This is a genomic window from Streptomyces sp. NPDC002088 (genome assembly GCF_040296605.1).
Classification (GTDB): Bacteria; Actinomycetota; Actinomycetes; order Streptomycetales; family Streptomycetaceae; genus Streptomyces.
This window is the reverse complement of the sequence record NZ_JBEOXO010000003.1, coordinates 200,520-606,576: the sequence shown is the minus strand read 5'-3', so window position 1 is coordinate 606,576 and position 406,057 is coordinate 200,520. Positions and strand designations below refer to the sequence as shown.

Here is a 406,057-nt window from a genome sequence, read left to right as displayed (position 1 = left end):
CTGCAGTACCGGCACGGCATCCTCGGCGGATTCCTCGCCGGGACGGGCCTCGCTCTCGACAGACCGGACTGACCCTAATACGCCGAAGTCAGTAAGGTCGTCGAACGACAGGCGCCACCGGCGTAGGGACTTGCCTACCCCCTGCTCGCTCAGATCCGTTAGTGGCGCCCCGACGTGTTGAGCGACCCGCTGTTTAATCTCTGATCTTGAACTCGCGGTGTCGTAGTGAGTTATCTGGGCCGGAGGGCGAGTCCGGTTCCTGCGAGGCAGCCGTCGAAGAGAGCGGCGGTACTGGATCTTGCGAAGGCCCTGGCGGACGGCACGGGTGAGGTGGTCTGTGTTGGTGAAGGCGACGTTGGCCGTGTAGCCGCGTCGCAGCGGCGACCACACGCCTTCGACCGGGTTGAGCTCGGGCGCGTAGGCGGGTAACTGGTAGACGGTCAGCCAGTCCTGACCATCGATGAACGCTCGCATGTCCGCACACACGTGGGTGCCAAGGTTGTCCCAGATCAGGACTATGGGGGCACCGAGCTGGCGGTGAGCGGGGATCAGCAGGTCGCGATAGTCGCTCCAGGCGAAGCGCCTGCGGTCGCCGCGCCGGTTGTGGTGCCGCCTGGGCCGGTAGATCAGTCGGGGCCGTTCGCCTGCTCTGTAGCAGGCAGGGCGGCGACGGAGAGCTGGCGCGAGGTGCGGGGCCGGCCCTGAACCCGGATGACGGGCGTGTGCCCCCGGCGGGCCCAGGTGCGTGCGGTAGGCGGCGTCCTCGAGAAGCCGACCTCGCCCTCGAAGACGATCCATGCCCGAGCGCCGCCGCGGTGCTTTCGCCTGCGGCCAGGTCTCCTTCACCCAGCCACAGATCGCCTACTCATCGCGTTCCACTGCCCGTCTGGCCGGACCTGGCAGGAGAAGCCGTACCGGAGGGCTAAGCTCAGTGGGACTGATGGCCGTTGCCTCGTATCCGTCGGCCCGGCCTGACTCACGGGGCCAGCGGATGAGCGAGGCGACATGCAGTCCGGCGAGGATCCCGCACACAGGTTGTCCTGACGCACCCTGAGGCCGACCACAAAAAGAAGCGGGGCCAGGGTTAGCGGGCGCCGCTCATCCTCTCACTCGTGGAAGTCACCCATGGATACATCCCATCTAAAGTCATACCAAAACCCGCCTTCATAATAAGCGGAAGGGTCGACTTCGCAGATGAACTCCTGCACCCTTTGCGCTGCTGCCTCCCACTCCCCAGAATCCGAGTCTGCAGAGTAGAAAGGAACCATATCCGCCAGCCCGGAAATGCAATCCATAAATTTACTCATGGATGCATTGACCAGTACTACGTCACCCGAATACAGCCCAGACAACACTTCCCAGGAATCTTCATCCAGAAAGACGGACGTCACTCTTCCGATGATTCCGAACCGAATCAGGAACCTGCGCTCCCCCGCGTCGACCCTCTCTGCCAACTCCAGTGTCCGGTAGGCGAAGAACCCGCTCGGAACAATGAAGTCTGGTCCGCCACCCGCAACAGAGATGTTGACAGACGAAATAGCCACCGAAGCTCCCCCTGCACCCCCATAAGCCGCTCTTTCCTAACCTCGCCCAATTGTCGCGATCAGACGTGCCAATCCACCGCTCTCCGATATTTCGACCGAGGCGGAGCCGCACCGAACGCGCGATCGAGAATCCTCGCACGAAAAACTGAGAACGAACCGGTCCGGCGATTGCGAGTAAGTCATCTCACTCTCCAATCTAACCATTCGCTTTCCGGGAGGAATTCCACTTACATCACCCCATTCAGCGACATCAAAAACCGGAACAAGCGAATCGATAATCTCCGCCGGGCTCTTCAGTTCCACGTACCCCACTTCAACCGGAAGGTCGATGACGGTCAGACTCAACAAGGCGCCGGACTCAGGGTGCACCTTTAGCTCCAAGTAGCCGCCAGAGGCGCCTGCGATCAATAGGTAGAGCGGTTGCGCCTCCCTATCGACGTCCCAGGACACCTTCAACGGCACCCACGGATCAACCTCCACGGTGGAGCCATCACAGGGAGCCAGCCCCTCGATCTTCAACATTTCGATCCCTATCGCGCTGGCAACGGATCAGTCGGTCGCTGACTGAACTTGAGTTCCCACCCACCCACTTTCACCAAACGCCCCAGAGGAACGCCTCCCCGCGTGGCCTCCGCAACCGCGGATTGTAGACTGCGCAGCTGAACCTGCGTCACCAAGCCGATCTCTTCGCGACTGGCAAGATCTCTGGTGGCCCGACCTTGAAGGTACTTAGCAATTCAACCCGACTATCCGGGAACTGATCTTCCTCGGTCCTTCGAGATGCAATCGGGAAACTCTAGATTGTGGTGCAGGGAAGCGTTACCGAACACATTGAGCCCTTCTGGATAACGTCTCATGGCGCTTGGTGATCTTCGTTCAGCTGGTGCGGCCGTGTTCCATCTGGAGCACCCCGACCTCGAACGCCTCGCCTCCAGATTCGCTACCACGAACAGGTGTGACGTCAAGAACGGCCCGGCTGTGCGCGGCAAAGCTCACGTTCAGCGCGTGAGACCAACTCGCCGAAAGACAGCCGCCGTCCCGCGACATCGCAAATCAGCCGCTCACGCTGCGCAGTATTCATGCGGCGGCCCACAACCCGCTCCGCTTGACGAAAAGCGGATGATAGCCTCTCGCCAACGCGTTCCTCCCACGGGATATCGGCCAGCAAGGAGTCGACCGGATCACGCAGCAGTTTCTTCCAGCTACGTTCGATCAAGGCCTGCTCTGCAGGAAAGTGAGTTGAGAGCTTGCTGAAGAAATCCGAGCCGCGCGAACGCAGAGCCTGAAGGAACTCGGACTCATTAGCGATAGCCCTTCTAGTCTCCCCGTCCCCAGAGACAGTTATCTGTAGCCCCCCCTTAGGTGCTCGTTCAAATTCAACCTGGATGGGCTGGTCGGGGAATCTGAAGGAGCCTGCCCCCGTCGCCCGTAGCGTCGAAACAGAATCCGCCAGATAAGCCCACAAGGGGTACAGGTAGTCCCAGAGTCGGGTATCGATCAGCACGCAGTCGCCAATAGCAATCTCGACTGCGCCCTCAATCAGGTCAATCTCCGTCGAGGTATCCTGCATCGACTCGAATTGAATGAACTCGTGGGGGCGGATCATCGCGTAACTTTCAACAATGATCATCAGTTGTCAGTGCGGGTAGAACTGGCCAATTCTTCCATTGCTAATTCCCATCGTGTAGGTGACCCCTCCGTAAACGCCTTCCACCTGATAGGTGTCGTTGACTCCTCGACTCGAAATCATTCCACGATTCTGTTGAACAACGCCGCTAATCGCATCCTCGACGTCTTGGATCGACATGTTCTTCCTGAAGTTCGTCTGCGTCGCCTTGTCTGACCCCTTGCGGTACGAAGGGTGGTGACGCTCCAGTATGTGCTGCATCCTCTCTTTGGTCAGGCGCAGATGCTGGTCACCCATCTGGAAGTAGCGAGTTTGCCAGCCCTTTAGGGCGTCACCCACACCGCAGTTGCTGTTGTGAACGAGCACCGGAGTCTCGCCCGCCAGCACATAGTACGTGTGCAGGCCCTCGATCGTGAGGTTGTAGGCGCGCGCATGCTTGATAAATTTTCTGTTGCCCGTGACAATGACCGCACTGCCATCGCCAGTGAGCAGGGTCATCCCGGGCTTGAAGTATCCAGCTTCGACCCAGCGCTTCTCGGATGGCGACCAGAAGGGGTGCTCGTGTGTTGCAGTGAGTTGCTCGACCCCTTCTTGGGTGGCCATCGAGATTTCGTTGAATTCTTTGTCGTCGTCCGTGCGAATGAGGCGCGTGACCTTATGCGGCGATTGCTTCCCGGTTTCAGGGTCTGCAGCCAGGACTTCGTCGCCGACTTGAATGTCCTCAATGTCCTTGGTGGTGCCGTCAGCCATCAGGACATCGGTGCCCGCGAGGAAGCATTTGCACGACGGCGACTTCTTCCCATTTAGCAGGCTTCGCAGCCCGGGGCCTCTTCCTCCGATTCCCCCCTCGCTCATCGAGGCTGCCACGTTGACCCCGAACCAGTTTACGAAGAACTGCTTTTTATCTGGGCAGCCCGACTTATGGCATGCATCGAGAAGCGCATGGCTTACATCGGCTCGGGCAATCGGCGCTTCCGGATTATCCAAATAGAATTCGAGGCCGTAGATCGTGCCGAGCTCTTCAAGCTGGCTGTAGAAGTGCTGGATGAACTCACCGGTGCCAGACCATTCGGCGGGGATGTAGACGCCAGGGAGGAGGGTGATGTAGCCGTCCTTGTCCAGGTCCTTCCCCTGAGGGCCTTCGTCCTCCCAGGTGATCGGGCCTGGGTTGTAGTCGCTCCCCCTGTCCTCGGGCAGGATCACACCATCGCCGTTGGAGTCGTTCGTGGGGCAGTCATCTTCGTGTCCCACTCCGCAGGCTATTCCCTGGCCGCTCGGGTCGGAGAAGGTGCCTGGGTTCTGCATGCCGTAGCTGTAGCCATTGAGCGTCTGGTGCAGGTCGAGCTGGAGCAGGGGGTCGACGTTGATGAACTGGCCTGTGCTCGGATCGTATTCGCGTGCACCGACGTGGGTCAGGCCGGTAGCTGCGTCGACGCTCATGCCCAGGAAGGCCTTGTCGTCGGGCCACACGCCGGTCATCTGGCCGCGGTTTGCGCCGAAGGGTGTGCTGTAGCGCTTGCTCAGAGTCTGAGCGGAGTCGCTGGTGATGGCGATGCTGCTGGTGCCGTTGCGGTCACTGGCGAGGAAGCTCAGCTTTTCGGTGCTGGTCTCGTTGGTGCGCAGGGCGATGGTGGCGCCGGCCGCGCTGTAGTAGCGGTTGGCCCACTTCTTGCCGGTCTTGAGGTGAACCTCGGTCGCGCCGAGGTAGAGAACGGTTTCGCCGTCGGTGGCGTTGTTGCGGCGGATGAGGAGTTCACCGTCGGCGTCGTACAGGTAGTTGGTCGAGGTTGCCGCGGCGTCGTCGGTGAGGCCGACGAGCCTTCCTTCCTCGTTCCAGGAGAGGGTCTGCTTGGTGGTGGAACCGGCTGTCCTGACCCGCTTTTCGGTGTTCCCGGTGGCGTCGTATGTGTACTGAGGTGTGAGTCCGGTGCAGTTGCCCGTAGTTGTGGTGGCGGTCAATGCGTGCGTGCGGGTGCCGTCATAGCAGTAGGTGGTCGTGACGGGCGCGCCGGTGTTCTGCTTCTCGGTCTGGCGCTGACCGGAGGCGGTGTAGGTGTAGCTCGTCCAGTACGGGGCGGGGCCACCGAGGTTGGCCGTCGTGCGTCCGGAAGTAGCGCAGTCGGGCGTCTTGGGGGTCCAGGCTTCGGTCAGACGTCGGTAGGCGTCGTAGGTGAAGCACTGGTTGTCGGCGCCTGTGCCAATGTCGGCGCTATCGGTGATGGAGGTGGCGTTGCCGGCTTGGTCGTAGGTGTAGGTGAGGTCCTGGACGGGGCCGCGCGTTTGATCGTCGACGGCGGCGCTCAGGAGGCGGCCGGTGCCCCTCTCATAGGTGTTGGTGAGGAAGACGCGCTTGGTGCCGCTCGCGGTGGAGGTGCCGAGCTGGAGCTGGCCGACCTGGGCGAGAGCGGTGTAGTCGGCGGCGAGCAGGTAGCCGGATTTGCCGGAGAGTTCGTTGGGCAGGCCCGCACTGTTGTAGCGGTACTCCAGGATTTCGGAGCCCAGGCCCGCGGCGGCCGGCTCCCGGATGGTCCCCACCGTGCCGTCGGTCCGGTAGGTCGTCTCGAACGTGCTCGTCTCCGCGATGGCGCCGGAGGTCACCAGCGGGTCGTCGGAGGGCAGCGTCAGGCTGGTGGCGGTGGCGCGGCCGAGATCGTCGTAGGCAGTGACCTGCTTGGTGTAGGCCTTGCCCGTCTTGCCGCCCTCGTAGCGGATGGACGCGGTGGGCTGGCCCTTGAGGACGCTGTCGTAGGTCCAGGCTGCGAGTTGGTTGGGTTCGGTTCGCTCGTCTTGCCACAGGCCGGTCTTGCGGCCGAGCTCATCGTAGTCGTAGAGGAGGACCCGGTTCTTGGCGTCCGTGGTCGTGTCGATCTGGTCGAGATCGGTGTACGAGGTGGTTGTGGTGCCCTTGTCCGGGTCCTCGGCCTTCACCTGGCGGCCGAACAGGTCATAGTCGTAATCCCACTTGGCCGAGTCCGGGCCGGTGACGATGTCCGGTTTGCCGTCGCGGGTGTAGGTGTAGCGGACGCTGGTGTAGGGCGTGCCGGTGGAGGCGCCGTATGTGGTGTCATTGGGCTGAGTGCCCGCGTAGGTGCGCGTCTCCGCCGTGCGGCCGAGAGCATCGATGATGGTGCGGGTGGCATTGCCACCCTGGACGCCGGTGGTGGCAGTGGAGTCGCCGGTGTACGTGGTGGCGGTTTCCCACTTCTTGACGCCGTCGACGAGCAGCGTCGACTTGGTGGCGCGTCCGGCGCCGTCGAATTGCGTCTGAGTCTGGGTCGCACCGCCATACAGGGCCTGGGCGTAGATGCCGTTGGGTGCAGTGGTGCTGTCCCAGACGTCGGCGTAGGACTCGTAGGCCTGGCCTCGGCTGTCGTAGCGGGTGTCGGTCAGGGTCCGTCCGCCCAGCGGCGACGAGGACTGTGTCTGGATCGGGCGGAGCTGGGAGTCGTAGAGGGAGTAGATGGTGTCGTAATCGGTACCTCCGGCCTTGAGCGTGGACACGGAGGTCCAGGGAGCCTTGTCGCGCTCGAGACCGTAGCCGAACTTGGCGTCAGGGCTGTCGCCGCCTGACTTGGAGCGATCGGGCAGCCAGGTCGCCGTTACACGACCGAGTGAGTCGTAGGTGTACTCAGTCCGCTTGGCATTGATGTCGAGTGTGTAGCTTTCGGTGCCGCGGGCTGGGTCGTAAAGAGTGACCGTCTGGTGGGCCTGATTGTTGGAGGACAGTTTCGGCTGGACGACGACCTGGGTCGTGAGCGGGCCGGCAGCGGCCGGGTAGTAGGTGGTGGTCGTCGCGCGGCCCTTGGCGTCGGTGACGGTGAGTGGACGGCCAAGCTTCGCGGCAGCGGTGTCGTAGGTGGTGGTGGTGACGGTCTGCCAGCCGGTGGCAGACAGGGGATTCCGGTCGGCGGTACCGGAGGCGGCCGGGTAGGCCTTGGCGCGGCCGGTCCAGGTCGCAAGGCCCAGGGTCGGAACCTGTCCCGGTGCCCAGCCGGTTGCGGCGGGGTTGTCGTAGACGACGGCAGTGTCGGACAGGACGTCGCCGCGGGCGGTCGAGGAAGCCGGCAGGTTCAGGGTGTCGTCGGTGTTCGCACAGGGCTTGGCGACGGTGCGGGTGCGGGAGACCAGTGCAGTCAGGCCCTTGGCGTCGTTGCGCGCGTACCAGGTGCGGGTGCAGGTCTCGTCGCCGCTTGCCGACCAGTCGCCATGGTCCTCGACCTGGGTGGCCATGCCATAGGTGGTGTCGTAGGTATAGGAGGTGGCGGCGATGCGCCACTTCTTGGCCGCGGTCAGGTAGGTGTCGCTGTAGGTGCGGGCCTTGTTGACGAAATACGCCTTGATGTTGGCGTAGGACTTCTGCTGGCTCGCGGTCTGCTTGGCCCAGATGTTGTTGACGGTGGTGGAGATCGCGATGGGGCCGTCGTAGGTGATCTGCTGACGCAGCTGGCCGGCGTAGTAGTCGTTGTCGGTGGCGTCGGCGACATCGAGGTCGTCGTTCGTGGTCGCGGGGTCATTGCCGGCGATGTTGTCGAGGTCAATGCCCTTGATGACGGCCGTGCGGGTGGTGCCGTCCTTGCGCTTGTCGCCGTTCATGCCCTGCATGAACAGCTGCACGGTCTTCGAGCGCGTGGTGCCCGGGTCGCCGGTGTAGGTGGTGACCTTCTGGTAGCCGCGCCAGATCGACCAGGTGCGCTCCTTCTCCTTGGTGAAGGGGTCGTCGTTGTAGTGCCAGCCCGGGGTGGAGTACTCGTAGGAGAGCTGGGTGCCTGGATTGCCGGCGCCGGGATCGTTGGTGGTGACGTCCGTGACGCGGTATTTGTGGAACCAGTCCAGCTGTGGGTCGCCGCCGTTGATCGGCCAGTAGACCGGGTAGCAGGAGAGGCTGTTGTCGTCCTCGGCCGCAGGCATGTTGCTGCCGCGAACGCACTCGGGATCGGAGAACGTGACCGACGTCATCGCGCCGGTCTCCGAAATGATGGACGCGATGCGCGGCCGGGTGATGTCCAGAATGTCGCCGCCACCTGGCTGTGTCCCGCCGACCACCCGGTTGGGGCGCTGCTGATAAGTGAATTCGATCGGGGGCACGGCGATGGCTGTGCCGTTCTTGCCCGTCCGGGTCAGGGAGTTCAGCGTGAGGACCTGGTCGGAGCTGTTGCCGATGTCCTGACCGTCCCAAAACGTCTGGCCCAAGGCGTAGGAGTCGACCGGCAGGAACGCATCCGGCTCGGCCGCCCGCGACCAGAAATAGGTGTCGATGCTGGTCAGGCGCTTACGGGTGAAGAATGCCGGTCCGGTGGCGTTGCAGTCGTCCTCGTCAGCTGAGCAGATGGTGTCGAAGGGAACGTCGGGCCAGTTGTCGGCCGTGTCCTCAGTCAGCGAGGAGCAGTCTGTGGCAGTGCAGCGCTCCTTGTAGGTGAAGGTGACCTTGTCGGACGCAGGAGCGGTGAACAGCGTGTCGCTGCGTTGCCCGTAGAGGATCTCCTTCAGGTAGCCGCCGCGGGTGTAGGAGGCCAGTGCGGTCTTGTCGCCGTTCTTGGCGTAGTAGTTGGTCTCCGCGGCGTACCAGTAGGTGGAGGCGTTGCCGTGCGCGTCCTCGACCAGGTCGAGGTTCCACCGCCAGGCCTGCGTCTGCGCCCGGTCCTTGAACTCACTGCCCTTGTCGTAACCAGGCTCGGTGTCGTCGTCACCGAAGACCGGCACCGTCCAGACCGAGTCCGTGCGTTCGCTTCCCGCCCCCGACAGTTTGCTCAGACCGAACGTGTAAGTGGTGCCGTCACTGGTGACGACCTTCCAGTACTCGCCGTCGGCGTCACCGTTGTCCGCCCCCTTCAGCCGGGTGACCTTGGAAGCGTCGTCGTCCTTCAGGTGCCACTCATCCTTGGTGTCACCGTCGTTGTGGACGAGCTCGGTGGCCTTGCCGTTCAGCACGATCGACGCGTTGTCGTACTTCCAGCACAGGTCGTACTTGTCGGTCTGGCCATCGTCCTCGCACGCACCGTATTTGCGTTCGATGTAGGACGAGGTCAGGTCGAAGCCCTCGCCCACGAGGGAGCCCTGATTGTTGGTGTTGGCAGTACGTCCGTCGATGCTTCCTGAGTCGTAGGACAGCGCCAGGGACGGCGCCGGGCCGGCGGCAGCAGGCGGCATGGTGATCGGATACGACCAGGTGAACGATCCGGACGAGCTGCCGCCCTGCCAGCTGGCTGAGGCTGCCAGCGGTGTCGCCTTGAAGTCACCGGCGCCCGCCGCGGAAGTCGTGGCTGACACAGCGGTCAGGGCCATGACCGTCGGCGCGGCTGCGGAGGTGCTGGCAAGAGTGGTGCGGGAGGAGATGGTCTGCGCCTGAACATCGTTGTCCGACGTCTGTGCAGTGGTGGCGCGGCAGTGAGGTTTCTCAGGCGTCGTCAGGGCACAGGCCGGCAGGGTGACCAGGCCCAGACGCGAGGACCAGTTTCCGCCAACGGCCGAAGCGAACGAGCTGTAGTCGACCGAGATTTGGGCCGCGCCCGGGCTGTCGGCCGCGACCGTGAAAACGAGGCCGGTCACCCCCGCGCGGCGGGCGGCCTTCTGGTCCAGAACAGTGACCTTCGCCTTGCCCGAGGCCAGCGCACGTGCTTGGCGTGAAGTGGTGCTGGCCTTTACCGCCTTCACGGTGACCAGAGTCTTGTCCTCCGGTGAACCGGCCAGGTCCGTGGTGGAGGCGGATGGCTTCGGCCAGACTGCCGCCCGGCGCTCCGCCGCAGCCGATTCCACCAGGCGCTGGTTGGCCTTCTTCTCCTTGGCCACCTTGGCCCGGGCCGCCTTGGCCTGAGGTGAAGACGCTTCCGTCACCTGGGTCGGCTTGACACCGGGCACGTCCGGGCGGCCCGGCAGCTCAGCCGCCGACGCCAGCGGTGTGAGCGGCGCCGGTAGCGACAACACCGCCGCGAGCAGTACGGTCAGCGCGCTCCGACGGGCGCGTATGCGAGAAAGGGGCAGGCGAAGGGACACAGGAAGGCTCTCCGAAGGATGAAGGGCAGCCGGTGTGCGGTCGGCCGGAGGCTTGGTGCGAGGCGATGGGGCGATAGGCGGGGTTCGGTGCCCGCTCTTTGGCGGGCACCGAACGGGATCAGTAGCCGACGATCGTTTCCACCTGAGTGGGGTCGGTCACCGCGCCCGCCCACAGCCGGATGTCGGTGACCTGGCCAGGCAGGTAGTGGCTCCAGGCGCTGTCTGTCCAGCCCTTGCCCACCGCGAACTCCCCGTTGCCCGCGGATGCGGTGAAGGCGAGGGGGTCATCTCCTTGACGTTCGCTGCCGACGAAGAGGGTGATCTTTTGAGCGCGGGCGTCGTAGGCACCGACCAGGCCTACCTCACCATCCAGGACCTCTTCGGAACCGACCACGCTGGTCTCGGTGCCGTTGGCAGCAAGACGGCCGAAGTGCCAGCGAGCCTTCACGACGGACCGCGTCTTCGGCACGCCGTTGTCGTCCAAGATGACGTTGCCGTCGTCGTCCAGTTCCTCCTCGGTCGACACGCTGGTCTTCTCCACCCACAGGCTCCACGACGAGCCGGTCGTTGTGCGCTGGCCGAGAACCTGCGCGGTGTAACCGTCCGGCTTACCTGCCAACCCGTTGGCATCCACGTCGACCTTGGTGGCCGCGGTGAAGGAACCCGTGTCGGCCACCAGCGGCCGGGAAGCGGTCGCTGCCCCAGTGCCGTCTAGGACCAACGCCTCACCGTCCAGCGTCGCTCCGGAGGACAGGCTGAGCGGGTTGCTGTAACCGCTCAGGTCGGCCAGTGACTTGTCGCCTGGGGCAGCACCTTCAGGGGCGTACTGAGCGACAAGTTCGGCATACGCCTTGCCGTCGGCGTCCACCGGGCTGGCCTCAGCAGCGATCTCGCTGGGCAGTTTGGTAGCTTGCCACACCGCGACCTCGTCCACCTCACCGGGGAAGTAGTCGACGTAAGAGCCCTTGTACTTCACCCGGCCGATCTGCAGCGCCCCCGACGCCGACCAGCCGCCGGTGGTGAGGTCGTCGTGGCCCTGCTCGACACCATTGACGTACAGGGTGAGCTTTTTGTCGCTGGTGTCGATCACCGCCGCCAGATGCGTCCACACCTTGATCTGCGGCGGTTCCAGCGAGTTGACCCGCTGGCCGTCCAGCCCGGTGGTGGGGGCGTCGGCGTCCGCGAGGCGCAGGCACCACCTGTTCGATCCGGCGCAGTACCCGAGGAAGAACGGGCTGTAGTACGTGCCGTCCTGCCCCAGCACCGTCGCCGCGGTGCCGGTGGCATCCAGCCGCACCCACGCGGATACCGTGTACGACACCTGCGTCTCGAGCAGCTGCCCAGATGTCGCCGCGTACGCTTGGCCGCCCACCTTGAGGGCCTTGTCCTCAGTGGTGGCGCCGTTCTCCGTCACCATGCCACGGCGACCGGTGTTCATACGCACACCGCCGGAGACCGTCACGTCGTCGCGCTGCGCGGCATCGGTCGCCGATACGTCGACGGCAGGTCCGGACATTTCATTGAATGTCCACCGGCCCAACGGAGCTTCGCCCGCGCTGACCAGGAACCGGACACTGTTCTCTCCTCCTGGCCGTCCCGCAGCGTCCTTGGCCTGAACGGACAGCGTGATCGTGCCCGAGTCCATCGGGGTGATCGTCTGCGTGAGCGTCGCCCCCGTTACCGGCTTCCAGTCACTCCATGTGACATCTGTGGACAGTTTGTAGCGGTAGGCGACGTTGACGTCCCCGCTGGCCGGGCCGAAGGTCACGCTGCCCGCCTTCCCGGGCCCCCCGGAGGGCACACAGGCGCCGGGACACGCGGTGTAACCCGAGTTGAAGGTGATCGACGGCGGCTTCGGGCCAGTGCTGTCCACCGTGAAGTAGCACCAAGGGGTCGGGCTGCTGCCCAAATAGTCAGCGCCGCTGTTGTAGTAGGACTGGGTCCAGGCACGGTAGCGGTATTGCTTGCCGTCGGCGAGAGTCGCGGTCCAGACCTTGTTCTGATCAGCCCCGTCGCCCACGTAGCCAGTCGCGGGACTGAGGGAGCCGGTGGCCGGCTGCGCCGCATCCAACCATGTGTCGCCGTTCTTCACGTCGATGTCGAAGTACGCACGCAGAGACGCACTGCTCTCCCCGCCCGCAACCGTCTGCGGCGTGGCCGCGAGATTCGGCTGCGGGTTCGACCACGTCGTCGGCGCCGACTCGCTCTTGGAGCAGATCTCGGTCGTACCGGTATCCAGGCCGTACTCAGTGGGCACGGCCGGCTTGCCGACGTAGGTCACCACGATCACCGCGTCGTCGTCGAACCGCTTCCACGCGACCGCGTCCGACTCGTCCTTCGCCTTCAGCATCAACGTCAACGTTGAGAACTTGCCGTACGCGAACGCCCTCACCGTCGGGGTGAGGTTCTCATCCGGCTCGTCCGCATTGTCTTGGAACTTGATCGGTGCGCGCGGCTGCGACGGATCACACGCACTGCCGCGCCCTGCCGATACGTTCCGGTCGCCCATCTGGTCCCAGGTGTTGTCGGACTTCGGTCCGCCCGGCCCCGGCCACTTCGACGACGAGGAGATCGGGTCCGTTCGCTCCAGATCCACCCAGCGCGCATCACACGAGAACGACCACGTCTCGGTCACCTCGAACTTCGCATCGAGGACGTGCTTGCCCTTGAGCTTGCCCGGGGTGAACTCGAAGTACATGCGGTTGGTGTAGGCGCTGCCGGAGGTGCAGTAATAGCGGACACCACCGATCACTGCCGAACTGCAACGGCCCACGCTCATGCCGTTGTCGCCACCCGAGAAGTTGTAGAACACATCCCCGTCCGAGGACAGCACCGTCCGCTCGGACTCGTTCAGCTCCACCGACGGGTCGATGTACAACGGCAGTTCCGCACTCGTCGTCCCCGCGATCAGATCGGCGTCCGGAGTGACGACGACCTTCTCCTGGGTCACCTCCACGTCCATCACGGCCGCTTCGGCACCCGCACCAGGGCCGGCCAGGGGATCGCCCTCCTCCACCGGGCCGGCTGGACGCGACTCGGGCTCCGGCGTCTCCTCCTGCGCGGCCTGCGCGAGGGGGCGGACCGCGGTCGTCTGAGTGCTCGTCCCCTCGCTGCTCTCGGGTGTGATGCTCTGGCCGGCGGAGTTCCACATGCGGGCCGACGGCGAACGGAAGACGACCTGCCCGTTGCCGTCCACCGCATCCATGCTCCCGGCCGCACCCTCACGGATACGCAGGCCCTCGACGTCCATCGCGTACTCGAGCGAGGCGAGCGCCGGATCCTTGGCGGCCTCGAGCGTCTCGACCTCCAGCACCTGCCGGAAGCCCTCCACCGTCGCCGTCAGGATCAGGTTCACGTCCGGGCGCACGTTCTCGTAGACGGCTCGCGCACCCTCCAGCCGCGGCTCCGGCAGCTTCCCCGGCCAGCCGAGCGCAACGGACTGACCGTCGTCGGCGATCGTCACCAGGTCCTTGCCGTCTCCACCGGACGAGAACGACAGATCGACCGCAGCGGCCTTCGGTCCTATCGACCCGTTCGCCCGCTTCACCAGCGTCGCGTCAGGCTCCGTCCAGCCACCCCCGGGCTTTTCCACCCGCACTGGAGTAATCGACTTGTTGAGAGTGAATGTTTCGCCGTCAGGATTGGCGAATACCGTCTCCCGCTCGGTGCGCTCCCCCACCACCTCGACCGGCTCACCGGACTCCGCCGCCTGCTGCTGCGCCTGCTCCGACTCCGACAGATCACTGCCCTCGGCGGCAATCGCTGTCGGCGCGGTCAGCACCGGCGCGAATGCCGGAACCGTCACCATCACGGCAAGCGCTGTCAGCCACGCCAGGGTCCCCCGGCCCCCTCCGGCGGCTCTTCGCGCACGCCGTCCCCCGTCCCCCACTGCCCCACCCCTCGCTCACAAGATCAACACAGGTGGAGCACATGACACATGCATCAACCAACAACTGTCAAGCAAAAAGCAAAAACCCGCGAAACCCTGGAGGGTGATTTCTCAAATGCGGACACTTCATTACGGGGTGCGAAACAAGTGATTTATAAGACGGGAAATTGAGCCGTTCCATGGGCCTTGCCAATTGCGGGCTGATGCCCACAAATCGGAATGGACGGCACACCACCTGCCCCCAACTCCACTGTTCCTACCGGCAGCTTCCGCGCGTTTACAAGCCTGCTCGATACATGTCAGACTCCGCCCCGGTCCGGCGTCTCATGCCCGACCTGAATGGAAAGAGGGGGCTATGAGAGAACTGAGCGCCGCACGGACCGCGATCGCGGCCATGGTCTCAGCGATCTTGCTGGTCACGGGCTGCGGCAGCAACCATCCCGAGGCCGCACCGGAACCGCGCCGGTCTTCGGCGTCGCCGTCAGCCGACGCAAGCAAATCGCCGTCGTCCAGCGCCGAGAAGACGAGGTCGCAAGCAGAAAGCGACCTTCGTTTCGCCGCTCAGATCATCTCAGGCGAACTGCGCATTCCCGATGCCCCCTTGGGACGCGAGTGCGCGATAGACGCAACTGCACTGTCCCCGGAGGTGCCGGGCGAGGCGGAACTGCAGCGCGTTGTCGGTCGGCTGCGGACCCGTGGGTGGGAATTGGACGGCACCGCCTCCGTTGACGAGGGCGCCTTCCTCGTGTCGGGCAAGTGGAGCCTCATCGCCGGAGCCGGCCCCGTGCCCGCCGAGATGGCAGAGCAAGCAGGCTCGAACAAGGGAGCACTCACCTTCAGCGCGAGAGGGGCATGCAGCAAGGCCTGAGCGGGTGTGGGGAGAGGGCCACGGCATGCCGCTCTCCCCACACCTCGCTGAACGCCACCGAAGGCCGGCGCCCGCCTGAACGCCGGCGCGACCTCCCTCTACCGGCACGTGGCCACCAAGGACGAGCTGATGGAGCTCGCCGTGGACGAGGTCGCCGCCGAGATCGGCGTACCGCCCGCCGACAGCCCCGACTGGCGCGCCACCGTCACCGAGGCCCCGCGCACGCCTTCCGTACGACGGCGCTACGGCACCCGTGGCTGTCATCGGTACTCGGTCAGGTGCGTCTCGCCTGTCTCGGCCCCAACCCGACAGGCTGGCGCTACGGCTGCCGCGCTGACACGACCGCCCCCGTCGCCTCACCCGTTCACCCCCGCGCCGTGCGCCCTTCGGGATTCTTCCGTGGGCCGCCCGCTCCACGCTCCTGACCTGCTGAAACAGCGGAGGGGCGGCGGTCTGCGGCTGGGCCCCTGACACCCATTCATACTATTTTTGACGCTCCCTCAGGAAGCGCGTTCGTCCCGCTGCCACTTACCTCGAAAGAGCAGGGGCACGACCGACGCAGCGGCACTTGGAGGTGTCGCGGGCCGTCGCCCCGTCGATGAGTTCGAGGGAGCACCGATGCGACGAACCGCCCGTCTGCTGACCGGCACCGCGCTCGCCGCTGTCGCTGCGGGCGGGGTCGCCGCACCCGCGTACGGCGGGGACACCGGCAGCCTGGAGGTGTACCCGTCCACCGCGGTGCCGGGCGACCTGGTGACGGTGAACACGGCGGCATGCGGCAACGGCGGTTCGGCTACCGGCGACGCGAGCGCGGTGGGCGCCGGGCAGTTCACGCTGGCCCCCAGTACGCACGAGGACGACGCGATCGGGCAGTTCCGGGTGCCGCCGAGCGCGCAGCCGGGGACGTACGAGATCGTCGCGACGTGTGCCGAGGGCGGCCGGCAGGTCAAGGGTGATCTGAAGGTCACCCTGGCTGCCCTGCACGGGCAGTTGCAACCGAGAGGAAGCGTGAAGACGGGGGTCGGCGGCGCACTTGGCCCCGATCCCGTACAGACCGCGGCAGGCGTGGCGGCTCTTGCCGTCGCCGCCGCGGGCGGTACCTGGCTCCTGCATCGCCGGGCGAGAGGCGACGGGATCTGACGGACACCCTCCGCTGTCCGTCCGCCGGTACCGCATCCCCTCCCCCTCCGGGTCCGACGCCCCTCGCGGCCCGGAGGGGGCTCGGGGCCGAATTCCGAGGAGGAGGAAGAAGAGAAAAGAGGAAGAAGGAGAGAAAGAGGAGGCTGGCATGCGCAGGGTCGGCAACAGCGCCATAGCGACCGTCACCGTGGTCGCACTCTGCTCGGGCGCATGGTTGTTGCACGGCGGAGCCGGGAGTCACGCCCCGCCGCAGCCGTCCGCCGCGCAGGCGCACGCCGACCTGAGCGAGGAAGGCGCCGCCGCTCCCGCGTTGCCGCCGTCGCCGCCCGACCGCATCCGTATACCGTCGATCCGCGTGAACGCCCCGCTCATGGGTCTCGCGCTCACGAGCAGCGGCAGCCTCGACGTCCCGCCCGCGGGGGAAAAGAACCTCGCCGGCTGGTACGAGGCCGGCACCACCCCCGGCGAGACCGGCACGGCGATCGTGGCCGGCCATGTCGACAACGCCGACGGCCCCGCCGTCTTCTACGACCTCGGCGCCGTGAAGAAGGGCAGCGCCATCGAGGTGGACCGGCGGGACGGCAGCGTGGCGCTCTTCACCGTCGACGCGGTGGATGTGTACGAGGCGAAGGACTTCCCCGACGAGAAGGTGTACGGGGCGGCGAAGCGGCCCGAGTTGCGGGTGATCACCTGCGGTGGGGGCTACTCACGGAGCACCGGATATCAGGGGAACGTGGTCGTGTTCGCACACCTCACGAACAGCCGCTGAGTGCGGTCATCCCACCCGAGCGGCAGCGTCAGCGGCGGCAGCAATGGCAGCGGCAATGGTCCGCGCGCACACCAGGGACTCGGTGTGCGTGGTGTCCACCTCCAGGTCGTAGACCACACCCTTGTGGACGAGTTCCGCCTGCGACGCGGCCATCCCCGGGACCCGGTCGCCCCGGACGATCTCGCGGCCCTCGGCGACCTCGCCCTCGCAGCGGACGCCGACCCACAGCACGTCCAGACCGGTGAGGGGCTCCCGCCACCGCTCCTGGGACGCGGCTCCGCCGAGGAAGACGTCGTCGATGATGACCTTGGCGCCCGCCCGGACCGTCGCGGCGACCCCCGCCCGCCACGCCGCCTCCAGCGCCCGGAACTGCGGCCCGACGTTCACCCCGCCGTCCGGGGCGAACTCGATCCCGGCGGCCGACGTCTTCAGGGACGCGGGCATAGCGTCGACCAGCGAGTCGATCCCGGCGGTCAGCCACGGCTCCGGCAGGACGGCCTGCAGACACCGGGCGATCCCGGACTTGCCCGAGCTGGAACCACCGTTCAGCACGATCACTTGAGTTGTCACCGCGCCACTGTAGGAGCATCCCCCAGCAGGCCCGCAACGGATTTCCGCCGGGTACGCCGGGTACGCCGAGTGCGTCAGGCCACCCACTGCTCGTACGCCAGATTCGCCACCAGTGCGAACACCACCGTCAGCAGCACGACCCGGACGAAGCCGCTGCCCTGCTTCAGGGCCGTGCGGGCGCCGAGTGTGCCGCCGGCCAGGTTGAACACGGCCATGAGGCCGGCCAGTTGCCACAGCACCGTGCCCTGCCAGGCGAACATCGCGAGGGCGCCGGCGTTGGTGCAGCAGTTGACGATCTTGGCGGTGGCCGAGGCGGTCACCAGGTCGAGGTGCAGCACCGCGGTGAGGGCGAGGACCAGGAACGTACCGGTGCCGGGGCCGATGAGACCGTCGTAGAAGCCGATGCCCAGGCCCGCGAGGCCGATCGCGGCGAGGACGCGGCGGCGGCCGGCCGGGCCGACGGCCGGGGCCGTACCGAAGGCGGGGCGCAGGATCACGAAGGCGGCGACGCCGAGCAGCACCACCATGATCACCGGTTTGAGGACCTCGGTACTCATCCCGGCCGCGAAGAAGGCCCCCGCGGAGGACCCGACGAGGGCGGCGAGGCCGATACGGACGGCCGTGCGCACGTTCACGGGGGCCTTGCGGGCGTACGTCACCGCCGCCCCCGACGTGCCGACGATGGCGACCGCCTTGTTGGTGCCGAGCGCGTACGCGGCCGGGGTGCTCGTCGGGAGCCCGAGCAGCAGCGCCGGGAGCAGCAGGAGACCGCCCCCGCCGACCACCGCGTCGATCCAGCCGGCCGCGAGGGCAGCGAGGCACAGGACGGCGAGCGTGGTCAGCGATATGTCGGGCATGATCGCGACCCTAGGGACGGAATGCATGTGCCGTCCACGTACCTGAGGGTTTTCTGAGGTACGCCCCCACTCCAGACCCCACCCCCCGGCACGCCCGCCGCAGGCCCGCCGAACCCCCACACCCCACCCCCGCACGCCCGCCGCAGCCCCCCACACCCCGCCCCCGCACACCCGCCGCAGCCCCTCACACCCCACCCCCGGCGCACCCCCCGAACCCTCACACCCCCGCCCCGCCCCCGCTGAGGGCAGCGTTCCTCGCGGGAAACAGATGTGATGCGGCCGGGTAACACCCGCATCGCACGCTCCTAGACATGACCTCGAATACGCGTGTGGTGGTGATCGGCGCCGGCCTCGCGGGCGTACATCTCGCCCGGCGGCTCGGTGAGCTCGGCACGCCCGCGCTGGTCGTCGGCGAGGAGGAGCACCGCCCGTACAACCGGGTCCTGCTCGCCGAGGTGCTGGCCGGACGCTACGCGCCGGAGGTGATCTCCCTCCCGGCCCCGCCGGAGCTGGTCCGCGCCCGGGTCACCGGCATCGACCGCGCCGCCCGGATCGTGCACTGCGCGGACGGCCCGGAGATCGCATACGACACGCTGGTCCTGGCCACCGGCTCCAACCCGGTTCTGCCGCCCCTGCGCGGCCTGTTCACCCCCGACCACGAGCTGCCCGAGGGTGTGCACGCGTTCCGCACCATGGACGACTGCCTCGGCCTGTCGAAGGCCGTACGGCCGGGGGTGCGGGCGGTCGTCATCGGCGGCGGACTGCTGGGGGTGTCCGCGGCCCGAGCGCTCGCCGTGCGCGGCGCGCAGGTCGTCCTCGCCCAGCAGGCCGAGCGGCTCATGGAGCGCCAGCTCGACCCGGGCGCCTCGAAGCTCGTCCTGCGGCATCTGAAGGACCTCGGCGTCGAGGTGCACACCGAGTGCCGCGTACGGGACGTGCGCTGCGTCGGCGGCGCGGTCCGCTCGGTGGAGATGGCCGACGGGTACGCGCTCGACGCCGACCTGGTGGTGCTGGCCTGCGGGGTCCACCCGCGCGCGGGCCTCGCCAAGGAGGCCGGGCTCGCCGTCCACAAAGGCATCCTGGTCGACGACGAACTGCGTACGTCCGACCCGCACATCCGCGCCATCGGCGACTGCGTCCAGCACGACGGCACGACCTACGGCCTCGCCGCCCCCGCCCTCGAACAGGCCGATGTGCTGGCCGAGCTGCTCGCGGGCGACGCGGACGCCCGCTACACCGGCACCCGTTCCCTGACCCGGCTCACCATGACCGGACAGGACTCCCCCTTCGACCTCGCCGCGTTCGGCGAGACCGAACCGCGCCCCGGCGACGACTTCATCCAGCTCGCGGACGCCACCCGCGGCACCTACCGCAAGGTCGTCGTCCGCGACGACCGCCTGGTCGGCGGGGTCCTCGTCGGCGAACTCGGCACCGTCGGCGCGCTCGCGCGCGCCTGGGAGGGAGCAGAGCCGCTCCCCACGGACGGCGCACCACTGCTCCACCTGCTCACCAACGATGGAGGCTCCTGATGACCACGACCGCAATTGTTGGGGACCAGCCCCGCCCCACGATCGTGCTCGTCGGCCATGGCATGGTCGGCCAGCGCTTCCTCGAAGCGCTCGCCGAGCGCGGCATGACCGCCACGCACCGCGTGGTCGTGCTGTGTGAGGAGCCGCGTCCGGCGTACGACCGCGTCGCCCTCACCTCGTACTTCTCGGGGAAGACCCCCGAGGACCTCTCCATGACCGACATGGAGTTCATCCGCGAGCACGGCATCGAGCTGCACGTCGGCGACCCGGCGGAAACGATCGACCGTTCCGGGAAGCGGGTGACGGCCCGCTCCGGGCTGACCGTCGACTACGACGTCCTCGTCCTGGCCACCGGCTCCTACCCGTTCGTGCCGCCCGTCCCCAACAAGGACGCCGAGGGCTGCTTCGTCTACCGCACCATCGAGGACCTCCTCGCGATCGAGGAGTACTCCAAGTCGCGGGCGACGACGGGTGCCGTGGTGGGTGGCGGTCTGCTCGGCCTGGAGGCCGCGGGCGCGCTCAAGGGCCTCGGCCTCGACGCGCACATCGTGGAGTTCGCGCCGCGCCTGATGCCGGTGCAGGTCGACGACGGCGGCGGCGCGGCGCTGCTGCGCACCATCGAGGAGATGGGGCTGTCCGTCCACACCGGTGTGGGCACCCAGGAGATCGTGGTCGGTGAGGACGGCGCGGTCACCGGCATGAAGCTGTCCGACGGCTCCGAACTCGCCACCGACATGGTGGTGTTCAGCGCCGGTGTCCGCCCCCGCGACCAGCTCGCCCGCGACTGCGGTCTGACGGTCGGCGAGCGCGGCGGCATCTCGGTCGACGAGCAGTGCCGTACGGTCACCGACCCGCACGTGTTCGCGATCGGCGAGTGCGCGCTCGCGGCGGACGGCCGGGTGTACGGCCTGGTCGCCCCGGGGTACGAGCAGGCCGAGACCGCGGCCGCCACGATCGCCGCCGACGAGGCCTCCTTCACCGGCGCCGACCTGTCCACCAAGCTGAAGCTGCTCGGCGTGGACGTGGCGTCGTTCGGCGACGCGCACGGAACGGCCGAGGACTGCCTGGACGTCGTGTACTCCGACTCCCGCGCGGGCCTGTACAAGAAGCTGGTCATCGGCCGGGACGGCACCCTGCTGGGCGGCATCCTGGTCGGCGACGCGGATGCGTACGGCACGCTGCGCGCGTTCACCGGATCCGTCCCGCCCGTCTCGCCCGAGCAGCTGGTACTGCCGGCCGGCGCCGGAGCCCCCGCCCAGCTCGGCCCGTCCGCGCTGCCGGACGAGGCGGTCATCTGCTCCTGCCACAACGTCACCAAGGGCACGATCCGCGGCGCGGTCACGGACCACCAGTGCACGACCGTGCCCGAGGTGAAGAAGTGCACCAAGGCCGGGACGGGCTGCGGCAGTTGTGTCAAGGTGCTCGGCCAGCTCGTCACGGCGGAGCTGGAGGCGAGCGGCGTCGAGGTCGACAAGGGCCTGTGCGGCTGCTTCGCGCAGACCCGCGAGGAGCTCTACGAGATCGTCCTCGCCCTGCGCATCAACTCCTACCAGGACCTGCTGGACCGCTACGGCCGCGAGGGCGCCCGGGGCGGCGACGGCTGCGAGACCTGCAAGCCGGCGGTCGGCTCGATCATCGCCTCCCTCGCCCCGACAATCGGCGCGAACGGCTACGTCCTGGCGGGTGAGCAGGCGGCCCTGCAGGACACCAACGACCACTTCCTCGCCAACCTCCAGAAGAACGGCTCGTACTCGATCGTGCCGCGCATCCCGGGCGGCGAGATCACCCCCGAGAAGCTCATCGTGATCGGCGAGGTGGCCCGCGACTTCGGCCTCTACACCAAGATCACCGGCGGCCAGCGCATCGACATGTTCGGCGCGCGGGTCGAGCAGCTCCCGCTGATCTGGGCGCGGCTGGTGGACGCGGGCTTCGAGTCGGGGCACGCGTACGGAAAGTCGCTGCGCACGGTCAAGTCCTGCGTGGGCCAGACCTGGTGCCGCTACGGCGTCCAGGACTCCGTCCGCATGGCGATCGACCTGGAGCTGCGCTACCGGGGACTCAGGTCCCCGCACAAGCTCAAGTCGGCCGTGTCGGGCTGCGCCCGCGAGTGCGCGGAGGCCCAGTCGAAGGACTTCGGCATCATCGCCACCTCCAACGGCTGGAACCTCTACGTCGGCGGCAACGGCGGCGCGACCCCGCGCCACGCGGACCTGCTCGCCCAGGATCTGTCCGACGCCGAACTGATCCGCCTGATCGACCGCTTCCTGATGTTCTACATCCGCACCGCCGACCGCCTGGAGCGCACGTCGACCTGGCTGGAGCGGATCCCCGGCGGCCTCGACCACATCCGGGAGGTGGTGGTCGAGGACTCCCTCGGCATCTGCGAGGAACTGGAGTCGCTGATGGCCGCACATGTCGCCGCCTACCGCGACGAGTGGGCGGAGACCATCAACGACCCCGAGAAGCTGGCCCGGTTCGTGTCCTTCGTCAATGCGCCCGACACCCCCGACCCGGTCGTCGGCTTCGTCCCCGAGCGCGACCAGATCAAGCCCGACCTGCCGCTGCTGACCATCGGCACGCGACCCCTGGAAGGAAGCGCCCAGCGATGACCCTGGCACCCGAGACGACCGACCTGAAGATCCAGCTCCGCCTGGAGGACTCCTGGTTCACGGTCTGCGACCTGACCGCGCTGACCCCCGGCCGGGGCGTGGCCGCCCTCCTGCCCGACGGCCGCCAGATCGCTCTGTTCCGCGACCGGGCCGGGCAGCTGTACGGCATCGACAACCGCGACCCGTTCAGCGGCGCGGCAGTCCTCTCCCGCGGCCTGACCGGCACCCACCAGGGCCGCCCGTTCGTCGCCTCGCCCCTGCTCAAGCAGCGCTTCGACCTGCTGTCCGGGCAGTGCCTGGACGACGAGACGGTGCGGGTGGCGACGTACGAGGTACGGGCGGCCTGAGGCCGTGGCGCCGGACCGGAACGGAAGGACGCTCGTCAGGCCTTCAGTCCGTCGTAGATGACCCCCGTGAGCGCCTCGGACGCGGTCCACAGGCGCTCACTCACCCGGTCGTCGCGCGTCCAGGGCGCCCGCCACGAGGGTGCGGGCGCCCCGCGCCACATCGCGAGGGACGGGCCGGTGAAGGCGTCGGGGCGTACGTCGGGGGCGGTGGCGGCGTAGAGGGTGGGGAGGGCGCCCGCCTCGGCAGGCTGGGCGATGACGCGGTTGCCGAGCCGCATGAGCCGCTCGGCGGTCCGGCGGCCCTCCGCCCGTGGACCGGCGGTCTGGAGGTTGGTGGCCGCGTATCCGGGGTGGGCCGCCGCCGCGACCGCGTCCGACCCGGTGGCCGCCAGCCTGCGCGCCAGCTCGTGCGTGAACAGCAGGTTGGCGGTCTTGGAGCGGGCGTAGGCGATCCAACGCCGATAGTGGTGCTCGCTGTTGAGGTCGCCGATGTCGATGTTCGCGAGCGTGTGCATCATGCTGGAGACGGTCACGACCCGCGCGCCGGGGGTGGCCAGCAGCGCGGGCAGCAGCAGTCCCGTGAGGGCGAAGTGCCCCAGGTGGTTCACGCCGAACTGCGTCTCGAAGCCGTCCGCCGTCGTCCCGTACGGCAGCGCCATCACCCCGGCGTTGTTGACGAGCAGATCGAGCCGGTCGTACGGAAACACCGCCGCGAACTCCCTGACGGATCCGAGGTCGCCCAGGTCCAGCCGGGCGAACTCGGCTTCCGCACCCGGCACTTCGGCACCGATCCGATCGACCGCCACACGCCCCCGGACCTCACTCCGGCAGGCCACGACCACCCGTGCGCCCTTGCGCGCCAGCTCCCGCGCAGTGACGTACCCGAGCCCGCTGTTGGCTCCGGTGACGACAGCGGTACGGCCGCTCTGATCAGGCATGTCGTGCGCGCTCCAGCCGGACATGACCGTCTTCCCTCCGTAGGTGTGCCTGATCCCACCCTAGGGCGATCGACGGAGGGCGCCTCGGCAGGTTGCGGTACGGGGACCCCAGCGGGGCCGATGTGCGCGGCGCCCGAGCCGAAGCCGCGTCAGGCCGCGATCGCCGGGTTCAGGCCGCGGTCGGCCAGCTCAGGTCTCGGTCGACCGGTTCAGGCCGCGGTCGGCCAGTTCAGGCCGCGGTCGACCGGTTAAGGTCTCGGTTGATGACTCGGGCGGCGGCTTGGACGGTGGCGACGCCGTCGGCCATCGTGTCGCTGCCGCGTGACAGCACGGCCATCTCGTAGTCGCGCCCGCCGCCGGTGAACACGCCGACGCTGTTCACCCGCCAGCCGTCGGTGTCATCCGGCAGCCAGCCGTTCTTGACGTGCACCGTCGTCTTCGCGGGCACCCCTGCCGGTGTTCCCCAACGCTGCTCGGGGACGACTCGGTTCATCAGACGGAGGGCATAGGCACGGGCGCTCCGGTCGAGGACCGTGTTGTCCGAGGTGAGCAGTCGGAGCAGCTTCAGCTGGTCGCCGGCCGTGACCTGGGTGCGCCCCCAGTGACCCTGCGCTCCGGGAACGGTGTCCCGCATTCCGGCCAGGGTCAGGAAGCGCTGGATGCCGGCGGTTCCGATCTGGTGCCACAGAGCGTTGGTCGAGGCGTTGTCCGACTTGGTGATCATGGCGGTGGTCAGCTTCACCTCGCGGGCGGTCAGCCCACGGTGTCCCTCCGCCGCCTGCCGCAGCAGCGCCCCCAGCACCGTCACCTTGACCACGCTCGCCGAGTCGAAGGCCGCGTCGGCCCGGAACGTGCACGAGGTCGCGGTGGAGCGGTCGTACAGGGCGAGCGCCGAGGCTCCCTGGCGCCCACGGAGAGCGTCGGCGATGTCCTGCGACAGCCGGGCCGCCAGCCCAGGCTGCTGCGAGGTGCACGTCACGTGTGAGCCGCCGACGGTCGCACCGCCGACAGTCGCGCCACCGGTGCTCGCCCCGGCCGGGGTGGCGGTCGCGAGTGCGGCAAGCACCGTCCCAGCGGCCATGGCCGCGGCCAGTCCCCGTCGCGCGCGGCGGCTTATGTGCGTTGCGGGCATGGAGGTTCCGTCCTGCTCTGTGTCTGCGGTCGCATGGGCAGCCCGCTCGCCATCGACTGCGAGGGGGTGGACGACGGCGACGCTACAGGGGCAGAGAAGACCGCGGTGCACCAAAGATTGCAATATGCCCGAATTGGGAGTTTTCCGAGCGTGTGACATTTATCAAGGCATTCGTCACCAACCTCGTTCATCACGAAACCATCACCCCTCCTCCACGAGTGGTGGCCCGGCAATACGGTCATCCCCGCATCTGACACACCTTGGGGGATGAAATGACCAACCCGTACGCCACTCCACCCGCCCCGCGGTGGGCACGGAAGCGGTACCTGCTCCCGGCGCTCGGCCTGGCCCTGTTCATCGGCGTCGGCATAGGCAACAGCGGTCAGGACACGACGGGCACCGCCGCGAAGCCCGCCGCCGCCGCGCCCGGCCCGACGGTCACCGTCACAGCCACGGCGACCGCGGCCGAGACCGCGGAACCGGAGCCGGCCGCCACCGTGACCGCCACGAAGACCGTCAAGGTCACGAAGACGATCACGGCCGAGCCGGCGGCGGACAGCGGTTCCGACGACAGCGGAAGCGACAGCGCGTACTACGCCAACTGCACCGAGGCCCGAGCCGCCGGCGCCGCCCCCGTCTACGCCGGCGACCCCGGCTACGGCCGCCACCTCGACCGCGACGGGGACGGCGTCGCCTGCGAGTGACGTAGACGAGCGGCGGCGGTGGTGGGGGGCGGGGAGCACAGCAGCACGAAACTCCAGGCATCTCGGATCCCAGCGCCTCAGTACGGTGGGACGCATGAAGCTCTCGCCGCTCGTCGCCCGGGAACGTTTTGTCGCGTCACCCGTCGCACGGCTGGCGACGGCCGACGCCGAGGGGGTGCCTCATGTGGTGCCCGTGACCTTCGCCGTCCTGGACGATGTCCTGTACTTCGCGGTCGACCACAAGCCCAAGAACACATGGGACCTGAGGCGGTTGCGCAACATCCGGGAGAACCCGTCGGTGGCGGTGCTGGTCGACCACTACGGCGAGGACTGGTCGACTCTGTGGTGGGCCCGCGCCGACGGCCGTGGAGACGTGCTGGATGACGGCGAGGAGCGGCTCCGCGCAGTGGAGCTGCTGTGCGGTAAGTACGACCAGTACGAGGACGCACCTCCCCAGGGCCCTGTGACCGCCGTTCGGGTCGAGAAGTGGAGCGGCTGGGCCTTCGCATAGCCCTGCCGGAGACGTCGAACGACCGCGCGCCGAAGGGGCGGCACCCCCGCACAGGGTGCCGCCCCTTCTTTTTCGAGTGCCGGAGCCGCTGCCAATCGGTGAGGGTCGGTCGGGGACCAGCGGCGGCTCCGGGGTCGGGACGGGCTCAGCGGTGGTCGCTGCCCGCCGACTGCGTGGCCGCGCGGCCCGCCTCCAGGCGTGCCACCGGGATGCGGAACGGGGAGCAGGAGACGTAGTCGAGTCCCACCTCGTGGAAGAAGTGGACCGACTCCGGGTCGCCGCCGTGCTCACCGCAGACGCCGAGCTTGAGGTCGGGACGCGTCTCGCGGCCGGCCTTCACGGCGGACTTCACCAGGGAGCCGACGCCGTCCTTGTCGATCGTCTCGAAGGGGGAGACCCCGAAGATGCCCTTCTCCAGGTACGCCGTGAAGAACGAGGCCTCCACGTCGTCGCGGCTGAAGCCCCACACCGTCTGGGTGAGGTCGTTCGTGCCGAAGGAGAAGAACTCCGCCGCCTCGGCGATCTGACCGGCGGTCAGCGCGGCGCGCGGCAGCTCGATCATCGTGCCGATGGCCAGCTTCAGCTCGGTGCCGGTGGCCGCCTGCACCTCGGCGATGACCTGGTCGGCCTCCTCGCGGACGATCTCCAGCTCCTGGACCGTGCCGACGAGCGGGATCATGATCTCGGCGCGCGGGTCGCCCTTGGCGTTCTTGCGCTCGGCGGCCGCTTCCGCGATCGCCCGTACCTGCATCGTGAACAGACCGGGGATCACCAGGCCCAGGCGCACACCCCGCAGGCCCAGCATCGGGTTCTGCTCGTGCAGCCGGTGGACGGCCTGGAGCAGGCGCAGCTCGTTCTCGTGCGGGTCCTTGCGGGCCTCGGCGAGTGCCACGCGCACCGACAGCTCGGTGATGTCGGGGAGGAACTCGTGCAGCGGCGGGTCGAGGAGCCGGACCGTCACCGGGAGGCCGTCCATCGCCTCGAACAGCTCGACGAAGTCCTGCTTCTGGAGCGGGAGCAGCTCCTTCAGGGACTCCTCGCGCTCGGCGTCCGTGTCGGCCAGGATCAGCCGCTCCACCAGCTCGCGCCGGTCGCCGAGGAACATGTGCTCCGTACGGCACAGGCCGATGCCCTGGGCGCCGAAGCGGCGGGCGCGCAGCGCGTCCTCGGCGTTGTCCGCGTTGGCGCGGACGCGCAGGCGGCGCTTGCGGTCGGCGAACGCCATGATCCGGTGCACGGCCTCGACGAGCTCGTCGGCGTCGTCGGCGCCCGCGTGCATCCGGCCCTCGAAGTACTCCACGACCGGGGAGGGGACGACGGGCACCTCGCCGAGGTACACCTTTCCGCTCGACCCGTCGATGGAGATGACGTCGCCCTCCTCGACCACATGCCCGCCGGGGACCGTCATCCGGCGGCGCTTGGTGTCGACCTCGAGCTCCTCCGCGCCGCACACACAGGTCTTGCCCATGCCGCGCGCGACGACCGCCGCGTGGGAGGTCTTGCCGCCGCGCGAGGTCAGGATGCCCTCGGCCGCGATCATGCCGTCCAGGTCGTCGGGGTTGGTCTCGCGGCGGACCAGGATGACCTTCTCACCCGAGCGGGACCACTTCACGGCCGTGTACGAGTCGAAGACCGCCTTGCCGACCGCCGCGCCCGGCGAGGCCGCGATGCCCCGGCCGACCTGCTCGGTCTTCGCGTGCTCGTCGAAGCGGGGGAACATCAGCTGGGCCAGCTGGGCGCCGGTGACGCGCTGGAGCGCCTCGGTCTCGTCGATGAGGCCCTGGTCCACCAGCTGAGTGGCGATACGGAAGGCCGCGCCCGCCGTGCGCTTGCCGACGCGGGTCTGGAGCATCCACAGCTGACCGCGCTCGATGGTGAACTCGATGTCGCAGAGATCCTTGTAGTGGTTCTCCAGCGTCTCCATGATCTGCATCAGCTGGTCGTACGACTTCTTGTCGATCTGCTCCAGCTCCGCGAGCGGGACGGTGTTGCGGATGCCCGCGACCACGTCCTCGCCCTGGGCGTTCTGGAGGTAGTCGCCGTACACGCCCTGGTGGCCGGAGGCGGGGTCGCGGGTGAAGGCGACACCGGTGCCGGAGTCCGGGCCGAGGTTGCCGAAGACCATCGAACAGACGTTGACGGCCGTGCCCAGGTCGTGCGGGATGCGCTCCTGGCGGCGGTAGAGCTTGGCGCGGTCGCCGTTCCAGGAGTCGAAGACCGCCTTGATGGCGAGGTCCATCTGCTCGCGCGGGTCCTGCGGGAAGTCCCGGCCGGCCTCGGTCTTGACGATCCGCTTGAACTTGGTGACCAGCTTCTTCAGGTCCGCGGCCTCCAGCTCGGTGTCGACCGTGACCTTCTTGGCCTCCTTGGCGCTCTCCAGCGCCTCCTCGAACAGCTCGCCGTCGACGCCGAGGACGGTCTTGCCGAACATCTGGATGAGGCGGCGGTAGGAGTCCCACGCGAAGCGGTCGTCGCCGGCCTGCTTGGCGAGGCCCTGCACGGACTTGTCGGAGAGGCCGATGTTCAGGACGGTGTCCATCATGCCCGGCATGGAGAACTTCGCCCCGGAGCGGACCGACACGAGGAGGGGGTTGTCGGCCTGGCCGAGCTTCTTGCCCATCTTCGCTTCGAGGGCCTCGAGGTGCGCACTCACCTCGTCACGCAGTGCCGCGGGCTCCTCGCCGCTGTCGAGGTAGGTCTTGCAGGCCTCGGTGGTGATCGTGAAGCCCGGGGGGACCGGAAGGCCCAGGTTGGTCATCTCGGCGAGGTTGGCGCCCTTGCCGCCGAGGAGGTCCTTGAGGTCCTTGTTGCCCTCGGTGAAGTCGTAAACGAACTTCACGCCCTCAACGCTGGTGCCGCTCTCAGCTACCTGGGGTTCTTTGTTTTCCGACACGGGTCTCGACTCCTCGAGGACGCGGTGGCTGCCCTGACGGCCAGGAACATACCCAGATCGAAGGCGCCTGGGTACGTCCACTTGCGCGTCATGCGCCTGTAACTCACCGTCCGCCAGCGGATTGAAAGTCAAGGCTTGGCAAGCGTCGAGCAGCCGGTGTTTTCACTTCTTGAACGCATCAACGCCCGTAGACGCCGAATCGCGCTCATATGAGCGGCTCTTGGCACGCCTGATTTCGATCGATGAACGATCAAGGGGTGGCACTCAGTGCCACCCCTTGGAGAAGTGCAGTCGCGCACAATCCGCTCATCTGAGCGCAACCCTTATCAAGGGTGGCGAGAATCACGCTGTCACAGCTGCCCGGATTTCACCATGCGGACGGGAATCCGGACAGGAAACATGCTCGTCACCCACGCTTCAGATGCAGCTTCCGCGCCTTCCGCGCCGCCGCGCCTTCCGCGCCTCCGCGCCTCCGCCCCTATCGCTGCACATCGCGTCATCCGCTCATCCGCTCACACGCCGAGCGCCAGCAGCCGTTCCTCCACCCGCTCCGGCGCGTACAGGTACTCCACGACCATCGCGCCGGCCCCCACCAGCCCGGCCCGCTCGCCGAGCCGCGAGGTGACCACCTCCAGCCGGGCCGTGGAGCGCGGCAGTGCCCGCTGGTACAGCAGCTCCCGCACGCCGGTGAGGAAGGGGGTTCCGGCCAGATCTCCCGCGATCATCAGCACACCGGGGTTGAGCAGCGTCACGACGGTCGCGAGGACGTCCCCGACCCTGCGGCCGGCCTCGCGCGCCAGCGCCGCCGCCTCCGGATGCCCGGCCGCGAGCAGGTCGCGCACATCCGAGCCGGAGGCCGCCGGCAGTCCCGCCTCAGCCAGCCGCCGGGCCACGGCGCCACCGCTGGCGACGGCGGCCAGACAGCCGTAGGAGCCGCACCGGCACAGCGCCTCCGCGCCCACCCGTATGTGCCCGATGTCGCCGGCGCCCCCGTCGATCCCGCGGTATACGGAGCCGTTCACCACGACACCCGCGCCGATGCCGGTCGACACCTTGACCAGCATGAACGCCGAGCAGTCGGGGTGTCCGGTGCGCTGTTCGCCGTATGCCATGAGGTTGGCGTCGTTGTCGACGAGGACCGGTACCCGCTGGGCGCCCGTGTGCTCGGTGAAGGCGCGGGCCAGGCGGCCCGTTATGTCGTAGCCGTCCCAGCCGGGCATGATCGGCGGCTGGACGACCCGGCCGGTCTCGCTGTCGACCGGGCCCGGCACCGCGAGCCCGATGCCACAGACCTCGCCGGCCCGGTGCCCCGCCTTCTCCAGCAGCTCGGCGAACCACCGGCCCAGCTCGCCCAGTACGGCGTCCGGGCCGTCCTCGATGACCAGCGTGCCGAAGTGCTCGGCGAGTATCTCGCCGGTGAGCGTGAGGACGGCGGCACGCGCGTGCCGGGTGTCGAGGTCGGCGGCGAGGACGACCGCGTGGGCGTCGTCGAACTCCAGGGTGATGGAGGGGCGGCCACCCAGCGGGGAGTCCACGGGGCCGCCGGCGCCCTCGCGCAGCCAGCCCGCGCGGAAGAGACGGTCGAGGCGCTGGCCGACGGTGGCCCGCGAGAGTCCGGTCACTTGCTGGAGGGCTCCGCGCGTGGTGGCGCGGCCCGTGCGCACCAGTTCGAGCAGATCTCCGGCGCTCGCCTGACTGCCTGCCTTCGTGGCCCTACCTGTCCTGCCCGGCCGTCCGGTCATGCGCACCCCCTTGTGTTTCTCAACCCTGCATTACATATTGAGTTTTGCGTGTTAAATAGACGTAACCCTACGGTAGCCACTGCCGAACCGGTCCGCCCTACGTCTTCGGGGAGCCCCGAGTGGATCGCACTGCCCAGCTGACCGCCCGCCGCGCGGAGCGCTCTGTTGCATACAATCCGCCTCCTTCGGCGGGTTCGCTGCACCTCAGAGCCGCACACGTGCTGGAGGGCAACTGGACGGGAACGTCCACGGTGCCCTCGCCCAGCCTGTACCCGCACCAGTGGTCCTGGGACTCGGCGTTCATCGCGATCGGCCTGCGGCACGTCTCACCGCTGCGGGCCCAGACGGAGCTGGAGACGCTGCTGGCCGCCCAGTGGGGCGACGGGCGGATCCCGCACATCGTCTTCAACCCCTCCGTGCCGCTCGACGCGTACTTCCCGAGCCCCGACTTCTGGCGCTCCTCGACCGCGGGGCGCGCTGCGGGCGCCCCGCGCACCGTACAGACCTCGGGCATCGTGCAGCCACCGGTGCACGCGCTGGCCGCGTGGCTGGTGCACTGCGCCGACCCGGGGCTGTCCCGGGCCCGCGGCTTCCTGACCCGGGTCTATCCGCGTCTCGCCGCCTGGCACCGCTATCTCCTGCACCGCCGGGACCTGGGCGGGGGCGGACTCGCGTCCGTCGTGCACCCCTGGGAACAGGGCATGGACAACAGCCCCTGCTGGGACGCCCCCCTCTCCCGTGTCACCCCGGCCCCGGCCCGCTCCTTCCGCCGCGCCGACCTCGACCACGGCGCGGCCGAGGACCGGCCGACGGACCTGGACTACGGGCGGTACGTGCGGCTGGCGACGGACTACCGGGACGGGCAGTACGCCGACGGCGGGGGAGAGTTCGCCGTGGAGGATCCGTCCTTCAACGCCCTGCTGATCGCCTCCGAGCACGCGCTCGCGCGGATCGCGCACGAGCTGGGCGCGACCGGAACCGCCCGGCACGCGCGCGCGGAGCGGCTGACGGCGGCGCTGGTGGAGCGACTGTGGGATCCGGCGGAGGGGATGTTCTTCTGCCGGGACGTGCGGGGCGGGGACATGATCCCCGAGCGCAGCGTCTCCGGTCTGATCCCCCTCCTCCTGCCCGGCCTCCCCCACGGCATCGCCGCCGCCCTCGTCCGCACCGCCCGCGGACCCCACTTCGGGCTGGGGAGCAGCACCCGCCTCGTCCCGAGCTTCGACCTCCTCGGCGAGGCCTTCGACCCGCACCGCTACTGGCGGGGTCCGGCCTGGTTCAACACCAGCTGGCTGCTGGAGCGCGGGCTCCGGCTGCACGGCGAACAGGTGCGGGCCGAGGCGCTGCGGCAGGCGGTCCTGGACACCGCCGACGCAACCGACTTCGCGGAGTACGTGGACCCGTACACGGGCGAGGCCTGCGGCGCGACCGGCTTCAGCTGGACCGCGGCGCTCACGCTCGACCTGCTCCACGGGCCCTCGGGACACAGCGTGCCCGTCACGGGCATCGGCACGTTCGACATGAGTGACAAGGGAGGGGACCGGGGATGACGGACCGGCTTCATCTGCTCGTGTACGGCGGCACGTTCGCCGCGGTGGGCGACGGCGGGGACATCAGTGGTGTACGCGGCGGCTCGCCCGACGGGTTGTTCGTCCGCGACGCCCGGCACCTGAGCCGCTGGCAGCTGACGATCGACGGTGCGGTGCCGGAGGCGCTGTCGCCGGTCGCGGACGGGGACACCGCGCGCTGCGTCCTCGTACCGCGCGGTGGGCGCGCCGAGCCGCCCGCGTACACGCTCTTCCGCGAACAGGCCGTCGGTGACGGCTCGTTCGTCGAGACGGTACGGGTCACCAGCAACCGCCCGGTACCCACGACCGTGCGCCTGGCGGTCACCGCGGACGCCGACTTCACCGACCAGTTCGAGCTGCGCTCCGACCACCGCACGTACGCCAAGGCCGGCGCCACCCGCTCCCGCCAGATCCTCGACGACGGGGTGGAGTTCGTCTACCGGCGCGGGGAGTGGCGTTCCTGTACGACGGTGACGGCCGAGCCCGCCCCGGACGGCATCGAGGAGACCGGCACCGGCGCCCGCCGCCTGGTGTGGACCCTCGACCTCGAACCGCACGGCACGGCGGAGCTGACGCTGCGGGTGATGGCCCGGCCGCACGGCGAGAAGCGGGCCCTGCGGGTGCCGCGTTCCCCGGCCGCGGTCAACGAGCAACTCCTCGCGCTGGAGGGCCGTTTCGTGGAGGGCGTGGCCTTCCCGACCGGCTGGCCGGAGCTGGCGGCGGCCTGCGCCCGGGGCCTCGCCGACCTCGCCTCGCTCCAGGTCCCGGCGACCGGCCCGGACGGCGAGGAACTGCGCGTCCCGGCGGCGGGTGCCCCGTGGTTCCTGACGCTGCTCGGCAGGGACGCCCTGCTCACGTCCTTGTTCGCCCTCCCCTACCGCCCCCAGCTGGCCGCCGCCACGCTCCGGGCGCTCGCCGCGGCCCAGGCGACCGACACCGGCGTGGCGTCGGTGGCGCAGCCCGGCAAGATCGTGCACGAGGTGCGGCACGGCGAACTGGCCCACTTCGGGCAGGTGCCGTACGGGCGGTACTACGGCTCGGTCGACGCGACGCCGCTGTTCCTCGTCCTGCTCGGGGCGTACGTCGAGCACACCGGGGACGTCACCCTGGCCCGTCGCCTGGAGCCGAACGCCCGCGCGGCGATCGGCTGGATGCTGGACCACGGCGGCCTGACGTCCCGCGGCTACCTGGTCTACCGCGCCGACCAGGGCGGCCTCGCCAACCAGAACTGGAAGGACTCCCCCGGCGCCATCTGCTCCGCCGACGGCACCCGCGCACGCGGCACGGTGATGGCGGCGGGGGCCCAGGGATACGCGTACGACGCCCTGCGCCGCACGGCCTGGGTCGCGCGTACGGCCTGGGAGGACATGGTCTACGCGGCCCTGCTGGAACAGGCGGCCGCCGACCTGCGCGACCGCTTCCAGCGGGACTTCTGGATGCGGGAGCACACCTTCCCGGCCCTCGCCCTGGACGGCGAGGGCCGCCAGGTCGACGCGCTGGCCTCGGACGCCGGGCACCTGCTGTGGTCGGGCCTGCTGGACAAGGAGTACGGAGAGCTGGTCGGCCGGCGTCTGCTCGAACCGGACTTCTTCTCCGGCTGGGGCGTACGCACGCTCGCCTCCGGGCAAGCGGCGTACCACCCCCTCTCGTACCACCGGGGCTCGGTCTGGCCGCACGACAACGCGCTCATCACCCTGGGTCTGGCCCGCTACGGCCTCCACGACGAGGCCCGTACGGTCGCCCACGCCCTGGTCGACGCGGCCACCGCGACCGGCCATCGCCTCCCCGAGGTCCTCGCGGGCTACGGCCGCGACACCCACGGGGAGCCGGTTCCCTACCCGCACGCGTGCGTACGGGAGTCCCGGTCGGCGGCGGCCCCACTCGCCCTGCTCACGGCGGTCGGCGGCGCGTAAGGTCTGTCCGGCGGCAATGTTGACGAGGCGTTTGCCGGGTGTTTGCCCCGCCTCATGAACGAACACCCGGGGCAGCCCGTACGGGATGACGGCGGGCCCGGCCTCCCCAGCGGGGCCCGCCACTCCGTCACGCGCCCCGCACGGAAGGACCTCCGTTGCCTCAGCACACGAGCATTCGCCAGGAACCGGACACGGCAGGGGTTGCCGAGGGCGAGCTCCTGACCCCCGACGTCGACGAGGGGTCGCCTGACACCGACGAGGGGTCGTCTGCGGCGCCGGAGACGGAGGGCGCGGCGGAGGGCTCGACGGACGGCGCGGGCCGGGGCGGGGGCGACGTCGAGGCCGAGGCCGAGGCCAAGACCGAGACCGAGACCGGTGCTGAAGCCGAAGCCGCCGGCCCCGTCGCCGCCGACGACACCCCCACCCTCGACAGCGATCGCCGCGCCCGCCCCGGAATCCGGCGGCGCTGGCGTGGCTGGCGGGACAAGCACCCCGTCGTCTCTCAGGCGCTGTCCCTCACCACCACCCTGCTCGCCGTGCTTCTCGTCCACGTCTGCCTGCAGATGCCGAGCACGCTCCAGAATCTGAAGCCGGAAGAGTTCATGCGGCTCCCCGCTGAGGCGGTGATCCTGGCCGTCGTACTGCTCAGCCTGCCGCGCCGGCCGCGGCTGGTGGTGTCGGCGGTCGCCGGTGTGCTGCTCGGTGCCCTGACCGTGGTGAACATGCTGGACATGGGGTACAACGACTACCTCGGCCGCCGCTTCAACATCGTCCTCGACTGGGGCCTGCTCGACGACGCCCAGTCGTACCTGAAGGACTCGCTCGGCGGGACGGTCACCCTCCTCCTCACGGTCGGTGTCATCACCGCCGTGGTCCTTCTGCTCGTCCTGGTCGCGCTGGCCGTGGTCCGGCTGGGCAACCTGCTGGACCGGCACCGCGCCCGGGCGACCCGGGCCGCGCTCCTCGTCGGCACCGTCTGGATCACCTGCACCGCCCTCAGTCTCGAGGTCGGCGGCACCCCGATCGCCTCGCAGCACACGGCCGGCGTCTTCAAGTACCAGGCCCGGGCGGTGCAGGAAACCCTCCGGGACGAGGCGGCGTTCGCGAAGGAGGCCGGGCAGGACACCTTCGGCAACACCCCGGCCGACCAGCTCGTGCCCGACCTGCGCGGCAAGGACATGATCTTCACCTTCATCGAGAGCTACGGCCGCAGCGCGATCGAGGACCCGATCATGGCACCCGGCGTCGACCAGACGCTCGCCACGAGCACCGAGGCCCTGGAGAAGGCCGGCTTCCACGCCAAGAGCGGCTGGCTGACCTCGGCGACGTACGGCGGCAGCAGCTGGCTCGGCCACTCCACCACCCTGTCGGGGCTGTGGATCGACAACCAGCAGCGCTACCGGACCGTCATGTCCAGCGACCACCTCAGCCTCACCAAGGCCTTCCAGAAGACCGGCGACTGGGACACGGTCGGTGTCATGCCGGGTATCCAGAAGGGCTGGCCGGAGCAGAAGTACTACGGCCTCGACAAGGTCTACAACGCCTTCCAGATGGGCTACCAGGGCCCGAAGTTCAGCTGGTCCACCATGCCCGACCAGTACGCGCTGGAGGCGTTCCAGCAGCTGGAGCACAGCAAGAAGCGCGACAAGCCGCTGATGTCGGAGATCATCCTGACCTCCAGCCACCAGCCGTGGGGGCCCATCCCGAAGATGGTCGACTGGGACACCCTCGGCGACGGCTCGGTCTTCCAGGACATCGAGAAGGCGGGCAACAAGGCGGCCGACGTCATCGCCGACACCACCAAGTCCCGGCAGGAGTACGGAAAGTCGATCCAGTACTCGGTGACCGCCCTCACCCAGTGGCTGGAGCGCTACGGCACCGACGACACCGTCCTCGTCTTCCTCGGCGACCACCAGCCGATCTCCCGGGTCAGCGGCACCCACGCCAGCCGTGACGTCCCGATCTCGATCGTCGCCAAGGACCCGAAGGTCCTCGACAAGATCGCCGACTGGAACTGGACGGACGGACTCCGCCCGGCCCACAACGCGCCCGTCTGGAAGATGAGCGCGTTCCGTGACCGCTTCCTGACGGCGTACGGCTCGACCCCGCACCCCTCCGGGAGCTGATCAGCCCCCGGACGTGTCCAGCTCCGCGTCCTCGCCGATGCCCGCGCAGTCGTACGGGTCCTTCAGCCAGCCGTCCGGCAGCGCCACACGGTTGTTGCCGGACGTACGACCGCGGGGTCCGTCGGCGCCGACGGGCCAGGGCTGGTCGAGGTCCAACTCGTCCAGCCCGCCCCGGAGCTCCTCCAGGGAGGAAGTGATGGCGAGGCGCTTGCGCATTTCGGAGCCGACCGCGAAACCCTTCAGATACCAGGCCACGTGCTTGCGGAAGTCGATGACCCCGCGCGACTCGTCGCCGATCCACTCGCCGAGGAGGGTGGCGTGCCGGACCATGCCGTCGGCGACCTGCCGGAGGGTGGGCCGCATGATGTCCTGCTCACGCCCCTCGAACGCGGCCACCAGGTCCGCGAACAGCCAGGGCCGGCCCAGGCACCCGCGCCCGACCACGACCCCGTCGCAGCCCGTCTCCCGCACCATCCGCAGCGCGTCCTGCGCCGACCAGATGTCGCCGTTGCCGAGCACCGGGATCTCCGGCACATGCTCCTTGAGCCGCGCGATCGCGTCCCAGTCGGCCGTACCGCCGTAGTGCTGCGCGGCCGTACGCCCGTGCAGCGCGATGGACGTCACGCCCTCCTCGACCGCGATCCGCCCGGCGTCGAGGTAGGTCATGTGGTCGTCGTCGATCCCCTTGCGCATCTTCATGGTGACGGGAAGGTCCCCGGCGCCGCTGACGGCCTCGCGCAGGATCGATCGCAGCAGGTTGCGCTTGTAGGGGAGGGCGGACCCGCCGCCCTTCCTCGTCACCTTCGGGACCGGGCAGCCGAAGTTCAGGTCGATGTGGTCGGCGAGGTCCTCCTCCACGATCATGCGGACGGCCTTGCCGACAGTCGCCGGGTCGACGCCGTACAGCTGGATCGAACGCGGCTTCTCGGTCGCGTCGAAGTGGATCAGCTGCATGGTCTTCTCGTTACGTTCGACCAGCGCCCGGGTGGTGATCATCTCGCTCACGAACAGCCCCTTGCCACCGCTGAACTCCCTGCACAGGGTGCGGAAGGGCGCGTTGGTGATCCCGGCCATGGGGGCCAGCACGACGGGCGGCTGGACGGTGTGCGGGCCGATCTGCAAGGGGGCTGCGGGCGTGGACATTCCCCCATTGTCCCGTACGCCCGCGGGTACTCGGGCACCGGCTTGGCGGCACCCCGCGCATGATCATGCAACGACCATTAGTTAGTCGCACTATCGAATCCGCGTACCATGGGACGTATGCCCGAGCTCAGCTCCCGACGACGTCTGCTCGTCCTCGCGATCTGCTGTATGAGCCTGCTGATCGTGAGCCTCGACAACACCATCCTGAACGTCGCCCTGCCCGCCATGCAGCGCGACCTCCACGCGTCCACGTCGGGCCTGCAGTGGACGATCGACGCGTACACGCTGGTGCTGGCCGCGCTGCTGATGCTCGCGGGCTCCACGGCCGACCGGATCGGCCGCAAGAAGATCTTCATGGCGGGCCTGATCGTCTTCTCGGTCGGCTCGCTGCTGTGCTCCCTCGCCCCGAACCTGGAGTCGCTCGTCGCGTTCCGCATGGTGCAGGCGGTCGGCGGCTCGATGCTCAACCCGGTCGCCATGTCGATCATCACCAACACCTTCACGGACCCGCGCGAGCGCGCCCGCGCGATCGGCGCCTGGGGCGCGGTCGTCGGCATCTCCATGGCGGCAGGACCGCTGGTGGGCGGAGCGCTGGTGGAGTCGGTCGGCTGGCGCTCGATCTTCTGGGTCAACCTGCCGGTCGGGCTCGCGGCCCTCGTCCTGACCCTCCGCTACGTCCCCGAGTCCCGCGCGCCGAAGGCCCGCCGCCCCGACCCCGTCGGCCAGCTGCTGGTGATCGTGCTGTTCGGCGCCCTGACCTACGCGATCATCGAGGCACCGAATGCGGGCCTCGCCTCGATCCTCCCGTTCGCGGTGCTGGCCGTCGCGGCCCTGGCCGGGCTGCTGTGGTACGAGCCCCGGCGCGCCGAACCCCTCATCGACCTGCGCTTCTTCCGTTCGGCGCCGTTCAGCGGGGCGACGGTCGTCGCGATCAGCGCGTTCGCCGCGCTCGGCGGCTTCCTGTTCCTGTCGACCCTGTACCTCCAGAACGTACGCGGCCTCGACGCCCTGCACGCGGGCCTGTGGATGCTGCCGATGGCAGTCCCGACGTTCCTGTGCGCACCGCTGTCCGGACGGCTGGTGGGCAGCCGGGGCCCGCGGCTTCCGCTGCTGGTCGCCGGCCTCGCGATGACGGCGAGCGGGGTGATGTTCGCGGCCTTCGAGGCGGAGACGTCGAACGTCACGCTGTGCGCCGGGTACGTCCTGTTCGGCATCGGCTTCGGCTTCGTGAACGCGCCCATAACGAACACGGCGGTGTCCGGCATGCCGCGCAGTCAGGCCGGCGTCGCCGCGGCCGTCGCCTCCACCAGCCGGCAGCTCGGGCAGACACTCGGCGTCGCGGTGGTCGGAGCGGTGCTGGCGTCCGGCGTGGGGGCGTCGTCGTACGCGGACACGTTCGTGTCGGCGGCCCGGCCGGGATGGTGGATTCTCACGGGGTGCGGCTTCGCCGTGCTGGTGCTGGGCGCGGTGAGCAGCGGGCGGTGGGCGCGCAGGACGGCCGAGCGAGCGGCTGAGCAGCTGGAGTCGGCCGAGGTGAAGGAGGCCGTGGGGGCTGCCGGCCGTCCGTGAGTGCTCCTTGAGAGCCGGCCCTGAGTACCCCTTGAGCCCTTGAGCCCTTGAGCCCTTGAACCCTTGAGAGCCGACCCTGGGTGCCCTTCAAGAGCCGGCTCTCTCCAGCGCGATCGCGTGCAGCTTCTCCAGCCTCGCCCTCGACTCCTCGTCCGCCGGTGTGTACGTCACCAGGCGCGGGCCCGCCTCGGGCCCCAGCCACAGGTCGGTGTGGTCGACGGCGATGCGGCCGACGTGGCGGTTGCGGAACTCCTTGCGGCGGGTGCGGGCGGCGAGCACCTCGTGCCGCTCCCAGACGTCGCGGAACTCGGGGGACTCCGCGCGCAACCGCTTGAGCAGCATCTTCCAGCCGGGCTCGGCGAGATGACCGGCCATCGCGGCCCGGAAGCGGGCGGCCATGAGCCGCTGGACCTCCTCCAGGTGCACGATCGACGCACGCCACTCCTCGTGCGTGTAGGAGAGGATCATGCAGTTGCGGTCCTCGGGCGGCACCGCGTCCAGGTCGCAGAGCAGCAGCCCGTACGTGCGGTTGTAGGCGAGGATGTCGTAGCGGCTGTTCTGGAGGCAGGCGGGGAAGGGCTCGACCTGTTCCAGGATCGCCCGCAGGGCCGGGGTGACCGACGGGCAGACATGGGCCGGAGTCGGATCGGTGGCCCCCGCGAGCTGGAAGAGGTGGGCACGCTCGCTCGGGTCGAGCATCAGGGTGCGGGCGAGGGCGTCGAGGACCTGCACGGAGACCTGGATGTCACGGGCCTGCTCCAGCCACGTGTACCAGGTGACGCCCACCGCCGAGAGCTGGGCGACCTCCTCCCGCCGCAGGCCGGGAGTGCGGCGGCGGCCGCCGCGCGGCAGCCCCACCTGCTCCGGCGCGATGCGCTCGCGTCGGCTGCGCAGGAACCCGGCCAGCTCGTGCCGCCGGATCTCCGCGCCGCGCACCCGGGGGGCGGTCATCTCCTGGGCCATGGTCGTCATGCGTCCAGCATGACGCCGCCCGGACCCTGTTTCCAGGTAGTCCTGCTACCAGGATAAAGACACTCTGGTACCAGCCTGAAGGTCGGCGCAGGCTCGTGACCGTGACCGAAACCATCGCTTCGCCCACCGTCCGGTCCCCCTCGGCGCCACCCGCGCTCGGCGGCCCCGGCCTCTTCACCGTGCTGCTCGCGGCCGCGCTGCCGCTCATCGACTTCTTCATCGTCAACGTCGCCCTGCCCAGCATGGGCGCCGACCTCTCCGCGAGCGAGTCCGTCCTCGAACTCGTCATCTCCGGGTACGGACTCGCGTACGCCGTCCTGCTCGTCCTGGGCGGCCGCCTCGGGGACCTGTTCGGCCGCCGCCGGCTCTTCCTGGGCGGTATGGCGGCCTTCGGCCTGACCTCCCTGGCGTGCGGGCTGGCCCCGGACGCCTGGACCCTGGTCGCCGCCCGGGTCGCGCAGGGCGCGGCGTCCGCCGCGATGCTCCCGCAGGTGCTCGCCACCATCCAGGCGACGACCTCGGGCCGGCGCCGCGCGAAGGCGATGGGCCTGTACGGCGCGACGGCCGGCCTGTCCATGGTGGCCGGGCAGATCCTCGGCGGGATCCTGGTCGCCGCCGACATCGCGGGCACCGGCTGGCGATCGGTGTTCCTGGTGAACGTGCCCGTGGTGGTCGTCGGCCTGGTGCTGGCCGCCAGGACCGTGCCGGAGACCCGTTCCCAGCGCCCCGAGCCGGTGGACGGCCCCGGCACCGTGCTGCTCGCCTTGTCGCTGCTGACGCTGCTCGCCCCGCTGACCGAGGGCCGGTCGGCGGGCTGGCCGCTGTGGACGTGGCTGTCGCTGGCGGCGTTCCCGTTCGTGGCGGCGGCGTTCTACGCGGTGGAGCGCCGGGCGGACCGGCAGGGCCGTACGCCGCTGGTGCCGCCGAGCCTGTTCGCGCTGGTCTCGCTGCGGCGCGGGCTGATGCTCATCCTGCCGTTCTCCCTCGGCTTCAGTGGCTTCATGTTCGTGATCGCGGTGGCGCTCCAGCGGGGTGCGGGCCTGGGCCCGGTCCCGGCGGGACTGGCGCTGGCCCCCATGGCCGTCGTGTTCTTCTGCGTGTCCCTCGCCGGACCGCGCCTGGTGACCCGGTACGGCACGCGTGTCGTGCCCGCCGGCGCCGTGATCCAGGGGCTGGGCGTGGGCCTGATGGCCCTGGCCGCCTGGCGCTCCTGGCCGGACCTGGGCTTCATCGAACTGCTCCCCGGGGCGGCGATCGCGGGCGCCGGTCAGGCACTCCAACTCCCCGTGATCTTCCGGATCGTCCTTTCCGAGGTACCGACCGCCCGGGCCGGCGTCGGCAGCGGCGTCATGATCACCACCCAGCAGTCGGCGCTCGCGCTGGGCGTGGCCACGCTCGGCACCCTCTTCCTGTCCCTGGTCCCGGGCCTGGGCATGCGCGACGCCCTGGTGACGACGCTGCTGGTCCAGCTCGCGGGGGTGGCGCTGACGGGGCTGCTCGGCCTGCGGCTGCCACGGACGATCGGCTGAACCGGGGCCGGGTGCGGGAGGCTTGGGGGCCAGGGCACGGCTTGGCCAACTCGCCGCGAAGAAACCACTGTTGATGTTGTTCTTGCTGCACACTCCTTGCTGGCCGAGGTTTGCCCGGACGTGACCGCTGGAGGCGTCATGCCGATCAACACGAGCAAGGTGACCCGCTGGGACCAGCACGGGCGCGAGCACGTGGTCAGGGTGCAGCGCTCGGGCGTACAGCGCACGATCAGATGCGAGACGTGCGGCTGGCAGCAGGGGGCGCAGTTCCTGCCCTGGCTGAAGGCACAGGAGCACCTGGCCGAGGCCCACCAGGCCACGGTGGATCCGTCGGAGGCGCAGGCGTCGCGATGACTTCCCGGAGCTCGGGGAGTCATCTCCGTACGACGATGCGCGACTTCTGGCGGTGTACGGCGGGAGGACAGGCCCCATGCCGGTGACTAGGCCCGCGGCCGCCGCAGCCCTTGGAGCAGCAGATCCACCAGCGCCGTGAAGTCGTCCCCGGCGTCCGGCCGCTCCCACACCAGGTAGTAGCCGGGGTCGTGGAAGCGGCCGGTGGCCTGGAAGACGGCGCGGGCCGAGGTCGCCGGGTCGGGGGCGGTGAAGTCGCCCACCGCCACGCCCACCTCGATGATCCGGGTCAGCTGGCCGGTCAGGTCGTCGACGTGCTCGCCGACCACCTTGCCGTTCTCCCCGGTCAGCACCATGTACGTGGCGAACAGCTCGGGGTCGTCGCCCGCCTTGCGGCGCTTGGCCTCGAACAGGCCGGCGAGCCAGTCGCGCAGCCGGGTCTCCGGGGTGCGTCCCTCGTCCGACGCGATCCCGGCGAGGGACTCCGCCGTACGATCCAGCCACCGCTTCGTGACCGCCTCGCGCAGTGCGGCCTTCGTGCGGAAGTGCCGGTAGACGCTGCCGTGGCTGACGCCGAGTGCGCGGGCCACATCGACCACGGTGGCCTTGGCGGGGCCGTGTCGGCGCAGCACGTCCTCGGTCGCTTCGAGGATGCGCTCGGCGGTCAGGGTCGCGGTGGTCGGTGCCATGGCTAGACCGTACCCGGCACCGTGATCAGCGCTCGCTGTCGAGGTGGGCCATGGCGGCGGCCGCGTAGCGCTCACCGGCGGCGGCGTCGGCCGGAACGGCCTCCTCGATCGCGGCGAGGTCCGCGTCGTCCAGTACGACGTCCAGCGCGCCCAGCGACTCCGTGAGCCGCTCCCGGCTCCGGGCCCCGATCAGCGGAACGATGTCCTCGCCCTGGGCCAGCACCCAGGCGATCGCGATCTGCGCGACGGAGACGCCCTTCTGCTCGGCGATCTTCCGCAGCGCCTCCACCAGGTTCAGGTTGTGCTGGAGGTTCTCGCCCTGGAAGCGGGGTGAGTAGGCACGGAAGTCGTTCACCGCGAGCTGCCGGTCGGCGGTGAAGTGCCCGGAGATCAGCCCGCGCGAGAGGACTCCGTACGCCGTGATGGAGATGCCCAGCTCGCGGGTGGTCGGCAGGATCGACGCCTCGATGCCGCGCGAGATCAGCGAGTACTCGATCTGGAGGTCCGCGATCGGCGCGGTGGCCGCGGCCTTGCGGATCGTCTCCGCGCCGACCTCACTGAGGCCGACGTGACGGACATACCCCTTCTCGATCAGTTCGGCGATCGCGCCGACCGTCTCCTCGATCGGTACGTCCGGGTCGAGCCGGGCGATGCGGTAGACGTCGATGTGGTCCACGCCGAGACGCTGAAGCGAGTAGGCGGCGAAGTTCTTCACGGCGGCGGGCCGTCCGTCGTATCCGCTCCAGCCGCCGTCCGGGTCGCGCAGCGCCCCGAACTTCACACTGACCAGGGCCTGTTCGCGCCGGGCCGCGGGGGCCGAGCGCAGGGCCTCTCCGATCAGCATCTCGTTGTGGCCCATGCCGTAGAAGTCGCCGGTGTCGAGCAGCGTCACGCCCGCCTCGAGCGCGGCATGGATGGTAGCGATGGACTCGGCCCGGTCCGCGTCGCCGTACAAGGCGGACATGCCCATGCAGCCGAGACCGAGGGCGGAGACCTGGGGGCCGGTGGTGCCGAGGGTGCGAGTTCGAATCGTCATGCGACCACCCTTCCATGACAGTTGACAGATTTCAATATCTGTCAGCTGTCATGCGCCGCATTCCCCGGCCGCGTCACACGGCATCCGTGGACCGGGAGTCCCAGGAGTTACGCGGCGAGGCGCTCCGCGAGTTCCTTGGCCTTGGCGGTCGCGTCCTCGAAGGCGCGCTCGCGGGAGGCTTCGTAGAGGGGGACCAGTTCGGACATGGCCGGGTTGCGGGGGGCCATGGTGAGTTCCGGGACGATGAAGTCGAGGTCCAGGCCGAGGGTGCCCTTGAGGACGGCCTCCAGGTAGTTCTGTACGAACTCATAACCCTCGCGCGGGGTGCCCGGCGCGTAGGAGCCGCCGCGGCTGGCGACGACGACGACCGGGGTGCCCTGGGCGGAGGGGGTCTCGCCCGCGGTGCGGCCGAGCAGGAGCACGTTGTCCAGCCACGCCTTGAGGGTCGACGGGATCGAGAAGTTGTGCATGGGGGCGCCGATCAGGACGGCATCCGCCTGCTCCAGCTCCTCGATGAGCTTCACGCGCTCGGCGAACGCGGCCGACTGCTCCGGGGTGCGCTCGGACGGGGCGGCGAAACCGGCGGTCCAGGCGGTGGCGGTTATGTGCGGGACAGGGTTGGCGGCGAGGTCGCGGTAGATCACCGCACCCTCCGGGTGCTGCTCCTCCCAGGCCTCGCGGAAGGCGGCCGCGACCGAACGGGACGAGGACGCCTCGCCGGGGAGTACGGACGAGTCGATGTGCAGCAGCGTGACCATGGGCTTTCTCCAAAGAGCGGTGCCCGAGGCAGGGAGCCAAGGGCTGAGGATTCACACTCGACGATAGTTTCGATCGAGACAGTATTGAATGATACCATCGCGAGTGTAACGGAGGGGGGTACGTTGAGCAGATGGGAGTCAGGCGATCATGGACGTCTACGAGGCGGTCACGAGCCGACGGGCGGTGCGCGGATTCACCGACCGGCAGGTCCCGAGGGAGACGCTGGAGCGCGTGCTGTCCGCCGCGGCCTGTGCGCCCTCCGCTTCAAACCTCCAGCCGTGGCGCGCCTACGTTCTGACCGGCGCGCCGCTGGCCGAGCTCAAGAAGCGCGCCGGCGAGCGTCTGGCCGCAGGCGACTCCTGGGACGAGCCGGAGTACGAGCAGTACCCCCCCGTACTGAAGTCCCCGTACCGCGAGCGCCGATCCGCCTTCGGCCGGCAGCGCTACGGCGCACTCGGTATTGCGCGCGAGGACATAGAGGCGCGCCAGAGGGCCGCTTCCGCGAACTGGGACTGCTTCGGCGCACCCGCCGCCCTGTTCTGCTACATCGACCGCGACCTGGGCTCACCCCAATGGTCCGACGTCGGCATGTATCTGCAGACCGTCATGCTGCTGCTCCGCGCCGAAGGCCTGCACAGCTGTACCCAGATGGCGTGGGCGAAATTTCACAAGTCCGTCGCGGAGGTCCTGTCACCCCCGGACGAGCTGATCCTCTTCTGCGGCATGTCGATCGGATTCGAGGACGTCACGGTGGGTGACGCCCGTACGGGCCGGGCACCGCTCGACGAGACGGTCACGTTCGTCGACGGCTACTGACACCGCCCGCGGCGAGCAGGCGCTGTCGTCCGTCCGGGGCCTCAGGCTTCCGGCGTGGTCAGCCACGCGCCGATGCGGGCCATCGCCGGGGGGCCGGAGGCGGAGGCTACATCCTGGACCAGATCGGCAATGGAGACGGCGCGCAGCGCTTCTCGCCAGGCCGCGTCCGCCCCGGTCATCGCGCGGGCGATCGGGCAAGGCGCGGTGCACGACTCGGCCGGGGTGGCCAGCGGGCCCCGCTGACGGATCTCCGTGCAGGTGAACGCCTGACCGGGGCCGTCGACCGCTTCGACCACGTCGAGCACCGTGATCGAGGCGGGTTCCCGGGTGAGTACGTAGCCGCCCGCCTTGCCCTGGACCGAGCGCACGAGCCCGGCCCGGGAGAGCGCCTGTAGCTGTTTGGCCAGGTAGCTGGCCGAGACGTCGTGCAGCTCCGCCAGCTTGGTCGCGGGGACAGGCTCCTCGACCGACGTGAGCACGACGCAGCAATGCAGGGCCCACTCGACTCCGCCGGACATCTTCACCCGACCACTCTAATCAGACCGATTGACTCGGATAACTTGTGTCCGTGTATAGTCTCGGACAAAAGATGTCCGAGTTTGGCGCGCACCGCGACCACGGCGCGACCACCTAGTGGTTCATATGCCATATTGCGGACATACCCCCGACGAAAGGCATGTCATGAAGTTCGCAGTCATCGGCGGTACCGGGCTGATCGGGTCACAGGTCGTCAAGAACCTGAACGCCGCCGGGCACGAGGCGGTACCGCACTCGCAGTCCACCGGAGTCGACATCATCAGCGGCCAGGGACTGGACGAGGCGGTGGCGGGAGCCGACGTCGTCGTCAACCTGACGAACTCCCCGACCTTCGACGAAGCCTCCCCGGCCTTCTTCCAGACCTCGATGGACAACCTCCTGGCCGCGGCCCAGAAGGGCGGCGTCGGCCACTTCGTCATCCTCTCGATCGTCGGCACGGACCAGGTGCCGGAGCTGGACTACTACAAGGCCAAGGCGCTCCAGGAGAACATCCTCAAGGCCGGACCGATCCCCTACTCGATCGTCCGCGCGACGCAGTTCATGGAGTTCATCGACGCGGTCATGTCCTGGACCGCCGAGGGCGACACCGTCCGGCTGCCCGCGACGCCGATCCAGCCGATCGCCGCCAAGGACGTGGCCGCCGCGGTGGCGGAGGTCGCCGCGGGCGCCCCGCTGAACGGCACTCGCAACATCGCCGGCCCCGAGATCTTCTCCCTGGACGAGCTGGGCCGGATCACCCTGTCCCACAAGGGCGACAACCGCACCGTCGTCACCGACCCCACCGCCGGCATGTTCGGCGTCGTCAAGGGTGACGTCCTCACCGACAAGGACGCTCACCTCGCCCCCACCCGCTACGCCGACTGGCTCTCCTGACCCACTCGCCCCCTCTCGGGCGCGCAGACCGCAGAGAGCCGACCCCTGGCCCGCCGTGGGTGATGACAAGACCTCGGCACGGCGGCCTGGACTGCCGCCACTGGAAGGCCGCCTTCAGCCCCCTCCCTTCCACGGCCGGCCTCGCTCCCAGCGCAACGGCCGGCCGGGCCGTGGGACCGATCGGCTCCGTTGGACACGGTTCATCCCGCCTCGGACAATGGGAGTTGTCGGCGAGCAGTCTCCCGGCGGCGCCTGCCGCCGGCCGCGCGGTGCTTCGCGCCGCCCGAGGGAGGCCCGCCATGACCATCCGTATCGGCACCTTCAACGCGGAGAACCTCTTCCGCCGCCCCAAGGTCTTCGGCCTGCCCGACGACGCGCAGCGCAGGGAAGTCCTGGACGACTTCGCCGAGTTGGTCTCCCTGCTCGACCTGCCGGTCTACGAGGACGCGACGAAGGCACGGATCGCCGAGCTCATCAAGAAGCACCGGGCCTATGCGGTGGATCCCGAGGACCCCTCGCCGATCTTCATCAACCAGACCCGCGGTGGCAGCGGCATGCTCTTCAAGACGGTCGGGCGGCCGGGCGACGCGGACTTCCGCGTCAACGTCTTCGCCAAGGGCCGTGCGAAGTGGGCCGGTTGGGCGGAGCTCGTGCGGGACGACCTCGACTGGGACGCGGTGAAGAACACCGGCCGGGTGGTCGCCGAGGTCGACGCCGACATCCTGCTCACGGTCGAGGTCGAGGACCGGCTCACCCTGGACCGCTTCAACCGGCATGTTCTGGGCGGGTTGTTGGGGAAGCGGCCGTATCCCTTCAACATGCTGGTCGACGGCAACGACAGCCGCGGCATCGACGTCGGGATTCTCAGCCGCCACCCGATCACGTCCATCAGGTCCCACATCTTCGACACCGACCCGGACCATCCCGACGGCGGGCCGGTGTTCAGCCGCGACTGCCCCGAGTTCGAGATCGACCTCGACGGGACGCCCCTGTGGCTCCTCGGCAACCACCTCAAGAGCAAGAGCAACGACGACCCGGCGCTACGCCTGGCCCAGGCCAGGCAGGTCGCGCGGATCCACCGCGCCGCCCTGGAGCGCTCCCCGCACGTCGTGGTCGCCGGGGACCTCAACGACCCCCTGGACAGCGAACCGGTCAGGGCGCTGCTGGACACCGGCCTGAGGGACGCGATGAGCCACCCCGCCTACCGGGGTGACCCCGGCACTCACGGGCAGGGCACCACACCGAACGACAAGCTCGACTACCTCCTGCTGCCGCCCACCTTGTTCGACCGGGTGCAGCACGTGGGCGTCGAGCGGCGCGGGATCTTCGCGCCCCCGGCCGTCAAGTCCTTCGACACCGTGACCTCGAAAGCGAACGAGGCCTCCGACCACGCCGCGCTCTACGCGGACCTGGACCTCTAGACACGACGGTGCCGGGCCCCTTTGGAGGGGCCCGGCACCGAGTGACCGTGGGAGAGGCGTCAGCAGCCGATCAGGCGGCTCGCCAGGTACCCCTCGATCTGGTCCAGCGACACGCGCTCCTGCTTCATGGAGTCACGCTCGCGGACAGTGACCGCGTTGTCGTCCAGCGTGTCGAAGTCGACCGTCACGCAGTACGGGGTGCCGATCTCGTCCTGACGGCGGTAGCGGCGACCGATGGCGCCGGCGTCATCGAACTCGATGTTCCAGTGCTGGCGGAGGGCCGAGGCAAGCCCCTTGGCCTTCGGGGACAGCTCCGGGTTGCGGGAGAGGGGCAGGACCGCGACCTTGACCGGGGCCAGGCGGTGGTCCAGGCGCAGCACCGTGCGCTTCTCCAGCTTGCCCTTGGCGTTCGGGGCCTCGTCCTCGATGTAGGCGTCGAGGAGGAACGCGAGCATCGCGCGGCCCACACCGGCGGCCGGCTCGATGACGTACGGGGTCCAGCGCTCGCCCGCCTCCTGGTCGAAGTAGGAGAGGTCCTGGCCGGACGCCTTGGAGTGCGCGCCCAGGTCGTAGTCCGTGCGGTTGGCGACGCCCTCGAGCTCACCCCACTCGTTGCCGCCGAACTGGAAGCGGTACTCGATGTCGGCGGTGCGCTTGGAGTAGTGGGAGAGCTTCTCCTTCGGGTGGTCGTACCACCGCATGTTCTCCTCGCGCAGGCCCAGGCCGGTGTACCAGTTCCAGCGCTGCTCCATCCAGTACTCCTGCCACTTCTCGTCCTCGCCCGGCTTGACGAAGAACTCCATCTCCATCTGCTCGAACTCGCGGGTGCGGAAGATGAAGTTGCCGGGCGTGATCTCGTTGCGGAAGGACTTGCCCATCTGGGCGATGCCGAACGGCGGCTTGCGGCGCGAGGTGGTCTGCACCTGGGCGAAGTTGGTGAAGATGCCCTGGGCGGTCTCGGGGCGCAGGTAGGCGACGGAGCCGCTGTCCTGGGTCGGGCCGAGGTGGGTGGAGAGGAGGCCCGAGAACTGCTTGGGCTCGGTGAACTGGCCCTTGTTGCCACAGTTGGGGCAGTTCACGTCCGCCAGGCCGTTCTCCGGCAGGCGCTTGTGCTTGGCCTCGTAGGCCTCTTCCAGGTGGTCCGCGCGGAACCGCTTGTGGCACGAGGTGCACTCGGTCAGCGGGTCCGTGAAGGTGGCGACGTGGCCGGAGGCGACCCAGACCTCGGGGGCCAGGATCACGGACGAGTCGATACCGACCACGTCCTCGCGCGACGTCACCATGTAGCGCCACCACTGGCGCTTCAGGTTCTCCTTGAGCTCGACGCCCAGCGGTCCGTAGTCCCAGGCGGCGCGCTGGCCGCCGTAGATCTCACTACAAGGGAATACGAAGCCACGGCGCTTGCTCAGGCTGACGATGGTGTCGATCTTGTCGGCGGCCACGGTGCTCTCTTCATAACGACGACGGGCGACGAAGCGAGATGCTTCCAGCGAATGCTTCAGGGTACCGGCGGGGGCTCCCCCTCAATCAAATCGGGCCGGGCTCCGGGGGCCGTCAGGGGCTCACCGGGCCCTTACCCGGGCCCTTGTTGACAACGGTTTCCATATTTGTTGAAAATGACTGTCATGAACGTACGACGACAGTGCATATCCGGGGTCGCGGTCGCCGCGGCCACCGCCCTCGGGCTCGGAGCCCTCTCCGGCTGCTCGACCGACAGCGCGGCCGCGGGCAACACGGACAAGTTCGACGTCGTCGCGTCGTTCTACCCGATGGCCTTCCTCGCCGAGCAGATCGGCGGGAGCCATGTGCACGTCACCAGCCTCACCAAGCCCGGCCAGGAGCCGCACGACCTCGAGATCAGCGCCCAGCAGCGGGTGCAGCTCGAGGAGTCCGACGCGGTGCTCTACCTCAAGAACCTCCAGCCCACCATCGACGACGCCGTCAGTCAGTCCGAAGTGAAGACGAAGATCGACGCCGCTTCCCTGACCACGCTGGAGCAGCACGGCAACGAGGTCGGCGGCCACGCGGCCGAGCACGACACCCACGAGGGCGAGGAGTCCGCCGGCCAGGACCCCCACATCTGGCTGGACCCGGTGAAGTACGCCGAGGTCGCCAAGGGCGTCGGAGCGGCCTTCGAGAAGGCCGACCCGGACCACGCGGCCGACTACAAGAAGAACACCGCGGCCCTGGTCGCCAAGCTCGACGACCTGGACACCCGGTTCGAGGAAGGCCTGGCGAACACCGACTCCAAGGTCTTCATCACCACGCACGCCGCCTTCGGCTACCTCGCCGAGCGCTACGGCCTCACCGAGGAGGCCATCAGCGGCCTCGATCCCGAGTCGGAGCCGAGCGCGAACCGGGTGAAGGAGCTTGAGAAGATGGCGAAGGCCGACGGCGTCACGACCGTGTTCTACGAGACGCTCGTCAGCGGCAAGACCGCCGAGACGGTCGCCGCGGACGCGGGCCTGAAGACGGACGTCCTCGACCCGATCGAGGGCATCACGGACAAGTCCCGGGGCACCGACTACTTCTCGGTCCAGGAAGCGAACCTCAAGGCGCTGCAGACCGCCCTGGGCGCCAAGTGATCTCCAAGGAGGACGCAGGCATGAGCGAGCCCGTCATATCGCTGCGCGGCGTGCGCGCCGAGCTGGGTTCGCGCCCCGTCCTGCGCGGAATCGACCTCACCGTGCACCGCGGGGAGGTCGTCGCGCTGCTCGGCGCGAACGGCTCGGGCAAGTCGACCGCCGTGCGCAGCGTCATCGGCCAGGTGCCGGTCAGCGCCGGCGCGATCGAGCTGTTCGGCACCCCGCGCGGCCGCTTCCGCGACTGGCGGCGGGTCGGCTACGTACCGCAGCGCACCACGGCAGCGGGCGGGGTGCCCGCGACGGTCACCGAGATCGTCGCCTCGGGGCGGCTGTCCCGGGCCCGCTTCGGCATGCTCCGCAAGGCCGACCACGAGGCCGTACGGCGGGCCCTGGAACTGGTCGGCATGGCGGACCGGGCGAAGGACTCGGTCAACGCGCTCTCCGGCGGCCAGCACCAGCGCGTGCTCATCGCCCGCGCGCTCGCCGCCGAACCCGAGCTGCTGATCATGGACGAACCGATGGCGGGCGTCGACCTGGCCAGCCAGGAGATCCTCGCGGCGACCCTGCGCGAGCAGGTCTCCCAGGGCGCGACCGTGCTGCTCGTCCTGCACGAGCTGGGCCCGCTGGAGCCGCTGATCGACCGCGCCGTCGTCCTGCGCGACGGCTGCGTCCTGCACGACGGCCCGCCCCCGGCCGCGGTGGGCCAGCACGCCCTGCCCGGCCACGACCACGTACACCCGCACGCGGCTCACGACGCCGAACCGATCCGGACGGGACTGCTGAGCTGATGGACCTCCTGAACTACGCCTTCATGCAGCGGGCCCTGCTCGCCGCCGTCCTGGTCGGCATCACCGCGCCCGCCGTCGGCATCTACCTCGTGCAGCGCCGCCAGGCCCTGATGGGCGACGGCATCGGCCACGTGGCGATGACGGGCGTCGGCCTCGGCTTCCTGCTGAACACCTCGCCGGTGTGGATGGCGACGGGTGTCTCCGTCCTCGGCGCGGTCCTGATGGAGCTGATCCGCTGGTACGGCAGGACACGCGGCGACATCGCCCTCGCGATGCTCTTCTACGGCGGTATGGCCGGCGGCGTCATGTTCATCAACCTCGCGCCGACGGGCTCGAACGCGAACCTGACGTCGTACCTGTTCGGCTCGCTCTCGACGGTGTCCGAGTCCGACGTGACGGCGATCTGCCTGCTCGCGGCCTTCGTCGTGCTGGTCACCCTGGGCCTGCGCCGCCAGCTCTTCGCGGTCAGCCAGGACGAGGAGTTCGCGCGGGTGACGGGCCTGCCGGTACGCGCGCTGAACCTGCTGACGGCGATCACGGCGGCGGTCACGGTGACGGTCGCGATGCGCGTGGTCGGCCTGCTGCTGGTCTCGGCCCTGATGGTGGTTCCGGTGGCCGCTGCCCAGCAGCTCACCCGCAGCTTCGCGGCGACCTTCGCGATCGCCGTCGCCATCGGCGTGACCGTGACGATCGGCGGTACGGTCACCTCGTACTACCAGAACGTGCCGCCCGGCGCGACGATCGTGCTGCTGACGATCGCGGCCTTCGTGGCGCTGACGGCACTGGCCGCTCCGCTGGCCAGGCGCCGCGCCCGGGCGCTCGCCGCCGCGCAACCCGCCGGGGACCCGGCAGAGTGTGCGATTCCGGCCAGCAGAGGGGCTGATGGCAAGGTAGGCGTCTGACCGCTGACAGGCTTGGCTGGCACAATGGCCCGGCAGGCGCAGACGTGAGGAGGCAACCCGTGACGACCGCTGGACCGCCCGTGAAGGGCCGCTCCACCAGGCAGCGTGCCGCCGTGGCGGCGGCGCTCGACGAGGTCGACGAGTTCCGCAGCGCGCAGGACCTGCACGACATGCTCAAGCACAAGGGCGACTCGGTGGGCCTGACCACGGTCTACCGCACCCTCCAGTCCCTCGCCGACGCCGGCGAGGTCGATGTCCTGCGCACCTCCGACGGCGAGTCCGTCTACCGGCGTTGCTCCACGGGTGAGCACCACCATCACCTGGTCTGCCGCGTGTGCGGCAAGGCGGTGGAGGTGGCGGGCCCGGCCGTCGAGAAGTGGGCGGAGGCCATCGCGGCGGAGCACGGGTACGTCAACGTCGCGCACACGGTGGAGATCTTCGGTACGTGCGCGGACTGCGCGGCGGTGACCCGGCAGGCCTGATTCCTGGGTCAGACCCGGCGGCTGTGCCGGTCGAGCAGAGCCCGGAGGCCGTCGGCGCCTCCGGGCTCTCTTATGCCACGCTTGGGCAGCAGCACCCCCGAAGCGATCCGGTCGTCGGTGGCGAGCAGCAGGAACCGCTCGGGCGTCTCGACGTACCGGGTGACCGAGGACCAGTCCCGCTGCGACTGCTCCTCCCCTTGCGCGACCGTGATCCCGGCCGGCTCGACGACGACCCGGCACGGCCCTCGCCCGACGATCCGCCGGCGCAGGGCCCGTACGTAGAACCAGGGCGTGATCACGAAGACGAAGAGACCGGTGAGGGCGGCCTCCGCCACGAACGAACCGCTGATGCCGCCGGACGAGAGCATCCACGCGCCGAATCCGACGACCACCAGCACGAAGAGCACGAACCGCACCAGCAGCCCCCGCCCGGTCTTCGAGGTCCGCAGCCATACGGACATCAGATGCCGTACGTCGTCCCGGTCCGGCTCGTACGCGACCTCGACCCGCTCGCCCGCCCCCTGCAGCACTGCCACCACATCCTCCCCGGAAGCGATCACGGTGACCAGAATGCCAGGGCGCGGGAGGCCTACCGGGCCAGCGGGTCACCCTTCTTGATCGCCCTGCATCGCCAGCAGCTCCTCGTTCGGGATCGCACCGCCGAACCGCCGGTCGCGCGAGGCGAATTCGACACAGGCGCGCCACAGGTCACGGCGGTCGAAGTCGGGCCACAGCACGTCCTGGAAGACCATCTCGGCGTACGCGCTCTGCCAGAGCAGGTAGTTGGAGGTGCGCTGCTCGCCGCTGGGGCGCAGGAACAGGTCCACGTCCGGCATGTCCGGGTAGTACATGTACTTCGAGAGGGTCTTCTCGTTGACCTTCGACGGATCGAGCCGGCCCGCCTTCACGTCCTCGGCGAGGGCCTGCGCGGCATCCGCGATCTCCGCACGCCCGCCGTAGTTCATGCAGAAGTACAGCGTGAGCCTGTCGTTGTCCTTGGTCTGCTCCTGGGCGACCTGGAGTTCCTTGGCCACCGACTTCCACAGCTTGGGCATCCGACCCACCCAGCGCACCCGGATGCCGAGCTCGTCGAGGGTGTCGCGGGTCTTGCGGATGAAGTCGCGGTTGAAGTTCATCAGGAAGCGCACCTCGTCGGGCGAGCGCTTCCAGTTCTCGGTGGAGAAGGCGTACAGGGAGATGCTGCCGACGCCGATCTCGACCGCGCCCTGCAACACGTCCAGCACGCGCTCGGCACCGACCTTGTGCCCCTCGGTGCGGGGCAGCCCGCGCTCCTTGGCCCAGCGGCCGTTCCCGTCCATGACGATCGCCACATGCTTCGGGATCAGCTCACCGGGGAGCTTCGGCGGGCGGGCGCCGGACGGGTGCGGTTCCGGCGTCCTGTACTCGGGGCGCTGGCGCCCCAGGATCCCGCGTACGACCATGTGCTTCTCGTCTCCTCTTACGGCTTACTGCTTCATTTCTCTACGTACCGAAGCGAACGCAGCCCGCGCTCCAGATGCCAGTGCAGGTAGGCGGACACCAGCCCGCTGCCCTCCCGGACGTGCCGCGGCTCGCAGGCGTCCGCGGTCTCCCAGTCTCCCGTAAGCAGCGCGCCGAGCAGTTCGAGGGTCGCCGGCGAGGGTACGACACTCCCCGGCACCCGGCAGTCCACGCACAAAGACCCTCCGGACGCCACTGAGAAGAATCGGTTCGGCCCGGGCATTCCGCACTTCGCGCAGTCGCCGAAGCTCGGCGCGTAGCCGTTGACGGCGAGGGAACGCAGCAGGAAGGCGTCGAGGACGAGGTGCGGTGCGTGCTCACCACGGGCGAGGGTGCGCAGGGCGCCGACGAGCAGCATGTACTGCTGGACGGCGGGCTCGCCCTCGTGGTCGGTGAACCGCTCGGCGGTCTCCAGCATGGCGGTCCCGGCGGTGTACCGGGCGTAGTCGGTGACGATCCCGCCACCGTACGGAGCGATGGTCTCGCTCTGTGTGCACAGCGGCAGTCCGCGCCCGACCAGCTCGCTCCCCCGCGCGAAGAACTGCACGTCCACATGGGAGAAGGGTTCGAGGCGGGCCCCGAACTTCGACTTCGTCCGCCGCACCCCACGGGCCACCGCCCGCACCCGGCCGTGACCGCGGGTGAGCAGTGTGATGATCCGGTCCGCCTCACCCAGCTTCTGGGTGCGCAGCACGATGCCGTCGTCGCGGAACAGACTCATGGGGTCCATTGTCGCCTACGGCGGATGCGCGGCGGGCCGGACGGCCCTTTCCGCCCGGCTCCGCTCCAGGGCACCTCACCGCACGCTGATCTCGCGGGAATCCGACGACGGTGGCCCACGGAACACCTGACGCACCCGCCCCGCGGGACGTGGGAGTCAGGACCCGCCCGGCTCGGGCGGTGTCGTCGTCGCCCGGACTGAGTCCGGTAATCCGTTCGAGCTGATGTTCCACAGCTCGGCGAAGCGCTTGACCCGCTCCTGTACTTCCTTCTCGGTGGCGTCCACCGTGGTCCACGAGGGCACGCCCATCTGGTCCGCGGTGATCTCGTAGGACAGTGCCCCGTCGAAGATGATGAAGTCGATCATCTTGCCCCGCTGGGCGTTGATCGGGAGCTGCGCCAGGGCCACGACCCTCACCTCGATGCCGATGCTCTGCTGCTCCTCGCAGAGTTCGTCGAGCAACGCGATGTCCTCGGGCTGCTTCACGACGAACAGGCGCCGCACCTTGACCCTGCGCTGCGGGTCCTCGATCGCCACGCGCTGTGCCTCCAGATAACGGCCGGCGGGCTCGCTGCTCCAGAAGTCGGCGTCGACGGGGGAGGTGCTGATGGCGTCGATGGAGGTCGTGGCGCACTTGGTGAGGGTCAGCATCCAGTCGTGGTTCTCGCCCGGGGACTTGGCGTTGAGGTTGGCGAAGTTGTACATGTACCCGGCGAGGCGTTCGATCTCCTGGCCCGCGAAGTCGTGCAGGATCCTGGGCCCCTTGGCGACCACTTTCGTGGCGTACTCGGCCAGCCGGGGCACCCCGTCGCCCCGCAGCTGTTCCACCTCGTTGAAGAGCTTGGTCGCCTCGCCGATGTCGACGAAGCGCTGCTCGACCACGCCTCTCAGCTCGCCCAGCTGCTGCGCGAAGGTGATCATGAACTGGACGATCAGGATCGCCCCGCCGAAGAGGACGGACAGGACCACCCGCCACAGATCGTCCGGCCCCGGGGAGATGACGTTGGTGAGCACATAGGCCACACCACCTGTCACCACGGTGACCAGGAGCTTCTGCAGCAGCGACCGTGCGCCGTCGTCGTTCCCCCGCCGGTCCCCTCGGCCGGCCGTTCCGTCGTTGTTGCGCGTAGATATCGGAGCGTTCATCTCGTTTCTCCCCCGTCGGGATCGAGCTGCTGTGCACGGTCAGGGCGTCGCCAGGGACTCTCGCTGCGCCGTGGCGGCCCGTAGGGCCAGTTGGTCACGGACGCGCTGAACCTGGGTGTGCCACTGCCGGCTGAACCCGGGGTCCTCTTCGAGTACGTCCCACAGGGCGGCGAGCCTTCGGTCCACCCGCGCTCTCGGCATCCACAGGTGCAGCAGATGGTCGACGAGCGGGCCCAGCACCTTCAGCGCGGCTGCCCCGTCCACGGATCCGAGCCGGATACCGTCGAGTTTGTCAACGACTGTCGTCAACAACCAGTCATGGACGGCGAAATCCTCGGCGAGCCGGGCCACGGCGGTGGGTTCGACGCCGTCCGGCACCCTCAACTCGACCAGGCGCAGACCTCCTTCGGCGACCGTGAAGCGCTCCAGCGACACGCCCGCACCCGCCGCCGCGGGCAGTGCGGCCCACCGCAGGCTGGTGGTGCGGGAGGTGAGGGGGACGTCGTAGTCGACGAGCAGGCGGTTGCGGGAGATCGTGCCGAGGAGGCCCTCGGCCACGGAGCCGACGTCCAGTTCGTCGCCGCCGACTATCTGATCATGCGCCAGGAAGCCGTTGCCGACCGCTGTTTCGGGGAGTCTGCCGACGGGGACCAGCACGCCGGGTCGGACCAGGTAGTAGCCCCACGGCCGGCGTCGGTCCGGGCCCGCCGCCGGAGCCGAGAAGTACGCCGACGCCTGGAGGACGCGGCCGTCGGTGAGGCTCGCGCGGGCCGCGACCGTGCCGACCACGCGGACCTTGGCCTTGTTGGCGGTGGGCAGCCGGCAGTCGACGCCGGTGAGCACCTCGGGAGACACCACGTACAGGTTGGGGCGCTCCGACTTGCGGACCTGTTCGTCGGCGCGCAGCCGCAGCAGCCGTTCGGCGACGGCCGCGCTCACCGCCTCGCGGCACGGCAGCAGACAGGTGCGCACCTCGCCGCAGGCGAGGACCGGGCGTGCCGTCTCTCCCGTCGCGCCCATGTCACAGCCCCGGCGGGAACACGTAGGACGTGCGCTCCACGACACCCTCCGGCACGGTGAACTTCTCGGCGGCGGCACGCGCGACCACCTGGGCCTGCGCTCCGGCGTCCACGTGGGTCTGTTCGAGTATGACCCGGACCGCGTGCTCGACGGGCAGAAAGCGGGACGGGAGCACACTGCACGTGTAGTACGCCGCGAAGTGCGCCGCCGACGGGTTGAGCCGAAGCAGGGGCGGCAGGGCGTCCCAGTCCTCGGGGAAGGCGGCCGCGTCCCAGGCGGTGGGGGTGAGGACGGCACTGCCCTTGTCGCGGAGCAGCCCCAGGCGGGCCAGCTGCCATACGGCGGCCAGGAAGGCGCAGGACCAGACGCGGCTGCCGGTGTGCTCGTCCCACAGCTCGACGTCGACGAAGACGGAGTGGCCGCGGGCGCCGGTCTCGCTGGGCGGCTGCCAGGCGGCGGCGGTGTTGAGGGCGGCCGTGGTGCGCCGGTCGGGGGCGCGGCGGCCGTTGCTGAGCCAGCCGATCTGACCGAGGGGCGGGCGGAAGCCCCTGCTGCCGGGCGGAGGTGTCTCGACGAGCCGGTTCAGGACGGCCTCGGCGAGTCCGCCGCGCTCGGGCCGCTTCGGGTCGGTGCAGGCGCAGCCGGACTCGCGGGCCAGGTAGTCGATGGTCAGGCCGGCCCGCTCGGCCGCCTTCAGCAGGGGCGGTAAGAGCTCGGCGGGGGTGGCGAGGCGGCTGAAGTAGTCGTCGATCAGGAAACAGGTGCTGACCCTCGACCGCTTGCCGTCCGGGAGCGCGGGCACCGAGGCGCGGGCGGCCTCCACCCAGGGCCGTACGGAGGTGAAGTGGTGGTACAGCCGCTCGGGGCCCTCCGCGAAGTCCTCCATGTACAAGTGGCCGATTTCCAGGGAGAGATGGGAGAAGGGCACGGCCTCGGTACGCGGCTGGGCGCTGGTCTCCTGGAAGGCGGCTCCGGTTCCGCTCACAGCTGCCCCCAGTACTTGTCGTCGGCCAGCCGCTCGGCGAGTACGCCCATCGCCTGCCAGGTCTCGATGTTGGCGATCCGGCTGTCGAGGACGTCCTGGTCGGTGATGAGCTGTTCCCGCAATTGCAGGACGGGTTCCAGCGGCACCGATCCCAGAACTCTGCTCCTGCCGATACCCAGGTCTGCGGCAATGGTCTCCAGCTGTTTGTTGTACTGGCGCATCCACGCCGACTGGGCGGGCGGCATCTGCGACCACAGCGACGATTCGAGATCGGGCACGGCGGCCCGTACGAAACGGATGGAGCCGAGCAGCGCCTGCCGGTCGTGCCCCATTTCCTCGCCGGCGCTCACGATGCCCTGTTTTCCACCGACGAGTTCGGCGGCGGCCATCACGTGCTGGCGGGTCCAGCGGTGGTAGATGAGCCAGCGGGCTTTGATGCGCCGTAACTCCTCCTGCGCGGTGGCGGCGAGTGCCAGGTCCATCGCGTAGCTGCGGCCGGCGCTCAGGTCCACGACGATCACATTGAATTCGCGCTTCAGCCGGAGGATCAGGTCCACGCAGCGGTGGAGGTTCTCCGTGTCGGTGACGAATTCGCCGCCGCTGCGGTCTCCGGGCAGCAGAACGAGCCGTCCGGAGCGGTCGGGTTTGTCGCGCAGGACGTAATGCTCCGTACGGGCCCAGATGTCGACGCGCAGGGGTTCGCCGGTTTCGCCTTTCAGATACGAGTGCAGGCCGCGCCCTTCGGCTTCCTGGAGGACGTCGGGGATGTCGAAGACGGCCGGGGCGGTGGGCGAGCCGAAGTCGAAGTCGAGGTAACAGACGTCGTCCCCGTCGAGGGCTCTGCGGTAGGCGAGGTTGGCGCTCGTGACCGAGCGGCCGGTGCCCCCCTTGTCGGAGGCGGCGAAGACGAGCACGGTTCACACCCCCGAGCCGGTGCCCCTGGCCCGGGCCAGGATGTCGAGCCTGCGCAGCACTCCGTAGGCGAGGGCGCAGGAGGTGCCCGGTTGGTTGTCGAGGACCAGGCGGGCGCGGCGCAGGTCCGCCTCGACGCTCTTCAGCTCCTCGCCCTCCTGGCTCTTGGTCGGCGGGGCGGGCTTCATCTGTTCCTTGCCGAGGAGGTGGGTGGCTTCGCTGAGCAGGGCCCGGGCGAGGGCAGTCAGGTCGGCGCTGCGGATCGGGGGCTGGAGGTAGAGCTGGGACGCGGCGACCATGCACTCGGTGACGCGCTCGGTGATGCTCCAGGACAGCGGTCCGGTGCGCTCCTCCGAACTGGGGTAGGCCGCGTGGACGTTGTCCCACAGGCCGCTTCCCTCGCCCTCGCTGACGCGCCGTCGCCACAGGTGGCCGAGGATGTCCTCGGCGAGCTGGAGCAGCCGGTCGCGGGAGGCGAGGTTGCGGGACAGGGAGCACAGCTGGATGGTCCGCTTGAGCAGTTGCGCCGAGAAGTCCGTCATGGCCCACTGCATGGCCGGGCCCTGGCGGTCGCTGCCGAGCAGGGGCAGGGAGACGCCCGGGTTGTGCAGGCGGACCGCCGGGTCGTCGTCGGTGGCCCGGCTGGTGATGCGGCCGCGTTCGGCGAGGCGCTCCATGACGTCGACGGTGCGGGCGAGGTCGTCGTCGGTGGCCCGGCGGCGGACCAGGTCGTGGACGAGGATGGAGGCCACGCAGAGCGAGAAGTACTCCGACTCCAGCTGCTGGCCCGTGGTCCGCCAGGGGATGTCCTCCAGGGGCCAGCGGTCGTCCCCGAAGCGGGCGATGCCGGACCAGTACTGCTGGCTGATCTCCCACCGCAGCCGCAACGCCTCGGCCAGTCGCTGCTGTTCGGGGTTGAGCAGGGCGAGGGTGAGGGTGCGGTCGGAGAACAGGTCCTGGATACCGTCGAGCGCGACGACGGTGAAGTAGAGGTAGGGGACGGCGTCCGCGACACCTTCGGGCTGGCCGCCGATGTCGTCGGTGGTCTCCACCTCGGGGGCGTCCCTGACCAGGCTCCAGGCCCAGCCGCACTCGAACAGGCGGTTTTCGTTGCGGAGTTGTTCCTCGACGTCGACGCCGAGGATCAGGCTCTCGCCAATGACGGCGCGCAGGGCCTTGAAGCGGTCCTGGAACCGCTGGAGGACCACCCGGTCGGACAGCCGCCCCCGGCCGAGGAGGCGGCACATGGCCTGTCCCTGGGAGGACTCGACGTCGAAGACGTTGACGGTGAAGGAGCGCAGCAGGCTCACCATGGCGGAGGTGAGCCGCTGGCTGGTCGTGTCCCAGAGCCCCTGGATCAGTTTCTGCGTCTCGGGGCGGGTTGTTCTCGTCCGGTAGACCCGGAGGAAACCGAGGGTGGCGAGGCACAGGGTGACGGACATCGAGAAGGAGTCGACGACCCCGAATTCCCGCTGCTCCTTGGTGAGTTCCTGCTCGGGGTCCTCCGGCTGGAAGTAGTAGCCGCCGGCGAACGTGGGACCGAGGTCGCCGCCGTGATGCTTTCCCATGAAGTCATTGAGCACCCGGACCAGGTTCCCGGGAATCTCCGTGGCGTCCCCCACCTCTTTGAGGGCCTTCTCCACGTCCTCCTGGGTGGTGTCGGGATTGTCCAGGCCGAATTCGGGAATCTCGGTGGCGGGATACATGAGGCAGAGCAAGCGTTCGGCATCGGCGACGCTGCTGCGGGCCCCCCATTCACCCCAGCTCCATTCGCCACCCCGGAAGGAGTGGCCGGCGACGGCCTGCCATACGTCGAGAAGCTGCAGGCGCGGTCTGATCTGCATTCCCCATGCCCCCTCACACAGGTGCGAAAAGCGACCGAAGTCAGTCGTTCCGGTGACCGCAGGCCAGGATCATTCCCGTGTAGCCGTCGCGGAGATCGTCCGGTTTACCGATGTGCATGGGATCGACATCGCTCGCGAAGCCCTTCAGCAGGTTCCGGATCTCCACGGCACCGACATAGCTCGCCGGAAATTCCTCCCCGCCCACGGGATATCCGCGGGAATTCTCCATGAATGCGACGGCGAACGGAGCACCCGGTTCCAGGGCGTCCATGAAGCAGGCGACACCGCGTGCGAACTCCTCGCGCGACTCGGTGATCGACTCCGCGACGAAGAACATCGTGCCCATCGCCCAGCGTTCCACTTCGCCGTCGGCACCCGGGCGGCCGAGGTCGTACAGGTTCCCGGGCCTGACGGTGACGGCGTCCCTGAACCGCTCCCTGGGGTTCGGGCCGAGCCCGGCGTACCCCTCGCCGCCCTCGCCCTCGCACAGGACGTCCCAGAACGGGTTCCAGGTGGGGGCGTAGTCGAGGCGCTGCTCACCCAGATAGGCCACGTTGGCGGCCGACCACTCGTACTGAGTGATGGCGTCGCACCAGGGAAGCATGGTGAAGGCGGGGTAGAGGTTCGGCCCCGCACCCACATCGATACCGGAACGGACGCGACCCGGATTCCTCCGGAAATGATCACCGAAGTGATCGCGGACGATCGACAGGATCAGCTTGTCATCGGGATGAAGCGCGAGGTAGTTGCGGCTGATGTATTCCTGAGGGTCAAATTTGTCCCAGTCGACATCAGCGTTCAGCTTATCCGCGCCAGTTGGCGATCCCGAGGTCATTGGCTCAATGTAGCGCACCACGCCCACGAAGCGTGCCAGCCAATCAAGTCAAGTCCTGTTCCCACCTTGAATGACCAGAAGGCGTCAGGCAATGATAGGGAAACATACGCGCCCATCCCAGTCGGTATGCATATCGCATCATTGGTATGCATCTTTGAATCCTCCACAAGGGGACGACATGCCTCCTCTTCTGCAGATCAGAGCGGTCACCGAAGCGGATCTGCCGGAACTGGTCCGCCTGGACACGGAGGCCTTCCCCTCCGGGCCGTACCCCTACTTCGTCCTGCGGCAGTTCCTCGACGCGTACGGCGACCACATGCTCGTCCTGGACGACGGCGCGAGCCTCCTCGGCTACGTGCTCGCCACCGCGCCGAACGACGACCTCAGCTGGATACTCAGCCTCGCCATCACCCCGGGCCTCCAGGGCCAGGGGCTGGGCCGCAGGATGATGTCCGAGATCCTGGACCACCTGCGCTCCGAGGGCGTGAAGGAGGTCTGGCTCACCGTCGAGCCCGGCAACGACACGGCCGTTCTGCTCTACCGCTCGCTGGGCTTCGTACCGGAAGGCGCGCCCCGCAAGGACTACTTCGGCCCCCATCAGCACCGCCTGCTCATGACGCTCTCCCTCTGAGCGCAGGCCCGCGCCAGGACCTGGAACGCCACCTCCGGCTCCCCGTGCCGACCCGAACTCGGGTCGTCCGGGCGGTCCTTGAGGCCTTGGAAGCTACGCTTCCGCGGCCACCGTCCCTGAGCCAGCCGGGCCCGAGTCCGGGCCCGGGTCCCCGAACCGCCGTACGTAGCGCCTTTGCCAGGGCGTCTCGACCGCGTGCCGGTCGTAGTGCCGACGGACGAACGCCACCGCCTCCTCCGCCGGCACCCCGTCCAGTACCGCCACACAGGCCAGCGCCGTCCCGGTGCGTCCGCGTCCGCCGCCGCAGGCGATCTCCACCCGCTCGGCCGCCGCCCGCCGCCACGCCTCCGCGAGCGCCGAGCGGGCCGCCGCGCGGTCCGAGGGGAGCCGGAAGTCCGGCCAGCGGATCCAGCGGGACTCCCAGGGCACCTCGGGGGGCCGCCGGCCGAGGAGGTAGACGCCGTACGAGGGGGGTACGAACCCCTGCCCGGGGATCCGGCGCAGGCCACGACCCCGGATCAGGCGCCCGGACGGCAGGCGCAGCACGCCGGGGTGCTCCTCGTGCCACCCTTCGTCCTTCGCCACCGGCCCATTCGAACCCGATCGCGCGGACCGGGCAACCGAATCCGCCGAACCGGTGGTCTGGTGGGCGAGGAGGGTGCTTGATGCAGGCCGATAAAGAGGCCCAGTACGAGGAATTCGTCAGAGCGCGGTGGTCACGTCTGGTGCGGACCGCGTATCTGCTCACGGGCGACGCGCACCACGCCGAGGACCTGACGCAGACGGCGCTGGCGAAGGCGTACCGGTCGTGGCGGCGCGTCTCGCGCAGCGACAACCCGGAGGCATACGTCCGCCGGATGCTCGTCAGCTGCAACAGCGACCGCTTCCGCAAGCGGCGCGTCGCCGAGGCGCTGACCTCGGTGCCGCCGGAGCGGGCGGGGCGGGACGAGGCGGTGGGGCGGGTCGACGAGCGCGGCGCCCTGCTCGCCGCGCTGGCGGAGCTGCCGCCCCGGCAGCGGGCGGTGGTGGTCATGCGCTACTGGGAGGACCTGTCGGAGGCGGAGGTCGCCGACGTGCTCGGCTGCTCGCCCGGCACGGTCAAGAGCCAGGCGTCCAAGGCGCTGGCGAAATTGCGCAGGTATCCGGGGCTGGGGCAGGTCATGGACGGACCGGAGCGCAGCCGTACGTCGTCCGGGCAGGGAGGCAGCAGGTGAGCGAGGAACAGAGGCAGCCGGCCGAAGGGGACTGCGGCTTCGGCTTGGACTTCGACTTCGAGGAGCAGGTGCGCGGGCTGCTCGCCGAGGACGCGTACACCGTCCGGCCGTCGCCGGTGCCGTATCCCGCGATCCGGCGCCAAGGCGTGCTCGAACGGCGCCGGCGGGTGGCGGTGGCCGGGGCGGCGCTGGTGACGCTGGCCGCGCTGCCCGTGGGGGCGTACGCGCTGGGCGGCAGCGGGACGTCGGACACGGCGGCGCCCCGGCCGTCCGTCAGTGCCCCGCCGAGTCCCACGCCGACGCCGTCCGCGACCGTGCCGGAGGCCGCGCGGCCGGTCACGGCGGGCCAGTTGATGGACGGGATCACCTGGGCGCAGGCCTCGGACGGGCTGGAGAAGTGCGTCGCCTACAACCGGGCGGGCGTGCACAGCCCCGGTGCGACGGGCCTGGGGAAGGCCTCGGACTACCGGATCATCCTGGCGATGCACAGCACCGGCGACTCCAACGCGCCCGGTGACGGCATCTTTGTCGTCGCGGTCAAGAAGGACGCGACTCCGAAGCCGGTCCGGCTGATCTGCACCATCAAGGACGGCGAGGCGCAGGGCCTCAACACCAGCGTGGGCAACGACGCCCCGGAGGACGCCGGTGCCGTGTTCGCCGACATCAACAGCGGCAAGCTGTACCAGCAGTCGTTCCTCGACCGCGGCAACTGGAAGCTCCCGTTCCGCTGGGGCATCATCGGCACGGTCGACCCCTCGGTGGCCAAGGTGACCGTCTCCTACGGCGGCAGCACCGGCGAGACCGCCCTGGACCACGGCTGGTTCGTCGCCTACGGCACCCTGAACCAGCAGGTCACGAAGGCTCCGCACATCAAGGGCTACGACGCCGCCGGCAAGCTCGTGTACGACTCCAACCAGGACAAGTACTACCAGAAGACCTTGCCCTAGCCGTTGCCGTACGGCCGGCCCGCCCGCGCCTCGATCCCGCGGAGTGGACGGCCATCGCGCGCTGCGCGCCCTCGACATCGCGGGCGCGCAGCGCGGTCACGATGTCGCGGTGGCGGCGGACGGTGAGCCCGGGCGAGGGGCCGGGGGCGTCGGGGTGGCCCGCCTCCTCCCACCCGATCCCGCTGACCGGCCCGGTCCCGTCGGCGACCCGCCCGCCGAGCGGCTGCCCGTTCCGCACCCGCTGCTGGAAGGCGGACGAGGTGTGCGCGTCCGTCCTGCCGGACTTCTCGGCCGCGTCGGTCCCGGGACACCGGCACCGCTGTCACCATCCTGTGAAGGAGGACAGGTCGACGCTCGACCTCGTGCGTCAGAGCCAGCACCCCATGGAGCCTTCATGACGATCCCCGCCCCGCTGACCGGTGTCGTTCCACCCGTCTGCACACCCCTGACACCGGACCGCGAGGTGGACGTCCCCTCGCTCCTCAGGCTGGTCGACCACCTGGTGGAGGGCGGGGTGCACGGGCTGTTCGTGCTCGGTTCGACGTCGGAGGCGGCGTACCTGACGGACCGGCAGCGACGGCTGGTCGTGGAGGCGGTGGTGGCACACGCCGCCGGCCGGCTCCCGGTGCTGGCGGGCGCGATCGACATGACGACGCCGCGCGTACTGGACCACGTGAGGTCGGTGACGGAGGCGGGCGCGGACGGGGTCGTGGTGACCGCCCCCTTCTACACCCGCACCCACCCGGCGGAGATCGACCGCCACTACCGTCTCGTCGCGGCCGCCAGTCCGGTCCCCGTCGTGGCCTACGACCTCCCGAGCGCCGTCCACACCAAGCTCCCCGCCGACCTCGTCCTTCAGCTGGCCGCGGACGGCGTGCTGGCCGGCCTCAAGGACTCCAGCGGCGACCTGGCCGCCTTCCGCGAGGTCGTGACCGGCGCCCGCGCCCACCCCGGCATCACCGGCTTCGGCGTCCTGACCGGCTCCGAGCTCATCGTCGACTCCGCGCTCGCGCTGGGCGCGGACGGGGCGGTGCCCGGGCTCGCGAACGTCGACCCGCACGGTTACGTCCGCCTCGACCGGCTCTGCCGAGGCGGTGAATGGTCGCCGGCGCGGGCCGAACAGGAGCGGTTGTGCGGACTGTTCGGGATGGTGAGGGTGGGGGATCCCGGGCGGATGGGGGGCAGTTCGTCGGCGCTGGGGGCGTTCAAGGCGGCGCTGCATCTGCGGGGGGTGATCGACTGTCCGGTCACGGCGGAGCCGCAGGTGGCGTTGTCGGCGGCGGAGGTGGAGCGGGTGGGGAAGTTCCTGGCGACGGCGGGATTGCTGTAGCGGGGATTTTTCAGACGCCGGAGGGCCTCGATTCAGCCTCAGCCGACCCCCACCCGCCGGAACTCGATTCTCTCGTACGCCCCCGCCACCCCCGTCTCGTACAGCACCCCGACCGTGCCCCGCCCCACCTGCACCAGATCCGAGTACGCCGTCCGCTCCCCCGACAACGTCACCACCTTCTTGAAGCTCCTCCCACCGTTCACGCTCCGCCAGATCGCCATGGCCTGCCGGGCGGTCGGCACGGACGGGCCGGAGAACAGCAACGGCGCCCCGGAACCCTGGACTTGGAGGACGCTCCCCTCGACCACCGGCACATCGTTCAGCGTGCGCTGCACGGCGTAGGGCCGGGACAGGGTCTCCGCACCGTCGCGGGAGTAGCTGTCGAGGCGGTTGCCGACGCTCGTGCCGTTCTGGTCCCGGGAGCTGACGTACAGGCGTCCGTCGGGGAGTTGTGCCGCGCTGGACTCGTTGGAGTTGCTCACGCCGTCGTAGGAGTCGTCCACGAAACCGAGCCGCCAGCTGCGGCCGCCGTCGTCGCTGTAGAGCGCGTGCGCCCCGTAGTACCTGGCCTCCCGCCCCGTGTCGGCCGATCCGGCGGGCGGGGCCGCGGAGTGGTTGGCGGGAACGACCAGCCGGCCCGCGTGCGGCCCCCGGGTGAGGGCGACCGCATGACCGGGCCCGGTCGCGTACCAGCGCCAGCCGGCCGGCTTCACCTCGGCCGTGATGTCGCGGGGAGGCGTGAAGTGGCGCCCGTCGTCCCCACTGCGCTGCACGAACACCCGCCGGCCCTGCTTCGGCGTGACCTTCCCGCGCATGATCTGCGCCTCGGTCACGGCACCGCTGTTGTAGGAGGTGAGCAGCACGACCGCACCGGTACGCGGATCGACCACCGGCGCCGGGTTCCCCCGCGTGTCCCCGTCCCCGGCGGCGACGACGGTCATCGGGCCCCAGGTGCAGCCGCCGTCGGCGGAACGGCGCAGGACGACATCGATGTCGCCGGTGTCGCCCGCGCCACTGTGTCTGCCCTCGGCGAAGGCGAGGACCGTGCCCCGGCGCGTGGTGACCGTGGCGGGGATGCGGTACGTGTCGTAGCCGCCCTCGCCCGAGACGTACGGCACGGAGGAGGTGCAGCCGGGGGTGGCGGAGGCGGCCTGGGTCGTGATCGTGAACGGGGTGAGGAGCGCGGCGGTGGCCAGGAGTGTGCGGCTGAGGGGGGTCATCGCTCTCCCTTACGGGGGTGTCGTCCCGCACGGGACGCCGACCTGTCCGTCACATGCTCCCCGGTGTCACCATCCCCGACTCGTACGCCACGACGACCAGCTGCGCCCGGTCCCGCGCCCCCAGCTTCCCCATGATCCGGCTGACATGGGTCTTCGCGGTCAGCGGGCTCAGCCCCAACGCCTCGGCGACCTCGGTGTTGTTGAGCCCGCGCGCGACGAGGGTGAGTACCTCCCGCTCACGGTCGGAGAGGCACTCCGGTCCGCCCGTCACCGGCGCCGAGGGGCTGCGCAGGAACCGTGCGATCAGCCGGGCCGTCGGCCCCGGCGAGAGCAGCGCCTCCCCGGCCGCCACCGTGCGGATGGCGTCGAGGAGTTCGGCCGGACGGGTGTCCTTCACCAGGAAGCCGGAGGCGCCGGCGCGCAGCGCCTCGACGATGTTCTCGTCCGTGTCGTACGTGGTGAGGACCAGGACCTTCACGCCCGCCAGGTCCTCGTCCGCCGCGATCAGCCGGGTCGCCTCGATGCCGTCCAGGTCGGGCATGCGGATGTCCATCACGACCAGGTCGGCGCGCCGGGTACGGGCCAGCTCGACGGCCTCCCGGCCCGTGCCCGCCTGCCCGACGACCTCCATGTCCCGTGCCGACTCGACGAGCATCGCGAACGCGGCCCGTACGAGGGTCTGGTCGTCGGCGAGCAGCACGCGGATCGTCATTCGGTTCCTCCCAGCGGCAGCAGCGCCGTCACCTCGAAGCCCCCGGCGGCGCCGGGTCCCGCCGTCACGGTTCCGCCCACGCTGCGCGCCCGTTCCCGCATCCCGACGAGCCCGAAGCCGGGGGTGCCGGCGGCTGCGCCCGCCCCGTCGTCGGTGACGTTCACTCGGAGGGCGCCCTGACCGTCGTACACGCGCACCCGCACGGTGAGGTCGTCCCGGCCGCCGTGGCGCACCGCGTTGGTGAGCGCCTCCTGCACGATCCGGTAGGCGGCGGCCCCGACGGCGGGCGGCGCCTCGTGGGCCGTCACGGACAGTTCGACCTTCGCCCCCGCGAGCCGGGCGGCCTCCGCGAGGTCGGGCAGGCCGTGCAGGCCGGGCAGGGGGCCGCGGGCGTCCGGTGAGTCGTGTTCGCGGAGCACCTCAAGGGTCGTACGCAGCTCACCGCGTGCCGTCCGGCAGGTCTCGGCGATGTCGTCGAGGGCCTGGGCGACGGCCGTACGGTCGAGGCGGTCCGGGTCGGCGGCGAGGACGTGCGCGGCCACCGACGTCTGGACGCCGATGAGGGTGATGCTGTGCGCGAGCAGGTCGTGCAGGTCGCGCGCGATGCGCAGGCGCTCCTCCGCGACGCGCCGGCGGGCCTCCTCCTCGCGGGTGCGTTCGGCGCGTTCGGCGCGTTCGACGATCGCGGCGACGTACTGGCGGTAGTAGCGGACGTCGACGCCGAGGAAGAGCACCGCGATCACCCAGCCGGAGATCCGCAGCAGTTCGACGGCTTGGTGGGTGTTGACCGTGAGCATGACGCTCACCGAGATGCCGAGGACGGTCATGCCCGTCAGCACGGTGCGCAGTGGCCGGCCGGTGACGGCGAGGGTGTAGAGCGCTATGTACGAGGCCGGGGTCGGGGCCGCGTGGTTGTTGTCGAGGGCGTGGTAGGGCACGACGAGGGCCACGACCAGGGCCAGGGCGAGCAGTGGGCGGCGCCGTCGCCACACCAGGGGCACGGGGACGGCGAGCAGGAGGATCCAGCCGAGCGCGTCGGGGCGGCGCCCGTCGTCGGTGAACAGCGCGATCGCCACGCCGAGCACGGCGACGGCCGCCGCCAGCCACGCGTCGTTGCGGGTGGCGTGCGGGGCGGTCCGGGGGTCGCGGTTGATCACCGCCATGATCCGCTCGCTGCGGCGGGGCGGCGCCGTGGTGGTTGCCTGCACGGGTTCATCTTCCGGTAGGAGGGCGCCCCTCCGGCAGGGAGGGGCGCCCGGCGGTCACACGGGCTCCGGTTGCCTCTCCGGCGGTACCGGATCGGGCGTCCGCGACAGCCGGCCCGGCCACCACACCTTCCGTCCCAGCGCCACGCTCGCGCTGGTCACCAGGTAGGTCCGCACGAGGAACGTGTCCAGCAGCACGCCGACCGCGATCACGAAGCCGAGCTCGACGAGTTGCACGAGCCCCATGTTGGTGAGCACGGCGAAGGTCGCGGCGAGGACCAGGCCCGCCGAGGCGATGACCCCGCCCGTCGTGCGCAGCGCGGTCAGCGCGGCGGCGACCGGTTCCGCGCCCCGCGTCGACTCCTCCCGCATCCGGTGCATGAGGAAGATCCCGTAGTCGACGCCGAGGGCGACCAGGAACACGAAGGACAGCAGGCCCAGCCCCGGATCCGTGCCCTCGAAGCCGAACACCGGCCCGAACACGAGTCCGCCGATGCCGAGCGCCGCGCCCCACACCGCGACCACGGCGGCGACGAGCATCAGCGGCGCGACGAGCGACCGCAGCAGGACGATCAGGATCAGCAGGACGGAGACGAGGACGATCGGCACGACGATGAGCCGGTCGCGGGCGTTGGTGTCCACCAGGTCGATCTGCTGGGCACTGGGTCCGCCGACGTAGGAGTCGTCGAGGTCGTGCCGCAGCCGCTCGATGGTGGCGGTCTCGCCCGCCGACTGCGGCGGCGCCGCGGCGGTCACGGAGATCTCGGTCCAGCCGTCTCCGGTACGCCCCTTCTGCGCGCCCGCGACGCCCTGCGTGCCGCGGATCGCCGCGAGCGTGGCGTCGGCCCGGTCGGCTGGGGTGAGCACGTCCATGGGCTGGGCGGACCGCTCGGGGTAGGCCTCGGCGAGGGTCTCCATGGCGGCGACCGACTCGGGCCGGTCGACGAAGGAGTCCTGCTGCTTGACCGCGCCGGGCAGGTTCAGCGCGCCCAGCGCCAGCGCGCCGAGCAGCACGGCTCCGCCGGCCAGCACGGTCAGCGGGCGCCGTCCCGCCGAGGTACCCATCGCGGCGAACAGCGACCGGCGCGCCTTGGGCGTGCTGCCGTAGGCGGGCACGAGCGGCCAGAACACCCGGCGGCCCAGCAGGACGAGGAGCGCGGGCAGCAGCGTCAGCATCGCGACGAGCGCGCACAGCACCCCGACGGTGCCCAGCGGCCCCATCCCCCGGTTGGAGTTGAGGTCGGCGGCGAGCAGGCACAGCAGCCCGACGGCGACGGTCCCGGAGGAGGCGAGCACGGCGGGCCCGCAGCCGCGCAGCGCGGCCCGCATGGCGTCGTACGGCCGCTCCACGCGCCGCAGCTCCTCCCGGTAGCGGGAGACGAGCAGCAGGGCGTAGTCGGTGCCGGCGCCGAAGACGAGGATGGTCATGATGCCCGAGCTCTGCCCCGACACCGAGGTTCCGAAGGCCTGGTTGAGGCCGTAGGCGACACCCATGGACAGGAAATCGGCGATGCCGGCCACGACGAGCGGCACCAGCCACAGCACCGGGCTGCGGTAGATGAGGATCAGCAGGACGGCGACGACACCGACGGTGGTGTAGAGCAGCGGTCCGCCGAGCGACTGGTAGACCTTGCCCGCGTCGGTGGCCAGCGCGCCCGCCCCGCCCACCTCGACCGTCAACCCGCCCTCGCTGTGGGCGACTTGGCGTACGTCCTCGACGAGGGCGTCCCGCTTGTCCTCGTCGGTGCCGGGCTCGTTGGTGGCGACCGGGTACATCAAGGAAGTCCCGTCCTTCGACGGAATCCCCCGCGGAGTCCCGGTCAGCGCGTGCCGTCCGGCGACCTCGGCGACCTGCCTCTGTGCGGCGGCCCGGTCGGCTGCGGTCAGCCCGCGGTCGCGGTGGTAGACCAGCACCAGCTCGGTGGTCTGGCCGCCCGGCAACTGTTCCTGGAGCTTGGCGACCTGGGTCGAGTCGGCGCTCGCGGGCAGATAGTCGGTGACCCCGTTGTGCTGCACGTCGGCGAGCTTCGCCGCGAACGGCCCCACGACCGCCAGCACCCCGACCCACAACGCGAGCACCAGCCAGGGCACGGCTCGTCGCCGCGCCCGCGTACTTGTGTCTCCGGCCCCCATGGAACGGGCCCTCCCTCCGGCACGGATGTCTGGTTACGGGTTCCAGACTTCCGGCGCGGGAGGCGCGAAGCGTCGCGCGCGAGGGCGAGTTCGGGCGTACTGCGTGAGGTGACCGCGCGGGCGCGTTACTCCCTGGGGAGTAACGGCGCAGAGCAGTCCCCGTCCCCAGGCCCGCTACGACGGCGTCCGCGCCGCCGCCAGCAACCGGCTCACGTCGTCCGCGCAGATCGCCAGCGCCGCGCCGACCGTCGCGAGGACGTCCCGCTCGGCGGGGGTGTAGGGGCCGTCGGCGAGGGCGATTCCGGCGCCCTGGAGGAGGATCGACTCGCGGCCGACCGGGGCGAGGTGGGGGGTGAGCGGGTCCAGGGCCTCGTGGAGTTCTATGGCGAGGCCGGCGCCGCAGGGCGGGCCGAGGACGCGGCCGGTGTCCGCCGCGAGGGCCTCGACGAGGGCGCCGAGCTGGTCCTCCGTGCAGTCCTCGAAGCCGGCCGCGCGGACCGTGACCGCGGCGGCCTCCAGGGACGTACGGGCGCAGCTGCCGCCGGCGGCCAGGACGGCGAGGGCGACGGTGTGGACGGCGTCGCGGAGCATCGCCGAGAAACGGGTGGTCGTCGGATGGTCGAGGACGTCGGCGCCGAAGTGGTGGCGGCAGGCCGCGCACTCGACGACCGGGCCGGTCTCGCCGCGCGGCAGTACGGGCACGCCCAGGAGGGTGAAGCGCCGTCGGCCGGTGAGGCGCTGGTAGTTGCGGTCGCCCCCGCAGCCGGGGCAGAAGAACTCGCCGTCGCCGACCGGCGTCCACGCGGTACGTGTGCCCAGGATGCGCGCAAGCCTGGTGGCCCGGCCGTTTCGTCCCCGTACTGGCAGCACGTCGCACCTCCGTAACGCCACGGCAACATCGCCGCGCTTGCGTGATGTTAGCCACATCGGTGAGGTGGCGTCAGTACCCCGGACGAGACCTTTCCGTGACCTCCACGGTCGGATGGCCGGAAAACGACGGGGCCCTGACCGCCGTGAAAGGCGGTCAGGGCCCCGAAGTACCCGGTCAGAGGGGGTCTAGCGGGTCGCGCGGTTCACGGCGGAGACGACCGCCTTCAGCGACGCACGCGTCGTGTTCGCGTCGATGCCGATGCCCCACAGAACCTTGTCGCCGATCGCGCACTCGATGTACGAGGCGGCCTGCGCGGAGGCGCCCTCGCTCATCGTGTGCTCCTGGTAGTCCAGCAGGCGCGCGTCGACGCCGATGCCGCTCAGCGCGTGGAAGAACGCGGAGATCGGGCCGTTGCCGGAGCCGACCAGAGTCGTCTCGACGCCGTCCACCTCGGCCTCGACGGTGAGCGTGTCCACGCCGTCCTTGTCCGTCGTGGTCTGTCCGGTCCTGACCTGGATGCGGCCCCACGGGTTGCCGGCATTGGGCAGGTACTCGTCCTGGAAGGTCGCCCAGATGTCCTTCGGCGTGACCTCGCCGCCCTCGGCGTCCGTCTTCGCCTGGATGATCTTCGAGAACTCGATCTGCATCCGGCGCGGCAGGTCCAGCTTGTGGTCGTTCTTCAGGACGTACGCGATACCGCCCTTGCCGGACTGGGAGTTGACTCGGATGACGGCCTCGTAGGAGCGGCCGACGTCCTTCGGGTCGATCGGCAGGTACGGGACCGCCCACTCGATGTCGTCGACCGTGACCCCGCGAGCCGCCGCGTCGGCCTCCATGGCGTCGAAGCCCTTCTTGATGGCGTCCTGGTGGGAGCCGGAGAAGGACGTGTAGACCAGGTCGCCCACGTACGGGTGGCGCGGGTGGACCTCCATCTGGTTGCAGTACTCCCACGTACGACGGATCTCGTCGATGTCGGAGAAGTCGATCTGCGGGTCGACGCCCTGGGAGAACAGGTTCATGCCCAGGGTGACCAGGTCGACGTTGCCGGTGCGCTCGCCCTGGCCGAAGAGGCAGCCCTCGACTCGGTCGGCGCCGGCCATCAGGGCCAGCTCGGCAGCGGCGACTGCGGTGCCACGGTCGTTGTGGGGGTGGATGGACAGGCAGACGTGCTCTCGGCGGGAGAGGTTGCGGTGCATCCACTCGAAGCGGTCCGCGTGCGTGGAGGGCGTCGAGCGCTCGACCGTCGCGGGCAGGTTCAGGATGATCTCGCGGCCCGGGCCGGGCTGCCAGACGTCCATGACCGCCTCGCAGACCTCCAGGGCGAAGTCCAGCTCGGTGTCGGTGAAGATCTCGGGGCTGTACTGGTAGCCGAACTCCGTCTCCGGGCCCAGCAGCTTCTCCGCGTACTCCACGACCAGCCGCGTGCCGTCGACGGCGATCTGCTTGATCTCGTCCTTGGAGCCGCGGAAGACGACCCGGCGGAAGACCGGGGCGGTGGCGTTGTACAGGTGCACGGTGGCGCGGCGGGCGCCCTTCAGGGACTCCACCGTCCGCTCGATCAGGTCCTCACGCGCCTGGGTCAGCACGGAGATCGTCACGTCGTCCGGGATCGCGCCCTCGTCCTCGATGATCGAGCGCACGAAGTCGAAGTCGGTCTGGCCGGAGGCCGGGAAGCCGACCTCGATCTCCTTGTAGCCCATCTTGACCAGCTGGTCGAACATCCGGCGCTTGCGCTCGGGCGACATGGGGTCGATCAGGGCCTGGTTGCCGTCGCGCAGGTCGGTGGAGAGCCAGCGGGGGGCTACGGTGATCCGCTTCTGGGGCCAGGTGCGGTCCGGGATGTCGACCTGCTCGTAGCGGCCGTACTTGTGGATCGGCATGGAACTGGGCTGCTGGCGGTTCGCCATGATGCGTGGGCTCCTCGAGAAGGTGTCCGACGGGACGGCCGACGACGCAACGCCAAGCTCCGCGGGGAGGGAGTCGGCCTCGACTACAGGCCCTCGCCGCGGCAGCTAAGGAGAAGCAGCCCGAAACGCATGATGCTCCGCAGCTTAGCCGAGCCGCACCGGATGCGCGGGCCTGTTCCAGTATGCGGGACCGGCGGGACATGGAGAACAAAATGGGACAAAAAGTGCTCTATACCACTCCGTGACGACAGCTGGGGCCCTTTGCCCCCGCATTCACCAATCATGGTTGCGGGTGGTGACAGCGGGATAACGCAGTGCAAGGGTGCCGGGCATGACGACACACGGGGGCTCCGAGCCCGTCTTCTGCACGATCATCCCGCCGCACGTTCTCGACAAGCTCGCCCAGCACGAGGACCCCGCGCTCTCCGGCCCCGCCCGCCGCTCCCTGGAGCGCGACGCCCTCGAGCGCACCCGCCGCCGGCTGACCACCGTCGTGGGCGCCCCAGCCGTCGCCCCGGCGGTCGAGGCCGACAAGCCGCAGCGCACGATCTACGACGCCCGCCACCGCACGGACCTGCCCGGCAAGAAGGTGCGCGGCGAGAGCGACAAGCCCAGCAAGGACGCCACGGTCAACCGCGCGTACGCGGGCCTGGGCGCCACCTTCGAGCTGTACCTGAGCGCGTACCAGCGCAACTCGATCGACGGCAACGGCCTGCCGCTGGACGCGACCGTGCACTACGACACGGACTACAACAACGCGTTCTGGAACGGCGAGCAGATGGTGTTCGGCGACGGTGACGGTGAGATCTTCCTCGACTTCACCATCCCGGTCGACGTCATCGGGCACGAACTCACCCACGGCGTCACGCAGTACACGGCCAACCTCACTTACTTCGGCCAGCCCGGCGCGCTCAACGAGTCGCTGTCCGACGTCTTCGGCTCGCTCATCAAGCAGTACACGCTCGGCCAGACCGCCGCCGAGGCCGACTGGCTGATCGGCGCGGGGCTCCTCGCCCCGCGCGTCACCGGCGTCGCGCTGCGCTCGATGAAGGAGCCGGGCACGGCGTACGACGACGACGTCCTCGGCAAGGACCCGCAGCCCGCGACCATGGACGACTTCGTGGACACCAAGCGCGACAACGGCGGCGTCCACATCAACTCCGGCATCCCCAACCACGCCTTCTACCTCGCCGCCACCGCCCTCGGCGGCCACGCCTGGGAGCGGGCGGGTCAGGTCTGGTACGACGTGCTGACCGGCGGCGAGCTGGAGAAGGACGCGCAGTTCGCCGACTTCGCCACGCTCACGGTGTCCGCGGCGCGGGCGCGGTACGGCGAGGGCGAGGAGCTCCAGGCGGTACTGAAGGCCTGGGAGCAGGTCGGGGTGCGCGCCCTCTAGTTCCGTACTAGACAGGGACCCATGCGTATTCAAGTGAGGCGCACGGGCGGATTCGCGGGCATCGAGCGGTACGCCGAGGTGGACACCTCGGGGCGGCCCGATGCCCACGAGTGGCAGGCCCTGGCCGAACAGGCACACGCCGCCGGCCGGGGCACGCCGCCCATCGGAGTGCCGGACGGTTTCAGCTACGAGATCACGGTGGACGGGAAGACCGTGTACGCGGCGGATCCCCGTCTGACGGAGGAACAGCGGAAGCTGATCTCGCGGGTACTGAAGGAAGGGGCGTAGGGGCTCAACCGGCAGTTCACGCCCGGGCGTTGACTTCCGTTACCGCCGGTACGGATGATCCGGCCCATGGCGACGAACCCGATACCTCAGTTCCCGGCGTCCCCGGACGGCTTCCTGTGGGGCGTCTCGACCTCGGCCCACCAGATCGAGGGGGCCACGGACGAGCGCGAACCATCCGTGTGGGACACGTTCACGGCCGAGCCGGGACGGGTGAAGGACGGCTCGACGGCGGCGGTGGCCTGCGACCACTACCACCGCTACCGCGAAGACGTGGCCCTCCTGGCCGGCCTGGGTGTGGACGCGTACCGCTTCTCCGTCTCCTGGCCGCGGGTGAACTCCCCAGACGGCCTCGACTTCTACGACCGCCTGGTGGACGAGCTGTGCGCGGCGGGCGTCCGCCCCGTCCCGACCCTCTTCCACTGGGACCTTCCGGTACAGCTGGACTGGCTGGACCGGGACACGGCGGCACGGTTCGCCGAGTACGTGTCGATGGTCGCGGCGCGGCTCGGTGACCGCGTCACCAAGTGGATCACCCTCAACGAGCCCGCGGAACACACCCTGCTGGGCCACGCCCTCGGCGCCCACGCCCCCGGCAAGCGGCTCCTTTTCGACGCGCTCCCGGTCGCCCACCACCAGCTGCTGGCCCACGGTCTGGCCGTACGGGCCCTGCGCGCGGCCGGCGCCACGGACATCGGCATCGCCAACTCGCACGGCCCGACCTGGCCGGCGTCGCAGGACCCGGCGGACCTGGAGGCGGCCGGCTTCTACGACCTCCTGCTGAACCGCCTGTTCGCGGAGCCGCTGCTACTGGGCCAGTATCCCGAGGGCCTGGGCGAGCTGATGCCCGGGGACGTGGAAGCGGACCTGAAGGTCATCGCGGAACCGATCGACTGGTACGGCATCAACTACTACGCCCCGACGAAGGTGGGCGCCCCACAGGGCGCGGAGATCGAGTTCGGCGGTCTGACGCTCCCGGCCGATCTCCCCTTCTCCGTGCGGGAGATCGAGGACCGCCCGGTGACGGACTTCGGCTGGCCGGTGGTCCCGGAGGGCCTGACGGAGCTGCTCACCACCTTCCACGAGCGCTACGGCGACCGGCTCCCGCCCGTCGTCATCACCGAGAACGGCTGCTCCTACGAGGGCCTCGACGACCAGGACCGCATCGCCTACCTGGACGGCCACCTGAGGGCGCTGCACCGGGCGGTGGAGGCGGGCGTGGACGTACGGGGCTACTTCGTGTGGTCGCTGCTGGACAACTTCGAGTGGGCGGAGGGCTACGCGCGCCGCTTCGGCCTGGTCCACGTGGACTTCGACGATCCCGCGACCCTGACGAGGACCCCGAAGGCGTCGTACGCCTGGTTCCGGGACGTGCTGCGGGCCCAGAGATGACGCCCGCCGAGCCCTCGCCCGCTCACGCTCACGCCGAACCCGTCGAACGGGTCGGCCGGGGCTGGACGGCGGCACTCGCGCTCGCCAACGGGGCGATCTGGGTGGGCTGGTTCGGCCCGCTTCAGATCCTGCTGGCTTCCCAGTCGGAGGACTTCGCGCCCGGCTCCGGAATGTCGAAGGAGACGATGCTGGCGTGGGTCACGGGCGTGGGCGCGGTCGTGTCCCTGCTCGCCAACCCGCTGTTCGGCGCCCTCTCGGACCGTACGACGGCCCGCCGGGGTCGCCGTACGCCGTGGATCGTGGCCGGGGCGGCGGGCGGTGCGCTGTCGCTGCTGCTGCTCGCGGGCGCGGGCGGCGTGTGGACGATGACGGCGGCCTGGTGCCTGGTCCAGCTGACCCTGAACGCGGCCTTCGCGGCGATCACGGCAGCGGTCCCCGACCGCGTGCCCCGGCTGCAACGAGGCGCGGTCGGCGGCTGGCTGGGCGCGGCCCAGATCCTGGGCGTGGTCGGCGGCACGGGCCTGGCGACGGCGGCGGGCGGGATCGGGGCCGGATACGTGGCGTGCGCGGTGTTCACGATGCTGGGCGTACTGCCGTACGTCCTGTGCTACGAGGATCTACGACTGTCTCCCGCGGACCGCCCCGCGTGGTCCTTCCGCGGCTTCCTGACGGGCTTCTGGCTGAGCCCGCGCCACCACCCGGACCTGGCCTGGGCCTGGCTGACCCGCTTCCTGATCAACCTGAGCAACGCGCTGGTGCTCCTGTACCTGCTGTACTACTTGCGGGACCGCCTGCTCCCCCACTCTCGGCTTCGCTCGAGCGGGGGGACCCCCATCGCCGACCCCGCCGAGGGCGTCCTGATCCTCACGGCGGTGAACGCCCTGACGCTCCTCGCGACGGTCGTCGTCGGCGGCGTCTGGTCGGACCGGGTCGGCCGCCGCAAACCGTTCGTGGTCTGGTCGGGCGTCCTGATGGCGGTGGCCACAGCGGCCCTGTCGGCCTGGCAGACCTGGCCGGGAGCCATCGTCGCGGCGGCGGTCCTGGGAGTCGGCTTCGGCGTCTTCACGTCGGTCGACTTCGCCCTGATGACGGACGTCCTCCCGAAGGCCGCCGACCGAGGCAAGGACCTCGGCGTGATCAACATCGCCAACGCCCTCCCCCAGGTGGCGGCCCCGGCCCTCGCCGCACCGATCGTGACGTATCTCGGCGGCTACCAGGTGCTGTACCTGGTGGCGGCGGTGATCGGGCTGGCGGGGGCGGGGCTGGTGGGGCGGATTCGGGGGGTGGACTGACACCGGCCCGCCCGGTCCGATGTCCGAAGGTTCAGAAGCCGAGCTTGCGGAGCTGCCTCGGGTCCCGCTGCCAGTCCTTCGCCACCTTCACGTGCAGGTCCAGGAAGACCGGGGTGCCCAGCAGCGCCTCGATCTGCTTGCGGGACTTGATGCCGACGTCCTTGAGCCGCTTGCCCTTGGGGCCGATGATGATCCCCTTCTGGCTGGGCCGCTCGATGTAGACGAAGGCGTGGATGTCGAGGAGGGGCTTGTCGGCGGGACGGTCCTCGCGCGGCAGCATCTCCTCCACCACCACGGCGATGGAGTGCGGGAGCTCGTCGCGTACGCCCTCCAGTGCCGCCTCGCGGATCAGCTCCGCCACCATCACCTGCTCGGGCTCGTCCGTCAGGTCGCCCTCGGGGTAGAGCGCGGGCCCCTCCGGCAGCAGCGGCACGATCAGGTCGGCGAGCAGGTCGACCTGCTTGTCCCCGACCGCCGACACCGGAACGATCTCGGCCCACTCGAAGCCGAGCTCCGCGCCGAGCTGGTCGATCGCGATGAGCTGCTCGGCCAGCGTCTTGCTGTCCACCAAGTCGGTCTTGGTGACGATCGCGATCTTCGGCGTCTTCTTGATCGACGCCAGTTCCTTCGCGATGAAACGGTCACCGGGACCGAGCTTCTCGTTCGCCGGCAAGCAGAAGCCGATCACGTCGACCTCGGCCCACGTCGTGCGTACGACGTCGTTGAGCCGCTCGCCGAGCAGCGTGCGCGGCTTGTGCAGCCCGGGGGTGTCCACCAGGATCAGCTGGGCATCCGGCCGGTGCACGATGCCGCGCACCGTGTGCCGCGTCGTCTGCGGCTGGTTCGCCGTGATCGCCACCTTCTGGCCGACCAGAGCATTCGTGAGGGTGGACTTGCCCGCGTTGGGGCGGCCCACGAAGCAGGCGAAGCCGGCGCGGTGGGGGGCCTCGGCCGGCTGTTCGGTTGACTGGGTACGAACGCTCATGCCGCCCATTCTCCCTGATCCACAAGCCCCCGCTGCACGCAGCGCGAACCACCCGCCAACGGTGAGGTTCCGGAAACCACCCAGCAACACGAAACGCCGCCGAAACACACCCGTGCACAACCGGAAACGCGCACCGGTGACCCTCTGACGAGCCCCCACCTCGCTGGAGACACCGTGACCCTCGCCGAAGCGCGCATCGACACCGGCGACACCGCCTGGCTGCTCGCCGCCACCGCCCTCGTCCTGCTGATGACCCCGGGCCTGGCCCTGTTCTACGGCGGCATGGTCCGCACGAAGAGCGTCCTCAACATGCTGATGATGAGCTTCGTGTCGATCGCCCTGGTCACGGTCGTATGGCTGGCGGCCGGGTACTCCCTCGCCTTCGGCGACGACATCGCGGGCGGACTGATCGGCGGCCTCGACCACGCCGGCATGTCCGGCCTGGGCCCCGACAGCGTCCAGGGCACCGTCCCCACCCTCCTCTTCGCCACCTTCCAGCTCACCTTCGCGATCGTCACGGCCGCGCTGATCAGCGGCGCGATCGCGGACCGGGTGAAGTTCGGGGCGTGGCTGGTCTTCGTCCCCGTCTGGGCGCTGCTGGTATACGTTCCCGTCGCCCACTGGGTCTGGGGCCCCGGCGGCTGGATCCTGGACCACCTCGGCGCCCTCGACTTCGCCGGCGGACTCCCCGTCGAGATCACCTCCGGCGCCTCCGGTCTCGCCCTCTGCCTGGTCCTCGGCCCCCGCCTGGGCTTCAAGAAGGACGCGATGCGCCCGCACAACCTCCCCATGGTGGTGCTGGGCGCCGGTCTCCTCTGGTTCGGCTGGTTCGGCTTCAACGCCGGCTCGGCCCTCGGCGCGAACGGGCTCGCCGCCGCCGCCTTCCTCAACACCCTCGCCGCCGGCAGCACCGGCCTGCTCGGCTGGCTCTTCGTGGAGCAGCGGCGCGACGGCCACCCCACCACCCTGGGCGCGGCCTCCGGCGCGGTCGCTGGCCTGGTCGCCATCACCCCCTCCTGCGGCTCGGTCTCCCTGCTCGGCGCGCTGGTCGTCGGCCTCGCCGCCGGTGTCGTCTGCTCGTACGCGGTGAGCTGGAAGTTCAAGCTGAACTACGACGACTCCCTCGACGTCGTCGGCGTCCACCTGGTCGGCGGCATCATCGGCACCCTCCTCATCGGCGTCTTCGCCACCGCCGAGATGACCGGCGGAGCCGAGGGCCTCCTCTACGGCGGCGGGCTCGCCCAGCTCGGCAAGCAGCTGGTGGCCGTGGTGGTCGTGGCGGCGTACGCCTTCACGGTGACGTACGGCATCGGCAAGCTGCTCGACCGGCTGATCGGATTCCGCGCGAGCGAGGAGCAGGAGCACACCGGCCTGGACCTTACGGTGCACGCAGAGACGGCTTACGATCACGGGGTCCTGGGCCACGGCGCCCCGGTCGGCCACTCCGTCCTTCCCACCGCCCAGAAGGTCAAGCCCCAGGCATGAAGCTCATCACCGCGATCATCAAGCCGTACCGCCTCGACGAGGTCAAGACGGCCCTGCAGGAGCTCGGCGTGCACGGTCTGACCGTCACCGAGGCCAGCGGCTACGGCCGTCAGCGCGGCCACACCGAGGTGTACCGCGGCGCCGAGTACCAGGTCGACCTGGTGCCCAAGGTCCGTATCGAGGTCGTGGTGGAGGACGCCGACTCGGACGCCGTCATCGACGCGATCGTCAGGGCCGCGCAGACGGGGAAGATCGGGGACGGGAAGGTGTGGGCGGTGCCCGTCGAGACGGTCGTCCGGGTACGGACCGGCGAGCGCGGACCCGACGCGCTCTGACCAGCAGCACCCCGCCGACGACCCCCACGGCGAACGCCACCGCCACCACCAGCCACGGCAGCGCGAAGAACGACGCGCTCGCCGATTCGCGGGTGTCCTGCGCGCTGGCCGTCAGCGTGACGTCGCCCCGGTCGAGCTGGGGCGCGCCGTGCCAGGGCTCGCTGAGCCGGACACGCTGCCCCGGCAGCAGCTCGGAGGGGATCTTCGTCAGCTCGCGGGCGAGGAGCGTACGGCCGAACAGGCCTCGCGCCCTCAGCTCCACCTTCGGGTCCAGGGTGACGTTGCCGGTGTTGTGCAGGGTGTAGGAGATCGTCGCCGTGCTGTCGCCGAGGCCGGGGACGAGGGGCTGGTGGTGGGTGACGTGGACGTCCTCGACGGAGATCGCGGGGAGGGTGGGTCCGCTCACCCGCAGGTAGACGCGGGCGCCGACGGCCCGCTGCACCCCGACGGCCAGTGATCCGCCGCCGGTGTCGACGCGCTCGTCGAGCGCCACGACGGCTCCCGGGTGGTCGCCCGGTTCGGCGTCCTTCGGCACGCGGAGCGTGAAGGGCACGCTGACCGACTTGTGGGCGGGGACGGTGACCCGGGACCGCGCGGGCTTCGCCCACGCGCCCACGCCCCGCATCCGCTCCTTCGCGGCCCGCACGGCGAACCCGCCGTCGCGGTCGGTGTTGTAGGCGTCGGCCGCGTAGAGGCGGAAGGTCAGGGGCCGGCCGGTCTTGTTGGCGACGACGACCTTGTCCTCGATCGTCTGGCCGGGGTCGGCGGAGAGGTAGAAGTAGGGCCGCGCGGCGACGGCCGACGAGGCGGGGTAGACGGACCAGCTGCCGTTGTCGGCGGCGTGCGCGGGAGCGGCCGTGACGGCGAGGAAGAGGCTCAGGAGCAGGAGGAGGACGTACCGGTACGGCTTGCGCATGGGTGCGGACATCGGTGCGGACATGGGTGCGGACCCCCCACGGACGTAACGGAGTCGAGGTGGACGGGCGGGTGCGGACCTGTGGGGCGGGCGCCCGGCCACCGGAACGCTGGGTGGTGTCAGGTGAGCGTGAGCGTGAGGATGCCGGAGTACGCCCCTGGCGGAGTGAACTCCGGTACGTTCAGGGACAGTTGGGCGTCCACGGTGAACTCGCCGCCGGTGAGCGTGCCGTCGGGGGCGGCGGCCAGCGTCGCTCCCGAAGCGCCCACCGTGCCCGCCGAACCGGCCTGGCAGGTGCTCGGGCTGCCCGCCCTGGTGGCGCAGGCGGGGGTCCAGCTCAGCTTGCCGGCGTCGATCTTGGCGCCAGGACCGGTGAAGTCGGTGACCTTGCCGGTCAGGGACCAGCCCGCGGGTCCGCCGCGGAAGTCCTGGACGGTCACCGTCTGCAGGGCCCCGGTCGAGGCCCCGCCCTTGCCGAAGTCGACCCCGGTCAGCTGCACGGCGTCCCCGGCCTGGGACATGGACAGCGTCCCCGCCTTCACCGTGGTGGTCAGCTTCTGGCTGCCCTCGGGTACGGGCGTGTTGTCGATGACGACATAGGCGGCGGGTCCCGCGCCCTTGTCCGAGCTCCACGCGCCGCCCTCGTACGCCACGACCCCGGTGGTCGTCTTGTCGTTGACGACGAGCGGGCCGCTGAAGGCGCCCTGGTCGTCCGCGGTCACGGTCGCCGTGTCCGCGGTCTGCGCGGTCCCGGCCCGGCCGGCCAGGGTGACGGTCGCGCCCGGCGTGAAGTTGTCGCCGGTGACGGTGACGCTGTCACCGGGGTTGCCGGAGGCCGAACCCAGCGTGATGGCTCGGGTGTTGGGCTGGCTCACGTCCGTCGCGGTGACGGTCTCGGAGACCGGCGCGGGCGGCGTGATGACCGTGCACGGGGTGTCCAGCTCCAGGATGTAGCTGGTGTGGATGTTGTAGTCGCCGGGCGAGAGCGTGATCGCGCCGGGCGCGGTGACCGTGAACGTGCCGGTCATGGAGAACGACGGGAAGGCGCCCTTCCCCGGCACCGGGGTGTTCTTCTTCGGCCCCGCGACCGTGACACTGCCGGTCTGCGCCCCGCCGAGGGTGACCTTGCCGGTCGGCGTCATGATGTCGGCCGGCAGGGCGAGGTCGGTGGGGTTGCTCGCGGCCGGGGTGACCACCGTGTAGGTCACGGTGACGGTTTCGCCAACCTTGGGGCTGGCGTTGTCCACCGCGATGCTCGCGGTGGTGGTGCCGTCGATCGGCGGGATGCCCGCGATCTCGGGCGGGATGCAGTGCGTGGCGAAGTCCACGTTCGTGGACGCGGCTCCGGCCGGACAGGCCAGCGCGCCCCCCGCGGTGACCGCGAGCGCGGTCGCCCCGAGCAGCGACGCCCACCGGCGCCTTCGGGATCTTCGGGGTGTCGGACCCATGCTTGCCCCCTTTGAGGGATGCGGGCGCAGCGGCTCGTCTGCGCCGACAGGGGGCCATTGATGTGCAGGTAGCGTGAGAAGTCAATGGAGATGCGGCAGGGAAACTGACGCTCCATCAGTTTCCCTGCCATCGTGCACGCCTGTGCTCAGTCGAACACGAACGGCCCCGGCGACTGCGGCCCGGTCGCCGTACAGGTGATCGTGATCCCGAAGACCGTCATCGTCAGCGAACCGCCGTACGTCTCCAGACTGTCACCGGAGGCGACGGTGCCGCTGAGCGGACCGACGGTCACGGGATCCCCGGCGGCCATCGCCGGGTTCTTCGTGCCGGTGAAGGCCGTGGTGCCGCCGGTCGCCTTCACCAGGGTCAGGGTGGACGTGATCGAGTCCTGCGCGAGCGCGATCGGCGCGGTGATCGCGGTGGATGTGAGGGTGAGGGTGGCCGCGGTGCCGTCCTGGGTGGCCGTGAGCGTCGCCTCACCGCCGCCGAACGCCCCGCAGTCCGCGGTGATCGTCGCCGACTGTGGGGTGACGGCGACGGCGGTGGGCGCGAAGGCGAGCCCGGCGGCCGCGAGGGCCCCGACCGCCAGTACCGCACCGGTACGTATGCGCTTGCCTGTCATCTGAATCCGGTTCCCTTCCCGAATCTGGGAATGCCATGTGGGGATGGACGGGAGATGCGCCGACGGAGCGCCCGGAGCAGGCGGGTGCGGACACACTGCGTGACAACCGAATCTGACGGTCCGTCGGAACTACCGGTTCCATTGATGCGCGAGAGACAGGGAACGGCAAGGATGAATTCCGGACGACTCTTCAGCCCGCCGTGACGGTCACCCGAACCGTCCCGTCCGGCGCAGCCACCAGCACCGGCGTCTGAGGCCCGCCCAGATCCCGTACCGCCGCCCGGTCCTCCGCGGACGCGGACTCCTCCTCGGTCACCACCGCCGCCGCCTCCAGCGACTTCGCGCCGGACGCCACCGCCATGGCCACCGCCGTCTGCAGGGCGCTCAGCTTCAGGGAGTCGAGGGCGACGGTGCCGGCCACGTACGTACGGCCGGTCTCGTCTCGTACGGCCGCCCCCTCGGGCACACCGTTGCGGGCCCGGGCGGAGCGGGCCAGGGTGACGATCTTCTTGTCCTCGGGGTCAAGCGCGTTGCTGTCGGTCATGCCCTGAGCATACGAAGAACCGCGCCGCTCACCCGGCCACGGGGTACATCGCCCCGCGCCTGCCCTCCGGAGAGGCCAGCCACTCCAGCTTCGCCGCGGTGTTCACCTCGTCCAGTGGGGTGTGCAGCACGATCGTCAGATCGGGCCGGGCCGGCACCTTCATAGCCGTCGACTCCACGACCAGCAGCCCGACCAGCGGATGGTCGAGCTCCTTGCGGATCTGCCCCGCGTCCTCGATGTCCCGCTCCTCCCACAGCGCGGCGAACTCCTCGCTCGTGGCCTTCAGCTCGGCGACCACCTGCTGGAACCCCTCGTCGTCGGGACAGGCGGAGCACGCCGCCCGGAACTGGGCGACGACCGTGCGCGCGTTGTGCTCCCAGCTGTTGCTCCGGGACCGGTACAGCTCATCGGTGAAGAAGTCGACGATGCAGTTCTGCGTGGTGCCGGGACGCATGCCGAGCACCATCGCGGCGGCGTCGTTGTACATCACGCAGTTGTAGTACATGTCCATGATGTGCGCCGGATACGGCATCCACGTGTCGATCACCCGGCGCAGCCCGTCGCACATGTCCCGCTTCTCGGGCGCCACTTCGGGCGCGGGCGGGTTCAGCCCGGCGAGGACGTACAGATGGCGGCGCTCGGCGTTGCTGAGCCGCAGCACGCGGGCGACGGAGTCGAGCACCTGCGGCGAGACGGAGATGTCCCGGCCCTGCTCCAGCCACTGGTACCAGGAGGCACCCACCCCCGCGAGCACCGCGACCTCCTCGCGGCGCAGACCAGGCGTACGGCGCCGCGCCCCGCCGTCCGGCAGGCCCGCCTCGGCCGGGGTGACCCGGGCCCGTCTGCTGACCAGGAACTCGCGCAGTTCACGCAGCCGATGACTCTTCAGCGCGTCCTCAGGCACGGACAGATCCCCCTCGTGCTGTCTGGTGGTGCCACCACCACCATAAGTTCTGACTCCCCATGGTTATTCCGGCCGCCGGAAGCTCTTGCCATGGCGATCGAAACCACCACCTCACCCACCGCTCCCGTGCGGGATCCGCTCGGCAGTGCCGACACTTCCGGCAGTACCCGCCTGTCGACGCGCGACAAACTCGTCCTCTTCGTCCTGTGCGCGGCCCAGTTCATGGTCGCCCTGGACTTCTCCGTCCTGAACGTGGCCCTGCCCGCCCTCGGCACCGACCTCGGCATGAGCACCTCCGCCCTCCAGTGGGCGGTCACGGCGTTCGCGCTGCCGTCCGGCGGCTTCCTGCTGCTCTTCGGCCGCATCGGCGACCTCTACGGCCGCCGCCGGCTGTTCCTGACCGGCCTGGCCCTGTTCGGCGCGGCCTCGCTGCTGGCCACGTTCGCCTGGGACCCGGCGTCCTTCCTCACCGGACGCGCCCTGCAGGGCCTGGGCGCGGCGGCGATCGTGCCCACCGGCATGTCCCTGCTGACCACGACCTTCCCCGAGGGCCCGGCCCGGGACCGCGCCCTCGGCATCTCCGGCACCCTGCTGTCGCTGGGCTTCACCATCGGCATGGTGGCGGGCGGTGTCCTGACCGACGCGCTCGGCTGGCGCTCCACGATGGGCCTGCTCAGCGTGTTCGCGGTGATCGTGCTGCCGCTGGCCCCGGGCCTGCTCCCCGAGTCCCTCCCCCATAGCCTTAAGGGCATGGGAGGTGCCCCCATCCCGGACCGCCCCCGACTGGACGTGCCCGGCGCGGTCACCGTCACCGGCGGTCTGCTGTCCCTGATCTACGCCCTCTCGACGGCCGCCGACCACGGCTTCGCCCGCACCGACGTCGTCACCACACTGATCGCGGGCCTCCTGCTGCTGGCCGCCTTCGTCGCCGTCGAGTCCCGCGCGCACGCACCCCTGGTCTCGCTGCCCATGCTGCGCCGCCGCACGGTGGCCTGGGGCAACCTGGGCGGTCTGGTCACCTTCTCGATGATGTCGACGGTCGTCTTCGTCCTGACCCTGTACCTCCAGGACGTCCTGCACCTGTCGGCCTTCGAGACCGGCCTGGTCTTCGGCGTCCAGGGCGCGCTGTCGGTCGTGGCGGGCTCGCTCACCCCGAAGGTCATCGGCCGCTTCGGCGCCCGCCGCACGCTGGTCGGCTCGCTCGCCGGGCAGGGCGCACTCGTCGCCACGCTGCTCGGCCTGAACGCCCACACCTGGTCGGTGTGGCTCGCCACGGCCGCCGTCTCCCTGGCCAGCATGTTCCACCTGGGCGCGATCATCTCCTACGGCCTCACGGCCACCTCCGGCGTCCCGGACGAGGAACAGGGCCTGGCCACCGGCCTGGTCACCTCGACCCAGCAGATCGGCCTCACCGTCGGCATCCCGCTGCTGGGCGTCCTGGCGACCACGTCGGACGACCTGCTGGCCGGCGTCCACACGGTGCTGGCTCTGGACGCGGCGATCGTGCTCGTGGCCTCCGTACTGGTGGCGCTGGGACTGCGCCTGACTCAGCCGAGGGTCTGAGTGAGCTCGCTGCGCGTGGCCGTGTGGACGACACGGCCACGCGCTCCGTTCACGAGCGGCAGATACGGCGGTACGTGGCCGCACTCGACGTCGGCGACGATCGGCACGTTCAGGGAGCCGAGGGCGTCGAGGACCGCTTCGTGCTGGGTGAGGGTGCGGCCGTCCGGCGCGTTGGTCCGGCCGACGAGTACCGCGTTCGCCGCGTCGAAGAAGCCGGCCAGGCGCATGCCGTGCAGGTTGCGGCAGATGGTGTAGGCGTTGTCCTCACACGCCTCGACGTACACGAGCAGCCCCTCCGGAGCCGAACTCCGCGCGAAGGACGCGACGTCCAGGTACGGCGTTCCCGCGAGATTGACGAGGGTCTCGATGCAGCCGCCGATCAGCCGGCCCTCGACGTCCACGTCTCCGTCGTCGTCGAGGCGGGTCCACCGGCCGGGGGTGTCGAGGGTGAGGTCGCGGACGTCCGGGTGGGCTCGGTAGTCGTCCCAGCCCGTCGAGCGGTAACGGCCCGGCGGGGTCTGCGCGAACGGCCGGCCCTGGGGTGCGGAGACGATGTCCAGCCAGGTCAGCAGCCCCTCGGGCGCCCGATAGGGCGTGTCCATGAGGTTGTTGCCGTGCACGGTCGCCGTCCCGGTCAGCAGGGTCAGCGGTGTCGCCACCGTCGAGATGTCGGACCAGCCGACCAGCCAGGTCGGTTCGGCCTCCCGCAGCCGGTCCCAGTCCAGCAGCGACACCAGGTCGATCGCCGTCTCCCCGCCCCACGGCGGCACCACGGCTCGGATGGCGGGGTCGGTCAGCATGTCCATCAGCTCGGCCGCGCGGTCGGCGGCGGGTGCGCTGAGGTGCCCGTCACCGTCCATGCACCGCCCGACGACCACCTCGTACCCGCGCGCCTCCAGATCACCGACCGCCACGTCCAGCCGCCCGCGCAGCTCCTTCGGGACCCCGCTGGACGGAGACGTGATGCCGACACGGTCACCGGGGCGCAGAGGGCGCGGGTATCGAACAGTCATGCGCTGGATTCTGACATGCGGTCAGACTGCCCCGCCAAGGGTTTACGGCCGGTCCAGCCGCAGCCGTTCCGCCCTCGGCAGCCCGGCCACCACCAGGTCGTACGAGTCCTCGACCAGCTCCCGGACCAGCCGGTCGGGAAGCTCGCCGTCGACCGTGACGGTGTTCCAGTGGCGCTTGTTCATGTGGTAGCCGGGGATGATCAGGCCGGAGTGCTCGCCCCGCAGCCGGACCGCGTCGTCCGGGTCGCACTTGAGGTTGACCGTCAGGGGCCGCGCGTCCAGGTTCGTCAGGGCGAAGAGCTTGCCCAGGACCTTGAAGACGGACGTCTCCGGGTTGAACGGGAAGTCCTCCACGGCCGCGTTGAAGGACAGGCAGAGGGCGCGCAGCTCCTTGGGGGTCACTCCGGTTTCGTCTCCTCGTCGTCGGGCGGGTCGGCGGGGACCACCGGCTCCACCAGCACCGTCACGATCTTGTTCCGGCGGCCGGCGGAGGCCTCCGCGGTCAGCCGCAGTTCGCGCCCGTCGGGGAGTTCGACCACGGACGACGCGCCGGCGATGGGCACCCGGCCCAGCGCCTTCGCCAGGAGTCCGCCGACGGTCTCCACGTCCTCGTCGTCATACTCCTCCAGGCCGTACAGCTCGCCGAGGTCGGTGATGTCGAGGCGGGCGGTGACCCGGTAGCGGTCGTCGTCCAGCTCCACCACCGGCGGGAGTTCACGGTCGTACTCGTCGGTGATCTCGCCGACGATCTCCTCGAGGATGTCCTCGATGGTGACGATGCCGGCCGTGCCGCCGTACTCGTCGATGACGACGGCGACGTGGTTGCGGTCCTGCTGCATCTCGCGCAGCAGGTCGCCGGCGTTCTTGGTGTCGGGCACGAAGGCGGCGGGCCGCATCGCCGTCGACACCAGCTCGCTCTCCGCGTCCCGGCTGATGTGCGTCTTGCGGACCAGGTCCTTCAGGTACACGATCCCGACTATGTCGTCCTCGCTCTCGCCCGTGACGGGGATGCGCGAGAAACCGGAGCGCAGGGCCAGGGTGAGGGCCTGACGGATGGTCTTGTAGCGCTCGATGACGACGAGGTCGGTGCGCGGGACCATGACCTCCCGTACGAGCGTGTCGCCCAGCTCGAAGACCGAGTGCACCATGCGGCGCTCGTCGTCCTCGATGAGGGACTCCTTCTCGGCGAGGTCGACCAGCGCGCGCAGCTCGGCCTCGGAGGCGAACGGGCCGCGGCGGAAGCCCTTGCCGGGAGTGAGGGCGTTGCCGATGAGGATGAGCAGCGACGGGATCGGGCCCATGATCCGCGCGAGCGGCAGCAGCACGTACGCCGCCGCCGTCGCCGTGTTCAGCGGGTGCTGGCGGCCGATGGTGCGCGGGGAGACGCCGACGGCGACGTACGACACGAGGACCATGACCGCGATGGCGACCAGGAGGGCCTCGGCGGTGCTGTCGAACTCCTTCAGACAGGCGTACGTGACCAGCGCGGCCGCCGCCATCTCGCAGACGACGCGGACCAGCAGCGCCACGTTGAGGTAGCGGGTCGGGTCGGCGGCGATCTGGGCCAGCTTCGCGCTGCCGCGGCGGCCGGACTTCACGGCCTCCTCGGCGCGGAAGCTGGAGACGCGCGCGAGGCCCGCCTCCGCGCAGGCGGCGAGCCAGGCGACGACGACCAGGGCGATCGCGCCGACGACGAGTTGCGGACTCATGAGACGGTCGGGGCCGGAGACGGGCCGGTCAGACCCTTCTCCGCACGCCAGCCGTCCACGATGGCCGCCTGGAGGCCGAACATCTCGGCCTTCTCGCCGGGCTCCTCGTGGTCGTAGCCCAGCAGGTGCAGCACGCCGTGGACGGTGAGCAGCTGCAGCTCCTCGTCCATGGAGTGCTGCGTGGGCGCTTCCCTGCCCTGCCGCTCGGCGACCTCCGGGCACAGCACGATGTCGCCGAGGAGGCCCTGCGGGGGCTCGTCGTCGTCCTTCGACGGCGGACGCAGTTCGTCCATCGGGAAGGACATGACGTCCGTGGGCCCCGGCAGGTCCATCCACTGGATGTGCAGCTGCTCCATGGCGTCGGCGTCCACGACGATCACCGAGAGCTCGGAGAGCGGGTGGATGCGCATCCGCGCGAGCGCGTAACGGGCGATGTCGAGGATCGCCTGCTCGTCGACCTCGGTTCCGGACTCGTTGTTGACGTCGATCGACATGGTGCTGGCTTGTCTACTTCCGCTTGTTACGGGCGCCCTTGTGGGTGCCGTTCTCCGTACCGTTCTCGCTGTCGTACTTCTCGTACGCGTCGACGATACGGCCGACCAGCTTGTGCCGGACGACATCCTGGGACGACAGCCGGGAGAAGTGGACGTCGTCGAGGCCCTCCAGGATCTCCTGGACCTGGCGCAGACCCGACTTCGTGCCGTTCGGCAGGTCGACCTGCGTCACGTCACCCGTGATCACGATCTTCGAGTCGAAGCCGAGGCGGGTGAGGAACATCTTCATCTGCTCGGGGCTCGTGTTCTGGGCCTCGTCCAGGATGATGAAGGCGTCGTTGAGCGTACGGCCGCGCATGTAGGCCAGGGGCGCGACCTCGATGGTCCCCGCCGCCATCAGCCGCGGGATCGAGTCCGGGTCCAGCATGTCGTGCAGCGCGTCGTACAGCGGGCGCAGGTACGGGTCGATCTTCTCGTAGAGGGTGCCGGGGAGGAAGCCGAGGCGCTCGCCCGCCTCCACCGCCGGGCGGGTCAGGATGATGCGGTTGACCTGCTTGGACTGCAGGGCCTGGACCGCCTTGGCCATGGCGAGGTAGGTCTTGCCGGTACCGGCGGGGCCGATGCCGAAGACGATCGTGTGCTTGTCGATCGCGTCGACGTACCGCTTCTGGTTGAGGGTCTTGGGGCGGATCGTGCGGCCTCGCGAGGACAAGATGTTCTGCGTCAGCACCTCGGCCGGGGTCTCCAGGCCGTCGTTCGTCCCGTTCTCACTTGCCCTCAGCATGGCGATCGAGCGTTCCACTGCGTCCTCCGTCATCGGCTGCCCGGTGCGGAGCACCAGCATCATCTCGTCGAACAGGCGCTGGATGAGGGCGACTTCCCGCGGGTCGCCGACGGCGCTTATCTCATTGCCCCGGACGTGGATGTCGGCCGCCGGGAAGGCCGTCTCGATCACGCGCAGAAGGGAGTCGCCGGACCCCAGTACGGTCACCATGGGGTGCTGGGCGGGGACGGTGAACCGTGCTCTCGCCTGCCCCTGCGCGGGGCTGTGAGCTGTGGGTGTCTGAGTCATGGGCCGGCTCTGTAGGCCTGCGGTTCCTCCTCGTCACGGCCGCGTAGCTGAGGGCGGCCTCGCGATTCCAAGGGTACGACGGTGCACTGACAACGCCGTAGGGCTTTTCCGCACCGGAATCACTCGGGTACCGTCCGCCGCTCACGCCGACCGCCCGAATCCGATCGTCGGCACCGCCCTCCGCAGCGGCCACGGTCTGACCTGCTCCTCCCCCGGCAGCAGGCGGTCCAGGAACGCGTACCGCCGCAGCGCGGCCGGATCCTGCTCCTCGACCGACTGCACCCGGCGCCACCAGGCCGCGATCTCCGACCAGCCGGGGGCGGACAGCGAGCCCCCGAACTCCTGGACGGAGAGGGCGGCGGTGAGGCCCGCGAAGGCCAGGCGGTCGGCCAGCGGCCAGCCCGCCAGGGTGCCCGTGACGAAGCCCGCCACGAAGACGTCGCCGGCGCCGGTCGGGTCGAGGGCCTCGACGGCGATCGCCGGGACCTCGGCGGTCTCGCCCGTGCGCCGGTCCACCGCGTACGCACCCTCCGCGCCGAGGGTGACGACGGCGAGCGGTACGTGTGCGGTGAGGGCGTGGGCGGCGGCGCGGGGGGAGTCGGCGCCGGTGTAGCGCATGGCCTCCTCGGCGTTCGGCAGGAACGCCTCGCAGTGTTGAAGGTCGGCGAGGCCCGCCAGGTCCCAGGCGCCGGTGTCGTCCCAGCCGACGTCCGCGAAGATGCGGGTGCCCTCGCGGGCGGCCTGGGCGATCCAGGGGGCGCGCCTGCCGGGCGTGAGCGAGGCGACGGCGGCACGCGCGCGTGGGGCGTGGTCGGGGGCGCCCCCTTGAAGGCGTACGGCTTCGGGGGGCGGCTCGTGGCCGTGGGAGACCATCGTGCGCTCGCCCTCGTACGCCATAGAGACGGTGACCGAGGAGTGCCAGCCGGGGACCGTGCGGGACGGCGAGAGGTCGATGCCCTCGCCCTGCTCCAGCGCGTCCCAGCAGTACTCGCCGTAATGGTCGTCGCCGAAGGCCGCCGCGAGGGACGTCTTCAGGCCGAGGCGGGCCAGCGCGGTGGCCATGTTGGCTACGCCTCCAGGGCTCGACCCCATCCCGCGCGCCCAGGACTCGGTCCCGCGCACCGGGGCGGAGTCGAGCCCGGTGAAGATGATGTCCAGGAACACGTTGCCCGTGAGGTACACGTCCCAGGGCGGGTCGTCCGGTGTGCGTACGGCGGACAGGGGATCGACGTGGGCCTGACAGTGCTGCGGGCCCCCTGTGATGGGCGACGGTCCCTTTCCGGTGGACGCGTTGGACGCGGTCACGTGGCGCTCCCTGACGTGGTGCGGATCTGGCCAGTGTGCCACCCGCCCCCTTTTCGGGGCTCGGTTCACCTCCGGAGCGCAGAAGCGTGTGTCGAGGAGCCGCCCGTGCTCAGGCCTACCAGCGGGGCATCGACGGCGTGGCCCACCCGGGGTCCGCGATGCGCATCGCCGCCGCGTCGTCACGGTCCCTGAGCGATCCGTCGTCTTCGAGCCACCGTCGGTGCAGCAGCGCCAGCCTGTCGCGGTCGAGTTCCACGCCCAGCCCCGGAGCGTCCGACACGGCGACCTTGCCGGCCTCGAAGGTGAGGCGTTCGGTGAGGACGTCCTCCGACTGCCAGGGGTAGTGGGAGTCGCAGGCGTGGTGGAGGTCGGGGACGGTGGCCGCGACCTGGGTCATCGCGGCGAGGCTGATGCCCAGGTGGGTGTTGGAGTGCATGGACACCCCGACGCCGAAGGTGCGGCAGATGGCGGCGAGTCGCTGGGTGTTGCGCAGGCCGCCCCAGTAGTGGTGGTCGGAGAGCACGACCTGGACGGCGTCCTTGGTGAACGCCTCCTTGATCTCGGCGAAGGTCGTCACGCACATGTTGGTGGCGAGCGGTACGTCGGTCCCGGCGGAGACCTCGGCCATGGCCGGGGTGCCGAGCGCCGGGTCCTCCAGGTATTCGAGGACGCCTCCGAGTTCCTTCGCGACCTTCAGTGACGTCTCCACGGACCAGGCGCCGTTGGGGTCGAGGCGCAGGGGATGTCCGGGGAAGGCCTCCGCCAGGGCCCGTACGGCGGCGATCTCCTCGTCCGGCGGGAAGACGCCGCCCTTGAGCTTGAAGGACGTGAAGCCGTAGCGCTCCTTGAACCTGCGTGCCTGCTCGACGACTCCGGCCGGGTCGACCGCGGCACCCCAGTCGTCCTTCTCGGCGGCGACGCCCTCCGGGTGGTCGGCCCACTTGTAGAAGAGGTACGCGCTGTACTCGACCGCGTCCCGCACCTTCCCGCCGAGCAGCGCGTGCACGGGCAGGCCGAGGGCCTTGCCGAGGGCGTCGAGGCAGGCGACCTCGAAGCCGGAGACGACGGACAGGCGCAGCTTGTCGGCGGTCTGGACGCCGCGCAGTCCGCCGACGTCGACCTGCCCCAAGACCCTGGAGTCGTCCACGGACACCTCGTCGGCGAGGGTGAACAGGCCGTTCAGATCACTGACCTGACGTCCCTTCAGCTTCTCGGCGAAGGGCCGCGCCAGCTCCAGGTACTTGGTGTCGCCGTACGTCTCACCGAGCCCGGTGATCCCGTCCGCGGTCTCGACCTCCACGATCAGCCGGGGCGTGTACGGCTGGTGGACGCCCTGCGTGTTCAGCAGCGGCGGGTCGGCGACCAGGATCGGCGTCAGGCGGACGCTCGCGATGGTGAGGTTCACAGGTCGGCTCCCACGAGGTCGAGTCCGGTGGCCAGCAACAGCTTGAGGTCCGCCAGGTCGGCGGGCGACGGGTCGGTGAGCGGCGCGCGCACGGGTCCCACCGGACGGCCGCGCAGCCGGGACGCCGCCTTGACCAGGGACACGGCGTATCCGGGGACCCGGTCGCGCAGCTCGACGAGCGGGACGTAGAAGTCGCGCAGCAGCTTCTCGACCGCGCCGTCGTCGCCGTCGCGCAGGGCCGTGAAGAAGGCGCTCGCGATCTCGGGGGCGAAGGCGTGGACGGCCGAGGAGTAGGCCGGGATGCCGACGGTGGCGTAGGCGCGGGCCTGGATCTCGGCGGTGGCGGCGCCGTTGAAGAACAGGAAGCCCTCGGGGGCGGCGAGCGTGAGGCGCTGGAGCCGGTCGAGATCGCTGTGCCCGTCCTTGAGGCCGATGACGTTCGGAATGTCCGCGATGCGCCTCAAGGAGGCTGCCGTAAAGGCGACTTGCCCGCGCTGGTAGGCGATGAGCGGCAGCCGGGTGCGCGCCGCGATCTGCTCCAGCTGGGCGACCAGCCCATCCTGTGGGGCGGCGACCAGGTAGTGCGGGAGGACCAGGAGCGCGTCGGCGCCGGCCTCCTCGGCGATGCGGGCGAAGCGGGCGGCCTGCGCCCAGCCGTAGCCGATTCCGGCGACGACGGGCATCCGGCCGCCGGCCTCCTCGACCGCGATCGTGACGACCTGCCGGTACTCGTCCTCGTCCAGCGAGAAGAACTCGCCGGTCCCGCAGGCCGGGAAGACCGCGCCGGGGGCGGTGGCGATCTGGGCCGCGACGTGCGCGCGGAAGCCGTCCGGGTCGAGGGTGCCGTCGTCGTGGAAGCTGGTGAGCGGGAACGACAGCACGCCGCGTGCCATGCCGTCTCTCAGCCGTCGGGCCGTGTCCGGGTCGAGGGTCACCCTCGCTCATCTCCCTATGTAGACGTTATCTACGCATGAAGATGGTTAGGCAGGCGACCGGCAGGCGTCAATGGGTCGACCGAGGGCTTGGCGAGCCGATTACGATCGGCGCATGTCAGAGACAGGGAGCAGCCGCCCGGAGACCGGCGGTGTCCGCGAGGTGAAGTCCGCGGCGCGCACCGTCGACCTCCTTGAGCTGCTGGCCGCGCGCGGCGACCGTCCGGCGCGACTGCAGGAGCTCGCGGACGAGCTGGGTGTGCCGCGCAGTTCGATGTACGCGCTGCTGCAGACCCTGATCTCGCGCGGCTGGGTCCGCACGGACATCACCGGCTCCCTCTACGGCATCGGCATCCACGCCCTGCTCACCGGCACGAGCTATCTGGACTCCGACCCGCGCGTGCGGATCGTGCGGCCGTATCTCGACGAGGCCTCCCAGGCGCTGGGCGAGACGATCCACATGGGCCGGCTCGACGGTCGGGACGTGGCGTATCTGGCGACGCGGGAGTCGCACGAGTACCTGCGGACCATCAGCCGGGTGGGGCGCCGCCTGCCCGCGCACGTCGGCGCGCTGGGCAAGGCGATCCTGGCCGAGTGGCCAGACGACGAGCTGCCCGAGGGGCCGTACGAGGCACTCACGCCGAACTCGCACACCACCCGGGAGTCCCTGCTGACGGACCTCGCCGAAGTCCGCGGGCGCGGCTACTCGATCGACCGCGAGGAAGGCGTCCTGGGCATCGTCGGCTTCGGCTTCCCCCTGCGCTACGACTCCCCCGCCCAGGACGCCATCAGCTGCTCGGTGCCCGTCGCACGGCTCACCCCGGAGCACGAGCGGCAGATCATCGCGGTGATGCGCGAGATCAGAAGCAAGATCGAGGCAACGGCCCCGGGCGTGAGGGGCGCCCAGCACTGGCGTTAGAGCGCGCCGGGACCGTCATGGCCTCAGGGTCGCACTGACGCACCGTTCTCGGGCTCCGCCGGTAGCGCGGCGGAAGGAACGACGCCGACCACACGGTCGTCGACCTCCGTCCGCGGCCCGCGGTCCGGAACACGGTCCCGATCATCTTGCCCCGCCCCTAGGTAACTCAAGCGCCCTCATTTACCCGGCCTCTTGAGCCCCAAACGGAATGTGACTCACGTCACCCCACCCGCTCTTCTTCTCGAACGGCGCGCTTGATACAAATTGCCCGCGCGTTCCTGTCCGTCGACGGTCGTTGCCCACCCCCCTTTCTTGAGCCGCCTCTTTCGCATGCCCCAGGAACGCCCGTGTTCGCCCCTCGCACAACCCCCTGGCCCCTCGTTGCCCTTTTCACGGCCGGGTACCTCGCCCCGTATCTGCTGCCCACCACCGTCGGCAGGCTGGACGCGGGACTGCCGCTGTCCGCCACGCAGGCGGGGGCCGTCGGCAGTGCCCTGCTGCTGAGTTCGGCGTCGGCCGGGTTCGTCCTCGCGTCGCGGGTCGAACGGATCGGAGCCCGACGGCTGGCCCGTATCGGCCTCGCGCTCGCCGTGTTCGGCTACGGCGGGGCCGCCCTCACCCACTCCGTACCGGCCGTCGTCCTCGGCGCGCTGGTGGGCGGGTTCGGGTCCGGTACGGCCACCACGGTCGCCGCCACCCGGATCGCCGCCGAACGCGACCCGCACCGCGCCTCCGCACTCGGCCTGCTCGGTGTGTCCGCGCTCGCGGGCGTCGTCTATCTGACGGTGCCGCATCTCGGCCGGGGCCACGGGCAGCCGCTGGCCGCGATCGCCCTGACCGCTCTCGCCGTCTGGCCCCTGACGGGCCGTCTCCCGGGCCGTACGACCCTCCCGCAGACCCGGCGGCAGCGAGCCCGCCTCCCCCATCTCCGCTCCGGTCTCGTCCTCGCCGCGGCCATGCCCTGCTGGTCCCTCGTCCAGAACTCCCTCTGGGGAGTCAGCGGCCGCATCGGGCTGACCCAGGCGCACCTCACCGAGGCCGCCGTCGGTGTCGTCTTCGCCGTCGCGCTGGGGGCGGGCCTGCTGGGGGTCCTGGGCGCGGGAGCGCTCGGGCCGCGGCTGGGCCGGGCGCTGCCCATCGGGGCCGGTACCGCGCTCATCGCCGGCTGCGTCGTGGCCAGCGCGTCCGCGACCGACCTGACGACCTTCGCCGCGGGCGAGATCGCGTGGAACCTCCTCTACCCGGTGGTCCTTTCGTACCTCATCGGCCTCGCCGCCTCGCTCGACCCGCGCGGCCGCTGGGCGGTGCTCGTCGGCTCCGCGTCCTCGCTGGGTACGGCGGCGGGCCCGCTGACCGGCAGTCTCCTGTCGGCGCGAGCCGGGTTCCCCGACATGGGTGCCATCCTCGCCGCCGGGCTGCTCGTCGTCGCCGTACCCATGACCGCCGTCGCCCTGCACACCGCCGGCCGCCCGCTGCTGCCGGGCACGGTCCGGCGGCGGGGCGGCACGCCGGCCGCCGTGGTCGCCGCCTCCACCGGCGCGCCGACGGGAGCGGTCCCGCAGGTGGGTGCGCCGGAGCAGGCGGTCGTCGAGATCACGGTGGATACGCCCGCCGTTTCCGCCCGGGGCGCCTACGACACGGCGGGGCCCCGGCGGGCGGCTGCCGCACCGGGGCCCTCTGCCGAATAGGACGCGTGCCTACGAGAACTCGTACGCCTCCACCTCGGCGAGGTAACGCGCCCGGCGCTCCTCGTCGTCCTCCAGGAAGGAGGCGACGAAGGAGTTGCGGGCCAGTTCGCGCAGGCGGTCCTCGGTCAGGCCGAGGGCGGACCGTACGGCGTCGAAGTTGTCGCCGGCGTAGCCGCCGAAGTAGGCGGGGTCGTCGGAGTTGACCGTGCACAGCAGGCCGGCGTCCAGCATGGCGGGCAGCGGGTGGTCCGCCAGGACGTCCACGGTGCGCAGCCGGACGTTGGACAGGGGGCACAGGGTCAGCGGGATGCGCTCGCGCACCAGCCGCTCGACCAGCGCCGGGTCCTCCATGCAACGCAGGCCGTGGTCGACGCGCTCGATGCCGAGCACGTCCAGGGCCTCGGTGATGTACTGCGGCGGGCCTTCCTCACCGGCGTGCGCCACGCGTCGCAGCCCGAGGGCCGCGGCGGCCTCGTACACCTCACGGAACTTCACCGGCGGGTGGCCGACCTCGGCGGAATCCAGGCCGATGCCGGTGATCCGGTCGAGGTAGGGCTTCGCCGCGTCCAGGGTCTCCAGGGCCGACTCGGCGGAGTCGTCACGCAGGAAGCACAGGATCAGCCGGGTGGAGACGCCGTGGTTCTGCTCGCTGCGGCCGAGCGCCCGCCACAGCCCCTCGACGACCGTCCCCATGCCCACGCCCCGGGCGATGTGCGCCTGCGGGTCGAAGAAGATCTCCGCGTGCCGCACGCCCTGCGCGGCGGCGCGGGCGAGGTAGGCGTTCGCGAGATCCTCGAAGTCCTGCTCGGTGCGCAGGACGGCCATCAGCTCGTAGTACAGGTTCAGGAAGGACTGGAGATCATCGAACTGGTACGCCTTGCGGAGCTCTTCCGTGTCCGCGTACGGCAGCGTGACACCGTTGCGCGCGGCGAGCGCGAACGCCAGCTCGGGTTCCAGGGTGCCTTCGATGTGGAGGTGAAGTTCAGCTTTGGGGAGGGGCATCAAAGCATGGTACGGGGGTTTTATCTGCGCTTCGGAACCGGCACTCTCAGCAGATCGTGCGCCACGCTCAGCTCCCCCTCGAACCCGGCGGCCCGTGCCTGCCGCTCGAACTCGTCCGGCTCGGAGTAGCGCTGGCTGAAGTGGGTGAGCACCAGGTGCCGCACGCCCGCGTCCCGCGCCACCCGGGCCGCCTGCCCGGCTGTCAGGTGGCCGTGCTCCACGGCGAGCTCCTCGTCCTCGTCGAGGAACGTGGACTCGATGACGAGCAGGTCGCAGCCCTCGGCGAGCGCGTGCACGCCGTCGCACAGCCGGGTGTCCATGACGAACGCGAACCGCTGACCGCGCCGCGCCTCGCTGACGTCCTCCAGCGTGACGGCCCCGAGCGCGCCCTCGCGCTGGATCCGGCCCACGTCCGGGCCCTTGATGCCGTGCGCGGCGAGCCGGTCGGGCAGCATACGGCGACCGTCGGGCTCGACGAGCCGGTAGCCGTAGGACTCGACGGGATGGGAGAGCCGGCGCGCCTCGAGCGTGTACGTGCCCGTGACGGCGAGCGGGCCGTCCTCGGCGACGGGGGCCTCGGTGATGCCGACGGTCTCGCGGTAGGCGGTGGCGTAGCGCAGGCGGTCGAAGAAGCGCCGGCCGGAACGCGGGTAGTGGGCGGTGACCTGGTGCGGCACCTGGTCGAGGTTGATGCGCTGGATCACGCCGGCCAGGCCCAGGCAGTGGTCGCCGTGGAAGTGGGTGACGCAGATCCGGTTCAGGTCGTGCGCGGCGACCCCGGCACGCAGCATCTGCCGCTGCGTGCCCTCGCCGGGGTCGAAGAGGATGCCCTCGCCGTCCCAGCGCAGCAGGTAGCCGTTGTGGTTGCGGTGCCGGGTGGGGACCTGGCTGGCGGTGCCGAGGACCACCAGTTCACGTACGGACACGGCGACTTACCCGGGGGGCCAGTGCATGCCGCGGCCGCCGAGGACGTGCGCGTGGGCGTGGAAGACGGTCTGGCCCGCGCCGGCCCCGGTGTTGAAGACGACGCGGTAGCTCTCCAGCTTGTCCTCGTCGGCGACCGCCCGCGTCTCGCGCAGCACGTCCGCGGTGAGCGCCGGGTCGGCGACGGCGAGCTCGGCCGCGTTCGGGTAGTGCGCCTTGGGGATCACCAGGACGTGCGTGGGCGCCTGGGGGTTGATGTCCCGGAACGCGACGGTCGTCTCCGTCTCACGGACGATCGTCGCCGGGACATGCCCCGCCACGATCTTGCAGAACAGACAGTCGTCCTGCGGCTCCCCGCCCTCATTTCGCGCCATGCGTGTGCCTCCTCGCGCAGTTCACCTCGTACCAGGGCATCGTAGCGAGCCGGTGTGTCACTCCAGGCCCGGCAGGCTCGGCGGCGTCTTGGCGGGCGTCTCCTGAAGCGCCTCCAGCGCTATCCGGACCGCCTCCTCCAGCTGGACGTCCCGCCCGGCCGCGTGGTCCTGCGGGCGCTGCACCACCTCCACGTCGGGATCGACGCCGTGGTTCTCCACGCCCCACCCGTAACCCTCCAGCCAGAACGCGTACTTGGGCTGGGTGACCAGTGTGCCGTCGACCAGGTGGTAGCGGCTGTCGATGCCGATGACACCGCCCCAGGTGCGGGTGCCGACGACCGGTCCGATGCCGAGCGCCTTGATCGCCGCGTTGACGATGTCGCCGTCGGAGCCGGAGAACTCGTTGGCGACGGCGACCACCGGTCCGCGGGGCGCGTCGCGCGGGTAGCTGAAGGGCCGCATGCCACGGGGCAGGTCCCAGCCGACGATCCGCCGCGCCAGCTTCTCCACGATCAGCTGGGAGGTGTGGCCGCCCCGGTTCTCCCGGACGTCCACCACGAGGCCCTCCCGGATCACCTCGACGCGCAGGTCGCGGTGGATCTGCGCCCAGCCGGGCGCCTGCATGTCGGGGACGTGCAGATAGCCGAGCCGGCCGCCGGAGCGCTCGTGCACGTACGCCCGCCGGTCAGCGACCCAGGCGTGGTAGCGCAGCGGCTCCTCGTCCGCGGTCGGGACGACGACCGCGTGCCGCGGGTCGCCACCGCCCGCCGGGGAGATCGTCAGCTCCACCGGCCTGCCCGCCGTACCGACGAGGAGCGGTCCGGGGCCGGTCACCGGATCCACCGGATGCCCGGCGACCGCCACGATGGCGTCCCCGGCGCGCACCGCGACGCCGGGCGCGGCCAGCGGGGAGCGGCCCTTCGGGTCGGAGGTCTCCGACGGCAGGATCCGGTCGATGCGCCAGGTGCCGTCCGGGTGCCGGGAGATGTCGGCGCCGAGCAGGCCCTGGCGCGCGCCGCGGCCGTAGCCGCCGTTCGGCGTGATGTACGCGTGCGAGGTGCCGAGTTCGCCGTGCACCTCCCACAGCAGGTCGACCAGGTCGTCGTGGGTGGCGAGCCGGTCCAGCAGCGGACGGTAGCGCTCCAGGACGCCGTCCCAGTCGGTCCCGCCGAGGTCCGGCCGCCAGAAGTTGTCCCGCATGACGCGGCCGGTCTCCTCGTACATCTGCCGCCACTCGGCCGCCGGGTCGACGCTCTGCCGTACCCGGGTGAGGTCGACGGTGATGTTGGAGTCGCTGTCGTCGTCGTTCGAGGCGCGCCGGTCGCTGGGGACGACCTTGAGCCTGCCGTCGGTCCACAGCAGCAGCCGCTTGCCGTCGCCGGTGACCTCGAAGTCGTCGGCGTCGGCCGCCAGGTGCTCGATGCGCTGCTGGGCCAGGTCGTAGCGCTCCAGCTCGGTCTTGGGGTCGGGGTCGTCGGGGGTCGCGCGGGACGCGCCGAGGACACCGCGCACCGGGTGGCGCAGCCAGAGCACGCCGTCCTTGGCGGCGCGCAGGGTGGAGTAGCGGGCGGCCTCGACCGGGAAGGGGACGATGCGGTCGGCGAGCCCTTCGAGGTCGATCCGGGTCGCCGGCGTGCCCTCGCTGTCGGGGGTCTCGTCCTTGTCGGGGGCCTCGAAGGGGCGGCCGTGGCGCTGCGGTCCGAACGGCGACGGCGTGGTCGCGGCGAGCGTGATCAGGTGCGGGCGGGCGCCCTCGACGAACGCGAGGTCGAAGACGTGCTCGTCGTAGACCGGGTCGAAGGAGCGGGTCGACAGGAAGGCGAGATGCTTGCCGTCGAGGGTGAAGGCGGGGGCGTAGTCCTGGAAGCGCAGCGGGGTCGCCTCGGTGACCGACAGGTCGGTGGTGTTGGCGAGCCTGAGCTGGGTCAGCGGGTACGGGCCGGGGTGCGACCAGGCGAGCCAGGCGGAGTCGGGCGAGAAGGCGAGGCCCCCCACGTCCCCGTACTCGCTGCGGTCGACCTCGCGCACCTCGCCGGTCTCCCGCTCGACGAGCAGCAGCCGTCCGTCGTGCGCGGCGACGGCGGCACGGCTGCCGTCGGGCGCCATGGCCAGGTCGAGGACGCGGCCGAGCCGTCCGGCGGCGATCCGGCGCGGGGTCGCACCGGGGGCCAGGCCGGTCGAGGGCGCGAACTCCAGGGCGTCGTCGCCCTCCGCGTCCGTCACCCACACCACCCACTCCTCGCCCTCCGTGCGGAAGGTGCGCGGTAGCCTGGCCCGTACACCGGGCCGCGCGGCGAGCGCCCGGGCCGGTCCCGCGCGATGGGTGACCCAGTGGACGGCACCGCGCACGGCGACCGCACTGCCACGCCCGGTGTGGTCGGGGGATGCGGAGTCGAGCCAGCGGGCCGCGTTGACCGGGCCGGGCTGCCGGTCGGTGCGCTGCCCGCCGAGCCGGATGTCGAGCCGGCGCGGCTCGGCCCCGTCGAGGTCGTCGAGCAGCCACAGCTCACCGGCCGAGACGTACACGACACGGCTGCCGTCGCTCGCCGCGTGCCGGGCGTAGAAACCGTCGAGAGGGGTGTGCCGCCGCAGGTCGGAGCCGTCGGCGAGGGACGAGTACAGGGCGCCGGTGCCCTCGTGGTCGGAGAGGAAGGCGATACGCTCCCCCACCCACACCGGGTATTCGATGTTGCCGTCCAACTCGTCGTGAAGCCGCGTGAATTCACCGTCGCCTTCTTCACCTTCGGCGGCACGGTCGATCCACAACTTGCCCGCCGTACCGCCGCGATACCGCTTCCACCAGGCGGCCTCGCGCCCCATGGGCGCGGACAGCAGCACGGTGTGCGGCCCGTACGCCACGTCACCGACGGGCCCGTACGGCAGCACGGCGGCCGGTCCGCCGTCGAGCGGGACGGCACGGGCCCAGCTGCGGCGCAGGCTGGCCTGACCTTGGGTGCTGGTGGCGAGGACCTCGCCGTCCGGGGTCCAGCCGCGCACCCTGGTCATCCAACTGCCCCAGTACGTCAGCCGCTCGGCGGGGCCGCCGTCGACCGGGGCGATGTGCACCTCGGGGGCGCCGTCACGGGTGGAGGTCCAGGCGACGGTGGTGCCGTCGGGCGAGATACGCGGCAGGGTCACGGGCACGTTGTCGGCACTGACCCGCCAGGCCCGCCCGCCGTCGAGGGGCGCGAGCCACACGTCGTCCTCGGCGGTGAAGGCCACCAACTCGCCGTGCAGGTGCGGGAAGCGGAGATACGCCGACGAGGGCGATGCTGCTGCTGCGGGCTGTGTCACACGATCAGCCTATGCAGCGCCGCCGCCCGCGGACAGGGGAACGGATCTCTCACTTGCCCTCGACGGGCCGGCACTGCGGGTTGTTGTTCACGCACCAGACGGTCCTGGTGACGGTCACCGTGACGGTGGGCTGTCCCTGCTGCCCGCCGGTGCCCCCGTTGACGGGCGAGGGCGTGGCGTTGCAGTTCCCGAGCCCGCTCACATGGAACCACTGCTTGCCGCCCACTTTGGCGGTGAGGTCCCCGCGCACGCACGCGCCGTTGACGGCCCGGTTGACCTTCCCGGTGACGGTGATGTCCTTCCCGTCGTCCGTCGCGCCCTGGCAGTCGACGGAGGCGACGGTGTTCGCGCTCGCCGTGGCCGCCTGGTCGGCGTAATGGGCCGTGCAGCTGAGCCACCGCACGTTCACGTGCTGCCGTTCGAGTTCCTTCGTCGCGGTCCGGTCGGTCGTGTACGCCACCGAGGCTGAATTCAGCCCACCCGGATCGCACGCCACGACGCCACCCACGGCGACCATCGCACACCCTGCCACTGCCACCACCCGCGTCCCGCGCGGGCGAGCCCAAATCCGCCTCAATACCCCCATGGAGGACAGCGTGCCACTCGCGGCGGCAGGACGGTAGACCGCATACGGTCACAATGCGAGCGGGGTCAGCCACGCAGCAGCAGCCACTCCTGAAGCTCCACCAGGTTGCCCTCCGGGTCCTTGAGGTGGGCCACGCGCATGCGGTCGCCCAGGAAGGACGGGCCGTGCAGCAGGGTCGCGCCGCGGGCGGCTATCCGCGCGCAGTAGGCGTCCAGATCGTCGACGCGAAGCACCACGAGGGAGCGGTGGCCCGTCGCCGAGTCCCGCAGTTCCCCGAGGACTTGGGCCATCGTGGCCCGGTCCTGAAGAGCGATGCCCGCCGATCCCGTGGCGGGGCTGAACTTCTCGTACGGCCCCTCCGTCGCCCCCGACTGCGGCTTGAGGCCGAGGACGTCGGCGTAGAAGCGGTAGCAGGCGGCGAAGTCGGTGACGAGCAACCGTATCTGGGCGAGTTCCACGGCAGCCTCCCGGCGGTCAGGACCAGCGGCCGGTGCGGCCGAGGAGCAGGGCCGCGGCCGCGGTCCCCGCGGTCGAGGTGCGCAGCACGCTCGGCCCGAGACGGTACGGTCGCGCGCCCGCCTCCTCGAACAGCGCCAGCTCCTCGGGGGAGACCCCGCCTTCAGGTCCGACCACGAGCACGATCTCACCCTCGGTGGGCAGTTCGACGGCGGCCAGCGGTGCGTCACCGCTCTCGTGGAGTACGGCGGCGAAGTCGGCCTTGGCCAGAAGTGCGCCAACCTGCTTGGTCGTCGCCGCGTCCGCGACCTCGGGGAAGCGCACCCGCCGGGACTGCTTGCCGGCCTCGCGGGCGGTGGCCCGCCACTTGCCGAGCGCCTTCAGTCCGCGCTCGCCCTTCCACTGGGTGATGCAGCGGGAGGCCGCCCACGGCACGATCGCGTCGACGCCGACCTCGGTCATCGTCTCGACCGCGACCTCGCCCCGGTCGCCCTTGGGCAGCGCCTGCACGACGGTGATACGGGGCGCCGCCTCGGGCTCCTCGTGCACCTCGCGCAGGTCGACGATCAGGCGGTCCTTGCCCTCGGCGGCCGCCACCTCGCCCTCGGCCCAGCGTCCGGCGCCGTCGGTGAGGACTACGGCCTCGCCAGGCCGCAGCCGCTTCACGGAGACCGCGTGCCGCCCCTCGGGCCCGTCGAGGACGTACTGCCCGGCACCGTCGGCGCGGACGTCCTCGACGACGAAGACGGGCGCGGTCACCGGACCTCACCCCGGTCCGAGCTCCGGTCCGACAACGCTGCCCGGGCCGCGTCGAGTTCGGCGGCCAGCACCTCGACCAGCTGCCCGGCGGGCAGTTCGCGGGCCATGCGGTGGCCCTGGCCCGCCCACAGGGCCATGCCCTGCGCGTCACCGGCCTTGGCGGCGGCCTTGCGCAGCGGCGAGGTGAGGTGGTGGACCTCCGGGTAGGCGGCGGGGGCATACGGCCCGTGCTCGCGCAGGAAGCGGTTGACCAGACCGCGGGCCGGGCGCCCGGAGAAGGCACGGGTCAGCTCCGTGCGGACGAACAGGGGGTTGGTCAGCGCCTGCTTGTGCAGGGTGTGGGCGCCGGATTCGGGGGTGGCGACGAACGCCGTGCCGAGCTGGGCCGCGGCGGCGCCCGCCGCGAGCACGGCGGCGATCTGACTGCCGCGCATGATGCCGCCGGCGGCGACCAGCGGGAGGCTCACGGTCTCGCGGACCTGCGCGATCAGCGCGAGCAGTCCGATGCCGGAGCCGTCGTTCTCCTGGATGTCACGGTGGGTGCCCTGGTGGCCGCCCGCCTCGACGCCCTGCACGATCACCGCGTCGGCGCCCGCCCGCTCCACCGCGAGGGCCTCCTCCACGGTAGTGGCCGTGACCAACGTGAGGCTGCCGGCGCGGCGCAGGGAGTCCAGCACGTCCCGGCTCGGGACACCGAAGTGGAACGACACCACCGGCACCGGGTTGTCCAGCAGCACCGCGAGCTTGGCCTCGTACCCGTCGTCCCGCCCGCTGTCCGGGTCGCCGAGCTCCGTCTCGTACCAGGCGGCCTCGCCGGCCAGCTGGTGGGCGTAGACGTCGACGGCGCCGGCATCGATGGGCGCGGCGCCGGCCGCTCCGGTGGAGCCGGTGCTTGCACCGGGATACTCCGGCTGCGGCATGAACAGGTTCACGCCGAAGGGGCGGGCCGTGAGGCTCCGCAGCTGTTTGATCTCCTGGTACACGCCGTCGGCGGTCTTGTACCCGGCGGCCAGGAACCCGAGCCCACCCGCCTCGGAGACGGCGGCGGCGAGCTGCGGCACGGAGACGCCGCCCGCCATGGGGGCCTGCACGATCGGATGGGGGCAGAGATCGGTCAGCGCGGAGGACATGACGGCATGTTGTCACGTCCTTCGAACAAGTCCGAATCGGGCCTTCCCCCTGGCATGGACCAGGGGGAGGCAAGCTCGGAAGAGCGGTCAGCGACCGTTGAACGCGTCCTTCAACCGCGAGAACAGCCCCTGCTGCCCAGGCTGGAACTGCCCCTGCGGGCGCTCCTCGCCGCGCAGCTTGGCGAGCTCGCGCAGCAGGCGCTCCTGCTCGGGGTCGAGCTTGTTCGGGGTCTGGACCTCGACGTGGACGATGAGGTCGCCCCGGCCGCCGCCGCGCAGGTGCGTGACGCCACGGCCGTGCAGCGGGATCGACTGGCCGGACTGGGTGCCGGGCCGGATGTCGACCTCCTCCATGCCGTCCAGGGTCTCCAGCGGCACCTTCGTGCCGAGGGCCGCCGCCGTCATCGGGATCGTCACCGTGCAGTGCAGGTCGTCACCGCGCCGCTGGAACATCGCGTGCGGCAGCTCGTGGATCTCGACGTACAGGTCACCGGCGGGACCGCCACCAGGCCCGACCTCGCCCTCACCGGCCAGCTGGATGCGCGTGCCGTTGTCGACACCGGCCGGGATCTTCACGGTCAGCGTCCGACGGGATCGCACCCGGCCGTCGCCCGCGCACTCCGGGCACGGGGTCGGGACGACGGTCCCGAAGCCCTGGCACTGGGGGCAGGGGCGGGACGTCATGACCTGACCGAGGAAGGACCGCGTGACCTGCGACACCTCACCGCGACCGCGGCACATGTCACACGTCTGGGCACTCGTCCCCGGCGCCGCGCCCTCACCGTTGCAGGTGGAGCAGACGATCGCCGTGTCGACCTGGATGTCCTTCGTCGTGCCGAAGGCCGCCTCGTCCAGCTCGATCTCGAGCCGGATCATCGCGTCCTGGCCCCGGCGCGTGCGCGAGCGCGGTCCGCGCTGCGACGCCGTGCCGAAGAAGGCGTCCATGATGTCGGAGAAGTTGCCGAAGCCACCGGCGCCGAAGCCGCCCGCGCCGGCCCCGCCCGACTGGGAGAGCGGATCGCCGCCGAGGTCGTAGACCTGCTTCTTCTGCGGGTCCGACAACACCTCGTAAGCGGCGTTGATCTCCTTGAACCGCTCCTGGGTCTTCGGATCGGGGTTGACGTCCGGATGCAGCTCGCGCGCGAGCCGCCGGAAGGCCTTCTTGATCTCTTCCTGCGACGCGTCGCGACGCACGCCGAGAACGGCGTAGTAGTCCGTGGCCACTTAGGACTCCGCCAGGATCTGTCCGACGTACCGTGCCACTGCGCGTACCGCTCCCATCGTTCCCGGGTAATCCATGCGGGTCGGTCCGACCACGCCGAGCTTGGCGACCGCCTCGTTGCCCGAACCGTAGCCGACCGACACCACTGAAGTGGAGTTGAGTCCCTCATAGGCGTTCTCGTGACCGATCCGCACGGTCATGCCCGAATCGCCCGCCTCGCCAAGCAACTTGAGGAGCACGACATGCTCCTCCAGCGCCTCGAGCACCGGGCGGATCGTGAGAGGGAAGTCATGCCCGAAGCGGGTCAGATTGGCGGTGCCGCCGATCATCAGCCGCTCCTCGTTCTCCTCGACGAGCGTCTCCAGCAGAGTGGAGAGCACCGTCGAGACCGTGCCGCGGTCGTCTGCCTCGAAGGCGTCCGGCAGATCCTCCACGAGACGGGGTACGTCCGCGAACCGGCGCCCCGCGACCCGGCTGTTCAGCCGCGCCCGCAGATCCGCCAGGGAGGTCTCGCCGAACGGCGCCGAACAGTCGACCACGCGCTGCTCGACCCGGCCGGTGTCGGTGATCAGCACCAGCATCACGCGTGCCGGCGCCAGCGACAGCAGCTCCACGTGCCGCACGGTCGAGCGGGTCAGCGACGGGTACTGCACGACGGCGACCTGCCGAGTCAGCTGCGCGAGCAGCCGTACGGTCCGGGCCACCACGTCGTCGAGGTCGACGGCCCCGTCGAGGAAGCTCTGGATCGCGCGCCGCTCGGGCGCCGTCATCGGCTTGACGCCCGCGAGCTTGTCGACGAACAGCCGGTAGCCCTTGTCGGTGGGGATGCGCCCGGCGCTGGTGTGCGGCTGGGCGATGTACCCCTCGTCCTCGAGGGCCGCCATGTCGTTGCGCACGGTCGCCGGGGAGACGCCGAGCTTGTGCCGCTCGGTGAGCGCCTTGGAGCCCACCGGCTCCTCGGTACCGACGTAGTCCTGGACGATGGCGCGCAGCACCTGAAGCCTGCGTTCGCTCAGCATCTCGCGCACACCTCCCAGAATGTCGTCCCCTTGGCCTTTCGCCTGGCACTCTGCGCGCGCGAGTGCCAGCGTTCCCCGAGCCAGTGTACGGCCGTGGGGTACACCCCGGGCAAGGCTGGGCCTGCGACGACGTGACGGGCCCACTGCTACCGCTAGCGTCGCCGCATGACGGTGACTTGGGAAGAGCTGGGGTGGGAGCGGCTGGCCGAGGTCGTCGGACGGTGCCGTCTTCCGCTGTGGGACTGCACGGTGGGGCTGGTCGTGGGGGACGGTTCCGCGCTGCTGGTCGACGCCGGTTCGCGCCTCACTGAGGGCGCCCCGCTGCGCGGGCAGGCGGAGGCGATCGCCGGCGGCCGTGTGCGTTTTCTCGCACTCACCCACCCCCCCACTTCGACCATGTCTTCGGGGCGGCGGTGTTCGCGGGCGCGACTGTGCTGAGGGCGGCGGGAGTGGGCGACACCTTCACGGATGACGCTTTCACGGCAGGGCGCGAGGAGATGCACGCGGACGCGGTGCGCAACGGCTTGGACCGCCTGCTGGACCTCTGCGGCGCGGACGCGCTGTAGGTGCCCGGTCACGGAGCGGTGGTAAACGCGGCCTTCGTACGGGGGCAGCGGGACGCGCCGGCAGAGCGTTTCGGCGTGTCGTGAGCCCTCGCCCACGACACGCCGACGGTTTCTCCTATCGTCATCCGAATGCGCCAGTACTCGCCCGACCTGACTCCGCCGTGGAAGAAGCCCAAGCCTGTGCCGGAGGTCCCCGCCGAGCCCGGCCTGGTGGTCGAGGAGCCCGGGACCGGTTTCTGCGGGGCGGTGATCCGCTGCGAGGCGGGCACGGTGACGCTGGAGGACCGCTTCGGCAAGCACCGGGGGTTCCCGCTGGAGCCGCGGGGCTTCCTGTTGGAGGGCCGGGTGGTGACGCTGGTCCGCCCGTCGTCCTCGGCTCCGCCACGGCCCACCCGTACGGCATCCGGCTCGGTGGCCGTCCCCGGCGCACGCGCGCGGGTGGCCCGCGCCGGACGCATCTACGTGGAGGGCCGGCACGACGCCGAACTGGTCGAGAAGGTGTGGGGCGACGACCTGCGCATCGAGGGCGTGGTCGTGGAGTACCTGGAGGGCGTCGACGACCTCCCGTCGATCGTCGCCGAGTTCTCCCCCGGCCCGGACGCCCGCCTGGGTGTCCTGGTGGACCACCTGGTGCCGGGCTCCAAGGAGTCCCGTATCGCCGCGTCGGTGACGAGCGAACACGCGCTGGTGGTGGGCCACCCGTACATCGACATCTGGCAGGCGGTGAAGCCGTCGGCCCTGGGGATCGAGGCGTGGCCCCGGATCCCGCACGGGCAGGACTGGAAGACGGGCGTGTGCCGGGCGCTGGGGTGGCCGGAGAACACGGGGGCGGTATGGCAGGCGATTCTGGCGCGGGTGGGGTCCTACAAGGACCTGGAGCCGGAGTTGCTGGGCTCCGTGGAGCGGCTCATCGACCACGTGACCGTGCCCTGAAGCCTGCCGCCGCGGGGGTCGCCCTCAGTCCACCAGGTCCCGCACCACCGCGTCCGCCAGCAGCCGCCCCCGCAAGGTGAGCACCGCCCGCCCCTCCTCGTACGGCCCCGTTTCGAGCAACCCGTCCGACAGTGCCCGACGGGAGGCCGCGAGGCCGGTCTCGTGCAGGAGATCCAGCGGCGCGCCCTCCCGCAGGCGCAGCTCCAGCAGGATGCGCTCGACCCGGCGGTCCTCGTCCGACAGAAGCTCACGCCCGGCCCCCGGCGACCGTCCCTCCGCGAGCGCCGCCGCGTAGGCCCCCGGATGCTTCACGTTCCACCAGCGCACCCCGCCGACGTGGCTGTGGGCGCCGGGGCCCGCGCCCCACCAGTCGGCGCCGCGCCAGTACAGCTCGTTGTGCAGGCAGCGGCCCGCCTCGGACGTCGCCCAGTTCGACACCTCGTACCAGTCGAAGCCCGCCGCCGACAGTGCCTCGTCGGCGATCAGGTACCGGTCGGCGTGGACGTCGTCGTCCGTCATCGGTACCTCGCCCCGCCGGATGCGGCGGGCGAGCTGGGTGCCCTCCTCGACGATCAGGGCGTACGCGCTGATGTGGTCGGGGCCGGCGCCCAGCGCCGCGTCCAGCGAGGCCCGCCAGTCGTCGTCCGACTCGCCGGGCGTGCCGTAGATCAGGTCCAGGTTGACGTGCTCGAAGCCCGCCGCACGCGCCTCCGCGACGCATGCCTCCGGGCGGCCGGGGGTGTGGGTGCGGTCGAGGATCTTCAGTACGTGCTGCTTGGCGCTCTGCATGCCGAAGGAGATCCGGTTGAAGCCACCGTTCCGGAGTGTGGCGAGGTAGGCCGGGTTCACCGACTCCGGGTTCGCCTCCGTCGTGATCTCAGCGTCCGCCGCCAGCCCGAACTCGTCGCGGATCGCCCCCAGCATCCGTACGAGATCGTCCGCGGCCAGCAGGGTGGGCGTACCGCCGCCGACGAAGACCGTGCGGACCTCGCGCCGGTCGTCGCCGAGGACCTTGCGGGCCAGGCGGATCTCGTCGATCAGGGTCTCGGCGTAGTTGTCGCGGGAGGCGAGCACGCCGCCGGTGCCGCGCAGCTCGGTCGCGGTGTAGGTGTTGAAGTCGCAGTAGCCGCAGCGGGTCGCGCAGTAGGGGACGTGCAGGTAGAACCCGAGGGGGCGGTCGGCCGCCCCGGCGAGCGCGGGCGCGGGCAGTGCGCCGTCGTCGGGGACGGGCTCGCCGTCGGGGAGTGCGGAAGGCATGTCCTCCATTGTCCAGCACGTGGAGGGTTACCCCAGGGTTACCCCGTGGACGGTTACCGCGCGGAGGGTTACCGCGCGGAGGGTTACCGCGCGGAGGGTTACCGCACGGAGGGTTACCGCACGGAGGGTTACCGCACGGAGGGTTACCGCACGGAGGGTTACCGCACGGAGGCTTTACCAAGTGGACGGCTACTCGGCCTGGAGCACCAGCAGCGCCAGGTCGTCCTCCGGCGGATGTCCGCCGAACTCGTGCACCAGCCGTCTGATGCGCTCCGCGATCAGCTCGGCGTCGAGCCCCGTGCACCCGGCGAACGCGGCGGCGAGGCCGTCGCCGTCGTCGAACTGGCGCGAGCCGGAGCGCCGCTCGGTCACCCCGTCCGTGACGCACAGCAGGCTGTCGCCCGGGCGCAGCTCGAAGGTCTCGCTGGTGTACGTCTCGTCCTCGAAGACCCCGAGGAGGGTCTGCGGCCGCGCGACCGTGCGGACGCCGCCGTCGGGCCCGAGGAGCAGCGGCAGCGGGTGTCCGGCGGAGGCGAGGGTGCAGCGGACGCCGCCGTCGAAGGGGGCAAGTTCGCCGTAGAGGAGGGAGAGGAAGCGGGTCTGCGGGCCGTCGCCGGGGCCGGCGGGGCCGACGAGGGCGCGGGCGGCGGCGTCGGCGGCCTCCGTGGCGTCGTCGAGGAGGAGCTGGTTGAGGCGGTCGAGGACGTCGGCCACGCGGTAGCCCTCGCGGGCCAGGAGCCGCAGCCAGGGCCGGGCGAGGCCGATCACGACGGCCGCCTCGGGGCCCTTGCCCTGGACGTCGCCGACGGCGAAGCACCAGCGGCCGTCGCCGGCCGGGAAGAGGTCGTAGAAGTCGCCGCTGGGGCCGCCCTTGTCGCACGGCTCGTAGACGAGGGCGCTGCGCACGCCGGGGATCTCGGCGACGGCGCCGGGCAGCAGCCCGCGCTGGAGGACGGCGCTGATGGTGGCCTGGCGGGCGTACTGGCGGGCCGCGCCGATGGCGAGGGCCACGCGGCGGCTGAGGTCCTCCACCAGCCCGGTGACCTCGTCGGGGAAGCGCGCCAGCCCGGCCCGCCCGATGACCAGGGTGCCCAGCGGGCGCCCGCCCGCGACGAGACGGTAGGCGAGCGCCGTACCGCGGGACCCTCGGGATCCGTGGGACCCGTAAGCCCCGGACCCGTGGGATCCGTGGGACCCGCTCCCGCCTAACGCCGCCCCGGGCCAGGGAAACGGAACCGGCCCGGAACGTATAGCGTCCGGCGGTCGTGGCGGGTCCTTCTCCAGGGCGGTGCGCAGCTCCTCGAGGACGTTCTCGCTGCCGTGCCAGACCCGGGCCAGCCGTGGCCCGGCACCCACGGCCGCGTCGCCCCAGCCGCCGCGGCCGGTGGCCTCGTCCTCGAGCCACACCGCGCACCAGTCGGCCAGCCGCGGCACGATCAGCTGGCCGGTGAGCGCGGCGACCAGGTCCTCGTCGAGCTGGCCCGCGAGCAGGTCGGAGGCCTCGGCGAGGAAGGACAGGGCACCGCGGCCCAGCCAGTCCCGGTCCCGTTCGGCCTGCTGCGGCTCGGGGGCGAGGATCTCCGCGACGCCCAGGGCGTACGCCGGGGCGCGCTCGGCACCGTAGGCCTCGGAATCGTCGGCGGCGGGCTCGACGGGCAGCCGCGCCCACACCGTCTTGGCGCCCCTGCTGTAGGTGACGCCCCAGGCCTCGGCGAGCGTGGCCACGAGGCGGAGGCCGCGCCCGTACTCCGGCGTCTCGTAAGACGGTTCGGTGCCGCCGTCGCGCGGGGCGCGCGAGGGGTGCTGGTCGGAGACCTCGACGACGACGGCGCCCGCCGGCTCCTCCAGGCGGCACACCACCTCGACGTCGGTGCCGGCATGGACGACGGCGTTGGTGACGAGCTCGCTGACGACCAGCGTGGCGTCGTCGGCCAGGCGGTCGGTGAGGTGGGCGGTGCCGGGCAGGCCGCGCTCGGCCCATTCGCCGAGCGCGGCGCGCACGAGTGCGCGGGCGGAGCCCGGCGCGAGGGAGCTTCCGGACAGGATGGCGCACACCTGCGCACGCTCCGGCGCGGGAGCGTCGCAGGCACCGGAAGCATCGGAAGCAAGGGAGAGAGTCTCCCGTTGCGTCGGAATGGCCCCCATGGACAGCTCCCCGAGCGGTTCGGACGAATACGCCTCAGTCGATGCCGACAGAGTGACAGACTGACCCCGCCCATAAGCGCCGAGTTACCGAAGTGGGCCGCCATGAGTGAGAACCGTGCTACGCGTGTGTTCGAAGACGGGCAGAAACCTGAACACATTCGAGCATCCGAACTGCGCCCTCTGCTCGCCGCGATGACCGCCGCACGGGACGGCGACTTCACCAAGGTGCCGGAGACCGGCCAGGAGACCGGCCAGGGGATGATCGCCGAACTCGCCGCGGTCTTCAACCAGATCATGGACCGGAGCACGCACTTCAACTCCGAGGTGCAGCGCGTCAAGAGAGAGCTCGTCCGGCACGGGCGGCTCGACGAGCGGCTGTCGGCGAGCCCGGGTCCGGGCGCCTGGACGTCCCGGGTGAACGACGTGAACCAGGTGCTGGACGCCCTGGTGGCCCCGGCCGCGAACGCCACGCGCGTGCTGGACGCGGTGGCCGGCGGCGACCTGACCCAGCGCGTCGACCTGCACGACGGCAGCCGGCAGCTCCGGGGTGACCTGCGGCGGCTCGGCCGGACCGTGAACAAGACGGTCGACCAGCTGTCGCTGTTCACCGGCGAGGTGACCCGGGTGGCCCGCGAGGTCGGCACCGAGGGGCGGCTCGGCGGGCGGGCCAAGGTGCAGGGGCTGTCGGGAAGCTGGCGGGACGTGACCGAGGCGGTCAACACGATGGCGTCCCGGCTGACCGCCCAGGTGCGCGACATCGCCCTGGTGACCACGGCGGTGGCCCGCGGCGACCTGACCCGCACGGTCACCGTCGAGGCGACCGGCGAGCTGCTCGAGCTGAAGCTGACCGTGAACACGATGGTCGACCAGCTCTCCGCCTTCGCCGACGAGGTCACGCGCGTGGCGCGCGAGGTCGGCACGGAGGGCCAGTTGGGCGGCCGGGCCCAGGTGCGGGGCGTCTCAGGCGTCTGGAAGGACCTCACCGACAACGTCAACTTCATGGCGTCGAACCTGACCTCCCAGGTCCGCAACATCGCCCAGGTGACGACGGCCGTGGCCAACGGCGACCTGAGCCAGAAGATCACCGTCGACGCGCAGGGCGAGATCCTGGAGCTGAAGTCGACGATCAACACGATGGTCGACCAGCTCTCCGCCTTCGCCGACGAGGTCACCCGCGTGGCCCGCGAGGTCGGCACGGAAGGCAACCTCGGCGGCCGGGCCCAGGTACGGGGCGTCTCCGGCGTCTGGAAGGACCTCACCGACAACGTCAACTTCATGGCGGACAACCTGACCTCCCAGGTCCGCAACATCGCCCTCGTGTCCACCGCCGTCGCCCAGGGCGACCTCGGCAAGAAGATCACGGTCGAGGCGAAGGGCGAGATCCTGGAGCTGAAGTCGACGATCAACACGATGGTCGACCAGCTCTCCGCCTTCGCCGACGAGGTCACCCGCGTGGCCCGCGAGGTCGGCACCGAGGGCAACCTCGGCGGTCAGGCCCAGGTACGGGGCGTCAGCGGCGTCTGGAAGGACCTCACCGACAACGTCAACTTCATGGCGCTGAACCTGACCTCGCAGGTCCGCAACATCGCCCAGGTGACGACGGCCGTGGCCAACGGCGACCTGTCCAAGAAGATCACCGTCGACGCGCGCGGCGAGATCCTCGAACTCAAGGACACCGTCAACACGATGGTGGAGCAGCTGCGCGCCTTCGCCGACGAGGTCACCCGGGTGGCCCGGGAGGTCGGCACCGACGGGCGGCTGGGCGGGCGCGCACAGGTGCTGGGCGTGTCGGGCGTGTGGCGGGACCTGACCGACAACGTCAACTACATGGCCGACAACCTGACTTCACAGGTCCGCAACATCGCCCAGGTCGCGACGGCCGTGGCGCAGGGCGACCTGTCGAAGAAGATCGACGTGGACGCGCGCGGCGAGATCCTGGAGCTGAAGACCACCATCAACACGATGGTCGACACCCTCTCCTCCTTCTCCTCCGAGGTCACACGCGTGGCCCGCGAGGTGGGCTCCGAAGGGCAACTGGGCGGCCAGGCACGGGTGGAGGGCGTGTACGGCACCTGGAAGCGCCTGACGACGAACGTCAACGAACTCGCACTGAACCTGACCACCCAGGTCCGCGCGATCGCCGAAGTGGCCTCCGCCGTGGCGCAGGGCGACATGTCCCGCTCGATCACGGTGGAGACGCAGGGCGAGGTCGCCGAACTGAAGGACAACATCAACCTGATGGTGGCCAACCTGCGCGAGACGACCCGCGCGAAGGACTGGCTGGAGTCCAACCTGGCGCGCCTCGCGGCCCTGATGCAGGGCCATCGCGACCTGATGGAGGTCGCCGACCTGATCCTGCGCGAACTGACGCCGCTGGTGAACGCCCAGTACGGCGCGTTCTACCTGGCCGATCCGGAGGACGACGCGGGCGTACGCACAACCGTTCCTGCAAAGGGCCTCGCCTTCATAGCGGGCTACGGCTCGGCGCAGGGCGCGACCGTCGAGACGGGCGGCCTCCCGGTGCACGGCCTGGTCCGCCAGGCGGCCCGCGAGAAGCAGCGGATCCTGGTGGAGGAGGCCCCACCGGACTACATCAAGATCAACAGTGGTCTGGGGGAGGCCGCGCCCACCACGATCGTCATCATCCCGATCCTCTTCGAGGACAAGCTCCTCGGCGTGGTCGAGCTGGCGTCCTTCTCCCGCTTCTCGGACGTGCACCTGGCGTTCTTCGACCAGTTCGTGAACACCATCGGCGTCGCGATCAACACGATCATCGCCAACTCCCGCACGGAGTCCCTGCTCGGCGAGTCCCAGCGCCTGGCGATGCAGCTCCAGGAACGCTCGGACGAACTCCAGAAACAACAGGCGGAGTTGCAGCGCTCGAACGCGGAACTGGAGGAGAAGGCGGCGCTCCTGGCGACGTCCTCGCAGTACAAGTCGGAGTTCCTGGCGAACATGTCGCACGAGCTGCGCACCCCGCTGAACTCCCTGCTGATCCTGGCGAGGCTGCTGTCCGACAACCCGGACGGCCACCTCTCCGACCAGGAGGTGCAGTTCGCCTCGACGATCCACCGCTCGGGCTCGGACCTGCTCCAGCTGATCAACGACATCCTGGACCTGTCGAAGATCGAGGCGGGCCGGATGGACGTACGGCCGAAGAAACTGCCGTTGATCAAGCTACTGGACTACGTCCACGCCACCTTCCGCCCGCTCACCCTGGACCGGGGACTCGCCTTCGAGCTGTCGGTCGGGGAGGCGGTGCCGCGCGAGATGTACTCGGACGAGCAGCGCCTTCAGCAGATCCTGCGCAACCTGCTCTCCAACGCGGTCAAGTTCACCGCGTCCGGCCGGGTGGAGCTGCGGGTCAGCCGGGTGGCGGACCCCGAACACCGCTACGTCCAGGGCAGCGACGAGGTGATCGCGTTCGCCGTCTCCGACACCGGCATCGGCATCGTCCCCGAGAAACTCCCGGTGATCTTCGAGGCGTTCCAGCAGGCCGACGGCACGACCAACCGCAAGTACGGCGGCACGGGCCTGGGCCTGTCCATCAGCCGGGAGATCGCGGGCCTGCTCGGTGGCCGTATCGTCGCGGAGAGCGAGCCCGGCAAGGGCTCCACCTTCACCCTGTACGTCCCCGTCGCCAGCCCCGGCCACGCGGCGACAGGCCCCGCCCCGCAGAACCACCCGGCGACAGGCCCCGCCAGGGAGAACCGCCCGACGGTGGCCGTACCCGGGCAGCCGGCCGCCGAGTCCCACCCGGCCACGCACGACTCCGACGACTCCTGGCCGTTGCCGACCAAGCTGGAGGCGTGGCAGTCGGGCCGGGCGGGTCAGGTGCTGCACGGCCGACGGGTGTTGATCGTGGACGACGACATCCGCAACGTCTTCGCGCTCACCCATGTCCTGGGCCGCGTCGGCATGCCGGTCCTCTACGCGGAGAACGGCCGCGAGGGCATCGAGACCCTGGAGCGCAACCCGGACGTCGAACTCGTCCTGATGGACATCATGATGCCGGAGATGGACGGCTACGAGACCATCGCCGCGATCCGCCGCACCCCGCGCTGGACCGGGCTGCCCATCGTCGCGCTGACGGCCAAGGCGATGCCCGGCGACCGGGAGAAGTCCATCGCACGGGGCGCCAACGACTACGTACCCAAGCCGGTGGACGTGGACCGGCTGCTGACCGTCGTCTGCGCCCTCCTGGACCCCGAGAACGCCGACCCCACGGACCACGCGGACCCCACGGACCACGCGGGGTCGGCGGGGCACGCATCGAGTGAGGCACCGTCACCATGAGCGCTGAGGCCACGACCGACGAACGCGCGGCCATACTCCTCGTCGACGACATGGAGGACAACCTGACCGCGCTGGAAGCCGTCCTGGGCTCCCTCAACCAGCCGCTCGTCCGGGCACGTTCGGGCGAGGAGGCGATGAAGGCACTGCTGCGTCAGCGGTTCGCCCTCGTCCTGCTCGACGTCCGCATGCCGGGCATGGACGGTTTCGAGACCGCCGCCAACATCAAGCGGCTCGACCAGACCAAGGACGTCCCGATCATCTTCCTGACCGGCGCGGACGACGACTCCGGCTACGCCTTCCGCGGCTACGCGACCGGCGCCGCGGACTATCTGACGAAACCGTTCGACCCGTGGGTGCTACGGGCAAAGGTCAGCGTCTTCCTGGACCTGCACCGCAAGAGCCGGCAGCTGGAACGGTTGCTGACACAGGAGCACGTCCACTGTGCACAGCTGAACACCCGGCTGGCGGCTCTGGAGGCTCAACTGACCGAGGACGACGGCCCCCTGGACGTGGCAAACCTACGCACCCGGGTTCGGGAGCTACGGCAGTTGGTAGCCAGGGGACGCGTGTCCTGACCCTGGGGGCGCGGGGCTGTGTCGATCACGCGGCTCCGCCACGTGGGCGCGACCAGCCACAACGAACGTGCAGCCGCACACAGTCCCCCGCCACCCCTTACGCCTCGCGAGCCCCGGCGTACATCTCGTCAATGAGATCCTTGTACTCCCGCTCCACCACCGGCCGCTTCAGCTTCAGGCTGGGCGTGATCTCACCGTGCTCCACATCGAGATCCCGCGGCAGCAGCCGGAACTTCTTGATGGTCTGCCACCGCTGAAGCCCCTCGTTGAGCTCCTTCACGTACCCCTCGACGAGGGCGACCGTCGCGGGCGCGGCAACGACCTCGGCGTACGACTTCCCCGCCAGCCCGTTCTCCTTCGCCCAGTCCAGGATCGCCGGCTCGTCCAGCGCGATGAGCGCCGTGCAGAAGTTCCGGTCGGCGCCGTGCACGAGGATGTTGGAGACGTACGGGCACACCGCCTTGAACTGGCCCTCGACCTCCGCCGGCGCGATGTACTTGCCGCCGGACGTCTTGATGAGGTCCTTCTTTCGGTCGGTGATGCGCAGATAGCCGTCGGCCGACAGCTCGCCGATGTCGCCGCTGTGGAACCAGCCGTCGGACTCCAGCACCTCGGCGGTCTTCTCGGGCAGCCCGTGGTAGCCCTCCATGATGCCGGGGCCGCGCAGCAGGATCTCGCCGTCGTCCGCGATGCGCACCTCCGTGCCGGGCAGCGGCTTGCCGACCGTGCCGGTGCGGTAGGCCTCGCCGGGGTTGACGAAGGAGGCCGCGGAGGACTCCGTGAGCCCGTAGCCCTCGAGGATGTGGATGCCGGCGCCGGAGAAGAAGTAGCCGATCTCGGGCGCGAGCGCGGCCGACCCGGAGACGCAGGCGCGCAGGTTGCCGCCGAAGGCCTCGCGGATCTTGGCGTAGACGAGCGCGTCGGCGACCTTGTGCTTGGCGGACAGCCCGAAGGGGGCGCTGGCGGCGCCGGTGCGGCGGAAGTTGTCCTGGCTGGCCTTGGCGTACTCGCGGGCGACGTCGGCGGCCCACTGGAAGATCTTGTACTTGGCGCCGCCGCCGGCCCGGGCCTTGGCCGCGACCCCGTTGTAGACCTTCTCGAAGATGCGCGGCACGGCTGCCATGTACGTCGGCTGGACGACCGGAAGGTTCTCGATGATCTTGTCGACGCGGCCGTCGACGGCGGTGACGTGCCCGACCTCGATCTGACCGGAGGTGAGCACCTTGCCGAAGACGTGCGCGAGGGGCAGCCAGAGGTACTGCACGTCGTCGGGGCCGAGCAGCCCGGTCGAGGCGATGGCCTTCGCCATGTAGGACCAGTTGTCGTGCGGCAGGCGCACACCCTTGGGGCGGCCGGTGGTGCCGGAGGTGTAGATGAGGGTGGCGAGCTGGTCCTTGCTGATCGCCGCGACCCGCTCCCTGATCAGCTCGGGGTGCTTCTCCAGGTACGCGGCACCGCGCTGCTCCAGCTCGGCCAGGGTGAGGACCCAGTCACCGGTCTCGACGCCGGCCGGGTCGATCACCACGACGTGGGTGAGCTCGGGCAGCTCGGCGCGCTTCTCCTGCGCCTTGGCGAGCTGGGCCGCGTCCTCGGCGATCAGCACCCGGCTCTCGGAGTCGGAGAGGATGAACGCCGACTCGTCGGCGTTGGTCTGCGGGTAGACCGTGGTCGTGGCGGCGCCGGCGCACAGGATGCCCAGGTCGGCGAGGATCCACTCGACGCGGGTCGAGGAGGCCAGGGCCACCCGCTGCTCGGGCTGCACACCCAGCTCGATCAGGCCCGCGGCGATCGCGTAGACCCGCTCGGCGGCCTGTGCCCAGCTGAGCGACTTCCAGTCGTCCGGGCCCTGGCCCGAGGCCGGTGCCACCGGGTAGCGGTAGGCCTCGGCGTCCGGCGTGGCCGCCACGCGGTCCAGGAAGAGGCCCGCGACGGACGGCGGACGGTTCTCGATCAGTGTCTGTGTGTCGCTCACGACATCCTCCGGGGCCCGCGGCAATGCGGCGGCTGGCTCAGTGCGGCTGGGGTTCACTCACGGGTTGTTGTTCGGGCCGTTGTTCGGGCTGTTGTTCGGCCCGTCGTTCGGGTGTTGTTTAACTCGCGAGTAACTATCGAGCAGAGATCAGAGTAAGACGCGACCGGCGACTGCGTAAGAGCCCGCGGCCTGTCACTTCCTACAGAGAGCGACCGACCACATGCACAGGGGCCCGCCGCACTTTCGTACGACGAGCCCCCGTTACGCCCGTTTTGCTGAGGTACCCGCGGGTAACCCGTGGTTACTTCTTGCCCTTGCCCGATCCCGCGCTGTCATCGCTGGACAGAACGGCGATGAAGGCCTCCTGCGGAACTTCCACGGAACCCACCATCTTCATCCGCTTCTTGCCCTCCTTCTGCTTCTCCAGCAGCTTCCGCTTACGAGAGATGTCACCGCCGTAACACTTGGCGAGGACGTCCTTGCGGATGGCGCGGATGGTCTCGCGGGCGATGACGCGGGAGCCGATGGCCGCCTGGATGGGCACCTCGAAGGCCTGCCGCGGGATGAGCTCGCGCAGCTTGGCGACGAGCCGCACACCGTACGCGTAGGCCGCGTCCTTGTGCGTGATCGCCGAGAAGGCGTCCACCTTGTCGCCGTGCAGCAGGATGTCGACCTTGACCAGGCTGGAGGTCTGCTCGCCGGTGGGCTCGTAGTCCAGCGACGCGTAACCACGCGTCTTCGACTTCAGCTGGTCGAAGAAGTCGAAGACGATCTCGGCGAGCGGCAGGGTGTAGCGGATCTCGACGCGGTCCTCGGAGAGGTAGTCCATGCCGAGGAGGGTGCCGCGCCGGGTCTGGCACAGCTCCATGATCGAGCCGATGAACTCGGAGGGCGCGAGGATCGTGGCGCGCACGACCGGCTCGTACACCTCGCTGATCTTCCCCTCGGGGAACTCGCTCGGGTTGGTGACCGTGTGCTCGGTCCCGTCCTCCATGAGGACGCGGTAGACCACGTTCGGCGCGGTGGCGATGAGGTCGAGCCCGAACTCGCGCTCCAGCCGCTCACGGATCACATCGAGGTGCAGCAGCCCCAGGAAGCCGACGCGGAAGCCGAAACCGAGGGCCGCGGAGGTCTCCGGCTCGTAGACCAGCGCGGCATCGTTGAGCTGAAGCTTGTCGAGGGCGTCGCGGAGCTCGGGGTAGTCGGAGCCGTCGAGCGGATAGAGACCGGAGAACACCATCGGCTTCGGGTCCTTGTACCCGCCGAGCGCCTCGGTCGCCCCCTTGTGCAGGGTGGTGATGGTGTCACCGACCTTGGACTGGCGGACGTCCTTCACACCGGTGATCAGGTAGCCCACCTCGCCGACGCCGAGACCGTCGGCGGGGAGCATCTCGGGCGAGTTGGTGCCGATCTCCAGCAGCTCGTGCGTCGCGCCGGTGGACATCATCCGGATCCGCTCACGCTTGGTGAGCTGCCCGTCGATGACACGCACGTACGTCACGACACCCCGGTAGGAGTCGTACACCGAGTCGAAGATCATCGCGCGGGCGGGCGCATCGGCGATCCCGACAGGCGCCGGAACCGTCTCGACGACCTTGTTCAACAGCGCGTCCACACCGACACCGGTCTTGGCAGACACCCGCAGCACGTCGTCGGGGTCGCACCCGACGAGGTTGGCGAGCTCCTCGGCGAACTTCTCGGGCTGCGCGGCCGGCAGGTCGATCTTGTTCAGTACGGGGACGATGGCGAGGTCGTTCTCCATCGCCAGGTACAGGTTGGCGAGGGTCTGCGCCTCGATGCCCTGGGCGGCGTCGACGAGGAGGATGGTCCCCTCACAGGCGGCCAGCGACCGCGAGACCTCGTAGGTGAAGTCGACGTGCCCCGGGGTGTCGATCATGTTGAGGATGTGCGTCGTGCCCTGGTCGGGGCCCGTGGTCGGGGCCCAGGGCAGACGCACCGCCTGGGACTTGATCGTGATGCCGCGCTCGCGCTCGATGTCCATGCGGTCGAGGTACTGGGCGCGCATCTGCCGCTGCTCGACCACACCGGTCAGCTGGAGCATCCGGTCGGCGAGCGTGGACTTGCCGTGGTCGATGTGCGCGATGATGCAGAAATTGCGGATCTGAGCCGGGTCGGTACGGCTCGGCTCGGGCACATGGCTAGGGATCGCGGGCACGCAGGGTCCTGATTCTTGAGGCGTCCGCATCGTCTGCGGTCTCGGGTCGGATCTATACGTAGCCTCCATGGTCCCACGGGCGGCGACCTGCGACCGGTTTAGGCTACTCGGAGACCCACTGGTACTGTGGGTGGCTGTGTCTCTTGCCCTCTCAGCACGAGGCACAACCCAAGAAAATCACCGGTACGGGACCCATGCGGCCCCGTGCCAGAACCTGTAAAGGCTCATTCGTGGCGAACATCAAGTCCCAGATCAAGCGGATCAAGACCAACGAGAAGGCTCGGCTGCGCAACAAGGCCGTCAAGTCCTCCCTGAAGACCGCGATCCGCAAGGCCCGTGAGGCTGCTGCCGCGGGTGACGTCGAGAAGGCCACCGAGTACCAGCGCGCTGCCGCGCGTCAGCTCGACAAGGCCGTCTCCAAGGGCGTCATCCACAAGAACCAGGCCGCCAACAAGAAGTCGGCGCTGGCTTCCAAGGTCACTGCTCTCAAGGGCTGAACCTCTTCTTTGATCTGACCGCCGGAAGGACCCAGAGCGGGCCCTCTCTCATCCGCTCCCGTCCGGCACCCACGGATCTGCGCGCGGCCTGCGTTCGCCACGCGGGCGCGGATCCCCCAGCGTGAACCGAAGGCCCCGGCGCCTCGCCCTTCCCCAGGGCAGGCACCGGGGCCTTCGGCGTGGACCGGGGGCGGGGGCCTTCGGCGTGGACCGGCGCAGGGGGCCTTCGTCGTGGTCCGGCGCAGGGGGCCTTCGGCGTGGACCGGCGCCTGGGGCCTTCGGCGTGGACCCGGGGCGGGGTCAGGGACATGGGCAGGCTCGGGGGTGGGCTGGGCGGGAGTGGGCTGAGCGGGGGTGGGCTGGGCGGGAGTGGGCTAAGCGGGAGTGGGCTGAGCGGGAGTGGGCTGAGCGGGAGTGGGCTAAGCGGGAGTGGGCTGAGCGGGAGTGGGCTGAGCGGGAGTGGGCTGAGCGGGAGTGGGCTGAGCGGGAGTGGGCTGAGCGGGAGTGGGCTGAGCCCGGACGAGGGTTGCGTGCGAGTGTTCAGCCACGACGATCGCCACTTCTCTGTCATTCCGGCGATTTCGGCTGATACCTACGTTCTCTCCCCCCCCCAGCGCGGGCGGAGCCGCTGGAGGCCCCTCGTTTACGCCCGCCCCCTGGACCGCGCCGCCCGCGCGATCACCACGACGGCCTTCTCCAGGGCGTACTCGGGATCGTCCCCGCCGCCCTTGACCCCGGCGTCGGCCTCGGCCACCGCCCGCAGAGCGATGGCGACCCCGTCCGGCGTCCACCCCCGCATCTGCTGGCGCACCCGGTCGATCTTCCACGGCGGCATCCCCAGCTCCCGCGCCAGATCGGCCGGCCGCCCACCGCGGGCCGAGGACAGCTTCCCGATCGCCCGCACCCCCTGCGCCAACGCGCTCGTGATCAGCACCGGCGCCACCCCGGTCGCGAGCGACCACCGGAGCGCCTCCAGCGCCTCCGCCGCCCGCCCCTCCACGGCCCGGTCGGCGACCGTGAAACTCGACGCCTCGGCCCGCCCGGTGTAGTACCGCCCGACGACGGCCTCGTCGATCGTCCCCTCGACGTCGGCGACGAGCTGTGTCACCGCGGACGCCAGCTCCCGCAAATCGCTTCCGATCGCGTCGACCAGCGCCTGGCACGCCTCGGGCGTGGCCGACCGCCCGAGCGCGCGGAACTCGCCCCGCACGAACGCCAGCCGGTCCGCCGGCTTCGTCATCTTGGGGCACGCAACCTCCCGCGCCCCCACCTTGCGCGCGGCGTCCAGCAGTCCCTTGCCCTTGGCCCCGCCCGCGTGCAGCAGAACGAGCGTGATCTCCTCGGCGGGCGCCCCGAGATACGCCTTCACGTCCTTGACCGTGTCGGCGGACAGATCCTGCGCATTGCGTACGACCACGACCTTGCGCTCCGCGAAGAGCGACGGACTCGTCAGCTCGGCGAGCGTGCCGGGCTGCAACTGGTCCGGGGTCAGGTCACGTACGTCCGTGTCGGCGTCGGCGGCCCTGGCAGCGGCCACCACCTCCTGCACGGCACGGTCGAGCAGGAGGTCCTCCTGGCCCACGGCAAGCGTCACCGGGGCGAGAGGGTCGTCATTCGCATTCTTCCTGGCCATCGGGACAAGCATGGCACGGGCCACTGACAACGGGCGGCGAGGCCGTCGCCACGTGCCCTCAGTCCGTGGGCAGTCGTGCCGCTCGGGGCGGCGACCGACCCCGGCCGCAGTGTCTCGGACCTGTTGTGGGCGCCCGTCCCACAGAAGGTCGGCATCGAGAAAGCGCCGGACTGCGCGACCCGCTCCTCAGCACAAGCGCCGGACACCCGCCCGCGAGGCCTACCCGGCCCCGTCCCCCGGACTACGGCTCCTCCCGCCACCCGTCCCACTCCCCCACGAACGCATCCAGCTCACCGGGGTCCAGCCGTCCCTTCTCGTCCCGCAGGACGACAAGCCACTGCGCATCCTCGGCGTCGTCCTCACCGGCCAACGCGTCCCGCACCAACTGCGGCTCCTCGTCGAGCCCGAACCGCTCCCCGAGAGCCTCCGCCGCCTCCTCCGCGGCATCGCGGTCGGGCAGCACCAGCACATGTCTCACATCACTCACGGAGCCATTCTCCGGCACCGCGAGGCCCGACAGACCCTCCCCGTCTCGCCCCCACCAGTTTGTCCACCAACCGCTTCTCCTCCAGCACGATCTCCTCACCGAGATGGATCGACAGGTTCTCGAACGGCACGGTCTGCAGATGGCGCAGGTGCAACCGCCGCAGGACATCGGCCGTGGGACCCGCGGGGCGCTCGACTCCCAGGCGGCGGAGACAGGCATCGACCTGTGTGGAATGCATGACCTCAGTTTTCCGCCACCCGCAACTCCCCACCCTCACCGGCGACCGCCAACGCCCCGTCCACGTCCGTCCGCAACACCACCGCGCCCCCGGCTCGCAGGGCCGCGACCGTGCTGGGAGCGGGATGGCCATACATGTTGTCCGCACCGACCGAGATCAGCGCCAGCCGCGGCGACACCGCCCGTATGAGGTCCGGGTCCTGATAGGCCGAGCCGTGATGAGCCACCTTGAGCACGTCGACCCCGCCCAGCGACCCGACTGCCGGTGACCGCAACAACGCCTGTTGGGCCGGAGGTTCGAGATCGCCGAGCAACAGCAGCCGCAGCCCGGCCGACCGCACGAGCAGCGTGACACTGGCGTCGTTCGGACCGTCCGGGTCCGGCGCCGGTCGTGGCGCCGGCCAGAGCACCTCCCAGGAGAGGTCGCCGATGCGCCGCTGTTCCCCGGCGGCGGCCTCGGTGAGCGGGACCCCGCGGGCCGCAGCCTCCTTCCTCACGAACTCGGCCTGGTCGGCGGGCTCTTCGAATCCCGTCGTCTCGATCGCGCCCACCGAACGTCCGCGCAGCACGCCCGGCAGTCCCGCCACATGGTCGGCGTGGAAGTGGGTCAGCACGACCAGGGGGATCCTGGTGATGCCGAGTTCGCGCAGGCACCGGTCGACCAGCGTCGCATCGGGTCCGGCGTCCACGACCACGCCGGTGCCCTCGCCCGCCGCCAGCACCGTCGCGTCTCCCTGCCCCACATTGCACATGGCGAACCGCCAGCCCGGTGGCGGCCACCCCGTGATCACCCTGGTCAGTGGCGGTGGCCGCACCACCACGAGCAGAAGCAGCACCGCGCAGACACCGAACAGCCATGGGCTCCGCAACAGCCGCCGGCCGACCCCCACGACCACCGCCGTGACGAGGGCGAGCAACAGCGCGCCCGTCCAACTGCCGGGCCAGTCCACTCCCCCACCGGGCAGCGCCGCCCCGAAGCGAGCCACGCCCGCGATCCACCCGGCAGGCCAACTCGCGCACCAGGCCAGCATCTTGGCCATCGGCAACGCCACCGGCGCGGTCGCCAGCGCCGCGAAGCCCAGCACCGTGGCCGGCGCGACCGCGAACTCCGCGAGCAGATTGCACGGCACCGCCACCAGGCTCACCCTCGCCGACAGCACGGCGACGACCGGAGCGCACAGCACCTGGGCCGCACCCGCGGCGGCCAGCGCCTCGGCCAGCCGCGGCGGTACCCGGCGGCGTCGCAACGCGACGCTCCAGCGCGGCGCCAGCGTGAGCAACGCGCCCGTCGCCAGGACGGAGAGCAGGAAGCCGTAACTGCGGGCCAGCCACGGGTCGTACAGCACCAGCAGCAGTACCGCCGTGGCCAGCGCCGGGATCAGCGATCTGCGGCGGCCCGTCGCCAGGGCGAGCAACGCGACGGCGCCACAGGCCGCCGCCCGCAGCACACTCGGGTCGGGTCTGCACACGACCACGAATGCGAGGGCGAGCGCGCCACCGAGCAGAGCCGTCATGCGGAGCGGGATACCGAGGCGGGGTGCGAGACCACGTCGCTCGACGTGCTGGGCCAGACCGGGCGGCCCCAGGAGCAGGGCGAGGAGGATCGTCAGATTGCTTCCGGAAACCGCCAGCGTGTGCGCGAGGTCGGTCTCCTTGAATGCCTCGTCCAGCTCGGGCGTGATCCGCGAGGTGTCCCCGACGACGAGCCCGGGCAGCAGCGCCCGCGCGTCATCCGGCAACCCGTCGGTGGCTTCCCGCAGCCCCGCGCGCAACCGCCCCGCGAACCGCTGCGCCCCCGACGGCCCACCCACCACTTCCGGTGCCGCCTGGTCCCGAACCCGCAGTACGGCCGCGATCCGGTCGCCGCCCGCCATCGCCGGAGCCAGCCGTCCGGTCACACGCAGCCGTGTCGAAGGCAGCAGCCCCAGCCAGGGCGAGCCCGTCGGCCCACCGCCGGAAACCCGCGAACCGGCGACCTGTCCCGGCCCCGGCCCATCCGGCCGTGCGCCCGGTGGGCCCGGTGCGCCCGGTGCGCCCACGTCGACGATCACCAACACCGGCGTCCGCGTCGATGCCACCGCCCCGCCCGCCTCCTCGACGCCTCGCACCTCGGCCTCGATCAGCGCGGAGACCGGGGCCGCGTGATCGCCTCTGACACGAGGCCTGGTGAGCCGGGGATCGGAGGTGATCTCGACGTCGGCGGTCACCGTGGCGTACTGCCGCGCCAGCGCCGGCACGGGTCCACGGCGCAGGTCCGCTCCGTGCAGCCCGGCCGAGGCGGCGGCCGCGGCAACGCAGAGCAGCGCGGCGGCGATCGTCACCCGCGGCCAGGTGCCCCGCCCGGGTTCACAGCGGTCGGCCCCTGCCCGCCTGCGTGCCAGCAGGAGCGCGCCGACCGCGGACAGGCAGGCGACCACGATGCCGATCACCTGGCCCGGCGGTGCGTCCAGCGTCAGCGCGGCCGTCGCCCAGGCCGCGAGCGCGGGTGGTACGAGTCGGAGATCCGTCGGTCCTTCCTGTCGTGGATGGGCGGCTCCCAGCCGCTTCCCGGAGTCGGCGTGCACGGCTCGGCGGGGACGGGAGGTAGAGCCTCGGGAACCGGGTTGGGGGACGGCACTCATGGCCGTACGAGATTCCGTAGATCGGCGAAGCGGCGGTCGCCGATGCCGTTGACCTCGCGCAACTGGTCCACCGAACGGAAGCCGCCGTGCTGCGCGCGAAAGTCGACGATGTGCTGGGCCAGTACGGGCCCCACGCCTGGCAGGGTGTCGAGCTGCTCCACGGTGGCCGTGTTGAGCGAGACCGGAGCCGCGGGTACGGCACCACCACCCGACCCACCGGCGGCCGTGCCGCCCGCGCCGGTCCCGGCCGCCGAGACCGGTGCGGGGCCGCCGACGATCACCTGCTCCCCGTCCACAAGGAACCGGGCACGGTTGAGGCCGTCGGTGCTGGTTCCCGGGCGCACTCCACCGGCCGCGCGGAGCGCGTCGACGACGCGCGAACCGGCGGGCAGGCGATGGATCCCGGGGGCACGGACCTTACCGCTGACGTCCACCACGATCTCGGGCCCGGCGGTGCCCGCCGTACCTGCCGTGTTCGGCGCACCGGCCGAGGCATCCGGTTCGCCCCGCCCGCTCGGCGCCCGCTGCCCGTACGGTGCTGCTGCCCGCACCACCTCGGGCGCCCGTACGGACTGGGTACGGCCGGTCCAGAAGTGCTGCACGGCGAAGCCCGCGGCGACGACGAGCAGTACGGCGAGCGCGACCACATTCCTGCGCTCCAGAGCGCACCTCGTCTGCAGCCACACCGGCATGCGCTCCCGCAGGGCCGGCCCGGCCCGCTCCCGCCAAGTCCCCGGCCCACGAACGGAGTCGGCACCACTTCCGATGTCGATTCCGGCGTATGGAGTGCCGTCGGCCGTACCGGTGTCGAGGACGTGCGTGCCAATCATCTCGGGCTCGGGTCCCGCCTCGGGCTCTTCAGTCGGCGGCCAAGTCCTCGGCTCCCGCTGTTCCCCCGCGTGTTCGGCGAAGAGGATTTCTGCGCGTCGGCGGAGCTCCTCCGCCGGTTCGTGACGGTGCCGGGAGCGGCTGTGAGCGTGAGGGCGACGGCGGCGGGTGCGGCCGTCCGAAGCGGGGCCGCGGCCGGGGCCGCTGGTTGCGGATCCTGTGCGTGAGCGTGATCGAAGTGCCATGCGACGAGGATCGGGCACGCACGAATTTTGCGATGATCTTGCTCAAATCCCGGGGACTACCGCCCGGTTGTGGATAACTTCGCCCCTCACACGGGTGAACCACTCGGCGCGGTCGGTCACCGCGGCGATACCACGACCCCCAGCAGCCCGGGCCCTGTATGCGCCCCGATCACCGCTCCGACCTCGCTCACATGCAGGTCGGCGAGCCCGGGCACCCGGATCCGCAAGCGGTCCGCGAGGGCGGAAGCCCGGTCGGGTGCGGCAAGATGGTGGACGGCGATGTCGACGGGGGCGCTGCCGGCCCGGTCGGCCACGAGCTCCTCCAGGCGGGCGATCGCCTTCGACGCCGTGCGTACCTTCTCCAGGGGTTCGATCCGGCCGCCGTCCAGTTGCAGCAGCGGCTTCACCGCGAGCGCAGAACCCAGCAAGGCCTGTGCGGCGCCGATCCGGCCGCCGCGGCGCAGATAGTCGAGGGTGTCGACGTAGAAGTAGGCGGAGGTGCCGGCGGCCCGCTTCTCCGCGGCCGTGACGGCCTCGTCCACCGTGCCGCCCGACTCCGCCGCCTCTGCCGCGGCGAGCGCGCAGAACCCGAGCGCCATCGCGATCATGCCGGTGTCCACCACCCGCACCGGCACCGGCGCCTCGCGCGCCGCGACGACCGCCGCGTCGTACGTGCCGGACAACTCGGCGGAGAGATGGAGGGAGACGATGCCAGTGGCACCGGACTCGGCGACCTTGCGGTACGTCTCCGTGAACTGCTGGGGACTGGGGCGGGAGGTGGTGACTGGGCGCCGCTTCTGCAGTGCCTGGGCCAGGGAGCGGGTCGAGATCTCGGTGCCCTCTTCAAGTGCCTGGCCGCCGAGGACTACGGTCAGAGGTACCGCGGTGATGCCGTGGCGCTCCATCGTCCGGGGCGGCAGGTAGGCCGTTGAATCGGTGACGATCGCGACATGGCGGGACATGAGCTGGAGGTTACCTGGCGTAGCGCCCGGGCGGCAGCCCGGCCCCTCTCACCTGAGCCGTGTATGGCCGGATCAGGTGGTGGTCTCGGGGCGGGGCTTCTTCTGCCAGGGGTATGTGGGGCGTCGGCCCGGCGGGGTGATGGCGGGCGGCGCCTGCTCATCCGTCGAGCGTGACCGGGGCGCCTCGGGCCAGGTCTGGCTGCCCGTCGCGGCGCCCGCTGCCGGTGCCTCGGGCCACGGAGCCGACGTGGGAGTGGGCGTGGGTTCCGCGGTGGTCCAGTGCCGCAGTGCGCCCGCCTCGACGTCGATCTGCGCACTGAGCGAGTCGAGGTCGTCGTCAGCGAACTGCCGTGCCCGGTCACGGGCCGCCCAACGCAGGGAGTCCGCCGACTTGGTGATGCGCTCGGTCCGTTCGCGCAGTCCGGGCAGTCGCTCGGCGAGCGTGGTCCGGTCCGGCTCGGACTCCATGCGCTTGAGATCGTGGTCCAGTTCGCGCCCGTGCGCGCTGAGCCGCTCGAAGAGACCCAGGGACTCCTTGAGTGACTCGTCCTCCGCCACGCCCGCGTGCAGCGCCTCCTGGGTGGCGCGCATCGACGTACGCAACTGCAGCCGGAGCTGGGCGATCTCGCCCGCCGGTCCCGGCTGGGCGAAGGACTTGGCTCGCAGTGTGTGGTCCTCGACCGTGCGGCGGGCCTGGGTGATGGTGCGGTCCACGCCTCGTTTGGCGGCGCCGACCACCTTCACCGTCGCGTAGGCGCCGAGCACCACGAAGAGCAGGAAGAGCAGGGCGAAGACTGTGATCACTGCTTCCACGACGCTCCTCCTCGGACTGCCGCGGCGTACGCCGCGTCGCTCTTCAACAGTAAACGCAACGGGCAGGTTCGGAGTTCCAGAAGAACCCCGAACCTGCCCGTAAGGGACTACCCCGAGCCGGGACGGCAGCCCGGGCGCCTGCTCCTGTGCGCGCACCTACGCCGGAACGATGTTCACCAGCTTCGGCGCCCGCACGATCACCTTGCGGATGCCCGCGCCGTCCAGTGCCGCGACGACCTTCTCGTCGGCCAGCGCCACCTTCTCCAGCTCCTCCTCGGAGATGGCCGGGGAGACCTCCAGGCGCGCCTTGACCTTGCCCTTGATCTGCACGACGCAGGTCACGGTCTCGTCCACGACGTACGCCGGGTCGGCGACCGGGAAGTCCTGGTGGACGACCGAGTCGGTGTGGCCCAGCCTGCGCCACAGCTCCTCGGCGACGTGCGGGGCCAGCGGCGCGATCAGCAGCACCAGCGGCTCGGCGATGGAGCGCGGCACCGCGCCGCCCGCCTTGGTCAGGTGGTTGTTCAGCTCGGTGACCTTGGCGATGGCGGTGTTGAAGCGCAGCCCCTCCAGGTCCTGGCGAACCCCGTCGATCGCCTTGTGCAGGGCGCGCAGCGTCTCCTCGTCGGCCTCGGTGTCACTGACGGTGACCTCGCCCGTCGCCTCGTCGACGATGTTGCGCCACAGCCGCTGCAGCAGCCGGAACTGGCCCACCACCGCGCGCGTGTCCCACGGACGCGACACGTCCAGCGGGCCCATCGCCATCTCGTACAGCCGCAGCGTGTCGGCCCCGTACTCGGCGCAGATCTCGTCCGGAGTGACCGCGTTCTTCAGGGACTTGCCCATCTTGCCCAGCAGCCGGGTGACCTTCTCGCCCTGGTAGTAGTACGCGCCGTCGCGCTCCTCCACCTCGGCGGCCGGCACCGCGATACCGCGGCTGTCGCGGTAGACGTAGGCCTGGATCATGCCCTGGTTGAACAGCTTGTGGAACGGCTCGGCCGAGGAGACGTGCCCCAGGTCGTACAGCACCTTGGACCAGAAGCGCGCGTACAGCAGGTGCAGTACGGCGTGCTCGGCGCCGCCGACGTACAGGTCGACGCCGCCGTGCGGCTGGCCCTCGCGCGGGCCCATCCAGTACTGCTCGATCTCCGGGTCGACCAGCTTCCGGTCGTTGTGCGGGTCCAGGTAGCGCAGTTCGTACCAGCAGGAACCGGCCCAGTTGGGCATGGTGTTGGTCTCGCGCCGGTACTTCTTCGGCCCGTCGCCCAGGTCCAGGGTGACGTTGACCCAGTCCTCGTTGCGCGACAGCGGGGTCTCGGGCTGGGTGTCGGCGTCGTCCGGGTCGAAGGTGCGCGGCGAGTAGTCCTCGACCTCCGGCAGCTCCAGCGGCAGCATCGACTCGGGCAGGGCGTGGGCGATGCCGTCCTCGTCGTAGACGATCGGGAAGGGCTCGCCCCAGTAGCGCTGGCGGCTGAACAGCCAGTCGCGCAGGCGGAAGTTGACGGTGCCCTCGCCGATGCCCTTGCGCGCCAGCCACTCGGTGATACGCGCCTTGGCGTCGACGACGCCCAGGCCGTCCAGGGAGAGCTGTTCGCTCGACGAGTTTACGATCTTCGCGTCGTACGACGCGAAGGCGTCGTCCCACGTCGAGGGGTCCGTGCCCCGGTCGTCCGACGGCTCCACGACGCAGCGCATCGGCAGTTCGAAGGCGCGCGCGAAGGCGAAGTCGCGGCTGTCGTGCGCCGGGACGGCCATGATCGCGCCCGTGCCGTAACCCATCAGCACGTAGTCGGCGATGAAGACCGGGATCTGCTCGCCGTTGACCGGGTTGGTCGCGAACTCGCCGGTGAAGACACCGGTCTTGTCCTTGGCCTCGGCCTGCCGCTCGACGTCGGACTTCGAGGCGGCCTGCGCGCGGTAGGCGGCGACGGCCTCGGCCGGAGTCGCGTGACCGCCGGTCCACACCTCATGGGTCCCCTCCGGCCAGGCGGCCGGGGTGAACTTGTCGACCAGCGGGTGCTCGGGCGCCAGCACCATGTAGGTCGCGCCGAACAGTGTGTCCTGGCGCGTGGTGAAGATCGTGATGTGCTCGCCGTCGATGGGGAAGTCGACGCGGGCGCCCTCGGAGCGGCCGATCCAGTTGCGCTGCTGCAGCTTGATGGCCTCGGGCCAGTCCAGCGCGTCCAGGTCGTCCAGCAGCCGGTCCGCGTAGGCGGTGATGCGCATGTTCCACTGGCGCAGCTTCGCCTTGAAGACGGGGAAGTTGCCGCGCTCGGAGCGGCCGTCGGCGGTGACCTCCTCGTTGGCCAGCACGGTACCCAGTCCGGGAGACCAGTTGACCGGCGCCTCGGAGGCGTACGCCAGGCGGAACTCACCCAGGACGTCGGCGCGCTCGGCGGCGGTCAGCTCGTTCCACGCGCGCGTGTGGCCCGGTACGGCACGGTCACCGGACTCGAACTGGGCGATCAGCTCGGAGATCGGGCGGGCCTTGTTCGCCTCGTCGTCGTACCAGGAGTTGAAAATCTGCAGGAAGATCCACTGGGTCCACTTGTAGTAGTCCGGGTCGATCGTGGCGAACGACCGGCGCCTGTCGTGGCCCAGGCCCAGCCGGCGCAGCTGGTCCTTCATGTTCGCGATGTTGGCCTCGGTCGACACGCGCGGGTGCGTGCCGGTCTGCACGGCGTACTGCTCGGCGGGCAGGCCGAAGGCGTCGAAGCCCAGGGTGTGCAGGACGTTGTGGCCGGTCATCCGCTGGAACCGGGCGGAGACATCGGTGGCGATGTAGCCCAGGGGGTGGCCGACGTGCAGTCCCGCACCGGACGGGTACGGGAACATGTCCATGATGAATTTCTTGGGCTTGGCGACCAGCTCGGGGTCGCCGGCCAGGTCGCCCTCCGGGTTCGGCGCCGCGTAGGTGCCGTCGGCGTCCCAGAAGTCCTGCCAGCGTGCCTCGATCTCGGCGGCCATGGCTGCCGTGTAGCGGTGCGGCGCGGCCTCCGCCGGCACAGCGGCGGCAGCAGCGGGGTTCGTCTCGCTCATGATCCTCAAAGCTCCATCGATCGTCTCTGCCTGCGGAAATGAAAAAACCCCTCGCACAGGAGGGGACGCCGCGCCGATGCCGACCACGATCTCACCGGTGGTCGGGACTGATCAGCGCGGCTCGCTAAGCAGAAGGCGTACAGCACGCATGGCGCTAGGGTACCGCAGCCCTTGAGCACGCCGCGACGCGCTTCCGTATGTCTCCTGGACAGCAGGCACGCCCGGCAAAAGCTGAACCAAGGTCAAGGATTACTTCGCGTAACAGCCACTAAGGGACATCACAACGGACGCATTGTCCTTTGATAACAACGCAATAACTCAAACCTCGTACCCATCGGTATGGAGCCACTTAGAGTTCGGCAGCGGGACCGCTTTCCCGAAACTGCTCGGAGTTGCCCCCCATGAACCCTCGTCGTAGTAACAGCTCGCTTCCCAAACCGGGCCGGTCGGCCTACGGGATCGCGTCGGCTGTCGTCCTGCTCCTCATACCCGTGATCGTGCTGGTCGGCGGCGACCAGTTCCGCGAGTTCCTGAACTTCGGCGCGGGCGTCCTGTCCCTCGTCTCGCTCAGCTGCTCGGTGATCTGGGGTCTGGTCGCCCAGGATCGGATCTTCCTCAACACGCGTCAGCGGATCATCGGGCAGGCGGTGCACCGGACGACAGCGGTCGCCTCGATCGCGTTCCTGCTGCTGCACATCACCACGAAGATCGCGCTCGACCACACACAGCTGATCGCCGCCGTCATCCCGTTCTCTCTCGGCGTCACCGGAAGCGCCGGCCTGATCGGCCTCGGCTCCCTGGCCGGCCTGCTCATGATCTTCGTGGGCGTCACCGGCGCCCTGCGCAGCAACTTCGCCTCCCCGGCCCCTGTCGCGGCCCGCTGGCGGGCCATGCACATGCTGGCCTACCCGGCCTGGTGCGCCGCACTCGTGCACGGCCTGTACGCGGGCCGTCAGGCCAAGCCGATCTTCGTGATCATGTACAGCCTGTGCCTGCTCGGGGTCATCGCGGCGCTCGCTCTACGCGCGGCACCCCGCCCGGTCAAGCGCAAGGTCGCCGACCGGATCGCCGCGGTCCTGGGCACCGAGGACCGCTCGGCACGCGACGACCTGGAGGAGAGCCGGGCCCGCGTGACGGAGACGGCGTCGGCACTGCCCGGCTACGAGGGCCGCTCGGGCCGGCCGTCGCAGGCCGACACGATGACCTCCACCCGCATGACGCCCCCGTCGTCGCCGCTGTACGACACGCCCGCCACCCCCGAGCCCGCGAACGGCTTCGCGGCCGCCTACCGCGCCGTCTCCACGCCCGCCCGCGGACAGCAGCCCTTCGCGGCCGACCAGACCGCGCGCATGGACCTGCCGTTCGACATACAGGCCACGGAGGCGATTCCGCGCATGGACGGCAACGGCAGCACCTCGGGCAGCTGGCCGATCCCGTCCCCGCCGCCGGTCGGCGAGGCGCCCCCGTCGGCCTACGACCCGCTCCAGGACACGGGATTCAACATCCCGGTCTATGGCAATTCGGGCGCCGGCGGATACGGCGGGAGTGACGTGTACGACACCGGTGAGACGAACCCCCGGTACAACACGTACAACCCGAATGACACGTACAACAGCGGTCCCGCCAATGAACCATCGCCCGGTGCGTCGTTCGACGCACCGGGTTCGGGCGAACCTTGGAACACGCCTTCCGGAGGCTATAGGTGAACGAGGCCCTGCCCGACGTCCCAGAAGTCCGCGTGGTCGGCCTTCCCCAGCTCACGTCGGGCTTCGACCTTGTCGAAAGACTCGATCTGCCCATGCACCTGAAGGTGCACGGGCCGCTTGAACCGCTTGGCGGAGAGCAGCTCGCGCAACTCTCCGAGCGCATCAACCTGAAGGGCCGCGGCGGCGCGGGCTTCCCCTTCCACAAGAAGCTTCGCTCGGTCGCCGAAGCGGCGATCAAACGCGGCGTACGGCCGGTCGTCGTCGTCAACGGAAGCGAGGACGAACCGGCCTGCCGCAAGGACACGGTGCTCATCAACCGTGCCCCGCACCTCATCCTGGACGGCGCACTGCTGTGCGCCGAGGCCCTGGGTGCCCGCACGCTCGTGGTGGGGGTCACCCGTGAGTCCACACAGCGCTCCATGGAGGCCGCGCTGGCCGAACGCGGCCTGAGCAACGGCCGTCGCTCGGCGCTGCGCGCGAGCGTGCAGCGCAATCCCGTACGCATGGTCACCGGCGCCGCCGCGTCGCTGATCCGTTCCATCGACGGCGGCCCGGCGATCCCGCCCGGACGCAAGGTCAGCGCGTCACAGAACGGCGTCGGCGGCGCACCGACCCTGCTGTCGAACGCCGAGACGTTCGCCCAGCTGGCGATCGCCGCCCGCATCGGCCCGGAGCGCTACGGCAACACCGGCCTGTACGACGAGCCCGGCACCGTCATGCTGACGGTCTCGGGCGCCGTGGCCCGCCCGATGGTCATCGAGGTCCCCACGGGCGTACCACTGCGCTACGTGCTCCAGCTGGCCGGCGCCCCGCCCGTCCCCCAGGGCGTGCTGACCGGCGGCTACCACGGCAAGTGGATCGACGCGGCGACAGTCAACGAGGCGATCGTCTCCCGCAACTCCCTGGACGCGGTGGGCGGTGCGCTCGGCGCGGGCGCGATCCTGCCGATCACTCAGGAGACCTGCCCGCTGGGCGAGTCGCTGCGCGTGGCCCAGTGGCTGGCCGAGGAGAGCGCGGGACAGTGCGGTCCCTGCTACCTCGGCCTGCCGGCCGCGGCGCGCGGCATGGAGGACATCCTCAACGGCGGCGGCCCCGCCGCCCTGGAGGCACTCAAGCAGGTCGCCAAGAACGTGAAGCGGCGCGGCGCGTGCTCGCACCCGGACGGCTCCGCGATGTTCCTGGAATCGACCATCAAGGCGTTCACCGACGACCTGGCCGCGCACGTCCTCGGCAACGGCTGCGGACGGCCCGTGGAGGGCGTTCTCCCGCTCTTCGAGGGCGGCAGGGCCCCGACGGGCATCCCGGGCGGCAGCGAACCCGAGGACAGTAACGAGAGCCGCCAGAAGATCTACGTCGACTGGACACTGTGCCGGGGCCACGGCCTGTGCGCGGACATCCTCCCGGAGGTCTTCCAGCTCGGCGCCGACGGCTTCCCGACCGTCGCGCAGGCGAAGGTGCCGCGCTACGCGGAGGCCAAGGCCCTGCGCGCGGTACGCCGCTGCCCGGCCCTCGCCCTGCGCCTCGAGGAGGACACCCGGTCGCAGGCGCCCTCCCGCAACCTGCCGGTCCTGTCCCAGGGGCGCGGCCGTCGCGCCCTCGGCCGATGAACGCACGCGACGGCGGACCGCCCCGCCCGGGGTGGCCCGCCGTCGCGTCGCCGTATGCCGTCGACGGACATCACTCCTGACACACGTCGAAGGCGGATCACTCGATCGAGTGATCCGCCTTCGACTTCTGTGGAGCTAAGGAGAATTGAACTCCTGACCTCCTGCATGCCATGCAGGCGCTCTACCAACTGAGCTATAGCCCCTTGCGGCCATGCGGCGGAGCCGCATGTTCACCGTGTCGCCCGGTTTCCCCGGCGGCGACGCCAACATTACACGGTCACCGGGGTGCACCACCAAATCGTTTCCGTTCTGTACGGATTCGGGCGGGATAGTGTCGATCGCTGTGACCGCGCTCACGATCTCCACAGGCCACCATCGCGCGCCGATGGCCCTGGGAGCCTGCCTGTTCTCCTTCACCGCGTTCTGGCTCGCCCAGCGGGCCGCCCACGTCTCGATGATCGACCTGATGGTGTACCGGGCCGAGGGCGCGACCGTACGCGCGGGAGGCGACCTGTACGCGCTGCGTACGACGGTGGCGCACTTGCCCCCCACCTACCCGCCGTTCGCGGCCCTGCTGTTCACTCCGCTGACGCTGCTGGGCACGGCGAGCATGCGCGCCCTGGCGACGGCCGGGAACCTCGCCCTCCTGGTGGTGTTCGTCAGGCTCTCGCTGCGGCTCGTGGGCCACACGCGCGTGGAGACCGTCTGGTGGGCCGCCGCGGTGGCCGTGTGGTGCGAGCCGGTGTGGACGACGCTGCGCTACGGGCAGGTCAATCTGCTGCTCGCCGTCCTGGTGCTGTGGGACCTGTCGCGGCGTCCCGCGGACCGCTGGGCCGGCCTCGGCATCGGGCTCGCCACGGCCGTGAAGCTGACGCCCGCCCTGTTCGCGGTGTTCCTGCTCGCCGCCGGTGTCACGTACCGCGTCAGGCACGGCTGCGCGGACCACCGGCTGCGGCACGCGCGCGGGGCGGCGGCCGCGTTCGCAGGCGCCACCGTGCTCGCGGCGGCGGTCCTGCCGTACGACTCCTGGCGGTTCTGGACGCGCATGGTGTTCCGGACCGGGCGGGTCGGACACGCGGAGGAGACCGCGAACCAGGCTCTGCGCGGCCTCCTGGCCCGTTTCCTGCACACACCGGATCCCGGGGCGCCGTGGGCGGCCGCGGTCGCCGTGGTGGCCCTGGGAGGGCTCGCGGTGGCGGTCGCCGCGGAGCTGCGCGGGCTACGGGCCTGGGCGGTGGCCGCCTGCGCGGTGACGGCACTGCTCGTCAGCCCGGTGTCGTGGTCGCACCACTGGGTGTGGTGCGTGCCACTGATGCTGCTCCTGGGCACACGGGGCCACCGGGCGGCTGCCCTGGGGACGCTGCTGGTCTTCTGCTCGTACGCCCTGTGGTGGGTGCCACACGGCCGAGGGCGGCCCGAACTGCACCAGAACGGCATCGAGTTGACGCTGTCGGCCCTCTACGGAGGCGTCGGCCTGTTCTTCCTCGTACTTGCCGGGACCTCGCTACGAGGCCCCCGCCGGAATCAAGCGGTGACGAACGAATAGAACCGCTTGAGCGTGCAGTGCTCCTCGAGGAGCCGGCCGTAGATCGGCTCGCCCTCGAGTTCGCGGTACGTCTCGATGGGGTCGCCCTTTATGATCAGCGCCCGCGCGCACTCCTCGCACCAGTACTGGTAGTCGGGATTGACCGGCTCCATGTCACGCACGATCGGCGTCCCGCTGCCGCACCAGTCGCACTTTCGCCTGTGTGCACCCATCGATCAGCTCCAGCTGTGGCCGCAGGCCGTGCACACATAGGAGATTCCGCCGTTGTCCCCCAGAACCTGGGCCACGTTCAGGGATCCGCAGGAAGGGCAGCTGAGACGGGTGATCGTATCCCGTGTCAGTGCTGCGTCGAAGAGGTCACGGACCTCTTCGAGGATGCTCGCAGGCATCACTACTCCCTCCCGTCGGGCCGCGCCCCCTTCCGGCCGTTTGATTCTGCCACGGCCGGACCAATACGGTCAGCGACGCCTTAGTACCAGTCCGGACACGGCACCCGTCGCGGCCGTCGCAGCGAGCGCGAACGTGCATGCCAGAAGCGCTTCCGCAGAGGTATACGCCTCCGGGGCCCCAAGTGACTCAAGCCGGTTCAAGAACAGTGTGCCGAACGCCGCGACGCCGATCAGCTGACCGAGTTGGGTGACCGTGGCGAGCAGACCGCTGGCGTCCGCCGCGTCCTCGGGCCGCACAGTGACCAGCGCGCGGGTGAGCGTCGGGCTGAAGGCGAGCGCGAGCCCGGTTCCCACACCGGCGTACGCCACGTACAGCCAGGCGCCGCCCTCGTCACCGCCCTGGAGCACCAGACCGACGCCCGCCACGGCCGCCGCGGTGAGCGCGAATCCGGCCGGGGGCAGCGCCCGCTGCCAGGAGGCGGGCCAGGACCGCCAGGTCAGGCCGACCAGACCGAAGACGACCGCGGTCGGCGCGAAGGTGAGGCCGGCGTGCAGCGCGCTGTAGCCGAGGCCGCCCTGGACGTGCAGGGTGAGAGCGAACAGGAAACCGCCGTTGACGGCCATGACGGCCATGATCCGGAAGACGGCGAGGCCCATGCCGGGGTGGCGCAGTACACGCGGGGCGATCAGCGGGGCGCCGCCGCGCCGCGCGAGCCGGGACTCGTACCCGCAGAACAGCGCGAACAGGACGGCGGCCGCGGCCAGCGACAGCCAGGACCACAGCGGCCAGCCCTCCTCCTGCCCGAGCACCAGCGGCACCGTCAGCAGCGAGACGGCAGTGCCCAGCAGCACCAGACCGATCAGGTCGAAGCCGCGCGTCTTCTCCCCCGCGCCGTCCCGGGACAACACGCGCCGGCCGACGGCCAGGAGTACGGCACCCACCGGCACGTTCACGAGGAACACCGGCCGCCAGCCGGTGCCGAACAGGTCGGCGCTGACCAGGACGCCGCCGAGCACCTGCCCGGCCGCGGCACCGACGGCGATGACCGCCGAGTACGCGCCGAGCGCCCGCATCCGGGCCTCCCCGGTGAAGGTGCGCTGGATCAGGCTGAGCACCTGCGGGATCATCACCGCCGAACCAGCGCCCTGCGCCAGCCGGAAGACGATCAGCTCGGTGGCGCCCTGCGCCAGACCGCAGGCCAGCGAGGCGGCTGTGAAGAGCGCGAGCCCGACAAGGTGGACCCGGCCGTGACCGAGCCGGTCCCCGAGGCGGGCGCCGGTGATCAACAGCACGGCGTACGTGATGGCGTATCCGGCGATCACCAGTTGCAGGTCGGCGCCGGAGGCGTGCAGGTCGGAACCGATCGTCGGGGCCGCGACGTTCACGATGAAGACGTCGAGCAGCGCCATGAACTGGGCCGCGAGCACGACCGCGAGCAGCCGCCGGGGCCGATTGTCAGTGCCAGGGGCTTTACTGAATGCAGGACTTGGCACGGGTGCGGGACCCGGCTCCGTCCGGGGTGTTGTCGTCATGCCGTCGAGCCTGACAACGCCTCGGTACGGGTGCCGAGAGCCCGCTGATGCTGGTACTGCCAGCACCCGGCAGGGGAGAAGTCGGGCATCGACGACGGGGGGACGTGACGATGGGGACGACACAGCGGCGCCGGCCGGAGCTGGCCGCCTTCCTGCGCGGCAGGCGGGCCCGGGTGACACCGGCCGACGTGGGCATGCCGCCGGGCCTGCGGCGCCGTACGCCGGGGCTGCGCCGCGAGGAGGTGGCCCAGCTCTCGGGCGTCGGCGTCACCTGGTACACGTGGCTGGAGCAGGGCCGGCCGATCAACGCGTCCGCTCAGGTCCTGGACGCCGTGGCCCGCACGCTGCGGCTGGACTCGCCGGAGCGGGAGCATCTGTACCGCTTGGCGGAGGTTCCCTTCGAACCGGATCCGGAGCGGCTGACCCGGACCGTCGGCCCGGAGGTGCAGGGCATCATCGACGCCCTCGACCCGCTTCCGGCGGTGGTCTACAACTCGCGCTACGACATCCTCGCCACCAACCCGGCCTACCGCGACCTGTTCATGGTCCCGGAGACCCTGCGGATCGGCGTGCCGAACGTGCTGTGGACGCTGTTCACGGTGTCCGAGGAGTGCTGTCCGGTGGTGCACCGGGAGCGTGAGCTGCCGGTGATGGTGGCGACGCTTCGGTCCTCGTACGGCAGACACGTCGGCGAGCCGGTCTGGGAGGACTTCATACGCGGGCTGTCGGCGGTCAGCCCGTACTTCGCCGAGGTGTGGGCGGGTGGCGAAGTCGCACCTCCGGGGCCGCGGGTGAAGACGTTCCGGCACGAGGCGGTCGGCGAGCTGAGGATGACCTCGCAGTCGCTGTCGATCGACGGGATGCCGGAGTGCCGCATCGTGGTCTACACGCCTGAGAGCGAGGAGGCGCGAGACAAGGTCGGGCTTCTCAGGGAGCACAGAGAGCGGCTGTGGCCGCCGACGGAGGAGGGGGCCGCCGAGATCATCCGGATGTGGAACACGGAAAATCCCGTCCCCTGAGGGGACGGGATCCTGATCAAACGATCTTTGACAACTCAACAGAGTGTCATTCTGTGGAGCTAAGGAGAATTGAACTCCTGACCTCCTGCATGCCATGCAGGCGCTCTACCAACTGAGCTATAGCCCCTTGCGTTCTTCCCGCTCCGCGGGGCGAACAAGAAGAACTTTAGCCTGCGACCTGCCGGAAAGTGAAATCCGGGTACCGGGCCCCGATGCGCACCCGGACCGGCGGTCAGTCGTCGTCGCCGAGCACCGGCTCCGGCAGGGTGCCGGCGTTGTGCTCGAGCAGGCGCCAGCCCCGGGCGCCTTCGCCGAGAACGGACCAGCAGCAGTTGGAGAGGCCGCCGAGGCTCTCCCAGTGCTGGGACTCCAGGCCGAGGAGGCGTCCGATGGTGGTGCGGATCGTGCCGCCGTGACTGACCACGACCAGGGTGCCGTCGTCGGGGAGCTTCTCGGCGTGTTCGAGGACGACGGGGGCAGCACGGTCGGCGACCTCGCTCTCCAGTTCGCCGCCGCCACGGCGCACCGGCTCACCGCGCTTCCACGCGGCGTACTCCTCGCCGTGCCGGGCGAGGATCTCTCCGTGCGTCAGCCCCTGCCAGACGCCCGCGTAGGTCTCGCGCAGGCCCTCGTCATGGGTCACCTGCAAGCCGGTGAGCGCGGAGAGCTCGGCGGCCGTGTTGGCGGCCCGCTGGAGGTCGGAGGCGACGATCGCGTCGGGCTGCAGGGAGGCCAGCAGCCGGGCGGCGCGGCGGGCCTGGGCGACGCCGGTCTCGGTGAGCTCGACGTCCGTGGTGCCCTGGAAGCGGCGCTCCACGTTCCAGGAGGTCTGGCCGTGCCGCCAGAGGATGACGCGGCGGCCCCGGCCGGGTTTCGAGTCGGCCGAGGAGCCGGCCTCGGCACCCGGTGCGGTCATCGCCACTCACCGTCCGGCTCGGCCGCCTCCTCGGCTGCCTGCAGCTTGGCGTGCTCCTCGGCCTTGCCGCGGGTCGCCTGTGCGTCGGCGGGCAGCTCGAGCTCGGGGCAGTCCTTCCACAGCCGCTCCAGGGCGTAGAAGACCCGCTCCTCGCTGTGCTGGACGTGGACGACGATGTCGACGTAGTCGAGCAGGACCCAGCGGGCCTCGCGGTCGCCCTCGCGGCGCACCGGCTTGGCGCCGAGCTCCTTCTGGAGCCGCTCCTCGATCTCGTCGACGATGGACTTGACCTGTCGGTCGTTGGGGGCGGAGGCCAGAAGGAAGGCGTCCGTGATCGACAGCACATCGCTGACGTCGTAGGCGATGATGTCGTGCGCGAGCTTGTCGGCGGCCGCCTGGGCGGCGGCGTTGATGAGCTCGATGGAACGGTCAGTGGCGGTCACTACATGGCTTTCCGTCGGCGGTCACTTGTCACCAAGGGTCTCACGGACCGCCGACGGCACCCCACGTGATGACCGGATCACGTGGGGGCACGGCCCCCTCGCCTAGGACGACGAGGGCTTGTAGTTCTGGCCCAGGACCACCACGACGGTCGCGTTCGCGGAGATCTTGCCCTTGGTGACGGAGCTGGTGGGCAGGCCCAGGGTCTTGGCGACCTCGGTGGCGTTCTCCTTGTCGGCGGCGTCGGCGTAGGTGACCTTGGAGGTGGCCTGGGTGGTGGAGGCTGTGCCGCCGTCCAGGAAGGTGAAGCCGCCGTTGAGGAGCACGACGCGGGCCTTCTCGGAGTTGTCCTTGGTACCACTGGCGTTCTGGACGGAGACGCGGACCGCGGAGCCCTGGTCGGGACTCTTCGCGGTGCCGCCGAGCACGTCCTTGACCACGCTGTCGCTCGCCTGCGCGCTCAGCGTGCCGTCGGACTGGACGGGCAGCAGCGCCGTCTTGTAGTCGCCGCCCTTGGCGAGGTCGGCGAGCTTGGCGAGGAAGGTACCGAGGTCGCTGTCGGTCAGCGGCGGGTCGAGGATCTGCGCCAGCGTCTGCACGGTGACCGTCGCGGCCTGCGCGTCGGAGGACACCTTGCGCAACACGCCCTGCATGACCTGGCCGAACCGCTCCAGCTGGGCGTTCTGGGCCTCGCCGGAGGCGCGGTAGGTGGCGTAGGCGACGGCCATCTTGCCGCTGAGGGTCTGGTCGTCGCCCTTGTGGACGAGAGGGGTGGCGCTCTTCTTCTCGGCGTCGGGGTCGGGGACGTCGACGTTGGTGTCGACCTCGATGTTGCCGACGAGGTCGACGAGGTTCTGCAGGTAGGGGGTGTCGAGGCGCCAGGTGCCCTCGATGTCGGTGCCGAGGACCGTGTCCAGCGCGTCGCGCGTCCCGGAGGAGCCGTCGTCGTCGACCGACTTGGCGAGCGTCGTGGAGGCGCCGTCGTCGTCGGTCACCGCGAGGGAGTTGGGCAGCAGGACGGTGGTGCCCTGCTTGGTGGTGGTGTTGTCGACGAGCAGCGCCGTGGAGGTGCCGCCCTTCTTGGTGTTGTGCAGGTGGACGACGATCACGTCGCGGTTCTGGGCGCCCGTGGCCGTCGTGGCGCCGGACTTGGTGTCCGACTTCGGCAGGCCGGGCAGCTTCCCGGCGTACCAGAGGTAGCCGACTCCGCCGACCGCGACCAGGGCCAGGACCACCACCAGGGCGATGACGCGGCTGCGGGCTCGGCGGCGGGCCTCCTCGCGGCGCTCGGTGCGGTTCTCGGTGAACGCCAGCCAGTCGATGACGTCCTCGGAGTCGCCGTCGGGCTCCTCGACGAAGGCGAACTGCTCGGTGTGGTACTCCCGTTGCGACCGGCCGGAGGCGTCCGGCGCCTCTGCCTCCGGTGCCGCGGTGTCGTCCGTGGGGCCGGGCTGCTGCGGGATGTAGGCGGTCTGCTCGGCGACGCGGGGCTGCTGGCCGCTGGTGGCGGTCTGCCCGTAGGGGTCGTACGGGGCCGCGGTGCCGGCACCGCCGTGCGTGCCCGTGCCTGGGTGCGTCCCGGTGCCGTAGGGGTCGTGGGCGTCGTAGGAGGGGACCGGGGCCTGCCGGCCTGTGTCGTAGGGGTCGTACGTGGGCACGGGCTGCTGGCGGCCCGTGGCGTACGGGTCGTATCCATAGCCCTGCTGCGCGTACGGGTCGTACGTCTGCTGCGGTGCCTGTGGCGTCTGTTGCGTCTGGACCTGCTGGTACACCGGCCGGCCGTACTCGTCGTAGCCGACGAGCTCGTACTGGTCGCCACCGTACTGCGCGTCGTATCGGTCGTTCACCGGTGCCCCTCTCGGCTCACTCGCCGCGGTACAGCTCGCGCTTGTCGATGTAGCGCACGACTCCGTCCGGCACCAGATACCAGACGGGGTCGCCCTTGGCGACTCTCGCACGGCAGTCTGTGGAGGAGATGGCGAGCGCGGGAACTTCGACGAGGGAGACGCCGCCCTCGGGGAGGCCTGGGTCCGTGAGCTGGTGACCCGGTCGGGTGACCCCGATGAAGTGCGCCAGGGAGAACAGTTCCTCGGTGTCCCGCCAGGTCAGCAGCTGGGCGAGGGCGTCGGCACCGGTGATGAAGAACAGGTCGGTGTCGGGGTTGAGCGCACGCAGGTCACGCAGGGTGTCGACGGTGTAGGTCGGGCCGCCGCGGTCGATGTCGATGCGGCTCACCGAGAACTGCGGGTTCTCTGCGGTCGCGATGACCGTCATCAGATACCGGTCCTCGGCGGGGGAGACATTGCGGTGGGTCTTCTGCCACGGCTGGCCGGTCGGGACGAACACCACCTCGTCGAGGTGGAACTGCGCGGCGACCTCGCTGGCCGCCACGAGGTGCCCGTGGTGGATCGGGTCGAAGGTGCCGCCCATGACGCCGAGACGGCGCTTGCCCGGGTTCGATGGCCCGTTGCCCGGGCCATCGGCCCGCATGTGCGCCGGGCGGCGCTGTATCTCGCCCGCGGCGCCGCGTCCCGTGTCAGCCATGTCGGCCGCGCCGGCCGTGTCGTTCGCGTCGGCCGCGTCGTTCGCCGGACCGGTAGGCATGTCCTGCTCTCCCATGCGTGCAGACCCTACCGGCCCGGCCTGGAGGCCTCGGCCGTCAGATCCCCCGGGCGGCCCCGGGAGGGCCCTCGCCGGATTCAGCGGTCGCGGTTGAAGCGGGTGGTGACCCACAGCAGAAGCAGCAGGATGATGAACGCGCTGCCGCCCGTGACCAGGGGGTTGAGGCTGTTGTGGTTGCCGCCGTGCTCCTCGCCCTCGGCGGCGAGAGTGACCAACTGGGCTGCGGCGCTGTGGAAGCTCATCTTCAGCAGGACCTATTCGGTGTGGGCGGGATAAAGACGTCTGCCCATCGTAAGCGGGCGGCTCGGCGGCGATCACGCCGACTCCACCGTTGGGGAACTTTCGGATGCTGTCAGTCGTCTTTCCGCTTGTAGCCCCGCAGCAGGAACCACGCGGTGAGCACGCAGCCCAGGACCATCACGATCAGGACGACCCGGAGCAGATTGCCCGGCCCTTGCTGGTCGGCCGCGCTTGCGGCCTCGGTGAGCCAGGCGGCTGCGGGGGTGTGCTCCATGGCGTTGGACTCCTTTGCTGTACTGCGCGTCCACGGTAACTCCGCCTAGGCTGGGCTCAGCTTCGGGGGCACGCAGGGCACCGCACACCGGTGGGACCGCACACCGTGCACGGCCCACAGGGCACTCAGACGTACATGGGGGAAGACATGTCCGACGACGGCCACCAGCGCAACGGGCACGAGCACGTGCCGAGCAGGCAGCGCAGGCGTTTCAAGGGGATCTCCTCGCGTGCGTACGAGCACCCGGCCGACCGCTCCGCCCTGGTGGCGCTGCGCAAGCTCAGCGGCTTCGACACGGTCTTCAAGGCGCTCAGCGGGCTGCTGCCCGAGCGGAGCCTGAGGCTGCTGTTCCTGTCCGACTCGGTGCGGGTGTCGGACCTGCAGTTCACGCACCTCAACGACATGCTGCGGGACGCCTGTTACGTCCTGGACCTGGAGAAGGTCCCGCCGATGTACGTCAACCAGGACCCGCAGCCGAACGCGATGTGCATCGGCCTGGACGAGCCGATCATCGTCGTCACCACCGGCCTGGTCGAGCTGCTCGACGAGGAGGAGATGCGGGCGGTCATCGGCCACGAGGTGGGTCACGCCCTGTCCGGCCACTCCGTGTACCGCACGATCCTGCTGTTCCTGACCAGCCTGGCCCTGAAGGTCGCCTGGATCCCGCTGGGCAACGTCGCGATCATGGCGATCGTGACGGCGCTGCGGGAGTGGTTCCGCAAGTCGGAGCTGTCTGCCGACCGCGCCGGCCTGCTGGTGGGCCAGGACCTGCGGGCCTCGATGCGCGGCCTGATGAAGATCGCCGGCGGCAACCACCTGCACGAGATGAACGTGGACGCGTTCCTCCAGCAGGCCGAGGAGTACGAGGCCGGCGGCGACCTGCGCGACTCCGTGCTGAAGATCCTTAACGTGCTGCCCCGCTCCCACCCCTTCACCACCGTGCGCGCGGCCGAGCTGAAGAAGTGGGCCGAGTCCCGGGACTACCAGCGGATCATGGACGGCCACTACTCGCGGCGCACCGAGGACAAGGACACCTCGGTCACGGACTCGTTCCGTGAGTCGGCCGCGAGCTACGCCGGCCATGTCAAGAGCTCCAAGGACCCGCTGATGAAGCTGGTCACCGATATCGCGGGCGGGGCGGGTGACCTGGGCGGCCGGGTGCGACGCGGCTTTGGCGGCTTCACCAGCCCGCCTCCGCCGAAGGACCGGCCTTCGTCGGACCAGCCGCACTCGGACGAGCCCCCGACGGACACCGCGCCGCGCGACGAGGACTGAGCGAGCGACGAAGTCTGAGCCATCGACGAGGACTGAGCGGGCCACGCCCGACCATCCGGTTCACACCAGGTTCATACCTTCGTCCGCGTTCACACCTTCGTCCGCGCTCATACCTTCGTCCGCGCTCATACCTTCGGCTGCGCGCTCGGTGCCAGCGCCCCGCACAGTGCCGTCGCGTTGCCCGTCGCGTACGGGTCGGTGCCGGCCGGGCCGCCGCTCTTCGCGGTCTGGCCGGCGAGCAGCGGGTGCAGGTGGTTCATGGAGTCCTCGGCGCAGGACAGCGGGCCGGCCTGGACGTAGGAGACGACGAGCTGGGCCTGGTGCAGACGCAGGTCGTCGCGGTCGAAGCGGAAGTGCAGTTCGCGCCGGACGGTGAACAGGGACGCCTCGGCCTGGTCCCCGGAACCGGTCGGCCGCAGCGCGTACACGAAGGTGTGGTCCGCGGTGACCTCGAGGGTGGAGGAGTCGGTCTCGGCGGCCGACAGCGTGCCCTGTACCCGGATCTTGCGGTCGGCCAGCTCGGCCTGGGCGGGGTCGAAGCGAACCAGCCATCCGGTGGGCGCGTGCCGTCCGTCGGCGGTCGGGTGGTCGAAGCTCTGGTCGAACTGGTCGAGTTGGCCCGAGTCGAGGAGGACGCGCACGGGACGGACCTGCTGTCCGGTGAGCACCTCCGGGTCGAGGGAGGAGCGGACGATGTAGTCCTTGGCAGTGGTCAGGGCGGTCACGACCTGGCTGTCCGAGAAGTGCGCGGTGCGCCGGGAGGCAGGGAGCGGTATGCCCTCGGCGCCGATGCGGAACTGCGCGGCGGGGCTGTGCGCGTACAGGTACTCGGGGTCGGCGGCGCCGGGCACCTTGCTCTGCGGGGCGAGCGGGATGACGGTCATCCGCAGCGGCTCGGCGGGCTGCTGGGCCGCGGGGGTCTGGTAGGGGTTCCGTACGCCCATGTAGATCGCGGTGCCGAAGGCGACGGCGATCAGCAGGACCAGGATGAACGCCTGCCGGGACAGACCCCGGCGCAGAGTCGGGCGGCGACGCACGGCGGGTGTGTGGTCGGCCATACGCTCCTGCGCGGAGTACTCCTGGATCCGGGCAGCGCGGACGAACGACTCGTCGAAGACGACGGATCGGTACTCGTCCTCTCCACCTCCGGGAGCGCCCTCGGGTGTCCCCTCAGGTGGGTCTCCAGGCCCGCCCATACTTTCAGGGTAGGTCTCCCGGAGCCCCGGTAAACGCCCTGGTACACGACAAGTTCTGACAGGTTCTCACCAGGACCGGCGCCGACGTTCAGGGAGTGCGCGGGATCACCGAGACGGCTGGCTGGGAGTAGTCGGCGGATGCGGAGGGCGCGGCCGCGCTGCCCTGCTCGAGGCCGGTCGAGGCGGGCAGCGGTGCCCGGTCGCGGTTGCTGGAGGAGGCGCCGCGGTAGACCGCCGTGAAAGCCAGCGCGACCATGCCGATCCCCATCACGAGGGCCAGTATCCAGGCGACGGGACGGTGCCAGCGGACCTGTTTGCCGTATGGCCCCGGGGCGCCGTAGTGGCGTCCGAAGGCATCGGGGTCGTCGGGGTCGGCCAGGTCGCCGAGGTCCGGATCATGGCCGAAATCGCCGGGTCCGTCGGGGCCGTACCCGTCGTCGTACCGCTCGCCTCTGGTGTGTGCCCGGCGGGCCTCGGCCTCCGAGGCCTCCGCTCTTGCCTGCGCGGCGGCCAGGAGGCGTTCGACGGCGGTCGGCTCGTGCACCACGGCCGCCCGTACGAAGGCCTCGTCGAAGACCACGGAGGCGAACTCTTCGTCCGACACCCCGCGGTCGTGGTCGTCGTCGGGCTCCCAGCCGTCAGGGAACGGCGTGCCCCCCACGTCCTCCGGCACGGATCCAGAGTAGACCTGGGGGGTCATTTTGGGCAGACGGTATGGAAATTCGTCTGCCGGCTGAGACAGCTTTGCCGCGGCACGGAGGCAGGCCGGGCGCGCTTGCAGGGCACATATGCCCCACCACATCGCCCCTGCTCCACCACGCGCCTCTGCCCCGGCGTGCACCCTGCCCCGGCGTGCACCTCCACCCCGGCGTGCACCCTGCCCCGGCGTGCGCCCCTACCCCGGGCGCACCCCTACCCCGGCGCACGTCCCGAGGCAGGGTGCGCACGCCCCGAGGCGGGTGCGACCGGCCTCAGCGCCGGATGTGCCCGTCCCCGGTGACGATGTACTTGGTGCTGGTGAGCTCGGGCAGGCCCATCGGGCCACGCGCGTGCAGCTTCTGCGTGGAGATGCCGATCTCCGCACCGAAGCCGAACTGGCCGCCGTCGGTGAAGCGGGTCGAGGCGTTGACGGCGACCGTCGTGGAGTCGACCAGCTGGGTGAAGCGGCGGGCGGCCTGCTGGGAGGTGGTGACGATGGCCTCGGTGTGCCCGGAGGTCCACAGCCGGATGTGCTCCACCGCCCGGTCGAGGGAGTCGACGACGGCGGCGGCGATGTCGTACGAGAGGTACTCGGTCTCCCAGTCCTCCGGCGTGGCCTCGACGACGGTGGCCTTGGAGTCCTTGGCGTACGCCAGTACGCGCTCGTCCGCGTGGACGGTGACCCCGGCCTCGGCGAGGGCGTCCAGGGCGCGGGGCAGGAACTCGGGGGCGATGTCCTGGTGGACCAGGAGGGTCTCGGCGGCGTTGCAGACGCTGACGCGCTGCGCCTTGGAGTTGATCAGGATGTCGATCGCCGTGTCCAGGTCGGCCTGGGCGTCGACGTAGACGTGACAGTTGCCGGTGCCGGTCTCGATGACGGGGACGATGGACTCGGTGACGACGGTCTGGATGAGGGAGGCGCCGCCGCGCGGGATGAGGACGTCGACCAGGCCGCGGGCGCGCATCAGCTCGCGGACGCTCTCGCGGCTCTCGCCCGGCACGAGCTGCACGGCGTCGGCGGGCAGCCCGGCGCCGCCGACGGCGTCCCGGATGACGCGCACGAGGGCGGTGTTCGACTCGTAGGCGGAGGCCGAGCCGCGCAGCAGCACCGCGTTGCCGGACTTCAGGCAGAGGGCGGCGGCGTCCACCGTGACGTTCGGGCGGGCCTCGTAGATGATGCCGACGACGCCGAGCGGGACACGGACCTGGCGCAGGTCGATGCCGTTGGGGAGGGTGGAGCCGCGGACGACCTCGCCGACCGGGTCGGGCAGGGCCACGACGTCGCGCACGTCGGAGGCGATGGCGCGCACCCGCTCCGGGGTGAGCGTGAGGCGGTCGATGATCGCCTCGCTGGTGCCGGCCTCACGGGCCTTGGCGATGTCCTTGGCGTTGGCCTCGACGATCTCGCTCGTACGGACCTCCAGCGCGTCCGCGACGGCGAGCAGCGCGTCGTCCTTCACGGCCCGCGGAAGCGGCGCGAGGTCGGCGGCGGCGGCCTTGGCCCGGTAGGCGGCCTGGGTGACCGGTGACATGGCGTCGTACGGAGAGAGCATGGTCATGCTGGCAGGGTAGTGCGCGGGGCGGGGCCGTCCAGCGGTCATCCCAAACCCCGAGACAACGCCCGAAGGGCCCGAAGGACCCCTAAAAGGGGTGGACGCCGACCGGGGTCGCCGGGGCCGGGCCGTAGCCCGCGGCGATGCGCTGATGATAGGTCTCGCGGTCGATGACCTCCAGGCCGACGATCTCCCAGGGTGGCAGGCCCGCGGTCTGGCGGTGCTCGCCCCACAGACGCAGGGCAACGGCGGCGGCGTCGTGAAGGTCGCGGGCCTCTTCCCAGTAGCGGATCTCCGCGTGGTCCTGGGCGTACCGGCTGGTCAGCAGAAAGGGGTGGTCATGGGCCAGCTGCTCGAGGGCGCGCCGGACCTCCTTGATGGGGGCCGCGACGCCGGAGAGGCTGAGGGTGATGTGCCACAGGCGGGGCAGGTCCGCGGGCGCCTCGCCCGCGTAGCGGTCGCCGGCCGCGACGCTCGTCAGGGCGCGCTCCTCGCCGGGTGCGCGGGAGGATGCGCCACAGGTGCCACGGGCGCCTTCGGCGCCACCGCGGGACGCCGCCGCCCCAGGGCGCACTCGTCTCACGACGGCCTCCTTCACGCCTGCGCAGTGCTCCTGCGGATTGTGTCCCTGAGACAAAGTTGAGCAGGCCGGACGGCTTCGCGTGGCGGTTTTACGGAAGGTCCCCCACCGGGAGCGGTCGTTCGACCCGGTTTACGGGTGCAGGATCACCAGGTCGTCCCTGTGTACGATCTCGCGTTCGTACGCGGGGCCCAGCTCGCGCGCCAGCTCGTGGGTCGAGCGGCCGATCAGCCGGGGGATCTCCTTGGCGTCGAAGTTGACCAGCCCGCGGGCCACGGCGTGGCCCGCGCCGTCGCGCAGTTCGACGGGGTCGCCGGCGGTGAACTCGCCCTCGACGGCGGCGATGCCGGCCGGCAGCAGCGACTTGCGCCGCTCGACGACCGCGCGCACGGCGCCGTCGTCGAGGGTCAGCGAGCCCTGCGGGGTGGAGGCGTGCTGGAGCCACAGCAGCCGGTCGGCGGAGCGCTTGCCGGCCGGATGGAAGTAGGTGCCGGTGTCGCGGCCGGAGAGCGCCTCGGCGGCATGGACGGCGCTGGTGAGCACCACGGGAATGCCGGCGGCGGCCGCGATCCGGGCCGCCTCGACCTTGGTGACCATGCCGCCGGTGCCGACGCCGGCCTTGCCCGCGCTGCCGATCTCGATGCCCTCGAGGTCGGCGGGCCCGCGCACCTCCGCTATCCGCGAGGTGCCGGGCTTGGCGGGGTCGCCGTCGTATACGCCGTCGATGTCGGAGAGCAGCACGAGCAGGTCGGCGTGGACGAGGTGGGCGACGAGGGCGGCGAGGCGGTCATTGTCGCCGAAGCGGATCTCGTCCGTGGCGACGGTGTCGTTCTCGTTGACGATCGGGAAGGCGCCCATGGCGAGGAGCTTGTCGAGGGTGCGGGAGGCGTTGCGGTGATGGGCGCGGCGGCTCATGTCGTCGGAGGTGAGCAGGACCTGGCCGACGCGGACGCCGTAGCGGGCGAAGGAGGCGGTGTAGCGGGCCACCAGCAGGCCCTGGCCGACGCTGGCGGCGGCCTGCTGGCGGGCGAGGTCCTTGGGGCGGCGGCGCAGGCCCAGCGGGGCGAGGCCGGCGGCGATGGCGCCGGAGGAGACGAGGACGATCTCCTTCTCTCCCCCGCTGCGGCTCTTGGCGAGGACGTCGACGAGGGCGTCGACCCGGTCGGCGTCCAGTCCGCCGGAGGCGGTGGTCAGCGACGAGGAACCCACCTTGACGACGATCCTGCGGGCCTCGCTCACGGCCTGCCTTACCTCTGCCACCTTGCTTGTCGTCCCCTCGCGTAGGTCCGGCATCCCGTCTGGCAATCTACGCGAAGCGGGTCCGGCGTCGCGCATCGGTCCGGTCCCCGGACAGACTGCTCGTAATCATTTGCTCACGCATTGCGTACGCAAAAAAGGTTGCACGGGTTCCCCATGGAAATTAAAGGCAACCCAAATTTAATGTGAACGCCGTGCCACTTAAAGTTCACCCTGTGAAGCGCATACTCCTGAGATCAGGGAAGAGCCCCTACGACGTCGTCCCTGTGGAGGAAGCCCTCCACCGCGACGTGATAGCCACCAACTCCGGCAACCTGATCTTCAGTGACGCCGCACACAAGATCCTCGAGACGCCCGGCACCGAGGTGGTCTCGAACGGCATGAAGGCCGAGGCGGCCGCGGCGGGGCGGATCAACGAGGAGTACGACGCTTTCGTCGTACCGCTCGCCAACGCCTTCCGGCCGTCTTTCGAGTCGGGGCTGCGGCGGCTGACCCGGCTCATAGGCAAGCTGAAGATCCCCGTGGTGGTGCTCGGGGTCGGCGCGCAGGCCGGGGTGGACTACGACCCGGCGCGGCTGAAGTCCATGGAGCCCGCGGTGCGCGACTTCTGCGCGGCCGTGCTGGATCGCAGTGCGTCCATCGGGGTGCGGGGCGAGTTCACCGAGAAGTACCTGAAGGACATGGGGTTCAGGGACGTCGAGGTGATCGGCTGCCCGTCGCTGTTCATGTACGGCAAGGAACTCGCCGTACAGAAGCGGGTGCCGGCGCTGACGGCGGACTCCCCGATCGCGATCAACGGCTCGCACAGCGCAGTGAAGTCGCAGGGCCTGGGTCGGATCATCACCCGCACCCACGCGCGCTATCCGCACCTGCACTTCATCGGCCAGAACACCAGTGACGCACGCCAGTTGCACTGGCGGGACCTGTCGCACCCGAACGGCCGGCTGACGGCGGTCCCGACGCACCCCGACCACCCGATGTACCGGGAGGACAAGGTCCGCGTCTACGTCGACCCGGTCACCTGGATCGACGACCTGCGGGCGTTCGACTTCTCCTTCGGCTCCCGGATCCACGGCAACATCGCGGCACTGCTGGCGGGCACGCCGGCGACCGTGCTGTGCGCAGACTCCCGGACGCTGGAGCTGTGCCGCTACTTCGGCATCCCGCACCGGCTGCTGGGCGAACTGCCGGAGGACGTCGACCCCGCGCGGCTGTACGAGGAAGCCGACTTCGGTGAGCTGACGGGGGGCCACCAGGAGCGCTTCGAGCGCTTCATCGGCTTCCTGGACCGGAACGGGCTGGAGAACACCTTCACGCACGGCGACGGCGGCGCGGCCTTCGAGGCGCGGCTGCGGTCGCTGGACTTCCCGGCGGGCGTCCGCCCCTGGAACGACGCGGACATCGCCTCGCTCAGCGCGCGGTTCGGCTGGCTCCAGCACCACATGACCGAACTGGCCACGGACAATGCCCAGTTGAAGCGCGACCTGGCGCGCGCCAAGGCCGCCGCGAAGCCTGCCGCGACCTCCGCCGTCCGGGTCCCCTCGGTCTACCGCCGGGCACGCCGCGCAGTGGGCGGACCGCTCCGGCGGGCACTGCAGTCGGGACGGCAGTAGCACTCCCTTACGACATGAGGCGGGCGGCACCAGAACGAGCCCGGCCCCAACGGGGACCGGGCTCGACTCGGTGCGGACGGGGCGGGACGGGACGGAACGGCCCGCCTTCGGGGCGGTCCGGATCAGACCGCTGCCGCACGGCCGCCCGGGGTGACGTTGCGGGACAGGAGGGTTCGGCGGGCCTTGCGGAGGGCCCGACGGAGGAAGGAGTCGGCCGTGCTCTCGCGCCAGCCCAGGAAGGCCTTGGCCTCGCGGGGTTCGGCGAGGTAGATCCGGTCGGGTATGCCGGCCTTCTTGGCGCGGAAGTGGGGGTAGACCAGGTAGACCCGGGTGCCCCGCTTCTCCAGGATGGCGGCGGCCTGCCGCTTGGCCTTGACGAACTCGACCACGTCCTTGAGGAGATCGGGGCGCTGCTGGGCCACCAGGTGCAGCCGCAGCCGCTCGTGGACCTTCAGTCGGTGGGCGACGCCCTCGTTCCAGTAGGCGTCCAACAGCGGCTTGGCCAGCTCGAACTTGTTCCGCTGGATCTCCTCGCCGTCCCTGAGGAACACCGGCCCGAACTGCGGCAGCAGCGTGACCTGGAACGGACGGACCATGAGCACGTCACGCTTGGAGCCGGCCGGGACCATCTCCGCTATCAGCTTCATCAGCGCCCGCGCCGAGTCGAAGCGGAGCGTGTAGCTCCCGCTCTTCGTCACGTGCTTGCCGTCCTCGCGGCCCACCAGGTAGTAGCAGGTGTAGTCGGCGACGACGGAGACACCGTCGGCCCGCAGATAGGCCTCCATCGTGAACAGCGCGTCCTCGCCGGTCCACAGGGACTCGTCGAAGCGCATGCCGTGGCGTTCCAGCAGTGCGCGACGGAAGAGCTTCTGCGCGCTCAGCGTGAACTTGATGTTGGAGGAGTAGACGTCGGTGCGCTTCAACGTCTTGCCCCACATCGACTTGGGCGCGTTGCGGTTGACGCCCTCGACCTTGCCGAGCACGACGTCCGTGCCGTTCTCGTCGGCCATGGCGACCATGCGCTCCAGCGCCTCGGGGCCGAGCCGGTCGTCGGCGTCGAGGAAGAAGACGTAGCGCCCGGCGGCCTTGCCGAGGCCGACGTTGCGCGGGCCGCTGGGGCCGCCGGAGTTCTCCTGGCGGATCACCGTGACGGGCATGGGAGCACGGGCGGCGAACTCCTCCAGGTAGTCCCCGGTGCCGTCGGTGGAACCGTCGTCGACCGCGATGACCTCGATGCGTGCCGAGTCGATGGTCTGTGCCTCGACCGACGCCAGGCACTCGACCAGATACGGCATCGCCTCGTACGCCCCGATGATCACGCTCACATCAGGCTGCGTCACGGTCACATTTCCCCCTCATCACGGAAAATTTCCCCCGAATCAGCTAATTAGCTACCTGGTAGACGGTTGAACGAGGCAAGCGGTTGCCTCACTCTCCCGCATTCGTGATCCGAATCACACGAATAACCGCCAGGAATCAGATTAGACGCAGCACGCTAGACGGGGCCGGTAAGACGGTAAGAGCGCCGACAAAAACGGCTCGGCCCCCGGGGATCGTTCCCCAGGGGCCGAGCCGCTCTGTACGTGGGCCCGTCAGCCTGCCGCTGCCACACCGTCCGTCTCGCCGGCCGCCGACACCCGCTGTCCGGGCAGGGCGTTCGCCAGCTCCGCCTCGTCGAGCGCGGCGTGCGAGCGCTGCCCGACGTTGCGGGCCTCGGCCTTCAGCGCGAGGTTGGCCACCGCGGTGTTGAACTGCTCGATCGACGTCGGCTCGTCCGGCCCGAGCAGGTACCGCTTGAGCTCCTTGCGGTCCTCCGCCAGCGGGTCCGCGGCCGGGTCGCGTACGGCGTCCAGCAGTTCGCCCAGCTCGGCCGCGTTGTTGGAGAGGATCACCGCGGCGCGCACCGCGGTGTTCTGCCGCTTGAACTCCTCCACGCCCAGCTCGGCGGAGTCCGTCACCGCGTACGGCTTGCCGCTGGCGATGAAGTCGGAGACCACGCTGGAGATGTCGGAAACCATCGCGTCGGAGACGTTGAAGCAGTCGTACAGGCGCGGTTCGGCGCCCGTGATGACCCGGTGCTCGGAGGAGCCGAAGGAACGCCAGTAGGCGTCGTTCCACTCGGCGCGCAGCCGGGCGACCTCCTCGTGCCTCCTGAGGTCGACCAGGCCGTCGCGGGCGGCCTCGGCCTCGTCGCCCCGGTCGCCACCGGACCCGGACAGCTCGGCGAGCCTGGCCTCGATACGGGCCAGCTCCGCCTTCGCCTTGGCCTGGGCGCCCGAGTCCGCCTTGAAACGCGGGTCGGCGGCGCGCTCGGCGGCGGCCTTCTCGACCAGGGCGGTGATGCGCCGGTGCGCGGCGCCGGCCTTGGCGCTGCGGGTGCCGGTGAAGGGGTGCGGCTTGTACAGGACGCGCACCGGCGGGTCGGCCGCCACCAGCTTCTTCACGATGTTCTCGCCGGCGAGCAGGATCGAGGTGTTGCCGGGGTTGTCGTCCCAGCCCTCCCAGGTCGGCGCGTACAGAACCGTCGGCATGCGATCGCCGGGCACACCCTGCCGGGTCTGGATCGGCGCCAGCTGCGGGCGGCCGACCTCCGCGATGTCCTCGTCGCGCACACCGACGTCAGCGATGGCGTACCGGTCGCGGCCGGCGCGGCCGGCGGTCCACACCTCGTCGTACACCTTACTGAACGGGTTGACGCTGGCGAGCTTGTCGCTGTCGCCGTGGCCGATGAAGACGTGCTTCATGGTGGGCACGCGCAGCATGTGGATGTTCTTGCCGACGTTCGCCGCGTACAGCGTGACGCGCACGGTGGACAGGTCCATGTTCATCAGGTGCACCCCTCCGGGCACGCAGATGACGGGGACCGTGGTGGGCGCCAGCTTCTCGATGATGGCGCGCTCGCGCAGGATGATCAGCGGCCGGGTGTCCAGCTGCTCCATGGTCTCCAGCCACATGTTGACCTGGTAGGCGGAGTCCTTGGAGCCGGAGAAGTACAGCGCCGTCTCCGGCCGGTACTCGCGCAGCCAGGCGCCGAGGGCGCTCAGCACCTTGTCGGCGTTCGGCGGGATCCGCTTGCCGCGCAGATACGGCAGCAGCGCGGCGACGTACAGCACGCCCAGGACCAGCGTGACGCCGATGCCGATGGAGCCGGCCACAGCCGACTCGGTGGCCGCGGAGACCAGCAGACCGACGACCGCCACGATGTCGAGGTGGAGCATCTTCTCGGCGGAGCGGCTCAGCAGCAGGCGCGGCGGGGCGTCCGGGATGCGGATGCGGGAGGCCAGGTCGACATTGCGGGTGACGACCGGCATATGGCGGCGGTTGCGGATCAGGGTGATCAGTACGCCGTGCGGGGCCTGGAGGCCGTAGAAGGCGATGAAGCAGGCGATCGCACCGTAGAAGACCAGGTCTTCCGCGAGGTCCAGTCGGGCGAGCAGCAGGACCAGGAGCAGCTGCCGGATCAGGAAGCGGATCGACAGACCCGCCCGCACCTTGCTCAGGCGGTTGATGAGGTAACTGCCCTTGTGGTGCAGATAGTGGTCCGCCAGGTACGTCACGGCGGCCGCGGCCGCGAAGGCGGGAACGCTCGGGACGAGCGCGGCGAGCATGAGGCAGGGGAAGCCCAGCATCATGAGGGCCGCCGCGGCCAGCTCGGCCACGCTGCCCACCCGGGCGACGCGAATAGCTGTGGATATCACGGAGGAACCTGCTCTGGGAGGGGTGCTGGTTGTCTGGGCCAATCAGAGTCCGGAAAGTTCCGGAAAATCACCTTTGTGAAAGATGTGAGCTTTCTGAGGATGCGAGAGTTTTACGGACTCAGGCCCCTGCGAATGCCAGGTGAATGGGCAACCACAGAGGCCTGAATGACAGAAGGCTATTTGCCGGTAATTATGCCACGCCGTCCTGACGGTCCAGAACACTGGCCAACGCCTGCTCGAAACCGGAGGCCTTGCTGGCGCCCGCCGTCGGGTCCTGCTGGCGGACGTCGATGACGTGCCCGGTCAGCTCGGACAGCAGGACGTCGAGCGAGGTACGGGCCACGGCCTCGGAGGAAAGCAGGCTGCCCGCGGGCTCCTGACCGAAGGCCTTGGTGCGCATCGGGGTGGCGGTGCGCTCCGGATTGACGCAGTTGACGCGGATGCCGTCGCCGGCCCACTCGTCGGACAGGGCCTGGGTGAGGTTCACCATCGCGGCCTTGGTCGAGGAGTAGAGGCTGTACTCGGCACGGCCGCGGGTGTAGCTGCTGGAGGTGTACAGCAGCAACTGACCCTGGGTCTCGGCGAGGTACTTGTACGAGGAGCGGGCGATCTGTACCGGCGCCAGGTAGTTGACCTTCAGCGCCTCCTCGATGGTGGCGTTGTCGGTCTCGGCCAGCTTGCCGATGCGCAGCACGCCCGCGGTGTTGACGACATAGTCGATGCGCCCGGTCTCGGCGTACGCCTTGGACAGCGCGTCGTCGACCTCCTCCGGGTTCTCCACGTGGGTGCCGGTGGTGGAGCGGCCCAGCGCGTACACGTGCGCGCCGTAGGCCTCGGCGAGTTCGGCGATGTCCTTGCCTATGCCGTAGGAGCCGCCGAAGATGACGATCGTCCTGCCGGTGAGGAGCTCGCGGTAGGCCTCCTCGCCCTTCTGCTCCGGCGCGGCGGTGGAGCCGAGCTGGAACAGCTTGTCGGCGATGAAGACGTCGACCGGCTGCGTCACCTTCATGTTGTACTCGTCGCCCGCGACGACGTGGATCGGCACGTCCGGCAGGTACTTGAGTACCACGGAGCAGTCGTCGGTGGCCTGGAAGTTGGGGTCGCCGGCGGCGACCTCGTAGGCCCGGCGGATGGTGGACAGCTTGAAGGCCTGCGGGGTCTGGCCGCGGCGCAGCCGGGAGCGGTCCGGGATCTCGGTGATGAACTCGCCGTCCTCGCCGTGCGTGCGCGTGACGATGATGGTGTCCGCGGACGGGATGGCGACGTCGACGGCCTGGTAGCGCTCCAGTGCCGTCACGCAGTCGTCGATGACGCGCTGCGACAGCAGCGGCCGTACGGCGTCGTGGAAGAGGACGTTGGCGTCCTCGCCCTCGGCCAGGCCCTCGCCCAGGGCGGCGATGGCGCGCTCGGTGGTCTCGTTCCGCGTCGCGCCGCCCTCGATGACCCTCGAGATCTTCTTGAGGCCGGCCTTGGCGACGATCTTCTCGACGTCCGGCACGTAGCCGGGCGCCATCAGCACGATGACGTCGTCGATGGAGTCGGCGTTCTCGAAGGTGGTCAGGGTGTGCTCGATGACTGCCTTGCCGGCGATCTTCAGCAGCTGCTTGGGGATCGACAGACCCACCCGCTGACCGGTGCCACCGGCCAGGATCACTGCGGTGGTACGGGGCTTGGCTATGCGCTGGGACACAGGTGACCTACCTTGGGGCGACAGGGAACTTGGAAAGGGTCCCACTTCTGGTTACCGCTGTGCAAGGTGAGTGACCTCCGCTGCATATGTGCGCGCAACCTGTCATTCACCTTGCATCCCTGGTGATTGGTGAGACGCGGTGAGACCTTCCGTGTTCCCCTGGGGAATTGCTGTGAGTAACTCCACAGGGAGTCAGACATTGCCGAGAGTGACACAGCGAGAGCTCAGCGCCGCCGCAGCCGCTTGAGGCAACGGTGGCCGAGCACCCGCACGAGTTCCTTCGACGATGTCTGGTGCACGGTACGCGTCTTGGCCCCGGAGGCGCCCTCGGCCGTCGTGCCGGCCACCGCCGCGAGCGCCCCGTAGAGGGCCTGAGCGGCCACCTCGGGAGCGATCCGCGCCTCGGCGGGCGCCGCCTCCCCGGCGGGCTTCGGCGCGACGGACAGCAGTCCCGGATCGCCGAGGACGCGCACACCCATGGACCCGATACGGCCCGCGATCTCCGCGCCGATCTCGGCGGCGGCCTCGACGGCCCATGGGGGCGTCACAATCTTCACGTCCTGGGGCGTCGGACTGCACGCGTTCTTCATATGCATGACGGCGCCGTTACGGACAAGCTTCGAATACAGTTCGTCGGGCAGTCCATTGCCGCGGAATTCCTTATTAAGATTGCGCAGCATTTCGGTCTCGGCGAGGGTCAGTGAGCGATTCGCGGTGTCCGGAACCGGCTGCAGGAGATTCTCGGGCAGCCCGAGCAGCGCCTCGAACGTACGCAACAGACCACCGCGGTCACGGTCGTCGACCACGACGACGGTGACCCGCTCCGCGCCCACCGCCCGCACCCACCGCTCGACCAGCCGGTCGTGCCGGTGCCGCTGCCAGAAGCTGGGGTTGGGCTTCTCGTACGGGGCCTTGCGGAGCATGTGCTCCAGCCAGTCCTCGTAGCCCATGCGCAGCCCGTTCTGCACGTACTGCTGCCACTGCGAGGGCATGATCCGCGCCAGCGGGCGCAGCGTGACCAGGACGTGCACCCGGTCCCCGCCGAGTTGTTCGACGATCCGCGCGACGGTCGCGTCGTCCTGGGCGTCGGCGAAGAACTCGCTGCTGACCACCGAGGTGGCCTTCCCGGTCGCCTCGACCAGTTCCAGCAGCCGCAGCCAGTGCTTGTCGGTGGGCACGGTGTCGCCCATCATCGCGGGCCGGGCACAGGCGGCGAGAGCGGCCTCCATGGGGTGCCTGCTGTGCGCCGGGAACGCGACGCCGTGTGCGGGCAACGCGTCCTTCGCGGCGAACAGGGCGCCCTGGATGGCGGTGGTCCCGGTCTTGTGCGGGCCGATGTGCAGCAACCGGGTACCGGCGGGCAGCGGGGTGATCGCGGCGGCATCGTTCACTCGGGCGTCGCCTCTCGTACAGTCCGTCTCCATGGTTAACGGACGGTAAGAGAAGTTCCTGAGGTAATGCTGAGAGGAGCCTGGGACACAGATGAGTCCCAGGCTCCCGTCACACAGGATTCACAATCGTGAGGCGCGTCATACCCGCCGCACGCCCGGCTTCCCGTCCTCGACGCGCAACCGGGCCAGCGTGCTCGGCGTGGCCGTCTTCCGCAGCACCGTGTCCACCACCCTGACCTGCGCGTCGATGCGGTCGCGACGGATGTCGAACAGGTGGTAGCCGCGGTGGGCGTCGATCAGCTTCCAGTGCGGGTTGTCCGGCAGCTTCGCGTCCCACTCGGTGTGGAAGGCCGCCTGGTCCTGGTCGCCGCCGCTGGAGATGGAGGTGCCGACGAACTCGGCGCCGACGACCGCGGAACCCGGGTCGGCGAAGTCCTTCTTCAGATCGCTGATCATCGTGAGGTGCCGGTCGCCGCTGAGCACGACGGGGTTGCGGACCGAGGCGAACTCCCCGAGCAGCGCGTTGCGTTCCACCTGGTAGCCGTCCCAGGCGTCGTAGAACCACAGCTTGCCCTCGCCGACCAGAAGATCGGTCTCGGCCATCATGATCTGCGAGGCGATCAGGTTCCAGCGCGCCGGGGAGCCGTGCAGCCCGTCGAGGAGCCACTTCTTCTGCTCGGCGCCGAGCATCGTGAGCGAGGGACTCTGGGCGCCCGCCTGGCTGGTCGCCTGGTCGCTGCGGAACTGCCGGGTGTCCAGCACGTTGAGCCGGGCCAGGTGGCCGAAGTCCAGCCGGCGGTGCATCCGGATGTGCGGGCCGTTCGGGACGGCGCTCGCCCGCACCGGCATGTGCTCGTAGTACGCCTGGTAGGCCGCGGTCAGCCGGGCGACGAACGCGTCGTGGGACTGCTTGTCGGGGTCCTGCGGGACCTCCCCGGCGAAGTCGTTGTCGACCTCGTGGTCGTCGAAGGTGACCACCCAAGGGGCGGCGGCGTGCATGGCCTGGAGGTCGGGGTCGGTGCGGTACTGGGCGTAGCGGTTGCGGTACTGCACCAGGCTGTACGGCTCCCCCGTGCCCTCGTGCCGCCGTACGGCGGTGGCCGCCGGCGCGGACTCGTAGATGTAGTCGCCGACGAAGAGGACGACGTCCGGGTCCTGCGCCAGCATGTCGGCGTACGGAGTGAAGTAGCCCTGCTGCCAGTTCTGGCAGCAGGCGAGCGCCAGGCGCAGCGGGCCGCGGCCGGTCCAGTTGGGCGCGGTGCGGGTGCGGCCGCGGGGCGAGATCTGGCCGCCGGTGCGGAAGCGGTACCAGTAGGTACGGTCCGGACGCAGCCCCCGTACATCCACGTGAACGCTGTGCCCGTACTCGGGCCGCGCCTGGGCGGTCCCCCGGCGCACGCTCTTGACGAACCGCGAGTCCTCCGAGATCTCCCACTCCACCGACACCGCACGGGCGGGCATGCCGCCGCCGTTGAGCGGGTCGGGGGCGAGCCGCGTCCACAGCACGACGCCGTCGGGCAGCGGGTCGCCGGAGGCGACACCGAGGCTGAACACCCCGTCGGGCAGCGGATTTTCGGCCGCGCGGGCGGTGGTCGGCAGCCACAGCTGCGCGGAGGCCGCGGCACCGAGCACGGCGGCACCGGCCGTCAACAGGCGGCGGCGGTCGGGTGATACGGGTCCGGTCACTCCGGTCATGGGACGAACTCCCCTGCCTCACTGGCCTCTTGGACAGGGGGAAGCTCCCATGGGCGGCGGGCCCGCCTGCTGAACAGAGAGCCTCGCGTGCATGACAAGTGGGCAGACAAGAAGGGACCCGTTGCGGGACGGAGAAGGCGAGAAGAACGCGATCTTTCCGCAACGGGTCCTACGGACCGTCAGTGGACAGTCCGGGCAGTGCTGTCAGCTCACACCGGAAGGTGTGTAAGAGGACTCTAGAAGGGCTCGAAGTCGTCGAACTCCCGGGAGGCCTCGTCCCGCTCCGCGTCCCGGTCCCGGCGCCGCTGCGCCGCGGGCCTCGGTGCCTCGAAGCGGTGGTCCTCACCACGTCGGCCCAGCATCTCCGCGCCCGCGGTGACCGACGGCTCCCAGTCGAAGACGACCGCGTTGTCCTCGGGACCGATGGCGACGCCGTCGCCGGAGCGGGCGCCCGCCTTCATCAGCTCCGCCTCCACGCCGAGACGGTTGAGCCGGTCGGCGAGGTAGCCCACGGCCTCGTCGTTGTTGAAGTCGGTCTGCCGCACCCAGCGCTCGGGCTTCTCGCCCCGGACGCGGAACAGCCCGTCCTCCTCCAGGGTGACGGTGAAGCCGGCGTCGTCGACGGCCTTCGGCCGGATGACGATCCGGGTGGCCTCTTCCTTCGGCTTCGCGGCCCGCGCCTTCCCCACCAGCTCGGCGAGCGCGAACGACAGCTCCTTGAGCCCCATGTGCGCCACGGCCGACACCTCGAAGACGCGGTACCCGCGGGCCTCCAGGTCCGGGCGCACCAGCTCGGCGAGGTCCTTGCCGTCCGGTACGTCGATCTTGTTCAGGACGACCATGCGCGGCCGGTTGCCGAGCCCGCCGTACTGCCGCAGCTCCTCCTCGATGATGTCGAGGTCGGAGACGGGGTCGCGGTCGGACTCCAGGGTCGCCGTGTCCAGCACGTGCACGAGCACACTGCACCGCTCCACGTGGCGCAGGAACTCGAGACCGAGGCCCTTGCCCTGGCTGGCGCCGGGGATGAGGCCCGGGACGTCGGCGATGGTGTACACCGTGGATCCGGCGGTCACGACGCCCAGGTTCGGGACGAGGGTGGTGAACGGATAGTCGGCGATCTTCGGCTTGGCGGCGCTCAGCACGGAGATCAGCGAGGACTTGCCGGCGCTCGGGTACCCGACCAGCGCCACGTCGGCGACGGTCTTCAGCTCCAGGACGATGTCCCCGAGGTCCCCGGGCTCTCCGAGCAGCGCGAAGCCGGGCGCCTTGCGGCGGGCGGAGGCGAGCGCCGCGTTGCCGAGACCGCCGCGGCCGCCCTGGGCGGCGACGTACGAGGTGCCGTGTCCGACGAGGTCGGCGAGCACGTTCCCGGCCTTGTCCAGCACGACCGTGCCGTCCGGCACCGGCAGGACCAGGTCCTGACCGTCCTTGCCGGAGCGGTTGCCGCCCTCGCCGGGCTTGCCGTTGGTGGCCTTGCGGTGCGGGGAGTGGTGGTACTCGAGCAGGGTGGTCACGGACTGGTCGACGGTGAGGATGACATCCCCGCCGCGGCCACCGTTGCCGCCGTCCGGGCCGCCGAGCGGCTTGAACTTCTCCCGGTGTACGGAGGCACAGCCGTGGCCTCCGTTACCCGCGGCGACGTGCAGTTCGACGCGGTCCACGAAGGTGGTCATGGTGGGGTGCCTCCAGCACTTCGGTAATACGTACGGTCTGTTTACTGCGTAACACGCGAAAGGCGGACCCGCCTTCCCGATCGGGAAGTGAGGTCCGCCTCGCGAAAGCTTCCGATCAGGCGACCGGAACGATGTTCACGACCTTGCGGCCACGGAACGTACCGAACTCCACCGCGCCGGGCTGCAGCGCGAACAGCGTGTCGTCGCCGCCGCGGCCGACGCCCGCGCCCGGGTGGAAGTGGGTGCCGCGCTGGCGGACCAGGATCTCACCCGCGTTGACGACCTGACCGCCGAAGCGCTTCACGCCGAGCCGCTGGGCATTGGAGTCGCGACCGTTCCGGGTGGACGATGCGCCCTTCTTGTGTGCCATGTCTCCTCAGTCCCTTACTTCGCAGCCGCGGGGATCTCAGTGACCTTGATCGCCGTGTACTGCTGGCGGTGGCCCTGACGACGGCGGTAGCCGGTCTTGTTCTTGTAGCGAAGGATGTCGATCTTCACACCCTTGTGGTGGTCCACGACCTCGGCCTGGACCTTGATGCCGGCCAGCACCCACGGGTCGCTGGTCACAGCGTCGCCGTCGACAACGAGCAGGGTCGAGAGCTCGACCGTGTCGCCAACCTTGGCAGTGGAAATCTTGTCAACCTCAACGATGTCGCCGACAGCAACCTTGTGCTGGCGACCACCGCTGCGCACGATGGCGTACACGCGGATCTCACTCTCTCGCTCTGGGACGGCATCCCCGCAGTCCAGCCGCCCGGGAACGAACACGGGCGGCCTCTCCCGGCCACCGGGGTGCCCGAGAGGAAGAGGTTTACGGGGATGTGGCGGGTCAGTCGACACGCCGACGGTCAAGGTTACGGGGCCCGGCTTGAGGGGTCAAACCGGGCCCCGTGAGGCGACGAGCGGCCGTAGGCGGCTCTAGCCCTGTGCCGCGGCGCGGAGCTGCCCCATGAGGGACCAGTAGACGGACCGGTCCGAGTCCTCCAGATTCGAGACCTCGCCGTGTCCGCCGAGGAAAAGGGGAGCCTTGAAGCCCACGCACCGTCGCGGCGGTACAGGAACCGCGTGCTCGGCGGTCCATTCCGCGTAGAGGTCCGCTCCGAGGAACGTGTCCGGGTCCTCGATGAATTCGGCGTCGAGAAGTTCCGGCAGCCCGCAGTCGATCTCGAAAGCCTCGCCCGAACCGACCTCGAACAGCAGGAACGCGGCCTCGTTCGCCGTGCTGCGCACGAGATCCACCGCGTACTGGCGCCCCAGCCAGTCCTGGGCCACCGGCGCGATACGGCCCCGGAACTCGGGAAAGGCCTCCAGGATCAGCTGTGCGACCTCCTCGGCCTCGTCCGGGGTGTGCACATAGAGAATGCCGCTCCCGAAGGACGAGCCCGCGCCGACTTGCAGGAGCTCGGTGTACCCGTCGAGCATGGCAAGCCGCTCATCGCGGGCGGCGACCGCGGAAGGAGCGTTGTCCGGCGGATACTCCCTGAGGAAATTCTCGTACAAAGCAACTCCTGGTCGTATGTGCGCCCGCCGTCGGCCCCGAGCGTTCCGGGGCCGACGGCGGGCCTGAACTAAGTCGCGTCACAAATCGTGACGCTGCATATCCGGGTGCCCATCGGCAAGTTCTTGATCTTGCCGGCGATCTGTGACCCGAGACTGCTGTTCACACTTCCGTCGAGCGGTCCCAGGTTATCGAGCGTATCCGTGCCGCCCAACTGCAGATCCTGCAGGTGGTCGCCGTGGTAGCCGTCCGGGACGTCCGTGCCGGCCTTGCGGAGCCGGCTCGCCGCAGATCCCTTCTCGATGCGCACCGACTTCGTCTTCACCAGCTTGCCTTCCTCGGCGAGCTGGTTCAGATGGGCGACCTTCGCGTCGGCCTCGGCCCGCTGCGTTTCGTCCCAGCCTTCCTTGTACTTGAGCTCGAGCGTGTCGCAGTTGTGCACGAGTACCGGCGTCGAACCGACGGACACGTAGTAGGAGTGGATCCCCGTGACCGTGAGGTCGTGGGTGCGCTGGCGCTGCTCGAAGTGGCGCACGGCCGTCAGTTCGACCGTGACGCCGGACGGAGTGCGCAGCTGCATGCCGGGCTTGAGGTCGCCCGCCTTGATCCACGCGCCCTTCGACACGACCCAGAACGGATGCGTCGTGGTGGCGATCAGAGCCTCTGGCTTACCGGAGGCGCCCTTGATCGTGAGGTCGGCGAAGGACTTGTCGTCCTCCGTGACGATGGTGCCCGCGACCTCGCGGACCGTCGTCTCGCCGGTCTTCGAGTCGGTGACGACTACCTTGTCGCCGAGCTTCACCTTCTCGATGGCCTTGGTGGAGCCGTCGGCCAGCAGGACCTTGGTACCGGGCAGGAAGCTGTGGCACTCGGGTTCTTCGGTCTTCTTTCGTTTCTTGAGTGCCTCCGCGGCCTTCTTCCTGACGTCCGCCAGTTTCTCCGCGGCCTTGGAGAGTCCGAGTTTCGCCCGGCCCACGGCCTTGTTGGCGTTCCACAGGCCCTTGACGCCGCCGATGAGGTCACCGACCAGGCCGGTCACCCGCTTGGCGAGCTTGATGCCCTTGGCCCACTTCCACGGGGCGCCGTACTTGGCGAGGATCTTGCCCGCGAGGCCGCCGGCGAAGCTGCCGGCGATGTTGAGCAGGGTCTCGCCGCAGGAGCCGACGTCACCGCTGGAGATGCAGTCCAGGGCCGCGTCCACACCGAGGATGTCCCGGGCGATCTTGACCAGCGCCTTGCCCGCGGACTTGATGCGCTGCCTGGCGGACGCCTGCTGCTGCTGCGCCGCCGCCACGTCGCCGGACGCCTTGCTGACGTCCGACTGCGCCTTCGAGACCTCCGGGTCCGTGTTGGTGACGGGAATGCCACCGCGGCACTCGATCAGGCCTTCCCGGCACTCCGGGACGATCATGCCGCTGGGGTCGGCGTGCGTGACCGGCGAGTTGTTGGCGTAGGCGTAGCCGTTGATCTGCTGCGGCTGGGTGTAGTCGATGACGGGGTCGACCGAGATGAACTTGCCGATCGCCGAGTCGTACTCCCGCGCCCCCAGATGAGTGAGGCCGGCAGAGGCGTCGATCGTGCCGCCGACGTAACCCTTCTCCCCCGGCCAGACACCGGTTTTCTGGCCGCGGTCGACACCGAAGGGGTCGAAGCGACGTCGGGATATCGCCCCGGTGGCCGAGTCGATGGCCAGCTCGCCCGTGCCGAGATGGTCCGAGGCGACGAAGGAGACCTTCGCTGCGCTGCGGACCGCGACGGTCTGGCCGGCGTACTCGTAGTAGCGGGTGGCCTCCTTCTTGGTTCCGTCGGCCGACAGCTTCAGCTCGGTGCCGGGCAGGTAGACGGTCGTACCGGAGGGGTCCTTGCGCTGCACCCGGCTGCCGCCCGCGTCGTACAGGTAGCTCGTTTCCGAACCGTTCGCCTCGGTGACCTTGCTCAGCGCACCGGAGTCGTCCCAGGCGAGGACCTGCGCGTTGCCGCCGATGGTGCGCTTGGTGGTGTTGCCCGTGTCGTCGTACTCGTACGTCGACTGCTTCTGCCCGGTGGGCGTCTGCTCGGTGATCTTGGTGACCTGGTGCGGTCCGTCGCCGAGGGCGCCAGCGCCGCCGTACTCGTAGCTGCGGGTGATGTTGTTCGCCGCGTTCAGGCCGGTGTCGTGGTTGATCTCGGAGACACGGTTGCCGATGGCGTCGGTCTCGTAGGACTTCCAGTACGGGGCCGGGCCGCCGAGCGAATTCGAACCGGCGGCAGAGTCACAGGCCGTCGGTCCGGTGCCGTTCACCGGTGTGGTGGAGCCGCGGCTGCCGGAGCCGGCCGCGGTCGTCGCGGTGGCCGCCGGGGTCCAGGCGTCCTGAAGTCGCTGCCTGCTGTCGTAGGCGAAGCACTGCAGATCCGGTGAAGCCGAGTTCGCCGTGTCCGCGATGGACAGGACGTTGCCCGCCTGGTCGTAGGAGTAGTACGAGTCCTTCGCCGGGGCGGTCGCGCCATAGACGTCGACCAGCGACCGGGTCAGGCGGTCGGTGCCGGTCTCGTAGCCGAAGGTCTGCCAGACCTTCTTGCCGCTGCCGCCCGTGAACAGCTCCAACTGCTGGAGCTGGCTGTTCTTGTTGTAAACGGTGTCGGTGACGTACGAGTCGGCGGTGCCCGTCATCGTCTTCGGACGTTGCAGCGAGTCGTACGTGTAGGTCAGGACCTCCGCCGGCAGGTCGCCGATGGCGGGCAGACCGGTGGTCTGCAGTGTGCCGTCCCGGTTGTAGGTCTGGGTGTACACATATGTGCCGGCCAGGGACTGCTGGGATGCAGGGACCTGGTAGGCGGTCTTGAGCGGACGGTAGAACTCGTCCATCGACTGGACGGCGGTGGCGAAGTACTCCGTCGGCGAGATGTAGCTCAGCGTGCCGTAGACCTGGCCCAGCCAGCCCGCCTTGTCGTACTTCGTCTCCGTCAGTTTGGTGCCCGTGTCGGCGTCACCCAGCCAGGTCGTGGTGACGCGGCTGAGCTTGTCGTAGACCGTGGTCGACTTCTTGTTGCGGCCGTCGTACGTGACGACCGGCCGGTCCAGCTCGTCGTACTCGGTGCGCGAGGTGCCTGCGTCCGGATCGATCGACTTGGTCTTGCGGCCCAGCTGGTCGTACTCGTAGCGCCACACGTTGTTCTTGGCGTCGGTGACCGTCTCCAGCAGACCGGCCGTGTTGTACGTGTACTTCGTGGAGTCATACGCGACACCCACGCCCGGCGAGGCGCCGCGGTAGTGGCGGATCTCGGAGAGGTTGCCCTGGCCGTCGGTGATCGTCGTGGTGGGCACGCCGCCGACCGGCGGGTCGACGTGCGTCAGCTCACCGTCGTACGAGGTCGTGGTGCGCCACTGCTCGGCGCCCGAGACGGCGGAGATCTGGGCAGTGGTGCGGCCCAGGCCGTCGTACTCGAGCAGGCTCTGGGAGCCGACCTGACCGTTGCTCACCAGCAGCAGCTCGTCCGAGGCGGCGCCGGAGGCGTTGTAGGTGGCGTTGGTCTTCTTGACGTTGCCCGTGCCGTCGTACCAGGTGTCGGCGACCATGCGCGTGCCGTCGACGCCCTCGGTCTGGATCTGACGGGAACGCAACAGGCTGTCATACAGCTGGTACTCGGCGCCGTAGGAGCCGTCGTTCTCGATCTTCTCGGTCTTGATCGCGGTGACTTTGTCCTTGCGGACGTTGTACGAGTACTTGATGCTCGGCGTCTGGGTCGACGCCCGGTCCGCCAGCCACACCGAGGTCAGACGGCCCAGCGCGTCATAGGCGAGGTCGGTCCGCTTGCCGTTCGGGTCGGTCTGCCCCGCCGACATGCCCCAGGCGGGGGCGTAGTCGGTGATGGTGTTGTGCCCGAGGGCGTTGGTGACGGTCGTCCTGGTCAGCAGGCCGTTCGTCTCGACGTAGACGGTCTTCGTCTGGTCGGACGTCCCGTACTGCTTGGCGTCCTTCTGGGTCAGCGGGCGGCCGTAGGTGTCGTAGGTCGTGGCGCCGGTCACCTGGTACGTCGCCGTGGTGCCGTCGTGCGCGGTCAGCCGCTCGGTCTTGGTCGCGTCACCCTTGGTGGGCGCCGCGCCGAACGCGCCGTTGTCGTACGACACACGCTCGTCCGCGAGGACCTGCGTCTTACGGTCGGGCGTGGTGGCGCACTTGACCGATACGACCTCGCTGCGCGCGGGCAGCGACAGGATGCTCTTCGCAGTGCTGTCCGCGTACGTGGTGCGGGTGCAGGTGTCGTCCTTGGTGGTGGAGACGTCGCCCTGGTCGTCGACGGTCAGCGCGCGGCCGGTGCCGTTCGCCGTGTCATACGTCGTCGTGGACTTCGTCTCGCTCCAGGTGCCGTCGGACTTCAGGCTGAAGCCGCGGCCGGTCTGGGTGCGCACGATCGCCGCGTGGGTGGTGCCCCAACTGCGCGCCTGGGTGGCGGTGTAGTACTTCCAGGGTGTGTTGATCGTCTTGCCGACGAGCTTGTCGCCGTCATAGGTGGCGACCTCCAGCTGCTGGCCGGTGAACTCCTCCTCGTCGGTGTACGAGGTTCCCGTGGAGTCCTTGACCGTCACCGAGCGCGTGTTGCCCGCCGAGTCCTTGTCGCCGTCCATTCCCTGAAGGAACGTGTAGTCGACGCGGGTGGTCTGCTTGTCGGCGGTGCCGCTGGTGACCTTGACCTTGCCGTAGCCCTGCCAGCCGCCCCAGGTGAGGTACTTGTCGTCGGTGATGCCGTCCGGCTTGGCCTTACGCCAGGCGGCGTCGCCCTGGTAGTCGTAGCGGGTGACCATGCCGTCGCTGCCGCCGGTGCGGTCGGTCTCGATGACCGCCGACACGACGTACTTGTGGAACCAGTCCGTGATCGGGTCGGTGTAGCCCGGCGGGGCCCACTTCACCGGGTAACAGCGCTTGGTCGACTCGCCCGGCTTGGGCAGCGTGTCCTTGGTGCAGTCGGTGGGGGCGTAGTTGACGTCGAGTTGGGCACCGGTCTCGCTGAGCACCATCGACAGGCGGAAGCGGTAGAACGGCGCGATGTTGTCGCCGATCGCGTCGACGCGGTTGGCGAGCTGCTCGCCGAAGAGGTCGACGGAAGGCAGCTTGACCGCCGTGCCGACCCGGCCCTCATTCTCGATCTTGGACAGCCACAGCGTCTTGGAGTCATCGCCGTTGTCGGTGAACAGGTGTGTGAAGGTCCAGGCGTCCACGTCCTGGTAGTTCGTGGCGTCCTTGCGCATCTGCGTGACGACCGACGTCAGCCGCTTCGTGGTGAAGAAGGTCGGCACGGGCGAGGTGCACTTGGTGGCGGACTTGCACTCCTGGTCGACCGGGACGTCCGGCCAGTAGGAGGCGTTCGCCTTGGTGCGCTTGCTCTCCGCGCAGTCGAAGTCGGCCGTGGTCAGGCAGCGTTCGGCGGTGTTGAAAACGATACGGGCCGGGGCCTTCGCCGCGTAGACCTTGGTGTCCTGCTGGCCGTAGTCGATGCGCTTGAGGTAACCGCCGCGGTGGTACGCGGTGCCGTTGACGTCCGTCTTGCCGTTGAGCGCGTAGTAGTTGGTCTCGCGGTCGTAGAAGTAGGACATCACGTTGCCGTGCGTGTCCTTGACGTAGTCCAGGCTCCAGCGCCACGCCTGCTGGCAGTAGGCGCTGGTGAAGGTGGCGTTGTAGCAGGGCTCGCCGGAGTCGTCGCCGAAGACCGGTGCGGTCCAGACGGAGTTGGTCTCCTCGTTCCCGGTGGCCCAGCCCGGCAGGCGGTTCTGGCCGAAGTAGTACTCCGTGCCGTCCGACGTGGTGATACGCCAGTACTCGCCGTCGTTGTCGCCGTTCGTCGCACCGGTCAGCTTCTCGACCTTGCTGCCGTCGTCGGACGACATGTGCCACGCACCGGTGGTGTCGTCCTTGACCAGCTCGCCGGAGGAGCCGTTGAGCATGACCGTGGCGTTCTCGAACGCCCAGCACTGCTCGGCGGAGCTGTCGTGGCCGTCCTCGGAACAGGGCTTGTAGCGGCGCTCGATGTAGCCGGGATCGTAGGAGAAGCCCTCGCCGATCCACGAGCCCTGGTTGTTGGTGGCCGAGGTGCGGCCGTCCGCCGACTGGGAGGAGTAGCCGAGGCCCACGGTGGGGACCAGGCCACCCGGGGTCGGCACCGTACGCAGCGGGTAGTTCCAGTTGAACGCGCCCGAGGAGGTGGCGACGCTCCAGCTGGCCGACGGGGCCAGCGCGGTCGCCTTGTACGTGCCCTGCGCGCTCGACGGCCCCGCGGCCACGGCCACGAGGGAGGTCGCGGTGCCCGCCATGGTGGAGACGCCCTCAGCGGGGGCCGGGGCGGCCGTCACGTCGGCGGAGACGGTGCCCGTCTTCACGTCGTTCACCGTGGGCAGCACCTTGGGCTGCTCGGGGCAGTCCTTGCTGCCGGGGGTGGCGACGGTGGCACAGGCGGGGAGCTGGACCAGCTGGAGACGGGAGGCGTAGGAGCCGCCGAAGCCCTCGGCGAACTCCGAGTAGTCGACGGTCAGCCGGATCTTGGCGGCCGCGTCAGCGCCGTCGGCCCGCTCCACGCCGAGGAGGACCCCGGCGCCGAGCTTCGCGGCGCGCTGGGGGTCGAGGACGTCGACGCGCACCTTGTCGGCGGCCGTCGCCGTCTTGCCCTTGACCTTGGCCCTGGCCTTGCCGACCTTGACCGGCAGACCGCCGGCCTCGGCGGTGGCCCCGAGCTTCACCTCGGCGCCGCCCTGCTTCGGCCACACCGCCTTGTCCAGCCCCTTGACCGCGGCCTTGCGCGCCGGGTCGGAGGGGCGGGACTTCGCTTTCGCGTCGGATCCCTTGGCGGGATCCCCGTCGTCCTGGACGCCGGGGCGGCTGGTGCGGCCCCGGTCGCCGTCGTCGAGCGCCAATGCCTGAACCGACGACGCCGACAGCGCGAGCGTGAGCCCGAGCACTGTCGCGACAACCGTCGATCTGGGCATGCGGCGGCTCAGTGAGCGGCCACGGAAAAACATTCGGCAACTTCCTGATCGTAGGAGAACGTCATGAATCGGAAGAGGAAGGAAGAGGGGGAGGACAGGTGTGCCGGGCCCTCAATGGACCCGGCACACACAGAAGTGACGTCTCGTCACATATCCGGCAGCGCCGTCAGCGCGGCCATCTGCTGCACCGCGATCTGGTCGGCGGCGCCGCTGTAGACACGGACCTCGTCGATCGCGCCGGCGAAGTACTCGCTCGCCCCGCGCAGCGATCGGCCCACCTGCAGACCGCCGGTGGCGGACCACAGGGTGTCGTCCGTGCCGTATGCGCCGGCGACGAGCTGGCCCTCGACGTACAGCCGGACCGAGTTGGCGAAGGCGTCGTAGACGACCGCCAGGTGCTGGCCGGAGCCGCCGGTGTCGGGGAGTTCCTGGTCGTCGGTGAAGGTGACGACCGCCGGCGCGGCCACGTCCGTCTTGGCCACGGCCAGCTCCCACTGCCCGGTGGTCGCCTGGTAACGGACCTGGAGGCGGTTGGCGTTCGTACCCGGAAGCGACAGCACCGTCTGCGACTTCTCCGGGTCCAGCGAGGTGAGCTGGGCGCGGGCGGTCACGGTGAAGCTGGTGTTGCCGGTGACCGGGGCGGTGGCGGTGGACGCGTAGTCCCCGTCGCCGTCCAGGACCAGGTTGCCGTCGCCGACCAGCGCGGCGGTGTCGAACAGCGGGTCGGCCGGGCGGTAGATGGAGGCGTTGCCCGCCAGGGTCAGCGCCTGGCCGCCGCCGGTCTCGACGGAGGCACCGCTGCTGGCGTCGTCGAGCTGCCAGTAGCCCTTGCGCGCCGGCTTGACCGTCATCAGCTCGGAGACCTCGGTCGCCGAGACGACGCGGTCGAAGACGCGGACCTCGGCGAGGTCACCCGTGAAATTGTCGCGGTAGCCGCTCTTGGCCGTGGCCCGGCCGATCTGCAGCGGACCGTACGACTTCCAGGTGGAGCGACGGATGGCGGACGCCTTCAGGTCCTTGTTGATGTAGAGCTGGAGCTGCGGGCCGCCGGTCCTCTGCGCGTCGTACACGCCGGTCAGCAGCACCCACTGGTCCGTGACCACGGAGATTCCGGTGGAAACGGCCTTCCACTCGCCGAGCGAGTCCACGTCGTTGACCGGGACGGAGAACTTCCAGGTCTGCGCGGACGCGTCGTAGCCGAGGGTGAAGCCGGGCTCGCCGGTGCCATCCTGGCTGATCACCGTCATGTTCTTGTCGAGCGCGGTGGGCCGGACCCAGGCGCTGACGCTGAAGCTCTTGGCGGAGTCGAGCACGGTCTCGTTGGCGTCGAGGTAGGACTCGGCGGTGCCGTCGAAGTGGGCGGCCTTGTCGGCCTTCCCGCCGGGGCCGTCCACGCCGAACGCGACGGCGCTACCGGCGGTCGCCGAGTACTCGCCGCTCTCGTCGTGGGCTTCGCCGCCGGCCTCGTCGGCGAGGTTCCACTGGCCGACGACCGGCCGGCCCTCGGCCACCAGGAAGTCGTACGAGTTGCTGGCGGCGTGCGTCGCCTTGTCGATGGCGATCACCTCGAGCACGTGCCGTCCGGCCCGGGTCGGCACCCACTGCGCGGAGACGGAGCCGCCCCCGGTGGTCGGGGTGAGGGTGGTCAGCGCGGCGCCGTCGAAGGAGTACTGGTACTTGACGACGTCGGTGTCCGGGATGGAGTCGTTCGGGTTGGGCGAGAAGGTGAAGGTGCCGTACGTGCCCACGCCGTCGTGGTAGACGGTGTCGGACGGGTACTGCTTGGACAGCACGTTCGGCTTGCCCGGCCACGTCTTGTCGTAGATGAACTCGCAGCGCTGGGCGGGGTCTCCGTCCGAGCTCCACGGGCCGTTGCCGTCACCGTCGTTGGCGCGTGCGCTCCAGTAGATGACGGTGTTCTGCGGAATGGACGACTTGACGGTGTGCTCGAACTTGGTGTTGGCGGTCGGGGAGAGCGCGTCCTTCGTGATGTAGGTGTACGAGCCCGGGGTGGTCCCGCCCCACTCGATCTTGAACTCGACCTTCACCTTGTCGGTCTGGCCGTTGCCGTGGTCGGGGTCGCTGGCGATGGCCCGCAGCTTCGGCGGAGTGTCGACGTAGGGACGGCTCGTGCCCCACTTGCACACGCCACCGGGGTCCGTGGACATGTCGGACGTCTTGATCTGCCGCGGCAGGTTGTTGTACGAGACCGACAGGTACGCGTTGCCGCAGATCCGCTTCCATTCGGCGAAGCGGGACTCGTCGGCCGCCCGCAGACCCAGCGTCATCGAGTTCCAGCCGCCCGCGGCGGCCGTCTTGATCTCGCTGGTCAGCTCGCCGGTCTCCCCGCTCTCGAAGTGCAGGTTGGCCTGGCTGGAGCAGGACGTCGGGGAGATCGCCTTGTCGACGGTCTGAAGATAGTCGTCCCAGTCGTCCGAGGTGTTGGACCAGCTGCTGGACGACGTCAGCGAGTAGTTCTGGCCGCCGATCCGGTACAGCTGAATGGGCTCCGCGGTCGGGGACGCGCTGTAGATGTGCTCCACCCGGGCGGAGAACGTCGCACCCAGGATCTGCTTCCCCTTGTAGAAGGAGAGCGGCATCGTGAACATCACCCGACGGGTGCCGACCCCGTTGCAGGAAACCGGGTTGTAGTCGGTGGGGCACTTGCCGACGCCCGCGCTGCCCGAGTACTTCCAGTCCTGCTCACTCGGCATCCCCGACATCACGCCGGTCCAGGAGGTCCGCGAGGTGGTGCGCTGGATCGGGTCGATGACCACCGGGAAGACGGTGTCCGCGCCCTTGAGAAGCTTCTGGTCGGGGAGCAGGCGCAGCTTGCCCTTGCCCACCTCGACACCCAGCGGGGCGACGCGTCCGCCGCCACCCGGGCCCTCGAGGGCGGGCTCAGGCGCCGCCTGCGGACCGGCGGTGGCCGTAGCAGTGGTGGCCGCGGGCTCGCCCGCGCCGGCCGACGCGGCCTTCAGCGCCTTCGCGACAGCCTTGGGGCCCTGCTTCTTCGTCGCGGCCTCCGCCACGGCGGCCGAGTCCCACATCGAGGGCTTGCCCGCCTCAAAGACGGTGCCGCCGACGACGGCGTCCTCCGCGACGATCGCCCCGGACGCGTCCTCCGCCACCTTCAGACCGTCGGTGGTCATACCGAGGTCGAGCTGGGCGAGCTTCGGATCGGCCGCCGCCTCGGGCGTCTTGACGACCACGAGATGGCCGAAGCCGTCGGCCTCGGCGCGCACCGTCAGGTCGACGCCGGGCAGCGCGTCCACGTAAGTGGCCGTGTCCCCTTCGACCTTCGGCGCAGGCAGCTTGCCGTACGGCCAGGTCAGGGCGAACTGACGGCCCGCCCGCTGCATCGTCACGAACGGTTTGCCGGCCTGACCGGCGGAGAAGCTGAGGTCGACGGTGGCTGCCTTCGGGCCCCAACTCCCGTCCGTCCGCTTCACCAGTGTGGCGTCGACCTTGACCCACTTGCCGCCCTGCACCGTACGCACCGGCTCGGTGTACTCGCGGGCCGTGAACGTGCCGTCCGGCTCGGCGAAGATCTCCCGGCGCTCCGTACGCAGACCCACGACCTCGGTCTTCTTTCCACTGTCCTTCGCCGCGGCCATCGCCTGCTGCTCGGTCACCATCGGCTGATCGGCGGCGACCGGGACCGGGCCCGCCGGGGCACCGCCCGGCAGGACCGCCAGCGTCCCGGCCGTCACCGCGCCGGCGACGGCGGCCGCGACGGCGGCGCGCACCAGCGCGCCACGCCGTATCGGTCTCTGTCTGTCTGCGGACACGCGTCCACTCTCCCGTTGTTTCATATCTGTCTCAGGTCCGGTCATCGGATGGTCGCGCCGAAGGCGGCGCCACCCGCAGGAATGCCGCCCTCACCGGGCTTCCAGGTCTGCTTGGGGGCGCCGCCCACGGCCATGCGTGCGGAACGGGAATGATCAGCTGATGACGGAGCCGAAGGCGACGCCGGTCGCCGGCACCCCGCCCTCGCCGGGCTTGATCGTCTGGGTCGCGGCGCCACCGGACGCCACGTTCCACGGGAAGCCGTAGACCGCGCGGGTGTCCGCCGGGCCGTAGGGCACACCGACGTACAGCAGCGAGGGGGTGGCGGCCAGGGAGATGCCGGTGAGCATGCGGGGCGCGGGGGTGGGCCCGATGCCGTAGCCGGGGTCGATCCACTGGTCGGAGGCGCCGGGCGCGCCGACCAGCGGGACGATCTGGACGCCGCCCTTCTCCGCGTGCTCCTCGGCCGACTCCTCGCCGGGCACGCCGATCGCGAGCCGGGTGGTGGTGGCGGTCGAGGTGGCGTTCGGGGAGGAGTTGACGGCGGCGAGCCGCTTGCCGAAGAAGTCGCCGGCCTCGGCCTCCTGGTCCACGTCGGCCGTGTTCTGGTCGATCCAGGCGGTCTCGGTGAAGGTGCCGTTGGCCGCGAGCTTGAAGACCTGGACGGCGCCCGCGTCGACGGTGGTCGACAGGTCCTCGCCGGGGACACCGACCGCGAGCAGCGACTCGGTGGTGGAGGTGGCGCCGGAGGCCCGGTACGGAACCATGGCGAGCGCGGCGCCGAACTGGTCGCCGACCTCCTCGGCCCCGGAGATCACGTCCTGGTCCTGGCCGAGTCCGCCGAGCGGCTTCGGGTAGCCGGAGGTCAGCGTGTGACTGAAGTAGGCCACGCCGCCCGCGAAGGTCGTGGTGCCGAGCGCCTCGCCGGGTGTGCCGACGGCGAAGTGGGTCGGGGTCGCAGCGAGCGTGGAGCCGAAGCGGTCGTCCTGCTCCGCGACGCCGGCCACGGCGCCGCCGGTCTCGGTGTCCTGGTGAACGAAGACGACGGTCTGCGCGGTGCCGCTGATGTAGTAGAAGCCGCCCGCGTCCTCGACGGTGCCGATCGACTCGCCGGGGCTGCCGATCAGCAGGTAGGGCGTGCCGGCCGAGGTCTTGCCCGCGGCCAACGAGTAGCCGACCCAGTCGTCGGTCTCCGTGCCACCGCCCAGCGGCTTGTCGCTGCCCTGGAGGAACTCCTTGACGGCCTTGGTGCCAGCGTTGAGCCCGCTTGTGGAGCCGTAGATGACCTGCACGAGCCCGGAGTCGGGCACCGTGCCGAGGTCCTCGTAGGGCGCGCCGACCACCAGGTCGCTGCAACCGTCGAGGTCGGCGTCGTAGACGGCCAGCGCGTCTCCGTACCGGTCACCGGTCTCGGGCGCTCCCGGAATGTTCTCGGGGGCCTGCGAGACGGTGAGAACACCCTTGCCGCCGCCATAGACGACGTGCACCTCGCCGGCCTTGGCCACCCCGTCGACGGTGGCTTCCGGGTCGGCGACGGCCGTGTCCCTGATCCCGTCCCCGTTGAAGTCCGACTCGACACCCGAGGGACAGGCGACGGCGGCCGCGGCGGGTGTACCGCCGATTGCGAGCCCCCAGGTCAGCAGTGCCCCTGCCACAACGGTGACGGCGCCAGGCCGCCACACTTTCCCCACCCTTGACACAGACGCCCCGTAGATAAAGAGGGAACAAAAAAGGTCAAGGGATCATCTCTTTACGTGATGTGCACATGCAACACTCACCTCGACCCTCAGAACATGACATGAATCACAGGAAGCACACATCAACTCCATAGGTACTGGCGCATGCCAGACAAAGGGCCCGACGGTGAACCGGCGGGCCCTGGCAGTTGGTTGGGGCTAGCGAGCGTCGGTCTCGACCTCGACCTCGGGCAGCAGGAACCCCTAGGCGTCCAGCTCGAAGTCGAAGGGGGCGGGGGTGTGCACAGGCCACCCGAACGGAAGTTGGTCCGGGACCGGTAGCCCTTGGGGGCAGAAGACGTTGATCTCACCGACCCTCATGTTCACCCGCAACCGACTGAGCCCGACGCCACGGAGACGGAGGGTGGCCGGGCCGGCGGGGTGCCGGTAGGCGTTGGTGACGAGCTCGGTGGCCAACAGTTCGGCGGAGTCCTGGAGTTGGCGCATGCCGTGTCCGACGAGAACGGCTCTGAGCGTGACGCGGGCGATTCGGGCTGCCCGTGAGTCATGAGGCAGTTGAGGTGCGTACACCCAAGTTGGGACCGCTTCGCACTCCGACGGGGATACGGAGACCGGCCGGACGCAGGCGGCTCTCACGCAGAACCTGTCGACGACGCACCCGCGCCGCCGAGCGGACCGGCTTCCACCACCTGCACGCCACCCCGGCCCACCCCCTCACCCCGAGGATCGGACCACCGGACGGCAACCGCACACGGCCACGCCGCGCCCGAAAAGATGGGACGCGAAGCCGAGTGATCATCTGGGACACCGGGCGCTGGTCGCCGCCGCCGATGTCCCCGCCCGGACCGCGGAAAGGCGAAAAGGAACAGTGCCGCGATTACGAGACGGACCGGCGCGCCACGCTCGGAGCCGCATCCGGCGAGCAGCAGTGCAAGCACGAGCCCCACGCAGGCGGCGACCCGTCCGAAGCCGACCAACATCGTGGTCAGGTCCCCACCGCGAGACAAGCGCTGATGCCGACCCCGGCCGAGGCGTCACAGATCACGTTTCCCCAGCAGTCCCTTCAGGCGGGCTCCCGAACATCCCGTGAACCCCAGACTCGGATGATGCCATACCCACGATGCGGACCCATGGGCCGTCAGGACTTCAGGCGCAGGTTGGTCCCCCATTTAGTTCGGAGCAGGCACTGACCTCGTCAAGTGCGCCGGAGAAGTACTCACTGCCCGTGGTACCGGTCAGCGACCGGCCCACCTGGATGCTGACGCTGGAGAGATCCCAGGCGTTCGGCCACAGGGTCCCGATGCCGCTCAGCTGGCCGTTGACGTACAGCTTCACCTCGCCGAAGACGGCGTCGTAGGCCAACGTCGTCAGGTGGTCACCCGAGTTCTCCGTGTTCGGCGACGGCATCGACGGCGGGCCGGCCGGGGTCACCGCCGTCGCGTCGGCGGAGTCCCGGTCCGTCACGGCCAGCTGATAGCGCTTCGTGGCTTGCGAGTAACGCATCGCAGCCGCTTGGCCGTTCACCCCGGCCAGGGAGAGCACCGTCTGGTGATCATCTCTTCACGCAGTGGCACAAATCACAAGCACCACACAATTTCCCCTAAGTGCCTCGCTGCGTACCGCCCCGCCACCACCCCCGGCAGTCAGCCGCGCCAGGGCCCGTATGCTCGCCAAGCGAAGCCAGACACCGGAAGGCGAAGAAGTGAACTACAGGGTCCAGCCCAGCGCCCAGGTCGACGAGAGCGCCGAGATCGGCGCCGGGAGCAGCGTCTGGGACCTCGCTCAGATCCGTGAGGGTGCCCGCCTCGGCGAGGGATGCGTGGTCGGGCGTGGCGCGTACGTCGGCACCGGTGTACGCATGGGTGACAACTGCAAGCTGCAGAACTACGCGCTCGTCTACGAGCCCGCCGAGCTCGGCGACGGTGTCTTCATCGGCCCGGCCGTGGTCCTCACCAACGACCACAACCCCCGCTCCGTCGACCCCGAGGGCAAGCAGAAGCGCGGCGGCGACTGGGAGGCCGTCGGCGTGAAGATCGCCGACGGGGCGTCGATCGGGGCGCGCTCGGTGTGCGTGGCGCCCCTCAGCATCGGTCGCTGGGCGATGGTCGCCGCGGGCGCCGTCGTCACCAAGGACGTCCCCGACTTCGCTCTCGTCGTCGGCGTCCCCGCCCGCCAGGTCGGCTGGGTCGGCAGGGCCGGGGTGCGCCTCACCGAGCACGCGGGCGAGCCGGGCGTGTGGGAGTGCCCGCAGACCGGCGAACTGTACGACGAGAAGGACGGCACGCTGACGGAGCGCGACGTCTGACCCGCAAAGGCGGCAGGCTCTTCGCTGCCCCGTCGGCCGACACCCGCGCATGGTCGCACGGGACGAATTCACGCACCGCACGGAGACCGTCGGCACGACGGTCTCCGTCGTTGTAGTCGCCGCGCAGGCCGGCGACCCCCTGTTCGGCGATGCGTGCGGGCTACGCCTCGTCGCGAAGCAGCAGCCGGTCGAAATCGTCGCGTACGACGGTCCAGTCCCAGGCGGACAGTGCGTGTTCGGCGGCCGCCTGGCCCCCCTTCAGCCAGGTCTCCTCGTTGGCGGTGCAGGCGAGGATCCGGCGTGCCGCCTCCTCGGGCGTAGCGACCACCCACTCCTGTGGGAAGAGGGTGCGGGCGCCGTTGTCCCCGTCCGCGAAGAACGGCCAGTCGCGGGCGACGGGTACGGCACCGCTGGCACCCTCGACGAACCCGCAGTGGAAACTCTCCCGCACCGAGGCGCTGAGGATCACCCCGACCTCCTCCAGTACGGCAGGGATGTCGTCGGTCTGTCCGAAGCGGCGAACCGCACCCGACGGCTCCAGCCTCGCAAGATCCCGCTCGAGGCGGTCGTGATAGGCCCGTGCGGCAGGACCAGCATCGGCATTGAGGCCGCCACCGACGAGAAGCAGCCTGTAGCGGTCGTCGTGCTTGCGCAGCAGCCGCAGGACTTCGACCGCCCAGCGGGGATCCTTGGCGACCTGGCCGACTCCGACCAGACCGAGGGTGAACCGTGCGTCGGGGCGCTTGGGGCGCTGCAACGTGGCCAGATCCATCGCGTTGTGGATCACGTGCAGACGTGGAGCTCCCTCGGCGGGTTCCTGGGCGGTGAGAGAGGACGGCCCCGGCCGGTCGGCCGGGGCCGCATGTTACGACGGCAAGCTGTGTCAGCCGCCGATGACCACCCGCCGAACGCCCTTCCAGGCCTCCGGGTCCGTCGTACGGCGTCCGTCGACCAGCACCGTGACGTCCGGCAGGTCCGCCGGGGTCAGCGTCCGGTACTCGGCGTGGTCGGCCTGGAGGATCGCCGCGGTGACCTTCTCACCGGCGTGCGGGGTCAGACCGTGCGCCGCGAGCTCCTCGTCCGTGTACATCGGGTCCGAGACGAACGGGACGGCCCCGCGCGTCTTCAGCGCCTCGACGGTCGGGAAGACGCCCGAGAACGCCGTCTCCTTGACGCCACCTCGGTAGGCCGCGCCCAGCACGAGCACGTTCGCCCCGGTCAGGTCGCCGTACGCGGCCGCCAGCAGGTCGACGGCGTACTCCGGCATCGCGGCGTTCGCCTCGCGGGCGGAGCGGACGACGGTCGCGGACGGGTCGTTCCACAGGTACATCCGCGGGTAGATCGGGATGCAGTGGCCGCCGACGGCGATGCCCGGCTGGTGGATGTGGCTGTACGGCTGGGAGTTGCAGGCCTCGATGACCTTCTTGACGTCGATGCCGTTACTGTCGGCGAAGCGCGCGAACTGGTTGGCCAGGCCGATGTTGACGTCGCGGTAGGTGGTCTCGGCGAGCTTGGCGAGCTCGGAGGCCTCGGCAGTGCCCAGGTCCCAGACGCCGTTCGGCTGCGGCAGGTCGGTGCGCTCGTCGAAGTCGAGGACCTGCTCGTAGAACTCCACGCCACGGGCCGTCGACGCCTCGTCGATGCCGCCGACCAGCTTCGGGTAGCGGCGCAGGTCGGCGAAGACGCGGCCGGTGAGGACCCGCTCAGGCGAGAAGACCAGGTGGAAGTCCTCGCCCGGGGTCAGGCCCGAGCCCTCGGCCAGCATCGGCGCCCAGCGGGTACGGGTGGTGCCGACCGGCAGGGTGGTCTCGTAGGAGACGAGCGTGCCGGGCTTGAGGCCCTGGGCGATCGCCTTCGTCGCGGAGTCCATCCAGCCGAAGTCCGGGGTGCCCTCCGCGTCGACGAACAGCGGGACGACCACGACGACGGCCTCGGACTGCGCGACCGCGTCCGCGGTGTCCGTCGTCGCGCTCAGCAGCCCGGCGTCGACGGCCTGCTTGAGCTTGACGTCCAGGTCGTACTCACCGGGGAACGGCTCGGTCCCGGCGTTGACCAGCTCGACGACCTTCTCGTTGACGTCCGCGCCGATGACCCGGTGGCCCTTGGACGCGAACTGCACGGCCAGCGGAAGCCCGATCTTGCCGAGCGCTACTACACAGATGTTCATGGACGGTCGCTACTTCCTTTTCGAACCGCTCGTGGGGGCACCGCTCGGCTTCGAGCTGGCGGATCCGGACTTCGATCGCAGTTTCAGCCGCCGGGCGAGGGCCGACTTCACCCGGGAGGGCAAGGACTGCTTCGGCGGGTACAGGGGAGCCGTGGCGATCACCACGCGGCCCTTGGGGTTCACCGTGGCCGACGCGCGGTACGGGTCCTCGTAGGCGCCCCAGCGGCGCGCCAGCGGCATGGGCTTGCCCTTGCCGCGCACGGGGATCTCGTACGTCGAACCGGCGACGTCCAGGTACACCCGGGCGCCCAGCTTGACCGTGCGGCGCTCCAGGGGGACGCGGGCGTGCAGCACGGTGGCGGCACCGTCCTCGGCGGGCTCCGTGGTGAACTCGCCCACCGGCTGCGGGAGTTCGTGACCGGCCGGCAGCTTCCTGGCTCCGGGCTTGTCCGCCGATTTGGGCATGGCGCCCTGGGCGAGCCGCAGGACGGCTCCGTCGACGTCGCCGAGGACCGGCAGCCGGAGGGAGGCCGTGTAGGTGATCCGGTCGCCGTCCTGCTCCCAGTCGGAGGCGAGCAGTTCGGTGCCCTTGGCGAGCCGGCCGGGAACCGCCTCCCCGACGAGTTCGAAGCAGCGGTCGGACAGGCCGATGCGGGGGTCGCGGAAGCCCGGGTAGCGGGCGTACGCGCGCTCGCCCTCGACGACGAACGGCGGCGCCCCGTGCTCCTTCTCCGAGGTGATCGCCTCGCACAGCTCGTCGACCGCGCCAACCTGGGCCAGGCAGATGCGCACCCGGCGCTTGACGTCCATGGCGTCGCGGATGCCGTCGGTGAAGTAGGCGTCGGCGAGCCGCGCGATGCCCGCGCAGATCTCACTCCGGCGTTCGCTGTCCAGGGCGGGGAAGTCGTCCTGGACGAGCTTGGCCAGTTCCCAGGTGAAGTGCCGGCGCAGTAGGGCGTCGCGCTCCGGGCCCGCCTCGACGAGACCGGCCGTGAAGTCCATGATCTCCGCCGTGCACCGCAGCCGCGCCAGGTGGTCGGCGCGGTAGGTGATATTGCTGGCGTCGCCCCGCTTCACCGCGTAGTAGCAGGTGTAGTCGGCGACCACCGAGATCTTCTTGGCGCGCACGCACGCCTCGATGGTGAACGGCTGGTCGCTGCCCACGGGCAGGTGCTCGGGGAAGCGCAGCTTGTGCGCCTCGACCAGTTCCCGCCGGAACAGCTTGGTGTTGGCGAGGGTCCACGGCAGGGCGGAGTCGGTGAGGCTGATGTCCGGGTTGCTCTCCTTGTAGAGAGCCTGGTGGACGTACCGGCCGTTCGTGCCGACCATCTTGCCGACGACGACGTCCGAGCCGTGCTCGTCGGCGCAGGCCACCATCCGCTCCAGCGCTTCCTCGCCGAGGTAGTCGTCGGAGCCGATGAAGTAGACGTAGCGGCCCGTGGCGATGTCCAGCGCCCGGTTGCTGGGCGCGGCCGGGCCGCCGGAGTTCGCCTGGTGCAGCACCTTGACGGTGTCCGGGTACCGCTCCGCGAAGCGGTCGAGTTCGGCGCCGCTGTCGTCGGTGGAGCCGTCGTCGACCGCGACGATCTCCAGCTTGTCGCGGCCGATGCTCTGCCCGATCAGGGAGTTCAGACACTCCGTCAGGTAGGGCATGGTGTTGTATACCGCGACGACGACGCTGACGTCGGGTGTGCCGGTCATATCCGCGCCTCCACCGGTCTGCGCTCGGCCGTCGGCCGGGCCCCGCTGCCGGGCAGCAGTCCGCTGTAGACCTCGTCCAGTACGTCGGCCTGCGCTTCCCAGGTCCACTGGTCGAGGAGCCCGGGCTTGTCGTAGACGCTCCGGTAGCGCTCGGCGTCGCCCAGAACGGACTTCACCGCACGCACGTAGTCCGCCACGTCCTCGGCCCGGAACACCTCGCCCTGGCCGGTCTGCTCGACCATCGCGCCCATCGTCTTCACGTCACTGACCACCAGCGGCAGCCGGGCGTGGGAGTACTCGAAGAACTTGGTGATGAGCGCGATCTCGTGGTTCGGCCAGTGGTGGATGGGGATGACCCCGAGGTCCGCCGCCGACAGAAAACGCACCACCTGGTAGTGCGGCACGTACGGCAGGATGTGCAGCCGGTCGCCCACCCCCAGCTCCTCCGCGCGCGCCCGCAGGGTCCGCATGTACTCGGACTCGGTGTTGAGCACGACGAACGCGGTGTGCACGTCCGGCAGCTGCGGCAGCGACTCGACCATGATGTCGAGGCCGCGCTGCGGAGCGGCGGCACCGCTGTAGACGGTGAGCGGCACGTCGTGTCCGATGCCGCACAGCTCCCGCAGGTCCGGGACGGGCTCGGCGGCCTGTTCCGGCGAGACCTCGGCGTCGGGGGCGTTGAGGACGACGGTGGGACGGGTCTTGAGCCCGTGCCGCTCCTGAAGCATCCCGGCGAGGGTGTCCGAGACCGTCGTCACGGCGTCGGCGTGCCGCGAGTACTCCAGCTCGTGGGCGCACTGGGCGACGTGCCAGCGCGGATGCGGGCTCCACGGCTTGATGCCCGGCAGGAACTCGTGGGCGTCCCAGACCAGTTTGACCTTCCGGCCCTTGGCGCGGGCGCGCAGCGTGGCGCGGGCTCCGACGCCCAGCATGCGGAAGTCGTTGGCGTGGATGAGGTCGGGCTTGAGTTCGTCGATGACCTTGCCGTACGCCAGCTCGTAGTCCCAGAGGTGGGGATCGAGCTTGCGCCACGCGCGCTTCCCCATGGTCTTCCGCCAGAAGGCGGTGGTGAACCTGTCCAGCGCGGAGTCCATGTCCTTGCGCCGCTTCTCCAGCGCCAAGGTGCTGCGGTGCCGCAGCTTCACCCAGGAGTACATGAAGCGAGCCAGGAACCGGGGCGCCAGCAGCCTCAGCCGGCCGAGGGCCGAACCCTCCTGCTTGGCGAGGATCTGCCGGATGTTCAGGTCGGCGCGCCAGGCCTTGATCTTCTGACGCCGGTACGCGGCCAGCGGGCCGGGCCGGTACGCCAGCGGGGAACGCAGCACGGCACGCCGGTACTCGTGGCGTCGGCGGGCCATCGGGCCGGGCACCGAGAGGAGACGGACCTGGGCGTCACCGATTTCCCAGGTCTGCTCCTTCTTTCCCTTGGCCTTGCCGAGCAGGACGACGTCCCAGCCGGCCTCGGCGGCCGAGCGGGCCTCCTTCTGCACACGCGAGTCGCCGTTGACCGCGTTGTCGACGAGCATCACGATCCGGCCGCGCACGGGCCGGTCCGTCGACATGTAGTCCTCAGCCGCCATGGATGGCCAGATCCTCCGAAAGAAGCGAAATGCTGCGGTTGTCCAACGCCGACTCGAGCACCGCCGCCGCCACCTCCACCGTCCGCATGCCCTGCCGCAGGGTGCAGATGTCGGCGGGCTTGCCAAGGACGGCGTCGCGGAACAACTCGTGCTCGACGAGGAGCGGTTCGCGCTTCTGGATGGCGTAACGGATCATGTCACCTTCGGAGACACCCCGGAAGGCCTGGAGGGCCTCCCACTCCGTCGCCACCGCGGAGTTGGAGTGGAACGTCAGGTCGGCGGTGAGGGTGTCGGCGATGAAACAGCCGCGCTCGCCGGTGACCGAGGTGAAGCGCTCCTTCAGCGGGCTCAGCCAGTTGACCAGGTGGTTGACCATCGTGCCGTCGTCGAGGCGGCCGACCGCGGAGACCATGTCCTCGTGCTCGCGGCCGCTCTTGGAGACGGTGTGCGCGGCAATGGAGACGTACTCGCGCCCGGTCACCCAGCCGGTGAGGTCGATGTCGTGGGTGGCGAGGTCCTTGACGACACCGACGTCGGCTATTCGGTGCGGGAAGGGGCCCTGGCGGCGGGTCACGACCTGGTAGACGTCGCCGAGTTCGCCGGCCTCCAGCCGGGCGCGCAGCGAGCGCAGCGCCGGGTTGCACCGCTCGATGTGGCCGACGCCGGCCACCAGGCCGCGCGACTCGAACGCGTCGACGAGACGGCGCGCACCCTCGACGGTGTCGGCGACCGGCTTCTCGACCAGCGCGCAGACACCGGCCTCGGCGAGCTGCATGCCGACCTGCTCGTGCAGGCCCGTGGGGCAGGCCACGACGGCGTAGTCGACGCCCAGGCCGATGAGTTCGTCGACGGTGTCGAGGACCGGCGCGCCCTGGGCGGCGCCGAACTTGTCGCCCATCGGGTCGACGACGCCGACGAAGTCGACACCTTCCAGGCCGGACAGGACGCGGGCGTGGTGACGCCCCATGGAACCGAGGCCGACGAGTCCGGCCCGCAGCGCTCTGCCGGTGCTCACAGCTGGTCCCCCAGCGCGTTCACGGCGGACACGATGCGCTCCAGGTCTCCCGCGGACAGGCCGGGGTGGACGGGCAGCGACACGACCTCGGCGGCCGCCCGCTCCGTCTCGGGCAGGTCCCAGGTGCGGCCGGCCTTCTGGTCCGGCTCCCAGTACGGCTTCAGATGGTGGATCGGGGTCGGGTAGTACACGGCGTTGCCGATGCCGGCCTCGGTCAGGCTCGCCATGGCGGCGTCACGGTCGCCCTGGACGCGCACGGTGTACTGGTGGAAGACGTGGCGGGCACCCTCGGCGACGGACGGCGTGACCACGCCCGGCGTGCTGATGTGCTCCGTCAGGTACGCGGCGTTGGCGATGCGCTGCTCGGTCCAGCCGTCGAGCTTGGCGAGCTGCACCCGGCCGATGGCCGCGGAGACGTCCGTCATACGGACGTTGGCACCGACGATCTCGTTGGCGTACCGCTGCTCCATGCCCTGGTTGCGCAGCAGGCGCAGGGTGCGGGCGATCTCCGCGTCGGCGGTGGTGACCATGCCGCCTTCGAGGCTGTGCATGTTCTTGGTCGGGTAGAAGCTGAACGTTCCGGCGCTGCCGAAGGCACCGACCGGCGTTCCGTGTAGCGCGGCCGCGTGCGCCTGGCAGGCGTCCTCGACGACGGCCAGTCCGTGCCGCCCGGCGATCGCCATGATCTTGTCCATGGCGGCGGGGTGGCCGTAGAGGTGGACCGGCATGATCGCGGCGGTGCGCGGCGTGATGGCCGCCTCGACCGCCGCCGGGTCCAGACAGAAGCTGTCGGGCTCGATGTCGGCGAAGATCACGTCGGCACCGACGAGCCGCACCGCGTTGGCGGAGGCGGCGAAGGAGAACGACGGCACGATGACCTCGTCGCCCGGACCGATGCCGAGCGCGAGGAGCGTCAGATGCAGCGCGGAGGTACCGGAGTTGACCGCGACGCAGTGCCGGCGGCTCACCACTTCCGAGAACTCCGCCTCGAAGGCGGCCACTTCGGGGCCCTGTACGACCCGGCCACTGCGCAGCACGCGCACCGCGGCCTCGATCTCCTCGTCGCCGATCACAGGTCTGGCGGCCGGTATCAACTCATGGGTGTCGGTCATCGACATCCCCCTCCTCATCAGCGACCTCTAGGGCGCACCACGTTGTGCACGGGTCAGGAAGGGACGGTGTCGAGCGTGGCACGTCCGCATCCCTGGAAGCCCGCCAGTACCTTGCAACGGCGAACGGTTCCCGCGAGGTCCTCCCCCTGGGGTTCCCCCGCGTGGTCTACGGCCCGCGTATGTCACCGGCTGCCGAGTCCACGGTCACGTTACCAGCAGAGATGCAAAGCTTTTCCTCAGCGTTACGACAGTGAAACCGCGGGTTCGGGTGCTGTACGTCACAAGCTTCACAGCCAGTGACCGCACCGGCAACGAGCTGCGACAGACGACAGAAGCGCGGGACACCGGCGAACCGGTGTCCCGCGCTTCTGGATGCGATTCGGAGGTCAGTCCTCCGTCGTCGCCGAGACGGACGGCGACGTCTGCTGGGCAGCCGCCGCGGTCTTCTTGGCGGCGGTCTTCTTCGCCGTCGCCTTTGCGGCCGTGGCCTTCTTCGCCGTCGCCTTCTTGGCGACCGTCTTCTTGGCCGCGGTCTTCTTGGTGGCGGCCTTCTTCGCCGTCGCCTTCTTGGCGGTCTTGCGGGCGGCCGCCTTCTTGGCCGGAGCCGCTTCCTCGACCTCGGCCTCGACCTCGGACTCGGCCTCGGTGGCAGCCGGGGCTTCGGCGGCGGGTGCCTCCTCCGCCGGGCTCTCCGCCGGGCCGGACGGGACGACCGTCACGGCCGCCTCCTCGGACGCCGTCGGAGCAGTGGCCTTGCGCACCGCCCGGCGCCGCGGGCGGACCGGAGCGGCGCTCTCGGCGGGCGCCTCGACCGGAGCCTCGGGCTCCGCCGCAACCGCCTCGGCCTGCGGTTCGGCCACCGGCGCGGCCTCGGTGACCGTCACCACCGCGGCTTCCGCCCCGGCGGGCGAACCGGCCGGCGCGGACACCTTGCGGGTCGCACGACGGCGCGTACGGCCCTTCGGCGCGGCCTCCTCGACGACCGGAGCCTCCACTACCGCAGCCTCGACGACCAGGTCCTCGACCGCGACCGGCTCGGCCTGCGCGAGGGCAGCCGGCTCCGGCACCACCGGAAGCTCGGCCTCAACCTCGGGCTGCTCGACCTTCGGCTCCGCAGCCTTCGGCTCCTCGCTCTGCGCACCCCTGCCCCGCGGCGCGCCGGCCGGGGACGAAGCCCGCCGGCTCGTCCGACGCCGGGAACGCCCACGCGTGGCCGCTGCCTCCGCCTCGGCGACGCTGCTGTACAGCTCCTCGTCCGGCGCGAAAGCGTCCATGAGCGGCTCCGCCGCGGGCAGCGCGATCGGCTCGACGACCTCGGCGAACGCCTCGGTCTCGGCCTCGATCTCCGCCTCCTGCTCGGCAGTCTCGACGGCGACCGCCGCCTCGTGCTCGGGCACCTGTCCGTCACCGCCGCGCCCGCGCTTCTTGCGCTTGCCGCCACCACCGACGGCCGTCGGCTGTTCCATGTGGACGATGACACCGCGCCCGTTGCAGTGGACGCAGGTCTCGGAGAACGACTCCAGCAGGCCCTGGCCGACCCGCTTACGGGTCATCTGCACGAGCCCCAGCGAGGTCACCTCGGCCACCTGGTGCTTCGTACGGTCCCGGCCCAGGCACTCCAGCAGCCGGCGCAGCACCAGATCGCGGTTGGACTCCAGGACCATGTCGATGAAGTCGATCACGATGATGCCGCCGAGGTCGCGCAGCCGCAGCTGGCGCACGATCTCCTCGGCCGCCTCCAGGTTGTTCCTGGTGACGGTCTCCTCGAGGTTGCCGCCCTGACCGGTGAACTTGCCGGTGTTGACGTCGACGACGACCATCGCCTCGGTCCGGTCGATCACCAGCGAACCGCCGCTGGGCAGCCAGACCTTGCGGTCGAGCGCCTTGGCGAGCTGCTCGTCGATCCGGTACGTGGCGAAGACGTCGACCTCGGAGGTCCACTTCGACAGGCGCTCGGCCAGGTCGGGCGCGACGTTCGCGACGTAGCCGTGGATGGTCTCCCAGGCGTCCTCGCCGCTGACGACGACCTTGGAGAAGTCCTCGTTGAAGATGTCGCGCACGACGCGGACGGTCATGTCCGGCTCGCCGTACAGCAGCGTCGGGGCGTTGCCGCCGTTCTTCGCCTTCTTCTGGATGTCCTCCCACTGCCCCTGCAGCCGCTCGACGTCCCGGCGCAGCTCGTCCTCGCTCGCGCCCTCGGCGGCGGTGCGCACGATGACGCCCGCGTCCTCGGGGACGATCTTCTTGAGGATGGTCTTCAGCCGGGCCCGCTCGGTGTCGGGCAGCTTGCGGCTGATGCCGGTCATCGAGCCCTCGGGGACGTACACGAGGTAGCGGCCCGGGAGGGAGACCTGGCTGGTGAGGCGGGCGCCCTTGTGGCCGATCGGGTCCTTCGTCACCTGGACGAGGACCGACTGGCCGGACTTGAGCGCGCTCTCGATGCGCCGCGGCCCGTTGGCCATGCCCAGCGCCTCGAAGTTGACCTCACCGGCGTACAGGACGGCGTTGCGTCCCTTGCCGATGTCGATGAAGGCGGCCTCCATCGACGGCAGCACGTTCTGGACCTTGCCCAGGTAGACGTTGCCGACGTACGAAGTCGCCTGCTCCTTGTTGACGTAGTGCTCGACGAGCACGCCGTCCTCCAGGACGCCGATCTGCGTACGTTCGCCGAACTGCCGGACGACCATCACGCGCTCGACGGCCTCACGGCGGGCCAGGAACTCGGCCTCGGTGATGATCGGAACGCGTCGACGGCCCTGCTCCCGGCCTTCGCGGCGGCGCTGCTTCTTGGCCTCCAGGCGGGTCGAGCCCTTGATGGACTGCACCTCGTCGGACGGCTCGGCGGGCTTGCGGGGCTCGCGGACCTTGACGACGGTGCGCTCGGGGTCGGTCTCGGCGGGCTCGGCGTCGGTGCCGGAGTCACCGGCGCGACGACGGCGACGACGGCGACGACGGCTGGTGGAGCTGGAGCCGCCGGCCTCGTCGTCGTGGGCGTCCTCGGCCTCCTCGGCGTCCTCCTCGGCCTGCTCGGCGGCGTCCTCGGCGTCCTGCTCGGCCTGCTCGGCGGCGAGCTCGTCGGAGTCGGCGTCCCCGGACTCGCCACGGCGACGGCGTCGGCCACCACGCCGACGGCGCCGGCGCGAGCCGGTCTCCTCGGCCTCGTCACCCTCGACACCGTCCTCGGCGGACTCGTCGGTCTCTTCGGTCTCGTCCTGGGCAGCGGTGTCGGTGACCTGGACGGCCTCGGCCTCCTCGGCGGGGCCGGCACCCCGGCGCCGACGACGGCGCCGCGACCCGGCCTGCTCCTCCGCGGACACGGCGGCCTCAACGGTCTCCGCAACCTGCGCGACCTCAGCGGCCTCCGTCGTCTCGTCGGTCTCCTCGACCACCGCGGCTTCCTGAGCTGCCTCGGCGGCGGCCTGGGCGGCGGCCCGCTCCGGCGTCTGGAACCTCGGCTCGGTGAAGACGGGCGCCTGGAACACGGCGACCGCGGGCCGCGCGGGCCGACGCGAGGCACCGGCCTCGTCAGCCTTCGGCTTCGCGGGCTCGGAGAACCCGATCGCCGCCTGCCGCACGGTCCGGCGGCGCGAACGACGCGGGGCACTGTCCTCGTCGGCCTGGGCCTGCGCGACGGGGGCCTGCGCGGCGGGGGCCTGCTCGGCGGAAGTCTGCGCGGCGGGGGTCTCGGCGGCAGACGCCTCCGCCCCGGCGACAGCGGCCTCGGACGCCTCGGCGGCCCCGGCCGGAGCGGTCACGCGGCGCGTGACCCGCCGACGGCCACGACGCGGAGCGGCCTCCTCGGCTTCAGCGGCGGCCGCCTCCGGCTCGGCACTCGCCTGAGCCTCGACGACCTGGGCGGTCTCAGCAGCCTCGGCTGCCTCGGAGACCTCAGCGGCGGCCGGCGCCTCGGTGGGCGCGGACACCCGACGGGTCGCACGACGACGCGTACGACCGGCGGGCGCGGCCTCGGCGGCGGCAGCCACAGGCGCCTCTGCGGCCCCTTCGGTCTCTTCAGTCGTGGGGGAAGCGGCGGGCGCCGCCACACTGCGCGTGGCCCGACGGCGAGTGCGACGCGGAGCGGCCTCCTCTGCAGACACACCGGACTCACCGGAAGCGGCGGAAGCGGCGATCTCGGCCGGCGGCTCCGCCGCGGTCGCGGCGGGCACCACTGTCTCGGCGGCCTCTGCGGCGGCCGGTGCTCCGGCGGGCGCGGACACACGTCGCGTCGCACGACGACGCGGACGACCGGCGGGCGCGGCCTCGGCAGCGGCGGGCGCGGGCGCCTCGGTGTCGGTCTCGGCCTCTGCCGTCACGGCGACCACCTCGGCGCTCTCGTCCTTCTGGTACTCGTCGCCCTCTTCGGCCTCGAGATCGGCGGCCTCGGCAGCCGGTATGGCCGGCGCGGTGACCTCGGCCGGGGTCTCGGCGGCGACCGGCGGACCGGCCGGGCGGGATGCGGCACGGCGCCGACGGCGCGGCGGCAGGGTGTCGCTTGGGGTGTTCGATGCGGAGTCCTGAACGGACTCTGTCGGTTCGGTCGGCTCGAGCATGCGGGCGTTTCTCCCGTCAGGCTCCCGGGCGCCGCGCCTGGTCCGGCGTCGATCATGTCGATCGCCGTTGACGTCCGCGGCTCGCGCAGTGCGCAATGGCCGCCGTCCGGGGCGCGGGCGCCGCACGGGAGCTCTCTGTGTCCTGTCTCGCCGGTTCCGTACACCGAATGCGTACGGCCTGGCGAAAGTCTTGTGGTCGGTGCGCTGCCCGACCCAGGTGGCTCCCGAGTACGAGGGCGGCGCTACGACATCCGTCCCTTCGCGGGACCTTCCCTACGCCGGCGCCTTCGCGGCGGCAGTGGCGCCGGCCGTGGGGGGCTCGGTCGCTGCTGCCTCGCGGTCGGGCGCGAGCGGGTCGGTCACCGTGCCGGTCTCTTCATCGAGCAGCCCCTGCGCCAGCCTGGTCACCGCTGCGGGGACCGGCGGCGCCAGGTCGGCCACGGCGCGGAGACCGGACAGGACGTCGTCGGGTCGTACGGCAGGCGTCACGTGCCGAACAACCAGGCGCAGTATCGCACAGGGCTGGTCGATAGGCCTATCAGCCTGTGCATCGTGGGGTTCCGTACTCTCGAGTTTCGCGACCGCCGGGCGGGCGTCGAAGGTGCGCATGCCGTTCTTGGTCAGGCGCTGGACCTCGACGGTCCCGGCGACGTTGAAGGCCTCGACCGCACGTCGGGCGTCCGCCGGGTCGACACCGTCCAGCCGCAGCTCCCACACGGAAGCCGTCAGCCGGTCGGCAAGTCCCGACGTGCGCACCTCGACCGCGTCGACGATGTCGAGCCCGTCGGGCAGCGACTCGTCGAGGAGGACGCGCAGCGTCTCCGGGTCGCGGGTCGCGGCGAGCGCGATCTCCAGGTACTCCGCCTCACTGCCCGTGCCGGTGGGTGCGGCATTGGCGTACGACACCTTCGGATGCGGCGTGAAACCTGCCGAGTACGCCATCGGCACCTCGGCACGGCGCAACGCACGCTCGAAGGCGCGCTGGAAGTCACGGTGGCTGGTGAACCGGAGGCGGCCGCGCTTGGTGTAGCGCAGTCGGATGCGCTGCACCGCAGGTGCGGGCGGCGGGCCTTCGGGCTGTCGCTTGCCCAGTGTCGTTCAGTCCTTCGTGAGAGCTGTTGTACTGCTACCAAGAGTACGTGTCTCGCGAGCCGTAGGTTCCCGTCGGTCCACCGCTTCCGGCTGCCGGGGCTCGCCGAAGAGCATGCGCCGGATGTCGGCACGGGTCTGCCGCACGGAGTCGCGGGCGGCGGCGAGCGCCTGCCGGGTGGCCCGGCCGACAGCGCGCGCGACCTCGGCGGCGGGCCGCAGCAGGATGTCACGGACTACGTGCCCCACAGGGGTCAGCACCGTCCGGTACACCCACCGCACCGGCTCCACGAAGATCCACCGGAAGAGGGTCCCGAGGAACCGTCCGACGGCGAGGGAGACGCGTCCGGCGACCCGCCAGGCGTGCCCGAGGGCGTCCCCGACCTCGCGTGCGACGACGGCGAGGACCCGTCCGACCGGCACGAGCACCCAGCGCCACAGGGCGAGGGCGGGCAGCACAACCAGGACGCGGGTGATCCAGTACAGGACCAGGCCGATCCCGGTGACGATCGCGCCCGCCAGCCAGGCGATCGCCCGCCCCACGGGGGCGAGGACCCACGCGTACACCCACACGGCGGGTACGACGACCAGGTACCGCACCAGCCACGCCACGACCATGTACAGCCCGGCCCCGAGGCCGGCGAGCACGAACCCGATTCCCCGGAGGAGCCACATCACCCCGTGCCCGATCGGCGTGAGCACGCGCGCGTACACCCAGGCGAACCCGGCGCCGATCCCCCGGGCCAGCCACGCGAGGCCGTGCCCGACCGGCGTCAGCACGTACCGGTAGAACCACACGGACGGCACGACGAGGAGCACCTTGCCCACCCAGGCGAGCGCGACAGCAAGGGGAACGACGACGTACCGCCACAGCCCCACCCACGGCCACACGAACAGCGCCCGGCCCACCCACGCCAGCGCCCGCCCGAGCGGGCGCAGCACGGTGCGGTTCAGGAACCGCCCGCCCACGACGAGCGCGTCCCACACCATCCGTACCGGCACGACCAGCACGAGCACGACGATCCGCACCGGGATGCGGATCGCGACGGCGAGGCACCCCTCGGGATTCTGCTGCCGCGGAGGCGGCTTCTCGAGGTCCATGTCCACCTAGACGCCGCAGCCGCCCGTCCGGATCCAGTACCGCAGTTTCCCGCCCCGTTCGTCCTCGAATTCCCCGCCGTTGGCCTCGACGACGTTACCGGTACGGCCGCAACAGCCGTCATGCGGCGGTCAGGGGTAGTGCGCGGCAGAGCGGCCGACGTGGGCGTGGAGCAGGCGCGGGGACGGTTCGAAGCCGCGGCGGGCGTAGGCGGGGATCGCGCGGGGCGAGGAGTGGACGGTGACGCGTTCGAGGCCGAGGTCGCGGGCCCGGAGCAGAACGGCGTCGACGAGCCGGCCGCCCAGTCCGCCGTCCCGGGCTCCGGGGATCACGTACACGCACTGGAGGTCGCCCGACGCCCGGTCCAGGGCGCGCGGGCTCGGCACCCGCTGGAGGACCGCCAGCCAGGCCATGCCGATGATCCCGCCCGCGCGCACGAGGACCATGCAACGGTGCGAGCCCGCGTTCTCCGCCGCCCACGCGAGGAAGCGCCGTACGAACTCCTCGCGTGTGGTGACCGGTGTGTCGCCGTTCTCCAGGACCCACTGCCAGCGCAGGCCGGCGACGGCCTCCAGGTCGTCCGGGCCGGCCGGACGGATGGTGATGTCATCCATCCGTACATGGTGCGGGAGGGTTCACTTCCGGCGGGCGGTCTTTCCGGCTCGCGCGGCCTTCGGTCTGCGCACGACGGCGGTCGGGGCGGGTACGGCGACGACGCGTCCGGCGGAGAACCCCCGGTTGATCTCGGTCTGACGGCGGATGGCGTCGGGCAGGTCCGGCATCGCGAGGAGCCTGTCGCACGCCTGGACGGAGGCGGCGTACTCGCCCACCCAGTAGGCCGTGATGGAGAACTCGAAGAGCAGGCCCCACCGGTACACCCAGGACTTCGTGAAGAGCAGGTCGTCCGGTTCCGGTCGGCCGACGACCTCGCCGAGGAGGGCGTGGGCGGTGCGGTAGCGGCCCTGGATGCGCAGCCGCGAGGCCAACTCGTAGCAGGCTTCGAGGCGTTGGGGGCGCGTCTCCCAGGCGCGAGAGAACGTGTCCATCGCCCCCGGCCAGTCGCCGGTCCGCTCCGCCCGCAGGAAGCCGGCCTCCAGGAGCGCGCAGTAGACCTCCTCGGCCCAGCCCCCCATGCCCGCCCGCCGCTCGTACAGGGCGATCGCCTCTTCCGCGTGCCCCAGGTCCCGTTCGGTGTTGGCCAGGTAGAAGACGGTGCGCGGGTTGGCGGGGTCGCGTTCGAGCTCGGCGCGCAGCAGGCGGGCGTCGCGCTCGAACTTGTCGCTGCGGCAGCCGCCGTCGGCATGGTCCTCGATCACCAGCGCGTCGAGGTTCTCCTGCACGTCGGGTTCGTCGGTGCACGGGTACTCGTGGGTGACCCCTTCGTAACGCCAGGCCCAGTCACCTCGCATGAGGTGCTTGAAGCGGTGCTGGGTCCCCGGGGTGTCGTAGCGCAGCATGTACGAGCCCGCGGTCAGCCGGGGCAGCGGGGCGTCCTGGCGCATCACGTGGTCGGCGTCGAGGGTGAGGATGTAGTCGGCCTTGCCGCGGGCGTGCTGGATGTTCGTGGTCCGGTTGTGCCCGAAGTCGACCCACGGCTCTTCGCGGAGCTCGCCGGGAATGCCGTCCAGCACCTTGCGGATCAGGTCCTGCGTGCCGTCCGTCGAGCCGGTGTCGGAGATGACCCAGGTGTCGATGAGGTGGCGCACGGAGCCCAGGCACCGCTCGATCACCTGCGCCTCGTTCTTGACGATCATGCAAAGGCAGAGGGTCTGCTGCTTCACGGCCTCACCTGTCCGGTCTCCGTCCGTCTCCGTCCGTCTCGTGGGCGTCAACGTGACACACGTCCTCTCCCCGGCCGTCGATCCACGCGGAAGCCGGGCCGCAACGCTCCCCGATCAGCCGCGCACAAGGTCAGTTGGGTGACCGCAGGCAAAGAATGACCCATCTGAACACACCGATTAGTCCTATAAGTCGATAAATGAGCCCATTTCGACCAGTTGCGCGCGCCGGGCCGTCGCGATCCCGCCAAGCTCGCACTCGGGTTCGGCGGATGACTCGAACCGGTTGAGGCAAGGAGCGCACAGATGAGTCCTGAGCACAGGACGGTTTCGCTTCTCGGGCCAGTGGCCCGGGCGCGATTCAAAAAGGCGGGCATGTTCGCCTCGCTCGCACTGGTCATGGCGGCCGGCACGGTCAGCCCGGCAGCCGCGACGGCGCGCGGCATGGCCGACCACGCCACGGCGACGGTCGGCTACGGCGGCGACAAGTGCCGGGCGGGTACCCAGAAGTCCCTGGCGAGCGAGGCCGACAGCAAGGGCGGATGCAAGGGCCCGACGGGCCCCACTGGCCCGAGGGGCCCGAAGGGGTCGAAGGGTGACAAGGGGCCCAAGGGAGCCAAGGGTGACAAGGGCCCGAAGGGCGACAAGGGGCACAAGGGCGACAAGGGCCCCAAGGGTGACAGGGGACCCACCGGCCCGACCGGCCCCCGGGGCCCCCAGGGCCCCACGGGCCCCACCGGCGCGACGGGCAACCAAGGTATCCAGGGCGTAACCGGCCCCACGGGCTCGACCGGCTCGACCGGCTCGACCGGCCCCACCGGCCCGACCGGAGCGTGCGCCGAGATCGACGGCTTCCAGGACCAGCAGGTCTACGAGGTTCGTGCCGCGGTGAGCGGCACCATCACCTACGCGGGCATCCGGGACGTCCGCCCCAACTTCGACCACACCTTGAGGTGGACCGACCTCAGCAACAGGACCGGCTATCCGAACGGCGGCCAGGCGGGCTTCGCCTGCGCAGCCTCCATCAATGAACACAGCCAGGGAATGCAGGATCTGGCGGGCGTCAAGATCGACATCATGACCACCACAGGTCAGGTCTTCGAGATCATCTGCACCGAGAGCCACACGAGCGGCACCCCGGCCATCCTGACCTGCCCCAACCCCTCCCTCCCGACCTTGGCCTGGCAGCCACTGAACTCTCCGGAGCCGGGCAACAACAACAACCGCCACGGCAACCGCTGACCGATAACGCGAAGAGGTGCCCGACGGGTCGACAGACCCCTCGGGCACCCCTTGCGTCACTCAGTCACTCAGTGGCTGTGACCGCTCCCCGCCGGCTGCTTCACCGTCAAGGGCAGCAGCTTCTTGCCCGTCGGGCCGATCTGAATGGTCGTGTCCATGGCCGGGCACACCCCGCAGTCGAAGCACGGCGTCCAGCGGCAGTCCTCGACCTCCGTCTCGTCGAGGGCGTCCTGCCAGTCCTCCCAGAGCCAGTCCTTGTCGAGACCGGAGTCCAGGTGGTCCCAGGGCAGGACCTCCTCGTACGTCTTCTCACGCGTCGTGTACCAGTCGACGTCGACGCCGAAGGCGGGCAGCGTCTTCTCCGCGCAGCTCATCCAGCGGTCGTAGGAGAAGTGCTCGCGCCAGCCGTCGAAGCGGCCGCCGTCCTCGTAGACCGCGCGGATCACGGCGCCGATGCGGCGGTCACCGCGGGAGAGCAGGCCCTCGACGATGCCGGGCTTGCCGTCGTGGTAGCGGAAGCCGATCGAGCGGCCGTACTTCTTGTCGCCGCGGATCTTGTCGCGGAGCTTCTCCAGACGGGCGTCCGTCTCCTCGGCGGAGAGCTGCGGGGCCCACTGGAAGGGGGTGTGGGGCTTCGGGACGAAACCGCCGATCGAGACGGTGCAGCGGATGTCGTTCTGGCCGGAGACCTTGCGGCCCTCGGCGATCACGTTCATCGCCATGTCGGCGATCTGGAGGACGTCCTCGTCGGTCTCCGTCGGCAGGCCGCACATGAAGTACAGCTTCACCTGACGCCAGCCGTTGCCGTACGCGGTGGAGACCGTACGGATCAGGTCCTCCTCCGAGACCATCTTGTTGATGACCTTGCGCATGCGCTCGCTGCCGCCCTCCGGCGCGAACGTCAGGCCGGAGCGGCGGCCGTTACGGGTCAGCTCGTTCGCCAGGTCGACGTTGAAGGCGTCCACGCGGGTCGACGGGAGGGACAGGCCGATCTTGTCCTCCTCGTAGCGGTCCGCCAGGCCCTTGGCGATGTCGCCGATCTCCGAGTGGTCCGCGGAGGACAGGGAGAGCAGGCCGACCTCCTCGAAGCCCGTCGCCTTGAGGCCCTTCTCGACCATCTCGCCGATGCCGGTGATGGAGCGCTCGCGCACCGGGCGGGTGATCATGCCCGCCTGGCAGAAGCGGCAGCCGCGGGTACAGCCGCGGAAGATCTCCACCGACATGCGCTCGTGCACGGTCTCGGCGAGCGGGACCAGCGGCTGCTTGGGGTACGGCCACTCGTCCAGGTCCATCACCGTGTGCTTCGAGACGCGCCACGGGACGCCCGACTTGTTGGGCACCACGCGGGCGATGCGGCCGTCCGCGAGGTACTCGACGTCGTAGAAGGCCGGGATGTACACCGATCCCGTCTTCGCCAGGCGGAAGAGGACCTCCTCGCGGCCGCCGGGGCGGCCCTCCGCCTTCCACTCGCGGATGATCTTCGTCATGTCGAGCACGGCCTGCTCGCCGTCGCCGATGATCGCCGCGTCGATGAAGTCGGCGATCGGCTCCGGGTTGAACGCGGCGTGCCCGCCGGCCAGCACGATCGGGTCGTCGAGCCCCCGGTCCCTCGACTCCAGGGGGATCCCGGCGAGGTCCAGTGCCGTGAGCATGTTCGTGTAGCCCAGCTCGGTGGAGAAGGACAGGCCGAACACGTCGAAGGCCTTCACCGGGCGGTGGCTGTCCACGGTGAACTGCGGGACACCGTGCTCGCGCATCAGCGCCTCGAGGTCCGGCCACACGCTGTACGTGCGCTCGGCGAGGACACCCTCCTGCTCGTTGAGGACCTCGTAAAGGATCATGACGCCCTGGTTGGGCAGTCCGACCTCGTACGCGTCCGGGTACATGAGCGCCCAGTGGACGTCGCAGGACTCCCACGGCTTGACCGTGGAGTTGAGCTCTCCGCCGACGTACTGGATCGGCTTCTGCACATGCGGGAGCAGAGCTTCGAGCTGCGGGAACACAGACTCGGCAGCCTCGGCGGCTTCGGCAGGCATTTCGCAAACCTTCGTAGGCAGACAGGGGTGACCATCAAGCCTAACGCGACCGGAGAGCTCCCCCGCACGCTCAGACGAGCGCCCCGGCCCTGATCTCCTTCCAGACCCCGGGCAGCTCCGCCTCCGCCGACGCCGCCCGCTGCTCCTCCCGTCCGTACAGCACGCCGTACGTGAACGAGCTCTCCCCCGCCGCGTGCGCCACCGCGGACAGCTCACGCAGGGTCCCGCGGGCCATGACGCTGTCCTGGTGGTCGCCGAGCAGGGTCTGCAGCGACTTCATGGACTTGACCAGGGCGGTTGCCGGATCGCCGAGGGCCGGTGCGGCCGCCTCCGCCGCGTACCGGGTCCGCTTGGCCTTCTTGCGGGCCTCGTGCAGGGCCAGATCGCGGTCGTGGCCGGGCGCCAGCTCCAGCGCCTGTTCGACCAGCACGGAGACCTTGCCGAAGTCCTTCCGTACGGCCTTGGCGAGCACCTTGCCGGGCTTGCCTGCGGCCGCCTTCCGCAGCGGCGGGGCGGCGAGCAGCGCGTCCAGGGTGTCGAGCAGCGTCAGATACCGCTTGGAGTCCAGGACGCCGGTCAGCCGGCTGCGCGATCCGCCGCGCCGGGCGCCCGCCCAGGTGTCCAGCCGGGTGTGGACCGGGCCGGAGACCAGCGTGCGGGGCAGGTCGTCGAGGGCGGCCGTCAGGCGTTCGGTGAGCACCTCCCGGTCGCGGTCCACGCCCAGCTCACCGGCGAGCCACTTCAGTTCCGCGCCGATCGGGTCGGTGACGCCTCGGTCGAGGACCTTGCCGTAGGAGCGGAACGCGCTGCGCATCCGGCGGGTGGCGACGCGCATGCTGTGCACGGAGTCGGGCGCGTCCTGGCGCACGGCCGGGTCGAGCTCGACGACGGCGTCGCGCTGGGCCCTGACGTACGCCAGGACGTGGTCACCGGAGGTCACGGGCTCGCCGGGCGACTCCTCGCCCTTGCGCTGCTTCTTCCCGTTCTTCCCGTTCTTGCCGCGAGGAGTCGTCTCGGCCAGTGCCCGGGCCAGCTTCGACGCCGACTTCGACGGTCGTACGCCCGCCTTGCGCAACCGTTTCTCCACCGTGTCGAGGAAGGTCGGGTCACCGCCGTCGGCGAGTTCCACCTCGATCTCGGTCCACTGGGCGCTGCCGCTGCCCCCTGAGAGCCGCTCGGCGCGTACGGCGTCCACGCTTGCCTCGGCGAGCAGCCGGCCTTCCGCGTCGACGAGGTCGCGCACATCACGCTCGGAGCGCAGCCGGACCACGGGCAGCAGTTCGGCGTCGCGGACGCGGGAGCGGACGAGGGAGGCGAGGGTGGGCGGGACGGTGTCGGACAGCGGGGCGTGGATCTCATCCCGGACGCCGGGGGCGACGGGGAGCTTCAGATGCCAGCCGGCGTCGGAGCCGCCGGTGCGGCGACGCAGGGTGAGCGAGGCCGCGGCGAGGCGCAGATCGGCCGTGTCGTAGTAGGTCGCGTCCAGGTGTGCGACGCCCTTGTCGAGGACGGCCGCGACCCCGGCGACGCCGGTCAGGTCGGGCAGGCCACTGTCGTCGGACTCGTACTTTCGCTCGATCTCACGCTTCGTGTCCGCCATGACCTGAATCTAGTGCCAGTCGGGGCCGGGCGGCAGAGGGCACCTAAGGTAAATCGCAGGGAAAATCCAGCTGATCAGGAGGTGACGAACGCCCGGATCGGGGGCCGCCGGGGCGGGGGACCTCCGCATGGTGGAACCGGTCCTCACCGCGCCACCACGCCCCGCCCACCGGCAGCACGCGCCCCGGCCCCACCGCCGGAGGCCTACGCCGACATGGGCCGCTGCACCCGGATCGACTGCAACAGCCCTATGGCCACCCAGACCGCGAACATCGACGAGCCGCCGTACGACACGAACGGCAGTGGCAGACCGGTGACCGGCATGATGCCGAGGGTCATGCCGACGTTCTCGAAGGCCTGGAAGGCGAGCCAGGCCACGATCCCGGCGGCGACGACGGTGCCGTACAGCTCGGTCGTCTCACGGGCGATGCGGCAGGCCCGCCACAGCACGACGCCGAGCAGCAGGATGATCAGGCCGGCGCCGACGAAGCCCAGCTCCTCACCCGCGACCGTGAAGACGAAGTCCGTCTGCTGCTCGGGCACGAACTGGCCGGTGGTCTGCGAGCCGTGGAAGAGGCCCGCGCCGGTCAGGCCGCCGGAGCCGATCGCGATGCGCGCCTGGTTGGTGTTGTAGCCGACGCCCGCGGGGTCGAGTTCGGGGTTGGCGAAGGCCGCGAAGCGGTTGATCTGGTACTCGTCCAGGATGTGCAGCTGCCAGACGGCGATCGCGCCGAGCGTGCCCGCACCGATCAGGCCGAAGACCCAGCGGTTGGAGGCGCCGGAGGCGAGCAGCACGCCCAGCACGATGATGACCATGACCATGACCGAACCGAGGTCGGGCATGAGCAGCACGACCATCATCGGGACGGCGGCCAGGCCCAGGGCCTGCAGGACCGTGCGGTGGTCGGGGTACTGCCGGTCGCCCGCGTCGACCCGGGCCGCCAGCAGCATCGCCATGCCCAGGATGATCGTGATCTTCACGAACTCCGAGGGCTGGAGCGAGAATCCGCCGCCGAGCACGATCCACGAGTGGGCGCCGTTGACGGTCGAGCCGAGCGGGGTGAGCACCGCGAGGATGCCGAGCACCGAGAGGCCGTAGAGGATCGGTACGGCGTTGCGCAGCTGGCGGTGGCCGAGCCAGACCGTGCCGATCATCAGGGCGAACCCGATGCCGGTGTTCATCAGGTGCCGGAGCAGGAAGTAGTACGGGTCGCCCTGGTTGATCTCGGTGCGGTTGCGGGTCGCGGAGAAGACGAGCAGCGAGCCGATCCCGGACAGGGCCAGTCCCGCCAGCAGGATCGGCCAGTCGAGCCGGCGGGCCAGCGAGTCACGGGCGAAGACCCGGGTCCAGCCGGCCCGCCTGGGCCCGTAGCCGGAGACGGAGAAGCTGTTCGCGCCGGTCATGTGAGCATCCTCCGGCTTCCCCTCTTGCGAGGTCGCCTGCGGGTGTCGCGGTTGCCCGTGCCGGGCGAGGCCGTGGTCGCCGCGGGCTGCGACTCGTCCGGGGCGGTCGTACCCTCCGGAGTGGCGTGCAGGTCCTTGGCCGGGTCGCCGGAGACCTTGGGGTTGGCGATCGTGCCGTCCGTGCGGACCTTCGGCAGGTTCTTCTCCGGGGTGGAGAGCAGCGCCTTCTTCTTGTCGATCGAGCCGTCCGCCTGGACGCCGTACATGGCGCTGTAGATGTTGCGCACGGCCTCACCGGAGGCGCCCGAGCCCGTACCGGCCTGGGAGATCGTCATGATGATCGTGTAGTCCTTGGTGTACGTCGCCAGCCAGGACGTGGTCTGCTTGCCGTAGACCTCTGCGGTACCGGTCTTGGCGTGCAGCGCGATCTGGTCCTGCGGCCAGCCGCCGAACTTCCAGGCGGCGGTACCGCGGGTGACGACGCCCGCGAAGGCCTCGTTCATGCCCTTGAGGGTCGCCTTGCTCACCGGCAGCTTGCCGCTCGACTTCGGCTTGATCTCCTGGACGGTCTTGCCGTCGGCGCTGACGATCGCCTTGCCGATGGTCGGGGTGTACATCGTGCCGCCGTTGGACACGGCCGAGTAGATGACGGCCTCCTGGATCGGGGTGACGAGGGTGTCGCCCTGACCGATGGAGTAGTTGATCTCGTCACCCTCGCGCATCTTGTTGCCCTCGAGGCAGTTCTCGTACTCGATCTTCTCCACGTACGAGCCGTCCTTCTTGCCGGCCTTGCACCAGGCGTCCTTGTTGGCCTTCCAGTAGTTCTCCTTCCACTGGCGGTCCGGGACGCGGCCGGTGACCTCGTTGGGCAGGTCGATGCCCGTCTCCTTGCCGAGGCCGAACTGGTGGGCGGTCTTGAAGAACCAGTCCTTGGGCTCGCCCTTCTTCGGGTTGATGCCGCCGTCCTTCTTCCACTCCCGGTCCGCGAGGCCGTAGAAGACGGTGTCGCAGGAGACCTCCAGGGCGCGGCCGAGGGAGATGGGGCCGAAGCTCTCCCCCTCGAAGTTCTTGAAGACCTGGCTGCCGACCGAGTAGGAGCTGGTGCAGGGGTAGCCGCCGTCCCACTCGTAGCCGGCCTGGACGGCGGCGGCCGTGGAGACCACCTTGAAGGTGGAGCCCGGCGCGGACTGACCCTGTATGGCCCTGTTGAGCAGCGGGTAGTCGGAGTTCTTGCCGGTGAGCTGCTTGTAGTCCTTGGCGGAGATGCCGCCGACCCAGACGTTCGGGTCGTACGTCGGGGCGGACGCCATGGCCACGATCCGGCCCGTCTTGGCCTCCATCACCACGACCGCGCCGGAGTCGGCCTTGTAGTTCTCGCCGGTGATCTTGTCGTACTGCTGGCGGGCCTTCTTCATCGCGTCGTTCAACTCGTACTCGGCGACCCGCTGGACGCGGGAGTCGATGCTGGTGACGAGGTTGGAGCCGGACTCGGCGGGGTCGGCCTCGGCCTGGCCGATGACGCGGCCGAGGTTGTCGACCTCGTAGCGGGTGACGCCGGCCTTGCCGCGCAGCTCCTTGTCGTACTCGCGCTCCAGGCCGCTGCGGCCGACCTGGTCGGAGCGCAGGTAGGGCGAGTCGCTGTTCTGGGCCTGGGTGATCTCGTCGTCGGTGACGGGCGAGAGGTAGCCGAGGACCTGGGCGGTGTTGGACTTGCCGGGGGCGGGGTAGCGGCGCACGGCCTCCGGCTCGGCGGTGATGCCGGGGAAGTCCTCGGCGCGCTCGCGGATCTGGAGGGCCTGCTTGGCGGTGGCCTCGTCGGTGATGGGGATCGGCTGGTAGGGCGAGCCGTTCCAGCACGGCTGGGGTGTCTGTGCGTCGCACAGCCGGACCTTCTGCAAGACCTCCGTGGGGTCCATGCCGAGGACGCCGGCGAGCTTGGTGAGGACCGCCTTGCCGTCGTCCTTCTGCTTCAGCAGGTCGGTACGGGAGGCGGAGACCACGAGCCGGGTCTCGTTGTCGGCGAGGGGCACTCCGCGCGCGTCCAGGATCGAACCGCGCACCGCGGGCTCGACGACCTGCTGGACGTGGTTGCCGGAGGCCTCCTTGGCGTACGCCGCGCCCTCACGGATCTGGAGGTACCACAGACGGCCACCGAGGGTGCCGAGCAGGGAGAGGACGAGGATCTGGATGACGACGAGGCGGATCTGGACCCGTGGGGTCCGTCCGGTCTCCGGAATGTTGGTCACAGCGGCTGCCTCCCCCTCTCAGTTCGAGTACGTGTCGTACGTGTCATATACGACGGACCTGTGAGGCCTGCGGCCAACTCCCGCCTGGTCACAGCCGCTTGACCCCCTTGATGCGGCCGGCCCGCGCGCTTCGGGCCCGGGCCGCCTTCACCCGCAGTCCGCTCCGCGGGCCGCCGACGCGCAGGCCCGTGCCGGCGGAGAGCCAGCCGGAGGAGATGTCGGTCCCCTTGGCGGCCGAGTTGGCCTCGGACAGCGGATCGTTCTCGGCGCGCCGGGCCAGCCACATGATGCCGGGGACGACGAACGGGGCGAGCAGCAGGTCGTACAGGGCGGCGGTGAACAGCAGGCTGCCGAGGCCGACATGGCGGGCGGCCGTGTCGCCGACAAGGGTGCCGACGAGGGCGTACAGCAGCGTGGAGCCGATCGCGGCGGCGACCACCACGACCATCGGGCCGGTGGCCGACTTCAGTCTGCCGCTCTCCGGTTTGGCGAGCCCGGCGAGGTAGCCGATGACGCACAGCACCAGGGCGTAGCGCCCGGCGGCGTGGTCGGCGGGCGGGGCGAGGTCGGCGAGCAGGCCGGCGCCGAAGCCGACGAGGGCGCCGCCGACATGGCCGTAGACCATGGCCAGGCCCAGGACGCCGAGCAGCAGCAGGTCGGGGACGGCGCCCGGGAGATGGAGGCGGGCGAGGACGCTCACCTGGAGCACCAGGGCGACGACGATCAGCGCCGTGGAGAGCAGGATCCGGTTGACGCGCATGGGATTCAGCTCCTACTGCTGCTGGTCTTCGCCGTCGAGGGGCGCGTTCGCGGACGGGGTGATGGTGATGGTGACCGTCGGCGTGGGGGTCGGCTTGGGCTTCTGCGGGAGCACCGTGTCGCGCGGATCCTTTGTCGGGGCCTGGACGACGACGCCGACGATGTCGAGCTTGGTGAAGCTGACGTACGGCGTGACGTAGAGGGTGCGGGTGAGGTCGCCGCCGGAGGGGTCGACGCGGGAGACCACGCCGACCGGGACGCCCGGCACGAAGGGTTTGTCGGCCTGCGAGCCGAAGGTGACCAGACGGTCGCCCTTCTTCACCTCCGCCTTGCCGTTGAGCAGTTCCACGCGCAGCGGACGGTCGCCCTGCCCGGAGGCGAAGCCGAGCTCGTCGGTGGACTCCATGCGGGTGCCGACGGTGAAGTCGGGGTCGTTGGCGAGGAGAACGGTCGCGGTGTTCGGGCCGACGGTGGTGACGCGGCCGACCAGACCGTCGCCGTTCAGGACGGTCATGTCGCGGGTGATGCCGTCGTTGGCCCCGACGTCGATGGTGACGGTCCAGGAGAAGCCCTGGGCCGCTCCTATCGCGATGACCTGGGCGCCCTTGATGCCGTATTGGCCCTGGCCCGCGATCTTCAGCATCTTGTCGAGCTGTTTGAGGCGGCTGGCGTTGCGGTCGTCGCTGCCGAGCTTTGCCTTGAGAGCCGCGTTCTCCTTCTCCAGAACGGCGAGCCGGTCGTGGCGCTCGTCCGAGTCGCGCACCGCGGAGACCGCGTTACCGACCGGGGCGACCGCCGACGACACCCCGTCCTCGATCGGGCCGAAGACCGCGGCCGCGGCCTGTCGGGCACCGTCGACCGGGGAGTCCTCCCCGCCGCGGATGTCCACCGTGATCAGTGCGAACGCGATGGCGATCAGCAGCACCAGGAGCAGCCGGCTCTCTCGTGTGTCCCTCACGTGCGGCGGCCGTGCCTTCCTCATAGATGTTCGTGCAGGTGTCTACGTACGTGCAGGTGTCTATGACGTGCAGGTGTTTATGGGGGTTGGAGTTTATGGGCGTGGAGCTTATGGATTCGGAGCTTATGCCTCGATATCAACGATCCGCCGCACGATCAACGATCCGCCGCACGAGGCGAGATCGTCTCGTACGGCGGAATCGAAGAGTTACGTCATCTGCGCGGCGCGGCGTCCAGAACCTGCTGGAGCGCCTCGAACTCCTCGACGCACTTGCCGGAGCCGAGCGCCACGCTGTCCAGCGGATCCTCGGCGATGTGGATCGGCATGCCGGTCTCACGACGCAACCGCTCGTCCAGACCGCGCAGCAGGGCTCCGCCGCCGGTGAGGACGATCCCGCGGTCCATGATGTCGCCGGAGAGCTCCGGCGGGCACTTGTCGAGGGTCGTCTTGACCGCGTCGACGATCGCGTTGACCGGCTCCTCGATCGCCTTGCGGACCTCCGCCGCGGAGATGACGACGGTCTTCGGCAGCCCGGAGACGAGGTCCCGGCCGCGGATTTCGGTGTGTTCGTCAGCGTCGAGGTCGTACGCCGAACCGATCGTGATCTTGATCTGCTCGGCCGTGCGCTCACCCAGGAGGAGCGAGTACTCCTTCTTGATGTGCTGGATGATCGCGTTGTCCAGCTCGTCGCCCGCGACGCGGATGGACTGGGCGGTGACGATGCCGCCGAGCGAGATGACCGCGACCTCCGTGGTGCCGCCGCCGATGTCCACCACCATGTTGCCCGTGGCCTCGTGGACCGGCAGGCCGGAGCCGATGGCGGCCGCCATGGGCTCCTCGATGATGTGCACCTGACGGGCGCCGGCCTGGGTCGACGCCTCGATGACGGCGCGGCGCTCGACGCCCGTGATGCCCGACGGCACACAGACGACGACCCGCGGACGAGCCAGATACCGCCGCTTGTGAATCTTCAGAATGAAGTAGCGGAGCATCCGCTCGGTGATCTCGAAGTCGGCGATCACGCCGTCCTTCAAAGGACGGACGGCAACGATGTTGCCGGGCGTGCGCCCGATCATCTTCTTCGCTTCGGCGCCGACCGCGAGGATGCCACCGGTGTTGGTGTTGATCGCGACGACGGACGGCTCGTTGAGTACGATCCCGCGACCCCTGACGTACACCAGCGTGTTGGCGGTCCCGAGGTCGACAGCCATGTCACGGCCGATGAACGACATTGAGTTCCCCATCAGGATTCGACTGGCCTTCCCGCTGGCTTTTGAGGGCTTTTCAGGTCGGCGAGGTGGGTGCTGTGACGTGAAGGCTTCCATCGTAGACGCGCCTGCACGAACACTGCGCGAGGGTCTTCGCCATTGTCAGCAGATGCCGGGTCGCCTCGCTTGTGGAGACGGCCCAACGGAGGCACACGTTCCCCCGATCGGCACGCATATACCGAAGGACGGCCGAAAATGTACGGCCGTCCCAGGTCAGGCGATGCGAGGGAAGTGACGGTCCCTCAGAAAAATCCGCGAAAAATTCGCTCAGACACGGCCCGGGAAGAAGATCTTCACTTCGCGCTCGGCGGACTCCTCGGAGTCGGAGGCGTGAATCAGGTTCTCGCGGACAATCACCCCGAAGTCGCCCCGGATGGAGCCGGGAGCCGCGGCGATCGGGTCGGTCGGACCGGCCAGCGCCCGCACGCCCTCGATGACCCGCTCGCCCTCGACGATGAGCGCCACGACCGGGCCGGACGACATGAACTCCACCAGCGGCTCGTAGAAGGGCTTGCCCTTGTGCTCGCCGTAGTGCTGCTCCAGCGTGTCCTGGTCCAGGGTGCGCAGCTCCAGCGCGGTGATCTGCCAGCCGGCCTTGCGCTCGATACGGCTGATGATCTCGCCGGTCAGGCCACGACGGACGGCGTCGGGCTTGAGCAGGACGAGGGTGCGCTGGGTCACTGGAGGGCTCCTTCTTACTGACAGGTGTGCGGGGGGATGAGGTTACAGGGCGTGTTTGTGCGCCCGTTACGCAGCGTCAGCCTGGGCGGCGTCCGCCTGCGCCGCGAATCTCGCCTTCGCCTCGTCGATCTTCCGGCCGAAGTGCACCGAGGCCCACCACAGCGCCGCGAACAGCGCCCCCAGGAAGAACATCGTCGGGACGACGAAGCCGGAGGCGATCAGCGCGATCTGCAGCGCCCAGCCCAGGGCGACGCCGCCCGGCCGGGTCACCATGCCGCACAGCACCACGCACAGGAACATCGCGATGCCGCTGACCGTCCATACCGTCGACATGGACAGGTCGGGGTCCTTCATCGCGACCAGCGCGGCGAAGCCGATGACGAAGACCTCGCCGATCAGGGTCGAGGAACAGAGCGTACGCACGGAAGAAGTCAGCCCCTTCCCAGGAGCAGCAGTCGGGCCTCGCCGACGGTGATGACGGAGCCGGTGACGAGCACGCCACCACCGGCGAACTCGCCCTCCTCCTCGGCCAGCGTGATCGCGGCCTCCAGCGCGTCGGGCAGCTGCGGCTCGACCTGGACGCGGTCGTCGCCGAACACCTCGACGGCGATCGCGGCGAGCTCGTCGGCGTCCATCGCGCGGTGGCTGGAGTTCTGGGTGACGACGATCTCCGCGAAGATCGGCTCGAAGGCCTCGAGGAGCCCCCGCACGTTCTTGTCGCCGCTGGCCCCGACCACGCCGATCAGCCGGCTGAAGTCGAAGGCCTCCTCGATCGCCTCCGCCGTGACCCGCGCGCCCGCCGGGTTGTGCGCGGCGTCCAGGACGACGGTGGGCGACGTCCGTACGATCTCGAGCCGCCCCGGCGAGGTGACGGCCGCGAAGGCCTTGCGGACCGTGTCCGGGTCCAGCGTCTCCGCCCGCTGGGCGCCCACGCCGAAGAAGGCCTCGACGGCGGCGAGCGCGACGGCCGCGTTGTGCGCCTGGTGGGCGCCGTGCAGGGGAAGATAGACGTCGTTGTACTCGCCGCCCAGCCCGCGCAGGGTGAGCAGCTGCCCGCCGACGGCGACCTGCCGCGCCACGACGCCGAACTCCAGGCCCTCCCGGGCCACGGTGGCGTCCACCTCGACGGCCTTCTTCAGCAGTACCTGCGCCGCCTCGACCGGCTGCTGGGCCAGGATGACCGTCGCGCCCTGCTTGATGATGCCGGCCTTCTCGGTGGCGATCTCGCCGTGCGTCTCACCGAGCCGGTCGGTGTGGTCGAGGTCGATGGGAGTCACGACGGCGACGTCCGCGTCGATGACATTCGTGGCGTCCCAACTGCCTCCCATGCCCACCTCCACGACGGCGACATCGACGGGCGCGTCCGCGAAGGCGGCGTACGCCATGCCGGTCAGCACCTCGAAGAAGGACAGCCGGTACTCCTGCTGTGCGTCGACCATCTCGACGTACGGCTTGATGTCGTTGTACGTCTCCACGAACCGCTCGGCGGGGATCGGCCCGCCGTCCAGGCTGATCCGCTCGGTGATCGACTGCACGTGCGGCGAGGTGTACCGCCCGGTGCGCAGCTCGAAGGCGCCGAGGAGGGCCTCGATCATGCGGGCGGTGGAGGTCTTGCCGTTCGTCCCCGTGATGTGGATGGACGGATACGCCCGCTGCGGGTCCCCCAGCACATCCATCAGCGCGGAGATCCGGCTGACGGACGGCTCCAGCTTGGTCTCGCCCCAGCGCGTCGCCAGCTCCGTCTCGACCTCGCGCAGGGCCTTGTCGACCTCGGGGTCCTCCGGCCGCCCCGGCACGTCGGCCTGCGGCGGCCCGCCCTGCGTCCGCAGGGTACGGCTGCCGGCCTCGATCACCGCGAGATCGGGGTCACGCTCGGTCTCGGCCTCGACGATCTCCTCGAAGGGGTCGAGCGGGTCGGGCTGCTCGCTGCTGTCTGGGGGGAGCTCACTCACGAAGCCAGTCTACGGACGACCAGTGACAGACGCGGCTGCGGGCGCCGATGCGCATGCGAAGGCCCCCGGAACCTCGGGTTCCGGGGGCCTTCAAGGACGTACGAACCGCGCTTACGCCTGCGGCAACCGCTCCAGCTGCGCCTGGATGCGGGCGATGTCCTCGTCCGCCTTGGCGAGGCGGGTGCGGATCTTCTCGACCACGTTGTCCGGCGCCTTCGCGAGGAACGCCTCGTTGCCGAGCTTGGCGTTCGCCTGGGCCTTCTCCTTCTCGGCGGCGGCCAGATCCTTGGCGAGGCGCTTGCGCTCCGCCGCCACGTCGATCGTGCCGGAGAGGTCGAGGGCGACCGTGGCGCCCGCGACCGGCAGGGTCGCCGTCGCCGAGAAGGCGTCGCCCTCCGGCTGGAGGCGGAGGAGCTGGCGGATGGCGGCCTCGTGGGGCGCCAGCGCCGTGCCGTCGAGGCTCAGCCGCGCCGGAACCCGCTGGCCGGGCTGGAGGCCCTGGTCGGCGCGGAAGCGGCGGACCTCGGTGATGACCGACTGGAGGGTCTCGATCTCCTTCTCGGCGGCCGCGTCCCGGAAGTCACTGTCCTTCGGCCACTCGGCGATGACGACCGACTCACCGCCGGTCAGCGTCGTCCAGAGGGTCTCCGTGACGAACGGAACGATCGGGTGCAGCAGCTTCAGGGTGACGTCGAGGACCTCGCCGAGGACGCGGCCCGAAACCTTCGCGGGCTCGCCGCCGGCCATGAACGTCGTCTTGGAGAGCTCGACGTACCAGTCGAAGACCTCGTCCCAGGCGAAGTGGAAGAGGGCGTCCGACAACTTGGCGAACTGGAAGTCCTCGTAGAGCGCGTCGACTTCGGCGACGACCGAGTTCAGGCGGGAGAGGATCCAGCGGTCCGTCGCCGACAGGGCGGACGCCTCCGGCAGCGGGCCCTCGACCGTCGCGCCGTTCATCAGGGCGAAGCGCGTGGCGTTCCAGATCTTGTTGGCGAAGTTGCGGGAGCCCTGGACCCAGTCCTCGCCGATCGGGACGTCGACGCCGGGGTTCGCACCACGGGCGAGCGTGAAACGCAGCGCGTCCGAGCCGTACTTGTCCATCCAGTCCAGCGGGTTGACCGCGTTGCCGAAGGACTTCGACATCTTCTTGCCGAACTGGTCGCGGACCATGCCGTGCAGGGCGATGGTGTGGAACGGCGGGGTGCCGTCCATCGCGTACAGGCCGAACATCATCATCCGGGCGACCCAGAAGAAGAGGATGTCGTAGCCGGTGACCAGGACGGAGTTCGGGTAGAACTTCGCGAGGCTCTCGGTCTGTTCGGGCCAGCCCAGCGTGGAGAACGGCCACAGGCCGGAGGAGAACCAGGTGTCGAGGACGTCGGTGTCCTGACGCCAGCCCTCGCCGGTCGGGGGCTCCTCGTCGGGACCGACGCAGACGACCTCGCCGTTCGGGCCGTACCAGACCGGGATCCGGTGACCCCACCACAGCTGACGCGAGATGCACCAGTCGTGGAGGTTGTCGACCCAGTCGAAGTACCGCTTCTCCATCTCCTGCGGGTGGATCTTGACCTTGCCCTCGCGGACCGCGTCACCGGCGGCCTTGGCGAGCGGGCCGACCTTGACCCACCACTGCATGGAAAGGCGCGGCTCGACGGTGGTCTTGCAGCGCGAGCAGTGGCCGACGGAGTGGACGTACGGCCGCTTCTCGGCGACGATCCGGCCCTCGGCGCGCAGCGCGGCGACGATCGCCGACCGGGCCTCAAAGCGGTCCAGTCCCTGGAAGGGGCCGTGAACGGTGATGACGGCGTGCTCGTCCATGACCGTGATGGACGGCAGGTCGTGGCGCCGGCCGATCTCGAAGTCGTTCGGGTCGTGGGCCGGGGTGACCTTGACGGCGCCCGTGCCGAACTCGGGGTCGACGTGCTCGTCGGCGACGACGGGGATGGAGCGGTCGGTGAGCGGCAGCCTGATGAGCTTGCCGACCAGGTGCTTGTAGCGCTCGTCGTCCGGGTGGACCGCGACCGCGGTGTCGCCGAGCATCGTCTCGGCACGCGTGGTCGCGACGACGAGCGTCTCGTCACCGTCGCCGTACTTCAGCGAGACCAGCTCGCCGTCGTCGTCCTGGTACTCGACCTCGATGTCGGAGATCGCGGTGAGACAGCGCGGACACCAGTTGATGATGCGCTCGGCGCGGTAGATCAGCTCGTCGTCGTAGAGCCGCTTGAAGATGGTCTGGACGGCCTGGGAGAGACCCTCGTCCATGGTGAAGCGCTCACGGGACCACGCGACACCATCGCCCAGGCGCCGCATCTGGCCGGAAATCTGCCCGCCGGACTCGGCCTTCCACTGCCAGACGCGCTCGACGAACGCGTCACGGCCGAGGTCGTGCCGGGACTTGCCCTCCTTGCCGAGCTCACGCTCGACGACGTTCTGCGTGGCGATGCCGGCGTGGTCCATGCCGGGCTGCCACAGCGTCTCGTAACCCTGCATGCGCTTGCGGCGCGTGAGGGCGTCGATGAGCGTGTGCTCGAACGCGTGCCCGAGGTGCAGGCTGCCCGTGACGTTCGGCGGCGGGATGACGACGGTGTACGGAGGCTTGTCGCTCTTCGCGTCCGCCTCGAAGTAACCGCGCTCTACCCAGCGCTCGTACAGCGGCCCCTCTACATCGGCCGGCGCGTACTGGGTCGGCAGTTCGGTGTTGGGCGCTGGTGGCTGCTGCTGAGCGTTCTCGGTCACGGGGCCAGTTTAGAGGTGTCACGGGGCAGTCCCGAAACACGTTTGTTCTGTAACGGTGGGGGCCCCGATGCAATGAGTCGGCTGTGTCTGAGCCAGGATGTCAGGAACACATAAGCTCTGGAGGGGAACCCAGTAATGAGTCACAACCAGCCGGGCCCGTACGGCGGGCAGCCCCAGCAGCCCGGACCGTACGGTCAGCCGGGCCCCTACGGCCAGCAGCCGCAGGCCCCCCAGCCCGGCTACGGCTACCCCCAGCAGACTCCGCCCCCCGCCCAGCCCGGCTACGGCTACCCGCCGCAGGCCCCGCAGGGCGTGCCGCCCCAGCCGAACCCGTACGGCCAGCAGCCGCCGTACGGGCAGCAGCCCTACGGCGTCCCGCAGCCGCCCGCTCCCGGCGGCGGCAAGAAAACGACGGCGATCATCCTCGGCGCGGTGGCGGTCGTGGCCGCGATCGCGGTGGGCGCGTACTTCGTGATCGGCGGGGGCGGCGGCTCGGACGTCGCCGACGACGGCGCGCACAAGCTGACCACGCCGGCGACGGTGCTCACCGATTACAAGAAGTCCGACAGCGTCGACAGCGGCGGCTTCGACGAGAGCGACGTCAAGGACGCCGAGAAGCACGGCGTGAAGAACGCCAAGGACGTGCACGCCGGTTACCAGTCGGGGGACGAGACCAACTACCTCGCCATGAAGATGATCAACTTCATGGGCGTGTACGGCGACATCGAGGACCCGGAGGCGGTCGTCGACGGGATGTTCTCCGAGATGAAGAAGAACGCGACCGCCGACGACGGCGAGGTCGTCGGCAGCCCGAAGGCGTTCACGCCGAGCGGTCTCGACGGTGCGGTCCTCAAGTGCCAGGAGACCAAGGTCAAGGACGACGAGTCGTCGTCCGACGCGGGGTCCGGGCCGAGCGAGATCAGCATGCCGGTGTGCATCTGGGCGGACCACAGCACGCTGGGCGTCGTCATTCACATCGACCTGGCGGACGCGATGTCCGGCAAGGCCGCCGACCTGACGAGCGCGGCCGACCTGACGACCAAGTTCCGCAAGGAAGTACGCGTCAAGGCCTGACGTCGTAGAGCGCAGCAACGGTGAAGGGGCCCCGGTCGGTTGACCGGGGCCCCTTCACCATGTGCGTGCGGCGGTTACGCCGTCTTCTGCTCGCCCGAGCCGCGGCCGCGGGCGTCCCGCGGGATCAGGGTCGGGTTCACGTTCGAGTGAACGACGTCCGCCGTGATGACGACGCGGGCCACATCCTTGCGGGAGGGGACCTCGTACATCACGGACATGAGGACTTCCTCCATGATGGCGCGCAGGCCGCGCGCGCCGGTCTGGCGGAGGATGGCCTGGTCGGCGATGGCCTCCAGGGCCTCACGCTCGAAGTCCAGCTCCACGCCGTCGAGTTCGAAGAGGCGCTGGTACTGCTTCACGAGCGCGTTGCGGGGCTCGATCAGGATCTGCAGGAGTGCCTCGCGGTCGAGGTTGTGGACCGACGTGATGACCGGGAGGCGGCCGATGAACTCGGGGATCATGCCGAACTTGACCAGGTCCTCGGGCATGACGTCCTCGAACTGGTCCTTGGCCTCCAGCTCGCGCTTGGAGCGGATCGTCGCGCCGAAGCCGATGCCCTTGGCGCCGGCCCGGGACTCGATGAGCTTCTCCAGGCCCGCGAAGGCGCCGCCCACGATGAACAGGACGTTCGTCGTGTCGATCTGGATGAACTCCTGGTGCGGGTGCTTACGGCCGCCCTGCGGCGGGACCGAGGCCGTCGTGCCCTCCAGGATCTTCAGCAGCGCCTGCTGCACGCCCTCGCCGCTCACGTCACGCGTGATCGACGGGTTTTCACTCTTCCGCGCGACCTTGTCGATCTCGTCGATGTAGATGATCCCGGTCTCGGCCTTCTTGACGTCGTAGTCGGCCGCCTGGATCAGCTTGAGCAGGATGTTCTCGACGTCCTCGCCGACATACCCCGCCTCCGTCAGCGCCGTCGCGTCGGCGATGGCGAACGGGACGTTCAGCATGCGCGCGAGGGTCTGGGCGAGGAGCGTCTTGCCGGAGCCCGTGGGGCCCAGCAGAAGGATGTTGGACTTCGCCAACTCGATGGCGTCCTCGCGGCTTTGACCGCCGCCGTTCTCGCCGGCCTGGACCCGCTTGTAGTGGTTGTACACCGCGACGGAGAGCGCCTTCTTGGCCGCCTCCTGGCCGACCACATAGCCCTCGAGGAACTCGTAGATCTCACGGGGCTTCGGGAGTTCCTCCCAGCGCACCTCGCTGGTCTCCGCGAGCTCTTCCTCGATGATCTCGTTGCAGAGATCGATGCACTCGTCGCAGATGTACACACCGGGGCCTGCGATGAGCTTCTTGACCTGCTTCTGGCTCTTGCCGCAGAACGAGCACTTGAGCAGATCGCCGCCGTCACCGATGCGTGCCACGGTGTGCTTCCCCTTCGCCTGGGAGACGCCTGGACGCTTACGAGTCCAGCGGCTCCTGGTGCTGCCTTATGTCCGACGGTACCTTGCCCGGCCCCCCGTTCGGGCCCCCCTTGGCAGGGTTCACTTTGTCGTGCACCTTGTCGCGCACATCGAAGAACCCTGCCGAGGGGCGGCAGACGATACGCCTCCGCGTCAGCGGACGTTGGCGTTGTTCATCTTCCGGGTGGAGATGATCTGGTCGATCAGGCCGTACGAGAGCGCGTCCTCGGCCGTGAGGATCTTGTCGCGCTCGATGTCCTCGCGGATCTTCTCGATCGGCGTGGTGGAGTGCTTGGCCAGCATCTCCTCCAGCTGCGCGCGCATCCGGAGGATTTCGTTCGCGGCGATCTCGAGGTCCGAGACCTGGCCGCGGCCGGTCTCGCTGTACGGCTGGTGGATCAGCACGCGCGCGTTGGGCAGCGCCATGCGCTTGCCCGGCGTACCGGCCGCGAGAAGGATCGCGGCGGCGGACGCCGCCTGGCCCATGCAGACCGTCTGGATGTCCGGCTTCACGAACTGCATCGTGTCGTAAATCGCGGTCAGCGCGGTGAAGGAGCCGCCGGGGCTGTTGATGTAGACCGAGATGTCGCGGTCGGGGTCCATCGACTCCAGGCACAGCAGCTGCGCCATGACGTCGTTGGCGGAGGCGTCGTCGATCTGGACGCCGAGGAAGATCACGCGCTCCTCGAAGAGCTTCGCGTACGGGTCGTACTCGCGGATGCCCTGGGAGGTGCGCTCCACGAAGCGCGGGATGACGTAGCGGGACTCGGCCGTGGGGCCGGTGTACTCGGCGCGCGTACGGTCGTAGATGCCGCTGCCGGGGAAGTCGTTCACGGTGTCTCCTGAGAGGGGCTGGGGCGGTGGCTGGGGGCTGGAGGAGGCGCGTACGGCCCTGTGGAGGGCCTGGTCCCTGTCGGCGGGGCCGTCCGGGACCCGGGGCCTTGGTCGGGCCCTACAGGCCCGCACGGGCCCTTGCTAGGCCGCCCCGGTACCGCCGCCGCCCGGCATGCCGGCGGCCGTGGGGATCACGTCGTCGATGAGGCCGTATTCCTTGGCTTCGAAGGCGTCGAACCAGCGGTCGCGGTCCGAGTCGCGGGTGACCTGCTCGACCGTCTGGCCGGTGTGCTGGGAGGTGAGCTCCGCCATGCGCTTCTTGGTGTGCAGCAGCCGCTCGGCGTGGATCTTGATGTCCGAGGCCGAGCCGGCCAGGCCGGCGGAGGGCTGGTGGATCAGGATCTCGGCGTTCGGCAGCGCGAAGCGCTTGCCGGGCGTGCCCGCGCTGAGCAGGAACTGACCCATCGAGGCCGCGAGACCCATGGCGATGGTCACCACGTCGTTCTTGATGAACTGCATGGTGTCGTAGATCGCCATGCCGGCCGTGATCGAACCGCCCGGGCTGTTGATGTACAGGTAAATGTCCTTGTCCGGGTCGGCGGCAAGGAGCAGCAGCTGTGCAGTGATCTTGTTCGCGATGTCGTCGTCGACCGGCTGGCCGAGGAAGATGATCCGCTCGCCGAGCAGCCGGTTGTAGACCTGGTCGCCGAGGCCACCACCGATGGAAGGCTCGCCGGCGGCGGAGGGCATCAGATTCGTCACGTATCCACCTGCTCGTCTTACGACGGCGCCGGGCCGTCTCACGTGTTCTGCCGGGGCTCGGGGCCGTCCGGCCGTTTCCGGGGACTCCCCTGCCCTCGTACTCATGGACCCTAACGCGCGGGTCCCTTCGGGGAATCCCGCAAAAGGAACTGTTCGCTGTGAGCGCAGGTCACTCCGTGGGGTGGGGCGGAATTCGAGGCGCCGTCGGGACTTTCGGCGGTGGGCGGCTGCGGGTGCGTCGCGGCTGGTCGCGCCCACGCGGCGGAGCCGCACGATGTCACAGCGGAGCCGCACGATGTCACAGCCCCGCGCCCCCGGGTAAGACAACGGGCCCTGGGGTGAAACGCCCCCCAGGGCCCGTCGTACTGCGTCAGAAGCGGCGCGAGGCTCAGGCCTCGGGCTTCTCCTCGACCTCGGCCTCGGCCTCGGCCTCGGGCGTCTCGGCGGTGGCCTCCTCGGCCTCCTCCTCCTCGTCCAGGTCGATGACCTCGCCGTTGGTGTCCTTGACCGTGGCGGCCTCTACGACCAGGGCCAGGGCCTTGCCGCGGGCGACCTCGCCGACGAGCAGCGGAACCTGGCCGCCCTCGACGACCGCCTGGGCGAACTGGTCGGGGGACATGCCGGAGGAAGCGGCGCGGCGCATGAGGTGCTCGGTGAGCTCCTCCTGGTTGACGTTGAGCTTCTCCACCTTGACGAGCTCGTCCAGCACGAACTGGGTCTTGATGCCCTTGACCGCGGCCTCACGGGTCTCGGTCTCGAACTCCTCCTCGGTCTTGCCCTGGATCTCCAGGTACTTCGCGAGGTCGAGGCCCATCTGGCCGAGCTGGTGGTGCTCGAGGTTGTGCTTACGGGTGTTGATCTCGTCCTCGAGCAGCTTCTCGGGGACCGGGACCTCGACCAGCTCGAGCAGCTTCTCCAGGACGCGCTCCTGGGCCTGCGTGGCCTGGTCGTACTGCTTCATGTTCTCGAGGCGCTTGCGGCTGTCGCCCTTGAGCTCGTCGAGGGTGTCGAACTCGGAGGCGAGCTGCGCGAAGTCGTCGTCCAGCTCGGGCAGTTCACGCGCGGCGACCTGGGTGACCTTGACGGTGACCTCGGCCTCCTTGCCGGCCGCCGAGCCGCCCTTGAGCTCGGAGGTGAAGGTGGCCTCGCCACCGGCCTCCAGGCCCTTCACAGCGTCGTCGATGCCGTCCAGCAGCTCACCGGAGCCGATGGTGTAGGAGACGCCCTCGGCGACGCCGTCCTCGAGGACCTCGCCGTCGACCTTGGCCTCCAGGTCGATGGTGATGACGTCGCCGTCCTGGGCGGCGCGCTCGACGGGGCTCGTCGACGCGAAGCGCTCACGGAGCTGCTCCACCGACTTCTCGATGTCCTCGTCCGACACCTCGACGGCGTCGACCTCGACCTCGATGCCGGAGTAGTCCGGGATCTCGAGGGACGGGCGGATGTCGACCTCGGCGGTGAAGTTCAGCGTCTCGCCGTCCTTCAGCTCCGTGATGTCGACCTCGGGCTGGCCCAGCACGCTGAGCTCGGCCTCGTTGACCGCCTCCGTGTAGAACTTCGGAAGCGCGTCGTTGACCGCCTCCTCCAGGACCGCACCGCGGCCGAACCGCTGGTCGATGACGCGCGCCGGGATCTTGCCCTTCCGGAAGCCCTTCACCGTGACCTGCTGGTTGATCTTCTTGTACGCCGCGTCGAGGCTGTCCTTGAGCTCCTCGAAGGGCACCTCGACAGTGAGCCGAACCCGAGTCGGGTTCAGGGTCTCCACGGCGCTCTTCACGGTTCGGTCTCCTTGTGGCTGACTTCTTGGTTTCTGCCGGAACCCGACGGGTCCGGCGGATTTTCGTCGCCCGGAGACTTCAGACGTGAGACACACGGGCGCGCAGCTTGCATAGTAACCGCAGCGGCTACCCACGCCCAAAGGCGATCACCTGTGGTGATCCGGCTGGATGGTCGGGGTGGCGGGATTTGAACCCACGGCCTTCCGCTCCCAAAGCGGACGCGCTACCAAGCTGCGCCACACCCCGTCTGGTGCGACACGTAGGGTACATGCACGCAGGCAGTGAGAGCTGCCGCATTTCCTCTGGGCGAACGGAGTGTGCGGCGGCGGCGCACGACCCGCTACGATGCCTCTGTGTCGCGGTCGTCCGACCTGCGGCGCGTCTGTGCGGGCGTAGCTCAATGGTAGAGCCCTAGTCTTCCAAACTAGCTACGCGGGTTCGATTCCCGTCGCCCGCTCTCTACGGCCCGGGGCCGGACCGAGGATTCAGTCCTCGGTCCGGCCCCGAGGCGTTTCCGGGGCCCGCCGGTCGGCTTCCGATCACTACGGGGCCGATCCGGACCGATCCGGAACCGATCCGGGACCGATCCGGGAGATCCAGGATCGGTCCGAGACCGCTCCGAGATCGCTCCAGGACCGCCCTGATCGATCAGAAGCTGATCGAGTTGATCGTTTCCGCTATCGAGTCGAGGAAGCGGTTTATTGACGGGGCCATGCCCGTCGAGGCGAGGAAAAAGCCGAACAGGATCGCCACGATCGCCGGACCCGCCTTGATCGAGCCGCCCCGGATCAACACCACCAGGATGATCGCCAACAGCAGCACCACGGACAGTGAAATGGCCACAACTGATCACACCCTCGGTCGGTTCGCTCTCCCGGCCAGGGGATGCCGGCCCCGCGCACCCCCGCCAGAACCATCGTGCCACCAACGCGGCCCGCGTATGCGGCACGTGACGCATCATCGGCCACGATCAGGACGCGCCCGCCCGCGCGGACAGGCGCCCGACGGACCCCGTACAGCAATTCGAAGGTGCACCCGCACAGGGAATTGCAGGGATCGTTTCCGTGCCCACACAACGCGTTCGCAGCGAATTCGAATTGTGCGCAAAGGTAGGTGGCGGGCACTTACCCCACTGGTCTTATGCACCCTTTCGTCGGGATGAATTGCGACATCAGGGGAGGAACTGCCGCACCCAGGATGCCTTGCCCTGTGGGCACCATCACGTCGGCAGGGAGGCCTACTTCAGTAAATCCCGGGGCAGCCGAACCCGATAAGCCATATTGACGTGGAGGGTTTTACGGAAACCCACAGACGACGCTAGGGTGCCTCAAATGTTCCCCGCTGCCTCGCCCTCACCGCACGTCCAGCAGGACCAGAACAAGCAGAACAAGCAGAACAAGCAGAACAAGCCCGACAATCGGTCGCAGGGCAGACAGCCCAAGCAGCGCGACGCGTTCTTCGACAACGCCAAGTACCTGGCGATCGTGCTGGTGGCCGTGGCCCATTCCTGGGAGCCGCTGAAGGGCGACAGCCGGATCCTGCAGGGCGCGTACATGATCGTGTACGCGTTCCACATGCCGGCGTTCATCGTCATCTCCGGCTTCTTCTCACGGAGTTTCGACGCGCGTCCCGACCGGCTCAAGCGGCTCGTCACCGGCGTCGCCGTGCCGTACATCCTCTTCGAGACGGCCTACCCGCTCTTCAAGCGGGTCGTGGACCACGCCCCGGACCAGGACATCAGCCTCCTCGACCCCTGGTATCTGACCTGGTTCCTGTGCGCGCTGTTCATCTGGCGGCTCACCACGCCGATCTGGAATCTGGTGCGCTGGCCGCTGCCGCTCGCCCTCGGCGTCGCCGCGCTCGCGTCCGTCACGCCGAACATCGGGGACGACCTGGACCTCCAGCGCGTCCTGCAGTTCCTGCCGTTCTTCGTGCTGGGCCTGTGCCTGAAGCCCGAGCACTTCCGGCTGGTGCGCCGCCGTTCGGTGCGGATCCTGGCCGTGCCGGTGTTCGCGTTCGCGCTGGCCTTCGGCTGGTGGGCGGTGCCGCGCATGAACGTCGCGTGGCTCTACCACCGCGACTCCGCGCAGCAACTGGGCGCGCCCTGGTGGGTCGGCCCGGTGATGCAACTGGCGCTGTTCGGCTGCTCGCTGCTGCTGTCCGCCTGCTTCCTCGCCTGGGTGCCGGGCCGGAAGACGTGGTTCACGGCGCTCGGCGCGGGCACGCTGTACGGCTACTTGTTGCACGGCTTCCTGATCAAGGCCGGCGAGTACCGCGGCTGGTTCGACCACACCTGGCTGCACCGGCCGCTCGGCGAGATCGTCGTGAGTGTCCTCGCGGCCGCGGCCGTGACGCTGTTGTGCACGCCGCCCGTGCAGCGGGTGTTCCGGTTCGCGATGGAGCCGAAGATGGCGTGGGCCTTCAAGCGGGACGCGGCCGCACTGGCCCGCGAGCGCGAGAAGAAGGAACAGAGCGAGAAGGACGGGAACGTGCGCGAGAAGGTCAGCGCCTAAGCGCTCCGCTGGAAGCGCGATGACGAACCCGCGGGCTGGTGGGGGCTGGTCGCGCCCACGCGGCGGAGCCGCATATCGACACAGCCCCGCGCCCCTTACGGGGCGCGATACCGCACCGGACTTCGTCAAGGCTGCTTAGGACTGTCCCGGTCCGAGTCGGCCGTCCGGTTCGGTTCCATGAGGCCGAGAAGTGCGCGCATCCGCGCGTACTTCTCGGTCAGTCGTGTGCGGGTGGCCTCGTCGAGGACCGCCAGGCGCGCCGGGTCCGCGTTGTGCGCCAGGTCCGCCTCCTTCACCAGCAACGCCCCGGGGGCGGCGAGGATGCGCCGCGCGTATGCCGTCGGCTCCTCACCCTTCCGCTTGGTGACGGCGAGCACGATGTCCTTCGTACGGCCGGTCAGCGCGGCCTCGTGCAGCCACTGTGCGGACAGCGCGTCGTCCTCGACCGAGTCGTGCAGCCAGGCCGCCGCGATCTGCTCGTCGTCCCCGCCGCGCTCGCGCACGCCGTCCGCGACGGCCCTCAGGTGCTCGGCGTACGGCCGCCCGGCCTTGTCGGTCTGTCCCTCGTGCGCCGCCCGGGCCAGGGCCTCGACCTCGGAGACAGTCAGCATGGGCGCCTTTCCAAGGCCCTTCGGCGGCCTTTCAGCGGCTTTTCAGCGGATGGCGGCCGCGGTCGGGCCCTCGCGGCAGACCAGCAGCAGCGCCCGGTCGTCGTTGACGTCCTTCGCCACCGCCTCGATGAGGTGCCAGGCGGCTCCCTGGAAGCCGCCGGCCACATAGCGGTCGGCCTCGCCGGTGAGCCGGTCGATGCCCTCGACGATGTCGCGGTCGGAGGTCTCGACGAGGCCGTCGGTGAACAGCATCAGGACGTCGCCGGCGCGCAGGGAGCCCTTCACGGGGTCGAACTGGGCGCCGTCGTACACACCGAGGAGCGGGCCCTCGGCGGCCTTCTCCTCCCAGCGGCCGCTGCCCGCGCTGAGCTGGAGGCCCGGCGGGTGCCCGGCGGAGTAGAGCTCGTAGTCGCCGGAGTCCAGGTCCAGGACCAGGTGGATGGAGGTCGCGAAGCCCTCGTCCCAGTCCTGGCGCAGGAGGTAGCCGTTCGCGGCCGGGAGGAAGGAGTGCGGGGGGAGCGAGCCGAGCAGGCCGCCGAAGGCGCCCGACAGCAGCAGAGCGCGTGAGCCCGCGTCCATGCCCTTGCCGGAGACGTCGGTGAGCACGACCTCCAGGGTGCGGCCGCCGTTCGTACGGGCCGCGACCACGAAGTCACCCGAGAAGGACTGGCCGCCGGCGGGGCGCAGCGCCATCTCGCGGTGCCAGCCGCGCGGCAGCTTCGGCAGCTTGCTCTGCACACGGATGCGTTCGCGCAGGTCGAACAGCATGGTGCCGCCGCGCCGCCAGGGCACACCGACCCGGCTGCGGAACTGGGCGATCAGCAGTCCTACGAAACCGCAGGCGGCGACGACCAGGACCACGCCCGGCGTGACCCGGGAGGGACCCTCCGTGTAGGGGCCCAGCTTCACCGACTCCACGATCAGGGCCGTGGCCGCGGCCGCGTACAGGCCCAGCAGGCTCGCCGGGCGCAGCAGCAGGCCGCCCGCGACGATCGGCAGGACCAGCGCGGCCGGCGAGCACCACACGGAGTTGGCGAGCGTCGTGGCCGCGATCAGCGGGACGGTGAGGAACAGTCCGGCCAGCGCGATCCAGTCCGAGCCGTCCCCGCGGAAGTAGTCCACAGCGGATCTGCGCACACCGACGCGGGCCCGGTGCCACTGCATCTTCAACCGGGCCGTGAACGTATCGGCCGCCGCGCGCCGCTCTCGTCCTGCTGCCATTAGTTCGGGACCCTATCCATCGGACCAGCTGCTTGGCACGGGAGGTCCCACTTGTCCCCCGTCCGAGGTTGAACTTCACAGTGAACTTCACGGAAAGCCGTTGCGCTGCGGGCATGGAGAAATTCGTTCGCTCGTCCCGCCTTGCCCTGGTACGCATGGTTCATGGCGACTGACTTGCCCGACGGGGCGACCGACCTGCGGGTGCTGCGGCAGGACGACTGGGATCAGTGGTACGGCAACCTGCTGCGCGCCTTCGGCGGTGGTGAGGAGTCGGCCGAGGAGCGGGAGTTGTGGCGCGAGCTCGCCGACTTCGACCGTTCGCTGGGGGCGTGGGACGGGGACCGGTGTGTGGGTTCGGCGGGGGCGTTCGCCTTCCGGGTGACCGTGCCGGGCGGCGCTTCGGTGCCCGCGGCGGGCGTCACGATGGTCGGCGTGGCCGCCACGCACCGCCGGCGCGGCATTCTGACGTCGATGATGCGGCGGCAGCTGGACGACGTACGGGCGTGGGGCGAGCCGCTGGCGGTGCTCACCGCGTCCGAGCCCGCGATCTACGGGCGGTTCGGCTACGCCCCGGCGACCTTCGGTCTCAGCGCCGAGATCGACACCGGTCGGGTACGGCTGTCCGTGCCGGACGGTACCGATGCCGTACGTCTGCGCTACGAGCAGCCGGCGGACGCTCTGGACGTGTGCGAGTCCGTGTACGCGCGGACGGTGCTCTCCCGTGCGGGCATGCCGGCCCGGCAGCCCGGCTGGGAGCGGGTGGGGCTGCTCGACTCGGAGCACGAGCGGGGCGGGGCATCACCGCTCCAGTGCGTGGTCGCCGAGCGGGACGGGGAGCCCACCGGGTACGCCCGCTTCCGGGTCAAGCTGGAGTGGACGGACACCGGGCACAACGGCCAGGTGGTCCTTCAGGACCTGGCGGCGCTCGATCCGGCGACGGACGCGGCCCTGTGGCGCTTCCTGTTCGGCATCGACCTGACGACCTCGCTGAAGGTGCGCGGGCGGCCCGTCGACGAGGCCTGGCAGCACCAGGTGTCCGACATCCGGCGGTGCCGGCTGCAGGTGCGGGACTCGCTGCACCTGCGGCTGGTGGATGTCGGGGCGGCGCTGGAGGCGCGGACCTACCAGGCGCCGGTGGACGTGGTGTTCGAGGTCGAGGACGCGTTCTGCCCGTGGAATTCGGGGCGTTGGCGGCTGACGGGGGACACCAAGGGGGCGTCGTGCGCTCGCACGACGGATGCGGCTGATCTCGCCTTGTCCGTACGGGAGTTGGGAGCGGTGTATCTCGGCGGGGTGTCGCTGGCTTCGCTGGCGGGGGCCGGGCGGGTGCGGGAGATACGGCGGGGGGCGCTGGCCGAGGCTTCGGTGGGGTTCGGGGCGTTGGTGGCGCCCTGGCTGCCGCACGGGTTCTAGGAGCTGTCCGGTGCGGCACAGCCCCGCAAGGGGCGCGGGGCTGTGTCGATATGCGGCTCCGCCGCGTGGGCGCGACCAGCCCCCACCGGCCCGCAGGATCGTCACCGCGTTTCCAGCGGAGCGCTTGGCGCGTCACCGTCTCTGGCAGGTCGGGCACCAGAAGAGGTTGCGGGCGGCGAGGTCGGCGGTGCGGATCTCGCCGCCGCAGATGTGGCAGGGGCGGTTGGCGCGGCGGTAGACGTAGACCTCGCCGCCGTGGTCGTCGACGCGGGGCGGGCGGCCCATCGCCTCCGGGGTGTGTTCCGGGCGGACCGTGTCGATGCGGTTGTGGCGGACGCCCTCGCGCATGAGCTCGACCAGGTCGGTCCAGATCGTGTCCCACTCGGCGGGGGTGATGTCCTTGCCGGCGCGGTACGGGTCGATGCGGTGCCGGAAGAGGGCCTCGGCGCGGTAGACGTTGCCCACGCCGGCGATGATCTTCTGGTCCATGAGGAGGGCGGCGATCGTCGTACGGCTGCGGCGGATGCGGGCGTACGCGGCTGCCGGGTCGGCGTCCTCGCGGAGGGGGTCGGGGCCGAGGCGGTCGTGTATCGCCTGCTTCTCGGCGCGCGTGATCAGGGCGCAGGTGGTGGGTCCGCGGAGGTCGACGTACGCGGTGTCGTTGGCGAGGCGGAGGCGCACGGTGTCCGTGGGCGGAGGCGCGGGGGCGTCGCCGAAGCCGACCTTGCCGAAGAGACCGAGGTGGATATGGATCCAGTCGGCGTCCCGGAAGCCCAGGAACAGGTGCTTTCCGTGGGCGTCGGTGGTGTTCAGGGGAGTGCCGTCGAGAAGTGCGGCGGCGTCGCTGAACTTGCCCTGGGGACTTGAGACGCGCGCCGCCCGGCCGGAGAAACGCGCGGCGTAGTCCTGCGCGAGCCGGTGAATCGTGTGCCCCTCTGGCACGTGACCTCGTCCTTTCCACCCACCCGCCCGTCTCGGTCCTCGTCCTTCGACGAGGACCGAGACGGGCGGGTCTCGAAAAACCTGCCTACTGCTGCGGGTGGTGTGCCGGGATCGGCGGGAGGTCGCCCGTCGTCTCGTAGCCGGACAGCATGTCGATGCGGCGGATGTGACGCTCGTCACCGGAGAACGGGGTGTTGAGGAAGGTCTCGACGAACTTCGTCGCCTCCTCCTCCGTGTGCATGCGCGCGCCCACCGCGATCACGTTCGCGTTGTTGTGCTGGCGGCCGAGGGACGCCGTCTCCTCGCTCCAGGCGAGAGCCGCCCGTGCGCCCTTCACCTTGTTCGCGGCGATCTGCTCGCCGTTGCCGGAGCCGCCGATCACGATGCCGAGGGAGTCGGGGTCCGCGACCGTCAGCTCCGCGGCGCGGAGGCAGAAGGGCGGGTAGTCGTCCTGGGCGTCGTAGATGTGGGGGCCGCAGTCGACGGGGTCGTGACCCGCCGCCTTGAGCCATTCGACGAGGTGGTTCTTGAGTTCGAAGCCCGCATGGTCGGAGCCGAGATACACGCGCATGGGACGAGTGTGACACGGGTGTTGCGGGGCAGCAGCCCCGGGTGCCGCAGCGGAAAAGTGTGAGCAACACTACAGAACCTCAGGGAAACCTCAAGTAACAATCCGGAATCAAAGGTTCCCGAATTCCTGAGCCTCAGTTTCACTGGTCCAACTCGTACACCGCTCGTACGGGAGCCCCCCTCAAGCGGCGCAAAGGAAATCCATCCATGACTTCGCAGCCGACCCTGACGAAGGCCGGAAGCGGCCAGGGAGACCCCGGAGAACCCGGTCCCGGTCTCCACGCCGGTCTCAAGAACCGCCACCTTTCGATGATCGCCATTGGTGGTGTCATCGGCGCCGGCCTGTTCGTCGGTTCCAGTTCCGGTATTGCCACCGCCGGACCCGGCATTCTCCTGTCGTACGCCCTCGTCGGCACGCTCGTCGTGCTGGTGATGCGGATGCTCGGTGAGATGTCCGCGGCCAATCCGACGTCCGGTTCCTTCTCCGCCCACGCCGACCGGGCGCTCGGCCGTTGGGCCGGTTTCTCCATCGGCTGGCTCTACTGGTTCTTCTGGGTCGTCGTGCTGGCCGTGGAGGCCACCGCCGGCGCCAAGATCCTGGAGTCGTGGATTCCCGGCGTGCCCCAGTGGGGGTGGGCGCTGATCGTGATGGTGGTGCTGACCGCCACCAACCTCGTCTCCGTCGGCTCCTACGGCGAGTTCGAGTTCTGGTTCGCCGGGATCAAGGTCGTGGCGATCGGTGCGTTCATCGTCATCGGCGCGCTGGCCGTCTTCGGCGTGCTGCCCGGCGCGCACACCGACAAGGCCGGCCTCGGCAACCTCACCGACCACGGCGGGTTCCTGCCCCACGGGCCCGGCGCGATCCTCACCGGTGTGCTGCTCGTCGTCTTCTCCTTCATGGGCAGCGAGATCGCCACGCTGGCCGCCGGTGAGTCCGAGAACCCGCAGCGGGCCGTCACGAAGTCGACCAACAGCATCATCTGGCGTATCGGCGTCTTCTACCTCGGCTCGATCCTCGTGGTCGTCTCGCTGCTGCCGTGGAACGACCCCTCCATCAAGAAGGACGGCTCGTACGTCGCCGCCCTCGACTCGCTCGGTATCGCGCACGCCGGTCAGATCATGAACTTCATCGTGCTGACCTCGGTGCTGTCCTGTCTCAACTCCGGCCTCTACACGGCCTCCCGCATGGCCTTCTCGCTCGGCCGGCGGGGCGACGCGCCGAAGGCCTTCGCGCGGACCACGTCCCGCGGTGTGCCGATGGCGGCGATCATCGCCTCCGTCCTCTTCGGCTTCGTCGCCGTGTTCTTCAACTACAAGTTCCCGGACTCGGTCTTCCTCTTCCTGGTGAACTCCAGTGGTGCGGTGGCCCTCTTCGTGTGGCTGGTGATCTGCTTCTCGCAGCTGCGCATGCGGAAGATCATCCAGGCCGAGGCGCCGGAGAAGCTGGTCGTGAAGATGTGGCTGTACCCGTACCTGACCTGGGCGACGGCCGCGCTGATCGTGTTCGTCCTCGGCTACATGCTGACCGACACCGAGGGTGAGAGCAGCGGGCGTACGACCGTGCTGCTGTCGCTGCTGGTCGCGGCGGTCGTGATCGTGATCGCCGTGGTGAAGGAGAAGGTCCGAGGCTCTCGCCAGGCTGCGGTGGCCGAGGTCAAGACCGACGAGGTGTCCGTGGGCTGACGCCCGCGGCCTCATCGCCGTGCGTGAGGGGAGGGAGCCCGCGGGTTCCCTCCCCTCACGCGTTCAAAGGACCGTGAAGTCGTCCTTGACCTGGTTGTACGTCTTCACCGCCTGGGGCTCGATCTCCGGCTGGTACCAGGTGTTGATCTGGTACGACTTCCCGTTCGCGTTGAAGCCCAGCAGGCTGGCGTGCCACTGGGTGCCCTGGAGGGTGAAGGTGTACTCCCAGACGACCGCCGGGTTGCCGCGGAACGTCGTCTCCTCCAGGCGGATCTTGCGGTAGCCCTGGCCCTGGTGGGCGTTCTGCTCCGAGGTCTGCCAGGTGTCCATCAGGTCGCCGCGGGCCAGGGAGGACTTGGCCACGAGCTCCTGTTTGCCGTCGGGTGAGGTGTAGTGCACCTCGGCGCCCGTCTTCACGTCCCTCCGCCAGCCCTTGGGCGTCACCCACGCGAACCCGCCGGCCTCCTGGTGCGCGCCCGGCGGCAGGCTCGGGGGCCGGTAAGTGCCCTCGACCGTGGACGAGGGGGTGCCGGTCGGGGCCGAGGCCGACACGGACGTCTGTGGTGAGGCCGACGGTGCGGAGGTGTCTGCCCCGGTGTCGTCGGGCGAGGACGCCGTCGCCAGGACGATCCCGACGACCGCTCCCGCGGTGACCACGCCTACGGCGGCGACAAGGGCCGCCGTACGGCGCCGGCCGCCTCGCGCCGGGGTGGACGGGCGGACGGGACCTGGCAGCTCGCCCGGGCCGGGCACCGGCACCGGGCGCCGCTCCGTCTCCGCCTGCGCCCGAGCCAGGGAGACGCCTGTGCCCATGGCGTTGCTGAGGGACGTCTCGGAACGCTCCGTGGAGGAGTTGGGGGTGCGGGGGGCGGGAGGTTCGGTGTGTTCGGTGCGGGTGGCGGTTTCGTGGAGCGCGGGTGCGGGTCGCGCTTCCTCGGTGGGCGCCGGGCTCTGCGGCGGGGTCGCGTCCTGTACGGGGGCGGGGGCGGGCTGCCTGGGGTCACGCGGGGCGTCCACAAAGGCCGGCGTGGGCTTCTCCCCGGGAGCCCACGGAAGGACTCGGGTCGCCGGCTCCGACACCGGTGTCTGCCGGCGAGGCAGCGCCTCGGGGTCGGGGGCGGGCACCGGGGTGGCCCCTGAGGGCGCCTCGGGGGCGGGCAAGGGACCGGACTGCGGGTCGGGGGCGGGCAATGGCCCGTACCGCGGCTCGGAACTGGGCAACGGTTCCGACTGTGGCTCGGAACCGGGCAACGGTTCCGACTGCGGCTCGGAACCGGGCAACGGTTCCGACTGCGGCTCGGAACCAGGCAACGGTCCCGACTGGGGCTCGGGGGCGGGCGGATGTGCGCGTGCGGAGGGGGAGACGGAGGGGGTCCCGGACACGGGCGCGGGGGGAGAGAGGGGTCCGGACTCGGGCGCTGGATACGCGACCGGTTGCAGGGCGGATTCCACGTCCTGCAGGGACGGGCGTGCCGACGGGTCCTTCTCCAGGAGCGCGGCCAGGATGTCGCGCAGCGGGCCCGCTGCGGCGGGGAGTTCGGGCTCCTCGTAGAGGACCGCGTGCAGGGTCGCCAGGGTCGTGTCCCGGGAGAAGGGGGAGCGGCCGCCCAGGGCCGCGCAGAGGGTCGCGCCCAGGGACCAGACGTCGGACGGCGGGCCCTGGCGGCGGCCGGAGATCCGTTCGGGCGCCATGTAGTCGGGTGAGCCGACCAGCATGCCGACCATGGTGAGCGCCTTCGCGTCCTGGATCGCGGCGATGCCGAAGTCCGTCAGGACGACGCGTCGTCCGCCGGTCTCCACCAGGACGTTGCCCGGTTTGATGTCACGGTGCAGCACGCCCCCGGCATGCACCTGCCGCAGTGCCGCGACCAGGCCGAGGCCGATGCGGGCCGTCTCACGCGGGCTCAGTGGGCCGTCCTCCACCATGACCCGTTCCAGGGAGCGGCCGGCCACCAACTCCATGACGATCCACAGGCGTTCGCCCTCGTCCACCACGTCGTACACGCGCACGACCTGAGGGTGGTCGATCCGGGCCGTCGCCCGGGCCTCGCGCAGTGTGCGCTCGCGGCGGGTGCGGGTGTCCTCCGCGTCGAGTCCGTCGATGCGCATCTCCTTGACGGCGACCAGGCGGTCGAGCATTTCATCGACGGCCCGCCACACCCGCCCCATTCCGCCCTGACCGATACTTTCGACCAGCCGATAGCGCCCCGTCACCAGCAGCCCTGGAACACCGCCGCTCCTCGTGTTTCCTGCGTTCCCCGCGCTTCCCTCATCTCCCCCGTTTCCCGCATTACTCGAGTTTCGCGCGTTTCCCGAGTTCCCCTGCAATCCGCTGCACCCCCCTCACCGGCAGTCCGGTCGGTCTCCCCTGACACACAATGGTCACACTTGGTGCCGTACCAGCATAGTGCGGAGAAATCTTGTGGTACCTCTTCAAGTACTGCGGATTCAGGCGCAGTCCAGGGGGACCCAAGGGGGACGAACATGAGTTCTCGCCGAATGACGGCCATTGCGGGATCGCTGGTCACGGCATCTTTCTCGGCCGTGATGATCCTTCCGTTCACGGCCACCGCCGATGACCAGGGACCGGGCAGCAGCAAGGGGGGAAAGGCCGTTGACGAGGCACCGGCGGGCGTGAAGCTGACCACGCTGCTGCCGGAGAAGATCTCGGTCGACAACAGTTCGAAGAAGACGGCGATTACCGCCACGGTGAAGAACGAAGGGACCAAGGAAAGCGGCGACATCAGGCTTTGGGTGGTCGGTTTCGACGGCCTCGAGGTCACGAACGTTCAGGGTTGCTCGGCGATCGCGGAAAAGGATCTGCCGCCGGGTTCGAACAGCGGTTTCAGTTGCGCCGTCGGCAATCTCGCGGCGGGCAAGTCGAAGTCGTACGACGTGTCCGCGACGTACGACCTGAGCAAGACCGGGAAGATCTGCCTGCCCGTTCAGACCACCGACGGGAAGAAGACCTTCTGGCAGCAGGGGCCGGTCCCGTTCGGCACGACGAACCCGTCGCCGAACGCCCCTGCCACCCCGCTGCTGCTCGGCACCGACAACCAGCCCGTGGCGCCGGGGGGTGACGAGCTGCCCAAGACTGGCGTAGGACGCGACGTCCTACCGCTGGGCGCGGCCGGCACGGCACTCGTCGCGGCGGGTGCGGCCGGGCTGTGGTGGTCGCGGCGGTCGCCGCGCGCGCGGCAGAACTGAGCGAGCGCGGGGATTGCGTGACCGGGGGCCGGGGTGCGGGAGCGCCCCGGCCCCTGCGCGGCCACCAGTACGACGCCGAAACGGCGAAGAGGCTCGCCGAGCTCAAGTCGCGGTACGACCCGGCGACCCGGCGAACCTCTTCCGCAGGAGTTACGGCGTCAGCGCTTGATCAGCTTCCAGGCGGCGGGCAGCGCGCCCATCGCCAGGGCCGCCTTCAGGGCGTCGCCGATCAGGAACGGGGTGAGGCCGGCCGCGATCGCGGCGGAGGCGGTCATGCCGGTGGCGAGGGCCAGGTAGGGGACGCCGACGGCGTAGATGATCGCCTCGCCGAGCAGCATCGTGCCCGCCATGCGCAGGACGGAGCGGTCGGCGCCGCGGCGGGCCAGGGCGCCCACGACGCCGGCCGCGAGCAGCATGCCGAGGATGTAGCCGAAGGACGGCGCGGCGGAGCCGGAGGTGCCGTCGGCGAACCACGGCATGCCCGCCACACCCGCCAGCGCGTACACGGCGAGCGCGAGGAAGCCGCGGCGGGCACCGAGGGTGGTGCCCACCAGCAGGGCGGCGAAGGTCTGGCCGGTCACCGGGACCGGGGAGCCCGGGACGGGGACCGAGATCTGGGCCGCGAGGCCGGTGAGCGCGGCGCCGCCGAGCACGAGGGCGATGTCCCGGACGCGGGAGGCGGGGAGGAGGTCGGCAAGGACCTGTCCGGGGCGGGCGGTTGCAGTGGCGGCAGCGGTGCTCATGGGGACTCCGCGGGGTGAGGGCAGCGAGGGACATCGTGACGCTATCCCAGCGATCACGGGGTGATCACCGTCAGCGCCCGACAAAGGGTGGATCGGGGGCTTGGTGGGCTTCACACAAAGGGCGTTGGTTACACGCGGTACGGCGTGATGCCGGTCACTGAGGTCGGGTGGTTCGGGCAACGAGGGCGGTGCCACGGCCGTCTGTAGGGTTTCGCCAATGCGGGTGAGGGGCGCTGTGGGTGCCGTCTCGCCCGTCGGTCGCCGTCTGGGCAGCGGTCGGCCGCTTTGCTAGCTTCGAACGCATGGTTGCCCAGGCCCGGTACTTCTCGTCGCGTCGCTATGTCGACCTGCGACGCCAGGGCACGGCCACCTGTCGCCTCTCCAGGTGAGGCGGCGGAGCGATCCGGCAGGCGCCTCACGTCAGCACAGACGGCGCAGTGTCGGACCGGCTCCCTGAGGAAGATGCCCCATGCCCCGTACCGCGGCACCCACCCTGACGTCCCCCGTCCCCCGTGTCGCCGACAGCGACCGGCGCCGTACCAGCGCCAGTGTCGTCCTGCGGTCGGTGCTGGAGCACGGGCCGGTCGCGCGCAGCACCATCGCCCGGCTGACCGGGCTGTCCCCGGCGTCCGTGACCGACCACTGTGCCCGGCTCGCCGGGCTCGGACTCATCCGCGAGGCCGCGGCGCCCCTGCGGTCCAAGGGTGTGGGGCGCCCGCATGTGCCCGTGGACCTGGACGACTCCCGGTTCGTGGTGGGCGGGGTGCATGTGGCGGTGCCGTACACCACGGTCGCGCTGCTCGATCTGCGCGGGCGGGTGGTGGCGGAGCGGCGGCTGAAGCACGAGCGTACGGATCCCGGGTGGGTGCTGGCGCGGGCCGCCGACGGGCTGGGGGCGCTGCTGGCCGGGGCTCCGGGCAGCCGGGCCGTGGGGGTCGGGGTCGCGGCCGGCGGGTGGGTGGACCGGGACTCCGGGACCATCGTCGAGCACCCGATGCTGGGCTGGCACGAGGTGGCGGTCCGGGAGGCGATCGGCGCGCGCACCCGGCTGCCGGTCCATGTGGACGGGCACGCGCGGGCGTTGGTCAACGCGGAGAGGCTGTTCGGGCGGGCCAGGGGCAGCCGGAGCGTGCTGCACCTGTTCGTCGGCAACATGGTCGACGCGGCGTTCGCCACCAACGACGAGGTGCACCACGGGCCCCGCTCGCAGGCGGGGGCGATCGCCCATCTCCCGGTCCCCGGCGGCACCGAGCCGTGCGCCTGCGGGCGGACCGGCTGCCTCCAGGCCGAGTTGAGCGAGCGGACGCTGTGCCGGCGGGCCCGGGAGGCGGGGGTCGTGGACGGGGTGAACCCGATGCACGTGGTCGCCGCCGCGGCCGCCGGTGATCCGGTCGCCGTACGACTGCTGGTGGAGCGGGCCCGGACGACCGGACGGGCGGTCGGGCTGCTGCTCGACGTGCTCAACCCGGAGAGCGTCGTCGTCACCGAGGTGGGGTTCATGCACCGGGAGGACTGCCTCGTCGCGCTGCGGGAGGAGGTCGGCCCGGCCCGTTCGGGGTCCGTTTCGCCGACCAGTTTCCCGGAATCCGTGCTCGCCGTGGCAGGCGGTTCGGTCGCTCTGGACGTGCTCTATCGGGACCCTTTGGCTGCGCCACCTGACCTTAATTAATTCAGAAACTCGGAATGTTGACAGGAGTCGCGCATGGCCAGGAACATCCTGTTCATGAGCCTGCCCAGGAGCTGTCGCACCCTCTGTTGCTGACGCGTTGACGCGCCCAGAGCGCCTACTTCCTCCTGCGCCCCTTCCCCTTCTCGGGATTTCTCCGGTCCGGAATTCCACTCTGCCCGGAATTTCGCCTGCTTTCGTGCCATGTGAACTCAGGGAGTACTCCCATGCCTTCTCTGCCCGCGTCCGGTGTCGACCGACGTCTCTTCCTCTCCTCCGTGCTCGGTGCCGCAGCCGCTGTGGCCGGCCTCAGCGGCTGCGCCGAATCCAGCGCCGCGACCGGCAGCAAGGGCGCCTCGGCGGCCCCGCTCGCCGACAAGGTCCCGGCCGGTACCAGCCTGAAGATCGCCTCGTACCAGAACGTCCAGCAGCTCCAGTTCAAGCTCGCGAAGCTGCCCAAGCTGCCGTTCACGGTGTCGAGCTGGCTGAACATCGGGGCCGGCCCGGATGTCATCAACGCTTTCCGGGCCAAGTCCCTGGACCTGGCGAACAACGCGGGGATCCCGCCGATCCAGGCGCACTACCAGGGCTTCGACGCCAAGATCGTCGCGATCAATGTCACCCGCAGGCCGAACTACGTCTTCGCCACCAAGCCCGGCAGCGACATCCGGACGGTCGCGGACTTCAGGGGCAAGAAGCTCGCCTTCTCGCAGGGGCAGGCCCAAGGAGTCGTCCTGCTGCGGGCGCTGAAGAAGGCGGGCCTGAAGTACGACGACGTCAAGCTCGTCCCGCTGACCAGCAACCAGTTCCTCACCGCCCTCCAGTCCGGCCAGGTCGACATCGCCCCGCTCAGCAACAACCAGTCGCCGGCCTATCTGAAGCAGTACGAGTCCAAGGGCGCCCGCACCATCACCACCGACGTCGTCGACCTGCTCAACCTGCTGTGGGCGCCGGTCTCGGTGCTCAACGACTCCGCGAAGGCCGCCGCGGTCGCCGCGTACATCCCGCAGTGGGCGCAGGGCCAGGTCTGGCAGTACGAGAACCCCGACACCTGGAACGAGGAGTTCTACGTCAAGACGCAGAACCTGACCCTCCCGCAGGCCCGGTCGATCACCGCGCTCGCCAACAAGCCGCTGTTCCCGCCGAGCTGGGCCGAGGCGATCAAGTGGGAGCAGGAGACCGCCGATCTGCTCGCGGAGGGCGGCTTCGTGAAGGAGTTCAAGGTCGACTCGCTCTTCGACCACCGCTTCGAGGGCATCGCCGCGCGGTCCGTACCCGCGGAATACCGGAAGTGACGGCCGCCATGACCACGACCGTGAGTACGGCGCCCGTCGTCGCCGAGAAAGCCCCGCGGGCGCGCCGCAGGCGCCGCGCCCTCACCCCCGGCAGGCGGCTGCCCGCCACCCGGCTCCTCGGCCCCGCCCTGCTGATCGTCCTGTGGGCCGCCGCGTCCGCCGCCGGCCGGCTGGACCCCGGGGCGATCCCGGCGCCCTGGACGGTCCTGAAGACCGGCGTCCACCTGTGGACCGACGGGACGCTGACCACCGACATCCTCACCTCGCTGGAGCGCGCCGCGTACGGCTTCGCGATCGGCCTGACCGCCGGGGTGGTGCTCGCGCTGGCGTCCGGGCTCAGCCGGACCGGGGAGGCGCTGATCGACGGGACGGTGCAGCTCAACCGGGCGATCCCGCCCCTCGGTCTGATCCCGCTGTTCATCCTCTGGCTGGGCATCGGCGAGACCTTCAAGATCTCGATCATCGCGATCGTCGTCTACATCCCGATCTACCTGAACACGCATGCCGCGCTGTCCGGCATCGACCACCGGTTCGTCGAACTCGCCGAGGTGCAGGGCCTGTCGAGGTGGGCCTTCATCCGCCAGGTCGTCGTCCCCGGCGCGCTGCCCGGCTTCTTCGTCGGGCTGCGGCTCGGGGTGACCGGCTCCTGGCTGGGCCTGGTCGTCCTGGAGCAGATCAACGCCACCAGCGGCCTCGGCTACATGATGTTCCAGGCGCAGAACTACGGCCAGTCGGACGTCATCCTCGTCGGCCTGGCGGTGTACGGCATCTTCGGTCTCGTCTCCGACAGCGCGGTCCGTCTCATCGAACGGAGGGTGCTGTCGTGGCGCCGCACACTGAGCAACTGACCCGTCCGGCCGTCCAGCTGCGCGGCCTGACCCGGTCCTTCGAGGGCCGTACTGTCCTCGACGGCATCGACCTGGACCTTCCCGCCGGCCAGTTCACCGCCCTGCTCGGGCACAGCGGCTCCGGCAAGAGCACGCTGTTGCGGGCCGTCGCCGGCCTCGACCACAACGTCGCCGGAAGCGGTCAGCTCACCGCCCCGGAACGGGTGTCCGTGGTCTTCCAGGACTCCCGGCTGCTGCCCTGGCGGCGGATCCTCGACAACGTGCTCCTCGGCCTCGACGGCAAGGAGGCGGCGCGGAAGGGCCGCGACGCCCTCGCCGAAGTGGGACTGAAGGGCCGCGAACGGGCCTGGCCCAACGAGCTGTCCGGCGGCGAGGCACAGCGCGCCGCCCTGGCCCGCTCGCTGGTGCGCGAGCCCGAACTGCTCCTCGCCGACGAACCGTTCGGCGCGCTGGACGCCCTCACCCGGATCAAGATGCACAACCTGCTGCGCGAGCTGTGGGAGCGCCACCGGCCGTCCGTACTGCTCGTCACCCACGACGTGGACGAGGCGATCGTGCTCGCCGACCGGATTCTCGTCCTCGACCAGGGCCGTATCGGCCTCGACCTGTCCATCGACCGACCACACCCGCGCTCCTACCGGGACCCGCTGCTCGGCGAGTACCGGGAGCGGCTGCTCGCCGCCCTGGGCGTGACGGAGGACCACGCATGACCCGGCACCTGCACCTGAACGCGTTCCTGATGAACACCGGCCACCACGAGGCGTCCTGGCGGCTCCCCGAGAGCGACCCCTACGCCCACGTCCAGCTGGAGCACTACGTCCACCTGGCCCGGATCGCCGAACGCGGCACCTTCGACTCCCTCTTCCTCGCCGACGGCCCCCAGCTGTGGAACAGCGTGGGCCAGCGTCCCTCGGGCGCCCTGGAACCGCTCACGCTCCTCACCGCCCTGGCGACGGCGACCCGGCACATCGGCCTGATCGCCACGGCCTCCACCTCCTACAACTCCCCCTACAACCTGGCCCGCAAGTTCGCCTCCCTCGACATCATCAGCGGCGGCCGGGCGGGCTGGAACATCGTCACCACCGCGGGCGCCGAGGCCGCCCGCAACTTCGGCCTGGACGCCGAGCCCGCCCACGCGGAGCGCTACGCCCGCGCCGCCGAGTTCCTCGACGTGGCCCTCAAGCTGTGGGACAGCTGGGAGGACGACACGATCGTCGCCGACAAGGCGGGCGGCGTCTGGGGCGACGACGCCAAGATCCACCCGCCCCGGCACAGAGGGACGTACTTCAGCGTCGAGGGCGCCCTCAACGTGCCGCGTACGCCGCAGGGTTACCCGCTCCTCGTGCAGGCGGGATCGAGCGAGGACGGCAAGCGGTTCGCGGCCCGGTACGCGGAGGCGGTGTTCACCGCCCAGCAGACGCTGAAGGACGCGCAGGACTTCTACGCCGACCTCAAGTCCCGTACCCGGCAGGCCGGCCGCGACCCCGACCACATCAAGGTGCTGCCCGGCATCGTCCCGGTCATCGGCTCGACAGAGGCCGAGGCCCGGGCCGCCGAGCAGGTGCTGGAGGACCACATCGTGTACAGGCACGGGGTGGGCCGCCTGGAGAACCTGCTGCACCTGGAGCCGGGCACCCTCGAACTCGACGCCCCGCTCCCCGCCGACCTGCCGCCGGAGAGCGCGATCGAGGGCGCGAAGAGCCGCTACACGCTCGTGGTGGAGCTGGCCCGGCGCGAACGCCTCACCGTCCGGCAGCTCATCGGGCGCCTCGGCGGCGGCCGCGGGCACCTCACCTTCGCCGGTACGCCCGAGCAGGTCGCCGACGCGATCGAGGAGTGGTTCACCCAGGGCGCCGCCGACGGCTTCAACATCATGCCCGCGGTGCTGCCCTCCGGCCTCGACGCCTTCGTCGACCACGTCGTCCCGATCCTGCGCGCCCGCGGCCTGCTCCGCACGGAATACGGGCCGCGGCAGACCCTGCGGGAGCGCTACGGCCTCCCGCGCCCCGCCAACCAGTACGTCAACGTCGCACCCGCACTCGTCTGAAAGGAACGGCAGCCATGGCCGACATCCAGATCCGCAAGGTCACCGCGAACATCGGCGCCCAGATCTCCGGCGTCGACATCACCAAGCCGCTCGACGAGGAGACCGCCGCCGCCCTGCGCGAGGCGCTCAACGCCCACAAGGCCCTCGTCTTCGACGCGGAGGGCCTCGACGACGAGGGCCAGCAGGCCTTCGCCCGCAGCTTCGGGGACGTCACCACCGCCCACCCGACAGTGGCCGCCGTCGACGGTGCCCCGAACGTGCTGCCCGTCGACAGCGAACGCGGCCGGGCCGCCAACCACTGGCACACGGACGTCACCTTCGTCCTCAACCCGCCGCAGGCCAGCACCCTGCGCAGCCTCACGATTCCGCCGTACGGCGGCGAGACCCTGATCGCCAGCTCGGCGGCGGCCTACCGCGACCTGCCCGAGTCGCTGCGCCGGCTCGCGGACACCCTGTGGGCGGAGCACACCAACGACTACGACTACGCCGTACCGGAGGAGGAGATCGACGAGGAGCAGGCCGCCCAGCGCGCCCAGTTCACGTCGATCAAGTACCGCACGGTCCACCCGGTGGTCCGCGTCCACCCGCTGACCGGTGAGCGCGGGCTGTTCATCGGCGGCTTCGCGCAGCGCATCGTAGGCCTGTCGCCGGGCGAGTCCCGCAAGATCCTCGACCTGCTGCAGGCGTACGTGACCCGGCCGGAGAACATCCTGCGCCACCGGTGGTCGGAGAACCAGCTGGTCCTGTTCGACAACCGCATCACCCAGCACTACGCCGTCGACAACTACGACGGCCTGCCGCGCCGCCTGCACCGGGTGACCGTCGCCGGTGACGTGCCGGTCGGCATCGAGGGCAAGGAGAGCTACTCGATCCAGGGGGACGCCTCGCACTACACGACCGTGGCGGCGTAACCGCGGATTACCGCGGATTCACCCTGCGTACAGCCGGTGTCCGGATACTGGGCGGCCCCTTCGCGTGAGCGGACGGGCTGCCCAGACTGTGGGAGTTTTTGCCCACCTATCGCACTGGACGAGCCGCGCCATGCCCAGCAGCACCGCAGTCGAGTCACCCCCGCAGACGGACGACTCCGCCCTGTCCCACGGTCTCAAGCAGCGCCACCTTTCGATGATCGCCCTCGGCGGTGTCATCGGCGCCGGCCTGTTCGTCGGTTCCGGCGCGGGCATCGCCGCCGCCGGGCCGTCGATCGTCATCGCCTACACCGTCTCCGGCCTCCTCGTGATGCTGGTGATGCGGATGCTCGGCGAGATGTCCGCCGCCTACCCGTCCTCGGGTTCCTTCTCCGCGCACGCCGAGCGGGCGATCGGCCCCTGGGCGGGCTTCGCGGCGGGCTGGTCCTTCTGGGTGCTGCTGTGCACGGCCGTCGGCCTGGAGGGCATGGGCGCCGCGAAGATCGTCACGAGTTGGCTGCCCGGGACGCCGGAGTGGGCCTGGGTGGCCCTCTTCATGGTGGTCTTCCTCGCCACGAACCTCGCCGCGGTGAAGAACTTCGGCGAGTTCGAGTTCTGGTTCGCCGCGCTGAAGGTGGGCGCGATCTCCCTGTTCCTGATCCTCGGTGTCCTCGCGATCGCCGGGGTCCTGCCCGGCACGGACTCCCCGGGCGCCTCGAACCTCACCGACTTCCTCCCGCACGGCGGCAACGGCCTGATCATCGGCCTGCTCGCCTCCGTCTTCGCCTACGGCGGCCTGGAGACGGTCACCATCGCGGCGGCCGAGTCGGAGAACCCGGTCAAGGGCGTGGCGAGCGCCGTCCGCACGGCGATGTGGCGCATCGCGCTGTTCTACATCGGCTCGATGGCGGTCATCGTGACCCTGGTCCCCTGGGACTCGAAGGAGGTCGTCGAGAAGGGCCCGTACGTCGCCGCCCTGGACCACGTCGGCATCCCGGGCGCCGGCCAGCTCATGAACGTCGTGGTCCTGGTGGCCCTCCTGTCGGCGATGAACGCCAACATCTACGGCTCCTCGCGCATCGCCTACTCCCTGGTCGAGCGTGGGCAGGGCCCCAAGGTGCTGGCCAAGGTGTCCGGCGGAGTCCCGCGGATCGCGGTGCTCGTGTCCTGCGTGTTCGGCTTCGTGTGCGTGCTGCTCAGCTACTGGCGGCCCAATGACGTCTTCCCCTGGCTGCTGAACATGATCGGCGCGGTCATCCTCGTCGTCTGGATCTTCATCGCGGTCTCCCAGCTGCTGCTGCGCCGCCGCGTGGAGCGTGAGAGCCCGGAGAAGCTGGTCGTGCGGATGTGGGCGTTCCCGGTACTGACCTGGGTGGCGCTGGCCGGCATGGCAGCGATCTTCGTCCTCATGGCCCGCGAGCCCGACACCCGCGTGCAGCTGTACTCGACGGGCGGGATGACGCTGGTCCTGGCGGCCGTCGGGTACGCCTGGCAGCGGGCGCGCGCCAGGAGCTGACGCCGACAGGCACGAGGGAAACCCCCGCGAGGACGTGACGCGTGGGGGTTTTCCACACCCGCCGTGTCCACCGATCGGTGGACGGCAAGTTCAACCGAGCACCCGTGTCCCCCAACTGCCCTGCTCAGCGAGGCTTTTGGGCATGAGAACACTGACTGTACGCATGGCGCGCTCAAGCGCGCGGCACCCCTGGCGGGCGCTCCTGGGCTGGCTGTTGTTCGTGGCGCTGTGCCTGGGAGCCGGCAGTGCCGTCGGCACCAACAGCGCGAAGACGGCCGACTACCGGGTCGGCGAGGCCGGCCGGGCCGAGGCCATGGCCGCCGAGGGGCAGCTGGAGCGCCTGTCCGCCGAGCAGGTGCTGATCTCGGCCCGCTCCGGCGCCCTGGACGAGCGGGCCGCCGCCTCCGCCGCAACGGACCTCACCGCCCGGATGAAGCGGCTGCCCGAGGTCGCGGACGTGGCCGCCCCGGTACGGTCCTCCGACGGCCGCGTCCTCATGGTCGAGGTGTCCGTCAAGGGCGAGGAACGGGACGCGAAGGACAAGGTCGACGCGCTGGTCGCGCAGACCGAGGCCGTACAGAAGGACCATCCGGAGCTGCTGCTCGAAGAGACCGGCAGTCCCTCCATCAGCAAGGGAGTCGACCAGCAGCGCGGCGACGACCTGGCGCTCTCCGAGAAGATCACGCTGCCGGTCACGCTGGTCACCCTGCTGGTCGTGTTCGGCTCGCTCACCATGGCCGCGGTACCGCTGCTGCTGGCGCTGTCGTCGATCGCGGCGGCCGTCGGGCTGGCGATGGTCGCCTCGCATCTCTCCCCCGACGCCGGGGTGGGCACGAACGTCATCCTCATGATCGGCCTCGCGGTCGGCGTGGACTACACGCTCTTCTATCTGAAGCGGGAGCGGGAGGAGCGGGCCCGCTCGGGTGGCCGGCTGAGTTCGGAGGCGCTGGTGGAGCTGGCGGCGGCGACCTCGGGTCACGCGGTGGTGGTGTCCGGGCTCGCGGTCGTCGCCTCCACCGCAACGCTGTACCTGGCCTCGGACGTGATCTTCTCCTCGCTCGCGACCGGCACGGTCGTGGTCGTCCTGGTCGCGGTGGCCAGCTCGCTGACCGCGCTGCCCGCCCTGCTCACCGTGCTCGGCAGGCGGGCCGAGCGCAGGGCCCGGCGGCGGGCGGAGCGCGGGAAGCCGGCCCGGCGGACCCGTAAGCCGGAGGACGGCGGCCGGTTCTGGACGGCGCTGCTGCGGCCCGCCGCCCGGCATCCGCTCGCCACTCTCTGCGCCTCGGTCCTCGCCCTGCTCGCCCTCGTCCTGCCGCTGTCCGGCCTGAACATCACGGAGATGAGCCGGGACACGCACTCACGCGAGATCCCCGCGATGCGGGTGTACGACCGGCTCAACGCCGCGTTCCCGGAGCACCGGGTCACCCACCAGGTCGTCGTACGCGCCGACGCCTCGCGCGCCGCGGAGGTCACCGCAGCGCTGCGCGAGCTCGCCGAACGCGCCGACGCCGACCCGCTGTTCGCGGGCGCCTCACGGATCCGGACCTCCGCCGACCACCGGTTCAGCACGCTGGAGCTGAGGGTGCCGTACCTCGGTGACTCGCCGCAGGCGTACGACTCCCTGGACCGCCTCCGCGACGACTACCTGCCCGCCACCGTCGGCCGGGTCGCGGGCGCCGAGTACGGCGTGAGCGGCGACGTGGCCCGCTACACCGACTATCCCGCCCACCAGAACAGCAAACTCCCCCTGGTCCTCGGGGCGTTGCTGCTGGTGACCTTCCTGATGACCCTGTACGCGTTCCGCTCCGTCGTCCTCGGCCTGATCGGCGTCGTACTGAACCTGCTGTCGGCGGCGGCCGCGCTCGGCCTGCTCGTCCTCGTCTTCCAGCACACCTGGGCCGAGGGGCTGCTCGACTTCCACTCCACCGGCTCCATCGGCTCGCGCGTACCGCTGTTCCTCTTCGTGATCCTTTTCGGGCTGTCCATGGACTACCAGGTGTTCGTGGTCAGCCGGATCAGGGAGGCGGTGCTCGCCGGAACGCCCACCCGGCAGGCGGTGCTCGACGGGGTCCGGCGCTCGGCGAGCGTGGTGACCAGTGCCGCGGTGGTGATGACGACCGTCTTCGTGAGCTTCGTCTTCCTGCACATCATCGAGATGAAGCAGATCGGCTTCGTGCTCGCGGCGGCCGTCCTGCTCGACGCGTTCGTCGTCCGTGTGCTCATCCTGCCGTCGGCGCTGCTGCTGCTCGGCGAGCGGACCTGGTGGCCGGTACGGCCGGCCCAGCGTCCCGAACCCGCCCCCGAGAACACCCTGGTCGACGTACGTTGACCGGTATGACCGCTCTCGCCGGACCGTCCGCCGACGTCTTCTGGGCCACCTCACTGCGCCGGTGGAACACGGTGTGCTGGGTGCTGTTCGCCGCGATGGCCGTCGGGATCGCCACGATGGGGCGGCCCGGCGGCAGCACCTACGCGGCGCTCGCGCTGCTCGCCGGCGTGGCGCTGGGCTTCGCCGTGCTGCTCCGCTTCCCGGGCAATCCCGTCGTACGGCCGCACGGCTATCTCACCGTGCTGGTGCTGGCACTCGGCGGGCTGGCGTATCTGCGCACCAGCTATGCGGCGCTGTTCATGGTGACGCTGCCGCACTACTGGATGTTCGGGCGGACGCCGAGGGCCTCGATGGGGTTCCTGGGGCTGGCCACCGCCGGGACCCTGGTGGGGAGTTGGGTGCAGCAGGGCTGGTCGGCGGAGTTCTTCGGGGAGACGACCGTGTCCACCCTGATCGTCGTCGCCGTGGGGGTACTGATCGGGCTGTGGGCGCACGCGGTGGTCGAGCAGAGCACCGAACGCGCCCGGCTGATCGACGAGTTGGAGCGGACCCAGGCGCAGCTGTCCGAGGCGCACCAGCGGCAGGGCGCGGCGGACGAGCGGGAGCGGCTGGCGCGGGAGATCCACGACACGCTCGCGCAGGGCTTCGCGTCGATCGTCGTGCTCGCGGAGGCGGCCCGGGCGGGACTCGCCGCCGACCCCGGGCGCAGTGCGCGTCAGCTGCGCTCGATCGAGTCGACGGCTCGCGAGAACCTCGCCGAGGCCCGCGAGCTGGTCGGCTCGCCGGGGCAGCAGGGCCAGGCCGCGGCCGGGTCGGTCGACCGGACGCTGCGCCGGATCCTGGACCGGTTCGCGGAGGACACCGGGCTCACCGTGGAAGCGGAGCTGGCCGATCTCGACTGCGACCAGCAGACCCGGATCGCGTTGCTGCGCTGCACCCAGGAGTCCCTGGCGAACGTGCGCAAGCACGCCCGCGCGTCGACGGTCGGGGTGATCCTGGCCCGGCGGCCGTACGGGGTGGAGCTGGAGATCACCGACGACGGCACCGGGTTCGTGGTGGAAGCCTCGACGGGCTTCGGACTCGATGGGATGCGCAAGCGACTGGCGGAACTGGGCGGGCGGCTGACGGTGACGAGTTCGGTCGGGGACGGGACGAGGGTCCTGGCGGTCGTGCCGCCGGGCGGCGAGGGGACGGCATGAGCGAGGGGAAGCTGCGGGTCGTGGTGGTGGACGACCACACCGTGATGCGGGCCGGGGTGATCGCGCTCCTCGACGGGGAGGAGGGCATCGAGATCGTCGGCGAGGCGGGCGACGGCCGGGCGGCCCTCGACCTGGTCGCCCGCCACCACCCCGATGTGGCACTCGTCGACCTTCGGATGCCGGTGCTGGATGGGGTCAGGACGACGACCGAGATCGTCGCCCGTCACCCGCGCACCCGGGTGCTGATCCTGACCACGTACGACACCGACGCCGACATCGAGCGGGGGGTGGAGGCGGGCGCCATCGGCTATCTGCTGAAGGACACGACCCGCGAGCAGCTGGTCGACGCGATCCGGGCGGCGGCGCGCGGCGAGACGGTGCTCGCACCCCGGGTGGCGGAGAAGCTGGTCGCGCGGATGCGGCGCCCGGCCCAGGATCCGCTGACCTCGCGCGAGACCGACGTGCTGAGCGCGGTGGCCGACGGCCTGACCAACGCGGAGATCGGCCGTCGCCTCGTCATCTCCGAGGCCACGGTCAAGACCCATCTGCTCCGGCTGTTCGCCAAGCTGGACGTGAACGACCGGACGCGGGCGGTGGTGGTGGCGATGGAGCGGGGGCTGCTGCGGGGGCCGTAGTGCGTACGACACGACGGGAGGAACCATGACCACCAAGTACCCGCCCGATCCGGCGGAGTGACCGCCGCCGATCCGCTGTTGGCGGTTCGTCGGCGGTCGGCTACCAGCCGCTTACAGGTTGCTGAAGTCCGGGCCCTGGGTCCGGGTGCGCTTGATCTCGTAGAAGCCCGGGACCGAGGCGACCGCGAGGGTGCCGTCCCAGAGACGGGCGGCCTCCTCGCCCTTCGGGGCGGGGGTGACGACCGGGCCGAAGAAGGCGATCTGCTCGCCGTCCGGGCCGGGGACGGCGATGACCGGGGTGCCGACGTCCTGGCCGACCTTCTCGATGCCCTCCTTGTGGGAGGCGCGCAGCTCGGCGTCGAACTCGAAGTCCTCCTGGTCGGCGTACTCGATGAGGTCGGCGGGCAGGCCGACGTCCTTGAGGGCGCCCGCGACGGCCTCGAGGGTCGGGCCCTCGCCCTGGTTGTGGATGCGGGTGCCGAGCGCGGTGTAGAGCGGGCCCAGGACGTCGTCGCCGTGCTTCTGCCAGGCCGCGGTGACCACGCGCACCGGCTGCCACGCCTTGGTGGCGAGCATCTCGCGGTACTCCTCGGGCAGCTCGTCCAGCCGGTTCTCGTTCAGCACCGCCAGGCTCATGATGTGCCAGCGGACCTCGATGTCGCGGACCTTCTCCACCTCCAGCACCCACCGGGACGTCATCCAGGCCCAGGGGCACAGCGGGTCGAACCAGAAGTCGACGGGTGTCTTGGCGGAAGCGGTCGCGGTGTCGGACATGGCTCTCCTCGGGATGCGGTCTTTGGGAGTCGCAACACCGACCTCCACCACCCCATTCCCGGGTGCCCTGCGTCAGGGGCGCATGGCAGGATCGGTCCTGTCCACATGCTGAACACCACCCGAGGGAGTGCCGCCCGTGCCCGGTGAGAATCTGACCCGCGACGAGGCCCGGGAGCGGGCCGCCCTGCTGTCCGTCGACGGGTACGACGTGTCCCTCGACCTGCGCTCCGCCGTCGGCGACGGTGAAGGCGGCCGGGACGGTGAGCCGCGCACCTTCCGCTCGGTGACCACGCTCCGCTTCCGCTGCAACGAGCCGGGCACCACCAGCTTCGCGGACCTGATCGCGCCGAGCGTCACGGCCGTCTCGCTCAACGGCAAGGACCTCGACCCGGGGGCCGTCTTCGACGGGTCGAGGATCCTGCTGGAGGATCTCGCCGCGGACAACGAGCTCGTCGTCGACGCCCAGTGCGCCTACTCGCGCACCGGCGAGGGCATGCACCGCTTCGTCGACCCCGAGGACGGCGAGGTGTACCTGTACACCCAGTACGAGCCGGCCGACTCCCGCCGGGTCTTCGCCAACTTCGAGCAGCCCGACCTCAAGGCCCCGTTCCGCTTCGAGGTGCGGGCGCCGGAGGGGTGGGTCGTGTGGAGCAACGGGGCCGGTGAACTCACCGACGGGGTGTGGCGGTTCGCCGAGACCAAGCCGATCTCGACGTACATCACGTGCGTGACAGCGGGCCCGTACCACTACGTGACCGACTCCTACTCCCGCACCTTCGCCGACGGTACGACCCTGGAGATCCCCCTCGGCGCCCTGTGCCGCAAGGGCCTGGCGCCGTACTTCGACGCCGACGACGTCTTCCTGGTCACCAAGCAGGGCCTGGACTTCTTCCACGACCACTTCGACTACCCGTACCCGTTCGGGAAGTACGACCAGGCGTTCGTGCCGGAGTACAACCTGGGCGCGATGGAGAACCCGGGTCTGGTGACCTTCCGCGAGGAGTTCATCTTCCGCGGGAAGGTGACGCAGGCGTCGTACGAGGGCCGCGCCAACGTGATCCTGCACGAGATGGCGCACATGTGGTTCGGCGACCTGGTCACCATGGAGTGGTGGGACGACCTGTGGCTGAAGGAGTCCTTCGCCGACTTCATGGGCGCGTTCTCGCTGGTCGGCGCGACCCGGTTCACCGACGGCTGGATCACCTTCGCCAACCGCCGCAAGGCGTGGGCGTACCGCGCCGACCAGCTGCCGTCCACGCACCCGATCACCGCCGACATCCGCGACCTCCAGGACGCCAAGCTCAACTTCGACGGCATCACGTACGCCAAGGGCGCGAGCGTCCTTAAGCAGCTGGTGGCGTACGTCGGCCAGGACGCGTTCCTGGAGGGTGCCCGGCGCTACTTCAAGCGCAACGCGTACGGCAACACGCGGCTGGGCGACCTGCTGTCGGTGCTGGAGGAGACCAGCGGGCGGGACATGGCCGCGTGGGCGCGGTCCTGGCTGCAGACGGCCGGGGTCAACTCCCTCACTCCGCAGGTGCTGTTGAGCGCGGAGGGCCGGATCACCGAGCTGGCCGTGCTCCAGGAGGCCGCCGCTGTGCTCGATCAGCCGACTCCGTCGGCGGGGCACCCCGAGCTGCGCCCGCACCGGGTCGCGATCGGCCTGTACCGGCGGACGGCGGACGGCGCCCTGGAGCGGTACGCGCGCGCGGAGGCGGACGTCGACGGCCCGCGTACGGTCGTGGCGGAGCTGGCCGGCGCCGAGGCCCCGGAGCTGGTCCTCGTCAACGACGACGACCTGACGTACTGCAAGATCCGCTTCGACGAGACCTCGCTGGACACGCTCCGCGCCCACCTCGCCGACATCACCGACCCGCTGGCCCGCGCCCTGTGCTGGTCGGCGCTGTGGAACCTGACCCGGGACGCGCTGCTGCCGGCCCGGGACTTCGTCGACCTGGTGCTGCGGTTCGCGGGCCGCGAGTCGGACATCGGGGTGCTGCAGATGCTGCACGCGTGGGCGGAGTCGGCGCTGGTCCACTACGTGGCACCGCAGTGGCGGGAGACCGGCGAGCGGCTGCTCGCGGAGGGCGCGCTGAAGGAGCTGCGGCTGGCCGAGCCGGGCAGCGAGCACCAGTTGGCGTGGGCGCGGTTCTTCGCGACCGTGGCGTCCGGCGCGGACGAACTCCAGCTGCTCCAGGGCCTGCTGGAGGGAACGGCGGAGATCGGCGGGCTGGTGGTGGACCAGGAGCTGCGCTGGGCGTTCCTGGGGCCGCTGGCGGCGCACGGGGCTGCCGACGAGTCCGTACTGGCGGCCGAGCTGGCCCGCGACGACACGGCGTCGGGCAAGCGCCACCAGGTCCGCTGCCTCGCCGCCCGCCCCTCCGCGGCGGTCAAGGCGCAGGCGTGGGCTCAGGTGGTCGAGTCGGACGCGCTGTCCAACGCGCTGGTCGAGGCCACGATCGCGGGCTTCGTGCAGCCGTCGCAGCGGGAGCTGCTCGCACCGTACGCGGAGAAGTACTTCGCGGTGATCGAGCGGGTGTGGCGGGAGCGGTCGATCCAGATCGGCATGGACGTGGTCCGGGGCCTGTTCCCGTCCCTCCAGGACTCGGCCGAGACGCTGGCCGCCGCCGACGCGTGGCTGTCGGCGCACGAGAAGGCGGCTCCGGCGCTGCGCCGGCTGGTGCTGGAGGCGCGCGACGACCTGGCACGGGCGTTGCGCGGACAGGCGTGCGACGCGGCGGCGGCCGGCTGATCCCACCCCGGGGATCGCGTACTTCGTAGCCGTTACGGAATTCAGGCAATCAGAGCCGTAACCCCTGGTCCCACCCGAACGGACCAGGGGTTTTCCATGGCCTTCGGCATCCGAACACCCGTCCTTTAGTGCTGTCTTGTCCGGATTTGCCGACGGGCTTGTAACAGCGGTTAGGGAGCCGATCCGACGCGGGAATCTCCGGGTCATGAACCACAACACCCCGCTCCCCCCGGTCCCCCCGCTCTCCTCCCGTCCCGTGCGTCACCTCTCCGAGGTGCACCGCCGTGTCATGACGGCCGCTCAGCTCCGCTCGCACGGCGTCTCGTCCGCGGAGACGAACGAACAGTGCCGCGCCGGCGGCCCCTGGCAGCAGTTCCTGCCGGGCGTGTTCCTGCTCCACCCCGGCCCGCCGACCAGCGAGGAACGGCTGCACGCGGTGCTGATGTACGCAGCCCGTGAAGCGCAGGCGCAGCGCGCGGTGGTTCCGGTCCAACCTGACGCCGACGGTGGTGGGGAAACACATCGGCCGGTGTACGCCGACGTGATGATCACGGGGCTGGCGGCCCTGACGCTCCACGGCTTCGCCTCCACTCCCCCGCTTCCGTCCCTGGAGAAGATCGACGTCCTGGTCCCGCGGCTGCGCCGGCTGCGCTCGGCGGGCTGCGCGAGGATCATGCGCACCTCCGCCTTCCCCACTCCGCGCCAGGTCACGGGGCTCCCGGTCGCCCCCGTCCCGCGCGCCCTGGCCGACGCGGTGGCGGAGCTGGCGGACGCGGCCGCCGTACGCCGGCTACTGACGGAGGCGGTACGCGGCGGCCACTGCGAACCGGCCGCCGTCGTACGTGAGCTGACCCAGGCCAAGCTGCTCAGTCGCCCGCATGTCGTGGACGCCGTGGACTCGTTGCTGGCCGAGGGCCGCGCGATCGCGGAGGACCGCCTGTACCGGATGGTCCGGGAGTACGGCCTGCCCGACCCCGTGTGGAACGTCGACCTGCGACTGCCGGGCGGCCCGCACCTGGGCGGCCTGGACGCCTACTGGCCGGAGCACGCGGTGGCGGTGGAGCTGGACACCCGCGCACCCCGTCAGGACGAGGACGCGCTGTGGTCCGAATACGCCCGCAAGCGCGAGCACTTGGAGCGGCTCGGCATCACGGTCGTCCACGTCACCCCGAGGAAGCTCCGCGACTCGATGCAGCAGCAGGCGGCGGTGATCCGTACGGCCCTGATGGCGTCCGCGGACCGGGATCCCGCCGCGTATGTCTTGGTGCTGCCCCGGTAGTGAGGGACCGGGCGTACGCATCAGGAGGGGAGAGGAGGGGCCGCCGGAGTCGATCCGGACGGCCCCTCCTCGTGCAGCCGCACGTCGGCGGTTCGCGGCCATGGATATGGTCCCTTCGGGGAGGGGGCTGTCGGGGATCTCCTGCGATCCCCGGATCCGATGCGATCTCTGCCGATCCGCCGAAGGACCAAGGAGGAGCCAGTGCGGTTGCGCAATGTCACGCCGGACGACGTCGACGCCTACGTCCGGATGAGGTGCGATCCCGTGATGATGGCCGAGCTCGGCGGGCCGCTGCCGCGCGAGGGCATCGAGGACAAGGTGCGGCGGGACGCGCGGGAGGCGGCCGCCGACCTCTCCTGGAGCAAGATGATCGTCCCCGATCCGGACGCCCCCGAGGTGGCGGCAGGCCACGTGACCCTCTGGTCGCACGACACCGACGAGGGCCCCCTGTCCGAGATCGGCTGGATGGTCCTGCCCGAGTTCCAGGGGCGGGGCGTGGGCAAGCGCGCCGTCCGCATGCTCCTCGAACAGGCCCGCGACGAGAACCGCTGGGGAGTCGTCCACGCCTTCCCGGCGACCGGCAACGGACCCTCGAACGGCATCTGCCGCTCCCTGGGCTTCCGGCTGCTCGGCCAGGTCGACGTGACGTTCGCCGACCGGGTGCTGCACAGCAACCACTGGGCGGTCGACCCGCGCGTGGATCTGCGCCGCTGACGCGGGCCGGGGCTCCTACCGCGGTTCCGGCAGGGACGACCGGGTCGTCCGCGTGTGCACGCGGTCGATCAGTTCGGCGTACGACGCGATCATGCGCGTACGGCTGAAACGCTCGCGGCTGCGGGCGAGGGCCGGTGCGAGGGCGGTGCGGCCGGCGACCGCCTCGCTCCAGGCCCGGGCGACGGCCTCCGGGTCCGGCGGGGTGACGATCCCGTGCCCGGTCACGATCGCCGCGCTGTCGCCGACGTCGGTGGCCACGGGGACGGCGCCGCACATCATGCCCTCGATCAGGCACAACGGGGCCGCCTCGCCCCAGGAGGAGGTCAGCGCGACCACGTCGGCACCGGCGTACACGACCTCCATGTCGCGCCGCACGCCCAGGAGGTGAAACCGCCCGGCCGGTGGCCGCTCGCCCTCGAAAGCGGCCCCGATGTCCGCCGCGAGCGCCGGATTGGCCGACGTCATGCCCGCCCCGCACATCAGCACATGCCCGTCGGGCTCGCTGCGGAGCCAGGCCCGGGCGGCCCGCAGGAACAGCGGGACGTTCTTCATCGCCGCGTACCGGGCGGCGAAGACGACCACCGGCGCCGTGTCCGGGATGCCGAGCTCCGCCCGCAGCGCGACCCGCCGGGCCGCGTCGGGCCGGAAGCGGAACAGATCCACCCCGTTCGGGATCACGTACAGCAGTTCCCCCGGGATCCCGGCGGCCTCGTACGCGGTCCGGGTCGACTCGGCGCAGCAGACACAGGCCGCCACCGTGCCGTCGGCGATGGCGGCCTTGAGCTCGTCCAGCGCCGGGCCCTGGTTCTCGGGGTCCGAGCGGTGCAGAGCGACCACCACCGGGCGGCGCGGCAGGCCCGCCTGGTTGAGCAGCGCGAGGGGCTGCTCCTTGAGCGACAGGATCACATCGGCGTCCGCCATGGCCCGGGCCGTTTCGGCCAGCTCCGGCCCGCTGAAAACGGCCGGATCTCCACTCGCGCCGAAGGTGCGGCCCAGGGAGCCGACGCCCACCCCGGCCGCCGTCAGCGCCCGGTAGCAGGCGTCGTCCTCCATCCGCTGCCGGGTGGCCTCACGGTGCACCTCGCCGTGAACGCTCAGCACCCGGTGGTACTGCCCGCCCTCCCGCAGCCCCAGCACGACATCGCTGTGCAGGATCCGGGCCCCGCCGGAAAAGAAACCCTCGTAGACCGACAGCACCCGCAGCCCGAGTCCGCCACGCACACGATCACCCGCCTTGCACACATATCAAGCCATCCCCCGTGAAGTGCGGGTTAGCCGATATGAGGCGTTACGGACATTGCGTCCGCGTTAACGCGGTGCTTCGTGTCGGTGTCTGCTCATTTACACCCGACTGCTCCCCTCCACTCGCCTTCTGCTCGTCTTCTGCTCGCCCTCTACTCGCCGCAGAACTCCGCCTCGATCACCGCGTAGCTGTCCCCCGACCAGTCCCCGTTGAAGTTGAGCGCCAGCGCATGGCGGCCGTCCGCCGTCGTCACCGCCGAGGACGCGGAGCCGTGGATGCCACCGTCGTTGCCCCAGACGTGGACGCCGCAGCTGAGCTCGCGGTCGATGAGGCCGAGGCCGTAGCGGCCGTTGCGGATGCCGTCGGCCTTCACCGTGGTCTTCATCTCCTTCAGCTGCTCCGGCGGGAGCAGGTCGCCGCGCAGGAGGGCCCGGTAGAAGCGGTTCAGATCGGCCGAGTCGGAGATCATCTCGCCTGCCGAGGAAGCGATGGAGGGGTTCAGCCTCGTCACGTCGTACGTCGGGACCGTGGTCGTCCATGCCAGCTTCGAGTAGGCATGGCTGCTGGGCCGCGGGACGGTGACCCGGGTGCCGGGGACGGACGTGGCGGTCAGATGCAGGGGCTCGATGACGCGGCGGCGGATCTCGGTGGCGTACGGGCGGCCGGTGGCGCTCTCGATCACCATGCCGGCCAGGACGTAGTTGGTGTTGGAGTAGTTCCAGGAGGTGCCGGGGGCGGCGTCCGGCCCGTGGGACATCGCGATCGCGACCAGGTCCGCCGGCTTCTTCGTGTCGTAGCGGTGTGCGTCGAAGCCGTCTTTGAGGAAGTACATGCGGGCGAAGTCGTCGTCCGACGTGTAGTCGAAGATGCCGCTCGTGTGGTCGAGCAGCTGACGGAGGGTGATCCGGCGGCCGTCGTGGCCATGGCCGTGGACCACGCCCGGCAGCCACTTCTCCACCGTGTCGTCCAGCGACAGCCGGCCCTCGGCCTCCAGCTGGAGCAGCACCGTGGCCACGAAGGTCTTGGTGATGCTACCGACGCGGTACCGGTCGGCAGCCGAACGCGGCTCGCCCGTGCCGAGGTTGCCCACGCCCGCCGTCGTCGCCCAGGCCTTCTGCCCGTCCTGCGCCGTCGCCGTGACCCCGGGCACGCCGTCCGCGACGGCGGCCTCGACGGCTCGGCGGGTCGCGTCGTGAGGACCGTCTCCGGCGGGAGCGGCCGCCACCGCGGGTGCCGTGAGCGCGGCGACCGAGAGCGCCACGGCCGTCGCTCCCACCAGGACCGTACGTACCGGCATGCCTTACCCCTTCGTCGAGCCCCGTCAGGCTCAGTCAAAGGGAGAAACCCGAGGGCTGTGCGGAGGAGTTGCCTGACGTTACGCCAGTTGAGCGAGTTTTAGCCCTTCTTGAGCACCAGCTCGGTGTTGCGGTCCCGCGCCTCGCCCGCCTTGTCGGCGCGGGCGCCGGGGGTGTTGAAGGCCAGTTCGCGGTAGAGGGCCGCCAGGCCGGTCTGGGAGAGGTCGGTGAAATCCGTGCGGTGCGGGGCGGCGGACTCGATCAGGGTGGTGAAGACGGAGAGGGTTCCGTCCTTGTTGTCGGCGAGCTCGATGACCCGGGCGAGTTGGGGGTGGTCGACGTGGGAGGCGGTGGAGATCTCCCAGAAGGAGTGCCCGGCGGAGGACGTGTGCGAGGTGATGACGTTCTTGTGGATGTGGCCGTTCACCCAGGCCAGGACGTTGCGGTGACGGCCGAGCAGGGAGACGACCTCGGCACCGCCCATTTTCCGGGGCAGGGCGCCTATTCTCGCGGCTCCTCCGCGAGGCGTCCGACGGCCGGGCGCTCACGCCACAGCCTCAGCGCCACGTCGACCAGCCGCACCCGGGTCAGCCCGGGTACGGCGTCCAGGTCCTGCCAGGCGGCGAGGTCCGTGGAGCCGTTGATCTCGTTGCGCAGCTCGCCGCCGACGACCCGGCCCTCGTAGACGATCCGTACGCCGTGGTGGTCGGCGGCGCGGCGCAGGCCCTCGCGGCGGAAGGTGCGCTGGAAGGAGTGCACGCCGAGGAGGCCGGTGACCTCGATGCGGTAGCCGGTCTCCTCCGTCACCTCCCGCCGGACGGTGTCGTAGGGGTCCTCTCCATGCTCCATGCCGCCGCCGGGCAGGACCCACTCTGGGGTGCCGTCGGGGGCGGGTGAGCGGGCGAGCAGGATCTGTCCGTCGCGGACGCAGACGGCGTAGGCGGCCACTCTCAACTTCTTGCGCACACGGGGACGTTAACCGCGGGCGTGAGCATGCGCTCGCACCGTCGGAGACTACACGCGTAGACAACTAGCCGACGGCTCACAGGAATGTGACAGGTTGCCCGGTTGCACCCTCAAAGTCCATCGCGGGTTTTCCCCATACATCCATATCGTTTCGGTCAACCCTCCCCAAACATCTGTCCCTTGGGTAAAGCTGAGCGATCGTCCGGGGCCACAGTCCGGACGATCGCGACCAGGGCCGATCGGTCCGGTCGTTCCACGCTCGTTCCTTTACCTACAGGGGATGCCGATGACCCTCACCCCCCAGAGTGAACCGATACCCGGCGCGAGACGCGTGGTCCGCATAGCCGTCGCCGCCGGTCTGGTGGCCGCGCTCTCCGCGGCCGGGCCGATACCCATGGCCTTCTCCGCGGGCCAGGCGCCGGCCGCGGCGGACCCGGGCGTCAAGTCCGCGGACGAGAAGCTCGGCTCCGACGACGCCGACCGGCTCGCCCAGGCCAAGGCGGACGGCGACAAGACCGTCACGCTGATGGTCGCGACCGCGCCCGGCCAGACCGAGCAGGTCGCCGAGAAGCTGGACGCGGTCAAGGGCGGCTCGGTGGGCCGCACCTACGACAAGCTCGGCTACGTCCGGGCCACCGTCCCGACGGGCACGGCGGACTCGGCCATCGCCGCCGCCGCGAAGCTGTCCTCCGTGCAGGCCATCGACCTGCGGCAGGAGATCCAGCTCGACGACCCGACGCCGAGCGCGGACACCGCCGAGGGTGCCACGTCCGCCGGGACCACGGCCACTTACTCGGGGCCGAACAAGAACACCCCCGCCGAGAACCCGTACAACCCGTCCTTCGAGACGGGTGCCGTCGACTTCGTGAAGGACAACCCGAAGGCGGACGGCCGCGGCATCACCATCGGCATCCTCGACTCGGGCGTGGACCTGGGTCACCCGGCGTTGCAGAAGACCACCACCGGCGAGCGCAAGATCGTCGACTGGGTGACGTCGACCGACCCGATCGTCGACAGTGACAACACCTGGCGCCCGATGATCACCTCGGTGTCCGGGCCCTCCTTCACCTTCAGTGGCCGTACGTGGACGGCGCCTGCGGGCTCGTACCAGATCAGCACGTTCAAGGAGTCGTACACCACCGGCGGTGACGCGGCGGGCGACGCCAACCGCGACGGTGACACCACCGACTCCTGGGGCGTCCTGTACGACGCGGCGGCCGGCACGGTCCGCGTCGACCTGAACAACAACTACGACTTCGGCGACGACGAGCCGCTGAAGCCGTACAAGGACGGTTACCAGGTCGGCTACTTCGGTACCGACAACCCGGCGACCGACGTCGTCGAGCGCCAGCCGTTCGTCGTGCAGATCCGCAAGGACGTGCCGATGGACCCCTACGGCGGTGACTGGGTCGGCAAGAAGGTCGACTTCGTCAACATCGGCGTCATCGAGTCCGAGCACGGCACGCACGTCGCCGGCATCACCGCCGCGAACGGCCTGTTCGGCGGCAAGATGAACGGCGCGGCCCCGGGCGCGAAGATCGTCTCGTCCCGTGCCTGCACCTGGACCGGTGGCTGCACCAACGTCGCGCTCACCGAGGGCATGATCGACCTGGTCGTCAACCGTGGTGTCGACATCGTCAACATGTCGATCGGCGGCCTGCCGGCGCTGAACGACGGCAACAACGCGCGCGCCGCGCTCTACACGCGCCTCATCGACACCTACGGCGTCCAGCTGGTGATCTCCGCGGGCAACTCCGGCCCCGGCGCGAACACCATCGGCGACCCCGGCCTGGCCGACAAGGTGATCTCCGTCGGCGCGGGCATCTCCAAGGAGACCTGGGCCGCCAACTACGGCTCGGCCGTGACGAAGTCGTACGCGCTGCTGCCCTTCTCCTCGCGCGGCCCGCGTGAGGACGGCGGCTTCACGCCGACCCTCGTCGCCCCCGGCGCCGCGATCAACACCACCCAGACCTGGCTGCCGGGCTCCCCGGTCGCCGAGGCGGGCTACTCGCTGCCGGCCGGCTACTCGATGCTCCAGGGCACGTCGATGGCGTCCCCGCAGGCCGCCGGCGCCTCCGCACTGCTGCTGAGCGCCGCCAAGCAGAAGGGCATCGCCCTCACCCCGGCGACCCTGCGTACGGCCCTGACCTCGACCGCCGACCACATCAAGGGTGTGCAGGCGTACGAGGAGGGTGCGGGCAGCATCAACATCGTGGACGCCTGGGACGCCATCGAGGACGGCGCCACCGCCCACGATTACACGGTCCAGGCCCCGGTCGACACCGCGATCGACTACGCGCTGAAGACGCCGGGCTTCGGCACCGGCCTCTACGACCGCGAGGGCGGCCTGAAGGCCGGCCAGAAGAAGACGTACGACGTCACCATCACCCGTACGTCCGGTGCCGACAAGGCGATCCGGCACGAGCTGCACTTCGAGAACAACGCCGGTGACACCTTCAGGATCGTCGGCTCCGACGAGGTGAAGCTGCCGCTGAACCAGCCGGTGACCGTCAAGGTCCAGGCCGCGCCGAAGTCCGCCGGCATCAAGAGCGCGATCCTCGAGGTGGACGACCCGAAGACCGAGGGCCTCGACAAGCAGATCCTCACCACGGTCGTGGTCTCGACGCCGGTGAAGTACACCTTCTCCGCGTCGAACACCGTCCAGCGCAACAGCTCGCAGTCGTACTTCGTGACCGTGCCCGAGGGCGCGAAGTCGCTGGAGGTCGCCATCGGCGGGCTGAAGGACAAGAGCCAGACCCGGTTCCTCGCCGTCCACCCGTACGGCACGCCGGTCGACAACACCGGCACCCCGTACTGCTACAACAACTACCTCGACGGCAACGGCTGCAAGCCCGACGTGCGTTCGTACGCCGACCCGCAGGCCGGTGTCTGGGAGATCGACGTCGAGTCGCGCCGCACCTCCCCGCTGCTCGACAACCCCTACAAGCTCGACGTCGCCGTGCTCGGCGCGGCCTTCGACCCGGAGACCGTGACGGTGCCCGAGGCCAAGGCCGGTGTCCCGGCCGCCGCCTCCTGGAAGGTGACGAACAACTTCGCGGCCATCGACGGCAAGCTGGTGGGCGGTCCCCTCGGCTCGGCCAAGTCGGCCCGTCCCGCCATCAAGGAGGGCGAGACGCAGACCACCACGGTCGAGGTGCCCGAGGGCGCCAAGTCGCTGGACGTCGCCATCGGCAACGTCTCCGACGCGTCCGCCGACCTCGACCTGACGGTCTACGACGCCACCGGCAAGCAGGTCGGCCAGTCCGCCGACGGCGACTCGGAGGAAGCGGTCTCCCTCGCCTCGCCGGCCGCCGGTACGTACACCATCGAGGTCGTGGGCTACGCGGTCCCGGCCGGCTCGACCGACTACGACTACCAGGACGTCTTCTTCTCCGCCGCCCTGGGCTCCGTCACCGTCGACGAGTCCGCGCCGGTGAAGCTCGGCACGGGTGAGTCGACGACGGTCTCCGGCTCGGTCACCGCGCTGGCCGCCGCGCCCGAGGGACGCGAGTTCTTCGGCCAGGCCCAGCTGGTGAACGCGCGCGGCACGGTCGCGGGCGTCGCGAGCGTGAAGATCGAGAAGGTCACGCCGTAGTCCTCACTCCTACGGCTGGTGCGGGGCGGGCGTCCGGGAACGGGCGCCCGCCCCTTTTCTCAGTCACATGAGAGGCCTCGGGACTCGGGCAACGCCTTGAGGATCCAGGCCCGGTCGTGGGCGATGTCCGTCTCCCGCGTGCTCCAGATGTCGGGCGACGCCGAGTTGCGCGGGATGCCGATCAGGACGTGGTCGCCCTTGTGCAGCCGCGGGTCGACGTCCTCGTCCATCACAAAGGTGACCTGGTCCGTCCCCTTGTCCGGCTTGTAGTAGCGGTCCACGTCGAGGGTGATCCGGTCCTGCGCGTTGCCGGGTGCCGGCTCGACCTCGGCGACCGTGCCCTCGGCGATGAGCCGGGAACAGGCGATGTAGCCGGGGGCGCTTTGCGAGGACTCCGCCCCCTTCTCGTCTCCGCCGTCCGCCTTGGACGCCGAGGAGCTGTCGTTCGCCCCACCGGGCCCGCCCTGCGCGACGAGCCATCCCAGGCCGACGACCATCGTGCCCGCCGCGGCCGCGGCGAGGGTTCCCACCGCCACCACTAGGGCACGGCGGCCACGGTTCCTGGGGGCCCGTTCCGGGCGGCGGGTGCGCTTCCTGGAAGTCCGTCGCGGGACCGGCTTCCTCTCCTCCCCCTGGTCCGCCAGGGCATTCCCGAGGTCCGTCAACTGGGCGCGCAGCAGCGCCACGTCCGCCACCGCGGCCCAGTGTTCCGCCATGAACTCGGCGTCGTCGTGGGCCTCCTCGGTCAGTGGCTCGTCCGTGATCGCGGCCATGAGCGCGTCCATGCCTTCGTACTCGGCCACGTCACACCACCTCGTCCTCGTGCAGGCGGGCGCGCAGCGCGCGGACCGCCGTGTGCAGCCTGCTCTTGACCGTGCCCTCCGGGATGCCGAGCTCCTCGGCTATCCCGCGCACGGAGAGATCGGTGTAGAAACGCAGGACGAGGACCTGGCGCTGGGCGTCGGGCAGTTCGTCCAGGCCCTGGGCGACGGCGAGGGAGAGCAGGCTGGTGTCCTCGCCCGAGGGGTGTTCGTGCTGGCGCAGGGAGGCCAGCCGCTCCCCGATCCGCTCCTGGCGGCGCTTGTTGCGGTGCCAGTCCATCGCAAGGTTCGAGGCGACGACCGCCGCCCACGCGGACACGTCACGCGGCGCCTCGTCCCCCCTCGCCGCCCGCTCCAGCAACCGCAGGCGGACCTGCTGCACCCCGTCCGGCAGGTCCGCCTGCGGTACACCGCCGAGCGCGAGCACCGCACGCACCCGGCGTTCCTGGGCCGCGTCCAGGGGGTCGTCCACCCCCTGAGCGCGGCGGGCCTTTCTGCGCAGCACAGCCACCCCTCTCCTCCCCGCATTTCCCCTACGACGCGGCGGCGGTCCAAAACGTTCGGCCCACTTCGGCGAAGTTTTCCGGACCGCCGACCTCCACATTTCCCATCCCTCGACTTCGCATGATCCCCACTGTCAGCATGTGGCTCATGACGCACCTCACGAAGGGGGCCAACACCCCTGTTCCCGCAGGTCTCTTGCGGGTCGCCGTCTGCCGTCGCAGCGTCCCCGGAACGCCGGCCGTGGACGCCTCGGCTCTGCTGCTCGACGCGGTCGGCAAGGTACGTGGCGACACCGACCTCGTCTTCTACAACCAGCCGGCACATCCCTCGGGGGCCGTACGGCACGCGGGAAACGCCGAGGGCGACGGGCAGCTCGCCGAATGGCTGGAGCTGGACCTGCCGCACGTCGAGCCGGAGGTGCAGCGGGTGCTGATCACCGGGTCCTGCGACGGCGGGGTCTTCGGCCAGGTGCCCGGACTCGCCGTGCAGGCGCTGACCGGTGACGGTGCGATCGTGGCGCACTACGAGGTGACGGACGCGTCGAGCGAGACCGCCTTCGTGCTCGGTGAGTTCTACCGGCGCAACGGGGAGTGGAAGTTCAGGGCGGTCGGACAGGGGTATGCGTCGGGGCTCGCGGGACTGGCGACGGACTTCGGCATCGCGGTGGCCGAGGAGCCGGCACCGTCCGCCACACCAGCGCCCGCCGTACCGGTGTCGGCACCGGCACCGGAGCGCATACCGTCTGGTCCTGTCCCCTCGGACGCCGAGGTGGGCAAGGTCGACGAGCCCCCCGCCGGAGCGGACCGGCCGTCGACAGGGTCGCCCGGGTCGACCGGAGCCCCCGCAGCCCCCGCAGCCCCCGCAGCCCCCGCAGCCGCACGGTCCCGGGCGCTCGCACCCGGCGCCGGTCCCGTCTCCTGGGGTCCCGAGTTCGTCCCTTTCGTCCGGCACGGCCACGGCGACGCCGTGATCACCGTCGAGGGGCCGCGGGAGCCGGGCCCGGTGATCGTCGAGGCCTGGCAGGAGGAGGGGTATTTCTGCGTCTGCCCCCTCACCGCCGAGGACACCGAGGACAGCTCCCTCTTCAGCGTCACCGAGCCGGACTTCCACGGCAGCACCCTCACCCGGGTCCCGGAGGGCCGCCCGCTGCGGCTGAAGGTGCGGGCCGAGGAGGACTGGGAGGTGACGGTCCGGCCGGTCTCCACCGCCCGGCCGCTGACGCCCACGACCATGGGCGCCGGCCCCGAGGTGCTCGTCCACGCGGGCCCGCCCGTCGACGTGACCCTGGAGTGCCGGGGCGAGAAGGACGTCGACAGCCACTACTCGCTCCTGCGCTTCACCGTGGCCTCGGCGCAGGAACCCCGCCACGGCGACCTGGTCCTCAACGGCACCGGACGGCTGCGCAGGACCGTCTCCCTCACCCCGGGCCCGCATGTGCTCGCGCTCACGGCGCACGGCCCCTGGACGATCCTCACCCGCCCCATCGAGCGGGAACGCCCCGGCGGCCTGCTGGGCCGCGCCCCCGCTGGCTCTCCCCCTGCGGGGCCGGGGCAGCGCGGTGCTGCGCCACGACGGCCCGTCCGGGTTCCTGCGCACCCACATCCTCACGGACAACAAGCTGCTGTACGTCAAGAGCGTCGACACCCGCGCCGGCACCACCGTCACCTGCACCAGCTCGGCCTCGGTCGGCGAGCCGCAGCGCACGGCCACCGGTCCTCTGCACGTGGCGGAGCAGGGGTCCTGCCTGGTCCTGGTCGAGACCGACGAGGACGCCGACTGGCGGCTGGAGGCGCTGCCGCCGGAGGCGGTGCCCGTGTACGGCGGCGGGGCCGGCGGCCGGCTGACCAAGGCGGACCCGGCCGACGCGGTGTTCGAGGGCCCCGGCTGCGTGCTGGTGCGCCACACCGGCCCGGAGGCCGATCTGCGGTTCACCCGGACCAATGACCTGCTGCTGGGCCGGATCTTCGTGGTCATGCTGCTGGACGAGCACCTCAAACCGGTGCGCCGGATCGGCGAGGGGGCGGGGGTGCACCGGGTGCCGCCCGGCCTGCTCCAGATCCGCACGATCGGCAGCTGGCGGGTGGAACCGGAGCGCTGAGAGCGGAACGCGGAGGCGTACGTCACATCGCCGCGCCCGGCAGCACAGATTGCGGCACACGTCCCCCGGGGAGTGAATTTCTCCAGCTCACCGGGGGTGCAGGCCGGAGTTCCGCAAGGGTCCGTGAGGCCGGGGTGTCCCACTGTCCGGGCATGACCGGCAAAGAATTGGACAGGCGGGCCGGGGTCGGCATGATGGAAATACCCCCCATCAGTTACACACGAGTAAAAGCACGCAGAGGGAGTCGCCGTGAGGGTCGGAATCGTCGGAGCCACCGGTCAGGTCGGCACGGTCATGCGCAGGATCCTCAAGGAGCGGAACTTCCCGGTCAGCGAGCTGCGCCTGTTCGCGTCGGCCCGCTCGGCGGGGACCGTCCTGGACGGCGTGACGGTGGAGGACGCGGCGACCGCCGACTACTCCGGCCTGGACATCGTCCTCTTCTCCGCGGGCGGCGCGACCTCGAAGGCGCTGGCCGAGAAGGTCGCCGCCCAGGGCGCCGTCGTGATCGACAACTCCTCCGCCTGGCGCAAGGACCCCGAGGTCCCCCTCGTCGTCTCCGAGGTCAACCCGCACGCGATCGCCGACCGCCCCAAGGGCATCATCGCCAACCCGAACTGCACGACGATGGCCGCGATGCCGGTCCTGAAGCCGCTGCACGAGGAGGCGGGCCTGGAGGCCCTCGTCGTCGCCACCTACCAGGCGGTCTCCGGCTCCGGTCTCGCCGGCGTGGCCGAGCTGCACGGCCAGGCGCTCAAGGTCGTCGCCGACGCCGACAAGCTCACCCACGACGGCGAGGCGGTCGACTTCCCCGAGCCGCAGGTCTACAAGCGCCCCATCGCCTTCAACGTGCTCCCCCTCGCCGGCTCCATCGTCGACGACGGTCTGAACGAGACGGACGAGGAGCAGAAGCTCCGCAACGAGTCCCGCAAGATCCTGGAGATCCCGGAGCTGAAGGTCTCCGGCACGTGCGTGCGCGTTCCGGTCTTCTCCGGCCACTCCCTCCAGGTCAACGCCCGCTTCGCCCGCCCGATCGGCGTGGAGCGCGCGACGGAGCTGCTGGCCGGCGCCCCCGGCGTGACCCTCTCCGAGATCCCGACCCCCCTCCAGGCCGCCGGCCAGGACGCCTCGTACGTCGGCCGCATCCGCACCGACGAGACGGTCGAGCACGGCCTCGCCCTGTTCGTCTCCAACGACAACCTCCGCAAGGGCGCCGCGCTGAACGCGGTGCAGATCGCGGAGCTGGTCGCGGCCGAACTCAACGAGCTCAAGGGCTGACACCCGCGAACACGGCAGGCGGGGCGGGGCACCGACACGGTGCCCCGCCCTCCTTCTTGCGCGCCCTTTTCGCGCACCCTTTCCGCGTCCTCTCGGCGACCTCTGCGAACCACTCCCCGGACGGTGTGGTTTATGTGACGATCACGCCATGACGGAGATGGCCAAGGGCGGAAACCTGCCCGTTCCCGCAGCGGTTCTTCAGGTGGCAGTGACCTGGCAGCAGGGTCCCGGCGTTCCGGACGTGGACGTCTCGGCCCTGCTGCTCGACGCGACCGGCCGCGTCCGCTCCGACGCGGACCTCGTCTTCTACAACCAGCGTGAGCATCCCTCGGGCACCGTGCGTCACCTGGGCAAGGCGCAGGGAGCCGACGGGGCGACCGCCGACTGGATCTGGCTGGACCTGGCGACCGTCGAGCCCGCGGTGGACCGCGTCGTGGTGGCCGCCTCCGCCGACGGAGGAACGTTCGGGCAGGTACCGAAGCTCGACGTCCGGGTCGGCCTCCCCGAGGGCTCGCCCGTCGCGTCCTTCTCGATCGGCGACGCGTCGACGGAAACGGCGTTCGTCTTCGGGGAGTTCTACCGCAGAAACGGCGGCTGGAAGTTCCGCGCGGTGGGTCAGGGCTACGACTCGGGACTTGCCGGACTGGCGACGGACTTCGGGATCAGCGTCGAGGACGACGAGAGCACCGTCCAGGACGTGCCGAGCCCGCCGAGCCCGCCGACCGCCCCGGCGCGGGGCATCCTGGACGGCCTCGCGTTCGCGTTCCCGCCCTTTGTCCACCAGGGCTCGGGCAAGCAGCGCGTCACGTGTCCCGCGTCCCTTCCGTCCGGTGGGCGTGTGGTCGTCGAGATCGAGTGCCACGACAGCATTTCGGTCAGCGTGTACTCGTGCGACGAGTACGGGCGTACGGACGTGTCGCTGCTCGATGCCTACGAGGACGAGGTGCACGGACGGACGGTGGCGTCCGTTCCGCAGAACCGGCCGCTGTCCCTGAGCGTGGAGGCCGACACTCCCTGGACGCTGCGGGTGCTTCCCCTAGGTCAGGCCCGGCGCCTCGAGCACACACTCCATGGCCGGGGTCCCGATCTGCTGGTGTACGACGGTCCTGCGGGCGTTCTCTCCTTCACTCACCAGGGCGAGAGCAACTTCACCGTCTGGCACCACGTCGAGTCCGCCGACCCCGACTGGCCCGGCGACGACGAGGACCTCCTCGTCAACGAGGTCGGTCGCCTCGACGTACTGGCCCCCGTCCAGGGGCCGGGCCTGCTGCGCATAGGTGCCGACGGCCCCTGGCGCATCGCGGTGGGCGGCTGACGGCGGGGGCGAACACCCCTGGCGAACACCCCTATGTCCGCCCTCTGCGCACCTCGTACAGGAAGCACCCGTACTCCACGGCCCGCACCTGGACGAGAGCCACCGCGGGGTCGGCGAAGGCCTCCGTGAACGCCTCGTCGAAGGAGTCCGGGGGCTGCACGAGCCGGCCGCCCAGGATGTGCCCGTCGGCGGAGTAGCGGCGGACCGTGCGGTGCGCCTGGGCGAAGGGGAGGGCGTCGCCGTCCGGCCCCGGGCATTCCTGCGCGTGGATGAAGACGGGGCCCTGCTCGTCGTAGGCCCCCGGATCGGCGCCCGTCCCGGCCGCCCAGCGGCGCAGCGGGGCGTACGAGACCAGGGCGATCCTCCCCCACTCTCGGCTTCGCTCGAGCGGGGTGCCGGGCGCGCTGCGGCGCAGGCAGCAGCGCAGCGGGGCACCGCCCTCGTGGTCGGTGAAGGGCGCCATCGGACGCCCCGCGTCATCAAGATTCCGAGCTGCTTCAGGACGGCCGGCTCGACAGGCCGTGCGGTGTACTGCGTCATGTCGTCAAGGTTCACGCCCGTGACGGCTCCTCACCGGCGGGTTTTGGACATCGCATTCCGTACGGGTCCCGTGGAAGGATGACGCAACCCACACATAACGAGGAGATGACCGCGTGCCTGGCACAAACCTGACTCGCGAAGAGGCGCAGCAGCGGGCGAAGCTGCTCACCGTTGACTCATACGAGATCGATCTCGACCTCTCCGGCGCTCAGGAGGGCGGTACCTACCGGTCCGTGACCACGGTGCGCTTCGACGTCGCCGAAGGCAACACGGAGTCCTTCATCGACCTGGTGGCCCCGGCCGTCCACGAGGTCACGCTCAACGGCGACCCGCTCGATGCGGCCGAGGTCTTCAAGGACTCCCGGATCGCGCTGCCGGGCCTGCTGGAGGGGCGTAACGTCCTGCGGGTCGTCGCCGACTGCGCGTACACCAACACCGGCGAGGGTCTGCACCGGTTCGTCGACCCGGTCGACGAGCAGGCCTACCTGTACACCCAGTTCGAGGTGCCGGACGCCCGTCGCGTCTTCGCCTCCTTCGAGCAGCCGGACCTGAAGGCCACCTTCCAGTTCACCGTGAAGGCGCCGACCGGCTGGACCGTCATCTCCAACTCGCCGACGCCCGAGCCCAAGGACGACGTCTGGGCCTTCGAGCCGACGCCGCGGATCTCGACGTACATCACGGCGCTGATCGTCGGCCCGTACCACTCGGTGCACAGCGTGTACGAGAAGGACGGGCAGAGCGTGCCGCTCGGCATCTACTGCCGTCCCTCCCTCGCCGAGTTCCTCGACTCGGACGCGATCTTCGAGGTGACCCGGCAGGGCTTCGACTGGCTCCAGGAGAAGTTCGACTACGCGTACCCCTTCAAGAAGTACGACCAGCTCTTCGTGCCGGAGTTCAACGCGGGCGCGATGGAGAACGCGGGTGCGGTGACCATCCGCGACCAGTACGTCTTCCGGTCGAAGGTGACGGACGCGGCGTACGAGGTGCGCGCGGAGACGATCCTGCACGAGCTGGCCCACATGTGGTTCGGCGACCTGGTCACCATGGAGTGGTGGAACGACCTGTGGCTGAACGAGTCGTTCGCCACCTACACGTCCATCGCCTGCCAGGCGTACCACCCCGAGTCGCGGTGGCCGCACTCCTGGACCACCTTCGCCAACTCCATGAAGACGTGGGCGTACCGGCAGGACCAGCTGCCGTCCACCCACCCGATCATGGCCGAGATCAACGACCTCGACGACGTGCTCGTCAACTTCGACGGCATCACGTACGCCAAGGGCGCGAGCGTGCTGAAGCAGCTCGTCGCGTACGTCGGCATGGACGAGTTCTTCGCGGGCGTGCAGGCGTACTTCAAGCGCCACGCGTACGGCAACACGCGCCTGTCCGACCTGCTGGGCGCCCTGGAGGAGACCTCGGGGCGTGACCTGAAGACCTGGTCGAAGAAGTGGCTGGAGACGGCCGGCATCAACATCCTCCGTCCCGAGATCGAGACGGACGCGGACGGAGTCATCACCTCCTTCGCCATCCGCCAGGAGGCCCCGGCGCTCCCCGCCGGCGCCAAGGGCGAGCCGATTCTGCGCCCGCACCGCATCGCGGTCGGCCTGTACGACCTGGACAGTTCGGAGGGGGGCAGCGGCAAGCTGGTGCGCGACGAGCGCGTCGAGCTGGACGTCGACGGCGAGCTGACGGCCGTACCGCAGCTGGTCGGCAAGCGCCGCCCGGACGTGATCCTGCTCAACGACGACGACCTGTCGTACGCGAAGGTCCGCCTGGACGAGGAGTCCCTGGCGTTCGTGACGGAGCACCTGGGCGACTTCGAGTCGTCGCTGCCGCGCGCCCTGTGCTGGGCGTCGGCCTGGGACATGACCCGCGACGGGGAGCTCGCCACCCGCGACTACCTGTCCCTGGTGCTGTCCGGCATCGGCAAGGAGTCCGACATCGGTGTCGTGCAGTCGCTGCAGCGCCAGGCGAAGCTGGCGATCGACCTGTACGCCGACCCGACGGCCCGCGAGGCCCTGCTGACCCGCTGGACGGAGGCGACACTGGCCCACCTCCAGGCGGCCACGCCGGGCAGCGACCACCAGCTGGCCTGGGCGCGGGCGTTCGCGGCGACGGCCCGTACGCCGGAGCAGCTGGACCTGCTCGAGGCGCTGCTGGACGGTTCGCAGTCGGTCGAGGGCCTGGCCGTCGACACGGAGCTGCGCTGGGCGTTCGTGGAGCGCCTCGCGGCGGTCGGCCGGTTCGACGAGTCGGAGATCGCGGCCGAGTACGAGCGGGACAAGACGGCCGCTGGTGAGCGCCACGCGGCGACCGCCCGGGCCGCCCGCCCGACCGAGGAGGCCAAGGCGGAGGCGTGGGCGTCGGTCGTCGAGTCCGACAAGCTTCCGAACGCCCTCCAGGAGGCGGTCATCGGCGGTTTCGTCCAGACCGACCAACGCGAGCTGCTCGCCCCGTACACCGACCGCTTCTTCGAGGCGGTCAAGGGTGTCTGGGACTCCCGTTCGCACGAGATGGCCCAGCAGATCGCGATCGGCCTCTACCCGTCGATCCAGGTCTCCGAGGAGACCCTGCGCAAGACCGACGAGTGGCTGGCCTCCGCCGAGCCCGGCGCGGCCCTGCGCCGTCTGATCTCGGAGTCCCGCTCGGGCGTCGAGCGCGCGCTGAAGGCACAGGCGGCGGACGCGGCCGCGTCCTAGTTCGTCCTGGCCGGTGCTGACGGAGGGCGGGTGACCAGGTCGGTCACCCGCCCTCCGGGCACACCCGCCGGGCGATGTCGATCATCGTTCGTACGTGCAGTCCGGTCTGGGCGGACACGGGTACCCAGCGCAGGTCGTAGGTCTTGGTGAGCTCCTGGCACCACTCGCGCACCAGGCCGGCGAGGGCTGCGGCCGTCCGGGGGTCGGTGCGGGCGAGGGTTCGGCGGGTCATGGCCGCGATGCGCAGCGGGATGCGGCGGGCGGCGATGCCGAGGGTCGCGAAGTGGCCACGGGAACCGCTGAGTTCTTCCGCCGCCCAGGTGTCGACGATCGACGGTGCCACGTCGAGGAGTTCTGCGGCGGCGTCGCGCAGGGGTGCCAGGTCCTCGGGGACGGGGGCGGCCGGGCGTTCGGACAGTACTGCCGTGAGTTCGCGCGTGCGGGCCAGGAGCAGTTCGCCGACTCGTGCGACCTCCCGTTCCGGGTCGGCTGCGGGACGGGCGTCGCTCACCGCCGGGACGGCCCAGGCGGGCGCCTCGATCAGAGCGGTCAGGGTGCGGTGGCGCAGGGGGTACAGCCAGGTGCTCCCGGCGACGAAACCGCTCGGGTCGCGTTCGCTTCCGGCCCGGTCGGCGGGCAGCAGCAGCACACCGGGCGGATCGGGGTGCCAGTCGGGGCCGTCACAGGGGTGGTCGTCGAGGGGGATACGCAGGAACGCCGCTGTCTCCCGGATGGCACGCGCCGCACCGGCGACCTCCCGCGTCAGCATCGCGAAGGCGCCGCCGAACTCGATGCCGTGCAGCGTGAACTGAGCCACCGGCTTCAGCTCGTCCAGCAGCCGTACGAGCGCCGCCGACTCGGGCAGCAACTCCCGCTTCTCGCCCGGCGCGGGCAGGGACTCCGGCTGGCGGGCGAACGCCGGCCGGTAGAAGTGACGGTGGCACCGCTCCAGGGAGGGTTCCGGCTCCTCCGGCGCCCAGCCCTGCGCGAGGTGGGCCCCGTCGGGGTCGAGGCACAGCAGGAAGTGCCAGGTGCAGCCGAGCCGGTCGAGCGCCCGCGGTCCGCGCGCGAACAGCCTGGCGAGGCGGAGTGCGGAGGCCCCGCCCACCGGCTCGTTGGCGTGCGCGCCGGCGACGGTGAGGATCTGCCGCTCCCCGTGCCCGGCGGACAGCAGCCACAGCGGACGTCCGGCCCGGCTCTCACCCACGGCACGCAGCCGCAGCACCCCGGGCGCCGCCGCCACCAACGCGCTTGCCTGACGCTCCAGTTCAGCGACGGACGGATACAACGCGCGCCCCTTCGGTCCAACTTGGCTAGTGGGCAAGGTAATTGGCACAGCAGGCAAGAGTCGTCCCGGTGAACAGGGGTGTCAAGGCCGCCTCGTGTCGGGGCACCTCTCCGCCGGCACCCCCCGGCGGCGTCCCGCAGCGACAGGGCGGGGAGGGCGCGCCCGCGGTGGGCCGGGTGCTGGGCGCGCCTACTGGCCGACGTGGGCGGCGAGCGCTGCCTCGATCGCGGCCGGGTCGGCGGAGTCGGCCGCCCAGGCGACGTATCCGTCGGGCCGCACCAGCAGGGCCGTACGACGGTCGCTCGCCCAGCGGCCCAGGGCCAGCCGGTCCTTGCGGGCGCCCTGCTCCTCGTACGCCTCCGGAGTGATCAGCACGAACCGGCCGCCGCGCAGGGCCTCGTAGAGGCGGGTGCCGTCGGCGAGGGCGACGTCGGGGACGCGGGTGCCGGTGAGGCGGTGGGAGCCCTTGGGTGCCTCGTACCTGAAGCCGATGCCGGTGATCTGGCCGACCGCCTTGCGGCGGGCCGGGCCGGCGGCGTCGAGGAACGCGGTGAGGCCGGCGCGCAGCGCCAGCTCCCAGGGGCGCTTGGCCATGGCGAGGCGGACGATGCCGCCACTGCTGCGCAGGACCGCCTTGCCGACGGGGTGGCGTTCGGCCTGGTAGGTGTCGAGGAGCTCCGGTTCCGCGTGGCCGTTGACGACCTGGGCGAGCTTCCAGCTCAGGTTGGCCGCGTCCTGCAGGCCGGTGTTCATGCCCTGGCCGCCGGCCGGGGTGTGCACGTGGGCGGCGTCGCCGGCGAGGAAGACGCGGCCGACGCGGTAGGCGGGCGCCTGGCGTTCGTCGCTGTGGAAGCGGGACATCCAGCGGGCGTCGTGCATACCGAAGTCGCGGCCGAGGGCGAGGCGGGCGATCTCCTTGACCTCGTCGAGGGCGAGGGGCTCGTGGTCGGGGACATCGCGGGCGCGGTTCCAGCCGATGACACGGTAGTAGCCGTCACCGAAGGGCGCGATGAAGGCGAAGGCGTCACCGACGGCGTTGACGGTGAGCAGCGACTCGGGCTCCTCGGCCAGCCGCACGTCCGCGAGGACGACGGAACGGATGACCGACTCGCCGGGGAAGGGCAGCCCGATCGCGTCCCGCACGGCGCTGCGCATCCCGTCGGTGCCGACGACGTACCCGGCCCGCAGCGACTCCCGCTCCCCGGCGGGACCGCGCACCTCGACCGTCACGCCGTCCGCGTCCTGGGTCAGGCCGGTGACCTCGGCCTCGTACCGGAAGTCCACTCCGGCGGCGACCGCACGGCGCTCCAGGGCCTTCTCCACCTCGTACTGCGGAATGACGAGGAGGTGGTTGAAGCGGGAGGGAAGGGTGTCGAGGGCGACGGTGAGGCGGCCGAAGAGGCGGAGGCGGTCGAGGGGACGGCCGGCGGACTCGACGTCGTCGGCGAGGCCTCGGGCGTCGAGCTGCTCGAGGGTACGGGCGTGCAGGACGAACGCGCGGGAAAGGTTGCTGATCTTGTGCGGGCGCTTCTCGACGAGGGTGACCGGGACCCCGGCGGTGGCGAGGTCCCCGGCGAGGAGGAGGCCGGTGGGGCCGGAGCCGACGACGATCACGGGGCGGGGGGTGGTGCCGGCGGTGCCGTTCATCTTGGCCTCCTGGGGTGCCGAACGTGAGTGCCAACACTCGTTGGCCAACGAGTGTTGGTCAACGCTTGTTGTCTACCGTAGGGCGGGCCTCGCGATCGGGTCAACACTTGTTGGCGAACGCTTGTTGGCCTACGACCGTTGGCCTACGCTCGTTGACATGCCAGACAGCAAGTCCCTCCAGCAACCCAACTCCCCCCAGCCCCCCACCGCACGCCGCCGCTCCGACGCCACCCGCACCGCCATCCTCGACGCCGCCCGCGAGCGCTTCGCCGCCGACGGCTACGAGCGGGCCACCATCCGCGCCATCGCCAAGGACGCCGGCATCGACCCGTCCATGGTGATGCGCTACTTCGGCAACAAGGAAGGCCTCTTCGCGGCGGCCGTCTCCGTCGACCTGGCGCTGCCGGACGTGGGCACGCTCCCCCGTGACGAGGTCGGCCGGGCGCTGGTGACCCACTTCCTCGCCATGTGGGAGGAGAACGAGGTGCTCACGGCCCTGCTGCGGGTCGGCGCGACCAACCAGTCCGGCGCCGAGCGCATGCAGGGCATCTTCCGCGAACAGGTCCTCCCGGTCGCCCGCGCCGTCTGCCCGGACCCCGAGCAGGTTCCCGCCCGGGCCGCGCTGGCCGCGACCCAGCTGCTCGGGCTCGCGCTCAGCCGGTACGTGCTGCGCATCCCGCCGGCCGTCGCGCTCACCCGCGAGGAGGTCACGGCCTGGCTGGCCCCCACGGTGCAGCGGTACCTGACCGCCCCGCACCCGTAGGACGTGTCCGGCCCGCGGGCGCGCCCCCGGTCCGGCCTCGTTCCGGCCCTGGCCGACGCATGGCCGACCCACTGCCGGGGCCCCCGGTCCAGCCTCGTTCCGGCCCTGGCCGACCCACGGCCGACCCGCGGCCGACCCGCGGCCGGGGCCCCCGTCCGGACCCATCCGGCCCCATCCCGCCTCGTCCGGACCCCGGAAACGCTCCGAGGGCGCCCTCCTCGCCCACGTACGGCATCGGCCGGTACGTACGGCGAGGACGGCGCCCTCGGGAAACTCTGTTCAGGACGTCGCGTCGGCCCGCGTCAGGCCTTCGCGCCCACCTTGGCCTTCGCGGGGGCCTTCGAGTGCCGGTTCTTCGACTTGTCCAGGACCATCACCAGGCCCGCGATGACCCCGAACAGCACGAGCGGGGCCAGGACGTAGAGGCCCAGCGTCTCGATGACGCTCAGGCCCGGGCCGGGGTCGTCGCCGTCGTCGCGAGCGAGCGCGAGCGCGGGGGACGACATGAGCAGCATCATCAGCGTCGTACCGGCAGCCAGGGCGCCGGCGCGCAGGGCGTTCTTCTTGTCCACAGTGCCAAAGTAGCGAACGCCCGAGCGAGTCGCGCGCCCGGGGGTGCCGTACGTGGTGACTCGGTCCCCTCAGCTCTCCCGCGGACCACCTCCGTTCTCCCATGGACCACCTCCGCCCCGCTCCTCCCGCACCGCGTCCATCAGCGCGTGCACCCGCGGTGACGCGGCCAGTTCCTCCAGCGTCACCGGGCGGCCCTCGGCGTCGGCGATCGGCAGGCGCCAGTTCGGGTACTGGTCCCAGGTGCCGGGGAGGTTCTGCGGGCGGCGGTCGCCGACGCCGTCGGGGAGCCAGACGCCGATGAGGCGGGCGGGGGTGCGCAGCAGGAAGCGGTGGACGGCCTGGACCTCGGCCCCCTCCGAGGTGGCGTCGATGCCTCCGCCGGTGCCCCGCAGCAGACCGAGCCGGGCGAGCAGGCCCAGCCACTCCCCCGTGTCGGCGGCCGCCTCCGCCCTCGCCTCCTCCAGGGGGCGGGTCAACAGGCCCAGGCTGTCGCGGAGTTCGATGTGGTCCCCGGTGAGGCGGGATGCGGTGGGCGGCAGGTCGTGGGTGGTGGCGGTGGCCAGGCAGTCGGCGCGCCAGCGTTCGGGGGGCAGGGGGCGGCCGTCGCCCGTCCAGTCCCGTTCGAACCACAGCACCGACGTGCCGAGCACCCCGCGTTCGCGCAGCGCCTCGCGCACCCCGGCCTCCACGGTGCCCAGGTCCTCGCCGATCACGATCGCGCCGGCCCGGGAGGCCTCCAGGACCAGGACGGCGAGCATGGCCTCGGCGTCGTAGCGGACGTAGGTGCCCTCCGTCGGCGGGAGTCCCTGCGGGACCCACCAGAGCCGGAACAGGCCCATGACGTGGTCGATGCGCAGGGCGCCGGCGTAGCGGAACAGGGCGCGCAGGAGGCGGCGGTAGGGGGCGTAGCCGGACTCGGCGAGGCGGTCCGGGCGCCAGGGCGGCAGGCCCCAGTCCTGGCCGCGGGCGTTGAAGGCGTCCGGCGGGGCGCCCACCGACATGCCGGGGGCGAAGTACTCCTGCTGCGCCCAGGCGTCGGCGCCCCCGGGGTGCACGCCGACGGCGAGGTCGTGCACGAGCCCGACCGGCATGCCGGCCTCGCGCGCGGTGCGCTGGGCGTCGGTGAGCTGGGCGTCGGTGAGCCAGGCGAGGCGGCTGTGGAAGTCGACGCGGTCCATCAGCTCGGCGCGGGCGCGGGCGGTCTGCGCCGAGCGGGGGTCGCGCAGCCCGGCGGGCCACCGGCTCCAGTCCGAGCCGTGCACCTCCGCGAGCGCGCACCAGGTGGCGTGGTCCTCCAGGGCCTCGCCCTGCTCGGCGAGGAAGTCGCAGTAGGCGGCGCGCCGGCCGGGTCCGAGCGGCACGTCCCGGACCAGCTCCAGCGCCTCCCGCTTGAGCTCCCACACGGCGTCCCGGTCGATCAACGCCCCCTTCTCCAGCACCGTTTCGCGCAGCCGTGCGGCCCGTTCCAGCAGCGAGCGGACCCGCTCACGGTCCTCGACGTAGGCGAACTCGGGAACGTTCTCGACCCGCAGATGGACCGGGTCGGGGAAGCGGCGCGAGGAGGGCCGGTAGGGGGACGGGTCGGCGGGCGGGCCGGGGACGGCCGCGTGCAGCGGGTTGACCTGGACGAATCCGGCGCCGAGCGCGCGTCCGGCCCAGGCGGTGAGTTCGTCGAGGTCGCCGAGGTCGCCCATGCCCCAGGAGCGTTGCGAGAGGAGGGAGTAGAGCTGGACGAGGAGTCCGTACGAGCGTCCCCTGGGCGTGGGCAGGCGCGGCGGGGCGACGACGAGATGCGCCTGCGCCGTACGGCCGTCGGGTGCCGTAGCCGTCAACTGATGGATGCCGGGCGGGAGTTGTTCGGCGGCGGCACGGGTCTCGCCCTGTTCGGTCTCGATGCGCAGCCGGGTGCCCTCGGGGAGGGCGGCGAGGGCCTCCGGGGTGCCGCCGCTCCAGCAGACCACGGTGGGCGGCAACAGCCGTTCGCGCAGTTCGCGCTCCCGGGCGGCGAGCGCGGCGCGGGCGGCCTCCGGGGTGCCGGCGTCGACGCCGAGGGCGGCCAGGGCGCGGGTGATCGCGGCGGCCGAGGCTTCGACCGTGCGGCCCGGGGAGGAACTGTAGGAGGTGGCGACGCCGTGCAGTGCGGCGAGCCTGGACAGGTCCTCGGTGGGGGGCGCGGCCGGCCGGGGTGCGGTCATCTACGGCCTCGTGACGTCGGAGTCCGCGGCGGCGAGCGGCGGCTCGCTGGTCAGGGGCTCCGCGTCGGGCAGCGGGGGTTCGCTGGTCAGCGGGGCCTCGGCGCAGGCCCTCTCCGCACTGAAGGCGCAGAGGGTCCCGCGTTTGGAGGGGGCGGGGGGCAGCGGGTACGCGGGGGTGGGTGCGGCCACGGGGGCCTCCTTGTCGAGTACGTATGACGTCGCGTACGTACGACGCCGAACGGGTTACCGCAGCCCTACCCACCGAGCGCGACGGCAGACGTCCAGAAGGTGGACAACGTACATGTCGTCACATTCCATACCGGGATTCGCTGCCCCGCGCCCCCCGGCCGGAGTTTCCTGACCGCTTCCCTGACCGCTTCCCCGAACACTTTCCTGATCGCTATTCACTCAGTACATATATCGAGTGCATAATGATCGGCATGAGCACCCGCCATATCCTGCTGGGGCTGCTCGCCGGAGGGCCGAGCCATGGCTACGACCTCAAGCGACGCCACGACGAACGTTTCCCGCAGGCCCGTCCGCTGGCCTACGGGCAGGTCTACACAACCTTGCAGCGACTGGTCCGCGACGGCCTCGCGGAGATCGAGGGGACCGACTCGGACGGCGGCCCGGAGCGGACGACGTACCGCTCGACGGACGAAGGCTCGCGCGAACTGGCCCAGTGGGCCCGCGAGATCGCGCCGCCCGCGCCCTTCGTGACGAACGAGATCTTCGCCAAGGTCGTCGTCTCGATCCTGGCCGGCGGCGACCCGGCCGCCTACCTCGGGGCGCAGCGCGCCGCCCACATGGAGCGGATGCGCCAGCTGACCGCCGTCAAGACCGACCCGGGCGCCGATCTGGCGACCGTGCTGTCGGCGGACTACGCCCTCAACCACCTCGACGCCGACCTCCGTTGGATGGCTACCACGGCGGCCCGGCTGATCACTCTGACCGCGGAGGTCGACGCAGCATGAACATCAAGGGGGAGGCCCCCGTGCCGCTTCTTCAGGCCCGTGGCCTGGTCAAGGCGCACGGCGGGAACGAGGCGCTGCGCGGCGCGTCGGTCGGACTGCGCGCGGGCGAGATCCTCGCCGTGACGGGCGCCAGCGGCAGCGGGAAGTCCACGCTGCTGCACTGTCTGGCGGGGATCGTGCGGCCGGACGAAGGCTCCGTGGTCTACGGCGGGGAGCGCCTCGACCAGCTGTCCGAGAAGCGTCTGGGCGAGCTGCGCCGCACCGACTTCGGTGTCGTCTTCCAGTTCGGGCAGCTGATCCCGGAGCTGACGGCGCTCGACAACGTGGCGCTGCCGCTGCTGCTGGCCGGGACCGCCCGGGCCACGGCCCAGGAGCGGGCCGGTGAGTGGCTGGAGCGGTTCGGAGTGCGCGGGCGGCAGGAGCTGCGGCCGGGTGAGCTGAGCGGCGGCCAGGCCCAGCGGGTGGCCCTGGCCCGCGCCCTGGTCACCGGGCCGAAGGTCGTCTTCGCGGACGAGCCCACGGGGGCGCTGGACTCCCTCGCCGGCGAACAGGTCATGACGGCCCTGGTGCACACGGCCCGCGAGTCCGGCGCGGCGGTCCTGCTCATCACGCACGACGCCCAGACGGCGGCGTACGCGGACCGCGAGGTGCGCCTCAGCGACGGCACCATGCTTCCGGCGGAGGTGACCGCGTGAGGGGCGAAGCCGACCGCACGTGGGTAAGGACCGACATCCGTCTGGCCTGGGAGCTCACCCGGGGTTCCGACCGGCGGGAGTGGTGGCGGGTCGGGCTCACGGCGGCCGGGGCGGCACTGGCGACGGGCTTCGCGCTCGCGGCCGTGTCCCTGGCCTCCCTCCGGGGCCAGTACAGCTTCACCGTCGGGCACGGGTTGCTGGACCAGCCCGGCGAGCGCTCCGGAGTGATCGCCGGCCTGCTGCTCCTGCTGGTTCCGGTGCTCGGCCTCCTCGGCCAGTGCGCCCGTATCGGCGCGGTGCACCGCGACCGGCGGCTGGCCGGGCTGCGGCTGGCCGGGGCCGCGCCCGGGCAGGTGCGCCGGATCGCCGCGCTGGAGACAGGGCTGGCCTGCCTGCTCGGATCGGCGCTCGCCACCGCCGTGTCCGTGCCGGTGCTGCTGCGGCTGTGGGCCGAGCCGACCGCCCTGACCTGGGCCGGGATGGCCCTGGTCGCGCTGGGCGTGCCGGTGCTGGGTGCGGCGGCGGGCGCCCTGGCGCTGCGCCGGGTGGTGGCCTCGCCGCTGGGCTGGGTGCGCCGGGTGCGCCCGAGCTCCGGGCGGGGGCCGGGCCTGCTGTTCCTGGGCGGGCTGCTGCTTGTGATCCTGCTGGCGCTGGCCGCCTTGGGCGGCACCTCTTCGGGTGGGCCGGGCCGAGGGTACGGGCGGCTGCCGCTGACGCTGTTCGGCCTGGTCGTCGTGGTCGGCGCAGGCACGGTGTGGCTCGCCGGGGCGACGGCCGGACTCATCGGGCGGCTGCTCGCGCCCCGCGCCCGGTCCGCGGCGCCGCTGATCGCGGCGGAACGGCTGCGCGACGACCCGTGGGCCGCGGCCCGCACCCATGCGGCCGTGCTGCTGGTGACGGTCGTGGGGACGGGCTTCGTCGGGGTACGGCAGACGATGCTCGCCGAGCTGAACGAGATGCGCCACAGCCACCGGCTCGGTATGGACATGGCCTTCTACACGACGGGACTCGACCTCACGGCGGTCGGCGTCCTCGTCGGGCTCGTGATCGTCCTGTGCGCTCTGGCCGTCGGCGTCGCCGAGTCTCTGGCCACCCGCCGCCGTGGCCTGGCCGCGCAGACCGCGGCCGGAGTACCGCAGCGGGTGCTGGGCCGGGCACTGCTGCTGGAGACCGCGCTGCCGCTCGCACCCGCGGTCCTGCTGGCCGGCGTCGGCGGCATGACGATCGGCGTCTGGTACGCCTCCGTCTCCACCGAGTACGGCACCCGGGCCGTGCCGTACGCGGCCCTGCTGGTCCCGCTGGCGGTGTACGCCTGCTGCCTGCTGGCGGCGGCCACCTCGCTCCCCCTGCTGCGCCGCTCGGTACGCCCGACGGAGCTGCGCTACGCGTGAGCCGCGCGTGAAACGTCCGGCCCTGGGGGTACGGGGGACTCCCAGGGCCGGATCAAGGGGGCAGCGCGAACACAAAAGCCCGGATCATCAGGCGGAGATGCCGTCGATCCGGGCCAAGGCGTCGTCCGCGCCGAACGGCTGCAAGTAGGGCAGCCAGCGCGGGTCCCTATGGCCGGTCCCGATGATGCGCCAGGCCAGGCCGGTGGGCGGAGCGGGATTGTGGCGCAGCCGCCAGCCGATCTCGAAGAGGTGCCGGTCGGCCTTCACGTGGTTGCAGCGGCGGCAGGACGCCACCACGTTGTCCCAGACGTGCTTGCCCCCGCGGCTGCGCGGGATGACGTGGTCGACGCTGGTTGCGACGCCACCGCAGTACATGCACCGGCCCCCGTCGCGGGCGAAGAGCGCGCGGCGGGTGAGAGGAACGGGCCCCCGATAGGGAACCCGGACGAATCGCTTGAGCCGGACCACGCTGGGTGCGGGGACTGTGACGGTTGCGCTGTGCATAAAGGCGCCGGATTCCTCGAGGCAGACAGCCTTGTTCTCGAGGACGAGTATGAGCGCGCGGCGGAGCGGTACGACGCCGAGTGGTTCGTACGACGCGTTGAGGACCAGGACATGCGGCACGGATGCCTCCTTGTGCGTCGGCGGCGCGTGGCTCGCGCCGGGACGATCTGCAGTCAGTCTCCCCTCATGCCTGGTGAACGCGCCACCATGTCCCGGTAACGGGCTGGGAGTGTTTTCGACCACACCCTGATTCATCCCCCGGATCACAGCAGGTTCAAGCCCAGGTGAGCACGGTCTCTCCTTTGAACATCGCGGAGGTCCACACACGATGCCCCGTTAGTGTGGTGGGTCTGCCCGTCCGGTGACCCTTTCGTGACCTTGACGACCTTGACGACCCTGACCGCCGCATCGGGGGCAGACCGCTGCACGCCTGGAGGTACCTGCCGTGTCCTTGCCCGCCGCTCTAGCGGCCGCCGCTTCGTCGCCGTCGCCGTCTCCGTCCCCTTCGGAGACGACGACTCCGAAGGTGCCATCGCTCCAGGACGCCCAGGAGAGCGCGACCAACGCGGCCAGCTGGGTCGAGCAGAACTGGTCGACGTGGCTCGCGATCGGTCTGCGGGTGCTGCTGGTGCTGGTGATCGCGGCGGTGCTGAGAGTGGTGGTGCGGCGGGCGATCACCAAGCTGATAGACCGCATGAGCCGCACGGTCGAGGCGGTCGACGGCACGGCGCTGGGCGGGCTGCTGGTCAACGTGGAGCGCCGCCGCCAGCGCTCGCAGGCGATCGGCTCGGTGCTCCGCTCGGTCGCGTCCTTCCTGATCATGGGCACGGCCGCGCTGATGGTGCTGTCCACGTTCCAGATCAACCTGGCCCCGCTGCTGGCGTCCGCCGGTGTCGCCGGTGTCGCCATCGGTTTCGGCGCCCGCAACCTGGTCACGGACTTCCTCTCCGGCGTCTTCATGATCCTCGAGGACCAGTACGGCGTCGGCGACACGATCGACGCGGGCGTCGCCTCCGGCGAGGTGATCGAGGTCGGCCTGCGCGTGACCAAGCTGCGCGGCGCCAACGGCGAGATCTGGTACGTCCGCAACGGCGAGGTCAAGCGCATCGGCAACCTCTCCCAGGGCTGGGCCACGGCCGGCGTCGACGTGACCGTGCGCGCCTCGGAGGACCTGGACCGGGTCAAGGCCACGCTCGACGAGGTCGCCGAGAAGATGAGCAAGGAGGAGCCCTGGAACGAGCTCCTGTGGGGCCCGATCGAGGTCCTCGGCCTGGACAGCGTCCTGCTCGACTCGATGGTGGTCCGCGTCTCCGCCAAGACCATGCCCGGCAAGTCCCTCACCGTCGAGCGCGAGCTCCGCTGGCGCGTCAAGCGCGCCTTCGACGCGGCCGACATTCGCATCGTGGGCGGCGTGACGGCCACGGAGGACGCGGAGTCGGCCCCCGACCCGACCGCGGCGGTCGCGGCCCCGTCGGTCTTCGCCAACACGGAGTCTCCGCAGTCGGCGGCGGCGTCACCGATCGCACAGCCGCGTCCGGCCGCTCCGACCAAGTAGGCACTACGACAGGAGGCGGCGCCCGGGCAGTTCCGGACGCCGCCTCCCGCCGTACGGGCCGGGTGTCGGCCCGACCGGTTCACCTGCACGACCACGATGCACCCCCCTGCGCACCCGTCAGGTGGCAGCCGCTCAGCCGCCGTAGGAAAGCGGCAGATTCGGGCCACCGGGCTCATCCTGTTCCCCTGCGGCGACCAGCCCCAGCGCCCGGGCGATCTGGCACACCGCCAGGAACGCGGTCCCCTTCCGCAGGCCCGCCACTCCCGTGCCGCCCTCTTCCTCGCGGATGTCGAGGAGGACGGCCGCCGACGCGGAGTCGAAGGTCAATGAGCCCCAGACGGAACGGCCGGCGCGGCCCAGGCGCCAGCGGAACCAGACCTCCTCCTCGCCGCGCTCCGCGACGAGGGCCGCCCGGTCCGCTGCCCGGAGTTCGCCGAGGATCCGCTCGTGCCGCCCGTCCGCGCCCGGTGCCGGGCGGAGGCCGAGCACCTGGCGTTCCTCAAGTGCCTCGGCCGTGAGCGGGATTCCGGCGCCGCGCGCCCGGCGCCGCAGGAACAGACAGGCCGCCGCCACCCACACAAGGCTCACCGTCCCGAACCCCACGAGGCAGCCGACGACCTGTTCGCCCAGCCCTCCCCACGAGAACCCGTCCCGCAACAGGCCGATGAACAACTGCGTTCCCACGAGCGAGGAGAGCCACGCCAGAGCCGTCCCCCACAACGCGACCGCGAGTCTCGCCATCGCCCTTCCTCCCCTGCACCCGTCCCGCACAGCACGTCCTCCCCGACGCACGTGACGCGACGCAGCGCATCACGTCACGTCACGAACGGAAAGATCAAAAGCCAGAAACCTGTGAATGAGCAAGGAATCCGTGACCGGCGCACATCACGATCGAAATTCATTCTCTTCATAGAAAACCCGCGTTCCCCCCACACCCGTGATCACATATGGTCACCCCCACAGCGGGCCCTTGTTCTGGAGCGCAACGCCCAGGGGCCCGTTTCGAATGTGGGGATAGATGAGAAAGCTCGCCATAGGCACCGTCCTGACCGGTGCCCTGGCCCTGACCGGTCTGGCCGCGCCGATCGCGTCGGCGGCTTCGCCCGACCTGACGTTCGCCAACGTGACCGTCAACAAGGGGAAGGCGATCGTCGTCGGCACCACCGCCACGGTGAAGGTGCCGGTGACGTACACCCTGACCCGCCCGTCCGACCTGAACATCGACTACAAGACGACGTTCGCGGGCATCACGCTCTACCGCGGCACGCTCAAGTCGCCCGACAACGGCCTGGACCCCGAGTCCGCGCCGACCTGCACCACCACCGCCACGACGGACACCACGGTGACCGCGTCGTGCACGGAGACGATCGTCGTCGACCCGCAGGACAGCCTGTACGAGGCAGCGGACGCCACCACCTGGAAGGCCGCCGGCTTCTACAGCCACGTCGACCAGGACACCGACGACTCCGACAGCCACGTCAGCTTCGACTACGGCTACGACCTGTGGGGCGGCCTGGGCACGGCCCAGGTCAAGCGCGCGGCCAAGCTCACCGTCAACGCCACGCCGGAGCCGGTGACCAAGGGCAAGACCCTCACCGTCAAGGGCGCGCTGACCCGGGCCAACTGGGAGACCGGCAAGTACTCCGGTTACCAGGGCCAGTCGGTGACCCTCCAGTTCCGGGCCAAGAGCAGCAGCACCTACAAGAACGTGAAGACGGTGACCTCCGGCACGGCCGGGGCCCTGTCCAGCACGGTCAAGGCCTCCGCCGACGGGTACTACCGGTACACGTTCGCCGGTACGTCAACCACCGCCGCGAAGGCGGCCGCGGGCGACTACGTAGACGTGAGGTAACACCCGCAAGGCAAAGCACCACCCCGCCGCCCCCGCAGGTAACGACTCCGTTGCCTCGGGGGCGGTTTCTCTTGACGCCCGCTTCCCTCGGGCTTACGTTCCTGCCACCGAACAGGAAACCTTCCTAACAGTGCTCGACGGGGCTCACCGACGATCAACGGATGGACTTCCCCACCAGGTCACTGGGAAGCTGGACAGCTGAGAGGCAGGTGTCGACCCCATGGCAGGAACGGCCGGTACGCCGGGCACCCCGCGCGTCCTGCGCGCCATGAACGACCGTGCCGCGCTCGACCTCCTCCTGGAGCACGGGCCACTGTCCCGCACCCGGATCGGCAAACTCACCGGCCTGTCCAAGCCGACCGCCTCCCAGCTGCTGGCCCGGCTGGAGGCGGCGGGGCTCGTCCTCGCCACCGGCACCAGCCGGGGGCGGCCCGGGCCCAGCGCCCAGCTGTACGAGGTCAACCCGGCCGCCGCCTACGCCGCCGGACTCGACGTCACCCCCGAACGCATCCACGCCGCCGTCGCCGACATCACCGGCCGCACGGTCGGCGCCTGCGAACTGCCCACCCCCGGCAGGCGGTCGGCGAAGTCCGTCGTCCAGCAGGTGACCGACGCCCTCGACGGCGCGGTGAAGGCGGCCGGTCTCACCCGCGACGACGTCCACCGGCTCGTCATCGGCACCCCCGGCGCCTTCGACCCCAACACCGGCCGGCTGCGCTACGCCTCCCACCTGCCCGGCTGGCACGCCCCCGCCCTCCTCGACGAACTCGCCGCCGCCCTGCCGATGCCGGTCGAGTACGAGAACGACGTCAACCTCGCCGCAGTGGCCGAACAGCACTTGGGCGCGGCCCGCGGACACGAGGACTTCGTCCTGCTGTGGAACGAGGGGGGCCTGGGTGCCGCCCTCGTGCTCGGCGGACGGCTGCACCGCGGCTGGACCGGCGGCGCCGGCGAGGTCGGCTTCCTGCCGGTGCCCGGCACGCCCCTGGTCCGCCAGGTGACCAAGGCCAACAGCGGCGGCTACCAGGAGCTGGCCGGTTCGCAGGCCATCCCCCGGCTGGCCCGGGAACTGGGCATCGCGGAGATCCCGACGGGCCCGTACGCCGAGGTCGCCGCCGCCGTCGTCGCCCGCGCGGCGGAGGCCGACGAGGGCCTCCACCGACAGCTGCTGGAGACGTACGCGACCCGGCTCGCCACCGGTCTCGCCTCCCTCGTCTCGGTCCTCGACCCCGAACTCGTCGTCCTCAGCGGCGCCTCGCTCACCGCCGGTGGCGAGGTGCTGCGGGCCCTGGTCCAGGCCGAACTGGAGGAGCTGGCCGCCGCCCGGCCCCGGCTCCTCGTCGGCGCCGTCACCGAACACCCCGTGCTGCGCGGCGCGTTGGAGAGCGCGCTGGCGGCCACCCGCGACGAGGTCTTCGACACCTCGCACTGATCCACTTCTTCCTCTCTCACCTCACCCCGCCCGCCCCAGGGAGACCCCGTCATGCCCGAAGTCATGCCCGACGTCATCCGAAAAGCGGCCATTGCCCTGACCGCGTCCCTGGCACTCCTCGCCACCGCCTGTACCGGCCAGTCCGGTTCCGCCGCGAACGACGACGCGTCGAAGGACACGACCATCAACTTCTGGCACGCCTGGAGCGCGCCCTCCGAGGTCAAGGCCGTGCAGTCGCTGATCGCCGGCTTCGAGAAGGAACACCCCAACATCCACGTCAACGTCGTCGGCAACATGACCGACGACAAGATCAACCAGGCGCTGCGGGCGGGCGGCGACAAGGCGCCCGACGTGATCTCCTCCTTCACCACGAACAACGTGGGCAAGTTCTGTTCCTCGGGCGCCCTGGTCGACCTCAACCCCTTCTTCAAGAAGTCCGGCATCGACCCCGAGGCGACCTTCCCGAAGGCGATGAACGAGTACACCCAGTTCGACGGCAACCGCTGCGCGGCACCGCTGCTGGGAGACGCGTACGGGCTCTACTACAACAAGACGGCATTCGCGAAGGCCGGCATCAAGAACCCGCCCAGGACGTGGTCCGAATTCGAGGCCGACGCGAAGAAGTTGACGATCGCCAAGGGTGACTCGTACGCACAGCTCGGGTTCATGCCGAACTACCACGGCTGGGAGTCGACGACCGATCACTATTTCGGGCAGTTCTCCCCGACGTACTTCGACAGCAGCGGAAAGTCGAACGTGGCCAAGGACCCCGCTTTCACGGCCGGTTTCACGCTCCAGAAGAAGCTCGTCGACGAACTCGGCGGATTCCAGAAGCTGGAGAAGTTCCGTTCCACGCTGGGCGACGAGTGGGGCCCCAAGCACCCGTTCCAGACCGGCCAGGTCGCGATGCAGCTCGACGGCGAGTGGCGTCTGGGCATGGCCACGGAGGCCAAGCCGGACTTCGAGATCGGCGTCGCCCCGCTGCCCGTGCCCGACGACCAGGCCGACCAGTACGGCAAGGGCTACATCACCGGCACGATCACCGGTATCGCCGCCACCAGCAAGAAGCAGAACGCGGCCTGGGAACTGGTGAAATACATGACCACCGACACGGACGCGGTCGTGAACTTCTCCAACGCCATCCACAACGTCCCCTCCACGCTGGCCGCCCTGAAGTCGCCGAAGCTGAAGTACGACCCGCGTTTCAAGACCTTCCTCGACATCGCGGCGAACCCGGACTCGACCACGACTCCCGCCTCGATCAACGGCGGTGTGTACCTCGTGACGATCCAGCAGTTCGGCTACGACTACGAGAGCGGTAAGACGAAGGACCTCGAGTCGGGCCTGGCCGCGACGGCCAAGCAGATCGACACGGACATCGCGCAGGCGAAGTAGCACAGCGATGAGCACCGTCACCCTGGCGTCGAAGCACCGCCGCGCGGCACTTCGCAACCTCGCCTTCCTCTCGCCCTGGCTGATCGGCTTCGCGGTCTTCTTCGCGTACCCGCTGATCTCGACGGTCTACTTCTCGTTCATGCACTACGACGGTTTCAGGCCGCCGACGTGGAGCGGAACGAAGAACTGGACGTACGTCTTCCAGCACTATCCCCTCTTCTGGCCCGCCCTGCGCAACACCCTGTGGCTGGTCCTCGTCGTGGTGAGCCTGCGGGTCGTCTTCGGACTCGGCGTGGGCCTCCTCATCACGAAGATCAAGACGGGTACGGGCGTCTTCCGCACCCTCTTCTACCTGCCGTACCTGGCCCCGCCCGTCGCGGCCACCATGTCCTTCGCCTTCCTCCTCAACCCCGGTACGGGACCGGTCAACTCGCTCCTCGAGAAGATCGGCATCCCGGCGCCCGGCTGGTTCAACGACCCCGCCTGGTCCAAGCCGGCCCTCACGTTGATGTTCCTGTGGGGCGTCGGCGACCTCATGGTCATCTTCATGGCCGCGCTGCTCGACGTACCCAGGGAGCAGTACGAGGCGGCCGAGCTGGACGGAGCGTCGGCGTGGCAGCGCTTCCGCTACGTCACGCTCCCGAACATCTCCCCGATCGTGATGTTCGCGGTGGTCACCGGCGTGATCCAGGCGATGCAGTGCTACACCCAGCCGCTGATCGCGGGAAAGGTCGCCTCGGGCGTCATCCAGGGCGCGGGCACGCAGTTCGAGCCCGGCTACCCGGAGAAGTCGACCCTCACCCTCCCTCAGCTCGTCTACAACCTCGGCTTCCAGCGCTTCGACTACGGCTCCGCGTGCGTGGTGGCACTCGTTCTCTTCGTCCTGTCGATGGTGTTCACCGCGTTCCTGATGCGGCGCCGGGGCGGTCTCTTCCAGGCAGGTGACTGACCATGACCCAAGTACTCGACAAACGGGTGGAGTTGAAGGCGCCGGTCACGCCCGCCGAGCGCACGGCCCGGCGCCGGGCCGTGCTGGAGTGGATCGCGGTGCACTCCCTCGGCGTCACGGCCGCCCTCTTCTTCGTCCTCCCCTTCGTGTTCGTGTTCCTGACCTCGCTGATGAACGACACCCAGGCACTCAGCCGCGACCTGATCCCGCGCACCTGGGAATGGGCCAACTACAAGAAGGTCTTCGACACACCCGGCTTCCTGACCTGGTGGAAGAACACGCTGATCTACGCCGGTCTCGGCACCGTCCTGACGGTCGTGTCGTCGATCCCGGTGGCGTACGCGCTCGCCAAGTTCCGCTTCCGCGGCCGGAACCTGGCGCTCATGCTGGTGATCTCGATGATGATGCTGCCCCCGCAGGTCGTCATCATCCCGATGTACCTTTTCTGGGCGAAGCAGCTGGGGCTGTCGGGCACGCTGTGGCCGCTGATCATCCCGCTGGCGTTCGGCGACGCGTTCTCCATCTTCCTGCTGCGCCAGTTCCTGATGACGATCCCGAACGAGTACGTGGACGCGGCGAAGGTCGACGGCTGCAGCGACCTCCGCACCCTGCTGAAGGTCGTCATCCCGATGGCGAAGCCGGGCATCGCGGCCGTCGCGCTCTTCCAGTTCTTCTCCGCCTGGAACGACTACTTCGGCCCGCAGATCTACGCCTCCGAGAACCCGGGCGCCTGGACCCTGTCCTACGGCCTGGAGTCCTTCAAGGGCGCCCACCACACCGACTGGAACCTCACCATGGCCGCCACCGTGCTGGTCATGGCCCCCGTGATCCTCGTGTTCTTCTTCGCCCAGAAAGCGTTCGTCGAGGGCGTCACGCTCACCGGAGTAAAGGGTTGAACCAGCTATGAAACTCACCGTGGTCGGCGGCGGCTCGACCTACACACCCGAACTCATCGACGGCTTCGCCCGCCTGCGCGACACCCTGCCCATCGAGGAACTGGTGCTGGTCGACCCGGCGGCGGACCGACTGGAGCTGGTCGGTGGCCTGGCCCGCCGCATCTTCGCCAGGCAGGGCCACACCGGCCGTATCGTCACCACCGCCGACCTGGACGCGGGCGTCGACGGCGCGGACGCCGTCCTCCTCCAGCTCCGCGTCGGCGGGCAGGCGGCCCGCCGGCAGGACGAGACCTGGCCCCTGGAGTGCGGCTGCATCGGCCAGGAGACGACGGGCGCGGGCGGCCTGGCCAAGGCGCTGCGCACGGTGCCGGTGGTCCTGGACATCGCCGAACGGGTCCGCCGTACGAACCCGAACGCCTGGATCATCGACTTCACCAACCCGGTCGGCATCGTCACCCGCGCCCTGCTCCAGGCCGGGCACAAGGCGGTCGGCCTGTGCAACGTGGCGATCGGTCTCCAGCGGAAGTTCGCGGGACTGCTCGGCGTCACCCCCGCCGACCTCCACCTCGACCACGTGGGCCTCAACCACCTCACCTGGGAGACCGCGGTCCGGCTGGGCGGTCCCGAGGGCGAGGACGTCCTGCCCAAGCTGCTGAGCACGCACGGCGACACCATCGCCGCCGACCTGCGCCTGCCCCGGGCGCTCCTGGACCGGCTGGGCGTCGTCCCGTCGTACTACCTGCGCTACTACTATGCGCACGACGAAGTCGTACGGGAACTGCGCACGAAGCCGTCGCGGGCGGCCGAAGTGGCCGCGATGGAGCGGGAACTGCTGGCGCTGTACGGCGACCCGGCCCTGGACGAGAAGCCGGAGCTGCTCGCCAAGCGGGGCGGCGCCTACTACTCGGAGGCGGCGGTGGACCTCGCGGCCGCGCTGCTGGGCGGGACCGGAAGCCCGTACCAGGTGGTCAACGCGTACAACCACGGCACGCTGCCCTTCCTCCCGCCGGACGCGGTGATCGAGGTGCAGGCGGCGGTGGGCCCGACTGGGCCGGCCCCGCTGCCGGTCCCGCCGGTGGACCCGCTCTACGCGGGCCTGATGGCGAACGTGACGGCCTACGAGGACCTGGCCCTGACGGCCGCCCTGCACGGCAGCCGCCGCCGCGTCTTCCAAGCCCTTCTCGCCCACCCCCTCATCGGCCAGTACGAGTACGCCGAGACCCTCACCGACCAGCTGATCGCACACAACCGGGAGCACCTCGCGTGGGCCTGACCGGATGCGTCCTCGCCATCGACGCCGGCAACAGCAAGACCGACGTCGCGGTCGTGGCGGCCGACGGAGACGTCCTCGCCACGGCCCGCGGCGGCGGGTTCCGGCCGCCCATCGTGGGGGTGACGGCGGCGGTGGACGTGCTGGCGGAGGCGGTCGGCCGGGCGTACGCGGCGGCGGGCGTCACCTCCGTCGCCCACGTCTCGGCCTGCCTGGCCAACGCCGACCTGCCGGTGGAGGAGGAACAGCTGGCCGCCGCGCTGCACGCGCGCGCGTGGGGCACGACCGTGGACGTCCGCAACGACACCTTCGCCGTCCTGCGGGCGGGCGTGGCCGAGCCCCGCGGCGTCGCCGTGGTGTGCGGCGCCGGCATCAACTGCGTCGGCATGCGCCCCGACGGCCGCACCGCGCGCTTCCCGGCGCTCGGCCGTATCTCCGGCGACTGGGGCGGCGGCTGGGGCCTGGCGGAGGAGGCCCTGTGGCACGCCGCCCGCGCGGAGGACGGCCGCGGCGGCCCCACGGCACTGGCCCGGACGCTGCCCGCGCACTTCGGCCTCGACTCCATGTACGCGCTGATCGAGGCACTGCACCTGGAACACGTCGCACCCGCCCGGCGCCACGAACTGGCCCCCGTCCTCTTCGCCACGGCGGCGCAGGGCGACCCGGTGGCCCGCACGGTCGTCGACCGCCTGGCCGAGGAGGTCGTGGCCATGGCCATGGTCGCCCTGACCCGCCTCGACCTGCTGAGCGAGGAGACCCCGGTCCTGCTCGGCGGCGGCGTCCTGGCAGCGGGCCACGCCCAACTGAACGACGGAGTGCGGGACCTGCTCGCGTTCCGGGCCCCGAAGGCGGTACCGAGGGTGGTGACGGCGCCTCCGGTGCTGGGGGCGGCGCTGTTGGGGCTGGATCGGGCGGGGGCGGGGGATGAGGTGCAGGAGAGGGTGCGGGCTCACTACCAGTCCTGAGCCCTGAGTCCTCGGCCGAGCCGCGGGCGGGGAACCGAACAGATTCCCGCAGCGTATTCATGGGCAGGGGGTTGGACGGAGCCCGGCGCCCCACCGACGGTTTCCGCTGCGATCCGATCAAGATCCAGCGAAGCCCGGTGCGGATGTCGGTCCCGGCAGCGATACTTGCGTCGACGGATGACCACGGGGGAGGTCAGCAGTGACTCAAGCGCCGAAGGGCAGCGCGGCACCACCGAGTTCGGGCGTGCCCACGATGCCCGGGGTCCCACCGCAGCCGGGGACGCGCCCCGACCCGGCAGGGCCGCCCGACGTGCCCACGCCCGCCGCCCCACCCCGCAGAACCGCGTTCGCGGAGGGCGTCGACCGCCTGCGCACCGCCGCGACCACGGAACCCGGCCGCCTGCGCATCATCGGCGCGCTCCTCGCCGTCCTCGTCGTCGCGTTCGGCGCCGTCACCGCGTGGCAGATGACCGACCGCGCGGCGGCGGCCGACGACGTGCTCCACAAGAGCCAGCCTCTCACCTCCGCCGCCGCCGACATCTACCGCTCGCTCGCCGACGCCAACACCGCCGCCTCCAGCGGCTTCCTGGCCGGCGGGCAGGAGACGGCCGCGTCCCGCGACCGCTACGAAGCCGACATCGACACGGCCGCCGCCAAGCTCGTCACGGCCGCCAACAACTCCGACCCGGGCTCCCCCGCGGCGGCGACCATAACCAAGCTCAACAAGCTGCTGCCGGAGTACAAGGGCCTGGTCGAGCGCGCCCGCACCTACAACCGGCAGGGCTTCCCGGTGGGCGGCGCCTACCTGCGGTACGCGAACGAGAAGATGCAGCACGACATGCTGCCGGCGGCGCAGGACCTCTACACCAAGGAGAACCGTCGCCTGAGCGACGACTACGCGCAGGCGACGCCCTACCCCTGGGCGGCGATCGCCCTCGGCGTCCTCGCCCTCGCCGCGCTCGCCTGGGCCCAGCACCGCAACTACCGGCGCACGAACCGAGTGCTGAACCACGGCCTGGTCGCCGCCACGGCCACCGCGACGGTCGTCCTGCTCTGGCTCGTCGTCGGCCACAGCGTGGCCCGCGCCGACCTGAACGACTCCTACGACCACGGCGTCCGCTCGCTGAACGTGCTGCACGACGCCCGCATCGCCTCCCTCAAGGCCCGCGGCAACGAGAACCTCACCCTGGTGGCCCGCGGTGCCGAGACGGTCGAGGTGGGCACCGAGCAGGTCGACGCCTACGACCACGACTTCACCACGGACATGGACGACCTCGGCAAGGGCCTGGCCGCGGCGGAGAAGCTCGCCGACGACCAGCAGGGCACCAAGCCGGTCACGTCGGCCGTCGCCAACATGACGGAGTGGAAGAAGCGGCACACCGCCGCCCGCGAACAGGACGAGAACGGCAACTACCAGCAGGCACTCGACCAGGTGATCGGCGGCAAGGGCGCGACCGGCGAGTGCTTCGACAGTGTCGACACCCATCTCGCCAACGCACTCACCCACGAGCAGGGCGAGTTCCGGCAGGCGGCCGGTGACGGCCTGGCCGCGATGACCGGACTGCCGCTGGGCGCCGCCCTCCTCGCCGTGCTGGGCGCGGCGGGCGCGGTGCTCGGCATCGGGCGCAGGCTTTCGGAGTACCGGTGAAAGGGGGCGTGACGATGCATGTGCGACGAGTGCGGGCCGGCCTGAAGGGCTGGGGCGGAGTGGGCGCCATGGCGGCCGTCTGCGCCCTGGCACTGGCCTTCGTGCTGCTGCTGCCGCTGACCCAGTCACACGGCGACGGCAGTACGGGCGAGGGCGGTCAGGGTCTCGCCACCGGCAGCCAGGTGCGGGCCGAGGACTGCGACGCCCCGGAGAAGCAGACGCTGTCGCCGTCGAGTGCGGACGGCGCCACCATCGAGGCCATCAAGAGCCGTAAGGGCGAGAAGCGCAAACTGATCGTCGGCGTCGACCAGAACAGCTACCGCTGGGGCTACCGGGACCCGAACAACGAGGGCTCCGAGCTCGAGGGCTTCGACATCGACCTGGTGCACCGGATCGCCCAGGACATCCTGGGCGACGCGAACGCGGTCCAGTTCAAGGCCATCCCCACCAACGAGCGCATCCCGGCGATCAAGGACGGCCGGGTCGACATGATCGTGCGCACGATGACCATCAACTGCGCCCGCCTGGACGAAGTCGCGTTCTCCGCGCCCTACTTCAAGACCGGCCAGCAGGTCCTGGCGCCCAAGTCGTCGACGATCAAGGGCTACGACAGCACGCTGGCGAAGAAGAGGATCTGCACGGCGAAGGGCTCCACCGCGTACACCAAGCTGGACGAGGACAAGAAGGCGGGCCGGCTCTCCTCCTCCGCCGACATATCCACCACCGTCCCCAACCAACTCGACTGCCTGGTACGGCTCCAGCTCGGCGAGGTCGACGCGGTGGTCACCGACGGCGCGCTCGCCGCGAGCCAGGCCGCGCAGGACCCCACGGTCGAGCTGAAGGGCGCCGCGTTCACCACCGAGTACTACGGCGTGGCGATGAAGAAGGACGCCGACGATCTGGTACGCCGGGTCAATCAGATCCTGGTCGACTACCGCGGCGACGGCTGGCAGGCCTCGTACGACAAGTGGCTGTCGGCGACACTGGGGAAGGACGCGACGCCGTCGAAGCCGCCGGCACCGCAGTACCTGCGCACGAGCTGACCGGGCACGGCAGAAGGACCACGAACCGAACAACCCCCAATCCAGCAGCGAGAGGTGATCGATGGGCGTCACGGACCCCGCCGGGCCGGTGATGGACCGGGACGAGGTGGACCGTGCGCTGGCGCGGCTCGGCGCGGAGCACGAGGCGATCGAGACCTCGCTCCTCTCCCTCCAGGACCACGCGGGCCGCAGACTCCTCGAGGGCGCCGCGCTCACGGGCACCACCCGGGAGCGCTGGACGTCCGCGGAGGCGTCGATCACGCTGCTGTGGGCGTACTTCGACGCCTACACGGACGCGCTGCGCTCGGCGCGTGACATCCGCGCCCGCCGCCGCTGGTCCAGCCGCGAGGACCTGGTGGAGCTGACCGAGCTGCTGCGCGGCGAGTCCGTCACGGTCGCCGGCAGCGCGACGGCCACGGCGAACGCGCCGACGCTGTCCGGCTCGGCCCGGCTCAGCCAGAGCTTCTCGCTCGTCACGCTGGTGGAGCGGATGAACGAGCTGTACGCGTCCTCGCTGGACATGGTCGTCGCCGCCGACGCGGTCTGGTCGGCGCTGCCCGCCCGGATCGATTTACTGGCCGCGGAACTCCAGCGCACCCGCCAGCTCGCGCACTCCGTGGGCGTGCGCCCCGGCGAGCATCCGGCGGGCGACGACCTGGAGCGCATCACGCGCACCCTGACGGCCCTGCGCGAGCAGGTGGTGTCCGACCCGCTCGCCTACTGGCTCCCGGCGCGGGGCAGTTCGGCACCGGGCGGCGGCAGGCCGGACACGACGGTGTACGACCGTGAGGCCCGCGCGCTGGATGACGTACGCCGGGAGATCGACGCCGTGCTGACGGTCCGCCAGGACGCCGAGCAGCGGCTGGTCAGGCTGCGCGACGTGCTCTCCCGCGCGGACCGCACGCTCGCCGAGGCGCGCACCGCGCGCGGCGAGGTCCTCGCGAAGATCGCCGCCACGGAGGTGCCGGTCGTCAGCGGTCCGCCGACCGTGCTGCAGGAGCAGCTGGCGACGGCCGCCGAGTATCGCAGACACGCCCAGTGGCACCGTCTGTCGCCGCTCCTGGAGTCCCTGGAGCAGCGGGCGGAGGACGAACTGCTGCGCGCCCGCGAGTCGTTGACCGCGGTCACCGCGCCCCTGGCGGTCCGCGCGGAGCTGCGCGGCCGTCTCGACGCGTACAAGGCGAAGATCGCCCGGCATGGCCTCGCGGAGGATCCGTTCCTGATCGAGCGGTACGACGCGGCGCGCCGCATGCTGTGGAGCGCGCCCTGCGACCTGCGCGTCGCCGAACAGGCCGTGCTGCGCTACCAGCACGCGGCCGTCGAACTGCTCGGCGTCCCGCGCGTGCCGGGGCAGGGCGGGCCTCAGGACCGTAGGGGGGAGCAGTAGCCATGAGTCAGGCAGGTCAGGCGTGTCAGCGGCCGGGCTGCGAGGGGTCGTACGAGGACGTGGGCGACGGCGAGCTGTACTGCGACACCTGCGGTCTCGCGCCGGTCGTCTCGGCGGGAGGTCTGGTCGGCTCCCTGCCCAGCGGTGTCAGCGGGGGCGGCAAGGGTTCGGCGGGCAGCGGCAGTTCGGGCTCCAGCGCGCGCAGCGACCGCAGTTCGCGTACGTCGTCGCAGTCGTCGAAGTCGCGGCGCTCGGTCTCGGGACGCCTCTCGCGCTCCGTGTCGGGCCGGTCCACGGGCCGCTCGGTCTCGGTGCGCAGCTCAGGCTCCAGCGCGCAGGGCTCCGCCCGCAGCCGGCTCGGCGCCGGGCTGGTCACGGTCCCGCAGGTGCCGCGGCCCGACCCGCGCGCGATGGTCCTGGAGAACCCGGAGGTGCCCGAGCGCAAGCGGTTCTGCTCGCGCTCCGACTGCGGTGCGCAGGTGGGGCGTTCGCGCGGTGACCGGGTGGGGCGTACGGAGGGCTTCTGCACGAAGTGCGGCCACCCGTACTCGTTCGTCCCGAAGCTGCACACCGGTGACATCGTGCACGGCCAGTACGAGGTCGTGGGCTGTCTGGCGCACGGCGGGCTGGGCTGGGTCTACCTGGCCGTGGACCGCGCGGTGTCGGACCGGTGGGTGGTGCTGAAGGGCCTCCTGGACACCGGGGACGAGGACGCCCTGGCCGCCGCGGTCGCCGAGCGCCGCTTCCTCGCCGAGATCGAGCACTCCAACATCGTGCGGATCTACAACTTCGTGGAGCACCTCGACCAGCGGACGGGTTCGCTGGACGGGTACATCGTCATGGAGTACGTCGGCGGCAAGTCGCTGAAGGAGATCGCCAACGACCGCCGTACAGCTGACGGCAAGCGCGATCCGTTGCCGGTGGAGCAGGCGTGCGCGTACGGCATCGAGGCGCTGGAGGCGCTCGGTCATCTGCACAGCCGCAACCTGCTGTACTGCGACTTCAAGGTCGACAACGCCATCCAGACCGAGGACCAGCTCAAGCTGATCGACATGGGCGCGGTGCGCAGGCTGGACGACGAGGAGTCGGCCATCTACGGCACGGTGGGCTACCAGGCGCCCGAGGTGGCGGAGGTCGGCCCGTCGGTGGCCAGCGACCTGTACACCGTCGGCCGCACGCTCGCCGTCCTCACCTTCGACTTCCAGGGCTACACGAGCGTCTTCGCGGACTCCCTGCCCGACCCCGACAACATCGAGGTGTTCCGCCAGTACGAGTCCTTCTACCGGCTGCTGGTGCGCGCCACCGACCCCGACCCGGCGCGCCGGTTCGCCTCCGCGCAGGAGATGGCGGAGCAGCTGACAGGTGTGCTGCGGGAGGTCGTCTCCCTCCAGACGGGACGGGCGCGGCCCGCGCTGTCGACGCTGTTCGGGCCCGAGCTGAAGGTCACGGACACCGAGTTGTTCCCGCGGCTGGACGGGGACGTGTCGCGGCTGGGGGCGCGGGTGGTTCCCGTCCGGCGTTCCGCGTCCGCCGCTCAGCCGCCCGGCGCGGGAGCCGCACAGGCCTCTGGTGTTGCCGGTCTCGGTCAGGTCCCCGGCCCCGGACCCGCTCTCGCGCCCGGTCTCGTCAAGCCGGTTGCCGCCCCCGCCGCGGCCCTCGCCCTGCCGGTCCCCCATGTCGACCCCTCCGACCCCAACGCCGGTTTCCTGGCGGGCCTGATGGCCTCGGCACCGGCCGAGCTGATCAGTGCCCTGTCGGCCGCGCCGGCCCTGTCCGTGGAGACGCGGCTGCGGCAGATCCGCGCCTGGCTGGAGAACGGCGACTCGGCGACCGCGCTGAACGCCCTGGGCACCCTGGAGAGGGAGCGCCCGGAAGACTGGCGTGTGGTCTGGCTCCGGGGCGTGGCCGCGCTGGTGACCGGCGACCACGAGGGCGCCGCGCTCTCCTTCGACGCGATCTACGACGCCTTCCCCGGCGAGCCCGCCCCCAAGCTGGCCCTCGGCCTGTGCGCGGAGGTGCTCGGGCAGCTGGACAACGCGGCCGAGTACTACCGCCTGGTGTGGTCGACCGACCCCAGCTATGTGAGCGCGGCGTTCGGCCTGGCCCGGGTCCACCTCGCGGCCGGGGACCGTCGTAGCGCCGTACGGACGCTGGAGTCGGTGCCGGAAAGCTCCATTCACTTCATAGCCGCACGAGTGGCGGCCGTCCGTGCCCGGCTGCGACAACAGACCGAAGGCCCCTCGGTCGTTCCCTTCCTGGAGGATCTGACCGCCGCCGCGGCGCAGGTCGAGGCGCTGGACGCGTACGGTCTGGATCCGACGCGGCGCGAGCAGTTGTCCACAGAGGTGCTCGGCTGCGCGCTGGACTGGATACTCTCCGGTGGCCGGGCTTCCGCCCCGACCGCCGCCGAGGGACGGGCGCTGCTCGGCAGCGGCCTGGACGAACGGGGCCTCAGGTTCGGCCTGGAGCGCTCGTACCGCACGCTGGCCCGGCTGGCGACCGGCGGCGAGGAAAGGATCGACCTGGTGGAACGTGCCAATCGTTACCGCCCCCGGACGTGGGTGTAGTTGATGTCGCAGATGCCCCAGCAGGCCGCCTTGTCGCGGTGTCCGAGCTGCGAGGAGCCGCTCGAGTCGGGTGACCGTTTCTGCGGTGCGTGCGGATACGACCTGTCCGCCGTACCGCCGCATCCGGACGACCATCCGACGCTCACCATGAACGGCTCGGCGCCGCAACCGGCGGTCCCTCCGGTGGCTCCGGTCACCCCGCCGTCCGGCTCCCCGGTGTCATCCGTCACCGGCGTACGGTTCGATCAGCCCGGGGAGCCCGAGGAGTACGCCCTGCAGGCGCCCGACCCACGCGTGGCCGTCGAGCTCACCGCGGCGGCCGAGGAGGCGAAGGTGTGCGTGGCCTGCCGGGCCGGCTGGGTGGACGGCGACGGCTACTGCGAGGTCTGCGGGCACGCCCAGCCACGCGAACGCGACCACATGGAGCAGCAGGCGGGCCCGATCGCGGCCGTCAGCGACCGCGGCCTGCGCCACCACCGCAACGAGGACGCGTTCGCCGTCTGCGAGAGCGCGCTGCCCGACGGCTCCCCCGCGCTCGTCGCGATCGTCTGCGACGGTGTCTCCTCCGCGACGCGCCCGGACGACGCCTCGCTCGCCGCCTCCCGCGCGGCGAACGAGTCCCTGCTGACCGCCCTGCCGCGCGGCACGCACCCGCAGCAGGCGATGCACGACGCGATCGTCGCCGCCTCGCACGCGGTCAACGCGCTCGCCCGGGAACCGGAGACAGCCCGCGAACACGCCCCGCACCAGAACGCGCCCGCCTGCACCCTGGTCGGCGCCGTGGTCACCACCGGCCTGCTGGTCGTCGGCTGGGTCGGCGACAGCCGCGTCTACTGGGTCCCGGCCGACCGCGGTTCACCCCCGGCCCGGCTCACCGAGGACGACTCGTGGGCCGCGCAGATGGTCGCCGCGGGCCTGATGAGCGAGGCGGAGGCCTACGCCGACGAGCGCGCCCACGCCATCACCGGCTGGCTCGGCGCCGACGCCTACGAACTGGAGGCGCACACCGCTTCCTTCAAGCCCGACCGGCCGGGTGTGGTGGTGGTGTGCACGGACGGCCTGTGGAACTACGCAGAGGCGGCCGAGGAGATGGCCGAGGCACTCCCCCTCGACGCCGTCGTGCGTCCGCTGCACAGCGCCCGGGTTCTGGTCGGCCACGCCCTGGACGGCGGGGGCCACGACAACGTAACAGTGGCCGTGCTGCCGTTCCCTGCCCCGCCGTTGGGGGCAGGATCGGCCTGAGGCCGCAAACAGGGAAGAACCCCTGAAGCACCGACGGACCGGAGGGGACCGGCCCGTACCCAGTCATCACCCCACAACCGTGGGGTTTCGAGGGGGATTTGAGCAGGCATGGCCAATTTGTCGAAGTCGAACGTGCCGCAGTTCTCGATGGACGTCTACCAGAACGAGTACCTGCCGGAGGGTGGCCGCGAGGTCAACGCGATCGTCACGGTGACCGCGACCGGCGGCGGTACGGTCGGGAGCGCGGTCGGGGCGCCGCACCTGTACACGCCGGGGCAGGGCCCGTCCGCGGGCGTGGCGATCATGGTCGACTGTTCGGGTTCGATGGACTACCCGCCGACGAAGATGCGCAACGCCCGCGACGCCACGGCCGCCGCGATCGACACCCTGCGCGACGGCGTGCACTTCGCGGTGATCGGCGGCACGCACGTGGCCAAGGAGGTCTACCCGGGCGGGGGCCGGCTCGCGGTGGCCGATGCCACCACCCGCGACCAGGCCAAGCAGGCGCTGCGCAAGCTGAGCGCCGGCGGCGGTACGGCGATCGGCACCTGGCTGCGTCTCGCCGAACGCCTGCTGTCCTCGGCCGACGTCGCGATACGCCACGGCATCCTGCTCACCGACGGCCGCAACGAGCACGAGTCGGCACAGGACCTCAAGGCGTCCCTGGACCACTGCGCCGGACGCTTCACCTGTGACGCCCGCGGCGTCGGCACCGACTGGGAAGTGAGAGAAGTCACAGGGATCGCCTCCGCGCTGCTCGGCACCGCCGACATCGTCGCCGACCCGGCCGGGCTCGCCGCCGACTTCACGCAGATGATGGAGACGGCCATGGGCAAGGAGGTCGCCGACGTCGCGCTGCGGCTGTGGACCCCGGTCGGCACGTCCATCAAGTACGTCAAGCAGGTCGCGCCCACCGTCGAGGAGCTGACCGACCGCAGGACCGAGGCCGGGCCGCGCGCCGGCGACTACCCCACCGGATCCTGGGGCGACGAGTCTCGCGACTACCACGTCTGCGTCGAGGTACCGCCCGCGAACATCGGCCAGGAGATGCTGGCCGCCCGCGTGTCCCTGGTGATCCCGCAACCTGGGGGCACCTCCCGCTCGAGCGGAGCCGAGAGTGGGGGAGGCAGCGTCCAGAACCTGGGCGCCCAGGGTCTCGTACGGGCCGTGTGGACCGACGACATGACGGCGTCGACCTCGATCAATCCGCAGGTCGCGCACTACACCGGCCAGGCCGAACTGGCCCAGGCCATCCAACAGGGCCTCGATCTTCGCAAAGCGGGCGATATCGATGGAGCAACGGCCAAACTAGGCCGGGCCGTTCAGCTCGCCAGCGCCTCCGGGAACGCCGATACTGCGAAACTGCTTGCGAAGGTGGTGGACGTGGTCGACGAGACGACAGGTACTGTGCGATTGAAGGCGAAGGTCGCGGAGGCCGACGAGATGACTCTCGAGACACGGTCCACAAAGACTGTTCGTGTAAAGAAGTGACCTAGCAGGACACTGCAAAGCAGCGAGCCCGCCCCCCTTGGGGTTGGAGAAAAATCCGGTCAGAGTGGCCGGAAAAGGAGAGGGGGAAGCGCCGACATGCCGACCTGCCCGAACGGACACCAGTCGGGTTCCGACGACTGGTGCGAGGTCTGCGGTCACCGCATGGCCGGTGCCGTACCTCCGCCCCCTCCACCGCCCCCGCCCGGCGGCTACGGCTTCCCGCCCCCGCCGCCCGGTTCCGGCGGCCAGCCCGGCCCCGGCGGACGGCACCTGTCCGCCGTGCAGAACGGCGAGCCCGAGCTCTGCCCGCAGTGCCGTACGCCCCGCGAGGGCGGCGCGCCGTTCTGCGAGGAGTGCCGGTGGAACTTCCTGACCAACACGGCGACCTCCTACACCCCGGCCGCCCCGCGCCCGCCGGCGCCCGGCCCGGCCGTGCGCTTCCAGCAGCCGCCCGGTCCGCCCGGAGGCCCCGGTGCTCCCGGTGGTCCTGGAGCTCCTGGCGCTCCTGGGCCTTCCTTCGGCGGCGGTGACTCGTTCGACTACCAGAGCTCCCGCCCGTCGCAGGTGAACCGGCCCGCCGAACCGATCCCGCCGTTCGGCGCGGACCCGTCGGGGCGGTCCGGGCCGCCGCCCGGGCAGCCCGGTTCGCCCGGTTCATCCGGCTTCCCCGGTCCTTCCGGTCAGCCCGGCCGGCCCGGTCCTGCCGGCCCGCCCGCATTCGGTGCGGACCCGTCGCGGCCGGTCCCCCCGCCGCCCGGACCTACGCCGACCGCCGGTCCGGGCCCCGGTCCCGGGGGTCCTGGTTTCGGAAGTCCTGGGGGTCCTGGGGGTCCTGGGGGTCCTGGTCCTGGTTCGACCAGTGGTGCTCCGCAGGCGTTCCAGCAGTCCGGGCCGCAGGCTCCGCCGAGGTTCCCGCAGGAGACGGGCCGCCCGCAGCCGGGTGGCCCGCAGCAGGGCGGTCCGTCCTTCGGCGGCGGTGACGACGACTGGGTGATCTCCCCGCCGTCGGGCCCCGCTCCGGGCGGTCCCGGTGCTCCGGGTGGCCCCGGTGCGCCCGGTGGTGGTTACGGCTACCCGCAGCCCGGTTCGACGCAGGCCCCGCCGTCCGGCCCCGCCTTCCCGCAGCAGCCGGCGACGTGGACGGCGACCATCGGCCCGGACCGCACGTACTTCATGGCGATGATGCAGCGCTCCGGCCCCGAGGCCGCGGGCCTGAACCTGCCCGCGTACTCGCCCGAGCAGCAGCGCACGCTCACCGGCAACCAGATCACCATCGGCCGCCGTCGCCACTCCACCGGCGAGACCCCCGACGTCGACCTGTCGGTGCCGCCGGAGGACCCGGGCGTCTCGCACCAGCACGCGGTGCTGGTGCAGCAGCCGGACGGCAGCTGGGCGGTCGTCGACCAGAACTCGACGAACGGCACGACGGTCAACGGCTCCGAGGAGCCCATCCAGCCCTTCGTACCGGTGCCGCTGCAGGACGGAGACCAGGTACACGTGGGCGCCTGGACGACGATCACGATCCGGCGAGGTTAGTCGGTCGGTCAGCCGGTCAACCGGTCAACCGGTCGGTCAACCGGGGAGGGGCCACACGTAAGGCCCCTCCGGGTCGTCCAGCCACGCCCACTCGTGCTCGCCGCCGACCGTGATGCCGTACCGCTCGCGCTGTGGCATGCCCTCGCGCTCCCACAGCGCGTACGCCTCCTGCGGATCGAGGCTGCCGCGGGTCAGGGCCAGCAGGAACCGGAACAGTTCGTCGTCACGCGCCCGGCGCGGCACCCCGCCCAGCGGCGGCGGCTCCGGCTCCGGCCGGCCGTCGCCACGCAGGGGAACGAAGTAGGCGGGCGTGTGCAGGAAGTGGCCCTCGGCGTGCCCGGTGTCCCGTACCGTCAGCGCGATCAGGCCGGTGGCCAGCGGCGCCAGGATCCGGCCGCCCGGGCGGCACTGGGTGAGCCAGGCGCGCGGGACCGAGCTCAGCGTGCAGGTGGCGATGATCCGGTCGAACGGGGCGCGTTCGGGAACTCCGCGTGCGCCGTCGCCGGTGACGACGGCGGGGCGGTACCCGGCGGCCGTGAGGTGTTGGCGGGCCGCCTCGGTGATCTCGGGGTACAGGTCGACGGTGGTGACCAGGTCGTCGCCGAGGCGGTACGACAGCAGGGCCGCGTTGTAGCCGGTGCCGGCGCCGATCTCCAGTACGCGGTCGCCCTCCGCCACCCGCAGCTCGGCCAGCATCATCGCCATCAGGGACGGCTGGCTGCTGGAGGAGACCAGCTCGCCGTCGCGCAGCCGGGTGGCGAGCGGGGCGTCGGCGTAGGCGCCGCGCAGCCAGCGCTCACGGGCGCGCGGGTCGGGGCTCTCGCCCCAGCAGCGTTCGTACCCGCCCAGGACACCGATGTAGTAGTACGGCACGAAGAGGTGACGCGGGACCGCCGCGAACGCCTCCTTCCACGCCGGATCCGAGTCGAAGGCCCCGCTCGTCTCGATCTCGCGCACCAACGCCGCCCGCGCCGAGGTGGCGAGGTCGTCCAGGTCCTTGTCGAGCGTGTGCGTGCTCATGGGTCCACTCTCCTGCGGGAGGCGGCGCGAGGCGAATGACGGGGCCGAGTGGCGGAGCCGGCCGATCCGGAATCCCGCCTCAGAAGTGAGGTCCTAAGCCTTGAGTCCTCCGTCACCCCGTCTGAGACCATGGGGTACGTGAAAGAGATTCGGCGCGGCACGCTTCAGGAGCAGACCTTCTACGAGCAGGTCGGCGGGGAGGAGACCTTCCGCCGGCTCGTCCACCGTTTCTACGAGGGAGTCGCAGAGGATCCGATCCTGCGGCCCATGTACCCGGAAGAGGACCTGGGGCCGGCCGAGGAGCGCCTCACGCTGTTCCTGATCCAGTACTGGGGCGGGCCCACGACCTACAGCGACAACCGCGGCCACCCCCGCCTGCGCATGCGGCACGCCCCGTTCACCGTCGACCAGGCCGCGCACGACGCCTGGCTGAGGCACATGCGGGACGCCGTCGACGACCTCGGCCTGTCCGAGGAGCACGAGACGACGCTGTGGAACTACCTGACGTACGCGGCGGCCTCGATGGTGAACACACGTGAATGAACACACGTGAATGAACACACCTGAGTGACCCGCCCTTACTGACGCGCGGTGAGCGACGTGCGGATTCCGGTCGTACGGCACCGGAATCCGGTCACAATCCGGTCAAGCCCGGTCCATAAACGCTTACCTGTGGCCCGGCCCCTCTGACAGCATCACCCGGAGATCCGGACGACGGCGGGGGGCCGAGTGACGGGGTGGGCAGGGCAGGCACGGTTCGTTCTCCTGCGGGCGCGTACGCATCGCCCGCTCCTCGCCGCCGCGCTGCTGACCGTCCTGCTGACCACGGCCGTCCTGGCCACGCTCACCGCTTACGCGGGCGCGATCGGCGACGCGGCCCTGCGGCACTCCCTGACGGAGACCCGCAACGCCGCCGACGCCGCGCTGATCGTCAAGGCCGACGTACCCGCCGGCGGCCGCGCGGCCGCCGACAGCGCCGTACGTGACGGAGCCCGTGAGACGTTCGGCGGGCTGCCGGTGACCGTGCGGAGCCTGCTGCGGTCCGGCCCGTACGCGCTGCCGCGCTCCCTGCAACCGGCGGCCGAGCGGTCCGGGGACCCCGACCTCACACACTTCGCCGCCCTGGACAGCACCCAGGTGCGGATCGTCGCCGGGCGGCAGCCCCGGCAGGCCACGGCGGAGGTCGAGGTGGCCCTGCCCCAGTCCGCCGCCCGGCTCCTCGGCCTGGCACCCGGCGCCCGCCTCACCCTCGTCGACCGGCTCGGCGGTCCGGCGATACGCGTGCGGATCACCGGCGTGTACCGGCCCGTCGACGCCGACGCCCCGTACTGGCGGCTGGACGACCTCGGCGGCCGCGGCGTCAAGCAGTCCGGCTTCACGACCTACGGCCCCCTGCTCACCCCGCCCGGCGTCCTGACCGCCGGGCAGGTGAGCGCCGGTCAGTCGGGCTGGCTGGCGTCGGCCGACTTCACCACGCTCACCACCGGTCGGATCGACGCCCTGCGCGAGGCCGCCCGCACCGGAAGCGCGGCGCTGCGCAAACAGCCGGCCCTGAGCGGCACCACAGCCGCGAGCACCTCCCTCCCCGACGTCCTCGACCGCGTCGAACGCTCCCTGCTCGTCGCCCGCTCCACACTCCTGATCGTCGCCCTCCAGCTCACCCTGCTCGCGGCCTGCGCCCTGCTGCTGGTGGCCCGGCTGCTGAGCGCCGAACGCGCGGGCGAGACCCGGGTGTTGCGAGCGCGCGGCGCCTCCCGGGCGCGGATCGCGGGCCTCGCCGCGCTGGAGGCGCTGCTGGTCGCGGTGCCCTCGGTGATCTGCGCGCCGCTCCTCGCGGGGCCGCTGACCCGGCTGCTCGCCGGGCAGGGGACGCTGGCCCGGATCGGGCTGCGGCCCGACGTGCCGGCCGGCGGGGGCGCCGGGGTGTGGCTGGTGGCGGCGGGCGTGGCCCTGCTGTGCGCGCTGGCGGTGACGGTGCCGGCGCTGCGGGCGTCGTTCGAGGGCGCGTTCCTGAAGCGGGCCGGCGCGCTGCCCGCCCCCCTGCGCGCCGGCGCGGATCTCGGTCTGCTCGCGGTCGCCGGGGTCGCCTACTGGCAGTTGGGCAGCCGGAACTCCGGCGCCGTCAGCGGCGACAGCGCCGGGACCCTCGGCATCGACCCGCTGCTCGTCGCCGCGCCCGCGCTGGCCCTGCTCGCCGGGACGGTGCTGACGCTGCGGCTGCTGCCGCCGGTGGCGCGGCTGGCCGAGCGCCGGGCGGCCGGCGGGCGGGGGCTGGCCTCGGCGCTGGCGGGCTGGCAGTTCAGCCGGCGTCCGATGCGCGGCGCGGGCCCGGTGCTGCTGCTGGTCCTCGCCGTCGCCCTCGGCATGCTGGCGATCGGGCAGGGCGCCTCCTGGCACCGCTCGCAGGGCGACCAGGCGGACTTCACGGCCGGGGCGGCGGTGCGCGTCCTCGGCGCCGGGGAGGGCGGGTTGGGCCGCACCGACACGTACGCGGCCGTCCCCCACGTCACGGCGGCCGCCCCCGCCGTCCGTACGACACTGCCCCTGTCCGGCAGCCGCACGGCGACCGTACTGGCGCTGGACACGGCGCACGCGGCCGACGCGGTGCTGATCCGCCGGGACCTGGCGTCCGGGCACCCGCTGGCCGGACTCGCCCCGAGGCGGGCGTCGGCGGGGGCAGCGGTACCCGCGGGCACCGCCCGGCTGCGCCTGACCGCGACCCTGCACAGCTCGGGCCCGGGGATGTCCGCGGACGTGACGCTCACCCTCGAGGACCGCTACGGAACCCCGTACCGGATCCCGTCGGGCCGACTCCCCGCCGACGGCCGCCCGCACACCCTGACCCCGGACCTGGCCGGCGCCGGGGGCCCGCTGACGCTGACGGGACTGCAACTGATCATGGACCAGCCGATCGGACGCGCCCAGCAACACCGCCTCACCCTGGGCGAGCTGACCGCCACGGACACCGACGGGACGGTACGGCGGCTGCCGCTGCCCACCGCCTGGACGGCCGCCTACAGCAGCGACGGAACGTCCGAGCCCGGCGGCGGCAACGACCCGACCCGCCCCCGCGTCACCTCCTCCGCACCGCCCGCCGTCGAGTACGGCACGGGCTACGTCCCCCGCGAATACACCTGGGTCGTCTCGGCGTTGACGGTCCGCCTCCAGGTCGCGCAGCCCGCGGCGGCCGAGGTCACGGCGATCGCGACCGACCGCTTCCTGTCCTCGGCGGGCGCGCACACCGGGCAGCGCGTGGACGTGCCGTTCGGCGGCCGGACCGTGCCGGTACGGATCGTGCGCTCCGTACGAGAACTGCCGACCACCGTCGACTCGTCGGGCTCCTCGGACACCGGCGGGGCCCTGCTGGTCGATCTGCGGTCCGTGAACCGGCTGCTGGAGGCGCGCTACGGCGCGAGCGTGCCGCCCACCGAGTGGTGGCTGCGGACGGCGGCTCAGGACGACGCGGCCCGGGTGGCGGCAGCCCTGCGCGCCCGGCCGGAGGTGGATCCCGCGCAGGTGGTGGTGCGGGACGAGATCGCCGAGGAGCTGCGCGACGACCCGTTCGGGGCGGGCCCCGAGGCCGCGTTCACCGCGGCGGCCGGGGTGGCGGCGGCGCTGGCCGCGGTCGGCTTCGCGGTGAGCGCCGCCGGGTCCCTGCGGGAGCGGGACGCCGAGTTCGCGGTCCTGCGCGCCCTGGGCGCCCCGCGCCGCCGGCTGGCCCGCATGATCGCCGTCGAGCACGGAGTCCTGGTGGCGCTGGCCCTCCTGGTGGGCGCGGCCCTGGGCACCGTACTGACCCGGGCGGTGATCCCCCTGGTCGTACTGACCGGCCAGGCCACCCGCCCCGTGCCGCCGGTCCTGGTCGAACTGCCGCTCCCCCGCGTGGCCCTCCTGCTGGCGGCCGTGGCCGTCACCCCGCTGCTGGTCACGGCGGTACTGGCGGTGCGGCGGACGGATCCGGTGGTGACGCTCAGGGATCAGGGGGGTGAGTGAGATGGTCTCCAGGACGGTCCGGTGGCTGCGCGCCCGGCCGCGGCCCCCCTTCCGCGTCGGCCGTGCCGGACGTTCCCCCGTCGCCCCGTGGATCCGCACCCGGCTGCGGGTCGCCCCCGGTGCGACGTGCGCCCTCGCGCTGCTGGTGGCGCTGACCACGTGTCTGGCCGCCGCGTTCCCCCGGGCGGTCGACCGGTACGAGGACGCGGGCCTGCGCCACTCCTTCGAGCAGGCCCACCCCGACCGGACCACGGTGCAGTTCTACGCCCCTCTGCCCGTCTACGGCTCCCCGGAGCAGGCGGCGGACGCCCTGCGCCCCGGCACGCTGGCCGAGCAGTACGCGAAGATCCGCACCACCGTCCGACGGCCGCTCGTCACCGACCCCGCCCAGTCGACGTACGGCGTCAGCACCACCATCCCGCTGGCGGTCCTCGACCCTTGGCTGCCGCAGCCGAACGGCCTGCCCGCCCGCCTGGTGTTCGCCGCCCAGCACGGCCTCGCCGCCCACGCCGGGCTGCGCACCGGCCGCCTGCCGCGCGCCCCCGCCGCATCCGTGACCGCCGCCACGACGGAGGTGGAGGCCGCGGTCACCGCCGAGACCGCCACGACCCTGCACATCAAGGTGGGTTCGGTCGTCCACGTCCCCAGTCCCGGCCGTGCCCCGCTCACCGTCCGCGTCACCGGCATCGTCAGCCCGCGCACCCCCGACGGCGCCTACTGGGCGACGCAGCCCCTGCTGCGCGCACCCGCCCTGGCGCGCACGCCCGGCGGCGGTCTGGACGACGCGTACTGGCTCGGCGCCCTGCTGCTCGCCCCCGAGGCCGCCCCCGCTCTCCTCGGCATCCCCGCGCAGGCCCGCCCCTACTGGCAGCTGGCCCCCGACCCGGCCGCCCTGCACAGCCGCGACCTGGACGCCCTGAAGCAGGCGCTCGCCGCCCTGGAGTCGGGCCCCGGCCTGCAGAAGGTGCGCGGCTTCACCAACCCGCTCGCGGACGTCAGCACCGGACTCGACGACGTGCTGGCCTCGTACACCCGGCTGCGCACGGGCGTCGCCCCGCTCGTCTCCGTCGCCGCGTTCGGCACCGGTACGGTCGCCGTCGTCGTCCTCGTACTGGCGGGCGGCCTCGCCGCCGACCGCCGCCGCGCCGAACTCGCCCTGCTGCGCGCCCGCGGCGCCTCCCTGCCCGGCCTCACGGCCCGGTTGCTCGGGGAGACGGCGGTCGTGGCGCTGCCTGCCGGTGCCCTCGGCCTCACCGCCGCACTGCTCCTGCTCCCCGGTGGCCGCGACACGCCCGCCCTCGCCGCCGCCCTCACGGTCACGGCCGTCGCCTGCGCCGCCCTGCCCGTACGCGCGGCGGCCGCCCACCGGTCGGCGCACTTCCCCGACGGCCGCGAGGACGTGGCGTCCGTACGGCCGTCCCGGCGCCGTACCGTCACGGAACTCACCCTGCTGGCGCTGGCGGCGGGAGCGGTGGAGACGCTGCGCAGACAGGGAACGTCGGGCGACGTCGGCTCCTCCGGTGGCCAACTGATCTCATTGGCGCCGGTGTTGGTGGGCGTGGTCGCCGCGCTGCTGCTGGTCCGCCTCTATCCGCTGCCCCTGCGCCGGCTGGCCCGCCCGGCCGGCCGGCTGCGCGGTGCGGTGGGCCATCTGTCGCTGGCCCGCGCGGGCCGCACGTCCGTCTCCGCCGCCCTGCCTCTGCTGGCCCTGCTGACGGCCCTGACCACCGCCGCCTTCGGCGGCTCCGTCCTGGTGGGCGTGCACGACGCCCGTGACCGGGCGGCCCTCCTCGCCGTGGGCGCCGACGCCCGCATCGAGTCGACGACCGGCCCGCTCGCGTCCGCACTGCCCGACCGCGTCCGCCACGCCTCCGGCGTACACGGGCTCACCGAGGTGAGCATCGACTACACGGCCGAGCCGGAGGACGGCCGGCAGTCGGTACCACTGGCGGGCGTGGACCCGAAGTCGTACGCGGCACTGACGGGACGGACGGGGTACGGGGCGTTCGGGGCGGGGGAGTTGAGGCGCGGGGGTGGGGCCGGGGACTCGGTCGCCCCCCTCCCCGCCCTGGCCTCCCCCACCGTCGCCGAGACGTACGGCACCGGCCCGTTCCCGGTACGTCTCGCGGACGGTACGACCGTCACCGTCCGGATCGCCCTCACCCGGGACCGGACCCCGGCCGTGCCCGGCAGCGACTTCCTGGTCGTGGACCGCGCCGGGCTGGGCCGGGGCGCGGCCCGGCCGACGGCACTGCTCGTGACGGGCGACCACCTGGACGGGAAGGCCCTGCGCAAGGCCGCGGAAGGCGCGGGTGCCGCGGGTGCCGCGGGTGCCACCGCATCCGTACAACTACGGTCCGAGGAACGCGCACGCTACGTCGACTCGCCGCTCCAGTCCGGTGCCGAGCGCGTCTACACGGCCGCGGTCGCGGCCGGCGCCGGCTACGCCACCCTCGCCCTCCTCCTGACCCTCCTGCGCGCCGCCCCCGAACGCGCCGCCCTCCTCGCCCGCCTGCGCACCATGGGCCTGACCCGGAGCCAGGGCCGCCGCCTGCTGATCCTGGAGTCCCTCCCCCAGGCCGCCCTGGCCGCGGCGGGCGGCACGCTGACGGGCTGGGCGACCGTACGACTCCTGTCACCCGGCATCGATCTGACGACCATCGCCCTGGCGACAGCCCAATCACCGGCCGGGTCACCCGAGTTGCGAACGGACCCGCTGTCCCTGGCGGTACCGGCACTGTCGGTGCTGGTGGTGGCGGTGGGGGTCGCGGCGGGCCAGGCCTGGTGGACGGGGCGGCGGGGTTCCATCACGGAGTTGAGAGCGGGGGATTCACGATGAGCCGTGGCGGAGACGGAGGCGGAGGACGGGGCGGAGACGGAGGACGAGGCCGTGGCCGCTGTCGCGGTCAGTCGTGCGGCTGGAGCGGCAGCCCACCCAGCGCCCCGAGCAGCATTCCAGGAGGCCCCCGATGACAACGAACCCCACCCTCACCGAGCTGGCCAACCGGGCCGCCGCCGCCCGCAACACCCCCGCCTACGGCCACGACGCCCTGATCACCTGCGATCGCCTGGTCCGCATCTTCTCCACCGACGGAGTCGAGGTCCAGGCCCTCCAGGGCCTCGACCTCCTCGTCCGCGAAGGCGAGCTCATGGCCCTGGTCGGCGCCTCCGGCAGCGGCAAGTCCACGCTCATGAACATTCTCGCCGGCCTGGACACCCCCACCGCCGGCGCGGCCTGCGTCGCCGGCCACGACCTCCTCGCGATGACCGCGAAGGACCGCCTCACCTACCGTCGCCAGGTCGTCGGCTTCGTCTGGCAGCAGACCTCCCGCAATCTGCTTCCCTACCTCACCGCCGCCCAGAACGTCGCCCTCCCGATGCAGCTGTCCGGCGCCCGCCAAAACCGCCGCGCCCAGTCAGAACGCGCCCTGGAACTCCTGGAGTTGCTGGAGGTCGCCGACTGCCGCGACCGCCGCCCGCAGCAGATGTCCGGAGGCCAGCAGCAGCGCGTCGCCATCGCGGTCGCCCTGGCCAACGCCCCGGCGGTGCTGCTCGCCGACGAGCCCACGGGCGAACTCGACTCCCACACCGCGGAACAGATCTTCGCCGCCTTCCGCACCGCGAACGAGTCCCTGGGCACCACCATCGTGATCGTCACCCACGACCAGGCGGTCGCCGACGAGGTCCGCCGCACGGTCGCCATCCGCGACGGCCGCACCTCCACGGAGGTCCTGCGCCGCAGCGAGGTCGACGAGACCACCGGCCACGAAACGGTGGTCGCCCGCGAGTACGCCATGCTCGACCGCGCGGGCCGCCTCCAACTCCCCGCCGACTACACCCGGGCCCTCGGCATGCGCGACCGCGTGGCCCTGGAACTGGAGCCGGACCACATCGCCGTACGGCCGGACGACAGCGAGCCGCGCTGACCGCACCGACCACCCAATGATCACTTCCCGCTGTCTCGCGGCGAAGAGCCCTCTCGTGCGGCAGAGGTCAGCGAACGCTGACGCCCAACGCCCCAAGTCCAGCCCTGCGTACGGCGATCGACCCGTACGGCGTGCGCAGCCTGAGCCATGCGCCCGACGAGAACAGCCCCAACGGCACCTCGTAGGGCGCCTGTGTGCTGCCGGACACGGCCGGCGGCAGGAAGCCCAGCGACTGCGCCGCGTGCACGACCCGCACCGGAAGCCGGCTGTCCCCCACCGTCCGGGACCAGATCTCCCGCCCGATCCGGTCGAGTGCGCCGCGGGTACGCTCCTCGTCCGGCAGCTCCTGCGTACGGGAGCGGAATTCGGCGACGGCGGCGGCGACCAGCGCGCGCAGGGTATCCGGCGCAGGCAGCCCCGGCTCGGCCCGCCACCCACCACGCGGCGGCAGCACCCCGGCCCACGGCGGCCCGGTCACCGCGCCGGGCACAGCGGCCGTGGCCGCCACCTCGTCCACCTGCTCCAGGAGTTCACCGGCGGACACGGTCACGTCGAGCGTGACATCGAGCCCGTCCTCGTACGGCTTGGCCAGCCGCACCGCGCGGATCGCCAGCACCTCGAAGGACGGGGGACGCCCGAACACGGCGAGCGCGGTCCCGGCCGCCTGGAGGCGCACCGCTGCTCCACGGTCGTAGTGGAGCAGCCTGGAGAGGAAGGCCGCGAGGTCCGCCGCCTCCCCCTCGTCGGCGAGGTGGAGCACCGTCATGCGGCGACGGCCTCCCCCTCATCGGCGTTCTCGTGGTCGTCCATGTACTCCTGGAGGAACTCGCGCTCCTCCGCGGTGATCCGGCGGGGCCTCTGCTTCTCGAAGTCGAACGGCACGATCACCGTCGAGGCCCGGACGTAGACCTGGTCCGGGTCCTTGACCTCGTAGGTGATCGTGAAGGACGCCGCCCTTATCTGCGTGACCCACAGCTCGATGTCCACCGGCGCGTGCCGGTGGACGAGCTGCCGCTTGTAGTCGATCTCGTGGCGCGCCACCACCGACCCCTGCTGGAAGTCCTTGTCCGGACGGAAGAGGAAGTCGATACGGGCTTCCTCCAGGTAGCGGAGGAACACCACGTTGTTGACGTGGCCGTACGCGTCCATGTCCGCCCAGCGCAGCGGGCAGCGGTAGATGTGCCGCAAGTTCGATCAGCCCCGGGTCAGCTTCTTGTAGGTGGCACGGTGCGGACGGGCGGCGTCCGGCCCGAGCCGCTCGATCTTGTTCTTCTCGTACGACTCGAAGTTGCCCTCGAACCAGAACCACTTGGAGTCACCCTCGTAGGCGAGGATGTGCGTGGCGACTCGGTCGAGGAACCACCGGTCGTGGGAGACGACGACGGCACAGCCGGGGAACTCCAGCAGCGCGTTCTCCAGCGACGAGAGCGTCTCGACGTCGAGGTCGTTGGTCGGCTCGTCGAGGAGCAGCAGGTTGCCGCCCTGCTTGAGGGTGAGCGCGAGGTTGAGGCGGTTGCGCTCACCGCCGGACAGGATGCCGGCCGGCTTCTGCTGGTCCGGGCCCTTGAAGCCGAAGGCGGAGACGTACGCCCGCGAGGGCATCTCCACCTGGCCGACGTTGATGTAGTCGAGTTCGTCCGAGACCACGGCCCACAGGGTCTTCTTCGGGTCGATGTTCTCGCGGCTCTGGTCGACGTACGAGATCTTGACGGTCTCGCCGACCTTGATCGAACCGGAGTCCGGGTCCTCGAGACCCTGGATCATCTTGAAGAGCGTGGTCTTGCCGGCACCGTTCGGCCCGATGACACCCACGATGCCGTTGCGCGGCAGGGTGAAGCTCAGGTCCTCGATGAGGACCTTGTCGCCGAAGGCCTTGTTGAGGTTGTTGACCTCGACGACGACGCTGCCCAGACGCGGGCCCGGCGGGATCTGGATCTCCTCGAAGTCCAGCTTCCGCATCTTGTCGGCCTCGGCGGCCATCTCCTCGTAGCGCGCCAGACGCGCCTTGGACTTGGCCTGACGCCCCTTGGCGTTGGACCGCACCCACTCGAGCTCTTCCTTGAGCCGCTTCTGCCGCTTGGCGTCCTTCTGGCCCTCGACCTTCAGACGGGAGGCCTTGGTCTCCAGGTACTTGGAGTAGTTGCCCTCGTAACCGTGGAGACGGCCACGGTCGACCTCGCAGATCCACTCGGCGACGTTGTCGAGGAAGTACCGGTCGTGGGTGATGGCCACGACGGTGCCCGCGTACTTGGCGAGGTGCTGCTCCAGCCAGTTCACGGACTCGGCGTCGAGGTGGTTGGTGGGCTCGTCGAGGAGCAGCAGGTCGGGCGCCTCGAGCAGCAGCTTGCACAGCGCGACGCGACGCTTCTCACCACCGGAGAGGTTGTTGACCGGCCAGTCGCCGGGCGGGCAGCCCAGGGCGTCCATGGCCTGCTCCAGCTGGGCGTCGAGGTCCCACGCGTTGGCGTGGTCGAGGTCCTCCTGGAGCTTGCCCATCTCCTCGAGCAGCGCGTCCGAGTAGTCGGTCGCCATCTGCTCGGCGATCTCGTTGAACCGGTCGAGCTTGCCCTTGACCTCGGCGACACCCTCCTGGACGTTCTCCAGGACCGTCTTCTCCTCGTTCAGAGGGGGCTCCTGCAGCAGGATGCCGACGGTGTAGCCGGGCGAGAGGAACGCGTCACCGTTCGACGGTTGCTCGAGACCCGCCATGATCTTCAGGACGGTCGACTTACCGGCCCCGTTCGGACCGACAACACCGATCTTCGCGCCGGGCAGGAAGCTCAGCGTGACGTCGTCAAGGATGACCTTGTCGCCGTGCGCCTTGCGCGTCTTGCGCATGGTGTAAATGAACTCAGCCAAGAGAAACCGTCCGGCAGCTTGAAATCTGGCAGTGGGCAGATACACCCCATCTTGCCTGACCGCTACCTCTGGGGGGAAACGCGCCAGGTCGCCACTCCCTGACCTGGGGTTTCTTGGCTCGCCGCGGCGGCTCGACAGTCACTGCCGGTCGTCAACGGCCGTCATCGATCGCCCTCGCGCGGCCCAGAGACGCCCGAGATTGCCTGGCGGGTCCGGCGCAGTAGACGCCTGCGCGACGCTGTCCGGCGGCCCGTGCTGAACACGCCGGCGCACGTTCGCGAACGCTGACGGGCCTCCCCGGCAGCCCCCTGTCAGTGGTCGGAGTCAGCCGGCCTTGCGTCGAGGCGCACCCATGCCCGGGACGGACGCTTGCGCGTCCGTGAGCGGGAAGGTCTCGTTCTCTCCGAAGTCCGGGGCCTGGAAGGGGTTCGTCGCCGGAGGCGGCGATGCCGCGGTGGCAGCGGGCCGTGCCCCTTCCGGAGCGGAGAACAGCGAGGTCAGGTCGATGAGAGGTCTCCATTCGTTACAGCCAGGTCCATCGATGGACCTGGCGTGCCATGCCCGGGCACAGCGGTCCTACAGCTTGCTCATCTTGGAGTACGGGCTCAAGATCCGCTGTTGCACCGAACCGAAATCCACGAGCGCCGCGATCCCCTCCTCGATGCCGATGACCCGGCCGAGGCCGTACATGTCGTGCGTGACCTGGTCGCCCACGGCGAACTGCTTGGGAGGCGGCGCGACCGGGGGCTTGAAGGGGCTGCCGGGCAAATAACGCTTTGGTGCAGGTGGCTTTGTCATTGCCACCAGTATGCGCCTGCGTGGGGCCGTTCGCTGCGGCTGTCCACGTCCGCTGTTCGGCACTTGGCGAGACGGACGGAAACCCGACCGCGCTGCCGCACGGCGGGTCGCCGTGCGGTCGCTCACTGTTCAGGGGGCAAGGAGCAGGAACCGCCTCAGTCCCGCGTAGGCGTCTGCTTTCTGCCCGCGAGGAGCAGGGCCGCGCCGCCGATGACGACCAGGCCGATGGCTACTCCGGCGATCAGCGGGGTGGTGCTGGAGCCGCCGGTCTCGGCGAGGTTCGTGCCGGTGGAGGTGCCGCCGACCGTGGCGGGGCTCGGCTCGCTGAGGGTCTGCGTGGCGGTGCCGCCGGCGCTGCCCTGGGTCTTGCAGTCGAGGACGCCGGTGAATCGCTTCTCGAAGCCGGCCGGGCCGGTGATCGTGAAGTCGTAGGCCTGGTCCTCCTGGAACGGGATCGTCACCGTCCGCGACTCTCCCGCCGCGATGCTGTACTCGACGCCCATCAGCTCGAAGGTGAACGCCTTGTCGCCCTCGTTGGCCGCGGCGATGTCCACGTGGCCCTTGGCGCAGTTCTTCACCGCCGACAGCGCCGGTACGGCGCCCTTCGCCGCCCAGGCCGCGCTCGCCGTCGCCGAGACCGTCGACTCGCTGGAGCCGGCCAGGATCTGCGTCTGGCTCCTGCTCTCGGAGGTGAAGGCGCGACCGACCGGGACGGTGGTGGAGGCCTGCACGGTCAGTTCGGCCGTGCCGGACGTGGCGTCGTCGGGCACGTCGAAGTACAACTGGCTGCCGTCCCGCGCGGCAGTGACGGCCCTGCCGTCCTTGCCGACGATCCGCACCCCGCTCATGGCGGCGTCCGCCGGTGGGGTCACCGTCACGCTGTCCGCATTGGTGTGCACGGTCACCGGGCCGAGCAGCCCGCCGGGGCGACCGGAGACCGCGGACGGGGCGAGGGTCAACGACGCCTTGGGCTCCGAGACGGTGCGGGCGGTCTTCTGGAGGTAGTCGGCGAGCTTCTCGGCCTGCGGGTCCACGGCGTCGACGTCGGCGGCGTCCGAGTAGCGCCAGATGGCCACCTGGGTGCCGGCCGCCGCGTCCTGCTCGGTGAGGCCGCCGTTGATACCGGCTTCCTCGGCGAGCGCCGCCAGGTCGTTGACCTGCGGGTAGGAGTTCTGCAGGATCCAGCGGATCCGGCCGGCGTCCTTGTTGACGCCCAGGGACGTGCCGCTCCACGGCGTCTCGTGGTACCTGGCGTCCCGCTGCGTGGGGTTGTGGAGGTCGACGCAGTACGTCTGCAGGGTGCCACCGCCATCGACGGACATCTCGAACAGGCCCGCCGACACCTGCTGGTCCCCGTCGTCTCCGTGGATCACGGCGGCGCCGTACGTCTTCAGACTGCCGATGGTGGCGATCGCCCCGCCCTGGTTCTGCGACGTCTCGGCGGCGGCCGGGCCGGCGGCGACCATCGCACCGGCGGCGACGACCCCGGACACCAGTACCGCGGCGGCGAGGCGAGCCGCCCCTCGCCTGCGCAGGGACAGCGCGGAGAGCGAAGAAAACACAGAATTCCCCTTCGAGCAGGACCCGTTGGCGTGGGGTTACGGGTCCCACCAGCAGAATCAGGAGCCTCGAGAGCTCTGCCCGGCATCCTAAGGAGGCGGCGCACCGCCTTCCCCCGTCACATCGTCGGACAAGCAATCCGACTCGGAATCGTTATCGCCGAGACCGCCTCTGAGCAGGGCTTATCGACAAATCAACCGGGCCGTTCAGGGCGGGACTCGGACGCATTCATCGATAAGCCGCAGTTCGGTCAGCTCGGGGCGTTGCCTGACATCACGTCACCGTTGCGGGTTCCGAACGCTGTTGGGTGGTCGCCGCTTCGGAACTCTCGGCCGGTGTCTCCCAATTGGGCTCCGGTTGCGGCGGTGTGGCGGCCGTCCCCATCTCCGGCCTGCCCGTACGCCGGAAGGCGGAGGTGCCCCGCGCGAGATCGTGGCCGATCGCCACCGCGTCGATGTCCGCCGACGTCCAGCTCTGCCCCTCGCGCACTTCGGTGCGCACCTTCAGCCGACCCTGCACGATGACGGGCTCGCCCACCGACAGCGACGCCGCCGCGTTCGTGGCGAGCTGGCGATTGGCCCACACCGTGAAGAAGTTGGTGTGCCCGTCGGTCCAGGTGCTCTTCTCCCGGTCCCAGTAACGCGAGGTCACCGCGAGCCGGAACCGCGCGGACGGTCCCGCCGCCAGCTCCCGGTACACCGGCTGCGTGGCCACGTTGCCCACCGTGCACACGATCGTCTCGTTCATCGCGAACCCCTCCCTGACCCGGGAGCTCATGCCCCGGGCGGACACACGTACGGGCCCGTCCCGTACGGCTGCGTCTGCCGCGCCGGCCGCGATCGCTCGCGCACCGCCGCTGCCGTGACGACCGCGTCCGTCGCGATCGCCGCAAAGCCAGACTGCCTCCGCCGGAACGAGCCCGCTGAGCCCTGTGGATCACCGCCCGCCTGTGGAAAACTCCGTCACCCGGCCGGGGGACCCACCCCCTCTCCCGTTGTAGATCACCTGACGTCGTGGATCACCTGACGTCGTGGATGGCCCTGCCGCCGTGGATCGCCATGCCGCTGTGGGCCCGTCTGCCCTCGCGGATCACCCCGGCGCCGCGGGTCCCCCTGCCGTGGGTCCCCGTGCCCTCGCGGATCCCCGGCCTCCGCAGGTCCCCGCGCCCTCACAGATCCCCCGCCGCCGTGGGTCCCCGCGCCCGCACAGATCCCCCGCCGTCCCTGCCGCTGTGCACCACTCTGTCGCCGCGAGCCCCCCTCCCTCACCGACTTTCCCTCATCGATCCCCTGCCGCCGCGGGCCCACCAGCCCCGCGGATCTTCACGCCGCCGCGAATCCCCACCCGATGACGCCCCCGGACTCACCGGGCCACAGCCCCCACCCCCGTGACCCGGCCGTACTGCTCCCGCACCTCCCGGTACCGCAGCAGCTCCGCGGCCACCGGATCCAGCACCCGGGCCCGCCCGCAGCCCGCGGCCGCCTCCCGCAATCGCCGCTCCGCCTCCTGCCCGTACCGTTTCGCTGGTCCGCGCGCCGCCATCCGGCAGCTCCACTCGACGAGCGGCCCGCCGATGATGCCGGCCACCATCAGCAGCACGGGCACGCCAAGATTCGGCGCCATGACCCCGACGATCTGAGCCACCAACCACACTCCGCCGACGATCTGAAGCAGCGTCATGGCCGCCTGCGTCAGGACGGCCGCCGGCCACCAGCCCGGCCGCGGCGGCCGCCCGGGAGGCAGCCCGGCCCGCGCCGCCAGCTCGTCCAACGCCTCGGGCAACCCCTGGGAGCCCCGTACGGAGGCCTCGCGCACCGCCTGCGCCCACGGCGCGGGCAGCCCGGCCGACGCCCGTTCGGAGACCTTCCGCACCGCCTGTTCGACGCGCTGCCGCGCCGTGGCCTCCTCGTCCGTCTGTGCCCGCAGCGCATGACGTCCCGTGGAGGGATCGGTCCGGGCCTGGCACCACCGCCACAGCCGTAGCCAGGGCGTCCCGCACGCGCGGTTGGCGTTGCGCAGCCAGGCGCGTTCGGCCGCCTCGCCCGCCGCCGTGGCGCCCACCGCGTCCGCCAGCCGCGCGGCGAACTCGTCCCGGGCCTCCTCGGTGAGGCCGCTACGCCGTCCGGTCGCGTACACCGGTCGCAGCCGGGCCGCGGCCGCGTCGATGTCGGCCGAGACACGGCGGGCCGCCGCCCCACGCTCCGCCACGAACTGGCCGAGCAGCTCCCGCAGTTCGCCGACCCCGTCCCCGGTCAACGCGGACAGCGCGAGCACGGTCGCGCCCGGGTCTCCGTACTCCCCGAGGGCCATCCCGTCCTCGTCGAGAAGCCGCCGCAGATCATCGAGGACCAGCTCGGCCGCCTCCCCGGGCAGCCGGTCGACCTGGTTGAGGACGACGAACATGACCTCCGCGTGACCCGCCATGGGCCGCAGATAGCGCTCGTGGAGGACGGCGTCGGCGTACTTCTCGGGATCGACGACCCAGATGACCGCGTCGACGAGCGCCAGGACGCGGTCCACCTGCTCGCGGTGCTGCACGGCCGCCGAGTCGTGGTCGGGGAGGTCGACCAGGACGAGGCCGTGCAGCTGTGCTTCCGCATCCGCGCTCTGCACCGGGCGCCGCCGCAGCCGTCCCGGGATGCCGAGCCGGTCGATGAGGCTCGCCGCGCCGTCGCTCCAGCTGCACACGATGGGGGCGGCGGTGGTCGGCCGCCGCACGCCCGTCTCCGAGATCGTCACCCCGGCGAGCATGTTGAACAGCTGCGACTTGCCACTGCCGGTGGCACCCGCGATGGCGACGACCGTGTGCTGCCCGGAGAGCTTGCGCCGCGCCGCCGCCTCATCCAGGACCCGGCCCGCCTCGGCGAGCGTCCTGCTGTCGAGCCGGGTGCGGGAGAGCCCCACGAGCTCCCGCAGCGCGTCGAGCCGCGAGCGCAGCGGCCCGTCGTACGCGAGCGGGGCGACGGTCTGCGGCCCGGACCCCCGGTTCTCGACGACAGCGGCAGCAGCGGCAGCCGACTCAGCGGCACTTCCCTCCGTCACCCGCCTCGCGATCAGTCCGTCGTCCCAGGCGCCGGCGGAATCTTCCCTACGGTCCGTAGTGTCGGCGCGATCGGCACGATCGGCGCCATCCATACGGTCCGTATGGACCACTCGCTCCGTACGCTCCGTACGCTCCGCGCGCTCCGCGCGCTCCGTACGGTCCATTCGCTCCGCACGCTCCGTAGGCTCCGTACGACGGGAGTCGTCATCGCCACCCTGCACGCGCGCGTGGGCCCCGTCGTCCGCAGGTTCCTCGGAACGCTCGTCCTCGACTGCGTCGTCTTCCTGAAGAGCTCCCTCCGGAGGGCCCTCCACGGCGCCCTCATCAGAGTCCTCCGCAATGGGCTGCTCGGCAGGTTGCCCGCCAGGTGGTCCGACGCGAACGCCCTCCACAGGAAGGCCGTTTTCGCGATCGCCCTCCACAAAGGCACGGTTTTCGGCGTGATCGCCCACGAGGGCCACCTCCCCGCCGTGATCGGCATGTTCCGTGTGGTCCTGGTCAGTGACGGCGGTCACCGGTCACCTCTCCTTCTGCAGTACGGACAGCGCGGCGATGAGTTCGGCCTGGGGCTCCGCCTGGACGTCGAGCCCGTCGAGTGGCGCGAGGCGGCGCTCGCGTTCGGTTTGCAGCACCCGGTCCACGTGCTCGGTGAGCAGACGCCCGCCCCGGTCGCGCAGCCGCAGCGCGCCGTGCGCGCCGATCCGCTCCGCGAGCCCCTCGCCCGCGGAGCGGGCCCTGCGGCCGCCCAGCAGGGCGGTGGCGGCCAGGGCGGCGGTCACCTCGGGGTCGGGGGCGACGCTGCGTTCAAGGCCGCGTACCTCTTCCTCGGCGTACTCCTCGAGCTCCCGCCGCCAGCGCCGCACGGCCATCCCGATCCGGTGCTCGGCGCTCTCCAGCGAGGGGTCGCGTTCTGTCAGCTCGGGTGCGCCCGCGGCGGGTTCGCGCCGCCAGGCCTCGTCGATGCGTTCATCGGCGGCGGTGACGGCGCACAGCAGAAGTGAGCCGAGGCTCTCCATGAGGGCGTCGAAGAGTTCACCCGCGGTGCAGTCGAGCGGGAAGGCGCGCCACCGCTTCAGCGCGTCGCCGGCGAGTACGGCACCGCCCTGCAACCGTCCCCGTACGCGCGTGTACTCGCTGTCGTACGCCCCGTCGACGGCGGCGGTGAGCCGGAGCGCGGCCGCGTGCTGCGCGGCCGCGGCGCCGGCGAGTTCGGGCATCCGCGATTTGAGGGAGTCGAGGACGCCGTAGGCCGTCCGGGCCATGGCGTCCTGCCGGGCGGCGGGATCCTGGGTGTGCTGGATCAGCCAGGTCCGCAGGGATGCCACGGCGGTGGCCGGAAGCAGTCCTCCGCCCCAGGCCGACTCGGGCAGTTCGGGCACGGTGAAGCGGGGTACGTCGCCGAGCCCGGCCTTGGTGAGCAGGGCGCCGTACTGCCGCGACACCTCGGAGACGACCTGGTGGGGCACCCGGTCGAGCACGGTCACGAGCGTGGCGCGGTACTCCTTGGCGGTGCGCAGCAGATGCCAGGGCACGGCGTCGGCGTAGCGGGCGGCTGTCGTGACCATGACCCAGAGGTCGGCCGCACAGATGAGTTCCGCGGCGAGGACGCGGTTGTCGGCCACGAGGGAGTCGATGTCGGGCGCGTCCAGGAGGGCGAGGCCGCGCGGCAGGGTGTCCGCGGTCTCGATGCGCAGGATGCGCTTGCCGTCCTCCCCGGGCAGCGCCAGATCGTCTCCGGGCTCCCGATGGGGCACCCACACGCGCGTGAGGTCGGGCAGGACGCGCATGCCGCTGAACCAGTGATGGTCCTCCGGGTGGCACACCAGCACCGGGGTCCGTGTCGTCGGCCGCAACACCCCCGCCTCGCTGACCCGGCGCCCTACGAGTGAGTTGACGAGGGTCGACTTCCCGGCGCCGGTGGATCCCCCGATGACGGCCAGCAAGGGCGCTTCGGGCTCCCTCAACCGGGGCACCAAGTAGTCGTCGAGCTGGGCGAGCAGTTCGTCGCGGTTGGCACGCGCGCGCGGGGCCCCCGCAAGGGGCAGCGGGAAGCGTGCGGCGGCGACACGGTCGCGCAGGGCGGAGAGTGCGTCGATCAGCTGAGGCCGTACGTCCAAGGTCACCACATGCGAAGAATGCCCAATTTTGGGGGATTTCTGAAGCATATAGGCATGTCTGCGCGCCGATAGAACACAAGGGACGGAAGGGGCGACTGGGACAAGGGCACAGCCCAGGCATAACGAGTGCACAACACCCGAGGCGTGAGGCCCCAAAAGCGATGCAGGATTCGTACCTGCCTGCGATTATCAGGACCGCTTCACTGAACCTCCACATTGAGCCACGGAGGCGAAGCAACAGGGACAAGGAGCTGGGAGCCCTATTCTTGTCTCCGGCAACGTCAGGGATCAGCCCGCACCCGGGTACCACGAACGAGGCCACCACACCCGGCCCCCGTAGCTCAGTGGATAGAGCAGGCGCCTTCTAAGCGCTTGGCCGCAGGTTCGAGTCCTGCCGGGGGCGCCACGCCTCGCCCTCCCTCCGGGAGGGCATTTTCACTGGTCAGAGTAGCCGCAGCCACACGCGGTACAGGGCCGACCCGGCCTCCAGTGATCACGGAGACGGTCCGGGGCCGTTCAGCCGCCATCGGGCTTCCACGGGTGGCCGCGGCAAAATACGTGGCGCCGACCGAGGTGACAGTCGACGCTCACAGCAAGCACCGCCCGCGTAGTCGCACGTCCCGACCGAGGGCGGGGGCGTCCGGGGTGCGGCAGACGTCCCGGTCGGGGCGGTTGCAGACCGACCGAAGGGCGAGGCGGCGAGCGCGGCGAAGACGCGTCCGAAAAGCAGCCGGCGGCTGCCACCGCCCCCATCGACTGACGGTTACCCAACTGACGGCATCAGCCGTCAGATCTTCTCGTACAAACGCACATTTCATTCGAATGATGCGAAATCTCCAGCATGGACGGGTAAAGCCTCCTTGAATTCGGGGAGGTGCCGAAATCGTATGGAGCAAGGAACGCAAACATGAGCCCTGAACGCCGGATAAACACGCCGTCGGCCAAGGTGAGCTGTCCGTTGAGAATTCGTCGATCGACTCGATGACCACGTACACCGGCGGCGTCCCCGCGCGCGTCATACAGCGCACTCTCGCCCTCATCGCCGCGATCTGACGCAGCGACGCCGACAGGCAAAACGCCGTACGCTCACCGACCACCCACGATTACCCTCGCAGCATGAGCAACCTCAACTGGCCAACAGCAGTTGACAGTTGCTCTGGTCGACTTCGGTCAGCGGACGATGTGCCGTCACGACAACCATCCTCGGGAAGCCACCTGGTCACCGTCGAGCGCATGAAGGAGGCCTCGGACCTGATCGGCCGGTTCTGCGCCGCGCCGCTGAGGGGCCGGAAATACAGGGATGGCCGGGACCCGGTATCGGGTCCCGGCCATTCTCCGCTGTGCCGGTGGACTACGCGACAGGTGCAGACGTGAACAAGAGCACCAGACTGCCTCGGTTGGACGTCAGAACTTCTTTCCACCGATGGTGATGTGGCTGTCGCAGCCGCCACTTGCGCAGGTCTGCGATTGATTGCTGACGACCTCGACGAGGTTTCCGTCCTTGTCGCGATACACACTCTTCTGCACGCAGCGAACGTTGCCCTTGCCGTCGTCGACGCACGTGCCGGAGCCACCGGAGCCATCATGGCCGAAGGCCTGGCCGGCACCGATCAGAGCGATGCTCCACAGGACTCCCGCTGCGGCTGCGATCTTCTTTGAATTCAGCATCTGCATACTCCTTTACGGTCGATCCCCCGTGTACAGGACGACAGAGGCGTTCTAGAACTTGAATCGGCACAAACCAGGGCGGGCCCCGGGCCCGGACGGTTGGGTTCGGGCACCGGGGCCTGCCCAGATCACCTGGTCAGTGACCCATCAGCCGCCGAGGGCGAGGCTGTTCGTGCAGGACGCCGAGAGGCTCTGGTCGACAGGCTGGTTCGCCAGGATGTTCAGAACCTGGAGGTTGACGCGGCTGAGGTTCAGGACGCCCGACTGACTCTCATTGCCGCACGAGTTGGACTGGTGGTTGTCCAGCTTGAACGCCGGCTCGTCACCGTTGGCGTGGCTGACGCCAGCGCCGAGGAAGCCGACGCTGCCGAGCATGGCCATGACGACAGCGGCCTTCTGGTACTTGCGCATTACCTCTCCATTTCTCGTGTCGACACGATCCGTGATGGACCGGTGACTGACAGTTGCCAAACCTAGGAGACATTCGCGACTTTTGATAGCCGAAACGCCGAATCGCCCAAGTTTCTTGAAAATGTGCACGGGACCGGCTCTTTCGCGCGACGCCACGGAACCCGACCGAGCCCCGAGCCGCCGCAGACGGCGCACACGCCGACGAGCCGACGGGTCGACAAAAAGCCAGAGGCGGGCCCCGGGGTCCGGACACTTGGCCCGGGCCCGGGGCCCGCCTAGATCAGCTGATCAGGGACCGTCAGCCGCCGAGACCGTTCGCGCAGGAGAACTTGACGCTCTGGTCGACGGGCTGGTTCGCCAGGATGTCGAGGATCTGAGCGTTGACGCGGGTGAGGTTGAGAACGCCCTGCACGCTCTCGTTGCCGCACGCGTTGGTCTGAGTGCTGTCCACATCGACCCCGTCGCCACCATGGGCCTGGCTGACGCCGGCGCCGAGGAAGCTGACACTGCCGAGCATGGCCATGATGACAGCGGCCTTCTGGTACTTGCGCATTACCTCTCCGTTTCTCGAGTTGACACAGTCCGTGATGAACCGGTCACTTACGGTCGTAAATGTAAGTGATGCGTGAGGCTTTCGACACATGAAACGCCGAATCACGTAAGTTTCTTGAAAAATGCCCGTTGTGGCGCTTCTGCGCGCAGGTCGGGCGGCCGAACCCGGGGTAGCCCCTCCGGCCAACTGCCGTGTCGCATGGCGTCACTGCACCTGGCCGAGAGCCGAGCCACCGCCGGCACCTTCCTGGGCCGGACCGTGTTGCGGGAACCGTCGGCGGCCATGAGCAGAAACCACCGCCCGTCCGGCGAAGCCCCTTTCCAAAAGGGTGATCCGAGGCCGTGACCGGCCCGGGGGCGGCGCGTTGAAGGGGCAGTGCGGTCGCGCGTCCTGCTGCCGCGCTTACCAAGTCAGTAAGGAGAACGTGATGTCTCGCATCACGAAGGCGGCCACCATCGCTCTCGGCACGAGCGCCGTGGTGCTCGGCGGGGCCGGTCTCGCCGCGGCCGGCGCCAACGCCGAGGGCACGGCGGTCGGCTCGCCCGGCGTTGTGTCCGGCAATGTGATCCAGGCCCCGATCCACGCGCCGATCAACGTGTGCGGAAACACCGTCACCGTGATCGGCGCTCTCAACCCGGCCATCGGCAACGTCTGCAAGAACGGCCACAAGACGTCCGGTTACGGCGACTGACATCCGCCGTACCGACCCGAGAGCCCCGGCGCCCGCGAGCGAGCGCCGGGGCTCTCGGCATGAACCCGCGTCACCTCACGCGTAGAGGTTCGCGTACCGGTTCAGGCGTACCGGTAGATCCGGCCGACGTCCTCCAGCTCGTCCGGCGTCACGTCCCACGGCGGCAGCTTCTGGTGCCGTGCCACGATCCGGTCGTGCTGCTCGTCGCCGGAGGCCGGCGGTGTCGCGGGGAGATAGCGGGCCCCGCGGTGCCGACGCTGCCAGCGGTACCACTGCAGGTCGATGAAGGCGTGGTGCAGCCAGAAGACCGGGTCGTTGACGGAGGCGCCGCCGAGCATGGCCCCGCCGACCCAGCGGTGGACCCGGTTGTGGTTGCGCCAGGAGGCGCTGCCCCGGCCGGTGCCCCAGCCCTCCAGCTTGTTGCGGAAACCTCGCGTGACCGTCGAGTCCCAGGGCGCCACGTCGTAGGCGGAGTCCTTCAGCGCCCACTCCAGTTCGCTCTTCGTGGGCAGGTCGATGGGAGCGCGGGAATGGCCGAGGTCCCGGGTGAGGAACGCCCCTTCGGTCACGCCCTCCTTGATGGTCCAGTTGCCCTCCCGATAGGCGAACGGACCGGTCATCACCTGTCGGTCGGAGCGGCGCCCGTTGCCGCCGAGGAGGTCCGACGTCCAGGGGACGGAGGTGGTCGTGCGGTCGCGCGTCCAGTCCCAGTACGGAACGGTCACCGAAGAGTCCACCCGGCGCAGCGCGCGCTCCAGATCGAGCAGGAACCGGCGATGCCAGGGCAGGAAGGAGGGCGCCATGTGCGCGGTGCGCAGTCCGTCCTCGCCGTCAGAAGGGAAGTACGCGACATGCGTCCGCACGAACTCGTCGTACTCGCCACGCCGTTTGACCTCCAGCAGCGCCTTGACGAACCGGCGCCTCTCGGCCCCCGTGAGCGTGCCGGCGTCCCTACGCACGTACGCCATGCCGGTCCTCCCAGTGCAGGTGTCCCGCGCCGTCCGGTCCCTGAGCCGGGTCGCGCAACCGCTGACCGGGGCCGAGTTCGTCGACGGCGGCGCGGGCCGCCTCGAGCGGCGTCCGGTACGACCGGTAGTGGTCGACCATGCTCAGCCAGGTGCCGTCGGCGCGGCGCATCAGATGCAGAGGGCGGCCGTCCACAGTGACGTGCCACTGTCCTTTCTCGGTCGCGCCGCGAACGAGGGTCCACATGCCTCGGATGCGGCGGCCGCAGTAGGTCTGATCGAAGGCGGCGTCACCGCCCGGCGCGTCCCCGCGCGCGGATCCGGGGTGTGAAGACCGGAAGGCGGCGCCCACCGGAGCCAGGGCCGCGACGGCGAGCGCGCAGGTGAGCAGACCACGCGCCGCATCCCGTCGTGTTCTGCTCTCCGGTCCGGGCCGCTCCGGGCCCGGTGCTCCGTCCTCGGCACCTGCCGGTACTCCGCCGATGCTGACGACCATGGTTGACTCCTCGTCCGGTTCGGTTGTCCGTAGCGGTAACCGCCGAACGGCCCGCGCGGTCACCGCCGCGCGGGCAGAACAGTGCACGCCTGCGGCCGTACCCGTGATCCCCGGGGGCCATGACTGCGCGCGGAGCAGGCCGACGGCACTGGCCCTGCACATGGAGAAGCGGCCCTCGAATCCCACCGAGGGCCGTCCCTTCGTACGGCGTGGCTCAGCCCTAGAGCGTCAGACCGCCGTGCAGCGGCTTGACGTCACGCAGTGCGGCCGTGGCGTCCTTCGTCGTGCCGCGCATCGGCCTGGTGTCGTTCAGCGCGGTCGCGGCGCTGTGGATCAGCGATTCCCTGTGCGTGGCCTCGGCCACGTCCGACTCCTCGTGCAGCGGCAGGTCGATGGGAACCTTGGTGTTCACGCCGCCGCTGAAGCCGGCGTTCGCCACGTCGATAGCGAACGCCGGCCCGCCGACACTGGCAGCGATCAAGGACCCGGCAACGACGGCGGCAGCCTTCAGGGACTTCATCATGTTCCTTTCTTCGGCAACGGGGGTCACCGGAGGGGAGATTCTGTCGCCGTGCCTAACGAGCCCTGACCAGAGCGGAAACCGGAGACACCGAAGATTGCAAGTCCTCATATGAGATCTCCGGGACGGAAAACCAACGGAAGAACAACAGTCGCGGTGCCGCCCCCGAAAGCCGGCAACACGACTGGACGGGCGGGAGCCGCACCGTACGACGCTCACGAGGCCGGCGGCAGCACCGTCGTCGGCAGCGTGATCTCAGGCAGCGTGACGACCGGCGCAGGAGACACCGACGTCGATGTCGACGTGCTGGGCGGCGTCGGATCCGGCAGGTCGCTGTCGATCAGCGCGGCGACGAGGTTCTCCACCTCGGTCAGCAGGCCGTCGACCGACGCCGACACCTGGCTGACGTCACCGGAGGTGACCGACTGCAAGAGGCTTTCGAGGGCCTTCTCCACGGCGTCCAGCGCGTCACTCGTGGGGTCGGCGGCACGCCGCTCGGAGACCCTGGGCTTGGCGGCGCCCCGAGTGGGAGCGGGCCGCAGCTCACGCGTCGCCGGAGCCTTGGCGGCCGCCTTGACCAGGGCGCTCTTCGCGGCGTCGCCCATTTTCCCGGCCTCGGCGGGGGGCAGTTGGCCGTTGTCCGCCTTGAGTACGGCGTTCAGCAGGTCGGTGACCGGGGTGAGCTCGTCCCCGAAGGCGTTGAGTTTCCTGACCTGAGCGCGAAGCGCGTTCGAGCCGGGGAGCGGCGCATCGGGCAACGCCGCATGGCTGCGCTCGCGGGCCGAGTCGGCTGCCATGGCGGCGGGCCCGGTGATCCCGACCAGGAGGGCGGCACACAGTGCGCTGGACGCGACACGCCGTGCGGGCAGAGCATGCATGGGGAATTCCTTTGGGTGGGCGTCGGATCTTGAGCCCACCGTGTAAGCACCTATGAATACCCGCAACCGATCATATGGCTTTCGCCATTTCACATTCCCTCTGTCGCCGCGTCCTGGCTGATCAGACGGTATGCCACACCGATTACACCCCGGCCCCATTCGGGGGAACGGCACCGGCCGCCCTCCGCCGTGGAAACCCGGAGAGAGCGGCCGGCCGAGGAATGGGCGCGAACGTCAGTGGTTGACGCAGTAGTTGCCGTACGCAGAGTTCAGGAAACCGACGACGTTGACGGTGTTGCCGCAGACGTTGGCCGGAAGGTGGATCGGGGCCTGGATGACGTTGCCCGACACAACGCCCGGGGAGTTGGTGGCGACACCGCTCGCGTCGCTGTTGGCGGAGGCTGCGCCGGCACCGGCAGCGACAGCCGCGGCAGCGGCGGAGGTGAGGACCAGGCCCTTGGCAATACGCGACATGGAGAAGTGCTCCTTGAGTTGACGCAAAACAGTTGAAGCAAACACCCGGGCGGCCACGCCCGGCTCCCTCTCAACGCGCGGGAGGGTGCCGGGGTTGTGCCGCCAATGGCGTGATCCTGAGAAGGGACTGGCTGCACCATTCCGACACACTTGTCGGGTTTCTCCATATTTGTTCGGCCGACGGCTAGTGTGACGCACCTCCCAACTCACCCCTCCGGGCGGACACATCGCACTCGTGCCGCTGCTGCCACCGCCACCTGTTCCGAAAGGGCAACGACGGTCATGTGCCATTCCCTGGGTCCGCTGCTTCGCCGTGCGACGGTGGGCGGCCTCGCTCTTGCCGTGATGTGGGTACCCGGCGGCGTTCCGGCTGCCGCGCCGGGCGCGCCGCTCGCACCGGAGGCGAACAGCCTCACGTTCGCCCAGCGGTACCACGCGCACCAGCACGGCGGCATCGTGCGCGCGGCCAACGCCTCCATCACCTGCCGCGCGGCAGCTTCGTGCCGGGAAGTCCAGGCGGGCGGGAACGGGGTGAACGGCGACTTCGACATGTTCTACATCGACGTCGACAACGACCCGAACACCTACAACGCCTCCAGCGCGGAGGTCCGCCTGCCCGCCGGCTCCCGGGTGACGTACGCGCGCCTGTACTGGGGCGGCAACCTGCGCGTCGGCGAACAGAAGCCGCCGGCGGACAACGAGCGGGTACTGATGGCCGAACCCGGCGGGGACTACAAGCAGCTTCTCGCGGACACGGTCGTCGGACACCACGTGGCTGACGGCGCGGAAGCCTTCCAGGCCTCGACGGACGTGACGCAGCTGGTACGGGACAGCGCGCCGGGCCTCTACACCGTGTCGCAGGTCAACGTGGCAAGCGGCAAGTCGGCGGCCGGGGCATGGGGCGGTTGGACGCTGGTCGTGGCGTACGAGAACCCGTCGGAGCCGCTGCGCGACCTCGCGATCTGGGACGGCTTCGCGCCGCTGAGGTCCGGCGGGGCCCAGGAGATGCGGCTGCGCGACCTGAGTTTTCCCGCAGGCGCGGGGGGCTACGCGGGTCTGGTGGCCTACAACGGCGACCGCGGCACCACCGGCGACTCGCTCACCCTGACGACCGGTCAGGACGCCATCGACCTCAGCGACTCCGCCAACCCCGCCGACGACGTCCTGAACTCCACCATCAGTGGGCCCGACGGGTATCGCCCGGCGCGTGTGCCGGCGTACGACAACAACCTCGGCTACGACTCAGACGTGTTCGATCTCGGCAGGGGCCTGCAGCACGCCGGTGACCAGGCGACGCTCCGGGTCACTTCCCAGCGGGACGCGGCGTGGGTCGGTGTGCTCTTCGCCGCCGTCGACGCCCAGCGATGAGCGCATCGCCACCCGTACCGAACGCCTTCGTGAATGAGGAAACCGCGCAGATGCACCTGTCACCCAGCGGCCATCGGCCGCGGGTCCTGCACCTCACCCAACCGGTGGACGGCGGGGTCGCACGCGTCGTGACGGACCTGGTCCGCGCACAGCTGGCGGACGGCCTGGACGTCACCGCCGCCTGCCCCGACAGCGCACTCACCGCGGAACTGCGGGCGCTCGGCGCGAACGTACGGCGCTGGCACGCGACGCGGTCGCCGGGTCCGTCGCTCGTGCGGGAGGCACGGCACCTCGCGCGGCTGATCGACGAGGTACGCCCCGATCTGGTGCACGCGCACAGCGCGAAGGCCGGGCTCGCCGGGCGGCTCGCGGTGCGCGGGCGGATTCCGACGGTCTTCCAGCCGCACGCCTGGTCGTTCGAGGCGGTCGGCGGGGTCACCGCGGCCCTCGCGCTCAGGTGGGAGCGCTGGGGGGCACGCTGGGCCGCCCGGGTGTTGTGTGTGAGCGAGGCGGAGCGTGCCACCGGCGAGCGCGCCAGGATCACCGGCCGGTGGACCGTCGTCCCCAACGGCATCGATCCCGAGCGCTTCCACCCGGCCCCCGCCGGCACCGTGCGGGCCGGGCTCGCACCGCTCGCCGGTATCCACCCGGCAGCGCCGCTCGCGGTCTGCGTGGGGAGGCTGTGCCGGCAGAAGGGGCAGGACGTCCTGCTGCGGGCGTGGGACACCGTCGTACGCAGGGTGCCCGATGCCCGCCTCGTCCTGGTCGGCGACGGGCCGGACCTCGACCGGCTTCGCGCAGGCGCCCCCGAATCCGTGCTGTTCACGGGAGCCGTCGCCGACGCCTCCCCCTGGTACCAGGCCGCCGATGTCGTGGTTCTGCCGTCCCGCTGGGAGGGCATGGCGCTGGCCCCGCTGGAGGCGATGGCCTGCGGGCGGCCCGTGGTGGTCACGGACGTCGACGGTGCCCGCGAGAGCCTGCCGTCCTCCTTCGCCGCCCGGTGCCTGGTCCCCCCGGAGAACCCGGCGGTGCTGGCCGAGGCCGTCACAGAGCTGCTGCTCGACCGGCCGCTGCGCGAGTCGCTCGGCGACCGGGGCCGCCGGCACGTGCTGTCCACGCATGACGTGCGGCACACCGCCGAGGCGGTCGCGGACGTCTACCGCGACCTGCTCGGCACCTGGCCCCCCGTCGAAAGGGCGGGCCTGCCCCGAGCGGGCATGGGGGTCCCCCCCACCGAGCGAAGCCGAGAGCGGGGGAGCGCCGAGGGCCGCAGCGCTGAGCGCGGTCGGCCGCTCGACACAGGCTGTGGCGCCGACGGGAACCGGACGACACAGCACGTGGAGCCAACCGAGCACAGGGAGTCGAACCACTCGTGACCGCCGAACGTACCGTCCCCTCTCCCGGCGTAAAGCAACGGGACCACCAATCCTCATCAGTCTCGGTGATGCCGCCGCGCGGCACCACCACCGGTTTCCGGTTCCCCGCCCCGCGGACTCCGGCGCGGCCGGCCTCACCGGTGCCGCTGCTCGTCGCGGACGGCGTCGCCGCCCTGCTGGGCACCCTGGCGCTCATCGAGGCCCACCACCACCCGCTGCTCCTCGCCCTGCTGATCGTCGCATCGCTGCTGCTGCGCCCGCGCGGCGGCCGGCCGCCGGTGCCGGTGCTGCTGGAGGAACTGCCCGCCGTGTGGGGCCGTATCGCGGTGGCCTGGCTGGCGCTCGCGGCGCTCGCGGCGGCGTACCGGCCGGAGCACGCGCTGTCCGTCCGTACCGTGCTGACGGGCCTTGCCCTGCAGGCGGCGGCGGGCTGTGCGCTGCGCGGCGCCGTGCACGGGCGGCGGCGCGCCGCACTGTTGCGCCACCCGCATACCGCGCTTCTTGTCGGCCCGGCGGCGACCGCGCAGCGCGTGGCCGCCGCCGTACTGCGTCACCCGCGGTGCGGCGTGCGGCCGGTGGGAATCGTCGCCGAACAGTCGGACGGCGCCGAAGGCCTGCCGGTGCTGACGACAGGCGAGGAGATCAAGCGCGCGGTCATCCAGAACGGGGTGCGGGCGGTGCTGGCCGTTCACCCCTCCGTACGCGCCGAACAGGAACCGCTGCTGGGCGCGCTCGCCGAGGCGGGCTGCGTGGTGTGGGAGGTCGACGCCGACTCCCCGTCGTACACGACGCAGGAGCGGCTGGCCGGGTTCTCCTGCCGGCGGCTGGACATGTCCCCGGCGCGCCGCGACAGCCCGGGCAAGCGGATGCTCGACATCCTCGTCTCGGGGACGTTGTTGCTGCTGGTCAGTCCGCTGCTGCTGGCGTGCGCCGTGGCGCTGCGGATCAGCGACGGGCCGGGCGTGGTGTTCCGGCAGGAGCGCATCGGCAGAAAGGGAAAGCCGTTCACGCTGCTGAAGTTCCGTACGCACCGGCCGGTCGACGAGCACGAGTCGGCGACCCGGTGGAGCGTGGCGAACGAGAACGAGATGCGCCGGTTCTGCCGTATGTTGCGGCGCACCTCGCTCGACGAGCTGCTCCAGCTGTGGAACGTGCTCCGGGGCGACATGAGCCTGGTCGGCGTGCGGCCCGAACGCCCCTACTTCGTCGCCCAGTTCAGCCAGACCTACCCCGGTTACGCGGCCCGCCACCGTATGCGGGTCGGCATCACCGGCCTCGCCCAGATCCACGGGCTGCGCGGCGACACCTCGATCGAGGACCGCAGCCGGTTCGACAACGCCTACATCGACAACTGGTCGCTGTGGCAGGACGTCTGCATCCTGCTGCGCACGGCGGCCTCGCTGGTACGCCCGACGGGGGGCTGAGGGACGTGAGCCACGCCCTCACAGCGCTCCCGCGCCACGCCCTCACACCGCTCCCGGGCCGGGCCGCCGCGGCGGCGCCGGTCCTGCCCGCGGTGGCCGTGGTCGCCTTGCTGACGCTGCCGCTGACGCCGGGCGGCGCGGGACCCGCCGACGTGGTCTCCGGGCTGATGGTGGGGTACTGCGTGATCCGCCTCCTGCGGGAACGGCGGCGCCCGCTGTCGCCCGCGACGGCCATCGTGCTGGGCCTGCCGGTCGTGGGGCTCGCGCTCGCCGCCATGGAGGCGTCCTCGCCGGAGGCCGGGCTCACCGGCCTCGGCCGTTATCTGCAGATCTTCGTGCTCGTCCCCACGGCCGTGCTGCTGCTGATCCGCGGCCGGGCCGACTTCCGGCTGCTGGCCTGGTCGGTCGTGGGACTCGCGCTGTGGCAGGGCGCCATCGGCGTGCACCAGTACGCCACCCGGACCGGCGCCTCCTACCAGGGCGCGAACATCCGGGCGGTCGGCACCTTCGGGGCGCAGGACGTGATGGGCATGGCGGCGGCGGTCTCGCTGGGCCTGGTGTGCGCGGTCGGGATGGCGCTGGGCCGGGCGTCCGTACGGCAGCGGGCCATCGCCGCCGGGTGCGCTCTGGCGCTGCTGCTGCCGCTGGCGGTCTCCTTCAGCCGGGGCGCCTGGATCGCGACCGTCGTGACGTGCGCCGTGCAGCTGGTGCTGTCCGGGCCGCTGCGCGCGCTGAAGGTGGTCGCGGCCGCCGTCGCCGCGAGCGTGATCCTGGTGGGCGGGTTCGGGGTCGGCACGGTGCTCCTGCAGCAGCGGATCGACAGCATCGCGCAGGTCACCGACGCCCCCGACCAGGCCGTCGTCGACCGGTACACCCTGTGGGCGTCCGCCACCGGCATGTGGCGCCAGCACCCGCTGACCGGTGTCGGGCTGAAGGGCTTTCCCGAGCACCGGGACGGGCACGCCACCCTGGCGCTGTCGTCGGGCGCCGAGATCGCGGGCGCGGGAGTGTCCTACCGGAGGCAGCCGCTGCTGTCGCCGCACAACATGTACCTGCTGGTGCTGAGCGAGCAGGGCCTGATCGGGCTGCTGGCGCTCGCCGGGAGCTGGCTGGCGCTGCTGGTGTGCGGGCTGCGGGGGCTGCTGCGCGTCCGCGACCGCGGACCGGGCCTCGACTGCGCGCTCGTCGCCTGCGGACTGCTGGTCTGGCTGCTGACCGACTTCGTGTACGGAGACATCGGCGGCCCCTCGACCGTGCTGACCGCCATGGCCCTGGGGCTCGTGGCCTGGTGGGCGCTGGCCGGCGACGAGCGGGCGGAGGTCGTGCCGCGGGGTGGGGTACGCGAGCGCGTCGAGGAGGCCGTGGCGCGATGACGGTGAGGCCTTCGCACATCCCCGGATCCAAGCCTTCGCGCACCCCCGGATCCGAGCCTTCGCACACCCCCCGATCCGGGACCCACGGCGCGGCGACCGTACCCACGGCGCGTGCCGCCACCCTGGCCGGGGACGGCGCCGACCCGGCCTCGGCCTCCCGGAAATTCCTCGCCAGGGCCACGCTCCTCACGGCGTCGCTGTCCATCGTCGGTTCCCTGCTCGGCCTGGTGCGCGACCAGGCGCTGGCTCGGCTGTTCGGTGCCGGGAGCGACACGGACGCCTTCCTGGTCGCGTGGACCGTGCCGGAGTTCGCCGCCACGCTGCTCATCGAGGACGGGCTGGCGCTGGTGCTGATCCCGGCGTTCAGCATGGCGCTGGCCCGCCGCGCCCGGGGCGTCCCGGGCGACCCGGTCCGCGCCCTGGTCGTCGCCACCCTGCCCCGGCTGTGCCTCGCCTTCGCGGCTGTCGCCGCGCTGGTGGCCGGCGTGGCTCCCTACCTGGTCAGGGCCCTGGCGCCGGGCCTGCCCGATCCCCGGCTCGCCGCCGACTGCACCCGGCTCACGGCGATCGCCGTACTGGCCTTCGGGCTCGCCGGGTACTGCAGCGCCGCCCTGCGGGCACACCGCCGCTTTCTCGCGCCCGCGGCGATCTACGTGGCCTACAACGCCGCCATCGTCGCCGCGATGTTCCTGCTCGGCGAACGCTGGGGCGTGCGCTCCGCGGCGCTCGGGGTCGCGGCGGGCGGCTGTCTGATGGTGGCGGTGCAACTTCCCTCGCTGTGGCGGCAACTGACGTCACGCAAGCGGCCGCCCGGCGGGACCGGGGCCGCCGTCGAGGAGCGGCCGGTGCAACTCGCCCTGGTCGCTGCCGTACTCCTGTTCGCCCTGTGCCGTCAGTCGCAGGTCCTCGTCGAACGCTTCCTCGCCTCCACCCTGCCCGCCGGGGCCATCTCGCACCTGAACTACGCGCAGAAGGTCGCCCAGATCCCGATGACGCTGTCGCTGATGGTGATCACCGTCACCTTCCCGGTGGTGGCGCGGGCGCTCGCCGACGGCGACACCGAACGGGCCCGCAGCCGAGTGGAGCGGGATCTGGTGATGACCTCCTGTCTGGTGCTGCTGGGCACGTGCGCGGTGATCGCCTGTGCCCCGCAGATGACCGAACTGCTCTTCCAGCGAGGTGCCTTCACCGCGAGCGACACCGCGGCCACGGCCGACGTCATGCGCGTGTACGCCGTCGGGCTGCTGGGCCAGACCCTGGTGGGCGTCCTGACCCGCACGTACTTCTCGGCCGGCCGGCCCCGTTGGTATCCCGTCGGCGCGATGGCCGCGGGCATCGCCGTGACGTCCTGGATCGGCGCCGCAACCGTGAACGTCTGGGGCGTGGCGGGGATCGCCGCCGCCAACGCCATCGGCATCACCGTCACGGCCGGCCTGATGCTCGCCGGCCTGCGGACGACCCGGCGCAACAGTCTCCCCAGCGTCTCGATCCGCGTCCGGCAGGTACTGGCCGAGCTGAGCAGGCCGGTGCGCGCGGCGATCATCGCCACCATCGCCGGGGCGTTCGTCGCGAACCGGCCGGAGTCCCCGGTGGCGGGCCTCGCGGCCGGCTGCCTGACCGTGATCGCCGTCTACGTCCCGATCACCTGGGTCCTTGGCGCCCAGAGCAACGCATCCGCACTGCGCTCCGTACGCACCGTCACACGAAGGCTCACACATGGCCGCTTCCGTTGATTCCGTCGACACCGGCAGACTCCCCGCCCCGCGCCCGGGCCCGGTCCCGTTCGTGGTGATGTACCACTCGGTGGGCGACTGCTCGGACGACCCGTACCGCATCACGGTCACGCCCGAGCGGCTCGGCCGGCAACTGGCGTGGCTGCGTCGGCGCGGGCTGCGGGGTGTGTCCATGGCCGAGTTGCTCGCCGCCCGCGCCCGCGGCGGGGGGCGGGAGCTGGTCGGGCTCACCTTCGACGACGGGTACGCCGACTTCGTCACCGGCGCCCTGCCGGTGCTGCGCCGTTGGGGCTGCGGCGCCACCCTCTTCGTCCTGCCCGGTCGGCTGGGCGGCGACAACGCCTGGGACCCGCTCGGCCCGCGCAAGCCGCTGCTGACCGCGGACGGCATCCGGCACGCGGCAGCCGAGGGCGTGGAGATCGGCTCGCACGGACTGACCCACGTCGACCTCACCCGGGCGGACGACCTCACCCTCAAGGCCGAGGTCGCCGAAAGCCACGCGTTGCTCGCGGACTTGACCGGCGCCCGGGTCGACGGCTTCTGCTACCCGTACGGCACGGTCGACGCCCGCGCCGTCGAGGCCGTACGGGAAGCGGGATACGCCTACGCCTGCGCCATCGATCCCGGCCCGCTGACCGGTCCACACGCCCTGCCCCGCGTGCACGTCGGCCAGAACGACACGGCCTGGCGCCTGCACCTCAAGCACCGTCTGCACCGGCTGCGCCGGCGCCCGGTGGAGGGCCTGTGACATGAGGGCTCTGCACATCATCACCGGCCTCGGCGTCGGCGGGGCCGAGCAGCAGCTGCGGCTGCTGCTGCGCCACCTGCCCGTCGACTGCGACGTCGTGACGCTCACCAACCCCGGTGCGGTCGCCGAGGGGCTTGCCGCCGACGGCGTCCGCGTCGTGCATCTGGGCATGGGCGGCAACCGCGACCTGGCCGCGCTCCCGCGCCTGGTCCGGGTGATCCGTGCCGGCCGCTACGACCTGGTGCACACGCACCTGTACCGGGCCTGTGTCTACGGCCGTCCCGCCGCCCGCGCCGCCGGGGTCCGGGCGGTCGTCGCCACCGAACACTCCCTGGGCGACTCGCAGATGGAGGGCCGCAAGCTGACGGCAGGGGTGCGGGCGCTGTACCTCGCCAGCGAGCGCCTCGGCTCGGCAACGGTCGCCGTCTCCCCGACGGTGGCCGACCGCCTGAAGCGCTGGGGCGTACCCGCACCCCGCATCGAGGTCGTCCCCAACGGCATCGACGTGGACCGCTTCCGCTTCGACCAGGAGCGGCGCGAGCGCACCCGCCGGCGCCTCGGCCTGCCGGAGGGCGCGTACGTCGTCGGCGGGGTCGGCCGGCTCGCCCGGGGCAAGCGGTTCGACGTCCTCGTCCACGCGCTCACCCGGCTCCCGGACGACCACTGGCTGATGCTGGTGGGCAGCGGACCCGAGGAGCACGTGCTGCGCCGCACGGCACACGAGGCCGGCGTGGCCGAGCGGGTCCTGTTCACCGGCGAACGCCCCTACGTCGCCGACGGCTCCCCCGGCCCCGACCTGCCCTCGCTCACCTCCGCGATGGACCTGCTCGCGTCCCCGTCCACGGAGGAGGCCTTCGGCCTGGCGGCCGTGGAGGCGCTGGCCTGCGGACTGCCCGTGCTCTACGCCTCCTGTCCGGCGATCGAGGACCTGCCGCCGTCGGCCGTCGCCGGCGCCCGGCGCGTGAGCGGCGGCCCCGAGGCGTACGCCCGCGCGATCGCCGAGGTCCGGGCGGCGGGCCCCCAGCCGCGCACGGCCCCGGAGGGCGCGCACCGCTACAGCATCACCCGCAGCGCAGCACGGCTCATGGGCGTGTATGCGGCAGCGGTCTCCAGCTCGTCGTCGTCCCTCTCACCTCTGGGAGCAAGCCCGTCATGACCAACACTCCGACCAGTCAGCACCGCCAGTTCCTGGCCCGTGTCGGGAGGCTGCCGTCGTGGTCCGTGCTCGCGGCCGGCACCCTCGTCGGCGGGCTGTTCGGCGGCGCGTACGGCATGCTGACACCTCCGACGTACACGGCCACCAGTTACGTCGTCGCCGTACCGGCCGGGACGACCGAGTCGAACTCGGCCCTCGGTTTCGCGCAGGCGTACGGCCGGGTCGCCACGCAGCTCGCGGTGCTGGCGGACGCGCAGAAGCGGGCGGGCGTACCGGTGCGCACGCTGCAACGGAGCGTGCAGGCGGCGACCTCACCGGACGCTCCGATGGTCGCCGTGTCGGCCACCTCCTCACGCCCGGGTCTCGCCTCGACCATGGCCAACGCCGTCTCCCACGCGCTGACCCGGCAGGCGAACGGCGCCCAGGGCAGCACCCATGTGCAACTCGTGCAGTTCTCGAAGGCGGTCAAGCCGACCGAGCCGACGTCCGCGTCGTCGGCGGTGACCGGCCTGGTGGGCGCGAGCGCGGGCGGCCTGCTGTGCGGCCTGGCCCTGCTGGCGCGGCCGAGGGGGACTCGTCAGGACGACGACCCCGCCCCCGCCGCCTCGGTGCCCGGCCCGGCCGCCGCCGCCGATGCGCAGGGAAAGCGGGGAAAGCGGTGACGACGGCCGGCGGGCGCGGCGCGTCGGCGGCGGATCCTGAGGCGATGCGGCCGCCACCGGCCGGGTCGGTGGATGCGTCGGCGGGAGCGCTACCACCAGTCGAGGCGGACGCAGAGCTTCCCGCCGAGCCAGTGCTCCACCCAGCTGCCCAGGTCCAGCGTCGAGCAGTCCGCCGGGGTCGGCGGTGCGGTGGGTGCGGTCGGCTTCGGCGTCGGGGTGGGAGCCGGGGTGGGAGTCGGGGTCGCCTCGTCGGTGCGGCCGGAGAGGACGGACCGGTAGACCCGGGACGACCTCGGGTTGGCGTCGCACTGCCACACACCGTGCGGGCAGTAGTCGGTCAGCGTGTTGTAGAGCGGCCTGTGCTCGTCGATCCAGGCGAGCATCCGCCGCATGTACTCGGCATTGTCGCCGTTGCGGAAGAGTCCCCATTCGGGGTAGGAGATGGGTTTTCCGTGGGCTCTCGCGAATTCCAGGTGCGCCTGAAGGCCGTAGGGCTCTCTCAACTGCTGGTCGAACGACAATCCGGCCGGCTGGTCGTAGGAATCCATGCCGATGATGTCGACCGTGTCGTCGCCCGGATAGCACTGCGTCCAGGGAATGTTGTCCAGGCCGCGGCTCGGCGTGAAATCGAACCGGAACTTCTGGCCCGGCACCGAACGCATGGTGGTGACGATCCTGTTCCAGTACGCCTTCCAGGCCCGCGGGTCCGGCCCGCAACGGTGGGTGTACGTGGTGCCGTTCATCTCCCAGCCGAGTACGAGGATCGTGTCCGGCACCTTCAGCTGAACCAGGCGCTCGGCGAGGGCCCGGAAGTGGTGATCGAACTCCCCTGCCGCACCCTGCCGCAACAGCTGCCCGACGTCGCCGTCGGAGACGCCCTCCTCGTTGCGCTCCTGCATGGGGACGTTGAGGACGAGCATCCGGTCGGCCTTCTCGTTGCGCCAGTGTGCCCACGCGTCGAGGAAGCCGGGGGCGCCCTCGATGTCGCGCCAGCGTTCGCCAGGCAGATAGGTGTGGCCGACGCGGAGTTCGGCGCCGCCCAGCCAACGGCTGAGCAGCGCCATGCGGGCCACGCCACTGGCGTCGGAGCTGAGGAAGGCGCCGAAGGCCGGAGCCCGCTCGGCCGGCACCGGGGTGGTCGCCGCAGGCGTGACGACCGGGGGCTTGGCCGTGGGTGCGGGACGGGCGGCCGGGGCGGTCACCGTGGGTGCTGTCCGGGGCGGCGGCGGGGGAGGATCCGGGGCTGCCTCCACTTCCACCCCCGCTGCGGGACCGGAGGCCAGGGCGGCGGACGCGACGACCGCCGCCGTGCCCACGGCCAGCCGGCGGATCCGGGCCCGCTTGTGCTCTGGCGCCATGCCTGCACCTTTCTTCTCTTCGCTCTCGTCCGGACTTCTGTCTCAATTCTCACTATTGACGCATTGTCATATGAATTCAGGCACAGGAAATTCAATGGCGCCACCGCCGTTGCGGCTTTCGAGTACAGCGCTCGCCCGTGCGGGTGAGCCGATCCGAAAAGAACGGAGAATTCGTGTCGCAGCTCGACACCCGAGTCCCCGCCGTACTGCTGCGGATCGACCGGAATCCCTTTCACCACGGAACGCTGGGGGCCGTACGTTCGCTCGGCAGGGCGGGAGTGGAGGTGCATGTCGTCGCCGATTCGACGGGAAGTCCCGTCCACAGATCGCGTTACGTACGGCGAATGCACCCCCCGCCGCTCCCGGACGCATCCCCGGACGACATCCTCGTCGTGCTGCGCCGCGTGGCCGACCGGATCGGGCGTCCCGCCGTCCTGGTCCCGATGGACGACGCGAGCGCGATCACCGCGGCACGGATGCGGGACGATCTCGCACCCTCCTACCTCTTGCCGGCGATGCCCCGCTCGCTGGCCGAACGCGTCGCCGACAAGGCGGAACTGGCCGCCGTGTGCGCGTCCGCGGGGGTCCCGCACCCGGTGACGCTGGTCCCGGACAGCCCGGCGGGGGTCACCGACGCCGCGCGGCGGCTCGGGCTGCCGATCGTGGCGAAGTGGAGCCGGCCCTGGCTGTTGCCTGCCGGCAGCGGACTGCGCAGCACGGTGCTGGTGCGCACCGAGCAGCAGGCCCGGGAGCTGTACCTGCGCACCGAAGAGGCGGGCAGCACGCTGCTGCTGCAGGCCTACCTGCCGCCGGGACCGGACCGGGACTGGTTCTTCCACGGCTACGCCGACCACTCGGGCACCGTGCGCGCGGGCGGGCCGGGCCGCAAACAGCTGGCCTGGCCACGTGGCGCGGGGCTGACCGCGGTGGGCTGCTGGACGCCCAACCCGCAGGTGCAGGCGCTGGCCGAGCGCCTCACCGACGAGCTGGGCTACCGCGGGGTCTTCGACCTCGACTTCCGCCGCTGCGGCGCGACGGGCCACTACCACCTCCTCGACTTCAACCCGCGCCCCGGCGCCCAGTTCCGGCTCTTCGCGGACAGCGCCGGGCTGGACGTCGTACGCGCCCTGCACCTGGACCTGACGGGCCGTCCACTGCCGGACGGGGCCCCGATGGCCGGACGGACGTTCGTGGTGGAGAACTACGCGCCGCTCGCCGCGCTGCGTCCGGCGCCGGGCGGGCGCGAACTGGCCTGGTACGCCCGGGACGACCGCACTCCCGGATGGGCGATGTGGGCCCTGTGGTGCCGCCATGTGTCCCGCCGGCTGCGGGAGCGGCTGGGCCCGACGCCCGCGGCACCGACGCCACTCCTGATTCCCCGGGCGACCTCGCCCGCCCTTACCGACGACGAGAAAGCGAGCAGTTGATGATGTACGACCTTCTGGTGGTGGGTGCAGGCCCGTACGGCCTGTCGATCGCGTCCCACGCCGCGGCCGCCGGGTTGAACCTGCGCGTGTTCGGCCGCCCCATGGCGTCCTGGCGGGACCACATGCCCCGTGGCATGTTCCTGAAGTCGGAGCCGTGGGCGTCCAACCTGTCGGACCCGGCCGGGCGTTGGCGTCTGGACGTGTACTGCGCCGAGCACGGCATGACGGCACGTCACGCGGAGCCGATCCCGGTCGAGGCGTTCGCGTCGTACGGCCTGTGGTTCGCGCGCCATGCCGTGCCCGAGGTGGACGAGCGCATGGTGACCCGGGTGGCGCACGGCCCCGGCGGCTTCGCCGTGATCACCGAGGACGGGGAGATGCTGCGCGCGCGGACGGTGGCGCTGGCGGTCGGTGTGATGCCGTTCGTCGAGGTACCGCCGGCCCTGCGCGGACTGCACCCCGCGCTGGTGACGCACAGCAGCCACCACAGCGACCTCGACCGCTTCCGCGGCAAGGACGTCACGGTGATCGGCGGCGGCCAGGCGGCCCTGGAGACCGCGGCGCTGCTCACCGAACAGGGCACCCGCGTACGGGTGCTGGCGCGGGCCGACCAGCTGCGGTGGAACGACATGCCGCCGGCCTTGGAGCGCCCCTGGTGGCAGTCGGTCCGCTCCCCGCACAGCGGCCTCGGCCCCGGCTGGCGGAACTGGTTCTACGCCGAGCGCCCCGACCTCTTCCGGCACCTGTCGGAGCCGAAGCGGGCACGCATCGCGGCCACGGCGCTGGGTCCGGCGGGCGCGTGGTGGGTGCGGGACCGAGTGGAGGGGGCGGTGGAACTACTGCCGGGCCACGAGGTGACCGCGGCCTCCGCGGTGCCGGGCGGTGTACGGCTGGACATGATGAGCCGCCAGGGCACCCTGCGCACTCTGGAGACCGAACACGTCATCGCCGCCACGGGGTTCCGGGCACGCTGCGACCGGCTCGGACTGCTCTCCGACGAGCTTCGCGGGACGCTGGCGGCCCTGACTGACGGCTCCCCCGCGGTCGGGCGTGAATTCGAGTCCTCCCAGCCCGGCCTGTTCCTCGCGGGCCTGGTGACCGCCTCCGGCTTCGGGCCGGCCATGCGCTTCGTCCAGGGCGCGCCCTTCACGGCGGCGACACTCGTCCGAGGCGTACGCCGCCGGCTCAAGAAGACCCCGACGGGCGGGACGATCCCGGTACCGGGAGGCAGCAGCCGAGACTGGTCGCCGGCGCCGGCACGCCGCTGACACGGAGCCGTACACGGGTGGGCCGCTGACGCAGAGCGATTCGTCAGCGGCCCACCCGTGTGCCGTGCTCGGCCGGAGCGACTACCGCTGGGAGGCGGTGCGGCCACGGCGGTACATCATCACCCCGCCCATGATCAGTGCGGCACTGGCGGCCGACGTCGCCAGCAGGGTCTTGCTGCCGGTCTCGGCCAGCTGGGGCGGCTGCTCCTCGTCGGCCGGAGGCGGCGTCTGGCTGCTCCGCGTGGGCGGAGGTGTCGGCCGCGGCGTCTCACTGCGCGTGGGCGGCGGGGTGGGACTGCTGGTGGGCGCAGGGGTCTCGCAGTCGTCGGTGGGCGAAGGCGTCCGGCTCCCGCCCGACGACGCGGGCGTGTCGTCGACGGTGCCGTAGTCGGAGTCGCCGTAGCCCTCCGTCTTGTCCGAGGTGTTGCTGCAGGAGTTGCCGAACGCGCTGTTGAGCGCCGCGATCCCGTTGACGGTGTTGCCGCACAGGTTCACCGGCACGTGGACCGGCACCTGCACGGTGTTCCCGGACAGCACACCGGGGGAATCCTTGGTGGCTCCTGCCGCGTGTGTGTCGGCAAGGGCGGAGCCGCAGGACAGGGACAGAATGCCCGTGGCGGCGGCCGCCGCGAACACTCCCCTGCTCAGGGTCTGTCGCAATGTGGTCATCTTCCTGCTTGAAGAACTGGGAAAGCCGGCCTCGGAACGGAGATCGACGTCCAAGGCCGGCCATGACGCAGCCGGGAGGCTGGTGCGTTGGGCGGTCAGTCGCTTTTGCTCTTGCTGCCGACCGCCGGGTTCAGCCTTGAGCGAGGAACAGACGCAGGGGAGAACACGGAACGCGAGTCGCCCGTCTGCCTCGCGCCACCACGCCTTCGCCCCTCATCGCGTGCCTCGCTGCTTCATCAACCAGTCGTCGCAGGATTGGTTTCGGGAATTCACCCGGTTGGACCGCTACGACACCACGTCCTTGCGGGCGAACCCGCGAAAGGCCAGGGCGAACAGCACCACGGCGTACGTGAGGGAAACCGCCGTGCCCTGGATCATGCCGGACCACTCGGGGTGCGGCTGTACGACGTCGGCCCAGGCGAACTGCCAGTGCGCGGGCAGGAAGTCGCGCCAGTGGCCGAGGGCGGTGACGGCGTCCAGGACGTTGCCGACGATGGTCAGGCCGACCGCGCCGCCGACCGCGCCCAGCGGGGCGTCCGTCTTGGTCGACAGCCAGAACGCCAGCCCCGCGGTGACCAGTTGGGACACGAAGACGTACGCCACGACCACCAGGAGGCGCGTGGCGGCGGTGCCGGAGGCGAGCTCGCCGCCGGTGGGTATCTCCAGCGGGCCCCAGCCGTAGGCCGCCGTACCGACGGCGAGCGCCACGACCGGCAGCAGCACCATCGCGGCCAGGCTGAGGCCGAGCCCCACGACCAGCTTGGACCACAGCAGCCGGGCCCGGGGCACGGGCGCCGCGAGCAGATAGCGCAGGGAGGCCCAGCTCGCCTCCGAGGCCACCGTGTCCCCGCAGAACAAGGCCACCGGGATCACCAGGAGGAAGCCCGCGGAGACGAACAGGTTCACCGCGGCGAAGTTGGCGCCGGACGCGGTGGCCGTGTCCATCAGGGTGACCTGGTTGTTGCGGCCGCCCGGCTCGCCGCCGATGGCGAAGGCGACGACCAGGACGAACGGCAGGACGGCGAGGATCCCGCCCATGACCAGCGTGCGGCGCCGCTTCAGCTGGCGGACCAGTTCGACCCTCAGGGGCAGGGTGCGGCCGGCCTGGTAGCCGGAGGCGGTCTCGACGGGCTCCGGGTGCTCGGCGAGCGTGCTCATGCCGTACCTCCGATCAGGGTGAGGAAGGCGTCTTCCAGGCGGCGGTGGGGGCCGACGGACTCCACCGGGATGTCGAGCCGGACGAGTTCGGCGACCAGGCGCGGTGCGCTGCCGCCGGCGTCCAGGCGGACGAGGAGCCCCTCCTCGGTACGCACCGCCGAGGCGACGCCCGGCAGCGCGGCCACCTTCTCGACGACCGGCTCCTCCACGGGCACGACGGTGCCGACCAGGAGGGTGTCGCCGGAGCCGACGATCTCCTTCACCGGACCGGCCTGGACCAGCCGGCCCCGGTCCATCACGACGAGGTGGGTGCAGGACTGCTCGACCTCCGCCAGGAGGTGGCTGGAGACGATCACTGTCCGGCCGGCCGCCGCATAGCGGATCATCACCTCGCGCATCTCGCGGATCTGGGGCGGGTCGAGGCCGTTGGTGGGTTCGTCGAGGATGAGCAGGTCGGGCAGGCCGAGCATGGCCTGGGCGATGGCGAGGCGCTGGCGCATGCCCTGGGAGTAGGTGCGCACCGCGCGGGCGAGCGCGTCGCCCAGGCCCGCGATCTCCAGGGCCTCGTCGAGGTGCGCGTCCTCGGCCGGACGGCCCGTGGCCCGCCAGTACAGCTCGAGGTTCTCGCGGCCGGACAGGTGCGGCAGGAAGCCCGCGCCCTCCACGAAGGCGCCGACCCGGGACAGCACCGGCGCGCCCGGCCGGATCGCGTGGCCGAAGACGCGGATCTCGCCGCCGTCCGGCCGGATCAGGCCCATCAGCATGCGCAGGGTCGTCGTCTTGCCCGCGCCGTTCGGCCCCAGCAGGCCCAGTACCTGGCCCTTCTCCACGCGGAAGGACAGGTCCTTGACCGCGTACCGGTCGCTCGACTTCGCGTACCGCTTGCTCAGGTCGGTGATCTGGAGGGGGACGTCGGCCGCTCCGGGGTCGGGGGCGGGGGTGGCGGTGCGCCTGCGCGCCGTCAGCAGCAGGGCGAGCGCGATGGCCACGCCGCCCAGGGGCAGCCACCACACCCAGGCCGGCAGCGCGGCGGCCGCGGTCGTCAGGGCGGGGGCGGTCGGTACCTTCAGGTCTCCCTTCAGGGAGACGGTGTACGTCGCCGGGGCCGCCGGGGAGGCGTAGCCGAGGTCGGTCGAGGCGAGGACCAGGCGGAGCCGGTGGCCCTTCTGGACCTGGTGGTCGATCGCCGGGAGCGTGAGGGTCACGTCCTTGCCGGACCTGGCGCCCTCGACGCGGACCGGTGTCACGAGCTGGGAGGGCAGCACCTGCTGGGTGCCGCCCGGGCCGACGTCGTAGACCTTGGCGAACAGCACGGCGTCGTCGCTGGTCGACGTCACGTGGACGGTCGCGGTCGGGGTTCCGGTGATGGTGAGGTCGTCGGTCACCGGTGCCGACTCGAACGAGGCGTACTGGCCGGGGAAGTCGAGCGACACCCCGACGCCCAGGGCCGACAGCTGGGCGAGCCCGCCGCCGGTGCCGAGTCCGGGCAGGGCGGAGACGGCGGGCGGGCTCGCGCCCGCGGGGTTGTCGAAGCGCTGCTCGCGTCCGGTCAGCGCGATCGACCGCTCGCCGCTCTCCAGGCCGGGGTAGGTGTCCCCACTCGCGCCCCGCAACTGGGCGGCGCCGTCGGTGGAGTCGACGCCTCCGGTGCGGGTGACGCGGAAGGCGGGGCCGGTGTCCGTGCCCTTGTCGTCCTTGAGGTAGCGGTCGAACCACGCCGTCACGCGTGCCTGGACGCGGCTGCTCTCCATGTCTCCGCCGTCGTGCCCGCCCGCGATCCAGTCGACGTCGACGGGGGCGCCGTTGGCGCGGATCGCCTTCGCGGCCGCGTCGGCCTGCCCGAGCGGGAAGAGGGAGTCGGTCTGACCCTGCACCAGGAGGGTGGGCACCTTGATGCGGTCGGCGACGGCGGACGGGGAGCGCTCCTCGAGCATCTCGCGGGCCGCGGTGTCAGGGGTCCCGGACTCGGCCACCCGCTCGTACATCCGGCACAGCGTGGCCTCGAACTTGGCGCAGCCGCCGCTGCTGCTGTAGAAGATGCCGGTCCACAGCTTCTTGAACACACCGTTCGGGAACAGGGCGTCGGCGAGGTTCCAGTACGTGATCGCCGGGGCGATGGCGTCCACCCGGTCGTCGTACCCGGCGGCCAGCAGCGAGACCGCGCCGCCGTAGGAGCCGCCCGCGACGCCCACGCGCGGGTCGCCGGCCTTGTCGAGCCGGACCTGGGGCTGCTTCGCCAGCCAGTCGATCAGCTTGGAGACGTCGGCGACCTCGCCCTCGGGGGCGTTCAGCCCGATCTTGCCCGTCGACTTCCCGAAGCCGCGCGCCGACCAGGTCAACACCGCGTACCCGTCCCGCGCCAGGTCCTCCGCCTGCTGCCGTACGTCGTCCTTGCTGCCGCCGAAGCCGTGCGTCAGCAGGACGGCCGGGCGGCGGCCGGCGGCGGCGGAGGTGAAGTACGAGGTATCGAGGCGCACCCCGTCGACGGCCATGACCCGGTCGGCGCGGCGCACCGGGGCCGCGTCGTCGGAGGCGACGGCCGTCCATGTCCCGGCACCGGCGAGCACGACGACGGCGGCCGCGGCGGCCAGCAGCCGCCGCGGCTTCCGTAGCCCACGCAGTGCGGGCAGTCGAAGATCCATGCGTCAACCGTACGGGCCGCCACCGACATCCGAAGCAGCCCTTGGGCGGAACGCCCGCCCCTCCCCCGGGCGTACGGGCCCGGGGTCTCGTACCGCAGCCGCGGTACGCCGTAGCGGCCCGAAGGCACTGAGCCCCGTGCGACGGCTCAGGCCTGCGCGTCCTCCGGGATCGACACCAGCCAGCGGGTGTCGCGGCGCGGGCGCAGGTAGAGGGCCCAGTAGAGGGTGGCGACGGCCGTGATGCCGCCGGTCCACAGCAGGTAACTCGTCTCCTGCTGGGTGAGGATGTAGGCGAGGACCGCGATCAGCAGCACGGGCATCGCGGGCCACAGCGGCATGCGCCACGCGTGCGTGTGCCGGTGCGAGCCGCGGCGGGCAAGCAGGGCGGCGACCGCGACGAGCAGGTACATGCCGGTGACGGAGACGCCCGTTACGCCGTACAGGGTGTCCAGGTTGACGAAGCAGAGCAGCGCTCCGGGGACGCCGACCGCGAGCGTGGCGACCCAGGGGGAGCCGAACCGGCCGAGCTTGGAGAAGACGTTGTTGACCGGCTCGGGCCAGGCCTTGTCGCGGGCCGAGGCGAACAGGACGCGGGAGTTCTGGATGACCATGACGATGCCCGCGTTGATGATCGCGAGGGCCACGCAGAGGCTGACGAAGGTGCCGACGGCGGAGTTGGACCAGGCGGTGACCATGGAGCTGATGTCGCCGCCGGTCAGCTCGGTGAGGTCGGAGGCGCCGAAGGTGATGGCGACGACCGGGACCAGGATGATCACGGTGGAGATGGCGAGGGTGGCCAGGACCGTGCGGGCGACGTTGCGGCGCGGGTTCTCCAGCTCCTCGGAGAGATAGACGGCGGTCGAGAAGCCCTGGGTGACGAAGAGGGCGATGGCGAGCCCGGAGACGACCAGCATGGCCGTCACGGTGTCCGTGTGACCGTCCGCGCCGGCCACCTGCATCGACACCAGGCTGCCGGCGCCGCGGTGGCCGTGGGCGAAGCCCAGGACCGCCACGACGGCCGCCGCGATGACCTCCAGGACCAGGAAGATGCCGGTGATCCAGGCGTTGGCGCGCAGGTCGAGCAGGCCGGCGAGGGTGGCGAGCAGCATCACGCCCGCGCCCGCCAGGGACGGGTCGAGGTGCACGATCGGCGCGAGGTAGTCGGCCGTGCCCATCGCGATCACCGGCGGGACGATCATGACGACCAGCAGGGACAGCACGAAGACCAGCCAGCCCGCGAGGCGTCCGGCCAGCGTCGACACCATGGCGTACTCGCCGCCCGCGCTGGGGATGAGGGTGCCCAGTTCCGAGTAGCAGAACGCCACGGCGATACAGAGGAGGGAGCCAATGGCGATGGTGAGGGCGGTGGCGGTGCCGAGCGAGCCGAACAGGTCGGGGACGACCACGAAGAGCGTGGAGGCCGGCGTCACGCAGGAGAGCGTGAGCAGCGTGCCGCCGACGACTCCGATGGAACGCTTCAGCTTCCCGGGACTGCTGTCCGGGGCCTCTTCGACGGCGGTGGCGACAGGGCGGAGCGTGTCGGTCATGCGGCGGTTCCGATCGACTCGTGCGAGGTGCTACGGGCGGGAGCGCTATCGCCTCCGGCGGCTTGGGTCGTACTTTGCTTCGTCCGCTCCCGACGCCGCATCGAACCCCGACGAAAACCGGTGCGTCAATAGGTGTTTGCCTACGGAATTCGTAGATCGAAGTCGCCGATGATCGCGAATACGTCACTTCAGCCGGACCCTTCCCCGCCCGCGGCCCGTACGAGAATCGCAGCGCCCGCGTCAAAAAAACGTGAAGACGTCCGGAATCCGGACGGCGAAACGTCCCGATCCCGTCTCCGCACCGCAAATACGGACGTGTGAATGTCAGTGCGTCCCACTAGAGTCCACGGCACAGTCAAATCACAGCAACGGGTGGGGACAGATGAAGCTGAGGTACACGGCGGCCTGGGTGGGGTTCACGGCCGCCGCGCTGGTGGCGACCTCCGCGTGCGGCGCGGGGCAGACGGCCAAGAAGGCGGCCGACGGCGTCGCCGACAACACCGACAAGATCATGGCGGCGCTCTCCCGGGCGACCGACCGCACCGAGCAGCTCGGCTCGGCCGAGGTGAAGATGTCCACCGACATGGGCACGGGCACCCCGGTCACGATGGATGGCACGTACTCCTGGGGCGACGGATACGCGTTCGACGTCGAGATGGACACCGAGGCCGCCCAGATGCAGCAGCTGACGACCTCCCCGACGGTCCGCACGCTGTTCGTGGACGGCGCCTACTACTACGACATCGACCCGCAGTCCTCCGGCCCGCTCAAGGGCAAGGAGTGGATGAAGATCGACTCGTCGGCGATCTTCGGTGAGCAGGGCGCGCAGGCGCTCAGCGGCAGCGCCGGGGGCAGCCCGTCGGCGTCCATGAAGGGCCTCAAGTACGCCAACGACGTCGACGACCTCGGCAAGGAGACCGTCGACGGGCAGAGCACGACCCACTACAAGGCCGTGGTCGACCAGGCGCACATGGGGAAGTTCAAGGAGGCCTACGGCGACGAGAACAACCTCTTCGGCTCCATGACCGGCGGCGGCGACTCGATCACCATGGATGTCTGGGTCGGCGACAAGGACCTGCCGGTGCGCATGACGCAGAAGTTCGGGAAGGCGACGGTCACCATGGACTTCGAGAAGTTCGGCGCCACGGCCGCGGTCAAGGCGCCGCCGGCCGCTCAGGTCGGTGACGTCACCGAGGAGATCAAGAAGGCCAACGAGCAGCAGGGCTGAGCCCGGACACGACGGCGCCCCGCCCTCCCGGCACCGGGAGACGGGGCACCGCGGGCCGTACGGCTACGACTCAGTGGTTGCGCGGGAAGCCCAGGTCGACGCCCGCCGGGGCCTCGGACGGGTCCGGCCAGCGCGTGGTGACGACCTTGCCGCGGGTGTAGAAGTGCGTGCCGTCGTTGCCGTAGATGTGGTGGTCGCCGAAGAGCGAGTCCTTCCAGCCGCCGAAGGAGTGGTAGCCCACCGGCACCGGGATCGGCACGTTCACGCCGACCATGCCCGCCTCGATCTCCAGCTGGAAGCGGCGGGCGGCGCCGCCGTCCCGGGTGAAGATCGCGGTGCCGTTGCCGAAGGGCGAGCTGTTGATCAGCGCCACGCCCTCCTCGTAGGTGTCGACGCGCAGCACGCACAGCACCGGGCCGAAGATCTCGTCCTGGTACGCCTTCGCGCTGGTCGGCACCTTGTCGAGCAGCGAGATGCCGACCCAGTGGCCGTCCTCGAAGCCGTCGACGGTGTAGCCGGTGCCGTCGAGCACGACCTCGGCGCCCTCGGCCGCCGCGCCTTCGACGTACGAGGCCACCTTGTCGCGGTGCGCCTTCGTGATGAGCGGGCCCATCTCGGAGGTCGGGTCGTTGCCGGGGCCGATCTTGATCTTCTCGGCGCGCTCGCGGATCTTCTCCACCAGCTCGTCGCCGACCGAACCGACCGCGACGACCGCGGAGATGGCCATGCAGCGCTCGCCGGCGGAGCCGTAGGCGGCCGACACGGCGGCGTCCGCGGCCGCGTCCAGGTCGGCGTCCGGGAGGACCAGCATGTGGTTCTTGGCGCCGCCCAGGGCCTGGACGCGCTTGCCGTTCGCGGAGGCCGTGGTGTGGATGTAGCGGGCGATCGGGGTCGAGCCGACGAAGGAGACGGCCTTGACGTCCGGGTGCTCCAGGAGACGGTCGACGGCCACCTTGTCGCCGTGCACGACGTTGAAGACGCCGTCCGGCAGGCCCGCCTCGGCGAGCAGCTCGGCGATCTTCAGGGAGGCCGACGGGTCCTTCTCGGACGGCTTCAGCACGAAGGTGTTGCCGCACGCGATGGCGATCGGGAACATCCACATCGGGACCATCGCCGGGAAGTTGAACGGCGTGATGCCCGCGACGACGCCCAGTGGCTGCCGGATCGAGGACACGTCGACCCGGGAGGCCACCTCGGTCGACAGCTCGCCCTTCAGCTGCACGGTGATCCCGCACGCCAGCTCGACGATCTCCAGGCCGCGCGCGACCTCACCCAGCGCGTCCGAGTGGACCTTGCCGTGCTCGGCGGTGATCAGTTCGGCGATCTCGTCGCGGTGCGCGTCCAGCAGGGCGCGGAACTTGAAGAGGATCGCGGTCCGCTTGGCCAGCGACGAGGTGCCCCAGGTCGCGTAGGCGTCCTTCGCGGCGGCCACCGCGGCGTCCACCTCGTCGACCGTCGCGAACGCGACCTTCGTGGTGACCGCGCCGGTCGCCGGGTCGGTGACCGGCCCGAACGTACCCGACGCGCCTTCGACGGTCTTGCCGCCGATCCAGTGGTTGACGATCTTCGTCATGCCCAGTTGCTCCTTCACAGATGGCGGCGTCGGGTGGAGACGTGCCGTTCGTACAGCTCACGAGCCTTGACCGCCGACGATCGGGTCGCGGTCTCGGCCACAGGTACATCCCACCAGGCCTGCGCCGGAGGCGGGCCCGACACTGTGTCTGCGGTTTCGGTCTCCACGTAGACACATGTGGGAGTGTCGGCGGCCCGCGCCCGTGCGAGGGCTTCGCGCAGTTCGCGGACCGTCTTCGCGCGCAGCACGCGCATACCGAGGCTGGCCGCGTTGGCGGCGAGGTCGACGGGCAGCGGCGCCCCCGTGTACGTACCGTCGTCGGACCGGTAGCGGTAGGCCGTTCCGAACCGCTCGCCGCCGACCGATTCCGACAGGCCGCCGATGGACGCGTAGCCGTGGTTCTGCACGAGCAGCATCTTGATCGCGATGCCCTCCTGCACGGCGGTGACGATCTCCGTCGGCATCATCAGGTACGTGCCGTCGCCGACCAGCGCCCAGACCTGGCGGTCCGGCGCCGCGAGCTTCACGCCGATCGCGGCCGGGATCTCGTAGCCCATGCAGGAGTAGCCGTACTCCAGGTGGTACTGGTCGCGCGAGCGGGCCCGCCACAGTTTGTGCAGGTCACCGGGGAGGGAGCCGGCCGCGTTGATGATCACGTCGGTCTCGTCGACGAGCGCGTCGAGGGCGCCCAGCACCTGCGGCTGCGTCGGCCGTATGTCCGGCTCGTCGGCCTCGTAGCAGGCGTCGACGCGCTGCTCCCAGCGCTCCTTGTCCTCGGAGTACTCGGTGGTGTACGCGTCCGCGACCTTGTGGTCGTGCATGACCAGGGCCTCGGTCAGCTCCTCGAGGCCCCTGCGGGCGTCCGCGATCAGGGGCAGGCCGCCGAGCTTGTGGCCGTCGTAGGCGGCGATGTTGAGGTTGAGGAAGCGCACGCCGTCGCCCGTGAAGAGGGTGTGGGAGGCGGTGGTGAAGTCGGTGTACCGCGTCCCCACGCCGATCACCAGGTCGGCCGTGCGGGCCAGTTCGTCGGCGGTCGCGGTGCCGGTGTGGCCGATGCCGCCGACGTCCTGCGGGTGGTCGTAGCGCAGGGAGCCCTTGCCGGCCTGGGTGGAGGCGACCGGGATGCGGGTGGCCGCGGCGAACTCCGCGAGGGCCTCCTCGGCGCGGCTGTGGTGGACACCGCCGCCCGCGATCAGCAGCGGCCGCCGGGCGGCGCGGATCGCCCGGACCGCCTCGGCGTGCTCGGTGGGGTCGACGCCCGGGCGGCGGACCACCCAGGTGCGCTCGGCGAAGAACTCCTCCGGCCAGTCGTACGCCTCGGCCTGCACGTCCTGCGGCAGGGCGAGCGTGACGGCGCCCGTCTCCACGGGGTCGGTGAGGACGCGCATCGCCTGGAGGGCGGCCGGGATCAGCGCCTCGGGGCGGGTGATCCGGTCGAAGTACTTCGACACCGGGCGCAGACAGTCGTTGACCGACACGTCGCCCGCGTACGGCACCTCCAGCTGCTGGAGGACCGGGTCGGCGGCGCGGGTGGCGAAGATGTCGCCGGGCAGGAGCAGCACCGGCAGGTGGTTGATGGTGGCCAGCGCGGCGCCGGTGACGAGGTTCGTCGCGCCCGGGCCGATGGAGGTCGTCACGGCGTGCGTGGACAGGCGGTTCGACTGGCGGGCGTAGCCGACCGCCGCGTGCACCATGGACTGCTCGTTGCGGCCCTGGTGGTACGGCATCTCCTCGGCGTACTCGACGAGCGCCTGACCGAGCCCGGCGACGTTGCCGTGACCGAAGATGCCCCAGGTCGCTCCGATCAGCCGCTGCCGTGTGCCGTCCCGCTCCGTGTACTGGGCGGACAGGAAGCGGACGAGCGCCTGCGCGACCGTGAGCCTCGTCGTCGAGGTCGTCGAGGTCATCGGTAACCCCCTGTGCTTTCTACGTGGTCCGGATGGAAGCAGATCCGCCACTCCCGCGTCCCGCCCGGACCCGCCATGACGTTGAGGTAGTACATGGCGTGGCCGGGCTGGGCGATGGACGGGCCGTGCCATCCGTCGGGGACGAGGACGGCGTCGCCGGAGCGGACCTCCGCGAGGACGTCGGATCCGCCCTCGCGTGAGGGGAATACGCGTTGATAGCCGAACCCGTTCGGGCCGTCGATCTCGAAGTAGTAGATCTCCTCCAGCTCCGACTCCTCGCCGGGCCGGTGCTCGTCGTGCTTGTGCGGCGGGTACGAGGACCAGTTGCCGCCGGGCGTGACGACCTCGACGGCGATGAGCTTGTCGCAGTCGAAGGCATCGGCGGAGGCGAAGTTGCGCACCTGGCGGGCGCAGGTGCCGCTGCCGCGCTGCTCGACGGGAACCTCCGGCGCGGGGCCGTAGCGGGCGGGGAGTCGTCGCTCGCACTTCGCTCCTGCCAGGGCGAAGCGGCCTCCCACGCCGGAGGCGATCTGTGCCTGGACGTCGCGGGGCACGTAGGCGAAGTCGGTGACTCCGCCGAACACGCTTTCCCTGCCCAGGAGTTGGAACTCTTTCCCCTCTGTTCGCACGGTACATCCGCCTTCCAGCGGAAGCACGATCCACTCACTGTCCCCAGTGGTGAACATATGCGTACCGCCAGGCGCCAGTTCGACGATCCGCAGGCTGCTGTGGGTCCAGCCGGCCCGCTTGGGATCGATGTCGAGCGCGTAGTGCGCGTCGGCGGTGGCGCCCCGCGGGATGTACAGCTCGTCGCTCATGCGGCCCTCACAACAGTCCTACGGCGGTGTCCACGGCGGCGGCCACGTCCCCGTCCGCCGGGTACAGCAACGAACGGCCGACCACCAGGCCCTGGACGGTGGGGAGCTGGAGCGCGCCGCGCCACTTCTCGTACGCGCCGGCCTGATCCTCGACGGAGCCACCGACCTCGCCGCCGAGGAGCACGGCGGGCAGCGTGGAGGTCTCCATCACCCGGGCCATGTCGTCGGGGTTCTCGGTGACCGGGACCTTCAGCCAGGTGTACGCCGAACTGCCGCCCAGGCCGGAGGCGATGGCGATGGAGCGGGTGACGGCGTCGGCGGACAGGTCGTTGCGGAGCCGGCCGTCGGGGGTGCGGCGGCTGATGAACGGCTCGACGAAGACGGGGAGCCCGCGGGCGGCCATCTCGTCGATGGCGCGGGCGGTGGACTCCAGGGTGGTGAGGGAGCCCGGGTCGTCGTAGTCGATGCGCAGCAGCAGCTTGCCCGCGTCGAAGCCGAGGCGGTGGATGTCCTCGGGGCGGTGGCCGGTGAAGCGGTCGTCGAGTTCGAAGGAGGCGCCCTGGAGGCCGCCGCGGTTCATGGAGCCCATGACGACCTTGTGGTCGAGGGCGCCGAGCAGGAGCAGGTCGTCGAGGATGTCGGCGGTGGCCAGGACACCGTCCACGCCGGGGCGGGACAGGGCCAGGCAGAGGCGTTCGAGGAGGTCGGCGCGGTTGGCCATGGCGAGGCTGCGGTCGCCGACGCCGAGGGCGCCGCGGGCCGGGTGGTCGGCGGCGACGATCATCAGCCGGCCGGTCTCGCCGAGCAGTGGCCTGCGGGGGCGGCGGGCGGCGGCCTCGGCGATCGCCTCGGGGTGCCGGGTGCGGGTGCGGACGAGTTCGGCGACGTCCACGCGCACGGGCGCGGCTGCGGAGCCGCCCTCGTGCCGGACCTCGCCGACGCGGCCGGCCCTCACAGCACCGCTCCGGCGGTGAGCGCGGCGTCGACCTCGTCCGGCGTCGGCATCGCGGAGGAGCACTCCAGGCGGGAGGCGACGATGGCGCCGGCCGCGTTGGCGTACCGCATGGTCTTCTCCAGGCCCCAGCCGTTGAGGAGTCCGTGGCACAGAGAGCCGCCGAAGGCGTCGCCGGCGCCCAGGCCGTTGAGGACGTTCACCGGCAGCGGCGGGACCTCGGCGGACTCGCCCTCGCGGTTGACGGCGAGGACGCCCTTCGGGCCCTGCTTGACGACGGCGAGTTCGACGCCGGCGTCCAGCAGGGCGCGGGCGGCGGCGTGCGGCTCGCGCACCCCGGTGGCGACCTCCACCTCGTCGAGGTTGCCGACGGCGACGGTGGTGTGGCGCAGGGCCTCGGTGTAGAAGGGGCGGGCGGTGTCCGGGTCGGCCCAGAACATGGGGCGCCAGTCGAGGTCGAAGACCGTCGTACCGGCCTTGGCGCGGTGGGCGAGGGCCGCCAGCGTCGCCGTACGGCTGGGCTCCTCGCTCAGGCCGGTGCCGGTGACCCAGAAGATGCCTGCCTCGCGCACTGCGTGCAGGTCGAGTTCGTGGGCGTCGATCTCCAGGTCGGGTGCCTTGGGCTGCCGGTAGAAGTACAGCGGGAAGTCGTCCGGCGGGAAGACCTCGCAGAAGGTGACCGGGGTGGGCAGCCCGGGGACCGGGGTGACCCAGCGGTCGTCGACGCCGAAGCCGCGCAGGGCCTCGTGCAGGTAGGCGCCGAAGGGGTCGTCGCCGGTCCGGGTGATCACGGCCGTGCGCCGGCCGAGCCGGGCCGCGGCGACGGCCACGTTGGTGGCGGAGCCGCCGAGGAACTTCCCGAAGGCCGACACCTGGGCCAGGGGGACACCCGTCTGCAGCGGATAGAGGTCCACTCCGATCCGCCCCATGGTGATCAGGTCGTACGCCATCGGGTTCCCTTCGCTTCGGCTCCTCCTGGTTGTAGTGCCGGACCCCGAGCCCTGTCAATGTTTTGTCCAGACATTCGGACGAGAGCTTGACACCTTCTTCCCGGGGACCGCACGCTGACGGCCATGACGTCGTTGTCACCGCAGCCCTCACTCTCCCGTATCCGGATCGGTTCGGCGCCCGACTCCTGGGGCGTCTGGTTTCCCGACGACCCACAACAGGTGCCCTGGCAGCGCTTCCTCGACGAGGTCGCCGACGCCGGCTACGAGTGGATCGAGTTGGGGCCGTACGGATACCTGCCGAGCGACCCCGCCGTACTCGCCGAGGAGACCGCACGTCGCGGTCTGAAGGTATCGGCCGGAACTGTGTTCACCGGCCTCCACCACGGGCCGGACGTGTGGGACAAGACCTGGGCGCATGTCTCGGACATCGCCGCGCTGACCCAGGCGATGGGCGCCGGGCATCTGGTCGTCATCCCGTCCTTCTGGCGGGACGACAAGACCGGCGAGGTGCTGGAGCCGGACACGCTGACGCCGGAGCAGTGGCGCCATCTCACTTCCCTGACCGAGCGGCTGGGGCGGGAGGTGCGCGAGCGGTACGGGCTGGAGATCGTCGTCCACCCGCACGCCGACACCCACATCGACAGCGAGGCGAACGTCGTCCGCTTCCTCGACGGCACGGACTCCGGCCTGGTGTCGCTGTGCCTGGACACCGGGCACTACGCGTACTGCGGCGGCGACAGCGTCAAGCTGATCGAGACCTACGGCGAGCGCATCGGGTACCTGCACCTCAAGCAGGTCGACCCGGAGATCCTGGCGGAGGTGCGGGCGCGGGAGATCCCGTTCGGGCCTGCCGTGGCCCGCGGCGTCATGTGCGAACCGCCGTCCGGGGTGCCCGCGCTGGGGCCGGTGCTGGAGGCGGCGCAGAAGCTGGACGTGGACCTGTTCGCGATCGTCGAGCAGGACATGTACCCGTGCGAGCCGGACAAGCCGTTGCCGATCGCGCAGCGGACGCGGGCGTTCCTGAGGTCGTGCGGGGCATAGCCCTCCGGGGGCTCGGCCGGGCGCCTGCTCGTATGCCGGGGTCTGTGGTGGGCGAGCGCGGGTTGTGTGTGGCATAGCCCTCCGGGGGTTCGGCCGGGCGCCTGCTCGTATGCCGGGGTCTGTGGTGGGCGAGCGCGGGTTGTGTGTGGCTTGTCGCGCAGTTCCCCGCGCCTCTGAGGTGTCGCCGTTGCCGCTCGTAGCATGGGTGCCCTTCGGCTGAGTGCGGGAGGGCTGATGGCGGCGACTGCGGTGCGCAGCCGGTCAGGGCACGGTCCTGGCGGTTCCTGGGAGACCGTCGTCGCGCCACCCCATCCACGGCTGCGGCCCGGCATCATCAGCTACCGCGGGATCCGGCTGGCCCTGGACCGGCCGCGGCGCAGGCTGGAGACCCCGATCGGGGCGTCGACGCTGCTGCTGGGCTTCGCCGAGCCACTGCGGATCTCCCGTGCGGGTCGCCCGCCGGCCACCCTCGTGTCGGTGTACTCGGGGCCGACCACGACCGCGGCCGTCGGCGAGCACGGCGGCCGTATGTCCGGCATCGAGGTCCTGCTCATGCCCTGGGCCGCGTTCACGCTCTTCGGCACGCCCCAGCACGAACTGACCGACCGGGTCGTGGACCCGGACGACCTGCCGCACGCCCTGGGCGCACACCGGAACACATCGCGCTGGGCCGGTGTCGGTGAACTGGCCGCCGCGCTGGCCGCGTTACCGACCTGGGCGGACCGGTTCGGGCTGCTCGACGACGTGTTCACGCGCTGGTCGGCGGCGGGCGCACCGAGTTCGGCGCGGGTCGTGCGGGCCTGGTCGGAGCTGGTGCGGACGGGGGGTGCGATGCCGGTGACGCGGCTGGCCGAGCAGGTCGGCTGGAGCGTACGGCAGCTGGAGAACCGGTTCCGGGAGCAGATCGGGCTGGGCCCCAAGGCGGCGGCTCGGGTGCTGCGGTTGCAGCGGGCCCGGCGGCTGCTGGTGGCCGGGCGAAGTCAGGCGGAGACCGCGGCGGCCTGCGGCTTCTACGACCAGGCGCACCTCAGCGGGGAGTTCAAGGCGATGACGGGGTGCACGCCCCGTGAGTTCACCGTGGCCCGGCAGGTGCCGCCGCCCGGGTCGCCCACGGCGGACCGGATGCCCGGGGAGGCGACGAGTCTCGTCCTCGCGTCCGACCGGAGTGCGGATTTCTCCAAGACCGGCGGGCCGCACTGACGGCAGGCTGATCTTCTGGCCGTCCGCACCCGGGGGGGAGCGGCGGGGGAAGCCGGTGGGCCGGGCTCTGCGCAGAGGGTCCGGCCCACCCTGCTGCGTACGTTCCGAGAAAGTCGACGCGCCCTTCTGCGGGCCCACGTACGCCTTTGCGTCACCTCTGTCACAAACACCCCCTTCGTGTCACACATGTCACGTGTACGCGGGTCTTCCGTCACACCCCGTCGACAGGCAAGGCCCTGCCCTCACTCTCCGTCGTTCACCGGGCACAGGCTTGGTGATCGCCAGCGCAGCGCCCGGCTCCCCCGACGGCCGCCCCCGGCCGCCGCCGCGGCGCGCGCAGGGAGGTGCAACTCATGACCGACCGAAGGCTCTGGTCGTACAAGGAGATCGCGGCACACATCCAGGTGCAGCCGGACACCGTACGGTCCTACCGCAAGCACGGACTGCTGCCCCCACCCGACCACGTGGAGAGCGGCAAGCCCTACTGGTACGCCGAAACCGTCCACGCGTGGGTCGCCGCCAGGCCCGGGAACCGGGGCCGAAGAGTGGACTGACCTCGCCTCCGAAGCCCCGGAAGCCCCGGAAACCAGTTCTGTGCCCCACCTCGAGTGGGGCACAGTTCGTCGCATGGATTTCTCCGTCAAACCCGTGCTCACCGGCGAGAGGGCCCTGCTGCGGCCGTTCACCGGGAGCGACGCCGACACCATGTGGGAGATCATCGGCGACCCCGAGGTCATCCGCTTCACCTTTCCGCCGAACAGCGAACTCACCCTCGACCGGCTGCGTTCCTGGTACGGCACCCGGGATGAGCAGTCCGACCGGCTCGACCTCGCCGTCACCGACCGGACCACCGGTGAACTCGTCGGCGAGGTCGTCCTGTACGAGTGGGACCCGCACGCCCGCAGCTGCACCTTCCGCACGCTGATCGGCCCGCGCGGTCGCGGCCGGGGCCTCGGCACCGAGGCGACCCGGCTGATCGCCGGACACGCCTTCGAACAACTCGGCCTGCATCGCGTCCAGCTGGAGGTGTACGGCAACAACCCCCGGGCCCGGCGCGTCTACGAGAAGGCCGGGTTCGTGGTGGAGGGAGTACGGCGGGAGGCGGCGTTCCGGGACGGCGAATGGGTGGACGAGGTACTGATGGCGGTCCTGGACCGTGAGTGGGCCGACCACCGCGGACGGCCCGAGGACCGCTCGGTCAGCTCCACGGCTCGATGACCGTGACCCCGGCCCCAGGCGCCGTCCCCAGCGCCGCCAGCGCCTCCGGCACCGCGTCCAGCGGGATGGTCGACGTCACCAGCAGGTCGGGGCGCAGGACGCCCGCGCCGACGAGCCCGAGCATCGCTGGATAGGTGTGCGCGGCCATGCCATGGCTGCCGAGCAGTTCGAGCTCCAGGGCGATGGCGCGGGCCATCGGGACGGGGGTCGTGCCGTCCGGTGAGGGCAGCAGGCCCACCTGGACGTGCCGGCCGCGGCGGCGCAGGGAGTTCACGGAGGCCGCGCAGGTGGCCGGGGAACCGAGGGCGTCCAGGGAGAGGTGGGCGCCGCCGGCGGTGAGCTCGCGGATCGCCTCCGCCGTGTCCGCCGTGCGCACGGCGTCCACGCACTCCGCCGCGCCGAACTTCCGCGCCAGGTCCAGAGCCCGCGGCGATACGTCGACGGCGACGACCCGCGCCCCGGACGCGGCCGCGATCATCACCGCCGACAGGCCGACGCCGCCGCAGCCGTGCACCGCGACCCACTCCCCCGCCGCCACCCGGCCCTGCTGCACCACCGCCCGGAACGCCGTGGCGAACCGGCAGCCGAGGGAGGCCGCGGTCGCGAAGGACATCCCGTCGGGGACGGCGACGAGGTTCACGTCGGCGTGGTCCAGAGCCACGTACTGGGCGAAGGAGCCCCAGTGCGTGAAGCCCGGCTGGGTCTGGCGCTCACACACCTGCTGGTCGCCCGCCGCGCAGGCCGGGCAGGTGCCGCAGGCGCAGACGAACGGGACGGTCACCCGGTCACCGGGGCGCCAGGCGGTGACCCGGGGGCCCACCGCCTCCACGACACCGGCGAGTTCATGGCCCGGGACGTGCGGGAGGGTGATGTCCGGGTCGTGACCCTGCCAGCCGTGCCAGTCGCTGCGGCACAGCCCCGTGGCCGCCACCCGCACCACGACCCCGTGCTCCGCGGGCCGCGGGTCGGCCACTTCCCGCACCTCGGCCGCTTCCCCGTACCGCTCGAACATCACAGCCCGCATGCGTCCGTCCTCGCCTTCCGCCGCGTCCGAGCCCTGGAGCCGACCGCCCCGGGGATCATCGATCACCTTCGGCGGAACGCTATCCGGGCGGGCCCGCCTGGTCCCGGTCCGGGGCGGACCCCGGTGGCCGCGGCCGACCACGCTGTCGCGGCGCTCCGCGCGGACCTCCGTTGAGGAAATACCCCCTAGGGGTATAGTGTTAAGAGTATGGCCCCCCGTGGGCCCCGCAGGCCCCACACGCCTCGACGAGGAGTAACAACATGACCGCTGAGACCGATACCCCGGCTTCCGTGACCGCCGTCTACAAGGTGAGCGGGATGAGCTGCGGACACTGTGAGGGCTCCGTCTCCAGTGAGATCTCCGAGATCCCCGGCGTCAGCTCGGTGAAGGCCGTCGCCTCCAGCGGTGAGGTCACCGTCGTCTCGGCGGCCCCGCTGGGCGAGGAGGCCGTGCGCGCCGCCGTCGACGAGGCCGGCTTCGAGCTGGTCGGCAGGGCCTGAGCGGCCTCCCGTACACGTTTCCCGAGCGGGCCGCGCCGACCAGCTGATACTGGATCCGCACGGCCCGTTCCGTTCTCTGGAGTACGGACACCATGACCAGCACCGCCACACACACCCCGACAGACGCCCCCGGCGAGCCGGCAGCGACCGCCATGACCTCCGCGACCTCCGCGACCTCCGAGGTCGAGCTGCTCATCGGCGGGATGACCTGCGCCTCCTGCGCGGCCCGCGTCGAGAAGAAGCTCAACCGCATGGACGGCGTCACCGCCACGGTCAACTTCGCGACGGAGAAGGCGAAGGTCACCTACCCCGCCGGGATCCAGGTCGTCGACCTGATCGCGACCGTCGTGAAGACCGGGTACACGGCCGAGGAGCCCGCGCCGCCGGAGCCCGAGCGGCAGGAGGAGGCGCCCGCGGCGGATCCCGAGCTCGCGTCCCTGCGCCACCGCCTCCTCGTCTCCGCCGTCCTCGCCCTGCCCGTCGTGCTGCTCGCGATGGTCCCGGCGTGGCAGTTCGAGAACTGGCAGTGGCTCTCGCTCACGCTGGCCGCCCCCGTGGCGGTCTGGGGCGGGTGGCCCTTCCACCAGGCCGCCTGGACGAACCTCCGGCACGGCGCGGCGACCATGGACACGCTGGTGTCGGTCGGCACGCTGGCCGCGTTCGGCTGGTCGGTGTGGGCGCTGTTCTTCGGCCACGCGGGCATGCCGGGCATGCGGCACGGCTTCGACTTCACCCTCACCCGTACGGACGCCTCCTCGGCGCTCTACCTCGAGGTCGCCGCCGGAGTCACCGTCTTCATCCTGCTGGGCCGCTATCTGGAGGCCCGCTCCAAGCGCCGCGCCGGCGCGGCCCTGCGGGCGCTGCTGGAGCTCGGCGCGAAGGACGTGGCCGTGCTGCGCGGAGGGCGCGAGGTGCGTGTCCCGGTGGCGCAGCTGGCCGTCGGAGACCGGTTCGTCGTACGGCCCGGGGAGAAGATCGCGACCGACGGGACGGTCACCGAGGGCATGTCGGCGGTGGACGCGTCCATGCTGACGGGCGAGTCGGTGCCGGTGGACGTGGCGGCCGGGGACCCGGTGGCCGGGGCGACCGTCAACGCCGGGGGCCGGCTCGTGGTCGAGGCCACCCGGGTCGGCGCCGACACCCAGCTGGCGCGGATGGCGAAGCTGGTCGAGGACGCGCAGAACGGCAAGGCCGAGGTGCAGCGGCTCGCCGACCGGATCTCCGGGATCTTCGTGCCCGTGGTGCTGCTGCTCGCGGCTCTCACCTTCGGCGGCTGGCTCGGCGTCACCGGCGACACGGCCGCCGCCTTCACCGCGGCTGTCGCCGTGCTGATCATCGCCTGCCCGTGCGCGCTGGGCCTGGCCACGCCGACCGCGCTGATGGTCGGCACCGGGCGCGGGGCGCAGCTCGGCATCCTCATCAAGGGCCCCGAGGTGCTGGAGTCCACGCGCCGCGTCGACACGGTCGTCCTGGACAAGACCGGCACGGTCACCACCGGCCGGATGACCCTCCAGGAGGTGTACGTCGCCGACGGCGCCGACGAGAAGCAGGTGCTGCGGCTCGCGGGCGCCCTGGAGCACGCCTCCGAGCACCCCGTCGCCCGGGCGGTCGCCGCGGGCGCCGAGAAGCGGGCGGGGACACTGCCGGCGGTCGAGCACTTCGAGAACGTGCCCGGTCGGGGCGTACGCGGACGTGTGGAGGGCCACGAGGTGGCCGTGGGGCGCCTCGCCGAGCTGTCCGCCGTCCTGCCGGAGGAGTTGGCCCGTGCCAAGGACGAGGCCGAGCGGGGCGGCCGTACGGCCGTCGTGGTCGGCTGGGACGGAGCGGCCCACGGGGTCCTCGTGGTCGCGGACGCGATCAAGGAGACCAGCGCCGCGGCCGTACTGGAACTGCGCGCGCTGGGGCTCACGCCGGTGTTGCTGACCGGGGACAACCGGGCGGTGGCCGAGGCCGTGGCGCACACGGTCGGGATCGACCAGGTGATCGCCGAGGTGCTGCCCGAGGACAAGGTCGAGGTCGTACGGCGGCTGCAGGGCGAGGGACGGACCGTCGCGATGGTCGGCGACGGCGTCAACGACGCGGCCGCGCTCGCCACCGCCGACCTGGGCCTGGCGATGGGAACCGGGACCGACGCGGCGATCGAGGCGGGCGATCTGACGCTGGTGCGCGGAGACCTGCGGGTGGCCGCGGACGCCATCCGGCTGTCGCGCCGGACGCTGTCCACGATCAAGGGCAACCTGGTGTGGGCCTTCGGCTACAACGTGGCCGCGCTGCCGCTGGCCGCCGCGGGGCTGCTGAACCCGATGATCGCGGGGGCGGCGATGGCCTTCTCCTCGGTGTTCGTCGTGACGAACAGCCTGCGGCTGCGGAGTTTCCGCTGACGCGCGCCGAAGTTACCCGAGGTTACCGGGAGTTCGCCGCATCCGAAGTAAGAGTCCCCCTGGAGTCCGGCGCGAGCCTCACATAAGCTCTTCACAAGGCTTGCGCATCATCCTTACGCTTGAGCCCTGATCGGCGTATCAGGGCTCTTGCGCATCTAAGGGACATACGCAAGAGACGCAGATCACAGTGATGCGAACGTAACCATCGAAGGGATTCGAAGGTCTAAGTTGGCGATGTCAGAAAGCGTCTTGGGGGGCGCGGACTGGCATCTGAGGATGTCTTGGGGGACTTCCTCAGAGATGCGTTGCCGGGGCACGTACACCGGGGAGCTTTGAGCGGCCCTCCCAGCGTGCGTTGTCCCGGCAGATCGCAGACGCCCAGTAGTACGGCGAGTTTTGCTCGTTCTGCTCAACAACCGCACACAGCAATACAGCGATCAGGCGCTGCCTCAGACGCCCGGCCGGATCCCGTGGGGGGAATCCGCACCGGGACATGGGAAGGCGCCCTGTACGCCGGCCCGTGGGGGGACCGGCGGCAGGGCGCCTTCTGCTGTCTCTGATGGCTGGGACCTGCCCCGTCCCCTACGGGGATCAGCGCTCCTCGACCGCGACGAAGTCGCACTCGACCACGCCCGCGGCCCAGCGACGGGGCGCCCCACGAGGCGCCCCCACCGGCAGGTGTCAGCGCTCCTCGACCGGAACGAAGTCACGCTCGACGACACCCGTGTAGATCTGCCGCGGGCGGCCGATGCGGGAGCCGGGCTCCTTGATCATCTCGTGCCACTGGGCGATCCAGCCCGGGAGGCGGCCGAGGGCGAACAGGACCGTGAACATCTCGGTCGGGAAGCCCATGGCGCGGTAGATCAGGCCGGTGTAGAAGTCCACGTTCGGGTAGAGGTTGCGCGAGACGAAGTACTCGTCGGACAGCGCGTGCTCTTCCAGCTTCAGGGCGATGTCCAGCAGCTCGTCGGACTTGCCGAGGGCCGAGAGGACGTCGTGCGCGGCAGCCTTGATGATCTTGGCGCGCGGGTCGAAGGACTTGTACACCCGGTGGCCGAAGCCCATCAGGCGGACGCCGTCCTCCTTGTTCTTCACCTTGCGGATGAAGGAGTCGACATCGCCGCCGTTGGCCTGGATGCCCTCGAGCATCTCCAGCACGGACTGGTTGGCGCCGCCGTGCAGCGGGCCCCACAGGGCGTTGATGCCGGCCGAGATCGACGCGAACATGTTCGCCTGCGAGGAGCCGACCAGGCGGACCGTGGACGTCGAACAGTTCTGCTCGTGGTCCGCGTGCAGGATCAGCAGCTTGTCGAGCGCGGAGACGACGACCGGGTCGAGCTCGTACTCCTGCGCCGGGACCGAGAAGGTCATGCGCAGGAAGTTCTCGACGTAGCCGAGGTCGTTACGCGGGTAGACGAACGGGTGACCGATCGACTTCTTGTACGCGTACGCCGCGATCGTCGGGAGCTTGGCCAGCAGCCGGATCGTGGAGAGGTTGCGCTGCTTCTCGTCGAACGGGTTGTGGCTGTCCTGGTAGAACGTGGACAGCGCCGAGACGACCGACGACAGCATGGCCATCGGGTGGGCGTCGCGCGGGAAGCCCTTGTAGAAGTTCTTGACGTCCTCGTGCAGCAGTGTGTGCTGCGTGATCTCGTTCTTGAACGTGGAGAGCTCGTCGACGCTCGGCAGCTCGCCGTTGATCAGCAGGTAGGCCACCTCCACGAAGGTGGAGCGCTCGGCCAGCTGCTCGATCGGGTAGCCGCGGTACCGGAGAATGCCCGCCTCGCCGTCGAGGTAGGTGATCGCGGATTTATAGGCGGCGGTGTTGCCGTAGCCGCTGTCCAGAGTCACGAGACCGGTCTGGGCCCGGAGCTTCCCGATGTCGAAGCCCTTGTCACCGACGGTGCTGTCGATCACCGGGTAGGTGTACTCGCCGTCGCCGTACCGCAGTACTACAGAGTTGTCGCTCACGTCTTCCCTCACCGACGTTGTGCCTCATCTTCGAGGTTGCCCTGACTGTCTCTACCATCCCCCATTTGGCGCACGAGAGTGCACTCGGGGTCGACCATTGGGCTTATTGGCGGCACTCAGTGCCGCCAACTTGCTCATCCTGCCCCCTTCGTCCCGCATCCGGAAGTGCTCTGTGACCTTCGCGACTCATTTGATCGATCATTTTTGGTGATCTGTGCCACCGATGTGCGGCTCAGGAGGAGAAGACGTGCGGCTCAGGAGCCGGCGAGCCTGAAATCCAGTGCCGTACAGCGCCGTCCCGCCGACACCGTGCGCACCGCCTGCCCGATCGCCTTGCGTGAACCCACGAGGACGACCAGCTTCTTGGCCCGGGTCACGGCCGTGTACAGCAGGTTCCGCTGGAGCATCATCCACGCTCCGGTGGTGACGGGGATCACCACGGCGGGATATTCGCTTCCCTGCGAGCGGTGGATGGTCACCGCGTACGCGTGCGCCAGTTCGTCCAGTTCGTCGAATTCGTACGGAACCTCCTCGTCCTCGTCCGTCAGCACCGTCAGGCGCTGGTCGACCGGGTCGAGCGAGGTGACCACGCCCACGGTGCCGTTGAAGACGCCGTTCTCGCCCTTCTCGTAATTGTTGCGAATCTGGGTGACCTTGTCGCCGACGCGGAAGACCCGGCCGCCGAACCGCTTCTCCGGCAGATCGGGGCGGCCGGGCGTGATGGCCTGCTGGAGCAGGCCGTTGAGCGTGCCGGCGCCGGCCGGGCCGCGGTGCATGGGCGCCAGGACCTGGACGTCCCGGCGCGGGTCGAGCCCGAACTTGGCCGGAACGCGACGGGCCGCCACGTCCACCGTGAGCCGCCCGGCCTCCTCCGTCTCGTCCTCGACGAAGAGGAAGAAGTCCTTCAGCCCGTCGGTGAGCGGGTGCTGCCCGGAGTTGATGCGGTGCGCGTTCGTCACCACCCCCGACTGCTGGGCCTGGCGGAAGACGCGGGTGAGGCGAACGGCGGGGACGGGGCTGCCGTCGGCCAGGAGGTCCCTGAGGACCTCCCCCGCGCCGACGCTGGGCAGCTGGTCCACGTCTCCGACGAACAGCAGGTGGGCGCCCGGGGGCACCGCCTTGACCAGCTTGTTGGCCAGGAGCAGGTCCAGCATGGACGCCTCGTCGACCACCACCAGGTCCGCGTCCAGCGGACGGTCCTTGTCGTACGCCGCGTCGCCGCCGGGCTTGAGTTCCAGGAGGCGGTGGACGGTGGAGGCCTCGGCGCCGGTGAGCTCGGCCAGGCGCTTGGCGGCGCGGCCGGTGGGCGCGGCCAGGACGACCTTCGCGCGTTTGGCCCGGGCCAGCTCCACGATCGAGCGGACCGTGAAGGACTTGCCGCAGCCTGGGCCACCGGTGAGGACGGCGACCTTCTCGGTGAGCGCGAGCCGGACCGCGGCCTCCTGTTCGGGGGCCAGCTCGGCGCCCGTACGCCCCTTGAGCCAGGCGAGCGCCTTGTCCCAGGCCACGTCGTGGAAGGCGGGCATCCGGTCGGAACCCGTGCGCAGCAGGCGCAGCAGCTGGGCGGAGAGGGAGAGTTCGGCGCGGTGGAAGGGGACGAGGTAGATGGCGGTGACGGGTTCCGAGCCGCCGTCGGGCCCGGGCACCTTCTCCCGTACGACACCGGGGTCCTCGCCCTCCTGCGGGGGCGCCGCCAGTTCGGCCAGGCACTCGATGACAAGTCCGGTGTCCACCTGGAGGAGCTTGACCGCGTCGGCGATCAGTTTCTCCTCGGGCAGGTAGCAGTGGCCCTGGTCGGCGGACTGCGAAAGGGCGTACTGCAGGCCCGCCTTGACGCGGTCCGGGCTGTCGTGCGGGATGCCGACGGACTGGGCGATCTTGTCGGCGGTGAGGAAGCCGATACCCCAGACGTCGGAGGCCAGCCGGTAGGGCTGGTTCTTCACGACGGAGATCGAGGCGTCGCCGTACTTCTTGTAGATGCGCACGGCGATGGAGGTGGACACCTCGACGGTCTGGAGGAAGAGCATGACCTCCTTGATCGCCTTCTGCTCCTCCCAGGCGTCGGCGATCTTCTTGGTGCGCTTGGGGCCGAGGCCTGGGACCTCGATGAGCCGCTTGGGCTCCTCCTCGATGATCCTCAGGGTGTCCAGGCCGAAGTGCTGGGTGATGCGGTCGGCGAAGACGGGTCCGATGCCCTTGACGAGCCCCGAGCCGAGGTAGCGGCGGATGCCCTGGACGGTGGCGGGCAGGACGGTCGTGTAGTTCTCGACGGTGAACTGCTTGCCGTACTGCGGGTGGGAGCCCCATCGGCCCTCCATCCGCACGGACTCGCCGACCTGGGCGCCGAGCAGCGCGCCGACGACCGTCAGCAGGTCACCGCCGCCGCGTCCGGTGTCCACGCGCGCGACCGTGTAGCCGTTCTCCTCGTTGGCGTACGTGATGCGTTCGAGCACGCCTTCCAGCGTGGCCAGTCGCCGCTCTCCCGCCTGATCGGTCATGATCCGACGGTACCGCCCGGCACTGACAGGCCCGTCCTGCCGGGCCTGTCAGTGCCGGAGGGTACGGGGCCGGGAGCCCTGGGTCAGTTCTCCGTGACCGTCACACAGGTGCCGACCACATAGCCGGTGACGCCACTCCTCGTGACCTTCACCCAGCGCTTGCTGACGATGCCGCACTTCTCGTACGAGGAGGTGCCGTAGTACATCGTGCAGGACGCCGACGCGCTCTCACCCTTGTTGACCTGGGCGAGGGCCGTGCCGCTGGTGCTCGTCCGGTCACGGATGATCACGGTTTCGAGGGCCTTCGCCGTGCACCCGGCCGCGGCCGCGTCCGTCTGGGCGACGGCGGGGCTGCCGATGATGAGCGTGGCCCCGACCAGGGCGGCAGCCGCCGCGGACGTACCGAGTATCCGACCTGCGCGCATATCTGTTTCTCCCCTGTGATTGGCGCGGGCATGCCACCCGCTGCGGTCAGGGGCAGCCTAGATCACTTGAGTCCCATTCATCACAATCCGGTCTCGGGATGCGGGTGAGGGCTTGATTAACCCCCGTGTAATCGATTCCAATCCTCCTTACACGTCGATGTAATCGATTCCACGAGGAGGTGGAGCGGCGATGGCGAGCATCAAGGATGTCGCTGCCGAGGCGGGCGTGTCCGTCGCCACGGTGTCGCGCGTCCTGAACGAGCACCCGTCGGTCAGCGCGGACGCACGCACGCGCGTGCTGGCCGCCGTCGAGGCGCTGGGCTACCGCCCGAACGCCGTCGCCCGGTCCCTGCGCACCGACCAGACCCGCACCCTCGGCCTGGTCATCAGCGACGTACTGAACCCGTACTTCACCGAGCTGGCCCGCTCCGTCGAGGAGGAGGCCCGCGCGCTGGGCTACAGCGTCATCATCGGAAACGCCGACGAGCGGCCCGAGTTGCAGGACCACCACGTACGGACCCTCCTGGACCGCCGTATCGACGGGCTGCTGGTCTCCCCCACCGACGGCGGCTCCCCGCTCATGCTGGACGCCGCGCGCGCGGGGACGCCGATGGTCTTCGTGGACCGGTGGATCCCGGGCGTGGACGTGCCCGTGGTCCGGGCGGACGGGCGAGCGGCCGTGCGTGACCTCGTGGCCCATCTGCACGGGCTGGGGCACCGGCGGCTCGCGATCATCGCGGGTCCGGCGGCGACCACGACCGGCAGCGAGCGCGTCGAGGCCTTCCGCGCGGCCCTGGCCGAGTGCGGGATTCCCCTTCCCGACGCCTACATAGGCCAGGGCGACTTCCAGGCCGAGAGCGGGCGGCGGGTCACCGAGCGTTTCCTCGACCTGCCCGAGCCGCCCGAGGTCGTCTTCGCCGCGGACAACCTGATGGCACTCGGCGCGCTGGACGCCGTACGCGCGCGTGGGATGCGGGTTCCCGACGACATCGCGCTCGCCGCGTTCGACGACATCCCGTGGTTCGTGCACACCGATCCGCCGATCACCGCGATCGCCCAGCCCACGGGCGACCTGGGGCGCGCCGCCGTGCGCGCGCTCGTCGACCGCATCGAGGGACGGCCCCCCGAGTCCGTCACCCTCCCCGCCCGTCTCGTCGTACGCCGCTCGTGCGGCGAGCCCTCCCCCGCACAAAGGAGCACGTCGTGAGCAACCCGGACGAGTTGCTGCGCATCGAAGGCATACGCAAGACCTTCCCGGGCGTGGTCGCGCTCGACAGCGTGGACTTCGATCTGCGCCGGGGCGAGGTGCATGTGCTGCTCGGTGAGAACGGCGCGGGCAAGAGCACGCTGATCAAGATGCTCTCCGGCGCCTACCGCCCCGATGCCGGCCGGATCGTCGTGGACGGCGAGGAGGTCCGCATCCACGGTGCGCAGGATTCCGAACGCCTCGGGATCGCCACCATCTACCAGGAGTTCAACCTCGTTCCCGATCTGACGGTCGCCGAGAACATCTTCCTGGGCCGCCAGCCGCGCCGCCTCGGGATGATCGACCGGAAGAGGATGGAGGCGGACGCCGCCGAACTCCTCGAGCGGGTCGGCGTCAACGTGTCTCCACGCGCGCGTGTGCGTGAACTCGGTATCGCGCGCCTGCAGATGGTCGAGATCGCGAAGGCGCTCAGCCTCGACACCCGCGTGCTGGTCATGGACGAGCCGACCGCCGTGCTCACCTCCGAGGAGGTCGAGAAGCTCTTCTCCATCGTGCGCAAGCTGCGCGAGGACGGCGTCGGAATCGTCTTCATCACGCACCACCTGGAGGAGATCGCCGCCCTCGGCGACCGCGTCACGGTCATCCGCGACGGCAAGAGCGTCGGCCAGGTGCCCGCGTCCACGCCCGAGGACGAGCTCGTACGCCTCATGGTGGGGCGGTCGATCGAGCAGCAGTACCCGCGGGAACGGGCCGACAAGGGTGCCGCGCTGCTCACCGTCGAGGGCCTGACCCGGGACGGCGTCTTCCACGACGTGAGCTTCCAGGTGCGGGCGGGCGAGGTCGTCGGCATCGCGGGCCTGGTCGGCGCCGGTCGTACCGAGGTCGTACGGGCGGTGTTCGGCGCGGACCCCTACGACAAGGGCGCCGTGAAGGTCGCCGGCGCGGAGTTGCGCCGACACGACGTGAACGCCGCCATGGCCGCCGGGATCGGGCTCGTCCCCGAGGACCGCAAGGGCCAGGGGCTGGTGCTCGACGCCTCCGTCGAGGAGAACCTCGGGCTGGTGACGATGCGTGCGGCGACCCGTGCCGGGCTCGTCGACCTCAAGGGGCAGCACGAGGCGGCGGCCCGGATCGCCGGGCAGCTGGGGGTGCGGATGGCGGGCCTCGGGCAGCACGTGCGCACGCTCTCCGGCGGCAACCAGCAGAAGGTCGTCATCGGCAAGTGGCTCCTGGCCGACACCAAGGTGCTGATCCTCGACGAGCCCACGCGCGGGATCGACGTCGGCGCCAAGGTCGAGATCTACCAGCTGATCAACGAACTGACGGCCGCCGGTGCCGCCGTCCTGATGATCTCCAGCGATCTGCCCGAGGTGCTCGGCATGAGCGACCGGGTGCTGGTGATGGCCCAGGGCCGGATCGCGGGCGAGCTCTCGGCCGACGAGGCCACCCAGGACACGGTGATGGCGCTCGCCGTCAGCACCCCGACCGTCACAGTCACGAAGGAAACGGAGGCCAGCCGTGGCCACTGACACGCTCAAGAACACAACGGGCGCGCGGGGCGCCACGGGCGGCCTGCGCCGCCTCCTGCTCGACAACGGCGCGCTGACCGCGCTCATCGTCCTCGTCATCGCGATGTCGGCGCTGTCCGGCGACTTCATGACGACGGACAACCTCCTGAACGTCGGCGTCCAGGCCGCCGTGACCGCCATCCTCGCCTTCGGCGTCACGTTCGTGATCGTCGCGGCGGGCATCGACCTCTCGGTCGGCTCGGTGGCCGCCCTGTCGGCCACCGTCCTTGCCTGGAGCGCGACCTCACAGGGCATCCCGGTCGCCATCGCGGTCGTCCTCGCGATCGCCACCGGCATCGCGTGCGGCCTGGTCAACGGCTTCCTGATCTCGTACGGGAAGCTGCCGCCGTTCATCGCGACGCTCGCCATGCTGTCGGTGGGCCGCGGCCTGTCGCTGGTGATCTCGCAGGGCTCCCCCATCCCCTTCCCCGACTCCGTCTCGCACCTCGGCGACACGCTCGGCGGGTGGCTGCCGGTGCCGGTGCTCGTGATGGTCGTCATGGGTCTGATCACGGCGTTCGTGCTGGGCCGGACGTACATCGGCCGCTCCATGTACGCGATCGGCGGCAACGAGGAAGCGGCCCGCCTCTCCGGCCTGCGGGTGAAGCGGCAGAAGCTCGCGATCTACGCCCTCTCCGGGCTGTTCGCCGCCGCCGCGGGCATCGTGCTCGCCTCCCGGCTGTCCTCGGCGCAGCCGCAGGCCGCGCAGGGCTACGAGTTGGACGCGATCGCCGCGGTCGTCATCGGCGGCGCCTCGCTCGCCGGCGGCACGGGCAAGGCGTCCGGGACGCTGATCGGCGCCCTGATCCTGGCGGTGCTGAGGAACGGCCTCAACCTGCTCTCCGTGTCCGCCTTCTGGCAGCAGGTCGTCATCGGTGTCGTGATCGCGCTGGCGGTGCTGCTCGACACGCTGCGGCGCAAGGCGGGGGCGACCCCGGTCGCCGCCGGTGCCTCGCAGGGCGGGAAGGGCAAGCAGGCCGCGACGTACGTACTCGCCGCGGTGGTCGCCGCGGCGGTCGTGGGCGCGATGTCCTTCCTGCACAACGGCTCCCCGGCGAAGAACCAGAAGATCGGCCTGTCGCTGTCGACCCTCAACAACCCGTTCTTCGTGCAGATCCGTTCCGGCGCGCAGGCCGAGGCGAAGAAGCTGGGCGTCGACCTGACGGTCACGGACGCGCAGAACGACGCCTCGCAGCAGGCCAACCAACTGCAGAACTTCACCAGCGAGGGCCTCGGCTCGATCATCGTCAACCCGGTGGACTCGGACGCGGCGGGCCCGTCGGTGCGCTCGGCGAACAAGGCCGACATCCCCGTCGTGGGCGTCGACCGCGGGGTGAACAACGCCGAGACGGCCGCGCTGGTCGCCTCCGACAACGTCGAGGGCGGCAAGCTGGGCGCCAAGGCGCTCGCCGAGAAGCTGGGCGGCCAGGGCACCATCGTGATCCTGCAGGGCCAGGCGGGTACGTCCGCCAGCCGTGAGCGCGGCGCGGGCTTCGCGGCCGGGCTCAAGGAGTACCCGGGCATCAAGGTCGTGGCCAAGCAGCCCGCGGACTTCGACCGCACCAAGGGCCTCGACGTGATGACGAACCTGCTGCAGGCGCACCCCGACATCGACGGTGTCTTCGCCGAGAACGACGAGATGGCGCTCGGCGCGATCAAGGCGCTCGGCTCCAAGGCCGGTACGTCGGTCCAGGTGGTCGGCTTCGACGGCACCCCGGACGGCCTGACGGCGGTCAAGGACGGCACGCTGTACGCGTCCGTGGCGCAGCAGCCCACGCAGCTCGGGAAGATCGCGGTGGACAACGCGATCCGGGCGGCCGAGGGCGAGAAGGTGGAGAAGACGGTGAAGGTGCCGGTGAAGGTGGTCACGAAGGAGAACGTGGCCGGCTTCGGCGGCTGACATCGGCGAACGGGCGGGCGATCACCACGATCGCCCGCCCTGCGCCAGGTCCGCACGTACGAGTCAGCACTAGAGGAGTCATTGCATGTACGACTACGACCTTCTGGTCGTAGGGTCGGCCAACGCCGACCTGGTGATCGGTGTCGAGCGGCGGCCGGGGGCCGGTGAGACGGTGCTCGGGTCCGACCTGGCCGTCCACCCCGGCGGCAAGGGCGCGAACCAGGCGGTCGCCGCCGCCCGGCTCGGGGCGCGTACGGCCCTGCTGGCGCGGGTCGGCGACGACGCGTACGGCCGGCTGCTCCTCGACTCGCAGCGGGCGGCCGGCGTGGACACGGTGGGCGTCCTGGTCGGCGGCGCGCCGACCGGGGTCGCGCTGATCACGGTGGACCCGTCCGGGGACAACAGCATCGTGGTGTCGCCGGGCGCGAACGGGAAGCTCGCACCGGCGGACGTCCGGGCCACGGCCGGCCTGTTCCAGGCCTCGCGGGTGGTGTCGACGCAGCTGGAGATCCCGCTGGAGACGGTCGTGGAGGTCGTACGGAACCTGGCACCGCGAAGCCGCTTCGTGCTGAACCCGTCCCCGCCGCGCCCACTGCCGGCCGAGGTGCTGGCGGCCTGCGACCCGCTGATCGTGAACGAGCACGAGGCGAAGGTGATCCTCGGCGAGGACGCGGCCGCGGTGAGCGAGGAGCCCGCGGACTGGGCGCGGATCCTGCTGGCCAAGGGGCCGCGCTCGGTGGTCGTGACGCTGGGCGCGGAGGGCGCGCTGGTGGCTTCCTCGGAGGGCGTCACCCGGGTCCCGTCCGTGCAGGTGGACGCCGTGGACACGACGGGCGCGGGCGACGCGTTCACCGCGGCGCTGGCGTGGCAGCTGGGGGCGGGCTCGTCCCTCGCGGAGGCGGCGGCGTACGCGGCCCGGGTCGGCGCGGCGGCCGTGACGAAGCGGGGCGCGCAGGAGTCGTTCCCGACGGCGGCGGAGGCGGCGGCGCTGTGCGCTGCCGTGCCGGAGGGCGACCCCAGGACCCCTGGCGGGAACAGCGGTTCGGGCAGCTCGGCCGACGCGCCGCTGCGAGGTGGTTCCCGGTGAAGCGGGCGGGAATCCTGAACCGGCATCTCTCCGGCGCGCTGGCCGAGCTGGGGCACGGGGACGGGGTGCTGGTGTGCGACGTCGGCATGCCGATACCGGACGGGCCGCGGGTGGTGGACCTGGCGTTCCGGGCCGGGGTGCCGTCCTTCGCCGAGGTGCTGGACGGGCTGCTGGCCGAGCTGGTGGTCGAGGGCGCGACGGCGGCGACCGAGGTGCGGGAGTCGAATCCGGCGGCGGCCGCGCTGCTGGACGGGCACTTTCCCGGGCTGGCGCTGGTCGCGCACGAGCGGCTCAAGGAACTGTCGGCGGGCGCACGGCTGGTGGTCCGCACGGGCGAGGCACGGCCGTACGCGAACGTGCTGCTGCGCTGCGGGGTGTTCTTCTAGCCGCCTGTTGCTCTTGTTGCTCTTGCGGAAGCTTCGAGGGGGCCCGGTCCGTCGACCGGGCCCCCTCGGCTTTTCCCCTCCACATCAGAACCCCCGCGATCCCCCCAGATCCCCCTCCAAAGGTCCTGATGCCAAGTACGACCCACGGAGCGCGGAAAGGGTTGCACGCGTTCGGAAGAAAATTCCGAAGGCCGAGGGAAGGGGGCCGGGAACAGGCCTTTGGCACATGCCGGGCGCATTAAACGGGTCCCGCGCACACTCCATTAGTTGGGATGAAATCCGCAGCCCCAGCAGGCGATAAGCCCGAAATGTCACCATGATGAGGTCGTCCCCTCCCCCCTCCCCCGAGGAGCACGACCGTGTCCGAAAAGACCGAGCCCAACGTCGGTATGTTCACCCTCGCCGACCCGGTGGCCGCCGAGCCTCCCCATCCCATCAAGGTGCCGGACCACGAGGAATGGCCCCTGCCGAACGGCTTCGCCTGGGTCTTCCTGGGCTCGGGCAACAGCGAGATCACCCGGCCCGTGATCATCGCCGACGGCTTCAACCTCGGTCGGAGCGAGCTCGACAAGCTCTACCAGTTCCTCGACGGCGGTGAGTACCCCTTCCTCACCGAGCTGCACCGGCGCGGCAGGGACGTGATCCTGCTCGGGTTCGAGGAGCGGACCGCGTCCATCATGGACAACGCGCAGGCCGCCGAGGCCGTCATCATGGAGACCATCGGCCGGCGCGTCGGCAACACCCGGCTGGTCGTCGGCGGCTTCAGCATGGGCGGCATGGTCACCCGCTACGCGCTCGCCAAGCTGGAGACCCAGCGGATGGACCACCAGACGGCGGTGTACTTCTCGTACGACACCCCGCACCGCGGCGCCACCATCCCCGTCGGCGTGCAGGCGTTCTCGTACTTCATCCCGTTCCCCGGCAACGACTTCGAACGGCAGATGAACAGCGACGCCGCGCGTCAGATGCTGTGGCAGCACTACGACAAGGACACCGGCAAGATCCAGGTCGCCAAGGAGCGCAAGGACTTCCTGGCCGCTCTGAACCGGTTCGGCGGCTGGCCGCAGATCCCGCGCAAGATCGCCGTCGCCAACGGCCGCGCCGACGGCATCGGCCTGCCGGACGTGCCGCCCGGCGAGGTCGCGCTGCGGCTCGACAAGATCTACCCCGGCACCACCTTCTACACCCAGGCCCAGGGCGACGACGTGACCGTCGCCTACCTGTACCGGAAGTTCCCGGAGGCCGAGGACACCATCACGACCGACAGCTTCCCGGAGCTGGACGGCGCCCCGGGCGGCACGCTGCACACGTACAAGATCCTCGCCGACGCGATGAAGAAGTTCGGCGCCACGGTGGACCTGCGCCACGAGGACGTCTGCTTCGTGCCGTCGGTCAGCGCGGTCGCGATCCGGGACATCGAGAAGCAGGACGACCTGTACGCGAAGATCAAGGACCTGGACCCCGGCGAGAGCGAACTGGACGACTTCCTCTGCTCGTCCACGACCACCGAGCACACCGTCGTCACGGAGGAACTGGGCAGCTGGCTGATCGACCGGTTCGACGTCTGATCCACCGACGCCGTCCGCCCGGGTCTCACACCAGGCGGACGGCGTCCCCCTCCCGGATCCGTCCGCCCCGCACCACCTGCGCGTACACCCCGGCGCACGGGTCCGGGGCGCGGCCGGGCAGCGCGGGGACACGGTTGTGGCGGGCGGGGACGCGCAACGCGTCGGGGTCGCGGGGGAGCCGGCCGTGGGCGAGGGTCGGGACGGCACAGCGCGGGGTCACGGCCATCACGCGCAGGACCACCTCGTCGCCGACCGCCAGCTTCTCGCCGAACCAGGCATTCTCGAGGAAGCCCTCGGCCTCGCCGGCCGTGTCGATCACCAGGTTGGGGCGGTAGCGTTCCGCCTCCACCGTCCCCCGGGGGCTCAGTGCGGCGATCCGGCGCAGGGTCGAGGTGGTGACCAGGTGGACCGGCGCGAAGTCGAAGAAGGTCCCGGGCGGGGCGGCCGAGCCGAACTGGACCACGTCGGCGGCGACCTCGGCGTCCAGCCCCGCCTCCAGCACCTCCTCAGGCCGGGACCGGTGGAGGGTGGCGCCGGGAGGCGGGACGTCCGTCAGCGTCACCTTGCGACCCAGGAACGCCGAAAGTCCGTCGTGGACGTGTGCGTCGGCGCTGTCCCACGTCGTGCCGTCCGGGGCGGTGATGCGGGCCCCGGTGCCGGCCGTCGCCGCCGTGCAGCGCAGCAACTCCCGCCACAGCCTGGGGGACTTGGCGCTGGCCACCTTGCCCGTCTCCCGGTCCAGCAGCGCGAAACGGCGGTCGCCCGCCAGACCTCGGTCGGTCACCTCGGCAGCCGGAATCCGCTCCCCCAGCAGGGACTTCACCGGATAGCGCCAGAGCGCGCCGACCTCCCCCACAAAGTTGCACATGCGTCTTGAACTCCCTGGCTTCAACGGGGCCGCTCCTGAGATGACACAGGCGGGCCCTCAGCGGTTCAGGTCCATGACACCGACCCCGAGTCCGGCATACGCCTCCGGGGCCACGGTGGCGAGCAGGCCGCCCGTCGGGATCGTCTGGTTCGGGCGCGCGGTGTGCACGGCCGCCGAGACACCGAAGTCGACGCCTTCACGACCCAGTTCGGCGATGGTCACCGCCATGGCGTAGTCGTCGTCGACGAGATGGAGTACGTCCGCCAGCACGCCCACGTGGTCGACGATCCCGGCACGTCCACGCTCGGCTTCCAGCAGGCACAGGACAGGTACCCACAGCCGCATGTCGTCACTGGCGGCCGCCGCGTGGATGAGGCCGGAGACCTGTTTGTCGCCCCCCATCGCCAGGAGGGTGGGGGTGTCGAGGACGTAGTGCTCGGTCCAGCTCAAGGGGACGGCTCCGTCTCGACCGGGCCGGCACGGTGAGCGGCGGCGGCCTCCCGCATCTTGCGCCGCATCTCGGCGGACTCCTCGTCCGACACGTAGTGCCCGAAGCGCTCGGCGAGCAGAGTGCGGGTGCGGTCGGCCCGTTCCTTGATCTGCTCAGGAGTCAGCGTCTGAGCGGCTATGTCCTGCATGAGGGCACGAAGGCTGGTGCCTCGCGCCTCGGCCACGGCGGCCAGTTGGTCACGGACTTCGGCGGGCACGCGGATCATGACGTCGGACATACGTCGAGTATACATCGCGTATACGGCGGGGCGGCCGGAGTACAGGTCGTCCCGTACTTCGGCCGCCGTACCGAGCTACGCCGCGTGAGCCAGGAAGCGTTCCGCCGTCTCCGCCAGCACCTCCCGCCCGTCCCGCGCCCACAGCCCCTCGTTGAAGAGCTCGACCTCGATGGGGCCGGTGTAGCCGGCCGCCTCCACATAGCCCTTCCACTCCCGCATGTCGATCGCGCCGTCGCCGATCTGGCCGCGGCCGTTGAGGACGCCCTCCGGCAGCGGGGTGGTCCAGTCGGCGAGCTGGAAGGTGTGGATGCGGCCGCCGGCGCCCGCACGGGCGATCTGCTCGGGGGCCGAGTCGTCCCACCAGATGTGGTACGTGTCGACCGTGACGCCCACCTGGTGTGCGGGGAAGCGTTCCGCGAGGTCCAGGGCCTGGGCGAGGGTGGAGACCACGCAGCGGTCGGAGGCGTACATGGGGTGCAGGGCCTCGATGGCCAGCTTCACCCCGTGGGCCTCCGCGTACGGGCCCAGTTCGGCGAGGGCGTCCGCGATGCGTTCGCGGGCGCCGTGCAGGTCCTTGGAGCCGGCCGGCAGGCCGCCGGAGACCAAGACCAACACCTCGGTGCCCAGGGTCGCTGCCTCGTCGATCGCGCGGCGGTTGTCGTCCAGGGCCCGGGCGCGCTCCTGCGGGTCGATCGCGGTGAGGAAGCCGCCCCGGCACAGGGTGGTGACGGCGAGGCCCGCGTCGCGGACCAGCTTCGCCGTCGCCTCCACGCCGTACGTCTGGACCGGCTCGCGCCACAGGCCGACGCCGGGCACCCCCAGCTCCAGGCAGGCGTCGACCAGTTCGGGCATCGACAACTGCTTGACCGTCATCTGGTTGATGCTGAAGCGGGTGAGATCTGCGGTCACTGGTTCACTCCGTACAGGGAGAGCAGGGTCTTCATCCGCTCCTCCGCCAGCTTCGGGTCGGGGAACAGGCCCAGGCCGTCGGCGAGTTCGTAGGCGCGGGTGAAGTGCGGGAGGGAGCGCGCCGACTGGAGGCCGCCGACCATCGTGAAGTGGGTCTGGTGGCCGGCCAGCCAGGCGAGCAGGACCACGCCCGTCTTGTAGAAGCGGGTGGGCGTCTGGAAGAGGTGGCGGGACAGCTCGACGGTGGGGTCGAGGAGTTCGCGGAAGCCCGTCACGTTCCCGGTGTCCAGGACGCGGACGGCCTGCGCCGCCAGCGGGCCGAGCGGGTCGAAGATGCCGAGCAGGGCGTGGCTGAAGCCCTGTTCGTCGCCCGCGATCAGCTCGGGGTAGTTGAAGTCGTCGCCGGTGTAGCAGCGGACGCCGTCGGGGAGGCGGCGGCGCAGGTCGACCTCGCGCCGGGCGTCGAGGAGGGAGACCTTGATGCCGTCGACCTTGTCCGGGTGGGCGGCGATGACCTCCAGGAACGTGTCGGTCGCCGCGTCGAGGTCCTTCGACCCCCAGTAGCCCTCCAGCGCCGGGTCGAACATCGGGCCCAGCCAGTGCAGGACCACGGGTTCGGCGGCCTGGCGCAGGAGGTGGCCGTAGACCTCCAGGTAGTCCTCGGGACCGGAGGCGGTGGCGGCCAGCGCGCGGGACGCCATCAGGATCGCCTGGGCGCCCGACTCCTCGACGAGGGCGAGCTGCTCCTCGTACGCCTGGCGGATCTGCGTCAGGGAGCCGCCGGTGATCTGGTCGGTGCCGACGCCGCAGGCGATGCGGCCGCCGACCGACTTCGCCTCGGCGGCGCTGCGCCGGATCAGCTCGGCCGCGCCCGCCCAGTCCAGGCCCATGCCGCGCTGGGCGGTGTCCATGGCCTCGGCGACGCCGAGTCCGTGGGACCACAGATGGCGGCGGAAGGCGAGGGTGGCGTCCCAGTCGACGGCCGCCGGGGAGTCGGGGCCGGCGTCGGCGAACGGGTCGGCGACGACGTGCGCCGCCGAGAAGACCGTACGGGAGGTGAAGGGGGTGCCGGGGGTGACGGCGAGGGGTTCCGTGCGGGGTTCGTACGACCGCAGCCCGCCACTGGAGTCGGGGAGTCGGATGGTCACAGCGCGATCTCCGGTACGTCGAGACGGCGGCCCTCGGCCGAGGACTTCAGGCCCAGCTCGGCGAGCTGGACGCCACGGGCGCCGGCGAGCAGGTCCCAGTGGTAGGGCGCGTCGGCGTAGACGTGCCGCAGGAACAGCTCCCACTGGGCCTTGAAGCCGTTGTCGAACTCGCCGTTGTCCGGGACCTCCTGCCACTGGTCGCGGAAGGCCTCGGTGGCCGGGATGTCCGGGTTCCACACCGGCTTGGGGGTGGCGGACCGGTGCTGGGCACGGCACTTGCGCAGGCCCGCGACGGCCGAGCCCTCGGTGCCGTCGACCTGGAACTCGACGAGTTCGTCGCGGTTGACGCGGACCGCCCAGGAGGAGTTGATCTGGGCGATGGCGCCGCCGTCGAGTTCGAAGATGCCGTAGGCGGCGTCGTCGGCGGTGGCGTCGTAGGGCTTGCCCTGCTCGTCCCAGCGCTGCGGGATGTGGGTGGTGGCGATGGCCTGGACGGACGTCACGCGGCCGAAGAGCTCGTGCAGGACGTACTCCCAGTGCGGGAACATGTCGACAACGATGCCGCCGCCGTCCTCGGCGCGGTAGTTCCAGGACGGGCGCTGCGCGGACTGCCAGTCGCCCTCGAAGACCCAGTAGCCGAACTCGCCGCGGATGGACAGGATCCGGCCGAAGAAGCCGCCGTCGATGAGGCGCTTCAGCTTGAGCAGGCCCGGCAGGAAGATCTTGTCCTGGACGACGCCGTGCTTGATGCCCTTGGCGTTGGCCAGGCGGGCCAGTTCCAGGGCGCCGTCGAGGCCGGTGGCGGTCGGCTTCTCGGTGTAGATGTGCTTGCCGGCGGCGATCGCCTTCTTGATCGCCTCCTCGCGGGCCGACGTCACCTGGGCGTCGAAGTAGATCTCCACGGTCGGGTCGGCGAGGACCGCGTCCACGTCCGTCGAGATGTGCTCCAGGCCGTGCTGCTCGGCGAGCGCGCGCAGCGCGTGCTCGCGGCGCCCGACGAGGATCGGCTCCGGCCACAGCACGGTGCCGTCGCCGAGGTCGAGCCCGCCCTGGTCACGGATGGCCAGGATGGAGCGGACGAGGTGCTGGCGGTAACCCATGCGCCCGGTCACGCCGTTCATGGCGATACGCACCGTCTTGCGTGTCACGTCGGTCCCTTCGTAGGCGCTGAGCGCCCGGTTGCCCTCGTTTTACTGGTAAGCCGTACAGCAAGCGCTTTCTATACAATGAGAAGCTAGCCTCTGACCAGCGGTCCGGACAAGGCCGTGTCCACTTCGAGTTGTTCGAGGGGGCGAACAGCTGGGGCACGGGGCCGTAAGGTCTGCTCGAACTGCACGAAACCGCGGCCGCGGTTCGTGGATCTATGCATTCCCTGTGCGTGCTCTGCGCATGGCCTGTGGGTACGACGACGTACGGCGAGGTACGACGAGATGCGCGACCGGAGGACGACGAAATGACGGTGACCCTGGCGGACGTGGCGGCCCGCGCCCAGGTCTCCCCCGCGACGGTGTCGCGCGTGCTGAACGGGAACTACCCCGTGGCGGCCACCACCCGGGAGCGGGTGCTGCGGGCCGTGGACGAGCTGGACTACGTACTGAACGGGCCGGCGAGCTCGCTGGCCGCCGCCACGTCTGACCTGGTGGGGATCCTGGTCAACGACATCGCCGACCCGTTCTTCGGGATCATGGCGAGCGCGATCCAGTCCGAGATCGGCGGCCCGGGCGGGCGGGCCGGCGGGGAACGGCTGGCGGTCGTCTGCAACACGGGCGGCTCCCCGGAGCGCGAACTGACCTACCTCACGCTGCTCCAGCGACAGCGGGCCGCGGCCGTGGTGCTGACCGGCGGTGCCATGGAGGACCAGCCGCACGCGGCGGCCGTCGCGGCGAAGCTGCGGAAGCTGACGGAGGCCGGGACGAGGGTGGTGCTGTGCGGGCGGCCGCCCGCGCCGGACACCCGAGCGGTCGCGCTGACCTTCGACAACCGTGGCGGCGGGCGGGAGTTGACCGAGCACCTGATCGGGCTGGGGCACCGGCGGCTCGGCTACATCGCGGGTCCGGAGGAGCGCACGACCACCCGGCACCGGCTGGAGGGACACCGGGCGGCGCTGGCGGCGGCGGGCATCGAGGAGGACCCGCGCTGGACGGTGCACGGCAGCTACGACCGGCGGTCCGGCTACGAGGCGACGCTGGAACTGCTGCGCCGCGACCCGTCTCTCACGGCGATCGTCGCGGCCAACGACTCCGTCGCCCTGGGCGCGTGCGCGGCGCTGCGCGAGTCCGGGCTGAAGATCCCGGAGGACGTGTCGGTGGCCGGCTTCGACGACCTCCCCTTCAGCATCGACGCGGTGCCTTCCCTGACGACGGTGCGGCTGCCGTTGGCGGAGGCCGGGGCGCGGGCCGGACGCATCGCGATGGGGCGGGAGGAGCCGCCGCCCGGGGGGATCGCGACGGTTCGCGGGGAACTGATGGTGCGGGGGTCCTCCGGGGTGCCGCGGGCTTGAACGTGCCGTCGCGGGTTTGAACGTGCCGTCGCGGAGTTGAACGTGCCGTCGCGGAGTTGAACGTGCCGTCGCGGAGTTGAACGTGCCGTCGCGGAGTTGAACGTGCCGTCGCTACGACTCGCACCCGGCGCCGGTGCGGGCCTCACTGGGGGCTGCCCCCGCTTCGGCGGTCACGGAGGGACAGCGGAAGGGGTGGCCGAGGCGCGGTGGGCGGCCTACGCTCGATCCCGACGGTATCTCTGACTGAGTCAGCCATCGGACCACCGGGGGTCGAGCATGACCGTCCAGGACATCCGCTCCTTCAACCGCTTCTACACGAACGTCATCGGCGCCCTCGACTACGGCCGCCACCTCTACGCCCCGTACACCCTCACCGAATCCCGCGTCCTGTACGAACTCGCCCACTCCCGCCGTACGGACGCGGCCGATCTGCGCACCGAACTCTCCCTGGACTCCGGCTACCTGAGCCGGATCCTGAACAGGTTCGAGCAGGACGGACTGGTCCAGCGCGCCCCGTCGGAGGAAGATCCGCGCCGGCGCCGTGTCACGCTCACCGCGCGCGGGCGGGAGGCCGCCGAGCTGCTCGACGAGCGGGCCGGAGAATCGGTCGGCTCCCTCCTGGGGAGCGTGGCGCCCGGCGACCGCCCGCGCCTCGCGGAGGCGATGAGCACGATCCGTACGATCCTGGGCGACCGCCGTCCGCCCCGCGCCGAAGACGTCGTCCTGCGCGAGCCGGGCCCCGGCGACCTCGGCTGGATCGTGCAGCGCAACGCCGCGCTGTACGCCGCCGAATACGGGTGGAACACCGACTACGAGGGCCTTGTGGCCAGGATCGTCGCCGACTTCGCCGAGGACCACGACCCGCATCTGGAGCGGGTGTGGATCGCCGAGCTCGACGGGCGGCCGGTGGGATGCGTGATGTGCGTACGGGGCGAGGCGCCCGGCACCGCCCGGCTGCGGCTCCTGCTCGTCGAGCCGAACGCGCGCGGCCTGGGGCTCGGGGACCGGCTCGTCGCGGCCGTCGTCGAGTTCGCGCGCGGGGTCGGTTACCGGGACCTCGTCCTGTGGACCAACGACGTGCTCACCGCCGCCCGGCACATCTACCGGCGGCACGGTTTCGTCCTCACCGCCGAGACGTCCCACCGTTCCTTCGGCAAGGACCTCACGGGCCAGGACTGGCGGCTGGACCTGCACGAAGCACCCGAGTGAGCGGGTGACGAAGGGGCGCGGCCGGCGGCGGTGACGAGTAGGGTCCGTGGGTATGAAGCTGGCCTTCTCCACCCTCGGTGTCCCCGGCCTGCCGCTCGCTGACGTGCTGCGGCTCGCCTCCGAACACGGTTATCACGGAGTCGAGCTGCGCGCGCACCCGGAGGAGCCGGTCCATCCGGGCCTCACTCCCGCCGAACGAGCGGACGTGGCCGCGGAGTTCAAGGCGGCGGGAGTCGAGATCCTCGGTCTGGCGGGGTACGCGCGCGTGGCCGCCCCCGGCGACGACACCGCCGTGATCGACGAGATCCGCGAGCTCCTCGAACTGGCCCGGGACCTGGGCGCGCCCTTCGTACGGGTCTTCCCGGGCGGCGCCGCCGAACAGTCCCCCGAGGACGCCGACGCCACGGCCGCGCGAAGGCTGGGCACGGCCGCCGAGTACGCCGGCGACCTCGGCGTACGGATCCTGCTGGAGACCCACGACTCGCACCGCACCGGAGCCGCCGCCATCCGGATCCTGGGCCCGGTCGGCCACCGGCAGGTGGGGGCGCTGTGGGACGTGATGCACACCTGGCTGGGCGGCGAGCAGCCCTCGGAGACCTACGCGGCCCTCGCCCCGTACCTCGGCTACGTCCAGGTCAAGGACATCGCCTCCGCCGACGACACCACCCCGCTGGCGCTGGGCGCCGGCGTCCTTCCGCTCACCGAGTGCGTGGAGGTGCTCTCCCGGCACGGGTGGGACGGATGGCTGTGCTGGGAGTACGAGAAGCGGTGGTACGAGGCGGCCCCGCCGCTGCCGGAGCTGCTGGGCGCGGGGCGGGAGCATCTGGGGCGGCTGCTGAACGAGTCGGCGTAGCCGTTGTCGGTTCGCCCGCCCCGGGGCGGCAGAAACGAGTCGGCGTAGCGCCGTTATCGGTTCGCTCGATCCTGGGGCGACAGGCTAGCGTCCCCGCCGTGACCCCGCCCGGCCCCGTGGCCCTCCTCTCATGACCCTGACGCGCGCGCTCCTCGACGTACGTCCGCTGCGCACCTCCCCCGCCTTCCGGCGGCTGCTGATCGGGCGCACGGTGTCCACGCTCGGCAGCTTCATGACCATCGTCACCGTCATGTACCAGGTCTGGGACATGACGCACAGCTCGGTCTGGAGCGGCGCGGTCGGACTGGCGCAGGCACTGCCGATGATCGGCATCGGCCTGTTCGCGGGGTCCTGGGTGGACCGGGCCGACCGGCGCCGCGTCTATCTGCTCGGCAACGTCGGCCAGGCGAGCTGCTCCCTGCTGCTGGCCGTGCAGGGCTTCACCGGGCACGTGCCGGTGGCCGTCGTCCTGGCGCTGGTCGCGGCGCAGGCGTCGTTCGGCGCGATCGGCGCGCCCGCGGCGGGCGTGTTCGTACCGCGGCTGCTGCCCAAGGACCAGGTGGCCGCGGGCCTGGCCCTGAACCAGGTCACCGGCCTGGCGATGATGCTGGTCGGTCCGGCCGTCGCCGGCCTCGTGCTCGGCTGGTGGGGCATCGGCGTCTGCTACCTGGTGGACGCCCTCAGCTTCGGGGTGTCCTTCTACGGCGCCTTCGGCCTGCCCGCGCTGCCGCCCGAGGGCGAGAAGTCCCGCCCCGGCCTGCACGGCGTCCTGGACGGCCTGCGGTTCCTGACCGGCCACCGGGTGGTGCGCGGCGCGCTGCTGACGGACCTGGCCGCCACGGTCATGTCGATGCCGACCAGCCTCTTCCCCCTGGTCAACGCGGAGCGCTTCGGCGGCGACCCGCGCACGCTCGGCCTGTTCCTGTCCGCGCTCGCCGTGGGCGGCGTCGCCACGACCGCCTTCTCCGGCCCGGTCACGCGCCTGGCCCGCCCCGGGCCGGTGATGCTGTGCGCGTCCGGCACGTGGGGTGTGTCCCTCGCCCTGTTCGGACTGGCGACCAGCGCCTGGGCGGGCCTCGGGATGCTGGTGCTGGCCGGTGCGGCGGACGCGCTGGCCGTCCTCTCCCGCACCACGATCGTGCAGACCCGCACGCCGGACGCGTTGCTGGGCCGGGTGACGGCGGCCGAGACGATCGTCGGCCAGGCGGGCCCCCACCTGGGCAACCTGCGCGCCGGTGTGGTCGCCGGCTGGTCGTCGGGCGCGACCGCCCTGATCACGGGTGGCCTGCTGTGCCTGGTGGCGGTGACGGCGGTGGGCGCGACGACGCCGGAACTCCGGGGCGGCGCCACGGGGGCGGAGCCCGAAAAACTCCCGGCTACGGCGGCGGAGCCCGAGGAACTCCCGGCTACGGCGGCGGCCGGGCGCGAGTATCCCCCGGCTGCCGCGACGGCGGAGCCCGAGGCGCTTTCGGCGCCGGAGACCGAGGACCCCCCGGCTACCGCTCCGGCCGGACCGTGAACTTCGTGTCCGCGTTCAGGCACCACTCCAGCACCGAGGGCCAGGAACCGTAACCGGCGTCCAGGTCGAGGTGGGCGGCACCGGGGAGCAGCTCGGCGGTGAGGCCCAGGGGATCGCCGAAGACGGTCTGGCCGCCCTCGGGACAGTACGGGTCGTCGTCGCCGGCGACGAGGCGGGTGGGGCCCGGCAGGGTCAGGCCGGCGAGCGGTGGCGGGGCGAAGGCCGCGACCTCCGGGTGCTGGGCGAGCACCGAGCCGGACGGCGGGGCCACCAGCAGCACCCGGTCGACATCGCCGAGCCCCGGTACACCGCGCGCGACGGCGTGCAGCCACAGCACGGCGGAGGCGCTGTGGGCGAGCACGACCCGCTCCCCGTCGCCCGGCAACTCGCGCAGGTGCCGCGCGAGTTCGGCGAGCCACACCTCCAGGTCGGGCTCGTCGGGGTCGGGCAGCTGCGGGTATGTGACGTGGTGGCCGCCTTCCGCGAGGCGGTCGGCGAGCCAGTGCTGCCAATGCCCCTTGGGGCGGTGGTTCTGCCAGCCGTGGAGGATGAGGTAGGAGGTCGAGGTCGTCATGCTTCCGATGGTTTCCGATCATCGGCCCAACGGTCCAGTCAATCTTTCGCGCTCCGACAGTTGAGCCATCCCTTGATCCAGGTGGGTTCGCGATTCCCTCTTGCACTTTGTTCAAGTCCCGCCCTACAGTCACACCGCACCCACTTGAACAAAGTGCAAGTGGTCTTGCTCCTCCGGAAGGGGAACGCGATGTCACGCGAGGCACTGGTCGAGGTCGTCGAGGCGACGGCGGAGCAGTTCGGCATTCCCGGAGTCGCCGTCGGGATCTGGGCGAACGGCCGGGAGGTGACCGCGTCCCACGGGATCACCAGCATCGAGAACCCGCTGCCGGTCGACGAGAACACGCTGTTCCAGGTGGCCTCGGTGACGAAGACCTACACGGCGACGGCGCTGATGCGCCTGGTCGAGGAGGGAAAGATCGACCTGGACGTCCCGGTGCGCCGCTACGTCCCCGAGTTCACGCTCGCCGACGAGGAGGCCGCGTCGGCGATCACCGTGCGGCGCCTGCTCAACCACACGGCCGGGCTGGACTGGAACGTCATCATCGACACCGGCGAGGGTGACGACGCCCTGGCCGCGTTCGTGGCGAAGCTGGCCGAGCACGAGCTGATCGCTCCGCCCGGCGCCCGCGCCTCCTACAGCCAGGCCGGCTTCAACCTGGTGGGGCGCATCCTGGAGAACGTCACGGGACTGACGTACGAACAGGCCGTCGCCTCCCTCGTACTGGAACCGCTCGGCCTGGCCCAGAGCTTCTTCGGCGCCGACGACGTCATGACCCGCCGGTTCGCCGTCGGCCACAACCTCGGCGAGGACGGCACCCTGTCCGTCGCCCGCCCCTGGAAGGGCACCCGCGCCAACAACCCCGGCGGCGGCCTCGTCACCTCGGTCTCCGACCTGCTGTGCTGGGCCCGCTTCCATCTCGGCGACGGCCGTACGGAGAGCGGCGAGCGCGTCCTGCCGACCGAGGCGTTGCACCGGATGCGGGAGCGGACGGCTGCGCTGCGGGCCGGCTCGCTCGGCGACGCGCTGGGCATCGCCTGGTTCCTGCGCGAGGTGGACGGGGTGCACACCATCGGCCACGGCGGCTCGGCGAACGGCCAGTTCGCGGAGCTGCTCATCGTCCCCGAACGGGACTTCGCGGTCGTCGCGCTGTCCAACGCCGGTCCGGACGGCATCCCCTGCAACCAGGCGATCGTCCGCTGGGCCCTGGAGACGTACCTCGGCGTGGTCGACCGCGATCCCGAGCCGATCCCGTACGACGCGGCCCGCGCGCGGGAGGTCGCCGGCGCATACGAGAACGACGCGATGACCTTCGCCATCGACACCGACGGCGCGGCCCTGTCCCTGGAGGTCCGGATCAAGCCGGAGATCCGCGCCGCCTCCGACACCGAACTCCCGCAGGACCACGCCCCGTTCCCCTTCGGTCTGCTGCCGGGCGACGGCGACGAGTACGTCATCACCGAGGGTGCCTTCAAGGGGCAGCGCGGCTTCTTCAGCCGCGACGACAGCGGGGCCGTGGTGGGCGTCGACCTGGCCGGACGGCTGTTCTCCCGGGTCCCGGCCACCTCCTAGCCTCTCCCCCTGAACCCGGACACCGAACCGACCGAGCGTGGAGGGGGATCCGGTGCTGCGGGCGGTGCGGGAGCACCTGCGGGCGGCGGCCGGGCGAACGAAGTGGCCGTCCGCTGCGTCGGAGTCCTGAGGCCGGGGACAGCTCCGGACCGAGCCGGAGCAGCCGCTCCAGGAGGAGGCACATCGATGAGAGCCATGGCACTTCCCGTCGGCAGGCACGGATCCGTGTGGGCGCTGCTGGCGACGGTCGTCGTCACGACGTCCGTCGCCTGCACGTCGTCCGACGGCGGCGGCCATTCCGCGTCGTCCTGTGTGGCCTTGGTCAGGTACCGGAACAACACCTACTCGGGCACAGAGGCCGGTGACTTCACGATCGGGGACGAGCTCGGTGCCGCCACGATTCCGCCGTGCGACGACACCCCGAACTCCGACAGCGACAGGTCGACGAAGCCCACCTCGACGACCGCCTATGCGATCAAGGGCGTGGATCCCGGCATCGCCATCGCGTTGGGAGACGCACCCGATGGTGCCATCTTCGTCAATGACGACTCCGTCATGAAGCTGCCTGAGATCAAGAAGCTGATCAACGGCTCCTGACGGTCACGCCGCCCGAGCCAGGAACCCGGCCACCCGCTCCTCCAGCCGCCCCCTGCACTGCGGCCACTCCTGCGCCGTGACCGAGAAGATCGCGGAGTCGCGCAGCCGGCCGTCCTCCCCCGGTGCCGAGGAGCGGGACCAGTTCCGCAGTACGCCCTCGAAACGCGCCCCCACGCTCTGGATCGCCGCGTGGGAACGGTCGTTGCGGGCGTCCGTCTTCAGGTCCACCCGGGACACGCCCCACTCCTCGAAGGCGTGCCGGAACAGCAGCAGCTTGGCCTCGGCGTTCACGCCCGTGCCCTGTGCGGAGGCGCCGAGCCAGGTGAAGCCGACCTCGACGGCGTCCAGCCGGTCGTCGCCCCGCCAGTGCCGCGGCTCCCAGTACGACGTCGCCCCCACCGCCCGCCCCGAGGCGACGGACACCTGCGCGTACGGCGCCAGCCGCCCCGTCGCCGCGCGGGCGAGCTGCGCGTCCATGTATGCCGCCACCTGGTCGGCCCTCGGCACCCAGGTGAAGGCGTACGTCCCCCGGTCCTCCTCCGCCGCCACCGCGAGATCGGCCGCGTGCCGGTGCTCCAGCGGCTCCAACCGCACGAGCGCGCCCTCGAGAACCGGCCCCGCCAGCTTGAAGCTCACCGCACGATGTCCCTTCCCCACTCCGCGAACGCCTCGTGGAAACCGGGGAAAGTCTTCCGGACGCATCCGGGGTCGTCGAACGAAATACCCGGCACCCGCAGCCCGGTGACCGTGAAGGACATGACGATGCGGTGGTCGCCGTACGACTTGATCTCCGCGCCCGCCACCGGAGTCGCCCCCGGCCGGATCTCGATCCAGTCCGGGCCCGTGGCCACGTCCACCCCGAGCCGCCGAAGGTTCTCCGCGCACGCCTCCAGCCGGTCGCACTCCTTGACCCGGGTGTTCGCCACGTCCTCGATGCGCACCGGGCCGGAGGCGAAGGGCGCGATCGCCGCGAGCGTCGGCATGGTGTCGGAGATGTCCCGCATGTTCACCGTGACTCCGCGCAGTTCGCCGGTGCCTCGCACCCGGGTGCCGTCCGCGCCGGTCGCGACCTCCGCGCCCATCCGCCGCAGCACGTCCACGAAGCCCAGGTCGCCCTGGAGCGCGCCCTGGCCCAGCCCCGGGACCGTCACCTCGCCGCCGGTGACGGCCGCCGCGGCGAAGAAGTAGCTCGCGGTCGACGCGTCGGGCTCGATCGCGTAGGTCGTGGCGCGGTAGCCGGCCGGCGGGACCACGAACACCTTCCCCTCCTTGCGCACCTCCACCCCGAACGCCCGCATCATCGCGATCGTGATCTCCACATACGGCGCCGAGACCAGGTCGGTGACCCGGATCCGCAGGCCCTTGCGGGTCAGCGGGCCCAGGAGCAGCAGGGCCGTCAGGTACTGCGACGACTGTCCCGCGTCCAGGACCACCTCGCCGCCCTCGACGCCCGCCGCCGCGACGGTCAGCGGGTGGTGCCCCTCCGCCTCCTCGTGCCGCAGGTCCACGCCCAGGTCGCGCAGGGCCCGGGTCAGCGGCAGCAGCGGACGGCGGCGCATCTGGGGCGAGGCGTCGAAGCGGTACGTGCCGTGGCCGGCCGCCGCCAGGGTCGGCAGGAAGCGGGCCGTGGTGGCGCCGTCCCGGCAGTAGACGTCGGCCTCCGTGACCGCGGGGCCCTGCGGGCGGCCGTCGACCTGCCAGGCGTCCGGGGTGCGGCCGAGGCGGTAGCCGAGCCGGGTCAGGCCTTCGGCGAAGCCCTCGGTGTCGTCCGAGCGCAACGGCCGTACGAGGGTCGTGACTCCGTCGGCCGCCGCCGCCAGGAAGAGGGCACGGGCGGTGATGGACTTGGAACCGGGAATGTCGACGCGGGGCATGCACTCATGATCCCGTCGCCGTCGGCTCGGGCACGGGTGCGTCCACGGGATGGACGACGACGTGTCGCGCGGGCGCGACGGATGTGAGCGCCGCCGTGCGCGCGCTCCGGGCCGACCGGGGGCGCCGGCCCACACGTCCCGTTGAACACACCCTCACCAACTTGTGGAAATCGGGTGGAAGCCGGGAACCCAGTCCCTTCACCCCGCGTCCAAGGACCGGAACTGCCGGACGAGTCACCGCGGTGCGGTGTCGGCCTCGCTGCTGGCTGCGAACGCTGACCACCCTCTCCGCCGTACCGCGGCCGGCAGCACGCCGCCATCGGCGCGCCCCCCTCCAACAGCGCCGATGGCGGCCCCTCCGCGACTACTGTGCACTCCCTTGACCGGAAGAAACTTCCCGGATATTGGTGACTCCTTGGAAGTTTCCTTCAGCGGTTCTCCTTCGGAGGGAGCGCACGTGCCCGACACCAGCACGGGAAGCACGAGAAGCACGAGAAACACCGCACGTCCGTCCAGACGTACCGTCCTCGCCGCCACGGCAGGCGTCACCGCCTCCTTGTCGGTCGGCACCCCCGGATACGCCGCCGATCACGACGACGAGAAACATCCCGACGACAAGAAACTCCACGCTCTTCTCTCCCGCATGACGTTGGAGGAGAAGGTCGGCCAGCTGTTCGTCATGCGGGTCTACGGCCACTCGGCCACCGCGCCCGACCAGGCGGACATCGACGCCAACCTCAACGAGATCGGCGTGCGCACTGCCGCCGACCTGATCGCCAAGTACCGCGTCGGCGGCATCATCTACTTCACCTGGGCGCACAACACCCGCGACCCGCAGCAGATCGCGGACCTGTCGAACGGCATCCAGGCCGCCTCTCTGGAGCAGCCGCGCGGTCTGCCCGTGCTGATCTCCACCGACCAGGAGCACGGCATCGTCTGCCGCGTCGGCAAGCCCGCCACGCTCCTCCCCGGCGCGATGGCCGTCGGCGCGGGCGGCTCCCGCGCCGACGCGCACACTCTCGGCCGGATCTCCGGCGCCGAGCTGCGCGCGATCGGCATCCGGCAGGACTACTCCCCCGTGGCCGACGTGAATGTGAACCCGGCCAACCCGGTCATCGGCGTACGGTCCTTCGGTGCCGACCCGGACGCGGTGGCGGGCCTGGTCGCGGCCGAGGTGAAGGGGTATCAGGAGACGGGCGTGGCCGCGACGGCCAAGCACTTCCCGGGTCACGGCGACACGGCCGTCGACAGCCACTTCGGCTTCCCGGTCATCACGCACAGCCGCGAGCTGTGGGAGGAGCTGGACGCGGTGCCGTTCCGGGCGGCGATCCGGGCGGACATCGACTCGATCATGACCGCGCACATCATGGTCCCGGCGCTGGACGACTCCGGCGACCCGGCCACCCTCTCCCACCCGATCCTCACCGGCATCCTGCGCGAGGAACTGGGCTACGACGGGGTCGTGGTCACCGACTCGCTCGGCATGGAGGGCGTGCGCACCAAGTACGGCGACGACCGGGTGCCGGTGCTCGCGTTGAAGGCGGGCGTGGACCAGCTCCTCAACCCACCGTCCATCGACGTCGCCTGGAACGCCGTCCTGAACGCGGTGCGGGACGGCGAGCTGACCGAGGCCCGGCTCGATGAATCGGTCCTGCGCGTCCTGCGGCTGAAGGCGAAGCTCGGGCTGTTCGAGAAGCCGCACGTCAGCCGGGCCGGCGTGGACCGTACGGTCGGCACCGCGGAGCACCTCGCGACGGCCGACCGCATCGCGGAACGGACGACGACCCTGCTGGTCAACGAGGGCCGCGTGCTGCCGCTGTCCCGCCGTACGCACGGCCGGGTGCTGGTCGTCGGCGCCGACCCGGCGTCCCCGTCGGGCACCACGGGCCCTCCGACGGGCGTCCTCGCGGCCGCCCTCGCCGAACTGGGCTTCTCGGCGAAGGCCCTGTCCACCGGCACCGCCCCCTCGGCCGCGGTCATCGCCCAGGCCGTCGCGGCGGCCGCCGACGCGGACGCGGTCGTCGTCGGGACGTACAACGTCACGGCGACCAGCAGCCAGAAGACCCTGGTGGAGCAGCTGGTCGCGACCGGGAAGCCGGTGGTGGCGGTCGCCGTCCGCAACCCCTACGACGTGGCCCAACTGTCTTCGGTGCAGGCCTGCTTGGCGGCATACTCCTGGACCGACGTCGAGCTGCGCGCCGCCGCACGGGTGATCGCCGGGCGCGTGGTGCCGCACGGGAAGCTGCCCGTGCCGGTGCAGCGGGCGGACGACCCGGCGCAGGTGCTGTATCCGGTCGGGTACGGGCTGACGTACTAGACATACGCCCCGCGCCAGGCGTACTACCCCCAACGGGCGCAAAGCACCCCACATGTCTGGCGTGCCCCGCTGTCGCGGGTCACGCTGGACGGGGGTGGCCGGGGGGATGGCGATGCGCGGGAGATGGTCCGGGGGGGCGGTGTGCGCGCTGTCGGCGCTGCTCGCCGCCCTGCTGACGGGATGCCAGGGGTCCGCCGGTTCGGGGAACACCGGGGCGGCGCAGGACGGCCGGCTCGGCGAGCGGGCGAGCCCGTCCGTGTCCTCCGGCTACGGCGCCGAGTTCCTGGGCGTCGACGAGTGCAGCTCGTTCGGCACGACGAGCTTCACCGAGGTGCCGTGCGCCGGTGAGCGGGCGGCGGCCCGGGTCGTGGCCCGCTACGACGGCACGGTGAGCGACGGTCCGCCGTGCCCGGCGACCACCGACTTCGTGCTGCACATCAGCGAACAGTCCACCACGTCCGACGAGGACGGCGACGGCACAGTCGCACAGGGCTACGCCTGCATGCGCAACCTGGAGCCACCACACCCCGGCGACCCCGGCGGCGGGGGCGGTCCCCGCACCATCGTCGGCGACTGCGTGTACGGCTCCGGCGACGGCCAGGTGCGGGAGACGGCGTGCGACGGCTCGGGCGCGAAGAGGCCCCAGTACAAGGTGGTGAAGGCCGTGGACGCCCGCGCCAAGTGCCCGGCGTCCACGGCCCTCTACGTCCAGCTCGGCGGCACGGATCCGGTCGGCTGCGCCCGGCCGGTCTGACCGCCTCCGTGCGCTACGGACGCAGCGCGGGCTCCCGCTCCACGTCCCGCACGTCCAGCTTCGCGTCGAACTTCGCCAGCGGCTTCGCCTGGGCGGTGGAGGAGGCCGCGACGCCCGCCCACTCCAGGATCCGGGCCGTGGCGAGCGCCTTCTGGTCCGCGACCAGGCCGGCCACGTTCGCGCCGTGGTTCAGGCCGGGTGCCGTGAAGACGTACGAGTCCTTCGCGCCCTTCCCCACCCGGAACCGCTCCGCACCCCACGGGTCGTTCTGGCCGTAGACGAACAGCATGTGCCGCGCGTTGTGCGCCACCCACGTGTCCACGTCACGCATCGCGCCCGGCTGGAACCTCATCGGGATGTCGCGCGGGACGAAGTTCCGCGGCGGCTGGTAGCCGTAGCGGACGTACTTCTTCTCGATGTACGGGAAGTGGATCGTCGGCGCGCCCAGCTGGGTGCCGGCCTGGTAGTAGTACGGCGTGTACGGCTCCAGGCCCTGGTCGGTGTAGAAGGAGAAGCCGGAGATCGTGTCGATCGAGTTCCAGATCTCGTCGTCGGTCGCCGTCGCCGCGTCCGCCGGGATCGAGTCGCAGTCGGACAGCAGGCTGTACTGCCAGAAGCCCCAGACGTAGTCGAGGACGACCGCCTCGTAGGCCTGGTCCAGGCTGCCGACGGTGGTGAAGGTGTAGCCGTTCTCGGCGGCGTACGCCTCGTACTTCTTCTCCAGCGGCTCCCGGCGCACCAGCGCCTCCCGCTGTACCGCGTTCAGCCGGTCGCGGCACTCCTTGGTGCCGACGGAGGCGAAGAAGCGGTCGTAGGCGGAGTCCTCGTTGTTCACGACGTCGTTGGGGGCGACGTAGGCCACCACTCCGTCCATGTCATGAGGGTAGAAGCGCTCGAAGTACGTGGCGGTCATGCCGCCCTTGGAGCCGCCGGTGGCGATCCAGTTCTTGGTGTAGATCTTCTTCAGCGCCTTGAAGATGCGGTGCTGGTCGCTCGCCGCCTGCCAGATGTCGAGTGTGGACCAGTCGGCCGGGTCGGGCCGGGAGGGCGTGAAGAAGCGGTACTCCATGGAGACCTGGTTGCCGTCCACGATCTGGGTCGGCTCGCGGCGGCTCGGGGTGGTGGAGACGTTGTAGCCGCCGGTGTAGAAGACCGTCGGGCGGCTGACGTCCTTGTGCAGCACGGTGATCCGCTGCTGGAACGTGCCCTTGGACGGGTGCCGGTGGTCGATCGGCTGGGTGTAGTTGAGGACGAAGAAGCGGTAGCCGGTGTAGGGCTTCTCCTGGATCAGGCTCATGCCCGGTATGGAGAGCAGCTGCTCCTTGATGTCGGTCGTACCAGTGGCCTCCGGCCCGGCAGCGGTGGCTGCCCCGGCCGTGCTCAGCGTGCCTATGAGCACCGTGAGCGCCAGCAGCCATCTGAGCGCCTTGCGCATTCGCCCTCCCTGTGAAACGGATGTGCGCCGGAAGCTATCCCAGCAACACCCGTAGCACCAGAGGAGGTTGAGATGTCAGCGAGCCGATGGCTTCAGCACAGGATCCAGCCCGTGCTGACCGAGCCCCGCCCCACCGCCCCCTTCACCCGCACGCAGCGGTGGCCCGCGTGGACGGTGACCGGGCCGGCCCGGTGCGCGTACTGGCCGCTGTCGACGACCGGTCGGGTGCCGCGCGCCTGCAGGCTGACCAACATCGACGTCTTCCGGCCGGGATTCTCGGGGAGGGTGACGGCGCAGACGTAGCCGTTGCGCTTGTAGAGCTGGACGGCGCCGGTGGAGAAGGAAAGGGTCCTCACCTTCCGCCCGCCGCACTGCCCGGACGCCGCGTCGGCGCTGCCCGGCGCCGCGAGCGCGAGCAGTCCGGACGCGGCCAGCACGGCCATGCCGAGTGCCAGCCGCCGGCGTATCGCACCACTGTCCACTGTCGTCCCTCCCGTTGCGCGGCCCTCACCGTACTGGTGTACGGACGCACAACGGGTGTCCGACGGTTGCGCCCCGTCCCCGGGCGCTACGCGGTCGCGACGGGCTCCCCCACGAACGTCCGCCACAGCTCCGCGTACCGCCCGTCCCGCGCCAGCAGCTCCTCGTGTGTGCCGTCCTCCGCGACCCGGCCGTGCGCCATCAGTACGACCCGGTCGGCGCGTGCGGCGGTCGTCAGCCGGTGGGCGACCACAAGCGTCGTACGGCGGCCCGCCAGCCGGTCCGTCGCCTGGTTGACCTGCGCCTCGGTGGCCAGGTCCAGGGCGGCCGTCGCCTCGTCGAGGAGCAGGATGTCGGGGTCGACCAGCTCGGCGCGCGCCAGCGCGATCAGCTGCCGTTGCCCGGCGGAGAGGTTGCGGCCGCGCTCGGCGACCTCGTGCAGGTAGCCGCCCTCCAGCGTGGCGATCATCTCGTGCGCGCCGACCGCCCGGGCCGCCGCCTCCACCTGCACGTCGGTGGCGTCGGGGCGGCCGTAGGCGATGGCGTCCCGCACGGTGCCCTGGAAGAGGTACGCCTCCTGCGGGACGACGCCGAGGCGATGGCGGTACGAGGTGATGTCGAGCGCCCGCAGATCCGTGCCGTCGACCGTCACCCGGCCGCCGGTCGGGTCGTAGAAGCGGGCCACCAGCTTGACCAGGGTCGACTTGCCGGCGCCCGTCTCACCGACGAAGGCGACCGTCTGACCGGCGGGGATCGTCAGCTCGATTCCGCCGAGCGCCGCGTCGGTCTCGTCGTCCTCCCCGTACGCGAAGCGCACGTCCTCGAAGGCGATCTCGCCGCGCAGGGAGAGGACCTCCAGCGGCTCGTCGGCCGACTTCGTGGACGTGGGTTCCTGGAGCAGCTCCTGGATGCGGCGGAGGGAGACGGTCGCCTGCTGGTAGCCGTCGAAGACCTGGGAGAGCTGCTGGACGGGGGCGAAGAACAGGTCGATGTAGAGGAGGTACGCGACCAGGGCGCCCGTGGTGAGCGTGGCCGCGTCGATCCGGCCGGCGCCCGCGATCAGCACCGAGGCCGCGGCCACCGACGACAGGAACTGCACGAACGGGAAGTAGACGGAGATCAGCCACTGGCCCCGGATACGCGCCTTGCGATAGCTGTCGCTGCGCTCCGCGAACCGCCGTCCGCCGTCCCGTTCCCGCCGGAAGGCCTGCACGATGCGCAGCCCGGACACCGACTCCTGGAGGTCGGCATTGACCACCGACACGCGCTCACGGGCCAGCTCGTACGCCTTCACGCTCGCCCGGCGGAAGAAGTAGGTGGCGACGATCAGCGGGGGCAGCGTCGCGAAGACGACGAGCGCGAGCTGCACGTCGAGGACGAGCAGGACGCCCATGATGCCGAAGAAGGTGACGACCGAGACGAAGGCGGTGACCAGGCCGGTCTGGAGGAACGTGGAGAGCGCGTCGACGTCGGTCGTCATCCGCGTCATGATCCGGCCGGTCAGCTCCCGCTCGTAGTAGTCGAGACCGAGCCGCTGCAGCTGGGCGAAGATCTTGAGGCGGAGGGAGTACAGGACGCGTTCGCCGGTGCGTCCGGTCAGCCGTGTCTCGGCGGTCTGCGCCGCCCACTGCACGAGCACCGCGAGCAGGCCGAGCAGGGAGGCCGCCCAGACGGCGCCGAGGGCCATCTCGCTGACGCCCTGGTCGATGCCGTGCCGGATCAGGACGGGCAGCAGGAGGCTCATGCCGGCGTCGGTCGCGACGAGCAGGAGGCTGATCAGCAGGGGCCGTCCGAAGCCCCGCAGCAGGCGCTTCAGGCCGTACGAATCCTCCGGGCGCACCGCCCGTGCCTCGTCGATGTCCGGGGTGTCGGCCGCCGGAGGCAGCGCCTCCACCTGGGCGAGCAGTTCGGGGGTGGCCGGCATCCCGGACAGGGCGTGGTCCTTGGGCTCGCGGTCGCCGGTCCAGAGGCGGGGGGTCAGCCCGCGTTCGGCGTCGAACTCGGCGTCCAGCTCGTCCCGTACCGAGGTGTCCTCCTGGGGCTCGACGGGCGGGGTGTGGCCCGGGGAGACCCCGCCCAGTTCGTCCGGGTCGGTGAGCAGGCGGCGGTAGAGGGCCGAGCGCTCCTGGAGCTCCTCGTGGGTGCCGAGGTCGGCGAGGCGGCCGCCGTCGAGGACGGCGATGCGGTCGGCGAGGTTGAGGGTGGAGCGGCGGTGGGCGATGAGGAGGGTGGTGCGGCCCTGCATGACCTGCTTCAGCGCCTCGTGGATCTCGTGTTCCACGCGGGCGTCCACCGCCGACGTGGCGTCGTCGAGGACCAGCAGGCGCGGGTCGGTGAGGATCGCGCGGGCGAGGGCGACGCGCTGGCGCTGGCCGCCGGAGAGGGTGAGGCCGTGCTCGCCGACCTTGGTGTCGTAGCCCTCGGGCAGCTCGGCGATGAAACGGTCCGCCTGGGCGGCGCGGGCGGCGGCCTCGATCTGCTCGTCGGTCGCGTCGGGGCGGCCGTACGCGATGTTGTTGCGCACGGTGTCGGAGAAGAGGAAGGAGTCCTCCGGGACCAGTCCGATCGCGGCCCGCAGTGAGTCGAGGGTCAGTTCGCGGACGTCGTGGCCGCCGATCAGGACGGCGCCGTGGGTGACGTCGTAGAAGCGCGGGAGGAGCAGGGAGACGGTGGACTTGCCGGAGCCGGAGGAGCCGACGACGGCGAGGGTCTCACCGGCGCGGATCTCGAAGCTCAGCCCCTCCAGGACCGGGCGCTCATGGTCGTAGCCGAACGAGACGTCGTCGAACTCCACCGTCGCGGGCGCGTCGGCGGGCAGCTCCTTGGTGCCGTCCTTGATCGTCGGCTCCGTGTCGATCAGCTCCAGGACGCGTTCGGTGCTCGCGCGGGCCTGCTGTCCGAGGGTGAGGACCATGGCGAGCATGCGGACCGGGCCGACGAGCTGGGCGAGGTAGGTGGAGAAGGCGACGAAGGTGCCGAGGGTGATGTGCCCGCGTACGGCGAGCCAGCCGCCGAGCGCCAGCATCGCGACCTGGCCGAGGGCGGGGACGGCCTGGAGGGCCGGGGTGTACCTGGAGTTCATCCGGATGGTGCGCAGCCGCCCGGCGAAGAGCCGGCGGCCGACCTCGCGCAGCTTGCCGGTCTCCTGGTCCTCCTGCCCGAACCCCTTCACCACGCGTACGCCGCTGACGGCGCCGTCGACCACGCCCGCGACGGCGGCGGCCTGGGCCTGGGCGTACCAGGTGGAGGGGTGCAGCTTGGTGCGGCTGCGGCGGGCGATCCAGCCGAGCGCGGGGGCCACGGCGAGGGCGACCAGGGTCAGCGGCAGCGACAGCCACGCCATGATCACGAGGGAGATCAGGAAGAGCAGGACGTTGCCGATGGTCATCGGCAGCATGAAGAGCAGGCCCTGGATCAGCTGGAGGTCGCTGGTGGCGCGGCCGATCACCTGCCCGGTGGACAGCTCGTCCTGGCGGCGGCCGTCGAGCCGGGTGATCGTGTCGTAGATCTCCGTCCGCAGGTCGTACTGGACGTCGAGAGCGAGACGTCCGCCGTAGTAGCGGCGGACGTAGGTGGACAGGTAGACGAGGAGGGCCGCGCCGATCAGCGCGCCGGCCCAGGGGGCCATGGAGCGGGTGTGGCCGGTGATCACGTCGTCGATGATCACCTTGGTGACCAGCGGGACGAATGCGGTGACCGCCATGGCGGCGAGGGAGGCGCCGAGGGCCAGGACGACGTCCTTCGGGTAGCGCCAGGCATAGCCCGCGAGTCTCCGCGCCCAGCCCTGTTTCTCGCCCTGCTGCGCTGCCACGCCGGTGCCTTCCGTTCGTCCCGATCCACCTGGTCTACCGGAAGGCACCAACACCGATGGAAGCGGATTTCATCCCTCCGCAACAATCGGGCGGGGAACGCTCATATGCGTACTCGCAGGTAGTAGAACCGCGTCGTCTGTACCGCGTTCTGGTTGTCGTCGCTGACCAGCAGGACGTCGAGACGGCCCTTGGTCCGGCCCGTGATCACCATCCCCTCGATGTTGTCGAGAAGCGGGTTCGGCTGGGGCTGCTTGGCGGTCGCGCCCAGTGACGGGCAGGTCACCATGTCGGTGAGCAGGGTCTTCTTGATCAGATGTACGTCGCTCTGGCCGGTGAGGTTCTCGATACGGCCGGTGTCCGTGGCGTGGCGCGGGTCGGCCAGGTAGAGGCGGACCGTGTTGCCCACGCCGGAGGTGAAGCCGCGCTCCAGGACCAGGAGGCGACCGTCGGGCGTCGCCTGGACCTCGGGGACGCCGAGGCCGGTGTCGGTGCGGTAGGCGTACTGGGCGCCGAGCCGGAAGTGGTCGCCCTTCGTCCGCTCCCAGGTCTGGAAGCGGACGATGCCCGTGCTGTCGCCGGAGAGCGCGTACTCCATCGACGCCAGCAGGGTGTGACCGCCGGGCAGCAGGGTCAGGCCCTCGAAGGTGCCGTTGGCGGCGGCGCGGCCGGCCGGGGCGACCTGGAGCGAGGCCGGGACCGGGAGGCGGTCGAGGATCGTGCCGTCGGGGCTGTAGCGGCGTATGGACGGCTCGGTCTCGGAGGTGATCAGACGGGTGCCGTCCCAGTCGATCACCAGGCCCTCGGAGTCGAGGGCGCTGCCGTTGTCGTCGGCGAGCGCGGTCACGCCCGTCGGCTGGAGCGTCTTCGCGTTCAGGGTGAACAGGGAGGAGCGGTCGGAGAGCGCGGCGAGCTGCCCGTCGCGGTCCAGGGCCAGGGCGGAGAAGTTGCCGACGAAGGTGCCGTCGTACGTCGTCTTGTCGAGCGCGTCGGAGAAGCGGTCGATGGTGACGGACGGCGAACAGGCCTGGTTTTCCCGGGCGACGGCCGGGTCGGCGGCGGACAGGGAGGTGGCCGCCGCCAGGCAGGCGGTGACGGTGGTGAGTACGGTTCGCAGACGCATGGGCGTCACCGTAGGACCGGTCGGTGACTCCAGGTGGGCCGCGCCGTTAAGGATCAGCTGCCGGAGGCCATGAGGTCCTTGTGAATGACCTTCGCGACACCCTGAATGGTCGTGATGCCGTAGCTCATCGTGCTGTTGCCGTGGGTCAGCACGGTGATCGTGTAATCGTGGCCGCCCCCCTTGAAGGTGCCGACGCTGTGCACCCGCCAGCCGTGCGTGGAGCGTTGCAGCCAGCCGTTCTTGACGTGCACGGAGACGGAGGACGGCGCCCCGTACGGCGTGCCCCAGCGCTGGGAGGAGATGACCTGGCCCATCAGCTTCTGGATGTAGGCCCGCGCATTGTCGCTGAGCACCGTGTTCTTGGCGGTGATGAGCTTGAGCAGCTTCTGCTCGTCGGTCACCGTGATCTGGGTCAGGCCCCAGTAGCCGTTCGCGCCGGGCTTCGTCTGGGTCATCTTGGCGGCACTCAGGAAGCCCTTGATCTTCGTCAGACCCAGCTGCTTCCAGAGCTTGCTGGTCGCGGTGTTGTCCGACTTGGTGATCATGGCTTTGGCGAGCGAGGCCTCGGTGCTCGTCAGGTAGCGGTTGTGCTTCTTCGCGTCCCACAGCAGCGTGGCCAGGACGGTGACCTTCACGACGCTCGCCGAGTCGTAGGCACTGGAGGCGCGGAGCGTGCAGGTGGTGTTGGTGGTGCGGTCGTAGAGGCCGACGGCGACGGTGCCCGTGCGGTGCGCGAGCGCGGCCGTGATGTCCTTCTTGAGCTTGGCGGCCAGGGCCGCCTTCGCCGACGTACAGCTGACGGTCGGCGTCGCGGCGGCGGCGGGCGTCGCGGCGGCCACCCCCGATACGAGCACCCCGGCGGTGAGGCCGCCCGCAAGCACTCTCGCGCGTCTGGATATCCCGTGAGTCATGCCTAGATGACGCACGAGTTCTAACGAAAGGTTGTACGAGACACCCGGGCTGTCCGGCAAAGCCTCGACAAGCGTGCGCGGAACACAGATCCATGTCGGCATGGAGCCGTGGGCAGGGAAGAAGCATGCCGCACGAAACACCGAACGAGCACTTCATGTCCGGACAATTACTCGCAGCCCTGTGGACACTGCGCCTCCTCGTCACACCCGGGGCAGCAGCACCCGAACGGGACGAGTTCCTTGCGAAGAAGGTTCCCGCGCAACTTCTGGACAAGGAACTGCCCTCCCTGGCCAACCACCTCATCCTCGCGAAGAGGCGGGGAAGCGATCGCTGGAAGGCCGCCGTTGAGGTCTTCCGAGAGATACCAGGCCTCCTTCCACCGGGAAGGCTGCCGGACGACACCATGGGGCCTTCTGAACAGAGGGCGTTCGCCGACGGATACACCGAGCAACTCACCAAGTACAAGGAGAAGTGGAGTCAGATCCTGGCGTGACGTGATGCCGATGCTGCTCGGCTTCGACGTTGTTCGGAGCGCGAGGAGGACGGACGCCTTGGTGGCAGTGCGCGGGAAGTGTGACACTTTTTACTTGAGTGTCACACTTCCCGCAAGGGCGACCACCGGTCAGCCTCCCGGCGTGGGGTCACGGGGCCCGTCGGGGACAGCGACGCAGTCGTCGGCTTCAGCAAAGCTGTCGGCATCGTCGAGGCCGTCACAGACAGTCGCGGGGAGGCGGGCACCCCGGCTCTCCGCGATCCGGCGCACGTCGGCCAGCGCCTCGCTCATCCGGCCGAGCAGGAACCGGAGTTGCGCGGGCGTCGCCCGGCGGTCGGCGAGCATGTCGGCCGCGTGACCGAGGAGTTCGCCGGCCATGCCGAGTTGCACACTCTCGATGGCGTCGGCCACTCGGGAGAGATAGCCGGTTCCGTCGGTGACGAGGTAGCAGGGCTTGCCTTCCGAGCCGGCCCAGGGCAGCAGCCGCGTCACGCTGATGACGCGGTTCACACCGTCACCTCGACTCCGTGGATCACCCGCGGCCCTACGTCCACCCCGTGGACAGCGAGCCACACCGCACGTCGCCGGGCCCGCCGGCGTCGCGCTTCTTCGCGTCGCTCGTGGGCGACGAGGTAGGGGCGGACCAGGGCGTGGTCCTCGCCACGCAGAGGACGGGACCCTGCGCGGTGAACGGTCGGGCCGTCGGCGCACGGAGCGACGGGCAGTCGTCGCACCTGGGCGGCGGCAGAGAGACGGCGGCGTCCCGGGCCGGGGAACAGGAGCCACAGCAGCGGCTCGAAGAGGCGGGCGATACGGTAACTCATGTCGTCAACTCCGTTGGGTTCGTTGATGGCCACGCCCCCGGACCGGTCGCTCGGTCGCGGGGGTATCGCTTTGTGTAGCGATCCACTCACAGAGTGAGAGGGGCCGGGCTAGGCTCGCCAGGGGTTAGCTGGTGACAGAGCGTTTGTCGCAAGGGACGCAAGGGAGTTGACGCGGTGAGCAGCATCTACGGCGACTGGCTCAAGGAACAGCGCGAGACAGCAGGCCTCACGCAGCAACAGCTGGCCGACGTGGCGATCATGACCCGCTCGCACATCGCACACATCGAGGCGGGGCGCAGGGTGCCGTCGAAGGAGGACGCGCGGCGCCTGGACAGAGCCCTGAACACGGGGAATGTGCTGAGCAGCTTCCTGCCGCAGGAAGAGGCTGCGGTCGCCGACTACTTCGAGGCGGCGCGGCTGCTCGAGCAACAGGCGTTGATGATCAGAGAGTTCGCCCTGTCGTTCGTTCCGGGCATCCTCCAGACGGAAAGGTACGCACGTACGGTTCTGAGCACGTCATTCCCTCCGGTGAGTGAAGAGGAGCGTGACAGGCTCGTTGTCACACGCCTTGAGCGCGCGAAGATCCTCGGCGATCCGGTGACGCCCGTGGTGTGGGCGCTGTTAGACGAGGCGGTGCTACGTCGCGCGGTGGGCGGACCGGACGTCATGGCAGAGCAGATCTCGCACATCGTGCACCTGGTTGAGGCTGAACGGATCCGCGTGCACGTGATGCCGTTCGCTCTGGGTTCTCATCCACTGATGGAGAACATGCTCACGCTGATGTGGTTCGAGGACCAACCACCCGTGGCATACGGCGAGGGTCTACGCATGGGGAAGGTGCATGACTCCCCACACGTAGTTCACGAGCTGCAAGGTCGCTACGATCTTGCACTGAGCGACGCACTGCCACTGAAGGAGTCACTGGCCCTACTCAGGGCAACAGCGAAGGACTACGGACGTCATGACTGACCGAACCATATTGAACGCAGCCCTATTGGAAGGCTGGAGGAAGTCGTCCTACAGCAACAGCGAAGGCGGCAGCTGCATCGAGGTTCTGGACAGCTACCCCTCCGGCATACCCGTCCGCGACTCCAAGGTCCCGCACGGCCCCGCGCTGGTCTTCTCGCCGGAGAGTTGGTCACGCTTCATCGCGACTGCCAAGCGATCACCCCAATGATCGCGTGAGGTTGTCCATCAGAATGCCCTTCACCAGGCGAAGTTTGGCGAGCTGAGCGTGACGTACTTGCCTTTCCCGGGTTAGTACGGCGAGATGTCCGGCGAAGACCTCCTGTGCCGCCATGCTCGGTACGTCCATCTCGACGTCGAGCAGCCGGTGCGGATGCACTAGCCGTGGGCCGCCATCGGACCGTGCCACCGTGTAAACACGTTCCTGGGCTTCGGGAAGCATCAACCACGCCACGAGGTAATCGGCGGCCAGACGGTTGGCGTCGGGCCTGATGCAGAAGACGCCAGGGCCGTACGTCGCCTGCCCTCGCTCTCCTCGCCATACGGCCGCGCGGAACGACCGCCCGGTTGCGTCCGCCGCGGCGAACAGTACGTCACCGGGGAGCAGGACTGCCCCGTGTGAGACTCCGGTGCCGGCCGACCGGACCCCCGACAACCCGAGTGTGGGTTCGGTCAGGTCGGCAGGCCGAAGAACCGGCGCCCCAGGCCGTGCCTCAGCGCCGTAGGCGACTCCGGGCCGTACCGACTCGACCATCTCACGCAGCGGGCGACGCCGGGTCTGACCTGCTCCCCCGGAATCAACTGCCGTGAGCAGCGAGAGCAGTTCATCGATGTGCAGTTTGGCGAGCTCGCCTTCGACTTCCTTCTCGGCCTCGATCAGGGAGCGGATGACGTCGGCGACCGTGTTCCGATCGGGTTGGGTGCCCGCGCTGTCCGCCATCACCTCCCAGGCACTCCGTTGAGACCAGGGATAGCTGGGGACCGCGCCGCCTTGCGCTGTTCCCTTGAGCTGCTGCTCGATCTCCCGGAAGGACAGCCCGTACTTCTCCCGCCAGTTCTCGTAGGCGTGGGCCAGCTCCTGGCGGCGGCTGCGCATCACGTCGTCGAGCTTGCTTTTCAGTCCCTGCCGAAGGACGTCCAGGACTACCCGGCGCTCTCCGTGATCGGCGGCCAGCGCGGCACGGGCGCGCATCAGGCGTGGCGCCGCGCTCTGCTCCGTATGCGCTGTCCGGCTCTCGCCCAGGAACCAGAACTCGGATTCAAGGCGCTTGGCCAAGGCGGCGGCCTCCTTGCGCTCCCTCCTCACACGAGCCAGTTCCGTTCGCTTCTCGACATCCGCTGGAGTCTCCTCATAGGCAGGAGACTCGCCGTCGATCTTCTCGTCGTCCTCGCCGTCGCCGGCCGGTCGGGGTCTGAGCTCTTGCCAGCGCTCGTCGAGCTCGGCCTTCCGCGTGTCCGCCGCCGCCAGCGCTTCCAGGAAGTCCGGGGCGATGGCGGTGACCAGCTTGTGCTGGTACGCCTGGCGCCGTTCCGCCGCGGACCTCGGGTGCTCCCTGCCCGTCCTGGGGTCGAGCTCCGGCGCGAGCAGCGTCTCCACGTCTCCGACCCAGCCGTCGATCACCCCCGCGAACCCTCTCTCGGACAGCGCCAGCAGGTCGTACCTGTCCTCGTGCCACCACCCGACCACCGCGCCCGTGAGCACGTGCCCGCTGAGGAGCCCGACTCCGCCGAGGCGTTCCACGAACGACTCGACGAGCGTTTCCCGGAGCCCCCACAGCTCGGCCCTGCACTGTGCCGGCAACACGTCCGCGGGCCGCCCCGAGGTCGTGGCCAGCCCCTCCAGGTGCCGGGCCTCTGCGTCCCACCACTCGGCATAGGCGGACCAGAGTTCCTCCTCGCGGGGACGGGCCAGGTCAGCGAACCGGACCGCGTCCGGCCGCTGTCCCTTCGGCAGGAAGTCCACGTATTCCGGATCAGCGGGAAGGCGCTCTTCGAAGAGATCCGTCAGCGCGATCCCGTACGAGTCGAGCAGTTCCTTCTTCGCCTCGATCTCCGCGCGCGGCACGCCGCCCACGAGGTGGGCCCGCACGTCCTGCGGCTCTGGCGGCGGCGTGGTGTCCACATAGCGGCGGATGTTGAGGTTGTCGTCGTTGGCACGCAGTTCCTCGCGGCTGACCACTCGCGAGAAGCCGGGCACTTCCGCAAACTCGTGGAAGGCGGACGTGATCTTCTCGGCATGCTCGGGCAGCAGCACATTCTGTGAGCGCTCCGCGTGGAACTCGCGGTCCGCGTTGATAAAGAGCACCTTGCCCGCCCGAGCCGGATCCTTCTTTCCCGGCGGGCGCAGCACCAGGACGCAGGCGGGGATACCAGTGCCGTAGAAGAGGTTCGGAGCGAGGCCGATGACCGCGTCGATCGTGTCCTCGTCCAACAGGTTCGTGCGGATGCTTTGTTCGCGGCCCCCGCGGAACAGCACTCCGTGCGGCATGACCGTGACGACCATGCCGCCCCGCCCCTCCCGCTTGGTCTCCCACAGCATGTGCTGGAGGAACATCAGGTCGGCCTTGCCGCGCTCGCCGGTCACCCCGTAGGTCGTGCGCTGCGCACGGTAGGCCAGGTCGCTCAGCGCATAGTCCATGGAGAACGGCGGGTTGCTGAGCACTCCGTCGAACCGGTCGGCGTCCGACGTCGGCACATGTGCCGGGGCGGCGAGCGTGTCCCCGGTGCGCAGGTCGAATCGTCGTACCCCGTGCAGGACCATGTTCATCGTCGCCGTCGCCCACGAACCGCTGTTGGCGTCCTGGCCGGCGAAGAGCATGTCCGCGGTGTCTCCGCCGTGCTCCTCCACGTACTCCTTGGCGGAGACGAGCATGCCGCCCGAGCCGACGCACGGGTCGTAGATCCGCATGCCCGGCTCGGGCCTCAGCATGTCCACCATCATGCGGACCACCACGCGCGGGGTGTAGAACTCGCCGCCCATACGGCCCACCGAGTCCGCGAACGCCTTCACGAGGTACTCGTAGGCGGCGCCGATCAGGTCGGGAAACTCGAAGTCCGGTGTGCTCAGCCGGATGCGGTCGAAGTGTGCGATGAGCAACTTCAGCCGCTGATCGGCGCGTTCGGCCGAAGACGCGCCGAGTCCGCCGATGCGGCGGAAGTCGAGGTGGCTGAAGAGCCCCTTGAGCTTGGGATCCTGGCCTTCCAACGCCTGGAGCGCCGGACGCAGCCGGTCCTCGGCGATGTCGTGGGTGGCCGAGGATATCGCCGCCCAGCGGGCCTTCTTCGGTACGAAGAGCACGTCTCGTTCACAGTATGCGGACTCGCGTTCGAGGAACTCGGCCAGCGCCTTGTCGGTGAGTCCCAGTTCCCTGGCCGCGTACTTCCCGATCGCCGCACGTGCCGCTTCGAACTCGTCGTTGGCCCACTTCAGGAACAGCAGGCCGACGATGTAGTCCTTGTACTCGGAGGCGTCCATCGTCCCCCGGACGATGTCCGCGGCGGCGACGAGATGCCGCTCCAACTGCGCGAGCGTGAACTTGGTCACGAACGGCTCCCTACGGCCTGAGGTGGTGTCAGTACGAGGCGATTCCGAGCCCGTGCTCCACGAATTCGTGGACATCGGTGTACGGGTCCCGGTTGACGAGGGCCACGTGGTCGCCGTGCTGCGCGTTCATCTGCAGGGCGCGCTTCCTGGCCTCCGGATAGCGTCCGGTGACCTGGTGCGGGAGCACCACCTTGATATTGGGCGCGTCCTTCGGTGTTCTGGCGAAGGGCAGTCTCGTCGTCACCTGCCCGCAGACCCCGCCGAACGTGCCGGTGACCGGCTTGTGGTGCAGCAGACGCCAGACCTCGAAGCACGGGTGGGAGAAGGCGACTTTCACTCCTCCCTCGCGAGCCTGCTTCAACGCGGTCTCGATGCCCTCGTGCTCGTCCCGGTCGAAGAGGCACCAGACCTGCGGCCAGTACTTCTTCTCCAGGCCGCTGCGCTTGGCCGCCCGCTGCTCGATTTCCATCAGCTCGACCGCCGCCTCGACGAGTTTGAGGGGCTTGCGCTGGGAGCCTGGGGCGTTGGCGTTCGCGATCCGCACGTCGACGGCCGGCGCCGGATCGGCCGGCACCCCGTACTGCCTGACCATGTCGATGTAGGAGGGTTCCGTGACCAGCCCCTCGGTGAAGACGTGGACGATCCTCTTGCGTCGTCCACGATGCTGCGCGGGGCCCAGCGACTCCTTGCCCTTCCCCTTCGCCTTTCCCATCAGCTCTGCCCCGCCTCGTGCTCGGCCTGCTCGCGGTCGGCGAGCAGACGGCGGGCGATCTGCCCCTCCAGAAGAGACGGAACCGCACCGAAGGCCCCCGCCAGGTACGACTTCATCAGGTCTTCTTCCTCCCCCGGGGATGCGGCGGTCAGTGGATAGAGCTCGGTCGCCCCGTCCTCGTCCTTCTCCGTCAGCCAGACCTGGCCGGGTTCGAGCAGTCGGCCACCGCTCGGGGTGGTGAGCACGGTTGGGTCGTGCGACGTGAAGACCAGCTGGGCGCCGTGCGGATTGGCGTACGGGTCGTGGAAGAGCCGAACGACTTCGGCGGCGAAGCGTGGGTGCAGACTGGCGTCCAGTTCGTCGACGAGCAGCACCGCGCCTTCGTCGAGCGCCAGGAGCAGCGGGCCCAGGAGGGCGAACCAGGAGCGGGTGCCGAGGGACTCGGCCTGCCAGTCGAGCGCGGCCTCGCCTGCGGCTGAGCGGTGGACGAGCTTGACGGTCGGCCGCCCCCTGCCGTCGTCGACCACCTCGGTTCCCGTGATGCCGAGGTCGGCGACGCGCAGCAGTTCCTCGATGCGGCGTGCGCGGGCTCCGGAGAGTTCCTGCCGGGTGAACACCTCGCGCTGGTCCCGCTCGACCTCCGGATCGATCAGCCACAAGTTGCGGCGGAACCATTGGAAGAGAGGCGAGAGCTGCGGGTGATTGTCCGTGCCCGCGGTGGAGAGCAGCAGAGCGTCGGGGCGGGTACGCCGGGCGAGTTGCGCGCGGTCCTTGACCCGGTTTCCCGGCCAGTCGTACACCTCCGCGCGGGAGGCGTCGCGATCCAACCAGACCTGCCGGTGACCGAGCGGGTAGCTGTGCAGCCATTCGGCTTCGACACGGCTGCCGCCCAGCTCGAAGCCGTACGTCCAGCGGATCCCTTCCAGGACGAGGTCCACTTCGAAGAAGCTCGGCTCGTCGTTCCCTTTGGGATCGAGGGCGAAGGCGGAGCGCGGAACGCCGTCGTACGAAGCCCAACGGGCGTACGAGTCGAGGACCGCGCTCCGCATGTCGACGAGGGCCGCGAGCACGTTCGACTTGCCGGACGCGTTGGCACCGAAGACTCCGATCAGCGGGAAGACATCCAACGACCGGCCACCCGGCAGACGAACAGGGCGGGCGGGAAACGGCTCCTCGCCGGCTTCGGACGCCACGAAGGACAGCTCCTGCTCATCGCGCAGGGACCGCACATTCGCGACACGGAACCTCAGCAGCACGCTGTCCTCCTCTCCTGTCTCAGCGTAGTCGCCGGATCTGACACCGCCCCTGGGCGACGGTCCTGACCTCGGGGAACATACCCTCTGTCACCGGTCCCGCGTGGCCGAACGGGTGATCCCGGACATGCCTGCCGTGCTGCGGCCTTGTACAAGCCCTTGCCCGCCTCTTGCTGACTCCTTTGTTTTTTCACAGCCAGGAGCCAGCTGCGGCACAGCCCTCGCTCACCCCCGCTCGACATCCTGCCGAGCGTGACATCTGCCACCGATCCACACCCTCATACGACCGTGACCCCCGACTCGCCGCCGCCGGCCGTACCCGCGGCGCCCCCGGAGAAGTCGCCCCGCTGGTCGCTGCCCGCGCTGATCGCGATCCTGATCCTGGCGGCGGTGCTCTACTCCTGGAACCTGTCCGGCTCCGGCCTGAACAGCTTCTACAGCTCCGCCGTGTTCAGCGGTACGCAGAGCTGGAAGGCGTGGTTCTTCGGCTCGCTGGACGCGGGCAACTTCATGACCGTCGACAAGCCACCGTTCGCGCTGATGGTCATGGGCCTGTCCTGCCGGATCTTCGGGTTCGGCACCTGGCAGATGATGCTGCCGATGATCCTCGTCGCCCTCGCGACGATCTGGATCCTGCACACCTCCGTGAAGCGGGTGTGGGGCCACGGCGCGGCGACGGTCGCCGCACTCGTCCTCGCGCTGACCCCGATCACGGTCGCCATCAACCGGGACAACAACCCCGACACCCTGCTGGTGTTCCTGATGGTGTCGGGCGCGGCACTCGCCCTGCGGGCGACCACGAACGGCAAGCTGCTGCCGCTGCTCGGCTCGGCGGCCTGCTTCGGCCTCGCGTTCAACACGAAGATGCTCCAGGGCTACATCGCGCTGCCCGCCGTCTTCGCGGTCTACCTCTACGCGGCCAGGCCGAAGCTCGTGAAGCGCATCGTGAACCTGCTGCTCGCGGGCGTGGTCCTGGCCGTCTCCAGCTTCTGGTGGGCGACGGCCGTCTCGCTCGTGCCCGCCGACGACCGGCCGTACATCGGCGGTTCGACGGACGGCACGGCCTGGGACCTGATCATGGGCTACAACGGCCTCGGCCGGGTCTTCGGCGGCGAGGGCAACGGCGGCAGCGGGGGCGGAGGCGGCAGCTTCTCCGGCACCGCGGGCCTCGGCCGGCTGTTCAACGACATCCTGGGCGGCCAGATCTCCTGGCTGATCCCGTTCGCGGCCATCGCCCTCGTCGGCGGCCTGGTGCTGTGCGGCCGCGCCCCGCGCACCGACCTCACCCGCGCCGCGCTGGTGCTGTGGGGCGGCTGGATGCTGCTGCACTACCTGACGTTCGCCATGGCCGAGGGCACGATGCACCCGTACTACACGACCGCCGTCGCCCCCGGCATCGCGGTCCTGTGCGGTGGCGGCGGCACCATGCTGCTGCGCGCCTTCCGCGGCGGCGACGTGCGCTGGTCGTGGGTGCTGCCCGCCGGACTCGCGGTCACCGGTGTCTGGGCGGTCGTGCTGCTGCGCCGGGCCACCGACTGGAACAGCTGGCTGTGGCCGGCCATCGCGGTGGTCATGGTGCTGGCGATCGTGGGTCTGTTCCTCTTCCGTTCCGGCAACCGCGCACGGCTGCTGGCGGCGTCGGTGGCCGCCGCGATCGTCGCGGCCCTCGCGGGTCCGACGGCGTACGCGGTCGCCGTTCCGGCGAGTGCGGGCGGCGCCGGCGGCGGCATGGGCGGCAGCAACCCGACCGCCGGCCCGTCGACCGGGAGCGGCTTCGGCGGCGGTGGCGGCCAGGGCGGCCCCGGCGGCAACGGCGGCGGTCCGGGCGGCGGCGAAATGCCCGGCGGAACCCAGCAGGGCGGTCAGGCGGCCGGCCAGGAGGGCGGCCAGATGACGCCCGGCGGCGGCGCGAACGGCGAGATGCCCGGCGGTGCCCCGCAGGGCGGCGAGAACGGCGGCTTCCCGGGCGGTGGCGAGATGCCCGGCGGCGGTACCGCAGGCGGCCAGGCCGGCGGCTTCCCCGGCGGCGAGAACGGCACGGCCCCGAAC

At 70.6% G+C, this 406,057-nt stretch carries 322 protein-coding genes, 5 tRNA genes and 8 pseudogenes (1 of these 335 running past the window's edge); 134 read left to right on the top strand and 201 right to left on the bottom strand.

Annotated features, from left to right (window positions below; translation table 11 throughout):
• Positions 1–230: 230 nt before the first annotated feature.
• From ABT114_RS09940 to ABT114_RS09915, 6 genes and pseudogenes are all read right to left on the bottom strand, one after another.
• Positions 231–894, bottom strand: a pseudogene (locus ABT114_RS09940) (transposase); the annotation flags it as partial.
• Between the two features lie 212 nt (positions 895–1,106).
• The gene (locus ABT114_RS09935) at positions 1,107–1,544 is read right to left on the bottom strand and encodes an SUKH-4 family immunity protein (RefSeq protein WP_351140502.1); all 438 of its coding nucleotides are present in this window, start codon (positions 1,542–1,544) and stop codon (positions 1,107–1,109) included.
• Positions 1,545–1,580: 36 nt separating this feature from the next.
• The gene (locus ABT114_RS09930) at positions 1,581–2,066 is read right to left on the bottom strand and encodes a hypothetical protein (RefSeq protein ID WP_351140500.1); all 486 of its coding nucleotides are present in this window, start codon (positions 2,064–2,066) and stop codon (positions 1,581–1,583) included.
• 439 nt (positions 2,067–2,505) lie between these two features.
• Positions 2,506–3,174 carry a hypothetical protein gene (locus ABT114_RS09925; RefSeq protein ID WP_351140498.1) on the bottom strand — a complete coding sequence of 223 codons (669 nt, stop codon included), beginning with the start codon at positions 3,172–3,174 and terminating at the stop codon, positions 2,506–2,508.
• Between the two features lie 6 nt (positions 3,175–3,180).
• Positions 3,181–10,161 carry a polymorphic toxin-type HINT domain-containing protein gene (locus ABT114_RS09920; protein ID WP_351140496.1) on the bottom strand — a complete coding sequence of 2,327 codons (6,981 nt, stop codon included), beginning with the start codon at positions 10,159–10,161 and terminating at the stop codon, positions 3,181–3,183.
• Between the two features lie 118 nt (positions 10,162–10,279).
• On the bottom strand, positions 10,280–13,969 hold the full coding sequence (locus ABT114_RS09915) for a LamG-like jellyroll fold domain-containing protein (RefSeq protein WP_351140568.1): 3,690 nt from the start codon (positions 13,967–13,969) through the stop codon (positions 10,280–10,282).
• A gap of 436 nt (positions 13,970–14,405) precedes the next feature.
• Here ABT114_RS09915 and ABT114_RS09910 point away from each other — a divergent pair, with 436 nt between their 5' ends.
• From ABT114_RS09910 to ABT114_RS09895, 4 genes and pseudogenes are all read left to right on the top strand, one after another.
• Positions 14,406–14,918, top strand: coding sequence for a hypothetical protein (locus ABT114_RS09910; protein ID WP_351140494.1), 513 nt, complete (start codon positions 14,406–14,408; stop codon positions 14,916–14,918).
• Positions 14,919–14,978: 60 nt separating this feature from the next.
• A pseudogene (locus ABT114_RS09905) lies at positions 14,979–15,223 on the top strand (TetR/AcrR family transcriptional regulator); the annotation flags it as partial.
• 313 nt (positions 15,224–15,536) lie between these two features.
• Entirely contained in the window at positions 15,537–16,058 is a 522-nt protein-coding gene (locus tag ABT114_RS09900; RefSeq protein WP_351140492.1) for a GVDTG sorting domain-containing protein, read from the top strand.
• Positions 16,059–16,206: 148 nt separating this feature from the next.
• Entirely contained in the window at positions 16,207–16,827 is a 621-nt protein-coding gene (locus tag ABT114_RS09895) for a class F sortase (RefSeq protein ID WP_351140489.1), read from the top strand.
• Positions 16,828–16,833: 6 nt separating this feature from the next.
• Here ABT114_RS09895 and cpt read toward each other — a convergent pair whose 3' ends face one another.
• Both cpt and ABT114_RS09885 read right to left on the bottom strand, forming a co-directional pair.
• Complete coding sequence (cpt, locus tag ABT114_RS09890) at positions 16,834–17,397, bottom strand: chloramphenicol phosphotransferase CPT (RefSeq protein WP_351140487.1); 564 nt, start codon at positions 17,395–17,397, stop codon at positions 16,834–16,836.
• A 74-nt stretch (positions 17,398–17,471) separates the two neighbouring features.
• Positions 17,472–18,254 (bottom strand): sulfite exporter TauE/SafE family protein, encoded by a 783-nt coding sequence (locus ABT114_RS09885; RefSeq protein ID WP_351140485.1) that lies wholly within the window; start codon positions 18,252–18,254, stop codon positions 17,472–17,474.
• A 311-nt stretch (positions 18,255–18,565) separates the two neighbouring features.
• Between ABT114_RS09885 and ABT114_RS09880 the strand changes: the two genes are divergently transcribed.
• From ABT114_RS09880 to nirD, 3 genes are read left to right on the top strand one after another with little or no spacing between them, the layout of a single operon-like run.
• Positions 18,566–19,783 carry an NAD(P)/FAD-dependent oxidoreductase gene (locus ABT114_RS09880; RefSeq protein WP_351140483.1) on the top strand — a complete coding sequence of 406 codons (1,218 nt, stop codon included), beginning with the start codon at positions 18,566–18,568 and terminating at the stop codon, positions 19,781–19,783.
• Positions 19,783–22,392 (top strand): nitrite reductase large subunit NirB, encoded by a 2,610-nt coding sequence (nirB, locus tag ABT114_RS09875; RefSeq protein ID WP_351140481.1) that lies wholly within the window; start codon positions 19,783–19,785, stop codon positions 22,390–22,392. Before ABT114_RS09880 ends, nirB begins: the two co-directional genes overlap by 1 nt.
• The gene (gene nirD, locus ABT114_RS09870; RefSeq protein ID WP_351140479.1) at positions 22,389–22,739 is read left to right on the top strand and encodes a nitrite reductase small subunit NirD; all 351 of its coding nucleotides are present in this window, start codon (positions 22,389–22,391) and stop codon (positions 22,737–22,739) included. Before nirB ends, nirD begins: the two co-directional genes overlap by 4 nt.
• A 35-nt stretch (positions 22,740–22,774) precedes the next feature.
• Here the strand turns inward: nirD and ABT114_RS09865 are convergent, their stop codons facing one another.
• A complete protein-coding gene (locus ABT114_RS09865; protein WP_351140477.1) occupies positions 22,775–23,701 on the bottom strand; it encodes an oxidoreductase in 927 nt (308 codons plus the stop codon).
• 205 nt (positions 23,702–23,906) lie between these two features.
• Entirely contained in the window at positions 23,907–24,758 is an 852-nt protein-coding gene (locus ABT114_RS09860) for a serine hydrolase (protein ID WP_502988285.1), read from the bottom strand.
• Positions 24,759–25,081: 323 nt separating this feature from the next.
• Between ABT114_RS09860 and ABT114_RS09855 the strand changes: the two genes are divergently transcribed.
• Both ABT114_RS09855 and ABT114_RS09850 read left to right on the top strand, forming a co-directional pair.
• On the top strand, positions 25,082–25,513 hold the full coding sequence (locus ABT114_RS09855) for an excalibur calcium-binding domain-containing protein (protein ID WP_351140473.1): 432 nt from the start codon (positions 25,082–25,084) through the stop codon (positions 25,511–25,513).
• A gap of 94 nt (positions 25,514–25,607) precedes the next feature.
• Positions 25,608–26,024, top strand: a complete 417-nt coding sequence (locus ABT114_RS09850; RefSeq protein WP_351140471.1) for a TIGR03668 family PPOX class F420-dependent oxidoreductase — start codon at positions 25,608–25,610, stop codon at positions 26,022–26,024.
• Between the two features lie 145 nt (positions 26,025–26,169).
• Here the strand turns inward: ABT114_RS09850 and ppdK are convergent, their stop codons facing one another.
• The gene (ppdK, locus tag ABT114_RS09845) at positions 26,170–28,917 is read right to left on the bottom strand and encodes a pyruvate, phosphate dikinase (protein ID WP_351140469.1); all 2,748 of its coding nucleotides are present in this window, start codon (positions 28,915–28,917) and stop codon (positions 26,170–26,172) included.
• Positions 28,918–29,429: 512 nt separating this feature from the next.
• The gene (locus ABT114_RS09840) at positions 29,430–30,659 is read right to left on the bottom strand and encodes an ROK family protein (protein ID WP_351140467.1); all 1,230 of its coding nucleotides are present in this window, start codon (positions 30,657–30,659) and stop codon (positions 29,430–29,432) included.
• Between the two features lie 119 nt (positions 30,660–30,778).
• Between ABT114_RS09840 and ABT114_RS09835 the strand changes: the two genes are divergently transcribed.
• From ABT114_RS09835 to ABT114_RS09825, 3 genes are all read left to right on the top strand, one after another.
• The gene (locus tag ABT114_RS09835) at positions 30,779–32,209 is read left to right on the top strand and encodes an MGH1-like glycoside hydrolase domain-containing protein (RefSeq protein ID WP_351140465.1); all 1,431 of its coding nucleotides are present in this window, start codon (positions 30,779–30,781) and stop codon (positions 32,207–32,209) included.
• A complete protein-coding gene (locus tag ABT114_RS09830; protein ID WP_351140463.1) occupies positions 32,206–34,140 on the top strand; it encodes an amylo-alpha-1,6-glucosidase in 1,935 nt (644 codons plus the stop codon). Before ABT114_RS09835 ends, ABT114_RS09830 begins: the two co-directional genes overlap by 4 nt.
• Positions 34,141–34,295: 155 nt before the next feature.
• Positions 34,296–36,266, top strand: a complete 1,971-nt coding sequence (locus tag ABT114_RS09825; protein ID WP_502988269.1) for an alkaline phosphatase family protein — start codon at positions 34,296–34,298, stop codon at positions 36,264–36,266.
• Here ABT114_RS09825 and dusB read toward each other — a convergent pair whose 3' ends face one another.
• A complete protein-coding gene (gene dusB / locus ABT114_RS09820; protein WP_351140461.1) occupies positions 36,267–37,409 on the bottom strand; it encodes a tRNA dihydrouridine synthase DusB in 1,143 nt (380 codons plus the stop codon).
• A 117-nt stretch (positions 37,410–37,526) separates the two neighbouring features.
• Here dusB and ABT114_RS09815 point away from each other — a divergent pair, with 117 nt between their 5' ends.
• On the top strand, positions 37,527–38,978 hold the full coding sequence (locus ABT114_RS09815) for an MFS transporter (protein ID WP_351140458.1): 1,452 nt from the start codon (positions 37,527–37,529) through the stop codon (positions 38,976–38,978).
• A gap of 87 nt (positions 38,979–39,065) precedes the next feature.
• Here the strand turns inward: ABT114_RS09815 and ABT114_RS09810 are convergent, their stop codons facing one another.
• Positions 39,066–39,950: a helix-turn-helix transcriptional regulator gene (locus ABT114_RS09810; RefSeq protein WP_351140456.1), complete on the bottom strand. Its 885-nt coding sequence runs from the start codon at positions 39,948–39,950 to the stop codon at positions 39,066–39,068.
• Between the two features lie 101 nt (positions 39,951–40,051).
• On the opposite strand from ABT114_RS09810, the gene ABT114_RS09805 reads away from it, so the two are divergent.
• Positions 40,052–41,479, top strand: a complete 1,428-nt coding sequence (locus tag ABT114_RS09805; RefSeq protein ID WP_351140455.1) for an MFS transporter — start codon at positions 40,052–40,054, stop codon at positions 41,477–41,479.
• Between the two features lie 138 nt (positions 41,480–41,617).
• Positions 41,618–41,833, top strand: coding sequence for a hypothetical protein (locus tag ABT114_RS09800; protein ID WP_351140453.1), 216 nt, complete (start codon positions 41,618–41,620; stop codon positions 41,831–41,833).
• A gap of 86 nt (positions 41,834–41,919) precedes the next feature.
• Here ABT114_RS09800 and ABT114_RS09795 read toward each other — a convergent pair whose 3' ends face one another.
• The 3 genes from ABT114_RS09795 to ABT114_RS09785 form a co-directional block, all read right to left on the bottom strand.
• Positions 41,920–42,519, bottom strand: coding sequence for a TetR/AcrR family transcriptional regulator (locus tag ABT114_RS09795; RefSeq protein WP_351140451.1), 600 nt, complete (start codon positions 42,517–42,519; stop codon positions 41,920–41,922).
• A gap of 25 nt (positions 42,520–42,544) precedes the next feature.
• Positions 42,545–43,555: an aldo/keto reductase gene (locus ABT114_RS09790; RefSeq protein ID WP_351140449.1), complete on the bottom strand. Its 1,011-nt coding sequence runs from the start codon at positions 43,553–43,555 to the stop codon at positions 42,545–42,547.
• Between the two features lie 107 nt (positions 43,556–43,662).
• Positions 43,663–44,313 (bottom strand): FMN-dependent NADH-azoreductase, encoded by a 651-nt coding sequence (locus tag ABT114_RS09785; protein WP_351140447.1) that lies wholly within the window; start codon positions 44,311–44,313, stop codon positions 43,663–43,665.
• A gap of 148 nt (positions 44,314–44,461) precedes the next feature.
• Between ABT114_RS09785 and ABT114_RS09780 the strand changes: the two genes are divergently transcribed.
• A complete protein-coding gene (locus ABT114_RS09780) occupies positions 44,462–45,130 on the top strand; it encodes a nitroreductase (protein ID WP_351140445.1) in 669 nt (222 codons plus the stop codon).
• 41 nt (positions 45,131–45,171) lie between these two features.
• Here ABT114_RS09780 and ABT114_RS09775 read toward each other — a convergent pair whose 3' ends face one another.
• Positions 45,172–45,648 carry an RrF2 family transcriptional regulator gene (locus ABT114_RS09775; protein ID WP_351140564.1) on the bottom strand — a complete coding sequence of 159 codons (477 nt, stop codon included), beginning with the start codon at positions 45,646–45,648 and terminating at the stop codon, positions 45,172–45,174.
• 163 nt (positions 45,649–45,811) lie between these two features.
• Between ABT114_RS09775 and ABT114_RS09770 the strand changes: the two genes are divergently transcribed.
• Together ABT114_RS09770 and ABT114_RS09765 are read left to right on the top strand one after the other, a co-directional pair.
• A complete protein-coding gene (locus ABT114_RS09770) occupies positions 45,812–46,540 on the top strand; it encodes an SDR family oxidoreductase (RefSeq protein WP_351140443.1) in 729 nt (242 codons plus the stop codon).
• 299 nt (positions 46,541–46,839) lie between these two features.
• On the top strand, positions 46,840–47,961 hold the full coding sequence (locus tag ABT114_RS09765) for an endonuclease/exonuclease/phosphatase family protein (RefSeq protein ID WP_351140441.1): 1,122 nt from the start codon (positions 46,840–46,842) through the stop codon (positions 47,959–47,961).
• A 59-nt stretch (positions 47,962–48,020) separates the two neighbouring features.
• On the opposite strand, the gene ABT114_RS09760 is transcribed toward ABT114_RS09765, so the two are convergent.
• On the bottom strand, positions 48,021–49,403 hold the full coding sequence (locus tag ABT114_RS09760) for a glycine--tRNA ligase (RefSeq protein ID WP_351140439.1): 1,383 nt from the start codon (positions 49,401–49,403) through the stop codon (positions 48,021–48,023).
• A gap of 183 nt (positions 49,404–49,586) precedes the next feature.
• Between ABT114_RS09760 and ABT114_RS09755 the strand changes: the two genes are divergently transcribed.
• Genes ABT114_RS09755 through ABT114_RS09740 form a run of 4 tightly spaced genes read left to right on the top strand, consistent with a single transcriptional unit; the run spans position 49,587 to position 52,718 of the window.
• Positions 49,587–50,546 carry a metal ABC transporter substrate-binding protein gene (locus tag ABT114_RS09755; protein ID WP_351140437.1) on the top strand — a complete coding sequence of 320 codons (960 nt, stop codon included), beginning with the start codon at positions 49,587–49,589 and terminating at the stop codon, positions 50,544–50,546.
• Positions 50,547–50,566: 20 nt separating this feature from the next.
• Positions 50,567–51,334 carry a metal ABC transporter ATP-binding protein gene (locus ABT114_RS09750; RefSeq protein ID WP_351140434.1) on the top strand — a complete coding sequence of 256 codons (768 nt, stop codon included), beginning with the start codon at positions 50,567–50,569 and terminating at the stop codon, positions 51,332–51,334.
• The gene (locus ABT114_RS09745; RefSeq protein WP_351140432.1) at positions 51,334–52,236 is read left to right on the top strand and encodes a metal ABC transporter permease; all 903 of its coding nucleotides are present in this window, start codon (positions 51,334–51,336) and stop codon (positions 52,234–52,236) included. The genes ABT114_RS09750 and ABT114_RS09745 overlap by 1 nt, the downstream gene beginning before the upstream one ends.
• A 59-nt stretch (positions 52,237–52,295) precedes the next feature.
• Positions 52,296–52,718, top strand: coding sequence for a Fur family transcriptional regulator (locus ABT114_RS09740; protein ID WP_351140430.1), 423 nt, complete (start codon positions 52,296–52,298; stop codon positions 52,716–52,718).
• 8 nt (positions 52,719–52,726) lie between these two features.
• On the opposite strand, the gene ABT114_RS09735 is transcribed toward ABT114_RS09740, so the two are convergent.
• From ABT114_RS09735 to ABT114_RS09695, 9 genes are all read right to left on the bottom strand, one after another.
• On the bottom strand, positions 52,727–53,254 hold the full coding sequence (locus ABT114_RS09735; protein ID WP_351140428.1) for a YcxB family protein: 528 nt from the start codon (positions 53,252–53,254) through the stop codon (positions 52,727–52,729).
• 69 nt (positions 53,255–53,323) lie between these two features.
• The gene (locus ABT114_RS09730; RefSeq protein ID WP_351140426.1) at positions 53,324–54,160 is read right to left on the bottom strand and encodes an isoprenyl transferase; all 837 of its coding nucleotides are present in this window, start codon (positions 54,158–54,160) and stop codon (positions 53,324–53,326) included.
• A 32-nt stretch (positions 54,161–54,192) separates the two neighbouring features.
• Positions 54,193–54,939: a DNA repair protein RecO gene (gene recO / locus ABT114_RS09725; protein WP_351140425.1), complete on the bottom strand. Its 747-nt coding sequence runs from the start codon at positions 54,937–54,939 to the stop codon at positions 54,193–54,195.
• A gap of 156 nt (positions 54,940–55,095) precedes the next feature.
• The gene (locus ABT114_RS09720) at positions 55,096–56,085 is read right to left on the bottom strand and encodes a hypothetical protein (RefSeq protein WP_351140424.1); all 990 of its coding nucleotides are present in this window, start codon (positions 56,083–56,085) and stop codon (positions 55,096–55,098) included.
• A 39-nt stretch (positions 56,086–56,124) separates the two neighbouring features.
• Positions 56,125–57,105, bottom strand: coding sequence for an SCO2521 family protein (locus ABT114_RS09715; RefSeq protein ID WP_351140423.1), 981 nt, complete (start codon positions 57,103–57,105; stop codon positions 56,125–56,127).
• Position 57,106: 1 nt separating this feature from the next.
• Entirely contained in the window at positions 57,107–58,090 is a 984-nt protein-coding gene (locus ABT114_RS09710; RefSeq protein WP_351140421.1) for an SCO2522 family protein, read from the bottom strand.
• A complete protein-coding gene (locus tag ABT114_RS09705) occupies positions 58,087–59,004 on the bottom strand; it encodes an SCO2523 family variant P-loop protein (protein ID WP_351140419.1) in 918 nt (305 codons plus the stop codon). Before ABT114_RS09705 ends, ABT114_RS09710 begins: the two co-directional genes overlap by 4 nt.
• 3 nt (positions 59,005–59,007) lie before the next feature.
• Positions 59,008–60,846, bottom strand: a complete 1,839-nt coding sequence (locus ABT114_RS09700; RefSeq protein WP_351140417.1) for an SCO2524 family protein — start codon at positions 60,844–60,846, stop codon at positions 59,008–59,010.
• A 40-nt stretch (positions 60,847–60,886) separates the two neighbouring features.
• Positions 60,887–61,702 carry an SCO2525 family SAM-dependent methyltransferase gene (locus ABT114_RS09695; RefSeq protein ID WP_351140415.1) on the bottom strand — a complete coding sequence of 272 codons (816 nt, stop codon included), beginning with the start codon at positions 61,700–61,702 and terminating at the stop codon, positions 60,887–60,889.
• A 157-nt stretch (positions 61,703–61,859) separates the two neighbouring features.
• Between ABT114_RS09695 and ABT114_RS09690 the strand changes: the two genes are divergently transcribed.
• A complete protein-coding gene (locus ABT114_RS09690; RefSeq protein WP_351140413.1) occupies positions 61,860–62,312 on the top strand; it encodes a GNAT family N-acetyltransferase in 453 nt (150 codons plus the stop codon).
• Between the two features lie 93 nt (positions 62,313–62,405).
• Here the strand turns inward: ABT114_RS09690 and ABT114_RS09685 are convergent, their stop codons facing one another.
• Positions 62,406–62,897, bottom strand: coding sequence for a phosphatase domain-containing protein (locus tag ABT114_RS09685; RefSeq protein WP_351140411.1), 492 nt, complete (start codon positions 62,895–62,897; stop codon positions 62,406–62,408).
• An 80-nt stretch (positions 62,898–62,977) separates the two neighbouring features.
• Here ABT114_RS09685 and ABT114_RS09680 point away from each other — a divergent pair, with 80 nt between their 5' ends.
• Positions 62,978–63,526, top strand: coding sequence for a SigE family RNA polymerase sigma factor (locus tag ABT114_RS09680; protein WP_351140409.1), 549 nt, complete (start codon positions 62,978–62,980; stop codon positions 63,524–63,526).
• The gene (locus tag ABT114_RS09675; protein ID WP_351140407.1) at positions 63,523–64,473 is read left to right on the top strand and encodes a hypothetical protein; all 951 of its coding nucleotides are present in this window, start codon (positions 63,523–63,525) and stop codon (positions 64,471–64,473) included. Before ABT114_RS09680 ends, ABT114_RS09675 begins: the two co-directional genes overlap by 4 nt.
• Here ABT114_RS09675 and ABT114_RS09670 read toward each other — a convergent pair.
• Positions 64,470–64,612, bottom strand: a pseudogene (locus tag ABT114_RS09670) (FCD domain-containing protein); the annotation flags it as partial. The gene ABT114_RS09675 and the pseudogene ABT114_RS09670 sit on opposite strands and share 4 nt — an antisense overlap.
• 34 nt (positions 64,613–64,646) lie before the next feature.
• Here ABT114_RS09670 and ABT114_RS09665 point away from each other — a divergent pair.
• Both ABT114_RS09665 and ABT114_RS09660 read left to right on the top strand, forming a co-directional pair.
• A pseudogene (locus ABT114_RS09665) lies at positions 64,647–64,871 on the top strand (oligopeptide/dipeptide ABC transporter ATP-binding protein); the annotation flags it as partial.
• Positions 64,868–65,803, top strand: coding sequence for a dihydrodipicolinate synthase family protein (locus ABT114_RS09660; RefSeq protein WP_351140405.1), 936 nt, complete (start codon positions 64,868–64,870; stop codon positions 65,801–65,803). The pseudogene ABT114_RS09665 and the gene ABT114_RS09660, both read left to right, overlap by 4 nt.
• 38 nt (positions 65,804–65,841) lie before the next feature.
• On the opposite strand, the gene ABT114_RS09655 is transcribed toward ABT114_RS09660, so the two are convergent.
• The 6 genes from ABT114_RS09655 to leuA all read right to left on the bottom strand — a co-directional run bounded on the left by ABT114_RS09655 (position 65,842) and on the right by leuA (position 73,851).
• Entirely contained in the window at positions 65,842–67,023 is a 1,182-nt protein-coding gene (locus ABT114_RS09655; protein WP_351140403.1) for a sialidase family protein, read from the bottom strand.
• A 49-nt stretch (positions 67,024–67,072) separates the two neighbouring features.
• Positions 67,073–67,735 (bottom strand): response regulator, encoded by a 663-nt coding sequence (locus ABT114_RS09650; protein ID WP_351140401.1) that lies wholly within the window; start codon positions 67,733–67,735, stop codon positions 67,073–67,075.
• Positions 67,732–68,943: a sensor histidine kinase gene (locus ABT114_RS09645; protein ID WP_351140399.1), complete on the bottom strand. Its 1,212-nt coding sequence runs from the start codon at positions 68,941–68,943 to the stop codon at positions 67,732–67,734. The genes ABT114_RS09650 and ABT114_RS09645 overlap by 4 nt, the downstream gene beginning before the upstream one ends.
• Positions 68,944–68,997: 54 nt before the next feature.
• On the bottom strand, positions 68,998–71,073 hold the full coding sequence (locus tag ABT114_RS09640; RefSeq protein WP_351140397.1) for an MMPL family transporter: 2,076 nt from the start codon (positions 71,071–71,073) through the stop codon (positions 68,998–69,000).
• Positions 71,074–71,247: 174 nt separating this feature from the next.
• Entirely contained in the window at positions 71,248–71,943 is a 696-nt protein-coding gene (locus tag ABT114_RS09635) for a TerB family tellurite resistance protein (RefSeq protein WP_351140395.1), read from the bottom strand.
• A 186-nt stretch (positions 71,944–72,129) separates the two neighbouring features.
• The gene (gene leuA / locus ABT114_RS09630; RefSeq protein ID WP_351140393.1) at positions 72,130–73,851 is read right to left on the bottom strand and encodes a 2-isopropylmalate synthase; all 1,722 of its coding nucleotides are present in this window, start codon (positions 73,849–73,851) and stop codon (positions 72,130–72,132) included.
• A 331-nt stretch (positions 73,852–74,182) separates the two neighbouring features.
• On the opposite strand from leuA, the gene ABT114_RS09625 reads away from it, so the two are divergent.
• From ABT114_RS09625 to ABT114_RS09610, 4 genes are read left to right on the top strand one after another with little or no spacing between them, the layout of a single operon-like run.
• Positions 74,183–75,247, top strand: a complete 1,065-nt coding sequence (locus ABT114_RS09625) for a M4 family metallopeptidase (RefSeq protein ID WP_351140391.1) — start codon at positions 74,183–74,185, stop codon at positions 75,245–75,247.
• A 21-nt stretch (positions 75,248–75,268) separates the two neighbouring features.
• Positions 75,269–75,535, top strand: coding sequence for a protealysin inhibitor emfourin (locus ABT114_RS09620; protein WP_351140389.1), 267 nt, complete (start codon positions 75,269–75,271; stop codon positions 75,533–75,535).
• A gap of 54 nt (positions 75,536–75,589) precedes the next feature.
• Positions 75,590–76,924 (top strand): GH1 family beta-glucosidase, encoded by a 1,335-nt coding sequence (locus tag ABT114_RS09615; RefSeq protein ID WP_502988236.1) that lies wholly within the window; start codon positions 75,590–75,592, stop codon positions 76,922–76,924.
• The gene (locus ABT114_RS09610; protein WP_351140385.1) at positions 76,921–78,216 is read left to right on the top strand and encodes an MFS transporter; all 1,296 of its coding nucleotides are present in this window, start codon (positions 76,921–76,923) and stop codon (positions 78,214–78,216) included. Before ABT114_RS09615 ends, ABT114_RS09610 begins: the two co-directional genes overlap by 4 nt.
• 31 nt (positions 78,217–78,247) lie before the next feature.
• On the opposite strand, the gene era is transcribed toward ABT114_RS09610, so the two are convergent.
• Complete coding sequence (gene era, locus ABT114_RS09605; RefSeq protein ID WP_351140383.1) at positions 78,248–79,210, bottom strand: GTPase Era; 963 nt, start codon at positions 79,208–79,210, stop codon at positions 78,248–78,250.
• A 165-nt stretch (positions 79,211–79,375) separates the two neighbouring features.
• Between era and ABT114_RS09600 the strand changes: the two genes are divergently transcribed.
• Positions 79,376–80,686: an ammonium transporter gene (locus ABT114_RS09600; protein WP_351140381.1), complete on the top strand. Its 1,311-nt coding sequence runs from the start codon at positions 79,376–79,378 to the stop codon at positions 80,684–80,686.
• Positions 80,683–81,021 (top strand): P-II family nitrogen regulator, encoded by a 339-nt coding sequence (locus ABT114_RS09595; RefSeq protein WP_351140379.1) that lies wholly within the window; start codon positions 80,683–80,685, stop codon positions 81,019–81,021. Before ABT114_RS09600 ends, ABT114_RS09595 begins: the two co-directional genes overlap by 4 nt.
• On the opposite strand, the gene ABT114_RS09590 is transcribed toward ABT114_RS09595, so the two are convergent.
• From ABT114_RS09590 to ABT114_RS09570, 5 genes are all read right to left on the bottom strand, one after another.
• Positions 80,915–81,937 (bottom strand): WxL protein peptidoglycan domain-containing protein, encoded by a 1,023-nt coding sequence (locus ABT114_RS09590; RefSeq protein WP_351140562.1) that lies wholly within the window; start codon positions 81,935–81,937, stop codon positions 80,915–80,917. The two genes, ABT114_RS09595 and ABT114_RS09590, sit on opposite strands and share 107 nt — an antisense overlap.
• Positions 81,938–82,056: 119 nt before the next feature.
• Positions 82,057–83,385 carry a beta-xylosidase gene (locus ABT114_RS09585; protein WP_351140378.1) on the bottom strand — a complete coding sequence of 443 codons (1,329 nt, stop codon included), beginning with the start codon at positions 83,383–83,385 and terminating at the stop codon, positions 82,057–82,059.
• Positions 83,386–83,531: 146 nt separating this feature from the next.
• Positions 83,532–84,008, bottom strand: coding sequence for a hypothetical protein (locus tag ABT114_RS09580; protein ID WP_351140376.1), 477 nt, complete (start codon positions 84,006–84,008; stop codon positions 83,532–83,534).
• A 190-nt stretch (positions 84,009–84,198) separates the two neighbouring features.
• Positions 84,199–84,552, bottom strand: a complete 354-nt coding sequence (locus ABT114_RS09575) for a cytidine deaminase-like protein (protein ID WP_351140374.1) — start codon at positions 84,550–84,552, stop codon at positions 84,199–84,201.
• A 28-nt stretch (positions 84,553–84,580) separates the two neighbouring features.
• Positions 84,581–85,456 carry a helix-turn-helix transcriptional regulator gene (locus tag ABT114_RS09570; RefSeq protein ID WP_351140372.1) on the bottom strand — a complete coding sequence of 292 codons (876 nt, stop codon included), beginning with the start codon at positions 85,454–85,456 and terminating at the stop codon, positions 84,581–84,583.
• Positions 85,457–85,546: 90 nt separating this feature from the next.
• On the opposite strand from ABT114_RS09570, the gene ABT114_RS09565 reads away from it, so the two are divergent.
• Positions 85,547–87,019 carry an MFS transporter gene (locus tag ABT114_RS09565; protein ID WP_351140370.1) on the top strand — a complete coding sequence of 491 codons (1,473 nt, stop codon included), beginning with the start codon at positions 85,547–85,549 and terminating at the stop codon, positions 87,017–87,019.
• On the opposite strand, the gene ABT114_RS09560 is transcribed toward ABT114_RS09565, so the two are convergent.
• The 8 genes from ABT114_RS09560 to ABT114_RS09525 form a co-directional block, all read right to left on the bottom strand.
• A complete protein-coding gene (locus tag ABT114_RS09560) occupies positions 87,004–88,032 on the bottom strand; it encodes a S66 family peptidase (RefSeq protein ID WP_351140367.1) in 1,029 nt (342 codons plus the stop codon). The genes ABT114_RS09565 and ABT114_RS09560 overlap by 16 nt on opposite strands.
• Positions 88,033–88,074: 42 nt before the next feature.
• Positions 88,075–88,434, bottom strand: a complete 360-nt coding sequence (locus tag ABT114_RS09555; protein WP_351140365.1) for an MmcQ/YjbR family DNA-binding protein — start codon at positions 88,432–88,434, stop codon at positions 88,075–88,077.
• Complete coding sequence (locus ABT114_RS09550; RefSeq protein WP_351140363.1) at positions 88,431–89,741, bottom strand: hemolysin family protein; 1,311 nt, start codon at positions 89,739–89,741, stop codon at positions 88,431–88,433. The genes ABT114_RS09555 and ABT114_RS09550 overlap by 4 nt, the downstream gene beginning before the upstream one ends.
• A complete protein-coding gene (gene ybeY / locus ABT114_RS09545) occupies positions 89,738–90,235 on the bottom strand; it encodes an rRNA maturation RNase YbeY (protein WP_351140361.1) in 498 nt (165 codons plus the stop codon). Before ybeY ends, ABT114_RS09550 begins: the two co-directional genes overlap by 4 nt.
• A gap of 13 nt (positions 90,236–90,248) precedes the next feature.
• Positions 90,249–91,307 (bottom strand): PhoH family protein, encoded by a 1,059-nt coding sequence (locus ABT114_RS09540; protein ID WP_351140359.1) that lies wholly within the window; start codon positions 91,305–91,307, stop codon positions 90,249–90,251.
• Positions 91,308–91,448: 141 nt separating this feature from the next.
• A complete protein-coding gene (locus ABT114_RS09535; protein ID WP_351140357.1) occupies positions 91,449–92,612 on the bottom strand; it encodes a carbohydrate kinase family protein in 1,164 nt (387 codons plus the stop codon).
• Positions 92,613–92,727: 115 nt separating this feature from the next.
• A complete protein-coding gene (locus ABT114_RS09530) occupies positions 92,728–94,017 on the bottom strand; it encodes a glucarate dehydratase family protein (RefSeq protein ID WP_351140355.1) in 1,290 nt (429 codons plus the stop codon).
• Positions 94,014–94,952, bottom strand: coding sequence for a 5-dehydro-4-deoxyglucarate dehydratase (locus ABT114_RS09525; RefSeq protein WP_351140353.1), 939 nt, complete (start codon positions 94,950–94,952; stop codon positions 94,014–94,016). Before ABT114_RS09525 ends, ABT114_RS09530 begins: the two co-directional genes overlap by 4 nt.
• 112 nt (positions 94,953–95,064) lie before the next feature.
• Here ABT114_RS09525 and ABT114_RS09520 point away from each other — a divergent pair, with 112 nt between their 5' ends.
• Positions 95,065–95,868, top strand: a complete 804-nt coding sequence (locus ABT114_RS09520; protein ID WP_351140351.1) for an IclR family transcriptional regulator — start codon at positions 95,065–95,067, stop codon at positions 95,866–95,868.
• A gap of 347 nt (positions 95,869–96,215) precedes the next feature.
• On the top strand, positions 96,216–97,556 hold the full coding sequence (locus ABT114_RS09515; protein WP_351140348.1) for an MFS transporter: 1,341 nt from the start codon (positions 96,216–96,218) through the stop codon (positions 97,554–97,556).
• 9 nt (positions 97,557–97,565) lie between these two features.
• Here ABT114_RS09515 and ABT114_RS09510 read toward each other — a convergent pair whose 3' ends face one another.
• From ABT114_RS09510 to hrcA, 10 genes are all read right to left on the bottom strand, one after another.
• Positions 97,566–98,558 carry an adenosine deaminase gene (locus tag ABT114_RS09510; RefSeq protein ID WP_351140346.1) on the bottom strand — a complete coding sequence of 331 codons (993 nt, stop codon included), beginning with the start codon at positions 98,556–98,558 and terminating at the stop codon, positions 97,566–97,568.
• Between the two features lie 20 nt (positions 98,559–98,578).
• Positions 98,579–99,484, bottom strand: coding sequence for a ribonuclease Z (locus ABT114_RS09505; RefSeq protein ID WP_351140344.1), 906 nt, complete (start codon positions 99,482–99,484; stop codon positions 98,579–98,581).
• Between the two features lie 6 nt (positions 99,485–99,490).
• Complete coding sequence (locus ABT114_RS09500) at positions 99,491–99,856, bottom strand: histidine triad nucleotide-binding protein (RefSeq protein WP_351140342.1); 366 nt, start codon at positions 99,854–99,856, stop codon at positions 99,491–99,493.
• Between the two features lie 57 nt (positions 99,857–99,913).
• Positions 99,914–103,150 (bottom strand): S41 family peptidase, encoded by a 3,237-nt coding sequence (locus tag ABT114_RS09495; protein WP_351140340.1) that lies wholly within the window; start codon positions 103,148–103,150, stop codon positions 99,914–99,916.
• 49 nt (positions 103,151–103,199) lie between these two features.
• Complete coding sequence (locus tag ABT114_RS09490) at positions 103,200–103,610, bottom strand: hypothetical protein (protein WP_351140338.1); 411 nt, start codon at positions 103,608–103,610, stop codon at positions 103,200–103,202.
• Positions 103,611–103,801: 191 nt separating this feature from the next.
• Entirely contained in the window at positions 103,802–104,194 is a 393-nt protein-coding gene (locus tag ABT114_RS09485; RefSeq protein ID WP_351140336.1) for a VOC family protein, read from the bottom strand.
• A 16-nt stretch (positions 104,195–104,210) separates the two neighbouring features.
• On the bottom strand, positions 104,211–104,951 hold the full coding sequence (locus tag ABT114_RS09480) for a 16S rRNA (uracil(1498)-N(3))-methyltransferase (RefSeq protein ID WP_351140334.1): 741 nt from the start codon (positions 104,949–104,951) through the stop codon (positions 104,211–104,213).
• Positions 104,948–106,081 (bottom strand): nitronate monooxygenase, encoded by a 1,134-nt coding sequence (locus ABT114_RS09475; protein ID WP_351140332.1) that lies wholly within the window; start codon positions 106,079–106,081, stop codon positions 104,948–104,950. The genes ABT114_RS09480 and ABT114_RS09475 overlap by 4 nt, the downstream gene beginning before the upstream one ends.
• An 87-nt stretch (positions 106,082–106,168) precedes the next feature.
• Positions 106,169–107,305 carry a molecular chaperone DnaJ gene (dnaJ, locus tag ABT114_RS09470; protein ID WP_351140330.1) on the bottom strand — a complete coding sequence of 379 codons (1,137 nt, stop codon included), beginning with the start codon at positions 107,303–107,305 and terminating at the stop codon, positions 106,169–106,171.
• Positions 107,306–108,322, bottom strand: coding sequence for a heat-inducible transcriptional repressor HrcA (hrcA, locus tag ABT114_RS09465; RefSeq protein ID WP_351140560.1), 1,017 nt, complete (start codon positions 108,320–108,322; stop codon positions 107,306–107,308). It abuts the gene before it with no gap.
• 165 nt (positions 108,323–108,487) lie between these two features.
• On the opposite strand from hrcA, the pseudogene ABT114_RS09460 reads away from it, so the two are divergent.
• Positions 108,488–108,972: pseudogene (locus ABT114_RS09460) on the top strand (MBL fold metallo-hydrolase).
• 45 nt (positions 108,973–109,017) lie between these two features.
• A complete protein-coding gene (locus tag ABT114_RS09455) occupies positions 109,018–109,821 on the top strand; it encodes a DUF3097 domain-containing protein (protein ID WP_351140328.1) in 804 nt (267 codons plus the stop codon).
• A gap of 24 nt (positions 109,822–109,845) precedes the next feature.
• Here ABT114_RS09455 and hemW read toward each other — a convergent pair whose 3' ends face one another.
• Entirely contained in the window at positions 109,846–111,078 is a 1,233-nt protein-coding gene (gene hemW, locus ABT114_RS09450) for a radical SAM family heme chaperone HemW (protein ID WP_351140326.1), read from the bottom strand.
• Positions 111,079–111,267: 189 nt separating this feature from the next.
• Positions 111,268–113,223: a SpoIIE family protein phosphatase gene (locus tag ABT114_RS09445; protein ID WP_351140324.1), complete on the bottom strand. Its 1,956-nt coding sequence runs from the start codon at positions 113,221–113,223 to the stop codon at positions 111,268–111,270.
• Between the two features lie 192 nt (positions 113,224–113,415).
• On the opposite strand from ABT114_RS09445, the gene ABT114_RS09440 reads away from it, so the two are divergent.
• Complete coding sequence (locus tag ABT114_RS09440) at positions 113,416–117,519, top strand: HAMP domain-containing protein (protein ID WP_351140322.1); 4,104 nt, start codon at positions 113,416–113,418, stop codon at positions 117,517–117,519.
• The gene (locus tag ABT114_RS09435) at positions 117,516–118,094 is read left to right on the top strand and encodes a response regulator (RefSeq protein WP_351140320.1); all 579 of its coding nucleotides are present in this window, start codon (positions 117,516–117,518) and stop codon (positions 118,092–118,094) included. The genes ABT114_RS09440 and ABT114_RS09435 overlap by 4 nt, the downstream gene beginning before the upstream one ends.
• A 97-nt stretch (positions 118,095–118,191) precedes the next feature.
• Here the strand turns inward: ABT114_RS09435 and ABT114_RS09430 are convergent, their stop codons facing one another.
• Both ABT114_RS09430 and lepA read right to left on the bottom strand, forming a co-directional pair.
• Positions 118,192–120,066 carry an AMP-dependent synthetase/ligase gene (locus ABT114_RS09430; RefSeq protein WP_351140318.1) on the bottom strand — a complete coding sequence of 625 codons (1,875 nt, stop codon included), beginning with the start codon at positions 120,064–120,066 and terminating at the stop codon, positions 118,192–118,194.
• A 301-nt stretch (positions 120,067–120,367) separates the two neighbouring features.
• Positions 120,368–122,242, bottom strand: coding sequence for a translation elongation factor 4 (gene lepA, locus ABT114_RS09425; protein ID WP_351140315.1), 1,875 nt, complete (start codon positions 122,240–122,242; stop codon positions 120,368–120,370).
• Between the two features lie 230 nt (positions 122,243–122,472).
• Here lepA and rpsT point away from each other — a divergent pair, with 230 nt between their 5' ends.
• The gene (gene rpsT / locus ABT114_RS09420) at positions 122,473–122,739 is read left to right on the top strand and encodes a 30S ribosomal protein S20 (RefSeq protein ID WP_019074070.1); all 267 of its coding nucleotides are present in this window, start codon (positions 122,473–122,475) and stop codon (positions 122,737–122,739) included.
• A 643-nt stretch (positions 122,740–123,382) separates the two neighbouring features.
• Here rpsT and holA read toward each other — a convergent pair.
• The 8 genes and pseudogenes from holA to leuS all read right to left on the bottom strand — a co-directional run bounded on the left by holA (position 123,383) and on the right by leuS (position 133,604).
• Positions 123,383–124,372 carry a DNA polymerase III subunit delta gene (gene holA, locus ABT114_RS09415; RefSeq protein ID WP_351140312.1) on the bottom strand — a complete coding sequence of 330 codons (990 nt, stop codon included), beginning with the start codon at positions 124,370–124,372 and terminating at the stop codon, positions 123,383–123,385.
• Between the two features lie 241 nt (positions 124,373–124,613).
• Entirely contained in the window at positions 124,614–124,859 is a 246-nt protein-coding gene (locus ABT114_RS09410) for a hypothetical protein (protein ID WP_351140311.1), read from the bottom strand.
• A gap of 34 nt (positions 124,860–124,893) precedes the next feature.
• Positions 124,894–125,097: pseudogene (locus ABT114_RS09405) on the bottom strand (arylamine N-acetyltransferase); the annotation flags it as partial.
• 4 nt (positions 125,098–125,101) lie between these two features.
• Positions 125,102–127,717: a ComEC/Rec2 family competence protein gene (locus ABT114_RS09400; RefSeq protein ID WP_351140309.1), complete on the bottom strand. Its 2,616-nt coding sequence runs from the start codon at positions 127,715–127,717 to the stop codon at positions 125,102–125,104.
• The gene (locus ABT114_RS09395) at positions 127,714–128,790 is read right to left on the bottom strand and encodes a ComEA family DNA-binding protein (protein WP_351140307.1); all 1,077 of its coding nucleotides are present in this window, start codon (positions 128,788–128,790) and stop codon (positions 127,714–127,716) included. Before ABT114_RS09395 ends, ABT114_RS09400 begins: the two co-directional genes overlap by 4 nt.
• Positions 128,791–128,906: 116 nt before the next feature.
• Positions 128,907–129,752, bottom strand: coding sequence for a DegV family protein (locus tag ABT114_RS09390; protein ID WP_351140305.1), 846 nt, complete (start codon positions 129,750–129,752; stop codon positions 128,907–128,909).
• A 72-nt stretch (positions 129,753–129,824) separates the two neighbouring features.
• Positions 129,825–130,565, bottom strand: a complete 741-nt coding sequence (locus ABT114_RS09385) for a hypothetical protein (protein WP_351140303.1) — start codon at positions 130,563–130,565, stop codon at positions 129,825–129,827.
• Positions 130,566–130,721: 156 nt separating this feature from the next.
• Complete coding sequence (gene leuS, locus ABT114_RS09380) at positions 130,722–133,604, bottom strand: leucine--tRNA ligase (protein WP_351140301.1); 2,883 nt, start codon at positions 133,602–133,604, stop codon at positions 130,722–130,724.
• Between the two features lie 401 nt (positions 133,605–134,005).
• Here leuS and ABT114_RS09375 point away from each other — a divergent pair, with 401 nt between their 5' ends.
• Together ABT114_RS09375 and ABT114_RS09370 are read left to right on the top strand one after the other, a co-directional pair.
• On the top strand, positions 134,006–135,310 hold the full coding sequence (locus tag ABT114_RS09375) for a ferric reductase-like transmembrane domain-containing protein (RefSeq protein WP_351140298.1): 1,305 nt from the start codon (positions 134,006–134,008) through the stop codon (positions 135,308–135,310).
• Positions 135,307–136,917: an NADH-ubiquinone oxidoreductase-F iron-sulfur binding region domain-containing protein gene (locus ABT114_RS09370; protein ID WP_351140296.1), complete on the top strand. Its 1,611-nt coding sequence runs from the start codon at positions 135,307–135,309 to the stop codon at positions 136,915–136,917. Before ABT114_RS09375 ends, ABT114_RS09370 begins: the two co-directional genes overlap by 4 nt.
• A 130-nt stretch (positions 136,918–137,047) precedes the next feature.
• On the opposite strand, the gene ABT114_RS09365 is transcribed toward ABT114_RS09370, so the two are convergent.
• Positions 137,048–137,120: transfer RNA gene (locus ABT114_RS09365), tRNA-Ala, on the bottom strand.
• Positions 137,121–137,302: 182 nt separating this feature from the next.
• Between ABT114_RS09365 and ABT114_RS09360 the strand changes: the two genes are divergently transcribed.
• Positions 137,303–138,463, top strand: coding sequence for a glycosyltransferase 87 family protein (locus ABT114_RS09360; protein ID WP_351140558.1), 1,161 nt, complete (start codon positions 137,303–137,305; stop codon positions 138,461–138,463).
• Here ABT114_RS09360 and ABT114_RS09355 read toward each other — a convergent pair.
• Both ABT114_RS09355 and ABT114_RS09350 read right to left on the bottom strand, forming a co-directional pair.
• Positions 138,442–138,675 (bottom strand): hypothetical protein, encoded by a 234-nt coding sequence (locus tag ABT114_RS09355; RefSeq protein ID WP_003976229.1) that lies wholly within the window; start codon positions 138,673–138,675, stop codon positions 138,442–138,444. The genes ABT114_RS09360 and ABT114_RS09355 overlap by 22 nt on opposite strands.
• Before the next feature lie 246 nt (positions 138,676–138,921).
• Positions 138,922–140,280: an MFS transporter gene (locus ABT114_RS09350; RefSeq protein WP_351140294.1), complete on the bottom strand. Its 1,359-nt coding sequence runs from the start codon at positions 140,278–140,280 to the stop codon at positions 138,922–138,924.
• 215 nt (positions 140,281–140,495) lie between these two features.
• On the opposite strand from ABT114_RS09350, the gene ABT114_RS09345 reads away from it, so the two are divergent.
• On the top strand, positions 140,496–141,404 hold the full coding sequence (locus ABT114_RS09345) for a helix-turn-helix transcriptional regulator (RefSeq protein ID WP_351140292.1): 909 nt from the start codon (positions 140,496–140,498) through the stop codon (positions 141,402–141,404).
• A gap of 54 nt (positions 141,405–141,458) precedes the next feature.
• Here the strand turns inward: ABT114_RS09345 and ABT114_RS09340 are convergent.
• From ABT114_RS09340 to ABT114_RS09310, 7 genes are all read right to left on the bottom strand, one after another.
• A tRNA-Ala gene (locus ABT114_RS09340) sits at positions 141,459–141,531 on the bottom strand.
• 105 nt (positions 141,532–141,636) lie between these two features.
• Positions 141,637–142,320, bottom strand: a complete 684-nt coding sequence (locus tag ABT114_RS09335; RefSeq protein ID WP_351140290.1) for a histidine phosphatase family protein — start codon at positions 142,318–142,320, stop codon at positions 141,637–141,639.
• Positions 142,317–142,763 (bottom strand): ribosome silencing factor, encoded by a 447-nt coding sequence (gene rsfS / locus ABT114_RS09330; protein ID WP_351140288.1) that lies wholly within the window; start codon positions 142,761–142,763, stop codon positions 142,317–142,319. The genes ABT114_RS09335 and rsfS overlap by 4 nt, the downstream gene beginning before the upstream one ends.
• Before the next feature lie 102 nt (positions 142,764–142,865).
• Entirely contained in the window at positions 142,866–144,608 is a 1,743-nt protein-coding gene (locus ABT114_RS09325) for an LCP family protein (protein ID WP_351140286.1), read from the bottom strand.
• Positions 144,609–144,624: 16 nt separating this feature from the next.
• The gene (gene nadD, locus ABT114_RS09320) at positions 144,625–145,380 is read right to left on the bottom strand and encodes a nicotinate-nucleotide adenylyltransferase (protein WP_351140284.1); all 756 of its coding nucleotides are present in this window, start codon (positions 145,378–145,380) and stop codon (positions 144,625–144,627) included.
• 80 nt (positions 145,381–145,460) lie between these two features.
• Complete coding sequence (locus ABT114_RS09315; protein WP_351140281.1) at positions 145,461–145,625, bottom strand: hypothetical protein; 165 nt, start codon at positions 145,623–145,625, stop codon at positions 145,461–145,463.
• A 110-nt stretch (positions 145,626–145,735) separates the two neighbouring features.
• Positions 145,736–145,897: a hypothetical protein gene (locus ABT114_RS09310; RefSeq protein ID WP_351140279.1), complete on the bottom strand. Its 162-nt coding sequence runs from the start codon at positions 145,895–145,897 to the stop codon at positions 145,736–145,738.
• A 147-nt stretch (positions 145,898–146,044) separates the two neighbouring features.
• On the opposite strand from ABT114_RS09310, the gene ABT114_RS09305 reads away from it, so the two are divergent.
• Positions 146,045–147,172, top strand: coding sequence for a M48 family metallopeptidase (locus ABT114_RS09305; protein WP_351140277.1), 1,128 nt, complete (start codon positions 146,045–146,047; stop codon positions 147,170–147,172).
• 125 nt (positions 147,173–147,297) lie between these two features.
• Here ABT114_RS09305 and ABT114_RS09300 read toward each other — a convergent pair whose 3' ends face one another.
• From ABT114_RS09300 to proB, 5 genes are all read right to left on the bottom strand, one after another.
• Positions 147,298–148,368 (bottom strand): SCO2583 family membrane protein, encoded by a 1,071-nt coding sequence (locus ABT114_RS09300; RefSeq protein WP_351140275.1) that lies wholly within the window; start codon positions 148,366–148,368, stop codon positions 147,298–147,300.
• A gap of 88 nt (positions 148,369–148,456) precedes the next feature.
• Positions 148,457–149,041 (bottom strand): SCO2584 family spore wall biosynthesis protein, encoded by a 585-nt coding sequence (locus tag ABT114_RS09295; protein WP_502988210.1) that lies wholly within the window; start codon positions 149,039–149,041, stop codon positions 148,457–148,459.
• Between the two features lie 298 nt (positions 149,042–149,339).
• Positions 149,340–150,626, bottom strand: coding sequence for a glutamate-5-semialdehyde dehydrogenase (locus ABT114_RS09290; protein WP_351140272.1), 1,287 nt, complete (start codon positions 150,624–150,626; stop codon positions 149,340–149,342).
• A gap of 82 nt (positions 150,627–150,708) precedes the next feature.
• Positions 150,709–151,203 (bottom strand): DUF8830 family protein, encoded by a 495-nt coding sequence (locus tag ABT114_RS09285; protein WP_351140270.1) that lies wholly within the window; start codon positions 151,201–151,203, stop codon positions 150,709–150,711.
• 129 nt (positions 151,204–151,332) lie between these two features.
• Positions 151,333–152,439, bottom strand: coding sequence for a glutamate 5-kinase (gene proB / locus ABT114_RS09280; RefSeq protein ID WP_351140556.1), 1,107 nt, complete (start codon positions 152,437–152,439; stop codon positions 151,333–151,335).
• 233 nt (positions 152,440–152,672) lie between these two features.
• Between proB and ABT114_RS09275 the strand changes: the two genes are divergently transcribed.
• Positions 152,673–154,070: a polysaccharide pyruvyl transferase family protein gene (locus ABT114_RS09275; RefSeq protein WP_351140268.1), complete on the top strand. Its 1,398-nt coding sequence runs from the start codon at positions 152,673–152,675 to the stop codon at positions 154,068–154,070.
• Between the two features lie 122 nt (positions 154,071–154,192).
• Here the strand turns inward: ABT114_RS09275 and ABT114_RS09270 are convergent, their stop codons facing one another.
• The 14 genes from ABT114_RS09270 to ABT114_RS09205 form a co-directional block, all read right to left on the bottom strand.
• Positions 154,193–155,416, bottom strand: coding sequence for a glycosyltransferase family 2 protein (locus ABT114_RS09270; protein WP_351140266.1), 1,224 nt, complete (start codon positions 155,414–155,416; stop codon positions 154,193–154,195).
• Positions 155,417–155,662: 246 nt separating this feature from the next.
• Complete coding sequence (locus tag ABT114_RS09265) at positions 155,663–157,768, bottom strand: hypothetical protein (protein WP_351140264.1); 2,106 nt, start codon at positions 157,766–157,768, stop codon at positions 155,663–155,665.
• A 190-nt stretch (positions 157,769–157,958) separates the two neighbouring features.
• Positions 157,959–159,458, bottom strand: coding sequence for a D-ribitol-5-phosphate cytidylyltransferase (locus ABT114_RS09260; RefSeq protein ID WP_351140262.1), 1,500 nt, complete (start codon positions 159,456–159,458; stop codon positions 157,959–157,961).
• A gap of 224 nt (positions 159,459–159,682) precedes the next feature.
• Positions 159,683–160,882 carry a hypothetical protein gene (locus tag ABT114_RS09255; RefSeq protein ID WP_351140260.1) on the bottom strand — a complete coding sequence of 400 codons (1,200 nt, stop codon included), beginning with the start codon at positions 160,880–160,882 and terminating at the stop codon, positions 159,683–159,685.
• A 105-nt stretch (positions 160,883–160,987) separates the two neighbouring features.
• On the bottom strand, positions 160,988–162,544 hold the full coding sequence (locus tag ABT114_RS09250; protein ID WP_351140258.1) for an alkaline phosphatase D family protein: 1,557 nt from the start codon (positions 162,542–162,544) through the stop codon (positions 160,988–160,990).
• Positions 162,545–162,780: 236 nt separating this feature from the next.
• Positions 162,781–164,217 carry a GTPase ObgE gene (gene obgE, locus ABT114_RS09245; protein ID WP_351140256.1) on the bottom strand — a complete coding sequence of 479 codons (1,437 nt, stop codon included), beginning with the start codon at positions 164,215–164,217 and terminating at the stop codon, positions 162,781–162,783.
• A 115-nt stretch (positions 164,218–164,332) separates the two neighbouring features.
• Positions 164,333–164,587 carry a 50S ribosomal protein L27 gene (rpmA, locus tag ABT114_RS09240; protein ID WP_017944923.1) on the bottom strand — a complete coding sequence of 85 codons (255 nt, stop codon included), beginning with the start codon at positions 164,585–164,587 and terminating at the stop codon, positions 164,333–164,335.
• Between the two features lie 14 nt (positions 164,588–164,601).
• Positions 164,602–164,922, bottom strand: coding sequence for a 50S ribosomal protein L21 (gene rplU / locus ABT114_RS09235; protein WP_007381993.1), 321 nt, complete (start codon positions 164,920–164,922; stop codon positions 164,602–164,604).
• Between the two features lie 213 nt (positions 164,923–165,135).
• Entirely contained in the window at positions 165,136–165,717 is a 582-nt protein-coding gene (locus ABT114_RS09230; protein ID WP_351140253.1) for a hypothetical protein, read from the bottom strand.
• 68 nt (positions 165,718–165,785) lie between these two features.
• The gene (locus ABT114_RS09225; RefSeq protein WP_351140251.1) at positions 165,786–172,670 is read right to left on the bottom strand and encodes a polymorphic toxin-type HINT domain-containing protein; all 6,885 of its coding nucleotides are present in this window, start codon (positions 172,668–172,670) and stop codon (positions 165,786–165,788) included.
• 146 nt (positions 172,671–172,816) lie between these two features.
• On the bottom strand, positions 172,817–176,461 hold the full coding sequence (locus tag ABT114_RS09220) for a LamG domain-containing protein (RefSeq protein WP_351140249.1): 3,645 nt from the start codon (positions 176,459–176,461) through the stop codon (positions 172,817–172,819).
• Positions 176,462–176,614: 153 nt separating this feature from the next.
• Positions 176,615–178,114: a VCBS repeat-containing protein gene (locus ABT114_RS09215; protein WP_351140248.1), complete on the bottom strand. Its 1,500-nt coding sequence runs from the start codon at positions 178,112–178,114 to the stop codon at positions 176,615–176,617.
• Positions 178,115–178,399: 285 nt separating this feature from the next.
• A complete protein-coding gene (locus ABT114_RS50565) occupies positions 178,400–178,642 on the bottom strand; it encodes a hypothetical protein (protein WP_502988202.1) in 243 nt (80 codons plus the stop codon).
• Between the two features lie 660 nt (positions 178,643–179,302).
• Positions 179,303–179,659: a LamG-like jellyroll fold domain-containing protein gene (locus ABT114_RS09205; protein WP_351140246.1), complete on the bottom strand. Its 357-nt coding sequence runs from the start codon at positions 179,657–179,659 to the stop codon at positions 179,303–179,305.
• Between the two features lie 199 nt (positions 179,660–179,858).
• Between ABT114_RS09205 and ABT114_RS09200 the strand changes: the two genes are divergently transcribed.
• Positions 179,859–180,461 carry an acyltransferase gene (locus ABT114_RS09200; RefSeq protein ID WP_351140244.1) on the top strand — a complete coding sequence of 201 codons (603 nt, stop codon included), beginning with the start codon at positions 179,859–179,861 and terminating at the stop codon, positions 180,459–180,461.
• Between the two features lie 160 nt (positions 180,462–180,621).
• Here the strand turns inward: ABT114_RS09200 and ABT114_RS09195 are convergent, their stop codons facing one another.
• From ABT114_RS09195 to ABT114_RS09145, 11 genes are all read right to left on the bottom strand, one after another.
• A complete protein-coding gene (locus ABT114_RS09195; protein ID WP_351140242.1) occupies positions 180,622–181,248 on the bottom strand; it encodes a glycosyltransferase in 627 nt (208 codons plus the stop codon).
• Between the two features lie 96 nt (positions 181,249–181,344).
• Positions 181,345–182,628, bottom strand: a complete 1,284-nt coding sequence (locus ABT114_RS09190; protein WP_351140240.1) for a nucleotide sugar dehydrogenase — start codon at positions 182,626–182,628, stop codon at positions 181,345–181,347.
• A 9-nt stretch (positions 182,629–182,637) separates the two neighbouring features.
• The gene (locus tag ABT114_RS09185) at positions 182,638–184,329 is read right to left on the bottom strand and encodes a glycosyltransferase family 2 protein (protein WP_351140238.1); all 1,692 of its coding nucleotides are present in this window, start codon (positions 184,327–184,329) and stop codon (positions 182,638–182,640) included.
• Entirely contained in the window at positions 184,326–185,909 is a 1,584-nt protein-coding gene (locus tag ABT114_RS09180; protein ID WP_351140236.1) for a glycosyltransferase family 4 protein, read from the bottom strand. The genes ABT114_RS09185 and ABT114_RS09180 overlap by 4 nt, the downstream gene beginning before the upstream one ends.
• Positions 185,899–186,924, bottom strand: a complete 1,026-nt coding sequence (locus ABT114_RS09175) for a Gfo/Idh/MocA family protein (RefSeq protein ID WP_351140233.1) — start codon at positions 186,922–186,924, stop codon at positions 185,899–185,901. Before ABT114_RS09175 ends, ABT114_RS09180 begins: the two co-directional genes overlap by 11 nt.
• The gene (locus ABT114_RS09170) at positions 186,921–188,036 is read right to left on the bottom strand and encodes a DegT/DnrJ/EryC1/StrS family aminotransferase (protein ID WP_351140231.1); all 1,116 of its coding nucleotides are present in this window, start codon (positions 188,034–188,036) and stop codon (positions 186,921–186,923) included. The genes ABT114_RS09175 and ABT114_RS09170 overlap by 4 nt, the downstream gene beginning before the upstream one ends.
• A gap of 386 nt (positions 188,037–188,422) precedes the next feature.
• A complete protein-coding gene (locus ABT114_RS09165) occupies positions 188,423–192,586 on the bottom strand; it encodes an Rne/Rng family ribonuclease (protein WP_351140229.1) in 4,164 nt (1,387 codons plus the stop codon).
• 273 nt (positions 192,587–192,859) lie between these two features.
• Positions 192,860–193,636, bottom strand: coding sequence for a TIGR03936 family radical SAM-associated protein (locus tag ABT114_RS09160; RefSeq protein WP_351140227.1), 777 nt, complete (start codon positions 193,634–193,636; stop codon positions 192,860–192,862).
• Positions 193,637–193,684: 48 nt separating this feature from the next.
• On the bottom strand, positions 193,685–194,776 hold the full coding sequence (locus ABT114_RS09155) for a hypothetical protein (protein WP_351140225.1): 1,092 nt from the start codon (positions 194,774–194,776) through the stop codon (positions 193,685–193,687).
• 129 nt (positions 194,777–194,905) lie between these two features.
• Entirely contained in the window at positions 194,906–195,388 is a 483-nt protein-coding gene (locus ABT114_RS09150; RefSeq protein WP_351140223.1) for a GNAT family N-acetyltransferase, read from the bottom strand.
• A gap of 21 nt (positions 195,389–195,409) precedes the next feature.
• Positions 195,410–196,555 (bottom strand): glycosyltransferase, encoded by a 1,146-nt coding sequence (locus ABT114_RS09145; RefSeq protein WP_351140221.1) that lies wholly within the window; start codon positions 196,553–196,555, stop codon positions 195,410–195,412.
• Between the two features lie 372 nt (positions 196,556–196,927).
• Here ABT114_RS09145 and ABT114_RS09140 point away from each other — a divergent pair, with 372 nt between their 5' ends.
• On the top strand, positions 196,928–197,794 hold the full coding sequence (locus ABT114_RS09140; RefSeq protein ID WP_351140219.1) for a hypothetical protein: 867 nt from the start codon (positions 196,928–196,930) through the stop codon (positions 197,792–197,794).
• Between the two features lie 68 nt (positions 197,795–197,862).
• On the opposite strand, the gene ABT114_RS09135 is transcribed toward ABT114_RS09140, so the two are convergent.
• From ABT114_RS09135 to ABT114_RS09085, 11 genes are all read right to left on the bottom strand, one after another.
• Entirely contained in the window at positions 197,863–199,830 is a 1,968-nt protein-coding gene (locus ABT114_RS09135) for a TIGR03960 family B12-binding radical SAM protein (protein ID WP_351140217.1), read from the bottom strand.
• A gap of 70 nt (positions 199,831–199,900) precedes the next feature.
• Entirely contained in the window at positions 199,901–201,430 is a 1,530-nt protein-coding gene (locus ABT114_RS09130) for a CYTH and CHAD domain-containing protein (RefSeq protein WP_351140215.1), read from the bottom strand.
• 203 nt (positions 201,431–201,633) lie between these two features.
• On the bottom strand, positions 201,634–202,833 hold the full coding sequence (gene rodA, locus ABT114_RS09125) for a rod shape-determining protein RodA (RefSeq protein WP_351140213.1): 1,200 nt from the start codon (positions 202,831–202,833) through the stop codon (positions 201,634–201,636).
• On the bottom strand, positions 202,830–205,079 hold the full coding sequence (mrdA, locus tag ABT114_RS09120) for a penicillin-binding protein 2 (RefSeq protein WP_351140211.1): 2,250 nt from the start codon (positions 205,077–205,079) through the stop codon (positions 202,830–202,832). The genes rodA and mrdA overlap by 4 nt, the downstream gene beginning before the upstream one ends.
• 88 nt (positions 205,080–205,167) lie before the next feature.
• Positions 205,168–205,839, bottom strand: coding sequence for a rod shape-determining protein MreD (gene mreD / locus ABT114_RS09115; RefSeq protein ID WP_351140209.1), 672 nt, complete (start codon positions 205,837–205,839; stop codon positions 205,168–205,170).
• Positions 205,840–205,851: 12 nt separating this feature from the next.
• The gene (gene mreC, locus ABT114_RS09110; protein ID WP_351140205.1) at positions 205,852–206,796 is read right to left on the bottom strand and encodes a rod shape-determining protein MreC; all 945 of its coding nucleotides are present in this window, start codon (positions 206,794–206,796) and stop codon (positions 205,852–205,854) included.
• A gap of 212 nt (positions 206,797–207,008) precedes the next feature.
• Positions 207,009–208,028, bottom strand: coding sequence for a rod shape-determining protein (locus ABT114_RS09105; protein ID WP_130436780.1), 1,020 nt, complete (start codon positions 208,026–208,028; stop codon positions 207,009–207,011).
• Positions 208,029–208,331: 303 nt separating this feature from the next.
• Positions 208,332–208,745 (bottom strand): nucleoside-diphosphate kinase, encoded by a 414-nt coding sequence (gene ndk, locus ABT114_RS09100; protein WP_351140203.1) that lies wholly within the window; start codon positions 208,743–208,745, stop codon positions 208,332–208,334.
• Positions 208,746–208,811: 66 nt separating this feature from the next.
• On the bottom strand, positions 208,812–209,168 hold the full coding sequence (locus ABT114_RS09095; protein ID WP_351140200.1) for a DUF4233 domain-containing protein: 357 nt from the start codon (positions 209,166–209,168) through the stop codon (positions 208,812–208,814).
• A gap of 8 nt (positions 209,169–209,176) precedes the next feature.
• Complete coding sequence (gene folC, locus ABT114_RS09090; RefSeq protein WP_351140198.1) at positions 209,177–210,697, bottom strand: bifunctional tetrahydrofolate synthase/dihydrofolate synthase; 1,521 nt, start codon at positions 210,695–210,697, stop codon at positions 209,177–209,179.
• A 111-nt stretch (positions 210,698–210,808) separates the two neighbouring features.
• Positions 210,809–213,433 (bottom strand): valine--tRNA ligase, encoded by a 2,625-nt coding sequence (locus tag ABT114_RS09085; RefSeq protein WP_351140196.1) that lies wholly within the window; start codon positions 213,431–213,433, stop codon positions 210,809–210,811.
• 135 nt (positions 213,434–213,568) lie between these two features.
• Between ABT114_RS09085 and ABT114_RS09080 the strand changes: the two genes are divergently transcribed.
• Positions 213,569–214,507, top strand: a complete 939-nt coding sequence (locus ABT114_RS09080) for a hypothetical protein (protein WP_351140194.1) — start codon at positions 213,569–213,571, stop codon at positions 214,505–214,507.
• 74 nt (positions 214,508–214,581) lie between these two features.
• Here the strand turns inward: ABT114_RS09080 and clpX are convergent, their stop codons facing one another.
• From clpX to ABT114_RS09055, 5 genes are all read right to left on the bottom strand, one after another.
• On the bottom strand, positions 214,582–215,868 hold the full coding sequence (clpX, locus tag ABT114_RS09075; protein WP_351140192.1) for an ATP-dependent Clp protease ATP-binding subunit ClpX: 1,287 nt from the start codon (positions 215,866–215,868) through the stop codon (positions 214,582–214,584).
• A gap of 192 nt (positions 215,869–216,060) precedes the next feature.
• Positions 216,061–216,741, bottom strand: coding sequence for an ATP-dependent Clp protease proteolytic subunit (locus ABT114_RS09070; RefSeq protein ID WP_351140190.1), 681 nt, complete (start codon positions 216,739–216,741; stop codon positions 216,061–216,063).
• A gap of 141 nt (positions 216,742–216,882) precedes the next feature.
• Positions 216,883–217,491, bottom strand: coding sequence for an ATP-dependent Clp protease proteolytic subunit (locus ABT114_RS09065; protein ID WP_057574659.1), 609 nt, complete (start codon positions 217,489–217,491; stop codon positions 216,883–216,885).
• Between the two features lie 400 nt (positions 217,492–217,891).
• Complete coding sequence (gene tig, locus ABT114_RS09060; protein WP_351140188.1) at positions 217,892–219,280, bottom strand: trigger factor; 1,389 nt, start codon at positions 219,278–219,280, stop codon at positions 217,892–217,894.
• Positions 219,281–219,450: 170 nt separating this feature from the next.
• Positions 219,451–219,527 (bottom strand) — tRNA-Pro (locus ABT114_RS09055).
• A 140-nt stretch (positions 219,528–219,667) separates the two neighbouring features.
• On the opposite strand from ABT114_RS09055, the gene ABT114_RS09050 reads away from it, so the two are divergent.
• Positions 219,668–219,738, top strand: a tRNA-Gly gene (locus tag ABT114_RS09050).
• Positions 219,739–219,929: 191 nt separating this feature from the next.
• Here the strand turns inward: ABT114_RS09050 and ABT114_RS09045 are convergent.
• Positions 219,930–220,124 (bottom strand): hypothetical protein, encoded by a 195-nt coding sequence (locus ABT114_RS09045; protein ID WP_351140186.1) that lies wholly within the window; start codon positions 220,122–220,124, stop codon positions 219,930–219,932.
• 488 nt (positions 220,125–220,612) lie between these two features.
• Between ABT114_RS09045 and ABT114_RS09040 the strand changes: the two genes are divergently transcribed.
• Complete coding sequence (locus ABT114_RS09040; protein ID WP_351140184.1) at positions 220,613–221,794, top strand: acyltransferase family protein; 1,182 nt, start codon at positions 220,613–220,615, stop codon at positions 221,792–221,794.
• A gap of 125 nt (positions 221,795–221,919) precedes the next feature.
• Here the strand turns inward: ABT114_RS09040 and ABT114_RS09035 are convergent, their stop codons facing one another.
• Positions 221,920–222,405 carry an HD domain-containing protein gene (locus tag ABT114_RS09035; protein ID WP_351140182.1) on the bottom strand — a complete coding sequence of 162 codons (486 nt, stop codon included), beginning with the start codon at positions 222,403–222,405 and terminating at the stop codon, positions 221,920–221,922.
• Positions 222,406–222,447: 42 nt separating this feature from the next.
• Complete coding sequence (locus ABT114_RS09030; RefSeq protein ID WP_351140180.1) at positions 222,448–223,626, bottom strand: PP2C family protein-serine/threonine phosphatase; 1,179 nt, start codon at positions 223,624–223,626, stop codon at positions 222,448–222,450.
• A 162-nt stretch (positions 223,627–223,788) separates the two neighbouring features.
• Here ABT114_RS09030 and ABT114_RS09025 point away from each other — a divergent pair, with 162 nt between their 5' ends.
• Entirely contained in the window at positions 223,789–225,039 is a 1,251-nt protein-coding gene (locus ABT114_RS09025) for a GNAT family N-acetyltransferase (protein ID WP_351140178.1), read from the top strand.
• A gap of 132 nt (positions 225,040–225,171) precedes the next feature.
• On the opposite strand, the gene ABT114_RS09020 is transcribed toward ABT114_RS09025, so the two are convergent.
• Together ABT114_RS09020 and ABT114_RS09015 are read right to left on the bottom strand one after the other, a co-directional pair.
• Complete coding sequence (locus ABT114_RS09020; RefSeq protein WP_351140177.1) at positions 225,172–225,981, bottom strand: Fpg/Nei family DNA glycosylase; 810 nt, start codon at positions 225,979–225,981, stop codon at positions 225,172–225,174.
• An 85-nt stretch (positions 225,982–226,066) separates the two neighbouring features.
• Positions 226,067–226,552, bottom strand: coding sequence for a ribose-5-phosphate isomerase (locus ABT114_RS09015; protein WP_351140176.1), 486 nt, complete (start codon positions 226,550–226,552; stop codon positions 226,067–226,069).
• Positions 226,553–226,758: 206 nt separating this feature from the next.
• Between ABT114_RS09015 and ABT114_RS09010 the strand changes: the two genes are divergently transcribed.
• Positions 226,759–228,234, top strand: coding sequence for an amino acid permease (locus ABT114_RS09010; RefSeq protein ID WP_351140175.1), 1,476 nt, complete (start codon positions 226,759–226,761; stop codon positions 228,232–228,234).
• Between the two features lie 63 nt (positions 228,235–228,297).
• Here the strand turns inward: ABT114_RS09010 and ABT114_RS09005 are convergent, their stop codons facing one another.
• The gene (locus ABT114_RS09005) at positions 228,298–230,448 is read right to left on the bottom strand and encodes a serine/threonine-protein kinase (protein WP_502988185.1); all 2,151 of its coding nucleotides are present in this window, start codon (positions 230,446–230,448) and stop codon (positions 228,298–228,300) included.
• Between the two features lie 285 nt (positions 230,449–230,733).
• Between ABT114_RS09005 and ABT114_RS09000 the strand changes: the two genes are divergently transcribed.
• The gene (locus ABT114_RS09000; protein WP_351140173.1) at positions 230,734–231,441 is read left to right on the top strand and encodes an LPXTG cell wall anchor domain-containing protein; all 708 of its coding nucleotides are present in this window, start codon (positions 230,734–230,736) and stop codon (positions 231,439–231,441) included.
• Positions 231,442–231,599: 158 nt separating this feature from the next.
• On the opposite strand, the gene ABT114_RS08995 is transcribed toward ABT114_RS09000, so the two are convergent.
• Positions 231,600–232,184: a biotin transporter BioY gene (locus ABT114_RS08995; RefSeq protein WP_351140171.1), complete on the bottom strand. Its 585-nt coding sequence runs from the start codon at positions 232,182–232,184 to the stop codon at positions 231,600–231,602.
• Positions 232,185–232,653: 469 nt separating this feature from the next.
• Here ABT114_RS08995 and ABT114_RS08990 point away from each other — a divergent pair, with 469 nt between their 5' ends.
• The 10 genes from ABT114_RS08990 (at position 232,654) to ABT114_RS08945 (ending at position 244,627) form a co-directional block, all read left to right on the top strand.
• On the top strand, positions 232,654–233,853 hold the full coding sequence (locus tag ABT114_RS08990; protein WP_351140169.1) for an ROK family protein: 1,200 nt from the start codon (positions 232,654–232,656) through the stop codon (positions 233,851–233,853).
• A 224-nt stretch (positions 233,854–234,077) separates the two neighbouring features.
• The gene (locus ABT114_RS08985) at positions 234,078–235,145 is read left to right on the top strand and encodes an ABC transporter substrate-binding protein (protein ID WP_351140167.1); all 1,068 of its coding nucleotides are present in this window, start codon (positions 234,078–234,080) and stop codon (positions 235,143–235,145) included.
• 8 nt (positions 235,146–235,153) lie between these two features.
• Entirely contained in the window at positions 235,154–235,993 is an 840-nt protein-coding gene (locus tag ABT114_RS08980) for an ABC transporter permease (protein WP_351140165.1), read from the top strand.
• Positions 235,969–236,703, top strand: coding sequence for an ABC transporter ATP-binding protein (locus tag ABT114_RS08975; protein WP_351140163.1), 735 nt, complete (start codon positions 235,969–235,971; stop codon positions 236,701–236,703). Before ABT114_RS08980 ends, ABT114_RS08975 begins: the two co-directional genes overlap by 25 nt.
• Entirely contained in the window at positions 236,700–238,040 is a 1,341-nt protein-coding gene (locus tag ABT114_RS08970; RefSeq protein WP_351140161.1) for an LLM class flavin-dependent oxidoreductase, read from the top strand. The genes ABT114_RS08975 and ABT114_RS08970 overlap by 4 nt, the downstream gene beginning before the upstream one ends.
• Before the next feature lie 14 nt (positions 238,041–238,054).
• The gene (locus ABT114_RS08965; RefSeq protein WP_351140159.1) at positions 238,055–238,951 is read left to right on the top strand and encodes a TauD/TfdA dioxygenase family protein; all 897 of its coding nucleotides are present in this window, start codon (positions 238,055–238,057) and stop codon (positions 238,949–238,951) included.
• Between the two features lie 130 nt (positions 238,952–239,081).
• The gene (locus tag ABT114_RS08960; protein WP_351140157.1) at positions 239,082–240,464 is read left to right on the top strand and encodes an amino acid permease; all 1,383 of its coding nucleotides are present in this window, start codon (positions 239,082–239,084) and stop codon (positions 240,462–240,464) included.
• A gap of 142 nt (positions 240,465–240,606) precedes the next feature.
• On the top strand, positions 240,607–242,793 hold the full coding sequence (locus tag ABT114_RS08955; RefSeq protein ID WP_351140155.1) for an MMPL family transporter: 2,187 nt from the start codon (positions 240,607–240,609) through the stop codon (positions 242,791–242,793).
• Positions 242,794–242,798: 5 nt separating this feature from the next.
• Complete coding sequence (locus tag ABT114_RS08950) at positions 242,799–243,992, top strand: sensor histidine kinase (RefSeq protein WP_351140153.1); 1,194 nt, start codon at positions 242,799–242,801, stop codon at positions 243,990–243,992.
• Positions 243,989–244,627 carry a response regulator gene (locus tag ABT114_RS08945; protein WP_351140150.1) on the top strand — a complete coding sequence of 213 codons (639 nt, stop codon included), beginning with the start codon at positions 243,989–243,991 and terminating at the stop codon, positions 244,625–244,627. The genes ABT114_RS08950 and ABT114_RS08945 overlap by 4 nt, the downstream gene beginning before the upstream one ends.
• A 111-nt stretch (positions 244,628–244,738) precedes the next feature.
• Here the strand turns inward: ABT114_RS08945 and ABT114_RS08940 are convergent, their stop codons facing one another.
• Positions 244,739–245,401, bottom strand: a complete 663-nt coding sequence (locus ABT114_RS08940) for a mycothiol-dependent nitroreductase Rv2466c family protein (RefSeq protein ID WP_351140148.1) — start codon at positions 245,399–245,401, stop codon at positions 244,739–244,741.
• A 136-nt stretch (positions 245,402–245,537) separates the two neighbouring features.
• Between ABT114_RS08940 and pepN (ABT114_RS08935) the strand changes: the two genes are divergently transcribed.
• The 3 genes from pepN (ABT114_RS08935) (at position 245,538) to ABT114_RS08925 (ending at position 250,146) form a co-directional block, all read left to right on the top strand.
• A complete protein-coding gene (gene pepN, locus ABT114_RS08935) occupies positions 245,538–248,153 on the top strand; it encodes an aminopeptidase N (RefSeq protein ID WP_351140146.1) in 2,616 nt (871 codons plus the stop codon).
• Between the two features lie 205 nt (positions 248,154–248,358).
• Positions 248,359–249,432 carry a hypothetical protein gene (locus ABT114_RS08930; protein WP_351140144.1) on the top strand — a complete coding sequence of 358 codons (1,074 nt, stop codon included), beginning with the start codon at positions 248,359–248,361 and terminating at the stop codon, positions 249,430–249,432.
• Positions 249,433–249,633: 201 nt separating this feature from the next.
• Positions 249,634–250,146, top strand: coding sequence for a GNAT family N-acetyltransferase (locus ABT114_RS08925; protein ID WP_351140142.1), 513 nt, complete (start codon positions 249,634–249,636; stop codon positions 250,144–250,146).
• A gap of 15 nt (positions 250,147–250,161) precedes the next feature.
• Here ABT114_RS08925 and ABT114_RS08920 read toward each other — a convergent pair whose 3' ends face one another.
• The 4 genes and pseudogenes from ABT114_RS08920 to ABT114_RS08905 form a co-directional block, all read right to left on the bottom strand.
• Positions 250,162–251,343, bottom strand: coding sequence for a glycosyltransferase (locus ABT114_RS08920; RefSeq protein ID WP_351140552.1), 1,182 nt, complete (start codon positions 251,341–251,343; stop codon positions 250,162–250,164).
• A gap of 197 nt (positions 251,344–251,540) precedes the next feature.
• Positions 251,541–252,686, bottom strand: coding sequence for a serine hydrolase domain-containing protein (locus ABT114_RS08915; RefSeq protein ID WP_351140140.1), 1,146 nt, complete (start codon positions 252,684–252,686; stop codon positions 251,541–251,543).
• 98 nt (positions 252,687–252,784) lie between these two features.
• Positions 252,785–253,174 (bottom strand): annotated as a pseudogene (locus tag ABT114_RS08910) (TIGR03767 family metallophosphoesterase); the annotation flags it as partial.
• Between the two features lie 11 nt (positions 253,175–253,185).
• Positions 253,186–253,650, bottom strand: a complete 465-nt coding sequence (locus ABT114_RS08905; RefSeq protein ID WP_351140138.1) for an NUDIX hydrolase — start codon at positions 253,648–253,650, stop codon at positions 253,186–253,188.
• 286 nt (positions 253,651–253,936) lie between these two features.
• Here ABT114_RS08905 and ABT114_RS08900 point away from each other — a divergent pair, with 286 nt between their 5' ends.
• Entirely contained in the window at positions 253,937–257,245 is a 3,309-nt protein-coding gene (locus ABT114_RS08900; protein WP_351140136.1) for a S8 family serine peptidase, read from the top strand.
• A 59-nt stretch (positions 257,246–257,304) separates the two neighbouring features.
• Here the strand turns inward: ABT114_RS08900 and ABT114_RS08895 are convergent, their stop codons facing one another.
• The gene (locus ABT114_RS08895; protein ID WP_351140133.1) at positions 257,305–258,048 is read right to left on the bottom strand and encodes a hypothetical protein; all 744 of its coding nucleotides are present in this window, start codon (positions 258,046–258,048) and stop codon (positions 257,305–257,307) included.
• Position 258,049: 1 nt separating this feature from the next.
• Positions 258,050–258,577, bottom strand: a complete 528-nt coding sequence (locus ABT114_RS08890) for an RNA polymerase sigma factor (RefSeq protein WP_351140131.1) — start codon at positions 258,575–258,577, stop codon at positions 258,050–258,052.
• A 140-nt stretch (positions 258,578–258,717) separates the two neighbouring features.
• On the opposite strand from ABT114_RS08890, the gene ABT114_RS08885 reads away from it, so the two are divergent.
• From ABT114_RS08885 to ABT114_RS08870, 4 genes are all read left to right on the top strand, one after another.
• Entirely contained in the window at positions 258,718–260,514 is a 1,797-nt protein-coding gene (locus ABT114_RS08885; protein ID WP_351140129.1) for a TerD family protein, read from the top strand.
• On the top strand, positions 260,459–260,668 hold the full coding sequence (locus ABT114_RS08880) for a hypothetical protein (protein WP_351140128.1): 210 nt from the start codon (positions 260,459–260,461) through the stop codon (positions 260,666–260,668). The genes ABT114_RS08885 and ABT114_RS08880 overlap by 56 nt, the downstream gene beginning before the upstream one ends.
• A 249-nt stretch (positions 260,669–260,917) precedes the next feature.
• Positions 260,918–261,943, top strand: coding sequence for an aspartate-semialdehyde dehydrogenase (locus ABT114_RS08875; protein ID WP_351140126.1), 1,026 nt, complete (start codon positions 260,918–260,920; stop codon positions 261,941–261,943).
• A 148-nt stretch (positions 261,944–262,091) separates the two neighbouring features.
• Entirely contained in the window at positions 262,092–263,258 is a 1,167-nt protein-coding gene (locus ABT114_RS08870) for a TerD family protein (protein ID WP_351140124.1), read from the top strand.
• A 31-nt stretch (positions 263,259–263,289) separates the two neighbouring features.
• Here ABT114_RS08870 and ABT114_RS08865 read toward each other — a convergent pair.
• Positions 263,290–263,798, bottom strand: a pseudogene (locus tag ABT114_RS08865) (DUF1203 domain-containing protein).
• A gap of 113 nt (positions 263,799–263,911) precedes the next feature.
• On the opposite strand from ABT114_RS08865, the gene pepN (ABT114_RS08860) reads away from it, so the two are divergent.
• Positions 263,912–266,494 (top strand): aminopeptidase N, encoded by a 2,583-nt coding sequence (gene pepN / locus ABT114_RS08860; RefSeq protein ID WP_351140122.1) that lies wholly within the window; start codon positions 263,912–263,914, stop codon positions 266,492–266,494.
• A gap of 43 nt (positions 266,495–266,537) precedes the next feature.
• Here the strand turns inward: pepN (ABT114_RS08860) and ABT114_RS08855 are convergent, their stop codons facing one another.
• Together ABT114_RS08855 and ABT114_RS08850 are read right to left on the bottom strand one after the other, a co-directional pair.
• On the bottom strand, positions 266,538–267,782 hold the full coding sequence (locus tag ABT114_RS08855; protein ID WP_351140120.1) for a M14 family zinc carboxypeptidase: 1,245 nt from the start codon (positions 267,780–267,782) through the stop codon (positions 266,538–266,540).
• A gap of 189 nt (positions 267,783–267,971) precedes the next feature.
• A complete protein-coding gene (locus tag ABT114_RS08850) occupies positions 267,972–269,429 on the bottom strand; it encodes an FAD-dependent monooxygenase (RefSeq protein ID WP_351140118.1) in 1,458 nt (485 codons plus the stop codon).
• Positions 269,430–269,586: 157 nt separating this feature from the next.
• Here ABT114_RS08850 and ABT114_RS08845 point away from each other — a divergent pair, with 157 nt between their 5' ends.
• Positions 269,587–270,192, top strand: a complete 606-nt coding sequence (locus tag ABT114_RS08845; protein ID WP_351140116.1) for a TetR/AcrR family transcriptional regulator — start codon at positions 269,587–269,589, stop codon at positions 270,190–270,192.
• 302 nt (positions 270,193–270,494) lie between these two features.
• Here ABT114_RS08845 and ABT114_RS08840 read toward each other — a convergent pair whose 3' ends face one another.
• The 3 genes from ABT114_RS08840 to ABT114_RS08830 form a co-directional block, all read right to left on the bottom strand.
• A complete protein-coding gene (locus tag ABT114_RS08840) occupies positions 270,495–270,764 on the bottom strand; it encodes a hypothetical protein (RefSeq protein ID WP_351140113.1) in 270 nt (89 codons plus the stop codon).
• A gap of 69 nt (positions 270,765–270,833) precedes the next feature.
• Entirely contained in the window at positions 270,834–272,960 is a 2,127-nt protein-coding gene (gene malQ, locus ABT114_RS08835; RefSeq protein ID WP_351140111.1) for a 4-alpha-glucanotransferase, read from the bottom strand.
• The gene (locus ABT114_RS08830; protein ID WP_351140570.1) at positions 272,961–273,149 is read right to left on the bottom strand and encodes a hypothetical protein; all 189 of its coding nucleotides are present in this window, start codon (positions 273,147–273,149) and stop codon (positions 272,961–272,963) included.
• A 251-nt stretch (positions 273,150–273,400) separates the two neighbouring features.
• Between ABT114_RS08830 and ABT114_RS08825 the strand changes: the two genes are divergently transcribed.
• The 3 genes from ABT114_RS08825 to ABT114_RS08815 are packed head-to-tail and all read left to right on the top strand — an operon-like array spanning position 273,401 to position 276,020.
• On the top strand, positions 273,401–273,934 hold the full coding sequence (locus tag ABT114_RS08825) for a PadR family transcriptional regulator (RefSeq protein ID WP_351140109.1): 534 nt from the start codon (positions 273,401–273,403) through the stop codon (positions 273,932–273,934).
• A complete protein-coding gene (locus tag ABT114_RS08820; protein WP_351140107.1) occupies positions 273,931–274,629 on the top strand; it encodes an ABC transporter ATP-binding protein in 699 nt (232 codons plus the stop codon). The genes ABT114_RS08825 and ABT114_RS08820 overlap by 4 nt, the downstream gene beginning before the upstream one ends.
• Complete coding sequence (locus tag ABT114_RS08815) at positions 274,626–276,020, top strand: FtsX-like permease family protein (RefSeq protein ID WP_351140105.1); 1,395 nt, start codon at positions 274,626–274,628, stop codon at positions 276,018–276,020. The genes ABT114_RS08820 and ABT114_RS08815 overlap by 4 nt, the downstream gene beginning before the upstream one ends.
• A gap of 87 nt (positions 276,021–276,107) precedes the next feature.
• Here ABT114_RS08815 and ABT114_RS08810 read toward each other — a convergent pair whose 3' ends face one another.
• A complete protein-coding gene (locus ABT114_RS08810) occupies positions 276,108–276,644 on the bottom strand; it encodes an HNH endonuclease (protein WP_351140103.1) in 537 nt (178 codons plus the stop codon).
• Positions 276,645–276,969: 325 nt separating this feature from the next.
• On the opposite strand from ABT114_RS08810, the gene ABT114_RS08805 reads away from it, so the two are divergent.
• Positions 276,970–278,079: a mechanosensitive ion channel family protein gene (locus ABT114_RS08805; RefSeq protein ID WP_351140101.1), complete on the top strand. Its 1,110-nt coding sequence runs from the start codon at positions 276,970–276,972 to the stop codon at positions 278,077–278,079.
• A gap of 132 nt (positions 278,080–278,211) precedes the next feature.
• Here the strand turns inward: ABT114_RS08805 and ABT114_RS08800 are convergent, their stop codons facing one another.
• Positions 278,212–278,820, bottom strand: a complete 609-nt coding sequence (locus ABT114_RS08800) for a hypothetical protein (protein ID WP_351140098.1) — start codon at positions 278,818–278,820, stop codon at positions 278,212–278,214.
• 277 nt (positions 278,821–279,097) lie between these two features.
• Between ABT114_RS08800 and ABT114_RS08795 the strand changes: the two genes are divergently transcribed.
• The 10 genes from ABT114_RS08795 to ABT114_RS08750 all read left to right on the top strand — a co-directional run bounded on the left by ABT114_RS08795 (position 279,098) and on the right by ABT114_RS08750 (position 290,916).
• Positions 279,098–279,931 (top strand): hypothetical protein, encoded by an 834-nt coding sequence (locus ABT114_RS08795; RefSeq protein WP_351140096.1) that lies wholly within the window; start codon positions 279,098–279,100, stop codon positions 279,929–279,931.
• A gap of 220 nt (positions 279,932–280,151) precedes the next feature.
• Positions 280,152–281,363: an ROK family transcriptional regulator gene (locus ABT114_RS08790; RefSeq protein ID WP_351140094.1), complete on the top strand. Its 1,212-nt coding sequence runs from the start codon at positions 280,152–280,154 to the stop codon at positions 281,361–281,363.
• Between the two features lie 63 nt (positions 281,364–281,426).
• Positions 281,427–282,758: an ABC transporter substrate-binding protein gene (locus ABT114_RS08785; protein WP_351140550.1), complete on the top strand. Its 1,332-nt coding sequence runs from the start codon at positions 281,427–281,429 to the stop codon at positions 282,756–282,758.
• A 7-nt stretch (positions 282,759–282,765) separates the two neighbouring features.
• On the top strand, positions 282,766–283,707 hold the full coding sequence (locus tag ABT114_RS08780; protein ID WP_351140092.1) for a carbohydrate ABC transporter permease: 942 nt from the start codon (positions 282,766–282,768) through the stop codon (positions 283,705–283,707).
• 2 nt (positions 283,708–283,709) lie between these two features.
• The gene (locus tag ABT114_RS08775; RefSeq protein ID WP_351140090.1) at positions 283,710–284,603 is read left to right on the top strand and encodes a carbohydrate ABC transporter permease; all 894 of its coding nucleotides are present in this window, start codon (positions 283,710–283,712) and stop codon (positions 284,601–284,603) included.
• 7 nt (positions 284,604–284,610) lie between these two features.
• Positions 284,611–285,876: a 6-phospho-beta-glucosidase gene (locus ABT114_RS08770; RefSeq protein WP_351140088.1), complete on the top strand. Its 1,266-nt coding sequence runs from the start codon at positions 284,611–284,613 to the stop codon at positions 285,874–285,876.
• Positions 285,867–286,838 carry an N-acetylglucosamine kinase gene (locus tag ABT114_RS08765; RefSeq protein ID WP_351140086.1) on the top strand — a complete coding sequence of 324 codons (972 nt, stop codon included), beginning with the start codon at positions 285,867–285,869 and terminating at the stop codon, positions 286,836–286,838. The genes ABT114_RS08770 and ABT114_RS08765 overlap by 10 nt, the downstream gene beginning before the upstream one ends.
• A gap of 253 nt (positions 286,839–287,091) precedes the next feature.
• Positions 287,092–288,486 (top strand): GlnX family signal transduction membrane protein, encoded by a 1,395-nt coding sequence (locus ABT114_RS08760; protein ID WP_351140548.1) that lies wholly within the window; start codon positions 287,092–287,094, stop codon positions 288,484–288,486.
• A gap of 14 nt (positions 288,487–288,500) precedes the next feature.
• The gene (locus ABT114_RS08755; protein WP_351140084.1) at positions 288,501–289,529 is read left to right on the top strand and encodes a glutamate ABC transporter substrate-binding protein; all 1,029 of its coding nucleotides are present in this window, start codon (positions 288,501–288,503) and stop codon (positions 289,527–289,529) included.
• 61 nt (positions 289,530–289,590) lie between these two features.
• Positions 289,591–290,916 (top strand): coiled-coil domain-containing protein, encoded by a 1,326-nt coding sequence (locus ABT114_RS08750; protein ID WP_351140082.1) that lies wholly within the window; start codon positions 289,591–289,593, stop codon positions 290,914–290,916.
• Positions 290,917–290,941: 25 nt separating this feature from the next.
• On the opposite strand, the gene ABT114_RS50560 is transcribed toward ABT114_RS08750, so the two are convergent.
• Positions 290,942–291,292: a hypothetical protein gene (locus ABT114_RS50560; protein ID WP_502988128.1), complete on the bottom strand. Its 351-nt coding sequence runs from the start codon at positions 291,290–291,292 to the stop codon at positions 290,942–290,944.
• Between the two features lie 10 nt (positions 291,293–291,302).
• On the opposite strand from ABT114_RS50560, the gene ABT114_RS08745 reads away from it, so the two are divergent.
• The 4 genes from ABT114_RS08745 (at position 291,303) to ABT114_RS08730 (ending at position 297,752) form a co-directional block, all read left to right on the top strand.
• Positions 291,303–293,483 carry a serine/threonine-protein kinase gene (locus tag ABT114_RS08745; protein ID WP_502988125.1) on the top strand — a complete coding sequence of 727 codons (2,181 nt, stop codon included), beginning with the start codon at positions 291,303–291,305 and terminating at the stop codon, positions 293,481–293,483.
• Positions 293,484–294,725, top strand: coding sequence for a PP2C family protein-serine/threonine phosphatase (locus ABT114_RS08740; RefSeq protein WP_351140078.1), 1,242 nt, complete (start codon positions 293,484–293,486; stop codon positions 294,723–294,725). It begins immediately after the preceding gene.
• 108 nt (positions 294,726–294,833) lie between these two features.
• A complete protein-coding gene (locus tag ABT114_RS08735) occupies positions 294,834–296,216 on the top strand; it encodes a vWA domain-containing protein (protein WP_351140076.1) in 1,383 nt (460 codons plus the stop codon).
• Between the two features lie 96 nt (positions 296,217–296,312).
• The gene (locus ABT114_RS08730) at positions 296,313–297,752 is read left to right on the top strand and encodes an FHA domain-containing protein (protein WP_351140074.1); all 1,440 of its coding nucleotides are present in this window, start codon (positions 296,313–296,315) and stop codon (positions 297,750–297,752) included.
• Positions 297,753–297,788: 36 nt separating this feature from the next.
• Here ABT114_RS08730 and ABT114_RS08725 read toward each other — a convergent pair whose 3' ends face one another.
• Positions 297,789–298,772 carry a methyltransferase domain-containing protein gene (locus ABT114_RS08725; RefSeq protein ID WP_351140072.1) on the bottom strand — a complete coding sequence of 328 codons (984 nt, stop codon included), beginning with the start codon at positions 298,770–298,772 and terminating at the stop codon, positions 297,789–297,791.
• A gap of 129 nt (positions 298,773–298,901) precedes the next feature.
• Between ABT114_RS08725 and ABT114_RS08720 the strand changes: the two genes are divergently transcribed.
• The 4 genes from ABT114_RS08720 (at position 298,902) to ABT114_RS08705 (ending at position 306,691) form a co-directional block, all read left to right on the top strand.
• Positions 298,902–299,315: a globin gene (locus tag ABT114_RS08720; protein WP_351140070.1), complete on the top strand. Its 414-nt coding sequence runs from the start codon at positions 298,902–298,904 to the stop codon at positions 299,313–299,315.
• A gap of 186 nt (positions 299,316–299,501) precedes the next feature.
• A complete protein-coding gene (locus ABT114_RS08715) occupies positions 299,502–302,765 on the top strand; it encodes an FtsX-like permease family protein (RefSeq protein ID WP_351140069.1) in 3,264 nt (1,087 codons plus the stop codon).
• A 1-nt stretch (position 302,766) separates the two neighbouring features.
• Positions 302,767–305,604: an FtsX-like permease family protein gene (locus ABT114_RS08710; protein WP_351140546.1), complete on the top strand. Its 2,838-nt coding sequence runs from the start codon at positions 302,767–302,769 to the stop codon at positions 305,602–305,604.
• Between the two features lie 130 nt (positions 305,605–305,734).
• A complete protein-coding gene (locus ABT114_RS08705; RefSeq protein WP_351140067.1) occupies positions 305,735–306,691 on the top strand; it encodes an ABC transporter ATP-binding protein in 957 nt (318 codons plus the stop codon).
• A 67-nt stretch (positions 306,692–306,758) separates the two neighbouring features.
• Here ABT114_RS08705 and ABT114_RS08700 read toward each other — a convergent pair whose 3' ends face one another.
• The 8 genes from ABT114_RS08700 to ABT114_RS08665 form a co-directional block, all read right to left on the bottom strand.
• Positions 306,759–307,457 (bottom strand): DUF8185 domain-containing protein, encoded by a 699-nt coding sequence (locus tag ABT114_RS08700; protein WP_351140065.1) that lies wholly within the window; start codon positions 307,455–307,457, stop codon positions 306,759–306,761.
• Positions 307,454–307,879, bottom strand: coding sequence for an acyl-CoA thioesterase (locus ABT114_RS08695; protein WP_351140063.1), 426 nt, complete (start codon positions 307,877–307,879; stop codon positions 307,454–307,456). The genes ABT114_RS08700 and ABT114_RS08695 overlap by 4 nt, the downstream gene beginning before the upstream one ends.
• A gap of 6 nt (positions 307,880–307,885) precedes the next feature.
• The gene (gene ettA / locus ABT114_RS08690; RefSeq protein ID WP_351140060.1) at positions 307,886–309,550 is read right to left on the bottom strand and encodes an energy-dependent translational throttle protein EttA; all 1,665 of its coding nucleotides are present in this window, start codon (positions 309,548–309,550) and stop codon (positions 307,886–307,888) included.
• A 576-nt stretch (positions 309,551–310,126) separates the two neighbouring features.
• Positions 310,127–310,348, bottom strand: coding sequence for a hypothetical protein (locus tag ABT114_RS08685; protein ID WP_351140058.1), 222 nt, complete (start codon positions 310,346–310,348; stop codon positions 310,127–310,129).
• A 155-nt stretch (positions 310,349–310,503) separates the two neighbouring features.
• Complete coding sequence (locus ABT114_RS08680) at positions 310,504–311,910, bottom strand: Cys-Gln thioester bond-forming surface protein (protein ID WP_351140056.1); 1,407 nt, start codon at positions 311,908–311,910, stop codon at positions 310,504–310,506.
• A 271-nt stretch (positions 311,911–312,181) separates the two neighbouring features.
• Positions 312,182–312,655: a single-stranded DNA-binding protein gene (locus ABT114_RS08675; RefSeq protein ID WP_351140053.1), complete on the bottom strand. Its 474-nt coding sequence runs from the start codon at positions 312,653–312,655 to the stop codon at positions 312,182–312,184.
• A gap of 615 nt (positions 312,656–313,270) precedes the next feature.
• Positions 313,271–315,466, bottom strand: a complete 2,196-nt coding sequence (locus ABT114_RS08670) for a YfjP family GTPase (RefSeq protein ID WP_502988117.1) — start codon at positions 315,464–315,466, stop codon at positions 313,271–313,273.
• A gap of 3 nt (positions 315,467–315,469) precedes the next feature.
• Positions 315,470–317,077: a dynamin family protein gene (locus tag ABT114_RS08665; RefSeq protein ID WP_351140048.1), complete on the bottom strand. Its 1,608-nt coding sequence runs from the start codon at positions 317,075–317,077 to the stop codon at positions 315,470–315,472.
• A 321-nt stretch (positions 317,078–317,398) separates the two neighbouring features.
• On the opposite strand from ABT114_RS08665, the gene ABT114_RS08660 reads away from it, so the two are divergent.
• Positions 317,399–317,474, top strand: a tRNA-Arg gene (locus ABT114_RS08660).
• Between the two features lie 998 nt (positions 317,475–318,472).
• Here the strand turns inward: ABT114_RS08660 and ABT114_RS08655 are convergent.
• The 3 genes from ABT114_RS08655 to ABT114_RS08645 form a co-directional block, all read right to left on the bottom strand.
• Positions 318,473–318,736 carry a hypothetical protein gene (locus ABT114_RS08655; RefSeq protein WP_351140046.1) on the bottom strand — a complete coding sequence of 88 codons (264 nt, stop codon included), beginning with the start codon at positions 318,734–318,736 and terminating at the stop codon, positions 318,473–318,475.
• Positions 318,737–318,883: 147 nt separating this feature from the next.
• Positions 318,884–319,147 carry a hypothetical protein gene (locus ABT114_RS08650; protein WP_351140044.1) on the bottom strand — a complete coding sequence of 88 codons (264 nt, stop codon included), beginning with the start codon at positions 319,145–319,147 and terminating at the stop codon, positions 318,884–318,886.
• A gap of 298 nt (positions 319,148–319,445) precedes the next feature.
• Positions 319,446–319,700 carry a hypothetical protein gene (locus ABT114_RS08645; protein WP_351140042.1) on the bottom strand — a complete coding sequence of 85 codons (255 nt, stop codon included), beginning with the start codon at positions 319,698–319,700 and terminating at the stop codon, positions 319,446–319,448.
• A gap of 427 nt (positions 319,701–320,127) precedes the next feature.
• On the opposite strand from ABT114_RS08645, the gene ABT114_RS08640 reads away from it, so the two are divergent.
• Positions 320,128–320,391 carry a chaplin gene (locus ABT114_RS08640; protein ID WP_351140040.1) on the top strand — a complete coding sequence of 88 codons (264 nt, stop codon included), beginning with the start codon at positions 320,128–320,130 and terminating at the stop codon, positions 320,389–320,391.
• Positions 320,392–320,492: 101 nt separating this feature from the next.
• On the opposite strand, the gene ABT114_RS08635 is transcribed toward ABT114_RS08640, so the two are convergent.
• From ABT114_RS08635 to ABT114_RS08615, 5 genes are all read right to left on the bottom strand, one after another.
• The gene (locus ABT114_RS08635; RefSeq protein WP_351140038.1) at positions 320,493–321,359 is read right to left on the bottom strand and encodes a tyrosinase family protein; all 867 of its coding nucleotides are present in this window, start codon (positions 321,357–321,359) and stop codon (positions 320,493–320,495) included.
• Complete coding sequence (locus tag ABT114_RS08630; RefSeq protein WP_351140036.1) at positions 321,343–321,852, bottom strand: tyrosinase family oxidase copper chaperone; 510 nt, start codon at positions 321,850–321,852, stop codon at positions 321,343–321,345. The genes ABT114_RS08635 and ABT114_RS08630 overlap by 17 nt, the downstream gene beginning before the upstream one ends.
• Positions 321,853–322,072: 220 nt before the next feature.
• Positions 322,073–322,375: a hypothetical protein gene (locus ABT114_RS08625; protein ID WP_351140034.1), complete on the bottom strand. Its 303-nt coding sequence runs from the start codon at positions 322,373–322,375 to the stop codon at positions 322,073–322,075.
• Between the two features lie 212 nt (positions 322,376–322,587).
• Positions 322,588–323,250: a hypothetical protein gene (locus tag ABT114_RS08620; protein ID WP_351140032.1), complete on the bottom strand. Its 663-nt coding sequence runs from the start codon at positions 323,248–323,250 to the stop codon at positions 322,588–322,590.
• A gap of 234 nt (positions 323,251–323,484) precedes the next feature.
• On the bottom strand, positions 323,485–323,724 hold the full coding sequence (locus ABT114_RS08615; RefSeq protein ID WP_351140030.1) for a chaplin: 240 nt from the start codon (positions 323,722–323,724) through the stop codon (positions 323,485–323,487).
• A gap of 282 nt (positions 323,725–324,006) precedes the next feature.
• Here ABT114_RS08615 and ABT114_RS08610 point away from each other — a divergent pair, with 282 nt between their 5' ends.
• Genes ABT114_RS08610 through ABT114_RS08575 form a run of 8 tightly spaced genes read left to right on the top strand, consistent with a single transcriptional unit; the run spans position 324,007 to position 333,564 of the window.
• Positions 324,007–325,092: a DUF3344 domain-containing protein gene (locus ABT114_RS08610; RefSeq protein ID WP_351140028.1), complete on the top strand. Its 1,086-nt coding sequence runs from the start codon at positions 324,007–324,009 to the stop codon at positions 325,090–325,092.
• Positions 325,093–325,142: 50 nt separating this feature from the next.
• Positions 325,143–326,468: a glycosyltransferase gene (locus tag ABT114_RS08605; RefSeq protein ID WP_351140544.1), complete on the top strand. Its 1,326-nt coding sequence runs from the start codon at positions 325,143–325,145 to the stop codon at positions 326,466–326,468.
• The gene (locus tag ABT114_RS08600; RefSeq protein ID WP_351140026.1) at positions 326,465–327,892 is read left to right on the top strand and encodes an exopolysaccharide biosynthesis polyprenyl glycosylphosphotransferase; all 1,428 of its coding nucleotides are present in this window, start codon (positions 326,465–326,467) and stop codon (positions 327,890–327,892) included. Before ABT114_RS08605 ends, ABT114_RS08600 begins: the two co-directional genes overlap by 4 nt.
• Positions 327,893–327,897: 5 nt before the next feature.
• Positions 327,898–329,265 (top strand): O-antigen ligase family protein, encoded by a 1,368-nt coding sequence (locus ABT114_RS08595; protein ID WP_351140024.1) that lies wholly within the window; start codon positions 327,898–327,900, stop codon positions 329,263–329,265.
• Positions 329,262–330,998 (top strand): lipid II flippase MurJ, encoded by a 1,737-nt coding sequence (locus tag ABT114_RS08590; RefSeq protein WP_351140022.1) that lies wholly within the window; start codon positions 329,262–329,264, stop codon positions 330,996–330,998. Before ABT114_RS08595 ends, ABT114_RS08590 begins: the two co-directional genes overlap by 4 nt.
• On the top strand, positions 330,982–331,746 hold the full coding sequence (locus tag ABT114_RS08585; protein ID WP_351140020.1) for a polysaccharide deacetylase family protein: 765 nt from the start codon (positions 330,982–330,984) through the stop codon (positions 331,744–331,746). The genes ABT114_RS08590 and ABT114_RS08585 overlap by 17 nt, the downstream gene beginning before the upstream one ends.
• Position 331,747: 1 nt before the next feature.
• A complete protein-coding gene (locus tag ABT114_RS08580) occupies positions 331,748–332,902 on the top strand; it encodes a glycosyltransferase (protein WP_351140018.1) in 1,155 nt (384 codons plus the stop codon).
• On the top strand, positions 332,899–333,564 hold the full coding sequence (locus ABT114_RS08575) for a YveK family protein (protein WP_351140016.1): 666 nt from the start codon (positions 332,899–332,901) through the stop codon (positions 333,562–333,564). The genes ABT114_RS08580 and ABT114_RS08575 overlap by 4 nt, the downstream gene beginning before the upstream one ends.
• A gap of 89 nt (positions 333,565–333,653) precedes the next feature.
• On the opposite strand, the gene ABT114_RS08570 is transcribed toward ABT114_RS08575, so the two are convergent.
• Positions 333,654–334,922, bottom strand: coding sequence for a glycoside hydrolase family 26 protein (locus ABT114_RS08570; RefSeq protein WP_351140014.1), 1,269 nt, complete (start codon positions 334,920–334,922; stop codon positions 333,654–333,656).
• 173 nt (positions 334,923–335,095) lie between these two features.
• On the opposite strand from ABT114_RS08570, the gene ABT114_RS08565 reads away from it, so the two are divergent.
• Positions 335,096–336,349 (top strand): carboxylate--amine ligase, encoded by a 1,254-nt coding sequence (locus ABT114_RS08565; RefSeq protein WP_351140012.1) that lies wholly within the window; start codon positions 335,096–335,098, stop codon positions 336,347–336,349.
• A 2-nt stretch (positions 336,350–336,351) separates the two neighbouring features.
• Entirely contained in the window at positions 336,352–337,617 is a 1,266-nt protein-coding gene (locus tag ABT114_RS08560) for an NAD(P)-binding domain-containing protein (RefSeq protein ID WP_351140542.1), read from the top strand.
• An 81-nt stretch (positions 337,618–337,698) separates the two neighbouring features.
• On the opposite strand, the gene ABT114_RS08555 is transcribed toward ABT114_RS08560, so the two are convergent.
• The 4 genes from ABT114_RS08555 to ABT114_RS08540 all read right to left on the bottom strand — a co-directional run bounded on the left by ABT114_RS08555 (position 337,699) and on the right by ABT114_RS08540 (position 343,633).
• On the bottom strand, positions 337,699–338,286 hold the full coding sequence (locus ABT114_RS08555; protein WP_351140010.1) for a chaplin: 588 nt from the start codon (positions 338,284–338,286) through the stop codon (positions 337,699–337,701).
• 285 nt (positions 338,287–338,571) lie between these two features.
• A complete protein-coding gene (locus tag ABT114_RS08550) occupies positions 338,572–339,444 on the bottom strand; it encodes an ABC transporter permease (protein ID WP_351140008.1) in 873 nt (290 codons plus the stop codon).
• Complete coding sequence (locus tag ABT114_RS08545; protein ID WP_351140005.1) at positions 339,441–342,086, bottom strand: CocE/NonD family hydrolase; 2,646 nt, start codon at positions 342,084–342,086, stop codon at positions 339,441–339,443. Before ABT114_RS08545 ends, ABT114_RS08550 begins: the two co-directional genes overlap by 4 nt.
• 146 nt (positions 342,087–342,232) lie before the next feature.
• Positions 342,233–343,633, bottom strand: a complete 1,401-nt coding sequence (locus ABT114_RS08540; RefSeq protein ID WP_351140003.1) for an APC family permease — start codon at positions 343,631–343,633, stop codon at positions 342,233–342,235.
• Between the two features lie 382 nt (positions 343,634–344,015).
• Here ABT114_RS08540 and ABT114_RS08535 point away from each other — a divergent pair, with 382 nt between their 5' ends.
• The gene (locus ABT114_RS08535) at positions 344,016–344,861 is read left to right on the top strand and encodes an SCO4651 family lipoprotein (RefSeq protein WP_351140001.1); all 846 of its coding nucleotides are present in this window, start codon (positions 344,016–344,018) and stop codon (positions 344,859–344,861) included.
• Positions 344,862–344,931: 70 nt separating this feature from the next.
• Here ABT114_RS08535 and mmsA read toward each other — a convergent pair whose 3' ends face one another.
• The 5 genes from mmsA to iolC are packed head-to-tail and all read right to left on the bottom strand — an operon-like array spanning position 344,932 to position 351,061.
• Positions 344,932–346,434, bottom strand: a complete 1,503-nt coding sequence (gene mmsA, locus ABT114_RS08530; protein WP_351139999.1) for a CoA-acylating methylmalonate-semialdehyde dehydrogenase — start codon at positions 346,432–346,434, stop codon at positions 344,932–344,934.
• A gap of 14 nt (positions 346,435–346,448) precedes the next feature.
• Positions 346,449–348,341, bottom strand: a complete 1,893-nt coding sequence (iolD, locus tag ABT114_RS08525; protein WP_351139997.1) for a 3D-(3,5/4)-trihydroxycyclohexane-1,2-dione acylhydrolase (decyclizing) — start codon at positions 348,339–348,341, stop codon at positions 346,449–346,451.
• A complete protein-coding gene (iolB, locus tag ABT114_RS08520) occupies positions 348,338–349,159 on the bottom strand; it encodes a 5-deoxy-glucuronate isomerase (protein WP_351139995.1) in 822 nt (273 codons plus the stop codon). Before iolB ends, iolD begins: the two co-directional genes overlap by 4 nt.
• A gap of 7 nt (positions 349,160–349,166) precedes the next feature.
• Positions 349,167–350,057 (bottom strand): Cgl0159 family (beta/alpha)8-fold protein, encoded by an 891-nt coding sequence (locus ABT114_RS08515; RefSeq protein ID WP_351140540.1) that lies wholly within the window; start codon positions 350,055–350,057, stop codon positions 349,167–349,169.
• A 53-nt stretch (positions 350,058–350,110) separates the two neighbouring features.
• Positions 350,111–351,061: a 5-dehydro-2-deoxygluconokinase gene (gene iolC, locus ABT114_RS08510; RefSeq protein WP_351139993.1), complete on the bottom strand. Its 951-nt coding sequence runs from the start codon at positions 351,059–351,061 to the stop codon at positions 350,111–350,113.
• Between the two features lie 123 nt (positions 351,062–351,184).
• Here iolC and ABT114_RS08505 point away from each other — a divergent pair, with 123 nt between their 5' ends.
• The 4 genes from ABT114_RS08505 (at position 351,185) to ABT114_RS08490 (ending at position 354,520) form a co-directional block, all read left to right on the top strand.
• On the top strand, positions 351,185–352,102 hold the full coding sequence (locus ABT114_RS08505) for a sugar phosphate isomerase/epimerase family protein (protein WP_351139991.1): 918 nt from the start codon (positions 351,185–351,187) through the stop codon (positions 352,100–352,102).
• Between the two features lie 234 nt (positions 352,103–352,336).
• Complete coding sequence (locus ABT114_RS08500) at positions 352,337–353,302, top strand: AraC family transcriptional regulator (protein ID WP_351139989.1); 966 nt, start codon at positions 352,337–352,339, stop codon at positions 353,300–353,302.
• 353 nt (positions 353,303–353,655) lie between these two features.
• Positions 353,656–353,856, top strand: coding sequence for a helix-turn-helix transcriptional regulator (locus ABT114_RS08495; RefSeq protein WP_351139987.1), 201 nt, complete (start codon positions 353,656–353,658; stop codon positions 353,854–353,856).
• Positions 353,857–353,929: 73 nt separating this feature from the next.
• Positions 353,930–354,520 carry a GNAT family N-acetyltransferase gene (locus tag ABT114_RS08490; RefSeq protein WP_351139985.1) on the top strand — a complete coding sequence of 197 codons (591 nt, stop codon included), beginning with the start codon at positions 353,930–353,932 and terminating at the stop codon, positions 354,518–354,520.
• Here ABT114_RS08490 and ABT114_RS08485 read toward each other — a convergent pair.
• Positions 354,501–355,544 carry a zinc-dependent alcohol dehydrogenase family protein gene (locus ABT114_RS08485; protein WP_351140538.1) on the bottom strand — a complete coding sequence of 348 codons (1,044 nt, stop codon included), beginning with the start codon at positions 355,542–355,544 and terminating at the stop codon, positions 354,501–354,503. The two genes, ABT114_RS08490 and ABT114_RS08485, sit on opposite strands and share 20 nt — an antisense overlap.
• A gap of 260 nt (positions 355,545–355,804) precedes the next feature.
• Here ABT114_RS08485 and ABT114_RS08480 point away from each other — a divergent pair, with 260 nt between their 5' ends.
• Both ABT114_RS08480 and ABT114_RS08475 read left to right on the top strand, forming a co-directional pair.
• Positions 355,805–356,044 carry a heavy-metal-associated domain-containing protein gene (locus ABT114_RS08480; RefSeq protein ID WP_351139983.1) on the top strand — a complete coding sequence of 80 codons (240 nt, stop codon included), beginning with the start codon at positions 355,805–355,807 and terminating at the stop codon, positions 356,042–356,044.
• 92 nt (positions 356,045–356,136) lie between these two features.
• Positions 356,137–358,425, top strand: coding sequence for a heavy metal translocating P-type ATPase (locus tag ABT114_RS08475; RefSeq protein ID WP_502988079.1), 2,289 nt, complete (start codon positions 356,137–356,139; stop codon positions 358,423–358,425).
• 681 nt (positions 358,426–359,106) lie between these two features.
• On the opposite strand, the gene ABT114_RS08470 is transcribed toward ABT114_RS08475, so the two are convergent.
• The 3 genes from ABT114_RS08470 to ABT114_RS08460 form a co-directional block, all read right to left on the bottom strand.
• Entirely contained in the window at positions 359,107–360,396 is a 1,290-nt protein-coding gene (locus ABT114_RS08470) for a citrate synthase (protein WP_351139981.1), read from the bottom strand.
• Positions 360,397–360,650: 254 nt separating this feature from the next.
• Entirely contained in the window at positions 360,651–362,894 is a 2,244-nt protein-coding gene (recD2, locus tag ABT114_RS08465; protein WP_351139979.1) for an SF1B family DNA helicase RecD2, read from the bottom strand.
• Between the two features lie 83 nt (positions 362,895–362,977).
• Complete coding sequence (locus ABT114_RS08460) at positions 362,978–363,319, bottom strand: hypothetical protein (RefSeq protein WP_351139977.1); 342 nt, start codon at positions 363,317–363,319, stop codon at positions 362,978–362,980.
• Positions 363,320–363,509: 190 nt separating this feature from the next.
• Between ABT114_RS08460 and ABT114_RS08455 the strand changes: the two genes are divergently transcribed.
• The 6 genes from ABT114_RS08455 to ABT114_RS08430 all read left to right on the top strand — a co-directional run bounded on the left by ABT114_RS08455 (position 363,510) and on the right by ABT114_RS08430 (position 371,035).
• Complete coding sequence (locus ABT114_RS08455) at positions 363,510–364,526, top strand: LacI family DNA-binding transcriptional regulator (RefSeq protein WP_351139975.1); 1,017 nt, start codon at positions 363,510–363,512, stop codon at positions 364,524–364,526.
• Positions 364,523–366,055 carry a sugar ABC transporter ATP-binding protein gene (locus ABT114_RS08450; RefSeq protein ID WP_351139973.1) on the top strand — a complete coding sequence of 511 codons (1,533 nt, stop codon included), beginning with the start codon at positions 364,523–364,525 and terminating at the stop codon, positions 366,053–366,055. Before ABT114_RS08455 ends, ABT114_RS08450 begins: the two co-directional genes overlap by 4 nt.
• Positions 366,045–367,994, top strand: coding sequence for an ABC transporter permease/substrate-binding protein (locus ABT114_RS08445; RefSeq protein ID WP_351139971.1), 1,950 nt, complete (start codon positions 366,045–366,047; stop codon positions 367,992–367,994). The genes ABT114_RS08450 and ABT114_RS08445 overlap by 11 nt, the downstream gene beginning before the upstream one ends.
• Positions 367,995–368,079: 85 nt before the next feature.
• Positions 368,080–369,081: a ribokinase gene (locus ABT114_RS08440; protein ID WP_351139969.1), complete on the top strand. Its 1,002-nt coding sequence runs from the start codon at positions 368,080–368,082 to the stop codon at positions 369,079–369,081.
• Positions 369,078–369,467, top strand: coding sequence for a D-ribose pyranase (gene rbsD / locus ABT114_RS08435; RefSeq protein ID WP_351139967.1), 390 nt, complete (start codon positions 369,078–369,080; stop codon positions 369,465–369,467). Before ABT114_RS08440 ends, rbsD begins: the two co-directional genes overlap by 4 nt.
• Positions 369,468–369,826: 359 nt before the next feature.
• Positions 369,827–371,035 carry an esterase/lipase family protein gene (locus tag ABT114_RS08430; RefSeq protein WP_351139965.1) on the top strand — a complete coding sequence of 403 codons (1,209 nt, stop codon included), beginning with the start codon at positions 369,827–369,829 and terminating at the stop codon, positions 371,033–371,035.
• A gap of 25 nt (positions 371,036–371,060) precedes the next feature.
• On the opposite strand, the gene ABT114_RS08425 is transcribed toward ABT114_RS08430, so the two are convergent.
• From ABT114_RS08425 to ABT114_RS08400, 6 genes are all read right to left on the bottom strand, one after another.
• Entirely contained in the window at positions 371,061–371,903 is an 843-nt protein-coding gene (locus ABT114_RS08425) for an MOSC domain-containing protein (protein ID WP_351139963.1), read from the bottom strand.
• Positions 371,904–371,960: 57 nt separating this feature from the next.
• Positions 371,961–372,353: a PIN domain-containing protein gene (locus ABT114_RS08420; protein ID WP_351139961.1), complete on the bottom strand. Its 393-nt coding sequence runs from the start codon at positions 372,351–372,353 to the stop codon at positions 371,961–371,963.
• Positions 372,350–372,631 carry an Arc family DNA-binding protein gene (locus tag ABT114_RS08415; RefSeq protein WP_351139959.1) on the bottom strand — a complete coding sequence of 94 codons (282 nt, stop codon included), beginning with the start codon at positions 372,629–372,631 and terminating at the stop codon, positions 372,350–372,352. The genes ABT114_RS08420 and ABT114_RS08415 overlap by 4 nt, the downstream gene beginning before the upstream one ends.
• Before the next feature lie 75 nt (positions 372,632–372,706).
• The gene (locus ABT114_RS08410) at positions 372,707–373,504 is read right to left on the bottom strand and encodes a sugar phosphate isomerase/epimerase family protein (RefSeq protein ID WP_351140533.1); all 798 of its coding nucleotides are present in this window, start codon (positions 373,502–373,504) and stop codon (positions 372,707–372,709) included.
• A 32-nt stretch (positions 373,505–373,536) separates the two neighbouring features.
• Positions 373,537–374,688, bottom strand: coding sequence for a dihydrodipicolinate synthase family protein (locus tag ABT114_RS08405; RefSeq protein ID WP_351139957.1), 1,152 nt, complete (start codon positions 374,686–374,688; stop codon positions 373,537–373,539).
• A complete protein-coding gene (locus ABT114_RS08400; RefSeq protein ID WP_351139955.1) occupies positions 374,685–375,836 on the bottom strand; it encodes a Gfo/Idh/MocA family protein in 1,152 nt (383 codons plus the stop codon). Before ABT114_RS08400 ends, ABT114_RS08405 begins: the two co-directional genes overlap by 4 nt.
• A gap of 305 nt (positions 375,837–376,141) precedes the next feature.
• Here ABT114_RS08400 and ABT114_RS08395 point away from each other — a divergent pair, with 305 nt between their 5' ends.
• The 4 genes from ABT114_RS08395 (at position 376,142) to ABT114_RS08380 (ending at position 380,769) form a co-directional block, all read left to right on the top strand.
• Positions 376,142–377,188 carry a LacI family DNA-binding transcriptional regulator gene (locus ABT114_RS08395; RefSeq protein ID WP_351139953.1) on the top strand — a complete coding sequence of 349 codons (1,047 nt, stop codon included), beginning with the start codon at positions 376,142–376,144 and terminating at the stop codon, positions 377,186–377,188.
• 276 nt (positions 377,189–377,464) lie between these two features.
• A complete protein-coding gene (locus tag ABT114_RS08390; protein WP_351139951.1) occupies positions 377,465–378,397 on the top strand; it encodes a bifunctional helix-turn-helix transcriptional regulator/GNAT family N-acetyltransferase in 933 nt (310 codons plus the stop codon).
• A gap of 52 nt (positions 378,398–378,449) precedes the next feature.
• Complete coding sequence (locus tag ABT114_RS08385) at positions 378,450–379,250, top strand: sugar phosphate isomerase/epimerase family protein (protein WP_351139949.1); 801 nt, start codon at positions 378,450–378,452, stop codon at positions 379,248–379,250.
• Between the two features lie 130 nt (positions 379,251–379,380).
• The gene (locus tag ABT114_RS08380) at positions 379,381–380,769 is read left to right on the top strand and encodes an MFS transporter (RefSeq protein WP_351139947.1); all 1,389 of its coding nucleotides are present in this window, start codon (positions 379,381–379,383) and stop codon (positions 380,767–380,769) included.
• On the opposite strand, the gene ABT114_RS08375 is transcribed toward ABT114_RS08380, so the two are convergent.
• Positions 380,747–381,343, bottom strand: coding sequence for an RBBP9/YdeN family alpha/beta hydrolase (locus ABT114_RS08375; protein WP_351139944.1), 597 nt, complete (start codon positions 381,341–381,343; stop codon positions 380,747–380,749). The two genes, ABT114_RS08380 and ABT114_RS08375, sit on opposite strands and share 23 nt — an antisense overlap.
• 189 nt (positions 381,344–381,532) lie before the next feature.
• On the opposite strand from ABT114_RS08375, the gene ABT114_RS08370 reads away from it, so the two are divergent.
• Together ABT114_RS08370 and ABT114_RS08365 are read left to right on the top strand one after the other, a co-directional pair.
• The gene (locus ABT114_RS08370; RefSeq protein ID WP_351139942.1) at positions 381,533–382,915 is read left to right on the top strand and encodes a serine hydrolase domain-containing protein; all 1,383 of its coding nucleotides are present in this window, start codon (positions 381,533–381,535) and stop codon (positions 382,913–382,915) included.
• 186 nt (positions 382,916–383,101) lie between these two features.
• Positions 383,102–383,512 (top strand): DUF6281 family protein, encoded by a 411-nt coding sequence (locus tag ABT114_RS08365; RefSeq protein ID WP_351139940.1) that lies wholly within the window; start codon positions 383,102–383,104, stop codon positions 383,510–383,512.
• A 3-nt stretch (positions 383,513–383,515) separates the two neighbouring features.
• On the opposite strand, the gene ABT114_RS08360 is transcribed toward ABT114_RS08365, so the two are convergent.
• Both ABT114_RS08360 and aroA read right to left on the bottom strand, forming a co-directional pair.
• Positions 383,516–384,148 (bottom strand): GNAT family N-acetyltransferase, encoded by a 633-nt coding sequence (locus ABT114_RS08360; protein ID WP_351139938.1) that lies wholly within the window; start codon positions 384,146–384,148, stop codon positions 383,516–383,518.
• Positions 384,145–385,386: a 3-phosphoshikimate 1-carboxyvinyltransferase gene (gene aroA, locus ABT114_RS08355; protein ID WP_351139937.1), complete on the bottom strand. Its 1,242-nt coding sequence runs from the start codon at positions 385,384–385,386 to the stop codon at positions 384,145–384,147. The genes ABT114_RS08360 and aroA overlap by 4 nt, the downstream gene beginning before the upstream one ends.
• A gap of 457 nt (positions 385,387–385,843) precedes the next feature.
• On the opposite strand from aroA, the gene ABT114_RS08350 reads away from it, so the two are divergent.
• Positions 385,844–387,703: a glycoside hydrolase family 3 protein gene (locus ABT114_RS08350; protein WP_351139935.1), complete on the top strand. Its 1,860-nt coding sequence runs from the start codon at positions 385,844–385,846 to the stop codon at positions 387,701–387,703.
• A 112-nt stretch (positions 387,704–387,815) separates the two neighbouring features.
• Positions 387,816–388,457, top strand: coding sequence for a hypothetical protein (locus ABT114_RS08345; RefSeq protein ID WP_351139933.1), 642 nt, complete (start codon positions 387,816–387,818; stop codon positions 388,455–388,457).
• Positions 388,458–388,470: 13 nt separating this feature from the next.
• On the opposite strand, the gene ABT114_RS08340 is transcribed toward ABT114_RS08345, so the two are convergent.
• The 5 genes from ABT114_RS08340 to ABT114_RS08320 form a co-directional block, all read right to left on the bottom strand.
• The gene (locus tag ABT114_RS08340; protein WP_351139931.1) at positions 388,471–389,892 is read right to left on the bottom strand and encodes a S28 family serine protease; all 1,422 of its coding nucleotides are present in this window, start codon (positions 389,890–389,892) and stop codon (positions 388,471–388,473) included.
• Positions 389,893–389,984: 92 nt separating this feature from the next.
• Positions 389,985–390,374 carry a hypothetical protein gene (locus ABT114_RS08335; RefSeq protein WP_351139929.1) on the bottom strand — a complete coding sequence of 130 codons (390 nt, stop codon included), beginning with the start codon at positions 390,372–390,374 and terminating at the stop codon, positions 389,985–389,987.
• Positions 390,375–390,460: 86 nt separating this feature from the next.
• Entirely contained in the window at positions 390,461–394,183 is a 3,723-nt protein-coding gene (locus ABT114_RS08330) for an ABC transporter ATP-binding protein (RefSeq protein WP_351139927.1), read from the bottom strand.
• Between the two features lie 101 nt (positions 394,184–394,284).
• The gene (locus ABT114_RS08325; protein ID WP_351139925.1) at positions 394,285–395,304 is read right to left on the bottom strand and encodes an esterase-like activity of phytase family protein; all 1,020 of its coding nucleotides are present in this window, start codon (positions 395,302–395,304) and stop codon (positions 394,285–394,287) included.
• A gap of 53 nt (positions 395,305–395,357) precedes the next feature.
• The gene (locus tag ABT114_RS08320) at positions 395,358–396,215 is read right to left on the bottom strand and encodes a serine hydrolase (RefSeq protein WP_351139923.1); all 858 of its coding nucleotides are present in this window, start codon (positions 396,213–396,215) and stop codon (positions 395,358–395,360) included.
• Positions 396,216–396,340: 125 nt separating this feature from the next.
• Between ABT114_RS08320 and ABT114_RS08315 the strand changes: the two genes are divergently transcribed.
• Positions 396,341–396,709, top strand: coding sequence for a hypothetical protein (locus ABT114_RS08315; RefSeq protein WP_351139921.1), 369 nt, complete (start codon positions 396,341–396,343; stop codon positions 396,707–396,709).
• Between the two features lie 129 nt (positions 396,710–396,838).
• Here ABT114_RS08315 and ABT114_RS08310 read toward each other — a convergent pair whose 3' ends face one another.
• Complete coding sequence (locus ABT114_RS08310) at positions 396,839–397,219, bottom strand: hypothetical protein (protein ID WP_351139919.1); 381 nt, start codon at positions 397,217–397,219, stop codon at positions 396,839–396,841.
• Positions 397,216–397,533, bottom strand: a complete 318-nt coding sequence (locus ABT114_RS08305) for a hypothetical protein (protein WP_351139917.1) — start codon at positions 397,531–397,533, stop codon at positions 397,216–397,218. Before ABT114_RS08305 ends, ABT114_RS08310 begins: the two co-directional genes overlap by 4 nt.
• 174 nt (positions 397,534–397,707) lie before the next feature.
• Between ABT114_RS08305 and ABT114_RS08300 the strand changes: the two genes are divergently transcribed.
• Both ABT114_RS08300 and ABT114_RS08295 read left to right on the top strand, forming a co-directional pair.
• Positions 397,708–398,502: a helix-turn-helix domain-containing protein gene (locus ABT114_RS08300; protein ID WP_351139915.1), complete on the top strand. Its 795-nt coding sequence runs from the start codon at positions 397,708–397,710 to the stop codon at positions 398,500–398,502.
• Entirely contained in the window at positions 398,495–398,710 is a 216-nt protein-coding gene (locus ABT114_RS08295; protein ID WP_351139913.1) for a DUF397 domain-containing protein, read from the top strand. The genes ABT114_RS08300 and ABT114_RS08295 overlap by 8 nt, the downstream gene beginning before the upstream one ends.
• Here ABT114_RS08295 and ABT114_RS08290 read toward each other — a convergent pair.
• From ABT114_RS08290 to ABT114_RS08280, 3 genes are read right to left on the bottom strand one after another with little or no spacing between them, the layout of a single operon-like run.
• Entirely contained in the window at positions 398,699–402,043 is a 3,345-nt protein-coding gene (locus tag ABT114_RS08290) for a type I restriction-modification system subunit M (RefSeq protein WP_351139911.1), read from the bottom strand. The genes ABT114_RS08295 and ABT114_RS08290 overlap by 12 nt on opposite strands.
• A 28-nt stretch (positions 402,044–402,071) precedes the next feature.
• On the bottom strand, positions 402,072–402,755 hold the full coding sequence (locus ABT114_RS08285; RefSeq protein WP_351139909.1) for an RloB family protein: 684 nt from the start codon (positions 402,753–402,755) through the stop codon (positions 402,072–402,074).
• Complete coding sequence (locus tag ABT114_RS08280; protein ID WP_351139907.1) at positions 402,755–404,011, bottom strand: AAA family ATPase; 1,257 nt, start codon at positions 404,009–404,011, stop codon at positions 402,755–402,757. The genes ABT114_RS08285 and ABT114_RS08280 overlap by 1 nt, the downstream gene beginning before the upstream one ends.
• A gap of 249 nt (positions 404,012–404,260) precedes the next feature.
• Here ABT114_RS08280 and ABT114_RS08275 point away from each other — a divergent pair, with 249 nt between their 5' ends.
• Positions 404,261–406,057: the 5' portion of a glycosyltransferase family 39 protein gene (locus ABT114_RS08275; protein WP_351139905.1), read on the top strand. Its footprint extends 489 nt past the window's final position; the window shows 1,797 of its 2,286 coding nt (coding positions 1–1,797); the start codon lies at positions 404,261–404,263; the stop codon falls past the right edge of the window.

Bases quoted from the DNA above. Each gene is read 5' to 3' on its own strand.
- ABT114_RS09930 (WP_351140500.1), bottom strand. From the start codon at position 2,066: ATGTTGAAGATCGAGGGGCTGGCTCCCTGTGATGGCTCCACCGTGGAG.
- ABT114_RS09925 (WP_351140498.1), bottom strand. From the start codon at position 3,174: ATGATCATTGTTGAAAGTTACGCGATGATCCGCCCCCACGAGTTCATT.
- ABT114_RS09915 (WP_351140568.1), bottom strand. From the start codon at position 13,969: ATGGTGACGGTTCCGGCATTCGCGCCGGTGCTGACCGCGCCGACAGCG.
- ABT114_RS09910 (WP_351140494.1), top strand. From the start codon at position 14,406: ATGAGAGAACTGAGCGCCGCACGGACCGCGATCGCGGCCATGGTCTCA.
- ABT114_RS09900 (WP_351140492.1), top strand. From the start codon at position 15,537: ATGCGACGAACCGCCCGTCTGCTGACCGGCACCGCGCTCGCCGCTGTC.
- ABT114_RS09895 (WP_351140489.1), top strand. From the start codon at position 16,207: ATGCGCAGGGTCGGCAACAGCGCCATAGCGACCGTCACCGTGGTCGCA.
- ABT114_RS09885 (WP_351140485.1), bottom strand. From the start codon at position 18,254: ATGCCCGACATATCGCTGACCACGCTCGCCGTCCTGTGCCTCGCTGCC.
- ABT114_RS09880 (WP_351140483.1), top strand. From the start codon at position 18,566: ATGACCTCGAATACGCGTGTGGTGGTGATCGGCGCCGGCCTCGCGGGC.
- nirB (WP_351140481.1), top strand. From the start codon at position 19,783: ATGACCACGACCGCAATTGTTGGGGACCAGCCCCGCCCCACGATCGTG.
- nirD (WP_351140479.1), top strand. From the start codon at position 22,389: ATGACCCTGGCACCCGAGACGACCGACCTGAAGATCCAGCTCCGCCTG.
- ABT114_RS09865 (WP_351140477.1), bottom strand. From the start codon at position 23,701: ATGTCCGGCTGGAGCGCGCACGACATGCCTGATCAGAGCGGCCGTACC.
- ABT114_RS09860 (WP_502988285.1), bottom strand. From the start codon at position 24,758: ATGGCCGCTGGGACGGTGCTTGCCGCACTCGCGACCGCCACCCCGGCC.
- ABT114_RS09855 (WP_351140473.1), top strand. From the start codon at position 25,082: ATGACCAACCCGTACGCCACTCCACCCGCCCCGCGGTGGGCACGGAAG.
- ABT114_RS09850 (WP_351140471.1), top strand. From the start codon at position 25,608: ATGAAGCTCTCGCCGCTCGTCGCCCGGGAACGTTTTGTCGCGTCACCC.
- ABT114_RS09840 (WP_351140467.1), bottom strand. From the start codon at position 30,659: ATGACCGGACGGCCGGGCAGGACAGGTAGGGCCACGAAGGCAGGCAGT.
- ABT114_RS09830 (WP_351140463.1), top strand. From the start codon at position 32,206: ATGACGGACCGGCTTCATCTGCTCGTGTACGGCGGCACGTTCGCCGCG.
- dusB (WP_351140461.1), bottom strand. From the start codon at position 37,409: ATGTCCACGCCCGCAGCCCCCTTGCAGATCGGCCCGCACACCGTCCAG.
- ABT114_RS09815 (WP_351140458.1), top strand. From the start codon at position 37,527: ATGCCCGAGCTCAGCTCCCGACGACGTCTGCTCGTCCTCGCGATCTGC.
- ABT114_RS09810 (WP_351140456.1), bottom strand. From the start codon at position 39,950: ATGACGACCATGGCCCAGGAGATGACCGCCCCCCGGGTGCGCGGCGCG.
- ABT114_RS09800 (WP_351140453.1), top strand. From the start codon at position 41,618: ATGCCGATCAACACGAGCAAGGTGACCCGCTGGGACCAGCACGGGCGC.
- ABT114_RS09795 (WP_351140451.1), bottom strand. From the start codon at position 42,519: ATGGCACCGACCACCGCGACCCTGACCGCCGAGCGCATCCTCGAAGCG.
- ABT114_RS09790 (WP_351140449.1), bottom strand. From the start codon at position 43,555: ATGACGATTCGAACTCGCACCCTCGGCACCACCGGCCCCCAGGTCTCC.
- ABT114_RS09785 (WP_351140447.1), bottom strand. From the start codon at position 44,313: ATGGTCACGCTGCTGCACATCGACTCGTCCGTACTCCCCGGCGAGGCG.
- ABT114_RS09780 (WP_351140445.1), top strand. From the start codon at position 44,462: ATGGACGTCTACGAGGCGGTCACGAGCCGACGGGCGGTGCGCGGATTC.
- ABT114_RS09775 (WP_351140564.1), bottom strand. From the start codon at position 45,648: ATGTCCGGCGGAGTCGAGTGGGCCCTGCATTGCTGCGTCGTGCTCACG.
- ABT114_RS09770 (WP_351140443.1), top strand. From the start codon at position 45,812: ATGAAGTTCGCAGTCATCGGCGGTACCGGGCTGATCGGGTCACAGGTC.
- ABT114_RS09765 (WP_351140441.1), top strand. From the start codon at position 46,840: ATGACCATCCGTATCGGCACCTTCAACGCGGAGAACCTCTTCCGCCGC.
- ABT114_RS09755 (WP_351140437.1), top strand. From the start codon at position 49,587: ATGAACGTACGACGACAGTGCATATCCGGGGTCGCGGTCGCCGCGGCC.
- ABT114_RS09750 (WP_351140434.1), top strand. From the start codon at position 50,567: ATGAGCGAGCCCGTCATATCGCTGCGCGGCGTGCGCGCCGAGCTGGGT.
- ABT114_RS09745 (WP_351140432.1), top strand. From the start codon at position 51,334: ATGGACCTCCTGAACTACGCCTTCATGCAGCGGGCCCTGCTCGCCGCC.
- ABT114_RS09730 (WP_351140426.1), bottom strand. From the start codon at position 54,160: ATGGTCGTACGCGGGATCCTGGGGCGCCAGCGCCCCGAGTACAGGACG.
- recO (WP_351140425.1), bottom strand. From the start codon at position 54,939: ATGAGTCTGTTCCGCGACGACGGCATCGTGCTGCGCACCCAGAAGCTG.
- ABT114_RS09720 (WP_351140424.1), bottom strand. From the start codon at position 56,085: ATGAACGCTCCGATATCTACGCGCAACAACGACGGAACGGCCGGCCGA.
- ABT114_RS09715 (WP_351140423.1), bottom strand. From the start codon at position 57,105: ATGGGCGCGACGGGAGAGACGGCACGCCCGGTCCTCGCCTGCGGCGAG.
- ABT114_RS09700 (WP_351140417.1), bottom strand. From the start codon at position 60,846: ATGCAGATCAGACCGCGCCTGCAGCTTCTCGACGTATGGCAGGCCGTC.
- ABT114_RS09690 (WP_351140413.1), top strand. From the start codon at position 61,860: ATGCCTCCTCTTCTGCAGATCAGAGCGGTCACCGAAGCGGATCTGCCG.
- ABT114_RS09680 (WP_351140409.1), top strand. From the start codon at position 62,978: ATGCAGGCCGATAAAGAGGCCCAGTACGAGGAATTCGTCAGAGCGCGG.
- ABT114_RS09660 (WP_351140405.1), top strand. From the start codon at position 64,868: ATGACGATCCCCGCCCCGCTGACCGGTGTCGTTCCACCCGTCTGCACA.
- ABT114_RS09655 (WP_351140403.1), bottom strand. From the start codon at position 67,023: ATGACCCCCCTCAGCCGCACACTCCTGGCCACCGCCGCGCTCCTCACC.
- ABT114_RS09650 (WP_351140401.1), bottom strand. From the start codon at position 67,735: ATGACGATCCGCGTGCTGCTCGCCGACGACCAGACCCTCGTACGGGCC.
- ABT114_RS09640 (WP_351140397.1), bottom strand. From the start codon at position 71,073: ATGGGGGCCGGAGACACAAGTACGCGGGCGCGGCGACGAGCCGTGCCC.
- leuA (WP_351140393.1), bottom strand. From the start codon at position 73,851: ATGGCGAACCGCCAGCAGCCCAGTTCCATGCCGATCCACAAGTACGGC.
- ABT114_RS09625 (WP_351140391.1), top strand. From the start codon at position 74,183: ATGACGACACACGGGGGCTCCGAGCCCGTCTTCTGCACGATCATCCCG.
- ABT114_RS09620 (WP_351140389.1), top strand. From the start codon at position 75,269: ATGCGTATTCAAGTGAGGCGCACGGGCGGATTCGCGGGCATCGAGCGG.
- ABT114_RS09615 (WP_502988236.1), top strand. From the start codon at position 75,590: ATGATCCGGCCCATGGCGACGAACCCGATACCTCAGTTCCCGGCGTCC.
- ABT114_RS09610 (WP_351140385.1), top strand. From the start codon at position 76,921: ATGACGCCCGCCGAGCCCTCGCCCGCTCACGCTCACGCCGAACCCGTC.
- era (WP_351140383.1), bottom strand. From the start codon at position 79,210: ATGGGCGGCATGAGCGTTCGTACCCAGTCAACCGAACAGCCGGCCGAG.
- ABT114_RS09595 (WP_351140379.1), top strand. From the start codon at position 80,683: ATGAAGCTCATCACCGCGATCATCAAGCCGTACCGCCTCGACGAGGTC.
- ABT114_RS09590 (WP_351140562.1), bottom strand. From the start codon at position 81,937: ATGCGCAAGCCGTACCGGTACGTCCTCCTCCTGCTCCTGAGCCTCTTC.
- ABT114_RS09585 (WP_351140378.1), bottom strand. From the start codon at position 83,385: ATGGGTCCGACACCCCGAAGATCCCGAAGGCGCCGGTGGGCGTCGCTG.
- ABT114_RS09580 (WP_351140376.1), bottom strand. From the start codon at position 84,008: ATGACAGGCAAGCGCATACGTACCGGTGCGGTACTGGCGGTCGGGGCC.
- ABT114_RS09575 (WP_351140374.1), bottom strand. From the start codon at position 84,552: ATGACCGACAGCAACGCGCTTGACCCCGAGGACAAGAAGATCGTCACC.
- ABT114_RS09565 (WP_351140370.1), top strand. From the start codon at position 85,547: ATGGCGATCGAAACCACCACCTCACCCACCGCTCCCGTGCGGGATCCG.
- ABT114_RS09560 (WP_351140367.1), bottom strand. From the start codon at position 88,032: ATGACTGTTCGATACCCGCGCCCTCTGCGCCCCGGTGACCGTGTCGGC.
- ABT114_RS09550 (WP_351140363.1), bottom strand. From the start codon at position 89,741: ATGAGTCCGCAACTCGTCGTCGGCGCGATCGCCCTGGTCGTCGTCGCC.
- ybeY (WP_351140361.1), bottom strand. From the start codon at position 90,235: ATGTCGATCGACGTCAACAACGAGTCCGGAACCGAGGTCGACGAGCAG.
- ABT114_RS09540 (WP_351140359.1), bottom strand. From the start codon at position 91,307: ATGACTCAGACACCCACAGCTCACAGCCCCGCGCAGGGGCAGGCGAGA.
- ABT114_RS09520 (WP_351140351.1), top strand. From the start codon at position 95,065: ATGTCAGAGACAGGGAGCAGCCGCCCGGAGACCGGCGGTGTCCGCGAG.
- ABT114_RS09510 (WP_351140346.1), bottom strand. From the start codon at position 98,558: ATGCCCCTCCCCAAAGCTGAACTTCACCTCCACATCGAAGGCACCCTG.
- ABT114_RS09500 (WP_351140342.1), bottom strand. From the start codon at position 99,856: ATGGCGCGAAATGAGGGCGGGGAGCCGCAGGACGACTGTCTGTTCTGC.
- ABT114_RS09475 (WP_351140332.1), bottom strand. From the start codon at position 106,081: ATGTCCTCCGCGCTGACCGATCTCTGCCCCCATCCGATCGTGCAGGCC.
- hrcA (WP_351140560.1), bottom strand. From the start codon at position 108,322: ATGCTGAGCGAACGCAGGCTTCAGGTGCTGCGCGCCATCGTCCAGGAC.
- ABT114_RS09455 (WP_351140328.1), top strand. From the start codon at position 109,018: ATGCGCCAGTACTCGCCCGACCTGACTCCGCCGTGGAAGAAGCCCAAG.
- hemW (WP_351140326.1), bottom strand. From the start codon at position 111,078: ATGCCTTCCGCACTCCCCGACGGCGAGCCCGTCCCCGACGACGGCGCA.
- ABT114_RS09445 (WP_351140324.1), bottom strand. From the start codon at position 113,223: ATGGGGGCCATTCCGACGCAACGGGAGACTCTCTCCCTTGCTTCCGAT.
- ABT114_RS09440 (WP_351140322.1), top strand. From the start codon at position 113,416: ATGACCGCCGCACGGGACGGCGACTTCACCAAGGTGCCGGAGACCGGC.
- ABT114_RS09435 (WP_351140320.1), top strand. From the start codon at position 117,516: ATGAGCGCTGAGGCCACGACCGACGAACGCGCGGCCATACTCCTCGTC.
- holA (WP_351140312.1), bottom strand. From the start codon at position 124,372: ATGGCCAGGAAGAATGCGAATGACGACCCTCTCGCCCCGGTGACGCTT.
- ABT114_RS09400 (WP_351140309.1), bottom strand. From the start codon at position 127,717: ATGAGTGCCGTCCCCCAACCCGGTTCCCGAGGCTCTACCTCCCGTCCC.
- ABT114_RS09395 (WP_351140307.1), bottom strand. From the start codon at position 128,790: ATGGCACTTCGATCACGCTCACGCACAGGATCCGCAACCAGCGGCCCC.
- ABT114_RS09390 (WP_351140305.1), bottom strand. From the start codon at position 129,752: ATGTCCCGCCATGTCGCGATCGTCACCGATTCAACGGCCTACCTGCCG.
- leuS (WP_351140301.1), bottom strand. From the start codon at position 133,604: ATGAGCGAGACGAACCCCGCTGCTGCCGCCGCTGTGCCGGCGGAGGCC.
- ABT114_RS09375 (WP_351140298.1), top strand. From the start codon at position 134,006: ATGAACCCTCGTCGTAGTAACAGCTCGCTTCCCAAACCGGGCCGGTCG.
- ABT114_RS09360 (WP_351140558.1), top strand. From the start codon at position 137,303: ATGGCCCTGGGAGCCTGCCTGTTCTCCTTCACCGCGTTCTGGCTCGCC.
- ABT114_RS09355 (WP_003976229.1), bottom strand. From the start codon at position 138,675: ATGGGTGCACACAGGCGAAAGTGCGACTGGTGCGGCAGCGGGACGCCG.
- ABT114_RS09345 (WP_351140292.1), top strand. From the start codon at position 140,496: ATGGGGACGACACAGCGGCGCCGGCCGGAGCTGGCCGCCTTCCTGCGC.
- ABT114_RS09335 (WP_351140290.1), bottom strand. From the start codon at position 142,320: ATGACCGCACCGGGTGCCGAGGCCGGCTCCTCGGCCGACTCGAAACCC.
- nadD (WP_351140284.1), bottom strand. From the start codon at position 145,380: ATGGGAGAGCAGGACATGCCTACCGGTCCGGCGAACGACGCGGCCGAC.
- ABT114_RS09315 (WP_351140281.1), bottom strand. From the start codon at position 145,625: ATGAGCTTCCACAGCGCCGCAGCCCAGTTGGTCACTCTCGCCGCCGAG.
- ABT114_RS09310 (WP_351140279.1), bottom strand. From the start codon at position 145,897: ATGGAGCACACCCCCGCAGCCGCCTGGCTCACCGAGGCCGCAAGCGCG.
- ABT114_RS09305 (WP_351140277.1), top strand. From the start codon at position 146,045: ATGTCCGACGACGGCCACCAGCGCAACGGGCACGAGCACGTGCCGAGC.
- ABT114_RS09300 (WP_351140275.1), bottom strand. From the start codon at position 148,368: ATGGGCGGGCCTGGAGACCCACCTGAGGGGACACCCGAGGGCGCTCCC.
- ABT114_RS09290 (WP_351140272.1), bottom strand. From the start codon at position 150,626: ATGACCATGCTCTCTCCGTACGACGCCATGTCACCGGTCACCCAGGCC.
- ABT114_RS09255 (WP_351140260.1), bottom strand. From the start codon at position 160,882: ATGGAGACGGACTGTACGAGAGGCGACGCCCGAGTGAACGATGCCGCC.
- ABT114_RS09250 (WP_351140258.1), bottom strand. From the start codon at position 162,544: ATGACCGGAGTGACCGGACCCGTATCACCCGACCGCCGCCGCCTGTTG.
- obgE (WP_351140256.1), bottom strand. From the start codon at position 164,217: ATGACCACCTTCGTGGACCGCGTCGAACTGCACGTCGCCGCGGGTAAC.
- rpmA (WP_017944923.1), bottom strand. From the start codon at position 164,587: ATGGCACACAAGAAGGGCGCATCGTCCACCCGGAACGGTCGCGACTCC.
- ABT114_RS09225 (WP_351140251.1), bottom strand. From the start codon at position 172,670: ATGCCCAGATCGACGGTTGTCGCGACAGTGCTCGGGCTCACGCTCGCG.
- ABT114_RS50565 (WP_502988202.1), bottom strand. From the start codon at position 178,642: ATGCGCCAACTCCAGGACTCCGCCGAACTGTTGGCCACCGAGCTCGTC.
- ABT114_RS09205 (WP_351140246.1), bottom strand. From the start codon at position 179,659: ATGCGTTACTCGCAAGCCACGAAGCGCTATCAGCTGGCCGTGACGGAC.
- ABT114_RS09190 (WP_351140240.1), bottom strand. From the start codon at position 182,628: ATGAACATCTGTGTAGTAGCGCTCGGCAAGATCGGGCTTCCGCTGGCC.
- ABT114_RS09185 (WP_351140238.1), bottom strand. From the start codon at position 184,329: ATGACCGGCACACCCGACGTCAGCGTCGTCGTCGCGGTATACAACACC.
- ABT114_RS09180 (WP_351140236.1), bottom strand. From the start codon at position 185,909: ATGGCGGCTGAGGACTACATGTCGACGGACCGGCCCGTGCGCGGCCGG.
- ABT114_RS09170 (WP_351140231.1), bottom strand. From the start codon at position 188,036: ATGACCGACACCCATGAGTTGATACCGGCCGCCAGACCTGTGATCGGC.
- ABT114_RS09165 (WP_351140229.1), bottom strand. From the start codon at position 192,586: ATGCTCGAGCCGACCGAACCGACAGAGTCCGTTCAGGACTCCGCATCG.
- ABT114_RS09155 (WP_351140225.1), bottom strand. From the start codon at position 194,776: ATGGACCTCGAGAAGCCGCCTCCGCGGCAGCAGAATCCCGAGGGGTGC.
- ABT114_RS09150 (WP_351140223.1), bottom strand. From the start codon at position 195,388: ATGGATGACATCACCATCCGTCCGGCCGGCCCGGACGACCTGGAGGCC.
- ABT114_RS09140 (WP_351140219.1), top strand. From the start codon at position 196,928: ATGTTCGCCTCGCTCGCACTGGTCATGGCGGCCGGCACGGTCAGCCCG.
- ABT114_RS09135 (WP_351140217.1), bottom strand. From the start codon at position 199,830: ATGCCTGCCGAAGCCGCCGAGGCTGCCGAGTCTGTGTTCCCGCAGCTC.
- ABT114_RS09130 (WP_351140215.1), bottom strand. From the start codon at position 201,430: ATGGCGGACACGAAGCGTGAGATCGAGCGAAAGTACGAGTCCGACGAC.
- rodA (WP_351140213.1), bottom strand. From the start codon at position 202,833: ATGACCGGCGCGAACAGCTTCTCCGTCTCCGGCTACGGGCCCAGGCGG.
- mreD (WP_351140209.1), bottom strand. From the start codon at position 205,839: ATGCGCGTCAACCGGATCCTGCTCTCCACGGCGCTGATCGTCGTCGCC.
- ABT114_RS09105 (WP_130436780.1), bottom strand. From the start codon at position 208,028: ATGTCGTTCATCGGCCGTGACATGGCTGTCGACCTCGGGACCGCCAAC.
- ABT114_RS09080 (WP_351140194.1), top strand. From the start codon at position 213,569: ATGAGTCACAACCAGCCGGGCCCGTACGGCGGGCAGCCCCAGCAGCCC.
- ABT114_RS09065 (WP_057574659.1), bottom strand. From the start codon at position 217,491: ATGCCCTCCGCCGCCGGCGAGCCTTCCATCGGTGGTGGCCTCGGCGAC.
- ABT114_RS09040 (WP_351140184.1), top strand. From the start codon at position 220,613: ATGTTCCCCGCTGCCTCGCCCTCACCGCACGTCCAGCAGGACCAGAAC.
- ABT114_RS09035 (WP_351140182.1), bottom strand. From the start codon at position 222,405: ATGCTGACTGTCTCCGAGGTCGAGGCCCTGGCCCGGGCGGCGCACGAG.
- ABT114_RS09030 (WP_351140180.1), bottom strand. From the start codon at position 223,626: ATGGCAGCAGGACGAGAGCGGCGCGCGGCGGCCGATACGTTCACGGCC.
- ABT114_RS09025 (WP_351140178.1), top strand. From the start codon at position 223,789: ATGGCGACTGACTTGCCCGACGGGGCGACCGACCTGCGGGTGCTGCGG.
- ABT114_RS09015 (WP_351140176.1), bottom strand. From the start codon at position 226,552: ATGCGCGTGTATCTCGGCTCCGACCATGCGGGCTTCGAACTCAAGAAC.
- ABT114_RS09010 (WP_351140175.1), top strand. From the start codon at position 226,759: ATGACTTCGCAGCCGACCCTGACGAAGGCCGGAAGCGGCCAGGGAGAC.
- ABT114_RS09000 (WP_351140173.1), top strand. From the start codon at position 230,734: ATGACGGCCATTGCGGGATCGCTGGTCACGGCATCTTTCTCGGCCGTG.
- ABT114_RS08995 (WP_351140171.1), bottom strand. From the start codon at position 232,184: ATGAGCACCGCTGCCGCCACTGCAACCGCCCGCCCCGGACAGGTCCTT.
- ABT114_RS08990 (WP_351140169.1), top strand. From the start codon at position 232,654: ATGCCCCGTACCGCGGCACCCACCCTGACGTCCCCCGTCCCCCGTGTC.
- ABT114_RS08985 (WP_351140167.1), top strand. From the start codon at position 234,078: ATGCCTTCTCTGCCCGCGTCCGGTGTCGACCGACGTCTCTTCCTCTCC.
- ABT114_RS08980 (WP_351140165.1), top strand. From the start codon at position 235,154: ATGACCACGACCGTGAGTACGGCGCCCGTCGTCGCCGAGAAAGCCCCG.
- ABT114_RS08970 (WP_351140161.1), top strand. From the start codon at position 236,700: ATGACCCGGCACCTGCACCTGAACGCGTTCCTGATGAACACCGGCCAC.
- ABT114_RS08965 (WP_351140159.1), top strand. From the start codon at position 238,055: ATGGCCGACATCCAGATCCGCAAGGTCACCGCGAACATCGGCGCCCAG.
- ABT114_RS08960 (WP_351140157.1), top strand. From the start codon at position 239,082: ATGCCCAGCAGCACCGCAGTCGAGTCACCCCCGCAGACGGACGACTCC.
- ABT114_RS08955 (WP_351140155.1), top strand. From the start codon at position 240,607: ATGAGAACACTGACTGTACGCATGGCGCGCTCAAGCGCGCGGCACCCC.
- ABT114_RS08950 (WP_351140153.1), top strand. From the start codon at position 242,799: ATGACCGCTCTCGCCGGACCGTCCGCCGACGTCTTCTGGGCCACCTCA.
- ABT114_RS08945 (WP_351140150.1), top strand. From the start codon at position 243,989: ATGAGCGAGGGGAAGCTGCGGGTCGTGGTGGTGGACGACCACACCGTG.
- ABT114_RS08940 (WP_351140148.1), bottom strand. From the start codon at position 245,401: ATGTCCGACACCGCGACCGCTTCCGCCAAGACACCCGTCGACTTCTGG.
- ABT114_RS08930 (WP_351140144.1), top strand. From the start codon at position 248,359: ATGAACCACAACACCCCGCTCCCCCCGGTCCCCCCGCTCTCCTCCCGT.
- ABT114_RS08915 (WP_351140140.1), bottom strand. From the start codon at position 252,686: ATGCCGGTACGTACGGTCCTGGTGGGAGCGACGGCCGTGGCGCTCTCG.
- ABT114_RS08900 (WP_351140136.1), top strand. From the start codon at position 253,937: ATGACCCTCACCCCCCAGAGTGAACCGATACCCGGCGCGAGACGCGTG.
- ABT114_RS08885 (WP_351140129.1), top strand. From the start codon at position 258,718: ATGACGCACCTCACGAAGGGGGCCAACACCCCTGTTCCCGCAGGTCTC.
- ABT114_RS08870 (WP_351140124.1), top strand. From the start codon at position 262,092: ATGACGGAGATGGCCAAGGGCGGAAACCTGCCCGTTCCCGCAGCGGTT.
- ABT114_RS08850 (WP_351140118.1), bottom strand. From the start codon at position 269,429: ATGAACGGCACCGCCGGCACCACCCCCCGCCCCGTGATCGTCGTCGGC.
- ABT114_RS08845 (WP_351140116.1), top strand. From the start codon at position 269,587: ATGCCAGACAGCAAGTCCCTCCAGCAACCCAACTCCCCCCAGCCCCCC.
- malQ (WP_351140111.1), bottom strand. From the start codon at position 272,960: ATGACCGCACCCCGGCCGGCCGCGCCCCCCACCGAGGACCTGTCCAGG.
- ABT114_RS08825 (WP_351140109.1), top strand. From the start codon at position 273,401: ATGAGCACCCGCCATATCCTGCTGGGGCTGCTCGCCGGAGGGCCGAGC.
- ABT114_RS08820 (WP_351140107.1), top strand. From the start codon at position 273,931: ATGAACATCAAGGGGGAGGCCCCCGTGCCGCTTCTTCAGGCCCGTGGC.
- ABT114_RS08800 (WP_351140098.1), bottom strand. From the start codon at position 278,820: ATGGCGAGACTCGCGGTCGCGTTGTGGGGGACGGCTCTGGCGTGGCTC.
- ABT114_RS08795 (WP_351140096.1), top strand. From the start codon at position 279,098: ATGAGAAAGCTCGCCATAGGCACCGTCCTGACCGGTGCCCTGGCCCTG.
- ABT114_RS08790 (WP_351140094.1), top strand. From the start codon at position 280,152: ATGGCAGGAACGGCCGGTACGCCGGGCACCCCGCGCGTCCTGCGCGCC.
- ABT114_RS08785 (WP_351140550.1), top strand. From the start codon at position 281,427: ATGCCCGACGTCATCCGAAAAGCGGCCATTGCCCTGACCGCGTCCCTG.
- ABT114_RS08780 (WP_351140092.1), top strand. From the start codon at position 282,766: ATGAGCACCGTCACCCTGGCGTCGAAGCACCGCCGCGCGGCACTTCGC.
- ABT114_RS08775 (WP_351140090.1), top strand. From the start codon at position 283,710: ATGACCCAAGTACTCGACAAACGGGTGGAGTTGAAGGCGCCGGTCACG.
- ABT114_RS08770 (WP_351140088.1), top strand. From the start codon at position 284,611: ATGAAACTCACCGTGGTCGGCGGCGGCTCGACCTACACACCCGAACTC.
- ABT114_RS08760 (WP_351140548.1), top strand. From the start codon at position 287,092: ATGCCCGGGGTCCCACCGCAGCCGGGGACGCGCCCCGACCCGGCAGGG.
- ABT114_RS08755 (WP_351140084.1), top strand. From the start codon at position 288,501: ATGCATGTGCGACGAGTGCGGGCCGGCCTGAAGGGCTGGGGCGGAGTG.
- ABT114_RS08750 (WP_351140082.1), top strand. From the start codon at position 289,591: ATGGGCGTCACGGACCCCGCCGGGCCGGTGATGGACCGGGACGAGGTG.
- ABT114_RS08735 (WP_351140076.1), top strand. From the start codon at position 294,834: ATGGCCAATTTGTCGAAGTCGAACGTGCCGCAGTTCTCGATGGACGTC.
- ABT114_RS08730 (WP_351140074.1), top strand. From the start codon at position 296,313: ATGCCGACCTGCCCGAACGGACACCAGTCGGGTTCCGACGACTGGTGC.
- ABT114_RS08725 (WP_351140072.1), bottom strand. From the start codon at position 298,772: ATGAGCACGCACACGCTCGACAAGGACCTGGACGACCTCGCCACCTCG.
- ABT114_RS08720 (WP_351140070.1), top strand. From the start codon at position 298,902: ATGGGGTACGTGAAAGAGATTCGGCGCGGCACGCTTCAGGAGCAGACC.
- ABT114_RS08710 (WP_351140546.1), top strand. From the start codon at position 302,767: ATGGTCTCCAGGACGGTCCGGTGGCTGCGCGCCCGGCCGCGGCCCCCC.
- ABT114_RS08705 (WP_351140067.1), top strand. From the start codon at position 305,735: ATGACAACGAACCCCACCCTCACCGAGCTGGCCAACCGGGCCGCCGCC.
- ABT114_RS08700 (WP_351140065.1), bottom strand. From the start codon at position 307,457: ATGACGGTGCTCCACCTCGCCGACGAGGGGGAGGCGGCGGACCTCGCG.
- ABT114_RS08685 (WP_351140058.1), bottom strand. From the start codon at position 310,348: ATGACAAAGCCACCTGCACCAAAGCGTTATTTGCCCGGCAGCCCCTTC.
- ABT114_RS08675 (WP_351140053.1), bottom strand. From the start codon at position 312,655: ATGAACGAGACGATCGTGTGCACGGTGGGCAACGTGGCCACGCAGCCG.
- ABT114_RS08655 (WP_351140046.1), bottom strand. From the start codon at position 318,736: ATGCTGAATTCAAAGAAGATCGCAGCCGCAGCGGGAGTCCTGTGGAGC.
- ABT114_RS08650 (WP_351140044.1), bottom strand. From the start codon at position 319,147: ATGCGCAAGTACCAGAAGGCCGCTGTCGTCATGGCCATGCTCGGCAGC.
- ABT114_RS08645 (WP_351140042.1), bottom strand. From the start codon at position 319,700: ATGCGCAAGTACCAGAAGGCCGCTGTCATCATGGCCATGCTCGGCAGT.
- ABT114_RS08640 (WP_351140040.1), top strand. From the start codon at position 320,128: ATGTCTCGCATCACGAAGGCGGCCACCATCGCTCTCGGCACGAGCGCC.
- ABT114_RS08635 (WP_351140038.1), bottom strand. From the start codon at position 321,359: ATGGCGTACGTGCGTAGGGACGCCGGCACGCTCACGGGGGCCGAGAGG.
- ABT114_RS08630 (WP_351140036.1), bottom strand. From the start codon at position 321,852: ATGGTCGTCAGCATCGGCGGAGTACCGGCAGGTGCCGAGGACGGAGCA.
- ABT114_RS08625 (WP_351140034.1), bottom strand. From the start codon at position 322,375: ATGATGAAGTCCCTGAAGGCTGCCGCCGTCGTTGCCGGGTCCTTGATC.
- ABT114_RS08620 (WP_351140032.1), bottom strand. From the start codon at position 323,250: ATGCATGCTCTGCCCGCACGGCGTGTCGCGTCCAGCGCACTGTGTGCC.
- ABT114_RS08615 (WP_351140030.1), bottom strand. From the start codon at position 323,724: ATGTCGCGTATTGCCAAGGGCCTGGTCCTCACCTCCGCCGCTGCCGCG.
- ABT114_RS08610 (WP_351140028.1), top strand. From the start codon at position 324,007: ATGTGCCATTCCCTGGGTCCGCTGCTTCGCCGTGCGACGGTGGGCGGC.
- ABT114_RS08605 (WP_351140544.1), top strand. From the start codon at position 325,143: ATGCACCTGTCACCCAGCGGCCATCGGCCGCGGGTCCTGCACCTCACC.
- ABT114_RS08590 (WP_351140022.1), top strand. From the start codon at position 329,262: ATGACGGTGAGGCCTTCGCACATCCCCGGATCCAAGCCTTCGCGCACC.
- ABT114_RS08585 (WP_351140020.1), top strand. From the start codon at position 330,982: ATGGCCGCTTCCGTTGATTCCGTCGACACCGGCAGACTCCCCGCCCCG.
- ABT114_RS08580 (WP_351140018.1), top strand. From the start codon at position 331,748: ATGAGGGCTCTGCACATCATCACCGGCCTCGGCGTCGGCGGGGCCGAG.
- ABT114_RS08575 (WP_351140016.1), top strand. From the start codon at position 332,899: ATGACCAACACTCCGACCAGTCAGCACCGCCAGTTCCTGGCCCGTGTC.
- ABT114_RS08570 (WP_351140014.1), bottom strand. From the start codon at position 334,922: ATGGCGCCAGAGCACAAGCGGGCCCGGATCCGCCGGCTGGCCGTGGGC.
- ABT114_RS08560 (WP_351140542.1), top strand. From the start codon at position 336,352: ATGTACGACCTTCTGGTGGTGGGTGCAGGCCCGTACGGCCTGTCGATC.
- ABT114_RS08555 (WP_351140010.1), bottom strand. From the start codon at position 338,286: ATGACCACATTGCGACAGACCCTGAGCAGGGGAGTGTTCGCGGCGGCC.
- ABT114_RS08550 (WP_351140008.1), bottom strand. From the start codon at position 339,444: ATGAGCACGCTCGCCGAGCACCCGGAGCCCGTCGAGACCGCCTCCGGC.
- ABT114_RS08545 (WP_351140005.1), bottom strand. From the start codon at position 342,086: ATGGATCTTCGACTGCCCGCACTGCGTGGGCTACGGAAGCCGCGGCGG.
- ABT114_RS08540 (WP_351140003.1), bottom strand. From the start codon at position 343,633: ATGACCGACACGCTCCGCCCTGTCGCCACCGCCGTCGAAGAGGCCCCG.
- ABT114_RS08535 (WP_351140001.1), top strand. From the start codon at position 344,016: ATGAAGCTGAGGTACACGGCGGCCTGGGTGGGGTTCACGGCCGCCGCG.
- mmsA (WP_351139999.1), bottom strand. From the start codon at position 346,434: ATGACGAAGATCGTCAACCACTGGATCGGCGGCAAGACCGTCGAAGGC.
- iolD (WP_351139997.1), bottom strand. From the start codon at position 348,341: ATGACCTCGACGACCTCGACGACGAGGCTCACGGTCGCGCAGGCGCTC.
- iolB (WP_351139995.1), bottom strand. From the start codon at position 349,159: ATGAGCGACGAGCTGTACATCCCGCGGGGCGCCACCGCCGACGCGCAC.
- iolC (WP_351139993.1), bottom strand. From the start codon at position 351,061: ATGGCGTACGACCTGATCACCATGGGGCGGATCGGAGTGGACCTCTAT.
- ABT114_RS08505 (WP_351139991.1), top strand. From the start codon at position 351,185: ATGACGTCGTTGTCACCGCAGCCCTCACTCTCCCGTATCCGGATCGGT.
- ABT114_RS08500 (WP_351139989.1), top strand. From the start codon at position 352,337: ATGGCGGCGACTGCGGTGCGCAGCCGGTCAGGGCACGGTCCTGGCGGT.
- ABT114_RS08495 (WP_351139987.1), top strand. From the start codon at position 353,656: ATGACCGACCGAAGGCTCTGGTCGTACAAGGAGATCGCGGCACACATC.
- ABT114_RS08490 (WP_351139985.1), top strand. From the start codon at position 353,930: ATGGATTTCTCCGTCAAACCCGTGCTCACCGGCGAGAGGGCCCTGCTG.
- ABT114_RS08485 (WP_351140538.1), bottom strand. From the start codon at position 355,544: ATGCGGGCTGTGATGTTCGAGCGGTACGGGGAAGCGGCCGAGGTGCGG.
- ABT114_RS08480 (WP_351139983.1), top strand. From the start codon at position 355,805: ATGACCGCTGAGACCGATACCCCGGCTTCCGTGACCGCCGTCTACAAG.
- ABT114_RS08475 (WP_502988079.1), top strand. From the start codon at position 356,137: ATGACCAGCACCGCCACACACACCCCGACAGACGCCCCCGGCGAGCCG.
- recD2 (WP_351139979.1), bottom strand. From the start codon at position 362,894: ATGACCGATCAGGCGGGAGAGCGGCGACTGGCCACGCTGGAAGGCGTG.
- ABT114_RS08460 (WP_351139977.1), bottom strand. From the start codon at position 363,319: ATGCGCGCAGGTCGGATACTCGGTACGTCCGCGGCGGCTGCCGCCCTG.
- ABT114_RS08455 (WP_351139975.1), top strand. From the start codon at position 363,510: ATGGCGAGCATCAAGGATGTCGCTGCCGAGGCGGGCGTGTCCGTCGCC.
- ABT114_RS08440 (WP_351139969.1), top strand. From the start codon at position 368,080: ATGTACGACTACGACCTTCTGGTCGTAGGGTCGGCCAACGCCGACCTG.
- ABT114_RS08425 (WP_351139963.1), bottom strand. From the start codon at position 371,903: ATGTGCAACTTTGTGGGGGAGGTCGGCGCGCTCTGGCGCTATCCGGTG.
- ABT114_RS08415 (WP_351139959.1), bottom strand. From the start codon at position 372,631: ATGTCCGACGTCATGATCCGCGTGCCCGCCGAAGTCCGTGACCAACTG.
- ABT114_RS08410 (WP_351140533.1), bottom strand. From the start codon at position 373,504: ATGACGGTCAAGCAGTTGTCGATGCCCGAACTGGTCGACGCCTGCCTG.
- ABT114_RS08395 (WP_351139953.1), top strand. From the start codon at position 376,142: ATGACGGTGACCCTGGCGGACGTGGCGGCCCGCGCCCAGGTCTCCCCC.
- ABT114_RS08390 (WP_351139951.1), top strand. From the start codon at position 377,465: ATGACCGTCCAGGACATCCGCTCCTTCAACCGCTTCTACACGAACGTC.
- ABT114_RS08385 (WP_351139949.1), top strand. From the start codon at position 378,450: ATGAAGCTGGCCTTCTCCACCCTCGGTGTCCCCGGCCTGCCGCTCGCT.
- ABT114_RS08380 (WP_351139947.1), top strand. From the start codon at position 379,381: ATGACCCTGACGCGCGCGCTCCTCGACGTACGTCCGCTGCGCACCTCC.
- ABT114_RS08375 (WP_351139944.1), bottom strand. From the start codon at position 381,343: ATGACGACCTCGACCTCCTACCTCATCCTCCACGGCTGGCAGAACCAC.
- ABT114_RS08370 (WP_351139942.1), top strand. From the start codon at position 381,533: ATGTCACGCGAGGCACTGGTCGAGGTCGTCGAGGCGACGGCGGAGCAG.
- ABT114_RS08365 (WP_351139940.1), top strand. From the start codon at position 383,102: ATGAGAGCCATGGCACTTCCCGTCGGCAGGCACGGATCCGTGTGGGCG.
- aroA (WP_351139937.1), bottom strand. From the start codon at position 385,386: ATGCCCCGCGTCGACATTCCCGGTTCCAAGTCCATCACCGCCCGTGCC.
- ABT114_RS08345 (WP_351139933.1), top strand. From the start codon at position 387,816: ATGCGCGGGAGATGGTCCGGGGGGGCGGTGTGCGCGCTGTCGGCGCTG.
- ABT114_RS08340 (WP_351139931.1), bottom strand. From the start codon at position 389,892: ATGCGCAAGGCGCTCAGATGGCTGCTGGCGCTCACGGTGCTCATAGGC.
- ABT114_RS08325 (WP_351139925.1), bottom strand. From the start codon at position 395,304: ATGCGTCTGCGAACCGTACTCACCACCGTCACCGCCTGCCTGGCGGCG.
- ABT114_RS08320 (WP_351139923.1), bottom strand. From the start codon at position 396,215: ATGACTCACGGGATATCCAGACGCGCGAGAGTGCTTGCGGGCGGCCTC.
- ABT114_RS08315 (WP_351139921.1), top strand. From the start codon at position 396,341: ATGCCGCACGAAACACCGAACGAGCACTTCATGTCCGGACAATTACTC.
- ABT114_RS08305 (WP_351139917.1), bottom strand. From the start codon at position 397,533: ATGAGTTACCGTATCGCCCGCCTCTTCGAGCCGCTGCTGTGGCTCCTG.
- ABT114_RS08295 (WP_351139913.1), top strand. From the start codon at position 398,495: ATGACTGACCGAACCATATTGAACGCAGCCCTATTGGAAGGCTGGAGG.
- ABT114_RS08285 (WP_351139909.1), bottom strand. From the start codon at position 402,755: ATGGGAAAGGCGAAGGGGAAGGGCAAGGAGTCGCTGGGCCCCGCGCAG.